This window comes from Thermodesulfovibrio sp. TK500a, from assembly GCF_055381765.1.
In genome coordinates, this window is record NZ_AP041606.1 from 1,145,883 (window position 1) to 1,607,255 (window position 461,373).

The 461,373-nt window shown below is 37.3% G+C and carries 466 protein-coding genes, 5 tRNA genes, 1 other RNA gene, 2 pseudogenes and 1 riboswitch (2 of these 475 running past the window's edge); of the genes and pseudogenes, 252 read left to right on the forward strand and 222 right to left on the reverse strand.

What is annotated here, in order from left to right:
- From ACZ430_RS06100 to ACZ430_RS06135, 8 genes are all read right to left on the reverse strand, one after another.
- A protein-coding gene (locus ACZ430_RS06100) for an FAD-dependent oxidoreductase (protein WP_297212414.1) crosses the window boundary here: on the reverse strand, positions 1-2,186 show its 5' portion. It extends 49 nt beyond the left edge of the window; only the first 2,186 of its 2,235 coding nucleotides appear in the window; the start codon lies at positions 2,184-2,186; the stop codon falls past the left edge of the window.
- A 4-nt stretch (positions 2,187-2,190) separates the two neighbouring features.
- Positions 2,191-3,444, reverse strand: a complete 1,254-nt coding sequence (locus ACZ430_RS06105; RefSeq protein ID WP_297212416.1) for a CoB--CoM heterodisulfide reductase iron-sulfur subunit A family protein — start codon at positions 3,442-3,444, stop codon at positions 2,191-2,193.
- A 133-nt stretch (positions 3,445-3,577) separates the two neighbouring features.
- On the reverse strand, positions 3,578-5,566 hold the full coding sequence (gene aprA / locus ACZ430_RS06110) for an adenylyl-sulfate reductase subunit alpha (RefSeq protein WP_297212419.1): 1,989 nt from the start codon (positions 5,564-5,566) through the stop codon (positions 3,578-3,580).
- 24 nt (positions 5,567-5,590) lie between these two features.
- Positions 5,591-6,019, reverse strand: coding sequence for an adenylyl-sulfate reductase subunit beta (aprB, locus tag ACZ430_RS06115; protein WP_297212422.1), 429 nt, complete (start codon positions 6,017-6,019; stop codon positions 5,591-5,593).
- A gap of 23 nt (positions 6,020-6,042) precedes the next feature.
- Positions 6,043-6,447, reverse strand: coding sequence for a DUF6955 family protein (locus tag ACZ430_RS06120; RefSeq protein WP_297212425.1), 405 nt, complete (start codon positions 6,445-6,447; stop codon positions 6,043-6,045).
- 12 nt (positions 6,448-6,459) lie between these two features.
- Complete coding sequence (gene sat, locus ACZ430_RS06125) at positions 6,460-7,845, reverse strand: sulfate adenylyltransferase (RefSeq protein WP_297212428.1); 1,386 nt, start codon at positions 7,843-7,845, stop codon at positions 6,460-6,462.
- A gap of 18 nt (positions 7,846-7,863) precedes the next feature.
- A complete protein-coding gene (locus tag ACZ430_RS06130) occupies positions 7,864-8,511 on the reverse strand; it encodes an adenylate kinase (RefSeq protein WP_297212431.1) in 648 nt (215 codons plus the stop codon).
- 87 nt (positions 8,512-8,598) lie between these two features.
- Positions 8,599-9,213, reverse strand: coding sequence for an XTP/dITP diphosphatase (locus tag ACZ430_RS06135; protein ID WP_366934807.1), 615 nt, complete (start codon positions 9,211-9,213; stop codon positions 8,599-8,601).
- 39 nt (positions 9,214-9,252) lie between these two features.
- On the opposite strand from ACZ430_RS06135, the gene ACZ430_RS06140 reads away from it, so the two are divergent.
- Positions 9,253-9,329, forward strand: a tRNA-Met gene (locus ACZ430_RS06140).
- 3 nt (positions 9,330-9,332) lie between these two features.
- Here the strand turns inward: ACZ430_RS06140 and ftsY are convergent.
- Positions 9,333-10,238 (reverse strand): signal recognition particle-docking protein FtsY, encoded by a 906-nt coding sequence (ftsY, locus tag ACZ430_RS06145; protein ID WP_297210061.1) that lies wholly within the window; start codon positions 10,236-10,238, stop codon positions 9,333-9,335.
- Complete coding sequence (locus ACZ430_RS06150; RefSeq protein WP_297210059.1) at positions 10,238-11,968, reverse strand: hypothetical protein; 1,731 nt, start codon at positions 11,966-11,968, stop codon at positions 10,238-10,240. The genes ftsY and ACZ430_RS06150 overlap by 1 nt, the downstream gene beginning before the upstream one ends.
- Positions 11,969-12,107: 139 nt before the next feature.
- Between ACZ430_RS06150 and ACZ430_RS06155 the strand changes: the two genes are divergently transcribed.
- The 8 genes from ACZ430_RS06155 to nusB are packed head-to-tail and all read left to right on the forward strand — an operon-like array spanning position 12,108 to position 18,653.
- Positions 12,108-12,512: an RDD family protein gene (locus tag ACZ430_RS06155; RefSeq protein WP_297210055.1), complete on the forward strand. Its 405-nt coding sequence runs from the start codon at positions 12,108-12,110 to the stop codon at positions 12,510-12,512.
- A 46-nt stretch (positions 12,513-12,558) separates the two neighbouring features.
- Positions 12,559-13,593 (forward strand): rod shape-determining protein, encoded by a 1,035-nt coding sequence (locus tag ACZ430_RS06160; protein ID WP_339943640.1) that lies wholly within the window; start codon positions 12,559-12,561, stop codon positions 13,591-13,593.
- Positions 13,593-14,357: a rod shape-determining protein MreC gene (mreC, locus tag ACZ430_RS06165; RefSeq protein WP_297210048.1), complete on the forward strand. Its 765-nt coding sequence runs from the start codon at positions 13,593-13,595 to the stop codon at positions 14,355-14,357. The genes ACZ430_RS06160 and mreC overlap by 1 nt, the downstream gene beginning before the upstream one ends.
- Positions 14,354-14,842, forward strand: a complete 489-nt coding sequence (locus tag ACZ430_RS06170) for a hypothetical protein (protein ID WP_297210046.1) — start codon at positions 14,354-14,356, stop codon at positions 14,840-14,842. The genes mreC and ACZ430_RS06170 overlap by 4 nt, the downstream gene beginning before the upstream one ends.
- Complete coding sequence (gene mrdA / locus ACZ430_RS06175; RefSeq protein ID WP_297210044.1) at positions 14,839-16,596, forward strand: penicillin-binding protein 2; 1,758 nt, start codon at positions 14,839-14,841, stop codon at positions 16,594-16,596. Before ACZ430_RS06170 ends, mrdA begins: the two co-directional genes overlap by 4 nt.
- Positions 16,583-17,710 (forward strand): rod shape-determining protein RodA, encoded by a 1,128-nt coding sequence (rodA, locus tag ACZ430_RS06180; RefSeq protein WP_297210042.1) that lies wholly within the window; start codon positions 16,583-16,585, stop codon positions 17,708-17,710. The genes mrdA and rodA overlap by 14 nt, the downstream gene beginning before the upstream one ends.
- A 13-nt stretch (positions 17,711-17,723) precedes the next feature.
- Positions 17,724-18,185 carry a 6,7-dimethyl-8-ribityllumazine synthase gene (gene ribH / locus ACZ430_RS06185; protein ID WP_297210039.1) on the forward strand — a complete coding sequence of 154 codons (462 nt, stop codon included), beginning with the start codon at positions 17,724-17,726 and terminating at the stop codon, positions 18,183-18,185.
- A gap of 24 nt (positions 18,186-18,209) precedes the next feature.
- Positions 18,210-18,653, forward strand: coding sequence for a transcription antitermination factor NusB (gene nusB, locus ACZ430_RS06190; RefSeq protein WP_297210036.1), 444 nt, complete (start codon positions 18,210-18,212; stop codon positions 18,651-18,653).
- Positions 18,654-18,670: 17 nt separating this feature from the next.
- Here the strand turns inward: nusB and ACZ430_RS06195 are convergent, their stop codons facing one another.
- From ACZ430_RS06195 to dnaJ (ACZ430_RS06210), 4 genes are all read right to left on the reverse strand, one after another.
- Positions 18,671-19,120 (reverse strand): Hsp20/alpha crystallin family protein, encoded by a 450-nt coding sequence (locus ACZ430_RS06195; protein WP_297210034.1) that lies wholly within the window; start codon positions 19,118-19,120, stop codon positions 18,671-18,673.
- A 211-nt stretch (positions 19,121-19,331) separates the two neighbouring features.
- Positions 19,332-21,962 carry an ATP-dependent chaperone ClpB gene (gene clpB / locus ACZ430_RS06200; protein WP_297210032.1) on the reverse strand — a complete coding sequence of 877 codons (2,631 nt, stop codon included), beginning with the start codon at positions 21,960-21,962 and terminating at the stop codon, positions 19,332-19,334.
- An 11-nt stretch (positions 21,963-21,973) separates the two neighbouring features.
- Entirely contained in the window at positions 21,974-22,312 is a 339-nt protein-coding gene (locus tag ACZ430_RS06205; RefSeq protein WP_297210030.1) for a MerR family transcriptional regulator, read from the reverse strand.
- A gap of 2 nt (positions 22,313-22,314) precedes the next feature.
- On the reverse strand, positions 22,315-23,382 hold the full coding sequence (gene dnaJ / locus ACZ430_RS06210; RefSeq protein WP_297210027.1) for a molecular chaperone DnaJ: 1,068 nt from the start codon (positions 23,380-23,382) through the stop codon (positions 22,315-22,317).
- A 110-nt stretch (positions 23,383-23,492) separates the two neighbouring features.
- Here dnaJ (ACZ430_RS06210) and ACZ430_RS06215 point away from each other — a divergent pair, with 110 nt between their 5' ends.
- The gene (locus ACZ430_RS06215) at positions 23,493-25,328 is read left to right on the forward strand and encodes a sensor domain-containing diguanylate cyclase (RefSeq protein ID WP_464910437.1); all 1,836 of its coding nucleotides are present in this window, start codon (positions 23,493-23,495) and stop codon (positions 25,326-25,328) included.
- A 12-nt stretch (positions 25,329-25,340) separates the two neighbouring features.
- Here the strand turns inward: ACZ430_RS06215 and ACZ430_RS06220 are convergent, their stop codons facing one another.
- Positions 25,341-26,579, reverse strand: a complete 1,239-nt coding sequence (locus ACZ430_RS06220) for a replication-associated recombination protein A (protein WP_464910438.1) — start codon at positions 26,577-26,579, stop codon at positions 25,341-25,343.
- Complete coding sequence (locus ACZ430_RS06225) at positions 26,576-27,835, reverse strand: HD-GYP domain-containing protein (RefSeq protein WP_297210017.1); 1,260 nt, start codon at positions 27,833-27,835, stop codon at positions 26,576-26,578. The genes ACZ430_RS06220 and ACZ430_RS06225 overlap by 4 nt, the downstream gene beginning before the upstream one ends.
- A gap of 130 nt (positions 27,836-27,965) precedes the next feature.
- Here ACZ430_RS06225 and ACZ430_RS06230 point away from each other — a divergent pair, with 130 nt between their 5' ends.
- The 3 genes from ACZ430_RS06230 to ACZ430_RS06240 all read left to right on the forward strand — a co-directional run bounded on the left by ACZ430_RS06230 (position 27,966) and on the right by ACZ430_RS06240 (position 31,898).
- The gene (locus ACZ430_RS06230; protein ID WP_297210014.1) at positions 27,966-29,756 is read left to right on the forward strand and encodes a KUP/HAK/KT family potassium transporter; all 1,791 of its coding nucleotides are present in this window, start codon (positions 27,966-27,968) and stop codon (positions 29,754-29,756) included.
- Between the two features lie 47 nt (positions 29,757-29,803).
- Entirely contained in the window at positions 29,804-31,321 is a 1,518-nt protein-coding gene (locus ACZ430_RS06235) for an ArnT family glycosyltransferase (RefSeq protein ID WP_297210011.1), read from the forward strand.
- 133 nt (positions 31,322-31,454) lie between these two features.
- On the forward strand, positions 31,455-31,898 hold the full coding sequence (locus tag ACZ430_RS06240) for a phosphatase PAP2 family protein (RefSeq protein WP_297210008.1): 444 nt from the start codon (positions 31,455-31,457) through the stop codon (positions 31,896-31,898).
- On the opposite strand, the gene tatA is transcribed toward ACZ430_RS06240, so the two are convergent.
- From tatA to ACZ430_RS06265, 5 genes are all read right to left on the reverse strand, one after another.
- Entirely contained in the window at positions 31,895-32,083 is a 189-nt protein-coding gene (gene tatA / locus ACZ430_RS06245) for a twin-arginine translocase TatA/TatE family subunit (RefSeq protein WP_297210005.1), read from the reverse strand. The genes ACZ430_RS06240 and tatA overlap by 4 nt on opposite strands.
- A gap of 74 nt (positions 32,084-32,157) precedes the next feature.
- Complete coding sequence (locus ACZ430_RS06250; protein ID WP_297210002.1) at positions 32,158-32,583, reverse strand: universal stress protein; 426 nt, start codon at positions 32,581-32,583, stop codon at positions 32,158-32,160.
- Between the two features lie 3 nt (positions 32,584-32,586).
- A complete protein-coding gene (locus ACZ430_RS06255) occupies positions 32,587-33,747 on the reverse strand; it encodes a cation:proton antiporter (protein ID WP_297209999.1) in 1,161 nt (386 codons plus the stop codon).
- A gap of 33 nt (positions 33,748-33,780) precedes the next feature.
- A riboswitch (Fluoride riboswitch) is annotated at positions 33,781-33,850 on the reverse strand.
- Positions 33,851-33,884: 34 nt separating this feature from the next.
- Complete coding sequence (locus ACZ430_RS06260; RefSeq protein ID WP_297209997.1) at positions 33,885-34,289, reverse strand: HEPN domain-containing protein; 405 nt, start codon at positions 34,287-34,289, stop codon at positions 33,885-33,887.
- Positions 34,274-34,636 (reverse strand): nucleotidyltransferase domain-containing protein, encoded by a 363-nt coding sequence (locus tag ACZ430_RS06265; RefSeq protein WP_297209995.1) that lies wholly within the window; start codon positions 34,634-34,636, stop codon positions 34,274-34,276. The genes ACZ430_RS06260 and ACZ430_RS06265 overlap by 16 nt, the downstream gene beginning before the upstream one ends.
- A gap of 132 nt (positions 34,637-34,768) precedes the next feature.
- Here ACZ430_RS06265 and ACZ430_RS06270 point away from each other — a divergent pair, with 132 nt between their 5' ends.
- The 5 genes from ACZ430_RS06270 (at position 34,769) to ACZ430_RS06290 (ending at position 38,831) form a co-directional block, all read left to right on the forward strand.
- The gene (locus ACZ430_RS06270) at positions 34,769-35,725 is read left to right on the forward strand and encodes an inorganic phosphate transporter (RefSeq protein ID WP_297209992.1); all 957 of its coding nucleotides are present in this window, start codon (positions 34,769-34,771) and stop codon (positions 35,723-35,725) included.
- 16 nt (positions 35,726-35,741) lie between these two features.
- Entirely contained in the window at positions 35,742-36,590 is an 849-nt protein-coding gene (locus ACZ430_RS06275; RefSeq protein ID WP_297209989.1) for a universal stress protein, read from the forward strand.
- Between the two features lie 153 nt (positions 36,591-36,743).
- On the forward strand, positions 36,744-37,892 hold the full coding sequence (locus ACZ430_RS06280) for an MFS transporter (RefSeq protein ID WP_464910439.1): 1,149 nt from the start codon (positions 36,744-36,746) through the stop codon (positions 37,890-37,892).
- Between the two features lie 7 nt (positions 37,893-37,899).
- Complete coding sequence (locus ACZ430_RS06285) at positions 37,900-38,427, forward strand: Chromate resistance protein ChrB (RefSeq protein ID WP_297209984.1); 528 nt, start codon at positions 37,900-37,902, stop codon at positions 38,425-38,427.
- A 20-nt stretch (positions 38,428-38,447) separates the two neighbouring features.
- Positions 38,448-38,831, forward strand: coding sequence for a hypothetical protein (locus tag ACZ430_RS06290; RefSeq protein WP_297209981.1), 384 nt, complete (start codon positions 38,448-38,450; stop codon positions 38,829-38,831).
- Between the two features lie 43 nt (positions 38,832-38,874).
- Here the strand turns inward: ACZ430_RS06290 and ACZ430_RS06295 are convergent, their stop codons facing one another.
- The 3 genes from ACZ430_RS06295 to ACZ430_RS06305 form a co-directional block, all read right to left on the reverse strand.
- Positions 38,875-39,336 carry a hypothetical protein gene (locus tag ACZ430_RS06295; protein ID WP_297209979.1) on the reverse strand — a complete coding sequence of 154 codons (462 nt, stop codon included), beginning with the start codon at positions 39,334-39,336 and terminating at the stop codon, positions 38,875-38,877.
- Positions 39,337-39,468: 132 nt separating this feature from the next.
- Positions 39,469-40,854: a sigma-54-dependent transcriptional regulator gene (locus ACZ430_RS06300; RefSeq protein ID WP_297209977.1), complete on the reverse strand. Its 1,386-nt coding sequence runs from the start codon at positions 40,852-40,854 to the stop codon at positions 39,469-39,471.
- A gap of 2 nt (positions 40,855-40,856) precedes the next feature.
- On the reverse strand, positions 40,857-42,257 hold the full coding sequence (locus tag ACZ430_RS06305) for a sensor histidine kinase (RefSeq protein WP_464910440.1): 1,401 nt from the start codon (positions 42,255-42,257) through the stop codon (positions 40,857-40,859).
- Positions 42,258-42,274: 17 nt separating this feature from the next.
- On the opposite strand from ACZ430_RS06305, the gene ACZ430_RS06310 reads away from it, so the two are divergent.
- From ACZ430_RS06310 to ACZ430_RS06345, 8 genes are read left to right on the forward strand one after another with little or no spacing between them, the layout of a single operon-like run.
- On the forward strand, positions 42,275-42,979 hold the full coding sequence (locus ACZ430_RS06310) for a YggS family pyridoxal phosphate-dependent enzyme (RefSeq protein WP_297209971.1): 705 nt from the start codon (positions 42,275-42,277) through the stop codon (positions 42,977-42,979).
- Position 42,980: 1 nt separating this feature from the next.
- On the forward strand, positions 42,981-43,772 hold the full coding sequence (gene proC / locus ACZ430_RS06315; RefSeq protein WP_297209969.1) for a pyrroline-5-carboxylate reductase: 792 nt from the start codon (positions 42,981-42,983) through the stop codon (positions 43,770-43,772).
- A 5-nt stretch (positions 43,773-43,777) separates the two neighbouring features.
- Positions 43,778-44,086 (forward strand): YggT family protein, encoded by a 309-nt coding sequence (locus ACZ430_RS06320; RefSeq protein ID WP_297209966.1) that lies wholly within the window; start codon positions 43,778-43,780, stop codon positions 44,084-44,086.
- Complete coding sequence (locus ACZ430_RS06325; RefSeq protein WP_297209963.1) at positions 44,083-44,553, forward strand: DivIVA domain-containing protein; 471 nt, start codon at positions 44,083-44,085, stop codon at positions 44,551-44,553. Before ACZ430_RS06320 ends, ACZ430_RS06325 begins: the two co-directional genes overlap by 4 nt.
- The gene (gene hisS / locus ACZ430_RS06330) at positions 44,516-45,796 is read left to right on the forward strand and encodes a histidine--tRNA ligase (RefSeq protein WP_464910441.1); all 1,281 of its coding nucleotides are present in this window, start codon (positions 44,516-44,518) and stop codon (positions 45,794-45,796) included. The genes ACZ430_RS06325 and hisS overlap by 38 nt, the downstream gene beginning before the upstream one ends.
- Complete coding sequence (rfaE1, locus tag ACZ430_RS06335) at positions 45,793-46,788, forward strand: D-glycero-beta-D-manno-heptose-7-phosphate kinase (protein WP_297209958.1); 996 nt, start codon at positions 45,793-45,795, stop codon at positions 46,786-46,788. The genes hisS and rfaE1 overlap by 4 nt, the downstream gene beginning before the upstream one ends.
- The gene (locus tag ACZ430_RS06340; RefSeq protein ID WP_297209955.1) at positions 46,781-47,743 is read left to right on the forward strand and encodes a hypothetical protein; all 963 of its coding nucleotides are present in this window, start codon (positions 46,781-46,783) and stop codon (positions 47,741-47,743) included. Before rfaE1 ends, ACZ430_RS06340 begins: the two co-directional genes overlap by 8 nt.
- Positions 47,744-47,757: 14 nt before the next feature.
- A complete protein-coding gene (locus tag ACZ430_RS06345; RefSeq protein ID WP_297209953.1) occupies positions 47,758-48,177 on the forward strand; it encodes a hypothetical protein in 420 nt (139 codons plus the stop codon).
- On the opposite strand, the gene pstB is transcribed toward ACZ430_RS06345, so the two are convergent.
- From pstB to ACZ430_RS06380, 7 genes are all read right to left on the reverse strand, one after another.
- A complete protein-coding gene (pstB, locus tag ACZ430_RS06350) occupies positions 48,174-48,932 on the reverse strand; it encodes a phosphate ABC transporter ATP-binding protein PstB (protein ID WP_297209951.1) in 759 nt (252 codons plus the stop codon). The two genes, ACZ430_RS06345 and pstB, sit on opposite strands and share 4 nt — an antisense overlap.
- Entirely contained in the window at positions 48,929-49,768 is an 840-nt protein-coding gene (gene pstA / locus ACZ430_RS06355) for a phosphate ABC transporter permease PstA (RefSeq protein WP_297209946.1), read from the reverse strand. The genes pstB and pstA overlap by 4 nt, the downstream gene beginning before the upstream one ends.
- A complete protein-coding gene (gene pstC, locus ACZ430_RS06360; protein ID WP_297209943.1) occupies positions 49,765-50,694 on the reverse strand; it encodes a phosphate ABC transporter permease subunit PstC in 930 nt (309 codons plus the stop codon). The genes pstA and pstC overlap by 4 nt, the downstream gene beginning before the upstream one ends.
- A gap of 89 nt (positions 50,695-50,783) precedes the next feature.
- The gene (locus ACZ430_RS06365; RefSeq protein ID WP_297209941.1) at positions 50,784-52,052 is read right to left on the reverse strand and encodes a glycoside hydrolase family 1 protein; all 1,269 of its coding nucleotides are present in this window, start codon (positions 52,050-52,052) and stop codon (positions 50,784-50,786) included.
- Complete coding sequence (locus tag ACZ430_RS06370; protein ID WP_297209938.1) at positions 52,049-52,738, reverse strand: sensor histidine kinase; 690 nt, start codon at positions 52,736-52,738, stop codon at positions 52,049-52,051. Before ACZ430_RS06370 ends, ACZ430_RS06365 begins: the two co-directional genes overlap by 4 nt.
- Positions 52,728-53,756: a GGDEF domain-containing protein gene (locus tag ACZ430_RS06375; protein WP_297209935.1), complete on the reverse strand. Its 1,029-nt coding sequence runs from the start codon at positions 53,754-53,756 to the stop codon at positions 52,728-52,730. Before ACZ430_RS06375 ends, ACZ430_RS06370 begins: the two co-directional genes overlap by 11 nt.
- The gene (locus tag ACZ430_RS06380; protein WP_297209932.1) at positions 53,743-54,501 is read right to left on the reverse strand and encodes an EAL domain-containing protein; all 759 of its coding nucleotides are present in this window, start codon (positions 54,499-54,501) and stop codon (positions 53,743-53,745) included. Before ACZ430_RS06380 ends, ACZ430_RS06375 begins: the two co-directional genes overlap by 14 nt.
- Positions 54,502-54,669: 168 nt before the next feature.
- Here ACZ430_RS06380 and ACZ430_RS06385 point away from each other — a divergent pair, with 168 nt between their 5' ends.
- The 4 genes from ACZ430_RS06385 to ACZ430_RS06400 are packed head-to-tail and all read left to right on the forward strand — an operon-like array spanning position 54,670 to position 58,515.
- Positions 54,670-55,359, forward strand: coding sequence for a PHP domain-containing protein (locus ACZ430_RS06385; RefSeq protein WP_297209929.1), 690 nt, complete (start codon positions 54,670-54,672; stop codon positions 55,357-55,359).
- A gap of 2 nt (positions 55,360-55,361) precedes the next feature.
- Positions 55,362-56,534 (forward strand): ceramide glucosyltransferase, encoded by a 1,173-nt coding sequence (locus ACZ430_RS06390; RefSeq protein ID WP_297209926.1) that lies wholly within the window; start codon positions 55,362-55,364, stop codon positions 56,532-56,534.
- A 12-nt stretch (positions 56,535-56,546) separates the two neighbouring features.
- Entirely contained in the window at positions 56,547-58,097 is a 1,551-nt protein-coding gene (locus tag ACZ430_RS06395; protein ID WP_297209924.1) for an alkaline phosphatase, read from the forward strand.
- Between the two features lie 34 nt (positions 58,098-58,131).
- On the forward strand, positions 58,132-58,515 hold the full coding sequence (locus ACZ430_RS06400; RefSeq protein WP_297209921.1) for a response regulator: 384 nt from the start codon (positions 58,132-58,134) through the stop codon (positions 58,513-58,515).
- A 67-nt stretch (positions 58,516-58,582) separates the two neighbouring features.
- Here the strand turns inward: ACZ430_RS06400 and ACZ430_RS06405 are convergent, their stop codons facing one another.
- Positions 58,583-59,440 (reverse strand): HDOD domain-containing protein, encoded by an 858-nt coding sequence (locus tag ACZ430_RS06405; protein ID WP_297209918.1) that lies wholly within the window; start codon positions 59,438-59,440, stop codon positions 58,583-58,585.
- Positions 59,441-59,562: 122 nt separating this feature from the next.
- Between ACZ430_RS06405 and ACZ430_RS06410 the strand changes: the two genes are divergently transcribed.
- From ACZ430_RS06410 to ACZ430_RS06455, 10 genes are all read left to right on the forward strand, one after another.
- Entirely contained in the window at positions 59,563-60,108 is a 546-nt protein-coding gene (locus tag ACZ430_RS06410; protein ID WP_297209915.1) for a LemA family protein, read from the forward strand.
- Positions 60,109-60,120: 12 nt separating this feature from the next.
- On the forward strand, positions 60,121-61,821 hold the full coding sequence (locus ACZ430_RS06415) for a DUF2207 domain-containing protein (protein WP_297209912.1): 1,701 nt from the start codon (positions 60,121-60,123) through the stop codon (positions 61,819-61,821).
- Between the two features lie 101 nt (positions 61,822-61,922).
- Positions 61,923-62,435 (forward strand): transcriptional repressor, encoded by a 513-nt coding sequence (locus tag ACZ430_RS06420; RefSeq protein WP_297209910.1) that lies wholly within the window; start codon positions 61,923-61,925, stop codon positions 62,433-62,435.
- Positions 62,436-62,462: 27 nt separating this feature from the next.
- Positions 62,463-62,879 carry a ferritin-like domain-containing protein gene (locus ACZ430_RS06425; RefSeq protein WP_297209907.1) on the forward strand — a complete coding sequence of 139 codons (417 nt, stop codon included), beginning with the start codon at positions 62,463-62,465 and terminating at the stop codon, positions 62,877-62,879.
- 2 nt (positions 62,880-62,881) lie between these two features.
- A complete protein-coding gene (locus ACZ430_RS06430) occupies positions 62,882-64,096 on the forward strand; it encodes an FprA family A-type flavoprotein (protein ID WP_297209905.1) in 1,215 nt (404 codons plus the stop codon).
- A gap of 14 nt (positions 64,097-64,110) precedes the next feature.
- Complete coding sequence (locus ACZ430_RS06435) at positions 64,111-64,605, forward strand: rubrerythrin family protein (RefSeq protein ID WP_297209902.1); 495 nt, start codon at positions 64,111-64,113, stop codon at positions 64,603-64,605.
- A gap of 42 nt (positions 64,606-64,647) precedes the next feature.
- Positions 64,648-65,217 (forward strand): flavodoxin family protein, encoded by a 570-nt coding sequence (locus tag ACZ430_RS06440; RefSeq protein WP_297209899.1) that lies wholly within the window; start codon positions 64,648-64,650, stop codon positions 65,215-65,217.
- Entirely contained in the window at positions 65,210-66,109 is a 900-nt protein-coding gene (locus ACZ430_RS06445; protein ID WP_464910442.1) for a radical SAM protein, read from the forward strand. The genes ACZ430_RS06440 and ACZ430_RS06445 overlap by 8 nt, the downstream gene beginning before the upstream one ends.
- Before the next feature lie 41 nt (positions 66,110-66,150).
- Positions 66,151-66,879: an ABC transporter ATP-binding protein gene (locus ACZ430_RS06450; RefSeq protein ID WP_366934787.1), complete on the forward strand. Its 729-nt coding sequence runs from the start codon at positions 66,151-66,153 to the stop codon at positions 66,877-66,879.
- Positions 66,870-68,120 carry a SufB/SufD family protein gene (locus ACZ430_RS06455; RefSeq protein ID WP_297209888.1) on the forward strand — a complete coding sequence of 417 codons (1,251 nt, stop codon included), beginning with the start codon at positions 66,870-66,872 and terminating at the stop codon, positions 68,118-68,120. Before ACZ430_RS06450 ends, ACZ430_RS06455 begins: the two co-directional genes overlap by 10 nt.
- Before the next feature lie 33 nt (positions 68,121-68,153).
- Here the strand turns inward: ACZ430_RS06455 and ACZ430_RS06460 are convergent, their stop codons facing one another.
- The 22 genes from ACZ430_RS06460 to nifH all read right to left on the reverse strand — a co-directional run bounded on the left by ACZ430_RS06460 (position 68,154) and on the right by nifH (position 90,676).
- Positions 68,154-69,074 carry an ABC transporter ATP-binding protein gene (locus ACZ430_RS06460; RefSeq protein WP_297209885.1) on the reverse strand — a complete coding sequence of 307 codons (921 nt, stop codon included), beginning with the start codon at positions 69,072-69,074 and terminating at the stop codon, positions 68,154-68,156.
- Position 69,075: 1 nt separating this feature from the next.
- Positions 69,076-69,354 carry an HU family DNA-binding protein gene (locus ACZ430_RS06465; protein WP_297209882.1) on the reverse strand — a complete coding sequence of 93 codons (279 nt, stop codon included), beginning with the start codon at positions 69,352-69,354 and terminating at the stop codon, positions 69,076-69,078.
- A gap of 13 nt (positions 69,355-69,367) precedes the next feature.
- Positions 69,368-70,228 carry a signal peptide peptidase SppA gene (gene sppA / locus ACZ430_RS06470; RefSeq protein WP_464910443.1) on the reverse strand — a complete coding sequence of 287 codons (861 nt, stop codon included), beginning with the start codon at positions 70,226-70,228 and terminating at the stop codon, positions 69,368-69,370.
- On the reverse strand, positions 70,228-71,823 hold the full coding sequence (locus tag ACZ430_RS06475; RefSeq protein ID WP_297209876.1) for a 30S ribosomal protein S1: 1,596 nt from the start codon (positions 71,821-71,823) through the stop codon (positions 70,228-70,230). Before ACZ430_RS06475 ends, sppA begins: the two co-directional genes overlap by 1 nt.
- Before the next feature lie 19 nt (positions 71,824-71,842).
- Positions 71,843-72,685 carry a 4-hydroxy-3-methylbut-2-enyl diphosphate reductase gene (ispH, locus tag ACZ430_RS06480; RefSeq protein ID WP_297209873.1) on the reverse strand — a complete coding sequence of 281 codons (843 nt, stop codon included), beginning with the start codon at positions 72,683-72,685 and terminating at the stop codon, positions 71,843-71,845.
- 23 nt (positions 72,686-72,708) lie between these two features.
- The gene (gene cmk, locus ACZ430_RS06485) at positions 72,709-73,377 is read right to left on the reverse strand and encodes a (d)CMP kinase (protein ID WP_297209871.1); all 669 of its coding nucleotides are present in this window, start codon (positions 73,375-73,377) and stop codon (positions 72,709-72,711) included.
- On the reverse strand, positions 73,374-74,666 hold the full coding sequence (aroA, locus tag ACZ430_RS06490; RefSeq protein WP_297209867.1) for a 3-phosphoshikimate 1-carboxyvinyltransferase: 1,293 nt from the start codon (positions 74,664-74,666) through the stop codon (positions 73,374-73,376). Before aroA ends, cmk begins: the two co-directional genes overlap by 4 nt.
- A gap of 54 nt (positions 74,667-74,720) precedes the next feature.
- Positions 74,721-75,515 carry a metal ABC transporter permease gene (locus ACZ430_RS06495; RefSeq protein ID WP_297209864.1) on the reverse strand — a complete coding sequence of 265 codons (795 nt, stop codon included), beginning with the start codon at positions 75,513-75,515 and terminating at the stop codon, positions 74,721-74,723.
- Positions 75,515-76,264 (reverse strand): metal ABC transporter ATP-binding protein, encoded by a 750-nt coding sequence (locus tag ACZ430_RS06500; RefSeq protein ID WP_297209861.1) that lies wholly within the window; start codon positions 76,262-76,264, stop codon positions 75,515-75,517. The genes ACZ430_RS06495 and ACZ430_RS06500 overlap by 1 nt, the downstream gene beginning before the upstream one ends.
- Positions 76,254-77,174 (reverse strand): metal ABC transporter substrate-binding protein, encoded by a 921-nt coding sequence (locus ACZ430_RS06505; protein WP_297209858.1) that lies wholly within the window; start codon positions 77,172-77,174, stop codon positions 76,254-76,256. Before ACZ430_RS06505 ends, ACZ430_RS06500 begins: the two co-directional genes overlap by 11 nt.
- 82 nt (positions 77,175-77,256) lie before the next feature.
- Positions 77,257-78,357, reverse strand: coding sequence for a molecular chaperone DnaJ (gene dnaJ / locus ACZ430_RS06510; protein ID WP_297209855.1), 1,101 nt, complete (start codon positions 78,355-78,357; stop codon positions 77,257-77,259).
- A complete protein-coding gene (dnaK, locus tag ACZ430_RS06515) occupies positions 78,354-80,252 on the reverse strand; it encodes a molecular chaperone DnaK (RefSeq protein ID WP_297209853.1) in 1,899 nt (632 codons plus the stop codon). Before dnaK ends, dnaJ (ACZ430_RS06510) begins: the two co-directional genes overlap by 4 nt.
- A 23-nt stretch (positions 80,253-80,275) precedes the next feature.
- Positions 80,276-80,875 carry a nucleotide exchange factor GrpE gene (gene grpE / locus ACZ430_RS06520; RefSeq protein ID WP_297209850.1) on the reverse strand — a complete coding sequence of 200 codons (600 nt, stop codon included), beginning with the start codon at positions 80,873-80,875 and terminating at the stop codon, positions 80,276-80,278.
- A 9-nt stretch (positions 80,876-80,884) separates the two neighbouring features.
- The gene (gene hrcA, locus ACZ430_RS06525; RefSeq protein WP_464910444.1) at positions 80,885-81,925 is read right to left on the reverse strand and encodes a heat-inducible transcriptional repressor HrcA; all 1,041 of its coding nucleotides are present in this window, start codon (positions 81,923-81,925) and stop codon (positions 80,885-80,887) included.
- 401 nt (positions 81,926-82,326) lie between these two features.
- Positions 82,327-83,208 carry a radical SAM protein gene (locus ACZ430_RS06530; protein ID WP_464910445.1) on the reverse strand — a complete coding sequence of 294 codons (882 nt, stop codon included), beginning with the start codon at positions 83,206-83,208 and terminating at the stop codon, positions 82,327-82,329.
- On the reverse strand, positions 83,189-83,608 hold the full coding sequence (locus ACZ430_RS06535) for a P-II family nitrogen regulator (RefSeq protein ID WP_297209842.1): 420 nt from the start codon (positions 83,606-83,608) through the stop codon (positions 83,189-83,191). The genes ACZ430_RS06530 and ACZ430_RS06535 overlap by 20 nt, the downstream gene beginning before the upstream one ends.
- A complete protein-coding gene (locus tag ACZ430_RS06540; protein WP_297209839.1) occupies positions 83,605-83,922 on the reverse strand; it encodes a P-II family nitrogen regulator in 318 nt (105 codons plus the stop codon). Before ACZ430_RS06540 ends, ACZ430_RS06535 begins: the two co-directional genes overlap by 4 nt.
- A 2-nt stretch (positions 83,923-83,924) precedes the next feature.
- A complete protein-coding gene (gene nifX, locus ACZ430_RS06545; RefSeq protein WP_297209836.1) occupies positions 83,925-84,326 on the reverse strand; it encodes a nitrogen fixation protein NifX in 402 nt (133 codons plus the stop codon).
- A complete protein-coding gene (nifE, locus tag ACZ430_RS06550) occupies positions 84,326-86,881 on the reverse strand; it encodes a nitrogenase iron-molybdenum cofactor biosynthesis protein NifE (protein ID WP_297209833.1) in 2,556 nt (851 codons plus the stop codon). The genes nifX and nifE overlap by 1 nt, the downstream gene beginning before the upstream one ends.
- A 9-nt stretch (positions 86,882-86,890) precedes the next feature.
- On the reverse strand, positions 86,891-88,402 hold the full coding sequence (nifK, locus tag ACZ430_RS06555; protein ID WP_297209829.1) for a nitrogenase molybdenum-iron protein subunit beta: 1,512 nt from the start codon (positions 88,400-88,402) through the stop codon (positions 86,891-86,893).
- Positions 88,399-89,838 (reverse strand): nitrogenase molybdenum-iron protein alpha chain, encoded by a 1,440-nt coding sequence (nifD, locus tag ACZ430_RS06560; protein WP_297209827.1) that lies wholly within the window; start codon positions 89,836-89,838, stop codon positions 88,399-88,401. The genes nifK and nifD overlap by 4 nt, the downstream gene beginning before the upstream one ends.
- 13 nt (positions 89,839-89,851) lie before the next feature.
- Positions 89,852-90,676 carry a nitrogenase iron protein gene (nifH, locus tag ACZ430_RS06565; RefSeq protein ID WP_297209824.1) on the reverse strand — a complete coding sequence of 275 codons (825 nt, stop codon included), beginning with the start codon at positions 90,674-90,676 and terminating at the stop codon, positions 89,852-89,854.
- A 244-nt stretch (positions 90,677-90,920) separates the two neighbouring features.
- Here nifH and ACZ430_RS06570 point away from each other — a divergent pair, with 244 nt between their 5' ends.
- From ACZ430_RS06570 to ACZ430_RS06595, 6 genes are all read left to right on the forward strand, one after another.
- Complete coding sequence (locus ACZ430_RS06570) at positions 90,921-92,183, forward strand: helix-turn-helix domain-containing protein (protein ID WP_297209821.1); 1,263 nt, start codon at positions 90,921-90,923, stop codon at positions 92,181-92,183.
- Positions 92,184-92,310: 127 nt separating this feature from the next.
- The gene (locus tag ACZ430_RS06575; RefSeq protein ID WP_297209818.1) at positions 92,311-93,894 is read left to right on the forward strand and encodes an FMN-binding glutamate synthase family protein; all 1,584 of its coding nucleotides are present in this window, start codon (positions 92,311-92,313) and stop codon (positions 93,892-93,894) included.
- Between the two features lie 190 nt (positions 93,895-94,084).
- Positions 94,085-95,152, forward strand: coding sequence for a 4Fe-4S dicluster domain-containing protein (locus tag ACZ430_RS06580; RefSeq protein WP_297209815.1), 1,068 nt, complete (start codon positions 94,085-94,087; stop codon positions 95,150-95,152).
- On the forward strand, positions 95,134-95,970 hold the full coding sequence (locus ACZ430_RS06585) for an FAD/NAD(P)-binding protein (protein ID WP_297209812.1): 837 nt from the start codon (positions 95,134-95,136) through the stop codon (positions 95,968-95,970). The genes ACZ430_RS06580 and ACZ430_RS06585 overlap by 19 nt, the downstream gene beginning before the upstream one ends.
- On the forward strand, positions 95,970-96,710 hold the full coding sequence (locus tag ACZ430_RS06590; protein WP_297209809.1) for an NADH-quinone oxidoreductase subunit B family protein: 741 nt from the start codon (positions 95,970-95,972) through the stop codon (positions 96,708-96,710). Before ACZ430_RS06585 ends, ACZ430_RS06590 begins: the two co-directional genes overlap by 1 nt.
- A gap of 2 nt (positions 96,711-96,712) precedes the next feature.
- Positions 96,713-98,041 (forward strand): Ni/Fe hydrogenase subunit alpha, encoded by a 1,329-nt coding sequence (locus ACZ430_RS06595; protein ID WP_464910446.1) that lies wholly within the window; start codon positions 96,713-96,715, stop codon positions 98,039-98,041.
- A 132-nt stretch (positions 98,042-98,173) separates the two neighbouring features.
- On the opposite strand, the gene ACZ430_RS06600 is transcribed toward ACZ430_RS06595, so the two are convergent.
- The 5 genes from ACZ430_RS06600 to ACZ430_RS06620 all read right to left on the reverse strand — a co-directional run bounded on the left by ACZ430_RS06600 (position 98,174) and on the right by ACZ430_RS06620 (position 100,839).
- The gene (locus tag ACZ430_RS06600; RefSeq protein ID WP_297209803.1) at positions 98,174-98,905 is read right to left on the reverse strand and encodes an MBL fold metallo-hydrolase; all 732 of its coding nucleotides are present in this window, start codon (positions 98,903-98,905) and stop codon (positions 98,174-98,176) included.
- Between the two features lies 1 nt (position 98,906).
- Complete coding sequence (locus ACZ430_RS06605) at positions 98,907-99,749, reverse strand: Mrp/NBP35 family ATP-binding protein (protein WP_297209800.1); 843 nt, start codon at positions 99,747-99,749, stop codon at positions 98,907-98,909.
- Between the two features lie 147 nt (positions 99,750-99,896).
- Positions 99,897-100,109 (reverse strand): NifB/NifX family molybdenum-iron cluster-binding protein, encoded by a 213-nt coding sequence (locus tag ACZ430_RS06610; RefSeq protein WP_297209797.1) that lies wholly within the window; start codon positions 100,107-100,109, stop codon positions 99,897-99,899.
- Between the two features lie 20 nt (positions 100,110-100,129).
- Positions 100,130-100,498, reverse strand: a complete 369-nt coding sequence (locus ACZ430_RS06615) for a NifB/NifX family molybdenum-iron cluster-binding protein (RefSeq protein ID WP_297209794.1) — start codon at positions 100,496-100,498, stop codon at positions 100,130-100,132.
- Positions 100,499-100,545: 47 nt separating this feature from the next.
- Positions 100,546-100,839: a DUF5320 family protein gene (locus tag ACZ430_RS06620; protein ID WP_297209791.1), complete on the reverse strand. Its 294-nt coding sequence runs from the start codon at positions 100,837-100,839 to the stop codon at positions 100,546-100,548.
- 526 nt (positions 100,840-101,365) lie between these two features.
- Here ACZ430_RS06620 and ACZ430_RS06625 point away from each other — a divergent pair.
- Genes ACZ430_RS06625 through ACZ430_RS06640 form a run of 4 tightly spaced genes read left to right on the forward strand, consistent with a single transcriptional unit; the run spans position 101,366 to position 104,724 of the window.
- Complete coding sequence (locus ACZ430_RS06625; protein WP_464910447.1) at positions 101,366-102,709, forward strand: class II fructose-bisphosphate aldolase; 1,344 nt, start codon at positions 101,366-101,368, stop codon at positions 102,707-102,709.
- 8 nt (positions 102,710-102,717) lie between these two features.
- Positions 102,718-103,953 carry a diphosphate--fructose-6-phosphate 1-phosphotransferase gene (pfp, locus tag ACZ430_RS06630; RefSeq protein ID WP_297209785.1) on the forward strand — a complete coding sequence of 412 codons (1,236 nt, stop codon included), beginning with the start codon at positions 102,718-102,720 and terminating at the stop codon, positions 103,951-103,953.
- Positions 103,940-104,398 carry a toprim domain-containing protein gene (locus ACZ430_RS06635; protein WP_297209782.1) on the forward strand — a complete coding sequence of 153 codons (459 nt, stop codon included), beginning with the start codon at positions 103,940-103,942 and terminating at the stop codon, positions 104,396-104,398. Before pfp ends, ACZ430_RS06635 begins: the two co-directional genes overlap by 14 nt.
- The gene (locus ACZ430_RS06640) at positions 104,386-104,724 is read left to right on the forward strand and encodes a YraN family protein (RefSeq protein ID WP_297209779.1); all 339 of its coding nucleotides are present in this window, start codon (positions 104,386-104,388) and stop codon (positions 104,722-104,724) included. The genes ACZ430_RS06635 and ACZ430_RS06640 overlap by 13 nt, the downstream gene beginning before the upstream one ends.
- A gap of 6 nt (positions 104,725-104,730) precedes the next feature.
- Here the strand turns inward: ACZ430_RS06640 and ACZ430_RS06645 are convergent, their stop codons facing one another.
- The 4 genes from ACZ430_RS06645 to ACZ430_RS06660 form a co-directional block, all read right to left on the reverse strand.
- Positions 104,731-105,837: an LptF/LptG family permease gene (locus ACZ430_RS06645; protein ID WP_297209777.1), complete on the reverse strand. Its 1,107-nt coding sequence runs from the start codon at positions 105,835-105,837 to the stop codon at positions 104,731-104,733.
- Entirely contained in the window at positions 105,838-106,887 is a 1,050-nt protein-coding gene (locus ACZ430_RS06650) for an LptF/LptG family permease (protein ID WP_464910448.1), read from the reverse strand.
- Complete coding sequence (locus ACZ430_RS06655; protein WP_297209773.1) at positions 106,887-107,891, reverse strand: KpsF/GutQ family sugar-phosphate isomerase; 1,005 nt, start codon at positions 107,889-107,891, stop codon at positions 106,887-106,889. Before ACZ430_RS06655 ends, ACZ430_RS06650 begins: the two co-directional genes overlap by 1 nt.
- Before the next feature lie 187 nt (positions 107,892-108,078).
- Positions 108,079-108,531, reverse strand: coding sequence for a class I SAM-dependent methyltransferase (locus ACZ430_RS06660; RefSeq protein ID WP_297209770.1), 453 nt, complete (start codon positions 108,529-108,531; stop codon positions 108,079-108,081).
- 21 nt (positions 108,532-108,552) lie between these two features.
- Between ACZ430_RS06660 and hisA the strand changes: the two genes are divergently transcribed.
- The 4 genes from hisA to hisF are packed head-to-tail and all read left to right on the forward strand — an operon-like array spanning position 108,553 to position 110,912.
- Positions 108,553-109,275 carry a 1-(5-phosphoribosyl)-5-[(5-phosphoribosylamino)methylideneamino]imidazole-4-carboxamide isomerase gene (gene hisA / locus ACZ430_RS06665; RefSeq protein WP_297209767.1) on the forward strand — a complete coding sequence of 241 codons (723 nt, stop codon included), beginning with the start codon at positions 108,553-108,555 and terminating at the stop codon, positions 109,273-109,275.
- A 33-nt stretch (positions 109,276-109,308) separates the two neighbouring features.
- Positions 109,309-109,608: a nucleotidyltransferase domain-containing protein gene (locus ACZ430_RS06670; protein ID WP_297209764.1), complete on the forward strand. Its 300-nt coding sequence runs from the start codon at positions 109,309-109,311 to the stop codon at positions 109,606-109,608.
- Entirely contained in the window at positions 109,605-110,072 is a 468-nt protein-coding gene (locus ACZ430_RS06675; RefSeq protein ID WP_297209762.1) for a hypothetical protein, read from the forward strand. The genes ACZ430_RS06670 and ACZ430_RS06675 overlap by 4 nt, the downstream gene beginning before the upstream one ends.
- Before the next feature lie 3 nt (positions 110,073-110,075).
- Entirely contained in the window at positions 110,076-110,912 is an 837-nt protein-coding gene (gene hisF, locus ACZ430_RS06680; RefSeq protein ID WP_297209759.1) for an imidazole glycerol phosphate synthase subunit HisF, read from the forward strand.
- Here hisF and ACZ430_RS06685 read toward each other — a convergent pair.
- Genes ACZ430_RS06685 through bioA form a run of 4 tightly spaced genes read right to left on the reverse strand, consistent with a single transcriptional unit; the run spans position 110,909 to position 115,981 of the window.
- Complete coding sequence (locus tag ACZ430_RS06685; RefSeq protein ID WP_297209756.1) at positions 110,909-112,780, reverse strand: ATP-binding protein; 1,872 nt, start codon at positions 112,778-112,780, stop codon at positions 110,909-110,911. The genes hisF and ACZ430_RS06685 overlap by 4 nt on opposite strands.
- A 14-nt stretch (positions 112,781-112,794) precedes the next feature.
- Complete coding sequence (gene kdsA / locus ACZ430_RS06690; RefSeq protein ID WP_297209754.1) at positions 112,795-113,586, reverse strand: 3-deoxy-8-phosphooctulonate synthase; 792 nt, start codon at positions 113,584-113,586, stop codon at positions 112,795-112,797.
- Positions 113,583-114,602, reverse strand: a complete 1,020-nt coding sequence (locus tag ACZ430_RS06695) for an NHL repeat-containing protein (RefSeq protein WP_297209751.1) — start codon at positions 114,600-114,602, stop codon at positions 113,583-113,585. The genes kdsA and ACZ430_RS06695 overlap by 4 nt, the downstream gene beginning before the upstream one ends.
- A 14-nt stretch (positions 114,603-114,616) precedes the next feature.
- Positions 114,617-115,981, reverse strand: a complete 1,365-nt coding sequence (gene bioA, locus ACZ430_RS06700; protein WP_464910449.1) for an adenosylmethionine--8-amino-7-oxononanoate transaminase — start codon at positions 115,979-115,981, stop codon at positions 114,617-114,619.
- A gap of 86 nt (positions 115,982-116,067) precedes the next feature.
- On the opposite strand from bioA, the gene ACZ430_RS06705 reads away from it, so the two are divergent.
- Positions 116,068-117,054, forward strand: a complete 987-nt coding sequence (locus ACZ430_RS06705) for a DUF748 domain-containing protein (RefSeq protein ID WP_297209745.1) — start codon at positions 116,068-116,070, stop codon at positions 117,052-117,054.
- A 7-nt stretch (positions 117,055-117,061) separates the two neighbouring features.
- Here the strand turns inward: ACZ430_RS06705 and ACZ430_RS06710 are convergent, their stop codons facing one another.
- From ACZ430_RS06710 to ACZ430_RS06720, 3 genes are read right to left on the reverse strand one after another with little or no spacing between them, the layout of a single operon-like run.
- Positions 117,062-117,826 carry a YkgJ family cysteine cluster protein gene (locus ACZ430_RS06710; RefSeq protein WP_297209741.1) on the reverse strand — a complete coding sequence of 255 codons (765 nt, stop codon included), beginning with the start codon at positions 117,824-117,826 and terminating at the stop codon, positions 117,062-117,064.
- Positions 117,826-118,230 (reverse strand): secondary thiamine-phosphate synthase enzyme YjbQ, encoded by a 405-nt coding sequence (locus ACZ430_RS06715; RefSeq protein WP_297209738.1) that lies wholly within the window; start codon positions 118,228-118,230, stop codon positions 117,826-117,828. The genes ACZ430_RS06710 and ACZ430_RS06715 overlap by 1 nt, the downstream gene beginning before the upstream one ends.
- A complete protein-coding gene (locus ACZ430_RS06720) occupies positions 118,227-119,390 on the reverse strand; it encodes an LL-diaminopimelate aminotransferase (RefSeq protein ID WP_297209735.1) in 1,164 nt (387 codons plus the stop codon). Before ACZ430_RS06720 ends, ACZ430_RS06715 begins: the two co-directional genes overlap by 4 nt.
- A 286-nt stretch (positions 119,391-119,676) precedes the next feature.
- Here ACZ430_RS06720 and trkA point away from each other — a divergent pair, with 286 nt between their 5' ends.
- The gene (gene trkA, locus ACZ430_RS06725) at positions 119,677-121,017 is read left to right on the forward strand and encodes a Trk system potassium transporter TrkA (RefSeq protein ID WP_297209732.1); all 1,341 of its coding nucleotides are present in this window, start codon (positions 119,677-119,679) and stop codon (positions 121,015-121,017) included.
- The gene (locus tag ACZ430_RS06730) at positions 121,014-122,462 is read left to right on the forward strand and encodes a TrkH family potassium uptake protein (protein WP_297209729.1); all 1,449 of its coding nucleotides are present in this window, start codon (positions 121,014-121,016) and stop codon (positions 122,460-122,462) included. Before trkA ends, ACZ430_RS06730 begins: the two co-directional genes overlap by 4 nt.
- 1 nt (position 122,463) lies before the next feature.
- Here ACZ430_RS06730 and ACZ430_RS06735 read toward each other — a convergent pair whose 3' ends face one another.
- From ACZ430_RS06735 to kdsB, 3 genes are all read right to left on the reverse strand, one after another.
- Complete coding sequence (locus tag ACZ430_RS06735; protein WP_297209727.1) at positions 122,464-123,279, reverse strand: SDH family Clp fold serine proteinase; 816 nt, start codon at positions 123,277-123,279, stop codon at positions 122,464-122,466.
- A gap of 89 nt (positions 123,280-123,368) precedes the next feature.
- Positions 123,369-125,015, reverse strand: a complete 1,647-nt coding sequence (locus tag ACZ430_RS06740) for a CTP synthase (RefSeq protein ID WP_297209724.1) — start codon at positions 125,013-125,015, stop codon at positions 123,369-123,371.
- Complete coding sequence (gene kdsB, locus ACZ430_RS06745; protein WP_297209721.1) at positions 124,994-125,761, reverse strand: 3-deoxy-manno-octulosonate cytidylyltransferase; 768 nt, start codon at positions 125,759-125,761, stop codon at positions 124,994-124,996. Before kdsB ends, ACZ430_RS06740 begins: the two co-directional genes overlap by 22 nt.
- A gap of 32 nt (positions 125,762-125,793) precedes the next feature.
- Here kdsB and lnt point away from each other — a divergent pair, with 32 nt between their 5' ends.
- From lnt to trpC, 9 genes are all read left to right on the forward strand, one after another.
- A complete protein-coding gene (gene lnt / locus ACZ430_RS06750; RefSeq protein WP_297209718.1) occupies positions 125,794-127,383 on the forward strand; it encodes an apolipoprotein N-acyltransferase in 1,590 nt (529 codons plus the stop codon).
- Positions 127,362-128,475, forward strand: a protein-coding gene (prfB, locus tag ACZ430_RS06755; RefSeq protein ID WP_339943856.1) for a peptide chain release factor 2 whose coding sequence is annotated in 2 segments (ribosomal slippage) — positions 127,362-127,436 and positions 127,438-128,475 — 1,113 coding nt in all. Because the reading frame shifts where the segments join, the coding sequence is not laid out codon by codon here. Before lnt ends, prfB begins: the two co-directional genes overlap by 22 nt.
- A gap of 328 nt (positions 128,476-128,803) precedes the next feature.
- Positions 128,804-130,123 (forward strand): chromosomal replication initiator protein DnaA, encoded by a 1,320-nt coding sequence (dnaA, locus tag ACZ430_RS06760; RefSeq protein WP_297209715.1) that lies wholly within the window; start codon positions 128,804-128,806, stop codon positions 130,121-130,123.
- A 15-nt stretch (positions 130,124-130,138) separates the two neighbouring features.
- Positions 130,139-131,245, forward strand: coding sequence for a DNA polymerase III subunit beta (gene dnaN / locus ACZ430_RS06765; protein WP_297209712.1), 1,107 nt, complete (start codon positions 130,139-130,141; stop codon positions 131,243-131,245).
- Between the two features lie 50 nt (positions 131,246-131,295).
- Positions 131,296-133,530: a DNA topoisomerase (ATP-hydrolyzing) subunit B gene (gene gyrB / locus ACZ430_RS06770; RefSeq protein ID WP_297209709.1), complete on the forward strand. Its 2,235-nt coding sequence runs from the start codon at positions 131,296-131,298 to the stop codon at positions 133,528-133,530.
- An 8-nt stretch (positions 133,531-133,538) separates the two neighbouring features.
- Positions 133,539-134,813 (forward strand): serine--tRNA ligase, encoded by a 1,275-nt coding sequence (serS, locus tag ACZ430_RS06775; protein ID WP_297209706.1) that lies wholly within the window; start codon positions 133,539-133,541, stop codon positions 134,811-134,813.
- On the forward strand, positions 134,810-136,000 hold the full coding sequence (locus tag ACZ430_RS06780; protein WP_297209703.1) for a hypothetical protein: 1,191 nt from the start codon (positions 134,810-134,812) through the stop codon (positions 135,998-136,000). Before serS ends, ACZ430_RS06780 begins: the two co-directional genes overlap by 4 nt.
- Entirely contained in the window at positions 135,997-136,263 is a 267-nt protein-coding gene (locus ACZ430_RS06785) for an EscU/YscU/HrcU family type III secretion system export apparatus switch protein (protein ID WP_297209700.1), read from the forward strand. The genes ACZ430_RS06780 and ACZ430_RS06785 overlap by 4 nt, the downstream gene beginning before the upstream one ends.
- Positions 136,260-137,051, forward strand: coding sequence for an indole-3-glycerol phosphate synthase TrpC (gene trpC, locus ACZ430_RS06790; RefSeq protein WP_297209697.1), 792 nt, complete (start codon positions 136,260-136,262; stop codon positions 137,049-137,051). The genes ACZ430_RS06785 and trpC overlap by 4 nt, the downstream gene beginning before the upstream one ends.
- Positions 137,052-137,107: 56 nt before the next feature.
- Here the strand turns inward: trpC and glpX are convergent, their stop codons facing one another.
- From glpX to ACZ430_RS06860, 14 genes are read right to left on the reverse strand one after another with little or no spacing between them, the layout of a single operon-like run.
- Positions 137,108-138,073: a class II fructose-bisphosphatase gene (glpX, locus tag ACZ430_RS06795; RefSeq protein WP_297209693.1), complete on the reverse strand. Its 966-nt coding sequence runs from the start codon at positions 138,071-138,073 to the stop codon at positions 137,108-137,110.
- A gap of 13 nt (positions 138,074-138,086) precedes the next feature.
- Positions 138,087-138,251 carry an FmdB family zinc ribbon protein gene (locus tag ACZ430_RS06800; RefSeq protein WP_297209690.1) on the reverse strand — a complete coding sequence of 55 codons (165 nt, stop codon included), beginning with the start codon at positions 138,249-138,251 and terminating at the stop codon, positions 138,087-138,089.
- A gap of 60 nt (positions 138,252-138,311) precedes the next feature.
- Positions 138,312-139,238 (reverse strand): DUF4405 domain-containing protein, encoded by a 927-nt coding sequence (locus ACZ430_RS06805; RefSeq protein WP_297209687.1) that lies wholly within the window; start codon positions 139,236-139,238, stop codon positions 138,312-138,314.
- A gap of 21 nt (positions 139,239-139,259) precedes the next feature.
- Positions 139,260-139,934 (reverse strand): RadC family protein, encoded by a 675-nt coding sequence (gene radC, locus ACZ430_RS06810; protein WP_297209684.1) that lies wholly within the window; start codon positions 139,932-139,934, stop codon positions 139,260-139,262.
- Positions 139,931-141,841, reverse strand: a complete 1,911-nt coding sequence (gene metG / locus ACZ430_RS06815; RefSeq protein ID WP_297209682.1) for a methionine--tRNA ligase — start codon at positions 141,839-141,841, stop codon at positions 139,931-139,933. Before metG ends, radC begins: the two co-directional genes overlap by 4 nt.
- Positions 141,828-142,589, reverse strand: coding sequence for a PSP1 domain-containing protein (locus tag ACZ430_RS06820; RefSeq protein ID WP_297209680.1), 762 nt, complete (start codon positions 142,587-142,589; stop codon positions 141,828-141,830). The genes metG and ACZ430_RS06820 overlap by 14 nt, the downstream gene beginning before the upstream one ends.
- Positions 142,582-143,505 carry a DNA polymerase III subunit gene (locus tag ACZ430_RS06825; protein WP_297209677.1) on the reverse strand — a complete coding sequence of 308 codons (924 nt, stop codon included), beginning with the start codon at positions 143,503-143,505 and terminating at the stop codon, positions 142,582-142,584. The genes ACZ430_RS06820 and ACZ430_RS06825 overlap by 8 nt, the downstream gene beginning before the upstream one ends.
- A gap of 8 nt (positions 143,506-143,513) precedes the next feature.
- Positions 143,514-144,137, reverse strand: coding sequence for a dTMP kinase (tmk, locus tag ACZ430_RS06830; protein WP_297209675.1), 624 nt, complete (start codon positions 144,135-144,137; stop codon positions 143,514-143,516).
- Positions 144,130-145,125 carry a uroporphyrinogen decarboxylase/cobalamine-independent methonine synthase family protein gene (locus tag ACZ430_RS06835; RefSeq protein ID WP_297209672.1) on the reverse strand — a complete coding sequence of 332 codons (996 nt, stop codon included), beginning with the start codon at positions 145,123-145,125 and terminating at the stop codon, positions 144,130-144,132. Before ACZ430_RS06835 ends, tmk begins: the two co-directional genes overlap by 8 nt.
- Positions 145,125-145,343 (reverse strand): hypothetical protein, encoded by a 219-nt coding sequence (locus ACZ430_RS06840; RefSeq protein WP_297209669.1) that lies wholly within the window; start codon positions 145,341-145,343, stop codon positions 145,125-145,127. The genes ACZ430_RS06835 and ACZ430_RS06840 overlap by 1 nt, the downstream gene beginning before the upstream one ends.
- Before the next feature lie 16 nt (positions 145,344-145,359).
- Complete coding sequence (locus ACZ430_RS06845; RefSeq protein WP_464910450.1) at positions 145,360-145,464, reverse strand: AURKAIP1/COX24 domain-containing protein; 105 nt, start codon at positions 145,462-145,464, stop codon at positions 145,360-145,362.
- Positions 145,448-149,614 (reverse strand): acyl-CoA dehydratase activase, encoded by a 4,167-nt coding sequence (locus ACZ430_RS06850; RefSeq protein ID WP_297209666.1) that lies wholly within the window; start codon positions 149,612-149,614, stop codon positions 145,448-145,450. Before ACZ430_RS06850 ends, ACZ430_RS06845 begins: the two co-directional genes overlap by 17 nt.
- Positions 149,604-151,049, reverse strand: a complete 1,446-nt coding sequence (locus ACZ430_RS06855) for a menaquinone biosynthesis decarboxylase (RefSeq protein ID WP_297209664.1) — start codon at positions 151,047-151,049, stop codon at positions 149,604-149,606. Before ACZ430_RS06855 ends, ACZ430_RS06850 begins: the two co-directional genes overlap by 11 nt.
- Before the next feature lie 47 nt (positions 151,050-151,096).
- The gene (locus ACZ430_RS06860; protein WP_297209662.1) at positions 151,097-153,103 is read right to left on the reverse strand and encodes a phospholipase D family protein; all 2,007 of its coding nucleotides are present in this window, start codon (positions 153,101-153,103) and stop codon (positions 151,097-151,099) included.
- Positions 153,104-153,262: 159 nt separating this feature from the next.
- Here ACZ430_RS06860 and ACZ430_RS06865 point away from each other — a divergent pair, with 159 nt between their 5' ends.
- Positions 153,263-153,631 (forward strand): DUF5661 family protein, encoded by a 369-nt coding sequence (locus ACZ430_RS06865; RefSeq protein WP_297209659.1) that lies wholly within the window; start codon positions 153,263-153,265, stop codon positions 153,629-153,631.
- A 74-nt stretch (positions 153,632-153,705) separates the two neighbouring features.
- Positions 153,706-155,211, forward strand: coding sequence for a L,D-transpeptidase family protein (locus ACZ430_RS06870; protein ID WP_464910451.1), 1,506 nt, complete (start codon positions 153,706-153,708; stop codon positions 155,209-155,211).
- A 15-nt stretch (positions 155,212-155,226) separates the two neighbouring features.
- On the opposite strand, the gene ACZ430_RS06875 is transcribed toward ACZ430_RS06870, so the two are convergent.
- From ACZ430_RS06875 to ACZ430_RS06920, 10 genes are all read right to left on the reverse strand, one after another.
- The gene (locus ACZ430_RS06875) at positions 155,227-157,599 is read right to left on the reverse strand and encodes a heavy metal translocating P-type ATPase (RefSeq protein ID WP_464910452.1); all 2,373 of its coding nucleotides are present in this window, start codon (positions 157,597-157,599) and stop codon (positions 155,227-155,229) included.
- 39 nt (positions 157,600-157,638) lie between these two features.
- A complete protein-coding gene (locus ACZ430_RS06880; RefSeq protein ID WP_297209650.1) occupies positions 157,639-158,334 on the reverse strand; it encodes a type 1 glutamine amidotransferase in 696 nt (231 codons plus the stop codon).
- Positions 158,318-159,853 carry a sigma-54 interaction domain-containing protein gene (locus tag ACZ430_RS06885; RefSeq protein WP_297209647.1) on the reverse strand — a complete coding sequence of 512 codons (1,536 nt, stop codon included), beginning with the start codon at positions 159,851-159,853 and terminating at the stop codon, positions 158,318-158,320. Before ACZ430_RS06885 ends, ACZ430_RS06880 begins: the two co-directional genes overlap by 17 nt.
- Positions 159,854-159,937: 84 nt before the next feature.
- Positions 159,938-160,363 (reverse strand): type VII toxin-antitoxin system HepT family RNase toxin, encoded by a 426-nt coding sequence (gene hepT / locus ACZ430_RS06890; RefSeq protein ID WP_297209644.1) that lies wholly within the window; start codon positions 160,361-160,363, stop codon positions 159,938-159,940.
- A gap of 2 nt (positions 160,364-160,365) precedes the next feature.
- Positions 160,366-160,794 carry a nucleotidyltransferase domain-containing protein gene (locus ACZ430_RS06895; RefSeq protein WP_297209641.1) on the reverse strand — a complete coding sequence of 143 codons (429 nt, stop codon included), beginning with the start codon at positions 160,792-160,794 and terminating at the stop codon, positions 160,366-160,368.
- Between the two features lie 86 nt (positions 160,795-160,880).
- Entirely contained in the window at positions 160,881-161,219 is a 339-nt protein-coding gene (locus tag ACZ430_RS06900) for a P-II family nitrogen regulator (RefSeq protein ID WP_297209639.1), read from the reverse strand.
- A 16-nt stretch (positions 161,220-161,235) separates the two neighbouring features.
- Positions 161,236-162,564, reverse strand: a complete 1,329-nt coding sequence (locus ACZ430_RS06905; RefSeq protein ID WP_297209636.1) for an ammonium transporter — start codon at positions 162,562-162,564, stop codon at positions 161,236-161,238.
- Positions 162,565-162,576: 12 nt separating this feature from the next.
- A complete protein-coding gene (locus ACZ430_RS06910) occupies positions 162,577-163,413 on the reverse strand; it encodes a hypothetical protein (protein WP_297209633.1) in 837 nt (278 codons plus the stop codon).
- Between the two features lie 374 nt (positions 163,414-163,787).
- The gene (gene speE / locus ACZ430_RS06915) at positions 163,788-164,624 is read right to left on the reverse strand and encodes a polyamine aminopropyltransferase (protein ID WP_464910453.1); all 837 of its coding nucleotides are present in this window, start codon (positions 164,622-164,624) and stop codon (positions 163,788-163,790) included.
- 10 nt (positions 164,625-164,634) lie between these two features.
- Positions 164,635-165,753: a type III PLP-dependent enzyme gene (locus tag ACZ430_RS06920; protein ID WP_297209627.1), complete on the reverse strand. Its 1,119-nt coding sequence runs from the start codon at positions 165,751-165,753 to the stop codon at positions 164,635-164,637.
- A gap of 204 nt (positions 165,754-165,957) precedes the next feature.
- Between ACZ430_RS06920 and ACZ430_RS06925 the strand changes: the two genes are divergently transcribed.
- Complete coding sequence (locus ACZ430_RS06925; protein ID WP_297209625.1) at positions 165,958-166,365, forward strand: DUF2703 domain-containing protein; 408 nt, start codon at positions 165,958-165,960, stop codon at positions 166,363-166,365.
- Between the two features lie 116 nt (positions 166,366-166,481).
- Here ACZ430_RS06925 and chrA read toward each other — a convergent pair whose 3' ends face one another.
- The 12 genes from chrA to pheA all read right to left on the reverse strand — a co-directional run bounded on the left by chrA (position 166,482) and on the right by pheA (position 179,058).
- On the reverse strand, positions 166,482-167,621 hold the full coding sequence (chrA, locus tag ACZ430_RS06930) for a chromate efflux transporter (protein ID WP_297209622.1): 1,140 nt from the start codon (positions 167,619-167,621) through the stop codon (positions 166,482-166,484).
- Between the two features lie 12 nt (positions 167,622-167,633).
- The gene (locus ACZ430_RS06935) at positions 167,634-167,897 is read right to left on the reverse strand and encodes a MoaD/ThiS family protein (RefSeq protein ID WP_464910454.1); all 264 of its coding nucleotides are present in this window, start codon (positions 167,895-167,897) and stop codon (positions 167,634-167,636) included.
- Positions 167,898-167,919: 22 nt separating this feature from the next.
- A complete protein-coding gene (locus ACZ430_RS06940) occupies positions 167,920-169,644 on the reverse strand; it encodes an aldehyde ferredoxin oxidoreductase family protein (RefSeq protein ID WP_297209617.1) in 1,725 nt (574 codons plus the stop codon).
- Positions 169,645-169,676: 32 nt separating this feature from the next.
- The gene (locus ACZ430_RS06945) at positions 169,677-170,945 is read right to left on the reverse strand and encodes a radical SAM/SPASM family putative metalloenzyme maturase (protein WP_297209615.1); all 1,269 of its coding nucleotides are present in this window, start codon (positions 170,943-170,945) and stop codon (positions 169,677-169,679) included.
- 6 nt (positions 170,946-170,951) lie between these two features.
- Positions 170,952-172,229 carry a phenylacetate--CoA ligase gene (locus ACZ430_RS06950; RefSeq protein ID WP_297209611.1) on the reverse strand — a complete coding sequence of 426 codons (1,278 nt, stop codon included), beginning with the start codon at positions 172,227-172,229 and terminating at the stop codon, positions 170,952-170,954.
- Entirely contained in the window at positions 172,216-172,659 is a 444-nt protein-coding gene (locus ACZ430_RS06955; RefSeq protein ID WP_297209609.1) for a 2-oxoacid:acceptor oxidoreductase family protein, read from the reverse strand. The genes ACZ430_RS06950 and ACZ430_RS06955 overlap by 14 nt, the downstream gene beginning before the upstream one ends.
- Positions 172,660-172,905: 246 nt before the next feature.
- On the reverse strand, positions 172,906-173,154 hold the full coding sequence (locus tag ACZ430_RS06960) for a type II toxin-antitoxin system HicB family antitoxin (RefSeq protein WP_297209607.1): 249 nt from the start codon (positions 173,152-173,154) through the stop codon (positions 172,906-172,908).
- A gap of 24 nt (positions 173,155-173,178) precedes the next feature.
- Complete coding sequence (locus ACZ430_RS06965) at positions 173,179-174,969, reverse strand: thiamine pyrophosphate-dependent enzyme (RefSeq protein WP_297209604.1); 1,791 nt, start codon at positions 174,967-174,969, stop codon at positions 173,179-173,181.
- A 3-nt stretch (positions 174,970-174,972) separates the two neighbouring features.
- Positions 174,973-175,827 carry a prephenate dehydrogenase gene (locus ACZ430_RS06970; protein WP_297209602.1) on the reverse strand — a complete coding sequence of 285 codons (855 nt, stop codon included), beginning with the start codon at positions 175,825-175,827 and terminating at the stop codon, positions 174,973-174,975.
- Positions 175,827-176,852 carry a 3-deoxy-7-phosphoheptulonate synthase gene (aroF, locus tag ACZ430_RS06975; RefSeq protein ID WP_297209600.1) on the reverse strand — a complete coding sequence of 342 codons (1,026 nt, stop codon included), beginning with the start codon at positions 176,850-176,852 and terminating at the stop codon, positions 175,827-175,829. The genes ACZ430_RS06970 and aroF overlap by 1 nt, the downstream gene beginning before the upstream one ends.
- Before the next feature lie 2 nt (positions 176,853-176,854).
- Complete coding sequence (gene hisC / locus ACZ430_RS06980) at positions 176,855-177,970, reverse strand: histidinol-phosphate transaminase (RefSeq protein ID WP_297209598.1); 1,116 nt, start codon at positions 177,968-177,970, stop codon at positions 176,855-176,857.
- Positions 177,971-177,984: 14 nt separating this feature from the next.
- Positions 177,985-179,058 (reverse strand): prephenate dehydratase, encoded by a 1,074-nt coding sequence (gene pheA, locus ACZ430_RS06985; RefSeq protein ID WP_297209595.1) that lies wholly within the window; start codon positions 179,056-179,058, stop codon positions 177,985-177,987.
- Positions 179,059-179,238: 180 nt separating this feature from the next.
- Between pheA and ACZ430_RS06990 the strand changes: the two genes are divergently transcribed.
- Positions 179,239-179,934, forward strand: coding sequence for a SapC family protein (locus tag ACZ430_RS06990; protein WP_297209590.1), 696 nt, complete (start codon positions 179,239-179,241; stop codon positions 179,932-179,934).
- A gap of 4 nt (positions 179,935-179,938) precedes the next feature.
- Here ACZ430_RS06990 and ACZ430_RS06995 read toward each other — a convergent pair whose 3' ends face one another.
- The 3 genes from ACZ430_RS06995 to ACZ430_RS07005 are packed head-to-tail and all read right to left on the reverse strand — an operon-like array spanning position 179,939 to position 182,643.
- Positions 179,939-180,703, reverse strand: coding sequence for a 3',5'-cyclic-nucleotide phosphodiesterase (locus ACZ430_RS06995; RefSeq protein ID WP_297209587.1), 765 nt, complete (start codon positions 180,701-180,703; stop codon positions 179,939-179,941).
- Positions 180,700-181,803, reverse strand: coding sequence for an HD domain-containing phosphohydrolase (locus ACZ430_RS07000; RefSeq protein ID WP_464910455.1), 1,104 nt, complete (start codon positions 181,801-181,803; stop codon positions 180,700-180,702). The genes ACZ430_RS06995 and ACZ430_RS07000 overlap by 4 nt, the downstream gene beginning before the upstream one ends.
- 3 nt (positions 181,804-181,806) lie before the next feature.
- On the reverse strand, positions 181,807-182,643 hold the full coding sequence (locus tag ACZ430_RS07005) for a glycosyltransferase family 9 protein (RefSeq protein WP_297209581.1): 837 nt from the start codon (positions 182,641-182,643) through the stop codon (positions 181,807-181,809).
- A 16-nt stretch (positions 182,644-182,659) separates the two neighbouring features.
- On the opposite strand from ACZ430_RS07005, the gene ACZ430_RS07010 reads away from it, so the two are divergent.
- The 3 genes from ACZ430_RS07010 to rlmB are packed head-to-tail and all read left to right on the forward strand — an operon-like array spanning position 182,660 to position 186,698.
- The gene (locus ACZ430_RS07010; RefSeq protein WP_297209578.1) at positions 182,660-184,474 is read left to right on the forward strand and encodes an ASKHA domain-containing protein; all 1,815 of its coding nucleotides are present in this window, start codon (positions 182,660-182,662) and stop codon (positions 184,472-184,474) included.
- 35 nt (positions 184,475-184,509) lie between these two features.
- Positions 184,510-185,967, forward strand: coding sequence for a cysteine--tRNA ligase (gene cysS / locus ACZ430_RS07015; RefSeq protein ID WP_297209575.1), 1,458 nt, complete (start codon positions 184,510-184,512; stop codon positions 185,965-185,967).
- Entirely contained in the window at positions 185,949-186,698 is a 750-nt protein-coding gene (gene rlmB, locus ACZ430_RS07020; RefSeq protein ID WP_297209572.1) for a 23S rRNA (guanosine(2251)-2'-O)-methyltransferase RlmB, read from the forward strand. The genes cysS and rlmB overlap by 19 nt, the downstream gene beginning before the upstream one ends.
- On the opposite strand, the gene ACZ430_RS07025 is transcribed toward rlmB, so the two are convergent.
- Genes ACZ430_RS07025 through ACZ430_RS07035 form a run of 3 tightly spaced genes read right to left on the reverse strand, consistent with a single transcriptional unit; the run spans position 186,684 to position 189,354 of the window.
- Complete coding sequence (locus tag ACZ430_RS07025) at positions 186,684-187,100, reverse strand: hypothetical protein (RefSeq protein ID WP_464910456.1); 417 nt, start codon at positions 187,098-187,100, stop codon at positions 186,684-186,686. The two genes, rlmB and ACZ430_RS07025, sit on opposite strands and share 15 nt — an antisense overlap.
- A complete protein-coding gene (locus tag ACZ430_RS07030) occupies positions 187,100-188,278 on the reverse strand; it encodes a type IV pilus twitching motility protein PilT (protein WP_464910457.1) in 1,179 nt (392 codons plus the stop codon). The genes ACZ430_RS07025 and ACZ430_RS07030 overlap by 1 nt, the downstream gene beginning before the upstream one ends.
- Positions 188,278-189,354 carry a type IV pilus twitching motility protein PilT gene (locus tag ACZ430_RS07035; RefSeq protein WP_339943948.1) on the reverse strand — a complete coding sequence of 359 codons (1,077 nt, stop codon included), beginning with the start codon at positions 189,352-189,354 and terminating at the stop codon, positions 188,278-188,280. The genes ACZ430_RS07030 and ACZ430_RS07035 overlap by 1 nt, the downstream gene beginning before the upstream one ends.
- A 63-nt stretch (positions 189,355-189,417) precedes the next feature.
- On the opposite strand from ACZ430_RS07035, the gene ACZ430_RS07040 reads away from it, so the two are divergent.
- The 3 genes from ACZ430_RS07040 to mazG are packed head-to-tail and all read left to right on the forward strand — an operon-like array spanning position 189,418 to position 191,562.
- A complete protein-coding gene (locus ACZ430_RS07040; RefSeq protein WP_464910458.1) occupies positions 189,418-190,062 on the forward strand; it encodes an HAD-IA family hydrolase in 645 nt (214 codons plus the stop codon).
- The gene (locus tag ACZ430_RS07045) at positions 190,062-190,802 is read left to right on the forward strand and encodes a nucleotide-binding protein (RefSeq protein ID WP_464910459.1); all 741 of its coding nucleotides are present in this window, start codon (positions 190,062-190,064) and stop codon (positions 190,800-190,802) included. Before ACZ430_RS07040 ends, ACZ430_RS07045 begins: the two co-directional genes overlap by 1 nt.
- Positions 190,792-191,562 (forward strand): nucleoside triphosphate pyrophosphohydrolase, encoded by a 771-nt coding sequence (gene mazG, locus ACZ430_RS07050; protein WP_464910460.1) that lies wholly within the window; start codon positions 190,792-190,794, stop codon positions 191,560-191,562. Before ACZ430_RS07045 ends, mazG begins: the two co-directional genes overlap by 11 nt.
- Here mazG and glyS read toward each other — a convergent pair whose 3' ends face one another.
- Complete coding sequence (glyS, locus tag ACZ430_RS07055) at positions 191,563-193,602, reverse strand: glycine--tRNA ligase subunit beta (protein WP_464910461.1); 2,040 nt, start codon at positions 193,600-193,602, stop codon at positions 191,563-191,565.
- Positions 193,595-194,452: a glycine--tRNA ligase subunit alpha gene (locus ACZ430_RS07060; RefSeq protein ID WP_297209549.1), complete on the reverse strand. Its 858-nt coding sequence runs from the start codon at positions 194,450-194,452 to the stop codon at positions 193,595-193,597. Before ACZ430_RS07060 ends, glyS begins: the two co-directional genes overlap by 8 nt.
- 37 nt (positions 194,453-194,489) lie before the next feature.
- Here ACZ430_RS07060 and ACZ430_RS07065 point away from each other — a divergent pair, with 37 nt between their 5' ends.
- The 9 genes from ACZ430_RS07065 (at position 194,490) to dsrP (ending at position 202,894) form a co-directional block, all read left to right on the forward strand.
- Positions 194,490-195,863, forward strand: a complete 1,374-nt coding sequence (locus ACZ430_RS07065) for a cobyrinate a,c-diamide synthase (protein ID WP_297209547.1) — start codon at positions 194,490-194,492, stop codon at positions 195,861-195,863.
- Entirely contained in the window at positions 195,856-196,830 is a 975-nt protein-coding gene (locus ACZ430_RS07070; protein ID WP_297209544.1) for a DVU0298 family protein, read from the forward strand. Before ACZ430_RS07065 ends, ACZ430_RS07070 begins: the two co-directional genes overlap by 8 nt.
- A gap of 119 nt (positions 196,831-196,949) precedes the next feature.
- Positions 196,950-197,285, forward strand: coding sequence for a TusE/DsrC/DsvC family sulfur relay protein (locus ACZ430_RS07075; RefSeq protein WP_297209541.1), 336 nt, complete (start codon positions 196,950-196,952; stop codon positions 197,283-197,285).
- Positions 197,286-197,367: 82 nt separating this feature from the next.
- On the forward strand, positions 197,368-197,886 hold the full coding sequence (locus ACZ430_RS07080; protein WP_297209538.1) for an RsbRD N-terminal domain-containing protein: 519 nt from the start codon (positions 197,368-197,370) through the stop codon (positions 197,884-197,886).
- Between the two features lie 26 nt (positions 197,887-197,912).
- Positions 197,913-198,902 (forward strand): sulfate reduction electron transfer complex DsrMKJOP subunit DsrM, encoded by a 990-nt coding sequence (gene dsrM / locus ACZ430_RS07085; RefSeq protein ID WP_297209535.1) that lies wholly within the window; start codon positions 197,913-197,915, stop codon positions 198,900-198,902.
- A gap of 55 nt (positions 198,903-198,957) precedes the next feature.
- Positions 198,958-200,520, forward strand: a complete 1,563-nt coding sequence (gene dsrK, locus ACZ430_RS07090) for a sulfate reduction electron transfer complex DsrMKJOP subunit DsrK (RefSeq protein ID WP_440871031.1) — start codon at positions 198,958-198,960, stop codon at positions 200,518-200,520.
- Between the two features lies 1 nt (position 200,521).
- On the forward strand, positions 200,522-200,923 hold the full coding sequence (gene dsrJ, locus ACZ430_RS07095) for a sulfate reduction electron transfer complex DsrMKJOP subunit DsrJ (protein WP_297209529.1): 402 nt from the start codon (positions 200,522-200,524) through the stop codon (positions 200,921-200,923).
- Positions 200,920-201,690, forward strand: a complete 771-nt coding sequence (dsrO, locus tag ACZ430_RS07100) for a sulfate reduction electron transfer complex DsrMKJOP subunit DsrO (RefSeq protein WP_297209526.1) — start codon at positions 200,920-200,922, stop codon at positions 201,688-201,690. The genes dsrJ and dsrO overlap by 4 nt, the downstream gene beginning before the upstream one ends.
- Positions 201,691-201,703: 13 nt before the next feature.
- The gene (gene dsrP, locus ACZ430_RS07105; RefSeq protein WP_297209524.1) at positions 201,704-202,894 is read left to right on the forward strand and encodes a sulfate reduction electron transfer complex DsrMKJOP subunit DsrP; all 1,191 of its coding nucleotides are present in this window, start codon (positions 201,704-201,706) and stop codon (positions 202,892-202,894) included.
- A gap of 69 nt (positions 202,895-202,963) precedes the next feature.
- On the opposite strand, the gene acs is transcribed toward dsrP, so the two are convergent.
- The 5 genes from acs to ACZ430_RS07130 are packed head-to-tail and all read right to left on the reverse strand — an operon-like array spanning position 202,964 to position 209,452.
- The gene (gene acs, locus ACZ430_RS07110; protein ID WP_297209521.1) at positions 202,964-204,931 is read right to left on the reverse strand and encodes an acetate--CoA ligase; all 1,968 of its coding nucleotides are present in this window, start codon (positions 204,929-204,931) and stop codon (positions 202,964-202,966) included.
- Positions 204,932-204,966: 35 nt separating this feature from the next.
- Positions 204,967-206,508, reverse strand: coding sequence for a cation/acetate symporter ActP (gene actP, locus ACZ430_RS07115; protein ID WP_297209519.1), 1,542 nt, complete (start codon positions 206,506-206,508; stop codon positions 204,967-204,969).
- Entirely contained in the window at positions 206,508-206,807 is a 300-nt protein-coding gene (locus ACZ430_RS07120; RefSeq protein ID WP_464910462.1) for a DUF485 domain-containing protein, read from the reverse strand. Before ACZ430_RS07120 ends, actP begins: the two co-directional genes overlap by 1 nt.
- Positions 206,808-206,823: 16 nt before the next feature.
- The gene (locus ACZ430_RS07125; RefSeq protein WP_464910463.1) at positions 206,824-207,516 is read right to left on the reverse strand and encodes a 3'-5' exonuclease; all 693 of its coding nucleotides are present in this window, start codon (positions 207,514-207,516) and stop codon (positions 206,824-206,826) included.
- Position 207,517: 1 nt separating this feature from the next.
- Positions 207,518-209,452, reverse strand: coding sequence for a DUF294 nucleotidyltransferase-like domain-containing protein (locus ACZ430_RS07130; protein WP_464910464.1), 1,935 nt, complete (start codon positions 209,450-209,452; stop codon positions 207,518-207,520).
- Between the two features lie 185 nt (positions 209,453-209,637).
- Here ACZ430_RS07130 and ACZ430_RS07135 point away from each other — a divergent pair, with 185 nt between their 5' ends.
- On the forward strand, positions 209,638-209,916 hold the full coding sequence (locus ACZ430_RS07135; protein WP_464910465.1) for an IS1/IS1595 family N-terminal zinc-binding domain-containing protein: 279 nt from the start codon (positions 209,638-209,640) through the stop codon (positions 209,914-209,916).
- Positions 209,913-210,284 carry an HMA2 domain-containing protein gene (locus ACZ430_RS07140; RefSeq protein ID WP_339943976.1) on the forward strand — a complete coding sequence of 124 codons (372 nt, stop codon included), beginning with the start codon at positions 209,913-209,915 and terminating at the stop codon, positions 210,282-210,284. Before ACZ430_RS07135 ends, ACZ430_RS07140 begins: the two co-directional genes overlap by 4 nt.
- Positions 210,285-210,291: 7 nt before the next feature.
- Here ACZ430_RS07140 and ACZ430_RS07145 read toward each other — a convergent pair whose 3' ends face one another.
- From ACZ430_RS07145 to ACZ430_RS07185, 9 genes are all read right to left on the reverse strand, one after another.
- The gene (locus tag ACZ430_RS07145) at positions 210,292-213,324 is read right to left on the reverse strand and encodes a cation-translocating P-type ATPase (protein ID WP_464910466.1); all 3,033 of its coding nucleotides are present in this window, start codon (positions 213,322-213,324) and stop codon (positions 210,292-210,294) included.
- 6 nt (positions 213,325-213,330) lie between these two features.
- Positions 213,331-214,056 carry a hypothetical protein gene (locus ACZ430_RS07150; protein ID WP_464910467.1) on the reverse strand — a complete coding sequence of 242 codons (726 nt, stop codon included), beginning with the start codon at positions 214,054-214,056 and terminating at the stop codon, positions 213,331-213,333.
- A 26-nt stretch (positions 214,057-214,082) separates the two neighbouring features.
- Positions 214,083-214,541: an HMA2 domain-containing protein gene (locus ACZ430_RS07155; protein ID WP_464910468.1), complete on the reverse strand. Its 459-nt coding sequence runs from the start codon at positions 214,539-214,541 to the stop codon at positions 214,083-214,085.
- Between the two features lies 1 nt (position 214,542).
- Positions 214,543-214,833, reverse strand: coding sequence for a DUF5132 domain-containing protein (locus ACZ430_RS07160; RefSeq protein ID WP_339943983.1), 291 nt, complete (start codon positions 214,831-214,833; stop codon positions 214,543-214,545).
- A gap of 212 nt (positions 214,834-215,045) precedes the next feature.
- Positions 215,046-216,887 (reverse strand): putative nucleotidyltransferase substrate binding domain-containing protein, encoded by a 1,842-nt coding sequence (locus tag ACZ430_RS07165; protein ID WP_464910469.1) that lies wholly within the window; start codon positions 216,885-216,887, stop codon positions 215,046-215,048.
- Between the two features lie 2 nt (positions 216,888-216,889).
- Entirely contained in the window at positions 216,890-217,123 is a 234-nt protein-coding gene (locus ACZ430_RS07170) for a YggT family protein (protein ID WP_464910470.1), read from the reverse strand.
- On the reverse strand, positions 217,120-219,129 hold the full coding sequence (locus ACZ430_RS07175; protein ID WP_464910471.1) for a sodium:solute symporter family protein: 2,010 nt from the start codon (positions 219,127-219,129) through the stop codon (positions 217,120-217,122). The genes ACZ430_RS07170 and ACZ430_RS07175 overlap by 4 nt, the downstream gene beginning before the upstream one ends.
- A 1-nt stretch (position 219,130) precedes the next feature.
- Positions 219,131-219,388: a DUF4212 domain-containing protein gene (locus tag ACZ430_RS07180; RefSeq protein ID WP_464910472.1), complete on the reverse strand. Its 258-nt coding sequence runs from the start codon at positions 219,386-219,388 to the stop codon at positions 219,131-219,133.
- Positions 219,389-219,399: 11 nt separating this feature from the next.
- Positions 219,400-220,077: a 3'-5' exonuclease gene (locus tag ACZ430_RS07185; protein ID WP_464910473.1), complete on the reverse strand. Its 678-nt coding sequence runs from the start codon at positions 220,075-220,077 to the stop codon at positions 219,400-219,402.
- Positions 220,078-220,243: 166 nt separating this feature from the next.
- Here ACZ430_RS07185 and mtnA point away from each other — a divergent pair, with 166 nt between their 5' ends.
- From mtnA to ACZ430_RS07230, 9 genes and pseudogenes are all read left to right on the forward strand, one after another.
- Entirely contained in the window at positions 220,244-221,308 is a 1,065-nt protein-coding gene (mtnA, locus tag ACZ430_RS07190; RefSeq protein ID WP_464910474.1) for an S-methyl-5-thioribose-1-phosphate isomerase, read from the forward strand.
- Positions 221,305-222,273 (forward strand): polyprenyl synthetase family protein, encoded by a 969-nt coding sequence (locus ACZ430_RS07195; protein WP_464910475.1) that lies wholly within the window; start codon positions 221,305-221,307, stop codon positions 222,271-222,273. The genes mtnA and ACZ430_RS07195 overlap by 4 nt, the downstream gene beginning before the upstream one ends.
- A gap of 1 nt (position 222,274) precedes the next feature.
- Positions 222,275-223,030 carry a 5'/3'-nucleotidase SurE gene (gene surE / locus ACZ430_RS07200; RefSeq protein WP_339943998.1) on the forward strand — a complete coding sequence of 252 codons (756 nt, stop codon included), beginning with the start codon at positions 222,275-222,277 and terminating at the stop codon, positions 223,028-223,030.
- A pseudogene (locus ACZ430_RS07205) lies at positions 223,008-224,391 on the forward strand (NAD(P)/FAD-dependent oxidoreductase). The gene surE and the pseudogene ACZ430_RS07205 overlap by 23 nt, the downstream one beginning before the upstream one ends.
- Positions 224,384-225,034: a protein-L-isoaspartate(D-aspartate) O-methyltransferase gene (locus ACZ430_RS07210; RefSeq protein ID WP_339944002.1), complete on the forward strand. Its 651-nt coding sequence runs from the start codon at positions 224,384-224,386 to the stop codon at positions 225,032-225,034. Before ACZ430_RS07205 ends, ACZ430_RS07210 begins: the two are co-directional and overlap by 8 nt.
- 38 nt (positions 225,035-225,072) lie before the next feature.
- Positions 225,073-225,447, forward strand: a complete 375-nt coding sequence (locus tag ACZ430_RS07215) for an ArsR/SmtB family transcription factor (RefSeq protein WP_339944004.1) — start codon at positions 225,073-225,075, stop codon at positions 225,445-225,447.
- A complete protein-coding gene (locus tag ACZ430_RS07220) occupies positions 225,431-226,600 on the forward strand; it encodes a permease (protein ID WP_464910476.1) in 1,170 nt (389 codons plus the stop codon). The genes ACZ430_RS07215 and ACZ430_RS07220 overlap by 17 nt, the downstream gene beginning before the upstream one ends.
- Positions 226,601-226,642: 42 nt before the next feature.
- Entirely contained in the window at positions 226,643-226,870 is a 228-nt protein-coding gene (vapB, locus tag ACZ430_RS07225; protein ID WP_297209443.1) for a type II toxin-antitoxin system VapB family antitoxin, read from the forward strand.
- On the forward strand, positions 226,851-227,258 hold the full coding sequence (locus ACZ430_RS07230) for a type II toxin-antitoxin system VapC family toxin (protein WP_297209441.1): 408 nt from the start codon (positions 226,851-226,853) through the stop codon (positions 227,256-227,258). Before vapB ends, ACZ430_RS07230 begins: the two co-directional genes overlap by 20 nt.
- Here ACZ430_RS07230 and ACZ430_RS07235 read toward each other — a convergent pair.
- The 4 genes from ACZ430_RS07235 to guaB all read right to left on the reverse strand — a co-directional run bounded on the left by ACZ430_RS07235 (position 227,239) and on the right by guaB (position 231,974).
- Positions 227,239-227,976, reverse strand: a complete 738-nt coding sequence (locus ACZ430_RS07235) for a TlyA family RNA methyltransferase (RefSeq protein WP_297209438.1) — start codon at positions 227,974-227,976, stop codon at positions 227,239-227,241. The two genes, ACZ430_RS07230 and ACZ430_RS07235, sit on opposite strands and share 20 nt — an antisense overlap.
- Positions 227,977-228,068: 92 nt before the next feature.
- Positions 228,069-228,956, reverse strand: a complete 888-nt coding sequence (locus tag ACZ430_RS07240; RefSeq protein ID WP_297209435.1) for a polyprenyl synthetase family protein — start codon at positions 228,954-228,956, stop codon at positions 228,069-228,071.
- Positions 228,957-228,979: 23 nt separating this feature from the next.
- Complete coding sequence (gene guaA / locus ACZ430_RS07245; protein WP_464910477.1) at positions 228,980-230,512, reverse strand: glutamine-hydrolyzing GMP synthase; 1,533 nt, start codon at positions 230,510-230,512, stop codon at positions 228,980-228,982.
- A 1-nt stretch (position 230,513) separates the two neighbouring features.
- Entirely contained in the window at positions 230,514-231,974 is a 1,461-nt protein-coding gene (gene guaB / locus ACZ430_RS07250) for an IMP dehydrogenase (RefSeq protein WP_464910478.1), read from the reverse strand.
- A gap of 144 nt (positions 231,975-232,118) precedes the next feature.
- On the opposite strand from guaB, the gene ACZ430_RS07255 reads away from it, so the two are divergent.
- Positions 232,119-232,191, forward strand: a tRNA-Arg gene (locus tag ACZ430_RS07255).
- Here ACZ430_RS07255 and ACZ430_RS07260 read toward each other — a convergent pair.
- A complete protein-coding gene (locus ACZ430_RS07260; RefSeq protein ID WP_464910479.1) occupies positions 232,192-233,418 on the reverse strand; it encodes a bifunctional 3,4-dihydroxy-2-butanone-4-phosphate synthase/GTP cyclohydrolase II in 1,227 nt (408 codons plus the stop codon). It lies immediately after the preceding tRNA gene.
- A gap of 252 nt (positions 233,419-233,670) precedes the next feature.
- Between ACZ430_RS07260 and leuD the strand changes: the two genes are divergently transcribed.
- From leuD to ACZ430_RS07310, 10 genes are read left to right on the forward strand one after another with little or no spacing between them, the layout of a single operon-like run.
- Positions 233,671-234,177 (forward strand): 3-isopropylmalate dehydratase small subunit, encoded by a 507-nt coding sequence (gene leuD / locus ACZ430_RS07265; protein ID WP_464910480.1) that lies wholly within the window; start codon positions 233,671-233,673, stop codon positions 234,175-234,177.
- Positions 234,174-235,292, forward strand: coding sequence for a 3-isopropylmalate dehydrogenase (locus tag ACZ430_RS07270; RefSeq protein ID WP_464910481.1), 1,119 nt, complete (start codon positions 234,174-234,176; stop codon positions 235,290-235,292). The genes leuD and ACZ430_RS07270 overlap by 4 nt, the downstream gene beginning before the upstream one ends.
- A 2-nt stretch (positions 235,293-235,294) precedes the next feature.
- A complete protein-coding gene (locus ACZ430_RS07275) occupies positions 235,295-236,317 on the forward strand; it encodes an aspartate-semialdehyde dehydrogenase (protein WP_464910482.1) in 1,023 nt (340 codons plus the stop codon).
- 30 nt (positions 236,318-236,347) lie between these two features.
- The gene (gene metK, locus ACZ430_RS07280) at positions 236,348-237,508 is read left to right on the forward strand and encodes a methionine adenosyltransferase (RefSeq protein ID WP_464910483.1); all 1,161 of its coding nucleotides are present in this window, start codon (positions 236,348-236,350) and stop codon (positions 237,506-237,508) included.
- The gene (gene ahcY / locus ACZ430_RS07285; protein ID WP_464910484.1) at positions 237,502-238,761 is read left to right on the forward strand and encodes an adenosylhomocysteinase; all 1,260 of its coding nucleotides are present in this window, start codon (positions 237,502-237,504) and stop codon (positions 238,759-238,761) included. Before metK ends, ahcY begins: the two co-directional genes overlap by 7 nt.
- Before the next feature lie 15 nt (positions 238,762-238,776).
- Positions 238,777-239,967 (forward strand): tRNA pseudouridine(13) synthase TruD, encoded by a 1,191-nt coding sequence (gene truD / locus ACZ430_RS07290; protein ID WP_297209408.1) that lies wholly within the window; start codon positions 238,777-238,779, stop codon positions 239,965-239,967.
- 2 nt (positions 239,968-239,969) lie between these two features.
- Entirely contained in the window at positions 239,970-240,383 is a 414-nt protein-coding gene (locus tag ACZ430_RS07295) for a DNA polymerase ligase N-terminal domain-containing protein (RefSeq protein ID WP_297209407.1), read from the forward strand.
- Positions 240,384-240,395: 12 nt separating this feature from the next.
- The gene (locus ACZ430_RS07300; RefSeq protein ID WP_297209405.1) at positions 240,396-240,902 is read left to right on the forward strand and encodes a nitroreductase family protein; all 507 of its coding nucleotides are present in this window, start codon (positions 240,396-240,398) and stop codon (positions 240,900-240,902) included.
- Positions 240,895-241,377 (forward strand): DUF488 domain-containing protein, encoded by a 483-nt coding sequence (locus tag ACZ430_RS07305; protein WP_297209402.1) that lies wholly within the window; start codon positions 240,895-240,897, stop codon positions 241,375-241,377. The genes ACZ430_RS07300 and ACZ430_RS07305 overlap by 8 nt, the downstream gene beginning before the upstream one ends.
- A complete protein-coding gene (locus ACZ430_RS07310) occupies positions 241,367-242,251 on the forward strand; it encodes a M28 family peptidase (RefSeq protein ID WP_297209399.1) in 885 nt (294 codons plus the stop codon). Before ACZ430_RS07305 ends, ACZ430_RS07310 begins: the two co-directional genes overlap by 11 nt.
- Here the strand turns inward: ACZ430_RS07310 and ACZ430_RS07315 are convergent.
- Positions 242,208-243,185 (reverse strand): hypothetical protein, encoded by a 978-nt coding sequence (locus ACZ430_RS07315; RefSeq protein WP_297209396.1) that lies wholly within the window; start codon positions 243,183-243,185, stop codon positions 242,208-242,210. The two genes, ACZ430_RS07310 and ACZ430_RS07315, sit on opposite strands and share 44 nt — an antisense overlap.
- A gap of 101 nt (positions 243,186-243,286) precedes the next feature.
- On the opposite strand from ACZ430_RS07315, the gene ACZ430_RS07320 reads away from it, so the two are divergent.
- Together ACZ430_RS07320 and ACZ430_RS07325 are read left to right on the forward strand one after the other, a co-directional pair.
- Positions 243,287-243,949, forward strand: coding sequence for a hypothetical protein (locus ACZ430_RS07320; RefSeq protein ID WP_297209393.1), 663 nt, complete (start codon positions 243,287-243,289; stop codon positions 243,947-243,949).
- A 14-nt stretch (positions 243,950-243,963) separates the two neighbouring features.
- Positions 243,964-244,287, forward strand: coding sequence for a hypothetical protein (locus ACZ430_RS07325; RefSeq protein ID WP_297209390.1), 324 nt, complete (start codon positions 243,964-243,966; stop codon positions 244,285-244,287).
- Here the strand turns inward: ACZ430_RS07325 and ACZ430_RS07330 are convergent.
- Entirely contained in the window at positions 244,255-244,647 is a 393-nt protein-coding gene (locus ACZ430_RS07330) for a DUF1284 domain-containing protein (protein ID WP_297209387.1), read from the reverse strand. The genes ACZ430_RS07325 and ACZ430_RS07330 overlap by 33 nt on opposite strands.
- A gap of 182 nt (positions 244,648-244,829) precedes the next feature.
- On the opposite strand from ACZ430_RS07330, the gene ACZ430_RS07335 reads away from it, so the two are divergent.
- From ACZ430_RS07335 to ACZ430_RS07355, 5 genes are all read left to right on the forward strand, one after another.
- Positions 244,830-244,988 (forward strand): HD domain-containing protein, encoded by a 159-nt coding sequence (locus ACZ430_RS07335; RefSeq protein WP_464910774.1) that lies wholly within the window; start codon positions 244,830-244,832, stop codon positions 244,986-244,988.
- A 72-nt stretch (positions 244,989-245,060) separates the two neighbouring features.
- Entirely contained in the window at positions 245,061-245,684 is a 624-nt protein-coding gene (locus ACZ430_RS07340) for a uracil-DNA glycosylase (RefSeq protein WP_297209384.1), read from the forward strand.
- 1,328 nt (positions 245,685-247,012) lie between these two features.
- Positions 247,013-247,705: a lytic transglycosylase domain-containing protein gene (locus ACZ430_RS07345; protein WP_464910485.1), complete on the forward strand. Its 693-nt coding sequence runs from the start codon at positions 247,013-247,015 to the stop codon at positions 247,703-247,705.
- Complete coding sequence (gene nadA, locus ACZ430_RS07350; RefSeq protein WP_464910486.1) at positions 247,687-248,610, forward strand: quinolinate synthase NadA; 924 nt, start codon at positions 247,687-247,689, stop codon at positions 248,608-248,610. Before ACZ430_RS07345 ends, nadA begins: the two co-directional genes overlap by 19 nt.
- A gap of 71 nt (positions 248,611-248,681) precedes the next feature.
- Entirely contained in the window at positions 248,682-249,677 is a 996-nt protein-coding gene (locus ACZ430_RS07355) for a class I SAM-dependent methyltransferase (RefSeq protein ID WP_464910487.1), read from the forward strand.
- Here the strand turns inward: ACZ430_RS07355 and ACZ430_RS07360 are convergent.
- From ACZ430_RS07360 to hpt, 5 genes are read right to left on the reverse strand one after another with little or no spacing between them, the layout of a single operon-like run.
- On the reverse strand, positions 249,674-250,204 hold the full coding sequence (locus ACZ430_RS07360; RefSeq protein ID WP_464910488.1) for a CAP domain-containing protein: 531 nt from the start codon (positions 250,202-250,204) through the stop codon (positions 249,674-249,676). The genes ACZ430_RS07355 and ACZ430_RS07360 overlap by 4 nt on opposite strands.
- An 8-nt stretch (positions 250,205-250,212) precedes the next feature.
- Positions 250,213-251,373 carry an acyl-CoA dehydrogenase family protein gene (locus ACZ430_RS07365; RefSeq protein WP_464910489.1) on the reverse strand — a complete coding sequence of 387 codons (1,161 nt, stop codon included), beginning with the start codon at positions 251,371-251,373 and terminating at the stop codon, positions 250,213-250,215.
- A gap of 11 nt (positions 251,374-251,384) precedes the next feature.
- Positions 251,385-252,710 carry a TldD/PmbA family protein gene (locus tag ACZ430_RS07370; protein ID WP_464910490.1) on the reverse strand — a complete coding sequence of 442 codons (1,326 nt, stop codon included), beginning with the start codon at positions 252,708-252,710 and terminating at the stop codon, positions 251,385-251,387.
- Positions 252,685-253,053, reverse strand: coding sequence for a 6-carboxytetrahydropterin synthase QueD (gene queD, locus ACZ430_RS07375; RefSeq protein WP_464910491.1), 369 nt, complete (start codon positions 253,051-253,053; stop codon positions 252,685-252,687). Before queD ends, ACZ430_RS07370 begins: the two co-directional genes overlap by 26 nt.
- The gene (gene hpt / locus ACZ430_RS07380) at positions 253,053-253,577 is read right to left on the reverse strand and encodes a hypoxanthine phosphoribosyltransferase (RefSeq protein WP_297209363.1); all 525 of its coding nucleotides are present in this window, start codon (positions 253,575-253,577) and stop codon (positions 253,053-253,055) included. The genes queD and hpt overlap by 1 nt, the downstream gene beginning before the upstream one ends.
- A gap of 69 nt (positions 253,578-253,646) precedes the next feature.
- On the opposite strand from hpt, the gene ACZ430_RS07385 reads away from it, so the two are divergent.
- Positions 253,647-254,390, forward strand: a complete 744-nt coding sequence (locus ACZ430_RS07385; protein WP_339944167.1) for an N-acyl homoserine lactonase family protein — start codon at positions 253,647-253,649, stop codon at positions 254,388-254,390.
- Positions 254,391-254,460: 70 nt separating this feature from the next.
- On the opposite strand, the gene groL is transcribed toward ACZ430_RS07385, so the two are convergent.
- Complete coding sequence (gene groL, locus ACZ430_RS07390; protein ID WP_297209357.1) at positions 254,461-256,083, reverse strand: chaperonin GroEL; 1,623 nt, start codon at positions 256,081-256,083, stop codon at positions 254,461-254,463.
- Between the two features lie 26 nt (positions 256,084-256,109).
- Positions 256,110-256,376, reverse strand: coding sequence for a co-chaperone GroES (locus tag ACZ430_RS07395; protein WP_297209354.1), 267 nt, complete (start codon positions 256,374-256,376; stop codon positions 256,110-256,112).
- Positions 256,377-256,697: 321 nt separating this feature from the next.
- Here ACZ430_RS07395 and ACZ430_RS07400 point away from each other — a divergent pair, with 321 nt between their 5' ends.
- From ACZ430_RS07400 to ACZ430_RS07440, 9 genes are all read left to right on the forward strand, one after another.
- Positions 256,698-257,036: a cupin domain-containing protein gene (locus ACZ430_RS07400; RefSeq protein WP_297209351.1), complete on the forward strand. Its 339-nt coding sequence runs from the start codon at positions 256,698-256,700 to the stop codon at positions 257,034-257,036.
- Between the two features lie 69 nt (positions 257,037-257,105).
- Positions 257,106-258,539 carry an SDR family oxidoreductase gene (locus tag ACZ430_RS07405; protein WP_297209348.1) on the forward strand — a complete coding sequence of 478 codons (1,434 nt, stop codon included), beginning with the start codon at positions 257,106-257,108 and terminating at the stop codon, positions 258,537-258,539.
- Positions 258,540-258,705: 166 nt separating this feature from the next.
- Positions 258,706-259,974 (forward strand): double-cubane-cluster-containing anaerobic reductase, encoded by a 1,269-nt coding sequence (locus ACZ430_RS07410; protein ID WP_297209346.1) that lies wholly within the window; start codon positions 258,706-258,708, stop codon positions 259,972-259,974.
- Positions 259,971-260,762, forward strand: coding sequence for an acyl-CoA dehydratase activase (locus tag ACZ430_RS07415; protein WP_297209343.1), 792 nt, complete (start codon positions 259,971-259,973; stop codon positions 260,760-260,762). Before ACZ430_RS07410 ends, ACZ430_RS07415 begins: the two co-directional genes overlap by 4 nt.
- Positions 260,743-261,552, forward strand: coding sequence for a rhodanese-like domain-containing protein (locus ACZ430_RS07420; RefSeq protein ID WP_297209340.1), 810 nt, complete (start codon positions 260,743-260,745; stop codon positions 261,550-261,552). Before ACZ430_RS07415 ends, ACZ430_RS07420 begins: the two co-directional genes overlap by 20 nt.
- Positions 261,553-261,571: 19 nt before the next feature.
- On the forward strand, positions 261,572-261,781 hold the full coding sequence (locus ACZ430_RS07425; protein WP_297209338.1) for a TOBE domain-containing protein: 210 nt from the start codon (positions 261,572-261,574) through the stop codon (positions 261,779-261,781).
- 280 nt (positions 261,782-262,061) lie between these two features.
- Positions 262,062-263,804, forward strand: coding sequence for a putative sulfate exporter family transporter (locus ACZ430_RS07430; RefSeq protein ID WP_297209335.1), 1,743 nt, complete (start codon positions 262,062-262,064; stop codon positions 263,802-263,804).
- A 12-nt stretch (positions 263,805-263,816) separates the two neighbouring features.
- Positions 263,817-263,984: a hypothetical protein gene (locus ACZ430_RS07435; RefSeq protein WP_297209332.1), complete on the forward strand. Its 168-nt coding sequence runs from the start codon at positions 263,817-263,819 to the stop codon at positions 263,982-263,984.
- Between the two features lie 153 nt (positions 263,985-264,137).
- Positions 264,138-265,337, forward strand: coding sequence for a cation:proton antiporter (locus tag ACZ430_RS07440; protein ID WP_297209330.1), 1,200 nt, complete (start codon positions 264,138-264,140; stop codon positions 265,335-265,337).
- Positions 265,338-265,339: 2 nt separating this feature from the next.
- On the opposite strand, the gene ACZ430_RS07445 is transcribed toward ACZ430_RS07440, so the two are convergent.
- The 5 genes from ACZ430_RS07445 to ACZ430_RS07465 all read right to left on the reverse strand — a co-directional run bounded on the left by ACZ430_RS07445 (position 265,340) and on the right by ACZ430_RS07465 (position 273,517).
- Positions 265,340-266,692 carry a TrpB-like pyridoxal phosphate-dependent enzyme gene (locus tag ACZ430_RS07445; RefSeq protein WP_297209327.1) on the reverse strand — a complete coding sequence of 451 codons (1,353 nt, stop codon included), beginning with the start codon at positions 266,690-266,692 and terminating at the stop codon, positions 265,340-265,342.
- A 55-nt stretch (positions 266,693-266,747) separates the two neighbouring features.
- Positions 266,748-268,097: a sigma-54-dependent transcriptional regulator gene (locus ACZ430_RS07450; protein WP_297209324.1), complete on the reverse strand. Its 1,350-nt coding sequence runs from the start codon at positions 268,095-268,097 to the stop codon at positions 266,748-266,750.
- Positions 268,094-270,790 (reverse strand): bifunctional acetate--CoA ligase family protein/GNAT family N-acetyltransferase, encoded by a 2,697-nt coding sequence (locus tag ACZ430_RS07455; RefSeq protein ID WP_297209321.1) that lies wholly within the window; start codon positions 270,788-270,790, stop codon positions 268,094-268,096. The genes ACZ430_RS07450 and ACZ430_RS07455 overlap by 4 nt, the downstream gene beginning before the upstream one ends.
- Positions 270,777-273,254 (reverse strand): DNA gyrase subunit A, encoded by a 2,478-nt coding sequence (gyrA, locus tag ACZ430_RS07460; protein ID WP_297209318.1) that lies wholly within the window; start codon positions 273,252-273,254, stop codon positions 270,777-270,779. Before gyrA ends, ACZ430_RS07455 begins: the two co-directional genes overlap by 14 nt.
- Before the next feature lie 62 nt (positions 273,255-273,316).
- Positions 273,317-273,517: an FmdB family zinc ribbon protein gene (locus tag ACZ430_RS07465; RefSeq protein WP_297209315.1), complete on the reverse strand. Its 201-nt coding sequence runs from the start codon at positions 273,515-273,517 to the stop codon at positions 273,317-273,319.
- Positions 273,518-273,628: 111 nt separating this feature from the next.
- Here ACZ430_RS07465 and ACZ430_RS07470 point away from each other — a divergent pair, with 111 nt between their 5' ends.
- The 4 genes from ACZ430_RS07470 to glmM are packed head-to-tail and all read left to right on the forward strand — an operon-like array spanning position 273,629 to position 277,017.
- Positions 273,629-274,219: a SurA N-terminal domain-containing protein gene (locus ACZ430_RS07470; protein ID WP_297209314.1), complete on the forward strand. Its 591-nt coding sequence runs from the start codon at positions 273,629-273,631 to the stop codon at positions 274,217-274,219.
- 1 nt (position 274,220) lies between these two features.
- The gene (gene cdaA / locus ACZ430_RS07475) at positions 274,221-274,988 is read left to right on the forward strand and encodes a diadenylate cyclase CdaA (protein ID WP_297209311.1); all 768 of its coding nucleotides are present in this window, start codon (positions 274,221-274,223) and stop codon (positions 274,986-274,988) included.
- The gene (locus ACZ430_RS07480; RefSeq protein WP_297209308.1) at positions 274,985-275,638 is read left to right on the forward strand and encodes a CdaR family protein; all 654 of its coding nucleotides are present in this window, start codon (positions 274,985-274,987) and stop codon (positions 275,636-275,638) included. Before cdaA ends, ACZ430_RS07480 begins: the two co-directional genes overlap by 4 nt.
- Positions 275,635-277,017, forward strand: a complete 1,383-nt coding sequence (gene glmM / locus ACZ430_RS07485) for a phosphoglucosamine mutase (RefSeq protein WP_440871028.1) — start codon at positions 275,635-275,637, stop codon at positions 277,015-277,017. Before ACZ430_RS07480 ends, glmM begins: the two co-directional genes overlap by 4 nt.
- On the opposite strand, the gene ACZ430_RS07490 is transcribed toward glmM, so the two are convergent.
- From ACZ430_RS07490 to ACZ430_RS07525, 8 genes are all read right to left on the reverse strand, one after another.
- Positions 276,999-277,086: transfer RNA gene (locus tag ACZ430_RS07490), tRNA-Ser, on the reverse strand. The two genes, glmM and ACZ430_RS07490, sit on opposite strands and share 19 nt — an antisense overlap.
- A 24-nt stretch (positions 277,087-277,110) precedes the next feature.
- Positions 277,111-278,340 (reverse strand): ABC transporter permease, encoded by a 1,230-nt coding sequence (locus ACZ430_RS07495; RefSeq protein WP_297209302.1) that lies wholly within the window; start codon positions 278,338-278,340, stop codon positions 277,111-277,113.
- Entirely contained in the window at positions 278,337-279,041 is a 705-nt protein-coding gene (locus ACZ430_RS07500) for an ABC transporter ATP-binding protein (protein ID WP_297209298.1), read from the reverse strand. The genes ACZ430_RS07495 and ACZ430_RS07500 overlap by 4 nt, the downstream gene beginning before the upstream one ends.
- A 3-nt stretch (positions 279,042-279,044) precedes the next feature.
- Positions 279,045-280,208, reverse strand: a complete 1,164-nt coding sequence (locus ACZ430_RS07505) for an efflux RND transporter periplasmic adaptor subunit (protein ID WP_464910492.1) — start codon at positions 280,206-280,208, stop codon at positions 279,045-279,047.
- Positions 280,205-281,479: a TolC family protein gene (locus tag ACZ430_RS07510; protein ID WP_464910493.1), complete on the reverse strand. Its 1,275-nt coding sequence runs from the start codon at positions 281,477-281,479 to the stop codon at positions 280,205-280,207. Before ACZ430_RS07510 ends, ACZ430_RS07505 begins: the two co-directional genes overlap by 4 nt.
- Positions 281,476-282,570, reverse strand: a complete 1,095-nt coding sequence (locus tag ACZ430_RS07515; protein ID WP_297209288.1) for an HlyD family secretion protein — start codon at positions 282,568-282,570, stop codon at positions 281,476-281,478. Before ACZ430_RS07515 ends, ACZ430_RS07510 begins: the two co-directional genes overlap by 4 nt.
- Positions 282,570-283,886 (reverse strand): TolC family protein, encoded by a 1,317-nt coding sequence (locus ACZ430_RS07520; protein WP_297209285.1) that lies wholly within the window; start codon positions 283,884-283,886, stop codon positions 282,570-282,572. The genes ACZ430_RS07515 and ACZ430_RS07520 overlap by 1 nt, the downstream gene beginning before the upstream one ends.
- Positions 283,886-284,461 (reverse strand): TetR/AcrR family transcriptional regulator, encoded by a 576-nt coding sequence (locus tag ACZ430_RS07525; RefSeq protein WP_297209282.1) that lies wholly within the window; start codon positions 284,459-284,461, stop codon positions 283,886-283,888. Before ACZ430_RS07525 ends, ACZ430_RS07520 begins: the two co-directional genes overlap by 1 nt.
- 129 nt (positions 284,462-284,590) lie before the next feature.
- Between ACZ430_RS07525 and ACZ430_RS07530 the strand changes: the two genes are divergently transcribed.
- Positions 284,591-286,207 (forward strand): phosphohexomutase domain-containing protein, encoded by a 1,617-nt coding sequence (locus ACZ430_RS07530; RefSeq protein WP_297209280.1) that lies wholly within the window; start codon positions 284,591-284,593, stop codon positions 286,205-286,207.
- 55 nt (positions 286,208-286,262) lie between these two features.
- Complete coding sequence (locus tag ACZ430_RS07535; protein ID WP_464910494.1) at positions 286,263-286,838, forward strand: NUDIX hydrolase; 576 nt, start codon at positions 286,263-286,265, stop codon at positions 286,836-286,838.
- A gap of 3 nt (positions 286,839-286,841) precedes the next feature.
- On the opposite strand, the gene ACZ430_RS07540 is transcribed toward ACZ430_RS07535, so the two are convergent.
- Genes ACZ430_RS07540 through tig form a run of 5 tightly spaced genes read right to left on the reverse strand, consistent with a single transcriptional unit; the run spans position 286,842 to position 290,865 of the window.
- On the reverse strand, positions 286,842-287,447 hold the full coding sequence (locus tag ACZ430_RS07540) for a YkgJ family cysteine cluster protein (RefSeq protein ID WP_297209277.1): 606 nt from the start codon (positions 287,445-287,447) through the stop codon (positions 286,842-286,844).
- A complete protein-coding gene (locus tag ACZ430_RS07545) occupies positions 287,434-287,805 on the reverse strand; it encodes a cyclophilin-like fold protein (RefSeq protein WP_297209274.1) in 372 nt (123 codons plus the stop codon). Before ACZ430_RS07545 ends, ACZ430_RS07540 begins: the two co-directional genes overlap by 14 nt.
- A complete protein-coding gene (gene clpX, locus ACZ430_RS07550) occupies positions 287,798-289,030 on the reverse strand; it encodes an ATP-dependent Clp protease ATP-binding subunit ClpX (protein WP_297209271.1) in 1,233 nt (410 codons plus the stop codon). The genes ACZ430_RS07545 and clpX overlap by 8 nt, the downstream gene beginning before the upstream one ends.
- Positions 289,031-289,042: 12 nt before the next feature.
- Positions 289,043-289,630, reverse strand: coding sequence for an ATP-dependent Clp endopeptidase proteolytic subunit ClpP (gene clpP / locus ACZ430_RS07555; protein WP_297209268.1), 588 nt, complete (start codon positions 289,628-289,630; stop codon positions 289,043-289,045).
- Positions 289,627-290,865, reverse strand: coding sequence for a trigger factor (tig, locus tag ACZ430_RS07560; protein WP_464910495.1), 1,239 nt, complete (start codon positions 290,863-290,865; stop codon positions 289,627-289,629). Before tig ends, clpP begins: the two co-directional genes overlap by 4 nt.
- 210 nt (positions 290,866-291,075) lie before the next feature.
- On the opposite strand from tig, the gene ACZ430_RS07565 reads away from it, so the two are divergent.
- Genes ACZ430_RS07565 through ACZ430_RS07585 form a run of 5 tightly spaced genes read left to right on the forward strand, consistent with a single transcriptional unit; the run spans position 291,076 to position 299,604 of the window.
- The gene (locus ACZ430_RS07565) at positions 291,076-291,690 is read left to right on the forward strand and encodes a GGDEF domain-containing protein (RefSeq protein WP_297209262.1); all 615 of its coding nucleotides are present in this window, start codon (positions 291,076-291,078) and stop codon (positions 291,688-291,690) included.
- Positions 291,691-291,727: 37 nt separating this feature from the next.
- Positions 291,728-294,022: a glycosyltransferase family 2 protein gene (locus ACZ430_RS07570; RefSeq protein ID WP_297209260.1), complete on the forward strand. Its 2,295-nt coding sequence runs from the start codon at positions 291,728-291,730 to the stop codon at positions 294,020-294,022.
- Entirely contained in the window at positions 293,995-296,217 is a 2,223-nt protein-coding gene (locus tag ACZ430_RS07575; RefSeq protein WP_297209257.1) for a cellulose biosynthesis cyclic di-GMP-binding regulatory protein BcsB, read from the forward strand. Before ACZ430_RS07570 ends, ACZ430_RS07575 begins: the two co-directional genes overlap by 28 nt.
- Entirely contained in the window at positions 296,201-297,241 is a 1,041-nt protein-coding gene (locus ACZ430_RS07580; RefSeq protein ID WP_297209254.1) for a glycosyl hydrolase family 8, read from the forward strand. The genes ACZ430_RS07575 and ACZ430_RS07580 overlap by 17 nt, the downstream gene beginning before the upstream one ends.
- Positions 297,238-299,604, forward strand: coding sequence for a cellulose synthase subunit BcsC-related outer membrane protein (locus tag ACZ430_RS07585; protein WP_440871017.1), 2,367 nt, complete (start codon positions 297,238-297,240; stop codon positions 299,602-299,604). The genes ACZ430_RS07580 and ACZ430_RS07585 overlap by 4 nt, the downstream gene beginning before the upstream one ends.
- Here ACZ430_RS07585 and ACZ430_RS07590 read toward each other — a convergent pair.
- Both ACZ430_RS07590 and ACZ430_RS07595 read right to left on the reverse strand, forming a co-directional pair.
- The gene (locus ACZ430_RS07590) at positions 299,586-300,404 is read right to left on the reverse strand and encodes a TrmH family RNA methyltransferase (protein ID WP_297209248.1); all 819 of its coding nucleotides are present in this window, start codon (positions 300,402-300,404) and stop codon (positions 299,586-299,588) included. The genes ACZ430_RS07585 and ACZ430_RS07590 overlap by 19 nt on opposite strands.
- Positions 300,388-301,920, reverse strand: coding sequence for an NAD(P)H-hydrate dehydratase (locus ACZ430_RS07595; RefSeq protein ID WP_297209245.1), 1,533 nt, complete (start codon positions 301,918-301,920; stop codon positions 300,388-300,390). The genes ACZ430_RS07590 and ACZ430_RS07595 overlap by 17 nt, the downstream gene beginning before the upstream one ends.
- A 107-nt stretch (positions 301,921-302,027) precedes the next feature.
- Here ACZ430_RS07595 and ACZ430_RS07600 point away from each other — a divergent pair, with 107 nt between their 5' ends.
- The gene (locus ACZ430_RS07600; RefSeq protein WP_297209242.1) at positions 302,028-302,747 is read left to right on the forward strand and encodes a DUF4197 domain-containing protein; all 720 of its coding nucleotides are present in this window, start codon (positions 302,028-302,030) and stop codon (positions 302,745-302,747) included.
- A gap of 54 nt (positions 302,748-302,801) precedes the next feature.
- On the opposite strand, the gene prxU is transcribed toward ACZ430_RS07600, so the two are convergent.
- A complete protein-coding gene (gene prxU / locus ACZ430_RS07605; protein ID WP_297209239.1) occupies positions 302,802-303,521 on the reverse strand; it encodes a thioredoxin-dependent peroxiredoxin in 720 nt (239 codons plus the stop codon).
- Between the two features lie 161 nt (positions 303,522-303,682).
- Here prxU and ACZ430_RS07610 point away from each other — a divergent pair, with 161 nt between their 5' ends.
- From ACZ430_RS07610 to ACZ430_RS07630, 5 genes are read left to right on the forward strand one after another with little or no spacing between them, the layout of a single operon-like run.
- Positions 303,683-303,958 (forward strand): hypothetical protein, encoded by a 276-nt coding sequence (locus ACZ430_RS07610; protein WP_297209236.1) that lies wholly within the window; start codon positions 303,683-303,685, stop codon positions 303,956-303,958.
- A 15-nt stretch (positions 303,959-303,973) separates the two neighbouring features.
- Positions 303,974-304,648 carry an ABC transporter permease gene (locus ACZ430_RS07615; protein WP_339944243.1) on the forward strand — a complete coding sequence of 225 codons (675 nt, stop codon included), beginning with the start codon at positions 303,974-303,976 and terminating at the stop codon, positions 304,646-304,648.
- Positions 304,645-305,268, forward strand: a complete 624-nt coding sequence (locus ACZ430_RS07620; RefSeq protein ID WP_464910496.1) for an ATP-binding cassette domain-containing protein — start codon at positions 304,645-304,647, stop codon at positions 305,266-305,268. The genes ACZ430_RS07615 and ACZ430_RS07620 overlap by 4 nt, the downstream gene beginning before the upstream one ends.
- On the forward strand, positions 305,258-306,145 hold the full coding sequence (locus tag ACZ430_RS07625; protein ID WP_297209227.1) for an MlaD family protein: 888 nt from the start codon (positions 305,258-305,260) through the stop codon (positions 306,143-306,145). The genes ACZ430_RS07620 and ACZ430_RS07625 overlap by 11 nt, the downstream gene beginning before the upstream one ends.
- The gene (locus ACZ430_RS07630; protein WP_464910497.1) at positions 306,135-306,971 is read left to right on the forward strand and encodes a tetratricopeptide repeat protein; all 837 of its coding nucleotides are present in this window, start codon (positions 306,135-306,137) and stop codon (positions 306,969-306,971) included. Before ACZ430_RS07625 ends, ACZ430_RS07630 begins: the two co-directional genes overlap by 11 nt.
- On the opposite strand, the gene ACZ430_RS07635 is transcribed toward ACZ430_RS07630, so the two are convergent.
- Positions 306,968-307,930, reverse strand: a complete 963-nt coding sequence (locus ACZ430_RS07635) for an NAD(P)-binding domain-containing protein (protein ID WP_464910498.1) — start codon at positions 307,928-307,930, stop codon at positions 306,968-306,970. The genes ACZ430_RS07630 and ACZ430_RS07635 overlap by 4 nt on opposite strands.
- Positions 307,931-308,024: 94 nt before the next feature.
- Between ACZ430_RS07635 and ACZ430_RS07640 the strand changes: the two genes are divergently transcribed.
- The 20 genes from ACZ430_RS07640 to uvrC all read left to right on the forward strand — a co-directional run bounded on the left by ACZ430_RS07640 (position 308,025) and on the right by uvrC (position 326,816).
- Positions 308,025-309,053, forward strand: coding sequence for a hydrogenase small subunit (locus tag ACZ430_RS07640; protein ID WP_339944251.1), 1,029 nt, complete (start codon positions 308,025-308,027; stop codon positions 309,051-309,053).
- A 15-nt stretch (positions 309,054-309,068) separates the two neighbouring features.
- A complete protein-coding gene (locus ACZ430_RS07645) occupies positions 309,069-310,739 on the forward strand; it encodes a nickel-dependent hydrogenase large subunit (protein ID WP_339944253.1) in 1,671 nt (556 codons plus the stop codon).
- A 65-nt stretch (positions 310,740-310,804) separates the two neighbouring features.
- A complete protein-coding gene (locus tag ACZ430_RS07650; protein ID WP_339944255.1) occupies positions 310,805-311,293 on the forward strand; it encodes a HyaD/HybD family hydrogenase maturation endopeptidase in 489 nt (162 codons plus the stop codon).
- A complete protein-coding gene (locus ACZ430_RS07655) occupies positions 311,266-311,520 on the forward strand; it encodes a HypC/HybG/HupF family hydrogenase formation chaperone (protein WP_297209211.1) in 255 nt (84 codons plus the stop codon). The genes ACZ430_RS07650 and ACZ430_RS07655 overlap by 28 nt, the downstream gene beginning before the upstream one ends.
- Positions 311,502-311,723 (forward strand): sulfurtransferase TusA family protein, encoded by a 222-nt coding sequence (locus ACZ430_RS07660; RefSeq protein ID WP_297209208.1) that lies wholly within the window; start codon positions 311,502-311,504, stop codon positions 311,721-311,723. Before ACZ430_RS07655 ends, ACZ430_RS07660 begins: the two co-directional genes overlap by 19 nt.
- Before the next feature lie 2 nt (positions 311,724-311,725).
- Complete coding sequence (locus ACZ430_RS07665) at positions 311,726-313,627, forward strand: ATP-binding protein (protein WP_297209205.1); 1,902 nt, start codon at positions 311,726-311,728, stop codon at positions 313,625-313,627.
- Positions 313,628-313,633: 6 nt separating this feature from the next.
- Positions 313,634-314,182, forward strand: a complete 549-nt coding sequence (dcd, locus tag ACZ430_RS07670) for a dCTP deaminase (protein WP_297209202.1) — start codon at positions 313,634-313,636, stop codon at positions 314,180-314,182.
- Positions 314,179-314,895 (forward strand): orotidine-5'-phosphate decarboxylase, encoded by a 717-nt coding sequence (pyrF, locus tag ACZ430_RS07675; RefSeq protein WP_297209200.1) that lies wholly within the window; start codon positions 314,179-314,181, stop codon positions 314,893-314,895. The genes dcd and pyrF overlap by 4 nt, the downstream gene beginning before the upstream one ends.
- A gap of 15 nt (positions 314,896-314,910) precedes the next feature.
- Complete coding sequence (locus ACZ430_RS07680; protein WP_339944260.1) at positions 314,911-315,810, forward strand: GGDEF domain-containing protein; 900 nt, start codon at positions 314,911-314,913, stop codon at positions 315,808-315,810.
- 26 nt (positions 315,811-315,836) lie between these two features.
- Positions 315,837-316,268: a glycine zipper 2TM domain-containing protein gene (locus ACZ430_RS07685; RefSeq protein WP_297209195.1), complete on the forward strand. Its 432-nt coding sequence runs from the start codon at positions 315,837-315,839 to the stop codon at positions 316,266-316,268.
- A complete protein-coding gene (pyrE, locus tag ACZ430_RS07690; RefSeq protein WP_297209193.1) occupies positions 316,265-316,849 on the forward strand; it encodes an orotate phosphoribosyltransferase in 585 nt (194 codons plus the stop codon). Before ACZ430_RS07685 ends, pyrE begins: the two co-directional genes overlap by 4 nt.
- A complete protein-coding gene (locus ACZ430_RS07695) occupies positions 316,846-317,598 on the forward strand; it encodes a hypothetical protein (RefSeq protein WP_297209191.1) in 753 nt (250 codons plus the stop codon). Before pyrE ends, ACZ430_RS07695 begins: the two co-directional genes overlap by 4 nt.
- Before the next feature lie 55 nt (positions 317,599-317,653).
- Complete coding sequence (locus tag ACZ430_RS07700) at positions 317,654-318,409, forward strand: YebC/PmpR family DNA-binding transcriptional regulator (protein WP_297209188.1); 756 nt, start codon at positions 317,654-317,656, stop codon at positions 318,407-318,409.
- Position 318,410: 1 nt separating this feature from the next.
- On the forward strand, positions 318,411-319,022 hold the full coding sequence (locus tag ACZ430_RS07705) for a DUF502 domain-containing protein (protein ID WP_297209185.1): 612 nt from the start codon (positions 318,411-318,413) through the stop codon (positions 319,020-319,022).
- Entirely contained in the window at positions 319,022-320,383 is a 1,362-nt protein-coding gene (gene glmU, locus ACZ430_RS07710) for a bifunctional UDP-N-acetylglucosamine diphosphorylase/glucosamine-1-phosphate N-acetyltransferase GlmU (RefSeq protein WP_297209182.1), read from the forward strand. The genes ACZ430_RS07705 and glmU overlap by 1 nt, the downstream gene beginning before the upstream one ends.
- Positions 320,383-322,209 (forward strand): glutamine--fructose-6-phosphate transaminase (isomerizing), encoded by a 1,827-nt coding sequence (gene glmS / locus ACZ430_RS07715; protein ID WP_297209179.1) that lies wholly within the window; start codon positions 320,383-320,385, stop codon positions 322,207-322,209. Before glmU ends, glmS begins: the two co-directional genes overlap by 1 nt.
- Before the next feature lie 33 nt (positions 322,210-322,242).
- Positions 322,243-324,342, forward strand: coding sequence for an ATP-dependent helicase (locus ACZ430_RS07720; RefSeq protein WP_297209176.1), 2,100 nt, complete (start codon positions 322,243-322,245; stop codon positions 324,340-324,342).
- Between the two features lie 2 nt (positions 324,343-324,344).
- Entirely contained in the window at positions 324,345-324,632 is a 288-nt protein-coding gene (gene gatC, locus ACZ430_RS07725; protein WP_297209173.1) for an Asp-tRNA(Asn)/Glu-tRNA(Gln) amidotransferase subunit GatC, read from the forward strand.
- A gap of 19 nt (positions 324,633-324,651) precedes the next feature.
- Positions 324,652-325,029 (forward strand): aspartate 1-decarboxylase, encoded by a 378-nt coding sequence (gene panD / locus ACZ430_RS07730; RefSeq protein WP_297209169.1) that lies wholly within the window; start codon positions 324,652-324,654, stop codon positions 325,027-325,029.
- Between the two features lie 14 nt (positions 325,030-325,043).
- Positions 325,044-326,816: an excinuclease ABC subunit UvrC gene (gene uvrC / locus ACZ430_RS07735; protein ID WP_297209166.1), complete on the forward strand. Its 1,773-nt coding sequence runs from the start codon at positions 325,044-325,046 to the stop codon at positions 326,814-326,816.
- Here uvrC and ACZ430_RS07740 read toward each other — a convergent pair.
- The 4 genes from ACZ430_RS07740 to infB are packed head-to-tail and all read right to left on the reverse strand — an operon-like array spanning position 326,800 to position 331,228.
- A complete protein-coding gene (locus ACZ430_RS07740; RefSeq protein ID WP_297209163.1) occupies positions 326,800-327,564 on the reverse strand; it encodes a ParA family protein in 765 nt (254 codons plus the stop codon). The genes uvrC and ACZ430_RS07740 overlap by 17 nt on opposite strands.
- Positions 327,565-327,577: 13 nt before the next feature.
- Positions 327,578-328,558 carry a DHH family phosphoesterase gene (locus ACZ430_RS07745; protein ID WP_297209160.1) on the reverse strand — a complete coding sequence of 327 codons (981 nt, stop codon included), beginning with the start codon at positions 328,556-328,558 and terminating at the stop codon, positions 327,578-327,580.
- Positions 328,555-328,911, reverse strand: a complete 357-nt coding sequence (gene rbfA / locus ACZ430_RS07750; RefSeq protein WP_297209157.1) for a 30S ribosome-binding factor RbfA — start codon at positions 328,909-328,911, stop codon at positions 328,555-328,557. Before rbfA ends, ACZ430_RS07745 begins: the two co-directional genes overlap by 4 nt.
- Before the next feature lies 1 nt (position 328,912).
- On the reverse strand, positions 328,913-331,228 hold the full coding sequence (gene infB / locus ACZ430_RS07755; RefSeq protein ID WP_339944269.1) for a translation initiation factor IF-2: 2,316 nt from the start codon (positions 331,226-331,228) through the stop codon (positions 328,913-328,915).
- Positions 331,229-331,307: 79 nt separating this feature from the next.
- On the opposite strand from infB, the gene rpmB reads away from it, so the two are divergent.
- From rpmB to ACZ430_RS07785, 6 genes are read left to right on the forward strand one after another with little or no spacing between them, the layout of a single operon-like run.
- A complete protein-coding gene (rpmB, locus tag ACZ430_RS07760; protein WP_366934784.1) occupies positions 331,308-331,499 on the forward strand; it encodes a 50S ribosomal protein L28 in 192 nt (63 codons plus the stop codon).
- A 5-nt stretch (positions 331,500-331,504) separates the two neighbouring features.
- Entirely contained in the window at positions 331,505-331,975 is a 471-nt protein-coding gene (locus ACZ430_RS07765; protein WP_464910499.1) for a DciA family protein, read from the forward strand.
- A complete protein-coding gene (locus ACZ430_RS07770; RefSeq protein WP_464910500.1) occupies positions 331,962-332,312 on the forward strand; it encodes a hypothetical protein in 351 nt (116 codons plus the stop codon). The genes ACZ430_RS07765 and ACZ430_RS07770 overlap by 14 nt, the downstream gene beginning before the upstream one ends.
- Positions 332,305-332,553 (forward strand): glutaredoxin family protein, encoded by a 249-nt coding sequence (locus tag ACZ430_RS07775; RefSeq protein ID WP_297209143.1) that lies wholly within the window; start codon positions 332,305-332,307, stop codon positions 332,551-332,553. The genes ACZ430_RS07770 and ACZ430_RS07775 overlap by 8 nt, the downstream gene beginning before the upstream one ends.
- The gene (locus ACZ430_RS07780; protein WP_339944275.1) at positions 332,553-332,879 is read left to right on the forward strand and encodes a ferredoxin-thioredoxin reductase catalytic domain-containing protein; all 327 of its coding nucleotides are present in this window, start codon (positions 332,553-332,555) and stop codon (positions 332,877-332,879) included. The genes ACZ430_RS07775 and ACZ430_RS07780 overlap by 1 nt, the downstream gene beginning before the upstream one ends.
- 1 nt (position 332,880) lies before the next feature.
- Positions 332,881-333,252 carry a DVU0772 family protein gene (locus ACZ430_RS07785; protein ID WP_339944277.1) on the forward strand — a complete coding sequence of 124 codons (372 nt, stop codon included), beginning with the start codon at positions 332,881-332,883 and terminating at the stop codon, positions 333,250-333,252.
- A 2-nt stretch (positions 333,253-333,254) separates the two neighbouring features.
- Here the strand turns inward: ACZ430_RS07785 and ACZ430_RS07790 are convergent, their stop codons facing one another.
- Together ACZ430_RS07790 and ACZ430_RS07795 are read right to left on the reverse strand one after the other, a co-directional pair.
- The gene (locus ACZ430_RS07790; RefSeq protein ID WP_464910501.1) at positions 333,255-333,908 is read right to left on the reverse strand and encodes an HAD-IA family hydrolase; all 654 of its coding nucleotides are present in this window, start codon (positions 333,906-333,908) and stop codon (positions 333,255-333,257) included.
- Positions 333,895-334,458: a hypothetical protein gene (locus ACZ430_RS07795; RefSeq protein WP_297209133.1), complete on the reverse strand. Its 564-nt coding sequence runs from the start codon at positions 334,456-334,458 to the stop codon at positions 333,895-333,897. Before ACZ430_RS07795 ends, ACZ430_RS07790 begins: the two co-directional genes overlap by 14 nt.
- Positions 334,459-334,598: 140 nt before the next feature.
- On the opposite strand from ACZ430_RS07795, the gene bioD reads away from it, so the two are divergent.
- Together bioD and ACZ430_RS07805 are read left to right on the forward strand one after the other, a co-directional pair.
- Positions 334,599-335,321, forward strand: a complete 723-nt coding sequence (gene bioD, locus ACZ430_RS07800; RefSeq protein ID WP_464910502.1) for a dethiobiotin synthase — start codon at positions 334,599-334,601, stop codon at positions 335,319-335,321.
- Positions 335,322-335,345: 24 nt separating this feature from the next.
- The gene (locus ACZ430_RS07805) at positions 335,346-335,930 is read left to right on the forward strand and encodes a DJ-1/PfpI family protein (protein ID WP_339944284.1); all 585 of its coding nucleotides are present in this window, start codon (positions 335,346-335,348) and stop codon (positions 335,928-335,930) included.
- A gap of 63 nt (positions 335,931-335,993) precedes the next feature.
- Here ACZ430_RS07805 and ACZ430_RS07810 read toward each other — a convergent pair whose 3' ends face one another.
- From ACZ430_RS07810 to ACZ430_RS07870, 13 genes are read right to left on the reverse strand one after another with little or no spacing between them, the layout of a single operon-like run.
- Complete coding sequence (locus ACZ430_RS07810) at positions 335,994-337,655, reverse strand: ATP-dependent helicase (RefSeq protein WP_464910503.1); 1,662 nt, start codon at positions 337,653-337,655, stop codon at positions 335,994-335,996.
- Positions 337,656-337,678: 23 nt separating this feature from the next.
- The gene (locus ACZ430_RS07815; protein WP_297209120.1) at positions 337,679-338,941 is read right to left on the reverse strand and encodes an endonuclease Q family protein; all 1,263 of its coding nucleotides are present in this window, start codon (positions 338,939-338,941) and stop codon (positions 337,679-337,681) included.
- Between the two features lie 2 nt (positions 338,942-338,943).
- Positions 338,944-339,651 (reverse strand): lysophospholipid acyltransferase family protein, encoded by a 708-nt coding sequence (locus ACZ430_RS07820; RefSeq protein WP_297209117.1) that lies wholly within the window; start codon positions 339,649-339,651, stop codon positions 338,944-338,946.
- Entirely contained in the window at positions 339,648-340,322 is a 675-nt protein-coding gene (queC, locus tag ACZ430_RS07825) for a 7-cyano-7-deazaguanine synthase QueC (RefSeq protein WP_297209114.1), read from the reverse strand. Before queC ends, ACZ430_RS07820 begins: the two co-directional genes overlap by 4 nt.
- On the reverse strand, positions 340,319-340,909 hold the full coding sequence (gene plsY, locus ACZ430_RS07830) for a glycerol-3-phosphate 1-O-acyltransferase PlsY (protein ID WP_297209111.1): 591 nt from the start codon (positions 340,907-340,909) through the stop codon (positions 340,319-340,321). Before plsY ends, queC begins: the two co-directional genes overlap by 4 nt.
- Entirely contained in the window at positions 340,906-341,442 is a 537-nt protein-coding gene (gene pgsA, locus ACZ430_RS07835; protein WP_297209108.1) for a CDP-diacylglycerol--glycerol-3-phosphate 3-phosphatidyltransferase, read from the reverse strand. Before pgsA ends, plsY begins: the two co-directional genes overlap by 4 nt.
- Entirely contained in the window at positions 341,423-342,421 is a 999-nt protein-coding gene (gene rfaE2 / locus ACZ430_RS07840; RefSeq protein ID WP_297209105.1) for a D-glycero-beta-D-manno-heptose 1-phosphate adenylyltransferase, read from the reverse strand. The genes pgsA and rfaE2 overlap by 20 nt, the downstream gene beginning before the upstream one ends.
- The gene (locus tag ACZ430_RS07845) at positions 342,414-342,824 is read right to left on the reverse strand and encodes an NUDIX hydrolase (protein WP_297209103.1); all 411 of its coding nucleotides are present in this window, start codon (positions 342,822-342,824) and stop codon (positions 342,414-342,416) included. The genes rfaE2 and ACZ430_RS07845 overlap by 8 nt, the downstream gene beginning before the upstream one ends.
- On the reverse strand, positions 342,821-343,894 hold the full coding sequence (gene rseP, locus ACZ430_RS07850) for an RIP metalloprotease RseP (protein ID WP_464910504.1): 1,074 nt from the start codon (positions 343,892-343,894) through the stop codon (positions 342,821-342,823). Before rseP ends, ACZ430_RS07845 begins: the two co-directional genes overlap by 4 nt.
- A complete protein-coding gene (locus tag ACZ430_RS07855) occupies positions 343,891-345,036 on the reverse strand; it encodes a 1-deoxy-D-xylulose-5-phosphate reductoisomerase (RefSeq protein WP_464910505.1) in 1,146 nt (381 codons plus the stop codon). The genes rseP and ACZ430_RS07855 overlap by 4 nt, the downstream gene beginning before the upstream one ends.
- 9 nt (positions 345,037-345,045) lie before the next feature.
- Positions 345,046-345,834 (reverse strand): phosphatidate cytidylyltransferase, encoded by a 789-nt coding sequence (locus tag ACZ430_RS07860; RefSeq protein WP_464910506.1) that lies wholly within the window; start codon positions 345,832-345,834, stop codon positions 345,046-345,048.
- Positions 345,815-346,522: an isoprenyl transferase gene (locus ACZ430_RS07865; protein WP_297209090.1), complete on the reverse strand. Its 708-nt coding sequence runs from the start codon at positions 346,520-346,522 to the stop codon at positions 345,815-345,817. Before ACZ430_RS07865 ends, ACZ430_RS07860 begins: the two co-directional genes overlap by 20 nt.
- Positions 346,523-346,525: 3 nt before the next feature.
- The gene (locus ACZ430_RS07870) at positions 346,526-348,259 is read right to left on the reverse strand and encodes an FG-GAP repeat domain-containing protein (protein ID WP_464910507.1); all 1,734 of its coding nucleotides are present in this window, start codon (positions 348,257-348,259) and stop codon (positions 346,526-346,528) included.
- On the opposite strand from ACZ430_RS07870, the gene ACZ430_RS07875 reads away from it, so the two are divergent.
- From ACZ430_RS07875 to ACZ430_RS07915, 9 genes are all read left to right on the forward strand, one after another.
- Entirely contained in the window at positions 348,252-348,986 is a 735-nt protein-coding gene (locus tag ACZ430_RS07875) for a segregation and condensation protein A (protein ID WP_464910508.1), read from the forward strand. The genes ACZ430_RS07870 and ACZ430_RS07875 overlap by 8 nt on opposite strands.
- On the forward strand, positions 348,964-349,443 hold the full coding sequence (locus ACZ430_RS07880; RefSeq protein ID WP_464910509.1) for a metallophosphoesterase: 480 nt from the start codon (positions 348,964-348,966) through the stop codon (positions 349,441-349,443). Before ACZ430_RS07875 ends, ACZ430_RS07880 begins: the two co-directional genes overlap by 23 nt.
- Positions 349,444-349,580: 137 nt before the next feature.
- The gene (locus ACZ430_RS07885; protein ID WP_464910510.1) at positions 349,581-350,099 is read left to right on the forward strand and encodes a chemotaxis protein CheW; all 519 of its coding nucleotides are present in this window, start codon (positions 349,581-349,583) and stop codon (positions 350,097-350,099) included.
- A gap of 27 nt (positions 350,100-350,126) precedes the next feature.
- Positions 350,127-351,746: a methyl-accepting chemotaxis protein gene (locus tag ACZ430_RS07890; protein ID WP_464910511.1), complete on the forward strand. Its 1,620-nt coding sequence runs from the start codon at positions 350,127-350,129 to the stop codon at positions 351,744-351,746.
- A gap of 120 nt (positions 351,747-351,866) precedes the next feature.
- The gene (locus ACZ430_RS07895) at positions 351,867-352,559 is read left to right on the forward strand and encodes a ribonuclease HI family protein (protein WP_297210401.1); all 693 of its coding nucleotides are present in this window, start codon (positions 351,867-351,869) and stop codon (positions 352,557-352,559) included.
- Positions 352,556-353,740: an L-2-hydroxyglutarate oxidase gene (gene lhgO / locus ACZ430_RS07900; RefSeq protein WP_297210403.1), complete on the forward strand. Its 1,185-nt coding sequence runs from the start codon at positions 352,556-352,558 to the stop codon at positions 353,738-353,740. Before ACZ430_RS07895 ends, lhgO begins: the two co-directional genes overlap by 4 nt.
- Positions 353,737-355,287, forward strand: a complete 1,551-nt coding sequence (locus ACZ430_RS07905) for a bifunctional aminoglycoside phosphotransferase/ATP-binding protein (RefSeq protein ID WP_297210406.1) — start codon at positions 353,737-353,739, stop codon at positions 355,285-355,287. The genes lhgO and ACZ430_RS07905 overlap by 4 nt, the downstream gene beginning before the upstream one ends.
- Positions 355,288-355,356: 69 nt before the next feature.
- Positions 355,357-355,614 (forward strand): DUF4926 domain-containing protein, encoded by a 258-nt coding sequence (locus tag ACZ430_RS07910; RefSeq protein WP_297210409.1) that lies wholly within the window; start codon positions 355,357-355,359, stop codon positions 355,612-355,614.
- 115 nt (positions 355,615-355,729) lie between these two features.
- A complete protein-coding gene (locus ACZ430_RS07915; RefSeq protein WP_297210412.1) occupies positions 355,730-355,918 on the forward strand; it encodes a type II toxin-antitoxin system HicB family antitoxin in 189 nt (62 codons plus the stop codon).
- A gap of 156 nt (positions 355,919-356,074) precedes the next feature.
- Here the strand turns inward: ACZ430_RS07915 and ACZ430_RS07920 are convergent, their stop codons facing one another.
- Entirely contained in the window at positions 356,075-357,046 is a 972-nt protein-coding gene (locus ACZ430_RS07920; RefSeq protein ID WP_464910512.1) for a GGDEF domain-containing protein, read from the reverse strand.
- A 244-nt stretch (positions 357,047-357,290) separates the two neighbouring features.
- Between ACZ430_RS07920 and ACZ430_RS07925 the strand changes: the two genes are divergently transcribed.
- Positions 357,291-357,659: a DnaJ family domain-containing protein gene (locus ACZ430_RS07925; RefSeq protein ID WP_297210418.1), complete on the forward strand. Its 369-nt coding sequence runs from the start codon at positions 357,291-357,293 to the stop codon at positions 357,657-357,659.
- A 6-nt stretch (positions 357,660-357,665) separates the two neighbouring features.
- Here ACZ430_RS07925 and ACZ430_RS07930 read toward each other — a convergent pair whose 3' ends face one another.
- Genes ACZ430_RS07930 through ACZ430_RS07945 form a run of 4 tightly spaced genes read right to left on the reverse strand, consistent with a single transcriptional unit; the run spans position 357,666 to position 362,212 of the window.
- On the reverse strand, positions 357,666-358,736 hold the full coding sequence (locus tag ACZ430_RS07930; RefSeq protein WP_297210421.1) for an ATP-binding response regulator: 1,071 nt from the start codon (positions 358,734-358,736) through the stop codon (positions 357,666-357,668).
- Complete coding sequence (locus tag ACZ430_RS07935) at positions 358,733-359,101, reverse strand: response regulator (RefSeq protein ID WP_297210423.1); 369 nt, start codon at positions 359,099-359,101, stop codon at positions 358,733-358,735. Before ACZ430_RS07935 ends, ACZ430_RS07930 begins: the two co-directional genes overlap by 4 nt.
- 1 nt (position 359,102) lies before the next feature.
- Entirely contained in the window at positions 359,103-361,775 is a 2,673-nt protein-coding gene (locus ACZ430_RS07940; protein WP_464910513.1) for an ATP-binding protein, read from the reverse strand.
- A complete protein-coding gene (locus ACZ430_RS07945; protein WP_464910514.1) occupies positions 361,775-362,212 on the reverse strand; it encodes a multiheme c-type cytochrome in 438 nt (145 codons plus the stop codon). Before ACZ430_RS07945 ends, ACZ430_RS07940 begins: the two co-directional genes overlap by 1 nt.
- 179 nt (positions 362,213-362,391) lie before the next feature.
- Between ACZ430_RS07945 and ACZ430_RS07950 the strand changes: the two genes are divergently transcribed.
- From ACZ430_RS07950 to acsB, 4 genes are read left to right on the forward strand one after another with little or no spacing between them, the layout of a single operon-like run.
- On the forward strand, positions 362,392-363,174 hold the full coding sequence (locus ACZ430_RS07950) for a dihydropteroate synthase (protein WP_297210432.1): 783 nt from the start codon (positions 362,392-362,394) through the stop codon (positions 363,172-363,174).
- 9 nt (positions 363,175-363,183) lie between these two features.
- Positions 363,184-364,134, forward strand: coding sequence for an acetyl-CoA decarbonylase/synthase complex subunit delta (locus tag ACZ430_RS07955; RefSeq protein ID WP_297210434.1), 951 nt, complete (start codon positions 363,184-363,186; stop codon positions 364,132-364,134).
- On the forward strand, positions 364,134-365,537 hold the full coding sequence (gene acsC, locus ACZ430_RS07960) for an acetyl-CoA decarbonylase/synthase complex subunit gamma (protein ID WP_297210437.1): 1,404 nt from the start codon (positions 364,134-364,136) through the stop codon (positions 365,535-365,537). The genes ACZ430_RS07955 and acsC overlap by 1 nt, the downstream gene beginning before the upstream one ends.
- Complete coding sequence (gene acsB, locus ACZ430_RS07965; protein ID WP_297210440.1) at positions 365,534-367,675, forward strand: acetyl-CoA decarbonylase/synthase complex subunit alpha/beta; 2,142 nt, start codon at positions 365,534-365,536, stop codon at positions 367,673-367,675. Before acsC ends, acsB begins: the two co-directional genes overlap by 4 nt.
- Positions 367,676-367,677: 2 nt before the next feature.
- On the opposite strand, the gene ACZ430_RS07970 is transcribed toward acsB, so the two are convergent.
- The 7 genes from ACZ430_RS07970 to ssrS form a co-directional block, all read right to left on the reverse strand.
- Positions 367,678-368,379, reverse strand: coding sequence for a LytR/AlgR family response regulator transcription factor (locus ACZ430_RS07970; protein WP_297210443.1), 702 nt, complete (start codon positions 368,377-368,379; stop codon positions 367,678-367,680).
- Positions 368,376-369,374: a sensor histidine kinase gene (locus ACZ430_RS07975; RefSeq protein WP_297210446.1), complete on the reverse strand. Its 999-nt coding sequence runs from the start codon at positions 369,372-369,374 to the stop codon at positions 368,376-368,378. The genes ACZ430_RS07970 and ACZ430_RS07975 overlap by 4 nt, the downstream gene beginning before the upstream one ends.
- Entirely contained in the window at positions 369,361-370,791 is a 1,431-nt protein-coding gene (locus ACZ430_RS07980) for a phytoene desaturase family protein (RefSeq protein ID WP_297210448.1), read from the reverse strand. Before ACZ430_RS07980 ends, ACZ430_RS07975 begins: the two co-directional genes overlap by 14 nt.
- Positions 370,775-371,989 (reverse strand): methyltransferase domain-containing protein, encoded by a 1,215-nt coding sequence (locus ACZ430_RS07985; RefSeq protein ID WP_297210452.1) that lies wholly within the window; start codon positions 371,987-371,989, stop codon positions 370,775-370,777. Before ACZ430_RS07985 ends, ACZ430_RS07980 begins: the two co-directional genes overlap by 17 nt.
- A gap of 101 nt (positions 371,990-372,090) precedes the next feature.
- Positions 372,091-372,891, reverse strand: coding sequence for a TIGR00282 family metallophosphoesterase (locus tag ACZ430_RS07990; RefSeq protein WP_297210455.1), 801 nt, complete (start codon positions 372,889-372,891; stop codon positions 372,091-372,093).
- Positions 372,881-374,461 carry a ribonuclease Y gene (gene rny / locus ACZ430_RS07995; RefSeq protein WP_297210457.1) on the reverse strand — a complete coding sequence of 527 codons (1,581 nt, stop codon included), beginning with the start codon at positions 374,459-374,461 and terminating at the stop codon, positions 372,881-372,883. The genes ACZ430_RS07990 and rny overlap by 11 nt, the downstream gene beginning before the upstream one ends.
- A gap of 132 nt (positions 374,462-374,593) precedes the next feature.
- A non-coding RNA gene (ssrS, locus tag ACZ430_RS08000) (6S RNA) lies at positions 374,594-374,768 on the reverse strand.
- Between the two features lie 40 nt (positions 374,769-374,808).
- Here ssrS and ACZ430_RS08005 point away from each other — a divergent pair.
- Positions 374,809-376,107 carry a molybdopterin molybdotransferase MoeA gene (locus ACZ430_RS08005; protein WP_464910515.1) on the forward strand — a complete coding sequence of 433 codons (1,299 nt, stop codon included), beginning with the start codon at positions 374,809-374,811 and terminating at the stop codon, positions 376,105-376,107.
- On the opposite strand, the gene ACZ430_RS08010 is transcribed toward ACZ430_RS08005, so the two are convergent.
- Positions 376,097-376,978, reverse strand: a complete 882-nt coding sequence (locus tag ACZ430_RS08010; protein WP_297210463.1) for an NAD-dependent epimerase/dehydratase family protein — start codon at positions 376,976-376,978, stop codon at positions 376,097-376,099. The two genes, ACZ430_RS08005 and ACZ430_RS08010, sit on opposite strands and share 11 nt — an antisense overlap.
- Positions 376,979-377,246: 268 nt before the next feature.
- Between ACZ430_RS08010 and ACZ430_RS08015 the strand changes: the two genes are divergently transcribed.
- The gene (locus ACZ430_RS08015; RefSeq protein WP_297210466.1) at positions 377,247-377,537 is read left to right on the forward strand and encodes a ferritin family protein; all 291 of its coding nucleotides are present in this window, start codon (positions 377,247-377,249) and stop codon (positions 377,535-377,537) included.
- Here the strand turns inward: ACZ430_RS08015 and ACZ430_RS08020 are convergent, their stop codons facing one another.
- The gene (locus ACZ430_RS08020; RefSeq protein WP_464910516.1) at positions 377,538-378,545 is read right to left on the reverse strand and encodes a sodium:calcium antiporter; all 1,008 of its coding nucleotides are present in this window, start codon (positions 378,543-378,545) and stop codon (positions 377,538-377,540) included.
- A 67-nt stretch (positions 378,546-378,612) separates the two neighbouring features.
- Here ACZ430_RS08020 and ACZ430_RS08025 point away from each other — a divergent pair, with 67 nt between their 5' ends.
- From ACZ430_RS08025 to rlmN, 4 genes are read left to right on the forward strand one after another with little or no spacing between them, the layout of a single operon-like run.
- On the forward strand, positions 378,613-380,862 hold the full coding sequence (locus ACZ430_RS08025; protein WP_297210473.1) for a vitamin B12-dependent ribonucleotide reductase: 2,250 nt from the start codon (positions 378,613-378,615) through the stop codon (positions 380,860-380,862).
- 6 nt (positions 380,863-380,868) lie between these two features.
- Positions 380,869-381,258, forward strand: a complete 390-nt coding sequence (locus ACZ430_RS08030) for a co-chaperone GroES (RefSeq protein ID WP_297210477.1) — start codon at positions 380,869-380,871, stop codon at positions 381,256-381,258.
- The gene (locus tag ACZ430_RS08035) at positions 381,242-381,907 is read left to right on the forward strand and encodes an LOG family protein (protein ID WP_297210480.1); all 666 of its coding nucleotides are present in this window, start codon (positions 381,242-381,244) and stop codon (positions 381,905-381,907) included. Before ACZ430_RS08030 ends, ACZ430_RS08035 begins: the two co-directional genes overlap by 17 nt.
- Positions 381,908-381,910: 3 nt before the next feature.
- The gene (rlmN, locus tag ACZ430_RS08040) at positions 381,911-382,945 is read left to right on the forward strand and encodes a dual-specificity RNA methyltransferase RlmN (protein WP_297210483.1); all 1,035 of its coding nucleotides are present in this window, start codon (positions 381,911-381,913) and stop codon (positions 382,943-382,945) included.
- Here the strand turns inward: rlmN and ACZ430_RS08045 are convergent.
- Both ACZ430_RS08045 and ACZ430_RS08050 read right to left on the reverse strand, forming a co-directional pair.
- Positions 382,930-383,868 (reverse strand): radical SAM protein, encoded by a 939-nt coding sequence (locus ACZ430_RS08045; RefSeq protein ID WP_297210486.1) that lies wholly within the window; start codon positions 383,866-383,868, stop codon positions 382,930-382,932. The genes rlmN and ACZ430_RS08045 overlap by 16 nt on opposite strands.
- Before the next feature lie 3 nt (positions 383,869-383,871).
- Positions 383,872-384,765: an HD-GYP domain-containing protein gene (locus tag ACZ430_RS08050; RefSeq protein ID WP_297210489.1), complete on the reverse strand. Its 894-nt coding sequence runs from the start codon at positions 384,763-384,765 to the stop codon at positions 383,872-383,874.
- A 140-nt stretch (positions 384,766-384,905) separates the two neighbouring features.
- On the opposite strand from ACZ430_RS08050, the gene ACZ430_RS08055 reads away from it, so the two are divergent.
- The 19 genes and pseudogenes from ACZ430_RS08055 (at position 384,906) to ACZ430_RS08145 (ending at position 399,902) form a co-directional block, all read left to right on the forward strand.
- Positions 384,906-385,355, forward strand: a complete 450-nt coding sequence (locus ACZ430_RS08055; RefSeq protein WP_297210492.1) for an NYN domain-containing protein — start codon at positions 384,906-384,908, stop codon at positions 385,353-385,355.
- Complete coding sequence (locus ACZ430_RS08060; RefSeq protein WP_440871062.1) at positions 385,352-386,296, forward strand: phosphatase PAP2 family protein; 945 nt, start codon at positions 385,352-385,354, stop codon at positions 386,294-386,296. Before ACZ430_RS08055 ends, ACZ430_RS08060 begins: the two co-directional genes overlap by 4 nt.
- Before the next feature lies 1 nt (position 386,297).
- On the forward strand, positions 386,298-386,477 hold the full coding sequence (locus ACZ430_RS08065) for a DUF167 domain-containing protein (RefSeq protein ID WP_297210495.1): 180 nt from the start codon (positions 386,298-386,300) through the stop codon (positions 386,475-386,477).
- Positions 386,474-387,325, forward strand: a complete 852-nt coding sequence (locus ACZ430_RS08070) for a YicC/YloC family endoribonuclease (RefSeq protein WP_297210497.1) — start codon at positions 386,474-386,476, stop codon at positions 387,323-387,325. The genes ACZ430_RS08065 and ACZ430_RS08070 overlap by 4 nt, the downstream gene beginning before the upstream one ends.
- A gap of 2 nt (positions 387,326-387,327) precedes the next feature.
- Complete coding sequence (locus tag ACZ430_RS08075; protein ID WP_297210500.1) at positions 387,328-387,585, forward strand: DUF370 domain-containing protein; 258 nt, start codon at positions 387,328-387,330, stop codon at positions 387,583-387,585.
- Positions 387,572-388,216: a guanylate kinase gene (gene gmk / locus ACZ430_RS08080; protein WP_297210503.1), complete on the forward strand. Its 645-nt coding sequence runs from the start codon at positions 387,572-387,574 to the stop codon at positions 388,214-388,216. The genes ACZ430_RS08075 and gmk overlap by 14 nt, the downstream gene beginning before the upstream one ends.
- On the forward strand, positions 388,191-388,598 hold the full coding sequence (gene rpoZ / locus ACZ430_RS08085; RefSeq protein WP_297210506.1) for a DNA-directed RNA polymerase subunit omega: 408 nt from the start codon (positions 388,191-388,193) through the stop codon (positions 388,596-388,598). The genes gmk and rpoZ overlap by 26 nt, the downstream gene beginning before the upstream one ends.
- Before the next feature lie 15 nt (positions 388,599-388,613).
- The gene (gene coaBC / locus ACZ430_RS08090) at positions 388,614-389,801 is read left to right on the forward strand and encodes a bifunctional phosphopantothenoylcysteine decarboxylase/phosphopantothenate--cysteine ligase CoaBC (protein WP_297210510.1); all 1,188 of its coding nucleotides are present in this window, start codon (positions 388,614-388,616) and stop codon (positions 389,799-389,801) included.
- Complete coding sequence (locus ACZ430_RS08095; protein WP_464910517.1) at positions 389,794-390,861, forward strand: M24 family metallopeptidase; 1,068 nt, start codon at positions 389,794-389,796, stop codon at positions 390,859-390,861. The genes coaBC and ACZ430_RS08095 overlap by 8 nt, the downstream gene beginning before the upstream one ends.
- A 10-nt stretch (positions 390,862-390,871) precedes the next feature.
- Positions 390,872-391,435 (forward strand): elongation factor P, encoded by a 564-nt coding sequence (gene efp, locus ACZ430_RS08100; RefSeq protein WP_297210514.1) that lies wholly within the window; start codon positions 390,872-390,874, stop codon positions 391,433-391,435.
- Positions 391,436-391,885, forward strand: a pseudogene (gene accB / locus ACZ430_RS08105) (acetyl-CoA carboxylase biotin carboxyl carrier protein); the annotation flags it as partial.
- Between the two features lie 6 nt (positions 391,886-391,891).
- Positions 391,892-393,241: an acetyl-CoA carboxylase biotin carboxylase subunit gene (gene accC / locus ACZ430_RS08110; RefSeq protein WP_464910775.1), complete on the forward strand. Its 1,350-nt coding sequence runs from the start codon at positions 391,892-391,894 to the stop codon at positions 393,239-393,241.
- Positions 393,228-393,854: a thiamine phosphate synthase gene (gene thiE / locus ACZ430_RS08115; RefSeq protein ID WP_464910518.1), complete on the forward strand. Its 627-nt coding sequence runs from the start codon at positions 393,228-393,230 to the stop codon at positions 393,852-393,854. The genes accC and thiE overlap by 14 nt, the downstream gene beginning before the upstream one ends.
- On the forward strand, positions 393,835-394,389 hold the full coding sequence (locus ACZ430_RS08120) for a DUF8082 domain-containing protein (protein ID WP_464910519.1): 555 nt from the start codon (positions 393,835-393,837) through the stop codon (positions 394,387-394,389). The genes thiE and ACZ430_RS08120 overlap by 20 nt, the downstream gene beginning before the upstream one ends.
- On the forward strand, positions 394,386-395,516 hold the full coding sequence (locus tag ACZ430_RS08125) for a cache domain-containing protein (RefSeq protein WP_339944448.1): 1,131 nt from the start codon (positions 394,386-394,388) through the stop codon (positions 395,514-395,516). The genes ACZ430_RS08120 and ACZ430_RS08125 overlap by 4 nt, the downstream gene beginning before the upstream one ends.
- 9 nt (positions 395,517-395,525) lie before the next feature.
- The gene (locus ACZ430_RS08130; RefSeq protein WP_339944450.1) at positions 395,526-396,869 is read left to right on the forward strand and encodes a response regulator; all 1,344 of its coding nucleotides are present in this window, start codon (positions 395,526-395,528) and stop codon (positions 396,867-396,869) included.
- Between the two features lie 48 nt (positions 396,870-396,917).
- Positions 396,918-397,283 (forward strand): response regulator, encoded by a 366-nt coding sequence (locus ACZ430_RS08135; RefSeq protein WP_464910520.1) that lies wholly within the window; start codon positions 396,918-396,920, stop codon positions 397,281-397,283.
- Entirely contained in the window at positions 397,268-397,672 is a 405-nt protein-coding gene (locus ACZ430_RS08140; RefSeq protein ID WP_297210533.1) for a chemotaxis protein CheW, read from the forward strand. The genes ACZ430_RS08135 and ACZ430_RS08140 overlap by 16 nt, the downstream gene beginning before the upstream one ends.
- Positions 397,665-399,902 (forward strand): response regulator, encoded by a 2,238-nt coding sequence (locus ACZ430_RS08145; RefSeq protein WP_464910521.1) that lies wholly within the window; start codon positions 397,665-397,667, stop codon positions 399,900-399,902. Before ACZ430_RS08140 ends, ACZ430_RS08145 begins: the two co-directional genes overlap by 8 nt.
- On the opposite strand, the gene ACZ430_RS08150 is transcribed toward ACZ430_RS08145, so the two are convergent.
- The 5 genes from ACZ430_RS08150 to ACZ430_RS08170 form a co-directional block, all read right to left on the reverse strand.
- Positions 399,899-401,341 carry a methyl-accepting chemotaxis protein gene (locus tag ACZ430_RS08150; RefSeq protein ID WP_297210539.1) on the reverse strand — a complete coding sequence of 481 codons (1,443 nt, stop codon included), beginning with the start codon at positions 401,339-401,341 and terminating at the stop codon, positions 399,899-399,901. The two genes, ACZ430_RS08145 and ACZ430_RS08150, sit on opposite strands and share 4 nt — an antisense overlap.
- Before the next feature lie 66 nt (positions 401,342-401,407).
- The gene (locus ACZ430_RS08155; protein ID WP_297210542.1) at positions 401,408-403,177 is read right to left on the reverse strand and encodes a formate--tetrahydrofolate ligase; all 1,770 of its coding nucleotides are present in this window, start codon (positions 403,175-403,177) and stop codon (positions 401,408-401,410) included.
- A gap of 23 nt (positions 403,178-403,200) precedes the next feature.
- Complete coding sequence (locus tag ACZ430_RS08160) at positions 403,201-403,383, reverse strand: hypothetical protein (RefSeq protein ID WP_297210545.1); 183 nt, start codon at positions 403,381-403,383, stop codon at positions 403,201-403,203.
- A gap of 15 nt (positions 403,384-403,398) precedes the next feature.
- Positions 403,399-403,743: an Mth938-like domain-containing protein gene (locus tag ACZ430_RS08165; RefSeq protein ID WP_297210547.1), complete on the reverse strand. Its 345-nt coding sequence runs from the start codon at positions 403,741-403,743 to the stop codon at positions 403,399-403,401.
- A gap of 21 nt (positions 403,744-403,764) precedes the next feature.
- Positions 403,765-403,862 (reverse strand) — tRNA-Sec (locus tag ACZ430_RS08170).
- Positions 403,863-403,997: 135 nt separating this feature from the next.
- Between ACZ430_RS08170 and ACZ430_RS08175 the strand changes: the two genes are divergently transcribed.
- Positions 403,998-404,468, forward strand: a complete 471-nt coding sequence (locus tag ACZ430_RS08175; protein WP_297210550.1) for a Fur family transcriptional regulator — start codon at positions 403,998-404,000, stop codon at positions 404,466-404,468.
- On the opposite strand, the gene ACZ430_RS08180 is transcribed toward ACZ430_RS08175, so the two are convergent.
- The 4 genes from ACZ430_RS08180 to ACZ430_RS08195 are packed head-to-tail and all read right to left on the reverse strand — an operon-like array spanning position 404,469 to position 409,758.
- The gene (locus tag ACZ430_RS08180; RefSeq protein ID WP_297210552.1) at positions 404,469-407,126 is read right to left on the reverse strand and encodes an ATP-binding protein; all 2,658 of its coding nucleotides are present in this window, start codon (positions 407,124-407,126) and stop codon (positions 404,469-404,471) included.
- Position 407,127: 1 nt separating this feature from the next.
- Positions 407,128-408,189 carry a metallophosphoesterase family protein gene (locus tag ACZ430_RS08185; protein ID WP_297210555.1) on the reverse strand — a complete coding sequence of 354 codons (1,062 nt, stop codon included), beginning with the start codon at positions 408,187-408,189 and terminating at the stop codon, positions 407,128-407,130.
- A gap of 52 nt (positions 408,190-408,241) precedes the next feature.
- On the reverse strand, positions 408,242-408,859 hold the full coding sequence (locus tag ACZ430_RS08190; RefSeq protein WP_297210558.1) for a radical SAM protein: 618 nt from the start codon (positions 408,857-408,859) through the stop codon (positions 408,242-408,244).
- A complete protein-coding gene (locus tag ACZ430_RS08195) occupies positions 408,856-409,758 on the reverse strand; it encodes a metal-dependent hydrolase (RefSeq protein WP_297210561.1) in 903 nt (300 codons plus the stop codon). Before ACZ430_RS08195 ends, ACZ430_RS08190 begins: the two co-directional genes overlap by 4 nt.
- Between ACZ430_RS08195 and ACZ430_RS08200 the strand changes: the two genes are divergently transcribed.
- The 16 genes from ACZ430_RS08200 (at position 409,758) to ACZ430_RS08275 (ending at position 424,093) form a co-directional block, all read left to right on the forward strand.
- Complete coding sequence (locus ACZ430_RS08200) at positions 409,758-410,843, forward strand: sigma-54 interaction domain-containing protein (RefSeq protein ID WP_297210563.1); 1,086 nt, start codon at positions 409,758-409,760, stop codon at positions 410,841-410,843. The genes ACZ430_RS08195 and ACZ430_RS08200 overlap by 1 nt on opposite strands.
- 3 nt (positions 410,844-410,846) lie before the next feature.
- Positions 410,847-412,454: a tetratricopeptide repeat protein gene (locus ACZ430_RS08205; protein WP_339944470.1), complete on the forward strand. Its 1,608-nt coding sequence runs from the start codon at positions 410,847-410,849 to the stop codon at positions 412,452-412,454.
- Entirely contained in the window at positions 412,451-413,539 is a 1,089-nt protein-coding gene (locus ACZ430_RS08210) for a two-component system sensor histidine kinase NtrB (protein WP_339944472.1), read from the forward strand. Before ACZ430_RS08205 ends, ACZ430_RS08210 begins: the two co-directional genes overlap by 4 nt.
- Positions 413,536-414,810, forward strand: a complete 1,275-nt coding sequence (locus tag ACZ430_RS08215; protein WP_297210574.1) for a sigma-54-dependent transcriptional regulator — start codon at positions 413,536-413,538, stop codon at positions 414,808-414,810. Before ACZ430_RS08210 ends, ACZ430_RS08215 begins: the two co-directional genes overlap by 4 nt.
- A 66-nt stretch (positions 414,811-414,876) precedes the next feature.
- Positions 414,877-415,212: a flagellar basal body rod protein FlgB gene (flgB, locus tag ACZ430_RS08220; protein ID WP_297210576.1), complete on the forward strand. Its 336-nt coding sequence runs from the start codon at positions 414,877-414,879 to the stop codon at positions 415,210-415,212.
- Complete coding sequence (flgC, locus tag ACZ430_RS08225; RefSeq protein WP_297210579.1) at positions 415,212-415,619, forward strand: flagellar basal body rod protein FlgC; 408 nt, start codon at positions 415,212-415,214, stop codon at positions 415,617-415,619. Before flgB ends, flgC begins: the two co-directional genes overlap by 1 nt.
- 10 nt (positions 415,620-415,629) lie before the next feature.
- The gene (fliE, locus tag ACZ430_RS08230; protein WP_297210582.1) at positions 415,630-415,923 is read left to right on the forward strand and encodes a flagellar hook-basal body complex protein FliE; all 294 of its coding nucleotides are present in this window, start codon (positions 415,630-415,632) and stop codon (positions 415,921-415,923) included.
- Positions 415,924-415,929: 6 nt separating this feature from the next.
- Positions 415,930-417,444, forward strand: a complete 1,515-nt coding sequence (gene fliF / locus ACZ430_RS08235) for a flagellar basal-body MS-ring/collar protein FliF (RefSeq protein WP_297210585.1) — start codon at positions 415,930-415,932, stop codon at positions 417,442-417,444.
- A complete protein-coding gene (gene fliG, locus ACZ430_RS08240) occupies positions 417,445-418,425 on the forward strand; it encodes a flagellar motor switch protein FliG (RefSeq protein WP_297210587.1) in 981 nt (326 codons plus the stop codon).
- Entirely contained in the window at positions 418,406-419,071 is a 666-nt protein-coding gene (locus tag ACZ430_RS08245) for a FliH/SctL family protein (RefSeq protein WP_297210590.1), read from the forward strand. The genes fliG and ACZ430_RS08245 overlap by 20 nt, the downstream gene beginning before the upstream one ends.
- Positions 419,046-420,362, forward strand: coding sequence for a FliI/YscN family ATPase (locus ACZ430_RS08250; protein WP_297210592.1), 1,317 nt, complete (start codon positions 419,046-419,048; stop codon positions 420,360-420,362). The genes ACZ430_RS08245 and ACZ430_RS08250 overlap by 26 nt, the downstream gene beginning before the upstream one ends.
- Positions 420,359-420,784 carry a flagellar export protein FliJ gene (locus ACZ430_RS08255; protein WP_297210594.1) on the forward strand — a complete coding sequence of 142 codons (426 nt, stop codon included), beginning with the start codon at positions 420,359-420,361 and terminating at the stop codon, positions 420,782-420,784. The genes ACZ430_RS08250 and ACZ430_RS08255 overlap by 4 nt, the downstream gene beginning before the upstream one ends.
- A 2-nt stretch (positions 420,785-420,786) precedes the next feature.
- Positions 420,787-421,239: a MotE family protein gene (locus tag ACZ430_RS08260; RefSeq protein ID WP_297210597.1), complete on the forward strand. Its 453-nt coding sequence runs from the start codon at positions 420,787-420,789 to the stop codon at positions 421,237-421,239.
- A 130-nt stretch (positions 421,240-421,369) separates the two neighbouring features.
- Positions 421,370-422,386, forward strand: a complete 1,017-nt coding sequence (locus ACZ430_RS08265) for a flagellar hook-length control protein FliK (protein ID WP_464910522.1) — start codon at positions 421,370-421,372, stop codon at positions 422,384-422,386.
- 9 nt (positions 422,387-422,395) lie between these two features.
- Positions 422,396-422,821, forward strand: coding sequence for a flagellar hook assembly protein FlgD (locus tag ACZ430_RS08270; protein WP_297210604.1), 426 nt, complete (start codon positions 422,396-422,398; stop codon positions 422,819-422,821).
- Positions 422,822-424,093, forward strand: coding sequence for a flagellar hook protein FlgE (locus ACZ430_RS08275; RefSeq protein ID WP_297210607.1), 1,272 nt, complete (start codon positions 422,822-422,824; stop codon positions 424,091-424,093). It begins immediately after the preceding gene.
- Positions 424,094-424,181: 88 nt separating this feature from the next.
- Here the strand turns inward: ACZ430_RS08275 and ACZ430_RS08280 are convergent, their stop codons facing one another.
- From ACZ430_RS08280 to ACZ430_RS08315, 8 genes are all read right to left on the reverse strand, one after another.
- Positions 424,182-425,915, reverse strand: a complete 1,734-nt coding sequence (locus ACZ430_RS08280) for a putative Ig domain-containing protein (protein ID WP_297210609.1) — start codon at positions 425,913-425,915, stop codon at positions 424,182-424,184.
- Positions 425,916-425,927: 12 nt separating this feature from the next.
- Positions 425,928-426,368 carry a hypothetical protein gene (locus ACZ430_RS08285; RefSeq protein ID WP_297210611.1) on the reverse strand — a complete coding sequence of 147 codons (441 nt, stop codon included), beginning with the start codon at positions 426,366-426,368 and terminating at the stop codon, positions 425,928-425,930.
- Between the two features lie 46 nt (positions 426,369-426,414).
- Complete coding sequence (locus ACZ430_RS08290; RefSeq protein WP_297210614.1) at positions 426,415-426,771, reverse strand: Spy/CpxP family protein refolding chaperone; 357 nt, start codon at positions 426,769-426,771, stop codon at positions 426,415-426,417.
- A 47-nt stretch (positions 426,772-426,818) separates the two neighbouring features.
- Entirely contained in the window at positions 426,819-427,172 is a 354-nt protein-coding gene (locus ACZ430_RS08295; protein ID WP_297210617.1) for a Spy/CpxP family protein refolding chaperone, read from the reverse strand.
- Positions 427,173-427,307: 135 nt separating this feature from the next.
- Positions 427,308-428,087: a 16S rRNA (adenine(1518)-N(6)/adenine(1519)-N(6))-dimethyltransferase RsmA gene (gene rsmA / locus ACZ430_RS08300; RefSeq protein WP_297210621.1), complete on the reverse strand. Its 780-nt coding sequence runs from the start codon at positions 428,085-428,087 to the stop codon at positions 427,308-427,310.
- Entirely contained in the window at positions 428,080-428,715 is a 636-nt protein-coding gene (locus ACZ430_RS08305; RefSeq protein ID WP_297210624.1) for a hypothetical protein, read from the reverse strand. Before ACZ430_RS08305 ends, rsmA begins: the two co-directional genes overlap by 8 nt.
- A complete protein-coding gene (gene radA, locus ACZ430_RS08310) occupies positions 428,687-430,042 on the reverse strand; it encodes a DNA repair protein RadA (RefSeq protein ID WP_297210627.1) in 1,356 nt (451 codons plus the stop codon). The genes ACZ430_RS08305 and radA overlap by 29 nt, the downstream gene beginning before the upstream one ends.
- A 74-nt stretch (positions 430,043-430,116) precedes the next feature.
- Positions 430,117-430,199 (reverse strand) — tRNA-Leu (locus tag ACZ430_RS08315).
- 136 nt (positions 430,200-430,335) lie between these two features.
- On the opposite strand from ACZ430_RS08315, the gene ACZ430_RS08320 reads away from it, so the two are divergent.
- Genes ACZ430_RS08320 through ACZ430_RS08355 form a run of 8 tightly spaced genes read left to right on the forward strand, consistent with a single transcriptional unit; the run spans position 430,336 to position 437,951 of the window.
- Positions 430,336-432,336, forward strand: a complete 2,001-nt coding sequence (locus ACZ430_RS08320; protein WP_297210630.1) for a CoB--CoM heterodisulfide reductase iron-sulfur subunit A family protein — start codon at positions 430,336-430,338, stop codon at positions 432,334-432,336.
- Positions 432,337-432,355: 19 nt separating this feature from the next.
- Positions 432,356-432,892, forward strand: coding sequence for a 4Fe-4S dicluster domain-containing protein (locus ACZ430_RS08325; RefSeq protein WP_297210633.1), 537 nt, complete (start codon positions 432,356-432,358; stop codon positions 432,890-432,892).
- Between the two features lie 10 nt (positions 432,893-432,902).
- Positions 432,903-433,799 (forward strand): CoB--CoM heterodisulfide reductase iron-sulfur subunit B family protein, encoded by an 897-nt coding sequence (locus ACZ430_RS08330; RefSeq protein ID WP_339944493.1) that lies wholly within the window; start codon positions 432,903-432,905, stop codon positions 433,797-433,799.
- Complete coding sequence (locus ACZ430_RS08335) at positions 433,795-434,220, forward strand: hydrogenase iron-sulfur subunit (protein ID WP_297210983.1); 426 nt, start codon at positions 433,795-433,797, stop codon at positions 434,218-434,220. The genes ACZ430_RS08330 and ACZ430_RS08335 overlap by 5 nt, the downstream gene beginning before the upstream one ends.
- Positions 434,213-435,169, forward strand: coding sequence for an NADH-quinone oxidoreductase subunit B family protein (locus ACZ430_RS08340; protein ID WP_297210639.1), 957 nt, complete (start codon positions 434,213-434,215; stop codon positions 435,167-435,169). Before ACZ430_RS08335 ends, ACZ430_RS08340 begins: the two co-directional genes overlap by 8 nt.
- 56 nt (positions 435,170-435,225) lie before the next feature.
- The gene (locus tag ACZ430_RS08345) at positions 435,226-436,695 is read left to right on the forward strand and encodes a Ni/Fe hydrogenase subunit alpha (protein WP_366934796.1); all 1,470 of its coding nucleotides are present in this window, start codon (positions 435,226-435,228) and stop codon (positions 436,693-436,695) included.
- Positions 436,696-436,755: 60 nt separating this feature from the next.
- Entirely contained in the window at positions 436,756-437,196 is a 441-nt protein-coding gene (locus tag ACZ430_RS08350; RefSeq protein ID WP_297210651.1) for a hydrogenase maturation protease, read from the forward strand.
- Positions 437,193-437,951 carry a nitrilase-related carbon-nitrogen hydrolase gene (locus ACZ430_RS08355; protein WP_297210654.1) on the forward strand — a complete coding sequence of 253 codons (759 nt, stop codon included), beginning with the start codon at positions 437,193-437,195 and terminating at the stop codon, positions 437,949-437,951. The genes ACZ430_RS08350 and ACZ430_RS08355 overlap by 4 nt, the downstream gene beginning before the upstream one ends.
- A gap of 14 nt (positions 437,952-437,965) precedes the next feature.
- On the opposite strand, the gene ACZ430_RS08360 is transcribed toward ACZ430_RS08355, so the two are convergent.
- On the reverse strand, positions 437,966-438,181 hold the full coding sequence (locus tag ACZ430_RS08360) for a hypothetical protein (protein WP_297210657.1): 216 nt from the start codon (positions 438,179-438,181) through the stop codon (positions 437,966-437,968).
- A gap of 93 nt (positions 438,182-438,274) precedes the next feature.
- Here ACZ430_RS08360 and ACZ430_RS08365 point away from each other — a divergent pair, with 93 nt between their 5' ends.
- Both ACZ430_RS08365 and ACZ430_RS08370 read left to right on the forward strand, forming a co-directional pair.
- Positions 438,275-441,340 (forward strand): UvrD-helicase domain-containing protein, encoded by a 3,066-nt coding sequence (locus ACZ430_RS08365; protein ID WP_297210659.1) that lies wholly within the window; start codon positions 438,275-438,277, stop codon positions 441,338-441,340.
- A gap of 67 nt (positions 441,341-441,407) precedes the next feature.
- The gene (locus tag ACZ430_RS08370) at positions 441,408-444,236 is read left to right on the forward strand and encodes a PD-(D/E)XK nuclease family protein (protein ID WP_297210662.1); all 2,829 of its coding nucleotides are present in this window, start codon (positions 441,408-441,410) and stop codon (positions 444,234-444,236) included.
- Here the strand turns inward: ACZ430_RS08370 and dapF are convergent.
- Positions 444,170-445,003, reverse strand: a complete 834-nt coding sequence (gene dapF, locus ACZ430_RS08375; RefSeq protein ID WP_366934798.1) for a diaminopimelate epimerase — start codon at positions 445,001-445,003, stop codon at positions 444,170-444,172. The two genes, ACZ430_RS08370 and dapF, sit on opposite strands and share 67 nt — an antisense overlap.
- An 8-nt stretch (positions 445,004-445,011) precedes the next feature.
- A complete protein-coding gene (lysA, locus tag ACZ430_RS08380) occupies positions 445,012-446,268 on the reverse strand; it encodes a diaminopimelate decarboxylase (protein WP_297210668.1) in 1,257 nt (418 codons plus the stop codon).
- 77 nt (positions 446,269-446,345) lie between these two features.
- Between lysA and ACZ430_RS08385 the strand changes: the two genes are divergently transcribed.
- From ACZ430_RS08385 to ACZ430_RS08465, 17 genes are all read left to right on the forward strand, one after another.
- Complete coding sequence (locus ACZ430_RS08385) at positions 446,346-448,289, forward strand: aconitate hydratase (protein WP_297210671.1); 1,944 nt, start codon at positions 446,346-446,348, stop codon at positions 448,287-448,289.
- A gap of 153 nt (positions 448,290-448,442) precedes the next feature.
- On the forward strand, positions 448,443-448,856 hold the full coding sequence (locus ACZ430_RS08390; protein ID WP_141266414.1) for a universal stress protein: 414 nt from the start codon (positions 448,443-448,445) through the stop codon (positions 448,854-448,856).
- Between the two features lie 15 nt (positions 448,857-448,871).
- Positions 448,872-450,131, forward strand: a complete 1,260-nt coding sequence (locus tag ACZ430_RS08395; protein ID WP_339944513.1) for a sulfite exporter TauE/SafE family protein — start codon at positions 448,872-448,874, stop codon at positions 450,129-450,131.
- A gap of 2 nt (positions 450,132-450,133) precedes the next feature.
- Complete coding sequence (locus tag ACZ430_RS08400) at positions 450,134-450,523, forward strand: sulfite exporter TauE/SafE family protein (RefSeq protein ID WP_464910523.1); 390 nt, start codon at positions 450,134-450,136, stop codon at positions 450,521-450,523.
- A 12-nt stretch (positions 450,524-450,535) separates the two neighbouring features.
- Positions 450,536-452,623, forward strand: a complete 2,088-nt coding sequence (locus tag ACZ430_RS08405; RefSeq protein ID WP_464910524.1) for a molybdopterin-containing oxidoreductase family protein — start codon at positions 450,536-450,538, stop codon at positions 452,621-452,623.
- 12 nt (positions 452,624-452,635) lie between these two features.
- Positions 452,636-453,142: a 4Fe-4S dicluster domain-containing protein gene (locus tag ACZ430_RS08410; protein ID WP_464910525.1), complete on the forward strand. Its 507-nt coding sequence runs from the start codon at positions 452,636-452,638 to the stop codon at positions 453,140-453,142.
- Positions 453,126-453,650 (forward strand): NADH-quinone oxidoreductase subunit B, encoded by a 525-nt coding sequence (locus ACZ430_RS08415; protein WP_464910526.1) that lies wholly within the window; start codon positions 453,126-453,128, stop codon positions 453,648-453,650. The genes ACZ430_RS08410 and ACZ430_RS08415 overlap by 17 nt, the downstream gene beginning before the upstream one ends.
- Positions 453,632-454,837: an NADH-quinone oxidoreductase subunit D gene (locus ACZ430_RS08420; RefSeq protein WP_464910527.1), complete on the forward strand. Its 1,206-nt coding sequence runs from the start codon at positions 453,632-453,634 to the stop codon at positions 454,835-454,837. Before ACZ430_RS08415 ends, ACZ430_RS08420 begins: the two co-directional genes overlap by 19 nt.
- A complete protein-coding gene (gene nuoI, locus ACZ430_RS08425) occupies positions 454,834-455,397 on the forward strand; it encodes an NADH-quinone oxidoreductase subunit NuoI (RefSeq protein WP_464910528.1) in 564 nt (187 codons plus the stop codon). Before ACZ430_RS08420 ends, nuoI begins: the two co-directional genes overlap by 4 nt.
- Positions 455,397-455,777 (forward strand): NADH-quinone oxidoreductase subunit A, encoded by a 381-nt coding sequence (locus tag ACZ430_RS08430; protein WP_464910529.1) that lies wholly within the window; start codon positions 455,397-455,399, stop codon positions 455,775-455,777. Before nuoI ends, ACZ430_RS08430 begins: the two co-directional genes overlap by 1 nt.
- Entirely contained in the window at positions 455,762-456,367 is a 606-nt protein-coding gene (locus ACZ430_RS08435) for an NADH-quinone oxidoreductase subunit C (RefSeq protein ID WP_464910530.1), read from the forward strand. Before ACZ430_RS08430 ends, ACZ430_RS08435 begins: the two co-directional genes overlap by 16 nt.
- Positions 456,364-457,359, forward strand: a complete 996-nt coding sequence (nuoH, locus tag ACZ430_RS08440) for an NADH-quinone oxidoreductase subunit NuoH (protein WP_464910531.1) — start codon at positions 456,364-456,366, stop codon at positions 457,357-457,359. The genes ACZ430_RS08435 and nuoH overlap by 4 nt, the downstream gene beginning before the upstream one ends.
- Complete coding sequence (locus tag ACZ430_RS08445) at positions 457,356-457,859, forward strand: NADH-quinone oxidoreductase subunit J family protein (RefSeq protein ID WP_464910532.1); 504 nt, start codon at positions 457,356-457,358, stop codon at positions 457,857-457,859. Before nuoH ends, ACZ430_RS08445 begins: the two co-directional genes overlap by 4 nt.
- Positions 457,856-458,173: an NADH-quinone oxidoreductase subunit NuoK gene (nuoK, locus tag ACZ430_RS08450; protein WP_464910533.1), complete on the forward strand. Its 318-nt coding sequence runs from the start codon at positions 457,856-457,858 to the stop codon at positions 458,171-458,173. The genes ACZ430_RS08445 and nuoK overlap by 4 nt, the downstream gene beginning before the upstream one ends.
- Entirely contained in the window at positions 458,166-459,632 is a 1,467-nt protein-coding gene (locus ACZ430_RS08455) for a monovalent cation/H+ antiporter subunit D family protein (protein ID WP_464910534.1), read from the forward strand. Before nuoK ends, ACZ430_RS08455 begins: the two co-directional genes overlap by 8 nt.
- The gene (locus ACZ430_RS08460; protein ID WP_297210710.1) at positions 459,629-459,853 is read left to right on the forward strand and encodes a hypothetical protein; all 225 of its coding nucleotides are present in this window, start codon (positions 459,629-459,631) and stop codon (positions 459,851-459,853) included. The genes ACZ430_RS08455 and ACZ430_RS08460 overlap by 4 nt, the downstream gene beginning before the upstream one ends.
- Positions 459,846-461,373: the 5' portion of a Na(+)/H(+) antiporter subunit D gene (locus tag ACZ430_RS08465; RefSeq protein WP_297210712.1), read on the forward strand. 242 nt of this gene lie beyond the right edge of the window; only the first 1,528 of its 1,770 coding nucleotides appear in the window; its start codon is at positions 459,846-459,848; its stop codon lies off the right edge, out of view. Before ACZ430_RS08460 ends, ACZ430_RS08465 begins: the two co-directional genes overlap by 8 nt.

Genomic DNA, 461,373 nt, shown 5'->3' on the forward strand with positions numbered 1-461,373 from the left:
AACTCATTTATTATCTGAGGCACTCTCCAGTATTCATCAATAGCAACCTCATACATCTGCACTCTGTCAGACTCAAGCTGAAGTCTATCCAGCGTCTCTTGAACCTTGCCAAGTCTGTATTTTGCAAGCTCACTACCTTTAGCAAAGTGGCACTGATAGTTTTCACCAAATTTACATCCCAGAAGCAACATTCCATCGACTCCCCTTGATAGAGCATCGGCAATCCAGACAAGGTTCATTGAACCAAGACATCTTAGTTGAATAAATCTTACCGCTGGGTCAAGTTTAAGTCTGTGGAGTGCAGCAGTTTCTGTTGCAGGGAAAGCATCGTTTTCACAACAAAGAACTATTATACGCGGTCTGTCATCTTCGCTCGGAACAGAAACGTTTTTCAACATTGTACCAAGCATGTCGACACTGTAGTCTTTAAAGGAAACAATTCTCTCTGGACATGCACCCATACAAGTGCCGCATCTACGGCATCTGTTAGGCTTATAGAAAGGAACACCCTTTTCATCTTCATCAATTGCACCAAAGGGACATTCCTCTGTGCAGCGCTTACAGGCTGTACATTTTGTAAGATTTGGCTCGGGGAATGAGGTATCCCATGCTCTTGGATGAACTGCCATTCCTTTTGCCACATGTTCTATGACTTGTATTGCCTTAAGGGCCGCACCACGGGCATCTTCTTGTGCCTCTGCCATATTCATAGGTTGACGGACAGGTCCTACTGCGTATATGCCAGTTCTTCGTGTTTCATACTGGAAACAAATAAAGTTGGAATCTACAAAACCGAAACCACCTTCTAAGAAGGGAAGTTCAGGTCCCTGACGATATCCAAGATTAAGGATAAATTCAGGTTTTTTGGTTGTTTCAAGATATTTTGCTTTCTCCTCATCACCCTTTGCAGCTGCTTGAGCAAGCCCAATAAGATAGTCCTGAGGTTCCTTTGTGGTTGGAACCATTCCAGTGGCAAGGACAACCATCTCTGTTTCTATCTCAGATTTCTCTCCTAAAATAGAGTCCTCGACAGTAACGATTAGTTTATCGTATTCCTCTCTTATGCCAGTCACTTCTCCCTTTGCCATCATAATGCCTGGAGTATTCTGCGCCTCTTTGTAGTAGTACTCAAGTTTACCGGGCGTTCTCATATCCTTGTATATAATCATCGCTGTAGCATCTGGATTTCCATCAGTAATGTATCTTGCCTGCTTTAAAGAGGTGGTGCAGCACATTCCAGAACAATATGGAATATGTTCAGCATCCCTCTGACCAGCACACTGAACAAAAAGAGCAGAGGTTATCACTCTACCATCAGATGGTCTTTTAATCACACCATTGTTATTTTTTGCAATATCTTCAAATTCGAAATTCGTAACAACATCTTTGAACTTCCCATATCCATACTTCTTTGCAAGCTTCTTAGCGTCATAGGGCTTCCAGCCAGTTGCTTGGATAATGGCACCTATTTTTATTGTTTCGGTAGAACCATTTTTAGAGATGTTAACATCGAAGTCACCGGGCTGACCGTCTATTTTCTCGATTTTCGAAGATGTGTATACCTTTATTTTAGGATTTGAAGTAACTTCATTAATGAGAGGGTCAATATTTACATCTGTCAGCACACCTTTTGTGAAATCATCAGTTGCAGCCTTTTTATAAAGCTTTCTTGCAAACCCACCAAGTTCAGCCTCCTTTTCTACAAGAACCACATCATAACCTGAATTTGCTGCCTCCAAAGCTGCTGTCATACCTGAAATACCACCACCAACTACCAACACTGTTCTGTTAATCTCGATAATATATGGTTCAGGAATATCGCCTTTTTGAGCCTTAATCACACCCATTTTGATGTAATCTTCAGCAGCCTGTTGTTGTTCTTCCTGTGATTCAATAGTCCATACAGCAAGCTCCCTTACAGGAACTCTCTCAACAAAGCAACCTGGAAAATTAAACTCATAAGTTTTTACCCTCGGCGAACATCCTGCAACTACTATACTGTTTACTCCTTGCTCGGCTATATCTTTCTTGATTAGCTCTACTCCCTCTTTACTGCAGAGGACTTCATGCTCTGCTACAATAGGTACTCTTAAGGCATTTTTCGCAATATTAACTATTTTCTCCGTATTGATGACTTCACCGATACCGCAGCCTTTACAGATATAAAGTCCTATTTTCTTCTCCATAGCTTTACCTCCTTACACCAATCTGAATTGCCTTTAGGGCTGCGCCTGTGGAGTCCTTTCCACAACCTGCTACATCCATTGGGTTCTTTGCACATCCCGCTGAGTATACACCTTCAGCATCAACCACAAAACCATCAACAGCATATTTGAGACCAGGAACTTTAAATTCTGAACCCTCAGGCTGCATTCCTGTAGCAAGAACTACCATGTCAACTTTTTGTTTTATCTTTTTCATATTTAGCATATCCTCTACTGTTATTATCACATCATCGGACTCAGAATCCTGTTCAATTGCAGCAACTTTACCTTTTACCAAATTAACCCCAGCCTGTTCTTTTACTTGATTGAAAAACTTCTCATATCTTCCTGGAGTTCGGATATCAATATAGTAAATGAAAACCTCTGCATCGGGATTTTGCTCTTTGATATATAGAGTATGTTTCAAAGAGGCAAGACAGCAAATATAAGAACAGAAAGGCAGATGATTTTCATCTCTACTTCCTGCACATTGAACAAATGCGACCTTTTCAACGGGCTTCCCGTCAGAGGGTCTTAGAATTTCTCCCCCCGTAGGGCCATTTTTCGATGCAAGTCTCTCAAGCATCATATTTGTAATAACATTTTTGACCTTTCCAAATCCTAAATTGTCAATCTTTGAGGCGTCGTAAGGCTTCCATCCAGTTGCAACGACAATGGAATCCACCTTTTCTTCTATTGTTTCAGCCTGCATATTTAAGTCAATAGCATTATATTTACAGGCTTCAACACATGGTGCTGGACAGTCCTGTGGACAGGAATTTCTGTCTAAGACATACCTTAAAGGAAAGGCTTGCTCAAAGGGTAAATATATGGCCTTTGTTTTATTAAGGCCAAAATTAAAATCACTCTCTCTCTCTTTTGGACAAACTTCAGCACAAGCATTACAGGCAGTGCAGTTCTCATTCACATATCTTGGGTTTATTTTTATCCTTACATTATACTCACCAGGTCCACCTGTAATCGATTCAACCTGTGCCATAGTGTAGAACTTTATCTGAGGATTTACCTTAATACGACGAAAGTTAATCTCAAGACCACATAAGGGGGGACAAATTTTTGGGAAATATTTATTTAGCTGAGCAACTCTTCCACCGAGATAGGGATTTTTCTCTACAATTATTACTTCTGCACCTGTCTCGGCAGCCTCAATTCCTGCAGTTAAACCGCTGAATCCCCCACCAATAACCAAGATTCTCGTTGGGCTACCATTATGATGCATTCTCAGCCTCCTTTATTGAGTTATCTTAAACATAAAAATTCGTAATACAGTATTTAACTGCATTACGAATTTTTAATTTAAACAAAAAAGATGAAAGGGAGGGAGAAATTCCCCTCCCTTTTCCAACCTCATATTAATCAGGAATGATCTGAACGTATGGGACTTTCTTAAGAGTAAATGTATCTGTTGCTGGATCATAAACTGAGTTAACGAATGCTCTCCAGTTGTTATCATCAACGAAGTCAAAATCACCTCTGTAGTAGTATCCAGGATAACGGGACTCCTCTCTAAAGAGGATGTGTCTTGCATGAGCTTCGAGGGAGAGTGCTCTGTGATAGTTCTCCCAGCAACGGAGAAGTTCATGCAGATTTGATGCTGCCAATCTTGCTGCATCCTCTTTGAGAAGCTGAAGTTTTCTCAGTCCTTCCTCAATCATTGTCTTTGATGTCATATACCAGGTGCTGATTCCACCGAAGTATTCGTCGGCAATCTTCTGAAGTCTTGCCTGATACATGTTAGGTCTGATGTAGTATGGGTTGACTGTAGGATCTGTAGAGTATGTCTTGTATTTCTCGTAAATCTCGAAAGGCAGATACATCTCTGCAACGAGTTCGTCTATGTTCGCAGCTAACTCAGGTGTGTAATTAGGATTGTCGAGAATGAATGCAATAGCTGCTTTTGCTGCAATTCTACCCTCTGCATGTGAACCAGAGGAGAACTTGTGACCGGATGCTCCAACAATGTCACCAGCCATGAAGAGACCCTTTACGGTGCTCATTCTGTTGTAACCCCAGAACCACTCAGCAGGTGCACCAGGAATGTCTCCAGGTCCACTTACCCAGAAGCCTGCGCAACCAGCGTGTGAACCGAGGAGATATGGCTCTGTTGGCATAATTTCAGATGGAGATTTATCAGGCTCTGTATTGGTGGCTGCCCAAAGGCCTGCCTGGGAGATACACATGTCAAGGAAGTCTTCCCATGCCTCTGCTTCGAGATGTTTCAGTCTTTTCGCATCCATCTGCTTTGCAAGTTCCTGCATTGCAGTGTGGGTGTTCATGAGTATTGGGCCTCTACCCTGCTTCATTGCCTGCATCATTAGGTGGTTTCTTATGGCAGTTCCAAGAGCCTCAGCCCATTTTCCATATTTCTTTACGGCATCCTGGAATTCTGCGGTATCCTTTGCGCAATAATCTGCACCAAGAGCGTCCGTTGCTTTTGCCTTGAAGAAGAGGAACCATGCACCAACTGGTCCGTATCCATCTTTAAATCTGGCTGGTACGAACCTGTTTTCCATCATTGTCATCTCGGCTCCAACACTCATGCCAAGGTAGTATCCAGAACCAGAATTCCATACTGGATACCATGCTCTACCCTGACCTTCACGGGTTGATCTTGGTCTGAATACGTTAACAGCACCACCAGAGGCATTAAGTATTGCCTTTGCTTTAAATACATAGACCTTATTCTCTCTTACGCTGAAACCAACAGCACCAGCTACTCTGTCTGGCTCTTTTGCATCTTTAATAAGTTTAACAATAAATACTCTCTCAAAGTGGTTTTGAGGAATATTTAAAGCCTTTCTATTGTATTCAAGGGCTGCTTTTCCGGCTTCGGCAACGATAACTTTGTAGGACTCACCGTTTATCATTATCTGCCATTTTCCTGAACGACATGGAACTCCACCATCTTTAAGCTTTGGTTTGCCCTGGTCTCTTGCCTGGAAGCCATCAAGTGACCATCCATCGTCACTCTTTTTCCAAATTGGAAGACCCCACTCCTCAAACATGTGAACTGAGTTATCAACATGTCTGCCAAGGTCAAATACGAGGTCTTCACGGATAATTCCCATAAGGTCTGCACGGACATATCTTACATAGTCCTCAACCTTATTTTCACCGATATAGGTGTTAATAGCGCTGAGACCCATTGCAACTGCACCGGAACGGTCTGTTGCTGCTTTATCAACCATTGTTACTTTAAGTCCCTTTGGTGTAGCCCATCTTGCTGCCTCAAATGCAGCACCACAAGCAGCCATACCACCACCGATTATAAGAAAATCGGTATCAACTACTACTACTTCTGGCTTTTGACAGTATGAAAATGTGCAAGTCTCTTTTTCCATGTTTATACCTCCTTCTTTGATTTTTTACTCTTTTCTGGCTTCATAGTTGAAATAGCCAGGACCTTTAATTTTGGAGTAATCAGGCTCAGGTAATCCTTCATAGATATTTTCTGCTTTCCAGTAGCCCTCAGGAGTCAATCTTATTGGGAATTTGAATCTCTTAATTGCTCCGCTTCTGAATTTGATTGTCCACATAATTGCATCTTGACCTCTCATTGGAATAACGCTTGCTCCGAGTGGGAAGAAGTCAGCGTAACCTCTGATTTCGATTGCCTGCTGAGGACAGATTTTCACGCAGTTGTAGCATTCCCAGCACTGATCTGGCTCCTGATTAAATGCCTTCATTTTCTCTCTGTCGAGAGTCATGAGGTCATTTGGACAGATGTACTGACATGCTGTCTTGTCCTGGGCTTTGCAGCCGTCACACTTTTCAACCATTACAAAACTTGGCATAGTTCAACCTCCTTTTTTGTTTTTTATGCTGGTTTTTGCACTGGATTTTTCTGTAGTTCCAGTACATCACTTATGTCAATATCAGGAACAGGAAGCTCTTTGTCTTCCTTTGCTGCTTCCTCTTTTACCTTCTCAAGGTCCTCTTTAAGAACCTTCTCTACTACCGCAGGAGAAAGCTCTTTCATTTCGGCAATTCTCTTAAAAATTGCCCTTTTAAAAGCTGCAGGCGTTTCTTCAATGTAGCCTCTTGCATCAAATCTTGCCTTTGTAAACTGATCGATAACCTTCTGGCCGAGGTCATCGGGAACCTCAATAACCAACCTTCTTAAGGCACCGCCAAAAATTGATTCTACCTTTTCCTCAAGGGGAGTGCCCTTTATAGTTGCCATTCTTTTCTCATCAATTATTACACCTAAATATTTAGCCATCATTCACCTCCTTTATTTTTTTAAGTGAGCTGGAAGTTCCATGTGAGGGAGATCAACCTCTAATCTCTCCTCTCTTTCCTTGAGATACTTCTCATTGTTAAATGGATATCCGAATTTCTGCCACCATTTTACAACAACCTTATAAACTTCTGGTCTGTAAATTTCAGGAGGTGGCATGACACCTTCATTTATGAGACCTCTGATGAAACTACCAGAGTATCTTGAGTATATTCCTTTGTGATTGCAGTTTGCGGAGTAGGCGAACTCTTTACACTTCGGACAGAACCAGAACTCTTCAATGTTCTGTGGTCTTATATAAAATCCACCATCTACCATGTAAGGTGGCTCTTCGAAGCCGAAGCTTGGAATTCCCTTGGACCAGAGAATCTGTGTTGCAAAGATATCATAGTATTCACCAAGTGCTGCGTGGTCTCTTCCAAACATGTGGAAGGAGATTCCCATGTTCTGTCTTATTACTGCATGAATGAGGGATTCAATCGGGTTTCCATATCTCATATCCCAAAGAGTAAAGGTTACAAGATGACGCTCTGGCTTAATGTATCCTGCTAAATGAACCATTTCATGTCCTTCAACAATTGCTTCATCTGGAAAATCTCCGATTCTCTTTGCTCCAACAATTGCATTTACTACGATGCCATCAGAGGGTTTTACATCGCCTATGTAAGCAGCATTTTTCATCAATGCCTCATGACCTGTATGAGGAACGTTTCTTGTCTGATGGGCAATTACTGTCGTCCAGCCTCTCTTCTCAAACTCTTCCCTTGACCTTTTTGGTGGATACCAAAATCTATCAAAGGGTGGTCTTAGTTTGGGCTCATTAATTATGGTGTATTTACCAGCAAGAATAATCGGATTTAAAGAACAATAAATATTATATCCTGTGTGTTTCTGGTCAAAGGGTACCTTAACAACTTCTGGATTTTTCTCGGGTGTACCAAATGTTCTCACTGCTACATCACCAGGAACTATTTCGTAAACCTCTTCAATCTCAAGAATCGCAAAGGGCTCTCCCTTTAGTCTTAGCAAAAGCCAATCACCTGCTCCTACTCCGAGCTTTTTAAAATCTTCTTCTGAAACATCAAAAAGAATTGGATAGGGGAATACCCATCCGCTTGTAAGCCTTCTTTTTTCAAGTACGCTCTCAAGGTCAGCCTTTGTCATTGAACCTTCAACAGGGCTGAAGAAACCATAGCAGACAGACATGATTTCTCTGTAGACATTTCTTACAGGATTACCCTTGAAAAGAGTAGGCTTGATGTCGTAAACGGCAGAACACTTTTCCATTAGCTTTCTTGCCATCTGGGGATCGCGAACAACCCTTTCGACAAGCTTTCCACCATGCGGTGGAGGTAGAGTCTTAATTCTTACTTCCGGCATACCTTTCCCTCCTTTAGTTTACTTTTTTTCTAAGATTGCACAGATGCTATTGAATATCTCATCTATATTGCCTGTGCCTGCAACACTCTTCAAAATACCCTTTTTATTGTAATAATCGATTAATGGTTCAGTCTGAGCTTTATATACTTCAAGCCTTTTTCTAATGGTTTCTTCTTTGTCATCGTCTCTTTGAAAAAGCTCTCCGCCACATTTATCACATTTGCCTTCTACTTTTGATGGCGAATAGTAAACATTATACATCTGCCCACAGGACTTACAGGTTCTTCTACCAGTAAGCCTTTTCATGAGGTCATCAAAGGGAACATCTAAGTTTAGAGCTAAATCTAAGGGCATATTCATTTCTGAAAGCATTTTATCAAGAGCTTCTGCCTGAGCAACATTTCTTGGAAAACCATCGAGAATAAAGCCTTTTTTACAGTCATCCTGGGACAATCTCTCCTTTACCATCCCAAGAACAACACTGTCAGGAACAAGCTCACCCCTATCCATATATGCCTTTGCTTCTTTACCAAGAGGAGTTCCAGCGGCTACTGCAGCTCTGAGGAGGTCACCTGTTGAAATTTGAGGGATTCCATACTTTTCCACAAGTCTTTTAGCCTGAGTTCCTTTACCTGCTCCGGGAGCACCCAAGAATACTAATCTCATTTGAAGCCTCCTTTTTGAATATAATTAAACCTTTTGGATTATAATTTAACTTATTATTGATTAAAAAGCAACTTAATTTTTATAATTTTAAGATAAATTTTGTTTATAAAAATTGGGCAATTTTAACAAAAATTGTTTTAATTTGTCAAGAGCTTTTCTTCTATGGCTTAAAGCATCCTTTTCTGAAGATTGCATTTCTGCAAATGTTTGTTCATAACCTTCAGGAATAAAAACAGGGTCATAACCGAATCCGAGATTTCCCTTTGGTTTTTCAGTAATCCAGCCGTCTATCTGACCATTAAAAATCTTTTCTTCTCCGTTTGGTAAAACCAAGGCAATACAACATTTAAAAGAAGCTTGTCTTTTTTCAGGTGGAATGCCTTTCATCTCATTTAGAAGCTTCTTTACATTTTCCTCATCTGTGGCATTTTCACCAGCATATCTTGCCGATTTAACTCCCGGCCTACCATCTAAGACTTTAACTTCAAGCCCTGAATCATCTGCTATTGCTGGCAGTCCAGTTTCTTTACATACATATCGTGCTTTTTTGAGGGCATTGTCTTCAAAGGTATCTCCATCTTCTATTACTTCTTCAAGATGGGGAAAATCATCTGTGGAAAGAAGGGATATATCTATTCCTTCGAGTATTCTTCTTATTTCCTCTATTTTCTTTTTGTTTCTTGAGGCAACAACTACTCTCATTTGACAAACTTTGCCTCTTTTATTTATACTTAAAATTGTCGCGGGGTGGAGCAGTCTGGTAGCTCGTCGGGCTCATAACCCGAAGGTCAGAGGTTCAAATCCTCTCCCCGCAACCAAAATCAATCGAAGAGAGCATCAACAAAATCCCTTGAATTAAATTCTCTGAGGTCTTCAACGGCCTCTCCAATTCCAATTAGCTTTATGGGCACTCCGATCTCTTTTTTGATGGCAAAAACAACGCCTCCTTTTGCAGTGCCATCAAGCTTGGTTACAACAATGCCAGTCAAATTTACAGCCTCATTAAACAAAATAGCCTGTTTTATTGCATTTTGGCCGGTTGTTGCATCAACCACCAAAAGAGTTTCATGAGGGGCTTCTGGAATTGATTTTTTTATTACCCTGTTTATTTTTTTTAGTTCTTCCATTAAGGGAAATTTTGTATGCAATCTACCAGCTGTGTCGATGATTACAACGTCTTTGTTTTTTGCTTTACCGAATTCAACAGCATCAAAGGCTACTGCTGCAGGGTCTGCACCGCTTTTTTGTTTTATAATTGTTGCTCCTGTTTTATTAGCCCATAATTCAAGTTGCTCTATAGCAGCAGCCCTGAATGTATCTGATGCAGCAAGAACAACACTTTTTCCCTCACCAATAAGTTTTGCTCCAAGTTTTCCTATGGTAGTTGTTTTTCCTGTTCCGTTAACACCGACTACAAGAATAACAGAAGGCTTATAGTTGAGATTTAAGTAATTATCCTCTCCAAGAATATTTGTAAGCTCTTCTTTAAGAAGACTTTTAAGGTCAGATATATCCTTTGCTTTACCCTCTTTAAGTTTTCTTTTTAAATTTTCTATTATCTCCTCGGTTGCCTTTATTCCTAAATCAGATGTAATTAAAATTTCCTCAATTTCCTCAATAGTAGCTTCATCTATTCGCTTACCGGCAGGTATTATTGCTTCGATTTTTTCAACAATGTTTTGCTTTGTTTTTGATAGTTTATCCTTTAGCCTTTCAAGAAAACCCATTAACCTCTCCTGAACTCTATTACGAGTTCATCTTTCTTCTTGGAGAGACGATATTTTAGAGGTTTTTTGAGAGAAATATTAAGTGCAATTTTGTTTTGTTCTTCGGAGATTGAAATTTCTTTTATAAAGTCAGATTCAAATTGTAAGGGCTTTTCAATTTTGTTAGCCACTGGATAAATATCAACAGTGATAGACATCATCTTTCCAAGCTTTTTAGTTCTCGGATGGAATCCTCCTTTTTTTTCGAAATTAGGAATATGAATAGAGAGAGTGGCAGAGTTTTTTGTTTCTACTAAAGATATATTTTTCAGTTCTAATAATTCCTTAGATGTTATAACCCTCTTTTTATCCTTTGTTTCTTTTTTTGCTTTAGATACTTTTTTTCTTGTAATCTCTTGATGCTTCTTTTCTTCTTTACTCTTAACTTCAGTGGAGGGTATTATTTCCTCTTCTGTTGAAGCCATTATTGCAAATTTTTCTGCCTTATCATACATAAGCTCTACAATAGCTGCTCCATTTACAAATGCTGAAGCAGGGATTCTGTTAGGAGTTAGTGTTCCTGTTCCTGAAGATTTCAAGATTACTGTTTTACCGTAGAGGTTGTAATTGGTCATGATTTTATCAAACTGATTGTAGGCTATTATTTTAATTTTGAATTTCTGTCCCGCAATTATAGTATCTGGTGACACTATCTCAAATCTCTTGATTTTTGGTGGATTAACCTTAATTGAACTACTTTCTCCCTTTATAAAATTCTCTCTCAAAACCTTAACGGCAATCTTTATCTCCTCTGGTCTATCATATTTAAGACCCACTCGAGCAATGCCATTTGAAAAGGCATAGGAAGATAATTCTGCAGGGAATATATATCCCTTCCCTTGAGCCTCAATCTTGACTCTTTCTTTTTGCGATGAGAAGTTGCTAACGAGGTTTCCAAATTTATCAACAGCCAGTATCCTAATCTCGAATTCTTCATCAACAATAGCTTCTGAAGGAGCTTCCACTATGAATTGGGCAACATCACCATTTAAGATTTTAACTGTCTCGCTTTTACCTGAAATATTACGGTTTAATATATTAGCCTCTAAGTAAAAACTACCCATCTTCTCAGTGTATAACCTCAGTGTGGCGCTACAGGTCTCCTGAACATACTGAATATTTTTTATTTGAGGAGATACATCACCTTTAAAAAATATATTTAATAAGCTTGGGTCAAATTCTTTACATACAATATTTCCATACCTATCTTTACCTAAAATCTGAACGAAAAAGTCATTACCAACAATTACTTTTTGAGGAACTTTGATAAAAAGAGAACTGATTAAATCGGGTAGCACTTTTATCTTCTTTTCTAAAATGGGAAATGGACTGTTTGCTTCATAAAGACTTACGGTTACTTCCTCAGCCTTTTCATCTATTATCTTTATATTTAATCCCTCTTGGCCAATATCCTTTGCTTTGAAATTTTGAGGACTTATTTGGGCCGAACCTGTTACTGAAAGTTTATATTCCTTAATGCTTTCAGAGGGCATATTTACAGGATTGCCAAAGGCATCTACTGCATAAAGAATTATCCTGTATTCTTTTCCCGCCACTATGGCATGTGGCGCATCAAACTGAAAATGATCAAAAATTCCAGGTTTTGCAGTTATTTCTCCTTGCGCAGGCACGGAAAAATAGAATAAAAGAAGAAAGCCAACCCATAAGCTCTTTAAAATTTTATAACCCATTTTGCCCTCCCATCTTATTTCTATTCGACTCTTTGCTTTCTCAACAAAATTTATTGTATCCTATCATAATTGTTTATACAAAAAAGAGGCAAGTGCTAATATATTATAGAATATTTAAAATAATAATAACACAATAAAAATGACTAATAAATCAAGTGCTAATATAGTTTTCTTCAGAATTCTTGCTAAGTTGATTGACCTTATAATTGTGATAATTTTATGGAAAACTTTTCCAAACTCTGGACTTTTCATTGGAATATTCTACCTTTTAATAAGCGATGGGATTTTCAGAGGGAGAAGTATAGGTAAAAAATTACTCAGGCTAAGAGTGATTAACACTGAGAGAAACTATCATGCTGACTTTAGAGATTCTATAATTAGAAATTTATCAATCGGAGCACCTTTATTTTTTCTTATAATTCCAATAATCGGATGGCTAATTTGTCTATTTGTAATAATAATCGAATTTATAATAATAATCGGCGATAAAGAGCAAAAAAGACTTGGCGATTTCCTTGCTCATACCCGAGTAATAGAAGATTAGGCATCAAATAATTTAGAATAATAGGAGAATTAATTTAAAGGAGGAAATGGTGCTTTTACAAAAGTTTGTTGGAAAATTTTCAAATGACCTCGCTATTGATCTCGGAACAGCTAATACTTTAGTCTACGTAAAAGGTAAAGGAATAATTTGTGATGAACCCTCAGTGGTAGTAATCAGAAGAGACAACAAAAAAGTAATTGCCGTAGGAACAGAAGCAAAGGAAATGATGGGTAAAACACCGGCAAATATTATAACAATAAAACCTTTGAAAGATGGTGTAATAGCTGATTTTGATGCCACCGGTGAAATGCTCAAATATTTTATTACTAAAGCTCACAATAGAAAATGTTTCATCTCACCCAGAATAATAATCGGAGTTCCCTCTGGTATCACACAGGTGGAACAAAGAGCGGTAAAAGACGCTGCAATTGCCTCAGGTGCCAGAGAGGTGTATTTAATCGAAGAACCAATGGCAGCTGCTATTGGCGTTGGTCTTCCTGTAGGTGAGCCGTCAGGCAATATGATTGTCGATATAGGCGGAGGAACAACAGATGTGGCCGTTATTTCTTTAGACGGTATTGTCTGTTCTAAAGCAGTTAAGGTAGGTGGAGACAAGATGGACGAGGCTATAATAGCCTACATAAAGAGAAAATACAATCTCATGATAGGCGAAAGAACAGCGGAAATGATAAAAATAAACATCGGTAGTGCCTATCCCATTAACTCAAATAAGACTATGGAAATAAAAGGAAGAGATCTCATAAGTGGAATTCCAAAGGCCATTAATGTAACTGAGGAAGAGATAAGAGAAGCCCTTCAAGAGCCTGTATCTATAATACTCGACACTATTAAAGTTACTCTTGAAAACACACCACCGGAACTTGCTTCAGATATTGCAGACAAAGGCATTGTTCTCGCAGGAGGTGGTGCTCTCTTAAGGGGGCTTGATGTGCTCATAAGAGAAAACACAGGTGTTCCTGTAATAATACCTGAAGACCCACTTAGAGCAGTAGTAAAAGGTTGTGGAGAAATGTTAGACAAGCTTGATTTATTAAGAAGAGTTTCTCTTAATGTCAATTGATGTTAAAAAAAACTACGATTATCTCTATAATTTTAATAGTCTTAATTTCCTTTGTCTTAATCAGTTATCAGTCAAAGGGGCTATTATTATTTAATAAAATTCATCTTTACTCTCTTTTTTATCCCATAGACTATCTACAAAATTTTTTTAATGAACTGTTGAAAACGAAGGATGAAAACAGGGATTTAAAAGAAAAGCTCTATAAAATGCATTTACAAATAAGTTCAACAAATGAATTGATTGAGGAGAACAAAAGACTTAAAGAGCTTTTAAACTTGAAAGAGAGAAAAAAAGAAATTTTAACTATAGCAAAAATTATAAAGAGAGGCGCCAATAAGTTTTTAAAAACTGTATGGATTGACAAAGGCAAAAAAGACGGAGTGAAAGTAAACATGCCTGTGATTACTATCAATGGCCTTGTTGGTAAAGTTATTTTTGCTTCCGAGGATTTTTCAGAAATTCTACTCATTACAGACCCTAATTTCTCCGCTTCAGTAAGAGTAGAGCGAAACCGAATAGAAGGGGTTTTAAGTGGTGCAGGAACGAATTTATGCTTACTCAAGTATATTCCCCTTGAGGAGGAGATTATGGTAGGTGATAGATTAATAACATCAGGAACAGATGGTATATTTCCAGAGGGTCTTTCGGTTGGAGTAGTCAGAAAGGTAGACAGAAAAAGGGGAGTTTTTCAGAATATTGAGGTTGTGCCACTTCAATCGGAGTTAAAAATAGAGGAAGTTGCCATCTTAAAGAGCCTTCCATGAAGCATTTCTTTAAATGGGCAATTTTAACTTTCTCAGCCTTTTTCCTTGAACAAATTTTAACAATAGACGGTTTGACCTTTAATTTTTCCTTTCTGTTAGTCTTTCTCTTTATAATAGACTATTTTTTTCCGAAAACAGAGCAGAAAAAAGTTTATCCATCCGAAATCCTCCCTCTTTGCTATTTTATTGTTGTAGGTTTAATAGAGGATTTATTTCAAGGGGTAATAGGACCGGCGATAATTTCAAAATCTTTTACAGGCATTTTACTAATGATTCTTGTAAGACAACTCTTTTTTAATTGGACAGAAATATTCAAGGCAGCAGTAATCTTAACTTTTACAGTAATAGACGAGGCTTTCTACAGCTTTATCGTAGTATACTTTTTTAACTATAATATAAGCTATCTGCCTCTTATTAAAGGCTTCATTGTCAAAGGACTAATTAATATTCCTGCTGGATTAATTTTGAGCTGGAGAAAGCCGTGATAAATGGAAGAGAAAAGCTTTTTTTATTTGTCATCATCTTAATTTTTATAACAATTCTTTTAAGATTGTGGCAGTTACAAATAATTAATTCGGATAAATACAAAAAATTAGTAGAGCAAAATCGGATAAGAATAGTTAAAATTCCGGCTCCCCGCGGAATTATCTATGATAGAAACGGTATTCCTCTTGTTGAAAACATATCCTCCTTCAGCCTTTCTGTTTACGCCGAATATGCAGATACAATCAACAGGGAACTTCTATCTAAAATCTTAAATATAAGTGTTGAAGAACTTGATAGAAAACTTAAAAGAAAAACCGAAAGTATTTATCTGCCAATAAGAATTAAAGAAGACTTATCATTCAAGGAAATAGCAATGCTTGAAGCAAGAAGAACAGAACTTCCAGGACTTATAATCGACATAGAAATGAGACGGCATTATCCTTTAGGTCCTGCTACAGCCCACTTAGTTGGATACTTAGGAAAGATTACAGAGGAGCAGATTAGAAATAATCCAGCTTATAAAAACTTACCATCCTATTTCATGGTAGGACAGACAGGCCTTGAAAAAGTATTCGACCAAAAACTTATTGGAACGCCAGGAGAAAAAATTATCGAAGTTGATGCCCTTGGAAGAGAATTGAGATTAATAAAAGAGACACCTCCCTCAAAAGGAGAAGACATATATCTTACCATCGATGCTATATTACAAGAGTCGGCATATAAATCATTTGAAGGCTATTCTGGCGCTTTTGTTGCAATAAAACCCGATACGGGTGAGGTGCTTGCGCTTTTAAGCTCTCCTTCTTTTGACCCAAATATGTTTGTAGAAGGTGTTTCAGAGTCATACTGGAAAGAGCTAACAGGCAATGCTCAAAATCCTCTTTTAAACAGAGCTACACAAGGATTATACGCTCCGGGCTCTACTTTTAAAATAATTACTGCTCTTGCAGGTCTTGAAGAAAAAGTAGTTACTCCAGAGAAGATTATTGCAAACTGCGTAGGAGGAATAACCTATGGAAAATGGACATTCGGATGCTGGAGAAAGGATGGACATGGTCCTGTAAATCTCAGAAAAGCATTAATTGAATCCTGTGATGTTTATTTTTATGAACTTGGACGTCTGCTGGGAATAAAAAAAATACACAAATATGCAACCATGCTGGGATTGGGCAGTCCAACAGGTTTCAGTGCTGACGAAAAGGGAGGTCTCGTGCCAGATGAAGAATGGAAGAAAAATTACACTAAAACTTCGTGGTTTCTCGGAGACACCTTTAATACAGCCATAGGTCAGGGATTTTTGAAAGTAACACCGCTACAGATGGCAAATGTAATGGCAACTTTTGTAAACGGTGGATTTAAGAATTCTCCCATTATCTTAAGGGGGACTAAACCTCATCAAACATCGTTCGGTATTGATAATAAAAATCTAATGATAATCAATGATGCCCTATCGGCCGTTGTAAATGAACCAGAAGGAACAGCTGTGAAGGCTCGTTCATCCATCATAAAATTTGGAGGCAAAACAGGGACAGTCCAAGTTGTAAGCAAAAAAACAAAAGAGAAAATCTCTGGCAGACCAAACATTGAACATCATGCTTGGTTTATAGGTTTTGCTCCCACTGAAAATCCAGAGATAGCTTTCTCTGTAATAATTGAACACGGAGGAAGTGGTGGAGGAGTAGCAGCGCCAGTGGCAAAAAATATTCTCGAAGGATACATAATTAAAAAGAGGCAACTAAATGTTAAAAATTGACAGAAGAATGATTGAATATTTCGATTGGATTACCTTTGGACTGGTATTATTTATATGCATCATAGGAATATTAACTATATACAGTGCAACAAGGCCTCCTCTTGATGAGGGAGAGCAACCCCCTTTCTATGTAAAACAACTCATTTGGCTGTTTATCGCCACAATTGCATTAATAATTTTCGTAAGTTTTGACTATGTAAGGTTAAAAGAATTTTGGATAATTTTCTATGTCATTGGAATTCTGCTCCTTTTAATAGTGATATTCACAGGCAAAACAGCAATGGGAGCAAAAAGATGGATAAATCTGGGATTTTTCTCCTTTCAGCCTTCAGAAATTTTTAAAATCATTTTCATAATAAGTATCTCCGCATTTCTTGAAAATAAAAAAGTCCCCCTTTCAGCAAAGGATATAATAAAAACTTTAGTCATTTTTGGGTTTATTCCCTTCCTGCTAATTCTAAAACAACCAGACTTAGGAACGGCAATTTTAATAGTCCTTGTTACATGCATAATGATAATATATCGAGGAATTTCTTTTAAAATGTTGCTTTTTCTCCTTTCCGTATCTGCCATTTCAATCATATTTCTATGGGAAATATTGTGGGAGGGACTTAAAGAATATCAGAAAAACAGAATCTTAGCATTTATCGACCCTCAAATCGACCCAAAAGGAATTGGTTATAACATCACTCAATCGGTCATAACAGTAGGCTCAGGAGGCTTCTTTGGAAAAGGGTTTCTTGAGGGAACACAAGGACCTTTAAAATTTCTACCTGAAAGACATACAGATTTTATCTTTCCAATTTTTGCAGAAGAGTGGGGTTTCTTAGGATGCCTAATTCTCTTAAGCCTTTATCTAATAGTATTTCTGAGATGCTTTGAAACATCAATGATTGCAAAAAACAACTTTGGAAAGCTTCTATCAATAGGTTTCACTTCAATTTTTTTACTCTACTTCTTTATAAACATTGGAATGACGATAGGTATTATGCCTGTTGTGGGCATACCTCTTCCCTTCATGAGTTACGGCGGAACAACACTGCTTGCAAATTTTATAGGCATAGCATTGGTCATAAATGTTAGAATGAGAAGATTTGAATTATTCTATCCGTAGAAGGAGGTATTAGATGAAGACGATTGAGGGAAAGTTACAAGCGCAGGGACTAAAATTTGGCATAGTGGTAAGCAGATTTAACGAGTTTATTACATCAAAACTTCTTGAAGGAGCTATTGATGCACTTCTTAGACACGGAGCAAAAGAGGCAGATATTCAAATCGTAAGAGTACCGGGTTCTTTTGAAATTCCTCTTGTTGCTAAAAAGCTTGCCCAGTCAGGAAAATTTAATGCCATAATCTGCTTGGGAACTCTAATAAGAGGTGCCACTCCTCATTTTGACTATATAGCAGCTGAAGTTTCAAAGGGTATAGCTCTGGTGAGCCTTGAAACAGGCATTCCCGTGTCATTTGGAGTAATAACAACAGAAACAATTGAACAGGCAATTGAAAGAGCTGGCTCAAAATCGGGTAATAAAGGTTGGGATGCAGCAGTGACAGCCATTGAAATGGCAAGGGTTTTAGAGCAAATTTAGCAAAGTAGGTGAGTAATATCCTTCATGAAAAGAAGAAAAGCAAGAGAATACGTCCTTCAGTTTCTTTATGCATGGGAGATAAATGATAAAATTAACCGAAAAACAGAGTTTAACGTTGTAAGAGATGAAATTGAAAAATTCTGGGATAGAAACGAAGAAGAGGACAAAAATATAAGAAATTTCGCCTGCGCCCTTATCGAAGGAACACTGGAGAATTTAGAAGAGATTGATAGTTTAATCAAAAAATATACAAACAAATGGGATATTGAAAGAATGATAAATATAGACAGAAATATACTGAGATTTGCCCTATACGAAATACTCTATCGTCCCGATATTCCCTTTCAAGTCACTATAAATGAAGCCGTCGAAATAGCAAAAAAATACTCCACAAAAGAAAGTGCTGCATTTATAAACGGAATACTCGACAGAATAGCAAAAGAGAGAATTGAGCGTCCGCCACAATAGATAGCGGACGCTTAATTTTAATCTAAAGCTATTTTTATCTCTCTGGGCTTTGCCTCTGCTTTTCTTGTGAGAATAATCTCTAAAATCCCGTCCTTAAGGCCTGCTTTCACATTAGATTTATCTATATCGGCAGGAAGGTTAATTGTCCTTGTAAATGGGCCATAATTTCTCTCGTTCAGTATATAATCTTCCTCTTTAAGGCCTTCTGCTCGTTTTATTTCGCCTTTTATAATCAATCTGTCATCTGTTATAGTTAACTCCACATCTTCCTTTCTCACACCAGGTAATTCAGCCTGAATAACAATCTCTCCACCTCTTTCAAAAATATCAACATTTGGCGAAATAATCCCTTCTGAGCTTACAACTCTTCTTCGTCTGACGGGCGAGAGAAATTCTTCAAAAAGCCTGTCCATCTCCTTTCTTATCTCTTCAATCTCTTTTAAAGGACTCCACTTTACAATAGACATACGGCACCTCCTTATTTATCTTAGAGAGACTGTTCAAAAACTTGTAACCTATTGAAAATCAATAAATTACAAGCCCTAAAATTTTCAATTACCTCCATATGTCATTCCGAGCCGAAGGCGAGGAATCTCCAGATTTTTCAATATCTTCAGAGATTCCTCGCACCCATTGAGGGTGCTCGGAATGACCTTTAATAATTGAACAGCCTCTATCTTAAACTGTTTCAGCCAAAACAAATTTTTCAAATACAATTTTACCATCTTTAAAATCAATTTCGACTAAATCACCTTCCTTAAATATTCCTTCAATCAACTTTATTGCAAGAGGGTCAAGTATCTCCTTCTGAAGAACCCTTCTAAGTGGTCTTGCACCAAAGACAGGGTCATAACCAATCCGAGCAATGTATTCCTTTGCCTCCTCTGTGAGGGTAATATCAATCTTCTTCTGCTTAAGATACTGCTTTATCTTTCTTATCTGAATTTCAATTATGTCCTTCATAACTTCTTTGCTAAGAGGATTAAAGATGATTATCTCGTCAATTCTGTTAAGAAACTCAGGTCTAAAGAAGGCTCTCAGGTCTTCGTTTATTCTCTTTTTGAGGTCTTTCTTTAAGTCCTGCCAGTGCTCTGTGCCGCTGTTCATGAGGAATTCCTGAATATGGCTGCTGCCAATGTTTGATGTCATTATAATTATGGTATTTCTAAAGTCCACTGTTCTACCCTGTCCGTCTGTAAGTCTACCGTCATCAAGAACCTGCAGAAGAACATTAAAAACCTCTTGATGGGCTTTCTCAACTTCATCGAATAGCACCACACTATAAGGACGCCTTCTTACTGCCTCTGTAAGTTGTCCACCTTCCTCGTATCCAACATATCCAGGCGGTGCACCAATGAGTCGGCTTACAGTGTGACGCTCCTGATACTCGGACATGTCAATACGAATCATAGCATTTTCATCATCAAAGAGAAACTCAGCAAGTGCCTTTGCAAGCTCTGTTTTACCGACACCAGTAGGTCCGAGGAACATGAATGAGCCAATAGGACGGTTTGGGTCTTGAAGTCCTGCCCTTGCTCTTCTTATGGCATTTGATACTGCTACTATTGCCTCATCTTGCCCAACAACTCTCTCTCTGAGACGCTCCTCCATCTTTATAAGCTTTTGCGTTTCACTTTCAAGAAGCTTCTTTACAGGAATGCCAGTCCACTTTGCCACAACCTCTGCAATGTCCTCTTCATCAACCTCTTCTTTGAGCATCTGTCTACCCTTTTGAATCTCCTTGAGCTTCAGATTTGCCTCATCAAGGGCTTTCTGTAACTCAATCAATTTACCGTATCTTAGCTCAGCAGCTCTTGTAAGGTCACCTTGACGCTCTGCCTGTTCAGAGGCGATACGGGTCTGCTCAATCTCAGCCTTAAGGTCACGGATTCGCAGTATCACTTCCTTTTCAGCCTGCCACTGTCTCTGTAGTTCCTCTTTCTTTGTGAGTAACTGCTCAATCTCTTCTGAAATCTTTTCAATCTTCTCCTTTGCATCCTCTGTGGGCTCTTTACTCAATGCCTGCCTTTCTATCTCAAGCTGCCTTAGTCTCCTTTCAATCTCATCAAGCTCTATGGGCATGCTGTCAATCTCCATCCTAAGCTTTGCTGCTGCCTCATCAACAAGGTCAATTGCCTTGTCAGGAAGGTATCGGTCTGAGATATAGCGGGCTGAAAGAACTGCTGCAGCAACAAGGGCTGAGTCCTTTATCTTTACACCGTGATGAACTTCATATCTCTCTTTAAGTCCCCTCAGTATTGATATCGTATCCTCAACAGAGGGCTCTTTCACAAGTATGGGCTGAAAACGTCTCTCAAGGGCTGGGTCTTTCTCAATGTATTTTCTGTATTCATTTACAGTTGTAGCACCAATGCATCTTAACTCTCCCCTTGCAAGGGCTGGCTTTAGCATGTTCGCTGCATCGACTGCACCTTCAGCTGCACCAGCACCAACAAGGGTGTGAAGCTCATCGATGAAGGTAATAATTCTTCCATCAGAGGAGGTAATCTCCTTAAGCACCGCTTTAAGTCTTTCCTCAAACTCTCCACGATACTTTGCTCCGGCAAGAAGAGAGCCAATATCAAGGGCAACGAGTTCCTTATCTCTCAAAGACTCAGGCACATCTCCAGCTACAATTCTCTGGGCAAGTCCTTCAACAATTGCTGTCTTTCCAACACCAGGGTCTCCAATAAGAACAGGATTGTTCTTTGTTCTTCTACTTAGAACCTGTATGACTCTTCTAATCTCATCATCTCTTCCGATAACAGGGTCAAGCTTTCCCTTTCTTGCAAGCTCAGTGAGGTTCTTACCGTATTTCTGCAAAGCCTGATATTTCTCCTCAGGATTTGGGTCTGTTACCTGGTGTACACCTCTAATTTTCCTCATTGCATCAAGGACTTTTTGGCGGGTTACAGCCTGCCTCTTTACTGCATCAAGGGCTGGACCACCTACATCAAAGAGAGCAATTAGGAGATGCTCTACACTAATGTATTCATCTTTTAAGTGTTCTGCCTCTTTTTCAGCCTTTTCAAAGAGTTGATTAAGCCTTGGCGTAATGTAAATCTGTTCTAAGGGTTGAGCACCATAGACTTTTGGGATCTTCTCAATAGCCCTTTTAATTTCAGCCTTGATAGAATTTAAGTCTGCACCGCATTCCCTGAGAATTCTTGCCACAAGACCCTCTGAATCCTCAAGGAGTGCGTAAATAAGATGTTCTACATCTATCTGTTGGTTGCCATGCTGATTGGCAATTCTTTGTGCCTCTCTAATTGCTTCCTGTGTTTTATAGGTAAGCTTATCTGCTCTCATTTCTTTCCTCCTTAAATTTCCTCAAAAAATTTTTTTAGTTTTTTCTCAATCTGTTCCCGTATGTCGTCATCGACGTATCGAAATATCTCCTGCAAAGCCTCCTCCATGAGCTGCATTCTCTCCCTCATGCGAAGGATTATGTCAACGCCTGCTCTGTTTACGCCTAAGTCCTTTGTAAGCTTAATCACAAAATTAAGTCTATCTAAATCTTCATCGGTGTAAACCCTCTGTCTATTAATTCTTTTAGGCTTGATAAAGCCTTCTCTTTCATAAAGTCTCAGGGTTTGGGGATGAACATTAAGAAGTTTACAAACCATACTAATCATATAGAATCTATCATCCCTCTTCACGGCTACCTCCTAAGCATGTCTTCTCTTGGATTTTCCCTGTATAGGCTTTCAATTCTCTTGATTTCCTCCTTTTCTGAAGAAGTAAGTCCCTTAGGAACAACAATCTTTGCAATTACATACATATCTCCTCTTGCACTACCCTTTGGAGAGGGAAAACCCTTTCCAGAGATTCGAAATTTCTGCCCACCCTGCGTGCCTTCTGGAATTTTCATCTTTACAGTGCCACCGTCAGGTGTGGGAACATCAACCTTTGCACCAAGGGCTGCCTCAGTAAAGGTAATTGGTAACTCAATGTATACATCATCTCCCTTTCTTGTAAAAAATGGATGGGAACTAACTGAGACCTCAAGTATTAGGTCGCCGTAAGATGCTCCACCCCTTCCTGCATTACCATATCCTTTAAGTCTCACATTTGAGCCATTGTCCACACCTGCTGGAATCTTTGCCTTCACTGTCTCTGCTGTCAAGATTCTTCCTAAGCCCGAGCATGTTTTGCATGTTGAAGAGGCCGTCTTACCCCTACCTCCACAGTTTGGACAGGTCTGGGATACTCTTAAAAAACCCCTCGATGCCTGAACCCGTCCAGTACCGCCACATTTTTTGCAGACATCCATTTTATCGGCACCGCTTCCATGACAGCTTGAACACTCTATATATCTCTGATATGTAACTGGTTTTACAGTGCCGTTGTATGCCTCTTCAAAAGTAAGGGTAATAGGAATAACAACATCTTCGCCTCTTACGTTGGTTGTATATGAAGAAGTGAAGCCTTCACCAAATAGGTCTCCGAAGATGTCACCAAGGTCAAAGCCCTTTGTAAAATCAAAGCCACCGAAGTCATATCCTTTGAAGTCAAAGCTTCCGCCGCTATCATACTCCTTTCTTTTCTGAGGGTCACTAAGAACTGCATATGCCTCATTAATCTCTTTAAACTTTTCCTCAGCCTCCTTGTTTCCAGGATTTAGGTCAGGATGATACTTCCTTGCAAGCTTACGATAAGCCTTCTTAATCTCCTCTTGGGAGGCATCTTTACTTACTCCGAGTATTTTATAGTAATCCTTACGTTCCATATTGTTATCTTATCATATTGAGTTAGTTTATATCAAGTCATGACAAAAGTTTGAAATTAGATTTTATGCCATTTCCTTTTATTAATAATAAAAATGCTATAATTTTTTTTATGTTGAGTATTAGAAAGAAGTTTGCCCTTGGATTTATTGTCTTTATTGGGGGAATATTGCTTTTAACAGGAGTGGCTTATCATTTTTTTATCAAAGACGAAGTTTTAGGTATTGAGAAAAATTACGTAAAAGAAGACCTTCTATTGCTAAATAAATACATCGACTTAGAGCAAGAAAACTTGCTATCAATTACAAAAGATTGGGCTGCCTGGACAGATGCATGGCTTTTTATCCAAGGTAAAAACCCTACATTTGCTAAAAACAACATAACAGCTGAGGCATTTGTCAACAACAATCTATCTTTGATGGCCTATTTTGACATTAAAGGCAATTTAGTATGCGGCTACGAATATGATTATAAAAGTAAAGCTCTCACAAATATTGATAAAAATTTCTGGATGCCATATCTTGAAAAAGCTATTGCGGCTGGGAAAAATGCAAAGCCTATTAACTCTCCTTCAGGATTTACCTTTAGAAAAGGTAAGCCCCTTTTAGTGGCATCATATCCTGTTTTAAAAAGCGATTATTCTGGAGAATTAGCTGGTTATCTTTTAACAGCAAGGCATCTAAGCAATGAAAAAATAGATTCCATAGAAAAGCTTCTCGGTCTAAGCAATTTAAAAATTAGAGAGCAAGATAGAGGAAATATTGATGGCCTCGAGGACATAAAGGTATCTGAAGAGGATGGAGTTTTTAAAATTACAATAATAAAAGAAGATTTTTTCAACCAAAAAAATATAGTTATCGAAGCAAAAAAGAACAAAAAATTGTGGTCTCTTGTTCAGAGTAATGTAAAAAAAATTATCTTCCTATATCTGTCATGCTTTATAATACTGGGATTTCTTTTCTACTGCTGGATAAACAGAAATATAATCCTCCGAATAGGAAAAATTGTAAGAGAAATAAATGACGTAAAAACCGGGATTATAGATGAGATATCTTCAGATGGTAATGATGAAATAGGCAAACTTTCCAGTGAAATAAACGGCTATATACAGACAATAAAGAGAAACTTACGAGAGATAGAGGGAAGCAGAAAGATTTACGAGACAATAGCAGAAAAATCGGAGGCAATTATAATGCTTTTTAATATAAAAGAGGAACTAATTTTTACCAACACTAAAGCAAAAGAAATCATGAAAGACGAAAATTTATCTAAAAATCTTTTGAGTCATCTCAAAGAAATAGTAACTATCAATGAAGGGGAGAAAACTTTTTTATCTGACTTTAGATTATCTCTCGATTTTTACATAAGTGCATGGATAATTCCTGTCGGAGAAGATAAGTTCCTGTTTATGGCGCATGATATTTCAAGCATAAAAAAGGAAAAAGAAAAGCTATTTGAGTTAGCCTCCAAAGATTCTCTAACTTCTCTTTACAACAGAACATATTTCGAGGCATCTCTACGAAAAATCCTAAACTCTAATGGCCAACAGGAACAGTATTATCTGGTCTTCATAGATTTGGACAACTTAAAAGATATAAATGACCGATTTGGTCATATAAGCGGCGATGCCTCCATAAAAGCCGTAGCAAAATCAATAATAAAAAGTATCGGAGAAATGGACTTAGCAGCAAGGTGGGGTGGAGATGAATTTGTTGTCATAGTCAAAGGAGGTGAAAATAGGGCAACATATGTCGCAGAGAGCATACAGAAAAATCTTAACAACACGGAAAATGAATTCCTGCATGAGTTTAAACCAACTGTCAGTATAGGCATAACGAAGATTGAAAAAAGTAGAAATTTAGAAAGCATTGTAAGAGAGGCCGATAAATCTGCCTATGATGCAAAAAGAGATTTGACGGAAAAGATAAAAATTTTCAGAAACGATTGATAATTCTGTGAACTACTCAGTGTAGTATTTTTTCTTCTTCGGTAAATACTGTTGATTGACATATCCTCCATAGTCATGAGGGTATTTGTATCCTTCTCCCCGCCCAAGCTTTTTAGCGCCTGAATAATGAGCATCTTTTAGATGTTCAGGGACAGGAAGGGTTCTCTCATGCTCAATGTCTTTCATGGCAGCCTCAATTGCTCTGTAGCAGGCATTGCTTTTAGGTGCTTTGGCAACATATAGGGCTGCTTGAGCAAGAATTATTCTTGCTTCAGGCATTCCAATCATTTCAACAGCCTGAGCAGCAGAGTTTGCAACAACAAGAGCCATGGGGTCGGCATTTCCCACATCTTCACTTGCCGCAATAATTATTCGTCTTGCTATAAATCTTGGGTCTTCGCCTCCGTAAATCATCTTAGCAAGCCAGTAAACAGTTGCATCTGGGTCACTACCTCTCATGCTTTTTATAAATGCAGAGGCTGTATCATAGTGTTGGTCTCCTGATTTATCATAAACAATGTGCTTTCTCTGGATACTCTCTTCTGCTGTTTTTAAGTCTATTTTAATTACTCCATCTTTTTCTTTGGTCGTAAAAACAGCTACTTCAAGTGCAGAGAGAGCCTTTCTCGCATCTCCTTCAGAGAATTTAGCAATGTGCCATAGGGCTTCATCGGCAATCTCGATATTTAAATTACCCAATCCCCGCTCTTTATCTGAAAGGGCTCTTTTAAGAATATCGAGGACTTCTTCATATTCTAAAGGTTTTAACTCAAATATGTGACTTCTTGAGACAAGAGCAGAAGTTAAATAAAAAAAAGGATTTTCTGTAGTAGCTCCGATTAGTATGACATTTCCCTCTTCTACATCGGGAAGAAAAGCATCCTGAGACACTCTATTTAATCTATGTATTTCATCAATAAACAGTATAGTTTTTTCGCCACGGAGCGACCTCTGTCTGGCAAACGATAGATTTCTTCTTATCTCCTCAATACTTAATGTGGATGCATTAAGCCATTGAAAAACTGCTTTTGTCTTATTTGCAATTACCCTGGCAAGAGCTGTTTTACCAGACCCCGGCGGTCCGTAAAGAATTAGCGAGGTTATTCTGTCTGAATCAATAGCTCTTCTTAATAACTTGCCTTCACCTATGAGATGGCGCTGTCCAACATATTCCTCAAGATTTCTTGGAGACATTCTAAAGGCAAGTGGTTTATTTTTAAGTTCTGAGGATTTTTCCTCAAATAGACTCATTTTACCTTTCCAAGCATCTTTATAAAAGACCTGAGAAGTTCGGCATCGTAGTCACCTCTCTCTCTTACTACTATCGAGAGAGCAAAGTAGGGAGTTAATGGAGGCTTGTAGGGTCTTCTTGTTGTTAAAGCATCATAACAATCTGCAATTGCAGTTATTCTTCCAAAAAGTTTAACCTCTTCACCTTTCAATCCATAAGGATAACCTTTGCCTGATAGCTTCTCATGATGTTGTAATACTGCTATGAAAGCATCAGGGGGTATATCTCTGTGTTCTTTAAGTAGATTATAACCATGCATTACATGCTGTTTTATGATATTGTATTCAGTGTCAGTGAGTTTACCCTGTTTATTTAGAATCTCGTGAGGTATTTGTGTTTTACCAATATCATGCAATATAGCACCTATACCAAGCCTGTATAGCTCCTCCTTTGTTAATCCTATCTGAATTCCCAAACCTATCGATAATACTCCCACATTAACCGAATGAGTATAGGTGTAGTAATCATAACCTTTTAGAGTGAGCAGTTCATAAATTGATTCAGGGTCATTTACTATCGTTTCTATTATTGTTTTCAGAGAACTTTCCACTTTTTTTATTTTTTCGCCACTTCTCGGGTCATTTAAAATATCAATAACTATGACCTTTGCTGTTTCTTTCACTATTAGATGCTTCAGCGAGCTGTCTTTTTGTTCAGCGATCTTATCTGCTCTTTTTTCAATAAATTCGATGTATTCTCTAAAAAGAGAGAGGTCTTTTTTTTCTATTAGAATGTCCCCTTCTTCAGGAATAGTGTCACTGTAAATCATTACAGGTTTACCAAGAGATGCATCAACAATCTTATTGAAGCTTAGTTTCTTAAGCAAATATATGGGAAATTCTACTTCTATGCCAGGAACAATGAGATTTCTGTCAATTTGATAATAATGCTCCTTTTGATAGGAATAATTCTTAAATTTTACAGGTGACTCTAATTCAGAGGTAATTATATCAGCATTCGAAAGATAGCTCCTTAACAATGTTTCATTTTCTGGAGCTATATATACATGAGATATGCCTTTTTCTTTAAGGATAGATTGGAAAACAGTAGAGTAAAAATTCCCCCTGTGAAAGATTTTTTTAGTTATCCCTCCTTCCTTTATAAAAATATCAAAAGGTAGGGGCTTATTTAGCTGTAATCTATTTATATCTATCTTCAGAAGGTCGTCTTCTGAGATAATTTCCCTTATCTTAGTTTTTGTTCTTGTTTGGTTCACATTCTAATTATTACAAAAAATCAAGGTAAATGTGAATACAAATTAAAAAAATTATTAAAAAGCCTTTCTCTATTTAAGGCAAAGCAAATAAATTTACAAAATGCCCCTCTTGGAAATATAATAATCCCTCATGAGTGGAGTGATTAAAGCACTTGGGCTTGTTTTCGGAGATATCGGCACAAGTCCGATTTATACTCTAACAGTGGCTTTTTTAATTCTTGAACCCACTTATGAAAATGTTTTAGGTGTTTTATCTCTAATATTTTGGACAATTGTCATTATTCCCACAATTCAATATAACTTCCTTGCAATGAATCTCAGCATAAGAGGTGAAGGTGGCACAATAGTTCTCTCTGAGATATTTAAATCTCTTTCAAAATCAAGGAGAGCACAAGCTTTTGTAACTTTTTTAACTTTCATTGGAGTTTCTTTCTTAATAGGTGATGGTGTTATTACTCCTGCAATAAGCATTTTAAGTGCTGTTGAAGGAACTGCTTTTATTCCAGGACTTGAAGGAATTTCGCAGGCTTCAATGATTTTCATTGCCATTTTGATTGCCTTAACCCTATTTCTTTTTCAAAAAAAAGGCACTGAAAAGGTATCATCTGCTTTTGGTCCCATTATGTGTGTTTGGTTTTTATCACTCACTTCATTGGGAATTTACTCCATTTTTCTAAGTCCTCAGGTTTTAAAGGCAGTAAATCCCTATTATGCATTAGAGTTTCTTATGCACAACGGATGGAAGGGCTATCTTGTGCTTGGAGAGGTTATTCTCTGTGCAACAGGTGCTGAGGCAATGTATGCTGACATGGGACATCTCGGTGCAAATCCTATAAGAAAAGCATGGGCAATGGTATTTTTTGCCCTTTTTATAAACTATTTTGGACAGGGTGCCTTTCTTCTTAAAAATCCTCATGTGAAAAATATACTTTTTGAAATGGCTTTTAATTTTTCATCTTTTCTTTATGTCCCCTTTTTAATTTTGAGCCTGTCAGCCACAGTAATAGCATCTCAAGCGATGATAAGCGGAATGTTTTCAGTTGTCTATCAGGCTATAACAACAAGAATAATGCCCATGCTGAAAATTGACTACACTTCAAAAGAGCTTAAGTCCCAGATATACATTGGAAGTGTTAACTGGTTTTTGCTTTTAGCAGTTATTCTAATTATCGTTGATTTTGGTAGCTCATCAAATCTTGCAGCAGCTTATGGCCTTGCAGTTACAGGAAATATGTGCATAACAGGACTGCTTCTTGTATCTATATTTTTTCTGAAAAGAAATTATTATGCCATGCTTGCAAGTACTCTCATATTTTTTGTTGATTTTGCTTATTTCAGTTCCTGTTTATATAAAATCCCCCATGGTGGATACTGGTCAATTTTTCTTGCAATGTTTCCATTTTTAACTATGCTTATCTATACTGAAGGGCAGAAAAGACTTTACAGAGCTATGAAGTTTATGACAGTAGATGATTTTATTTTAAAATTTGAAAGAGTTTATAAGACTAATCCGAAGATACCAGGAAGTGCCATATTTTTCATAAAAGACACGGCAAAAATTTCTCCTTACATTGTTGAGACAATGTTTTATAATGGCATAATTTATGAGGACAATATATTTCTGTCAGTTCTCATAAGACCTGACCCCTACGGAGTGACTGGATACTTTAAAGAAGATCTCTGTCCCGGTATTAGAGTGTTTGAGATTCAGATGGGATACATGGAAGTTGTGAATATTGAAGAGATACTCAGAGAAAACGGAATAGAGGAAAGAGCCATATTTTATGGACTTGAGGAGATTATTGCAAAAAGGCACTGGCAGTTTTTTGCCTTTTTAAAGAGAGTAACTCCTACATTCATAAGCTTTTTTAGGCTTCCCTCACGAAAGCTTCACGGAGTTATGACAAGAGTTGAAATGTAAGACAAGCAAAATTGAAGTAAGGCAAGGGTAAGTTTTATAATTAAAAAATGGTTAAATATCTTATCATTTTCATAGCTCTCTTTTTAGCCCTCTTCAGACTTAGCTCCGTAACACTTTTTGATGTGGATGAGGCAGTATTTGCAGAAGCAACTAAGGAGATGTTACAAAGTGGTAATTGGATAACTCCAACTTATAATGATGAACCACGATATGACAAACCAATACTTTTTTACTGGTTAATGGCTATCTCTTATAAAATCTTTGGAATAAACGAATTTTCAGCCAGATTTCCCTCTGCTTTGGCTGGATTTATTCTTTGTTTAAGCATATTTATATTTTTAAATACCCTAAACCGAAAGCGCGAAGCCCTATATGCAGTTTTATGCTTTACCTTTTCCCTTTATTACTTAGTCTACACGCATGCAGCAGTTACAGATATGACTCTTACACTGTTTATCAGCCTGTCTCTCTTTTCCTTTTATCTTGCAATATATAAAGCTCAGAAATATATCTACGGCTTTTATATTTTTTCTGCCCTTGCCTTCCTGACCAAGGGATTAATCGGAATAGTCTTTCCCTTTTCAATAGCTGGAATGTACATGATACTTATGGAAGGGCGAAAGGGTATAAGGCGAATTCTTGATTTTAAAGCTTTTATAGTTTTCCTTTTAATATCACTTCCTTGGTATGTTACCCAAATAGCAATAAATGGACAGGATTTTATTCAGCAGTTTTTTATAAAACATCATTTTATGAGATATACAGGAGTTATTTCAGGGCATAAAGGACCATTTTATTATTTTATACCTGTCTTGATAATAGGACTTTTCCCTTGGATATCCTTTTTACCTCAGGGATTGAGAAATATTAGAAAGGATAATTTGAGGTTTTTTTCATTAATCTGGTTTTCATTTATCTTCATATTTTTTTCTCTCTCAACAACAAAGCTTCCAAACTATATTTTACCTGCTATCCCGGCAGCCTCAATTTTAATCTCTTTTGGAATGGCTGAATTTAGAGAAAAACCCTCCTCTGTTCCGTTGATTATCATCGGATTTTTATCTATTTTGTTTGCTGCTGCATTTTTAATTGGAGTCAATAAGATAAGACTATATCTACCCGATTTTGATATTATCTGGGTTTATGTAATTTCTATTGTAATTCTTTTATTTGCATTGGTTAGCTTTTATGGGATGTTAAAAAGAAAAAAAATATTTCTATCTATGGCTTGTTTAACATTTGTATTTCTTATGATAATCTCTTTAAAAATAATCCCCTATGTCAATAAAACACTACAGGATGGACTTTACAGAATTAGCCTTTATGTAAAGGAGAATTTCAAAGACAGCGAGGTCATTACATATAAATTGAACAAACCGAGTATTGTATTCTATTCAGATAAAAAAATTCTTAAGGTTAATAGCGAAAAAAAGATACTTGACATTCTTAGACAAAATAAAAAAATAATCATTATTGCCCATGTAAAAGATTTAGTTTTTTTAAAAAACTCGGGGTTAGAGATTTTGTTGGAGGAAGGAGAATATGCAGTTTTGGAAAAGTCATAAAAAGATTTTTCTCCTGAGTTGTTTAATTTTAATCCTTATTCTTTGTTTTGATAAAAAAATCTTACTCCTTATAAAAGATTTTCAGTCGGATTATCCAGCCTTTCATTCTTTTCTTGAGGTCTTGGATATAGGGATGAAATTTTTCTATTATGGAATATTTGTGACTACTGTAATTTTTGCCATTTATGGTTTGATTGCAAAAAAAGATTTTGGAAAGCCTCTTGCATTTGGTATAGTTCTTACAGGCATATTAGTCCAGATTAAGCATGTTTTAGGGAGGGCAAGACCTTCAACTTCAATTGATGGCTTCTTTAATGGACCTTACTTTGGCTATGCCTACTCTTCTTTTCCTTCAGGGCATACAACTTTTGCATTCATGGTTGCAACGGTCCTATCAAATTATTATCCAAGATTCCGTATTATTTTCTATATTCTTGCAGGTTGGGTTGGCTTTGAGAGAATTGAAGACTTTGCTCACTTTCCCTCTGATGTAATAGCAGGAGCTGTTTTAGGAACAATTATAGGGAAGCTGGTATTGCTTAAATTTTGTCCTGCTAAAAAGCAGGATAATGCCTAAATTTGTTTCTTATGATCAATTTTTAAACTTTCATCTTTATTTGAATTTGTCTCTGGCTCTGATACTGCTTTTTTGAATCCTCTTATGGCTTCTCCAAGTCCCCTACCAATTTCAGGCAACTTTGATGAACCGAAAAGAACAATTATAATTATTGAAAAAAGAAATACATCCTGATAACTAAGCATATTTAACCCCCTTAGATTTAAATCTAATTAACAATATACAGCACAGTTATTTAAGCTTTCAATTTAAGCCCGAACTACTTAACAATTACCACAGGGCATGAAGCATATGTGGCAACTCTACGGGAGACTGAACCAAGAAGCCACCTTTCAATTTTTGACATGCCCCGTTGTCCCATTATAATCATATCAATACCATTTTCTGCGGCATACCTTACAATCTGGTCTGCTGGATGCCCAACGGCAATATCGGTTTTAATTTCTAAAGCGCGGGTTCTGGCAAGAGGCAATATCTTTTCAAACTCCTTTTTGTAGTATTCTGTGGCGCTATCAATAACCGCCTTTGTCTCAACGATTTCGCCATGCTCTGGCGGTTGGGCTACAGAAAGAAGAATGATTTCTTTATCCTTTGAGGCAAACTCGTCAACAAGACTTAAAGCAAAATTAAAAGCTTTTATTGATTCCTCAGAGCCGTCAAAGGCAACTAAAATTTTTTTTAACATAACTTAAACCTCCTTTTTTGTTTTAGGTAAAAGATATTTTGGCATATAAAAGGCATTGGCAATTATGGTAGGAACAACAGCGCTACCAATTACCGCTACAATTAACAAAGAATACTGATTTTGGTCGATTATTCCATGAGTTAATCCAAAGAGTGCTGAGATTGAGCCAAAGGTAAGACCTGTTGACATAAGAAGGGTCGTATACATGCCTTCTTGATGTCTGAACTTAAATAGCTTTGTCACAGGATAGACACCCAAAATTTTTGTTATCATTTTTCCACCTAATAATATCAAAAGTGCCAAAGGAGCTGCAAAAATTGAAGGAATCGAAACAAAATAGCCTGCCCTTAAGAAATAAATTGGAGTTAAAAATCCTATAGTCAATGTTCTAAGCCTTCTTATAAGCTGATTGTCCTTGCCAACAGTGCCAGCTAAAACCATGCCTATAATGTAGGCTGGAAGAACTGCCTCGCTTCCAGACCATAGTGCAAGAGCACCAATACCAAAAAGAATGAACAGTAGATACTTTGTTTCAAACTCAGAGGGTTTATTACCAAATTTTTTGAATATCTTTGGAGTAATAAAAGGAAGTAATACAGCAATTACTATCATCACAATCATAAAAATAAGAGAATTGGTAGTAAAAGGCGAAAAGATTAACCCCAATGCTAACACTGTTCCGAGGTCATTGACAAAACAAGCTGCAAGAATGACTTTACCAAACTCAGTCTTATTAAGTCCAAGCTCAAGCATTACAGCATATACCACTGCCACAGAGGTAGTAGAAAGGGCAACACCTGCAAGCCAGCTTGCTTTCGCACTCCAGCCAAGAAGCCAGTATGCAACTGCTGTGCATCCAAGAAAAGGAGCAATAAATGCAACTAAGCCTATTCCTATCGTCTCTTTCCAACGAGTCTTCATTACCTCAGGCTCAAGTTCAGCTCCAGCCAGAAAAGTAAGCATTATGGCTCCAACTCCGGCAATAAATTTAATCCAGAGGTCATTTTCACCAATGGAAATTCCTGTTCCAGCAATAGCAAGACTTGCAATTGCTCCAACTGCTATTTCCGTTAAAGCTGTTGCTAAACGGAGCTTCGTTGCTATTACTGTTGAAAGTAAGGCGAGAAAAAACCAAAATGATGCTTGAATAAGAATCTCAAACATACATGCCTCCTTATTCAGTGAGTAACTCTACCTTTAAAAGTAGGAGTTATCAGCCACTGAAACTCAGAGGCACTTAAAGGCGAACTCCATCGCCTTTTTTAAGATTAAAAAAATTTGAATTAATCTGTCAATGATGATTAAATTTTTAAGATATTCTTAGTTCTTTCTAAGAATTCTCGGGCTAAAAATATCGCTTCTTTTGAGTCTTCGTAGTCAAAGGGAATTTCTGGATAGTAATCAGCCTCTTCTCTCATCTTTCTAAGTCTCCCAATTACCTTGCCTATCTTTGTATCAAATTCACCAGTTTTTATATAGTAAAGCCCAAACATTCTTTCAACTCCTTCATGAGTCTTTGGGTCAACAGATTTAATAAGGAGAAGTGCCTTTGCAGCATGATAAACAGTGTAATAAGCTGATACTATGCTTTTATAATAAAACTCCCCTTCTTGTAAAACAATAGCTGCTTCTAATTCCTTTTCAGCTCTTTTGAGTTCATCTTTAGCTCTTATTAAAGCCTCTTTCTTACTTATTCTCTCAACCATAGCGTAATCCCGTCTTTTTTTATTTCTCTGAATAAACTTCTCTCTTTTTCTATAAGCTCTTTTTCATTTATAAATAAAGCAGAACCTAAAACATTATATTTAAGTTCAATCCCAGAGAGTAAATCAAAAATTTCATATTTTTCTTTTTTATCAAGGGGTTTTTCTGTGATGAAAAGAAGGTCAATGTCTGATTCTTCGGTAAAATCACCTCTTGCCTTTGAACCGTAAAGAATAATTTTTTTTATTAGGGGATATGATACCCTTATTTTTTCAATAAGTTCATTTAAAAACCTTTCTTCAAAATAGTGTAAATGTCTAAGTTTATTATTTCTTTTTAGCACCTTCATATCAAATTATAGCATAAAAGAAAAATGTAAATTTTCAAATATATTTTTATGTAACAGTAGTCACTAAAATTTTACTTGACATTTTATTTATAATTTGTAACAATAGTTACATATAATATTGGAGGTGAAAATATGGAAACTTTTTACATTGTAGGGATGATTATTGCGGGGTTGTTTTTTGGATGGACAATAGGTTCTCATTATACCGGTGCAGTGATGGGTACAGCTTATGGAGCAAAAATATTTGATATCAGAACTGCTACATTAATAATGGCAGTATGTGCTCTGTTAGGTGCAACTCTACAAAGCCATGAGGTTATTAAAACAGTTGGTGCAGGAATTATTCCTATTGAGTATCTTACACCTTTCAGAGCAATGATTATGATGCTTAATGCAGCCTTAGTTACTGCTGTTAACACCTGGCTAAAGCTGCCCATATCAACAGCTCAGTTAGCCTGTTTTTCCATTGTTGGAGTTGGTCTTGCTATTGATGCTCCGATTGCTTGGGAAAAAACCATGCTACCCCTTGCTATTACATGGGTTGGAACGCCATTGGTTGGATGCCTCTTTGGTTTTATCTTTACTAAAACAGTAGGAGCAATAGAGAAAGCAGAAAAGTTAAAAAGGGCTGTTCTTATACTTGCTTGCTGCTATGCATCCTTTACATTGGGAGCTAACAATAGTGGATTGGCTGTTAGTGTTCTCTACGGAAGTGGAACTGTTAAATCTCTTTTATTTGCTGGATTTATAGGCGGAGTTGTTGTTGCAATAGGTGCTTTAACTTGGGGTAGACCTCTACTTGAAAAAGTAGGACTTCATATTGTTCAGCTCGAGATAAACAGTGCCATAGGAGCACAGTTTGGACAGGCAACAACAGCTTATATTGCAGCCCTACTTGGTTATCCTACATCAATGAATCAGGCGATTGTAGGAGCAATTGGTGGCGCAGGGCTTGCAAGAGGAGTAAAGTACATTCAGCTTAAAGTTATAAAGGAGATTGTAATAAACTGGTTCGTCTCTCTGATTGTTTCAGGATTCACAGCCTATTTTCTATACAAAATTTTTTCATGGCTATTAGGAGCCAAATAAATTAGGAGGGAGCAAAATGTTTTCAAAGATTCTTTATCCTACAAAGTTTGATGAGTTTGCTTTGCAAATTTTGAAAAGTCTCATATGTTTAAAATCAGCAGGATTGAAAGAGGTCGTATTGCTTTATGTGATAGATGAAGAGGCTATTTATCTTGCCAAGGAATCTGGTCTACCAGTTGATATTGAGCAGATTAAAGGGTCTGCAAATGAAAAAATGAAGGAATATTTAGATTATCTTAAATCAAATGAATTGTCAGTAAAGACAAAAATAACTTCAGGTAAGGTGGTAAATGAGATTGTCAAAGAAGCAGCCCTTGAAAATGTCTCCCTAATTGTAACCGGAAGACATAAAAGGCAAATGATAGATGAGCTATTTATTGGTTCTACTACAGATGGGGTTGTAAAGAAGTCACCATTACCTGTATTGGTAGTAAAATATCACACAATCAGGCTTATTGAAGGTAAAGTCACTGAGCAATTCTGCCCCCATATTTTCAGAAAAATTCTCTATGCTACTGACTGGTCAGAGCATTCAGAAAGGGCTAAAAAATACATACCCCTTTTGTATAATGTAGGAGCAAGGGAAATTGTAATAGTTCATGTAATTGAAAATGTGGGCAAAGAAGGAGAGGATGAGCGATTAAAAAACTTGAAACAAGAGTTTGAACAAATAGGCTTTAAGGCTAAAACTTATCTAATTCATGGAAAACCATACAAAGAGATTATTAATGTTGCCGCTGAAGAGGATATCTCTCTTATCTTGATGGGTTCTCATGGCAAGGGATTTATAAAGGGAGTTCTGCTTGGGAGTGTTTCCCAGAGGGTTCTCGAATACAGTGATCGTTCTGTGCTCATTGTAAAATAGGAATGAGATTCCTCGTCGCTAAAGCTCCTCGGAATGACAACAAGAGGAATGACAGATGGAGGTAATTGGAAAATATCAGAATTTGTAGTTTATTTATTCTCAATAAATTACAATTTTTTTGACAGACTCTATAATTGATAAGGGAGGATAGCATTGAAACCAGCTACCATATTTATTGTTTTACTTGGTTTTGTAAGTCTTTTTTCTGATATGACCTATGAGGCTGCAAGGAGTATCACAGGTCCTTATCTTGAAGTTTTAGGAGCCTCTGCTGCCTTAGTAGGTTTAATCGCTGGACTTGGAGAGTTTTTAGGATATTCTTTAAGACTCGTTTCAGGCTGGCTTGCTGACAAGACTGGGAAATACTGGACAATAACAATCATCGGCTACTTGATAAATCTTCTAAGCGTTCCTGCCCTTGCCTTAGTAGGGCAGTGGCAGTTGGCTGCTCTTCTAATTATGGCTGAAAGAATTGGTAAGGCAATCCGAAATCCCTCAAGAGATGCTATGCTAAGCCACGCAACAGTAGAGATAGGTCGTGGATGGGGCTTTGGACTTCATGAGGCAATGGACCAGATTGGTGCTATGATTGGACCATTGATAGTTGCAGGAGTTTTTTATTTTCATGGAGGATACAGAGAGGCTTTCGGAGTGCTTCTAATTCCTGCTGTGATTGCTGTTTCCATCCTCATTTTTGCTCGAATTCTTTATCCATCTCCAAGAGATTTAGAGATAAGTAAGCTTCAGATTGAAACAAAGGGGCTAAGTAAGGTTTATTGGATTTATTTGGTTGCTGTTGCCTTAAATGGCGCTGGATATGCTGATTTTCCTCTTATTGCCTATCATTTTAAAAAAGTAGCAACGGTCTCTGAGCAATGGATACCAGTTTTCTATGCAGTGGCAATGGGAATTGATGCATTGGCAGCTCTGCTTTTTGGCTATCTTTTTGACAAAAAGGGGCTATCTGTTCTTATTATTTCAGTAGCTCTTTCAGCGGGTTTTGCACCTCTCTGTTTTCTCGGAGGATTTTACCCTGCCCTCATTGGAATGATTCTCTGGGGAATAGGCATGGGTGCTCAGGAGTCCATAATGAGAGCAGCTGTTGCCCTATTAGTTCCAAAAGAAAAGAGAGGAATTGGATATGGAGTATTCAACACAGGATACGGTTTGTTCTGGTTCTTAGGTAGTGTAATTTTAGGTTTTCTATATGATTTTTCAATAAATGCTCTAATAGCATTCTCAGTTGTTTTACAGCTTGCGGCAATACCTTTTTTAGTGAAAGTAAGAAAAATGTTACACTAAAAATTAAATGAAATGGCTATTCATATCCTATACAGTTCCGTCTAATCCCTCAAGAGCAAGAGTTTTTATATGGAGGGAACTGAAAAAGCTTGGCGCTATAAACTATCAGACCGTTTGGGTTTTACCATATTCAAAGGAAACTATGGAGAAGATGCAACCTCTTGAAAAAACTATAGAAAACTATGGTGGTCAAGTTCTTTTGATAGAAGGAAAAGTGGTAAATAAGGAAGACGAAGAGAGAATTATTAATTCCTTTGTTGAGGCAAGAAACAAAGAATACAAGGAAGTAATTGAGAAATGTGAGGACTTTTTTCAAGAGATATCCTTTGAGATAGAACGTCAAAATTTCATATTTGCAGAGGTAGAAGAAAATGAAGAGGAACTTGAAAAACTTAAAGCCTGGTTAAAAAAGATAGAAAAAAGAGATTTTGTAAATGCTCCTCTACGTAAAGAAGCTATTGAAAAAATAAAAAAATGCACAAAACTCTTTGAAGAGTTTTCAAAGAGGGTATACAAAGAATCTTCAAAAGAATAAATATCTACGGAGGAAAAATTATGAAAACATGGTTTGTTTATGTTTTTGGACGTTGGATTGTTCTTTCTGGAATTGCCGGTGCACTGCTTCAGTTTTTGTTAAGCGACTATTTTAAAATTCACACCATACCTGCCTTTTTACTCAATCAGTTTTTGCTTGCCAATGTTTTCTGGTTTGTGGACAAAGCTATCTTTAAATCGCATTTCAAAATACCGGCCTTTTTCCCTCTCTGGCAAATAAAAGAAAATGTAAGATGCGCTGATTGTGGAGCTATCTGCGAGGGTTACAGAGTTGTTAAAACTAAAAACTATGACCGACTTCATGACCCAGAGCCAGAATTTAGATGTAAAGATTGCAGAGAGAAAAAATTGGAAGAATTAAGGAAAAGAGGAGTGGAGATATAAAAAAGGTGGAGGTTTTCCCTCCACCTTATAAGAAAAAACAGAATTACTGTTTCTTTTCAGCTGGTTTTTCTGCTGGCTTTGCTTCCTTTTTCTCAGCTTTCTTTTCTTCTTTCTTTACTTCACCTTTTTTCTCAGCCTTAGCAGCAACTTTCTTTACGCTCTTTGCTGTGAGCTTGCCATCTTTCTCGGTGTATTTTACTACAACCTTGTCACCAGCCTTTACGTCCTTAATCTGCTCATCTGTTACGCCGATTGTGAGCTCCTGCTTTTTGCTTTTTACTGTGATAGACTTACCAACTGTGTCAATAGCTGTAAGTTCACCAGTAATCTGTTTTACTTTTTCTTTCTTAGCAGGTTTCTCATCTTTCTTTGCAGGCTCGGCTGGTTTTGCTGGCTCAGCCTTCTTTGCAGGCTCAGCTGGCTTTGCTGCAGGCTGCTGTGCAAAAGCAACTGATACGGTGAGAGCAAATATCAATGCCATTACGACTGCTATAACTCTCTTCATCCTCTCTTTTCACCTCCTTTCTTTTTCAGTTTAATTTAGGGATTTCAGTTTATGGCTGATATCTTTATCATACAAATTTAATGCCAATATCTTTATCGCAAAAAATAGACTTTTATAATTTTTAAGACTTCCTCATTTGGGGAAATTTTCCCTTTTCGGGAAATCATCGGATAAGCCAAACTTCTCTAATCTATACCAGAAGGTTTTATAGCTCATACCAAGCAGTCTCGCTGCCTTTGCTATAACATAATTTGACTTTTGAAGAGCCTTTTTTAGCAGCTCCCTCTCAAATTCTTCATAATTTATTCCCTCATCTGGAATATCAATGTGAAGAACACTTTTAGGCATCTTTAACTTTAATTCATCCTGTATATCTTTCAGCGTAATCTTATCACCCTCACAAATTATTATTGCCCTTTCTATCACTGTCTCAAGCTGTCTTATATTACCAGGCCAGTTATATTCAATCAATGCATTCAAAGCCTTCTCATCAATAGAGCTAATTCTTTTTCCAAACTCTCGGGAATACTTATCAATAAAAAATCTTGCCAGCTCAGGAATATCCTCCTTTCTTTCTCTCAAAGGAGGGATTTCTACTGTCACAACCTTAAGTCTGTAATACAAATCTTCTCTAAATTTACTCTTCTGCACCTCATCGGCAAGATTTTTATTAGTGGCTGCAATTATTCGCACATCAACTTTAGTAGTATCCTTTCCTCCAATTCTTCTTACTTCCTTTTCCTGTAAAACCCTCAAGAGTTTACTTTGAAGAGTAAGTGGCAATTCGGCAATCTCATCGAGAAAAATTGTTCCTCCCTGTGCAGACTCTAAAAGTCCTATTTTGCGGGTATTAGCTCCTGTGAAAGCTCCAGGCTCGTAACCGAAAAGTTCACTCTCAATAAGAGTTTCAGGTATGGCAGCGCAGTTTATTGCTATAAAAGGTTTATCTTTTCTTGGTGAATTGTAGTGTATAGCTTTTGCAATCAGTTCCTTTCCTGTACCGCTTTCTCCTGAAATAAGAACTGTTGCCGAAGTTGGTGTTACTTTTCTAACAATATCAAGAATCTGCAACATCTTCTTTGATTTGCCTACAATCCCTTCAATTTTAAAATGTCCATATAGCTCTTCTCTTAGTCTCAGATTTTCCTTAAGAAGAGTAGCTCTTTCTTGAGCCTTTTTCACCGTCAGTAACAGTATTTCTTTGTCAACAGGTTTGGTAAGATAGTCAAAAGCTCCTTTTTTTATAGCATCTACTGCTGAGGATATAGTGCCAAAGGCAGTAATTACTATGACAGAAGGCAGGAAAGGTTCGTGAGGCAGGTCAGTGAGGATGTCTATTCCGTTTTCATTCCCGAGTTTAAGGTCAGTGAGGATGATTTCAGGAAAGGATTCGGCGATTAAATCTCTGGCTTCTTGTAAACATGAGGCAGAGAGAACATTGTAGCCTTCTTCAGAGAGTATAGTGGCTAAAATCTCTCTTTGCAAGGGTTCATCATCTATTATGAGAACTGACGTCATATCTAAATGGGCAAATAAATTCGTATTTCTGTTCCTTCATTAGGCTTACTAAAAAACTCTATCCTGCCACCGTGTTCCTCTACAACTCTTTTTGTAAGCGGCAGTCCGAGCCCAAGACCTCCCTTCTTTGTTGAGAAGAAAGGTTCAAAAATTTTATCAATAAACTCTTCAGGAACGCCAGAACCTGTGTCAGCTATGCTCAGTAAAAGCTCGTCATCTACAATTTCTGTCTTAATGAAAAGAACTTTTTTCTCCGAATCTCTCATTGCATGGATTGAATTAGTTATTATGTTTATAAGAGAACTTTTCATCAAATCAACATCTAAACTTATACTGAAATCAACTTTGTAATCTTTATAGATACTAATTCCATCTCTTTCTACCGTTGGTTCAATAACAGATAAGACCTCTTCAATAATTTCAACAACACTTGAAATTTTTTTATTCAACCTGAGAGGCCTCGTGTATTCGAGATACTCGGTAATAAGATTATTAACCCTGTAAATCTCCTGTTTCATGCTCTTAAGAAGTTTCTGGTAGTCATTGGAGCTATTATTCTCTTTTTTTAACTTTTCTATTAAATGGTCAATACTTAAGTTGATAAAATTCAGAGGATTTCTTATCTCATGAGCAATGGTTCTACTTAACTGACCAATGGCAGATAGATGTTCTGCCTCCCTCAATCTTTGCTGCAGAGATTGATTTTCCTCGAGCTTTTGAATCATAAAGTTGAAACTCTCTGCAATTTTACCAATCTCGTCTTTTCTGTTAATATCTAAGCGATAGGTAAAATCTCCTTGGGCAACTTTCATTGCTGCTTCTTTTAAATCATCAATTGGTTTAGTATATCTCTTAGAAATCAGATAAGTAAGAACAATGCCGATGGAAAATATTAGAAGATTCGTCAAAATTCTTTTAAAGGCATTTGCCTTAAGTATCTCTGAAAAATCGTCTTTATTTACTCTAAGATGTATGTATCCATACTGAACGTTACCTGCAATAACGGGCACTATCACATTATATACGCTTTCCTCTTCAAAAACAGGCTCGCCAAGCTCAGCTTTAATAATCAACTCCTTTTTTCTATGAGTGATAGGTTTTCCTATGTTTTGAGGATTAGTGCTTGCAATAATCTGCTGAGCATTACTTATTATGGAGACTTCCTTTATTCCCCTTGAATTTAGCCTGTTTAAGTATTCTGAAAGCTTATTAGAACCTCCTCTGGTGACCTCTTCTACACCTATTTGTATTGCCTTTGTGAGGTCTGCTGTTTGTTTTTCTATTTCCTTAAGAAGCCTCTTTTCAGTTTGGGCATAGAAAATATATAGAGAAGACATGAGGGTCATATTTAAGAAAAGAAGAAGTAAAATGAGCTTCCATCTCAGCGTTAGCCTATCAAACATTTTTACAATCATGTATAATGTATTATATTATGCTTTCAGAGAGAATATCATCCATCTTTAAAAAAATAAGCTATGCCGCTTTAAAAGTAGATAGAAATCCCGAGGAAGTCCGATTAATCGCTGTAACAAAATCGCAGCCTGTTGATAAAATAATAGAAGCAGCAGACTTAGGATTAAGAATTTTCGGGGAGAGTAGAGTTCAAGAGGCAAAAGAAAAAATTGAAAAAATTACAGAATTCAAAATTGAATGGCATATGATTGGACACCTTCAGACAAATAAAGCAAAAGAAGCGGTAAGACTATTTTCTCTGATTCATTCTGTTGACTCTGAAAAACTCGCCATTGCCTTAGACAGAGAAGCCTCAAAATTTGGCAAGCTTCAGCGAATACTTATACAGGTTAAATTGTCTGATGAAGAAACAAAGTTTGGTGTGAAAGAAACAGAAGTTGAAAAATTAATTCAAAGTTGTATAAAACTTAAAAATCTGAAAGTTGAAGGACTTATGACTATTCCTCCTTATTTTGAAAATCCTGAAGATGCAAGGTTCTATTTTAGAAAACTTAGACAGATAAGAGATGGGCTGATAGATAAATACGATTTTCTCAAAGAGCTATCAATGGGAATGTCCCACGATTTTGAGGTAGCAATTGAAGAAGGAGCAACAATGGTGAGAATAGGAAGCGCCCTTTTCGGGCAAAGAATAAATGGGGAGGTTAAATAAAATGATAGGCTTCATAGGTGGAGGTAACATGGCAGAAGCCCTTATAAGAGGGCTTATAAAAGAGGGCAAGAAAAATATACTCGTTTCTGAAGTTCTCGATGAAAGAAGAAGGTATCTTGAAAAATGTTATGGCATAAGAACAACTTCTTCTAACAAGGAGTTAGTTAGTCAAACAGAGATAATTATCTTGGCTGTCAAACCTCAAAATATTAAAGATGTTCTCGAAGAGATAAAAGATACTGTAACTGATAAGCATACGGTAGTCTCTATTGCAGCAGGAATAACTATTAATTTGATAAAAAACTACCTCAAGACAGATAAAATTATTAGAGCCATGCCAAACTTGGCTGCCATTGTAGGAGAATCAATGACTGTCCTTGCTCTTTGTGATTGTCTCGAGATGAAAATCGTAGCACCTGTCAGAGATATTTTTATGAGCGTAGGAAAGGTAATTACCCTTCCTGAAAGCTATATGAACCTTGTTACTGCCTTTTCAGGCAGTGGGCCAGGATTCTTCTGTTTTATACTGGAAAAATTCATTGAAGTAGCCACACAGATGGGCTTTACCGAAGACATTGCATCGGAACTTCTAATACAAACATTCATCGGAACAGCAAAACTACTTGATAGCGGACTTCCACCTGAAAAAATAAGACAAAAAGTAACATCACCTGGAGGAACAACAGAAGCGGGGCTTAAAATTCTCTCGGATGATACATTTAAGGAACTTCTGCATAGAACCGTCAGCAAGGCTACTGAAAGAGCTAAAGAGCTATCATCGCAGGGAGATTAAAATTAATGAACATATTGGGTAATTTTATAATAGCCCTTTCAAACATCGTTGACTTCGCTTTAACCTTATATTCTTTTTTAGTAATTGCAGCGGCTGTTCTAAGTTGGATAAGTCCTCCCCTCTATCATCCTGCTGTCAGGTTTATATACAGAGTAACAGAGCCTGCTTTAAAACCTATAAGGAGACTGTTACCTCTTAGACTACCCATAGATATATCGCCGCTTATACTCTTAGTTTTAATCTATCTTACACAGAATGTATTAATCCTTAGCCTTAAAGAGCTGGGATACCGAATTAAAGGAGGAAATATATGAGAATCACACCCCTTGATATTCAGCAGAAGCAGTTTAAAGTAAAGTTCAGAGGCTTTGATATGGAGGAAGTTTACTCTTTCCTTGAAATAATAAGGGAAGAGCTGGAGGATATCTTAAAAGAAAATTCTATGCTAAAAGAAAAGGTTGCACTTCTTGAAAGTCAGATGGAAGAATACAGAAAAATTGAGCAATCCATAAGAGATACTTTAATGACTGCTCAAAGGCTTGTCGATGAATATCAATCTAATGCAAGAAAAGAAGCAGAGCTGATAATTAAAGAAGCAGAGATAAAGGCAGAAAACATAATTAAAGAAGCTCAAGAGAAGGTAGTCAAAATCCATGAAGATATAGTAGACCTGAAAGGAATTAGAAGACATTTTAAAGAAGAAATCAAAAGGCTTATAGAAAGCCATTTAAGAATGCTTGAATTTGATAAAGAAAGAGAGGGAGAAGAAGGTGAAGTATAGCGCCCTAAGGGGCATGAAGGATATTCTACCTGATGAAATAAATATATGGCAGCATATCGAAGAGAAGGCAAGAGAGATTTTTGAAATCTTCAACTTCAGAGAAATAAGAACTCCCATTTTAGAGCAGGCAGAACTTTTTTTGAGAAGTATCGGAGAAGACACAGACATCGTTGAAAAAGAAATGTATGTATTTCACGATAAAAAAGGACGGAAAGTAGCGTTAAGACCTGAGGGAACAGCTTCAGTAGTTAGGGCATACATTCAGAATTCACTCTTTAATGCTCCATCTCCTCAAAAATTTTATTACATTGGCCCCATGTTCAGATATGAAAGGCCTCAAAAAGGTCGATTTAGACAGTTCCATCAGATTGGCGTAGAGTCCTTCGGGGTGTCCTCACCTGAGGTAGAGGCTGAATTATTATTCTTGCTAAAAAAATTCTTTGAAAGTTTAAAGATTGTAGAGCTATCCTATGAGATAAATTCTATAGGATGCAAAATCTGTAGACCCCTTTATAAAGAAGGCCTTTATAAATTCTTAGGCGAGAGAGTTTCAAATCTTTGCTTTGACTGTCAGAGAAGGTTTGAAACAAATCCCCTAAGAGTTATTGACTGTAAAGTCCCTTCCTGCAGAGAAACCTTAAGTGATATTCCGTTAATGATAAACTTCCTATGTGAAAACTGTCGAGAGCATTTTTCAGATTTTCAAAAAAAACTTGAACTCTATGAAATACCTTACAAGGTTAATCCTAAGATAGTTAGGGGACTTGACTACTATACAGGAACAGTTTTTGAAGTAACAACTAATGCTTTGGGGGCTCAAAACGCTGTAGCAGCAGGAGGACGATATGATGAACTTGTGGAACTCTTCGGAGGGCCATCAACTCCCGCAGCAGGATTTGCTATAGGCATAGAGAGACTTGTAGAACTTCTTGACAAAAAATTGTTTTTACAACTGCAAAAACCTTTAATTTTTGTAGCCCATGCAGGAGAAGCTCTTGAAAGAGAAGTCTTAAATTTAAGCTCGAGGCTGAGAGATAATTCCTTTATTGTTGAAAGAGCATACGAAAATTTATCTTTGAAAGCACAACTAAAAAGAGCTGATAGGCTTAAAGCTAAGTGGGTAATAATTGTAGGAGAAGAAGAGATAAAAAAATCTCTCTATAAATGGAAAAAAATGTCAGACGGAACTCAGGGTGAGGCCACCCTTGATGAGATTATATCAATTATGAAGGAGCAAGAATGAAGGTAGAAGATTTACAGAAACTCTTCAAAAACTTCCATACAAAAAAAATACTCATCATAGGAGACATCATTTTAGACCGATATATATTCGGTAAGGTTTCCCGTATATCGCCAGAAGCACCTGTTCCTGTGGTAGATGTATACGAAGAATCCTATAGACTCGGTGGAGCTGCTAATGTAGCTAACAATATTGTAGCTCTTGGAGGAAAAGCTTATATATCTGGCATAATCGGGCGGGGTTCGGCAGGAAGAATTGTGAGAGACTTGTTAGAAGAGAAAGGAATTGTGCAGGAGTATATTTTTGAAGACTCCCGAAGAACAACCGTTAAAACTCGAATAATCGGTGGAAATCAACAAATTGTAAGATTTGATATAGAAGACAGAAAAAGATTAGAAGGGAAGGCAAAGGAAAAATTCCTATCAATGCTGAGTGAGGCCGTAAAAAATTTTGATGCCGTAATAGTCTCTGACTATAAAAAAGGCGTTGTTTCTGAAGAACTATTCAAAATACTTGTTTCAAATAAGCAAAAAAACGGCATTTTTGTAGCTGTTGACCCTAAAATAGGACATTTCAGACTTTACAAACAGGTATCTATTATCACGCCCAACATTGCAGAGGCTTCTCACGGAGCAGAGTTAGAGATAAAAGATTTAAAAACTCTTCTAAAGGCAGGAAATAATCTCATAAATAAACTATCTTGCGATTCGGTTCTCATTACGAGAGGAGAAGAAGGAATGAGCCTTTTTGAGAGAAAAAATGCAGATGTCATAGTTACCCATCTTCCTACTGTAGCAAAAAAAGTTTTTGACGTAACCGGTGCAGGCGACACGGTAATTGCAACGATTACACTTTCTCATATTTCTGGAGCTTCTCTCATAGACTCAGCTAAAATTGCAAATGTAGCAGCTGGAATAGTTGTAGGTAAGGTAGGCACATCAACATCTTCACAGGAAGAAATCATAGAAATATGGAAAACCCATCCTTATGCCTAAAGCTGTTGCCCTTTACTCCGGTGGACTTGACAGTATTTTGTCAATACTGGTTGTAAAACAACAGCAGATAGAAATTTCAGCTTTCAAATTCTTAACTGGATTTGTTAGTCCTTTACAGGAAGAAGACCTACTTCTTGCAGATAGATTTGGATTTGAGCTAAAAGAGATGGACGTCAGGGAAAAATTCATTAATGTCCTGAAAAATCCAAAACATGGCTACGGTAAAAATCTCAATCCATGCATTGATTGTAAAATTATCATGTTAAAAGAAGCTAAAGAACTAATGAATGCTTACAAAGCCTCATTTGTTATCACAGGAGAAGTAGTCTCTCAGAGGCCTATGTCACAGAAGAGAGACATACTACTACACATTGAAAAGGAAGCCTCTCTTGCTGGTCTTATTGTAAGACCTCTTTCAGCAAAACTTCTGCCTCCAAGCAAACCAGAAATTGAGGGAATATTAGACAGAGAAAGATTATACGATATCTGGGGGAGAGGAAGAAAAGCTCAGATTAATCTTGCCTACGAATTCGGGCTAAAGAAATTGCCTCAACCTTCCGGTGGATGTCTTCTCACTGACTCCTTGTTTTGTAAAAAAGTGAGAGATTTGATAGAACATGAAGAATTAACCGTTGAAAACGCAGAGCTTCTTAAAATTGGTAGACATTTTAGATTGTCTCAAAAATGTAAAGCCATTGTAGGAAGAGATGAAAGAGAGAATGAGATACTCCTTAATTCAAAAAGGGGGAAACTGATATATCCCTTTGATTTCAAAGGGCCTGTCATACTAATTCTTAACGACTGCAGTCAAGAAGATATGGATAAGGCCTGTGCAATAGGTGTATACTATTCGAAAAAAAAGGAAAACTTAATGGTCATACAGGACAGAGAAAAACGGACAGAAAAAAATTATAAAGCAATCGATAAAGAGGAAATACTAAAATACAGGATATAAAAAAGGAGGATAAGATGAAAAAAATACTAATTTTACTTATAATCCTAACTTTAGTTGCCTGTGGCGGGAAAAAACAGGTCAAGCAACCCTCAACAGAGTATCTTGCCACAACGGAAGCTTTTAAAGTAGTAGATGAAATAAGAGTTGCCTATCAGAATAAGGATAATTCGGGCATAAGAAAGAACTCCTCTGAAGCAGCATACAGAGAGATAATAGCTTCAATAAAACCTTTTGACAAGGCTGAGCTGGAATTCTTGCCTGTTCTCGTTGAGATGGAAGGAGACGGTATGAGGCTTTATGTGTCATGGAACGGCAAATGGAGTTATCTCGGCAAAGAAACCGAAGAGAGAGGGCTTGCGAGTTTTTATCTAAAAGGGAAACCTCTAAAAGTAGAAAAAATCATCAGAGGCAATCCTTTTCGATATCCCGATTAACCAAATCTTCCAGTAATATAGTCCTCGGTAAGTTTATTTGAAGGCACAGTAAATATTTTATCTGTTCTATCGTACTCTACCAACTCGCCAAGCATCATAAAACCTGTCCAATCAGATATTCTTGCGGCCTGTTGCATATTATGCGTAACGATTATTATCGTAACAATACCTTTAAGAGAGATTATCAACTCCTCTATTTTAGCTGTAGAAATAGGATCAAGAGCACTTGTAGGTTCGTCAAAAAGTATTATTTCAGGCTCAACAGCAAGAGCTCGGGCAATGCAAAGTCTTTGTTGTTGTCCGCCACTTAATCCAAAGGCATTAGCGTTGAGTTTATCTTTAACCTCATCCCAAAGAGCGGCGTCTTTCAATGCCTTTTCAACCCTTGTTTTTAATTCTCCCCGGCTTTTTATTCCTCTTAATTTTAATCCGTAGGCAATATTTTCATAGATTGACATTGGAAAGGGTGTTGGTTTCTGAAAAACCATGCCTATTTTACTTCTTAGCTCTATGAGGTCTGTTTCTTTTGAGAGAATATTCATTCCCTGAAATATAATTTCACCGTCATATTTATTTCCCGCATAAAGGTCATGCATTCGATTGAAACATCTAAGAAGCGTAGTTTTTCCGCAACCACTCGGACCTATTAAAGCAGTGACCTGATTTTTGTAAACAGTCATATTTATATTTTTAAGAATATGAATTCCTCCGGTGTAATAAAAGTTAAGATTTCTTACCTCAATTTCAGGTATCAATCCCTGTACCTCCTTTTTATAAGTATTCTGCCACTGATTGTTGCAATAAGTATAAACAATGTTATCATTAAAGCAGCACCCCACGCCTGAGCATGCCAGTCTTCATAGGGTCCCATGGCGTATTGAAAAATAGTTACTGTTAATGAAGCTATCGGTTGAGACATATCTAAAGAGAAGTAGTTATTGTTAAAAGCTGTAAACAGAAGTGGAGCCGCCTCTCCCGTGACTCTTGCAATGGAAAGTATAATTCCCGTTAGAATTCCTGTAGCAGCACCTTTATATACAACCTGAATAATAACCTTGTAGTATGGAGCACCTAATGCAAAAGCAGCCTCTCTCAAAGGCCAAGGTATGAGAGAGAGCATATTTTCAGTGGTTCTTAGCACCGTTGGAATCATAATTATTCCTAAAGCACAAGCTCCTGCCCAACCGCTGAAGTGTCCCATAGGTTTAACAATTATCGCATAAATAAAAGCTCCAATTATTATTGCAGGCACACTGACCATTATATCAGCAAGTGTGCTTATAACTCTTGAAATTTTGTATTTTCTTCCGTACTCAGCGAGAAAAGTCCCACCAAGGACTCCGATGGGAACTCCAATTAAAGTAGCGAATACAGTAAGTAGTAAATGCCCAATAAAAGCATTTCTTAGGCCTCCGCCTTCCTCTCCTGGAGGAGCAGGGTCTTTAAGAAAAAGAGATGGATTTATTGCTGTTATTCCATGCCTTACAACATCTATAATGATAAAGGAAAGCCAGAATATTCCCCATAGGGCAGTTAAAAAACAAGCGAAAAGGGCTAAGGTGCTTACTATTTTTCTCTTTTTAGGTATCATTTCCTTTCAGCCTTTAGTAAGAAAAGTTTTGCCATGGCAAGAATAGTAAAGCTTAATATGAAAAGCAATAAAGCAAGATAATAAAGTGAACTTAAATATATGTCTTTGTCAGCTTCTGTAAACTCATTAGCAAGTTTCACTGTAACCGTTGCAGCTGCATCGAACAGAGAATGGGGAATCTGATTTAAGTTTCCAAGAACAAATGCTACTGCCATAGTCTCTCCTAAGGCTCTTCCGAGAGAAAGCCCTACACCTCCAAGCACTCCCAGTTTCGAATAGGGCAAAACTACATCTTTTACAACTTCCCATTTAGTTGCTCCTATTGCATAGGCAGATTCTTTAAGCACCGAAGGAGTTAAGTTGAATGAATCTCTGGCAATAGAGGCTGTAAATGGAATTATCATAATACTCAGTATGATGCTTGCAGTGAAAAGGTCTACCCCAAGAGGCGTGCCTTCAAAGAGTTTTCCTAAAAGAGGTAGTTTCCCAAATGTTGACTGTAAAAGTGGCTCAATGTTTTCGCTCATTATGGGAGCAAGCGTGAAAAGTCCCCACATACCATAGATAATACTTGGAATAGCAGCAAGAAGCTCTATTGCAGTTCCGATTACACCCTTGAGAAAAGAAGGAGCTATCTCTGTAATAAAAATCGCTATTCCTACAGCAATCGGAACGGCAAAAAGTAAAGCAAAGAAAGAAGTTATAAGAGTGCCAATCAAAGCAGGAGCAGCTCCAAAAATCTCCCTTACTGGATCCCATTCTTTAGATAAAATAAAACTTACGAAACCGAATTTTTCAACAGCAGGCAGTGATTCTTTAAAAAGAACCAGAAAAATACCCAGTGATAGTGCAATTATACTAAATGCTGTAATAGCTGTTATGGCCAGAAAAATTATATCTGTAATTTTCCCCTTCTGTTTTTTCATTACCTCTTATTATACCCTATGTGTATGATATTGTTAAATGAGGCTCTCGAGGAGTTTATTATATAGGAAAGTTTAATTTGATATGATTTTTATAACTCTTTCTTTGTTGAATTAAAAAACCTCTGAAAATTTCTTGACTTTATAACATAAGAATAAAAAGCAGCTGCTTTTGTTGGAATTCTTCTGTATGTTCTAAAGTCCACTCTGTAAAGTCCAAATCTGGCATCAAGGCCATGAAGCCATTCGTAGTTGTCAATCAGCGACCAATAGAAATATCCTCTCACATCTATCCCCTCTTGCAAAGCATTTTCAATAGTATCAATATGCGCCTTTATAAACTTTATCTTTTTACTGTCATCCTTTGTGGCAATACCGTTTTCTGTTATTATGAGAGGTACATTTATGTTAGAAGCATAACGGAGAACTTTCTTTAGACCTCTTGGATAAATTTCCCATCCCATGTCTGTTAGGCCATGCCCATCTATATCCCTATGTCTGAATTCAATAAAAAGCTTTCTTAAAGGATTAAATCTCATGTGAACTCGAGTATAATAGTTAATTCCAAAAAAATCGAGCTTTCCCTTTATAGGAACTTCTATCTGTATGGTCTTTCTAAAAGGCACGGGAAGCCTAATTTTACCCTCCATGAATCCTTCTATAACGGACTGATTATAGAATCGTTTGGCAACTTTTGCCAGCAATCGGTCAAAGGGATTCCATTTAAACCAAGGAGCAAACACTGCCATGTTGTGCGCAATGCTTACCATACTCTTTTTATTGTGAATATGAATTAAGTCATAAATTTGCCCATGACAGATAAAAATATTTCTCAATGCCTTCATTGCTAAGTTAAGGTCTTTGTATCCAGGAGGAATACAACCCTCAATATAACCGCCTAAAACCAAAAGATAGGGTTCATTAAAAGTTATCCAAAAATCAACACCTCTAATGTTCTCAAGAAGTCTTTCCACATACTCTGTGAATTTTTCAATGGAACTTCTCTTATGCCAAGGATATTTAGTTATAAACCATACGGGATGTGTAAAGTGATGTATGGTTACCATGGGAATTATATTGTTTTCATTAAGGAGGTCAATAATCTTTTGATAATGTTTAACTACTTCTTTATTCCAATAACCTTCATGGGGCTGTATTCTGCTCCATTCAATAGAAAATCTATAAGCATTTACTCCAAGATTTTTTATTATTTTTATGTCTTCTTTGTAAAGTTCATAGTGATTGGTCACTTTAGGGTTTAAACTAAATATACTGTCCCATGTAGACCAATCTGCATAGGGTGAACCTTCCAGTTGAAAAGCAGAGGTTGCAACTCCCCAGAGGAAAAGGTTATCTTTCATCTTCCAATTGGGAGCAAGATATTTACCTTAGTCCCCTTTCCTTTCTCGCTTTCTATCTTTATCTGCCCTCCAAGTAAATCAAGAAGACAACGGGTTATATATAAACCAAGTCCAGAACTTTCAAATACTCTCTCATGACCAATCTCAATTAAGCAGTAGGGATTAAATATCCTTGTCATATCATCCTGAGAAATTCCGATTCCCGTATCCTCTATGACCATCGAAAGCCTATTTTCTAATGTCTCATAGACAAAGGAAATATAACCGGCTTTTGTGAATTTAGCAGCGTTTGAAGCGATATTAAGAATAATCTGCTTTACTTTAAGAGGGTCGGAGACGATTTTTAGTCTGTCATGAGGAAAAAAAGTTTTAATGATAATTGGCTTTTCCTCTATTAGAATTTTTGTAATATCAACAACTTCCCGAAGAATATCTACAAAATCAAACTCTTCTTTAAAAATATCCTCTTTTCCTGACTGTAATTTTCCTAATTCAATAGCATTTGAAATGTAGTTTTTTAAATAGACCGTCTGTGATATTATTAGAGAAAGATATTTTCTTATCTTTTCCTCATCAACGTGCTTAAGGTCTAATTCAATTAATTTTGCAGTGTTCATTATAGTATTTAAAGGAGACTTTAATTCATGAAAGAACATGGATAAACCTAAATCCCTGCTAATATTCATTCCTTCTGTCCCTAAATATTACCGAGCCTTTGTTAATTCTTGAAAGTCTCTTTGTCTCTGATTTTACCTCAGAAGCAATCGAGGCAAGATGGGCAAAGGATGTTATGTTTCGATTTTCTGTACTTACAATCGCACAGGTAAGGGAAAGAAGGCTAAAAGTCTCTTCCTCTTCCTTCCTGTTCTTTGATATATAATAACCACGCACAAAATCATCTCCATGGAAGGATGGTAAAAATTCATCGAAAGCCTTTACTATTCTTTCACATATTTCATCTGCTTGCCTTACTTTACATATTACAATAAAGTCATCTCCTCCAATATGACCTATGAAAATATCAGAGAAAACTCTTTCCTGTTCTCTTAAAATATTCCCTAAGCAGGAAATCACCCTGTCTCCCTTTTCAAAACCATAAAAATCATTATAAGGCTTGAAATGGTTTATATCTATGTAACAAATATCAAAACTAAATTTAGATTTTATCTGTCTGTCTATTTCCCGCTGAATAGCCCAGTTACCGGGCAAGCCAGTTAGGGGATTAGCATCCCTTGCTATAATTATTGACCTGTGAGTTATGGCCTCAAGTAAGACATTTATTGGTACAACGCCGTAATACTCATTAAATCTGTTTATAATTATATCGTCATAAATATTTCGGAATTCCCTTTTCTGAATTATCATAGAGGCATCCTCTAAGGTCAGATTGTAATCAATAATAAACGTGGGTTGCTCCATAACTTCAAAAATACTTTTCTTCGCATTCAGATGGATGCCATAGCCAAATCTTCCTAAGACTGTATGCTCTAAAAATCTGTTCCTCTGCACCTGCCCTATCACAACATTGTTCTCAACCACAGGAATAAGGCTTATTTTTTCATCTTTCATAAATCTAAGAAAAGCCTCCATAATGGTGGATTGTTTTTTCAGAGGTTCAATTCTTACTGCAATGTCTCCAATTGACAAGTCAAGAACTGAATTTTCTAAATAACACTTAGATTCTTTTGTATCATTGGTTAGCATAGTGATATAAAAAACTTCTTATCTTTTCTTCTGGTTTACCAAGATAAAATCCCTGAAGCAAATCTGCACCAATACTTACGACCTCTGAGAGCTGTCTTGGCGTTTCTATACCTTCTGCAACTACCATTATGTTAAGCATGTGACAGGCAGAAACAGTAAATTCTACAAAGGATTTTGAAAAGAAATTCTCCTCTAACGTATGAATAAAATGTCTGTCTATTTTTACTATGTCAGGTTTTAATATACTTAGCATTTTAGGTCCTCCAAAGCCTGCACCAAAATCATCTATTGCTATCTTGTAACCCCTCTTCTTGTAGTAAGATATAGATTCAATAAACACTTCGTAGTTTTCAATAGCTGACTGCTCTGTTATTTCAAGCACTATCCGCTCCTTTGGAAAGCCAAACTCTTCAACAAATCTGTCGGTTATGCCAATCTCATGACTTGGATAAAGCAAACTTTCAGGGCATATGTTGATAAATAAATATCCGTCAAGTCTTTGTTTTGATGCTTCTTTTATGGCATTTCTCCTGCATATCATATCGAGAATGAATATGGAACCATTTCTTTTTGCCTCAATGAAAAGATTTTTTATATTAAGATTTCCCTTCGGATGTCTTGTCAGTGACTCATACCCAAAAATCTTGCCATCCTTGGCCGAAAAAATAGGTTGAAAGTGAACAGTCAATTCAGAGTATGAAAGGTCTGATTTGTGGTATTTCAGAGATTTTTCTGTATGCAACACCTTCAGTATCCTCCAAACAAAATTTATAGAGACATTATTGCATAGTTCTGTTACGGCAATTTTAAAGCCATGTTAAGAAAATGTTAAATCTTGTCCTTAAATTTAACAGAAAATTAATCTGCCTTTAACTTCTATGTAACTTCTTGGCGCTATTATTAAGTTAAAAATATGCTTTTATGTGACTTTCATATCCATACAAAATACTCCGACGGTTCAGTAGAACTCAGAAAGGTAATCGATATCTTCGGACAGGCAGGATTTGATGTAATAGCCATAACAGACCATGTGGTAAACGGAGACAGCATGATAGGCAAATTTGCCTATCAGTTTGGTCTTACCATCACAGAAAAAAACTTCAATGAATATATTGAACATGTGAAGTATGAAGCTGAAAGAGCATGGAATAAATATGAAATGCTCGTTATTCCCGGTGTTGAGATAAGCAAAAATTATGTTTCATCAGAAAAATCAGCCCATATACTGATACTCGACATTAAAGAATTTATTCCTCCCTGTGAATCCTATGAATTCATCTTTCTTGAAGCTAAAAAGCAGAATGCCCTTGTAATTGCCTGTCATCCCCACCAGATGAAAGGCGAAATTCGCAACACTCTATACCTATGGAACAACAGAGATAAATACGGCAAATACATAGATGCATGGGAAATTGCAAACAGAGATGATGTCTTCAGTGTAATCAGTCTGATGAAGTATCCATACATAGCTAACAGTGATTTCCATAAACCAAGCCATCTTTATTCATGGAAGACATTACTTAATTGTGACAAAAACATTGAGTCAGTAAAAAAATGCATAAAACTTAACAAAGGTGTGGCAATAACACTTTTTAGGGGGTAAAAATGATTTTATGGTTATTAATTGGTTTAATTTCTATGAGCCTTATGGTTTATGCCTTGCAGATTATGGCATTAAGAAAAAAGATAAGAGAAAACTACACAGCAATTGAGCTTCCTCCTGTATCTATAATTAAGCCTCTCAAAGGAATTGATGACAACTTATTCGATAATCTTGAAAGTTTCTGTCGACAGGATTATCCTAAATACGAACTTATACTGTCTCTTCAACACAAAGACGACCCTGCTTACAGAGTAGCTGAAAAAATCAGAAACAAATATCCTAATATTGTAAAAATAGTAGTTGATAACTCTCATAAAGCCCTTAATCCAAAGGTAAAGAACATGATTCAAGCCTACGAAATTTCCAGTTACGATTATTTCCTCATAAGTGACAGTAATGTCTTTGTTGAACCAGACTATTTAAGAAAAACTGTAGCAGCAATGTCAAAGGATACAGGTTTAGTAACAAATTTAATAATGGGAGTAGGTGGTAAAAGTCTCGGAGCAAAACTCGAAAATCTTCAGTTAAACTCCTTTATTATCCTGAGCGTTTGTTTTCTTGATAAATTTCTACGAATGCCCTGCAGTATTGGTAAATCAATGTTAATGAGGAAAAAAGACTTCGAAGAAATAGGGGGCTTTAATTCTGTTAAAGATGTCCTTGCAGAGGACTACATAATAGGAAAATTAATGCACGAAAAGGGTAAAAAAGTCGTGCTTTGTAGTCATGTTATAAAAAATGTAAATGAATACTGGTCAATTAAAAGGTTTTTCAACAGACACACCAGATGGGCAAAGATTAGATGGAAAATTGCCGGTCTTAAATATTTTACAGAACCCCTTGGTAATCCGGTCTTTATAAGCTCTTTTCTACCTTTACTCGATGGATTCTCCAGAATTTCCATAATCGGCGTTTTAACCGTAATGTCCTTAAAAGTAATGTTTGATTTATATGTAAGCAGAATTATTAAGTCTGAAATAGGACTTTCCAGTATTTTAATCCCTTTTAAAGACCTTCTAACTGCCTTTATGTGGTTTATACCTCTCTTTAACTGCAAGATTAACTGGAGAGACAATTTATACACAATCGGAAGGAATACCATAATAATGCCATATGAAAAGGGAAAATCAATAAGGCTTATTTTTAATAAGCTTAAAGCTGCTTTTGCAAGTTAAGGGGGAGTTTAGATGAAAAGAAGAGATTTTTTGAAAGCATCTCTGGCAAGCTTCATAACCTTGGTTGCCTCATCGGAAGAGATATTTGCAAAAGTTAAACATTACGAAAGCGGAAAAGCCAAAGGAATTATATTCATTGTGGGCGATGGATGGCCTCTTGGTGTAATGAAAGCAATGAGTGAGTTTATGGAACTTAAATTCAAAGAAAAAAGTAATCTCTCTATACTTCTTCAACAGTCAAATACAAGAATGTTTCTTCAGAACACATCATCCCTATCTTCTGTAGTCACCGACTCTGCTCCAGCTTCTGTAGCATGGGCTACAGGCACAAAGACCATAAACAGAAGCCTTGCCTGTCTTCCTGATGGAAAAAAGCTAAAGACTGTCTTTCAACTGGCACAAGACAATGGACTTTCTTGTGGCTTTGTGACTACCACAAGAGTAACCCATGCAACTCCTGCTGCATGGTACAGCCATAATCCCAACAGAGATGACGAGGAAAGTATAGCTATGGACCTTCTAAACTCAGGACTAACAGTAGCAATGGGTGGAGGGGATAGATTTCTGAGCGGAGAGAAAAGAAAGGATAAAAAAGAGCTTTATTCATTGTTTAAAGAGAAAGGCTACAGGGTTCTAAAATCAAAAGAGGAACTAACGTCAAGCATGTCCGATGAAAGCCCAATTCTCGGAGTTTTCAGCTCATCCCATATAAGTTATTTCGTAGACAGAATCAATGATGAAAAACTTGGTAAGAAAGAACCTACTTTGCCCGAAATGACAGCCGTTGCTCTGCAGAAGTTGGCTAAAAACAGAAAGGGCTTCATTTTACAGATTGAGGCAGGAAGGATAGACCATGCTTGCCACGCAAATGATGCTTACGCAGCTATGATGGACTGCTACGAACTTGACAAAACAATCGGCGTTGTAATGGATTTTGTAAATAAAAATCCTCATGTGCTTCTAATAGTCACTTCAGACCACGGAAACTCAGGATACGGAATTAATGGAACAGGACCTGAATACAACGATGCTACAGAAGCATTGATGAATTATAAAAACAGGGCATCCTTTGAATACATAATTAAAAAGATGAAAAATCAAGACTTAAAAACTGTAAGAGATTTGTTTGAAACTTACACTCAACACAAAATCTCTGCCGAAGAAGCAGAGGAAATCTACAATAAACTCCATTCGAAGAGAAAAATAGTAATAAACGACATATGGTATGAGCCTGAGGCAACAATGGGAAAAATTCTTGCTAAAAGCATCTACGATTATGACAATGAAAAACTAATGAAACCTGCAAAGGAGAGAAGAGGCAACATTGGCTTTACATCAACAAATCACACCGCCGAAGACCAACTTGTTTTAGTATACAGTAAAAAATTTAATATACCTCCTCTTAAAAATCTCATAGATAACACAGAACTTTACAGTTTAATGTGTAACTATCTTGGTATCAGATATTCAAATCCTAAAATGAACAGACAGGATGCGATGACCTATGCTAAAGCAATAACAGAGACTGAATGGGAAAATCACCTTAAACTCCATATATCATAATTTTTTACAAAACTGTATAGAATGGGGAGATGATATGAAAAGAGGAAAAATACTGCTAATAGACGATAACGAAAAGGACCTTCAGGTTACAAAAGAACTTCTCGAAAAGGTTGGATATACGGTAATTCAAAATTATGGTTGGCTTGGGACAACAAATAGCATAAAATTTTCTGAGCCCGATATGGTGCTTCTTGATGTTAAAATGCCTGCAATAACAGGCGACCAACTTTATGACATTATAAATAAACATCTTAAGGAGAGAAATATTCCTGTTCTTTTTTATTCCTCTCTTGATGAATCTGAACTGAGAAAACTCAAGATTTCAAAGGGAGTCGCAGACTATATTTCAAAGGGAGATATTTTTCAACTCTTCAAAAAAGTCTCATCCTACATTAGAAAAAATAGGTATTCAAACTAAAAAATAGCGAAGAGTCTCCTTCTACAGTAAAGCCCCTCCTCCTTGGAAGGAGATTCTTCGTAACATATTAATTTAACAATAAGGCTCTTTCCTCTCTGAAAAAGGAGAATAAGCTTTTCATAAATTCTTCTGAATTAACAGAATCATGGAGTAACAAATTTTGATTTTCCAGTTCCAAATTGATTGGTTTTTTAAAGCCCATACCAAGTTTCATACATATTAAGTCAGACATTCTAACGAGATTATGTATGTGTGCAAAGGTTTCTTTAGTTTCTTCAAAAGAATTGTCTATGTGATGATACTGAATGGCGACTTTTATTTCCTCTGGAAAGTTCCATTTTTCCGCCACATATGCCCCAACATCTGTATGAGCATATCCAAGCAACTCTATCTCTACTTCTTCTAAGTTTCTTTCGCTTTCATATATTTTCTCATAAATGCCTTGATATTTATCAGGAAAAGCATTCTTTAAAAAAACAACTCCTATATCATGCAAAACTCCACATGCCAATGCTTCTTGAGGCTTTATTTCTCCGATTTTTTCCGATAAATAGCTCGAACAAATTCCAACGGCAAGACTATGTTCCCATAAACCCTGTTCAAAAGTATCAAACTGTCTGTAAAGATATCTTAAGGAAGTTGCTAAAATTAAAGATTTAGCCGTGTCTAAGCCTAAAAGCAGAAGAGCTTCCCTTACGGATTTTATTTTCCTACTGAAACCGTAAAACGGAGAGTTTGCAAGCCTTATAAATCTTGCAGTAAAACCTTTGTCTTTTGATATTAGCGCCTCAATTTCCTCGATGGAAGTGAACTCATTTTTAAATATGTTCAGCACCTTAAAAACTATAGTGCTTTGAGAAGGAATATCAATAGTTTTAGCTATTATTCTCTCTATTTCTTCCTTGTTAATAATTCCCCTCTCCATAAGGTATATAGTATTTTACCAGGCTTTATAGATTATTTCCTATATCAAATATAAAAACGATACTTTAGCAATTGACTTTATTCGTCTTTATTGATAAAATTTGAAAAAACAGGAGGAAGCCTATGATTTATCTAATAATATTCCTCATAGCCCTCATCATTCTTTGGTTAATATTCACTTATAACAAATTGATTAAATTGCGGATTTTATCAGAACAAGCCTGGTCTGATGTAGATGTTCAGCTGAAAAGAAGACACGACTTAATACCAAATTTAGTTGAGACAGTAAAAGGATATGCCTCCCACGAAAGAAACACTCTCGAGGAAATTGTTAAGTTAAGAAACAGTGCAATAGGAGCAGCCTCTCAAGAAGAAAAGTTTCAAGCAGAAAACATGCTCACAAAAGCTTTAAGGCAGCTTTTTGCTCTGGCTGAAAATTATCCAGACCTCAAAGCAAGTGCTAATTTTCAATCTCTTCAAGAGGAACTTTCAAGAATAGAAGAAACAATAAGTCAGGCACGGAGGTATTTCAACGCTGTAATAAGAGATTACAACACAGCAATTGCCATTTTCCCCAATAATTTAATAGCAGGAGCTTTGGGGTTTTCACCGAAAATATTTTTTGAAACAGAGGAAGACCAAAGGGCAGTTCCTCAGGTGAAATTTTAGGGAGGAGCTTTGATGGCATTAATTATCATCTTTTCTCTCCTTTCAATTTTTATTGCATCAAATGCTGAATGTTGGCTAATAGACAAATATACAATTGAGATATCGGTTGAGAAAAACGGAGATTTAAACATTGTTGAAAAACTTAATGTTGATTTTGGTCATGAAAGCAAACACGGTATATATAGGGATATACCTCTTGATTTCAATGCTCCTGATGGTAAAAAACACAAACTTGAGATAACAGACATTTTCGTAACAGATGAGAATATTCAGCCTTACACTATCAAATTGTCTAAATGGGGTAATAACATAAGAATTCGGATAGGTGATCCGAACACTTATGTAACAGGAGCAAAAACTTATATAATACGCTACAGAGTAAAATACGCACTCTACAACCTTGGCAACATTGACGAACTATACTGGAACTCCATAGGAACGGGCTGGGCAGTGCCTATTAAAGAAGGTGTGACTAAAGTTTATCTTCCCTTTGATTCTCCCTCTATCCAGTTTGCCTGTTATACAGGAGCATATGGAAGCCGAGGCAAAGATTGTAAAGCAAAAAAAGAGGGCAATACCGTAGTATTTGCACTCACAAAATCTCTTGCACCCCATGAGGGCATGACAGTAGCAGTGGGATGGCCAGCGGGGATTATAAACATTCAATCTGGTCTGCCTTTTTGGAAAAATCCTTGGCTTTATCTGGCACTTTATATGCCACTACTCTTGGTATTAATGTATCTTTGGTGGAGAACACATGGAAGAGATACGGGAGGTAGAGAGATAATACAGGTTCAGTATTACCCACCTGATAATGTAACTCCCCTTGAAGCAGGCACTTTAATTGATGAGAGAACAGACACCAGAGATATCGTCGCAGAGATAATAGACTTAGCAAGAAGGGGATATATAAAAATTACGGAAATAGAGGAAGAGAGATTCCTGTTTGGCAAAAAGAGAGATTATCTCTTTGAACGGACAAAAGATTTTGATTCTGACCTTCAACAAAAAGACTTTGACGTGATAATTTTAAATGCAATTTTTGAAGGCTCTAAAAGACGAAAATTATCTGAGCTTAAGAAAAGATTTTATAAATCTTTACCTAAAATTACAAAGTCAGTATTCAAAAATCTAACTCAAAAAGGTTATTTTACCGAAAATCCCTTGAGTGTGAAAAACAAATATTCCTTAATTGCCTTCATAACCTTTATTGCAACATTTTTTATAAGCGCTGCCTTTGGAAAATATGAGGGACAACCTTCCTTTCCCATATTAATTGGAGGTCTATTTACTGCCTTATCTATTTTTATTCTTGGAAGGTTTATGCCCCGAAAAACAAATAGAGGAACATTGTTAAAAGAATACCTTCAAGGATATGAGGAGTTTATAAGCAAAGTCGAAAAAAACGTCATTGAGAAGCTTTTTCCACCAGAAAAAATTCCCGAGATTTTTCAAATAACTCTTCCTTTTGCAATTGCCTTTGGGGAGGCTGAAAAATGGGCTACAGCATTTGAAGGGCTCTTTGTAAATCCTCCTGAATGGTATCATAGCAGGGGTAGTTTTTCTCCATCAGCCTTTGCCTCCTCTCTTGATGCCTTCACCACAGAGGCAGCCGATATAATATCCTCTGCACCTCGTTCTTCAGGAAGTAGCAGTGGCGGAGGTGGATTTTCAGGTGGAGGCGGTGGCGGAGGTGGTGGCGGCTCATGGTAACATTAAAGAAACTTATCCTATTTTCTTGCTGTTTCTTAATTATTGAATAGCCTTTCATGGTAAATTTGACAAATAAGGGGATATTATTTATAATTATTTTAATGAAGCCAAGAATTAAATGGACTCCTCAAAGAATTGCTATTTTGAAGTATCTCGAAGGAAATAAGGAACATCCTTCAGCAGAAGATATTTATGATGCCCTATCGAAGGACTATCCTACAATGTCTGTAGCAACAGTTTACAATGTTCTCGAATTTCTAAAAAGAACAGGTAGGGTAAAAGAGATATATGTTGACCCTGAAAAGAGAAGATTTGACCCTGACATTAATATACACCATCATGCCATATGCGTAAAGTGTAAAAAAGTTTTTGATATCTTTACAGAGATTAAAATTCCTGAGCTGAAAAATTCTATGCCCGATTTTCAGATTCTTGATGCTCACCTAAAGATAAATGTTGTGTGTCCAAGATGTAAAAACAGGGAAGACTTAACATCAGGTTTAAAAGAATATCGATGTAAAAAATGTGGAACCATCCGAACAGCAAAACATAAACCTCAAAAATGTCCTGCCTGTGGAAGTAGAGGGCAGTTAGAAGAAATTAAACTTCCTTAATAAATCAATCCTAAAGGAGGTATTTAGATGATAAGCAATGAATTAATGGGTAAATTACAAAAAGCCGTAGCAAGAGAGCTTCAAGTAAGCATTCAGTATATGTGGCAGCATGTCTTAGCAAAGGGAATTAAAGCCGAACCTGTAAGTGCACTTTTCAAACAGTTTGCAATTAATGAGATGTTACATGCCGAAAAAATTGCAGAAAGAATCGCCTTTTATGGAGGCACACCCACAACCCAACCAGACCCTATAACAATTGGCAAAAATCTCACAGAAATGCTTCAGATTGATAAAAAAGCTGAGGAAGAAGCAGTTGCTCTATACAAAGAAATCATAAAGCTCGCTGAGAAAGAGGAAGACTATGTAACAAGAAAGCTCTTTGAGCAGATTCTTGAAGAAGAAGAGATACATCTTGACAAATTCAGCTCTCTTCTTGAGGAGTAAAAATGAATCCTGTTGAGCTTAAAAACGGAATTTACTGGGTAGGTGCTGTTGACTGGGCAATAAGAGATTTCCACGGATATGAAACTCCGAGAGGAACAACTTACAATAATTATCTGATACTGGATGATGAGCCTACGCTTATTGATGCAGTCCACTTTGATTTTGCCCATACATCATTAGAAAACATCTCAAAATTAATAGACCCTAAAAAAATTCAAAATATAATAATAAACCATATTGAAAATGACCATGCCACAGGCCTTGAACAAATTCTTTACTACGCTCCTCAAGCAAATATTTACATGACCGAGAAAGGTAAAAAAGGGCTTAGTAAGTTTATTGACCTTTCAAAATATAAAGTGCACACAGTAAAAACAGGAGACTCAATAAGCATCGGAAAAAGAACCCTCATATTCATTGAGACTCCAATGATGCACTGGCCTGATTCAATGTTTACCTATATAAAGGAAGATAAGGTTCTAATAAGCCAGGATGCCTTTGGCCAACATCTCGCCTCAGTGGAGAGATTTGACGATGAATTTATAAAAAATCACTCCATGGATTTGCTTGAAGATGCTGTTATTGACTACTACGCCAACATTCTTATGCTTTATAGTAATGTTATCAAATCAAAGATTGAAGAAATTAAAAAGTCCGGTATTGAAGTTGAAATGATAGCACCTGACCACGGAGTTATCTGGCGTTCCCATATAGATAAAGTGCTAAAACTATATTCTGATATGGTAGATGCAAAAGCAAAACTTGGTGCTGTTATAGTGTATGATACCATGTGGCATAGTACTGAGCAGATGGTATATCCAATTGCAAAAGGAATTGAATCTGAGGGTATTCCCGTAAAAATAATAAAACTCCGGGCAACGCCTAAAAGTGTGGCTATTAAAGAGATTTGGAAATACAGAGGACTTATTGTCGGCTCTCCTACATTAAACAACAATATCTTCCCCTCGGTAGCTGATTTTCTCACCTATCTCAAAGGTCTTAGACCTAAAAACAGACTTTTCTCAGCCTTTGGAAGTTATGGATGGTCAGGAGAGGCAGTTAAAGACATGTTTGAATATGCAAGAGCTATGAAGCTTGAACTTTTTGAGCCGGGCATCAGGGTTTTATATAAACCTTCTGAGGAGGAGTTAAACAAATGCTATGAATTTGGAATAGCCTTTGGCAAGGCTTTAAAAGACTATCATGCAAAAATCTAAAAGGAGGTGTAGAAATGGAAAAAACACTCAAAAATTTAATGGAAGCCTTTGCTGGAGAGTCACAGGCAAATAGAAAATATCTCGCTTTTGCCAAAAAAGCTGAAGAGGAAGGTTACCCAGGCATAGCAAAGTTATTCAAAGCTGCTGCCGATGCCGAGACAGTTCATGCAATAAATCACTTACGGGCTGCAGGTGGAATTAAAAGCACAAAGGAAAATCTTGAAACTGCCATAAAGGGAGAGACCTATGAGTTTGAAAGTATGTATCCACCAATGCTAAAGGATGCGGAGGCAGAAGGTCAGGCACAGGCTCAGAGAAGTTTCTATTTTGCCAATGAAGTTGAAAAAATCCATGCGGAGCTTTTCAAAAAAGCCCTTGAAAATATAGACAAAAAACTTGATACCGACTACTACGTATGTCAGGTATGCGGTCATACAGTTGAAGGTGAACCACCTGAAAAATGCCCTGTCTGCGGTTCTCCTAAGAAAATGTATAAGAAGATTGAATAAAACTCAAGCTCCCTCCTATGCGGAGGGAGCTTATTTACTGTCGTGAAAATTCTTGCTATACATGGCTCACCGAGAATTGGCAATTCAAAAATTCTGCTGGACGAAGCAGTAAGAATCTGTAATCTCAAAAAACATGAAATAAAACAAATAAACCCTTGTGAATTAAATATTTCAGGATGCAATGCCTGTAATGGTTGTAGCACCACAGGAGTTTGCGTAATCAGAGATGATATGGATAAAATCTATCCTTTACTTAAAGACAGTCAACGAATAATCATAGCCTCGCCCATATTCTTTTTCAGTATTCCCGCTCAACTAAAGCTTTTGATAGACCGATGTCAGTGTCTATGGTATGAAAAGTATGTTCTCAAAAGGTTTAACTCAAATGAAAGTAGAAAAGCTTTAGTAATACTTGTAGGAGGCATGAAAAAAGGTGAAATTGGAGCAACCTGTGCGGAAGCAACGATTAAAGCCTTTTTACGAACAATAGACATAAAAACACACAAAACCCTATCCTATTTAGGCTATGATAATGCAGGAGAGATATTAAAAACTCCTTCCATTTTAAAGGAAGTAACCGCTGAAACAGAAGAACTCCTAAAAGATGATTGAATATGTTCAGTTTTTTCCAACTCTGAGATGCAACAATTCCTGTGAATTTTGCTTTAGCAGACACCTAAATTATTCTAAGGACTTTCCTGAAGAGAAAATTGAACACTTGATAAAAACTATGCTTCAAAACAACATTTACAAACTTGACATTCTTGGAGGAGAGCCTTTTCTTTATCTGCATCTCTGCAGGCTTATTGATAAAGCCACAAAAAATGACATGGAGGTAACAATCAGCAGTAATGGAACTTTAATCGAAGAGATAGACAGTTTTCTTAACAGGTTTAAAGATAGAAAAGTTAAAATTGGCATATCCATCAATGACACTCCTAATAAAGCTCTGCTCGAACTAATAGAGAAGCATAAAGTATGGATTAAAACTGTTGTGACTAAAAATAAATTTCCAGAAAGAAGTTTATTAGAATTTGCAAAAAATCACGGAATTAAATATTATCTTATCTACATGGATGCACTAACTGAAAGAGATATGCCTGAAAGCATGCCTTTTTATGAATTCATGGAAAAAATTAGAGAAATAAAAGTTCTTTATACAGATGTAGAAGCAGTATTCTGTAAAGGCTTTATTGGTGGTAATGATTACAGATGTCCCGCAGGTTTAGAAAAAATCACCCTCATGCCAGATGGTTCAGTATATCCCTGTTATCTTCTGGCAGGATTAAAAGAGTACAAACTTGGTAATATCTTTGAAAGCTCTTTAAAGCAACTCTTATCTTCAGAACTTCTCAATATTTTTAGAAATTTTGAAGGTAATATATGCAATAATAAGATATGCCATTTTTATAATGAATGCAAGGGTGGGTGTATTGCCCATAGCATTATTCACTATGGTAGAAATAACAAATCAGACCCGAGATGTAGAAAGGAGGAAAAATGATTAATTCTTTAAAAATACAAGGAGGAGTGAAGATGGCAGAAATGTTAAAGGTCAAAAATCTCCACGTATCTGTAGAAGGGAGAAAAGTGCTTGAAGACATTAATTTCTCTATGGATTATGGAGAGATTGCAGTGCTTTTCGGACCTAACGGAGCTGGTAAAACCACTTTTATCATGACGCTCATGGGCTTTCCTAAATACAAAATAGAAAAAGGTAAGATAATCTTCAAAGGCGTTGACATAACCCACATGGATGTATCTGAAAGAGCCAAGCTTGGAATGGGAATATCTTTTCAAAGACCCCCTGTTGTAAGAGGAGTAAGCCTCAGAAAGCTTCTTAACATAATTAAAAATGGAAGCAAAGAGGAAGAATTACTTCAATATGCAGAAAAGCTCAATTTAACAAATCATTTAGACCGAGATGTGAATGATGGTTTCTCTGGCGGAGAGGTAAAAAGGGCAGAACTTCTCCAACTTCTCATGCAAAAGCCAGAACTTGTTTTCATAGATGAACCCGAATCGGGCGTTGACTTAGAAAATATAGTTTTGATTGGCGAGATGACCAATCTGCTTCTTGGAAGAGGCCAAAGAATTAAAGACCCTAAAAAAAGTGCCATAATAATTACTCACACAGGTTATATCCTTGACTACATAAATCCAGACAAAGGATACATACTTCTAAACGGCAGGCTTCAGTGTAGAGGCAATCCAAGGGATATTCTCTCTGAGATAAAGAAAAACGGATACAGGAGGTGCTTCACATGCCAGTAAGCAAAAAATACATTAAACAAATTGAAGAACGAGCAAAAACAGCAATAAACAAGCCTGCCATTTACGGTGAGGACATAGACCTCAGTCAGTTTCAAAAACTAATAGAAAGAGGAAAAATAGAAAGCCTTGACCTATTACCGGAACTTGCAAAAGAGGCAGCCCTTATGGCTGGTGTCGATGTAGAGGAAAAAGAGCGTTCTGGTTCATATATACAGATGGACCACTCAGTAGTTTATAAGAAGTTAAGTAAACTGTATGAGGGAAAAGTTGAGCTGATGAGCACTAATGAAGCTGTGCAGACTTATGATTGGCTTGAAGATTATTTCTGGAGAATTGTTCAACCAGACACAGATAAATACACAGCTCAGGTGGCATTAAATCCTACCCATGGCTATTTTATAAGAATATTACCTGGACAAAAGCTCGAATACCCTCTTCAGACCTGCCTCATGATAGCAGAAGGTTATATCAGTCAGAATGTTCACAACATAGTAATCGTAGAGGAAGGAGCAGAACTTCATATCATAACAGGATGCACACTGTCTAAATCTGATGCAGTGGGCATTCATCTTGGCATTTCCGAGTTTTATGTAAAGAAAGGTGGGAAGCTATTTTTTACAATGATTCACAACTGGGCAGAAAATTTTTATGTAAGACCAAGAACAGCGGTGGTAGTTGAAGAAGACGGAGTTTATGTAAACAACTATGCCCTTCTTAAACCTGTAAAATCAATACAATCTTCGCCTGTCGTATATCTCAAGGGAGACAGAGCATCGGCGAGATTTAATACAGTTATCTATGGTCTTAAAGACTCATACATAGACCTCGGTTCAAAAATCATTTTTGAAGGCAAAGATACAAAGGGTGAATCTCTGGCAAGAACTATTGCAGACCATAAGAGTGTTATCTATTCACGAGGAGACTTAATCGCAAAGACAAATGAATACTGTATTGGAAGACTTGACTGTAGAGGTATAATCTTTTCAAAGGATGCATCAATTTATGCAATTCCTCAACTTATCTCACACGGTGCAGACAGAGCAGACCTTTCTCATGAAGCATCTATAGGACCCATATCAGAAGAACAGGTTGAGTATCTTATGTCAAGAGGTATGACAAAAGATGAAGCAACAAGCCTGATTACAAGCGGATTTCTCAATCTTGACATACCCTTTCTGCCTGAAATAATAGACAAACATATTAAAGAAGTCATACAGATGACATCAAAGGAATCCCTCTAAATAAAACAGGGGGGCTGTTCCCCCCTGTTTAAGTCAACTTCGCAAACATCTAACCCAATGACCTGGTTTCAATTCAACAAGTGAAGGTTCGACAATGCTGCAATCTTCTCTTTTATCGACACATCTTGGATGGAAGGGGCATCCCTTTGGTAATTTTTTTAGATGAGGAATGTTACCGGGTATAGCTCTTATCTTCTTGCCTTCCTCAGGAAAACAATCTAATAAAGCCTTTGTATAGGGATGGAGTGGATTTTTATATATCTCTTCTACAGCACCCATTTCCATAACCTTGCCTGCATACATTATCATAACTCTATCGGCATATTCACCGATTAAGTTAATATCGTGAGTTATTAAAATTAATGCTTTTTTCTCCTCTTTAACCAACAAATAAAGAAGGTCTAAAATCTCCTCCTGCACAGTAACATCAAGGGCTGTAGTTGGTTCATCGGCTATGATTAATTCTGCATTGCAGGCAATAGCCATTGCAATCATGACTCTCTGCCGCATCCCACCAGAAAGCTGATGGGGATAGCTCTCTAAAACATGGGCAATCCGCAATTTATCAAATATCTCCCTTGCCTTTACAAGGGCTTCACCTTTTTTCATGCCGTAATGATATATAAACATTTCGGCAACTTGCAGTCCAACCCTCATTACAGGATTTAGAGAAACCATAGGGTCTTGAAAAATAAAGGAAATATGTCTTCCCCTTATCTTTCTTATTTCTTCTAAACTAAGCCCTAACAAATTCTGATTATTAAAAATAATTTCTCCCTTTGCTCTGAAAAAATCAGGTAAAAGATTTATTAATGATAGGGCTGTGAGAGTCTTTCCGCTGCCACTCTCTCCTGCAATGGAGAAAATTTCACTGTTATTTATCTGAAAATTTAAGTCTTCAACGAAAACAGCATCTTTAAATAAGATACTGAGGTTTTTAACACTTAAAATCACTTCACTTGTTCAATGCTTCTCTGAGAGCCTTGCTCATCTTAAAACTTATGGCTCTCTGGGGAGGAACAGTGATTTTCTCGCCTGTTTTTGGATTTCTTGCAATTCTTCCTTGTCTCTCTTTTATTTTAAAATTCGCAAATCCTCGTATCTCTATCTTTTCTCCTTTTGAAAGAGCCTCTTTCATACAGTCAAAAATCATATCTATGACTGTTTCTATCTGCTTTTTTGTCAAAATATCTACTTTCTGAGCCACCTTTTCAATCAATTCTGACCTTTTCATAAGTAACCTCCTTTTAATTTTCTATTTGTGGACGATAGATATAGTAAAGCTGCAAATGGGGCAAAATCTTTTTAATAATCGATTCTGTATCTCCCTTTAAAAAATCTTTTAATAATGTAGACTTTTTCATGATTATATCAGGTTCTCCTCTTATTTTACCAAGCTGAGCAGCAACTTTTATAGCATGGTCTAAGTCTCCTATTTCATCATCAACAAGGCCTATTTCCTTTGCTTTTATTCCCGTAAAAACTCTTCCGTCAGCTATTTTTTTAACTCTTTCAAGGGAAATTTTTCTGCCTTCTGCTACTGCATTTATAAACTGAGTATGAACATCGTCAAGAAGATTTTGTAGCACTTCCCTTTCATCACTCTGAAGAGGCTTAAGAGGAGAGGTCATGTCTTTGTATCTTCCACTTTTAATAACCTCTGCTTTAATGCCTACTTTATCAAGCAATCCTTTTATATTAGGCAGTTCCATTAAAACGCCTATTGAACCCGTAAGAGTTCCTGGATTAGCAATTATTTTAGTAGCAGGACAGGAGATATAGTAACCTCCCGAGGCTGCTACTGAACCCATTGAAACAACAACCGGTTTAACTTTGGTAGTTCTCTTAATCTCTTCGTATATCTCCTGAGAAGGAACTACAGCTCCACCAGGGCTGTCTACTCTGATTATAATAGCTCTTACAGAAGGATTTTTTTTGTATTGTTTAATCTCCTCAACAATTGCCGTTGAATCGACAATAACTCCTTTGACATTTACAATGGCAATTTTGCCAGTTGAAAGACCGCTTTCCATTATTGTAGCAAGGAAACTAATGAAAAAAATGCTTCCTAAGATTATCAAAAAAATTTTTAACTTTCTACTCTTCATTATTCCTCAGCCTTCTTCATACTTAAACCAATTTTTCTCTTCTCTGGGTCAACCTTTATTACAAGCACCTTTATCTCATCGCCTTCTTTAACATTTCTGTCTTTGCTTATCTCCGAATTATAGACAAGGCCTTCAACCACTCCCTCTAAGTCAACAAATAAGCCATGTTCAGTTTTCTTTATTACCTTAGCATTGTATATCTCGCCAACTTTGAATTTCTCAGGAATCTCCTTTAACCAGGGGTCTTCTGAAAGTTGCTTAATACCAAGGGAAAGTTTCTCCTTTTCAGGTTCGAAATTCAATATCACTGCCTCTACTTTCTGGCCTTTCTTAAAAAGACTTGAAGGATGCTGAACATGTTTTGTCCATGATATGTCTGAGATGTGAACAAGTCCATCAACGCCTTCAGGTAATCTTATAAAAACTCCAAAATCTGTTATAGTCTTTACTTTACCAGTTACTATGTCTCCAACTTTATATCTCTTTGCAACCACCTCCCAGGGTTTAGGTTTTAATTGTTTCAGACTTAGAGAAATTTTTCTGTTAGCCTTGTCAATTTCTATAATCTTAAGATTTAACCAATCATCAATATCTGCATAGTATGAAGGATTTTTAGGTGAAACCCAGTCAAGTTCGCTTAGATGAATAAGCCCTTCAACTCCCTCCTCAAGCTCAACAAAAATTCCAAACTCTTCAATTCTCGTAACTTTCCCTCTTACCTTCATGCCAGCTTGATACTTTTTATCTATGTTTTCCCACGGGTCTGTCTTTTTCTGTTTGTATCCTAAAGTAATTCTCTCATTTTCCAGGTCAGACTTTAGAATCACAAACTCATATTCTTTGCCAATTTCAAAAAATTGTGATGGATGTTTAACTTTTCCCCATGATATATCTGAAATATGCAGAAAACCATCTATTCCACCGAGGTCAACAAAAACACCGTAATTGGTTATATTTTTTACTACGCCCTTTATTCTTGCTCCTTCCTTAACTTTGTCTGTTAGGTCTTTTTTGAGCTTTTCTCTTTCCTGCTCAAGATAGGCTTTTCTTGAAAAAACCAACGAGGTTTTAAGATTTTTCCAATTGCCATACAGATTTTTAGGGGGCTCTATTTTTTCTATCTTTACTTTAAAAGTTTTGCCTGTGTATTCATCAAGAGCCTTAGGTTTTTTTAAGTCTAAAAGTGAAGCTGGAATAAATCCTCTTATTCCCTTAAATGATGCCAGAAGACCTCCTTTAGTTTTTGCTAAGACAGTAACTTCAACGGGTAATCCTTTTTGAGAAGATTCGATTAAATCTTCCCAAGCTTTTATTTTTACAGCTCTGTCTCTTGAAAGATAAATAGCACCCTGAGCATCGTCTATTTTTTCAATAAAAACATCGATTTCATCTCCTTCTTTGATAGATTTTTGTTCTTCTGGAGAAAAATCATTTATTGGGATAATTCCCTCAAACTTATATCCTACATCCACAATTATTCCATCATTTCTTATACCTATAACTTTTCCCTTTACTATTTCCCCCCTTTCTACATGTGATAGAGAACTCTCATAGAGACTTTCAAGTTCTTGACTTTCATTAAGCTGATTCTGCATCTTCCACTTCCTCCTTTATTTATAAACATTTTATTTTATCAATAATTTGATTAATTATCCACTGAGGAGTTGATGCCCCTGCTGTAATGCCTATCTTTTTAACATTTTTAAACCATTCCCTTTCTATTTCTTTTGTATCCTCTATGTGATAGGTTTTAACTCCTATATTTCTACAGAGATTTGCAAGCTGTGTTGTATTGGCACTGTTTTTTCCGCCTATAACAAGCATCAAATCAACATCTTTTGCTACTTTTTCAGTAGATTCAAGACGCTTTGCAGTAAAATTACAGAGAGTATTGAAAGTTCTTATTTCTTCAAACTCATTTAGAGACTTTATTATTCCTTTTAAAATATCTTTAACCTTTGAGAAAGGCTGGGTGGTCTGCTGAATAATGCCTATTTTTTTATTTAATATGGGTATTTCATCAGAACTTATTACTACAGCATTATCTCCTGCATAACTGTAAATTCCCTTTACCTCTGGATGTTCTTTGTCTCCAATTATCACTACCTGATAACCTTCTGATGACAGCTTTGCAGCTATTTTTTGGGCTTTTCTTACAAATGGACAGGTAGCATCTATTATTTCATAGCCACCCTTTTTTAACTCTTCAAGCTTATCTTTTGAGATTCCGTGAGCTCTTATTATGAGAGTTTTTATGTTAGTTTGTCCGCTTGTATCCTCTATGGGATTGACACCAAGTTCTTTTAATTTTTCAACTACCTGAGGATTATGAATAATAGGACCTAAAGTAAATACGCCATCCTTATGTTTTTTTGCTACTTTGAAAGCTATATCAATTGCTCTCTTTACTCCAAAACAGAACCCCGCACCCTCAACAAGAACAATTTCTACATTCATACTGTTTTTGATAATACAAGATATCAGTTATCCTCTGCAACTTTTTTTAAAATTATTGACACAACCTCATCGATGGAATAAAGGGAAGTGTCAATATAAAAGGCATCCTTTGCCCTTATTAAAGGCGCATCCTTTCGGGTAGAGTCTCTTTTATCTCGGTCTATAACGTCTCTTAAAGCTTCTTCAAAGGTTATTGATTTGCCAAGAATTAAAAGTTGTTCGTATCTTCTTTTTGCTCTTATCTCTGGTGAGGCATCGAGATAGAACTTTTTCCAAGCATCGGGAAAGACTACTGTTGTCATGTCTCGACCTTCTGCAACAGTGTCATAGCGTTCAGCAAATTGTCGCTGAATGGGGAGAAGAAAATCTCTTATAAGTCGCATAGCTGAAAGTTGGGAGGTAATAATTCCAACTCGTGGTTCTCTAATTGCCAATGATATATCCTCACCTGAAAGGCAAACTCTTCCATTTTCATAATTAATTTCAATGTAAGAAAGCTCGGTTTTTATTACGTCTTCACTTATAGAGGAAAATTCCACTGCATCACCAAATTTCTTAAAAAAATAATATGCCACCGCTCTGTAAAGTGAACCAGTGTCAAGATAAAAAAAATTCAATGCCTTTGCCACTGTTTTTGAAACAGTGCTTTTACCTGCTCCAGAAGGACCATCAATAGCTATTACCTTTTTCAATGCTGAAGCATCTCCAGAAGATTGTAAAATTCAGGGAAGGATATATCAACACATTCGGCATCTTTTATTTTAGTTTCACCATCAGCTATAAGCCCCGCTATACTTAAAGCCATAGCAATTCGGTGGTCTTTATAAGAGTAAACTTCGGCAGCCTTTATTTTACAAGGGCCCTTAATCTCTACGCCGTCATCTAACTCGTGTATATCAACTCCCATTTTATTTAACTCAGTTGTCATTGCTTTGATTCGGTCAGACTCCTTAGCCCTTAAGTCCTTTGCGTCTTTTATTATAGTTACTCCTTCTGCCTGCGAGGCAATAACGCAGAGAATTGGAAATTCATCTATTAGTCGCGGAATGATATTCCCTTCAATTAAAGTTCCCTTTAACTTCTCGCTACTTCTGATTAAAAGGTCACCAAGAAGTTCTCCTGCTTGCTCCCTTTTGTTTATTACTGATATGTTTGCTCCCATATTAATTAAGACATCCATTAAACCCGTTCTTGTATTGTTCAGACATACATCTTTAATTAATACTTCTGAATCTTTAACCAATGAGGCAGCGGCTATAAAAAAGGCAGCTGACGAAAAATCTCCTGGAATACTTATATCTAATGGTTTTAATTCTTCTCTTAAGGGAGATATTTCAATCCTATTGCCGTCTATTTCTAACTCTGCTCCCATGCTTTTTAGCATCTTCTCTGTATGGTCTCTGCTTTTATAAGGTTCAGAGACCGAGGTCTTACCTTGAGCAAAAAGGCCTGCAAGAAGAATAGCACTTTTTACCTGTGCACTTGCAATTGGCATATCGTAATCTATACCCTTTATAGAACCTCCTTTTATAGCAAGAGGAGGCAGTCGATTTTCATCCCTGCCCATAATAGTTGCTCCCATGAGAGATAGAGGAGTAACTATTCTTTTCATCGGCCTCTGTCTTAAAGAGTCATCGCCTGTAAGAACGCTAAAAAAGGATTGTCCCGCAAGAATTCCGCTTAAAAGTCTCATAGTTGTGCCTGAATTACCACAATCAATAACATTATCAGGCTCTATTAGCGACTTTAATCCTTTTCCGTGAACAACAATCTCTTTTGTTTCGGTTATTTCAATATCTACTCCCAGAAGTCTCATTGAATTAAGAGAGCTGAGGGGGTCTTTTGCCCACAGAAAATTCTTTATTACTGAACTACCGTTTGCCAAAGAGGCAAAAATTACTGCCCTGTGGGATATGGATTTGTCAGGAGGCGTGACTATTTGCCCTCTTAGTTGCTTAGCTTTTTTTATAACCCTGTCCATCGTAAAGATTAAAAAATATTATAAACCGAAAAGATTAAAAATTTCTTCTAATGGCTATCGGCTTCTTTTAAATATAAAGGAAAAGATGAAAAGAGAAATTAATATAACAGATATTGATGCACCAAGTGGAATGTCTGAGTAGTAAGAAAGAAAGATGCCGGCATAGGAAGAAAAAACAGAGTATATAACAGACATAATAGCAGTAAAGCGTAGACTTTTAGCTATTTGCATGGCACTTAATACTGGGATTAACATAAGAGAGCCTATCAATAATGCACCCATAGTTTTTATTGATATGGAAATGCAAACTGCTACAGTAATAGCAAAAATCATCTTTAGAAAAGAGATATTTATGCCACTTGCCTGTGCAATCTCTTCGTCAATGCATAAATTCAACATTTTTTTGTGAAATTTTATCAGAAAAAAAATACATAAAATAGAACCACAGAGAATTAAATATAAATCCTCTTGAGATGTTGTAGATAGGCTACCAAAAAGAATGCTCATAACCGAAGCTGACTTCCCAGAGAGAGTTATCAAAAGCACCGAAAGGGCAACACCTGCATAAAGGAAAAGAGAAAGAGAACCTTCTGCAGGAAGCTTGCCTTTTGTTCTTAAATGTTCAACCGAGACTGCTACTGTTATACTCAAAGCCACAAGTATAAGCAATGAGTTTAGATTGAGAAAAACGCTTAGAGCAATTGCAAGAAAACCAACATGGGCAAGAGTATCAGCAAAAAAGGCATATCTTCTAAAAATCAAAAAAACTCCAATAAGAGGAGCAATTGGAGCAATTAGCGTTACCACCCAAAAGGCTCTCTTTAATATGTCTAATTCAAAAATTTCCATCATCTCTTGTGTGGAAAAGAGACATATGAGGGATAGAGCATTTTCATATATTCCTCTTTTAGTAATTTCTGAGGCTCACCAAGACATACCATCCTCTTGTTAAGACATAGCAGACATTTAGACTCGTGGGTAAAGGTTGCTATGTCATGAGTGACAACCAAGATTGATACACCAAAATCTCTGTTTAGTCTTTCAAGGATATCAAGAAGGTCGTCACGAGAGTGAGGGTCTATACCTGTTGTTGGCTCGTCTAATAGCAGTATTCTCGGTTTAACAACTACAGCTCTTGCTAAAAAAGCTTTTTGTCTTTCTCCTCCTGAAAGCTCTCTTAATGGCTTTTTGTGAAGATGTTCTATTTTAAACAAACTCATTGCCCACTCAACAGTGTCTCTGTCAGACTTCTCAGTTCCGCTTCTTACAAGTTCTTCAACAGTGAGAGGCATTTCATAAATGTTTTGGGAAATTCTTTGAGGCAAATATCCTATTGGCTCGTTTTTTATGTAAGCCTCCGGTTCAAATCCTTTTATTAAAATTTTACCTGTTTTAGGCTTTATTAAACCAAGAATTAATCTTAAAAGAGTTGTTTTCCCTGCACCGTTAGGACCGACTATTCCAAGATAGCATCCCTCTTCTACCTGAAAGTTTATATCTTCGAGTATGGTAACTCCGTTAGTAGCATAGGTGACATGAGAAATGTCTATAAGTGAAACTTTTTTCGAATTTAAGATTTTTAATTTTTCATCGGTCATCTTTTTTGCATTTTAGAGCCTTTGAAAGAACTTTTAGATTATCCTGCATTACGGAAATATAATCTCTTTCTGTTTTTGCGTGATAGGTATTGAAATACAATATCTTTGTCCCTGTTTCTTGAGAGAGTGTTCTGGCAATTCTATCTCCTTCCTGTTCAGTGACGATATATTCTATGGAATTCTTTTTAATAATCTCCTTCAAATGCTTTATTCTTTTCGGAGAAGGCTCATCTTCTGGTTCATGAACTATAAAATGTGAGATAAATCCATATCGATCTGCGGGATAATTCAAAAATTCATGAGTTGTAATCACATCCCTAAGTAAACATCCTGAAAGAGTTTCTCTATATGTCCTATCAAGCTCTCTTAGTCTCTGTTCATAGCTGAGAAAATTTTTCTCGATAAGAGATTTTCTATCAGAGAAGAGCTTAATAAGTTCGTTTTTTACTCTATCTGCTATTTCAAGAACAAGATGGGGGTCTAACCATATATGAGGGTCTAACTCCCTTGAACCACTGTAGTTCTTCATGGGAATAATATCTTTAAGTCTTATGAGTCTTACACCCTTAGAAGAAAGTTCTTTCCTCAGATTGTCAATCCAACGGTCAACATCTGTATCGCCAATATATAAGATTACATCGGCACTGTAAAGTTTCCGAACGTCTTTTAAGGATGGTTCATAATGATGGGGGTCAACACCAGAGGGAAGGATTGTCTCAACAAAAGCGTCGGGAAGCAAACTTTTAATAAACTGCTCAAGGGCAAAAATGCTCGTGTATGCTTTAATAACAGAAGTTTTTATCTCTGATTTCTCCTCTTTTTTAGCACATCCCTGAAGAGAGATTAATCCTATGATTACAAATAGGACTACTCCATAAAATATAACTTTTGGGGGCTTAGAGAGATACATAGTATAACCTCCCTTTAAAAGACAATATTCGAAAAATCATTAATTGTTACTTCTAAGTGTCTATATTTTTATAAATTTTTTCTCAAGTGGAGAAGATGTCTTTCAGCTTTTCTTTGAAGCCTTTAGCTCCTTTTTTTATCTCTTCGCCCGAAGCTTTTGCAAACTCTTCAAGAAGTTCCCGTTGCCTTTGAGTTAATTTTTTGGGAACATCAATGTATACAGTTACAATCTGTTCTCCTCTGTGATTACTCCCAACTCTTGGTAACCCCTTACCTTTTATCTTAAAAACTCTTCCAGAAGGTGTTTGCGGTGGTATATAGATTTTTTCTTTCCCATCAAGAGTTGGAACTTCAATCTCTCCTCCGAAAACGGCCTTAACAAATGATATTGGCACAGAACAGTGAATATTAGTGCCTTCTCTCCTGAAATATTCATGCTCCTTAACGTTAATGTAAATGTAAAGGTCACCTCTTGGACCACCGTTTTCTCCGAGCTCTCCCTCTCCAGTTACCTTCAATCTCGTTCCCGTATCAACGCCCGGAGGAATTTTAATATTAAGAGAGTGTTCTATTTTTACTTTTCCAAGTCCAGAACAATCAGGGCAGGGGTCTTTTATAATTTTGCCTTTTCCTCCACATTTGGTACAGGTTTTTGATACGGAAAAGAATCCCTGATTGTATCTAACATATCCTGTTCCTCCGCAGGAAGGACAAACAATGGGCGCACTTCCTGGCTTTACTCCACTTCCGTTACAACTACCACACTCCTGCCATCTCTGATAGTTAATCTCCTTGTCCACTCCAAAGGCTGCTTCTTCAAGAGTAATTGTAAGGTCATATCTTAAGTCAGCACCCCTTGTAGGTCTCTGTTTTTTAAATCCAAAGCTTCCGAAAAATCCCTCAAAGATATCCTCAAAGAGGTCTGTAAAGGTCGTATGGGTTTCAAAACCAAAGCCATTGCCCATAGGACCTTCAGCAGTGCCGTATCTATCGTAGTTTGCCCGACGGACAGGGTCACTAAGGCAGGAGTATGCCTCATTAATCTCTTTAAACTTCTCCTCAGCCTCTTTGTTTCCTGGGTTTAGGTCAGGATGATACTGACGGGCAAGGCGCCGGAACGCCTTTTTGATGTCCTCCTGAGAGGCGTCCCGGCTAACACCTAAGATGCTGTAGTAGTCTTTCATTTATTATCTTTATCCTCTACCTCAGCCTCTATTACATCGTCATCTTTTTTAGACTGACTCTGTGCACCTGAGCCTCCAGCACCTGCTCCAGCCTTTTTATAAAGCTCCTCTGCTAATTTGTGAGAAGTTCTGGCAAGCTCTTCAACAGCTGCCTTTATTTCATTTACGTCATTGCTTGTATCCTTAATTCTACGACACTTTTCAATAGCCTCTTCAATTCTCTTCTTTTCATCTTCTGTTATTTTATCACCCATGTCTCTTAGGGTCTTCTCAACAGTATAAATCATGTTGTCGGCATCATTTCTTGCTTCGGCAAGCTGTTTTTTCCGTCTGTCCTCTTCAGCATGTGCCTCTGCCTCTCTTATCATCTTCTTAATCTCTTCCTCAGTAAGACCGCTTGATGCAGTAATCTTTATTGATTGTTCTTTACCTGTTGCAAGGTCCTTTGCAGAGACATGGAGAATGCCGTTGGCATCGATATCAAAGGTGACCTCAATCTGAGGAACTCCCCTTGGTGCAGGCGGAATACCTACGAGTTCGAAGACACCAAGAAGCTTGTTGTCTGCAGCCATCTCTCTTTCACCCTGGTAGACCTTAATCGTAACTGCGGTCTGGTTGTCTGCAGCAGTTGTGAATATCTGAGACTTCTTTGTTGGAATTGTTGTATTTCTCTCAATAATCTTTGTAAAGACACCACCGAGGGTTTCTATTCCAAGGGAAAGAGGAGTTACATCAAGAAGGAGAACTTCTTTAACCTCTCCTTTAAGAATTGCTGCCTGAATTGCTGCACCAACTGCTACGACTTCGTCTGGATTAACTCCCTTGTGAGGCTCTTTGCCAAAGAAATCCTGTACAACCTTCTGTACTTTTGGAGTTCTTGTCTGTCCTCCCACAAGTATAACTTCATCTATCTGAGAAGTAGAAAGTCCTGCATCGGAGAGAGCCTTTTTACAGGGTTCAAGACTTTTCTCAATAAGGTCGTCAACAAGCTGCTCAAGCTTTGCACGGCTAAGTTTCATTAGTAGATGTTTTGGACCTGAAGCATCGGCTGTAATAAAGGGAAGGTTTATCTCTGTCTCCATGGCAGAGCTCAACTCAATCTTTGCCCTTTCTGCAGCTTCCTTTAATCTCTGAAGAGCCATTCTGTCTTTACGAAGGTCAATGCCTTCCTGCTTTTTGAACTCATCAATCAACCAGTCCATTACTCTAATGTCAAAGTCATCGCCACCGAGATAAGTATCTCCGTTTGTTGCCTTAACCTCTATTACGCCTTCACCAATCTCAAGAATAGAAATATCAAAGGTTCCGCCACCGAGGTCGTAAACGGCAATTTTTTCTTCCTTTTTCTTATCAAGTCCATAGGCAAGGGCTGCAGCTGTAGGCTCGTTGATGATTCTTAGAACATTCAAACCAGCAATTCTTCCTGCGTCCTTTGTTGCCTGACGCTGACTGTCATCGAAGTAGGCAGGCACAGTGATAACTGCCTCTGTAACAGGCTCGCCAAGATAGTCCTCTGCTGCCTGTTTTAGCTTCTGAAGAATCATTGCCGATATCTCTGGTGGAGAGTATCTCTTACCCTGAATCTCCACATGGGCATCTCCATTTGGTGCTTCCACAATCTTGTAGGGAAGTCTCTTCTTTGCCTCCTGAACTTCCTGAGAGTTGTATTTCCTTCCCATAAGTCTCTTTATGGAGAAAATAGTATTTTCAGGGTTTGTAATTGCCTGTCTTTTTGCAACCTGACCAACAAGTCTTTCTCCCTTATCAGTGAAGGCTACAACAGAGGGTGTTGTCCTCTGTCCTTCCTGATTGGGAATTACTACAGGCTCACCGCCTACTACTACTGCCACAACAGAGTTTGTTGTGCCCAGGTCTATTCCTATTGCCTTTCCCATAGCGCAATCCTCCTCTATTTTAATTATTGATTTTCAACACCCGATGGGTGTGAGCTTGTCTCCTCAGAGGGTTTCGGTTTTTTTGATACTGCCACAAGGGGCTCTCTGAGAAGTTTGTCTTTATAAAAGTATCCTTTTCTTAATTCTTCTACAACAATGTTTTCCTCTTTCTCTTCGGTCTCAACGGTAGTTACAGCATGATGAACCTCAGGATTAAAGGGCTGTCCAAGAGATTCAATTGGTTTTACACCGTATTTCTCAAGAATCCTGAAAAACTCTTTAAGAGTGTTCTCAACACCCTTCTTCATACTCTCAATCCACTTAGAGCTATCCTCCCCAGAGGCATGCTTTAAAGCAAGCTCCAAGTTATCAAGAACAGGAAGCAAATCTTTAATTAGCTTTTCATTGGCAAAATTTATTAATTCCTCCCTCTCTCTATGAGCCATTCTTTTATAGTTTTCAAACTCTGCATAGAGCCTCAAATACTTATCTTTTTGCTCAGCCAGTTCTGCCTGAAGACTCTCTGCAGCATCTCGCGGTTTGTCCTCAATGGCAGCGCCTTCATATTTTAACTCTTCCGATTGTTTATTTTCACTCAAAGAGTCTTCTCTTATATTTTCCATGGTCTCCTCCTATTCTGATAAAGCATTTGTAACAGATTTGGCAAATATGTTCACAAGCATTATAGCTTTCTGATAATCCATTCTCTTAGGACCTACAAGAGCGATAATTCCCAGAGATTTATCTTTTTCTTTATACGGTGAAGCTATTATGCTGAAATTTCTGAATTCCTCAATTGGATTTTCATCTCCTATTATAATCTTTATTTCTTCTTCATCTTCCGGTATGTTCTCAAATAATTTAATAAGCAGATGTCTGTCTTGAATTGTCTTTGCAACCTCCCTTAATTTCTCAATGTCTGAAAAGTCAGGTAGATGCATTATGTTGTAAAGTCCCGATACAAATACATCTTCTCTCGAGAAATACAATGCCTCCTGACACATTTTTAAAATCTTTGAAATTAGATTATCCCAAAAGATTTTTTCTCTTTTTAATCGGCTAAACAAATCCTCTCTTATTTCATCTAAGGATTTCCCTTTATAGTTGCTATTTACAAAATCAGCCAAACTGTTCAGTTCTTGCTGAGATATTTCATGATTTGCTTTTATTATTTTGTTCTTCACAATTCCCTTGTCATTGACAACTATGGCAATGACAAGATCGTCTTTGAACTTTATAAAATCAACTCTGTGCAAAGCAGTTTTGTCAGTCTCAGGCAGAAGGGCAAGTCCTAAATATTTAGTAGCCTGCGAGAGACTTTGTGTTGTTTCCATAAAGAGAGAATTCATATCATTTCTTAATTTCCTTAATTTCTTTGTCAGATTTTCAATATTTTTCTTTATTTCCTCTGTTTTCTTGCGAAGATATTCCTGAAAAATGTAGTTTACATAAAACCTGTATGCCCTGTCTGTAGGTAATCTTCCTGCCGAGGTATGAGGCTGAAAAAGAAAGCCCTCGTCTTCTAAGTCTGACATAATATTCCGTATAGTGGCAGAGCAAACATCGAACCCATATCTCTTCATTATATATCTCGAGCCTACTGGTTCAGGCTTTTCAATATATGACTCTACCACTGCACAGAGAACTTTTTTAGCTCTTTCGTCAAGCATCATATTTCACCTTTTAGCACTCCCCATATTAAAGTGCTAACACTTAAAATTAGCACGAAATTTCTTAAAAAGTCAAATATTAATAGAGAATGCCTCTTCATTGGTAACATAAAAAAACTCAAAAATATCTTAACGTTGCACCAATTCTTTTAGATAAAGTTCCATAGTAAAATGATGCATTGATTTTATCTCAATAAATGAGGCATTGATTTTATCTCAATAAATGAGGCAATTCTTTCAACTATATTTCTTCTGTGCCAGATTTCAGTCTTTTAAGTATAGTTTGAAATAATATTGACTTAAATTGTTCCATACTTTCCAAAAAAGAATCTTTAAAAATCCAGGCATGCAGGATTTGAAAGAGGAGGGGGTTGTTTTAAATCCTACGATGCCTGGTTATTGCTTTAGACAGCTTCGCAATAGTCAAAGGACAGAGCATTGTTTATCATTTCAAGTTCCATGTCTCTGTCTTCATCAAGGCTTCCAAAGGCATCAGCTCGACATTGCTTACAGTGTCTTATCTGAGGGAGATACTTTCCACAACTCTTTCTTATCCTTTCCAACTGTTCACAAGAGGGTCTTTGCATCTCTCTGAACCTTCCATTTGGAATTAGAGGAATTATGTTCATCGCATCAACCCCGAGCTTTTGAGCCTTCGTTGCAATCAATTCTAATTCTCCCTCATTAATGCTTGGAATAAGGACAGAGTTAACCTTTACATGAAATCCTGCTTTTCTTATCTTCTCCAAACCCTTCCATTGATTTTCAATGATAGCTTCCGCAGCCTCCCTTCCCTTCATTAACTTCCCATCATAAAATGCCCATGAATAGATTTTCTCTGCTGAGGAGACTTTTAATGCATTAACAGTTACTGTCACTGAGAAGACTCCGAGTTCCCTAAGAATTTCAACTTTATTAGGGAGTTCAAGTCCATTTGTTGAAAGACAGATAAGAGTATGGGGAATTTCTTTCTTTACTAAACTAAAAAACTCAATTGTTGCCCTATTTGCAAGAGGGTCTCCAGGACCTGCCACACCTACAACAGAGATTCTCTGTCTTTCCATTGCAACTAAAACTCTCTCCAAAGCTTCAGAGGGAGTTAACACCCTGCTTGAAACTCCTGGTCTTGACTCATTAACACAGTCAAATTTTCTGTCACAGTAATTACAACTAATGTTACACTTGGGAGCCACAGGAAGATGGAGTCTTCCCCATCTTCCATGGGCTTCCTCGGAAAAGCAGGGATGTCTCCTCAATGCTTCATTTTTATGAAATTGCCCTTTCATCCTCCTCACCTGTCCTTAATCTTATTGCCTTCTCTACAGGGCAAACAAATATTTTTCCATCACCATGTTTTCCTGTTCTGTTTACTTCCATTATTTTTTCTACAATTGGCTCAACCATATGGTCTGGAGCAATTATTGTAAGCATTCTCTTAGGCACAAAAAGGGCTACCTTAGGAAGACTGTGTTCAAGGGCATAGGTTGAAGGAGTAGGTTTTAGTTTCACGGCAGTGCAGTAGCTTTCAGGCAAGTCTGAGTCAAGCTCTTCTATGCAGGCATCACCTTTCTGTTTTCCTCTACCTTCAACACCCTGAAGAGTGAGAGATGGAAAGCCAAGTTCCTCCAGTGCCTTCTTTGTTACAGGTGTTTTATCTCTTCTTATTATTGCCACAATCTCTTTCATAGTCCCTCCTTTCCTGTTCTTATCGTAAAGGCTCTTTCAACAGGGCTTATAAAAATCTTTCCATCACCAATGAATCCTGTCCGAGCCTTATCTTCAATAATTTTTACTACTTTATCGACATCCTCATCGTCTACAACCATCATGAGAAGCGTTTTTGGAAGTTCATCGTAGTGAACTGGTCCTACTTGAAGTCCTTTCTGTTTTCCCCTTCCAAAAACAGGCATCTTTGTTAGAGATGGATATCCTGCACCTTCAAGGGCAAGGACTACTTCCTGCTCTTTCTCTGGTCTTATGAATGCTCTAATCATTTTCATAGTTATTCCTCCTTTTTATTAAGTAATTTTTTTAGCCATGGTGGTGGCGATGTTTTTATTGTTTCGTAAAGTTTTTCAAGACATTCCTCAATTGAGCTTCCCTCCTTTACTTTAAGGGGCATAATTCCCTTCTGAGAGAGCCTTGCAGCAGAAGGCGGTCCTATCTCGGTCATGTAGATAATCTTACAGTCCGATAGAGCCTTCACTTTATCCCATACAAGGTCATTGTGAACTTCTGGAGTATCCTTGCTCTCCTCAATTGCCCTGTCCCTGCCTTCTGAAAACTTTCTTATCTCTATGAATTTGTAGCCATCTTCCTCTACTTCATAGACCACAAACTGACCAGACCTTCCAAAATGCTCATTCACCCTTACTCCGTCTGTAGATGCAAAGGCTACTTTCATCAGTGCACCTCCCTTCTTAGCAACAAATTAGCCATTTCGTTTATAAGATTTAGGCTTCCCCTGTAGCCAATTGTAACTTTCTGAGGATAGCCAAGGCTTTTATATACTGGAAAACCTATCTCAAGAAGAACTGCGCCTAACTTCCTTGCTCTCTCCTCGGCATGACTGTTTGAAAGAAGGAGTTCAAAATCACCTTCCAGGTCAGAGAGACTTCCAATTAGTACTTCCTTAGACTGAATTTTCTCTAAGAGCTCACCGCCAATTGGAAGCACAACAAGCTCTAAATCTAATCCTGCTTCATTTAGAATTTCAGAAAGCCCTAATGCCAAATCAGGCTCTGTAGCTACTGCAGCCTTCCTTCCTGCCACATAAAACTGGGCATCTCTCATACCGTCAATTAGTATCCTTCTCTGCCTTTTAATCTTCTCAGGTATTACGTTACCGCTTAAAAGGGAGAGAAACTCAAAAAACTCATCGTTAGAGTTTACTCCCATAAGGCTATCGAATACTCTGTATTCAATTCCGAATTTTTCTCTAAGCATCTCCCCTGCACCCTTTAAGCTTCTTCCAATTACTACTGTGAACTCTGAGGAAGCCATCTCCTCTATCTCTGAGAGAGTTAATCCTCCCTTAGTAATTCCTGAAAAGCCTCTACTTCCATCAAGCTGAGAAAGGTCTGGCAGGATTATCGGTCTCAAACCAAAAATTTCAAAGGTCTCTCTCAAATCAGAAAAGTCAGCTGGTGTAAGATGTCCTCCTGTAATAACGTTAATCTGTCCCTTTTTCTTCTTGTAATCACTTTCAGGAATAAGACTCAAAACTCCTTCAACTGCCTTTGTATAACCATACTCAAGAGAACCCTCATAATCAGGAATTGGTATGTGTAGGACTTTAAAGGTATCATCCCTTAGTGGAGTTATTACAGCCTCAATGTCCTCTCCTTTCATGTGAGAGAGCGCTCCGGTAATTACAGCAACTAACTGGGCTCCCTTTTTCTTGAAACTTAAAATGTTACTCTTTAGCTTTTCCTCTCCTCCCATTACTACTTCCTCGGTAAAAAGCTTTGTCGTGTTCATCACAATCGGTTCCCGAAAATGCTTTATAAGCAATACCTTTCCAAGGAAGTTACATCCCTGTGCAGTATGTAGAAGAGGCACTGTTCTGTCTATTCCCTGCAAAGCCATGGCAGCACCAACAAAGGGAGAGTTCTTAAGGGGGTCTATAAAGCCCTTCTTTAACTTAATTGATAGTGGTCTCCTATTAATTTTATCTTTTGAGTAAAATTCAATGGCTCTACTTATATCTTCGGCAAGATTAAGGAGTCCTTTGTAACCTGCGTATGCCCTATGACGTTCCTGATTTACATCAACAAAGGGAATTCCCTCTTTAACGCCGAGGTATAGGTTTCTTCCGCCGGCAACAAGAATCTCTGCCTTCTTATCTTTCATAATTTTCAAAATATTAGCTGGCGAAGTATCCTCAAAGAGGAGGCAGTCTTCACTTACAAGTTCCCTAATCTTTTCTTCATCGTCATAGGTGCTCTTTTTTGTGCCTACTCCTACAACCTCTATGCCTATGTCCTTTAAAGCTGAAACCATAGACCAGGACTTAACTCCACCTGTGTAGAGGACTGCCCTTTTACCAATTAGGTTTCCAAATCTTTTTAATCCATCTCCAAGCTTTACCTCCTCCCTCTGAATCAGTCTCTCTACTTTTTCAGTTAAAGTTCCATCCTTATCGAGAACCCTTGCAATATCTCTTAGCGCCTTTGCAGTCTCAGTTTTTCCGAAAAAAGAAACCTCTACATATGGAATTCCATACTTTTTCTCCATCTCAATTCCAATGTTTACAAGGGCTCGGCTACAGACAATCAGATTTAGCTTTGCTCTATGTGCCCATTTTATCTCTCTGTAAGTTGAATTACCAGTTATTCTTGAAAGAATCCTAAATCCAGCTTCCTCAAGCAAAGGTTCAATAAGATACTGGTCTCCGGCAATGTTATACTCGCCAATTATGTTAATGTCTCTATCAGTTGTAAAGGGTGGCTCTTCTCTGCCTATTACGTAATCGAGCAAAACCTCTCCGGCAATACGGTTTCCCAAGTTCTTAGGTCCGATGAAACCAGGTGCATTTACAGGGATTATGTCTACTCCAAATTTTTTCTCGGCATCTCTACAAATTCTCTCTAAGTCCTCACCGAGTAAGCCTGTAACACAGGTTGAGTAAACAAATATTGCCTGAGGATTAGTCTCCTCTACAATATGCTCTATTACTTTAAGAAGCCTCTGCTCACTTCCCACTATCAGGTCAAGCTCCCTCAGGTCTGTGGTAAATCCCCTTTTATGGAAAGAACCCCTGTCTGATAGAGTTCCCCTTCCTTCAAAGGAGTTAGCTGAGCAGGATATGGGACCGTGCACTAAATGGACTGCATCGGCAATCGGCTGTAGCACAATCATTGCTCCATCAAAGGCACAGGACTCACCACCCCTTGAGCGGCATACCTTGTGTTGCCGCTGTTTTTCTTCGCTTTTTCTTTCTATTGTTTCAAGATACACAGTATCCTCCTATCTAATTACATCAAAGCTTGGTGAATCCTTTGTTTCCCTGTCGAGCTCATCAAGAACAGTGTTTACGATTAATGTAAGGAGATTCAATGCTCCCTGATAACCGAGGATTGGATATCTATGCATATGATGTCTGTCAAAAATCGGAAAGCCTACTCTGATTAATGGTATTCCAGTATCTTTCCAAAGGGCTTTACAGTAGGAGTTACCAATCAGAAGGTCAACAGGCTCAGTAAAAAGAAGAGACCTAAGATGCCACATGTCCTTTTTTATGTAAACCTTTCCTTCTGAACCAAAAAGAGGCTCCCTTTGAAGTAGAGCATAGGCTTCTCTCTCAAAGTCTTCGTCTCCATTAGTGCAAACAATATGAACAGGAATTCCACCAAGTTCAAGAATAAAGCTTAATAGTCCAAGTAGTAGGTCAGGGTCACCTATGAGGGCAAATCGTTTCCCATGAATGTAGGCATAGGAGTCAATAATTGCATCTACTACTCTGCCTCTTTCCTCAATTAGTTCTTGAGGAATCTCCTTTCCAGTGAGGTCTTTCACTGTATCGATAAACAGGTCTGTGTTTCTAATTCCTATAGGATAGGGAACATTTACAAAGGGCTGTCCCCAGGATTCCTTTATGAATTCACCTGTCTTTAGGCTAGAGTATTTCTGTAGTGACAGAGTTGCCTTTGAGTTTATAGAATCCCTTAATTCTTCGAGAGAAGTTCCACCTGGATACATTTCGTAATCACCAAAATTGGGAGAATCAAGGCTATCGCTTATGTCAGCAAGAATTATATGGGGCACCCCCATCATGTTTAGAATTCTCTTTATTTCTCTGTAGTTTCCCGAATAGGTATCAAAACCAAGAATTAGGTTAATCTTTTCTCCCTTTATAGCCCTCAATCCCTGCGTGGCGTAACTCAATATACCTTTAAGCATGGCATCATAGCCGTTTATGTGAGAGCCCGTAAAACTTGGAGTATTTGCATAGGGAGTTGGTAAGTCTTCGGGAATAATACCCTGCTGCTTTGCCTTTTTTATGAAAGCATTAAGGTCATCCCCTATTACCTCAGCCATACAGGTTGTTGAAATTGCAAACATCTTTGGTTTATACAGGGCATAGGCATTCTCAAGCCCTTCAATCATGTTACTTAAGCCACCAAAGACGGCAGCATCCTCGGTCATTGACGTAGAAACTGCAGGCACAGGCTCTTTAAAATGTCTGCTTAGGTGACTTCTAAAGTAGGCAACACATCCCTGTGAGCCATGAACAAAGGGCATAGTGTCCTTAAATCCTAAGGCACACAGCACTGCACCAAGGGGTTGGCATGCCTTAGCTGGATTGATTGTAAGTGCCTTACGGTTAAAGTTTTTCTCTCTGTATTCCTCTGTTTTTGTATACTCCTCTACCTTCTTTACCTCCTCTTCAGGGTAGGGACATTCAAACTCCCTCTTGTCTCTGAAGAGTTTTTCGTAGTCTTCTCGTCTGTAAAGTTTTACGTGGTCTTGAACTTTCATCTTCCTTTCCTCCTTATAAGCTTCCACGAAGGGTTGTTAACTGCCATGTCCATGTCTCGGGCAAAAACAGGAAAGCCATCAAATCCATGATAAGGTCCCGAGTAATCCCAGGAATGCATCTGTCTGAAAGGAATTCCCATCTTATGGTAGACATATTTTTCCTTTATTCCCGAGCCTACCAAGTCAGGCTTCAGAGCATCGGCAAAGTTCTCAAGTTCGTAATGAGGAGGGTCGTCATAAATAAGAGAGTTCTTAGGAAGCTCAGGATAGGTTCTTTCATAGTCATCTCTGTGGGCAAACTCATAACCTGTGGCAACAACAACCATTCCTAAGTCCTCATAGGCACCGACAATATGTCTCGGACGAAGTCCTCCCACATAGAGCATGACTCTTTTGCCTTCGAGTCGTGGTCTATACTGTTCAATAACTGAATCCATTAGGGGTTTGTATTTTTCTATGACCTTTTCAGTCTGCTCAATTATTTTTTCGTCAAATCTTTTGGCAATCTTTCTCATGCTTTCGTATATCTTTGTGGGACCAAAAAAGTTATACTCCATCCAAGGAATTCCAAAGTTTTCCTCCATGTAACGGGCTATATAATTTGTTGACCTGTAGCAGTGAACCAGTATAAGCTTTGGTCTTGGCATGTTTGTAAGCTCATTGAGTGTGCAGTCTCCGGGAATCTGGGCAATAACTCTCAAACCCATCTCCTCAAGAATCTTTCTTGAAGACCATGCCTCGCCACCAATGTTGTAATCACCAAGAATGAGCACATCATATGGAGTTTCCTTTTCAAGAATTCCCTTAACCTTACCCAAAACCCAATCTCTAATGCTGTCATTGGCAATGTGATGTCCAAGGGACTGACTTATACCACGGAAACCCTCGCATCTTACAGGAATCACAGGTATTCCAAGTTCCTTTGTCATTTTACGGGCAACACTTTCAATGTCATCGCCGATTAGACCTACAGGACATTCGCATTGGATACTAATACCTTTAGCCAATGGAAAAATCTCCCTAATCTCTCTGCAAAGTTGCTCAAGCTTTTTATCTCCTCCAAAAACTATGTCATTTTCCTGAAAATCAGAGGTAATATGCATGGCACCAAAGGCATTTATGCCTGTTTTACCAGTGTAATAATTTCTTCTTGACCACCAACTATACTGACCGCAACCAACAGGACCGTGACTTATGTGAATCATGTCCTTTATGGGACCCCATACAACACCCTTTGAGCCTGCATAGGCACACCCACGGGAGGTCATAACACCAGGACGGCTCTTTACATTTGATTTAAGACCACATGTGGAGGAACTACATTCAGGGTCATTGGCAAGGAGATGCTTTTTCCTCTCCTTTTTTGTCTTCTCAGGATATACTTCTAAGACCTCATCAACTATTCTTTGTGTATCCTGTTCAATAATCCTTGTCATTTTATTCCTCCTTTTAATCTAAAAATCCGTATTTTGCAAGCAAATCTTCAAGTTCATCCATTGTCAAAGGAGTAGGAATATAGAGATTTTTATTTTCTGCCATCTTTTTTGCCAATGCTCTGTATTCATCTGCCTGAGGATGCTCTGGTGCATACTCAACAACGGTCATTCGGTTAAGTTCAGCCTTCTGAACCATGTTGTCCCTTGGGATGAAATGAAGAAGCTGTGTGCCCAGTCTTTCAGCAAACTCAGATACAAGCTCGTATTCCCTATCTACCTTTCTTGAGTTACAAATTAATCCACCAAGCCTTACACCACCGCTTTGGGCATACTTGAGAATTCCCCTTGAGATATTGTTTGCCGCATAGATTGCCATCATCTCTCCAGAGGTAACAATGTATATCTCCTTAGCCTTACCTTCTCTGATTGGCATGGCAAAACCACCGCAGACAACGTCACCGAGCACATCATAGAAAACAAAGTCCAGGTCTGAGGTATATGCTCCGTTTTCCTCAAGGAAATTAATTGCCGTTATTACTCCTCTACCAGCACAGCCAACTCCTGGCTCAGGTCCACCTGATTCAACGCATTTAACACCTTTGAACCCTTCAAGTAAAACCTCTTCAAGCTCCAAATCCTCAACAGCACCCTTTTCTCTTGCAAGGTCCATAACGGTTGCCTGATTTTTTCGATGCAGTATAAGTCTTGTTGAGTCAGCCTTAGGGTCACAGCCCACAATCATGCACCTGTATCCCGCCTCTGCAAGGGCAGAAACAGTATTTTGAGTTGTCGTTGACTTACCAATTCCTCCTTTTCCATAAATAGCTATCTGTCTCATAACAAACCTCCTGAAAAAGTTTTTATTTTCTGTTTTCAAATCATATGCCATTCTTTAACAGATTGAAAAATTTGGATTTTTAAAAATGTAACTCAAAAATTTACTACATTTTTGTATATTAGACTTTCTATTTTTGTCATTAAATACATTTTTGAATTTTTCTGTTTTTTATATGAAGGGAAATAAACTTGACAAAAAATTTTTAGTATTACTAAAATCTATCTCTAAGAGGCAACCGTTTACCGTGCAAAAAGTATCTACAGGCATAAATGGCTTAGACTGTCTTATTGACTATATCTATCTCGGCGATAATGTAGTCTGGGAGGTAGATTCAGGCACTTCCTATGAGATATTCATAAGAAAATTCATAGAGACATCGGCAAAGGAAGCAAAAGAGATTATCTATGTAAGCTTCAATAAATCTGTTCCTACCCTTATAAAAGAATTCGGCAGCTATGTTAACGAAAAATTTCATATAATAGACGGATTTACCGCTGGAAAGGGCAAAAATGACTCTACTTTCCTAAGAAACTATGATGAAATTAGCAATAGGGTTAATATTATCAAGCTTATTCATCCTTGCAATCTCGATGAACTTACAGAAGCTATAAATGAAATAGAAAGCAAAATAAACTCTCCGACAGTATATGTTTTTGACAGTCTTACAGGAATTCAAAATTTAGTAAAAGACGAGGGTCAAACCCATAATTTCTTTACATACATGTGCCCCAGGCTTTTTGACCTCGAGAGCATAGCCTATTGGATATTGGAAAGGGATGCCCACAGTCAGAAATTCAAAGCTAATATAAGACATATAACGCAGGTTGTCCTTGAACTTTACAGAAGAAAAGATAACTTCTTTATCAAAGCATTGAAACTTTCAAGAAGAAAAAATCGTGATGCCCTAAAACCTCACACTTATGAAATTACAGAAAATGATGAAATATTAATAAAAACAAATGCAGAGTCAATGCCCTTCTTAGACATTGGTGGCAAATTAAGAGAAATAAGAATTTCTAAAAAGATAAGCCAAAAAGAGCTGGCAGATAAAGTAAATCTTACGGCAGGCTTTATTTCTCAGATGGAAAACAATCAGATAGTTCCTTCTCTAACCTCTTTTCTCCAAATATGCGAAGCCTTAGGAGTAAAGGTAAGCGATATACTAAAGGAAGAAAAATCTAAAGAGCATCCCGTAATCAAAAAAGAAAGCATATTTTCAAAGCCTCCATTGATTCATTCAGATATTGAGATTTATCAGATAATATCCAATGAAAATATCAATGTATCAATAGTAATTATCCCACCAAACTCTTCATTAGATGGCCAGTTTTTAATGAAAAAGAAACCTGAAATCATACAGATTCAAAAAGGTCAACTGATAGCAAATATAGATGGCAATAATTTTAGCCTCACTGAAGGAGATTTTCTGTATACAAAAAACTCTATACCTCAAAAACTTCAAAATAAAGGAGGTGATAAAGTAGAACTATTAACAGTCAGCATTTAATCTTAGCAATCTATAAGCAGAATTTGGGCAAGAATTTATCTTAGATATTTTTTTGCCCAAAAGAGTTAGTAATACTAAACTAACTCAATAAAAATTTAATTAATACTTTAAAAGGAGGAGGATTTATATGAACGTATTTCCAGGTCAACCAAATGCAAGTTCGGCAACACAAACTCGTAACAGGGTCTCTGACCCAGCACCCTATTCAGGAATTTGTTCGGTCTGTCTTGATGGATGTCCAGGATTCTGTGAGATTGGCAAATCTTCTTTCAGAGGAAGAGAAGTAGTATATCCAGCTCCCTTTGGAAAAGTAACCGCCGGTGCAACTAAAAAATACCCCGTTGACTATTCACACCTAAATATTCAGGGAACCTGTGTTGGTGCTGTAGGAGTTGAACCAGACCCTGATAAAGCAACATTTCCAGCTGTCAACATTGAAAGAGAAATAGGCAAAAACTATAAGATTAAGCTTCGTGTGCCTGTATTTACGGGTGCTTTAGGTTCTACTGATATAGCAAAGGACAACTGGGAAGGCCTTGCAATTGGTGCTGCTATTTCAGGAATTATGGTAGTCATTGGTGAGAATGTTGTTGGAATGGACCCAAAGGCCGAATTTGACAAAAAAGGCAAAGTCACAAAATCTCCAGAGCTTGAAAGAAGAGTTAAATGCTTTAAGGATTGGTATGATGGATATGGTGAGATAATTCTTCAACAAAACGTTGAGGATACACGCCTTGCTTCAGCTGAGTACGCCATTGAAAAGCTTGGAGTCAGTTGTATTGAGCTTAAATGGGGACAGGGAGCAAAGGATATTGGTGGAGAGGTTAAACTTAAGAGCCTTGAAAGAGCTCTTGAGTTGAAAAGAAGAGGCTATATTGTCCTTCCAGACCCTGAAGACCCGATTGTTCAGAAAGCTTACAAAGCCGGAGAATTCAAAGAGTTCGAGAGACACTCAAGACTTGGTATGGTAGAATACGAAAGCTTTGAAAAAGCCGTTAAACATTACAGAAAAGCAGGTGCAAAGTTTGTATCTCTTAAAACAGGTGCTTACAGAATTACTGACCTTGCAAGAGCAATCCGCTTTGCCTCTGACGCAGGAATTGACCTTGTAACCATTGATGGTGCTGGAGGCGGAACAGGAATGAGCCCCTGGAGAATGATGAATGAGTGGGGCATTCCAACTATCTATTTACAGTCTATTGCATACAACTTCGCAAAACAACTGGCAGAAAAGAAAAAATATGTGCCAGACCTTGCAATCGCAGGTGGTTTTTCTCTTGAAGACCATATATTCAAAGCATTAGCCCTCGGAGCACCATATTTCAAGGCAGTTTGCATGGGAAGGGCACTTATGATACCCGCTTTCGTTGGCAAAAATATTCAGAAGTGGTATGAGGACGGTAAGCTCCCAGCAGATATAGCAAAATATGGAAACTCTGTAGAGGAAATCTTCATTACTACAGAGATACTCAAAAACAAATATGGAAAGTCCTTCAAAAAGCTTCCTTGGGGTGCTATAGCCATGTATACATTTGCAGACAGATTAACCCTGGGACTAAAGCAACTTATGGCAGGAGCAAGGAAATTCTCAATTGAGTATCTCGACAGAAACGACCTTGTGGCTCTTACAAAAGAGGCTGCTGAAGTCACAGGCATTCCGTATGTCATGGAAGCTGACATGGAGGAAGCCCAAAAAATCCTTCTCGGCTAACTATAACACTATAGAAAGAGAGAGGCTTAGCACCTCTCTCTTTCTATATAACCTTAATCTTCTGATTTTATTCGAATAGCTCTTTTCCTCTTTTTTCAATCAAAGCAACTAAACGGTAATTTTTTGCCGTATGTTGACAAAAAATTTCTAAAAAATTTATAATCGGGTAATCTTTTTCTTTGGGGAATCAATGAAAATTGAACAATATAAGCTACTGGAAAAGTCATTACTGAAAGATTTTATAAATAGCCTCATACCAATAGCAAATGTTTATGCACCTGTATCCAAAGGATTTAATAATTATGTCTTTCAAAATATAAAATCAGCCGATGAAGTAAGTATTAAGTATATACCAACTATCATTCCACCCAAAAAATTTTTTCTCCCTAAAAAAGAGAATATACTTCAATTCTTCATAGAGGATGAGTTAAAGGTTGAACCTGTTACAGAATACGAAAATCTAATTATCTTTGGAGTTCACACCTGTGATATAGCGGGTATAAAGTGTCTGAACATGGTCCTTTCGGATAAGCCAAAAGACACAGCCTATCTGATTAGGAAAAAACACGTTACTATAATAGGTATAGAATGCAATGATTACTGTGACGAATATGCGAGTTGTTCTTTCGTAGGGGCACATATGCCTACGACAGGCTATGACCTAATGTTTACGGAGCTAAGTGAATATTTCATAGTACATATTCATTCTTCCAAAGGCATGGACATAATTGAAAAAACAGATATTTTTAAAGATGCCTCGATAGCTCAACTTGAAGAGCTTAAAATCCTTAGAAATAACAAAATGAAGATATTCAACAATGAAATTCCAACTGAACGAAGATATCTTCCAGACCTTTTTGACCGTTCTTTTAATGCCAATGTATGGAAAGAACTCGAGCAGAAGTGTCTTAGCTGTGGCAACTGCACAGCTGTCTGCCCTACCTGTTACTGCTTTGATATTAAAGAGGAAGTAGACCTAACTCTCAAAGCAGGTGAGCGCTACAGAGTTTGGTTTTCCTGTCAGCTCGACCCTTTTGCAAAAGTCGCAGGTGGGCATGATTTTAGAAAAGAGCGTTCTGCCAGACAGAGACATCGTTTCTACAGAAAATTTAGATATCATATTGACCGATATGGTATGGTATTCTGCACAGGCTGTGGTAGATGTTCCCGCACCTGTATGGCAAAAATAAATCTCAAAGAAGTTCTTACTTCATTAATAAGAGAATCCGAGGCAAAGATATGGCGAAAGTGGTTATAAAAGACTCTCCATACAATCTCAAAAAAGCTAAGATACTCGATGTTAAAACCTTAACGGAAAAAGAAAAGTTGTTCAAATTAGTTTTTGAAGATAAAACATGGCTTGATTTTGAGCCTGGACAGTTTATAATGGTCTCCCTTATGGGCATAGGAGAAATCCCAGTCTCTATATGCTCTTCACCTTTAAACAGACATTACTTTGAAATCTGTGTAAGAGCAGTAGGTAAAGTAACTAATTCACTTCATAAATTAAAAGCAGGCGATATAATCGGAGTAAGGGGTCCCTACGGTAACGGATTTCCAATTAAAAGTCTCGAAGGACACGATTTACTAATAATTGCTGGAGGACTCGGAATAGCTCCTTTACGGTCTTTAATACTTTATTCGATTGATAATCGTAGAGACTTTGGTGAAATTCATATTCTCTTTGGATGTAAAACGCCAGGCGAACTTCTTTTTGAAGATGAAATTGAGGAATGGAGCAAAAGGCTTGACATACATTTTGCCTGCACAGTTGATAGAGCAGACCCTGACTGGAAGGGAAATGTAGGACTGATTACCTCCCTTATTCCTGGAGTTGATATTGACCCCTTAAGAACCTATGCTGCAGTGGTCGGACCTCCTGTAATGTATAAATTTGTCATAAAAGAGCTTTTAGCAAAGGGTTTACCGGTAGACCAAATTCTTCTGTCCTTTGAAAGACATATGAAATGCGGCATGGGAAAATGCGGTAGATGTCAGATACAGAATCTTTACTGCTGTAAAGATGGTCCTGTATTTACCTTTAAAGAAATAATGGATATGGCAGAGGCACTATAATGAGTAAACCGAAGGTTGCTTTTTTTGATTTTGCCTGTTGCGAAGGATGTCAACTTCAGGTAGCCAATATAGGTGAACCACTGATTGACCTTCTTGATATTGTTCAAGTTGTTGAGTTCAGAGAGGTCATGTCAGAGAAGTGGGATGGAGAGTTTGATGTTTCCTTCATAGAGGGAAGTATTACCGATGAACATGCTGTAGAAAGAATAAAAAAAATCAGAGAAAGAAGTAAAATCCTTGTTGCTCTTGGCTCCTGCGCAACAATTGGTGGTGTAAATGGAATGAAAAACTCCTTCCCCCTTGAAGAAGTCGGTAAATATGTATATGGCGAGTCCTATAAATTCTTTCCAACACTTCAAACAAAGGCTGTTCATCAGGTAGTTCCTGTTGATTATTTTATAAATGGTTGCCCCATATATCAGCCAGAATTTATAACAGTTCTTAAATGCATTTTACAAGGTATTCCTTACTATGTGCCTGAATATCCCGTTTGTGTAGAATGCAAACTAAATGAAAATGTATGTATGTATGATAGAGGCCTTACCTGTATGGGACCTGTAACAAAGGCAGGATGTAATTCTTGGTGTATTAACAATGGAAATATCTGCTATGGATGTAGAGGGCTTACAATAAATCCAAACACAGAGGGATTTAAAGAAGTATTGAAAAAATATAACATACCCGAAGACTTCTTAATCAAGAAAATTGAAATGTATAACAAGTGTAAGGAGTTAGATTAACAGTGAGTAAGAATATAAACATAAATGTTAACTATCTAACAAGAGTTGAAGGACACGGAAATATTGTAGTTGAGGTTAAAGATGGAAAGCTTGAGATTTGTAGACTTGAAATTGTTGAATCTCCCAGATTTTTTGAGGCTTTCTTAAGAGGCCGTTCTATTTATGAGGCACCTCATATAACAAGCCGAATCTGTGGTATATGTGCCTGTGGACATACCCTTGCATCAATTCAGGCAGCGGAAGATGCCTTGGGAATAAAACCTACAGAGCAAACAACACTTTTAAGAAAGTTACTACTTCATTATGAAGAGCTTGATAGCCACATTCTTCACATATATCTTCTTGTTGCACCAGACCTTGTGGGAGTTCCAAGTTTTGTCCCTCTTATAAAGTCTCATCCCGATGTTGTAAGACGTGCCCTTCGAATGAAGAGGCTTTGCAATGAACTCTGCGATATCCTTGTTGGAAGACACGTCCATCCAATCTCAGCAGTGGTTGGTGGATTTACAAAGCTTCCCTCTGAAGTAGAGCTTGAAGAAATGCATAAGAGACTTGTGGAGCTTCAAAAAGATATGGAAGCAACTGTTGAACTATTTAATGGTTTAAAGTTTCCCGAGTTTGAGAGAGACACAGAGTATGTGGCATTGGTAAATGACGAAGGTGAGTATCCACTTCTTTATGGTGATATTGGCTCAACTGATGGATACAGGGTAAGTAAGTATGAGTATAAGAATGTGACAAATGAATTCATAGTTCCCTATGCCTCAGCAAAAAGGACAAAGTGGCACAGAGACTCCTATGCAGTAGGTGCTCTTGCAAGATTTAATCTAAATTACGAGAAACTTAATCCAAAAGCAAAAGAAGCTGCAGTAACTTTAGGACTTAAACCAAAATGCATAAATCCCTATCTAAACACCGTTGCCCAGATAGTTGAGAGTGTTCATTGCATTGAAGACGCCATAAGAATTATAGAACTTCTCTGGCAAAAGGGCATCAACCATGACGAAGTAGTTGTTCCTGATATCAACGAAAAGGGTATTTTACCTCAAAGGTCTGGAGAGGGAGTTGGTGCAGTAGAAGTTCCAAGGGGACTGCTCATACACCATTATGAGTGTGACGAAAGAGGCATATTCAGAAACGCAAACTGCATAATTCCAACAAATCAAAACACCCACAACATTGAGCTTGATATGCTAAAACTTGTTCCTGAAATAATTAATCAGTCTCCTGAAGAAATAAAGCTTTCCCTTGAAATGCTTGTTCGTGCCTATGACCCTTGCATTTCCTGTTCAGTGCACATGGTGGTAATTAAATTAGGGAATAGAGATTAATCATTTAGTAGTCTTAATTGTTTCTTTTAATACATATACCGAATCTTTAAAAACATAGTGTTGCAGAGTATTTTTCCCCTTTCAGAGTCATACCAGGCATCATACTGAGTGGCATAACTCTCAAAAGGCTCATCAATACTCACAACTTCCTCCGATGTATATATGACTACCCACTCCTGCTTCAATAAAACCTGAATGGAAAGCCTCTTTAAAAAGCTTTCTTGCAAGGTCTCCTGTGCAGTGAGAGGGTGCTATGTATCTAACCCCCTCACTTTTTAGAAAATCTATTAAATCAAAAATTTCTTCTTCCTTTTTATCTTTAAGATGAAGACCTCCTACCAAAGCAAAAATCTTATCATCCACTATTTCTTTGGCTTTTTTAAAAATTTCTTTTAATCCTGCATGAGCACAGCCTGTTACTATAATTATTCCTCCACCCGTGTCCATGACAAGAGATATTTCTTTAACTTGTTCTCCTAACTCACCTGTTAGATAAACTCCATTCATTATCTCAACAGACTCTGAATCTACAAGAGTAAGATTGACTTTTTTTAATTCTTCCTCTTTTAAAAGATTTTCTGCCCAAGATTTACCTGCATAAATATTAAAATCATCTCTGAGGTCAACTATTCCTGCCAATCCTCCAGTATGGTCTTTATGACAGTGAGATAAAACCACCCTTGTAATCATGGGTGGTTTTATCTCTGATAACTTAAGATTGTAAGATAGAGTTTCCCAGTTTGAGCCTGTATCAAATAAAATTCCTCCATAACTCTTTTTAATGAAACAACTGTAGCCAAATCCTGATTGAAAAGCAGGCTCGCCTTGACAGTTATCAAAGAGAATTCTAATATCAATAAGCATTTTAAACCTTCAGTATATGGGCAATTTTTTCAACAATCTGAGTAAAGGCCTGGGCAGGTTTAGTCTCCGGGAAGTAAACAGTCATTGGTTTTCCCTCATCTCCTGCCTTAGCTATCTGCGGGTCAACGGGAATTTTGCCAAGGAATGGAACTTTATATTCTTCTGCCAGTTTTTCTGCACCACCTGTTTTAAATATCTCAACAGTATTGCCACAATGAGGGCATACAAAACCGCTCATATTCTCCACAATGCCCAGTATGGGAATAGAGGCTTCCTTACAGAATTTAATACTTCTACGAACATCAGCAAGTGCTACCTCTTGAGGAGTGGCAACAATCACTGCTCCGTCCACGTTGTCAAGTAACTGAACAATTGATATTATCTCATCTCCAGTTCCAGGAGGAGAGTCAACGACAAGATAATCAAGTTCACCCCAGCGAACATCACTCAAAAACTGCTCTATCATTCTGTGTTTAATTGGACCTCGCCAAACAACTGGAGTGTCTCTCTCCTCAAGAAAAAAGGCTATGGAGATTACCTGTAAATTATCAAAAACTCTCAAAGGAAAAAGTCCCATGTCAGTTGCTAAGAGCGAATGACCCTGTAACCCGAGCATATTAGGAATATTAGGACCGTGAATATCAATATCAAGAAGTCCTACATGGTATCCTTTCTTAGCTAATCCTGTGGCAAGGTTTGTTGACACTGTACTTTTGCCAACACCACCTTTACCAGAAAGGACAAGAATCTTTTTCTTAATTGCTGAGACGTTTGCTTTTAGTGCTAACTCTCTTCTTCTCTGTTCTTTTTCTGTTTCACAGGAACAGGATTTTTCTTCTGCCATTACTCCCTCCTCCTTTTAACTTATTTCTCCTTTTCTAAGACTGTTCAAAAATTACAGATTCAACAACTTTTAATTATATCATCAACTTTATCAGTAGCTTCAACAATTTCAATGCCGGTCTTTCTTAAAACCTGTTCAGCATTTGCTCTAACTTTTCCTGTAAAGACTTTTTATGCCTTTCTGAATAACAAATTGAGGTGCCTGAATCCCTGCACCATCACTTGCCTCTTTCCAAGAGTTATCTACCGCCTCAAATTTATTTGTCTCTACATCATAGATGATAAAAAAATTGCAACGTCCAAATCTGGGGTCTATATCCGAATTTAAATCTCTGCCTACTGATGTAATACATATTTTCATCTATAATTTCTCCTTTTGAATTAATGTCTACAACCTTCATGCCCATGCTCGCCATGACTGCAAAGGCTTTCACCGCCCTTTAGAGAACCCTTTAAGAATTTCTCAACGGTTTCATCAAGACTCCCACTTACACCTACAATAACCTTTATCCCTGAAGCTTGCAGATTCATAACTGCATTGGGCCCCATACCGCCGGCTATTACGCAGTCAACATTCTGATTCCTTAGAAACATCGGAACTGCACCGGGTTGATGTGACTTATGCCCTGGATTTTCAATAAAATCCTTACGAACAAGCTTTCCATCTTTAATCTCAACAATTGTAAAACCTGGACATCTTCCAAAGTGTTGAGCCACCTGTCCCCTATCAGTTGCTATAGCTACTTTCATTTTCATACCTCCAATAAAAAATTAACCGGAGAAAAAAACTCCGGTTTTTACTTTGTCTCGCTCCTTTCAATCTCTTTAATGCGATTCTGCAAGGCCTCAAGCCTTCTTTTAAGAACTTCCTCTTCTCGTCTCAAAAGCTCTAACTCTTCTGGAGAGAAAGTCCCTTCGAAAAAAGAGAATCTACTTAACCATCTAAACCTTCTTCTGAATCCTCCTAAGCATCGCAAACCCCTACCTCTTCCAAAGCCTCTAACTGTTGAGCTATCCATATATCTTGATGCACCGCCACAATAACCCATGCCTCTACCACCTAATGGTCCTGTCCTGTCTCCCCAAGGCATACCTCTCACCTCCTTAAATTATTGAGACTGTTCAAAAACTTGTAACCTATTGAAAATCAATAAATTACAAGCCCTAAAATTTTTTCAATTACCTCCGTCTGTCATTCCGAGCATAGCAAGGCGAAGGCAAGGAATCTCATCTTTTATGAGACCCCTCGCTAACGCTCGGGGTGACAGATTGGGGCTGTCATTCCGAGCCGAGCGAAGCGAGCCCTGAGCCAGAGGCAAAGGGTCTACGAGGAATCCCCAGATTTTTCAAATCAAGAGATCCCTCGGGCTTCGCCCTCGGGATGACCCTACAGGTCAGATTCCTCGCACCCATTGAGGATACTCGGAATGACCTTTAATAATTGAACAGCCTCTTATTTTAAAATTATGTTAATGAAAATCATTATCATTTGTCAATATATTTCCTCACATATTTCTCAATTTTTTAAGGTTCTGTCTGTTTACGAAATTGCTCTTTAGGTAGATTTTTCGGGATATAAATTGATTATAATATTAAAAAATTTTTGGAGGTGGCCATATGGGATTTGAGAATTTCTTTGAAATTATTGATGTGAAAGGCGGCAAAGTTTTTTTAAAGAATAAAGACAAGGTTATAAGCTCAATGGACAAACTAATCTTTGATGCAGTCTTCGAGGAAAACGATGAAGAAAGAGCAAAAAAATTTCTCCTAATTAAAGAAATTGCAAAAGAGATGGGTGCAATTCCCTCATCCATTCAGTCTCTATATGAGGAAATGGGAAGGGAGTTTCCCGGCTTTACAGTGCCGGCAATAAATATAAGAGGGTTAACTTATGACGTGGCAAGAGCAATTTTCAGGAAAGCGAAGGAAAGAAAGGTGGGTGCTTTTATCTTCGAAATAGCACGCTCTGAGATTGGTTATACTAAACAGCGTCCTCTTGAGTATTCTGCTTGTGTTTTAGCAGCAGCAGTTCGGGAAGGTTATGCAGGCCCTGTATTTCTACAGGGAGACCATTTTCAGATTGTCAGGAGATACTTTGAAAAAGACCCTGTAATGGAAACTAACTATGTGAAAGGATTAATAAAAGAAGCAATTGATGCAGAGTTCTATAACATTGATATTGATACCTCTACTCTTGTTGACCTAAGCAAAGAGACAATCTATGAACAGCAGAGACCAAACTTTGAAAACACAGCAAGACTTGCAGAACACGTAAGAAGCTTAGAACCAGAAGGCGTTACTATATCTATAGGTGGAGAAATCGGAGAGATAGGTGGTAAAAACAGCACTCCTGAAGAAGCAAGGGCATATCTTGATGGCTTCAAAGATGTATATAAAGGCAAAAAAGGCTTAAGTAAGCTGAGTGTGCAGACAGGAACAAAACACGGTGGAGTAGTTCTTCCCGATGGTAACATTGCCCAAGTTAAAATTGACTTTGACACCCTTAAAACTCTCTCAGAACTCGTAAGAAAAGAATATGGTTTAAGTGGATGTGTCCAGCATGGTGCCAGCACGCTGCCCGAGGAAGCATTTGACAAATTTCCCGAAACAGGAACCTCAGAAATACATCTTGCCACCGGATTTCAAAACATAATATATGACAGTAAAGCTCTGCCAGAGGATTTTAGAAGAACAATTTACGAATATTTGAAGAAACAGTTTGCATCAGAGTGGAAAGAAGGGCAGACTGAAGAACAGTTTATCTACAGCACCCGCAAGAAAGGCTTCGGGCCTTTCAAAAAAGAGTGGTGGAGTCTTCCCAGAGAGGTTAAAGAACCGATAATGGCTGAACTTGAGGAAAAATTTGAACTTCTATTCTCAAAGCTCAAGGTTTTCAACACCGTAGAAATTGTAAACAGAACAGTTTCTCCTGTCAAAGTTCCCGTAAAAATAGAAATTTAGGAGGGAACATGGAAACCTTAGGAATTATTGTAGGAGGAGGACCTGCTCCAGGGATAAACGGCACAATAAGTGCTGCCACGATTGAGGCTATAAATCAGGGTAAAAGGGTGATTGGAATAAAAGGAGGGTTCAAGCCTCTATTTGATGGAAATCTCTCGTGTGGTATGCCTCTTACTGTTGATGACGTATCAAGAATACATACTTTAGGCGGTTCAATTCTAAGAACTTCAAGGGAACACGCTGAAAGGGTAAAGGAGAAATTTCCAGTATTGATGGAGACACTTAAAAAACTTGAGATAAACTATCTTCTTACTATAGGTGGAGATGGAACCCTTTTCATGGCAAACTGGATTGAAAGGGAAGCAAGAGGAGATATAAACGTTGTACACGTTCCAAAGACCATTGATAACGATATACCTTTACCAGGTGGTGTGCCTACTTTCGGATATGAAACTGCAAGACACTGGGGGGTAGAGATTGTCAAAAATATTATGGAAGATGCGAAAGTTACGGCAAGATGGTATTTTCTCACAATCATGGGAAGGCATACAGGGCATCTTGCATTAGGAGTTGGTAAAGCAGCTGGAGCTACACTGACGATAATTCCCGAAGAGTTTCCAGAAGAAAAGATATCTTTCAAAAAAGTCGCCGATATACTTACAGGAGCAATAATAAAGAGATTAAGCATGGGAAGAGACCACGGAGTTGCCATAATGGCTGAAGGACTTTCTGAAAAATTTGATGCAGAAGAACTAAGCGAATACGAGCAGTTAGAGAGAGATGAAACAGGAAGGGTGCGTCTCAGCGAAATTCAACTTGGAAGAATTATGAAAAATTTCGTAAAAAAATCACTGGAAGAAATGGGGATTAAAGTTACAATAGTTGATAAAAATATCGGCTATGAATTAAGGTCTGCGAACCCAATTCCCTTTGATATTGAATACACAAGAAATCTCGGCTACGGAGCTGTTCGTTATCTTCTAAGAGGTGGCACAGGAGCAATGATAACCTTTGAAGAAGGACATCTTCGTCCTATTCCCTTTGTAGAACTCATTGATTACCGCACTGGAAAAGTTAAAGTAAGAAAAGTCGACATTACATCGGAAAATTACGAAGTCGGAAGAAAGTACATGATAAGACTTGAAAAGGAAGATTTTGAAGGAGAAAGATTAAAATCCTTAGCCTCAGTGGCCAAAATTACAGAGGAAATGTTTAAGGAAAAGTTCTTTTATGTCACTACATGAAAAGCAGAGAAGGAATAGAAAGGAGTTTGTTCCTCTTGACTGGGAAAGGGCTGAGAAAATAAGAGAAGTTCTTCACTATCTTCATGAAATAAACAAGCTTGTTCCAATTATTGTTGAAGGAAAAAGAGACAAGAAAGCTCTCAAGGAGATAGGTTTCGGTGGAGAAATAATAACTCTCCATAGTGGTAAATCTATTTACGAATTTGCAGAGAATATTTCAACTCGTTTTGAAAAGGTTGTTCTTCTCTTTGATTGGGATCAAAAAGGAGAAGAATTATATGCAAAGATTGGTGAACATTTAAATGGCATGTGGGAGGATTTTGCATCAATAAGAGAACTTTTAAAAATTCTTTGTCAGAAAGAAATATCTGAGATAGAGCAAATTCCAACACTCTTTCAAAGAATATCTGGTCAGAACCTTGATGTAACGAAATGGGAAGAATAAAAACCGGAAAAGAAGGCGAAAATCTGGCCATTAAATATCTAAAGGGAAAAGGCTATGAAATTTTAGGCTCAAATTTTCGCACACCCTTTGGAGAAATAGACATTATTGCAAAGGAGAAAAATTACATAGTAATAGTTGAAGTAAAAAGAAGAAATTCAGAAACCTTTGGTGAGCCTGTATTGGCAGTTGACAGGAGAAAACAAGTAAAGCTAAAGAAATTAGCCCTCTTCTATCTAAAATTGTTAGAAAAGGAATATCCTGTAAGATTTGACGTTATAGCCATAAAAGACCAAAAAATTGAGCACATAGAAAATGCCTTCTGGTAGGGCTTACTATTCTTTTATTGAGTAGTAAAGTTTAAAAGAAATCACACCGAAAATCATAGGAGTTATCCAGGGAGAAACAAAGGGAGGTAGAATTTTTGAATAGCCCATAAACATAAATAAAGAATATAAAAGCCAGTAAATTATAGTAATTACAATTCCTATACCAACAGTCACTGCTCCACCTGCGGTTGTTCCTTTTGTTTTTGAAAAAATAAAGCTGAACTTTTCATAAGCTCCAAGAGGAAGACAAATGCCAAGCACCATCATGAAAAAAGTAACCAGATTATAAGAAAGCCTCCCACTGATGTCCGTGTCAATCTTTGGATTACTCAATCCTGTTCTTTTTAACTCTTTTCTTTTCTGTAGAAGTTCCGAAATACCAAATTCTTCAATCTTTTTTATATCTTTAAATGCTACAGTAGTAATCTTAACATCCATTGGATATTGTAGTTGTTCAAATTTCTCTATTTTCCCATTTGCAAAGTCATAAATAACTACACCTTTCAATGCCCATTCCTTTTTATCAATATCAGCTTTTTCGCTTTCAATCATTTTTGTAACTGTGTCTTTGTCTATTACAAATATTTTTACTTTGTTGGCTTGTTTCTTTTCTTGAGAAAAAACACCAATCTTTACTATTTTCCCGTCTCTCGTTTTTAGAAAAACCTCCTTTAGCATGGTCCTTTTACCTTTTTCTGTTAAATCCTCAATCATAGAGTTTAGCCTTTTTGTAAACTCTGGTTGAATAAATTCTCCAAAAATAAAGCCTCCTATTGAAATTATAATTCCGATTACTAAAAAGGGTCTAAGAAGAACTCTAAGTCTACCGCCAGAAACTGATAAAATTAGAAACTCCCTCGTTCTCACTCCGATAGAGAAAACAAAGAGAGAACTTATCAAAGTAATAAATGGTATTAAATAAAAGAGAAATCTTGGTATGTTGTAAAGAACATACTGAAAGAAGAAAAATGCTGAGGGTTTATAAGGAATAAAGTCATCTATCTTTTCTACAAGACTAACCACTGCAAGAAGTATAGACATTGATAAAATTAGTAACAGGAATGTTTTCAAAAAGTCTTTAATATAAAATTTACAAACGGTGTTTATGTTCATTTAATGCCTTATCCTCTTGTAAAGAGCAAAAGTTAAGATGCCAACAATTATAACAGGTGCAAAGGAACCCATCTCTGCAGATATTCGCCCACTCTTTGCGAGATTTACACCGTATATCATTAGTACATAGTAGACAGCAAAAACAATCAACCCTGCGGTAATACCTCCAAGCCTTCCACTTCTGCCGATTAGCATGCAAAGGGCAGGTGCTAAATACACGCTTATTAGACAAAGAAATGGAAGGGAAAATCTCTTGTAAAGTTCAAGCTTATAATCAATTTTTCCTTCCTTTGATATTTTTGAGATGAGTTCAAATAAAGAAAGTTCGCTATTTTTTTTCGCTATAGGCTCTATATTGGGAGAAAGCCTGAAAATATACTCTTTAAAATTAACCTCATTAAGGGTTGCTCCTCTGCTAAAAAAAGCTTTACCATCAATTAGACTTAAGCTAATGTTGTCCTTTTCTTTGTTTATCTTACCCTCTCTTGCTATGATAATTTTCGTATCTTCGCTTCTTTCATCAAAAATAACAATTTCCTTTAAACGAAGACTATCGGGTTTTTCTTTAACAAAGATGGTTATTCCTTTAAATCCCTGATTAAAAACTCCCTCTTCAATCCCCATAGGGGCTCTTTCAGCTAAAATTGTAAGCACCTTCTCTCTAACAACACCTATACCTGTAGGAGCAAGATAAAAACTCATCACCATGCTCAATAAAAAAGCTGCTAAACCAACATAGATGGCTGGCTTAAATGTGCTTTTATAGGGCAATCCACTCACCATAAGGATTATCATTTCATTGTCTGTCTGGGCTCTACCGTAAGTTAAAAGCGTGGCTAAAAGTAGGGACATGGGGATGGTAAATATCAAAAGTTGTGGCTGAAGTAGGAGCACCAATAAAATTAGATTGAAAATATCTATACCAACAGAACTGAAGACTTTGCTTAATTTCATTAATTTTTCTATAACAAAAAGAGCATTCAAAAAAGCTAAAGAGATAATTAGATTTTGCATTAATTCTCGTAAGATTGCCCTGTAGATTAATAGCATTAAAAAATTCCCTTTTTGAGAATGTCGTGAATGTGGATAATCCCCCTTAAAACACCTTCTTTAGAAGGCACGACGAGGCTTGTTATTGAGTATTTTTGCATTATTGATAGTGCCACTGCAGCAAGTTCGTCTTCATCGATAGATTTAGGTGCAACAGTCATAATATCAGATGCTTTCATCTCAAAAAACTGCTTTCCCCACTTCTGCACTCCTCTTCTTACATCGCCATCTGTTATAATTCCGAGAATTTTCTCTCTTTCATCGACAACTACGGCAACACCAAGCCTCTTTGATGAAATCTCTAAAACTACATCAAGCATTAAATCATGGGGATATACAACAGGAAGCTCCTCTTCCCTGTGCATTAAATCTTTTACTTTTGTAAGCATTCTTCTTCCGAGTGAACCTCCGGGATGAAAAAAGGCAAAATCTTCTTTCTTAAAGCCATTTTTCATTATAAGAGCTACGGCAAGTGCATCTCCCATGGCAAGAGTTGCCGTTGTAGAGGCCGTAGGAATAAAGCCAAAGGGACAGGCTTCTTCTTTTACGGAAACATCAAGTACAGCATCAGCCTGCCTTGCCAATGTTGACTGAGGATTACCTGTAATTGCTATTAGTTTTACGTTGAAATATTTTAAAAAAGGAATAAGACGTAATACTTCATCTGTTTCACCACTATTTGAAATAGCTATAACCACATCTTCTTCTGTAACCATTCCAAGGTCTCCATGACTTGCCTCTGCTGGATGCATGAAAAACGAGGGTGTGCCTGTAGATGCGAGAGTTGCTGCAATCTTTCTTCCTATAAGTCCTGATTTTCCCATGCCAGTAACAACAACTCTTCCTTTGGATTTACTTATTATCTCTACAGCCTTTAGAAAATTCTCGTCGATTCTTTCTTTCAGTGTTTCAAGGGACTGGGCTTCGATTGTAAGAACTCTTCTGGCAGTCTCAATTAAATCCTCATTGTTTTGATTGTTGTTTGTAGAAATATTGGGCGTCATGAATTTTATTTTAAGTTACCGAATAGTTTAAATTCAAACAAACTCTATTTTTGAAGAATGAGAAACAAATCTCCCTCTATTATGCTCTCATCTATCCGATATTTATTCGTCAGCTTTTTTGCAATCTCCTCTAACTCTTCTTTAGCAAAATAAGAAACATTTATATCCCTCAACTTTGTCCTTTCATTCAGACAGGTAAAGATAAGTTTTTTTCAGTATGATTGAATAGGATTTCTACGCATTTTTTCATTGACTCTTTCAAATGCTGCACAGCTAAATTAAAAACTCCTATAGCAATGACATACTGAAAACTTCTCTCTAATGGCTCTGTTTCAATGTCCTGAACATAAAATTTTGCGTTGCTATGATTTTTTCTTGCCAACTCTATGAGAGAAGGATTAATATCTATTCCTGTGTATTGGCAATTGATACCTCTGTTTTTTAGAAAACTCAAAAAATCTCCTTTTCCACATCCAAAGTCAAGTATACTTAGAGGATTATGCTCTATGAATTTTAAGACCACCTCGTAACGAAGAATTTGCCCTTTCTTTGTCCATCCCACTGACTCAGGAGCGTCCTTAAAATGAATTAGTCTTTTTGTAAAAAAATCTATAATATACTCTTTCGAAAGCTCATCCATGCTGTTATGTTATACTAAAAAATGCAGATAATTCCAGCAATTGACTTAAAAGACGGCAAATGTGTAAGACTTCGTCAAGGCAAATTTAGCGAAATTACCGTTTATTACGATAATCCTGAAGAGGCAGCATTAAGATGGCAGAATGAGGGCGCAGAAGTTCTTCATGTAGTTGACCTTGATGGTGCAAAAGAAGGAAAAATCAATAATCTTCCCTCAATAAAAAAAATCCGGGAAGCTTTCAGAGGAGAAATAGAAGTTGGAGGAGGTATAAGAAGAATTGAAGATATTGAACTGCTCTTTTCTGCAGGAATTGACCGAGTTATTCTTGGCACAATTGCTGTTCAGTCACCTGAGTTTGTAAAAGAGGTTTGCAAAAAGTTCCCTGAAAGAATAATTGTAGGCATTGATGCTAAAGACGGGCTCGTAGCAGTAAAAGGATGGGTTGAGGTTACTGAAATAAGAGCAATAGAGCTTGCCTTAAAGATGCAGGAGCATGGTATCTGGGGAATAATTTACACTGACATCTCAAGAGATGGAATGCTTATAGGACCTAATATTGACGCAACAAAAGCCCTTGTTGAAGCAGTTAAAGTACCTGTAATAGCATCCGGAGGCGTTTCTTCTCTTGAGGACATAAAGAGACTTGCAGAAATTCCAAAACTTTGGGGCGTAATAACTGGAAAGGCAATCTATACAGGAGCAATAACACTAAAAAAAGCAATTGATGCTGTAAAAAAAGAGTAGAATAGAAATTACCTCACAGAAGAGATATTTCTAATGAGATTAGACGAAAACACACTGAAAACAATAAAAAAATTAGCCGAGCAATATTTTGGTAAATATTGCGAAGTTCGTATTTTTGGTTCAAGAGTTGATGATACTCAAAAAGGAGGAGACATTGATATTTACATAAAAACAGATTTAAATGTGGATATTCTTGAAAGAAAAGCCAGTTTTCTTGCTGAGCTAAAAATGACAATCGGTGACCAAAAAATAGACCTTCTTGTGGAACGTAATGATAATCCTGAAAAAAGCCCTATATATGAAACGGCAAGAACAACAGGAATAAAAATATGAACAAACAAAGAATTCTCTCATATATCTCAATATGTAACATCCATTCAGAAAGATTAAAAAGTTCTCTTAGAAACTTAGAAAAACTAATCCCTCTTTCAGTGTTACAATACAAATTGCTAAATGAACAGGAGCTTTCTTTTTTGGATCAAATGTCTTATCGTTTCGGTAAACTTCAAGATTTAAGCGGAAGATTATTAAGAGCAATCCTTTTAACTATTGAAGAGGATGTTTCTCATCTTCCTTTCATTGATATTTTAAATAAAGCTGAAAAACTTGGCATAATAGATAGTGCTCATGATTGGATTACTTTAAGGGAGTTAAGAAATCTTTTAACTCAAGAATACAGTGAAAAAATTGAGGAGATAGTGAATGGAATAAATAAATTATACGAAATTTCAAAAAGACTTTTAGATATTTATAAAGGAATAATACAATATATTAACAAAAGACAAATTTTGGAGTAAGCTATGCTTGCAAAACGTATAATTCCCTGCCTTGATGTGAAAGATGGGCGAGTTGTAAAGGGTGTTAATTTTCTAAATCTCAGGGACGCAGGAGACCCTGTTGAAAATGCCCTTTACTACGATGAAGAAGAGGCAGATGAGCTTGTTTTTCTTGATGTTACAGCGTCCCATGAAAAAAGAAAAATAATCATTGATGTTGTTGAAAGAACAGCCTCTGTTGTGTTCATGCCTCTTACTGTAGGTGGTGGCATAAAGACCCTTGATGATATAAGGGATTTGCTTAATGCAGGTGCAGACAAAGTATCAATAAACACAACAGCAGTAAAAGACCCCTATTTCATTCAAAAAGCATCAACGCGCTTTGGTTCTCAGTGCATAGTGATTGCCATAGATGCAAAAAGAGTTGACAAAGCCTTTAATCCAAAAGCCTATCCCCCAGAGACATGGTTTGGTGACAGCGAGCTTAGTGACGTGCTTTACAGAGAAAACTCCCGTTTTGTTCTTTCCACCCATGGCGGAAGATTAATGAGACCCATTGATGCAATCGCCTGGGCAAAGAAGATGGAAGAATTCGGAGCAGGAGAGATTCTGCTTACAAGTATGGATAGAGATGGCACTAAAGAAGGCTACGACATAGAACTAACAAGGGCGATTTCAGAGGCAGTGAGTATTCCTGTTATTGCCTCAGGCGGTGCAGGCACACTTGAACATCTTTATGAAGCTTTTGCCTTTGCAAAGGCAGATGCAGCACTTGCAGCATCCATATTTCATTTCAGAGAGTATTCAGTAAGGGAGGCAAAAGAGTTCTTGAGGCAGAAAGGAATATCTGTGAGGCTTTAAACTTCCTCTGAGTAGAGAGGCAGATAAATTCTAAATGTTGTACCTATATTAGTCTCACTGTCTAATTCAATAAATCCTCCATGGTCAAGAATAATTCTGTATGTTATAGGAAGACCAAGTCCCGTTCCTTTTGCACCCTTTGTAGTAAAGAAAGGCTCAAAAACTCTCTCTTTTGTCTCTTTATCCATGCCAATTCCTGTGTCTTTGATAACTATCAAGGCATAACTTTTATCAGAAATATTGGTCATTTCTGTTTTTATTGTAAGAGTTCCTCCTTCGGGCATAGCCTCTTTAGCATTTGCTAAAATGTTGATTATCGCCTCAGAGAATGCCTCAGTGTCTATACCCGCTATTAATGCTCCTTCATATAGAACAAACTCTGTTTTAATCTCGTCTCCCATAAATGATTCAATTTTGCTTTTCATAGTAGAAAGTAGAGAATTTAAATCGGTTTTCTTTATTTCGTATTTTCTTTCTGCAGTGAGCGTTAAAATCTCTTTTGTTAGATAAATAGCCTTTTTTGAGGCATTAATTATCTGGTCAACCGAGTTTATAGCAAAGCTATCAGTAATTTTATTTCTTGCAAGAATTGCAAAACCCTGAATTGCGTTTATTAAATCCTTAAATCGATGAACCGCTTCGTGAAGAGAACGTTTTACCGCCTCGAACTGACCTGCTTTTGTTAATTTTTGTTCGAGTTCTCTTTTTTCTATGAGTTGATAAGATGCATCAACTATTGCACGGCTTAGAATACCTATCTCATCTTTCCTGTTAGCGTAATTTTCAAGATTAATCGGTTTTGTTCCTAAATTTTTAATTTCCTCTGACATCTCTATCATTGGGTAGGTATAGTTTTTAGTTAGATAAATAAGAATTAAAAAGGCAATAAATAGAGAAAGCAGTATCTGATAGAATGAGTATAAATTTAAACTTGCTATAACAGATGAATGAGGTATTAATACAACAAGAGACATTTCACGACTTCCTAAATACCACTTGTTAACGTTTAGAAACCACTTTTTCCCTTTAAATTCAAAAATTTTTAATTTTCTATCCTTTTCTATAGCATACAGAGCACTGTAAAGATGAGGGAACTCTCTTTCATTAACTTCGTATATTCTGCCTTTTTCCGGAAAGATATTGTTTACAAAAGCTACAATATGCTTACCATTTGAAAGAAGATAAAGTTCTGAACCTGTAATAAGTTTTTTACTTGTTTCATTTAGAAAAAGGGAAAAATCCTTTATCATCACATCAACTCCTATTACCTCTCCGTTCTTTGAACAAAGAAGCATAGAAGCTGTTATACCGGGGTCTTTAGTGGTTCTGAAGATATATTCTCTACTCCATTGTATTCCATCAGAATTCAATGCCTGTCCATACCATGTGGTACTTCTCGGGTCATAATCATCCGCTTTTATCTCAGTGTTAATAATTTTTCCTTCTCTGTTTAAGCTATGCCAGTAAACATAGCCTTTTTTATCTACTCTTTTAATTCTATTAAGCCATCTGTCGCCATCGTGCAAGATTAGATAGCCATTGCCTCTTCCATCTCCATAATTTATAGAGGTCACATAGGTAAACTTCTGCATGAAATGAATTAAGAAGTTGTTTGTTTTCTCCACTTCGTTGAAATTTATTATTCCGCAGCATACAAGTCCTTGCATATTATAAAGAAAGGTCTCAATGGTTGTAGTAAATTTATCTGTATTTAGTTTTAAGTTTTCAGCAATATTATTTATGTTTTCAGCTATGTTTTTTTTGTAAAGATGATAGGAAAAAATGTAGTTACTTATTGAAGTTCCAGCAATGAGAAGTACTATTACAATTACAAAAAGCCATTTAATGCTAATTTCTATTCTTTTCATTTTGATTTAAAAAATTAATAAAGCTTTTTTACGACTTCCCGAATCTCAAGAAGCGTCTCAAGAAGAGTCTTGAACTCATTGAGGGGGAGCATATTAGGTCCGTCACATAAGGCATTGTCTGGCTTTGGATGGACTTCAAAGAAAAGTCCGTCTACTCCGCAGGCAACAGCAGCCCTTGCAAGATAGGGGATAAACTCTCTCTGACCAGAAGAGCAAACACCTGCTGCCCCTGGAAGTTGAACAGAGTGGGTAGCATCGAATATGACAGGCACACCCATTGAGCGAATAATAGGAAAGCTCCTGAAGTCAACGACAAGATTATTGTAACCGAAGGTTGTTCCCCTCTCCGTTATGGCAAGGGTTTTATTGCCAGTGGAGTAAAATTTTTCAATTATGTTTTTCACATCCCATGGAGCAATGAATTGCCCCTTTTTAATGTTAACAGGCTTACCGCTTCTTCCTGCCTCAACAATTAAGTCTGTCTGTCTACACAGAAAAGCGGGAATTTGAATTACATCAACAACTTCACTAACAATGGCAATCTCCTCTACCGAATGAGCATCCGTTAAAACAGGTATACTGAAATTATCCTTAACCTTTTTTAGTATCCTAAGCCCCTCCCTTATACCAGGTCCTCTGAAAGAGCTTATGGAAGAACGGTTTGCTTTATCATAGGATGATTTAAAAATAAAAGGAACATTTAGGTTACTTGTGATTTCTTTTAAGGTCTCCGCAGTTTTTAATACTATATCCTCGCTTTCAATAACGCAAGGACCTGCTATTATGGAAAACTTAGAAAAAATCATTTCTTCTGCTGTAGTTCAAAGGCTTTCTTAGCAGCCTCAGCGGCTTTCTTTGCCTCTTCAGCAGCCTGTCTTGCTTCCTCTGCAGCCCTCTTTGCTTCGTCAATATCCTGCTTTTCAGCTTTTTTCTCTACTTGTTGTATTTTCTTTGAGCTCACAGGTAAGGTTGCTATTCTGTAATCCTTTGTATCTTCAGAAGGACTACCCCAGTCAGAGGTTATAATAATGCCTCCATAGTTTCTATCGGCAATCCACAATTTACCCTCAATCCAGACCATACCAGTAGGCTGTGAAAGATACCTTGAAGGAGGAATCTCTTCTGTAACTTTTCCTGTCTTAGGAGAAAGTTTTACAATCCTTATGTTATCGGAAGAATACGAAGGAGAGTCTAAATCTTTTAGGCCAGCTATATAAAGCTGTTTTCCATCCCAGGCAAGAGCAGTAGGAGTTTTAACGGGAGATTGAAACTGCTCTAAGATAGAACCATCTTCTAAAGATATTCTGAATATTTTCTCTCTTTTTGAGTCTGCTATCCATAGAGTTTCTCCGTCAAAAGTCATGTCATCAACAAAGAACTTTGAATATGCTATTTTTCTAATAACTTCTCCCTGAGGAGTAATCTGCATAAGCCTTCTGTTTGAGTTGTCAGCAATCCAGATGTATCCTCCATTGCTTGAAGTTTTCTGCCAAGCAATGCCCGAGATATAAGAAGGCTTTTCTTGCGAAGAAACAGTTATTGGCTGTCTATTGAGAAAATAATGGCCTTCATATTTGTATATAGACCCTGCCGTAGCGGTATCTATGTTGTCAATAAAAACTATTAAACCGTCCTTTGCAATTAAAAGATTTTTACCATCCCATGTGATTGCAGAAGGACCTGTAGGTAAGTTTTCATTGCTTCCTGTTATATCCATTTTCACCTGTTCTGTGCAGGCACATAGAAAGCATAGGATAAATCCTATGAAAAGACCAAGATACCTTCTCCCCCTCACTAAAGAGCTTCTAAAATATGCGAACATATTCCCTCCTTATTCTACGAAGTTATTTCAATTATACAACGTTTTATCACTGTAAGCAACCTTTCCAGATTTTCTTCAGAAATTATAAGAGGAGGCATCACCACAATCACATCCCCGAGGGGTCTAAGCCATACCCCATATTTTCTTGCTGCCTTAACAACTTTCCATCCCATTTGCATTGGGTAGGGAAAAGGTTGCCCCGTTTTCTTATTCTCCACAATTTCAATTCCTCCAATCATTCCCTTTTGCCTTACATCGCCAACATGCTTGAGTTGAGAAATCTCCCGAAAAATTTCAGCCATTAAATTAATTTTTGCCGGAAGCTTGCGAAGAGTATCATCTTTCTTAAAAACTTCCAAAGATGCGATAGCCGCAGCACATCCAAGAGGATTTCCCGTATAGGAATGGCCATGATAGAAAGTTTTTCTCTCTTCAATCTCACCCAAAAAGGCATTAAATATTCTCTCGTTTACAACAGTGACAGCAAGAGGCAGGTAACCATTTGTTAATCCTTTGCTAAGACATATGATATCTGGAGTTACTTGTTCGTGTTCACAGGCAAACATTTTTCCTGTTCTTCCAAAACCTGTGGCAACCTCATCGGCAATAAAAATTAGGTTATATTCATTGCATAGCTTTCTAAGACCTTTCAAGTATCCCTCTGGCCAGACGATAATACCGCCTGCACACTGAACAAGAGGTTCAACAACAACGGCAATTATTCTTTCATGGTTTTCCTTTAAAATTTTCTCCATTTCACTAAGACAAGCTATCCCACAGGAGGGATATTTAAGATTAAGTTCACATCTGTAACAGTAGGGAGCAGGAGACTGAATGGATTTATTTAAAAGAGGCTTATAAACTTCATGAAAAAGCTCTACTCCACCGACACTTACAGCTCCAATTGTATCGCCATGATACCCTTCTTTGAGACTAACGAAAGTATCTTTTTCATTTATTCCCTTATTGACCCAGTATTGATAAGCAATTTTCATGGCAATTTCTACAGCAGTTGAACCATTGTCCGAATAAAATATTTTTGTAAGGTGTTCTCCCCAGGGAAGTTTTTCAATAAGAAGTTCAGCAAGTTCTTTTGCAAGAATTATACTGGGCTCATTGCAAGCTCCCAAAAGAGTGGAGTGAGCGAGTTTCTCCAATTGAAGCTTTACTGCTTCATCTATCTCGGCTCTTCTGTGTCCGTGAATATTCACCCAAAGAGAGGAAACTCCGTCGAGATACCAATTTCCCTCAGTATCTTTTAAAAAACAATCTCTACCTTCTACAAAAATCGTAGGTTCTTCTTTTAACCACTCCTTCATTTGAGTGAATGGATGCCATATATATTTTTTATCCCATTCTACAAGTTTTTCTCTTTCCATTTTACTCCTTCCCGATTAAGGTTATAATAATTTATTATAGCCTATAAACGTATGGGTAATTTTTATATCCAAAAACTTAAAACATTATGAACACAAAGAAAAAAATAGTTATTTTTTTGTCACTTTTTATCATCATACTGCTCGCAGTAATTCTTTTTGCCAATGAATATATTATCGATAATTTTATCAGAGATAGAATTGAGAAGAAATTAGGTCCTTCTGTCAAGATAGGAAAACTGTTCTTATGTGTCGATTCATTATGCGCTGAGAATGTCAAGATATACAGTATGGAAGGAGACAACTTTCTGGATGTTTCTGTTATTAAAATTAAACCATATCTACTGTCTCTACTTAAGGGTAATTTTCAAATCAAAGAGATATCATTTAAAAATCCTAAATTAACCCTCAAAAGAGACCGAAACAAAAGATGGCATATTGCTAAATTAAAAGGAGATGAAACCAAGTCTCCGTCATATCTACCCGTAGAGACTCTCAGAATAACAGAAGGCGAAATAGAAATTATAGATGAATTAAAGGGTGCTAAGACAAAATTCAATAGCTTAGAACTCGAACTTAACAACGACCTTGAAAACAAAAATCTCTCAATTAAAGCCAATGCAAAGGTAGAAAAAGGCGGTAGCATTGAGTTTAACTCTAAAGGAAACTACATTGCCGAATATTTTGAGGGCACTCTAAAAGTAACTGAATTACCAATTAAGACAGTCATGCCGTATATAAATACAGATTTAAAGATAAGCAGTGGGACAATGAGTTTCCAATCGAATTTTACGATTAAAAATGGCTATATTAATGCTCCCTCTTTTTTAAAGGCAAGGAATGTTGAGATAGCTTCAAAAGGTTTTTTTATGGGCATTGCTGGTTCAGTTCTAATAAAAATACTTCAAAAAAATAATGAAGTGACAGTCAATTTTAACATATGGGGCAGATGGGACAATCTTCACTCAGACTTTAAAGATTCTCTGAAGAAAAAAATATCTGAAGAGACCGAGCGAAGTATATCCTCACCAATCAAAAGCATAATAAGTCCTTTGAAGGGTATTATAAAAAAATAAACTATTTTTACCTCTTTTTCAGTTTAAGCGTCTCTTTTATCATGAGCAAAAACTTAACATAATCAAAGGCAAAATTCAAAAGCTCTGCCTCGTCATTTTTAATTTTATTAAGTCGCTCTTCTTCCACATCAAAGACTTCAAGAAATTTACTTTCAAAAATAAATCTTCTAAATGCATCGACATCGTAGCATGCCGTATAGAAAGCTTTTTGCTTTTTATCGTCAAGCTTTTCTGCTTTAAGATTTCTTGTAAAGAAAAGTTCACGCCATCCTCTATTCATATCGTCATAAAGGTCAACGCCCTGGTCTTTTCTCCATCCCTCCACAGTCCATTCCTTTTCTTCCTGAAAACCCTTACAATGAGGCTCTCTTACAAAAAAGTAATGTTCTTCAGAAATGCCATCGGTAAGGTCAAATTTCTTAAGCGATGCCTGACCAATTGGATAATATCTGCATGTGGCAGGCCTGTCTTCATATACCGAACATCCTGCATCAACAAGGAAAGGGCAAGTTTTCTGTTCATCTTCATTTTTATTAAGAAAAACAAAAGGATAGCCACTTTTTGGCTCAACAAAAACATAAGTATATTTCATCAAAAACTCACCCGAAGATATACCAAATCTGTTTTTAAGTCTTAAGATGTCATAAGGAGTAAGCATTATATCTATGTTTTTACAGCAGCTTTTATAACAAGATATTCCAGGATAGCAGCGAAACTTAAAAGTTGATTCAAGCGTTAGCTCCTCAGGAGCAATTGCATTAATGTTTAACATTATTCCTCCTCTTTAATTATTTTCATGTATACTTTTCTTGTTCTTGGCCCATCGAATTCGCAGAAAAAAATACTCTGCCACTGACCCAATATAAGCCTTCCGCTTTCAATAAAAATTGTTACGGAAGAACCTACTAATGTTGCCTTTATATGGCTGTCTGTGTTTCCCTCCATATGAGCATAACCTGCTCCTTGAGGCGCTATTTTTCTTAAAGCATTAATAATATCTTTCTTTACTGAAGGGTCTGCACCCTCGTTTATTGTTATTCCTGCAGTAGTGTGGGGAACATAAAGATAACATATACCCGCTTTAATTCCCGAGTCCTTAACCACTCTTTCAACTTCCACTCTTATATCAACAAACTCTTCTCTTACAGAGGTCTTCACTGTAAGGGTCTTTATCATATGATGAGCCTCCCGATTCTGTTCACCGCTTCCCGAATTCTCTCTTTTGGCTGAGTAAGGGCGAATCTAATGTATCCTTCTCCGTATTCTCCAAAACCAACACCTGGCGTACATAACACCTCTGCCTCTTTAAGAAGCCTTCCTACAAACTCTATGGAATTTGTTCCACGTGGAACTTTTACCCATAGATAAAATGTAGCATTAGGCTTCCTGAGGTCAAAACCCTTTGATTTAAGACCTTCATATAGTATGTCCCTTCTTTCCTTATAGATATCTCTGATTTCTTTGAGAATTTGGTCATCCGTGTCAAGAGCCACTATACTTGCCTCTTGAATGGCTTGAAAAACTCCCGAATCAAGATTTGTCTTTACTTTGCCAAGTCCAGCAATTATATCCCTGTTACCAACTGCATAACCTATGCGCCATCCTGTCATGTTATAAGTTTTAGAGAGAGAGTGAAATTCAATGCCCACTTCTTTTGCTCCTTCAATCTCCAAAAAGCTTACGGGTCTTTCTTCATAATAAACCTCTGAATAGGCAGCATCGTGACATACAATAATGTTATATTTTCTGGCAAAATATATAACTTCTTTGTAAAAATCAATAGTCGCTCCTGCGGAGGTAGGATTGTTAGGATAGTTTATAAACATTAATTTTGCCCTTGAACATACATCTTCAGGAATAGCCTTAAGGTCAGGAAGAAAATTATTTTCCTCCCTTAGTGGCATAAAATAAGGAATTCCTCCAGCAAACTTTGTGCCTACGGGATAAACAGGATAGCCAGGAGAAGGCACTAAAACTACGTCTCCAGGGTCAATAAAAGCTAAAGGTATGTGTCCTATGCCTTCCTTAGAACCAATTAAAGATAGAACTTCCTTTTCAGGGTCAAGCTCTACATTAAATCTTCTTTTATACCATCTCGAAACTGCCTGCCTGTAACTAAACATGCCCTCATAGCTTGGATAACGATGATGTTCAGGATTCTCCACTGCCTTTTTCATTGCCTCAACAATATGCTTCGGCGTTGGAATATCTGGATCGCCAATACTTAAGTCAATTAAATCTGCGCCCTTTGCAAGGGCTTCTCTTTTCATCTGGTCAATTGCAGCAAAAAGATAGGGAGGAAGCGTCCTAATCCTCTCGGCATACTGAATTTGCATCTTATTGCCTCCTTAAAGATACACTAAATTTATGAGAGTTTTTATTTTATTCTATCCTGTTAGTTTACTAAATTTCTGAAGATATTTCCAAACGCAAATCTTCTTTCTTATTCTATGTGAAAATTTGCTATCTATGAACTCACAGCGAATACAAAACATGCCCTTGCTTTGATTTAAAGTTGAAAAATCAATTAATCTATTTGAGACACATTCAATTAGAACCGCAGCATATGGAAAATAAGTAAAAAAAATGATATAATTTTTCACAAATTGAATAGGGGAAAACATGAGAATAATAATAGTTGGCGCTGGAGAAGTAGGATATCAAATTGCAAAATTTCTCACCTATGAAGGAGCGGATGTTGTAATCATCGACAGAGATGGAGCTAAATTAAGAAGAATATCCGAAGAGCTCGATATTGCCACAATTGAAGCGGAAGGAAGTGACCCATCCGCTTTCAAAGAGGCAGGAGCAGACAAAGCAGACCTCCTTCTTGCCGTGACAAATAGTGATGAGACAAACATGATTGCCTGTCTTCTTGGCAAGGCAATGTTTAATATAAAACGTAAAATAGCAAGGATTAGAAATCCTGACTATTTCTTTAACAAGGAACTTCTCGGAAAATCAAATCTTGACATTGACCCAGCCATTAATCCTGAGCTTGAAGCAGCGGAGGCAGTTGCAAGACTGATTGAAAATCCTTTTGCCAGTGAGGTAATAGGTTTTGAGCAGGGTAAGATTTTGGTAATCGGGTTTAAAATTCCAAAGGACAGTCCAGTAAATGGTAAAAAACTTAAGTCTGTAAGGTCCTTGATAAATCAAGAATTTATTATAGGAGTTATTGAAAGAGATGAAAACGTTATAGTTCCCTCGGGAGATGATATTATTCAGGAAGGTGATATTGTTTACATGCCCATTCCAAGAGAAAAAATACAGGAGGTTGCCCAGAGTCTCGGAGTAGTAGCAACACCCTCAAAAAAAATAATGATACTTGGAGGAGGAAGAATAGGCTATTATATAGCCAATAAAATGGAAAATAAAGCTGATATCAAGATAATAGAGAAAGACTCGGAAAGATGCAAATTCTTAAGCAAGCATCTTGGTAAAACTCTAATTCTCCACGGTGATGGAGCAGACAAGCAGATTCTTTTGGAAGAAAACATACAGAATACAGACACTTATATTGCCTGTTCAAACAATGATGAATTAAACATAATGGCATCTCTGCTGGCCAAAAAACTCGGCGCTAAAAAAGTCATATCTCTTGTAAACAGAACAGACTATGTCCCCCTTGCTCATAATCTGGGAATACAGTCTGTTTTAAGTCCCAGACTTATAACAGCCAGCATTATCCTAAGATATCTAAGGCGTGGAGAGGTAATATCCCTGACAGCAATAGCAGAAAATAAAGCAGAAATAATGGAAATTGAAGTTTCTAATAAATCTTCTCTCGTTGGTAGGACTCTGAAAGAAGGTATTTTCCCTAAAAATTCAATACTTGGCGCTATAATAAGAGATGACAGGATAATAATCCCATCTGGCGATGATTTAATAAGAGAGAGAGACAAACTCATAATCTTCGCCCTCAAAGATTCGATAAAGGAAGTGGAAAAGCTCCTCACATGAACTTCAAAACAGTTTTCAATATTGTTGGTATCATCCTCATAATTCTATCTATTTTTATGCTTGTTCCCGTCGGAGTGTCAGTATTAAACAATTCCTCTGATATTTTAGCCCTGAGCATTTCCTTTCTGGTCACATTATTTTCCGGTTCAGTCATGCTTGCTCTCACAAAGCAATACAAACACGTTGACCTCATGTACAGAGAGTCTTTCATGGCTGTCACACTATCATGGATTAGTGTTACTTTTTTTGGTGCTTTACCATACATCTTTACAGGCACAGTGTCTTCCCTTACTGATGCTTTTTTTGAGGCAATGTCTGGATTTACAACAACTGGTGCAAGTATTTTTGCAGATGTGGAGAGTTTACCGGCAGGACTTCTTTTTTGGAGATGCATGACTCAGTGGATTGGCGGCATGGGAATTATTGTCTTTGCCTTAGCTGTTCTCCCAATTATTGGAACTGGCGGCATGCAGCTGTTTAAAGCAGAAGTCCCTGAAATCAGTGTAGATAAACTAAGACCAAGGATTATAGATACAGCAAAGGCATTGTGGTTAATTTACACTGGGATAACAGTAATAATAGTAATTCTGTATTTCATAGCTGGCATGGATTTATATGATGCCGTATGCCATGCCTTTACAACCATTTCAACGGGTGGATTTTCCACAAAGAATGCAAGCATAGGACATTATAACAGTCCCCTCATTGATTATGTTGTGAGTTTTGGAATGTTTCTTGGAGGAGTAAATTTTGCCCTTTACTTTTACTTCATGAGAGGTGATTTCGGGGTATTTCTCAGAAATGCGGAATTTAAGTTTTATCTCTCTGTTATCCTCGTCACCGTAGCTTTGCTTACATTAAATCTTTTGATTTACTCTTACAATTCAGTCTCTGAATCGCTCAGATTCGCTGTTTTTCAAATTGTCTCTATAATGACCACTACGGGATATGCCACAGCCGATTATCTTAAATGGAGTTCTTTCTGCCAGCTCATATTACTGATAATCATGTTTTTTGGAGGAATGATAGGCTCTACTGCTGGTGGACTTAAACAAGTTAGAGTTTATCTCATGATAAAGCAGATATTCCGAGAGTTTTATCAGCTTATTCATCCCAGGGCTGTGCTTGCTTTGAAACTTGATGATAAGTTTCTCACAAAGGAAACTCTTGGAAGTATCTGGGGTTTTGTATTTCTTGCCCTTTTTCTATGTGCCATTGCAAGCATTGCAATGACAGCCACAGGGCTTGATATACTCACCTCTGTTTCAACGGTCGTATCAGCCATGAACAACGTTGGGCCTGCTCTCGGTGAGGCTGGACCAGCCGGGAATTATTCCTCTATTCCCCTTTTTGGCAAATGGATATTAATATTCTGCATGCTCGCAGGAAGGCTTGAGTATTATACGGTTCTTATTCTGCTTACTCCTGCTTTCTGGAAGCGATAGCCTAAACCTTGCTCTTTTTAACGGGGATATACTCAACAGACTGCCTGACAGGCTGAGGATAGAGATTCATAAGAAGCATTATCTCCTTGGGCATCTCTGTTGAGACCGGTAATCCCATCTCTTTAGCTTCCTCTGCACTGATTGGATAGTCATGTGTCCACTTTCCAGAAACAAGCTTTTCAGCAATCTCTTTTGCTTTATCAGAAGGATGACTTCTTGATACAATCTCAACAATGGTCTCTTTCATCTGCCTTATTGCCTTCTCAGCCTGGTCTGCTAAAATTAGCGTGTTGTCATCAATTTCATTGATAGTTTTTTTCTGAAGCACATTAAGCACTGACACAGCAGGCATCTGACCAATTTGCGGGTCAAGGGGACCGAGCACTGCATGCTCGCACATTACAATTTCATCGGCCGAGAGGGCAATGAGAGTTCCACCAGACATGGCATAGTGTGGCACGAAAACTGTAACCTTACCTTTATGTCTTGAAAGGGCCCTTGCAATCTGTGTTGCTGCAATGGCAAGGCCGCCAGGAGTATGAACTACAAGGTCAATGGGCATGTCATCGTCTGTCATGTGTATTGCCCTTAAAACTTCTTCAGAGTCGTGTATATCAATAAATCGCATGATAGGAAAGCCGAGAAAACTCATTGTTTCCTGCCGGTGAACAAGTAAAATTACTCTACTTCCTCTTTGTTTTTCTATCTCAGCAATCAGCTTCATACGGGCATTTTCAAGAAGTCTCTGCCTGATAACAGGCTGTATGGCAATGATTATGAGAAAAATCCAGAAAAATATTGTCGGGTCAAACTGCATACTTCACCTCAAATTTTTATATATTTTAACCTATTTTTACCCGATTTTTTGCTTCATAAAGAGCGATTCAAAACTTCCTTATTAACTTTTTAAAAACTAAAAAGTGTTTTCTTTGCGTTTAATGAAGCCTTTATGAACTCTCTGAAAAGTGGATGAGGTTTAAAAGGTTTAGATTTAAATTCTGGATGGAACTGACACCCCAAAAACCAGGGATGTTCTCTAAGTTCAATTATCTCAACTAACTGTCCATCGGGAGAAGTGCCACTGAACACGGCTCCTTTTTCTTCAAGTAAAGCCACATATTTATTGTTAAACTCGTATCTGTGCCTGTGTCTCTCTGAAATTTCCTTGGTTTTATATGCCTCAAAAGCCTTTGTTCCCTCCTTAATTGTACATGGATAAGCGCCAAGCCTCATTGTTCCACCTTTTTGAGATTCGTTTGAACGAATTTCGTATCTGTCTGTCCTGGGATTATACCATCTTTCCATGAGATAAATCACAGGATGCTCTGTTTCGGGGTCAAACTCTGTTGAATTTGCATTTAACTTAGCAAGATTTCTGCTGAGCTCGATTACAGCACACTGCATTCCAAGACATATTCCGAAAAAGGGTATCTTGTTTTCCCTTGCATATCTGATTGCTTCAATCTTTCCCTCTATTCCCCTCACTCCAAATCCACCGGGAATTAGAATTCCATTTGCTTCACCCAAAAGGGTCTTAGCTCCCTCTTTTTCTATATCTTCCGAACTAATCCAGATTATATTTACTCTTGCATTGTTAGCTATTCCGCCGTGAATTAGGGCTTCTGTTAGGCTTTTGTATGAGTCTTTTAAACCAACGTATTTACCTACTACAGCTATATTTACCTCTGTCTTAGGATTTTTAATCTTATCTACCACATTTTCCCAAGGTGATAAATCTTCAATTCTATGCGGTAAAGAAAGTCTCTTTTCTATGAGCAAATCAAGCCCTTCATTTTTAAAATTGAGTGGCACTTCGTAGACAGTATCTACATCGTGAGCAGAAATTACAGCATCAAAGTCAAGATTACAGTGTAGTGCTATTTTTTTCTTAAGACTATGTGGAATAGGTCTGTCAGCTCGGCATAGGAGTATATCAGGCTGTATTCCGATGGCACGAAGACTATTTACACTGTGCTGAGTAGGCTTTGTTTTAAGCTCGCCTGCACTCTTTATATATGGTACAAGAGTAAGATGTATGTAACAAACATTCTCTCTACCAACATCATATCTTAATTGTCTTATTCCCTCAAGAAACGGAAGCCCTTCAATATCTCCTACAGTGCCGCCGACTTCAACTATTACAATCTCGTATTCGTTATCTCCAGCAGCAGACTTAATTGCCTCTTTTATCTCGTCGGTTACATGAGGAACAACCTGAACAGTATGACCAAGATAGTCACCACGCCTTTCTTTTGATATTACGTTAAAGTATATTTTTCCAGAGGTATAATTGTTAACGTGAGAAGTAGTCAAGTGAGTAAATCTTTCATAATGTCCTAAATCTAAGTCTGTTTCACAGCCATCATCGGTAACATATACCTCACCATGCTCGAAAGGGCTTAGCGTTCCAGGGTCTACATTTATATAAGGGTCAAGTTTTTGTATGGTTACTTTAAAACCTTTTGCTTCAAGGAGTGCTCCTATGGCTGCAGCTGCAATACCCTTTCCGAGAGCTGATACAACTCCACCTGTTATAAAGATATATTTAGGCATTTCTCTGCTACCTCCAAATCTTCAGGTGTATCTATTCCAAAGGAATCGTATTGTGTAATTTTTACTCTGATATTAATACCATAATCTAAAGCTCTTAACTGCTCTAAGGATTCTATAATCTCTAAATCTGAAGGGGGAAGATTAACAAATTTCTTGAGAACTTTAAAGGTATACCCGTATATGCCGATATGTTTATACATAAAGTTTTTATCAGAGAAACCTTTTAAGAATTTCTCCCTATTAAAAGGAATGGGACTTCTCGAAAAATAAAGAGCCTCCCCTTTCTTGTTAAAGACCACTTTAACAATGTTTGGATTATTAAAATCTCTTTCATTTTCAATATGCTTGGCAAGAGTTCCTATGTATCCTTCTCCTTCTTTCATAAGTTCTATTAGTTGCTCAATCATTTCAACTTTTACAAAGGGCTCGTCTCCCTGTAAATTTATGATGATTGAATTTTCTTCTATATCATATCCTTCTTTTAATAGTTTATCAACTGCTTCAGCAATTCTGTCTGTTCCTGAAGGATGGTATTTTGATGTCATGATTGACTTGCCACCGAAGGACTCTACAGCATTTACTATTCTGAAGTCATCAGTGGCGACGAAGACATCATCTATTAAATGTGACAGTTTTGCTTTTTCATAAACATGCTGGATAATTGGTTTGCTTTTAAGGAGTGCAAGGGGTTTTCCCGGAAATCTTGTTGAAGCATATCTTGCAGGAATCAGACAAAGGGTAACCATAACATTACCAATTATGATAACATAAATATCTAATGCTTTTACCAGAATTTATAGTAGAGTCTCCTAAGTATATCTTCAACATCATAAAAAAATATTTTCTCTGTTTTTTATCAGCTTTACTTTTACTTCTAAGCTTTGCTCCCTTTGATATTTTTTTTCTTACTTGGATAGGATTTATACCGCTTTTTCTATTTATTTACCGCACACAAGACTATAAAAGCATTTTTAAAGGCTCATTAATTTTCGGATTGCTCTTCTTTTTTGGAAATGTCTACTGGATATATCACTCATTATATCATTATGGTTCAGTTCCATTGTTATTTAGTTATACTGTTGTAATACTTTTATCTTCCTATCTTGCTCTTTATCCAGTTGTCTTTTCACTGCTTTATAAAAATTTACTAAAAAATAATCTTCCCACTTCCTTATACGCTCCATTTATTTGGGTGTCTCTTGAAGTTCTTAGAACCTACTTCATGACTGGTTTTCCGTGGGCGATAATTGGATACAGTCAGTATAAGTTCTTATTAATATCTCAAATTTCTGATATTACTGGTATTTATGGAATTTCATTTATAGTAGTTCTGTTTAACTGCTTTATCTTTGACCTATGGCTTTTCAGGGAACGAAAAATATATCAACCTCTAATGCCTTATTATACTATAATCATTAGCAGTTGTTTAGTAATTATTGTTTTAGTAGTTTATATTTCTTATGGAGCGATAATGTTAAATGACAATTACAACTCAAAAAAGATTAAAATTGCTGTAATCCAGGGAAGTATACCTCAAGATGAAAAGTGGGATCAAAAAAGAGTTGAACAGATAATTGATATCTATAAAAACCTGACAAAGAAAGCTAATGATTTAAAACCAGATTTAATTGTATGGCCTGAGACAGCCATTCCATTCGTATTTGATAGAGATAAACATTTTACCTCTGAATTAATCAATTTTGTTAAACAAGAAGGTATATATCTGCTTTTTGGAAGTGTTATGGAAAGACAGAAAAATAGCTATACAAATAGTGCAGTTTTGCTTGATTCTAATGGAGTTACCGCTTATCTTTATGATAAAATACATTTAGTACCCTTTGGAGAGTATGTCCCATTAAGAAAGTTTTTATTTTTCATAGAAAAGCTTACAGTAGGCAGCGTAGATTATCAAAAGGGTGAAAGTTATAGTTTAGCCATAACTCCCTTTGGAAAATTTTCTACATTAATTTGTTATGAAATTATATTTCCAGGACAAGTAAGAAAGTTTTATCAAAAAGGTGGAAATTTTATTGTAAATATAACTAATGATGGGTGGTTTGGAAAAACTTCAGGACCCTATCAGCATTTTTCAATGGCTGTATTTCGTGCTATAGAAAACAGGAAACCACTTGTAAGAGCTGCAAATTCAGGTATTTCAGGATTTATTGATAGTAAGGGAAGGATTATAGAAAAAACAAACTTATTTGATAGAACCTATTTAGTTAGTGATATTTATCCAAATGAAAAAATTACTTTCTATACTAAATATGGTGATATTTTTGCTTATATATGCATTATTGTTTCAATAATTTTTATATTTGGTAATATAAGAATTGGAGGTAAAAAATGGTTACATGTGAAGATTTAAAATTAAATTTAAGAGAGATTAAAGAGAAAATAGATGCTTTAAGAGGTTGTCTTTGAAATAGACCAACTTAAAAGTAGACTGCAAAATTTAGAAATTAACCTTCAAAAAGAAGAAGTCTGGCAGGATAATGAAAAAATAAAGAGCATTCAGAAGGAAAAAAACAGAATTTTAGACGTTATATCTCCCATAGAGGATATTACGGATAAATATAACTATCTTGAAGAGGCCGTTAGAATCACTGAAACAGAGGAAGAGGGATATCTTCTACTTAAAGATTTAGAATCAGAAATAGAAAACATAAGACAACAAATTCAAAATTTAGAACTAAAACTTCTACTTAATGGTGAGCACGATAAAAACAATGCCATAGTTTCAATTCATCCAGGAGCAGGTGGAACGGAAAGTCAGGATTGGGCTGAAATTCTTATGAGAATGTATTTTAGGTGGGCTGAAAGGAAAGGTTACAAGGTTCAGATTATTGACATGCAATCTGGCGAAGAAGCTGGTATTAAAGATGTCACCTTTACAGTTGAAGGTCCATATGCCTATGGATACCTAAAAGCAGAAGCAGGAGTACACAGGCTTGTTAGAATTTCTCCTTTTGATGCTAATAAGAGAAGACATACTTCTTTTGTTGCAGTTCATGTGTGTCCGGAAATAGAGGATAATATTCAGATTGAGATCAAAGAAGATGATTTAAGAATAGATACATTCAGAGCATCTGGAGCAGGTGGGCAACATGTAAATAAAGTTTCCTCTGCCGTAAGAATTGTTCATATACCGACGGGAATAGTTGTTTCCTGTCAAACTGAACGGTCACAGCATAGAAATAAGGAACTGGCCATGAGGATATTAAAGTCTAAGTTGTATGATTTACTTGAAAAGGAAAAAGAAGAAAAGATAAAAAATTTAACTGGTGATAAAAAAAATATTGCTTGGGGAAGTCAGATAAGGTCTTATGTTTTACATCCTTACAGGATGATAAAAGACCACCGAACTAATATTGAAGTTTATAATGTGGAACAAGTTTTAGATGGTGATTTAGATGTTTTTATTGAGTCATACCTAAAGAAATATTGTTCTTTTTTTTAGTCTTTTTATTTTAGTGGAGTAGTTAGGGATGCGCTTTTTGTTAATTTAAAGATTTTTTGCAGTAAAATCAATTAGTTATAGTTGTTAATATTTTTTTGATTAATTTTACATATTTTACGGTGTCGACAGTTTTTATAAAGTTTTTGTTAAAAAGTTTAAAAGATTTACAATTTTTTAACATTAGTTTGCTCAGTTTGTTAATTATGGGATATAATGAGATGGTTGAAAAAGGGGTCGTTATACGTATCTTATTGAAAATAAAGGCTTTTTGTATTTAACAGGCTTTTAACAGTAAAGTTTTTAACAAATGTTGAAAAGTTGTTGAAAAATGGAAGATTTAAATAAAGTTTGGCAAAAAATTTTAGAAATAATCAATCAAAAGGTTGGAGATTCAACCTTTGAGCTATGGTTTTCTCCAATTAAGTTAATAAACATTAAAGGGACAGAGGCCTATATCGAAGTACCGAATAGATTTTTTAAGGACTGGATTGAAGACAACTTTCCCTCTCTTTTAAAGGAAGTTGTAAGTGAAGTAACGGGTAATAGCTACGAGATAAAATATGTTATCACCGGTAAGGAACTTCTCTCTTCAGATGCGCAGGAAAAAAAGATACCTGTCAAGAGGGGTAATTTAAATCCTAAATACACTTTTAACACTTTTGTTGTCGGACCTTCTAATCAGTTTGCCCATGCAGCAGCTCTTAGGGTTGCAGAAAATCCAGGCTTTGCCTATAATCCTCTCTTTATATATGGTGGAGTTGGACTTGGTAAGACCCATTTAATTACTGCCATAGGCAACTTTATTCTTGATAAAAATGCGGAATTAAATGTCTGTTATATTTCATCTGAACAGTTTACGGGAGAGTTTGTTGCTGCCATAAGGCATGAAAAAATGCCCGATTTCAGACAAAAATACAGAACAGTGGATGTTTTTATTGTTGATGACATACAGTTTATTGCTGGTAAAGATTCAACTCAAGAGGAGTTTTTTCATACTTTTAACGAATTATACAGTAAGCAAAAGCAGATAGTAATATCAAGTGACAGACCGCCGATGGAAATTTCTGATATTACAGACAGACTGCGTTCTCGCTTTGGCATGGGACTTATTGCTGATATTCAACCACCAGAGATTGAGACAAGGGTTGCTATTTTATATAAAAAAGCAGAAATGGAAGGAGTTAATCTGCCCGAGGATGTAGCTTATTTTATAGCCTCGAGGGTTAAGTCAAATGTAAGGGAACTTGAAGGTTCTTTGATAAAGCTATGTGCCTACACTATGCTAACGAAACTGCCAATTACAATCGATGTGGCAAAACATGTTTTAAAAGACCTTCTTCCCGATGAAAACAAGCCAATTACAATCGATTTAATTCAAAAAGCTGTCTGTGAAGCTCTTGGTATTAAGCTTCAGGATATCAAATCTAAAAAGAGAACGAAGGAAATATCAAATGCACGAAAATTGGCAATGTATATTACAAAAAAACTTACTGGTTTGTCTCTTGCTGAAATTGGAAATGCCTTTGGTGGCAAAGACCATGCTACAGTCATTTATGCTTGTAGGCAAATAGAAAAAGAGAGAGAAAAAGATGATAATCTTAGCAGGTTAATAGATAGTATAATAAAAAGAATTCAGGACAAAAAATAAAAACAGGAGGGAGACATGCACGTAAGAATTAAAAAAGTAGAAATACAAGATAAACTGTCAAAAATTCAAAATATTGTCGAGAAAAAGAGTATAATGCCCGTTTTAAATCATTTCTTAATGGACATAACGGCAAATAGTGGATATATTCTTGCAACCGATTTAGAGACAGCGGTGAAACAACCCCTGAAGGTTGAGATAATTGAACCAGGAAAGGCGTGTATACCAGCTAAAAAATTTTATGAGATTGTGAGAGAACTTGATGAAGACATAGAAATTTCACTTCAGGAAAAGTGGCTTAAGATTCAGAGCGGAAGGTCAAATTTTAGGCTTGCTGTAATGGATTCTTCAGAATTTCCAGTTTGGCCACAAATTGGCGATGCTAGTAGGATAAATTTTTCAAGAGACCTCGTTTTAACAGCAATTGACAAAACAATTTATGCCTCTGGAGAGGCTGATGCCAGATATTTTCTGAATGGACTACTCTTTCACTTAAAGTCACCCGATGAATTCCACGTAGTTGGAACGGACGGACACAGGCTGGCACATTTTCAAGCAAAAATAGAAGGAGTAAATCTGACAGATGAAAAGAAGGTAATATTGTCAAAGAAAGCTTTAACTGAATTAAGAAAATTTTTGTCAGATGTGGAAGCTGTGTCAATCTTTATAGGAAAGACTCATGTAATGTTTGAGTTAGATGGAATTAATTTTCTAACCAGAATGATTGAAGGTAATTATCCTGATTATGAATCAGTTATTCCAAGGACAAATGAAAAAGTTGCCATAGTTGATAAAAATCTATTAATTGCCTCTTTAAAAAGAGTTTCGGTGCTTAGCCGGGAGAGGCAGAATGCAGTCAGAACAGAGTGGACAGAAGATTTACTTGTTCTTTCTTCCTCGGACCCTGAGTTAGGCGAGGCCAGGGATGAGCTTGCTGTAGAATATCAAAGCGAAGCAATAGCTGTTGGTTTTAATGCTAAATATTTAATAGATTCCCTTGAAAAGATATCCTCTGACAAGGCTAAGATTTACATGAAAGAGCCAGAAAGGGCTGTTTATATAACGGAAAATCAGGAAAAAGATAATTTTATCTATGAAAGTGTAGTTATGCCTTTAAGGCTATAATTTTAATCATCTTAATGGATTAATATCAGGTGAGTATTAAAAGAGGAGGTATGGTGAGTAAAGAGCAAACCTATAAAGCTGAAGACATAAAAATTCTGAAGGGCCTTGAAGGTGTAAGAAAGCGGCCTGCCATGTATATAGGTTCAACGGGCATTGAAGGACTTCATCATTTAGTATACGAAGTTATTGATAACTCCGTAGACGAAGCACTGGCAGGTTACTGTAACAGGATAGAGATAAGGTTAAATACTGATGGCAGTTGCACGGTTATTGACAACGGTCGTGGAATCCCTACAGGCATACATCCCGAAGACCCTGAAGGAAGAACAGCTCTGGAGATAGTTCTTACTGAACTTCATGCGGGTGGCAAATTTGAATCAAAAGCTTATAAAGTCTCCGGGGGGCTTCACGGTGTTGGAGTAAGTGTAGTAAATGCTCTTTCTGAATGGCTTGAAGTTGAAGTAAAGAGAAATGGAAGGATTGTAAAGCAGAGATATTCAAGAGGCGTACCTGTTTCAGCAGTAGAAGAGATTGGCAAAACAGAAGAAACAGGAACGAGGATAACCTTCAAGCCTGACCAAGAGATATTTGAAATTACAGAATTTTCCAAGGAAATTCTATCACAGAGATTTAGGGAATTAGCTTATCTTAATAAAGGGTTAAGAATAACTCTTATAGATGAGAGAGACGGAGAAAGGGAAGAGTTTGTTGCTGAGGGAGGAATTGTATCTTTTGTAGAGGATATAAACAGGGGCAAAAGGGTCATAAATCCAAAGCCTGTATATGTGACAGGACAAAAAGAGGGAGTCATAGTCGAGATAGCTATTCAGTATAACGAAAGCTACTCTGAGGAAATTCTTACTTTTGTAAATAACATTCATACAAGAGAGGGAGGAACACATCTTGTAGGTTTTAAATCAGCCCTTACAAGAACGCTAAACAGCTATGCCATTGAAAAAGGATTGATAAAGGAAGGCAAGGAGGCCTTATCGGGAGATGATGTCAGAGAAGGAATAGTGGCGGTAATAAGCGTAAAGATTCCGGAGCCTCAATTTGAAGGGCAGACCAAGATGAAGCTTGGAAACAGTGAGGTAAAAGGCATTGTAGAAGCTATTTTAAATGAAAAACTCAGTCGTTGGCTTGAAGAAAATCCTGTTTATGCAAAGAGAATAGTTGAAAAAGCTAAAGAAGCAGCTCGAGCAAGAGAGGCAGCAAAAAAAGCAAAAGAGTTAACCCGCAGAAAGGGAATTCTCGAAGATACTACTCTTCCAGGAAAGCTCGCAGACTGCACTGAAAAAGACCCTTCGCAAGCAGAACTGTTTATCGTTGAGGGAGATAGTGCAGGTGGTTCTGCCAAGCAGGCAAGAGACAGAAGAACACAGGCAGTACTTCCCCTTAGAGGTAAAATTCTAAATGTAGAGAAAGCTCGCATCGATAAAATGCTAACTTCAGAGGAGATAAAAACTCTGATAACTGCTATTGGTGGCGGCATAGGAAAGGAAAATTTTGAACCTGACAGCATACGATATCAAAAGATAATTCTAATGACCGATGCAGATGTGGATGGAGCTCATATAAGAACTTTGCTTCTTACATTTTTTTACAGACAGATGCTTCCTCTTATTGAGAGGGGATATCTCTACATTGCCCAGCCACCTCTTTACAGAATTAAGAAAGGCAAGTGGGAAAGATATATACAGACAGAAGAAGACTTTTATAAATTTCTCATGGACATAGCAGCAGAAGAGGTATCTTTTGAGGGAGAGCAATCTCATAAAGAGGAATTCTTAAAGTTACTTTTTGATTATGGCAGGAAGATGGAAAGCTTTGAAAGAAAAGGTTTTTCACCCAATTATATAGAAAAAAAATTAGCTTCTACGGAAAATGCAGAAGAAAGCATTATTGAAGGTACAAAAGAGTTCAGACTCTTGAGGGAAAATTTTTATTCTCTTAGCAAGATTGCCATAAGAAGAAATCAAGAATATTTACTCACCCTTAAAAATGAAGTTTTAAAAAGCGAATCTCTTTGGGAGATTTACTCAAAATTGATGGATTCAATAAAGAAAGGGCTGTCCATACAGAGATATAAAGGTCTTGGAGAGATGAATCCTGACCAGCTGTGGGAAACTACGATGGACCCAGCGAGAAGAACTCTTCTTCAGGTTTCCGTTGAGGATGCCCAAAAAGCAAATGAGATATTTACTATTCTTATGGGTGATGATGTAGAACCAAGAAAAGAATTCATTACAAAGCATGCTCTTGAGGTAAGAAATCTGGACATATAGAGGTTAAAATGTTAGATATAAAACGTGTTAGAGAAAATCCTGAAAAAGTCAAGGAAGCCCTTGAAAAAAGAGGGTATCAGATAGACTTTGATGAGTTTCTCTTCCTTGAAAGGGAGAGGCTATCCCTACTAAGAGATATAGAACAGAAAAGAGCAGTAAGAAACTCTGTTTCTCAGGAAATAGCCCGTCTGAAAAAAGAAAATATGCAAAGAGAACGAACAGAAGCACTCATAGCAGAAATGCGAAATCTCGGCGATGAGATAGCTTCTATTGAGCAAAGGTTAAGAGAGATAGAGGAAAGAGTTCAGAATTTTATGCTTTTGCTTCCAAATATTCCTCATCAAACCGTTCCCATTGGTAAGGACGATTCGGAAAATGTTGAAATAAGAAGATGGGGGGAGCTACCCAAGTTTGATTTTGAGCCCCTCAATCATTGGGACATAGGAGAAATACTTGGAATAATTGATTTTGAGAGAGCTGGCAAAATTGCAGGTAGCAGATTTGCTATAATGAGGGGACAAGGAGCTCGTCTTGAGAGAGCTCTCATAAATTTTATGCTCGACCTTCATAGTGGGAAGGGATACCTCGAGATATTTCCGCCGATTTTAGTAAATAGGGCATCTATGACAGCAACAGGCCAGTTACCTAAATTTGAAGAAGACCTTTTCAGAACAGAAGCCCCAGAATTTTATCTTATTCCTACTGCTGAAGTTCCTGTAACAAATATTCATAGAGAAGAGATACTTTCAGAGGATGACCTGCCAATTTACTATGCTTCCTACACTCCATGTTTTCGGCGAGAAGCGGGCTCTCATGGTAAAGATGTGCGAGGTCTGATTAGGCAGCATCAATTTAACAAGGTAGAGCTTGTTAAATTTGTAAAACCCGAAGACTCTTACAACGAGTTAGAATCCCTTACAAGGGATGCAGAAGAAGTTCTTCAAAAACTCGGACTACCCTATCGAGTAGTGGCTCTTTGCACTGGAGATCTCGGTTTTGCATCAGCAAAGACCTATGACATTGAAGTATGGCTTCCAGGACAGGGTAGATATAGAGAAATCTCATCATGTTCTAATTTTGAGGACTTTCAGGCAAGAAGAGCAAATATAAGATTTCGTAGAAGAGATAAAAAAGGCACTGAATTTGTTCATACGCTTAATGGCTCAGGTCTTGCCATTGGAAGAACTCTTGTAGCAATCCTCGAAAACTATCAACAAAAGGATGGTTCAGTGATTGTGCCAGAAGCATTAAGACCCTATATGGGCATTGAAGTAATAAGATGATTCAGCCAATAATTGACCCCTCTGGCGTTATCCATATTTTCAAAGGAAAAAATGCAGAACCCATTAAACTTGTAATCGGTGAAATTTTAACAGCTGAAATTATGGATATATTTCCCTCAGGAACGATTCAGTTAAAGATAGACAATCGAATAATAAATGCTCAGCCTCAAAGAGAATTACCGCTCAACAGGGGAGACACAGTAATGGTAAAGGTTGAGAAGCCTTTAGAGGATGGCACAATTCCATTAAGAGTTCTTACAACAGCTGAATCTGAAGAGATAAAAACCTCTCTAATTAATTTTGACAGAGAATTGGCAGATAAGCTTTTAAAGCTAATAGACTCCCTCTTTCTTAAAAGTTCAACTCAGTCTGAACAGACAAAACAATCCCAGATGGCTCTTTTAGAAAATACTCTCTCCTTGCCTACAGAACATTTATCTGAAAGTATTAAGGTCGATTTAATGCAAAAGATAATTGACCTTGTCTTTTCCCGTAATACAGTAACAAATAATTTACGGGAATTGCTTGCACTAATTGAACAAAACAATTTTCCAGAGGAACAGATTTCACATCTAAAAAGTCTTATAATTACGAGCACTGATGAATTAGGTTCTGAAAAATTAAAGGAGATTCTCTTAAACTCAGGGGTATCCTTTGAGGCGAAAATGAAATCTCTCCTTAGTGAACCTGTCCGAATGGAACAGATAAAGCATGACATGAAAGTTGTTCTTCAAACCATAATAGAGGAGGCAAAAGCTAAAGGTTCCGAAGATATAATTTTCAGGGCAGAAAATCTTCTCAAGCAGATAGAGGGTTATCAGGTTCTTTCGAAAACCTACCAGGGATTTTTCACTTTCCTGCCTCTATTTTGGCAGGAAATAGACGGTGGGAATATAGCTTACAAATCTCTCAAACGACAGGGCAAGGAGTATCACTCTGTTTTTATCACCCTTAATTTTAAGGAAGACACTTTATCCTTTGTAACAACCATGATAAATAAAACTTTTTTCATCAGCTTTTCAGGCAAACCTGAAATTGTAAGCTCAATCAGAGAAAATGAAAGCCTTTTAAGGAATAGGTTTAAAGAAAAGGGCATGATTTTGGGTAGTATTAATTACGTGAATAAAGTCGATGAACTTGTCAGACAGTGGAACATTAAGGAAGGAAGCATAAGCGTGACCGTATGACAGAAGGCAAGAAGGCTGTTGCATTAAAATATGAGGCAGAGAAAGACAAAGCTCCTAAAGTTGTTGCTAAGGGAAGAGGCTTTATAGCTCAAAGAATAATTGAACTTGCAAGGCAACACGGTATTCCTATGAAAGAAGACGAGGCGTTGGTTGAAATTCTCTCGAAGCTTGATATTTATGAAGAAATTCCTGTGGAATTATATAAAGCCGTAGCAGAAATTTTGGTTTTCGTATATCAAGTAAAGGGTAAAATCAGAGGATGAGTATTCTTGAAAAAATAGTAGAGAAAAAGCGGCAGCGATTTGAAGAGCAGAAAAAATTTTTATCTTTTGAAGAAATAAAAGAGAAAGTTAGAGCTTTACCTCAAAGGGCTGATTTTATTTTTTTGAGTAAAATAAAAAGAACAGCCAGTGAACCGATAAAAATAATTGCCGAGATAAAGAAAGCCTCTCCTCTTAAAGGTTTGTTGAAAGAATACAATGTTGAGCAGATGGCTGATGTCTATGTTTCAGCAGGTGCTGATGCGATTTCAGTCATAACAGAGGAAGATTTTTTTTCTGGAAAGCCAGAATATTTAGCTAAAATTAAAGCTAAACATCCCGATATACCTGTCTTAAGAAAGGATTTTATTTTCGATGAATATCAGATATATGAGTCAAAACTTTTAGGTGCTGACGCCATACTGCTGATTGCCGATATTTTATCAGATGATGAGTGCAGTTTTCTTTACCAACTCTCAAAATCTCTAATGATGGATGTTTTATTTGAGATTCATGACGAAGAAGGCTTGAAAAAGGCAGTTCATGCTGGAGTTGATATCATAGGAATAAACAACAGAGATTTAAAAACTCTTCAAATAGACCTCTCTACGACTTTTAAACTGAGAGAATTAATCCCTAAAAATAAAGTAGTCGTAAGCGAAAGCGGTATCTCAAGCGTTGAAGAGGTAAGAAAATTACTTAAAATTGGCATTGACGCAATACTGGTCGGTACTTCCATTGTTCTTTCCGATAACCCCGAAGAGCAGATTAGAAAACTAAAATATTTCTAAAGTTGCAGGAAAGGGAGAAAACATTAGAGGCTTTTTCTAATGCCTTCTCCCTATTTTTACAGGGTTATTTTAGTCAGTTTGTCGAATATGTGGATTGTGTCTACAAATCTTATTAGTTTTTGCTTTGAATCAATAACAAGTGAGTGGGTTCTTGCGCCTCCTCCGAAGAATCTCACTCCGTTGAGTAAGTCTCCTTTCGTAACGCCCGTCGCAACAAAAACGATGTTGTCACTTGGAACAAGGTCATCAAGAGTGTACACCTTATCTTCACTAATATCCATTCCATAGGCTATGGCTCTTTTCTTTTCCTCTTCATTTCTCCAACGGATTCTCGCCTGCATCTCCCCTCCTAAACTTTTAACAGCAGCTGCAGAGAGCACTCCTTCAGGAGCACCACCAATTCCCATGAGGGCGTGTATACCAGTTCCTTCGACAGTTGCAGCTATAGCAGGAGTAATGTCTCCGTCGGAAATAAGCTTTATTCTTGCACCGGCAGCACGGATTTCTTTGATTAAATTTTCATGTCTCGGTCTGTCGAGGACGACAACTACGAGGTCATCTATATCTCGACCGAGTGCTTTTGCAAGGGCGTCGAGGTTTTCCTTCACAGATTTTCTAATGTCTACCATGCCTTTTGCCTGAGGCCTTACTACAAGCTTTTCCATGTATGTATCGGGGCAGTAAAGGAGTCCGTTTTTTTCAGTAACAGCCATTACGGTCAGGGCATTGGGCATACCGGTTGCGCAAAGATTTGTCCCTTCAAGAGGGTCTACTGCAATATCAACCTCAGGACCAGAACCATCTCCTACTTCCTCACCTATGTAAAGCATAGGCGCTTCATCTCTCTCTCCTTCACCAATAACGATTCTACCTTTAATTGGAATATCATTCAAAGCCCTACGCATGGCAGTAACTGCTGCTTGGTCTGCATCCTTTCTGTTGCCTTTACCCATGAGCCTTGCTGCCTCAATTGCTGCAAGTTCGCATACTCTCAGAATCGACGGCGTTAGGTTACTATCCATTATAAGTGTCCTCCTATGATTTTTTCGATGTCATCGTATTAAAAGAGGATATCATTTTCATTACTTTTGAAGAACCACATTTGGGGCAGGTAATTTGGGCTGACTCCATCTCCATTACAGACATTTTAATGGTAAATATCTCTCCGCAATCCATGCATTTAAACTCATAAACTGGCATAACCCACCTCCTAATGAGGCAAATGCCAACCCGCCAATGGCAGGTGATATTTATTATATTTTATCTTTTCTTCTCTTCATCTTCAAGAACTATAATGAGCACTTCAATAGGGCTTGTATTATTCTTTTCTGCAATCTGTCTAAGAGTATCCTTTTCATTAGCATATAAGCCTTTGCTTTTGAGTTTTGTCAGTGCTTTCTGAACAATTACACCGTTTTCTTCGCTTATCTGCTTTAATGTTTTCCTTCCAAGCCCCTTTCCTTCAAATTCTGTTATTATTTCCTCTTTTGTCCATTTTGTATCTTTGCTTTTTTCAGCACCCTTAGAGCTTTCCTTAATGGGTGTTGATTTTGAGATATCAGTCGATAGGGTGCCTTCAAGGGATTTTAGAACCTCGTAAACTTCCTTCGGACTTATTCCGTTATTTTTAGCAATAACTCCAAGACTTTCTTTGGTTGAAGAGATTTTAATGTTTTTAGTCCTAAGAATTTCCAATGCTTTATTTAAATCTATGTTTCTTCTTTTTGAAAATTCCTCAAGAGAGAGTAGTTCTGCATGCCCGTAGGGTGGTTCATAATCGGGAGATTTTATCCAAGCATTTTTAAGATAATCAGAAAACTCTATAAGCAGGCTGAAAGGTGGAAAGGGTTTTATAGAGCTGATAAGGCTTAAAATTACGAAAATAAATACTATGGCAAGCTCTTTTTTCAGATTCATAGCCTTTTTCACTTTGCTGTAAATGTAATTTAAGAGCACATTCCAGTTGTAGTAAATGTGGAAAAAGGCAGTAATCATAAAGACGATGCAAAATATTATATGCATGTTAGTCCAGTCAGTCTTTGTAAGCCCGAGGAACTTCCAATTAATCCAGTAGGCAATTCTTCCCTGCGGTGTAAAGTAAAGAACAACTCCTGAAACAAAGGCAAACAAAAAAGAAAAAGCCGTAAGCAAACTTACAAATCCTCTCGTGTTAATAAACTTTGCCACCTTTTCCCTCCTTTAATACATTTATATAATTCCCCTCTCTTTCATACTAAAATATCTCCCATTTCCGATGATTATGTGGTCGAGAATGGGGATTTCGAGGATTTCTGAGGCTTTTTTAAGTTTTTTTGTTATATCAATGTCTTGCTCACTTGGAGATGGGTCTCCGCTTGGATGGTTGTGGATAAGAATTAATGCATAGGCAGACTCTTTGATTGCCTCTTTAAACACTTCTCTTGGATGGATTAGGGACTGATTTAGGGTGCCTTCGGAGACTTTGACTTCTCTTATAAGACGAAGTTTGGTGTCAAGAAGTAAAGTTATAAATACCTCTTTTTTTAGTCCATTTAGTTTTGGAGCGAAGTATCTGAAAACGGTCTCGGCAGAGTTAAAGACTTGCTCAAAGGCTTTCTCTGAAAGGACTCTTCTACCGAGTTCAAAGGCTGCTTTTATCTGGGCAATTTTGGCTAAACCAAGTCCTTTAAATTTTTTTAGCTCTCCCACTGATGCTTCATCAAGTCCTCTTAGACCTCCAAAGTGCTGAATTAATTCGATAGCTGTGTTTACTACAGTTTTTCCATTTGAACCAGTTCTAAGAATTATGGCAAGAAGTTGAGCATCGCTTAAACTCTGTGCACCCTCTTTAATAAGTCTCTCACGAGGTCTTTCAGTTTTAGGCCATTCTTTTACAGAGCTCATTTTATTCCAGCACCAGCATTGACCTCTCTGTCAAGTGTTAGAATAGAGAGTTTCCCGTCTCTACCAGTTGCTGCGAGAAGCATTCCCTGAGACTCCACACCCATAAGTTTTGCCGGTTTTAAATTTGATAACACGACAATTGACTTACCGATGAGTTCTTCAGGAGCATACTGCTCGCCAATTCCAGCAACAATCTGCCTTTCTTCGCCAATGTCTACGATAAGTCTTATTAATTTCTTTGAACCTTTAATTTTTTCAGCGCTTAAAACCTTCCCAACTTTTAACTTTATCTTCATAAAGTCTTCAATGCTTATGAGTTCATCACTTTTCGCTTCTTCCATCTTTGCTTTATCCTCCTCTTTCTTTATCTCCAATCTCGGAAAGAGCTGATCTATTTTTTGAGTTTTTATCTCTCCGAGAGTTACTTCCCATTTTATCATTCTGTTTTCCATTTCATATCCACTCAGTCCGAGGGCTTTCCATATTTTCTGAGCAGTCTCAGGCATGAAAGGCATTAAGAACAAGGAAGTTAATCTTAGGGCATTCCAGACATTGAAAAGAATTATCTTTACTCTATCTTTGTGCTCTTTTACTAATTTCCAAGGTTCAGTTTTAGCTATGTAGTTGTTGGTAAGAGATATGGCATGCCAGAGCTTTTCAAGGACTAAGTTTAATTTGAATTGATTCCATAGAATTTCGTTGTCAATCTCATTGATGGTGTTTATGAAAGAGTTAACAAATTCAATGTCAAGGGGATTCTCTGATTTTGCTTCGCTTAGCCTCGTAATGACCTCACCACTTAAGTATTTTTCATTCATGGCAAGGAATCGGTTTAGAAGGTTTCCGAGGTCGTTTGCAAGATCATTGTTTATTCTTCTTACTAATGCCTCTTCAGAAAAATCTCCATCAAGTCCAAAGGATACTTCTCTGAAAAGAAAATACCTAAAAGCATCTACTCCGTATTTTTCTATTATCTCCCAGGGATTTACAACATTTCCTAAAGATTTTGACATCTTCCTACCTTCAACAGTCCACCAACCGTGGGCAAAAATGTTTCTTGGAAGGGGAAGTTCAAGTGCCATGAGCATAGTAGACCAGTAAACTGCATGGGTTGTAAGAATGTCCTTTCCTATTAAGTGATGGTCTGGGGGCCACCACTCTGTATCTTCTGGAGCAAGATATTTGAGGGCAGAGTAATAATTTAACAATGCATCAAACCAGACATAGGTTGTATATTCTTCATCGAAGGGGAGAGGTATTCCCCATTCAAGTCTCTGTCTTGGTCGGGAGATACAGAGGTCACCAAGGGGTTTGCTTTTAAGAAAGCCGAGAACCTCATTTTTTCTTGTTTCAGGCAATATGAATTCAGGATTTTTCTCAATGTAATCTATCAAGGCATTCTGATACTTGGACATGAGGAAAAAATAATTCTCCTCCTCAATACACTCCACTTCTCTTCCGCAGTCAGGGCATTTTCCATCTATTAGGTCTTTCTCTGTCCAGAATCTTTCGCAGGGAGTGCAATACATTCCACAGTATTTTCTTTTCTCTATCTCTCCTTTGTCATAGAGGGCTTGGAGAATCTCTCTAACGACCTTTTTGTGTTCTTCATCGGTTGTTCTTATGAAGGCATCATTACTTATGTTAAGGGCTTTCCAGAGGGATTTGAAGTTTTCAACCATGCTGTCAGCATGTTCCTTAGGAGTCTTTCCTCTTTGAATTGCTGCTTTTTCAACTTTCTGCCCGTGTTCGTCTGTTCCAGTAAGGAAGAAAACTTTTTTCCCTTTAAGCTTCATGTATCTGGCAAGGATATCTGCTGCTATAGTTGTATAGGCATGACCTATATGGGGAATATCGTTTACATAATATATTGGAGTGGTGATATAAAAACCTTTATTTTGAGTCATTTTTACCTCCTGTTGACTCATCCATAGAATCCTCATCGGTAGACTTATTTAATATAAAGGAGAATTTTTTAAATTCCGGCTCTCTTTCTTCCTGGGCAACAATTTCTTCATCAATAATTTCCTCTATTTCACCGTAATATTCATATCTCAGGCAACATTTAAGTCTGCCACATACTCCTGAAAGTTTTGAGACATTTATCACCATTTCTTGGTCTTTTGCCATTTTAAGAGATACGGGTTTGAAAAAACTTATATATCTACGGCAGCATATCTCCATTCCGCATACACCAATCCCTCCAAAATATTTAGCTTCATCTCTCACTCCAATCTGTCTCAGTTCGATTCTGGTTTTGAATTTTGCAGCGAGGTCTTTTACAAGTTCTCTGAAATCTATTCTTCCCTCAGCAGTAAAGTAGAAGATTATTCTTTTTCTATCAAGAGCCGATTCAACAACGAGCAGTTTCATTGGCAGATTTCTCTCTCTTATACGTTCAAGACAAAATTCTTTAGCCTCTTTTTCAAGAATTAGATTTTTCTCAAAATTTGATAAATCTTCTTCCGATGCCAAGCGGATGATAGATTTTAATGTTGCGTCTTCACCTTCCGTTATATTTACAACACTTCCAAGTGTCAGCCCAAAGTCTCCTTCTACAACGACAAAACAACCAGGCTTTATCTCTTCAATACTTTTTAGATATCGATACACTTTACCAAACGGTCTTATCCTTACGTGGACAATTTCAGACATTTATTACTCCCCTTATGATTTTTTCTGTAAAATTCCAGACGATTGCTTTGTTTAAATTTAAATCAATGTTTTTTCTGATTTCCATTAATTTATCGTATAGATTAATTATATTCTCAATCGTAACATTTTCTCTAATTGAGATTTTAAGTGGCATTATATTGTCGTTTTCTCCTGTTATTTTTTCTCTTAAGGCATCTCTCAAAACTATGCAGAAGAAATCAATCCAGAGTTTTACTTCTTCATTATCTTTCCAGGGAGCTTTTTTTATGTTATCTCCTACGGTATCTCCAAACCATTTTACTTCTTTAAGTATGTCTTTTGTCAGATAAAGTCCAGGTCTTCCCATTATTAGCTTGATTATTAGCTCTTTATTTTCACTATCAGGTATTATCTGCTCTATTATATCTTTTGAAAGAGGAGTAAAGTTTATTTTGAAACACCTTGAGACAAGTGGCTCAGGTAAAGACTGGATATTATTACATATAAGAATAATGATAGTGTGAACAGGAGGTTCTTCGAGAGTTTTAAGAAATGCGTTTGCCGAAGCCAAATTCATTTTATGAGCTTCTCTTACTATTACAATCTTATATTTGCTTTCAAGGGGTTTTAGAGATATAAACTCTTCAATTTCTCTTATCATGTTAACTGTAATGGTGTCTTTTTCAGGGCTAATAATTTTTAAATCTGGATGGATTCCTTTGCCTATTTTTACACAAGCAGAACAGATGTCACAGTTTTCAATAAGGAACTTGGAATTCATGCAGTTAAGGGCTTTTGCATAGGATATGGCTGTGCTTGTCTTGCCTAAATATGAATCACCTATGAAAAGAAAGGCATGTGGAATTTTCTCTCTTTTAATAGTTCCTTGCAGAATTTTTAGAGCTTTTGTGTGATTTTTGATAATCCTGTTTTCCATTCCTGAATTTAAAGCCTGAATTTGGTCTTTACCTTTTTGTAAATCTCCTCGCTGACTTCTTCTGCTGCTTTTGTAGCATCTATAACAATGAATCTTTCAGGTTCATTTTTGCATATATCCAGATATCCTTCCCTTACTCTGTTATGAAAATCGATATCTTCTATTTCAAAGCGGTCTCTTTTATTTATTTTTTTATTTCTATTCAATCCAATATGTGCTGGTAAGTCAAGAATAATAGTAAAGTCAGGAGTAAAGTCCTTAAGAATAAGAGTGTTTAGTTTTTTTATCAATTCAATGGATATCTGTCTACCATATCCCTGATAGGCAATTGTTGAATCGGTAAATCGGTCACACAAAACAATTATACCCGCCTCAAGGGCAGGCTTTATTTTTTCTTCAATATGCTGTATTCTGTCAGCAAAATAAAGAAGAAGTTCGCAATTCGGATTAATTGAAAGTGAAGGATTGAGAAGGATTTCTCTAATTTTTCCTCCCACCTGTGTATCGCCAGGTTCAAAGGTCTGAATTACTTTAAGCCCTTCCTTTTTAAATTTTTCAGCTAACAGTCTGACCTGAGTAGTTTTTCCTGCTCCTTCAATACCTTCGAATGTTATAAAAATTCCTCTATTCATTTAATAAATTTTTTAGTAATCTGAGAAGGTAGCAAACTCTTTGGGCAGCGGAAAGCTCCAAAGAGCCCATTCCACAGGATGGAGTAATGAGAGAATTTGTTTTGATTAAAGGAATTTGCTTTGATATCTCGGAAATTTTACTTAACGCTGACTTTATAATTTGGTCATCACTTAGGGAGTATATATCATCTGTAGTTGGAATAAAACCCCACGCTATAAATCCACCGTTCTTGAGAAATTCTTCTATCTGTTCGGTATAAATTTTCAAAAAATCGAAAAAGAAAAAAGCATCGAAACTAAGAATGTCAATGCCTGAAGACATGACTTCTTTCCAGTCTGCTCTGCCACAACAGTGAATACCTGCTTTTGCTCCGTTAGATTTTATGAAATGCACCAGTTCCCTAACTAATCTCATGGCTTCAGTCTGCTCGACGGAGATATAGGCAGAAGTGCCTACTGCCTGCAGTATTGGCTCATCAACAAATATTATAACCTCGTCTGCGAGTTTTTTAAGAAAGTTAATCTGCCACTTCACCTTTGCTTTAAGATGAAGTAAAGATAGTTCTCTCAGAGTTTCATCAAAATATATGAGCCTTCCTTCTTCATCTTTTAAAGATAAGGTAAATGTAAGGGGACCTGTAATCTGTCCTTTAATTACAGATATTTTCTGGTCTTTTAAAGCCTCTGCCAGACTATAAAGACCTGATGAGTATTTTTCGCTTACGGGTTCAAGTGTTTCTTCAGTATAATTGCTCAACCATGTATAAATCTCTTCCTCATTTTTTTTGACAAAGGCCTTATCAGCATCTAAAGTGAATCCCGGAAAACCCTCGGAGAACTGGACAATCATGGATTCACGGACAGATAGCTTTGGAAGCTGCGGCCAGAAAGGAATGTCAAAATGCTCAAGTATAAGTTTGCAAGCATCAGAAGGCTCTCTGTGAGGCATGCTTCCTATGCCCGTTATGCTGAAAGGTGCAAAAGTCATTATTTTTTCGTGCTCCTGATTTTCTTAAGAATCTCTGGATATTCTTTAGTAAACTCAGGAAAAACTCTTTTTAGAAACATCTTAATTGCCTTGATTTCCAGCTCTGTCTCTTCAATAGCTGTAAGTTTTCTATCAATATTTTCAAGCTTCTCTAAGAGACTATTTACACCTTTCTCAATTATGTTGATTTGTTCTTTTAAAGCAATAAAGTCTTTCATTTTTCAAACCTTTAAATTATTTATTTCTTCTCTGTGCTCTCATTTTTCGGCGAAGCTTTCTGTATTTGTGTTTTTTTATCTTTTTTTTCCTCCACTTAAGAACATTACCCACTAAGTTCACCTCCTTCTTTCTCTTTTATGGTTTCCATAAAGGCTTCAAGCCACAATTCGTTTACTGTAGAATTTAGACCGTCAAAAGCAAGGGATACAACGGCAATGTTATAATCTCTCTGTATAAATCTCAATATGGCTGTAACTATAGCGCCGGGCATACATCCAAAGGGCATAGTGTTTATTATTCCACTCACTCCCCTTTTAATCAAATCAATGCTTTTTCCTACACTCAATACAGTTTCTCCTTCAAAACTATCAGGTACATAAGGTGCAGCGTTCCTAAAAAGTTCCTTTGTGGAAGGCTCTTTTAGATTATTTATAAAACCTTTAAACAAAGAGGAAAATCTTTTCTCTACCTTCCACTGGAAAAATTTATTAACAAGAATTTTTATAATAGCAGATTTATCCTTTTTTATCAAGGCTTTTCTTAAAGCAATACTATTTACATAATGAATCCACTCTTCAAGGGGGGTTAAATAAACCTCGGCACCCAGGGATTCGAGCTTTCTTATCAGATTTTCATTAGAGAAGCTGTGGGACCTTACAAATATCTCTCCGACAATGCCTACAAGAGGTTTTCTATTTTTATACATTGGAATATTCTCAAAATCTCTTCTCATATTTTTGATTAAGTTCTCTAAATCTCCGTTTCTGCTTTTTAGTGCATCAGAGATTTTTTGCATATAATATTCGTATACACTATCTGTTTCACCTTTATTCTTTTCATAAGGCCTTGTCTGGAGAATTAATTTTGTGAGCAATCCATAAGCAACAATTCCCTGCCATGCTCGAAGGGAGAATTCGCCTCCAGCAATATTTAAGTCTTTATAGAATTGAGCATCCTGTTGTGGAGAATATACAGGAACATTTTCATATCCTAATTTTTTCAACATAAGTCTGTGCGACACATTATACTGGCCAAATCTGCAGGGCCCTGCTCCAGAGGGCATGAAGAATGCTGTTTTTTCAGGTATAAAATCAGAGGAAAATACTATCTTGAGCATATCTCCTAATGTTACAACATAGGGAAAGCATTCACCCCCTGATACATAACTTTTTCCTAATTCAATGGATTTTTTATCTGAAGGAGGCATTACTTCGGCATCAATTCCGCAGTAATTAAACGCAGCCTTTAATGCAAAGGCATGGTCTGACATTCTTGGGATATATATAACTCTCTTTGAGAGTTCAGAGTTGACATGTTTCAGAAGAGGTATGAATCTCCAATTTTTCTCTAAGCTGCATTCGAGGCGACCTTGTATGCTGTCAATAAATGCCTCCAGTCTTGTTACAGCACCGGCATCTGCACTGTGCTCATCTATCTCAAGTATGAGATATGGATATTCGCCCATTTCATTCTTAAAGTAATTTAAGATGAATGAGTCGGGACCACAAGAGAAGTTTGTTATAAAGAGAGGAAAAACATCTCTGAGTTTTCTAATAAACCGTGTTGCCTTTATTATTTTCTGGCCCGAACGCCAGTAAAGATTGCTCCAATCTTCACGAATGCTTATCTTATCAAGCGGAAGCATATCCATTGGAAGAGGCAGCACGTTCAAACGTGATATTTTAGTTGAAATATCAAGACTTACAGCACTATCAAAAGAGTTATAAGACCGGCCTAAAATAACTACCGTAGCAGTCTGACCTAATTTTCGGTCTTTTGCAGTTTCGAGAAATTTTATTCCTTCCTTCTGAAGAGAATTAATAAACTCTTTTTGCTTTTCTCTTGCCGTGTTTATTTTTAAATCAAGGTTTTTAGTACTAACAAGGCCTTTAAAGGTATTCTTAATTTCTTCTTTTAGATATTCAAAGCCTCGAGAAAAATCAATTCTCGGGATTATTATTTTGACCTCTTTATAAAACCCTTTGCTAACATAAGGAATTGTTTGAACGAGAGGACAGGCAAGCCCTTTTTCATACTCATCGTAGATATTAAGATTAATAAAGCTTGGCATGAAAATAAGGTCAATGCCTCTATCTATGAGTTCTGCTATGTGTCCATAGGCTACTTTAAGGGGGAAACAAGCTTCAGATGGTATCTTTTCAATTCCTTTGTTGATTATTTCTTTATTTGTTTTTCCTGATATTTCAACTTTAAATCCCATTTCCCAGAGAAGACTGCTCCAGAAAGGAAGAAGGTCGTGAAAATAAAAAATATGAGGGATGCCAATTACGGGTGCCTTTCTGTATTTATATTTTTCTTCATACTCTCTGTGTGCTCTCCACAGGAGCTCCTCTCTAATTTTTAATGGGTCAGGTAATTTTGAAGTTTTTGAGTCTTTTTCATACTTTTCACATCTCCCACCGTAAAAGAGATATTTATCCTCATCAGCTAACTTAACCCTGTTTATCTCACAGTAATTTGGACAGCCCTTGCATTCAAAAGAAGATATACTGTAAGACTTTTCCATAAGAGTAAAGCCCTTAAAATTGCTCTCTCCGCTGTTTTTCATTAAATCCCTTGCTATAAGGGACGCTCCAATTGCTCCCATGACTTCATGATGAGGCGGAATTATTAGTTTAATTTTTTTATTTATCTTGCTTTTAAGAAAATTTTCAAAGGCAGACACTACGGCTTTATTGAAAGCAACACCACCCTGAAAGAATATTTTTTCCCCTATGGGCTTTCCTGCTACCACTCGATTAATGTAATTTTCAACGATACTGTAACAGAGTCCTGCAATGAGGTCTTCTTTTTTAGCTCCTCTGTGAAGATTGATTACAAGAGAGTTTTCCATAAAAACAGTGCATCTTTCGCCAAGTCTACAGGGTTTCTGGGAGGAAAATGCAAGCCGCTGAAATTCATCAAGACTTACACCTAATTTATCTGCCTGTTCCTCAATAAAAGAGCCCGTTCCTGCTGCACAGGCTTTATTCATCTCAAAGTCTATGACCTTTCCATCTTTTAGTCTAATGTATTTTGAATCTTGGCCGCCTATTTCAAAAATAGTATCAATGGTGCTGTCAAAATGTAGCGCTCCTCTTGCGTGGGCAGTTATCTCGTTTTTAACAACATCGGAACCAACAAAATCCGCTATCATATAACGGGCAGAGCCTGTGACTCCCACCCCCTTTATTTTAACCGTAGGAAAACTTTCATATATTTCCATTAACCCTTTTTTAACAGCATCAATTGGCTTGCCAGAGGTAAACAGATATTTTTTTGTAATGAGATTTCCCTCTTCGTCAATTAAGACTATGTTAGTGCTTACAGAGCCTACATCAATGCCGAGATAGGCGTTAGCATACTGAACAAAAGAGCAAGAGGTGTGATTGTCTTGCAGTCTGAGTTCTAAAGGCTTAAGAGGGGGAAGGCCGTATTCAATCTCTGATTTTATATCCCTTAACTTTTCAACCATCTCAGTACTCAGTGAAACCTCTGAAGTTTTAGCTTTTATGGCTGCTCCAATTGCTCCCATGACTTCAAAATGCTCGGGAATTAAAAGCTCCTTTATTTTCAGAACTTCTTTAAAAGCTCTTATCATTCCTTTGTTAGCTGCTACACCGCCTTGAAAGGCAACTACTTGCTTCACTTTACGACCTTTAAACATGGTGGCTTTGAAATTCCTTGCTAAAGCAAGGCATAATCCAGCGATTATATCCTCAACAGGTGTAGCAATCTGCTGTAGATGAATCATATCTGATTTAGCAAAGACACTGCATCTTCCTGCTATTTTAGAAGGTTTTTGTGATAAGGTTGCCAGTTCACTGAAATCCTGTATTGTCAATCCAAGTCTTTCTGCCTGTTGTTCAAGGAAAGAGCCTGTGCCAGCAGCACAGATGCTGTTTAGAGAGAAATCCTTTATTCTTCCAGCCTTATCAAAAAAAATTAGCTTAGAGTCTTCTCCGCCAATCTCAATCAGAGTTCTTACTTCTGGATAAAAGAATGCGGTTGCCGTTGCTTGAGATACTATCTCATTTACATATGGTGCTTTTACAGTCTTTGCGATAAACCTTCCCGATACACCGGTAAAACAAATTTTTAGACTACCATATCGGGTTTCTATATCTTTTAGAATATTTGAGACTATCTCTGAAGGACGACCGAGATGTTTCAGATAGAGCTTTTCAATCAGCCTTCCTTCATCATCAATTATTGCTATTTTTGCTGTCTCGCTTCCTACATCTATACCGAGAAAATAATTAGAATCCATACTCGTGCCATCTTTTGTTTACAAGCTCTATAATTTCCTCGGTCTGCCTGATTTCTTCTGGCCAATCTCTGAACATCCCCTCTTCACGGCTTTTACGAGTTGCATCAATTCCCATTTTTCCACCAAATCTTGGCATACTTGAGGCGTGGTCAAGCTCATCAACAGGTCCTTCTGATATTATTACATCTCTACGCCAGTCCACATTATTAAGAACTTTCCAGGCAGTAGTTGATAGGTCTTGTACATCTACATCATGGTCAACGACAATAATCAATTTGGAAAAACTCATCTGTCCCATTCCCCAGAGACCATGAATTATTTTTTTGCCATGTCCCGGATACTGCTTTTTTATAGAAATTATTGCGGCGTTGTGAAAGACACCTTCCATTGGAAGATTCATGTCAACTATCTCGGGAAATTGCATTCTGAGAAGTGGTAAGAATATTCTCTCTGTAGCTTTGCCCATATAACAGTCTTCCATAGGTGGTTTTCCAACGACTGTTGCAGGGTATATGGGATTTTTTCTATGGGTAATGCAGGTTATGTGAAATACGGGAAATTTATCTACAGGAGAGTAAAAACCAGTATGGTCTCCAAAAGGACCTTCATCCCGCAGTTCATTTGGCTCTACATAGCCTTCAAGGACTATCTCGGCGTTTGCAGGCACTTCAATATCGGAAGTGACACATTTAACCATTTCCACAGGAGCTCTTCGTAAAAATCCAGCGAATACCATTTCATCTACTCCGTAAGGGAGAGGCGCTGTGGAAGAGTAGATTACCGCCGGGTCAGAACCAATGGCAACTGCCACAGGCATTCTCATACCACGTTCTTTGTATTTCCTGTAATGACTGGCTCCATCTTTGTGTATGTGCCAGTGCATGCCTGTGGTTTTGCTGTCATAAACATGCATTCTATACATTCCACAGTTTTGCTTTCCTGTTTCAGGGTCTCTTGTAAAAACCATTGGAAAAGTTATAAACCTTCCACCGTCAAGAGGCCATGTTTTAAGTATTGGAATTTGGCTAAGGTCTGGTTCATGGTTTATAACCTCTTGACATGGCGCAGATTTCACCTTTTTAGGTAGATACTTGCCTATTTCAATCAGGTCAAAAATGGCTTTTAATTTATCTTTAAAAGTTTTTGGAGGCGCTTGATTTAAAAGTTTTTCTATTCTTCGGCCAATATCATCAAGACTTTCTACTTCCAGAGAAAGACACATTCTCTCAAAGGAGCCGAATATGTTGGTAACAACGGGAATTTGAGAGCCCTTCACTTTTTCAAAAAATAAGGCCTTTCCTCCTTCCGAAGATTTACACATTCTGTCTGTAATCTCTGCAATCTCAAGCACAGGGTCTACCTCTACCTTTACTCTGTGAAGAAGTCCCTTCTGCTCAAGAAGTTGTAAAAAATCTCTTAAATCCTTGTAGGCCATATAGTTATTATCTCTGCTAAAAAAGTATTATGTCAATCAATGAGGTATTAACTGAAAAATTTTCCAAATAAGCCCTGTTTATGACCTATAAATTGGAGAAATCTCTCTTTATGAAGGATGAGCGGAGTTCCTGAAGATTTCACAACACTTGGAGGAAGCTTATTTTTAAGCGTTTCTGCATCTTTTGACTCATAGATGCTCTTAAGGTCTACGACAAAGTATTTCTCTCCTTCATCTTTCATCTCTTTGAAATCCTTTCTTCTTGTGAGAAATAAAGCCTGCCATTCTTGACTGCCTATTTTGTAGTAGTCTCCACAGGGGCTTTGACTGATAAAATCAGGCCTTTCAAATCCTGCTTTTTCAAACATTTCATTAAATATCTCTCTTGAAAGGAATAGAGGGTCTTCAATGCGGTAAAATTTGTCATCATTTATTCTTTTTACAAATTCACTTAGAAAGTATCTGAAGAGACTGTCATCAACTTTTCCAACTTTTTCTTCGAAATACTTCTCTGCCTTTGCTTTTATTGTTTTGTCCTCTGAAAAGGGTGAGGCAAAATGTAGGTAGTAAATCCTTCTTATTACCTGACTTTCAGCACTGAATCCTACATTTGAAGTGCCTATCAGACAGGGATGTGGTTCAACAAGTGTGTTGGTAAGGGTTTTTATAAGCCTTTCTCCCTCTCCTCTGAAGAAGTTATCGTATATTTCATCAACGAGAATAGGGAATATATTACTCGACGAGAAAATGTCGTATAAGATCCTCTGAGTTTTTATATAGATATCCTTATAATTGAAAACTTCATAGTTATTTCCGAGAAGTTTGTTTATGAACAAAAGTAGTTTTGTCTTGCCAGTATTCGCAAGCCCACCAAGAATTAGAACAATTGGTATCTCTGCAAGTTTTTCATCTCCCCGATGTTTTTTAACCGATTTCCTTATTAGATAAATGAAAGGAGATGTAAATGCAAATAGTATGGCTTCAAAGACTCTTTTAAGAACCTCCTTGTCTTTATAGACAGCAAACTCCCAGTAGGAATTCACAAAGTTCATAAGTTTACTAAGATTAATACGAAGTTCATCCTCTGAGAGGTTTATGGTATATGAAACGGCCTTTTCGTTTTCTTTAATAAAAAACTCTCCAGTGGCAGGATTAAGAGCAAGAAAATTTCTTTTATCAATAATCTCTTGTGTACGCTTGTGAGAAAAAGATACTATTTCTTTAAGCTTTTCCTTAAGAGTGATTAGTTTTTGTTTCGGTTCAAAGGAGTATCCATTTTTTGTTTTCTTTGTTACATGTTCAACGATTTTTTCAATTCGCTCAATTTCCATAGTTTTTCTCTCCAGTCTTTCCTTTTCATCCATTACTTCAACTATCAAGCTTGATGCATCTGCACCGCTTTGAATTTGTCTTTGCACCTTTTCTACAATGCCTTCTGCTCTGTCATCTGGCGTGAATAAAAGAATACTGTCTGCTTTTAGTATTAGATTTTTTAGCTTTTTCTTACTTTTTTCGCTTAAGAAATCGATAGAGTTCTGGTATATTTCTTCAAATCTGTTTAGATAGGTTTTGCAAAACACTGGGTTGTATGAGCTATCATAAGCTACAATCTCTTCGTATTGCCTGTTATTACAGAAAGCAGCATTTGTGAAATTTGCAGAACCTACCATTACCCTTAAATTGCCTGCCTCATCAGAGAGAATGTAAATCTTTGAGTGTATCCTCTCGCCAGCTTTCATATATCTGAGCTCAATTCTGCCACTTGCGAGTGCTTCCAGAACCTCCTGGTCTGCTTCAGCGGAATGGATAAATCTCTCCTCGCAGAGAGGATTAAAAGTGTAGAATTCTCTTGCGGTCTCTTCCTCTCCGAGAATTGCTATGACTTTTTTGAATTTTTTGACTCTCTCAAAGAAAAAATCAGGAGATGAAACATATGTTACAACTCTCAACTGTGTGAAGTTTTCATTCTCAAAAAGTGCAAGGGGTTCTGCTCTGAAAGGTTTGTCATTGTAAAGAACATGCACGTAAGAAGCCTTTTTTGTAAATAAATCCATGAGATATTATAGCATTAAGCGCAATTGTCGCTATGATTTTATGTTGAAAGATTGTAAATTTACCATGTTTAAATGTATTCAAAAATTTGTTTAATTTGTATAATAATTATAAAGGCATTAAAAGAATTTAAAACAACTATAATTTGAAGGAGGACAAACATGCGGAATTTATTAACTTTTTTGACCCTTTCTCTGTTTATTTTATTTTGCCTAAATTTTACTGCCACTGCCGGTGATGAAGATGCCAAGAAATTTGAGCAGTATCGTCAGGCGATAAAAAAGGAGTTCAAAATTGATATAGCCAAATTCAAAGAAAGACTCAAAGGTGGCAAAGCAGATGGCAAAAAAATAACAAAATATGATTTAAATCAGTTGCTTATGGGTATTAAAGTAGAGTTAGAACATACTAATGATAAAATGACAGCTCTTGAAATTGCTACAGACCATCTTGAGGAGTTTCCTGATTATTATACAAGACTTCTCAAAATGGAGGAAGAAGCTGAAAAAGAATTAAAACAAAAGAAGTAAAATCTATATCCTCCTATTTTTTTATGAAATGCTTATTCTCCAGAGAGATAGGAAAAACTATTAGTTTTTTTAGTTTGCTCTGCCTTTTCCTGTATTTCGAAAGTGTTGCCCATGCAAACTCACAGAGAATTGCCGAAAAATGTAATCCCAAAGATTTTTACTGTTTAAGGCTAAATGAATTATTAAAATCTTTAGATTACCAGAGAATATGGAACAACAAGAGAATTGCAGAACTTGAAACTTTAATTGACCACTCTAAATACGAAGGCCTCAATCCAGACCGATACCTAAGAGAGTTAAAAAGAATTAATAGGGACGATGAACTTAGGCTCACAAAAATTCTAATAAAACTGGCCTATCATACCTATTATGGAGTTGTATCTCCAAGCAAAGTATTTGAAAGGTGGGACTTTCCAAGAAAGGAAGACCGAGTTATTAAAACTCTTGCAACTCTTGTTAGAGAAGACAGGCTAAAAGACCTTTTCAAAGAGTTATCGCCAAAACACGAGGGATATCTTCAATTAAAAGAAGAGTTCAGGAAAATTCTTACTTTAGAGGGAAAAGACATAAAGGGAAAAATACAAATTAAAGCCAAGTTAAGATTGGGTGATATGGACGAACAAATCCCTCTTGTCAAGAAGAAACTAAGAATTTTGGGCTTTTTTGATGAGCCAGAGGAATCTCCTTATTTTAATCAAAAACTAAAGCAAGCCATTGAAAATTTTCAGAAAAGGCACAATTTAGAGGTTGATGGAGTTATAGGTAAAAGCACTCTACAGGCTCTTAATATGTCAATTGCCGAACGAGTGCTCAAGATAAAGATAAATCTTGAGAAGTATAGATGGTTACCTGAAGACTTAGGAGAAAGATATATTCTTGTGAATATTCCTTCCTATGAGTTAAAGTTTATTGATAAAGGTAAGACAGTTCTTGAAAGTGCAATAATAGTTGGCAAAAATTACAGAGAAGATTTTAGACCAACACCTTTGCTTTTTAGCAAAATTACTCAGGTTGTTATTAATCCAGAGTGGTATGTACCCCAAAAGATTGCAGCAAAAGATATTCTTCCGAGAATAAAGAAAAATCCTCAATATGCAGTAAAGGATAAAATAAGAATTTATCAGGATAGCAAGGAGATAGACCCACTTGAAGTTGACTGGAGTCAGTACAGTGAAGATAACTTCCCCTTTAAACTCGTTCAAAAATCAGGCAATAGAAATGCTCTTGGCAAAATAAAATTTCACATGCCAAATAATTTTGATGTTTACCTTCACGATACTCCCGATAAAAGACTTTTTAACCACCGAAAAAGAGCTTTCAGTTCAGGTTGTATCAGGGTAGAGAAGGCCTATGATTTAGCAACAGCTCTAATAAAAAATAATACTCTTAAAGAATGGAATGAAGAGAGATTAAAAGAGGTGCTTAAGGCTGATACAACCTATCATATAAATCTGAAAACCCCAATTCCTGTATATATTTTATATTTCACAACGGTTGTTAAAAGTTCGGAACTCATCTTCTTTGATGACCTCTACGACTATGACAAAATAATATCTTCTTGGATTACAAAGGGTAATTAAAAACGATAAGTATTTTTATATTTTTCTTTTTTTCAGTCTCAGTGAATTACTAACTACTGAGACAGAACTAAGAGACATTGCAAGAGATGCAATCATTGGATTTAGAAGCGGTCCTCCGAAAAGATAAAGCACTCCAGCTGCAACAGGTATGCCAATTATGTTATAAATAAAAGCCCAGAATAGATTTTCTTTTATAGTTTTCAGAGTAACTCTGCTCATATTAATCAGCTTAGGAACACCTTTTAGACCACCTTTCATAAGAGTGACATCAGCTGTATGGATTGCAATGTCTGTTCCACTTCCCATTGCAATTCCTACTGTTGCCTCTGCCAGAGCAGGTGCATCATTTATTCCATCGCCCACCATAGCCACGTTTTTCCTCTCTGTGAATCTAAATTTTCTTATAATCTTTGCCTTTTCATTCGGTAGCACTCCTGCAAAATATCTCTTAATTCCTAATTTTTCAGCCACTGCCTTGGCAGTAGCTTCGCTGTCTCCTGTAATTATTGCTATTTCTACACCTAATTTATGTAACTCTCTTACGGTCTCCCTTGACTCCTCTCTTAGAGGGTCTGAAATAAGAAATATGGCTTTTATCTGACCATCTATGGCAACATAAACGGCTGTAAAGGGCTCTGACTGGGAAACTTCAGGTAATTCTATATCTCTCTTCTGCATTAGTTTCCCACTTCCTATGAGAATATTTCTCTGTATTCCTTTGGAGTCAGTAACCTGTGCTGATATTCCTCCTCCAACAATTACTTCAAATTTGTCAGGTTCCTCTGAGTAAACTCCTTCTCTTGCACAATAACGAATTATAGCCTTAGCAAGAGGATGTTCAGAGTACTTTTCAGCGGAAGCAACGAGTTTTAATATTTCCATGTCAGTTCCATCAATGTATATGACTTTAATTACTTCCGGTTTTCCCTGAGTTAGAGTTCCTGTTTTATCAGAAAAAAGTATTTCAATTTTCCCGGCTTCTTCAAGTTTTTCGACATTTCTTATTAAAATTCCCTCTTTTGCGGCTCTTCCTGAGGCAACCATTATTGCCGTAGGAGTTGCAAGTCCGAGAGCGCAGGGACAGGCAATTATCAAAACAGCAATGCAGTTGCTTAAGGCCATCGATATTTCTCCAGAAAAAAGTAGCCACATTGCAAAAGTTAAGACAGCTATTGTTATAACAGCAGGGACAAAGATGGCGGAAATCTTGTCGGCAAGTCTTTGAACAGGAGGTTTTCCAGTTTGAGCATCTTCGATTAGTTTAATTATCTGACTGAGAAGAGCGTCTTTTCCAACAGACCTTGCTTCTACTTTAATTACACCATTGAGCAGGATTGTCCCGCCGATTACCTTTTCACCACGAGATTTTTCAACAGGTATGGGCTCACCTGTAATCATAGACTCATCAATAGTTGCATCGCCTTCAAGAATTATCCCATCTACTGGAATCTTCTCAGATTGTTTGACTATTACAACATCGCCTATCATAACTTCTTCAATGTCTATTTCCCTCTCTTTTCCCTCTCTTATAACAGTTGCTCTTTTAGGTTGAATTTGCATCAGTTTTTCCAGAGCTTCCGATGTCTTGGTTTTAGCTTTTTCCTCAAGGGTTCTGCCGAAAAGTATTAGAGTAATTATTACTGCAGAGGTTTCAAAATAAAAATGTCCACCGTGATTTCCTAAAATAAGCAATGCAAGACTGTAGAAATATGCTGCATTTGTTCCAAGACTAACAAGACTGTTCATATTAGCAGTTCCATGTCTTAAGGCAATTATGGCAAGCCTGTGGAATCTGAGTCCTGTAAAAAACTGAACAGGCGTAGTAAAGAGAAGTTGAATGATTCCTTCCTTCAAAACTGGCACATTGAACATACTGCCGATAAAAACAGGCAAGGTAAAAAGAAAGCTTATCAGTAAGTCTCTTTTAAGCTTTTTAAAATGTTTTATCTTTTCTTCCTTTGCTGAAAATGTATCGGTATATTTATTTACCTTTATTCCGATGGTCTTAAAAATAGACAGAACTCTCTCTTCCTCTGTTAGTGTAGGGATGTAGTCGATTAGTAAGTTTTTATTTACTCTATCGGCTTTAATATCAACTATGCCGTCAATTCTTGAGAGTTCAGTCCTTATTAGTTTTTCAATTTCAGCATCTAATTCATTTGCCTGAAGGTATAAAGTTGTTTTGCCTATATCGTATCCTGTTGCCCTGACAATACTTATTAAACGATGTATGTCTACATGTTCCTCTACCTGAACAGAGGCTTTTTCGGTAAGCAGATTTACTTCAGCCCTTACAACCCCTTCAACCTTACTTAATGCCCTCTGAATTGCCTGCGCACATGCTGCGCATGTCATGCCTTTGATGGGGATTTCGAAGTTTTTTAACATCAGTCTTATTCTGCCCTTAAATCTAAAGGCTTGTCAATTCTATACTAAGTTAGCAAAGAAAGCTTTATAAAAATTTTCTGCCCTCTGTGAATACTCAGCCATTATTTTTTCTGATTCTTTGAGGATATTTTTCCCTAATGGGTGGTCTTCAAACCATTCATTAAGTAATTCCTTTGTTACTTCAATGTGAAACTGCAGGGCATAAACATTGTTTTTATATTTGAAGGCTTGATTTTCATAGAGAGCAGACCGGGCAAGATGTATAGCTCCTAAGGGTAAATCAAAAGTATCACCATGCCAGTGAAAAACTTTAAATTTTTTCCATATATCGCCTACGGAAGGATGTTTAGCAAGGGAAAGCATAAGCGGGTCTCTTAATGCCTCGCCTGTAAGTTCCACTTCATGCCATCCAATCTCCTCTCCATGACCTTTATAAACCTCTGCACCAAGAGTATGGGCGATAAGTTGAGCTCCTAAGCATATTCCGAGAACCTTCAGATTTCTATTGATTGCTTCTCTTATTAGTCTTGAAATGACCTTTAAACCCGGATATTTTTCCATTTCATAGACACCCATAGGCCCTCCCAAAACAACAAGGCCTTTATAATTTTCAAGAGTTGAGGGAGTTTCACCATCCTCTGCCTCAAAGATTCTGTAGGAGATTTTATTTTCAATAAGATATCTCTCTATGGTTCCAGGACCTTCGCTTCTCACATTTTTAATTATCGCTATCATAGAGATTTACTCCTTTTTTTATAACTATACCGTATTTCTTTATCCGATAGTTAAGTTGTCTTTCCGTAAGGCCTAAAGCCCTGGCTGTTTTTCTAATGTTATATTTAAACTTGGGAAGGGTATCCATAATTCTTATCCTCTCAAGCTCTTCAACTTCAGTTGGAAGTTTTAGCTCCCCCGAAAGATAAGATTTAAACTTATAAACACCTCTTACAGTATCAGGAAGGTCATAAACCCTTATTTTGTTATTATCTGTCATAACAACAAGCCTTTCGATTGTATTGGCAAGTTCTCTTACATTTCCAGGCCATTCGTAGTTGATGAGTATCTTCAATGCTTCATTATCAATGGAAACATTTTTTTTATAGATATTAGCGAAGCTCTTAAGGTAATATTCAACGAGCAGAGGAATATCTTCTTTTCGTTCTCTAAGAGGAGGTATATAAATTGGAATAACATTTAGCCTCCAGAAAAGGTCTTCTCTGAAGCTTCCTTTTCTTATCTCTTCAGCAAGGTCTTTATTTGTCGCTGAAATTATTCTTACGTCAACCCTAACTGTTTTTGAGGAACCTAATGGTTCGACTGTTCTTTCTTGTAATACTCTTAGTAATTTAGGCTGAAGGGATAGTGGTAATTCTCCCACTTCATCAAGAAAAATCGTACCCCCATTTGCCTGTTCGAATTTGCCAACTCTCTTTACAGCGCCCGTAAAAGCTCCCTTTTCAGAACCAAAGAGCTCTGCTTCAAGAAGAGCCTCGGGAATAGCTGCACAGTTTATAGCGACAAAGGGACTTTTTGCTCTTTTGCTTTGGAAGTGAATGGTCTTGGCAATGAGTTCTTTACCTGTGCCAGATTCTCCAAATAACAATACCGTTGCATCTGTCGCTGCCACTTTCATAACAGTTTTAAGCACTGCTTGAAAGGATGGAGATTGTCCAACAAGATTTGGAAAATTATATCTTTCTTTTAGTTGTGCCCGAAGTATCAAGTTTTCGTCTTCGATTGATTTATAGCTTTCCCAAAGTTTTATAAACTGTCCAATAAGGGATGCAACCACTGACAAAACTCTTAGGTCGTCATCGAGATTGCCCTTTTCTTCAGAATATATCCTGTCTGCTGATAAAACGCCAAGAATTTCTTCTTCTATTTTTATAGGCACACACAAAAATGAAATTCCTTTTTTATCGGGACGGCTTCCGGTTTTATTGAGAAATTGAGGTTCTTTCTCAATATCGGGAATAAACATGGACAAACCTGTTTCTATAACTTTTCCCACTATTCCTTCACCAATTCGGTATTTTCCCCTGCTCATTTCTTCTTCTGTTAAACCATAGGCGGTAACTATACTAATCTCTTCTGTTTTTCGGTCATAAATAAATACGCTTCCTCTTCGCATATCCAGTTCTTTAGATAAAATCTCAAGAACAGCATATAGATTTTTTTCGAGATTGAAAGAAGACGTAAGAACCCGGCTTACTTCAAAGAGAGCTTTTAATTCTATGTTTTCAACTCTTTTCATCTAAAGGACGGCAAACATTTGCCGATAAATTATTATAACATTAGAAGTCTCTTTGGTCAAGAAATGAATTGAAGCGAAGAGTTGTCACCCAGACGAGACAAATTTTTTTATGACTCTTATAAATTTATCAATGTCGGCTAAATCGTTTTTAATTATATCATATAGTTCTTCTTCTGTAACTACGTGATACATATGAACTAATCTGTTTCTGTAGCCTGCCATTTGTACAAGTTTTTCCTTAAGCTGTTCGTCTATAACGCCAATTTTGTTTAATCCAATTGCAATAGATTTGTATTCTTTAGAAAATTCTATAAAGCCTTTTTTAGCTAAGATATGTCTGCCAATGTCAAAAATTGCTTCAAGTGTCCTCCTTAAAAAACTCTCAGCAGCTGCTGAATTTAATTTGTTCGCCATGAATTCATCTATTTCTAATTTGCTTAGATTTTTCATCTCTTTATTAAAACTTATCATCATGGCAAGTCGTTCTCTAATTAAATCTCTGTTAATCATCGTTAATACTCTTCTAAAGACTCTTCGAGAAATTTATTGTAGAGATATCTAAAATCAGGATACTTTCTTAAAATTTCCATTTCATAATTGTCCCTTTTTTCTTCAGAAATGCTATAGATGCACTCACCCTCTATAGCCTCCATTTGGAGTAGAAAGTGGCATTCCTGAAGAAATATTAGGTCTAAATTATAAGGTTTAAAAATTTCAGATATTTCGTTATATAGTTTCGCATAGATATGACGCTTTTCCTTTAATTGTTCAATGTTAAAATCAAAAACTACACCGATATCTATATCTGTAAGAGGGTCATCGATGTGTATCAATTTTGATTGGAGAAGTTTTATGGCATTGTCTTTCTGAGAACCGAAGATGTATGCAAGGGCAATGTTGTATTTTTTAAAAATTTTTTTTAGATTATTCAGTTTTTCCATACTTTAAAGATTATAGCACACCGAAATACTTACAGAGAATTAAAATGATGGGGACAGACATGAATGTCTGCCCCATTTGATTTGTTTTATATTGCCTGCTCTCCCTTTTCGTTTGTCCTTATTCTCACAGCATCTTCAACGGGAATAATAAATATTTTTCCATCGCCCACATTGCCTGTGTAAGCTTTTTCTTGAATTACCTTAACCACCTTTTCTACCAGACTGTCAGGCACAACGACTTCAATTTTTATTTTAGGAATGAAAAGCACCTCAAGTTCAGAGCCTCTGTATATCTCTACATGACCTTTCTGTCTGCCAAAGCCTTTTACGTCTGTTACGGTCATTCCCTGAATGCCGGATAGAACAAGCGCTTCTTTGACTTCCTCAAACTTGAAGGGTTTAATTATGGCTTCAATTTTTTTCATTTTATTCCTCCTTTCCTTATAGATTATAGGCCCTTTCACTGTGCTGTGATGAGTCTAATCCTATAATTTCCTCCTCTTCAGAGACTCTAAATTTCATGAATATACGCATAACTAAAAATATTAACGCAGTCATTATAGCTGTGTAAATTATTGTTACAACTACACTTATAGCCTGTATCCATAACTGCCCTGGATTTCCATAAAGAAGACCCTTTCCTGCTTCATTAATCGACGGGTCAGCAAACACTCCTGTAAGTATTGCACCTATTATTCCGGCAACTCCATGAATTCCAAATACGTCAAGAGCATCGTCGTATCCGAGTTTTGGTTTAATAGCAGTTACGCTGAAGTAACATATAAAACCTGCGATGGCACCAATTATCACCGAACCTGTTATATTAACAAATCCTGCGGCAGGTGTGATTGCCACAAGACCTGCAATCATTCCAGAGGCTATTCCAAGCACGGTAGGTTTCTTAGTTACGGACCATTCAGTAAACATCCAAGCAAGAGCTGCAACGGCGGTAGCAATATTTGTATTCATGAATGCCTGAGCCGCAAGACCGTTTGAAGCAGCGGCGCTCCCTGCATTAAAACCGAACCATCCAAACCATAGCAGTGCTGCGCCAATTGATACAAGTGTTAAATTGTTAGGGACTAAAAGCGTGTTTTTTCTCTTACCAAGTATAAAAACTCCAACAAGTGCTGCTATTCCTGCATTGATGTGAACAACAGTTCCTCCTGCGAAATCAAGAGCACCCATTTTGGCGAGGAATCCTCCTCCCCATACCCAATGGGCAACTGGCACATATACAAGGCTTACCCATAGTATTGTGAAAAGAACCCATGCGGAAAACCTCATCCTCTCAATATATGCACCACTTATAAGTGCAACAGTTATTGCAGCAAAGGTAAGTTGAAACACTGAAAAGAGAACCTCCGGTATTGTTCCCTGCAGAGAGCTGACTGTTACTCCGCTTAAAAAAGCTTTATCGAGATAACCAATTATGCCAGCTATGTCACCAGAGAAAGCTAAACTGTATCCATAGGCTATCCATATAAAACTTGCCAAGCAGTAGGCAACAAAGCTCATAGCAATAGTGTTAAGAACATCTTTTCTTTTTGCAAGACCACCGTAAAAGAGGGCAAGCCCTGGCACAGTCATAAGCATTACAAGAGCTGTTGCCACAATCATCCATGCCGTATCGCCCGAATCAAGCTTTGGTTGAGGCTGTGCCTGCTCAGCTTGAGGCTGAGCAGGTGTTTCTACCTCTGAGAATACAAGATTTGCCGAGATAATCAACATCATAATAATTACAATTAGAAGACTCATCAATTTTTTCATTTTTTACCTCCTTTAAAAGCTAAATGTTACACCTAATCCTACGACCCACGTATCATCAAGATGTCCGTTAGGATTGTAAGAGCTTCCGTCAACAATTCTTTTCGCCTTGTTAGAAAGAGGAAACCAGTATTGAACCACAGGCTGAACAGTTAGATTTTTCATAACAGGGATAGTAAATCCTGCCTGAAGCTTACCATCGTGAAAGCCGTTGTATTTCTTTCCCGTATACTCGCCTGTGCTACTTTCATAGGTTCTCCAGTAGTTGTCATCACCTTTGAAATAACCAAAGGATGCAGCAAGGTCTAAGGTAATATCCTTATAAACTTCAAAGGAATGGGAGAAAGAGAGATTTACATAAGTGCCTGGATATGTTGTAATATCCCGATAAATCGTAAGAGTTGGTTTAGAGATTATGTCGTAACTTGCACTTATAAAAAGCTCTTCAGTCTCGTCAGTGTATTTCGTACCATAATAAATGTAACCTCCAGTGAGAGATAGGGGTCCGAACGAATGGGTATAGCTAAGAGTAATGTCCGATTCGTTGAAGCTTTTGCTGCCCGGTCTGTCAGGAACGAAACTCTGTGTTTTCTTTTCATTTGTGTCAATATTGCCCCAGTAGTTTAGAGAAAAACCCTTGTAGGAAAGAGTTACTGAAGGCTGAATAACAACGCTACCAGAACTTAGTTCATAACCTCTGAAAATATACCTGTTGTAAGCTCCAAGCGATACGCTTCCAGTAACCTTTTCCTCTTCTTTCTTTCCCTCTTCTTTTTTAACTTCCTCTGCCATGGTAAGGGAAAAGGAAACCAGTAAGAACAAAAGCACCAACAAAATCTTAAAACTTCTCATAACAGCACCTCCATTTAGTTTTTTTAGAGTATTTGCGAATTCTGTGCCAGAGGGAAAGTTATTGAAATTTATAGGTTTTTGGAAATAATAATAATGACAATTTTGTATGCTTCTACATTTTTGTAGAAAGTTTTCAATTACAGTAAGGTAATCATGTATTTAGAGACTGTTCAATTATTAAAGGTAATTCCGAGCGCCCTCAATGGGAGTGAGGAATCTGCCCTGTAGGGTCATCCCTAGGGCAAAGCCCGAGGTTGAAAAATCTGGGGATTCCTCGCAGACCCTTCGCCTACGGCTCAGGGCTCGCTTCGCTCGGCTCGGAATTACAGATTGTAGTGTAAGGAGATATACTTCGTTGACCTCTCGCTTTTTTCCTACCAGTCTAACTGTTTGCTCATTAGTTTGCTGTAAATATCTTTTGGAATAAAGCAGCTTTTATGAAGCTCAGAAGTGTAAAGTTTTGTATTTACTTTAAAGGGTTTTCTTGGTTCACGAGGGTCAAGAGCTTTCGAACCAACCGAAAAAGTCCACCAGTTTCCTACATAGGTGGCAATACTTGCTGTGTAAAGGTCAACAATCGGGAATATCAGCTTCATTGAGCTTTGAACTTCATATACAAGCTCTTTATGGAAGATAAGGGATTCGGAGAGTGTAACAAACATGCCTTTTTCCGTAAGAGCATCTCGAACAGATTTGAAGAATTCCACGGTAAAGAGGCTTTTTGCAAAACCAATAATGTCTGTAGAGTCAACAATTATAACGTCGAGTGAGTTTTCCATAGACTTTATAAACTCTGCTCCGTCCATGCATTTTATCTCTACTCTTGGGTCATCAATGGCAGAGGAAACTGTTGGAAAGAACTGTTTTGATACTTTTATTACTTCTTCGTCTATCTCAATAAAATATAGCTTTTCAACGCAATCATGCTTTAGAACCTCCCTTACGGCACCACCGTCTCCACCACCTATTACAGCCACTTTTTTTGCTTCTGGATGAGAGTGCATAAGCACATGAGTGAGCATTTCGTGGTATATGAATTCATCTCTTTCAGTAAGTTGAACAACATTGTCAAGCACAAGAACTCTGCCAAAATAGGGGTTTTCGAAGACCATTATATCCTGAAACGGACTTTTTCCTTTGTAGAGAATTTTTTCCACTTCATAGGTATACTGTATCGGTGCATAAGGGTCTTTTTCAAAAAATCTAATCATTCTATTCCTCCTATATTAAGAATGTTTTTGGTATGGAAAATCCATTGAACTCTGAGGCATATGATACAGTGTAAGCTCCTGCAGAGAGAATTAGTATGAGACTGCCTACATCTGGTTCAGGCAGGACAACTCCTCTGTCAATTACGTCAAAACTATCACAGCTTGGACCTGCAATGGTCCATTCCTTCTCTTCTCCTCTACTTCCAACAATGTATTGATATTTTATGCCTCCTATGCTTTCCATCAGTCCGTTGAATACTCCCACATCTATGTAAAGCCAGTTTTCATCTCCCCTTTTTGCTTTTCCAATTATCTTTGCTACAAATACTCCCGCATCACCTACAACAGCTCTTCCAGGCTCTATAAAAATGTCTGTGCCGGGAAAACTCTTTTGAAGGAGAGAGTCGATTTTACTCTCAATAGTCTCTATATCAGGAACTTTTTTTAAATATTCAATAGGATAACCTCCACCTATATTGAGCATTTCGATTGAAATTCCCTCTTTCTGAGCCAATTCCTTTACTTGCCGGGCTTTATCAATGGCTGTATGCCAGTTATAGATATTGCTACACTGAGAACCTACGTGGAAGGTAATTCCAACAGGCTTAAGCCCTCTTTTTTTGGCATAAATCATAAGTTCAACAGCTTCTTCAATTTCAACGCCGAATTTTTTACTGAGAGGCCATTCACTTCCTTCGTTAGGCACAGTAAGTCTTACATAAACCTTTTTTGAAGGAGCGTATTTTGCCATTTTATCAACTTCAGCAATGGAGTCAAAGGCATAATAATCAATACCGTAGTCAACAGCGGCCTTTAAAAATTTGAAAGTTTTTATGGGATTGCTCGTTATTATTCGGTCTGCCGATACGTTTAGTTCCTGAAGAATGGCAAGTTCTCCTTCTGACGCAATTTCAAATCCTACGTTGAATTCATTTAAAAATCTAAGCACTTCAATATCTGGATTAGCCTTTACTGCATAGAAAACTTTCGAATTTAGTATGCCTTTCCCGATGGTATAAATTTTATCTCTTAGAATTTCTCTGTCAATCAGAAGATAGGGTGGTTCATCATCGTGCGAGGCAATCCAGTTTAAAACCCTGTCCATGAGCTGTTTTCTAATTTCTTTCATAACTTAAATTTTATCACAATTTAACATTATTTCGATAGGATAAAAAGCCTTTATTATAAGTTTATCAGTTAATTTTAATAACTTATTAAAAAATTGAATTTCTTTCAATGTATTTAAATTGAATTATTTTTATATCAAAATTAAAAATCGCTTTATAATATTGCATAAAATTATTTTTTCTTATAAAATATTTTTATTATCTATATGGAAAAACTAATCATCAGATGGCAGAGACTTGTTCAAAATAATACTACATGTCCAAGATGTGTAGATACGGGATTAGAAATTGAGAAGGCTTACACCAAGCTTAGAGAAGCTCTTAAGTTCTTTAATATTGAAGTCTTATTAGAAAAAAATGAATTAACCGATACAGAATTCAATAAAAACCCTTTAATTTCCAATCTTATACTGATTAACGGTAAGCCTCTTGAGGTATGGATTGGTGCAGAAACAGGACAGTCACAGTGTTGTAGTGTATGTGGTGATGAAGAATGCAGAACCATTCAGTTTAGAGGAAATATTTATGAAGCTATCCCTGAAAATTTGATAATTAAGGCATGCTTAATTGCTGCATCGGAACTAATTCCAATAGGCAAAAAATTTCAATTATAAGAATCAAAAAATTAAAATAATTGAAGTTCCTGTAATGCTTGCGTTAGACGGAAGTTTCGATTTGTAAGTTTTGGAGTATTGATTAAAAAAACTAAAAAATAGCATTTTGTGATTTTTTATTTAAAGACGAAGGCCGATATAGTTGCTCCAATGATTACTACATAGAGAATGTTTATCTTTTTAATCAGACAGAAGATGCTTACGGATAAAAATAATAGTTTTATCCAATTCCATTCTAAAGTATATGCAAATTTAATCGTAGCAAAAAGAAGAAGTCCCGAAAAAGAAGCAATAAGTCCTTTTTTGGCCCGACTGAATATTTTTGAATTTTTAATTTTTCCATCTATTTCAGAGGCTAAAGCCATAATTAAAAAAGAAGGAGAGAAAATGGCTAAGGTGGCGATTATTGCACCAATGTAACCTTTCAAAAGATAACCAACAAATGTTGCGGTAATTACAATAGGGCCAGGAGTTATCTGGCCAAGTGCAATTCCGTCCATGAAAGTCTTTTCATCAATCCACTTGAGCCTGTCGACAAATTCATGTAACATGAGGGGTAGTGATGCATACGCTCCGCCAAAGGCAAAGCAGTCTATTTTAATCATTGTTATGGCAATATTAAAAAGAGTTTTATCAGATATAAAAAGAAGTAAAAGCAAAAATAATAGGGCTATAAGCAGAATTGCCATTCCTCTTAAGTTGACCTTTTTTGAGTTATTCTCAATTTTAATCGTCTCTTCTTTGAAAATAAGTTGAGAAAGTAAAAGGCAGATTAGAATTATCAGAAACGGATTAAATTTTAAAGTAAAAAGAAGAAAAGAGAGGAATGCAATCAAAAGTTCTCCCTTTGATTTTAAAATAGGCTTGGTAAACATTAAAAAGGCATTGGCAATAATTGCCACTACAACTATTTGAAGCCCCATAAATACAGATATAATTTCAGAAACCGAACGAGTTTTCTCATACAAGAAAGACAAAAAAAGCATTAACAAGAAGGCTGGCATACCGAAGCCTACAAAGCTTACTAACCCTCCTAATATTCCTCTTGTTTTAAGTCCCACATAGGCTGCAACCTGCATAGCCGTTGCCCCAGGAATTGCCTGAGCAAGAGCAATGCCTCCGTGAAAAGTCTTTTCGTCAAGCCACTGTTTTCTCTCAACGGCAACTTCTCTTATGTATGCAACCATTGCAGGTCCGCCGAAGGCAGTAAGACCAAGTTTTAAAAAGGTTACAAAAAGGTCTTTCAGATTTACCATTTGATGACTGAATTAACCACCTGCAATAGGAGGGAAAAGGCTTAATTCAGAGTTGCTATCTATCTGAGTTGAAAGTTCGTTCAGAATTACACCGTTCAGAACAACTATGAAAGGTTTTTTATTTAATTCTAACAATTCTATTAACTGAGCTACTGTAACAGGCTTTGATAATTCAAGAAGAATATCCCCTTCTTCGTTTTTTGAAAAATCCCTTTGTGAACTTAAGCCGCCGAAGAGTTTTACTTTTATCCTCATAGATTTAAAAAAGGGTGGCAATAGCCACCCTTAAATTTAATTTTTACCAGTTAAAAAGCTGGTCAAGTTCTTCATCCTTTACCATAAATACTACATTGTGAGGAGGAATAGGCTCTTTGTAGAAGAATCTGGGGAGTCTGTCATGCTGCTTTGTAAAACCTGCGCGGATGTTAAAATCTCTTTCAAATTTGAGAACCTTTTTCCCATACTCAACAACATCGCTATCCTTCATATCCCAGCCGTAGAAAGCATTTATCATGTCAACCAAAGCCTGATTTGTCTCAGGCTGGTCAAGAAGAGCAAAGGCAATGAAAAGACACATACCTGTTGAATCTATAAAGGCTGTTGCAATCTGAAGGTTACGAGAGAGGTCAACCTGCCCTTCAGGTTTCAGCGGGTCAACAAAGCCACCGGTTTTGAGGACATTCAGAGCAATTGAGTATCCTGCTGTGTGGTCTGCGCCCATAGGGCTTGTAGCATAAGTAACACCAATACCCTGCACTGCTCTTGGGTCATAGGCAGGAAGTGCCTGTCCTTTTACAACGGGAACTCTCTCAACACCGAAAGCTCTTCCCGTAAAGGCTGCACCATTGCCTATTATTCTTCCAAGGTAGCTTCCCTTGCCTATTTCGTGTAAGAGATTAATTGCTCCGTCCGCATCGCCCCATTTAAGAATTCCTGCCTCCATAGCAACTCCAATTGTAGCACCCATCTCAATGGTGTCAACTCCATAGTTGTCGCATAGGTAATCCATCATGGCAATTTTGTCTATGTCATCTATTCCACAGTTTCCGCCGAGTGCCCACACGGTTTCATACTCAGGCTGTTTTGTAAGATAGTGTCCGTCTTTGTCGTGATAAATTCCTGAACACCTAATAACGCATCCACGGTGGCAACCATGTGTGGGGTTCCCACCTCTTTGTTTTTCAAGTTCTGCCTGAACCTCTCCGCTTATCTTTCTTGCTCCTGCAAAGCGACCTTCTTTAAAGTTGTAGGTTGGATATGCACCAACCTCGTTTACTATGTTTGTTAAAACGTTTGTTCCGTATGCAGGTAGCCCTTGTCCTGTAACAGGATGTTTTTGTAGTCCTGCAACAAATCGTTTATTTGCATCTTTAAAGGCCTCTGGATTTTTTGGTTGTCTCGGAGTTGTTCCCGCATCATCAAGGACAATAACCTTTACTCCCTTTGAACCCATTACTGCACCAACGCCACCTCTGCCTGCATGCCTCGTAGGTCTGAGCTCCATATCAGTTACTGCTACAGAAGCTCCTGATAGCTTCATCTCACCAGCAGGGCCAATGCTTACGCAGGCGATTTTTTCTCCAAATTCCTTTTTGATTTTTTCAACAAGGTCGTAATTAGGAAGCATCTTAAGGGTATTATCATTTTCAATTTTTGCACCTTCTTTGTTGATGTAAATTTTGTATGTTCCTTCTTCTTTAGGTTTTCCCTCAAGAACAATGGCTGCAATTCCAAGTCTTGCCATCACCTGTCCAGCCTGTCCACCTGCATTTGCCTCTTTAATGCCTCCTGTAAGAGGGCTTTTGCAACCAACAGATACTCTTCCAGACATGGCTGCAGCTGTTCCACCAAGAAGTCCGCAGGCGATAACAAGCTTGTTATCAGCACTAAGAGGATGGCAGAGAGGGTCTACTTCCTTTGATATAATCGCAGATGTCAGAGCTCTTCCTCCAAGTCCTTCATACTCACCAAGTTCTTCAAAACGGACCGATAAATTAGTCATGTTGATTCTTAAAATTTTCATGCCGCACCCTCCTTTCTAAAAGCTTTTTTCAATTATATCATACAGTAAAACAATCCGCCGCACCAAAGGCATGCACCACAGGGCACTGTGTTTGTGTAACAGTCATAGACAAAGTCTTCAAGCTCCATTAAGTCGCAGAGGGCAAAATTACAATCGTAGCAATAGGGGAAATCATACTTGAGGACAGATTCATAGAAATCAATATACTCAGAGGAATTGTATATTAAAGCAGTTTCTTTTTCTTTTATGTTTCCAAAAGACCATCTTTTCACAGATTTTTTAAGCCCTCCAATATAGCAGGTGAAATCATGCCAGAGGAAATAGCATGGTGAGACTTCTCCATCAACTCCTATGAACATACATTTTTCCTCAAGGAAATCACATCTTCTCTTTGGAAGAGGATTTGTTCCTGGAATCTGAATGGATAATTTGTTTTTTCTTGCTATCAATGAGACTTCTTTAAGAATTTTTTGAACATCCGTAATGAGGGCATCATCTCTATTAATGAGATTGTTCATATTTAGAGTTAGTCCTTTTTTCTCTGCTTCCTCATACATAGATTTAAATAGTTTGAGCGGTTCATTTTCTTCAGGGAAAAATTCAGGCATTGCCTTTCGCTTCATCTGCTCCATCCAGTCTTCAAGTTTATATCCTTTTTGGGTCAATTTATTCAGCCATTTTTTGAAAACTTTTACTGAGTCTTCATTATTTGTCTCGTATACAACCAGATTGGTTGCATCCTTTGAATAGGGAATTAGATGAGAAATAATAACGAAATCTATACTATAATCTATTGCAGTAACCAGTGTTGGAATAATCTCGGAAAGGTTATTTTTGGTCATTACAATCTGAATTCCGCTTTCAAGAACTATTTTACTATCTCTTTTAGCACGATGTATTACCTCAAGGGCTCTTCTTGCAAATTCAGGCTCATGTAATCCATTTATGGGAATTATGCTGTCTATGGAAACGCATATCTTATTGAGGCCTGCTTTTAAAAGCTCTTTCATTCTGTAGTCGGTGAGCAAGACTCCATTTGTCTGAAAGCCTATTTTAGTATTCTCTGCCATTTTATCTCTGGCAAGAGCAATAAAAGATTCAAGTTCTTCATGTAAAAGAGGTTCGCCTATTCCGCTTAAAACAAGACTGTGAATATTACTAAAAATGGGCGTGAGTTTTTTGAACAATTCAATATCCATATCCATTTCAGGCTGGTGATAGTTAGGACTTTGTTTAGGGCATATATTACAGTGGAGATTACATCGCGTAGTAATCTCCACCGATAATCGTTCTGGTAACATAAGTTGCTAAGCCTTCTTACGCTTATCTATAATTCTTATAGCTTTACCCGGCACTCTCTGGATAGTTCCTTCAGGAACAATTTGAATTTTACTCCTAAAACCTAAGAAATCATAAAGTTCAAGGTCAAGCTGTTCGAGTTCTCGTTGGGTAACACCGTTATCAGCCTTCTCAACAATTATTGTCATGTCATCCTTACCTTTGAGTGTCTCTATAACCAGCTGATAATAAGGTGAAAGCCCTTTGTATTTTAATAATATCTGTTCTACCTGTGAAGGATAGAAGTTTACACCTTTAACTTTAAGCATGTCATCAGTTCTGCCTTTAACTCTGTCAACACGCAGATGAGTTCTTCCACAGGTGCATTTTTCAAGGGAAATCAATCTTGATATATCTCTCGTGCGATATCTTATGAGAGGAAGTCCCTCACGGGTGAGTGTTGTAATTACCATCTCCCCTTCTTCTCCAATACCAAGAGGCTGCCCTGTCTCTGGGTCAATAATCTCTAAGATGTAGTGGTCTTCCCATACATGAATTCCTGACCTTGCTTCACAGTCAATACCGAGACCTACGCCTCCTGTCTCAGTAAGCCCTATAATATCAAAGGTTTTAATTCCCATCTCCGATTCAATTCTGTGTCTATATTCATCAGACCATGTCTCAGCACCAAGTATGGCAACTCTGAGTTTTGTCTCACGAAAATCAAACCCATTGTCTTTTGCAACCTCTATGAGTCTTGCAGGATAGGATGCAATGGCACCAAAAGCAGTAACTCCGAGGTCTTTAATAAGTTTGAGTTGCATGAGTGACCTTCCAGCACCTGCAGGCACTATAAAACAGCCAAGACGCTCAGCACCGTAGTGAAATCCAAAGCCACCGTTGAAAAGTCCGAAGGAAGGCATAATTTGAATCTTGTCTTTTTCAGTCAGTCCAGCAGCTGCAAGGCATCTTGCCATTATCTCTCCCCACTGGAAGATATCATTCTTTGTCATCGCATTTATTACAGGCACACCTGTTGTGCCAGAGCTCATGTGCATTCTTGCACACTCTGATGGCTCAACGGCAATGTGGTTAAAGGGGTAGCAATCTCTTAAGTCATCCTTTGTTGTGAAGGGAAGGCTTTTTAGGTCATCAAGGCTAAGGATGTCTTCAGGCTCTATGCCCTTGTATTTTTCCTTTAATTTTGAGCGAGAGTTTTTAAGAAATCTAAGAGTTTTCCTTAAATGGGTAAGCTTTAGTTTTTCAATCTCTTCTCTTGGCATAGTTTCTCTTTCAGGATTGAACATACTCACACCCCTTTATGAATGATTTTTTGTTTTCCTCATCGAGAGTATTTATGAAATCTTCGCATTCAAAGAGTGCTGTTCTTTTTACAAAAACTCCAAGCAGGAAAGTGTTAACATATCTCATAGGCACAGTTGCAATTGCTGTATTTATCTCATCTTCGTTAAAGGTAAAGATATTTTCTCCGAAGGTTTTCGCATAAGGTAGTAAGTCTTCACTTAGTAGAATAACCATGTCTGCCGTTCCCCTTCTGACAAGTCCGCTCATACCCTCGTTAATTTTCATATGAATCTCAACAGTGCCTCCTTTTTTTGCCATTCCTTTTATCTCTGTTGAGCGAACAGACACTCCCTTTTTGATTGCTGCCTGAGCAATTGCTCTTGAGAAAAATATAACTCCTTGTCCACCTTTACCAAGTATTACGAGTTTCATAGAGCTTTAATCCTTCCTAATTTTCCGATTTTAGCCATTCCCTTTAAAAATAAGTTGGCTTGAGCGATTTAGAGATTTTTTGGTAACAATTCCAGATGAGCGAAGCGTAAAATAGGCGCAACTGTTTGAGCCTGAAAGGCGAGTTTTGCGGCTATAGCGAAGCGAATTCGGAATTGTCAAAAAATCTATTATGAGCGAAAGACAACTTATTTTGTAATAACTACTGAGTAAGGTTAGTTTACTCACTTAAACTACGCACTCCTCAAAATCCTTAATTTCTAAATTACCAAGCTTAGGTAACGGTAACCCCTTTTTAATACTAATAATAATCCAGCTTTCAATTGTTTGTTTTAAATTTTCTCTACACTCCTCAAGTGTTTTTCCAGTTGCCCATACTCCTGGTAGTTCGGAAACTTCTCCATAATAAGGCTCTTCATCTTCTATAATTTCATATTTCGCTCTTCTTAAAGCTTCCTCAATGTATTCTACTAACATTTTCAATCCTCCGTTTTTTAAATATTATATCCAACGAATCGCTTTTGTCGGGCAAACATGGACACAGCATCCGCATTTTATACACAGTAATTGGTCAATGTCTGCTTTGCTTTCTTCTTCATTGAATACTATTGCTGGACATTCAAACTCTGTGATACATAATTTACAGCCTTTGCAAAGCTCTTTATCTATGGTTAAGTTATACTTTGGATTAGCACTTAGTCCTTCTTTTGTGTTTATACATAGGTGTCTGAAAACTATAACGGCTGGCTCATTTTTCTCCTTAAGAAACTTCTTTGCTTCCTTTAAAGCCTTCACTGAAGAGGTGAAATCATAGGGGTCTAAGTTTTGAACAAAGTTAACTCCGATACCTCTTACAATATTCTCAATAGATATAGGGGTTACTGGCTCACCGGAGGAACTTACTTCATCAGAAAGGGTTTTCTGATTTCCTGTCATTGCTACTGTTTTATTGTCAAGTATGACTGTTAAAAAAGGAACTCTGTAGTGAACTGCATCAACAAGTGGCTGAAGCCCTGTGTGGAAAAAGGTTGAATCACCTATTACTGATACCACATCCTGCTCAATTCCAGCTAATTGAAAGGTTTTTTTAAAACCAAAACCAAAGGAGACACTTGCTCCCATACATAAAACTGTATCTGTAACTCCGAAATTAAGTGCGAGGGTGTAACATCCTATGTCTCCTGCATAGATAGATTTTTTGCCGAAAACTTTCTTTACTGCATAAAGAGCAATTCTGTGAGCACAGCCTGGACATAGAGATGGTCTTTTTAATGGAGGAACCGTTATGGTTTTGCTCCGTTTTATCAATCCGATTCTCTCTAAGATTTCCTCACAAACCTCAGGGGTGAGCTCTCCTTGCTTTGGCACAACTCCGTTTCTTCTACCTTCACTACATAACTGTAACTCAATTACAGGCATGGACTCCTCTACGGTAATCACTCTTCCGTAGCCTGAAAAACAAGACCTTTTAAGAGGATACGGCATGTCTGCCTTAGCTAAAGTCAACTTATTTTGTAATCCATACTCTTCAATCAATTCATAGAGATAGGAAAAAACTGCTCCACTTGAAACAATAAGAATATCACCGTTAAAAAAGAATTTTAGCTCATTTTCCCTCTCTATTTCAGCAATTTTCTCATTTAAAGTAGCATGAAGAATAAGTCTCTGACGAGGTGTGCCTGCATAACGCCAGAGTTTTTTATCCCAGTCTTTCAGAGTTTTAAATTGAGCTATAAGTGGCTCATTTATAAAATTTTCCTTAAGTTCAACATCTGCTCTTCCGTGAGAAACTCTTGTTGTGCTCCGAAGCATCACGGGAATTCCGTATTTTTTACTCAGTTCAACTGCTTTTTTTGAAAAATCATAGGCTTCTTGAACGTTGGAAGGGTCAAAGACGGGTATCTTTGCAGCCATTGCAAAAAGGCGGCTATCCTGCTCAGTCTGAGATGAGTGTGGTCCAGGGTCATCAACGCTTACAAGCACCATGGCAGAGTTTGTTCCCACATAGGCAGAGTTCATAAACGGGTCCATTGCCACATTAAGTCCTACCTGCTTCATTGTAACTGCAGAGGGGATTCCTGAGAGACTTGCAGATAAGGCAACTTCATAGGCAACTTTTTCATTTATAGCCCAGTCTATAAATGCTCTGATATCTACGTTTTTAGTTATTTTTTGTGCCGCAGGAACTATCTCACTTGAAGGAGTTCCTGGATAGCCACTGATAAATCTAACTCCTGCTTGAACTAATCCGTATGCAATTGCCTCGTTTCCGGATAAATAAAGTTTTTTCATTAACTATATCTGCTCTCTGAGTTTTTTTGCCCTTAAAATGTAGTTTATTATTTCGTTTTCTTTTGATTCTTCCGTAATAAATGTCTTAATTTTTTCAATTTCTTTAATGAATAAATCAAGCATTTTTAGAATGTTCTCCTTGTTCATCAAAAATATATCTTTCCATATTTCTGGTGAGCTCATGGCAATTCTCGTAAAATCCTTAAAACCAGAACCAGCATATTTTATTAGATTATCACTTACTATATCAACAGTATTGACCATGCAGAATGCAAGCAGATGGGGCAAATGACTCATAAGACCATAAATTAGGTCGTGTTCCTTTGCACTCATCAACTCTGTAGATGCGCCTGTAGCTTGCCACATTTTTATTATTCTTTTAAGAACAGTTTTATCTGTTCTTTCTGTAGGAGTGATTATTACTTTTGCATTCTTAAATAAGTCTTGTCTTGCATTTTCAAATCCTGTCTTTTCTGACCCAGCTATGGGATGAGCTGGTATGAAATTGACACTGTCAGGCAGTATATTTTCAAAAAGTCTAACAACTTGGAGTTTAACGCTTCCTACATCCATGATAATAGAATTAGGTTTTAGAAAAGAGGATATTTCCTTCAGAATTTTCTCAAAAGTTCCAAGAGGGGTTGCTAAAACTATGAGTTCTGCTGACGCCGCATCCTTTAGGGAATTGGTAAAGCAATCTATTATGCCAAGTCTTGTTGCCTCTTGAAGTCTTTTCTTATCCCTTCCATAGCCGATAATAGTTGTTGCTATCCCCTGATTTTTTAAGGCTAATGCTAAAGAGCCTCCTATCAGACCAACGCCAATTATTGATACGGCACAAAAATGTTCCTTTTGCATCAAGCTTCCCTGCCGATTGCCTTTGCAACGGCTGAGACTTTCTGCATCATTTCAGTAAACATTTGAGGTGTAAGAGATTGTTCACCATCTGATAGAGCCTCTTCAGGATTAGTATGGACTTCTATAAGCAACATATCAGCGCCTGCAGCGACTGAAGCTACTGCCATTGGTATAACCAGGTCTCTTTTGCCTACACCGTGACTTGGGTCTACGGCTACAGGTAGATGACTTAGAGATTTAAGAAGTGGAACCGCACTGAGGTCAAGAGTGTTTCTTGTAGCTGTTTCAAAAGTCCTTATGCCTCTCTCACAGAGTATAACTTTGTCATTACCCCGTGAAAGTATATACTCTGCAGCCATTAAAAGCTCTTTTATTGTGGCGGACATGCCTCTTTTTAAAAGAACAGGTTTGTCAACAGAACCTACTTCCATGAGAAGTTTGAAGTTCTGCATGTTTCTTGTGCCAATTTGAATTATGTCTACATATTCGATAATTACATCTATGTCTCTGGGGTCCATAATCTCACTGATTATGGGCAGGCCTGTTCTTTCCTTTGCTTCTTTAAGATATTTAAGCCCTTCAATGCCAAGTCCCTGAAAAGAGTAGGGAGATGTGCGGGGTTTAAAAGCTCCGCCTCTAAGAAATGTTGCTCCGGCAGATTTAATTTTTTCTGCTATGTCTAAGAGAGTCACCCTATTTTCAACAGCACAGGGACCTGCGGCGACGTGAATTTTTTTGCCTCCAATCTCAATGCTGTCAATTTTAATGACTGTATCGGTTTTCTTAAAATCTCTACTTGCTAATTTGTAGGGTTTCAGAATTCTTACTACATCTTCAACTCCAGGAATGGCTCTTATTGCATTTTCTTCATCTTCTGTGACCTTTGAGGTATCTCCAATGACGCCGATTATGGTTCTCTCTGTTCCCCTGGACACATGAGGCTTAAGTCCTTTTGCCTCAAGCTTTTTTACGATTTTTTCAATTTGTTCATCGCTTACCTCTGGTTTTAATACTATAATATCCATTATTAACCCTCCCTTTTGAAAAACTTATTTATAGCTTTAACAAAAGCTTCATTCTCCTCTTTTAAGCCTATCGTAACTCTAATCTCCCGTGGTCCTACGGGTCTGATTATAACGCCCTCCTTTAGTAGAAACTCGAAAATCTCCTTTGAAGATTTGCCATCCGGTAAAATTATATATATGAAATTTGTCTGTGTAGGAAGATATTTTATTTGGGGAAGCTTATCAAGTTCCTCATATAGATATCTCTTGCCGTCTTCATTTAAGCTTAATACCCTATGTAAATGCTCTTCATCCTTAAGTGCCGCTTCTGCTGCAATCTGAGCAATCGTGTTTGTGTTAAAGGGTTCTCGTATTCTGTTCATTTCTCTTATTATTTCTGCTTTAGCAATGCCATAACCTATTCTGAGGCTTGCAAGTCCATATGCTTTTGAGAAAGTCCTCAGAATTAAAATATCTCTACCGTCTTTAAAATATTTAAGTGTATCAGGATAGTCTGGGTCTTTAACATATTCATAATAAGCTTCGTCCATTATTACAAGAACTCCATCGGGTAATTCTCTCATGAAATCTTCAAATTCATCTCTATGGTTCATTGTTCCTGTAGGATTATTCGGATTGGAGATAAAAACAATTTTGGTCTTTTCTGTAATTTCATTTAGCATTCCCTTAAGGTCGTGTCGCCAGTCTTTAAGTGGTAACTCTTTGGCAATTCCTCCCTGAGCTGTCACGCTCATAGAATATACTATGAAGGATGGTTTTGCCATTATTGCCTCATCTCCAGGACCTATATAAGTTTTTACAGCGATGTCTATGAGCTCATTTGAGCCATTACCGAGGATTATCTCATCATGAGTTATAGGGGTATTTTTTCTTGAGAAGACTTCGCATAGGGCATTCTTGAGATAATATCCGCTTCCTTCTGGATATCTGGCTAATTCTTCAGGTTGAGAGAGGAACTCATTGATAGCTCTAATGACCTTTGGAGAAGGACCTAAAGGATTTTCATTGGAGGCGAGTTTTACAGCCTTCTTGATACCAAGCTCCCTTTCCACTTCTTTTATTGGTTTGCCAGGAACATAAGGCTGAATTTTTTCCACATAGGGAAGCGGTTTAATCATTTTTTTCCTCCTTTTTATTCAAAAATTGGATAAGACCCTAAGTGCACCAGCTCAATACAGTATTTTTTTATCTCATTTAGTGTTTCCTGGACTTTTTGGTCTTCAATATGCCCGATAAAATCAACGAAGAAGATGTATTCCCACTTTCTCATTTTTGCCGGTCTTGATTCTATCTTTGTTAGATTTATTCCTGCATCCTTGAAGGGCTTAAGGGCATTGTATAGAGCGCCTGGTTTGTCTTGAAGAGAAAACATGATAGAAGTCTTGTCAGAACCTGTTTTCCCGGGAAAGCTTTTGCTTAATACGAAAAATCTCGTATAGTTGTGCTTGTAATCTTCGATGTGCTTTGCTACGAATTTAAGGCCGTATAATTCTGCTGCAAATTCACTCGCTATGGCAGCTATTTCTTCATTTAAAGATGCTTGTCGAGCAGCCTCGGCAGTTGAAGAAACATCAAAAATAGGTATAGTTGGCATATTCCTGTTCAACCACTCTCTGCATTGAGCCCTGGCATGGGGGTGGGAGTAAATTTTTTTGATACTTTTTTTATCTCCCGTTAAGGAAAGAAGATGATGAGATATGGGAATTATTATTTCGCCTGATATTTTTACTTCATACTGCATAAACATGTCTAATGTTAAAGTAACCGTTCCTTCATTTGAGTTTTCTATAGGAACAACACCAAATCTACTAATTCCCTTCTCAACATATTCAAATATATTCTTTATGCTTTCAAGAGGCTCTAACTGAACAAAGCTACCAAAGTATTTTATAGCAGCAAGATGAGTGAAAGTTCCCTCCGGTCCAAGATAGCTGACTTTCTGTGATTCCTGTAATGCAAGAGTGGCCGATAGAATTTCTCTAAAAAGTCTCTTTATGGTCTCATCAGGAAAGGGGCCATTGTTTAGCTTGACAAGATTATTTATGATATTTTTTTCCCTTACAGGGTCATAAAACAGAAGACCTTTTTTTCTTTTTGCTTCTCCAATTTTTATGGCAAGTTTTCCTCTTTGATTCAGTAATTCAAGGAGGGTTTTGTCAATTTCATCAATCTCTTTCCGTAACTGTTCAATTTTATCTTCTGCCATTTTTTATTTTATATTATGTCACTCTACAATCACAATATTGTTAGTTCTAACTTAATTAACTTCTTGCTGGATTTTTATTAAAAAGAATTAAACATTCCTTTTTTATCTTTACGATTGGAATAATAATCCTGTTTACTGTGATATAATTATGAAAGGTTCTACGATTAAAAGGGGGAATAGATGAGAGCAATAATGAAAGCATTCAAAAAGGCCGTGGCTCTTGACAGCAAAGTTCACAAAGAGCTAAGAGTAAAAATGCCTGTAGATTTTTCTTTTATGAAAGAAGTAGAAATAGTTCCTCTTACTTACTCAGAGATACTAACTGCTACAATGTATTATCCTGTAATGTTTGGACTGCAGGACAATGCTGTCTTTCCTTTTGCAGTTATAGGCATCAACAACAGAAATGTCTTTTTAAGAGATGACGGTACATGGAAGGTTGATGCAATTCCAAATGTTTGTAAACACTATCCCTTTGGTATTGTGAAGGAGGGAGAAGACTATACAATAATTTTTGACGAAGCCTTTTCTGACGAGGAAGGCTTTAAATTGTTCGAGGAAGAAGGAGACAGCGAGTTTTTCGCAAAAGTTAAGGCTCGATTAACAGAGCTTGCAAGAGATTTTTATGATGCCGAGGAATTTTCTAAGGAGATTTTCAATATTGGCTTATTAAAGCCCCTTAATTTGGACATAGAGACAAAACTTGGGAAAATGCAATTCAGAAATCTTTTAATGGCAAATTTAGAAGTTTTATCAAATGTCCAGCCAGAAAAACTGTATTCTTTGAATTCGAAAGGATATCTTCTAATTATCCATGCTCATTACTTGAGTTTGAGGAATTTTAAGATTTTCGATATATTTGCAGAGGCCCAGTAAAATTTTAGATTTTTATTATCTCTCCGCCGCCTAAAATTTTTATGTTGTATTTTTTTGCTGAATTTATCTCTTTCTCTATTTTTTTCCTGTAAAATGGCTTAACATGGGTTACGTAGATTTTTCGGGGAGGATGTTCGAGCCTTGAAAGGTCCTCAAAAAGTAATGAAGGTGTTAGATGTCCTGTTTTAAGAGCTATATCCTTTAAATCATCTGGGAAAGATACTTCAATAATAAGAGCATCCAGATTAATTTTGCCAAGAGCATTCCAGGTCTGTTCTGATGGACCTGTATCTCCTGTGTAGAAAAGAGTTTTGTTTTCCTTCTGGACAAGATAACCAACAGCGGGCACTGTATGCTGTACGGCAACTGCAGTTATATTAAAACCATTAATTGTGACGGTCTCACCTTCTTTTATTTTTTCAAGCTTAAGTATGGAGTTCTTTTTACTTGGAATAGCTGTAAAATCAGGCCATAATCTTTGATTGAGAAGATGTTTTTTCATGTCCTCAACTACGTCATTTATAGAAAAGACTTTTATCTGCGATTTTTGACCGCTTATTACTATATTGTCTGCAAGAAAAGGTATGTCTCTGATATGGTCAAGATGAGCATGAGTTATAAATATGTATTTTATTTTCTGCTGTTGTCTGAGGGTTAAAGAATTTGTAACCCCACCTGCATCAAAAAGTAGGCAGTCGTCTATGAGAAAGGAAGTCAGATGTTGTCCAGGCATATCAGAACCAGAGGCACCCAAAACTCGAAGTTTCATTTTATAAGCTCTCCTTTTCTGAAGGCTTCTATTAGATGGTCTACTATCTGAGGGTCAAACTGCGTTCCCGCTTTATTTTTAAGTTCTTTGAGGGCAATTTCAAAGGAAAGTCCTCTTCTGTAAGGCCTGTCTGTAGTCATTGCATCGAAGGTATCTGCCACTGCTATAATTCTTGCAATCAGAGGAATTTCCTCTCTTTTTAATTTTTCAGGATAACCGGAACCATCAAATTTTTCATGGTGATATTTTACTCCCGGTATTATTTCTTTAAGTTTTTTAACATGCTTGAGTATTTCTGCCCCATAAATAGTATGATTTTGTATAGATAAATACTCCTCTTCAGATAGTTTATCCTCTTTTAGTAAAATAGAGTCTCTTATTCCTATTTTTCCTATATCATGAAGAATGGCTGAAAGTTTTAATTTTTCGATTTCATCTCTGTCAAGTCCCATTTGATTTGCAATGGCAATGCAATAATCCATTACTCTTTTTGTATGACCGCCTGTGTAGGGGTCTCTTTTTTCAATGGTATCGGCCAGGGCAAAAACAATTTCGTAAAAAGTTTCTTTTAGCTCTCCGTATAACTTCGCATTCTCTATGGCAATTGCTACTTGATTTGAGATAGTTCCGAGAAGTTGGGCATCATAGTCTGTAAACAGGTTGTTTCTTTTATTTATCGCCTGAAGAACTCCTATTAGCCTTCCTTTGTTAATGATTGGGACGCATACCATACTTTCAGTTTTGAAGCCACTTCTCTCGTCAGCTCCTTTAAAGAATCTCGGGTCATTTTGGACATCATTGACCACAAGAGGTTTTCTGTTCTGAGCTACCCAGCCGGCAATGCCCTCGCCAAGTTTAAGTCTTATGGTTTTTATTTTGTCCGCTTTTTCTCCGATGGCAACATCAAAATAAAGCTCATTTTTGTATTCATCGTAAAGAAGTAGACTTCCAGCTTGACAATCGAGCATTTTAATAGAGTAGTCTATTGTTTTCTTTCTTATCTCTTCAATTTCTAAGGATGAGTTTACTATTGCCGAAAAATCGAGTAATTGTCTTAAATGTTCTGCCTGAAAATTAAAGGAGGCATGCTGCATCGACATGGATTATAACAGGTATCTTTTTTCCAATACAAGATTTTTTTCTAATATATTAATAACTTGCTCAATTAAAAAATTCTTATCAAGGCACTTTCTGTTTTCGCATGTATTTGGAAAACAGGGAGGACAGCTGCTTTCTCTTATAAGGTGTGTTTTAACTCCTATGGGATGCCATACTTTTGGATTCGTAGGGCCGAAAATCACGATAGAGGGAACTCCGAGATAGCTACTTAAATGGCTTATTCCGCTGTCAACTCCTATGTACAAAGAAGCTTTGAGAAGAGTCTCGGCGACTTCGATAATATTATCGGAGTAAAAAATGTCCTTACCTTCTTGCCATGTTTTTCTCTCGGCAGGTCCAACTAAAAACAGTATTTCAAAACCTTTTTTTCTGATTAGATTTGCCAGTTCAATAAAAAAAGTCTTTTCAGGAGCTTTCTTTATTGAGCCACTTCCAGGATGGATTATGCAAAGGTTAGATTTTTTTTCAACTTTAAGCCCTAAATTAAGCTTATTTGAAAACGGCTCTTCACTTAGGTTTAGTTTTTTCAGATACCATTTAACAACCCATTCTTCCTCTTCAGGTATAGGTTTTACGTAAATTGAATTTTCTGAAAAACCACTTATAGCTCTGTTTTTTGAAAATACGATGGCGAAGTCAAATTTCTCTTTAGGCTCATAGAAGGTTACTTTATTACAGAAACCTGCCATCCGGCAGAGAATGAAGTATTCGGGATTTCCCCAAACAGTAATATCATATCCTTTTTTGTTGAGTATTTCTATGACAGGGAAGGTTAAAATGCTATCACCTAAGCCTCCAATGCGATAAATAAGAACTTTCATGATATAATTTTAAAGCATGCCATTGATTAGAACAACCTCTGGAGAAGTATTTGAGGCTACAGGTAAGAGCATTCTTGAGTGTTTGCAGATTAACAGCATATTTGTGCCTGCTTCCTGCGGTGGTAGGGGAATCTGTGGAAGATGCAAAGTAAAAATTTTAGCTGGTTCTGTCACTTCAAGATCTTTTTTCGGAATTACCGACAAAGAAAGGCAGAATGGCTATGTACTTGCCTGTCAGAGCCAGCCTTTAGAAGATATATTAATTGAGATTCCAGAAAAATTAATAACAGTAAGCAGCAAAATATCATGTCAACGGCAGAATCTTATTGATAGAATTTTTAAATCTGAGCCCTCTATCTTTGAACCACTCGTAGAAAAGATAAAGCTGTCAATTAAACCACCCACTGTTGATGATTCAATGGCAGATTTTGAAAGGCTCTGTTCCTCTATGGGAAAAAGACTTTTTATAAGTAGAAATGATGCAGAAAATTTAGGAGATATTCTGCGAAAAAATAGCTGGCAGTTGAGTTTTGCTTTAGTTGATAACGAAATAATAAGCTTTCTTAGAGAAGAAGACAGACCCTATGCCCTTGCCATAGATATTGGAACAACGACGGTTGTAGCTGCTCTTGTTGACTTAGAAGAAAAAAGGGTTGTTGACCATGTAAGTTGTTATAATTCTCAGATTTCTTACGGAGATGACGTTATTACAAGAATTATTTTTGCTGAGGAAAATTCGCTTGGATTAAATAAGCTTCGAAAGGCAGTTGTAGACGACATAAATGCCCTTATAAATGCACTTTCTGTCAGACACGGAGATGCCAAAATCCTTTATGCTGTCATATCAGGAAATACAACAATGTGTCATCTTTTCTGGGGATTAAATCCTTCTTATATAAGACAAGAACCCTATACACCCGTAATTAATAATTACCCCCTCTGGAAGGCATCTGAAGGAAAGCTTGCCCTTAAAGAGAATGTTCCCGTATACACCGTTCCTTCTGTGGCAGGCTATGTGGGAGGAGACATTGTCTCAGGAGTGCTTGCCTCAGGAATTTATGAGGAAGACGAAGTCGCTCTTTTTATTGACATAGGAACAAATGGAGAGGTTGTGGTGGGTAACAAAGACTGGCTCGTAACAGCTTCTACTTCAGCAGGCCCCTGTTTTGAAGGCAGTGGAATTAGTTGTGGTATGAGAGCAACAGAGGGAGCAATAGAGGCCTTTAGCTTTGAAGGGGACGATTTAAATATAAGGATAATTGGGAATAAAGAACCTATTGGAATATGTGGTTCGGGAATGATTGATATTGTTGCGGAACTTTTTAGAAAAGGAATAGTTAATCAAAAGGGCAGGCTAATTAAGGAAGCTTCTAAAAATGTATCTATGGTGGATGAAGAACTACGCTTCACAATAAGCAATAATTGCTATATCTCCCAGTCTGATATTGACAATATAATTCGGGCAAAGGCTGCTATTTATGCGGGCATCTCTACTTTACTTCACGAGGTAGGCATCTTGGAGAAGGAAATAGGAAAGGTTTATATAGCAGGAGGATTTGGAGAGTTTATAAACATAAAAAATGCAATCAGTATCGGAATGCTCCCTAATTTTGAAGAAGATAAATTTACATTTCTCGGAAACACATCCCTTACAGGTGCTATCCTCTGCCTATTAAGCAAAAAACTGAAAAATAAAGCTGAAGAAATAGCAGATAAGATGACTTATATTGACCTTTCCCGTTCAAAAACTTTCATGGACGAATATGTCTCAGCCTTGTTTTTACCACATACAGACATTGAGAGATTTAAAAAAGGAACTTTCAAGCTTTAAAATATACTTTTATAAAGTCGGAGCGAGGAGGAAGAATGAGGATTTTTAATACTATGACTGGTAAGGTTGAAAACTTTGAACCTTTAGAGAATAAAAAGGTAGGAATTTATGCCTGTGGTGTTACAGTTTATGACCTCTGTCACATAGGACATGCAAGAAGTGCTGTTGTTTTTGATGTAATTGTCAGGTATTTGCGATACAAAGGTTACGATGTAAAATTTGTGAGAAACTTTACAGACATAGACGACAAAATCATTAACAGGGCTCAGAAAGAAGGAATCTCTTGGAAAGAAGTGGCCGATAAATATACAAACGAATATTATAAAGACATGGACAGATTAGGCATTGCAAGGGCTGATATAGAGCCTAAAGCAACGGAACACATGCAGGAAATGATTGAAATAATTAAAGCTCTTATAGAAAAGGGCTATGCCTATGAGGTTGACGAGGGAGAGGCAAAGAGTGTTTATTTTTCTGTTGATAAATTCTCTGGGTATGGCAAGCTTTCAAAGAAAAAATTAGAAGACCTAATACACGGCGCGAGAGTTGAGGTTGATGAGAGAAAAAAAAGTCCCCTTGATTTTGCGCTCTGGAAGGCATCAAAGCCAGGAGAGCCATGGTGGGAGTCTCCGTGGGGCAAGGGAAGACCAGGATGGCATATTGAGTGCACAGCCATGTCTATGAAGCATATCGGAGAAACCCTTGACATTCACGGAGGCGGGGCAGACTTGATATTTCCACACCATGAAAATGAGATAGCCCAGTCAGAGGCTTACACAGGTAAGCCTTTTGCAAAATATTGGATTCATAACGGTTTCGTTACTATTAACAAAGAGAAAATGTCTAAATCTCTTGGTAATGTGCTGAATATAAGAGATTTGCTTGAAGTTTATGATGCCGAAGCTTTAAGGTTGTTTTTACTCTCAAGCCATTACAGAAGCCCAATCGAGTTTGACCATGAATATCTAAAAGAATCAGAGGCAATGCTCGACAGATTTTACAGCACTTCACTGAGGATAGAGGATTTGAAGGCTTTTGATAAAGGCTCAAAAAAAAGCCTAACCATAGAACTTAAACCTTTAGTTGAAACTTTAAAAACTAAATTTGAAGAGGCTATGGACGATGACTTCAATACTGCTAAGGCAATAGGTGTTATATTCGAATTCATAAAGGAACTAAATCGCCTAATGGACAAAAAACCATCGTCGGAAGAGGAAATTTCTCTTATTAGAGAGGCTGAGATAATTTTAAGAGAACTCGGAGGTGTGCTTAATATTTTTCATAGAAAAGCAATTGATTGGTATAGAGATTTGCTTCATTTGAAGCGTATACCTCTCTTAGAAGAGGAGATTGAAGAGCTAATAAATGAGAGAACTCAAGCAAGAAAGGAAAAAAACTGGCATAGAGCTGATGAGATTCGTAACTTTCTTCTTACAAAGGGTATAATCCTTGAGGATAGACCTGACAAGACTGTATGGAAAGTAAAAATTTGATATATATCTATGGCGTAAATCCTGTTGAGGAAGCATTCAAAGAAAGTAATGTTATAAAGGAAATTTATGTTTCCAAAGATAGAGCTCAAAGACTATCAAAGATATTAGAGTTAGCAGAGAAAAATTCCATACCGGTAAAATTAGTTGATAAGTTCTTTTTAGATAAAACAGTTAATGGAGTGCATCAAGGCATTGTAGCAAAGGTAAAATCAAAAAAAACAATTAGCATTGAAGATGCTCTCATAATTCCAGAAAAAATGAATGAGCCTGCCCTTTTTCTTATTCTCGACCTCATTGAAGACCCTCAGAATTTTGGAGCAATCTTGCGAGTTGCCGATGCTACGGGAGTTCATGCTGTATTTTATCAAAAAAAACGCTCTGCCGGTCTTGTTCCTTCTGTATGGAAGACCTCTGCCGGCGCCATATGGCATGTAAATCTTGTAGAGGTAAATAATATCAAATACGCCATTAGAGAGCTCAAGGAGAATGACATAGCTGTTATAGCTACCGATGCTAAAGAGGGAGATATTCTGTGGAATTTTGATTTCAAAAAGCCTGTTGCCATTGTTTTAGGTTCAGAAGGCAAGGGTGTAAGGCATACAGTTGGAAAATTAAGTAATATACTCTTAAAAATTCCCATGAAAGGCAAAATATCGTCTCTCAATGTATCTACTGCGGCAGCAGTAATACTCTTTGAAGCCTTAAGGCAGAGGGGTTTACTTGTTAAGTAGTTCTTTAAACTGCTTGTAGATAGCCTGATATTCTAAGTAGGTTCTTTTAAAAATTGGGAGGAAATAATTGAGGTCTTTTATATTTAAGAGAAGATTTGCACCTTTTGCAAAAGCAGAAAGCCTATCGGAAGTTTTGAAATTCTGCCCTAATATTATTAACATCATATCTCTTCTGCGATACATTGGTAAATTGACGACCCATTGAATGATTTTGTTACTTTCTGGTTTTTCTCCAGCAAAATTCTCGTTGACAATAACGTAAGCAAAGTCTTCAATTTCAAGATTATTTATAGCTTCATCCACTGTTGAGGAAGTAACGACATCTATGTTAATAGCTTTAAGAATTGCGGAGAAATTTTTTTGCACCTCCAAATTGTTTTCGCATAAAAGAGCCTTCGGCATCAGACTCCTCTCTTTATTTTTTTGTCATACTCCAAGTCTATCTTAAGTCCTTCTATATCAGTGGTTTTCTCTCCTCTTTTAGCCTTAATTTTATCTATTTCCATAGTTACCTTAGAACGTCTTGAGGCGTAGGCTATAGCTGTTTCTTCAGTTATTAGTCCCTCTTCATAAAGTTTAAGTATGCTCTGGTCAAAGGTGTGCATACCAAGTGCCACTGAGGTTTCAAGAACATCATAAAAGGTTTTTTCTGCTGTTTCGCCGTTTATTATTAAATCACGGACTCTTAAGTTTTTTCTTAAAATCTCTGTTGCTACAATTCTTCCACCGCCTACTTTAGGAAGGAGTCTCTGGCTTACTACCCATTTTAGAAGGTCTGAAATTCTGAGTCTCACATAACTCTCATCGGAGGGAGGAAACATTCCAATAGCTCTTCCTACTGTCTGCCCCGCATCAGTAGTATGCATTGTGCTTAAGACAAGATGGCCTGTTTCTGCGGCCTGCATTGCTATCTCAAGGGTTTCTCTATCTCTTATTTCGCCTACGAGGATTACATGGGGAGCTTGTCTTAAAGCAGCTCTTAAACCATCGGCATAGCTGGTAAAATCTAATCCCATCTCTCTCTGATTAAAAGTTGATAGTTTATGATTGTGAACAAATTCTACCGGGTCTTCGAGAGTGATAATGTGACAGGGTCTTGTGTTGTTAATAATCTCAAGTATAGCTGCTAAAGTAGTCGTTTTTCCAGAGCCTGTAGCACCTGTTACAAGAACAAGTCCCATTCTTTCCTGGGCAATTTCTTTTATGATATCCGGTAAACAAAGTTCTTCAACTGTAGGAATCCTTATAGGAAGTTTACGCATAACAATCGAATAGTTTCCTTTCTGAGAGAAGATATTTACTCTGAATCTTGCAGAAGGAATAGCATAGGCAAAGTCACAGTATCCCTCTTTTAGAAGATTTTGAATTAGTCTTTTCTGCCCTTCTATCATTGTAAGAGCCAGTATCTCTGTGTGGAAGGGTTTTAAACTTTCGATGGGGACTTCGTCGAAGTAGATATTTTTAAGTTCGCCCCAAACCATTATCTGAAGAGGTCTGCCTACGGTAAAGATTATATCCGACACTTCGGGATGGTAATTTGATAGCTTTTCCAGTAAAAAGTCAATTTCCTGTTTTCTCATTACTGTATTGTTTCAGGAGCTTCTTTTAAAAATTTTACAAATTTTTGTTTATCTGTTGCCCTCTCATAAGCATCTTCAGGTGTAATCTTGCCTTGCTGTAGCAGGTCTATTAGTGCATCGTCCATTGTTTGCATTCCAATCTTTTTACTTGTTTGCATTATGGAGAGTATCTGGTGCGTTTTACCTTCTCTTATTAGGTTAGCTACGGCATAAGTATTTATTAAAATCTCACAAGCAGCTACTCTCCCTTTTACATCGGCTCTTTTAAGGAGGGTTTGAGCAACAACAGCTTGGAGAGATTCACTTAGAGAGGTTCTCACTTGTGCCTGCTGTTCTGGAGGAAAAACATCTATGATTCTGTCAACGGTCTTTATTGCCGATGAGGTATGAAGAGTGCTAAATACCAGATGGCCTGTAGCAGCAGCTTCGAGGGCAAGCTGAATTGTCTCCATATCTCTCATCTCACCTACAAGTATAATATCAGGGTCTTCTCTGAGAGCTGCTCTTAGGGCTTTTGCAAAAGAGGCCGTATGACTGCCGACTTCTCTGTAGGATATGACACATCCTTTATTAGGGTGAACAAACTCGATAGGATCTTCAATAGTGATAATTCGTTCCTTTCTGTTTGTATTTGCATGGTCAATTATGGATGCAAGAGTGGTAGATTTTCCTGAACCTGTGGGACCTGTTACAAGTATAATTCCCTTTCTAAGCATTGCGAATTTTTTAAGAACCGATGGTAGTCCAAGTTGGTCTATAGTTTTGATTTCGTTAGGGATGTGTCTAAAGGCTGCACCAATTCCGTGTTTGTGCATAAAGTAATTGACACGAAAACGGGCAATGCCTTCTATCTCATGGGCAAAATCTAAGTCTCCCGTTTCCTCAAATATTTTAATTTTTTCTTCGGGAGTTATTTCATAAAGAAGCTTCCTCAGTTCGGCGTTATCGAGTTCTTTATACTGAATCCTTACGAGTTCACCGTTAATTCTCAATATTGGCTGACTGCCTGCTACAAGATGAAGGTCGCTGGCTTTATTTTCAAGCATCAGTTTAAAAAAAGCATCAATTTTTGCCATAGATGAATTATACCATGATTTGAGACAGAAGTAAACTAATGGTATACTAAAAAGTCTATGGATATGGAACTGATAATTTTTGATCTCGATGGAACGCTTATTGATTCCTGTGAAGATATAAGACAAGCATTAAATTACTGCTTTGAAATTAATGGTGGATACGGTGGTTTCAGCTCCGATGAAGTAAGAAAAATGGTGGGAGAGGGAGTAAACATTCTTATAGAAAAAGCACTTAAAACGAGAAAGTTAGACATTCCCGCAAAAGAGATGATAGATTGTTTTATAAACTATTATAGAAAGCATATAACAGACCATTCAAAGCTTTATCCTCAAGTAAAGGAAACTCTTGAGGCACTGAGAGGGCTGAAAAAGGCAGTTCTTTCTAATAAGTTAACAGAACTGAGTCTTCTTGCAATGGACAATCTTGGGATAAGACAGTATTTTGATTTTATAGGAGGAAGTGATACTTTTAAAGAGAAAAAACCCTCCCCTATGCCTGTCTTAGAAATTATTAGAAAGTTTAATACATTACCAGAAAAAACAGCCATTGTAGGAGATAGTGATATAGATATTAAAGCTGGCAAGGCTGCGGGTGTTAAAACTATTGCTGTTACCTATGGTTACAGAGAAAGAGAAGCCCTGAGAGAAGCTGATTTTATTATCGATAAATTAAGCGATATTTTAAAGATTATTAAGGGTAAATTCTGATGAGTTATTTCATAGTTTTTGCAGGGAAAGGTGGAACAGGCAAAAGCACCCTTGCTGCCTTAACTGTCAGATATCTAAGGGATAAAAAGTTAATGCCCGTGCTTGCAGTAGATGCAGACCCTAATTTCTGTCTACCAGAGCTTTTGGGCATTTCTTCCTTTGAAACCTTAGCAGAGATAAGGGATAATGCCTTAAACAGCAAGCCCGAGGGAATGTCTCTCGATGAGTGGCTTGAGATTGAACTTAATAGGATTGTTGAGGAATCAGAGGGATTTGACTTGCTTGTCATGGGAAGACCCGAAGGAAGCGGTTGCTATTGTGCTGTTAATAATGTTTTAAAGAGGATTTTGCAGGAGATTTCAGAGCAGTATAAATACATAGTGATTGATAATGAGGCAGGAATGGAACACATAAGCCGAGGGATTGTAAACAAGATAGACTTACTCTTCGTAATAGGAACTCCTGCAAAGAGTAGTCTGCAGGCTGCTTTAAGAATAAACGAGCTTTCAAAGGAGCTAAACCTTTCGCCAGAGAGGAGAATTTTAGTTATAAATCAAGCTACCGAAAAATTGGAAGAGCACAGGATATTTTCAAGTTATTTTGAAAAGGTTAGCTATCTGTGTTTTGATGAAGAAATAAAAAGAATTAGTGAGAAGGGTGGTAGTATTTTTTCTCTCAAAAATCATTCCTCAGTAATAAGAGATTTCTATTCACTGCTGGAGGAAGAGATTGGAAGATAAATTTCAAAAGCTTGTTGAGATAATGGAAAAGCTTCGCTCAGAAGAAGGCTGTCCTTGGGACAGGGTGCAAACTCATGACACACTCAAAAGATATCTGCTTGAGGAGACTTACGAACTAATTGAAGCAATTGAAAAAAAAGATTATCGAGGCATAAAAGAAGAACTTGGTGATTTGCTCTTGCAGGTGGTTTTTCACAGTAAAATAGCAAAGGATGAAGGCTATTTTGACATAAATGACGTGATAGATTCGATTTCAAGAAAGATGATTAATAGGCATCCGCATGTTTTTGGCAATGCCTCCTTCAACACTCCTGAAGAGGTTTTAACTCAGTGGGATGAAAGGAAAAAAGAAGAGGGAAAACTTCAGAGTTCCATACTCGAAGGAATTCCTCAAGCTTTACCAGCTCTTCTTAAGGCTTACAAAATTCAGTCAAGAGTTGCAAAAGTAGGATTTGATTGGGAGAACTTGGAAGGAGTTTTATCAAAAATAGAGGAAGAAATCGAAGAACTTAAAGTTGCCCTAAAATTAAACAGCAAGGAAAAAATAGAAGAGGAAATAGGAGATATTCTATTCAGTATAGTTAATCTCGCAAGATTTCTTAAAATAGACCCGGAAACAGCCCTTAGAAAGACGAATCAAAAGTTTGAAGAGAGATTTAAAAAACTTGAAGAGCTTGCAATAAAGCAAGGCAAGTCTTTAAAGGATATGTCCCTTGATGAGATGGACAATCTGTGGGAGAAAATAAAGGAGTCTGAGTAATTAGTATAGTTTAGACAAGTCTGCCACAGATTTCAGCATTTCAGAAAGCTCCTGTAAGAGAGCGATTCTATTTCTTTTTATCTCTTCGTCTTTATCCATTACAAGAACGTTGTCAAAAAAATTGTTAATAAAGGGAGTTAAGTTGTTCATATATCTTAAGGCATCTGAAAAATTTTGATTTTTTATATAGAAAGTTAAGCCTTCCTCTGTTTGTCTCATCTTTTCATATAGTTGTTTTTCCTCTGTTGCTGTTAGTAAATTCGGATGGAGGGATAATTTTTCTTGATTTCTTATTATGTTGAAAACTCTCTTTACAGCAAGTAAAAAAGTTTCAAAATTATCGCTATTTCTAAATTCTTTTACAGCCTCAATTCGCCTCTTAATCTCATAGACAGGAAGAGAGGGAATAAGGTCGCTTATTGTTCTAATCAGATGAATTTCAAAACCATAGATTTCAAGGAAGCTTTCAAATCTTTGACTCATGAAAACAATCAGTTGTTGTTTTATATTTTCCGCTGGAGCTTCATCAATAAAATCTACGAGATTTATTATGCTTAGAGGATATTTTTTCTCTAAGAGGATGTATAAAATGCCATTTGCAGCTCTTCTCAATCCAAAAGGGTCTTCTGTGCCAGAGGGAATTTCGCCGAGGCTAAAAAAGGAGTAAAGATGTTCAAGCTTATCAGCCATGCTGAGAATACAGCCTAATTCATTTGATGGTAATTTGTCATTAAATCCTCGAGGAAGGTAATGCTCTCTTATTGCCGTGGCTATCTCATCAGAAAAGCCTGTTTTTTGAGCATAATATCCTCCCATTATACCTTGCAATTCGGGAAACTCGCTCACCACTCCGCTTGATAGGTCTGCTTTACAGTATTTTGCAGCCTGTTCGACTATTTTTATCTTTTCTTCCCTTATGATTTTTGCAAGTTTAAGAGCTATTTTTTGAATGCTGAGGGTTCTGTCATAAAGACTGCCAAGTTTTTCATGATAGATAATTCCTTTTGTTGATTCAAGCATTCTCTCAAGGCCTTTTTTAAGGTCTTCTTCATAGTAGAATTTTGCATCTTCAAATCTTGCTTTAATAACTCTTTCAGCGCCTTTTCTAATGTTTTCAGCGTTTTCTAACTCTGTGTTGCTCACTACAATGAAGAAATTTTTTAGCTTATTGTCACTGTCGGTAATGGCAAAATATCTCTGATGGTCTTTCATAACTGTAATGAGCAATTCTTCGGGCAATCTCAAATAATCTTCAGAAAAGCTGCATAATACAGCGTTTGGATACTCAACTAAGCAATTGACTTCTTCGAGCAACTCTTTATCAAACAGGATTTTACCGCCTACAGTTTCAGCAAGCCTTTGAATCTGTTCGGATATCAAGGCTTCTCTTTTATTGTGATTCACAATAACAAAGGCTTTTTCAAGGGCTTTCTCATATGCGTTTATTTCTTCTATTCTTAGACTGCCATCGTATAGGAATCTATGCCCATAGGTTATGTCAGAGGCCTTTATCCCTTCAATTTCAAATGGAACAATCTTATTTTCATAAAGGGCTAAAAACCATCTTACAGGTCTTACAAATTTAAGATTTAATCTTCCCCATCTCATCATTTTAGGAAAACTAAGGGAGAAAAAAAGCATTTTCAAAATGTCAGGCATTATTTCTTCTGTTTGTTTCCCCTTTTGTTTTAAGACAGCGCAGACGTATTTACCCTTTCCTTTAGGCATTATCTGTAAGTCCGATATTTCTACTCCTTGTGCTTTTGCAAATGCAAAAGCTGGCTGTAGTGGAGCACCTTCTTCATTAAAAGCCAAATGAGCAGGGGGACCCCAGACTAATTTCTCCTCAGAACCTTGTTCTGAAGAAACTTCTGCTATAAGTGTAAGTCTTCTCGGGGATGCGATGGTCTCTATGTAGCTTATCTCAATTTTGTGTTCTTCTGTAATTTTTTTGAAATTTTCTGCCATTTGTAATATTGCTACGGGAATAAATCTTGCAGGAATTTCCTCTACACCTATCTCAAAGAGAACTTTACCCATCTAAGTCTCCGTATTTTTTCTTAAAATAAGCTTCTGCACAGCCTTTTGCAATAGCCCTTACTCTTGCTATATAGTTTGTTCTTTCTGATACAGAGAGCACTCCTCTGGCGTCTAATAGATTGAAAAGATGAGAACATTTAAGGCAAAATTCGTAGGCTGGAAAAATAAGCTCTAATTTTCTTAGTCTTATTGACTCTCTTTCATATTCATCAAAATGTCTTTTTATTAAGTCTGGGTCTGAGTAGTCGAAATTAAAATATGAAAACTCAATTTCTCCTTGTCTGTGGATATCTCCGTAGGTCATATTTTTGTTCCATTTTATATCAAAGACGTTCTCAACTTCTTGAAGATACATTGCTATTCTTTCCAGTCCATAAGTAATCTCCACTGATATGGGTTTTAAATCGATTCCTCCAACCTGCTGAAAATAGGTAAACTGGGTAATTTCCATGCCATCAAGCCATACTTCCCAGCCAAGACCCCAAGCACCAAGAGTAGGACTTTCCCAGTCATCTTCGACAAATCTTATGTCATGTTTTTTCGGGTCTATTCCAAGTGCTTTAAGACTGTCCAAATATACTTCCTGCGAATTTTCAGGAGAAGGTTTAAGTATAACCTGATACTGATAATACTGACCAAGTCTGTTAGGATTCTCTCCATATCTTCCATCTGTTGGACGTCTACATGGTTGGACATAGGCAGTGTTCCAGTCTTCTGGACCTAATACTCTGAAGAAGGTGGCAGTATGGAAAGTGCCTGCTCCAACCTCAAGGTCATAAGGCTGCAAAATTACACATCCTTTATCTGCCCAATATCTGTTTAGAGTGAAAATTATTTCTTGAAAATACATAGATTTTCATGATACTTTAGCGTAGAGGCTTCTGTCAATGTATCCAAGAGTTTTAATAGCAGGAACACGTGGAGGGTCTGGTAAAACTACCGTTACTCTCGCAATTATACGAATGCTTAAAAAGAAAGGCTATAATGTCTTTACCTTTAAAAAAGGACCAGACTATATTGACAGTGGCTGGTTAAGTCTTTTCTCAGGCAATCCCTGCTATAATCTTGATACTTTTATGATACCTAAAGAAAAGGTTGTCCAGTCATTCCTTGAAAGAGCAAAGGGAGATTTTTCTGTTGTCGAAGGTAATAGAGGTCTTTTTGATGGTCTTGACGTAGAAGGTTCTGTAAGCTCTGCAGAGCTTGCTAAGATACTTAAACTGCCGATAATTTTAGTAGTAGACTGCACAAAGATGACTCGTTCTGTAGCAGCTGTTGTAAACGGTTTTGCTAAATTTGATAATGAAGTAATCATAAAAGGCATAGTTTTAAATCAAGTAGCAAATTCAAGGCATGAAAAAATAATAAGGGATTCGATAGCAAAGTACTGTTCTGTAGAGGTTGTAGGAGCTATTCCAAGATTTAAGGGAATAAAAATGCCTGAAAGGCACATGGGATTACTACCCCATCAAGAGCATGAAACGCAGCAGGAGGCTGAAGAATTCATAAATAAAGTGTCCGAATATTTAGACCATAAAAAAATAATCGAAATTTTAGAAAGCGCTCCAGATATAAACCATACTAAAAGAACAAAAAAAATTAATCCTCTCGGCAAAGGACTGAAAATCGGCGTTATGAGAGACAGAGTTTTTCAGTTTTATTATGAGGAAAATATCGAAGAATTGAGAAAACACGGTGCTAAAATTATAGTTATAAACTCTATTGAGGATAAAACTATTCCCGAAATTGATGCTCTTTATATTGGAGGTGGTTTTCCTGAGACAAATGTGAAAGATTTGAGTAACAATCAAGAACTTATGAGAGATATAAAAAATCTTGCCGAGAAGGGACTTCCAATATATGCCGAATGTGGTGGGTTAATGTACCTATGCAAAAGCCTTATAACTGAAGAAGGCGAATTTCCGATGGTAGGAATTTTCCCTTTTCGATTAAAGATGTTCAAAAAACCACAAGCCCATGGCTATGTTATAGCCAAAATAAACGGTGATAATCCTTTTTATGAAAAGCAAGTCGAATTGAAGGGGCATGAGTTTCACTATTCAAAAGTGATAGAATGCGATAAAATGCCTCCAATGAGCTTTCAAATGCTAAGAGGGGAAGGGATATTAGATAATCTGGATGGAGCTGTTTACAGGAATACTTTGGGAACTTATGTTCATATTCATGCACTTGGAACAGAAGAATGGGTAAAGGGTATATTAAAAAAAGCGAGAGAGTATAAGGAGAGCAAAAATGGCTAAGAGAGAACTGCCAACATGTCTTTTCTGCGGAAGGGTTATAGACCCTCCAGAAGAGAAGAACACTGATTTTGGCGTTATATGTTTTGGAAAATGTTCATGCGGAGCTCTTTATGTTTGCGAACCCACAGGTCATAATCAGGGCGAAGCACTTGCGGATGCTATGTTTCTTGTTTCTCCACAGGGAATAGAAAATATTGAGTTGGGCACTAACTATGAGCTTAGAGAAAGAGACTATGATTTGCGAACTCATCAGTATGTCTATGTTAAAACTTCCCGCTTCAACGGAAGGCTTTTTTTTATTAAGGAATTGACGGGAGGTATAAATCCTAAAATGCACGAACGAATAAACATTAACAAGAAAGACTTTATCTCTCTTCTTGAAAAAATGGACTTTGAAACAATAGAAAAAGCCTCTCTTCAGAACCGTAATATTTTTAGTTGGCTTATCTCGCTATCTTATGACAGGGAAAGTCCTATTTCTTGGAAGGCCATAGATGCTATGGGACATGTGGCAAAGGCATATGTATTAGCCCAGAAAATAGAGCCCCTTAGAAATACTATAAGAAAGCTTCTATGGTCTATGACAGATGAATCAGGAGGAATTGGCTGGCGGTCTGCCGAGCTAATTGGAGAGATAATCATGGCTGACCCTGCTCTTTTTGAGGATATAATACCTATTCTATGGTCACAGAGAGAGGAAGAGAGCTTTCTTGAGAGCGTTTTAAGGGCAATGATTAGGCTTTCAAGTAAGATAAATCTTTCTGATTTTATTAAATTTGAAGATGATGAATTAGAGAGACTTCTTGAAAATGAAAGAGACGACATAAAGGCTTTAACGGCCATACTTATTGAAAAAATAAAAAGCAAGATTTCTGTTCCCGAAGGCATTAAGGATACGCTTTTGTCTGTTTATAATAAAGGCAGAATTATGAAATTAAAGGCTTCAAAAGCTGAAAAATTTTTATAATTTTATAAACTAAATTTATTTGACTTAAGATTAAACCATCCTTTAAAGTTGAGTTACCCTTGAAGTTCTTATATTAAAGAAGTTAAAATATCTGCAAAAACTAAAAGGAGGTAGGTAAAATGGCATTTATTGAATTTAAGGGAAAGCAGATTGAGCTGGATGAGGACGGTTATATCCAGAATCTCGATGACTGGTCACCAGAGCTTGCAGAGTACATGGCCCAGCAGGATGGACTTACATTAACCGAGCAGCACTGGGAAGTTATTAACTTTTTAAGAGACTACTATCAGAAATATCAGATTGCACCAATGATTAAGATTCTTGTAAAAGAAATGGCTAAAATGTTTGGTCCTGACAAAGGGAATACCAAGTATCTCTATGGCTTGTTCCCAGATGGTCCAGCAAAACAGGCATGTAGATACGCAGGTCTTCCAAAACCTACAGGATGCGTATAATTCCTTTTATAAAGGGGCAGGAAACTGCCCCCTTTTTTTCTGCTGAAAGGAGGGATAACAAAACTAATTATAGGAGAAAAAGATGTCTATTAGAGACTTCCTTTCAAAGAAAAGGAAGGCAATAGTTAATAAGTCTTTTGAGTGGACAGTATCAACTTATCCAGAAGAAAGTCAAAGTTTTTTAAAGGATAATTCAAGGCAGTTTACTAATCCAATTGGATATAATCTTTATCAATCTATTGAGCAGATAGTTGAAAAAATAATAAATGAAGAACCAATTGACAACTTTATTACTCCCTTAGAGGAGATAATCAGAATTAGAGCAGTTCAAGATTTTACACCATCTCAAGCAGTAGGATTTATATTTCTTATTAAGAAGGCTTTTCAGGATGAACTTGAAAAGGAGATAGAGCCTTTGAAAGTATTGGATTTTCTCTCAAGAATTGATTCTCTTACTCTAATAGCTTTCGATATTTTCATGAAGTATAGAGAAAAGATATACGACTTGAAATCAAAAGAGCTTATTGACAGAACGTGGTGGATTTTAAAAAAATGGAACATCGTCTCAGAAATTCCAGACAAAACAGTAGAAACCAAATAAAAAATTAAAAAGAGAGGTAGGGTGAGATGGGTATAGGATTAGCTTTCATAATTGTTTTAGGTTTAATCCTTTTTGCCTATATTGGAACAGAGCTTTTAGGTTTGAACAGTCTTTTTGCTGTGGTATTCCCTTATGTAGCTTTGATAGTCTTCATAGTAGGCTTTATTAACAGAGTAGTGAAATGGGGCAAATCGCCAGTTCCATTTAGAATACCTACTACCGCGGGACAACAGTTCTCACTTCCTTGGATTAAATACAGTAAGATTGACAATCCCGCTACAGGTTGGGGTGTTGCCTTAAGGATGTTTTTTGAAATTGCCCTTTTTAGGTCTCTATTCAGAAACACTAAAGCTGAGATAATGAATGGAAAACTATATGTAGGTTCGAATAAGTGGTTATGGATTGGAGCTTTAGCTTTTCATTATTCATTCCTTATTATACTTATCAGGCATCTTAGATTTTTTATGGCACAAACTCCTTGGTGTATATCTGTCGTTGACTCTGTAGACTCTTTCTGGCAGATAGGTCTTCCTATGGTATACATGACAGATATAATTATCGCTGCTGCTCTTCTTTATCTTCTTGGAAGAAGAATTTTTAATCCCCAGGTTAAATATATCTCACTTCCTTCCGATTACTTCCCTCTTTTCCTTATTATTGGAATAATAGCCACTGGTGTAATGATGAGATATTTTGCAAGAGTTGACATTACAGCAATAAAAGAGCTAACACTGGGGCTTGCCTATCTTAAGCCGACTGTTCCTGAAGGTGTAGGAAGTCTTTTTTACATTCATCTTTTCCTTGTGAGTGTTCTTTTTGCATACTTCCCATTTAGCAAGCTTATGCATATGGGAGGAGTATTCTTAAGTCCAACAAGAAATCTTGCAAATAACAACAGAATGGAAAGACACGTGAATCCTTGGGATTATCCTGTAAAGCATCGTCACTATGAAGAATATGAAGATGAATTTAGAGAAAAAATGAAAAAAGCTGGAATACCAGTAGAAAAGGAGTGAGACCATGGGACTTCCAAGACCAGAAGAATTAATTTCAAATGTAAATCTGAAGAAAATGCCATCCAAACCATGGATGGATACTTTACCTGTCGAATTTAAGCCAGGCTTTTACTGCTACGGAGCAAAGGGTAAAAATCTGGAGTATGTAAACTTTCCTAATGCCAGAGATTTTCATGTTACCGAGCAAGACTGGAAGCTTCCAGAGGACTGGAAAAATATTGTAATTGAGGGCATCAAGCAGAGACTCGAGAGATTTAGAACTTTCCATGTATTCATGGATATCTGTGTTCGTTGCGGTGCCTGTGCTGACAAGTGTCATTTCTTTATAGGAACTGGAGACCCAAAGAACATGCCTGTTCTCAGGGCAGAACTCTTAAGGTCTGTATACAGAAAATATTTCACTACCGGTGGAAAGCTATTTGGAAGAAATGGTGGAGCAAGAGACCTTGACATTGATGTTTTAAAAGAACTCTGGTATTATTTTTACCAATGCACAGAGTGTAGACGTTGTTCTCTGTTCTGCCCATACGGAATAGACACAGCAGAGATAACAATAATAGGTAGAGAGCTTCTTAACCTTTTAGGACTTAATACAGACTGGATTTCAGGGCCTGTTGCAAACTGTTACAGAACAGGAAATCATCTTGGAATTGAACCTCATACAATGAAGTCTACTCTCGAATTTATGTGTAATGATATCGAGGACATTACAGGGATTAGAATAGAACCACCGATAAACAAAAAGGGAGCGGAGATTCTCTTTGTAACTCCTTCGGGTGACCTCTTTGCAGACCCTGGAATTTACAATGCTATGGGCTATATGATGCTTTTCCACGAGATAGGGCTTGACTATACTTGGAGCACCTTTGCCTCAGAGGGAGGAAACTTCGGATTTTTTACATCTATGGAGATGGCAAAGAGACTTCACACTAAGATATACGAAGAGGCTAAACGACTAAAGGTTAAATGGATAATTGGTGGAGAATGCGGACACATGTGGAGAGTCTGGCATCAGTATCATAACACATGGTATGGTCCTATTGATTTTCTTGAAGAACCTGTTTCTCCTATCACTGGAACAAAGTTTGAAAATGCAAAATCGAACAAAATTGTTCACATAAGTGAATTCACAGCAGATTTAATAAAGCATGGCGTTTTAAAATTTGACAAATCAAGGAATGACAACCTAATTGTAACCTTCCATGATTCCTGTAATCCCTCTCGTGGTATGGGACTTTTTGAAGAGCCAAGATATATTATTAAAAATGTATGTAATCATTTCTATGAAATGCCTGATGAAACAATAAGAGAGCAGACATTCTGCTGCGGTGGTGGTTCTGGATTGAATGCTGGCGAAATAATGGAACTAAGAATGAGAGGAGGTTTCCCAAGGGCAAATGCAGTAAGATATGTTCACGAAAAGTTCGGTGTGAACTTACTTGCAAACATATGTGCAATAGACAGAGCAACGCTACCTCCACTGATGGATTACTGGGTGCCGGGAGTAAGAGTATCAGGAGTTACCGAGCTTGTAGCAAATGCAATGATAATGAAGGGAGAAAAAGAAAGAACTATGAATTTAAGGATGGAGCCACTGCCAGGAAAGGAGGAAGAGTAAAATGTATGACGGTTGGAAAATAATTCTTGGCTTAGTAGTTTTTGTTATTATTGTGACTCTACCTTTTACAATGAGTGTAGGAAAAACTTATGTGCAACCTAAACCAAGCCTTGATACTCCAGAAATTCAGAAAATGGAAAAGAAACAGTGTATAGAGTCAAAGCAATACATGCGGGAATCTCACATAAAACTTCTGTATTCTTGGAAGGATTATGCAACAAGAGAAGGGAAAAGGGTATACATAGCTTCCGACGGAAAACAGTATGAAGTGAGCCTTCAGAAAACCTGTATGAAATGTCATTCCAATAAGGAAAAATTCTGTGATGAATGTCACAACTATGTGAGCGTAAAACCCTATTGCTGGGATTGTCATATTGAGCCTAAGGTGGGAGGGTTAAAATGATTACGAGAAGAGAGTTTCTGAAAATATCAGCTTTTGCTTCTCTGATGGGACTTGGAGGAGCTTTTGGTATTGAGGCGCTCGAGAAAAAACAGGGTAAAGAGGTCATAAAAGATATAAAGGCCTTAAAAGCTAAAAGATGGGCAATGGTCATCGATACAAGAAAATTTAAAACTCAAGAAGATTTTGACAAGATTATTAAAGCCTGCCACAAACCCCACAATGTTCCAGAGATAATAAATCCTCTTCATGAGGTAAAGTGGATATGGACAGAAGATTACGAACACTCCTTCCCTGGCACAGCTGAACAGTATATTTCAAAAGAAGTAAAGGAGAGGAAATTTTTATTGCTATGCAACCACTGTGACAATGCCCCTTGCACAAGAGTATGTCCTGTTAAAGCAACCTTTAAAAGAGAAGATGGCATTACAATGCAGGATATGCATCGCTGTATAGGATGTAAGTTCTGCATGGCTGGCTGTCCATATGGAGCGAGAAATTATAACTTCCTTCCGCCAAGAGACTATATAAAAGAGTTTAATAATGAGTATCCTACAAGGACACTGGGCGTAGTTGAAAAATGCACATTCTGCAACGAGCGTATTGATAGAGGACTTCTTCCTTACTGTGTCGAGGCTTCAGAGGGGAAAATCATTTTCGGCGACCTTTTTGATTCTAATTCGGAGATAAGAAAAGTGCTTTCTGAGAATATTGTAATACGCAGAAAAGTTGAACTTGGCACACAACCTATGGTTTTCTACATAATTTAAGGGGAGGTAAGAAATGCTTGATTTAGCGTTAAAAGGCAGACCAAGATACTGGATTTGGGTATCTTTTTTAATAACTATGATACTCATTGGCTTTATATGCTGGATGAGAGAACACCATGTTGGAGCAGCAGTAACTACAGGACTTAGTAGAGATGTTTCCTGGGGATTTCATGTTGGTCAGCTTACTTTCTTTGTTGGTGTTGCAGCATCTGCTGTTTTGGTTGTTCTTCCATATTATTTCCACAACTACAAAACCTTTGGAAGAATAGCTGTAATAGGTGAATTTCTTGCTGTAGGCTGTGTTCTTATTGCTATGCTATCGGTTTTTGTAATTATGGGACAGCCATCACGAGTATGGAATGTTATTCTCCACCCAACACCCCATTCCATAATCTTTTGGGATATGGTGGTTCTTATAACATATCTATCTCTTAATCTTCTCTGCGGATGGACGATTCTTCATGCAGAGAAAAAGAGTGCACCACCGCCTAAGTGGATTAAACCATTTATCTACTGGGCAATACTTTGGGCGCCCTCCATCCATACTGTAACAGCATTTTTATACGCAGGCTTACCAGGAAGACCTCACTGGATGACAGCCCTTCAGGCAGCTCACTTTCTTGCAACAGCCTTTGCAGCAGGTCCTTCGTTACTAATAATTCTCAGTATGATAATAAAGAAAATATCTAAATTTGACCCTGGACAGCAAGCAATTAACAAACTTGCCGAAATAGCCACCTATGCTTTAATAATTCATCTGTTCTTTATAGGACTTGAATTCTTTACAGCCTTCTATAGCCAGATACCAGACCACATGGTAGCTCTTAAATATCTCTATGTAGGTTACGAAGGACACACGGGAATGGTTACATGGATGGCCATATCAACGCTTTTAGCCTTTACAGGTTTGTTGATATTCATATTCCCGCCTCTAAGAAAGTGGAATGTGACAAAACTCATCGGAGCAGTTTGCATATTCTTCTCAATCTGGATGGACAAGGGATTTGCCTTTGTAGTAAGCGGATTTATTCCAAATCCTTTTGATAAAGTAACAGAGGCATGGATTGCTCTGAACGAGTTTTTAGTCGCTGCTGGCGTTTGGTCTGTCGGTGCTTTGGTGATAACTGTTCTTTACAAGATTGCCATAACAGTCAAAGAGAAAGCTGTATTTGACAAGTATGGACAGAAACAGGTTGTAGATTAATCTTTTATTATTACAATATTACAATAAAAAAAGGCGGGTTTTTACCCGCCTTTTTTATGTGCATTTTAACTACTTTCTTCCTGAGATTAATTCTTCTACAACAGATGGGTCAGCGAGGGTTGATGTATCACCGAGCTCTTCAAGTGCACCAGATGCTATTTTTCTTAAAATTCTTCTCATTATCTTACCGCTTCTTGTTTTTGGAAGTCCTCCAGCAAACTGTATTTTATCGGGAGTTGCTATTGGTCCAATCATTTGTCTGATGTGTGATATGAGAAGTTTTTCTAAGTCTTTTGAGGGTTCGAAACCTTCCTTAAGGACAACGTATACGTAAATTCCTTCACCCTTGATATCATGAGGAAAACCTACAACAGCTGCTTCTGCAACAGATGGATGAGCAACAAGAGCTGATTCGACTTCTGCTGTTCCAATTCTATGGCCAGAAACATTTATTACATCATCAATTCTTCCCATCAACCAGTAATCACCATCCTCATCTACTCTTGCACCGTCTCCTGTAAAATATCTTCCCGGAAAACGAGAGAAATAAACTTCCTTTATTCTTTTGTTTTCAGAATCGCCCCAGGTGCCTCTTAACATTCCTGGCCATGGTTTCTCTATGACGAGATATCCGCCTTCATTTACTCCTGCTGGAGAACCGTCTTCCTTGAGAACTTTTGGCACAACTCCAAAAAATGGTCTTGTGGCTGAACCTGGCTTTAGCGTCATAGCACCTGGTAGAGGAGTTATCATGAAACCTCCTGTTTCTGTCTGCCACCACGTATCAACAATAGGACAGCGTTCTTTCCCTACATATTTGAAATACCAGACCCATGCCTCTGGATTTATAGGCTCTCCAACTGTTCCAAGAATTCTAAGGCTTGAAAGGTCATATTGATTTGGCCATTTTTCCCCTTCTCTCATTAATGCTCTTATGGCCGTAGGAGCTGTGTAAAATATATTAACCCTATGTTTTTCTACTATGTCCCAAAATCTCCCTGGATTTGGATAGGTTGGAACACCTTCAAACATTAAAGATGTAGCTCCAGCACTTAAAGGCCCATAGACTATATAACTGTGTCCAGTGACCCATCCGATATCGGCAGTGCAGAAAAATATTTCTTCAGGCTTGTAATCGAAGACTAACCGAAAAGTTATATTTGTATAGACCATGTAACCGCCTGTAGTGTGTAATACTCCTTTTGGTTTTCCTGTTGAACCTGATGTATATAGGATGAAGAGAGGGTCTTCTGCATCCATCTCTTCAGGCTGACAGAAATTTTTTATTTCCGGGTCATTCATCAAATCATGCCACCAGTAGTCTCTCTGTGGGTCCATGTCAACGAAGTTTGGTGTTCTTTGAACTACTATAACCTTTTCAACAGATGGTGCTCCCTCTAAGGCTTGGTCAGCATTTGCTTTTAGCGGAACAATTCTTCCTCCTCTTACGCCTTGATTAGCGGTAATAAGCAATTTTGCTCCACAATCATTTATTCTGTCTCTCAAGGATTGAGCGGAGAAACCAGCAAATACAACACTGTGAATAGCCCCTATTCTCGCACAGGCAAGAAGGGTGATGGGAAGTTCAGGTATCATGGGAAGATAAATAGAGACCCTGTCACCTTTTTTTATGCCAAGTTTTTTAAGGACATTGGCAAATCTATTAACCTCTCTGTAAAGCTGCCAGTAGGTGTATGTTTTTACCTCTCCGTCGTCTGCTTCCCAAATTAATGCTGCTTTGTTTCCCAGATTTGACAGATGACGGTCTAAGCAGTTATACGATGCATTAAGCTTTCCTCCAATAAACCATTTTATATAAGGCTTGTTGAAATCATAATCTAAGACCTTATCCCATTTTTTATACCATGTTATGTTTTGTTCGGCTATCTCAGCCCAGAATCCTTCGGGGTCTTCAACCGAACGCTTATACATTGTTTCGTACTCTTGCATGCTTTTAATATAAGCCCTCTCTGCAATCTCTTTGGGTGGAGGGAATACCCGCTGTTCTTTGAGTAATACATCAATTCCTTGTGACATACCTTTTACCTCCTTTTTTCTAATGATTTTAACATTTATTCAGCTCCTATACCAATATAGGCTCTTATTTTTTCGGTTTCAAATTTTTCCTCTGCCTCTCTCTCCCTCGTCATTAGAGAAACTAAAATACCCATAATAAAGGCTGCAGGAAAAGAGACAATGGCAGGACTTTTGAGTGGAAAAATTGGAGCAGGATTTTTAAAGATTTCCACCCAAACGGTAGGGCTTAAAATAATCAAGACAACGCTCAAAATAAGTCCTGTATATATACTCCATACAGCACCCTGAGTAGTAAATTTCTTCCAGAAAATTGACATTAAAAGGGCTGGAAAATTAGCCGATGCTGCAATAGCAAAGGCTAATCCGACCATGAATGCAACATTCTGTCCCTTAAAGGCTATTCCAAGAAGAATAGCGAAGACTCCAAGGGAAAGCGTAGCTATTTTGGCGGCTTTTACTTCCTGTTTTTCATCTGCCCGGCCTCTTCTTATGACTCCGACATAAATGTCATGAGAGACCGCAGAAGCTCCAGCGAGAGTTAATCCAGCAACTACTGCTAAAATTGTCGCAAAAGCAACAGCTGAAAGAAATCCTAAAAATATCTCACCTCCGAGAGCTTCAGCCAGTAGAGGTGCTGCCATGTTTCCACCCTTGTCGATTGCACTGATTATTTCATGCCCAACTAAAGCTGCAGCGCCAAATCCTATTGTAAAGGTGAGGATATAAAAGTATCCGATAAATCCTGTAGCATAAAATACGGATTTTCTCGCTTCTTTAGCATCAGGGACAGTATAGAACCTCATTAGAATATGGGGTAATCCAGCTGTTCCAAACATCAGAGCGATTCCAAGAGAAATTGTGTCTATAGGATTTTTAACTAAACCTCCTGGTTGCAGCATTTTTTCTCCATATTTTTCAGTAACATTTGAAAATAAATCGACATAATTAAAGCCAAATTTAAGCAAAATCAAAAAAACAAGTATAGTAGCGCCTCCGAGAAGAAGGGCTGCTTTTATTATCTGCACCCATGTAGTAGCAAGCATTCCACCAAAAAGAACATAGGCTATCATGAGAGCACCGACAATGATTACTGCAATTTCATAGGGTAGGCCAAAGAGTAATTTAATGAGAGAGCCTGCACCAACCATTTGAGCAATCAGATAAAGCAAAACAGTAATTAATGCTCCTGTAGCAGCGGCTGTTCTGATAGGTCTTTGCTTTAAACGATAGGCAACCACGTCTGCAAAGGTATATTTGCCAAGGTTTCGCAGTTGCTCTGCCACGAGGAACATTACAATTGGCCATCCTACAAGAAAACCAACGGAGTAAATCAAACCATCGTAACCTTTTAGAGCTACCAGCCCAGCTATTCCAAGAAAACTTGCTGCAGACATATAATCTCCTGCAAGAGCAAGGCCGTTCTGAAATCCTGTAATGCTTCTACCGGCAGCATAAAACTCTGTTGTTGTTCTTGTTCTCTTAGCTGCCCAGTAGGTTATATATAGTGTACCGGCAACAAAGAGAAAAAAGAATAATATAGCTGTTAAGGTTGGTTGTCCAATTGTTGTTTCTAACATTACTCGCCTCCCACTTTTTCTCTTATTTCTGCCACTTTTTCATCATAGCTTCTGTTCGCCCAAGTAACGTATACTCCTGTAAGAATCCATGATAAGATAATTACGCCAATACCTATGGGAATTCCTAATGTAATAGAGCCGTAAAATTTAGCACTTAGAAATTCTTTACCATAAGCAAGAAGAAGAATAAATCCGAAATAAACAAAAAGCTCCAGTATGGTAAGAAAAATAGAGATAGAATTTTTACTTTTAACGAGCTTTCTGAATTCGGGAGTGTTTAAAATTTTCTCCTTTATCATCCTTTAACCTCCTCCTTTAAAATGAATAAGATTCTTTTTTTAAGACTGTCCTGAAGTTAATATTTTCTTCAGAACCAATATCAATTAGCTCACCGATAGTAAAAATTTTTAGCTCTGAAAGATAGAAAAGTAGTTTCTGGAAAACTTGAGCGGTAATAAATGCATCTGACAAAGCATCATGTAATTCCCGTGTGTCGATTTCCAAAGAAAGAGCAACCTCTTCAAGAGTGTTTTTATTGCCAAGACTCTCAGGTAATACTCCCTTTCTAATAAGCCATTTGTAGATTAGGAAGGTATCAATCCCGAGAGGATTAAAATTTTCTTTTAGGTGGTTTTTTATCTCTTTCCTTAAAAAAGCTAAATCTATATCGAGACAGTGACCTATAAACAAACAACTTTCTGAGAACTTAAGAAACTCCCTCAAAATTGGTGCAATTTCTGGACATTTTTCGAGTTCGGAGGGTGTAATTTTGTGAATCATAATGCTTTCCTTACGAAATTTGGTAGTTGAGGGACTCACGGTTCTGTAAAAAACATCTCCTATCTTGATAGTTCGGCCTTTCATTTTTATAGCACCTATTGCTATGATGTTGTCTTTATATTCATTAAGCCCTGTTAGTTCTGTATCTACAACTACAAACTCTGTTTCGCTAATTAACTGCTTAGCAATAGTATCCTTTTGTTTTTTCTTTTTGAGTAAAGTAAACATTCTATATAATCATCAGCTTATATCTCTCTATTAAAATATCCTGTAATTTGGATATAAGCTGAAAGGTATCCTTTAGTAATTTTTTCTCAAGATTACTCAATGACTCGGGATCAATGAAATTATCAGGCATGTTACCTCGCAAAATTTGCTCATACTGATGTTGCATTCTTAATAACATTAGAAATTCAAAGGCATAAATTATCTCATCGGCATAGTCTTTAACGACCGTATGTTTGCTTTTCAGGGCTTCTATTCTCTCTAAAGTTGAAGTTTCTCTTGCACCTTTCTCTAAGCTAAAAAGTCTGATGATATCTACTATTGGTGCTATTCCCTTAATTTTTAGATTTAACTTGTCTTTATGTTCTCCGCTCTTTTCAACTACAAAGGTTTTGAAGAAACCAAGAGGGGGCTTATTTCTGACTGCTAAATTTGCGAGATATCCGAGAAATACTTTTTGGTCTTTTACTACTCCTAAGAGATAGTCTCGTAAGTTTTCTTCTAATGATAAGTCTCCATAGATTCCTCTAAAGTCGAAAAATATGTTAGAAAGATTTATATTTTCTCCTTTTGGAGTATAAATCCACTGTGAGAAATATTTTTTCCATACCTTTAGAGGCTGACACCATTTAGGATTACTCGCCATTATATCTCCAGGACAAGGCGGAAAACCACATCTGAGGAGATTCTCTTTGATAAAATTAGTAAATTCCAAGAAATACTTCTGAACTGCTTCTTGTTGGGTTGGTGGTGGGTCAGCATAGATTAAGGCATTATCCTGGTCAGTTTTAAAAGTTTGTTCCTTTCTACCTTCTGAACCTAAGGCAATCCAGCAAAATGGAACAGGAGGCTGTCCAAACTCTCTTTCAGCAAACTGAATGATTTTCCTAACTATTCTGTCGTTAATCTCTGTGATTATTCTTGTAATATTGCTTGCCTTTGCTCCCTGACTGATGAGGTTTCCTACTATCGTGTTTACCTGTTTAGCCGTATTTATCAAACCTTCTACGGTTTGTTGAATTTCAAGGTCTCTTACAATAGTTATAGGAGAAAGACCCTGAAGCATCATTATATCGTGATTTGTTATAATTCCTTCTATTTTGCCATTTTTGATTACTAAAAGATGGTGTATGTTGTATTTAAGCATCTTCACTACTGCTTCGAAGCAGAAATCTTTGGCATCAATTTTTATAATTGGATAGCTCATTATGTTTTTTATAGGTTCATCAACATTTCTTGCAGAAGCAACAACTTTTCTTCTTAAGTCCTTATCTGTTATTATTCCTACGGGTATTCCTTCTTGGTCCATTATTATGAGAGAGCTTATTGAGTTCTCACACATAATTTTTGCACCTTCTCTTATGGAGGTATTCTCAGGAACGGAAATAACATTTTTAGTGGCAATTTCCTCTACTGGAGTGGTAAAAAGAATTTTATCAACCGTATACGTTATGGTTTTTCTTGTCTGTTCTTCTCTGTATCCCTTATCAAGATAAATATTCATGAAGGACCTTAAAAAGAAGTCCCTTACTTCAGAATATTTATTTATTAGATTTATGATAGTTTCCTTGGGAATGAGGTAACATATGGTGTCATCAATAGCCACAACATTAGCTCTCGACTTATCTCCACTCATTAGAGAGACAAAGCCAAAACTATCACCCTCGCTTCTGTAGTCGATAATGTTTTCCTCATTTTCAATCCTTCGGTATACCTTGACTCCGCCTTTTTTTATGACATATAAAAACTCACTTGGTGCACCGTCTTGAAGTAAAATGTGTGTCCCTCTAGGATAATACTCCATAGATGTTTTGACAGTTACTGAATTAATAACTTCATCGCTTAGAAACTCAAAGGGAGGAACAGATTTTAAGAATTCTATTGTGTCTTCAATAATTTTAACCATACTTAGTAGTAAAGCAAAGCTTGTGCCATACATGATAAATACTGATAATTATAGGATTATTCAATTCTGGCAGCTTGAAAGCGTTACCCAAAGTAACATTTTTTGTTTACTTTAGTAACAGATTTTTGATTAATCTTGGATTGGGAGATATGAAAATTTAACAGAAATTTAATCTTTTTTTAACAATGCTGTAACGAAATTTTTATAAATTAGAGTAGATGAAAGTTTTAAATGACATATCAGTAAGATGTCCCCGCTGTGATTCAGAGGCCATATACAAGTATGGAAGGATTAAATCTGGAAAGCAGAGATATCTTTGTTTGGTATGTAAAAAACAGTTCACCACCTTTAGAGAGCAGAAAGAGGATAAAAGGCCTCTATGCCGGATATGTGGAAGTAAGATGTATGTATACATGAGATGCAATGGTGGAGTTGTAATATATAGATGTTCAAGATATCCATTATGTAAAGAATACAAAAAATGGAGGATAACATGAAATTTTATATTCATGACATACCTGGCAGATTAAGAATTAAGAGCCCAGTCCTCAAGAACAATCAGAAGGCAGAGTTTGAGCTCAGAAAGGCCTTAAGCACATTAGAAGGAATAGGTGTTGTAGAGACAAATCTTATCACTGGCAGCATTCTTATTCACTACAATCCAAAGAGGATTAATAAGAATGACATATTAAGGCTTCTAATAAACAAAGGATATTTTGACCCTACAAGAGCTGTTACAAATGATGAATATATAAAGAAAACTGTTGAAAAAACAGGCAATTTCGTTGTTAAAAGCTTTGTGGGCACTGTAATTGATAGCAGTCTGGAGAATACGCCATTAAGATTTATATCTGTAATACTTTAATTGTTAGTTAATTTTTTGTCTTCTTTAAGCTTTCATTTATAAGCAATGAGCCTAATGTGGTCATAGATACAACTCCGTAATCTATCATTCTAAGAGGTGTTAATCCTAATAGATTTCTCAATCCAGGAATAAACGATAGGGCAATTTGTAACAACAAAGTTCCTCCAACTGCCAAATTCAAATATTTATTTGAGAAAGTATCGGAACTTAATATTGATTTACTCTCAGACTTGCAGCTGTAGGCATGAAGTATTTGCGATAGGGAAAGTGATAAGAAAGCAATACTACTTGAGGCCGGCGAAACTCCATATCTTGATATTCCATACAAATAGGCAGTCATTGTTGAAAGGGTAATTGCTGAAGCTTCGAGGAAGTGCCTTCTTAGTTGTGTCATATTAAGAAGTTCTTCGTCAGGATTTCTTGGAGGCTGTTTCATAAGTTCTTTATCTAAGGGCTCAATAGAAAGAGCAAGTCCTGGGAATATATCGGAGATTAAGTTTATCCATAATAGTTGAATAGGAGTTAATGGTTGACCGGCTTTAAGAGCTATACAGGAGAACATTGTAAAAATTTCACTCAGATTTGTCGATACAAGATAGTGTATGGACTTTCTAATATTTACATAGGTATTTCTTCCGTTAGCTATGGCTAATTCTAATTTGCTCAGGTCATCGTCTTCTATAACAATTTCTGCTACGTCCCTTGCTATTTCAGTTCCTGCCTTTCCCATTGAAATTCCTAAATCTGCTACTTTCAAGGCTGGCCCATCATTTATACCATCTCCTGTCATAGCTACATACTTACCCTTTGACTGTAATGCTTTTACTATTTTTAATTTGTCTGTTGGAGTAGCTCTTGAGAATACGTTAATTTCATCTATGTCTGTTTGTCCATTTTCAAGTCTTGATGTTTCTACTACATTAATATGTCCTTTTCTGCTTAAACTTAACTCTTCTGCAATTGCCCTTGCTGTTAAGGATTGGTCTCCCGTAATCATGACTGTTTCAATACCGGCAAGATGGAATCTCTCTATAAGCTCCTTTACGCCTTCTCTGATAGGGTCTTTAAAGCCTATTAGGCCTAACCACACAATATCAATGCTGTCGATAATTTTACTACAGTTACAGTCTTCACTGTTAAGTTCATTTATTAAATCTCTGTGTATTTTACTAAGAATGCCATAACAAAAACCTAATACTCTTAATCCCTTAGAGGACATTAACTCATTTGCTTCTGAATAGAGCATTAATTCTCTCTCTGTGAAATGCTTTATTTCACCGTTGTGCATAAGTTGATTGGAAAATTCCAGAAGCCTGTCGGGAGCACCTTTTATGGCCACAAGGTATTCGTCGGGATTTTCTGTTTCGTGAATTGTAAGCATAAAATGTCTGTTTTCAGCCCTGTAAAAAGTCTTTATTCTTTTGTATTTCTCCCTTAGTTCTTCTGGATTATCTGTGATATAATTTGCTAACTTTACAAGAGCATTCTCCGTAGGCGTTCCGACTATGTTATATTTTCCGTTGTCAAAGGTCAGTTTACTATCATTGCACAGGATTGAAATCTTAAGAAGTTCTTTAAGAGTCGGATTTTCTTCAATTTTTAATTCTGATTGGAACTCGTAGAGATTTTTTCCGTCCGATTGATAAAGTTTAGTATCAACAAAAACCTCTGCCACACTCATTTTGTTAAGTGTGAGTGTGCCAGTTTTATCAAAACATATAGTGTTTATAGTACCAAGTGTCTCAACTGCTTTTAATTCTCTTATAAGTATTCCTTGTCTTCTTAAATTAGCCATACCAAGGGCAAAAGTGGTTGTGGCTACTGTTGGCAAACCCTCTGGAACCGCAGCAACGGTAAGAGAGATGGATGACTTGAGCATCTCTATAATACCGTATCCTCTAAAGATTCCTACAACAAAAATGGCAGCACAGATTAAAGCACTTATTATTGAGAGTTTTATTCCGAGCCTGTCGAGTTGATTTTGCACCGCTGTTTTAGGAGTCTCGCTCTCTTCAATGAGTGATTTGATTTTGCCAATTTCTGTTGTATTGCCGGTCTCAACGACAACAGCTTTTCCATGCCCTCCTACGACAAATGTGCTTCTGTAAACCATGTTACAGCGGTCTGCAAGGGGTATGTTGTCTCCGTTATTAAATATGCAGAGGTTAACGAATTTTGTCACCGGAAGACTCTCACCTGTGAGGGCTGATTCGTCAACGCTTAAATTTATACTTTCAATGAGTCTACAGTCAGCATTTACAAAACTACCAGGTTTTAGCAGGACAATGTCTCCAGGAACTAACTCTTCCGATTCTATCAATTGCACTTGTCCATCTCGAATTACCTCAGATTTGTGTTCAAAGATTTTATTGAGAGACTTAATGAGGCTTTCTGTTTTTCGCTCCGTTTTATAGCCTATTATTGCATTAGTAATCACAACTCCTATTATGAATAGCGCGTCTGTTATACCTCCTGTAAATATGGATATAATAGATGCGACACCGAGTAGTACCACGGGAACAGATTTGAATTGGTTTAAAAAAAGAGAAAAACCCGATTTAGTCTCTCCACTTTCAATTGAGTTGGTGCCGTAATTTTTAAGTCTCCTCTTTGCCTCATCAGATGATAGCCCTCTGGTTTCATCTGTTTGAAGCTCTTTAACTATATCGCGCCAATCAAGGAGATGCCAATCTTGAGATTTTTTTTCTTGTTTAAAGGGTATTTTATCCTTTATTTTTTTAATTATTCTCTCTCGGAAGCTTTCAGGCTTTTCTTTCTCTTTTTTTGAATTTTCATTTATAAATGTTTTTCTGAACTCTTCTGCTAAATACTCAACTGTTTGAATTATCTCTATTAGGTTTTTTTGAGGGCTGTAGTAGATTAGTAAAGAGCCTGTTGTAATATTTACAGAAAAATCCGAAATAAAGGGCAATTTTTCAAGATGAGCAAAGAGAAAACCCCCAAATTCTTTTGAGTTTTTCAGCCCTATTATTTTTAATCTAACCCTGCCGCTTACTTCTTTATGGACAATTCGTACCATTCAAAATTATTCGGACTTTCTTTTTCTTTTTTCTTTATGCTCTTCAGTAGTCTCACTGCTTTCCTTAGCATTTAGAATTTTATCTATTCCTTCCGTATTGTTTTCGTGAGAATTTATTTTTGTATGTCCCAATTCCTTGCTTTTAGGCAGTATTGTTCCGATAACTTCTTTTATTCCTCCAATGGTTATTAAAAGTATATCTTTTACAGAGTTCAATGCTACATTGCCTATGGCATAAGCGGTCTCAATGGCTCTTATTGAAGTAGCTTTAACAACCTCTTCTACATTGCCTCCTATCTCAGAGGTTGCCTCGACAACTCCTTCAATAGTTTTTTTGGCAACGGTAGCAACATCTCCACCAACAGAGGATGCGCTATTTATTGCTGTTTTGACTGTTTGAGCAGCGGCAGATACTACATCTCCACCTACTTCAGCTACGCCGAGAATTATTCCCTTTGCCACATTTTTTGAAGTCATCACAAGTCCTGTTCCCATTTCCTCCGTAGCCTTCATTGCTTCTTTTGTAACTTCTCTTACAACTAAAAGAGTGTCTGTGGCAAGGGAACTGGAAGTTTTGAGAGTGTTTGATACAGTATTTTTTACTAAGTTTACTATTTCGTTTTCTATTTCATTTACCCCTTTCAATCCACTTACGATGCCGTTTTTTATAGATGTTCCCATTGCGCTAAAGTCAACTTTCGACTTTTCCATATTAATTGTTTCGTTAGACATTTCATACCTCCTTCTTTGGTAAACTTTTACTCCTTTGAAATAAGAGAGTTCAGATAAAATAAGGCAGTATACCAGGGAATAGAAGACAGATTGCCTCTTGCTATCTGATACAGAGCACTGATAAGAAGAAATAGAAGAACTGTGCTCTTTAAATCAACTTTCCCTGAGGATATTTTTTTAATGATTTTATTTAGATGGCTAAAGCTTTTACTTAATGACTGACTTATTTTTTTGCTGGGATTTTCTTCATATTTTCTAATCTTAACAAAAGGTATGTCCTTTAAAATACCTATAACTTCTTCTGTGGTCTTTTCATGTTCAATTAAAATACTTCCTATTGTAGGATTTACCTTAATATTCTTGAAGTATTCAGCCTGCTTAATATTATCCAAGAACGAACTAAAAAAATTTTCCTCCCCCTTTGCAGAGGGAAACTTAAGTCTCAATCTTCCCGGGGATATGTGAGAGATGTAGCCTTCTATCACCTTAGCTTTTGTCCTCTTGACTCATCAAAGTTTTTGAAATTTCTTCCATTTTTTCCTGAGCCATTTCTGATTTTACTTCTGCTACAATGTCCTCTACAACTTCGCCTACTTCAGCAACAATTTCTTTGCCTTTTTCATAAACATTAAGGCCACCCTTGATAGCAGCTTTTGCAATTGGTTTGGCTATTGATGCTAACATGGGTATTACTACAGGAGCTAATACGGAAGCACCTATTCCAATGGCAAGTCCTGTAAGTATGTTGCCTTTTAGTCCGTTATTAAATAAACCCATAAAATCACCCCCTTCCTATCGATGCCTTAGGTATGACTGTTAATAATCAAAAATTTTTGAACAAAATTTTTTCCTCAAAATCAACAAAAACTTATAAAAAACTCATCTTATCTAAAAAATAACAGAAAAATTTTCAATTTTCAAATGATTTTTTCATTACTTTCCTAAATTTTTCAGATTTTAATGACTTTGAGGGTGATTTTATCTGAGAATTAAGAAAAATACCTTAAGTTGTATTTATCAAATAAAACTTTTTGAAATTCCTCAATTTTCCTGAAGACTTCTTTCAATATATCTCTCTCTGTTTTAGAAAGTTCCTTTGGGTTTATATAATTGTCAGGTTGCACATTATTTCTGATTTTTCTTGCCTGTGATTTAAGCCGTAAAGTCATTAAAAATCTGTAAGCCTCCTCTAAATCTCGAGCAAAATCAGAGGTAAATATGGATAAATCTCTTAGTTTCCTGATTCTTTCAAAGGTATTAGTATTCCTTATTTCGTTGTGAAGAGATAAAACTCTTACTCCCTGTGTAATGGGGAATATACCGTATTTTTTGAGGTCAATCTCTCCTCTGTGCCGGCCTTCCCTTTCGGTTTTTAAATTACCTAAAAAGCCTACAGGAGGTCTGAATTTAATTGCTGCTGATGCAAGAAAAGGTAAAAATTGCTTTGAAGTCTTAAGCTTTTTCTTAATAAATTCCCACATATCTTCGGCTAATTCCTCTTTTCCGCAAACACTTCTGAAGTCAAAAAAGATGCTGATGTTAAGAACATTTTCTGGCTTTGGTTGTTCCATCCATCTACTAATCTCTGAGTACCACTCTTCCTTTTTTCTTCTCCAGTAGGGATTACTAATCATCACATTGCCAGGACAGGTTGGAAATCCAATCTTTAATAGGTAGTCTATGAATTTCTCTGAAAATCTCTCAAAGTAGTCTTTTCCTTCTGAGTTTCCCTCAAAGATTAATGCGTTGTCTTGGTCGGTTTTTAGACTTTGTTCTCTTCTGCCCTCTGAACCAATTACTATTATTGAATAGGCATTCTTAGGTGGACTCATTTCTTCCTCAACTATCTGAGCCACCCGTGCCATAAAGTGGTCATTTAGCTCTGCTATGTATTTGCCAACATACTCGGGGTCTAACCCTGACATTACTCCCTCGATTACGCTCTCATTGACAAGAGAATAGAGATAGGCCAGCTCTTCAACACTTTTAGCCCTCTGTATTTCTTTTATGAGAAAGACAATATTTTTGCTTTCGTGATTTATTACAACCCTATCATCGAGTATACCCCATATGGCACCTGAGTCTTTTATGACTAATTTTCTTATTTTATGCTTTGCCATTGTTAACATGGCGTTGAATAATGGTTCAGAGGCATCCATTGAAATTATAGGAAAGGTTGCGATATCTTCAGCTTTTAAGTTTGAAGGATTGGCCTCTTTTGCAAGAACTTTCTTTATAATATCTCTTTCTGTGATTATTCCTATCTCTCCGTTTTTCTGAACAAGGCAGAAAGTAGAGTCATGTTCAACCATCATTTTAGCGGCCTCTGTTATGTTAGTATCGCCTTTTATAAGAATTGGTTCTTTTATTTTTATATCTCTTATTCTTACCTCAAGGAGTCTTTCCATTTGAAAGGAACTTCTTAGCTTCGGGATACTGTGAACTCTTTTTGCAAGCTCTTTGGTGAAGTATTTTGCAAAGGTGTCGTATTTTGTAAAAAGGGAAAGAAATTTTCCTTTTTCTATCTGAAGAATTCTTGTATAATCCTCTACAACTATTGCTGTAGATACAGGTGGCATTTCGCTTACAAGTGATACGTAGCCGAAAATATCTCCTCCCTTAAGATGAGCTATAACCTGAGAGTTTTTCTCAAGAAATACCTCTCCGTTGAGAATTACATAAAGAAATTTAAGAGGTTCGGTGTTTTCTTTAAATAAAGTCTCATTTTTTCTATAAGTTTTTATTTCTCCCTGAGAGATTATCTCCTCGAGTTCTTCGTCGGGAAGGCTATCAAAGGGATAAATTTTCTTTAATTCTTCTATGCTTTCCATTTTTATAGATATTTTACAATCAGAATTCGAAGAATTACTATAGATATGATTATAAATATTGTAGTGCCTCTTGGAAAAATCTTTCTCGCAATTCTGTATATTGGTTCTGTAACTTTAACAAAGAGTGCATATATTGGATTATTCGGGTCTTTTGTGAAGAAAGAGAGAATGGCTCGTCCTATGACGAGCCACATGATAAATGAGAGAGTGTAGTTGAGAAATATTTTAGTCGTCATTCCTCAACTCCACCTTTAATGGCACCTTTAGGATATCTTATACTGTCAACGAATTCCTGAAGTTCCTTGGAAGGTGCTGGTGTAATTCTTGATATTATGAGTGCTACAACTATATTGGCTGGAAAACCGAAAATACCAGCTGCTATTGTTTTAATGCCAAACCAGTCAACACCGTAAAATCTGCTTCCAATTATATAATATGCAGTGACAAGCAGACCAACAATCATTCCTGAAACAGCTCCAGCTTTGTTCATTCTTTTATCCCATATACCGAGCACTACTGCTGGGAAAAACGTAGCAGCGGCTAAAGAGAAAGCCCATGCAACAAGTTCAACTATTATTGCAAGTTTGAAGCTTGCCACATACGCACCAATTGCAGCTACAACGAGAAGAAGAGCCTTTCCTATTTTAACTCTCGTAGATGGTGATATGTTGGGGTTAATGATTTTGTAGTAAAGGTCGTGAGAGATGGCATTAGACATTGTTATCAGAAGACCGTCTGCTGTTGAGAGAGCTGCTGCAAGACCACCTGCTGCTATCAATCCTGCTACCACATAGGGAAGTCCTGCAATTTCTGGTGTGGCCAACACAACAGCATCGGCTCTTATGATAATCTCTGAAAACTGTATTATACCGTCACCATTCATGTCCTTTATAGATATTAAACCAACGGCAGCCCATTTTGAAACCCATGCTGGCAAAGCTGTAAATGCCTGACCTACAATATTTGTAAGAACTTCACTCCTGGCAAATGCAGCATAGGCCGGTGCTGTAAAATATAGTAAAAAGATGAAGAAAAGAGCCCAGGCAGCAGAACTTCTGGCTTCACGAACAGTTGGAGTTGTGTAAAATCTCATAAGCACATGAGGAAGTCCTGCAGTTCCAACCATCAAACAAAATGTGAGAGCGAGAAAGTTAACAATTCCTTTCGTGTCTGCAGGTGGAGCAACATAGGATTTCGGAGGTTTTGACATGGCTTGAGCCTCTTTCATTGCAGCAGTCCATTTCTCCTTTGCTTCATCGGCTGTTTTTGGATAATCCTTTAGGGTTTTTTCTATTTTTGCTCTTTCAGGATCTCCTGCTTGAGTATTTTTCAATTTATCCTCAAGCTCTGCTTTGCCTTTCTGCCAGCTTTCAGGTAAACCTTTTATTTTTGCACTGAGTTCATCGGCTTTCTTCTTCCATTCCTGTCTGACCTCTATCTCCTTTATATCATTTACAAGGGCTTTTTGTTTCGTCTCAATTACCTGCAAAGCCTGCCCATACATTAATTGTGGAATGGGAACTCCTGTCTGTTTGTAAGATATGGCTACTACGGGTATCATATAAGCAACTATTAGGATTATGTATTGGGCGACCTGAGTCCAAGTTACCGCCCTCATTCCTCCAAGAAAAGAGCAAACCAATATTCCAGATAATCCTAAAAATACTCCTGCCTCGAATGGTATGCCCACAAATCTACTTGTTATTATTCCTACGCCTGTTATCTGGGCGACAAGATAGGCAAAGGATACAATAAGCGCAGAAAGAATGCCTATCATTCTTGGCAGTTTCCCGCCATATCTTTCTTCAAGAAAGTCTGGGATAGTAAACTGTCCGAACTTTCTCAAGTAAGGAGCGACCATTACTGCAAGAAGAACATAGCCACCTGTCCATCCCATTATGAAGGCCAGACCATCATAGCCTTGAAGATATAGAGCACCAGCCATTCCAATGAAAGAGGCTGCACTCATCCAGTCTGATGCTGTTGCCATACCATTGAAAACAGCAGGAACTTTTCTTCCTGCCACGTAATACTCGGCAACTACCGATGTTCTTGATAAAACTCCAATTGCTGCATAAACACCAATTGTTCCAAATAAGAAAGCATATCCTATATATTTTTGGGAAAGACCAAGACTTTCTCCAATCCACAGACTTACAACGAAAAGAACAAAAACACCCGTATAAACACCGTAAATTTGCCTAAGTTTTTTGGACCATGCATTCATCGCATTATTTGCCATTTTAGTCCTCCTGTAAACCATATTTTTGGTCTAATTGATTCATCTTCATTGAGTAGTAGTAATTGAGAACGACGAAAGTGACGATTGAACCTTGCGCTCCCATATAGTAACCAAGAGGGAATCCGATTATTGAAATATTGTTTAGTGCTGAGGCAAATACTGCAGCCACATAAGAGACTATAAACCAAATTAACATAATTAGATACATGAGGGCTTTGTTTTCTCGCCAGTAACTCTCAATGATTTCTTTTGTAACCATAAGGCACCTCCTTAGTATTGATAGTTTTTTTCGTAATGACCCGACATGTATCCGGATACATGGGGTCTGCCAATTTTTCTGATAAAATCGAACCATTTTTGGCTTAAACCCTGAAAAAGTGCTATTTCCCTCTGAAATATTTGGGCTGTAATGAAGGCATCATACAGAGAGTCGTGAATAACTTCAACCTTTATCTTGAAGACTTCAGCTATATCATTAAGGGATTTAGCTCCTCTGAACTTTTTTGGTATCAAACCCCTGTCTATCAACCAGTTGAAGACTATGTAGGTATCAATTGCCTCGGGATTAAAATTTAAATTAAGCAAACGCTTTATCTCTTTTCTTAAAAATTTTAAATCTATATCAATAAAGTGTCCTACGACTGTTCTATTTTTTAGAAAAGATAAAAACTCCCTTAGGACTAAGGTTATTTCAGGACATTTTTCTATTTCTGAAGATGTAAGAGAGTGTATTAAAACAGTCTCATTTTTCGGATTACATTGAGGATTAAGTATTCTGTAAAAAAGGTCTCCTATCATTATGCTTCTGTCTCTCATTAAAATTGCTCCAATTGAGATTATGCTGTCCTCTTTTTCGTTTAAGCCTGTCAATTCCGTATCCATAATGACAAACTCTCTGTTGTTAATCAATTCAGAGCTTATTTTCTTTTTTTTGAAAAATTTAAACATGCCCATTTCTAAATCAAACTATGTGCCACAAATGAATTTTATGAAACTATTGGAGTTTCGATTTTGTTAAAAATAAAAGTTGTTACATTAAGTAAAGTTTTACGAAAAAAAGTAACATTTTCTCTCCTTTCTAATCTGTGATTTAGCTTTTAAAAACTGTTATAATATGCCTATGCTTAAAGCAATAATGTGGGAAAAAGAAGGTGTTTATATTCTTGACCAGCGACAGCTTCCTGAAAAAGTTGCATATATAAAATGTAAAAACTATGAGGATGTTGCTGAGGCAATTGAAAATTTATCAATCAGAGGAGCACCTGCCATAGGTATAGCTGCTGCAATGGCAGTGGCTTTGGCTGTTCGGAAAATAAATGCCAAATCACCCCAAAGCCTTTTTGATAAGCTTGAACCTGTTTTTGACAGAATTCTTAATACGAGACCGACGGCAGTCAATATTAGATGGGCTATAGATAGGCTGAAAATGCTCATTAATAAAAATCAGCATCTGAAAGTAGATGAACTTAAGGAACTTATAATAAAAGAAGCTATTAAAATTCATGAAGAAGACGTAGAGATTAACAGGAGAATTGGTGAGCATGCTCTGCCACTTTTCAAGGAAAAGTGCACTGTTATGACTTACTGTAATGCTGGCTCTCTTGCAACAGGAGGATACGGAACAGCTACTGCACCGATGTATCTTGCAAAACAAAAGGGTATCAATTTTCGAGTTTTTGCCTGCGAGACAAGACCAGTGCTTCAAGGTGCGAGAATAACTTCTTTTGAACTCATGCAAGCAGGAATTGATGTGACCTTAATTCCAGACAACACTGCTGGCGTTTTGCTTAAGAAGGGAATTATTGACTTCGTAATCGTTGGAACAGACAGAACTGTGAGAAATGGAGACGTGGCTAACAAAATAGGCACTTATTCGCTCGCTGTTTTATGCAAGGAAAATAAAGTTCCTTTTTATGTGGCAGCGCCTACTTCAAGTATTGACCTAACAATTCAATCAGGAGATGATATTCCTATAGAAGAGAGAACTCCTGAGGAAGTTATAAAAATAAAAAATGTAAAAATTGCGCCTGATGGTGTTAAGGCATTGAATTTAGCCTTTGACGTGACTCCTGCAAAATACATCTCTGCCATTATCACTGAAAAAGGCGTATTTTTGCCCAAGCACATAAAATACATAAATGACTCTAAGAAACTGGAAGAACTGAGGCAGAATCTGTGAATTTTAGTGAAGTATTCAGAGAATATGAAGACGAACTAAAGGAAGTAGAGAAAGAGCTCTACAATATTTTTCAATCTGAAGCAGCTTTAATTCCAACAATAGGCTCATACATAATAAATTCAGGCGGAAAAAGATTAAGGCCCCTTTTCTTGCTTTTAAGTTCAGACCTCGCAGGATACAGAGGATACAAACGGGTTATTCTTGCTGCTGTAGTTGAAGCTCTACACACAGCAAGCCTTCTTCACGATGATGTTGTTGACGAAGCTGAACTAAGAAGAGGTAAGAAGGCTGCGAATAAAATATGGGGTAACAATATTGTTGTGCTTCTGGGAGATTATCTTTACGCAAAAGCTCTACACATAAGTGTTGCCCAGGAAAGCCTTCCAATTATGGAGGCTTTGTCAAAGGCTACATCCCAGATGGCCGAAGGAGAAATACTTCAGCTTATGAAAGCAGGAGACCCAACTATTACCTTTGAAGACTATATCAAAATAATAACAGGTAAGACTGCTGGCCTTATTACAGCAGCCTGTAGAATCGCCGGTCTTCTCGCAGAGCTCTCCTATGACCGTCTTCAGGCCTTAACTGATTTTGGGCACAATATCGGAATAGCTTTCCAGATGATAGATGATATTCTTGACTACGTAGCCGAAGAAAGCGAACTTGGTAAGAAATTAGGAAAAGACCTTATGGAGGGGAAGATAACTCTTCCTTTGATTGAACTTCTTAAAAAAGCAAAGGAGAGAGAGGAAATTATTGAGCTGATTAAACAGGAATTCTTTACAGAGGAGAGCCTTTCAAAGATTTTGAATTATTTGCAAAAATACAATTGCATAGAGTCGTCTATGAAAATAGCAAGGGAGTATATCGAGACAGCTAAAGGCTCTCTTTCACTTTTTCCGCCTTCTCCTTATAAAGATACAATGTTCAGAATAGCGGACTACATACTTGAGAGGAACAGATAAGATGCCACTAATTCTTGTAACCAATGACGATGGTTTTTTCTCGAGAGGAATTCAAACCCTTGCGGAAGCATTAAAAGAATTAGGAGATGTATTCATAGTTGCACCTGACAGAGACCGCTCAGCTGTAAGCCATGCCCTTACAATGCACAGACCTCTTAGGGTTGATTTAATTCGTGAAGGATGTTACAGTGTGAACGGAACACCTACAGATTGCGTTGTCGTTGGAGTTAAAAAACTACTGCCTCGTGAGCCAGACCTTTTGGTTTCAGGAATAAACAAGGGTGCTAATTTAGGCGAAGATGTAACCTATTCAGGGACTGTATCTGCAGCGATTGAGGGAACAATTCTTGGAGTTCCGTCTTTTGCTATTTCTCTTGTTGGAGAAAGACCATTCAAGTATGAAACGGCCTGCCATTTTGCCATAGCAATTTCAAAGTTTATCATTGAAAAAGGACTTCCCCAAGATACCCTTTTGAACGTAAATGTTCCAAACAAAGGCTTGAAAGAAATAGCAGGAGTTAAGGTAACTAAACAGGGTAAACGTTCCTATGAAAATTCAATTCACGAAATCTATTCGCCTTGGGGAGAAAAACAGTACTGGATAGGTGGTGGCGTTGTATCATGGCAAAAAATGGAAAACACCGATATTCAGGCAGTAATGGAAGGTTATGTCTCTGTAACTCCTCTTCATATTGACTTAACCAATCATCAAGCCTTAGATTATCTCAAAAAGAATGAGATTGAAAAAAGAATATGATTTAATTATAGTAGGAGCAGGTCCCGCAGGAATCTTTACTGCTTTAGAGCTTTTAAAAAAATCCTCTCTTCATATTCTCATCGTTGAAAAGGGTAAGAGCATAGAAAAAAGAATGTGTCCAATGACAACGGGGAAAAAATGTTTGAACTGCCCTACTTGTGATATTATTAGCGGTTGGGGAGGAGCAGGTGCTTTCAGTGATGGAAAGTTAAATTTGTCTCCAGATATTGGAGGTTTTTTAGGAAAGTATGTTGAAAGAGGAAAACTTTTAGAGCTTATAGACTATGTAGATAGAGTTTATCTTGAGTTTGGAGCTCCCAATAAGCTTTTTGAGCCTGACAGAGAGAGGGTTGAGAAGATAAAAAATGGCCACTAAAAATGGACTTCTTTTTGTTCCTTCAAGGATTAGACATATCGGCACGGAGAGATGCTTTGAAGTTCTAAAAGCAATAAAGGAGAGACTTCAGAAAAATGTTGATTTATTATTTAATAAATCAGCCAAAGGAATAGTTATTGAGAAAGGAAAGGTAAGGGGAGTTGAGCTTAATGATAATACAAAGGTCTACGCAAGATATGTCGTTTTAGCTCCTGGTAGAGGAGGAAGCAGATGGCTTAGTGAAGAGGCAAGAAGGCTGAAACTTTCAACAGAACTAAATCCTGTTGATATAGGTGTAAGAGTTGAAGTATCTGCGAGTATATGCGAGGAACTGACCAATATTTTATATGAACCTAAATTTATCTATTATTCAAAAACCTTTGATGATACTGTTAGAACTTTTTGTGTAAATCCCTTCGGTGAAGTTGTCAGAGAAAACATAAACGGCATCTGGACTGTCAATGGCCATAGTTATGCTAATAGAAGAACTGACAACACAAATTTTGCAATTCTTTCAAGCACATATTTTACAGAGCCCTTCAAAGAGCCTATTCTTTACGGACAGAGCATTGCAAGGCTTGCAAACTTTCTCGGGCAGGGTGTTTTAATTCAAAGACTTGGCGACCTAAGGAAAGGAAGAAGGTCAACGGAAGAGAGAATTATGCGCAATCCTGTTCAGCCTACATTAAAAGACGCAACGCCAGGGGATTTAAGCTTTGTTCTTCCCTATCGCTATTTATTAAATATTATTGAAATGCTTGAAGCCCTTGATAAACTTATGCCTGGCATAAACTCTCCTCAGACACTTCTTTATGGTGTGGAGGTGAAACTTTATAGTATGAGGCTTAAATTGAATAACTACTTAGAGACTGAGATAGAAAATCTGTTTGCTGCCGGAGACGGGGCAGGTATTTCAAGGGGGTTGATACAGGCTTCAGCATCTGGTATTCTTGTAGCAAGGGAGATACTAAATCGTCATGGATAGATATAAAAAACTAAGAGATTGGATGGTAGAAAATCAGATAGTTGAGAGGGGTATAAAGGATAAAAGGGTTATTGAGGCTATGAAAAAAGTTCCGAGAGATTTGTTTGTTCCAGAAGAAATAAGAGATGATGCCTATGATGATAGAGCCTTACCAATTGGTTACGGTCAGACAATTTCTCAGCCTTATATCGTAGCTTTAATGACCGAACTTCTTGAATTGAAGGGCGATGAAAAAGTGCTTGAAATTGGGACTGGTTCAGGATATCAGGCAGCGGTGTTAGCGGAGATTGTCAGAGAGGTGCATACAATAGAGAGAATTCCTGAACTTGCTGGATATGCAAGGAAACGGTTTGATAAATTGGGATATAGGAATATCAAGGTATATGTTAAAGACGGGACAGAAGGCTTACCCGAAGAAGCTCCCTTTGATAGAATTATAATCACCGCTGCAACTCCTGAAGTGCCTGAACCTTTGATTACTCAACTTAAAGAAGGCGGAATTTTAGTTGCGCCTGTAGGAGAGAGATATTCTCAATATATGCTCAAGGCAGAAAAAAAGGAGGGTAGACTATATAAACATTACCTTATACCTGTAGCCTTTGTTCCGCTGATTGGAAAGTATGGATGGAAAGAAGAAAAATAAAGTTGACAGACATATAAAAAATTTTTTATATTTAGTTTGTGCATAACTTAATAAAAATATTCCATGCTCTGTCCGATGAAACAAGACTAAAAATTCTAAAGCTCCTCAGCAAAGCTGAACTCTGTGTTTGTGAAATCGTAGCAGCTCTAAACATGGTTCAGCCTAAAGTATCTTTTCATCTTGGCGTTCTCAAAGAGGCTGATTTGGTAAAGATAAGAAAAGAAGGCAAATGGGTTATTTACAGTCTTAATGATTCTGATTTATTTAGGAGATTTTTGATTTTTTCTGTTCTTGAGAAGATATCAGATGAAGACATAAAGGAAGAAATTCGGAGATTATCTGTATTTAAAGAGAGTAGTGACCCTCGTTTTCTTAGTATTAAAAGAGAGGAGAAAAATGAAGGAGAGATATAAGCTTGGCTTAATCTTGTTGATTTTTTTAATTTTCTATTTCTTACCCATTGAAAATCAGAGATTTACAAATGCTATTTTTGAGGCATTGGCCTTAACAAAATGGTATGCCCAGGAACACGTGCTTCTTTGTCTTATTCCGGCATTTTTTATTGCCGGCGCAATCGCTGTTTTTGTAAATAAAGCCTCTGTTATGAAGTACTTTGGAGCTCGGGCAAATAAGATACTTTCCTATGGAGTTGCTTCTGTCTCTGGCTCAATCCTTGCTGTGTGTTCATGCACGATACTTCCCCTTTTCATGAGCATTTATCAAAGAGGGGCAGGGCTCGGACCAGCAATTGCTTTTCTTTATTCAGGACCTGCCATTAATGTGCTTGCTATAATTTTAACTGCAAGAGTTCTCGGATGGGAGCTTGGAGTTGCAAGGGCATTTGGAGCAGTGTTATTCAGTGTAGTTATAGGACTCTTAATGCATCTGATTTTTCTCAAAGAGGAAAGAATGAGACGGGACGCGGATGATTTTGATATAGCAGGAGTTAAGTCTAAGCCCCTCTATCAAACAGTTCTCCATGTTTCGTTTATGGTGGCCTTTCTTGTTTTTGCCAACTGGGGAAAACCATCTGAGGGTTCTTTATCTCTGTGGTGGAGCATTTACAGTATTAAATGGATTCTTGCGATATTGTTTTTCACCCTCACCCTGCTTGCAAGTATAAGATGGTTTAACAAAGATGAACTTAATCAATGGACGTATCAGACCTGGTATTATGCCTATCTGATTGTGCCTTTACTCTTTATAGGAGTTTTAGTTGCTGGATTTTTCTTTGGACGAGTTGGCTATGAAGGAATAGTTCCTTCAGAATGGGTTTATTCAATTGTCGGCGGCAATTCATTGCAAGCTAACTTTATTGCAAGTGTAGTTGGCGCCTTTATGTATTTTGCTACCCTTACAGAAGTTCCCATAATTCAAGGGCTTCTCGGTGCAGGAATGGGTAAGGGACCTGCCCTTGCTCTCTTGCTTGCAGGACCTGCCCTGAGTCTGCCAAGCATGCTTGTAATTATGAGAACAATAGGAGTAAAGAAAACGGCTGTCTATGTGTGCCTCGTTGTTATAATGGCAACTGTTTCGGGCATGATATTTGGTTCTGTTGTTGATTGATGCTTTGTTGACAGATTTGTAAACTTTTTGTAATATAAATTTATGAATACAGAGGTAATCTCAATCAGAGTAGATAAAAAGACAAAAGAAAAAATGAAAGAGTTGAAAATTAACTGGAGTGAATTCATCAAAGAAGCAATCAGAGAGAAAATAAAGCAGGAAGAAAGAAAAAAATTATTAGAAAGGTCATTGCAAATTTTAGAGAAAACTGCCTCATCTCCTAAAAACACGGCAGCTTCAATGATTAGAAATGACAGAGATTCCCGATAGATTAGTCTTAGATGCAAGTGTTTTAGCAGCCTTTTTCATAAAAGAAGAAAATCATGAAAAAATCAAAGAACAGTTGGTAGCAGTAAAAAAACTTTTTGCACCGTCTCTGTGGAGATTTGAAGTATCAAATGTTCTGTGGAAGAAAAAGGAGATATCAGACGAATTAGCCATTGAGATTGTTAAGGTGATTTGGGAATTGGACGTCAATGACATAGAGCCAAATTTGTATATAAAAGAAGCTTTCAGAATTAGTAGAGAGCATAACATTACCTTCTATGACTCATCATACATTGCAATGGCTAAAACACTCGGAGTTGCTCTGTGGAGTTTTGACAGACTTCAGAGGGAAATTAGTGAGAAGGAAGGAGTTAGACTTTTTCAGATTTAGCGTATATTATATACTCAATATTCCCCTTCTGACCTTTGATTGGAGACTCGACTACTCCGACTACTCTGAGAGATAAACTTTCAAAAAAATCTTTTATGTTCTCTACAGCTTTTGCTCTTTTCTCCTCTGACCTTACAATTCCGCCCTTTTCAACCTCGCCTTTGCCAACTTCAAATTGAGGCTTAATTAGTGCAACTATCTCTCCTTGGGGCTTTAAAAATTCTAAGACCTTTGGTATTACAAGCTTGAGAGATATGAAAGATACATCAACTGTAGCAATATCAACTGGCTCAGGAATTTTATCCCTTTCCATATATCTAATATTTGTTCTCTCAATAGTTATAACTCTTGGGTCTGTTCGCAGTTTCCAGGCAAGCTGTCCATAGCCTACATCTATGGCATAAACTCTTTTTGCACCGTGCTGGAGCAGACAATCTGTAAATCCACCTGTGCTTGCACCAATGTCTATTGCTACTTTGTCTTTTATATCAATTGAGAAGTGCTTTATAGCATGCTCAAGTTTTAGTCCACCACGGCTTACATAAGGAAGTGTTTCTCCACAAAGTTTTATTTCAGAGCTTTCATCAACCATGCTTCCTGGTTTTTCAACTTTATTACCGTTAACAAGGACTTTCCCCTCAATTATCAATGCTCGGGCTTTTTCTCGGGTTTCGGTAATGCCTTTTTTAAAGAGAAGCTGGTCTAAACGAATTTTCATTGAGTTGGTTTTATTCGAGTTTTTTAAGTATCTTTTTGAAAAGTTTTTTAATAGGTTTTTTAAAGAGCTTTTTAATCAGCTTCTTTATCACCTTAACTTGACCTCTTGATTATGTACCTTGCGATTTCTCTTAAAGGTTCTGCTTTCTCTCCGAAGTCTCTCAAGAGTTCAATTGCAATATCCACCAATTCCTTTGCCTTTCTTCTTGACTCTTCAATGCCAAACACACTCGGATAGGTCATCTTTCCCCTTTCAATATCTGAACCTTTAGGTTTCCCCATTTCTTCAGTTGTTCCCTCTATGTCAAGAATATCATCGACAATCTGAAAGGCAAGCCCAATAGACTCTCCATACTTTGCAAGTTTGTAGACCCTTTCTTCAGTTGTCTCGGCAAGAAGTGCTCCTGCCTTAACTGATGCCCGAATCAGTGCTGCAGTTTTATGAAGATGAATAAACTCTACTGTTTCTCTGTCAGGCTCTTTTCCCTCTGATATGAGGTCTAATGCCTGTCCAGCAACCATTCCCCTTAACCCTGCAGCATGTGATACTTCATAAATCACCTTGAGGAGGGTTTGTGGACTAATGTTTGCATAGGTCGTGTTTGATAGAATTGTAAATGCTTCAGTTAAAAGCCCATCTCCTGCAAGGATTGCTATTGCCTCACCGAATACTTTGTGATTTGTAGGTTTTCCCCTTCTAAGGTCATCATTATCCATTGCTGGAAGGTCATCGTGAATAAGGGAATAGGTGTGAATAAACTCTAATGCAGTAGCATAGGGAACTATGTTTTCCTTTCCTCCACAAACCTCATAGGCAGCAATGCAAAGGATTGGTCTTAGTCTCTTTCCTCCGGCGGTCAAAGAGTAGAGAACTGAATCGTGAAGAATAGAAGGATTGACTGGAGGGTTGAAGTAATTACTTATAAAGTCATCAATCAGCTTGCGTTTTTCATTGACAAATTGTTTTAGGTCAAATTTCATAACTGGGATTCCAATCTATTTAATTACTCCCACTCAATTGTTCCCGGTGGTTTTGAGGTAATGTCATAGACCACTCTGTTTACACCCTTTACTTCATTAATAATACGATTGGAAAGTCTCTCAAGAAGTTCATAGGGAAGTCTTACCCAATCTGCAGTCATTCCATCTACACTATGGACTGCCCGAATCGCAATCACATGTTCATAGGTTCTCTCATCTCCCATCACTCCAACTGTTCTTATAGGAAGCAATACTGCAAAGGACTGCCAAAGTTTTCTATACCAGCCAGACTGTTTAATCTCATCAAGGACAATCCTGTCTGCCTGCCTTAGAATATCAAGCCTTTCTCTGGTTACCTCTCCTACGCACCTAATTGCAAGACCTGGGCCAGGGAATGGGTGGCGATAGAGAATCTCCTCAGGGATACCCAGTTCCTTTCCGAGCTCTCTTACTTCATCTTTGAAAAGCTCTCTCAGAGGCTCAATGAGTTTGAGCTTCATTCTCTTGAGGAGTCCACCTACATTGTGGTGGCTCTTTATTGTTGCTGAAGGACCTTTAAAGGATACACTCTCAATAACGTCCGGATATAAGGTGCCTTGGGCAAGAAATTTTACTCCCTCAATTTTCTTTGCCTCTTCCTCAAATATTTTTATGAATTCTCCACCGATAATCTTTCTCTTTCTCTCAGGGTCCTTTATTCCTTTAAGTCTTCTTAGGAATCTCTCCGATGCATCTATGACTCGGAGATTTATGTGAAAATTATTTCTTAGCATATCCTCAACTTTTTCTCTTTCTCCTGCCCTTAGGAGTCCATTGTCAACAAAAATACAGGTTAGAGCATCTCCTATTGCCCTGTGAACTAAAACTGCTGTAACAGTAGAATCTACTCCACCACTTAAAGCACAGACTACCTTGTAGTTGCCAACTTTTTTTCTTATCTCCTCGGTCTCCCTTTCAACGAAAGAGTGCATGTTCCAAGAAGGGGAGCAGTCGCATATTTTGAAGACAAAGTTTTTAAGAATTTTCTTTCCCTCTTCAGTGTGTACAACTTCGGGATGAAACTGTAAGGCATAGATTTTTCTGTTTCTGTCTGCCATTGCAGCATAGGGAGAGTTCTCTGTATGGGCAAGCCTTATGAAACCTTTGGGCATCCTGTCAATCTTGTCTGCATGGCTCATCCATACAGTGCTTTCATTTTTAACGTTTGCAAAGAGGTCTTCAAAATCATCTATCTGAATCACTGCCTTACCGTACTCCCTTCTTTCAGCTCGGGAGACAGTGCCACCGAGTAAATAAGTAATCAGCTGCATGCCGTAGCAAATTCCAAGAATTGGAATGCCAAGAGTGAATATTTCTTTATCAATTTTAGGAGCATCCTTTTCATAGACACTGGCTGGTCCACCAGAGAGAATTATTCCCTTCGGCGCTCTCTTTTTTATTTCAGAAAAAGGGGCAGTGCATGGAATAATCTCTGAGTAAACTTTAAGTTCCCTCACCCTTCTTGCTATAAGTTGCGTATACTGGGAGCCAAAATCTATTACAAGTATCTCTTCCATCTTAATCCTCAACCCAGTAATTAGGTGACTCTCTTGTTATTGTTACATCATGGACATGGCTTTCTCTTAATCCTGCATTAGTGATTTTTATAAATTTAGCCTTTGCTCTTAGTTCCTCAAGGGTTCTACAGCCACAGTATCCCATGCCCGATTTAAGTCCACCTACAAGTTGATGGACACTTTTAGCAAGTGGTCCTCTGTAGGGTACTCTTCCCTCAACTCCCTCTGGCACAAGTTTGTCAGGTGAAAGCATCTCCTGACGATATCTGTCCCTTGCGCCAGACTGCATTGCTCCAATGGAGCCCATTCCTCTGTAAGTTTTGTAACTACGACCCTGATAAAGTATAATCTCGCCGGGTGCTTCATCAGTCCCTGCAAAGAGGCTTCCAATCATAACACAGTGTGCACCAGCTGCTAAGGCTTTTGTAATATCTCCAGAGTACTTTATGCCTCCATCAGCAATAAGGGGAATATTATACTTTGAAGTAACGGAATAGCAGTTCATGATTGCCGTAAGTTGAGGAACACCTGCTCCTGCAACAATTCGGGTTGTGCATATTGAACCAGGACCTATTCCTACTTTAACTGCATCAGCACCTGCCTGAATTAACTCTTCAGCAGCTTCAGGAGTGGCAATGTTACCAGCAACAATATCTATATCAAATCTTCTCTTAAGCTCTTTTAAGGTCTCAATGACTCCTTTGCTGTGTCCGTGGGCAGTGTCAATTACAATAGCATCTACACCTGCTTTAACTAAAAGCTCTGCCCTGTAAATTGCAGGCTCACCAACTCCTACAGCAGCTGCAACTCTGAGTCTTCCAAGATGGTCTTTGCAGGCATTGGGATATTTTTTTCTCTTTTCAATGTCTTTTATCGTAATTAGTCCTCTGAGATTAAAGTCGTTATCCACTATTGGCAATTTCTCAATTTTGTAAGTATGTAAAATCTCCTGAGCTTCTTCGAGAGTTATTCCCACAGGAGCGGTAATAAGTTTTTCCCTGGTCATTACCTCTTCGACTTTTCTCGTAAAATCTCTTTCAAACTTTAGGTCTCTGTTTGTGATAATGCCCACGAGCTTTCCATTTACAGTTACCGGAACACCAGAAATTCTGTATCTTTCCATTAAAGCCAGTGCTTCTGAAAGAGGAGCTTCTGGAGATATTGTTATTGGGTCAACAATCATTCCACTTTCTGATTTTTTTACTTTATCAATCTCCAAAGCCTGTCTTTCTGGAGGCATGTTTCTGTGAATTACTCCAATCCCTCCTTCCCTTGCTATTGCAATTGCAAGATTTGCGTCTGTTACTGTATCCATAGCTGCAGATACAATTGGGATGTTTAATTTAATGTTAGGAGTAAAATATGTGGTTACATCAACTTCTGCAGGCACTATGTCAGATTTTGCAGGTATCAGCAGAACATCATCAAAAGTTAATCCCAATGGAATTTCAAACTCTTTCATTTGCTAACTCCTTAAAATTTATTTCAAAGGCTCTTTTGTTCCAACTCTATCTGTCTTTCGATGTATGGAGCATCCTGTAATCTCGTCCTTTTAACTATTCTAAGGTGAAATATTCATAAGCTTCTGCTATAATCTATTTCATAAGCGCCTGTAGCTCAGGGGACAGAGCGTGGGGCTCCGGACCCCAAGGTCGGAGGTTCAAATCCTCTCAGGCGCGTTAAACTTTTGTCAAAAGATGACCTAATTTCTCCTTTTTCGTTTTTAGATAGCATTGATTTTTATCATTTGGTTTAACTTCAATGGGAATTCTTTCAACTACTTTAAGACCGTAACCTTCAAGACCGACTATTTTGCGAGGATTATTGGTGAGGAGCTTCATTTTTCTGACTCCCAAATCAACCAATATCTGTGCTCCAACTCCATAGTCTCTTAAATCTGGTTTAAAACCAAGTTTAATGTTAGCCTCAACTGTATCATACCCTTTCTCCTGAAGTTCATAGGCTTTTAGTTTATTTAGTAGACCTATACCTCTTCCCTCCTGTCTCATATAAAGAAGTACACCTTTGCCTGCTTGGTCAATCATTTCAAGCGCTCTATGAAGTTGTGAGCCACAGTCACATCTTTTTGAAAGAAAGACGTCTCCTGTTAGGCATTCTGAGTGAACTCTTACAAGAATTTCGTCATTTGGTTTTATTTCACCTTTTATAAGGGCAAGATGAACTTTGTCATCAATCATTGTAGTGTAAGCTATTGCTTTAAAGTCACCATAATCTGTTGGAAGATTGACAGTTGCAACTCTTCTGACAAGAGTTTCATTTCTCATTCTGTATCTAATCAAGTCTTTTATTGTAGTAATTTTAAGTCCATGTTTCTTCGCAAATTCCATTAGTTCTGGCACTCTTGCCATGGTTCCATCGTCATTCATTATCTCGCATATTACGCCAGCAGGATAAAGTCCAGCAATTCTTGCTAAATCAACTGCTGCTTCCGTATGGCCTGCTCTTTTCAGCACCCCTCCTTTTTGAGCCTTGAGAGGAAAAACATGACCTGGCTTAATCAAATCATCCGGTTTGGTTTTAGGGTCGATGGCAGTAAGGATTGTAACAGCTCTGTCTTGTGCTGAAATGCCAGTCGTTACGCCTCTTCTTGCCTCAATAGATACAGTAAAGGCAGTTTGGTGAGGAGTTTCATTAATGTCTACCATCATGGGAAGCTTAAGTTCTTCAACTCTTTCAGGAGTAAGAGATAGGCAAATTAATCCTCTTGCGTATTTTGCCATGAAATTTATTGCCTCAGCATTTACCTTTTCTGCTGCTATGAAGAGGTCTCCTTCGTTTTCCCTGTCTTCGTCGTCAACAATAATTATCATTTTTCCTTGAACTACATCTTCAAGGACTTCCTCTATTGTATTAAACTTAAAAACCTCTTTTTTTGAGCTCAACATTCGACCTCCTAAGATTTTTAATGATTAAATTTTAATATATCAAAATATTTCACTTTTTTCCAAAGAAATATATGAAATTTTATGGTTGACTTTTAGAGTCTTGAGTATTTTATCATTAGTTGTTTTAAAAGTTATTGAATCCTCTTTAAGAACAGATAAAAGAGACTATAAGGCTTTCTACATAAAAAAGTTGATTAACATTTCATATATTAATTAAAATTAGAGATTAATCTAACAGTTGAGGAGAAGTCTATGAAAATCAAGGGAAAAGTATGGAAGTTTGGTGACAACATTGATACAGACGCCATTATTCCTGCCCGATATCTTAATACCTCAGATCCAAAAGAACTTGCAAAGCATGTTATGGAAGATGCGGACAGCACCTTTCCATCAAAGGTAAAGGCAGGTGATATAATTATTGCGGGTAGAAACTTTGGTTGTGGTTCGTCCCGTGAACATGCGCCAATTGCCATAAAAGCATCGGGAGTTCAGGCAGTAATTGCAAAGAGTTTTGCAAGAATTTTTTTCAGAAATGCTTTTAACATTGGTCTTCCCATATTTGAGGTGCCTGAACTTATTGATGAAACTGCAGAGGGAGATGAAATAGAGATAGATATGGACAGTGGAGAGATAGTAAACCTCTCGAAAGGTAAAAGATACAAAACTAAGCCAATTCCTACATTCATGCAGGAGTTAATTAAAGCAGGTGGGCTTGTAGAGTGGACAAAAAGGAGATTAAGCACGGAGGGAATAAAATGAGTAAAAGAGTTTGTAAAACAAAAAAAACTAATTCACAAAGCAAAACTTACAAAATTGCCGTAATACCCGGTGATGGTACAGGCCCTGAGGTTATAAGAGAGGGAGTTAAGGTTTTAGATGCAGTTAGTGGCCGTATGGGTTTTAAGCTTGAGTATATTTATTATGACTTTGGTGGAGATAGATATCTTCGCACAGGAGAGACTTTGCCAGACAGTGCTGTTGAAGAATTGAAGAAGTTTGATGCTATTTATCTCGGTGCAATTGGACATCCTGATGTAAAGCCTGGTATTCTTGAAAAAGGTATTCTTTTAAGACTTCGCTTTGAGCTTGACCAATATGTCAATTTACGACCTGTAAAACTTTATCCAGGCGTTGACTGTCCCCTTAAAGACAAAAAGCCTGAAGACATAGATTTTGTAGTAGTAAGGGAAAATACAGAGGGTTTATATACTGGTTCTGGAGGTTTTTTAAAAAAAGGCACACCCGATGAGGTGGCTATTCAGGTGTCTATTAACACCCGTAAAGGCGTTGAACGTTGTATCAGATACGCCTTTGAATACTGTAAAAAACGCAACAAAAAGAAGAAGCTTACTCTTTGTGGAAAAACTAATGTGCTTACCTTTGCCTTTGACCTCTGGGAAAGAACTTTTTATGAAGTTGCCAAAGAATATCCAGATATTACAACCGACTATGCCCATGTCGATGCGATTACCATGTGGTTTGTGAAAAATCCCGAGTGGTTTGACGTGATAGTAACAGATAACATGTTTGGAGATATAATTACTGACCTCGGTGCAATGATTCAGGGAGGAATGGGAATAGCTGCTGGTGGAAATATTAATCCCGACGGTGTCTCTATGTTTGAGCCAATTGGCGGTTCTGCTCCAAAATACACTGGTAAAAATGTAATAAACCCCCTTGCAGCCATTTGCGCAGGTGGTATGATGCTTGAAACTCTTGGAGAGGAAAAGGCAGGACAACTCATAGAAAGAGCAGTAATAGAAGTAACAGGTAGGCATCTCAAGAGTCTTGCTGCAGGAAAGATGGGGTATACAACCCAAGAAGTAGGTGATTTGGTAGCAAAATATGTAACAGAACTTGCTGTGGAGGTATGAAGATGCTTAAAAGGAAAGAAAAATACGTTGTTGCTGTTGTGGGAGCAACAGGTGCTGTTGGAAATGAGATGATTGCTGTGCTTGAGGAAAGAGATTTTCCTGTAGAGACGCTCAGACTCTTTGCTTCAGAAAGAAGCGAAGGAGTAAGGCTTAATTTTAAGGGTGAGGAGATTCCTGTTGAAACTCTAAAGGAAGAATCCTTTAAGGGCATTGACATAGCACTTTTTTCAGCTGGCGCAGAGAGGTCACGCATATGGGCTCCTGTGGCTGCTAAGTCTGGCTGTGTAGTAATTGATAACTCCAGTCAGTGGAGAATGGATCCAGAAGTTCCTCTTGTAGTTCCTGAGGTTAACCCTCATGACCTTAAATGGCATAAAGGGATAATTGCCAATCCAAACTGTTCGACCATTCAGATGGTGGTTGCATTGAAACCAATTCACGATGTGGCAAAGATAAAACGCGTTGTTGTGACAACTTTTCAATCCGTATCAGGTACGGGTAAAAAGGCAATGGATGAACTTTTGCAGCAGACCGTAGCTTTGCTTAATTTCAAAGACATTGAGATAAAAGTCTATCCTCATCAGATTGCTTTCAATGTTCTTCCTCACATAGACAAATTCCTGGATAATGCTTATACAAAAGAAGAGATGAAGATGGTCTTGGAAACTCAGAAGATAATGGGAGACCCTTCAATAAAGGTTACTGCTACCACAGTTAGAGTTCCCGTATTTAGGGGACACTCAGAGAGTGTAAATATTGAAACAGAACAAAAACTCTCAGCTCAGCAGGTAAGAGAACTTCTCAGTAAAGCCCCTGGTGTTATTGTAATAGATAATCCAGAAAAGAATGAGTATCCTCTTCCAATTTATGCGTCTGGTAAAGACGAAGTTTTTGTTGGGAGAATTCGCGAAGACGAATCTATTCCAAATGGAATTAACATGTGGGTTGTCTCTGACAATCTCAGAAAAGGGGCTGCTTTGAACGCTGTTCAGATAGCAGAAGAGCTTATTAAAATGGCAGCATAGGCTGTCTTAAAGTTTTAACAGGAGGCAAAAATGTTAGGTGAAAGAAAGGATTATATCTTTACCTCTGAATCTGTCACAGAGGGACATCCAGATAAAGTTGCTGACCAGATTTCCGATGCAATATTAGATGCTATGCTTGAGAAAGACCCCTATTCCCGTGTAGCCTGTGAGACATTGGTGACCACCGGTCTTGTAATGGTTGCAGGTGAGATAACAACAAGCTGTTATGTGGATATTCCCTCTGTTATCAGGGAAACAGTAAAGGAAATAGGTTATACAAGAGCAAAATATGGTTTTGACTATGAGACCTGCGCGGTAATAACCTCGATTCATGAGCAGTCTCAGGATATTGCAATGGGAGTTGACCCCGGTGGTGCAGGAGACCAGGGTCTCATGTTTGGTTTTGCTTGCAATGAGACAGAGGAGTTGATGCCTCTTCCTATAATGCTTGCACATAAGCTTGCCATGAAACTTGCAGAAGTTAGAAAAAAAGACATTCTTAACTATTTAAGACCAGATGGGAAAACTCAGGTTACCATAGAATACAGAGATGGCAAACCCTATCAGGTAAGAAGCGTGGTTGTATCAGCTCAGCATGCGCCAGACATAACAATGAGAGAGATGAGAGAGGATATAGTCGAAAAAGTTATAAAACCTGTTATTCCAAAGGAACTTCTTGATGAGGAAACTGTCCAGTATTTCATAAATCCAACGGGAAGATTTGTAACCGGTGGACCTATGGGCGATACGGGTGTTACAGGCAGAAAGATAATAGTTGACACCTATGGCGGAGTGGCAAGACATGGCGGTGGATGCTTTTCCGGTAAAGATGCCACAAAGGTAGACCGTTCAGGCTCATACATGGCAAGATACATTGCAAAAAATCTTGTCGCAGCAGGTCTTTGTGAACGTGTAGAAATTCAGATTGCCTATGTAATTGGCGTACCAGAACCTGTTTCCGTTTATATCAACAGTTATGGCACAGGGAAAATTGATGACAGAAAAATGGAGGAGATTGTAAAGAAGAGTTTTGACCTTACACCAAAGGGTATTATAGAGAAACTTCAGCTTAGAAGACCTATTTTTAAGAAAACCGCTGCCTATGGCCATTTTGGAAGACCAGACCCCGATTTTACCTGGGAAAAGACAGACATGGCAGAAATATTAAGAAAGGAGGCAGAGCTTTGCTAAAACATGACATAAAGGATATTAAATTAGCTGAAAAGGGAAGGCTTCGCATTGAATGGGCAGAACGGGACATGCCTGTGCTTAGAATGATACGGGAGAGGTTTAAGAAAGAAAAACCTCTTAAGGGAGTTAGACTTTCTGCCTGTCTTCATGTAACTACTGAAACGGCTAACCTTATGATAACCCTTAAAGAAGGCGGTGCTGAACTTGCCCTGTGTGCCTCAAATCCTTTGAGCACTCAAGATGATGTAGCAGCTGCTCTTGTAAAATTCTATGAAATTCCAGTTTTTGCCATAAAAGGCGAAGACAGAGATAAGTATTATAAACACATCTACGAGACTCTTGATATTAAACCGCACATTACAATGGATGACGGAGCTGATTTGGTTTCAACTCTACACAAGGAAAAAAAGTCGCTTCTAAAAAATGTACTTGGTGGCACAGAGGAAACCACCACAGGTGTAATAAGGCTAAGGGCTATGGCTGAGGATGGTGCTCTAAAGTATCCTGTTGTTGCTGTTAATGATGCCTATACAAAACATCTTTTTGATAATCGCTATGGCACAGGCCAGAGCACAATTGACGGAATTCTTAGAGCTACAAACAGACTTCTTGCGGGTTCAATTTTTGTAGTATGTGGTTATGGATGGTGTGGAAGAGGAGTGGCTATGCGCGCAAGAGGAATGGGTGCGAGAGTAGTTGTAACAGAGATAGACCCTCTTAAAGCACTTGAGGCAGTTATGGATGGCTATGATGTTATGTCCATAATGGATGCAGCAAAAATAGGAGACATCTTTGTTACTGTAACTGGAAATATTAATGTCATATCAGAAAAGGTTTTCACAAAAATGAAAGATGGAGCTATTGTTGCCAATACAGGACATTTTAATGTGGAGATAGACATTGAAGGACTTGAGAGGATTTCTAAAGGGAAGAGAGTTGTTAGAGACTTTGTCGAAGAATATACACTTAAAGATGGAAGAAAAATATATCTTCTTGCAGAGGGAAGGCTTGTCAATCTCTCTGCGGCAGAAGGACATCCTGCAGCTGTTATGGACATGAGTTTTGCTAATCAGGCACTGTCTGCTGAGTATATATATAAGAATGGGAAAAAACTCGAGAAAAAAGTTTATTCCGTTCCAGAAGAGATAGACAGAGAAATTGCAAGGCTTAAGCTTGAAACGATGGGAATTAAGATTGACAAACTCACAAAAGAGCAGTTCAAATATCTTCACAGCTGGCAGGAGGGCACATAAGAAGCCCTTTGTTAAATGGAATATAAAATAAAAGTAAAGCCCGAAGACTTTCAGGTAAGGGAGATATCCTCTCTTCCCCTAACAGATAGAGGTTCCTTTGGAGTTTTTAAATTAAAAAAGCAGGGATGGAATACGGTTGATTTATTAAAGAAAATTTCGAGACAATTCTTCATCCCTCCTTCACGAATATCCTATGGCGGTAAAAAGGATAGACATGCCCTTACAGAGCAGCTTATAACAATAGAGAAGCCTCCTAAAGGCTTTCACATAAAAGAGAAAAATTACTCTCTCAAACTTATAGGTTTTTCCAAAGAGCCCATGCAACCAAGACATATTGAAGGCAATCATTTCACCATCACTATACGCTCCATATCTACGGAAGGTGAACAATATCTACAAGAACCTCTTAAAAAAATTGAAAGAGATGGACTGATTAACTATTTTGATGACCAAAGATTTGGTAGTTTTGACTCTAAACAGGGCTTTATTGGTGAGAAAATCATTAAAGAGCATTACAATGGAGCAGTAAAAATTTATCTAACCCATATCCATCCTGAAGACAAAAAGGAGGCCAAGGAGAGAAAAAAGAAACTCTTTGAAAACTGGGGTAATTGGGAGCAATGCTTAAATTTAGCTAAAACAGAGTTTGAGAAATTCAGCTTTGCCCATTTAAAGGATAACCCGCGAGACTTTCTCTCATTAATTAGAAAAATTCCGAAGGAAGATATATCCATGTTTTTCTCCTGCTATCAGAGCTTTCTGTGGAATGAAACAGTAAGGAGACTTATTCTATCAATGACAGAGGAAGAAGCTATTCTCTCTCACAGAGGTATTGCGGGAGATTATCTTTTCTTTAGCGAGATGGAAACTAAAAAAAGAGAATATTTAGAGAATTTAAAAATTCCAACGGCTTCATCAAAAGTTACAATGCCTGACAAATTAACAGAGAGTATCTATAATGCTTTGCTTAAAGAGAGAGATGTAAAACCATCTATGTTTAATCTCAGAAAAATCAGGCATGCTTTTTTTAAGTCCGTTGAAAGGGAGGTTTTGATAAAGCCCCAGCAATTTGAATATGAAATTAGAGAAGACGAAATATATGAGGGTAAGAGAAAACTCATCCTTAAGTTTATCCTTCCGAGAGGCAGTTATGCCACTATGCTCATTAAAAGGCTATTCGCAAAGAAGCTCAAGAAAGGAGGATAGCCATGCCTTATTTTGTTGTTCACGAACATCATGCAAGGCAGCTTCACTTTGATTTTAGGCTTGAAAGAGACGGAGTTCTTAAATCTTGGGCAGTTCCGAAAGGACCTTCCATGAATCCTAATGACAAGAGGCTTGCAATAATGGTAGAAGACCATGACCTTGAGTATGGAAGCTTTGAGGGTGTTATTCCTGAGGGTGAGTATGGTGCTGGCGAGGTCTACATCTGGGACAGTGGAGAATATGAAACAGTGAAAGGCTCAATTGAGGAAGGGCAGTGGGAGTTTAGACTTAAGGGGCAAAAGCTTAAGGGCAAATTTGTGCTCATAAAGACCAAGGCAAAGCCAGACCAATGGTTACTTATAAAGAAAAAAGATGAATATGCAGACTACAACTTCGTTTTAAAAACACGGGCATGATATAATCAATCTATGGATATTTTTGATATCATAAAAAACCGAAGAAGCATAAGAAAATACAAAGATGAAATTCCGCCTGAAGACTTAATTAAAAAGTGCATAGAGGCTGCTCTGTATGCACCGTCTGCAAGAAACTCTCAACCTTGGTATTTTATAATTGTTAAGGAAAAGGATAAAATTGCCCAACTGAGCAAAGCTCAACCATATACAAAGTTTCTTGAAGGTGCACCATATGTCATAGTGGCTTTAGCCGATGAAAAGAAAAGCAATCATTGGCTTGAAGACATGGGATGTGCAATTATGGCACTTTTACTTGAAGCTCATTCTATTGGTTTAGGAGCATGCTGGGGTGCAATTTATCATCCTGACTCTATGGAAAGAGAAAATCATGTAAGACAGGTACTTGATGTTCCAAAAAATTTAAGAATTATTGCCTGTATAGGAATTGGTTATCCCGATGAGACACCATCATCGAAGAAAATAAAGAGCCTTGATGAAGCAATAATAAAAATTGTCTGAAAAACTGATTTATACAATTGGCACAAGTAACCGTTCAATTGATGAGTTCATAGAAATTTTAGAAAAGTACCGAATAAAGACAGCTATAGATGTAAGAAGCTTCCCGCAATCAAAAAAATTTCCTCATTTCAATTCGGAAAGACTCATAGAAACTTTAGAAAAAGAAGGAATCAGATATGTCTCTTTGGGAAAGGAACTTGGTGGCTTCAGAAAAGGCGGCTATGAGAATTATACTAAAACAGAAGAATTTGCAAAAGGAATTGAAAAACTTGAAGAAATTGCAGGACGTAGTTTATCAGTATTTTTATGTGCAGAAAAGCTCTTCTTTCGCTGTCATAGAAGATTTATTTCTGAGGTGCTTACTAAAAGAGGGTGGAAAGTCTTGCATATAGTTGAAAAAGAAAGAATCTATGAGCATAAAAAAGCAGTTTTAGAGCAAAAATCCATAGAATTTGAAAGATTAAATGGATATTGAAAGGTTCTTAGAAAAAGTAGAGCAGAATAACCTTAAGAATATTGTTCAATCAATATCTATTCCAAGACATGGTTGGTATAACTACGAAGCCCTCTTGTCAGTAGCAAACTTTGTTGAAGATAGATTTAGAGAATACGGCTATATTGTTGAAATTGATGGATTTTCCTATAATGGCAAGGAATACAAAAATATCATAGCTACTCTAAAGGGTATTAACTCAAACAAAGACTGGTTATTGATTGGTGCACACTATGACTCTGCTATAGGTTCTCCCGGTGCTGATGACAATGCAAGCGGTGTGGCTGTAATGCTTGAAGTAGCAAGAGTTATTAGAGAGACTCCAATTGCTGAAAAGATAAAATTTGTTGCCTTTACCCTTGAAGAACCCCAGTCTTTTGACCTTAAATTCATAATCGGAAGTAGTCAATTTGTAAAAAAATTAAAAAAGCTTGGGCACAGATATAAAGCATTGATACTTGAATCAGTGGGTTATTTTTCAGAGATGAAGGACTCACAAAAACTTCCTGCTTTTACAAAAGGACCAGATGTGGGAAATTTTCTTGGCGTTGTGGGAAATGGGAAATCAAATGCTCTTTTGGAGCTTTTTGAACAGGCAGAAACCTTTGTTCCTTCACTTAACCTTATTACACATAAAGTTCCACTCAATGGCTGGCTATCCCTTGAAACGAGATTTAGTGACCATGCACCTTTCTGGGATGCAGGTTTTCAGGCAGTAATGCTTACTGATACAGCCATGTTCAGAAATCCCTATTATCATACCTCTCAAGACACACCTGAAAAGCTTAATTATTTCTTTATGGAGGATGTTACTAAAGCACTATTGGTTGCTGTTTTGATAAAACAAAGTTATTAACAATCCTTTTTGCTTTTTCTTTATTTTTAAATCTTATTTCCCTATAAAGCCTTTCACAATCCTTGAAAGAAAGTTTATTGACCATTCTTACAACTTTAATCTCATCAATAAGATGGGGAGTTTTATTTGTCTCTTTGGGAAGCATCTCTTCTTTTTCAATTAGCATTATGTAGATAAGTGACCTTGCAGAGAGAAGATTTTCCCACTCTTCATTCTCCCTTTTGTTGAAAATGTACCGAAGGGTAAGAATGTCTCCCGGTGGAAAGAGCCATCTTTTGCCAGTGAGTTCTTTTACTGTATTTTCTAATGAAAAAACCTTATTTATCTTACAATGATTTACTAATTTCTCAGAAAGCAATTTGCTTAAATACTGATGAATAGCACCGGCTTCAATAAAAACTTTACCCTTCTGAGGCAATGAGTCTAAAATTGCATTAGCGCGAAGACTATCGCGGATACGAAATCTTTCAGCATCAGCCATAGCAAATTTTTTTACTGTCTCAACTATTTCATTAAAGGGGTTACTTATTGATGCCTCATAGAAATCTATCAATTCTCTTGTTGCTTTCTTCTCCACTTCATAGACATCTTTCAATTCTGCAATTTTTTCTATATCCTGAGGCATTTTCCCGTCAGAAAACAAATCATAAATTTTTAAAAGTTTCTGCATATAGGGTTCAATTTGTACTATCTCCTTTCCATTTCTGTAAAGTTTCTTGAGAATTTCATAGAATCGGTAGGAAAACTCAGGAAATTCAAAAATCTCTTCTTCAAGATATTCCTCAATAGAGATTTCCTCTTTGAGCATTTTCCTGAACATTTCATTTGGAGCTTCTTCAAGAATTATAAAGTCAGATTGCTTCATCCAATCATAAATTGATGACAAAAACTCAACTCTATGTGATGAAAAAACAACATTGACTTCATCAGGCATTAATAAATATAGGACTTTGAGGCAAATTTTTACAAACTTTTTTCTGGATATGAATAAAGGTTTAAGTTTTATGGTAAACATGTGTTAGATTAGATTGAACAATGATTGAGGGTTTATTAGGAATATTGTTAGCTTTTGTAGTTTTTATTCTTGTGTTATTTTTTGGCAAGAGGAAGCCCAATCAAAAAGTCGCCATCCCTATTAACAAGGCTTTGTCCCATGAAGGCTTTATAAATTTGGATTTGTCAGACACTAAAATTCAACCCCTCAAAGAAGCCTTTAAAGCGACTGTTCCTTATCCAGTTTTCATAGAACAGGCATTCCAGAGACCACAGGATGATTTAATTATTTGCTGGGTTTCAAATACAGAGGGTGATAACAATGCACTAATAGCAGTAATACCTCAAAGAGTAAAAACTGGAAGATGGATTCTCTTTCATATACCCTCAATAAAAGGCAAGATTGTTAATATCCTTCGCAAGGGTAATGAATTATCCCTCTCATCCTCAGGATTCAATAAAGTTGAACATCATTTTTCTGACCAATCAATAAAGTATTCGGAACTTTATATTCACAAAAATAGCTTTACACCAACCTTTCATAGTGATTTTTATAATGTTTTGCAGCAGTGTGGCAATGTTGTGATTCGTTCAACGGGTTCAAATATTTTAATAGAGAGAATTTCACCATACAGAACTGAATCTTGGGAACAAGAAGTAAGAGAGCTTTTGAGAATAACTAAATTGATAAGAGGTATGTTTTAATATAATCAATAACAATGGCAGAATTTTTTGATAGAGAGACTGCAAGAAAGTTTTTGAAGGAGTTATCTCCCTCAGAGCAGTATTACTTTCTTAACAAAGTAAATGAAGCTGTTTACAAGGATGGTTACGCTCCTGACGAAGACCTTTTTTATTACTGCTACTTTTTAACTCTCAAAGAAAGACTGAGAACTATTACCTCATATAGAACTGAAGGATATTTAAGATACATATACGCTGAAGGGTTGAAGGGTGTGGAAGATTCAATAAAGTTCTATAAAGAAAGGATTGATTCAAAAAGAAGTTTATCAGATAGAACTATTCCTAAGAGACTTAAATAGCGAAGTTTTTGAGCAAACATCAAGATAAATGCAAGGAATGCAATAAAGCTCATACCAATGATTAAAGATTTCAGATAGTTTTTTCTTTATTTCCTCCCATGAAACATTATAGGTTGTTTTAAGTTTTAGCAATTCCAAGGCAGTTTTATCCATTTCTGCTATTTCTTTTTCATCCTTGCAGATATTGTTTATAAGATGGGGACATTTTTTACATATTTCATCTGCTCCTTCAGCAACAAAGATAATTTCATCTTTTGCTCTATCAATGACAGTATAAAGGTTTTCAACAAATGCTTTGTTATATCCCTCTCCCGTAAAGAAATGCAAACATATCAGATGATGCCCACGTAAGTAAATCATAGCAAAAACCTATTATTCAAACTTTAAAGCATACCTTGCAATACTCTCCGATGTGAGCCTTTCATCCAACTCTGCCAAAATTTTGATGTATTTTACATAAAGATATAGTTTTTAAAAAGATAAATTAGATCATAAATAAACCATTCGGCGTTTTTTGGCTTGCTTTTATAAAAAATTTTATAATACTACTACATGATGAAAAACACATTTTAAGAGTGATTGAATTAATGGATAAACTTATTCCTGCGTCAACTATAGAAAATCTTGCTCTTTTGGAGTTGGCAAGATTACTATTATCTGTAGCTTTACATAATATAAGAATAGCTCCTTCTGAAAATTAGGTATGTGGACTTCTTTCAGACTCATATAGCGATACTGATACGGTCAGATATAGGTCATTCCGTGAGGCATAGATGCAATCTATATTGTTACAGGGTTTATTAGATAGTTTATCAAGAAGAAAATCCTCTAATACGGTTTTCAATCAATATCAAGATAAAAATATTCTCAATAATTTAAGATTATATCTCGAGTATCTTATTAAGAATAACTCTAAAATTTTACTAATTGGTGAAGCACCTGGATACAGAGGATGTAGATTAACAGGGATACCACTTACTAGCGGAAAAGTCATAATAAATTTTCAGCGTAAAATTAAAATATTTAAAGAGATAGGAAACGAAATTAAACTTCACCAAATAGTGTCTGAAAATACGGCAACAATCTTCTGGAATTTTCTGGCGAGTTATAACAAACCTGTTCCTATTTTATGGAATGCTTTTCCGTTTCATCCACATAAAAAAGAAATGCCTGAAAGCAATAGGAAGCCCAATCGATCAGAAATAGAAGAAGGTAAGGAATATTTAAAAATTATTTATGACCTATTTAAACCAGAAAAACTTTGTTCTCTGGGATGCGTTGGTGAAAGAGTATTGAATGAATTATTTCCTTATAAAAATATAATCTACATCAGACATCCATCATATGGTGGCAAAGAAAAATTTATCAACGGAATTTTGAAATTATATGATAGCTGAAAATTTTTCACCTAATCGTGGCGATATGGAAATTGTTGAAGAACTAAATATTTATGACTAAGAAAAATTCAATAAAAGATGCTTCAAATATCCTAATGCTATTAAGATATTTTACAAAGTAATAAGATTAAACATTTTTAGACGTTAAAAAATATAAAAAATTAAAACATTATCTAGTGATAGACGTTAGAATATTGACTTAATCTTTATTAGTCAAGAGTCGATATAACACATAAATATTGTGATATGCTTATACCTTACATAATTTTTTTTGTAACTTGCCTTTACTCTTTACCATCTCTGCCAAGGGTTTGAACATTTATTTATACATACATCTTTCCCATTGCCCTCTTTTATGCAATTCTTATAACAATAATCATCAATTGAAGAGGAGGGTGCCTTGCATTGTTCCTTACAATAACTAGAATTTCCATGCACTTTAAAGCAATTTTCGTAACAGGAGACTTTTATAACTTCTATCGGTTTTTCTATGGTATTACCTCTTTCGCAAACGTTAGTAATAATTTTTTTACCATCAACAATCTTTTCACAAAATGTCTCAGCAAGTGTCATATTGGGGAAATTAAAAAATAATCCTACCGTAATTAATAAATTTAAAAAAAATAAAGAAAAATTTTTCATTTGCCTAAACTTTACACCTCCTTTTTGACTTTTGTTTTTTAACAAAAAATATCACAAAAAAATAGGTAATGTCAATATTTCTTTGTAAATTCATCAATGGGTGTATCCTCCCACTTATCATTGATATGACTTATTACTGCAACAACTATTCTTTCAAAGTTCTTAACATTGTTAAAATAGCTCATTGTCCTCGTTCTTCTCCTTACCTCTCTGAAGGATCTTTCTATACGGGTCAATGCCTCATAGAGGAATATTTGCTTGAGTATCTGATTTATTGCTCTGAAATCCTGTCTCTCTTAACCTGGTTTTTATCTGAAGTTTTCCTTCCTTAAGTATGATGTATCTCTTCCAGTGGCGCCATTTCCTCTTTCGGCTCTCTAAGAACTTCTTTCGTATCTTTGTGCTTTCGTATAAAAAGTTATTTCTTCCTCTAAGGCTGCTTCTATAAATCTCTTCTTTATCAATTTCATCCTCTCTTCTAATTCCTCCCGGCATGATTCTTAGAGGCTTTGTTTAAATTCTTTCCATATTAAATTAGTCAGAAGCTTTTCGTATGGGTGTATTCCTCATTTTTTAAAGTGTGATTTTGTTTGATTAATGGAGGACACACCCTTTCTTTTTCAATTTTACACTACCTGATAACAGTTTAATTTTGAAATATGTTTTTCCTTTTGCTATAATTTTACATGTTTATACATTTGCTAATTTTCTTATTTTTTCTGTTTTTCGCAGATTTACTGGCAGCAGAGAAGATTTGCTTAAAAACAATAGATGGAGAGGTTGTTTACACTAACCTCTGCGAGAATTCTATTAAGAAAATTCCGGGGAAAAAATCAAAGGTCAATCTTACTAAATTTGAATCGAATTCAGGAATAGGCTATTCACGTTTAGAGCTTGAAAGGATTGTTGAAGAAAAATGTAAATTATACGGCGTTGATGCAAAACTTATAAAGGAAATGATAAGAATGGAGTCAGGCTGGAATGTAAATGCCATATCACCTAAAGGAGCAATGGGAATTATGCAGCTTATGCCTGCAACAGCTATTTTGATGGGAGTTAAAAATCCCTTTGACCCGCAAGAAAACATAGATGGGGGAATAAGATATATGAAGTATCTCCTTGACCGTTTTGGTGGAGACATATCCCTTGCCTTAGCTGCCTATAATGCAGGTCCAAATCTTGTAGCTTCGGTCGGAAGAATCCCTAATATTCCAGAAACAAGAAACTACGTTAATATTATATCGCTAAGATATTACGGTAAAAATCAGCCTTCCACACCTTATGTTCGCTCTGTGCCTATTAAAGCCGTTGTAATGTCCGATGGAACAGTTTTGTACACAAACAGGGAGGATATGTATATATGGTCACGGAGATGGTAGAGGAAATTTTAAGATTAAAAAGAGAGAAAAAAGCTATAATTCTTGCACATAATTATCAGAGAGGTGAAATTCAGGATATAGCTGACTTTGTAGGTGACTCTCTTGAGTTGAGCAAAAAAGCAACGGAAGTTAATTGTGAGGTTATAGTCTTTTGCGGAGTTCATTTTATGGCCGAAACAGCGTCAATTCTCAATCCAGAAAAAATTGTTCTCCTTCCCGAGATTGATGCAGGTTGTCCTATGGCTGACATGATTGATGGAGAAAAGCTCAAAAAATGGGCATCACAGTATCCAGATACTCCCGTAGTCTCCTATGTGAACACCACAGCTGAAGTAAAAGCTATGAGTTACGTATGTTGCACTTCAGCAAATGCTCCAGAGATTGTAAAAGCAGTGCCATCCCAAAGGGTTCTCTTCGTACCTGATAAAAATCTCGCACTTTGGGCGAAACGAAAAGTTCCTCAAAAAGAGATAATTTTCTGGGATGGATTCTGCCCAACCCATCATATGATAAGAAGGGAAGATGTAATAAGGGCAAAAGAGTCTTACCCCCATGCTCTTGTAGTGGTTCATCCTGAATGCAGACCTGAAGTAATAGACTTGGCTGACCATGTAGCATCTACTTCTGGAATGGTAAGATTTGCAAATAAATCCAACGCTAAGGACTATATAATAGGCACAGAAGAAGGAATTATATATAGACTAAAGAAAGAGAATCCTGAGAAAAATTTCTATCCCTTAAAGAAAACAATGGTATGTCCAAATATGAAAGTAACAACTCTTGAGAGTGTTTTAAATGCACTCAAAGAAATGAAACACGTAATTAAAGTCTCTGAAGAGATAAGAATAAAAGCAAAAGAAGCCCTTGATAGAATGTTTGAACTTTATCAACCCTTCAATAGATGATATCTTCCATTCTTGAACAAATAATTATCCAGAAAATTAAGACGAATGGAGCTATTCCTTTTGATGAATTTATGAGAATAGCTCTCTATGAGCCAGAGTTTGGATATTACATGAGAAAGGAGATTAAAATAGGCAGAGAGGGAGATTTTTTTACGGCATCACATCTTGGAAAGGTATTCGGAATCATTCTAAGTAAAGCGATTAATAAATTCTGGCAAAATTTAGGTTCTCCAGAGGGATTTTCAGTCACTGAAGTAGGTCCTGGTATGGGGCATCTTGCCGAGGACATCTTAGATGAGTTTGAAAAAGAGGGTATTTTTTTTAATTGTGATTTTACTTACAACTTAGTTGAGATAAATGAAAAACTTACAGAATTACAAAGACAACGACTTAAAAATTATAACTTTCCTGTTAAATGGTATAGTTCAATTGAAAAATTGGTTTCTTTACAAGGTGTTGTAATATGTAATGAGATATTTGATGCTTTACCTGTTAGAATTTTTGAGATCAAGAGAGGAGAGGTTTTAGAGGTATACTTGGATGTTAATCAAAAGGGTGAGTTGATTGAAATTCTTTTACCTGCAAGAAGGGAGACCGTTGACTATTTAATAGAATTCGCCCCTCACGTTCTTGAACTGGATAATTATCGTTCCGAAGTTAATTTAGAAATGAAAGCATTTATTGAGAAAATCTCCGGTGCCCTGAAAAAAGGAAATGTTCTTATTTTTGATTATGGCTTTGATTCGGAAGAGTATTATTCTGCAGAAAGAACAAAGGGCACTTTGCTATGCTACTATAAGCACAGTATTAATGAAAATCCATATCTTCAAATCGGGCAGCAGGATATAACAGCACATATTAATTTCTCTGCCCTCAAAAAATGGTCAAAGGAAGTAGGTTTCACTATAGAGGATTATATGTGGCAGAGTAAATTTCTTGTTTCTATGTGCGATGAAGCTCTTCTTGAAAGACTGAGACAGGAAGGTTTAATAGATAAATTCAAAAGGCTTGTGCTCCCCCAAGGAATGGGGGAGACACACAGGGTTTTGGTTCTTTCCAAATTTTAATAAGGTCTTTTACCGGTTATGTTTCCCTCGGGATAGTAGTTGCATACCCAGATTTCCTCCCCCCTGCTACATCTTGCCTTGCCACAACCAACCTCTCTCGTATCTCTCCAAACGAGCTGTGTGTAGTGTCCACATTGTTTATTTATCTTACATTTATTGGTTGAATAGTCGTAATCAAATCTTTCATTAGCCCAGAAGGTAACCACTTTTTTAGGTGAAGAGGGAAAGTTTGACCAGTAGATGTTTTCACCATAGTCGCTACTTCTGTGTATCATTCTGCAATTATAAATGTTGCTTAGTTTATATGCCCAGTCTTTTGCCATTTCTTCAAGGAAAGTAGACCACTTAAGAGGAGGAACGCCTACGAGAGTTCTCCATTTGTTATGTTCCGATAGCATTTCCTCCCTATCAAAGGCTGTTAGCTCTGTAGAAGTTTTCCTATCATCTTCAACCTTTTGATAGGTAACGCAGCTATAGCTTATAATTATAATGCCTACAAGTAGTAAAAACTTTATGAGATTTTTCATTTTTTGAACTAAATTCCTGCCTTTGTGAGTTCTTTAATTATCTCCTGTCCTATTACATTTCTCTGAATTTGATTAGTTCCCTCATATATCTGAAGAATCTTTGCATCTCTCATCATCTTCTCAACAGGATATTCTTTCATGTAACCAGAGCCTCCCATAATCTGAACGGCGTCTACAGTAACTTTCATTGCCACATCGGTGGCAAATGTTTTTGCCATAGCAGAAGGTTTTGTTATATCCTTCGCTCCACTATCTATATATCTTGCCACAGAATAGATGAGTGCTCTTGCCGCTTCAATCTGGATTGCCATATCAGCGAGCATATGCTGGACTGCCTGGAAACTTATTACTGGTTGACCAAACTGAATTCTTTGTTTCGCAAACTTTGCAGCTTCTTCGAAAGCTCCTTGAGCAACTCCAAGACCTTGAGCTCCCACGCCAACTCTGCTCTGGTCAAGGGTTTTCATTGCTACAATAAAGCCCATTCCCTCTCTGCTAAGTAGATTTTCTTTTGGCACCCTACAGTCTTCAAAGATAAGTTCTCTTGTGGCGGATGCTCTTATTCCCATTTTATTCTCTTTTTTACCAAAACTGAATCCTGGCGTTCCCTTCTCTACAATGAAAGCAGACGCTCCTCTTGCACCTTTGCTTTTGTCAGTAAGTGCTATTACCGTATAAATCTCTGCTTCTCCTCCATTTGTTATCCACTGTTTTCGGCCGTTAAGGATATAGTAGTCACCATCTTTAGTGGCAGTTGTTTGAATTCCACCGGCATCACTGCCTGCATTGGGTTCTGTTAGAGCAAAGGCAACAAGACGTTTTCCATCAGCTATGTCTGGAAGATATTTTTGTTTTTGTTCCTCTGAACCAAAAAGAAGAATAGGATATGTTCCAAGAGCATTTGCTGCATAGGTTGTTGAGATGCCAAGACATACCCTTGATAGTTCTTCGACAACAAGGCATAGTTCAAGAGCACCTGTCCCAAGTCCTCCGTATTGCTCTGGAATGAATACTCTGAACATGTCGGCTTGGGCAAGAATTTTCATTATTTCCCATGGAAATTCACCGGTCTCATCTAATTCTGCTCTTACAGGTTTTACATGTTCCTCGGCAATCTGCCTTGCCAGGTCTTTTATCATTCTTTGTTCTTCTGTTAAAAAATAATCCACCGCACGCCTCCTTAACCAGATATATCTATACCCTCCACAAGAAGGGTTGCTGACCCTATGTGACCGTAAAATTTTAAGTCTTCATCTGTAGCTAAAAGATTATTAAAGAGATTGAGAATGTTTCCAGATATTACTGCTTCTTTTACAGGATGTTTTAACTCCCCCTTCTCTACATAAATTCCTGCAATCCCTACAGAAAAATCGCCAGTTACTGGATTAGCTGTATGCATTCCCATTACCTCTATTACGTAAACTCCCCTATCTACCATTTTTATCAACTTTTCGAGAGGTATTTTATTTCCCTTCCATTCAATATAAAGATTAGTTGGGCCAACAGATAATCCCCTGTCTGTTCTTATGGCATTGCCTGTTGAAAAGGTTTTATCTCTTTTAGCAGTGTATGTATTGTGCATAAGTTGTTTGAGAAACCCTTCTTCTATCAGAGTTTTTCTTTTTGTAGAAACTCCCTCACTGTCAAAGGGAGTAGAGCCAAATCTTTCAGGAATTTTGCCGTCATCGATTATATTGATTTTTGAGTTTATAACCATCTTGCCTATTTTTTCTATAAATAGTGACTTTCCCATCTGGTAGTTTTCAGCAGAGAGCGATTGAGCAATAAGTTCAATAAAATCACAGGCTACAGAAGGGTCTAAAATAATACATCCTCTGAAAGACTTTATTTTCTCAGGATTCAGTAACATTATGGCTTTTCTTGCCGCTTCCTGTCCAACTTCTTCTATATTTATGTTCTTAAAAAATCTCTCCACTCTATACTCCCATGCCATCTGAGATTGTCCGTTTTCTGAAATTGCTACTATATGGGAGCTTATTGTTGTAAAAGGTTGGTATAGAGAGATGCCCTTAGAGTTAATGATAGCTTTTTCATCAATCGTGATATTTATCTCTGCATTTCTGAGTTTTTTAATTCTTTTGTCAGCAAAAGCAGCCCTTTGAAGTCTAAGTAGAAGGTCCGAGAGAGATTCCTTAAGATACAATAAATTTTCATCAAATACCGATATATTCTCTGTAATATCAGGCTCTGGAATACTTAAATTTTCATCAGGCTCTGAAATCTGAGCAATTTTAAGAGCTGCATCGAAAGCATCTGGCAAATCCTCTAAAACAGAACAAGTTGATGCACCCGCCCTCATGTCATCGATGACTCTTATAGAAAATAAATCTCTCTGGGCATGTTTTGTTCTCTCAATTTCCAAGTCCTTACCTTCGATGCTATAAATTTTTCTTCTTAAACAGTAGAGTTCCCACTGAGCTTTTAAGGAAGGGATTTTTTTGTTAACTGCCTCTAATAAATCACTCAAAATAGGTGGCTGAGGCATGCTCAGACTCCCATACGGTTACGCTATCCAATCTTACAGGATATTTATCAAACTTATCTTTGAGAGAATAGTATATCCACTTTGCAATGTTTTCACTGGAAGGATTTATTTCATTAAAGGGTGAAATTTCATTTAAAAAAGTATGGTCTAACTTAGAAATAACCGATTCTGCAATCATCTTAAGTTCTTTAAAATCAATGGCAATTCCTATGTCGTTTAGACTTTCTGATATAACGGCAATTTCTACTTTCCAGTTATGACCATGAATGTTTTCGCATTTTCCTTTGTAACCTCTTAGTTGATGGGCAGCATCAAAGTCGGTAATTATCTTAAGTTTATACATTATGACACTTCTTTTTTGAAAATAGTAATGTATGGAATATTTCTAAACATTTCCTGATAATCAAGACCATAGCCTACGATAAATTTATTTGGAACAGAGAAGCCTATGTAATCAACGGCAACGTCTATTATTCTTCTGTCTCTCTTGTCAAGGAGAACGCATATTTTGAGGGATGAAGGTTGTTGCTCGAGAATTTTTTCTTTTATGAACTGAAGAGATATACCCGTATCAATTATGTCATCAACGAGAAGGATGTCCTTACCCTTAAGCTCTTCCCTTGGAAAATAATGAATTTTAACCTCTCCTGAAGAACTATCTTTTATGTAACTGGAAGCGATTATGAAGTCAACTTTTAGAGGGCTCTTAATGTATCTTATTAAATCAGACAGAAACATGAAGGAGCCTTTTAGAATGCCCAAAACAACAAGGTCTTTTTTTTCGTAATCCTTAGATATCTTCAAGGCAAGTTCCCTTACCCGTCGCTGAATTTGTTCTTCTGAAATAAGAGGCTTTCCTATAAACATGGTTTTTATTATAACAGAAAATATTTTAAACTTGACAATTGGAGATTTTGAAAGTTTATGATAAATATCATGAAATATCGAATATATCCGATGGTAGTAGGGGCAAAACTATTTGACAAAGGCATGATGACTTATCAAAACGACTATGGCAGACCCTTTGTTATTCCCATATTTTCTTGGCTTATAGAGGGTTCTGATAAAAATGTTTTGATTGACACAGGCGAGTTTATACCCCGCAGTTCTTCTGAAATTGAACAAGCAATAGGAAAAGTATATTCTTTTGAAGAAGCTCTTTCGCAACATGGTTTGAAACCTGAAGACATCGATATAGTTCTTCATACTCATCTACACAATGACCATTGTGAGAATGATTCAAAATGTGTAAATGCAATTTTTTATGTTCATGAAAACGAGTTGAAACAGATACACAATCCTCATCCCCTTGATTTTAGATATAATGAGGATTTTATTGCTGAAATTGAACAAAAAGGTCAGATTGTTCAATTAAAAGAAGATACGGAAGTGCTACCGGGTATAAAAATGATTTATACTCCTGCTCATACTCCTGGAGGAATGTCCATATTGATTGACACTGAAAAGGGCAGAGCACTTATTACAGGTTTTTGTGTAATCGAAGAAAATCTTAATCCTCCACCCAAGATAAGAGGAATGGGAATGGAAGTAATACCTCCGGGGACATTGGTTAATTCGTATGAGGCCTATGATATACTTTTAAAAACTAAAGAAATGGCTGATGTAATTATACCGCTTCACGAACCTAAATTTGCCTTTGTCGAGTCTATTCCTCTATAGAAGAATTATTTTTGCCTTTACAGGTAAGAGTTAAAAAAGAGGGCGGTTTTTATTTCCGCCCTCTCATTTTTTAGTACATATCAGGTGATGGCATTGGTGGTTTCTTTTCTTCCTCGGGAATTTCAGCAACTAAGACCTCTGTAGTTAGCATTAGGCCTGCAACAGAGGCTGCATTCTGAAGAGCTGTTCTTGTGACCTTTGTTGGGTCAATAATTCCTGCTTCCATCATATCTACATACTTCTCTGCATAGGCGTCATAGCCATAGTTTGTATTTTTGTTTTCCTTTACTTTCTCTACGATAAGTGTTGCCTCAACGCCAGCATTGGCAATTATCTGCTTGATTGGTTCTTCAAGGGCTTTCTTTACTATTTCAACGCCAAGTTGCTGGTCATGGTTGTCAAGTTTAAGACCTTTTAAGGCTTTCTGACATCTAAGAAGGGCTACTCCTCCACCAGGAACAATTCCTTCCTCAACAGCGGCTCTTGTGGCATTGAGAGCATCTTCTACTCTTGCCTTTTTCTCCTTCATTTCTGCTTCAGTTGCAGCACCAACATTTATTCTTGCCACTCCACCGGCAAGCTTTGCAAGGCGTTCCTGTAACTTTTCCCTGTCATAATCAGAGGTAGTCTCATCAATCTGAACTTTAATCTGCTTGATTCTTGCCTGAATTTTCTGTGGGTCTCCAGCACCCTCAACAATTGTAGTGTTGTCCTTGTCAATGATAATCTTCCTTGCTTTTCCGAGGTCCTCTATTTTTACATTTTCAAGTTTAAGTCCTATATCCTCAGATATTACAGTTCCACCTGTAAGAATGGCGATGTCTTCAAGCATGGCTTTTCTTCTCTCACCAAAACCTGGAGCTTTAACAGCGCAAACCTGGAGTACTCCACGGAGTTTATTTACGACCAATGTGGCAAGGGCTTCACCCTCCACATCCTCTGCAATAATGAGAAGAGGTCTTCCCATTCTTGCAATCTGCTCAAGGATTGAGAGAAGGTCTTTCATGCTTGAGATTTTCTTGTCATGTATTAAGACAAAGGCATCTTCTAATACGCACTCAAGCCTTTCTGGGTCTGTGATGAAATAGGGAGAGATGTATCCACGGTCAAACTGCATTCCTTCGACTATATCAAGAGTTGTAGCCATTCCCTTTGCTTCTTCAACGGTGATTACTCCGTCTTTCCCTACTTTATCCATTGCCTCGGCAATGAGCTCACCAATAGAAGAGTCGTTATTAGCTGATATAGTTCCGACCTGGGCAATCTCTTTTTTGTCTGCCACGGGCTTTGAAATCTTTTTGAGTTCTTCAACTACGGCTTCGACGGCTTTGTCGATTCCCCTCTTGAGGTCCATTGAATTAGCACCAGCGGAGACATACTTTAGTCCTTCTTTATAGATTGCATAGGCAAGTACAGTAGCAGTGGTTGTTCCATCACCTGCTACATCGGAGGTTTTAGAGGCAACCTCACGAACAAGTTGAGCACCCATGTTCTCAAAAGGTTCTTTAAGCTCTATCTCTTTTGCAACAGTAACACCATCTTTTGTTACATTGGGTGAACCGAATTTTCTGTCAATTACGACATTTCTTCCTCTTGGACCCAATGTTGCTTTTACTGCATCTGTGAGTAGTGTTACACCTTTTAATACGGCCTGTCTTGCTGCATCACCAAAGATTAACTGCTTTGCTGCCATATGTTTCCCTCCTTTTTAAAAATTTTTTATTTTTCCACAATTCCAAGAATTTCTTCTTCTTTAATTATCAGATACTCTACATCGTCAATCTTAATTTTTGAACCTGCATACTTGTCGAAAAGAACCGTGTCTCCAACCTTAACTTCCTTTACCTCAGAACCAACGGCAATAACTTCTCCTTTCTGAGGCTTTTCCTTCGCCACATCGGGCACATAAATTCCTCCCGGAGTTTTTTCAAGCTCCTCCGATGAATACTTGACGACTACTCTTTCCTTGAGTGGTTTAATCTTCATATCCTCCCTCCTTTGTATTTTTTATTTTGATTTGTTAGCAACTAACTCTACCGAGTGCTAATATAACTTGAAATTAGAGATTCCATCAAGAGCAAATATGGTATTTTTTTGCTGAATTTTAGCTTTTTTAGGCTAATATCTTCGATTTATTCCGTTTTTTACTATTTTGGCCAATTTTTTATTTAAATATTCCAACTTTAAAATTAACATTCCACAATACTATTCAGATAGGATTACAAAAGACAAGTATTATAAGCTCATCCCGGTGGAATTTTTACTAAAGGTTGCATTTTATCGTATGAAGCTTTAAAATTGTCTTAAATGAAATTTTTTGATACAAAAAAAGATATTCAAGAGATTTTATCTGGCGAGTTCATAATTGGCTCAGAACTTACAGGTTCTCATGCATGCTATATGATTTATGGAGTTATGAAGCCCTTAGAAAAGGACAGGCTCATAAAACCGGGCAAAGGACACGAGGAGATTGTGCTTATTCTTAAGGGCTCGATTAAGGTAACAGGGCATTGGGAAGGAATTCTTAAAGAAGGAGAATCTTTTCATATTACAGGAGAAGAAACTCTCTATTTTGAAAACCCTTTCGATTCAGAGGTTGTCTACGTAATTGCTGGTGGACACTCAGAAGAAGGTCATCATCACTGATATTTTGTTTTTTGTAAACGTTAATGTTATTCATAAAAAATTCAAATATTCCATTTTAAGCATGAGCCTATGAAAACAGTTTTAATAACAGGTGCAACTGGTTTTGTTGGAAGAAGGCTTGTGTATAGTCTCCTTGGTGAGCCCCTTAGAATAAGACTTCTTGTGAGAAATAAAAGTAAACTTGAGTATTCTTTTACAGAAAAGTGCGAAGTTTACGAAGGAGATACCTTTAATACCCCTGTTCTTGAAAAGGCTCTTAATGGAGTTAATCTGGCTGTTTACTTAATTCACATGATGGGAAAGGGTAGTGACTATGAGGCAAAGGAAAAGGAAAGTGCAGAAAAGTTCATAAGCTGTTGTGAAAAAGCAGGAGTAAACCAAATTGTCTATCTTGGGGGGCTTGGAGAACTCAGAGATGCAAGCCCTCATCTAAGAAGCAGACATAGAACAGGAGAGATTTTAAGCTCTAAACCCGACAAGGTAAAAGTGGCATGGTTCAGGGCAGGAGTAATAATTGGTTCAGGAAGCGCAAGTTTTGAAATCTTAAGGAATCTGGTTGAAAAGCTTCCGGTTATGATTACTCCCCGATGGGTCAATACTCCAACTTGTCCCGTATTTATTGATGATGTGATTAGTTATATTAAATCAGCTATTTTATCGGAGAGTCTCATTCACGATAAAATTGACATTGGTATGCCTCCCATGACCTTCAAGGATATGCTAATTGAAACTGCAGAGGTTTTGGGATTGAAGAGACTAATAATAGATGTGCCCGTGCTTACTCCGAGGCTTTCTTCTTATTGGCTGATACTTTTTACTCCTGTTAACTTTGAACTGGCAAGGGAACTTGTTTTAGGTTTAAAATCAAAAACAGTCAAAAATAACGATAATGCAGCAAAGTATTTTCCTCAAATAAAGATAACGCCCTTTAAATTAGCTATAAGAAAAGCATTAAGAGAGATTGAGAATAATCAGGTTATAAGTCGCTGGTGTGACAGTTCTAAGGGGCTTTTTTGCGATGTGCCAAAAATTCCTGAGATATCAAAAGCTGTGTATGTTGATAGATATTCAAGGGAGATAAATCCGTCGTGGTCACACAGAATCTTTGAAATTTGCAAAGAGTTGGGAGGACAGAAAGGCTGGTATGCCCTGAATTTTCTCTGGAGTATCCGAGGAGCTATTGATAAGCTCCTCGGAGGTTACGGTATCAACAGAGGCAGAAGAATTTCCAGCGAACTAAGGGTAGGTGATGTGGTAGACTTCTGGAAGGTTATCGATATTGTTGAAGGTAAAAGGCTTCTTTTTGAAGCGCAGATGAAGCTACCTGGAAGGGCATGGCTTGAATTTACCATAGAAGAGGGCTTCTTTACGCAAACAGCCTATTTCTATCCAAAGGGACTATGGGGTAGGCTTTACTGGTGGATGTTCTATCCCTTCCACAAAGTGATATTCAATATGATGATAAAAAAAATCACTGCTGAGGGAGCAAAAGTTAAGGTTTAAGCAATCCTTAAAAATACGCCTAAGCATATTTTAGCTCGTTAGTTTCGTCCTATGCTTAATGTAGATAGTTAAAAATTATGAATTTTAAATTTTTTATAGAATAAAACTATTGGACATATCGATATTTTCTTTATTAAAATTCTTCCTAAAAAATGGAGGAAGAGATATGTCAAAGGATTACACAATCTTATGGAAAGAATTAGGATTAGATCTTGTTAAGCATGATGGACTTCTCTCAGTTCTTTCCGATGCCTATAAAAACATTTATCTCTCCCAGAAAAACAGACCTGAGGGAATGAAGTATTTTGATTTTGTCATATCTGAAGTTCACGGATTAAGAATTGAAGAGCTCTATGAAGCAAAGAAAGAAAAAAGAAAAGTAATCGGCACTTTTTGCGTGTATGTTCCTGAAGAACTTGTGCTCGCAGTAGATGGAGTTTTTGTAGGGCTTTGTGCGGGTGCAGAAGTTGGATTTGAGGAGGCGGAAAAATATGTTCCGAGAAACACCTGTGCTTTAATCAAGGCATTTATGGGATTTAAGCTTTCAGGACTCTGTCCCTATGTGGAGCTAACTGATTTAATTGTAGGAGAGACGACCTGCGATGGAAAAAAGAAAGCCTATGAAATATTTGATGAAATTACAAGAAAGATGTACGTTATGGAAATCCCTAATATGAAAAATGACTCTGATAGAAAACTTTGGCTTGAGGAAGTAAGAAAATTTAAAGATAAAATTGAAGAAATCTCAGGCAAAGAGATAACGCTTAACCTTCTTAAAAAAGCGACAGAAATTGTTAACCAAAAAAGACTTGCCCTGCAAAGGCTTAACAAACTAAGGGCATATGACCCTTCTACAATTTCAGGACTTGATGCATTGCTTGTAAATCAGATTGCCTTTTACGATGACCCTGTAAGATTTACCATGAAAGTAAATGAACTCTGTGACGAACTTGAAGAGAGAGTCAGGAAAGGTAATGGTATCGCGCCAAAAGGAACGCCGCGCATTCTTATATCAGGTAGTCCCTTTGCAATACCTAACTGGAAACTTCATGCAATAGTTGAAAATAGCGGTGCTGTTGTTGTCGGTGAGGAGTCCTGTGTGGGAAGTAGAAATTTTAGAGAGTTGACCGATGAAAACTTTAACTCCCTTGATGAAGGATTGGAAAAAATTGCAATGAGATATATGGGAATTGATTGTGCCTGTTTTACTCCAAACAAAGAGAGAATTGACAATGTTAAAAGTCTCTTCAAAGAACTCAAGGCAGATGGTGTGATTCACTGTGCCCTTCAGTTCTGCACTCCCTATATGATGGAAGCATTCAAAATTGAGAAAAAGATTGATTTTCCCTACATACGTATTGAAACAGACTACAGCATGGAAGATTTTGGCCAACTTAAAACAAGAGTTGAAGCTTTTATTGAGACGCTCAGATGAGCTTTCTTGGTATAGACATTGGTTCAAGATACATAAAAGCTGTTTTAATTGAAAAAGGGACGGTTATAGATTGGTTTAAGATTGAAACATCCTACGAACCTCTAAACAGAAGTTTAGAAATTTTAAAAAAATACTGTCCAATTAAAGCTGTTGCAACAGGTTATGGGAGACATCTTTTGAGTTTCAATGGAAATATTCCAACAATTACAGAAATTAAAGCCTTTGCAATTGGTGCGAGGGCTTTAATGCCTTCTTGCAGAACCATTATTGACATAGGAGGACAGGATACAAAAATAATAATCCTCGATGTAAGGGGAAATGTAAAGAAATTTGAGATGAACGATAGATGTGCGGCAGGAACAGGAAGATTTCTTGAGATAATGGCATCGGCATTGGCATACTCAATTGACGAATTTGGAAAAATAGAAGGAGAAATTGAAAGTCCCTTACAAATTAGCAGTATGTGCACTGTTTTTGCTGAATCAGAGGTTATTTCTCTTATATCAAAGGGGATATCCCGTGAAGAAATTGCCATAGCAATTCATAGAGCCATAGCAAAAAGGGTCATATCAATGCTTAAAAAGATATCCTTAGAGGAAGATATTGTCTTTGCGGGAGGATGTGCAGGAAATATTTTACTTAAAAAACTTATTGAAATTGATATCGGAAAGAGAATACTAATTCATGAAAAACATCATTTTGCCGGTGCTTTAGGCGCTGCAATTTATGCAGAAAAATGCCTTATAGAAGAAGGAGGAGAGAAGGAGAATGAAAAGGTTTATTGTTAAAATTTTTATCTTACTATCAATATGTTTCATGGGTTTCAATTTTTCACAGGCTTCTGAACAGTTTGATATTAATGACTCAATAATCAATGATAAATTCGAAGTTCCCCAAATATCTACAAATGAAATGAGAAAAGCATTAAAGAATGGTGCATTAATCATTGATAACAGACCATACTTTGAATGGGCAGTAAGTCATATTCCAGATGCAGTAACAGTATCACCAAAGCCTGGTATTAGTAGAGCTCTCTATACCTCTGACAAAGAGGAGATAAAGAAATTAGCAAATAATGACAAAAGTAAACTAATCATCTTGTATTGCGATGGCATATACTGTGGAAAAACAAGGCGAGTTTCAAAAGAACTCGTCCAAGAAGGATTTAAAAATGTTTACAGATATCAACTTGGCATTCCTGTTTGGAGAGCTCTTGGAAATCTTACCCAGTGCGAGATTGAGGGCATAAAGTATATCTATGAAAAAGACGGAACAGCATATTTCATTGATAGCAGAAAAGAGAATGAATTTAAGATAAAAAATCTCAAAATAAGTAAGAACATACCCCATGACAAAGTGTTGGAAGGCAAAGATGTTGGTGAGATTTTTAAGGCAAAGGAAGACGGTAGGCTACCTGTTGATGATAGGAATACAAGAATAGTTGTGTTTGGTAAAAATCTACAAGAGACCTTGAAAGTAGCAGATGCAATTGCTAAGGAGGCATTTCATAACGTTTGTTTCTTTGCCGGTAAAGTAGAGGAAATTTTAAATTTAGAAGCATTAAATTCATCAAAATAACTAATTTAGGAGGAGAAAGATGAACTATGGAGCAAGAAACAAAATCAAAGCAACGGTCAAGTCAGTCAAAAAAGGAGATGTAATGAGCCTCGTTAAGTTTGAAGTAACCTTACCTTTTGAAATGGCATCTGTTCTTACAACGGAATCTTGTGAAGAATTGAATCTTCAACCTGGAGACATTGTTACTCTCATTATAAAAGCCATACATGTGCTGCCTGTTAAGGAGTAATCTTAAAAGGCATTAATTTTGATTTTCTCCATAACATTAGAGAACCTTCTAAAGAAATATAATCCCAGTCAGGATTTTATCTAAAAAAATTCATAAAAATTAGAAACTTAACAAAGACGTGATAAATTGTTGTAAATTGAAATCTTGCAAAGGTGGAATTATTGAGTTATAATTATATCAAAAATAAATCAACAAGTCTCATAAAAAAGGAGGTGAAATTAAAACAGTAGAGGGCAGTAAGAGATACAAATTAAAAAAACTCTTTTAAAGGAGGGAAGCTATGGAGGAGAAAAAAGGAGGTATTAGTGAGGATTGGCTAGCGTTCTGGCTAGCGGTCTTAATCTTTGTTATTTCTCTTCTATCCTATGTGGGCACAGACCCTCTGGGATGGGTAGTAAGCACTAAGGAATGGACAGACTCAAGTAAGGCAATTGCTCCTACTGGAAAGATGTATCAGTCAGTTAAAGGAGAGATAACAAAGATTGATGGCAACAAGCTTACAATCAAAAAATCCGATGGAAAGGAAGAAACTGTCACTGTCTCTGATGCCTCGATTTACAAAGTTGGTGATGTTTACGAAAAGAAGGGATTGTCAGGTTTTGCCTCGCTGATTTTGACTTATATATTCATGGCAATTCTTTTCTCCATTGGCGCTGCCTTGATGAAAGCTAACATTGTGAAGTTTAACATAGGATTTTTCTTCATTTTCTGGTTGAGCTATCTGTGTTGGTTTATAGGTCATTATGCCTATTTCGCTGCTACAGATGCTAAAAAAGCAGGAATACCCTGGTCACTTAAGTTAACCGGAGAGGGTGGCTTTATTTTTGCCCTAATACTTGGACTTATTGTTGGTAATTTCTTCAGACCCTTTGCAAAATTCATCGGTGAGGCGTTGAAGCCAGAGTTCTATATTAAAACCGCAATCGGATTAATGGGAGCATTAATTGGACTAAAGTCAGCAGAGGCATTCGGACTCGCCTCAGCAGTTCTATTCAGAGGTCTCTGCGCTATTATTGAGGCATATCTCATATACTGGGCACTTGTTTACTTTATAGCAAGAAAATGGTTTAAATTTAGTAGAGAATGGGCAGCGCCTCTTGCCTCAGGAATTTCAATATGCGGCGTTTCTGCGGCCATAGCCACAGGTGGTGCAATAAAAGCAAGGCCGGTTGTGCCCATAATGGTATCTTCTCTTGTTGTTATTTTTGCTGTTATAGAGCTTATAATTCTTCCTTTCTTTGCCCAAGCTTTTCTATGGAAAGAGCCTATGGTTGCTGGTGCATGGATGGGGCTTGCCGTTAAAACCGATGGAGCTGCCTTTGCTTCTGGAGCAGTAGTTGATGCTTTAGTGAGAGCAAAGGCTGAAACAGCTGCTGGTATAAAATACGAGCCAGGCTGGATGCTCATGGCAGCGTCAACTACAAAGCTTTTCATAGATATTTTTATAAGTATCTGGGCATTCATCCTTGCCTACATCTGGTGTGCAAAGATTGAATGTAAGCCGGGAGAAAAAGTCAGTGGTAAGGAGATATGGAGAAGATTTCCAAAGTTTGTCATGGCCTATGCAATAACATTTATAGTTATACTTCTAATATCAGCTCCACATGCTCCTAAGATTCAGCCTGTTGAAGCCCAGATTAATAAAATAAAAAAAGAGATAGCAGCTACAGAGAAGCAACTTGCCTCAGTTACAGAGCCTGCTCAGCAAGAGGCACTTACAGCAAAGATTAACGAAAACAAGAATAAGATTAAAGAATTAGAAGGTTCAATTAAAGAATCTAAAAAAATCATTAATGATACAAAGGTTGCAACATCAGGAACTAACTCACTTAGAGTGCTTTTCTTCCTTATTACCTTTTTCACAATTGGTGTAATGTCAGACTTTAGAAAACTGTGGGAAGAAGGAATTGGAAAACTTGCTGTTGTGTATTTACTTTGCCTGTTTGGATTTATCTTATGGATTGGCTTAATAATATCTTACATATTCTTCCACGGAGTAAAACCTCCGATAATAACTGGATAAGGGAGGTGTAAAATGGCAGAAGAACCAAAACTTGCGGAAGAGCTTAAAAAAATGGAAGCAGAATATGAACCCTTGCTTCCTGTTGAAAAGAAACTAATTGTATGGAGCATAGGTTTAGGAATAGCGCTTCTCTTCATATTGGTATGGGTTAGTTACACTTTCTTTCCTGGAACACACTGAAAAAACAAGAGGGGGCTTGTCCCCCCTTGTTTTTACCCCAAAGCAATCTCTTGTAAATATTGATTAATCTAAAATAAAATCAACAGGAGCAGCAGTGATGAAAATACCGTATTTATTTTTTAGAAGTAAAAACGCTCTATAGTTATTTTAGAAATGGAAATTCATCTTATATTTCTTCATTTAGCAATTTTACTCTTTTTCGCCAGACTTACCGGTGATATCTTTGCAAAGTTTGGTATCCCTTCTGTGCTTGGTGAAATTTTCGTTGGAATAATTCTTGGACAGAGTGCTTTAGGAATAATACCGCTTAATGATGCTATGAAATTACTCGCTGAACTTGGAATTATACTTTTACTTTTTCATATAGGCCTTGAAGCAGATATAAAACAACTCAAACAAACAGGTTTTTCCGCTGCTGCAGTGGCAATTACAGGTGCACTCGCTCCAATGGGAATGGGATTTTTAGTTTCCTACTTTTTGTTTGATTTTTCAATTATAACAGCTCTTTTTATCGGCGGAACACTCACTGCAACTAGCATAGGAATTACAGTAAGAGTACTTGAAGATATTGGAAAAATGAAGGAAAAATTTGCCCAGATTGTTCTTGGCGCAGCAGTTCTTGATGATATTTTTGGCGTGATAGTTTTGGCTGCATTATATGAATTCTCGAAAACTCAAGAGATAAATATAAATTCTACGTTTCTTCTTGTTCTGTATATTGGAACTTTTTTCCTTTTTGCACCTATTGCAGGAAAGATAATTGCCTATTTTGTGAGCAATTTATCTAAAAAGCTAAACACCCTTGATTTTGTCCCTCCTGTTGTAATTGCTGTAATTTTAATGTTTGCTTTCGCAGCTCATGAAATCGGTTCTCCTGAGATATTAGGAGCTTTTACGGCAGGTATTGCCTTTTCAAGAAGATTTACAATTCCCTTTGCCGCAGCCTTTCAGGCGGACAAATCAATTATTCACAAAATTGAGGAATCCCTTAGTCCGTTAATATGGCTTTTTACGCCAATTTTTTTCGTATATGTGGGGCTACAGCTAAATCTTAAAGCAATAGATTTTAGCTCTCTTAGTTTCTGGTCTATGAGTATAGTTTTGTTTATTGTCGCCCTTTTCTCTAAGCTTCTGGGAGGCTTTATCGTAAAAGGTACGATGAAAGAAAAACTAAGCGTAGGTTTCTCCATGCTTCCGAGGGGTGAGGTTGGACTAATCTTTGCAGAGTTTGGAAGAATAAGCGGTATTTATGATGACACTCTCTATGCAGTTATAATATTTGTCGTTGCTATGACAACTCTTCTTGCTCCATTGGTTCTTAAAAGTCTATGGAAAGAGAGTAAAAATAGTTAAATTTAAATTTTTATATCTGGCAGTTTACGCAAAGACTCTCTTATTTTTTCATCGGGATAATCAAAATCAACGAGTTTACCCGATAAATAGGCCTCATAAGACGGCAAATCAAGAAAGCCTATGCCGCTGAGGTTGAAAAGGATAACTTTCTGCTTACCTTCCTCTTTTGCTTTAATAGCCTCATCAATGGCAACCTTTATGGCGTGAGCACTTTCTGGAGCAGGAATTATACCTTCAGTTCTTGAAAATAGTATTGCCGCCTCAAATACTCCAGTCTGTCCAACAGCCACTGCCTCAATAAGTCCGTCATGATAGAGCTGGCTTACAAGAGGAGAGTCTCCGTGATATCGAAGTCCACCAGCATGGATGCCTGGTGGCACAAAGTCGTGACCTAAAGTATACATCATTAAAAAAGGAGTGAGACCTGCTGTATCTCCGTAGTCATATCTAAACTCTCCTTTTGTGAGTGTCGGACAGCTTGCTGGTTCTACAGCTATAACTCTTAAATTTTTACCGTGTATTTTGTCATAAAGAAATGGAAAACTAACTCCTCCAAGATTGCTTCCGCCACCACAGCAACCAATTATTATATCTGGATAATCTCCGACCTCCTCAAGTTGTCTCTTACACTCAAGGCCAATTACGGTCTGATGAAGTAGGACATGATTTAAAACAGAACCGAGCGCGTAGTTTGTATCTTTGTTTGAAGCTGCATCTTCAACGGCCTCTGATATGGCTATGCCAAGAGTACCGGGATGTTCTGGTTTTTCTTTAAGAATTTTTCTACCTGCCTCTGTTCTATGAGAAGGAGAGGGATATACCTTGCCTCCCCATGTTTCCATCATAATTCTTCTGTATGGTTTTTGTTCATAGCTAACTCTGACCATATAGACGGTTATTTCTATTCCAAGGAGAGCACCTGCTAAAGATAAAGCAGAACCCCATTGACCAGCACCTGTTTCTGTAGCAATCCTTTTGATACCCTCTATTTTGTTGTAGTAAGCCTGTGGAATAGAAGTATTTGTCTTGTGGCTTCCTGCAGGACCAAATCCTTCATGCTTGAAATAAATCTTAGCAGGAGTTTTTAAAGCTTTCTCAAGCCCTTTAGCTCTGTAAAGGGGTGTGGGACGAAAACTTGCATAAATATCAAGGACTTCCTGTGGAATATCAATCCATCTTTGTTGGGATACTTCCTGTTCAATGAGAGACATGGGAAAAATAACCTGAAGGTCCTCAGGTGAAATAGGTTTTTTTGTTGCAGGATTTAAAGGAGGAGGTGGTAATTTGGGCATATCTGCTTGTATGTTATACCACTGTTTAGGTAAATCTTTTTCAGACAAAAGAATTCGGCGCATCTTTTTCCTCCAGAAAAGTTAATTGTTTATTATAACAGATTGGCGATTCTGAAATTTAAGAAGACCTTGGGATTCCCCATTTCTTCCTCTTTTCCCATAGAGCCTTTCTTGTAATACCAAGCATTTCAGCCAATTCCTGCTCTGTATATATGGATTGATATTTCAGTATAAACTCTTTTGTATATTCTTCAATTGAAAGAACGGGTATTTCTTTGGCTCTATCAAGAAATTTCTCGGGGCTCTGAATATACTCGGGCAAGTCTTCGGGCATTATTGTATCGGATTCACAGAAAACTACTGCTTGTTCAATAACATTCTGTAACTCTCTTATGTTTCCTGGCCAGGGATGTTTGTAAAGAAGTTTCAGTGCACGGGGGTCTATTTTTTTCAGTGTTTTTCCCATCTTTATCGCAAATTTTCGCATAAAATGATAGGCAAGAATTTCGATATCTCTTCCTCTTTCTCTTAAAGGAGGTATGCTGAGCGTTATTACATTCAGTCTGAAAAATAAATCCTCTCTGAATTTTCCCTCTTTAACAGCTTCTATTAAATCTTTATTCGTGGCAGATATAAATCTTAGGTCAACTTTTTTGCTTATTACACTGCCGAGGGGTCTTATTTCTCTATCTTCTAATACTCTTAAAAGTTTTGCTTGAAGGCTGAGGGGAATATCTCCTATTTCATCGAGAAAAACAGTCCCACCATCAGCTATTTCAAGCAACCCTTTTTTGTCAGAAGTTGCTCCTGTAAAAGCTCCTTTCATAAAACCAAAAAGCTCACTTTCAAGAAGATTCTCAGGGAGACTTGCACAGTTTATGGCTACAAAGGGTTTTTTCTTTCTGTAACTTGACTCATGTATCGCTCTTGCAAATAATTCCTTGCCTGTGCCTGTCTCGCCGAGAAGAAGAACATTTGTTGGAGTATTTGCTATTTTTTTTATTTTTTCGAAAAGCAGTTTTATCTCTACAGACTCACCAATTATTGAGAATATCTCATCTTTTTCTTTAAAGGAATAGACCTTTTCCTGTTTTTCTTCTTTCTCATGGAGAACACTCAATTTGCTTAAGGATACTCTTATTTCATCAAAAACAAAAGGTTTTATTAGATAATCCTCCACTTTAATTTTTATGGCTTTCAGTGCCGTGCTTATAGATGGATAGGAGGTGGTAAGAATAATTTTGACTTTTGGATTAAGGGTTTTAATCTTGCTTGCCAATTCTATTCCGTCTCCGTCGGGAAGTTCTATCTCTATGATTGCAAGGTCGTGAAGATAGGAAGCATAAGTGTTTAGGGCTTGATGAAAATTTGATGCACCGTCAACGATAAATCCTTCTTTTTGCAGATAGTTACTGAGATTTTCCCTCAGATTACTATTTCCATCAGCTATAAGCAGTCTTTCGCTCATGAACTATTTTCAATATTCAGTAAAACTTTTACACTATCTTCTTCTACATGATGTCTTGTGAAACCTAATCTTTCAGCCAAACCTAACATATAGGTGTTGATACGTAGAATGTCCATCCAGATTCTTTTTACTCCTAAATCCTTTGCTACTTCAATAGCGTAGCTACATAATGCCTTTCCTACACCTTTGCCTTGATATTCATCTTCCACTAAAATAGCCATGTCTGCGTCCACTCCATCGGGGTCTCGAGAGAGTCTCACATCGCCAATTATCTTTTCTTCCTCTCCATCCCTAACGACACATACAAAGGCTAAGTTTCTGTCATAGTCAACTTGGCAGAACTTTACAAGGTTTTCATGTCGAAGGTCTATTGCTCTCTGAAAGAATCTTAAGCTTATTGTTCTCTCTGTGCATCTACCAAGAAGATTAGCGATGAGGGTTTCGTCTTCTGCTTTTACAGGTCTTACTATGGCTTTTGTTCCGTCTTTTAACTCAACTTCTTTATAAAGATGCACAGGATAGGGACATATGCTCAGATGAGGAGGACAGAACTCTCCCTTTACTATTGCTTTTTTCTTTGGCGCTCTTTTGTCAAGAATTATGCTACAGTCCAAAGCAAAGATTTCCGAATCTGTTATGAAAAGTGGATTTATATCGAACTCTTTAATCTGTGGAAAATCGGAGATTAAATAGGAAAATCTTACAACGGTCTCTTCAAGCCTTTTCAAAACATCCTCATAGTATGGATATTTCGTTAGATATCTGTAAATTTTTGTCTCCTCCATAAGTCGTCTTGCGAGAGTTTGATTTAATGGAGGAAGACCGATTGAGTAGTCTTCAAGAGCTTCTAATAAATTTCCACCCGTTCCAAACAATACTACAGCACCGAAGGTGGGGTCTTTTTTTGCTCCTACAGCAATTTCATAGCCATAGGTAATAACCATCGGCTGAATAATTACTGATGCCGTAGAATCGCCGTGTTGTTCAGCAATTTTTTTGAGCCATTTAAAGCCCTCTACTGCCTCAAGTTCATCGCGCACATCAAGGATAACTCCACCCTTTTTGAATTTATGTATTATTTTAGGTGTATCTATCTTTAGAACAATTGGATATCCTATTTCCGATATGGCTTTTTTAAGCTCATCGATTGTGTCTGCTTTTCTGGTGAGTATCACGGGAATTCCGTAGGCATTAAGAATTTCTGAGGCTTCAAAAAAGGTTAGAATTGGTCTTCCTTCGTTTACAGCTCTTTCTATTATTTCTTCTGCTTTATTTGTCTGAAATTGCACATCCTGAAGAATTGTTTGAGGAGTTTCAAGAAGAAGTTTAAGGTTGAAGTCGTAACGATACATATACATAAAAGTTCTTACTGCTTGTTCTGGTGTGACAAAAGTAGGAATTCCGTAACGATTTAAAATCTCCCTGCCTGCATTAACTAACTCTGCTCCCATCCAGTTGGTAAGCACAGGTTTATATGGATTTTCCTTTGTTATTTTTGCAATTGTCTCTGCTGTTTGCTCAGGAGAGACCCCGAGAGAGGGAGTTAGCATAACAAGAACGGCATCTACATTTCTATCTTTCAAAACAATTCGAAGAGCCTTTTCATAGTCAGAGGGAGTGGCATCGGATACAAGGTCAAGAGGATTTCTGATGTAACGAGTGGGCACATTGCCCTCCAATTCCTTTGTTGTGTCTTCAGAAAACACTGCGAGCTCTCCTCCGAGCTTAAGAAGACTATCAACAGCAGTTATTGCTGGAGCACCTGCATTAGTGATTATTGCAAGCCTTTTACCTCTTGGCCTTCTCTGTTTTGATAGGGTTTCGGTAATGTAGAACATATCGAGGGTTTCGTCAACTCTTACAGCACCTGCTCTTTTAAAAGCGGCATCGTAAACTTTATCTTCGCCTGCAAGAAGACCTGAGTGGGTGAGAGCAATTTCAAGAGACTCTACGAATTTGCCAGATTTTACAATAACAATGGGCTTTGAAAAGGCAAAGGAACGGGCGGAAGTCATGAATTTGCGCCCATTCTTAATGGACTGCATGTATATGACAATTGCCCTTGTAGAAGGGTCAACGCCGAAAAAATCTATAAGGTCAGCGCAGTCTATATCAATATCTGACCCTAAGGAAACAAAATAGCTGAAACCGATGTTTTTATCTGCTGCTCTGTCAAGCAATGCCACAGAAAGCGTTGCACTCTGAGCAATTAGGGCAATTGTTCCTTTGTTCAGTTTCCTTCTGAATAGACTTGCGTTTATATTTAACCCAGGTCTTATAAATCCTAAAGTATTAGGACCTAAGAGGCGAAAACCGTATCTTCTGTGTATTTCTTCGATTTTTTCCTCTAACTGCATAGCTTCTTTAACCTTTGTTCTGAAATCTGGACAGAAAAGAACAACACCTTTGACGCCTTTTTGCCCGCATTCTTCAAGTGTATCAATAATATTTGAATCACAATCTTTTGATATTATGGCCAGGTCTATGTCTTTTGATATATCACTTAAGGACTTATAGGCTTCTACACCTTGAACAGAGTCATACTTCGAATTTACTGGATAAACAATTCCTCTGTAACCTTCACCGATGAGATTTCTGAAGACCGTGTAACCAATTGTTCCTGGCTTATCATCTGCACCTATAACTGCTATCCTTTTGGGATTGAAAAAATACTCGAGATTATATATTGACATCCCCTTCCTCCTCTAATATTCTGCCAGCACTTACAACGACATCTTGAGGTGCAAGGTCAATCAGTCTAACTCCCATTGTGTTTCTTCCCTGAGAAGGAATATTTGATACCTTAAGTCTTATCATTTTACTGCTACTACAAAGAATTATCTCCTCTTCTTCTTTAACCTGCATAGAAGCTACTACCTTTCCTGTTTTTTCGCTTAGCTTCATGTTAATTACTCCCACCCCTGCTCTTCTTTGCAAAGGGTATTCTTCTATAGGAGTTCTCTTTCCAATACCTCTCTCTGAAATAGTGAAAACAAAAGAGTCTTGAGAGACCAAGTCTGCAGAGACAACCTCATCATTTTCTGCGAGTCTGATACCTATTACACCCCTGGCAGAACGTCCCATGGGTCTTACATCTCTTTCATCAAATCTTATTGACATGCCCTGCTTGGTTGCAATAAGAAGGTGACTCTCTCCACTGGTTTTTCTTACTGAAATAAGCTCATCTTCCTCTTCAAGCTCTATTGCAATTACTCCTCTACTGCGAATGTTTTTGAACTCTTCAAGAGAGGTTTTCTTTACAAATCCCTTTTTCGTAAACATGGCGAGATATCCTTCTTCGAGGTCTTTACAAACAAGGGCTGTTGTAATTTTTTCACTTTCCTGAATTGGTAACAGATTAACTATTGCTCTTCCTTTTGATAGCCTCCCTGCTTCTGGTATCTGATGAACCCTTAAGCAATAGACTCTTCCGTAGTTACTGAAAAACAGTATATGGTCGTGGGTTGAACCAACTAAAACCGCCTCAAGATAATCTTCTGAAACAGTCTCCATAGGTGTTAATCCCTTACCACCTCTCTTCTGGCTTCTGTAGTCGTTGAGGGAAGTTCTTTTAATATAGCCTAAATGAGTGAGAGTTATTACCATGTCTTCTTCAGGTATAAAATCTTCAGGGTTAAGCTCTATTGTTTGTATATCAATCTGAGTTCTTCGCTCATCTCCATATTTTTCTTTTATTTCATTAAGTTCATCTCTTATAATGCCTCTTACAAGTTCTTCACTTTCTAAAATTGCTTTAAGTTTTTCAATTTCTTTAAGTATTGCTTCATAGTCTTGTATAATTTTTTCCCTTTCAAGACCTGTAAGTCTGTGCAGTCTCATATCAAGAATAGCTTGAGCCTGTATTTCTGTCAGAGGGAATCTTTCTATGAGTCTTGCCTTTGCTTCTTCTGAATTTTTTGAATTTCTGATTATGGAGATTACTTCGTCAAGATTTTCTACTGCTATCTTTAATCCAAGAAGAATATGGGCTTGATGTTCTGCTTTTCTGAGTTCAAAGGCTGTTCTCTTTAAAACTACATCTTTTCTGTGTTTGAGAAATTCCTCGAGCATTTCTTTAAGGCTTAAAACTTTCGGCTGTCCATCTACTATAGAAAGCATTATTCCACCGAAAGTGACTTCCATCTGAGTGTGTTTGTAGAGATTATTGAGAATAACCTGTGGTATTTCTCCTCTTTTAATCTCAAGAACTACTCTGATGCCTTCTCTGTTTGACTCATCTCTGATTTCAGTTATACCCTCTATTTTTTTATCTCGAACAAGTTCGGCAATTTTCTCTATTAATCTTGCCTTGTTTACCTGATAGGGCATTTCTGTTATTACAATTCGTTCTTTTACAGATTTGCCCTCTGTCTCTCCTTCGAATAAGGAGGCTTCTTTGCCCTTTTTACCCTTTATTTCTCTTTCGATTTTTGCCTTTGCTCGTATCTTTATTAGTCCCCTTCCTGTTAGGTAGAGCTCTCTTATACCTTCTGTGCCATAAATTATTCCACCCGTTGGAAAGTCCGGTCCTTTTACTCTTTCCATAAGTTCTTCTACAGAAGATTCAGGTTTTTCGAGGAGTAGCAGAAGAGCGTTTACAATCTCCGTTAAATTATGAGGAGGAATATTAGTTGCCATACCGACGGCTATACCGGAAGAGCCATTTATTAGCAGATTGGGAATTCTGGTTGGCAAAACGAGAGGTTCTTCTGTTGTGCCATCGAAGTTAGGAGAAAATGGAACCGTTTCCTTATCAATATCCTGAAGAAGTTCTTCTGCTATCTTTGTAAGTCTTGCCTCTGTATAACGATATGCAGCTGGAGGGTCCCCGTCGATAGAACCATAATTGCCCTGGCCATCAATAAGGGGATATCGCATGTTAAAATCTTGTGCAAGCCTTACCAAAGCATCGTATACTGCTTGGTCTCCGTGAGGATGATACTTCTTTAAGACTTCACCAACGACGCCTGCACATTTTGAATACTTTTTACCAGCGAGAAGTCCTTCCCGAAACATGGCATAGAGAATTCTTCTCTGAACAGGTTTAAGTCCGTCTCTAACATCTGGAAGAGCTCTACCTATGATTACGCTCATTGCGTAATCAAGGTAGCTGCTTTTCATTTCTTCTTCAATATTAACTTTTAAAACATTTGACATACTTTACCTCTGAAAATTTTTTGCAAAAGTTTAAGTTAAGTAAACACGATTTTTTTCATAGATTATTTGCAACTACTGCATGAAGAGGCTTTGCAGGAGGAACAGCCTGAATTACCTTTTTGAACACCTTTCATAGAAAAGGAGGAAAGTTTTTTTGATATTTCCTCAGAGCTACATTTTGGACATTTTATTTTTTTTTCTCCGAATACAAGAACTTCAAAATTTTCACCACAACCTTTACATACATACTCATATATGGGCATTCTATCACCTCAAATATTAAAGTTTCAGCATCTTTATTATATCATAGCTTGCCTTGAGGCTAAAAATTCTTTTAAAGTAAATAGTGTCAATAAAAATCTAAGGAGGCATCGGTGATTAAAACTCTCAGAAAGAATGCCAAATACTTCTATTTTTTGTTTTTTCTTGTAATCATAACCTTTGTTTTCTGGGGAGTAGGCACTGTTGATAAACCTAAGGTAGATTATGTCGCAGAAGTAGAGGGAGAAAAGATATACGCAGATAAATTCTGGAGAAATTATGAGGAAATAAGAAGATTTTATCGAGAAATTTTTAAAGAAAAAGCTGACGAGATGGAAAAAGGCCTTAAGGAGAGAGTCCTTGAAGATTTGATAAATGAAGAAGTTTTGCTTTGGCTTGCCAAAAAATATAATATAGAGGCAACTGAAAGAGAGATACAGGATGCCATAGTAAATGACCCAAGATTTATGAGGAACGGTGTTTTTCAGAAAGATATCTACTTTCAGATTCTGAAGCTTAATAGACTCAATCCAGCACAGTATGAAGCTTCTCTTAAGAGAAATATCACTATAGGCAAAACTCTTCAGGTAATTGCTTCCTCAAAGGGCGAAAGCGAAATTTCTGATGAGGCCTATATTAAAGCATATCTTAATGCGGTTAAAAGCAAGATGAAGATTAAGATTAACAAAGAGGCGTTATCTTAGAATGGAGAGATTTATCAGTCAACTCAGATGGCAGGATCTGATTGACATTGTCATAGTATCTTACATCATTTATAAAATCTTTCTTCTTGTCAAGGGCACAAGGGCAGCACGGATGCTGATAGGAGTGGGTGTTTTACTTGGACTTTCTTTGCTTTCAAGATTTCTTGAATTATACACTCTCGACTGGCTCATTCAGAGCTTCTGGACGCAAATAGTTATTGTTCTTATTATTCTTTTTCAACCTGAAATAAGAAAAGCCCTTGCCCAGATGGGAGAAACTCCCCTATTTCACAGATTTAGCTCTGCCGAGGAGATGAAAACCATAGAGGAAATTGTTAAAGCCTCCCAAACTCTTGCTAATAAAAAAATCGGTGCTTTAATTGTCTTCGAGAGAGATGTAAGTCTGGCAGAGTATATTGAAATCGGTGTTCCTTTAGATGCAAGAGTCACAAAAGAACTTTTAATGAGCATTTTTCATCCTACAAGTCCGATACATGACGGTGCTGTGATAATAAAGGGAAACAGACTCCTTGCTGCTGGATGTTTCTTGCCTATTAAACTTGGAGCAGATTTAAGAAAGACTTACGGAACAAGACACAGAGCAGCCCTTGGCATAACTGAAGAGACAGATGCTGTTGCGGTTATAATTTCTGAGGAGACAGGTTCTATCTCACTTGCCGTTCACGGAAAGCTTGAAGGTAATCTTGATATGGAAAAACTAAGGCAAAGACTTACCAATCTGTTCACTGCTGAGAGAGATAAGAAATGAATAGATTTATGAGAAAAATGCTTACAGAGAATACGGCTATAAAGGTTATCTCAATAATGATTTCTTTATTTCTCTGGTTTTTTGTTACGTTTAAGGGACAAACAGAGACATCTATTGAAGTTCCCTTAGAGCTTAAAAATACTCCCGCTGAAATGGAAGTTCTAAGGCAAAGTGTGAGGAAAATAACTGTTTCCATCTCGGCAAGAGAGCGAATTCTTAAAGATATCGCCCAAAACGATGTGAGAGTTATTGTTGATATTTCCAATGTTAAGCTCGGAGAAAACTCTATTCCCATAACCAAGTCTTCGGTTAAACTGCCGAGAGGAGTTGAAATTCTGAGAATTGACCCATCAACAGTAAAGCTTTTTGTAGACAAAAAAGAGCAGAAAAACATTCCCGTGAAAGCTGTTATTACAGGCAAACCTGAAAAAGGCTTTGTGATAGATTCAGTTGAGGTTACTCCTTCAAACATCTCCATAGAGGGAGCAAAGAGAGAGTTAGACAGGATAAGAATCATAAAAACAGAGCCCATTGATATAGAGGGCTTAAACAATAATCTTACCATTCAGGCAAAAATTGACCCTGAGGGTAAGATATTCAGAGCAGAGAAAGACACGGTTAATGTAACGGTAAGATTAAGGAGGCACTGATGGGTTTATTCGGAACAGACGGAATAAGAGGAACTATAAATAGCCATCCGATAACACCAGAGATTTGCTTGAAAGTGGGGATGGCTTTGTGTTTTTTACTTAGAAGAAATTTATCACACAAGCCAAAAATTCTAATAGGCAAGGATACAAGAATTTCTGGATATGTAATTGAAGCCTCTCTCACAGCGGGTATTACGTCAATGGGAGGAGATGTATATTTACTTGGTCCGATTCCAACGCCTGCTATAGCTTTTTTAGTAAAGAGTATGCGGGCTGATGCAGGAATTGTAATATCTGCATCGCATAATCCCTACAGTGACAATGGTATAAAAATATTCTCCAACAACGGTTTTAAACTTACAGAGGAGTTAGAGAAAGAGATGGAAAGCCTGATAGAGGCTAAAGATTTCCCTTCTAAAAGACCGTCAGCCAAGGAATTAGGCAAAGCTTTCAGAATTGAAGATGCCCAGGGAAGATATGTTGAGTTCGTTAAATCAACTCTTCCAAGAGACGCAAATCTTGAAGGTTTAAAAGTTGTAATTGACCCTGCTAATGGTGCAGCCTATAAGATAACTCCCATTCTGTTTCATGAACTGGGTGCGGAAGTTATTTCTATAAATGACAAACCAGATGGGTTAAATATAAACAAGGAATGCGGAGCTCTCTATCCAGATTCGCTTATCGAGAAAGTCAAGCAAACCGGTGCTGATATCGGAATTGCCCATGACGGAGACGCAGACAGAACAATTCTCGTAGATGAGAAGGGAAATATAATAGATGGAGACTTGATTCTAACTGTGTTAGCTGGAGAGCTAAAGAAAGAAAAGAAGTTGAGAAAAAATACAGTCGTTGCAACGGTAATGACCAATATGGGTGTTGAAAACTATCTTAAATCATCCGGAATTAGACTGATACGAACAAAGGTAGGCGATAAATACGTGGTAGAAGAAATGCTCAAAGGCGGATATAATCTTGGAGGTGAGCAGTCAGGCCATATAGTGTGTATGGATTATACATGCACAGGAGATGGTGCTATTACAGCTGTTCAGATGGCTCATATAGTCAAGAAAAATCAGATTCCTCTAAGTGAGCTTGTTAAAGAAATTCCCCGATATCCTCAAATTCTTCGAAATATAAGAATACCTGAAAATCTATCAAAAGGGGCAGTTGAGCCTGTTCTCAGAAAGCTTTACAGCATAGCTTCTTCATTAGAAAAGAAGATTAATGGAAGAATACTGATAAGACCCTCAGGGACAGAGCCTAAAATAAGAATAATGACTGAAGGAGAAAATTTACAGAAAGTGGAAGAAGCTCTTAAGGAAATAGAGACCATTGCTTATGAAGAGATTAGAAAGAAGAGCGGAGAGGGAGGGATTTGAACCCCCGGTGAGGTTATCCCCCACAGCGGTTTTCAAGACCGCCGCCTTAAACCACTCGGCCACCTCTCCAGATTTTTTATTATATCACAGAATTCATTCGTATCTTAAGGCTTCGATAGGATTGAGAATGGAAGCCTTATAGGCAGGATAAAAACCAAAGAAAACTCCCACAAAGGCTGAAAAGACAAAAGCAATAAGGGCAGAAAAAACAGAGATACTGATAGGCCATTGCATTATCGATGAAACAATGAGCGAGCCTGCAATTCCCAACAATAGTCCGAATAGACCTCCTATGGTGGTGAGAAAAAGGGCTTCGATGAGAAACTGCATTCTTATGTCCTTTGGTTTTGCACCTACGGCCATCCTTATTCCTATTTCTCTTGTCCTCTCTGTGACAGACACAAGCATTATGTTCATAATCCCTATTCCGCCTACAAGTAATGACACAGAGGCTATTGCTCCAAGTAGTATAGACATTGTTTTTGTTGATTCCTCTGCTGCTTTAAGCATCTGCGTTAAATCCATAACTGTAAAATCATCCTCTTGATTTGGTCCAATTCTGTGTCTCTGTCTGAGGAGTGTCCTAATCTGCTCTGTTGCCTGTTGAATGCTCTCTAAGTCTGCTGCTTTAGCATATATTAGCCTTACTCTTCCGGGAAGGGTTTGTCCGAAAAGAGTCCGTTGTGCCGTAGAGATAGGCACATAAATGATGTCATCCTGGTCTTGACCAGTAAATGTCTGACCCTTTTTCTCAAGTAGCCCTACTACTTCGAAAGGTATCTTTTTTATTCTTATTACCTTCCCAATAGGTTCAAGCTCTCCAAAAAGTTTCTCCGCCACTGTTTGTCCTATAACAGCCACCTTTGTTCCACTCCTTACATCCTGTTCATTGATAAATCTTCCCGATACTACTTCCCACTCTCTGACTATGACCATATCTGGAGTAGTTCCCATAATGCCTGTTGACCAATTCTGATTGCCAAAGACAACTTGAGCTGTTCCTGATATTACAGGTGCTACAGATACTACAGCAGGACATTCTTTTGCGATAGCCTCTGCATCGGAGAAGGTTAAAGTCTGCTGAGTTCCGTGTCCCATTCTTAAGCCGCCTTGAGTAGTTGCGCCCGGTAATATGAGGATTAGATTGCTCCCTATGCTTGCTATCTGTTGCGATATTTTCTTGCTTGCACCACTTCCCACTGCAACCATCGTTACAACTGCTCCAACGCCGATTATTATGCCAAGAATTGCAAGGAAAGTTCTCATTTTGTTTACAATGAGTGACCGGAGTGCAATGTTTATTATTGAAGAGATTGATATCATTTTTTCTCCTCCATTGTGCAAACAGCGGAATCGCAAACAATTTTTCCGTCAAGAAATCTTATCTGCCTCCTTCCAAAAGATGCAATATCAGGCTCATGGGTTACAATAATTGTAGTCAAGCCCTGTTCTTCATTTAATCTTTTGAATATTTCCATTATTTCAAGACTTGATTTTGAGTCGAGATTGCCTGTAGGTTCATCGGCAAGAATGATGGAAGGAGAATTTACAAGAGCCCTTGCTATAGCAACTCTCTGCTGCTGTCCTCCGCTTAACTGTTTTGGATAGTGATTGACTCTCTCAGCAAGTCCTACTTGGGCAAGCATGTCTTTTGCTCGTTCTCTTCTTTCCTTGTAAGGAACGCCTGCATAAATGAGAGGTAACTCAACATTTTCCACAGCTGTTGCTCTTGGAAGGAGATTAAACTGTTGGAAAACAAAGCCTATTTTTTTATTTCTTATCTCGGCAAGTTCATTAGCTCCGAAGGTAGATACATCTATGCTGTCAAGATAATATCTGCCCGATGTTGGAGTATCAAGACAGCCTAATATGTTCATGAAGGTGGACTTGCCTGAACCAGAAGGTCCCATAATGCAGAGAAATTCTCCTTTTTCAATTTCTACTGACACGTCTTCAAGAACCTTTAGTTCCTGCTCTCCAAATCTGTAAATCTTTGTAACTTTTTCAATCTTTATGAGAGGCATTTTTTAAAATCTTACCGGAGGCCGAGGAGATGATTGAGACTGGCCTTTTTTTTGAGTTCCACCCACGTCTACAATCACTTCTTCACCCTCTTTGATATCTCCCTCTAAAACCTCTGACCATTCACCGTCACTTACGCCGGTTTTTATGTTTATCCTTACAGGCTTTCCACTTCTCATTACCCATACTCCCTGTTGTTTTGTTGGGGTGCTACCAGGCATCTTAAACCTCAAAGCAGCATTTGGAATTTTCAGTATGTCTTTTTTGCTCTCCACAACAAAGGTAACATTTGCTGTCATGCCAGGTTTTAGCATCATCTGAGAGTTATCAAAGGATATAACAACATTATAGGTAACCACATTTTGAGTGATAGTAGGCGAAAGTCTTATCTGAGACACTACTCCCTTAAATTTTCTTTCAGGATAAGCATCTACTGTAAACTCTGCTTCCATACCAACTTTTATTTTTGAAATATCCGCTTCATCTACGTTTGTATCTACTTGCATTTTTGTGAGGTCTGGTGCAATTGTAAAAAGAGTGGGTGTCTGGAAACTTGCAGCTACTGTCTGACCTACTTCAACATTTTTTGCTATTACTACACCTGTAACAGGCGAGACAATTCTTGTATAACCAAGATTGGTTTGAGCCTGTCTTAATCCTGCCTCTGCCTTTTTAAGCTGCGCCTTAGCTATTTCATACTGAGCCTTGGCAGTATTTAAAGCTGTCTCAGCATCATCAAGTTCGCTTCTGGCTATAAGGTCTCTCTTGAAGAGTTCTTGCTTTCTTTTGAATGTTCTTTCAGAATCTTTTAAAGTAACCTCCGCTTTGAAAAGAGCTGCCTTTGAGTTTAAAACTTCAGCCTCGGACTGTTTTAGCTCATTTTCAAATGGTGTAGGGTCTATCTGGGCAATCAACTGTCCCTTTTTTACCTGCGAGTTGTAGTCAGCATAGAGAGCTACAATAGTTCCGGATACTCTTGTTCCAACTATTATTGTTGTAACGGGATTTACATTTCCTGTGGCTGTTACCCTCTGAATTATCTGTCCTCGCTGAACCTTTAGAGTTTTGAATTCTGATTTTTTTGAACTGGTAAGGAAAAAAATCGATAGGCCTGTTAAAATTAGAAGGGTTAATGCTCCGATTAGTATTATCTTTCTCTTTTTTTTCATCTCTCCATTCCTGTTATTTTTTCTATTTCTGCATAAGTTACGTTATAATCATAGACTGCCTGCCAGTATTGAGTGTTTGTCTGCTCGTAAAGAACTATTGCATCTACAACTTCAATGGAACTACCAACTCCAACCTCATATCTGCCCATGGCAAGGTCAAGATTTTCTTTTGCCTGTCTCAGAGTAACTTTTAAAGTATCTATCTTCTGCTTTGCCTCGTTAAGCTGAACAAATAGAGTTTTAATCTGCGAAGCAATCTGTTGTTTTAAGGCCTCTTCTTTGTTTTGATAATAGGCAGTGTCTGCCTTTGCCTGTTTAAGTTTGTAAGTTGTAGACCATCCACTAAAAATAGGCATGTTTAGCTGAATAAGCAAACTCCAGCCTTTGTTAAGTGGAAAGTCTTCGCCGGTGTAGCTGTATTTTCCTGTGCCTGTAAACATTGGAAGATATTCTTTTTTTACCAAGTCCTCTGTTTGTAAGGCTGCATTTTTGTTGAATTTAATATTCTGAAGTTGCGGATTTCTCTGTAAAGCTATTTCTAAAGCCTCTTTTTCTTCCAGTTTTCTCACTGCGTATTCTTCTTCTTTTATATCGAAGTCTGCCATAAATACAACTCCCATGGCAACTTTTAGACTTAAGAGTGCTTGCCTTAAGCCTTTTTCAGCAGAGATTAGACTTAGCTTTGCATTACTAACTTCGACTTCTGCTTTTGTTACCTCAATTTTTGGCTTCAGTCCTACCTCATAAAAACCTTTTGCAAGGTCAAGATGCTTTTGTGCCTGTTTTAAAACCTCCTGAGCTGTTTCCTTTGCTTTTTTTGCTTTCAGCAGATTGAAGTATGCTGCTTTGACATTATAGACTACTCCTAAAATGGTATCTCTATCCTGTGCTTCTGTGGCTTTGTAAAGTTCCTTTTGAATATCTACTTTTGTGGAAGTCTTTCCAAAGTCAAAAAGAGTCTGGCTTAAGCTTAGCTGCCCAGAATAGTTTTTTGAGTAGTAGTCTTCCCTTGTTCGAGAATCTTGATAACTTCTCTGATAGCCAACAGTAAGGTCAATTTCGGGAAAATAACCAGAGCGAGCCTCTCCTATCTTAAATAAGCTTTTGTTTAGTTGTTCCTTTGAGGCGAGCAATTCAGGGTTACCTTTTAACGCTATTTCAATACAGTCAGACAGTGAATATAACTGGCTGCTAAATGAAACTTTAGGAGTTAATAGAGAAATGATTACCAGAATTAAGAATATTGTTGTGCGTATAGGAGAGATTTTCATTTTTTATCCATCAGTTCCCTTATTTTTGTTCCTTTGTTTACTGTTACATCTACATAGGGAATAACTGACATTCCTGGCCAAAGGGGGTAGTTTGGGTCAAAGTTTGAATCGATTATTATCCTTACAGGTATTCGTTGAACAACTTTAACAAAATTTCCTGTTGCATTTTCAGGTGGAAAAAGACTGAAGACAGCACCTGTTCCTGGCTGAAAGCTTGCCACGTGGCCTTTGAAAACCTTTCCAGGATAGGCATCAACTTTAATCTTTACCGGTTGTCCCACCCTCATTTTTTCTATTTGCGTTTCTTTGAAATTTGCTCCAATCCAAATGCTTTGCTCATCTACTACAGCCATAAGAAGCTGACCTGTTCTGACATACTGGCCTACCTCAACATTTTTTTTTGCAATTCGGCCGTCGATAGGAGCATAAATAATTGTTCTTTTCAGATTTATATCTGCTAATTTTAACTCTGCCTGAGCTTTATCAATTTGATATGCCTGAGTTTTTAGTTTTGCCGATAGGGTTTGCACAGCTGTCTCAGCTTCTTTTAGTCGGGCTTCGGCTGATTTCTCCTGTGCGATTGCAACTTTAAGAGATGCTTCAGCAGAGTCAAATCTGCTTTTTGATACGAGGTCTTCTCTGAAAAGTTCTTTTATTCTTTCATAGTCTCTCTCTGCAAGAACCCTCTGCGCCCGAGCTGCTTGAAGACTTGCTTCGGCAGAACTCATTTTGGCCTGAGCTTCTCTAAGAGATGATTCAATCTCTCTTTGTTGTGCTATTAAGGTGTTTACCTCAGATTTCTTTACTGCAAGTTCTGCAGCATAGTCATTGCTTTCAATTTCAACAAGGGGCTCTCCTTTTTTAACACTCTGATTGTAGTCTACATAGACTTTAACGACTTTGCCGGAAACTTGAGGAGAAATCGGTACTATTGTTCCTTCCACATAGGCATCGTCTGTTCTTTCGTATACTATGTAGTAGTAAATTTCTACTGCCATAAAAATTAATGCCACAATTGTTGTGACTATAAGAATGGCAATTTTAATTTTTTTTGAATTTTTAAATTTATCGATAGATTTTAAAAAACTCATTATTTACTTTCCTGTGCAAGTATTTCTTTGTTGACAAAAGCCTTCATTAGCACACCTGTAGCCTGTCTGAGTCTTAATATGGCAAGTTGATAGTTGTATTGAGCTTCGGTTAATTTTTTTTCTGCGGTCACAAGAAATGTGTTTGCATCGGTCACATCTATACTGTTTGCAAGACCATAGTTGTATTGCTTTGAGACAGAATTGAAATTCTCTCTGGCATATGCTACTTCATCTTCAAGGGATTTAATAGTGTCTCTGTAGGTAAGATAGTTATGATAAGCCAATTCGACATCTAAAAATATCTCTTTCACAGTGTCTTCATACTGAAGTTCCGCCTGCCTTAGTTTAGCTTTTGCTTCACCTACCTCAGCCCGTCTCAATCCTCCTTCAAATATGGGAAAATTGAGTGATGCAATGGCATATTTTGACTCTCTGTTTGTGAATTGATTTGAAGGGTCTTGGTCAAGTTTCTGATATGTAGCAGAAAGACTCAGATAGGGAAAAAAGGAACCAATGGCATAGGATACATTTTTTTTAGCTATATCTTTTGCCAGAGAGGCGGCAATTATCTCTTGTCTTTGTTCTTTTGCAAAAGCTTTTATGTTTTCAAGGGGAAGATTAAAATAGGGGTCGTTTAATTTCTGTTCAACTATTTCGAAATCTCCATCAATGCCGGCATTTTTTGCTAAAGTGGACTTAGCAACTTTGAGAGAATTTTTAGCAGAGATAAGCTCAGCTTCTGCTCCGCTTAACTCAGCTTCTGCCCTTAATAAATCAGTCTTTGTGACTTCGCCAACCTTCAGCCGTATTTTAGCTGCATCTCTATGTTTTTTTAGTCTTTCAACATTTGCCTGAGCAATCTCGACAGCTCTTTTTGTCTTGAGATAAAAATATGTATCCTGTGCGACTTTGAGTAGATACTGCTCTTTAAAGGAGGTAACTTCAGCTTCTGTCTTTTTTAGATTATCCTTTGATGAAAAGAAAGCTATGAACTCCCTGCCTCCCAGAGATAGCTTCTCTTCAACAGTAAGCCCCCATAGTTTGTTTCTGTCGGGTTGTATTATTTGAGTGTTTACAATTTTTGACTCGCTGTATTCTGTATACTTTCCAAAGGCTGTAACAGTAGGTAGAAGTCCTGCCAGAGCTTTATAAGTGCCTTCTTCTGAAATTCGTATATTTTCTTCGGCAATTCTTATCTTTTCTGCCTTTTTCAGTGCAAGAGAAAATACGTCGTATATGGTCAATTTTTCTTCAGCAAAGGAATTTACAGCTATGCTAACTATCGTCAGCAATAAAAAGAGTATTCTAATTTTCATTAAATCCTCCTTGTGCCTTCGTAAAATATTTCAATACAAGACTTGGAAGCTTTTTTAATATCAATTCTTTTTTTGAGAATTAGCTTTTTTATAAATAGACTGAAAAGCATTCCAAAGAAGGATAGGGATGCGTATCTTATATCAATATCCTCTCTTATTTGGCCTTGTTTTTTTTGAAATTCAAGATATGAAGAGAAGACATCATAGACATCCTCTATAATTTTACTGTGAATGTTCCTTATCTCCTCGGGATATTGAAACATTTCCGTATGCATTATGCATATTAGGTCTTTTTTCTTTCTTAGAAGTTTGAGATAATAATCTGCAGTAGTTAGAAGGGCATCTCTGTATTCCATCTCTCTCAGTGAAGGAAGAAGGTCTTTTAGGGTTGGTAAGAACGACTGGCTTTTTAGAACTTCAATGAATAGTTTTTCTTTAGAGCTAAAGTAACGAAAAAGAGTAACTTCTGCAACTCCTGCCTCTTTTGAGATATCTTTTGTAGTTGTTCCAAGATATCCTTTTTGAGAGAAAAGTTTTAAGGCTGACCTCAATATCCTGTTTTTCGTGCTTGGCATGGTAGTAAATACTAACATAATCAAATTAACTGACACATGTCAAGGAATTCTATGTTTATATTTTGATTTTGTAAATGCCTACAAGATATAATGAATAAAAATCTCAAGGAGTTTTTTATGAAGGCTTCTATGTTATGGCGAGAAATTCTAAGAAATCCCAAGGATAAAAGATATCTGCTGAAAGATATTGAGAAGTTGGCAAGGGAAAACACTGAACCAGCTGTAATTAGATTTGGGACTTCTGGCTGGCGTGGAGAGATTGGTTCAGATTTCACTATGCAAAATGTTAGAGTGCTTACGCAAGCCATTGTTGAGGTTGTAAAGGCTGAAGACAGAGTAGTTCTTAATTCATTCGGTGTAACTTCTTTCAATGAATTTAGAGAAAGAGGTATTATTGTTGGACATGATAACAGGATGCTGGGAGAGGATTTTGCCTTTGAAGTAATGGGAGTTTTACAGAGGGAAGGAGTAAAATGTTACTATGCCGGAGAAGCCTCTACACCAGAGTTTTCTGCTGCTGTAGTAGAATTATCTGCCGCTGCATCAATAAACTTAACTCCAAGCCATAATCCTCCCAATTATGGAGGCTTAAAGCTAAATCCCTCTGATGGAGGTCCTGCTTCTGAGGAACTTACTAAGCCTGTAGAGATGCTTGCCAATGAAATCATGAAGAAAGCCGAAACAATCAAGCCTTATGATATTAAGACAATTAATAGGATAGATACAACTTCTCTATACATTGATTTCATAAGAAAGAGGCAGACCATTGACCTTGATAAAATAAAGAGTTTTTTAACTCACCGAGCCACATCAATAGCCATTGACCACATGCATGGTGCCACAAGAGGTAAATTGGCAAGAATACTCTCTCTAAAACCAGGAACTTTTATTTGCCTTAGAAGAGAGGATGACCCTCTTTTTGAAGGGCTTTCACCTGAACCTAACGAAGAAAATCTAAAACTTGCTCTCTCTCATCTTAAAGAGGATAAGCTTGGTTTTTGTGCCATAATTGACCCAGATGGTGATAGAGTAAGGTTTGCCGATTTAAATAGACAAATTCCAATGAACTACTTTGGTGCTATGGCTTTTCATTATCTCTACAATTACAAAGGGCTTAGAGGAATTGTGGCAAAGAGTGTGGGAACGAGCAATTTCGTAAATGCAATAGCACAACAAGCTGGTGTGGAGGTAATTGAAACAAAAGTGGGTTTCAAGAATTTCAGACCCTATCTTCTTGAAAATTCTCAAAAAAAGGCTGTAGTTGCTTTTGAAGAATCAGATGGTATTACCATTCAAAACCATACTTTAGAGAAAGATGCCATGATGGGAGTATTGCTTGCCCTTGAAATGCTTGCCTCTTTTCAAACAAGGCTTAGTGACTACTTAGAGGAAATAGAGAAAAAATATGGGAGATTTTATTCAGACAGAACAGGCATTGAGATACCTCGAGAACAGTTCAGTCCTCAAATTAAAGAGGACATTCATGCTTTGGCAGAGCATTTTAAACCAGGAGAGTTCTTTAAGATTGGTTCTATTGAAAAAAGGATTTCCTCAATTAATAGTATCGATGGCGTAAAGATAGTTTTTGACGACCAGTCTTGGCTTATGATAAGGCCATCTGGCACAGAGCCTAAAATTCGTATATACGTGGAGACAAAAAAACAAGAAGAGGCAAAGCTGCTCATAGAGGGTGCTGTAGAGCTGACGAAAAAAATATGTGCCATGGGGATTCAATGCCTTCTTTAAATGTTTTCATTGAAATTTGGTTTTGATAAATGCTATAAAATAACTTGTGGATAGTATGGAAGAGTTTCTCGAAATAGTTGACAGAGAAGGTAGAATAATCTCTATTGCACCAAGAAGCATTATTCATGGCAACCCTTCTTTACTTCACAGAGTTGTGCATGTAATGGTTTTTAACTCAAAAGGAGAACTTTTGCTTCAGAAAAGAGCATCCCATAAGGATGTGGCACCGGGTAAGTGGGATACCTCAGTGGGCGGACATATAATGCCGGACGAGGATATTCTGACTGCTGCCAAGAGGGAAACTCTTGAAGAGCTTGGTATATCACCGGAAAATCTTCACTTTCTCTACACATATATTCATTCAAACGAATATGAAAGCGAGCTCGTGTATACTTACTTTACCATTCATGAAGGTCCCTTCGATTTCAACAGAAAGGAAATTGAAGAGGTTATGTTCTGGCGTATCGAAGAAATTCAGAGTAAAATGAGTTTAGGTCTTTTTAGTGATAACTTCAGAGAGGAATTTTTCAGATATCTTTATACCTGCGTAAATTCACCTATTGGAGTTAGTTCCTTGCTTACGAATGTGCATCTACCCATTTTTAATCCATTTTTGAAGGACAGTTTTTAATATTTAACCCATTCTTCTTGCCAGTTCAATCCAGGGATAGTGTTGCAGTATTTTTACAAGACTGTTAAGTCTGCCAGAGTTTATGAAGTCAATCTTTTCTTGTTCTTCAAAGACATTGTAAAACGGAGTTGTTTCATAGAGTGCTTTTCCGAGATAGTTAGAGGAAGGCTTAAGGACATCTTCATTTCTTGCATAGAAAGGGTCTTCTCCTTTTTCACAGGACTTACCGAACACATTAAACTGCCTACAGGCAAGAGGTCTTACAGGATATATTGAACAGATATTTTGCACGAGAAAAGGACATTTCTCGCCTCTTTTATGTTTGATTAAGGAAGTTTTTATTTCAGCCCTCAGAGGGTCTTCTATTTTTTCTATGACATACCAGTAGATTCCCACGATTTCTATTGGATAGACGGGAATGTCTCTGTGGGTTTCGCAACAGTTACTACAACCACGACTGCAAGCAAGTTTTTTTCCTGTTTTTTCCGCTTTCTTTATGTCTTTTGAAACGCCTTCATCCATTATTGCATAAGCATCGAGTAGCATAGAGAGCCAGAAATGCAGCTTTTCATCCTCAGGAAAGGAGATTCTGAATTTACTCTTTTTCAATTTTTATGTGCTTTGAGCCCTTAAGTTTCTTTAAGATTGACGGGTCATCAAGCAGTCTTCCTACAATATTTACTTCACTGGCTGCAACGGGGTCATCTCCTTTACTGAGCGGCGTTTTACCGAAAAACACAGCTAATGCCTCTCCAGGAGGCCAATAACCTATATCACCTGCTTTAACAGAAGTCGTAGCTGTGGAGTCAAGGGGTATTTTTAATCCAATAGAGAAATAAAATTCATCTCCCCATTCATTTATTTGGCTCTGAATGGGAAGGTTATTATAAATTTTCATGGCACAGTCGGTGTCGTAAAGTTCTGCCAAGATTGTTTGACCATCAATAATTATTTTTATTTTAGGCATTTTTTGCCCTTTCTTTCTGTTTGTAAATTAATAGAGGAGCTGTTTTTTTATCTACAACATCGGCATTTATTATGCACTCACTTATTCCTTTCTCAGAAGGAATGATATACATAACATCGAGCATTATCTCCTCGAGTATACTTCTTAATGCCCGTGCACCTGTTTTTCTTTCAATTGCCTTTTTTGCAATAGCTCTCAAAGCATCGTCTGTAAAAGTAAGCTTTACTCCATCTATGTTGAAAAGCTTTTGATATTGTTTCACAAGAGCGTTTTTAGGTTTTGTAAGAATCTCTACAAGGGCATCTTCATCAAGCTCTCCTAATGTGGCTACTACAGGGAATCTACCGACAAATTCAGGTATCATTCCGTATTTAATTAAATCTTCAGGTTCTACATGGGATAGAACGTTGTCCTCTTTGTTTTTAGAGGTTTCAGAGAGAAAGCCAATAGTTCTTTTTCCGATTCTCTTTTTGATGATTTCTTCTAATCCAACAAAGGCCCCACCACAAATAAAAAGTATGTTGGTTGTATCAATCTGAAGATAGTCCTGATGAGGGTGCTTCCTTCCTCCTTGAGGAGGTATATTGGCTACTGTGCCTTCGACAATCTTTAAAAGAGCCTGTTGAACCCCTTCTCCTGAGACGTCTCTCGTTATTGATGGACTGTCGGCTTTTCTGCTAATTTTGTCGATTTCGTCTATGTATATTATGCCAATCTGGGCACGTTGTATGTCGAAATTTGCGTTTTGAAGAAGTTTAAGAAGTATGTTTTCCACATCTTCTCCAACATATCCTGCCTCTGTAAGAGTCGTTGCATCTGCAATTGCAAAAGGAACATCAAGAAATCTTGCTAAGGTTTGGGCTAAAAGGGTTTTTCCTGTACCAGTGGGCCCAATAAGCATTATGTTGCTTTTCTGTATTTCATCAGAAGGAGCTCCCTTGAAAATTCTTTTGTAATGGTTGTATACAGCGACAGATAGAATTTTCTTTGCCCTTTCTTGACCAATTACGTAATCGTTTAGAAATTTATGAATCTCCTGAGGAGTTGGAAGTTCTGTTTTAACTCCATCAATTGAGGCAAGCCTTTCCTCTTCTAATATTTCGTTGCAAAGGGAAATACATTCATCGCATATATATACGCCATTTCCTGCAATGAGCTTTTTTACGTCCTTCTGCGATTTGCCACAAAAGGAACACTTTAAATTTTCTCCGTTCTTTCTTGCCATACTTCTTCCTTTTTATTGTTTGATAGAGGTAATAACCTCGTCAACTATTCCATATTGCTTTGCTTCTTCAGCAGACATGAAAAAGTCTCTTTCCGTATCTTTTTGAATTTTTTCTATGGGTTGCCCCGTGTGTTTTGAAAGAATGCCATTGAGAATTTCTTTCATCTTAAGTATTTCCCTTGCATGAATTTCTACATCTGTTGCCTGACCGTAAAACCCTCCAATTGGCTGATGTATCATAACCCTTGAATGAGGCAGAGCAAATCTTTTGCCCTTTGTTCCTGCTGCAAGTAATACACAGGCCATAGAGGAAGCCTGTCCAATACAATAGGTTGCAATGTCTGGCTTTACATACTGCATAGTGTCATAAATAGCAAGGCCGCTTGATACCATTCCACCTGGAGAATTTATGTAAATATGTATATCTTTATCCGGGTCTTCTGTCTGAAGAAACAGAAGCTGGGCTATTACTACATTTGCAATCTGGTCATTTATCTCAGTTCCTATGAATATTATTCTGTCTTTGAGAAGTCTTGAGTATATGTCATAAACTCTCTCTGTTCTTCCCGTTTGTTCTATTACAATCGGAACAATACTCACTGCTCTACCTCCTCTTTTTTAATTGGTCTTGATTTTTGTATTAGTGCATCAAATACTTTATTCTCAAATACGCTGTTACGAAGAGCCTCGAGAGAACCGTCTCTGGACATATAGTATTGAACAACTCCCTGTGGTGATACGTTATATTTTCTCGCTATGCTCATTATTTCCTGTTTGAGGTCTTCCTCAGTTACTTTAATTCCTTCTTTTTCTCCTATTATTTCCAACAGAAGATAGGCTTTAATATTTCTCTTTGCGATTTCTGAAATTTTATCCATCTGTTCAAATACATTTATTCCTAATCTTTCGTATTCTTCGGCAATTCTTTTGATTTCCATTTCAACAAGTCCTTCAGGTAGCTCAAATTCGTAGGTTTCAAGTAGTTTTCTCAATATCTCTATTTTTTTTCTCTCAATGGCCTGTTCTTTTTTGGCATTTTCAAGACTTTCCCTTACATGTTTTCTGAGAGTTTCCATGTTTTCAAAGCCTAATTCACCAGGAAGCTCCTCTAAAGGCACATCTTTTCTTCTTTTGATTTCCTTGAGGGTGATTTGGAAGTTAACTTTTTTGCTTGCAAAATCTGCAATTGAGTCTTCGGGAAAATCAATTTCTACAGTAAAGTTTTCTCCCTTTTTTCTTCCCTCTATTGCTTTTGAAAAAGCTTCTGGGAAAGGACCTGCGCCGAGTTTATAGACGTAATCTTTTGCTTCTTTACCTATATCAGTAGTGTAATCTATAACCACGAGGTCTTCGTTTTGAGCTGCCTCTTCTGTAGGTTCGTATACCCCTCTTTCCTTTGATAGTCTTTGAAGAACATCATCTATATCGCTTTCTTTTACTTCCGTTGATACCTCTTCTACTTCAATGCCCTCATAGTTTAGATTTTCTATCTCCGGCCTTGTTTCAACAAGTAATTCAAAGTAAAGAGGCTCATTTCTTTTTATGTCAATGGCATCTTCTGCCATAGGAGGAAGCACAGGTTTGAGATTGGCTTCTTTTATGGCATTATCGTAATATTTTGATACGAGTTTTTCAAGCACCTCTGACTCTGCATCTTTACCAAACTTTTTTTCAATTATTGAGATAGGAGCTTTTCCTGGTCTAAAACCTGGAATTTTTGCTTTTCTTTGAATTTCCTTGAGAGCTTTCTGAATCTCTAATTCGACTTCCTCCGCTGGTATCTCAATTTTTAGTCTTTTTTTAGTTTTGGAAATTTCATCAATACCTTTTAGCACATTTCCTCCTTAAAAAATAGATATTTTGCCAAATTTAAGTTTAAAAGTCATTAATAATTTTTGTCAATTGCGAAGTTTCTCTGGTAAATCTCTTGACAATCAATAAATTGCAGGACAGGAAAAATTAATTGCAATAAAGGGTCTATTGTAATCTTTGTTTTACTCTGATATACTCTATAAAATACATGAAAAAATAAAGAGTTTAAAAAAATGAATGAAAAGAAAAGTAGTGAAGACAAATCAAATGTTGTTGTCAAATTAAACGAGCAGATTAAAGAGCTGACAAAAATGCTTGAAGAGAGAGAAAGGCAACTTTCAGAGGCATTGAAGACTATAAAGAAGATAATCAATACAGACCCTCTCACCGGCATATACAACAGAAAAGCCTTTGAAAAACTATTAAAAAAGGAGATTTCTTTTGCCAAAAGACATAATCTTCCTCTTTCAGCGGCGATGATAGACATTGACCATTTTAAAAACATAAACAAAAAGTATGGTCATGAAGAAGGGGATAAAATTCTTAAAAATTTTGCTAAAACCTTGCTTAAATCTATAAGGCAAGAAGACATATTAGCAAGATATACAGGAGACCAGTTTGCTCTAATTTATCCTAATACACAGGTTGAGTTTGCCCTTCTTGCCTGCGACAGAATAAGGCAGAAGATTGAAAAAAAGAAATTTAGAAACGTTAATTTAAAAATTACTGCCAGTTTTGGAATAACGCAACTGCTCAATGAAGATGATAGCAAAACTATTATCAAAAGAGCTTCAGAGGCATTGTACATGGCCAAGAGAAAGGGCGGTAACTTATGCAAAATAAAATAACGAACTTCTGATATAATATAAGACCTGTTCAAAAATTATGAAAAACTTAAAAGAGGCAACTCTTAAGGCATTCTTCACATTAATAATATTGGTCGTTATTTTTACAGGCCTTTCTGTTTATCTTGATACCCTCCAGCAGGCAGTTTTGGCATATATTTTCTTAGCATTAAGTTATGTTTTGATGAAGTTTAACAGAAACAATGAAACGGTAAGAGTCTTGATTTTATCATTGGCGGTCTTCATTACTCTTAGATACTGGATTTTTAGAACTTTTCATACTCTTGGCTATACAGGCTTTTTTGACAGCATGGCGATGTTATCTCTATATCTCGCTGAAACCTATGCTATTGTAATATATTTTTTAGGAATTTTTGTTAATATTAGTCCACTGAAAAGGCATCCCCTTAATCTTCCTGAGGACAAGAATATCCTCCCCTCCGTTGATATTTTCATTCCCACCTACAATGAACCATTAGAAATCATAAAAACAACAATTATTGCCTGTAAACAGATAAAGTATCCTCAGGACAAGATTAACATCTTCATCTTAGATGATGGGAGTACCACTCAAAAGAGGAATGATAGAGAGCCAGAAAAAGCTTTACAAGCATGGCAAAGATATGAAGAATTAAAGAGTCTTGCAAAGGAGATGGATGTAAATTATATTACAAGAGAAAAAAATGAACATGCGAAAGCAGGGAATCTAAATAATGCCCTTTGGCTTACGTCTAAAGGCTTTGAAGGATATGACACAAAAGGCTCTGAATGGTTTTGCTTTGGAAAACCACCTTCCAAAGGGGGCGAACTAATATTAGTGTTAGATTGTGACCATGTTCCGACGGTCGATATTCTTGAAAAGACTGTCGGTTTCTTTTTAAGGGATGATAAGCTTTTTCTGGTGCAGACGCCTCATTTTTTTATAAATCCAACGCCCATTGAGAGAAATCTTGGCACATATGCCGAATCTCCAGGAGAAAATGAGATGTTTTATGGAGAAATTCATAGAGGCCTTGATTTCTGGAACTCCTCATTTTTCTGTGGTTCGGGTGCCCTGCTCAGGAGAAAATATCTTGAGGAAGTGGGAGGCTTTGCGGGTAAAACAATAACAGAGGATGCTGAGACTTCATTGACTTTACATAGCAAAGGTTACAGAAGTGTTTATCTTAAAAAACCCCTAATATGCGGACTTTCTCCTGAAACTTTTGATGATTTTATTACTCAGAGAAGTAGATGGACTCAGGGAATGATTCAAATTTTCATGCTTAAAAATCCATTGAAACAAAAGGGTTTAAGATGGTATCAAAAACTCTGCTATCTTAACAACTGCATTTTTTGGTTTTTTGGATTGGCGAGGATAATATTTATTTTTGCTCCTCTTATGTATCTTCTTTTCAACCTTAGGGTATACAATGTATCAACTGAGCAGATAATTACCTATGCAATTCCCCATTTGGCATGTTCTCTGAGTGTGTCCAACTATCTCTATGGAAGAGTAAGGCATCCCTTTTTCTCTGAAGTTTTAGAGACAGCTCAGAGTTTCTTTCTAATTTTTCCAACTATCGGAGCTATTTTAAACCCTTTATCTCCAACCTTTAGAGTCACTCCAAAGGGCACAAGTCTTAAGGAGAGCACCATAAATTCGAGAGTATTTACTTTTTACATTCTCCTAATCTTGTGTTTAATTGGTATATATGCAGGCATTAATAAATGGCTTTATTCACCCCTTGAAAGAGGAGCTGTTGCAGTATGTATGGCATGGACTTTGTTTAATTTATCCATGATAATTGCGTGTATAGGTGCTCTGTATGAGCTGAGACAAATAAGAAGATATCATAGAATACTGGTCGAAGAAGAGGCTTTACTAATTATTCCAGAAAAGCTAAAAAGTTTAAAAGCAACTATCACGGATATATCAATGGGAGGATTAGGTTTACGAGTAGACCCGAGAGATTATATTCCTCTTTTGAATAGTAAAATAGAAATAGTAACATGGAACAGCCAGGGAAGAGAGTTCAGATTTAGAGTAGAACTCAAGAGAGTAAGCAAAAATGGTAATATGATTAATTTGGGCGTTAGTTTTGATTTAACTGAGGATGAGGGCAAAATAATATCCTATGTATACGGAGACAGTGGTAGGTGGGAACGTTTTTGGAGCAAAAGAGATAGGGAAAAGGGAATTTTGGCGGGTTTTTTATATCTTCTTAAAATCGGATTTATCGCGATGGGAAGAAATATAAGGGGAGTGATTAAATTTATCTTTTCAGCTTCTAAAAGACTATTTAAATATAAAAATCTGGGGGAGATATGGAAAGGGTACAACTTCACAAAATAGGCATTATTTTTTCGCTGTTCACGTTAATAGCGATTTTTTCTTTAAAAGATGGGTTCTGTCAGGAAAATATTAAATACAAAATTCCTTTCTCGAAAATTGCACCTGTAAAAACAACTACCCTTTCTGGTGCATCAAACAATATTAGAGTTAAACTGCCTATTCCTGAAAGATGGCAAATAAGCAAAGCTACGCTTAATTTTTCTTATGTAAACTCAACGGCATTGCTTCAAAACAGGTCGAGGCTTGTAGTATGGCTAAATGATAATCCCATTGCTCAGATTAATCTTAATCCTCAGTTGCCACAGGGAAAGGTTTCTGTTAATCTTCCCATTAATCTACTGAAAAGCGGCTACAATGACCTTAATTTTACTGTTGCTCATCACTATACAATTGAATGTGAAGACCCCTCTGCTCCTGAGTTGTGGACAACCATTGAATTTGACCAAGCTTCCTTTGATTTTGATATATCGCTAAAAAAGGTGCCAGAAAGTCTTTCTGCTATTGCCAATTTTCTATTTGACCCAAAATTACCCGCTGAAAATACAGTCAATATCGTCATATCTGACAAGAGCGAGGAAATGATTGAGTTAGCATCTATTGTTGCATCCTCTGTTGCCCTTAGATTTGAATACAGGTCTGTTAAATTTACTATTTCAGAGCTTCCTAAAAAAGGAGTAGATAATATTGTAATTGGAAACAACGAATTTATAAAATCCCTAACGGGAGACCTCTTAGATAATGGTGGGATTATAAAAATAAAAACCTTTGCAGATGACCCCTATCATGCCTTACTCCTAATTAAAGGAGATACGAAGGATGAGTTAAAAAAGGCTGCCTATGCCTTTGCTTCAATCAATTTCCCCTTCCCAAAAACTCAGACAATAAGAGTGGAGGAAGTTAACTTAAAACCCCAATCTCCAAAGGCAGGAAAGGGAATTCTGTTTCCCGGATACGAATATAACTTTAAGGAATTAGGGTTTTTTACCAATACCTTTAAAGGAGTAGGAGCAAAATCTCTCTCAATGGACTTTAAATTGCCCTCCTATGTCTTTTTAAAGCCAAACTCTTTTATTTCTCTTAAGCTTAATTTTAGTTATGGTAGTGGAATGAGAAAGGATAGCACTCTCAATATACAGGTAAATGGTAAGTATGTAGCATCGGTGCATCTTGAAAATATAAAGGGTGGACTCATAAGAGACTATATCCTGGATATTCCGATGAATCTTTTCAAGCCAGGTTACAATGTAATAACTTTTACAGCTGTGTTATCTCCCCTCATAACAGGATATTGCGAATTTGTTCAAACAGAAAATCTTCAGTTGACCATCTTTGAAGACTCAAAAATATCTATCCCTCAAACTCCTGCCTGGACAGAAATGCCAGACATTTTCTTGTTTTTCCTTGATGGATTTCCATTTTCAAATCCTGCAGATTTTAGTAAGGCAGGCGTTTTAATTACTGAACAGAACATTGATACAATCACTTCCGCCATTAACTTAATAGCTTTATCTTCACAGAGAGCTGGCTATATTCCTTTTAATATAAAGATTTCTTCGGATATATCCAAGATTAAAGATAGAAATATAATAGTTGTAGGAGAGATAGCGAAAATTCCTGAAGACTATCTAAAGGCAGGCCAAATAAAAGTTCAGGAAAAAGGTAGCTTCGTATACTATCTTGTAAGAAATTTTGAAAAAAGCGAGTCTGTTATAAATGCAAAACTTAGGTCATTTATTGGGAACATAATTCCAATCTTTAAAGCAAAGACAGATTTTCACTATAGCAAGTCAATAATGAATTACTCAGGAAAAAATGAAGGCAGGTGGTTTGTCCTATCTGAATTTGAATCGCCCTATAAAGACAGAAACACAGTTCTTGTTGTGACCGCATCAGAAAAGGAGTCTCTTCTCGCTGGAACATACGCTCTGCTTGAGTCTTCAGTTTTCTCAAAGGCAGCAGGTGCATTAACAGTTTTTGACATAAATGCTCCTGAGAATACTATTCATTCTTACTATACTGACAGAACTTATTATGTAGGCAAGATGGGCATATTTCCCGCTCTTAACGCTTGGATTTACGCACATCCTTTAATTTTTACCTCCCTAATGCTTATTTTGATTCTTCTTTTGGCTTATTTGATTTATAAAACTATTAAAACATTCAGAGTTAAGAGAATAAGTGAGATTAATAAGTAAGATTGTTTACATAGTTATGATTTTCTGTATTTGCCAAGCTGCATCAGCAGAAGTGTTGTCTGAGTATTGGAGTTATTACAAAAGAAACTTCCTATCCGAAGATGGTAGAGTTATTGATATACAGAGCAGTTCAATAAGTCATTCGGAAGGGCAAGGCTATGGAATGCTTTTGAGCGTATTTTTTAGTGATAAAGAGACTTTTGATAAGTTATGGCGATGGACAAGGGATAACCTGCAGGTAAGAAATGCAGATAGTTTGTTTGCCTGGAGTTGGGGTAAGCATTTCTCCGGTAAATGGACAGTCCTTGACTACAATAATGCCTCTGATGGAGATACTCTCATAGCCTATGCTTTATGTCTTGCTGGAGATAAATGGAAGAGACAGGAGTATATAGAAGAGGCAATGAAGATTATAGAGGTTATAAAAAATTTACTTGTCCTGAAAATCGACTCTTCCTACTATGTTCTGCCAGCATACTACGGTTTCTATAGAGAAAACGAAATCATTATTAATCCATCATATTATATTTTGCCGGCCTACAGAGTTTTTCAGGCTGTAGGAAAAGATGATTTTTGGGGAAAGCTTTATGGAGATTCTGTGCGTCTGCTTAAAAAGCTAAGCTTTGGCAAATATGGGCTTCCACCTGACTGGATTGTTCTTAAAGGAGATACTTTCAATTTTTACTCCGAAAGACCCATAACCTTTGGTTTTGAAGCAATCCGAATACCTCTATATGCCTTAATGGCAGAGGAATCAGAGCTTATTAAGAAATTTAAGGATTATATAGAGTTCATTGAGAGAATAGATTTTATCCCACAGGATTTTGACTTTAAAGAAAATAGGTTTTCATCTCACGATGGATTGGCAATGCATTATTTATTATTTTCGTTCGTTGCAAAAAAGCTTGGTAAAGAACGCCTTCATGAGTTGCTTTTGCAGAGGGGATTGAAGAAACTTGAGACTGAAAAAAATTACTATTCTTTTACAATTTCCCTTTTAGTTCTTAAGGCCGGAATAAAATGAGAGCACTTTTTGCCATCTTTATTTTATTCTTTTTTGTAAGTATGACTTTTTCTGAAGAAACAACTCAGAAAAACATCATTTTTATTGAAAAATCTGAGGAAAAGTCACGGGTGCTTCAAAGTCCTATGCAGCCTAACTCTCTGGATACGAGAACTACTGAACAGGAAAAGAAAAAAGGGCTATCTCTTGAAAAGCCGAAGATTGAGCCTTTAGGAAAGGTTATTGAGAAGAAGATTTCAGAGGCAGTTGTAATAAAAAATGCCTGGAAGTTATATGAAGAGGGCGATTTTTACAGAGCCTCTGAAAAGTTCCAAAGCCTTCTGAACTCTCAAAACAGAGATATAGCTCTTTCTGCCCGATTAGGTCTTGCATACAGTTTAAAAAATCTTGGTAAAAACGACGAAGCGATTGAACAGTTTGGGGTTCTATACGGAGAAAACTATAAAATTCAGGAAGTTACAGCTTCAATCATTGAACTGTTAATTTCAAAAGGAGAATTTGATAAGGCAGAAAACTATGCTCTCAAATACTGTCTTAAGATTTATGAATTTTATGAAAATGCAAAAAAATTAAGAGCAATGAATGAAAACTCTAAAGCTAAGCAGCGGCTTTTAAATCTTCTTCAATGCACTCAAAATGACTTAGACCTCAGAGTCGCCATACTTTATGAACTTTCAACTTTGCTTGAATACGAAGACATGGTTAAGCTTCTTGAAGCAGAAGGTAAAAATGAGAACCTACAGTATCTGACTAAAATAAAATCACTTGAGGCAGATTTACACAGAAAGAAACTTTCCCTGACTGATATAAAATCTCCATTAGTTTTAGATTTAGCAAACAGAATACTTAAAGTTTATCCCGAAGATAGAGTTGCCCTCTCAACTATGGCATGGCATTATTACAATGTTAAGGAATACGAAAAATCGCTTGACCTCTTTTTATCACTCTCTAAGAAGTATCCCCAAGAGGAGGAGTATATACTGGGTGCTGCTTACTGTTATAATGCTCTGGGAAGAGATGACGATTTGATTAGTTTAGTAGAGAAAAGCTCGATTAAAAGTGAAAAACTAAATCTAATCAAAGCAGAGGCTTATATAAGAAAAGCAGATAGAAAACTCTCAGAGAATCATTTGTCAGAAGCCTATTCAACTGTAAGAAAATTAGCTACATCTACTGACCCTGTTTCAAAAAAAATAGCTGGCCAGTGGTATTGTAAAAGAGGATTGCCCGTTTTAGCTTCTCATGTGGATTCTTTAAGTCAAGATACCTGCTACTACCGAGAGCAATTTCCTCAGCTTGAGGCAGGTTTTTCTTATAGATTTAAATCAGGTGACGAGGGATTATCAAAACTAAAAGAGATAAAAATACCTCTTTCATTGCATTATCCTTTAGAGGAAGGACGAAAATTAAGCTTTACGATTTTACAGAAATACGTTAATTCTGGAACATTAGGAGAAAATCCATATGTTGGAAAATACTATGAATATCTAAATGGTATAGCTCAGAAAAACAGCCCTATCACTTCAAAATGGCTCTTCCAACCAGAATTTAAATATGAAATTGAGGGTTATCCACAGATTAATCTGTCCCTCGGCACTACTCCTATTAATGCAACCGTATCAGCGATGCCTCTTTTTTCTTTAGGCGTGGATTATAAAAGTTTTTGGGTTAATCTTCATCAGATTTCCATTGAAGAGTCTATTCTGTCAATTCAAGGACAAAAAGACCCATACAGCAATGAAAGATGGGGAAGGGTATTAAAAACAGGCATCCAGGGAGGAGTAAATATAAACTTAAAAGATAGCTACTGGCTTGCTATCTCTGGAGACTTCGGCTATATTTGGGGAGAAAACATATGGGAGAACTACTCGTTAGAGGGAAGTTTAAGCTTTGGCAAGACTTTTATCATAGATGAAAAAAACGAGTTAGATATTGGGGTTTTCTATGTTATAAAGCATTTCAGAAGAAATAGCAACTTTTTTACCTTTGGTCACGGAGGCTATTTTAGTCCTCAGTTTTTCAACATGGTTGGTCCGACTTTTAGATATAAAATTAAAGATTGCTGTGGTATTGGGTTTGATATAAAAGCATCGTTGGGTTACATCTACTACAGAGCAGACTCATCGCCTCATTATCCATTGTTTAGTGATAACAAAGCATTATTTAACTCCTCTGCTCAGTCAGACATTGAGGGAAAATATGAAGAAGAGAGGAAATCAAAATTTGGAGGCAGCGTAGAAGTAAAATTCAGACAGAATTTGACAAAAACTATAACTATTTATGGTTTTGGAAAGACGAACATATCTGGTGGATACAATGAATGGAGTGCAGGTGCTGGCATAATTTATTTTTTCCTTCCATGACTATTCCTTCCTTTAAAATTAGATAATTTTGCTCGGAGAATTTCATAGAGGACAATTGAAGCACTTACGGCTACATTTAGACTTTCACCCTTTCCTGTTTGTGGAATTTTACAGGCTATGTGAGGGATTTCTTTAAAACTTTTACTTATCCCTTGAGCTTCATTTCCTAAAACTACGGCTACATGCTCTTTTAGCTCGATTTCAAAAATATTTTTATCTGCTTTCGGTTCTGTTAATATTACTGTAAAACCAGATTTTTCTAAAAAGTTTTTAATCCTATCCTCTTCAGTTTTTATTACTGGCAGAAGGAAAACGCTTCCAGCTGATGCCCTTATTACTTTTGAAGCTAAGGGATTGCAGCACCCTTCTGACAGTATTATTGCTTGCGCTCCTAATGCTTCAGAGCTTCTTATTATCGTTCCAAGATTTCCTGGGTCCTGTATTCTATCGAGTATAACTATTGTATCGGCATCATTTATTTTTTCCAAAGAATTTTCAATTCCGTAGGTTATTAAAGCAAAAATGCCTTGAGGAGATACGGTATCTGAAATTTTACTTGCTAATTTATCTGAAATACCGATTAATTCCGAGTTGCTATCACTGAGAAACTGAAAGAATCCTTTGTGCTTTGAGATGAAACTTTCTGTGATAAAAATTTTATCTACTCGGTGATTTAAATCGCTTTCTAAGACTGTCCTCAACAAATTTATTCCTTCAACAAAAACTTTTTTTTCGGGTTTTTTCTTTATTTTAATAATCTCTTTTATTTGAGGGTTTTCTTGACTATTTATCCATTTCATCTTTCAATTCAATGAAAGCCCGTGGAAGAAAATCAGTTATATCACTGGCTATGAGACTATGATATCCTTTAAATTTAGCTGCTATATCTCCACTTAAGCCATGGAGATACACACCAAGAATTGACGCTTTTAGGGAGGATAGTTTTTGACCAATTAGAGAGGTTATGATTCCGGTCAATACATCACCTGCTCCGGCTGTTGCCATGCCTGGATTACCTGTTGTGTTGATAAAAACATTTCCATCGCTATCAGATATAACCGTAGGAGCTCCTTTTAGGACAACAGTTGTATTGAGTTCTTTGGCTGTTTTTCTTGCTATTTCAATTCTATCCTTTTCTATCTCCTTTACAGAAATATTTATAAGTCTGCTCAGTTCTCCTGGATGTGGTGTAATAACAGTTTCTGCTTTGGTATGCTCAAGTAGTTTCATATTTTTACTGAGAATAGTTATTCCATCTGCATCAATAACAAGAGGACATTGACTGTTGTTAAGTAGAAATCTTAGAATTTCTTCTGTATCCGCATTTATTCCAACACCAGGACCAAAAGCTATTGCATCGGTCTTTTCAGTGATAAAATTTCCTATATGTTCAATTGCCTTTGCTGATATGGTCTGCCCGTTACAAGGAAGTGGAAGAATCATCTCTTCGAGGACATAGCTATGACAAGCAATGCTTAAACATGATGGAATGGCAAGGGTTACAAGGCCTGAGCCAGTTCTTAAGGCACTTTTTGCAACCATCTTAGCTGCACCTATTTTGCCAACTGAACCGGCAATTACAAGAATGTGCCCGTAGTTTCCTTTATGAGAATACAGAGGTCTTAGTGGCAATAGGGACAGGGCAGTTTTTTTGTCAATTAGGGACGTTTTTATTCTGTCTGAACAAATTAATTCATCTGGAAAGCCTATATCCTCAACAAAAAGGTTGCCTGCGTATTCTCTGCCAGGGAATAGTAGATGACCTCTTTTAGGTAGACCGAAGGTTACAGTAATGGTTGCCCTTAAGGCATCTCCCAGAATCTCACCTGTGTCTGATGACACACCAGAAGGAATATCAATTGCAATAACATCTTTTTTCATCGAATTAATTAGGTTTATGAAAGCCGCAAGCTCGCCTTCTATTTTTCTTCTTAGGCCTGTTCCAAAAATTGCATCAATTATTAAGTCTGCCTCTTGTAGTTCCCTTGTGGAAGGAAAACTTTTTATAAGAGAAATTTTAAATTTTTCAGCTATCTCAATCTGTTTCCTACAATCCTCCGAAAGCTTATCATCGGGAAAAAGCTGAAATATTTTTATATTTTTAACTTTACCTTTTAAAATTCTCCCTAAAGCAACTCCGTCTCCTCCATTGTTACCCGGTCCTGCTAATACGACAAGATTTTTTGCTTGCCTTTCTAAAACATATTTACTCACCGATAGGGCTGCTCTTTCCATTAATACCTCTGAGGGAATTCTGTAATGTTCAATAGTTAATTTATCAATCTCTCTCATCTCTTCAGAGGTTACGACCTTCATATCTTCATGCCTCGTTTTTCTATGATTATAGCATAAAAAAACTTTGAGTTAATTGATTTTCTAAAATGTTATAATTGAATTAACAATTCCCGAAAGAGGAGATTTATATGAAGAAATTAGTAGTTTTTACATGCTTTTTTATGTTTTTTGTCGTCCCTTGTTATGCAAGTTTTCTTGAGGATTTTCTCAGAGGAGTGCAGATACCTAAACAGACTGAGAAAGATACTGACACAGTAACGGCTGGACTAAAGGAGGCCTTGCTAATCGGAACAGGCAATGCTGTAATTTCTGTCTCAAAGATTGACGGATATTTTAAAAATGAAGCGATAAAGATTCTTCTTCCTAAAAACATTCAAAACATGGCTAATATACTCGGGAAAATAGGATATCAGAAAGAAGTTGACGAGTTCATCCTCAGCATGAACAGAGCAGCAGAGAAGGCCGCTCCAAAGGCAAAAGATATATTTATAACAGCAATAAAGGAAATGACTTTCGAAGACGCAATTAAGATTCTTAGAGGGAATGATACTGCTGCAACGGACTATTTTAAGGAGAAAACATTTGATAAACTGTATGAATCCTTCAGACCGATTATATCTAAAAGCATGAATGAAGTGGGCACTACAAGAGCATATAAAAACATGACAGAGAGGTATCTTTCAGTAGTGCCTTTTTCAGGAGTTGAATCCTTTAATCTTGACCATTATGTTACAACAAAAGCCTTAGATGGACTTTTCTACATGGTGGCGCAGGAAGAAAAGAAGATAAGAACAGACCCATCAGCACGTGTTACAGAACTTTTAAGAAAAGTCTTCGGTAGCAAATAATAAAATAAAAAGGGGATACTCTTTTGAGTATCCCCTTCGATTTAGTTTTAGAAATTAATCGAAAGCTTCTTTCGTTGTCCAGACTTCCCAAACTTTTCCTACAAGAGCTGGCCCGGGTTTTAATGTTGGCTTTCCTGGTCTCCAGCCTGAAGGTGTTGCTTCTGCTCCCTTTGTTTTTCTAACATGTTGAAAAGCTTGAATTTGTCTTATCGTTTCAGTTACATTTCTTCCTACGGGTGGTGTCAATACCTCATATCCTTGAATTACACCATCGGGGTCTATTATAAATCTTCCCCTTGTCTCTACTCCGGCATCTTCGTCATAAACTCCGTAGATTGTTCCTACTCGGCCGCCTGCATCTGACAACATTGGGAAAGGTATGCCTCCCTTGACCATCTTGCTCAGTTCATAGTCATTCCACATTTTGTGCACAAATATGCTGTCAATACTCATTGCTAAAACTTCCACGCCGAGTTTTTTAAAATCGCTGTATTTTTCGGCAACTGCCGAAAGTTCAGTTGCTCAGACAAAAGTAAAATCTCCTGGGTAAAAACAAAGCAAAACCCATTTCCCCAAATAGTCTGAAAGCTTTACATTGACAAACTTTCCTTTATAATATGCGGGTGCTATGAAGTCTGGCGCTTTTCTTCCTACTTTAATCATAGCTTTTACCTCCTCTTTGTTGGTTGTTTGTTCGGAGATGTCCTCCTTTGGTTCTTCTCCTACAGGTCCGCCTGTAGGCCTTGCACAACCTACCTTTAATTCTTCAGGCATGATTTTCACCTCCTTAGAGTTTTATAAGATTATATCATTGATAGGAAAAAGTTTCAATAAGATAGGCTTTTTATTGATTTTTTCGATAAAGACTTGTAAAAAAATTTTCTTAACACTATGATAAAATTAGATTAATCTTTAAGTATGCAGGAGGGTGTAAAATGAAAAGGTTTGTTTTATTTTTAATTATGGCTACGGTTGTATTTGTCATATCGGGATGGACTGGAAAGATAGAAACTTATAGGTCTTCTAATTTTTCTCAAAAAGGCTCTATAGACAATCTCTTTTCAGACACAGCAAACTGTGCTCCTTGGAATCTTCAGCCAAACGGATGTTACGAGAGAGTATGTTGTTGTGATAAAAATGGACAGCACTGGTGTGAAAGATGCTGCCCAGATAAGAACGGTAAATGCACACCTGAAAGGGTTAAATGTTAGAAGGAGCATAATGGTTTGCTTTCACCGGTTATAACGGTTCTTTTAAGACAGATATATTTTACAGGCATTCAGGCGGTTTCAACGGTAATTATCTCTGGATTATTGATAGGACTTATAATAGTTTTACAGACAGTCAATATAGCCGGTGCAGGTTCGAGCATTCTCATAGCTAAGATACTTTTATGGCTTGTTCTCAAAGAGATAGGCCCTTTTTTTACAGGTTTAATCATCCTCGCAAGAAGTGGTTCTGCCATATCAACAGAACTTTCAACAATGAAGATAAACAGAGAAATTGACTATCTTGAAGCAATGGGAATAAGGCCAGAAGTTTATCTAATATCGCCAAGAGTTTATGGGATGGTTATTGCTGCCCTTATTTTATCTATATATTTTCAGCTTTCTGCTCTTTTTGGAGGTATTTTCCTGGCAACCATGATGAGTGGAGTTCCTTTTTCAGATTACGCTTTAGCCCTTATAAATCAATTTAATTTTACAGAAGTCGTTGTTTCTTTTATTAAATCCTCTCTTTTTGGCTTCATAATCTCAATAATATGTATCTGGCAGGGACTTTCGGTTAAGCGGAGTCTTACAGAAATCCCTCAGAGAACCACAAAGGCTATAACAGGGGGACTTTTTTCACTATTTATTGTTGATGTTTTGATGAACTTCGTTGCAGAGATGATTAGGTGATAAGAGCAATTTCTCTTAAAGGGGAACAGTTAGATAGGGAATTAAATTTCGAGCTTGATAGAAACTCAAGGAAAGTTTTTGTATTTGAAAAACCTGACCAGGCCGAAGAGTTCTGGAAGCTTTTAATAGGACTGAAAAGACCTTTGAAGGGTGAAGTCATTATTATGGGGTATAATATAAAAAATTTGAAAAGAGATAAAATACTTGAACTAAGAAGGAGAGTGGCTGTGGCTTTTAAAAATGGAGGACTTATAAGTAATCTTAAGACCTTTGAAAATCTTATACTTCCCGCTCTTTATCACAAAACTGATTCAAAACAAAATATAATAAAAAAAGCCATAGAATTCCTTGAAAAATTTGAATTTAAGAAAGAGCCCATGTGTAGAATAACAACCCTTACAAATTTAGAAAAAAGAATTATAGGCATAGGAAGAGGACTTCTTACAAATCCAGACGTTATAATTTTCGAATATCCCTTTGATGGCATAAACCATGAGGAGAAAAGATGGCTTGTCGACCGAATTGAAGAAATTACAAAAGGCAAAGGTGTGATTTATATATTGAGCTCAGAAGCAGATAGAGCAATAATTGATAAGAAGGACAGGCCAGGTGAAAATTAAAGAAACAGACTCTCGATTTATTTTTCTAAGAGGAAAAATTCTTGTTTTTATTATTACAGCGATAGTAGGGGCTTTAATATTTTTATATTTTGCGGGAAAAGAAAGGGGATTTTTTACAAAAAAGAAAGATTTTTACTGTCTTACTTCAAAGGCTACAGGTTTGTATGTGGGTATGCCTGTTAGAATTTCTGGTTTTAAAATTGGTAGAGTGAAAAAAATGGAGCTTCAGGACGATGGATTTGTAAAGTTAACCCTCTCTATTGAAGAGTCTCATGCCAAATGGTTCAGAGATGGCACGGTAGCTTTATTTTCTAAGGAAGGCTTTATCGGAGAGTCTTATATTGAAATACTACCAGGCAAGGGTCAACCTTTAAAACCAGGACAGACTATAAAATTTTTTAGACAGGCAGGAATTGAAGAGATTGCAGGAGAGCTTAAAGAGGAGATTTCTGAGATTCTAAAGGGAGTGAAAGAAACAATAAATTACATTAATGAACCTGAAGGTAATATTAAGAAAAGTATTAATAACATCGAGAGGGTTTCTCATAATCTTATTGAAACAACTAATCAGCTTAATATTCTTCTTGTGGAACTAAACAGAAAAATCCCCGAGATAGCAGACAAATCAGATAAAACAGTAGAGGAAATAAAAGAATTAATAAGATTACTACAAAGTCTTTCTAAGGAACTGCATGATACGGCCACGGCAATAAAGGGAGTAACCAAAAAAGATATGCCTTTGATGATTGAGCAGACAAAAAAGAGTATGCAGGACATTGATGAAATTCTTCAAAGCATAAAGGGACTTTGGCCTATAAGAGAGGGCATAAGGAAAAAAGAGATAAGACCAATTGAGGCAGATACTTATGAGAAGTAGTTTTAAGCTTTGCGTTATAACGCTTTTGCTTGTCACAGTTATCAGTTGCTATAGGCCGCCCGTTGAACAGCCACACAGGATAAGCGAACTCAGCAGCTTAATACTTCAGGCAAATAAGGCTTTTGAGAGAGGAGATATTCAAGCGGCAGAACTAATTTATAAAGAAGCCTATAAAAGAGCCAGACTAATACAGGATGACAATTCCTCCGTTATTATTTTAATTAGTCTGTCCCGACTTTATTCTTCTTTAGATAAAATTGAAGATGCTTCATCATGCGTTGAATCTGCTTTAAGACTTTCAGAGAAGTCCTCTATTGATAGAAATTTAGAGGAAGAAATCATCTTTGAAAGAGCAAGGATTGAGTTTTTAAAAGGAAAAAACGATGAAAATTCCTTAAAGAGACTTACAAAGTCCGAGTCAGTTTTAATGAGGATTAAAGCACTAAATCTCCTATCAAGGATAAATTTAAGAGTAGGTGAGCCTAAAGAGGCAGAAAATTTAATAAAGGAGGCTTTGTCTCTAAACAAAAATATATCAAGAATTGAAGAAGCCAATTCTTGGAGATTACTTGGAGAGATTTATTTAAACGGAAAGCATAATTTAGGAGAAAAATATCTACTTAGGGCTTTGGAAATTGACAAAGAAATTGCAATTCCCGAGAAAATAGGCCTTGATATGGAAATGCTGGGCAGATTTTACAGCAACGCTGGTGAAAAAAGAAAAGCTATAGAGTATTTTAACAGGGCTCTTGAGATATGGAGAGGGCTTGGTAATCAAAGCAAGGAAATAAAAATCATAGAGGAAATAAAAAGGCTTTCTCTTTAAGATTTAATAAGGGTATGATATTTCTCAAAAATTCTTTTTACAGCCCTATGGGCAGAGTTGAAGGCATTAATTATAGAGCCTCTTTTGGTGGCAATGTCTCCTACTAAAAAGACCCTTTCAAGATTGCTCTCTCCAAATTCATCGATGACAGGAGAATTCTCCCTGAATTCAACCCCCATTTTTTGAAGAAGATTTTTAGGAGTGCTTCCACCCAGACAATAAAAAATTTTTGAAAAGACTTCTGTATGGCCGTCATGAAATATTACCTTTACAGAATCTTTATCTTCCTCTAAGGCTTTTATTTCTGTGCCCAGAAAAAAGGTAATATCATCTTTTCTTTTTTCAAGTTCTTTAAGATTTTCTTCGTTAATTCTGAAAAATTGCGGTCTTCTGTATGAAAGATAAACATCACATTTACCAGCAAGCATACAGGCAATCTCAGCAGCGGTGTTTCCTCCGCCTACAATTAATATTTTTTCTCCTTCTGGTAGTTCTTTCGGCAATTCAAAAAAAACCCTGTCTTTTATTTTTTCGGGTATAGGATAGGAGGGTCTCTTAGGTTTGTCAAATACACCGGTTGCTATTATTACAAACCTTGACTGAGCAACGTGGAAACTACCTGCCTTTATAACATAATCGTCTCCTTTTTTCTCAAGACCGTTAATCTCTATATTATAGTCAATTTGAATTTCATAGTCATTTATGTACTTCTTCATTCTATTCAGAAATTCCTCTTTAGTCTCTGTTTCAAAAGAACATATACCTTCTGTTGAAGCGATTACACCTTTATAATCTTTATCCACCCTTTTACCGGCTGGATAAAGTCTTCTTATAGTAGAGCAGAATTTGCTACCCTTCTCAAATATATGGATATCACTTATTCCTTCGGCTTTAAATTCAACAGCTGAGGAAATTCCGGCAGGTCCTGCACCTATTATGGCAACTTTTAGTTTCTTCATAAGTTATTTATTATAATTATTCAGCATACCTCTTGACAAATTAGAAAAAAAGATATAAACTCTTTATACAAAAAAATCTTTTCAGGGGGCTTGTATGGATAAAGGAACAATCTATGAAGGATTGGTTCGTCGCGGGGTTTCAAGAAGAGACTTCCTTAAATTCTGTGCATCTACAGCGGCTGTTTTAGGACTCTCCTCCTCTTATGTTCCAAAGATTGCAGAAGCAATGGAGAAAAAAGAAAAGCCAGTAGTAGTATGGCTACATTTTCAGGACTGCACTGGCTGTAGTGAAAGTGTTTTAAGAGCAACAAAACCAACAATAGGACAGATTGTTCTCGATGTAGTATCTCTTGAGTATCACGAGACAATAATGGCAGCGGCAGGACATCAGGCTGAAAAATCCCTTCATGATGCGATTAAGAAGTATAAGGGCAAATATCTTGTGGTAGTGGAAGGCGCAATTTCTCCAAAAGATGGTGGCATTTACTGCTGTATTGGTGGCAGGTCATCTGTTGACATAATGAAAGAAGTTGCTAAAGACGCTGCTGCTATAATTGCAATTGGCACTTGTGCAACTTATGGTGGTATTCCAGCAGCAAAACCTAATCCCACGGGAGCCGTAGGTGTAAGAGATATAATCAAAGATAAGCCTGTAATTAATCTTCCAGGCTGTCCTCTAAATGTAGAGAACTTCACTGCTACAGTAGTTTATTTCCTCACCTTTGGAAAACTTCCAAAAACTGACAATCTTGGAAGACCTCTATTTGCCCATGGCATTCTCATTCATGATAACTGCGAAAGAAGAGGTCATTTTGATACACAGGAATTCGCCAAGGCATGGGGAGATAAAGGACATAGGCTTGGATGGTGTCTCTATGAGCTTGGTTGCAAAGGACCCTTTGCCTACCACAACTGTCCCACCATTAGATGGAATGACGGTGTAAGCTGGCCTGTCATGGCAGGACATCCCTGTGTTGCCTGCTCAGAGCCAAAATTCTGGGATGCTAACTCTCCATTTTATGCTGATTCAGGCAAAAGAGAGGGCTTCTTTGCAAAGGCTTCCAAGATAGGTCTTGGAGCAATGGCAGTAGCCGGTTTAGCAAAGAAAGAAAATAAGGAATAAATAAAGGGGGCATGTATGGCAAGATTAGTAATTGATCCAGTTACAAGGATTGAGGGACATTTAAGGTGTGAAGCAGTAGTTGCCGATGGAAAGGTGAAAGATGCCTATTCATCCTGTACAATGTGGCGTGGAATAGAAGTAATAATGAAAGGAAGAGACCCAAGAGAAGCATGGGTTTTTGTGCAGAGACTTTGCGGTGTCTGTACAACTGTTCATGCAATGGCATCAATAAGAGCAGTAGAAGATGCATTGAAGATTAAAGTTCCAAGAAATGCTGACCTTATCAGAAATCTCATAATGGCGAATCAGTGTGTTCAAGACCATGTAATTCATTTCTATCATCTTCATGCTCTTGATTGGGTTGATGTTGTCTCTGCTTTGAAAGCAGACCCTGCAAAAACTTCAGAACTTGCAAAAAGCATTTCTCCATGGCCTAATAATTCAACAACATACTTCAAGGCTGTTCAGGACAAACTGAAAGCCTTTGTAGAGAGAGGACAGCTTGGAATATTCAGCAATGGCTATTGGGGACATCCTGCATATAAATTGCCACCAGAAGCTAATTTAATGGCCGTTGCCCATTATCTTGAGGCTCTTGATTGGCAAAGAGAAGTTATCAAGATGATGGCAATGCTCGGTGCAAAAAACCCACATCCCCAGACCTTCTTAGTAGGTGGAATGGCAATTCCAATAGACCCAGAAAGCCAGAATGCAATTAATGCAGGCACTATTGCTGCTTTAAATAAATATGCTGATATGGCTATTGAGTTTGTTGAAAAAGTATATATTCCAGACCTTCTCGCAGTCGCATCTTTCTACAAAGATTGGGCAAAATATGGTGGAAATGTGAATTTCCTTGCCTGTGGTGAGTATCCAGAGGCAAATGGAAAACTCTGGCTACCAGCAGGAATTATAAAGAACAAAAATCTAAAGGAAATATATCCCGTTGACCACAAAAAGATTCAGGAATACATAACTCGTTCATACTACAAATATTCCAAGGGAGAAAATGCAGGACTTCATCCTTGGGATGGAGAGACAGTGCCTAATTATACAGGACCTAAACCACCATATGAGTATCTCAATGTAGACGGTAAATACAGTTGGGGTAAAGCACCAAGATATGAAGACCTTCCAATGGAAGTAGGTCCTCTTGCAAGAGTGCTTGTAGCCTATGCTTCAGGACATAAGGAAGTTAAGGAAGCAGCAGATATGGTAATGAAAAAACTCGGTGTCGGACCCGAAGCTTTGTTCTCCACTCTTGGAAGAACAGCGGCAAGAGGAATTATAGCTCTTGTTACTGCCTACAAAACAAAAGATTTCATCAATGAGCTTGCTGCAAATATCAAAAAAGGTGATTACACAATCGCTAACACTGAAAAATGGGATCCAAAGACTTGGCCTGCAGAGGCAAAAGGTATGGGTTGGCATGATGCTCCTCGTGGTGCTCTATCTCACTATATAGTAATAAAGAATAAGAAGATTGAAAACTATCAGATGGTAGTGCCATCTACATGGAATCTTTCACCAAGAGACCACAAGGGTGTAAGAGGTCCTGTTGAGGAGGCTCTTATTAATACACCTGTAGCTGATTCGAAACAGCCCCTTGAACTTCTAAGAACTATTCACTCCTTTGACCCATGCATGGCATGTGGTATGCATATCGTTGAAGTAAAGGAAGAATAAATTAGAACAAATAAAAATTTTGAAAGCCCTCCCCACAAAGGAGGGCTTTTTAATTGGAGAAAAAGATGGATATTTGCATAATTGGTGTAGGAAATATTTTAATGCAAGACGAAGGGGTAGGCCCGAAGGTTGCTGAAACTTTAAAGAAAGATTATAGTTTTCAACCACCTATTGAAATCATCGATGGAGGAACTTTGGGTCTCGAACTTCTGCCGTATATCGAAAAATATAAAAAAATTATGATTATCGATGTTGTTGATTTTGGAAAAGAGCCAGGTTTCATAAAGGTTTTAAGAGGGGACGAGATACCTCCCTATCTTAAAACAAAACTTTCTGTCCATCACGTAGGCGTTCAGGATTTACTTGAAGTGGCAAGGCTGATGGGTTATATGCCTGAAGAGCTTGTTCTTGTGGGTATTCAACCTGAAAATATAGACCTTGGTCTTGACCTTACACCTGTTGTGGCTGGTAAACTAAATGAACTTACTAAAGAAATTTTAGAAATACTTAAAAGATGGGGGATAAAATGTGTCTCGCAGTGCCATCAAAAATAGTAGAAATTGACGGATACATGGCTACTGTTGATGTAATGGGTTTGAGAAAGCAGATTAGTCTTATGCTATTACCGGAAGAACCAAAGATTGGAGATTATGTGCTTGTTCATGCTGGCTTTGCCATAAACAAAATGGAACCAGATGAAGCTGAAGAAGCATTAAAAATATTTGAAAAAATATTTAAAGACATGGAGGAGAAGGAAAAGATTTGGCAGACAGAGTCTTAGATTACTGCGGATTAAAATGCCCTTATCCTATCTTAAAGCTGAGTTCCCAATATCCCAATTTTAAAGAAGGAGAGATAATAGAGGTAATCGGGGATTGTCCTACCTTTGAAAAGGATATTAAAGCCTGGTGTCAAAAACTCGGAAAGACCATAATTAACATGGAAAAGCAGGGTGATAAACTCAAGGTGACTATAAGGATTTGAAAATGGCGAAATACCTTTGTGGCAGTTTACTAAACCTTCATTGTTCAATTGAGAATTGTCAACATGGAGAAGACTTTATCAAAATTCTCCATCAATGCATTTCAGTTCTGGAAAGTCTCTCTAAGGGCGATACCTCTCAAAAAGTTACGATTTTTACAGATAAAGGATGTCTTAAGAAATTAGTTGATACAATACATAGACTTACAGAAGAAGTAGAAGAGTTTTTAAATCTCAATCACGAATTAGCCATAGGTATTTGCGAGCATTTTGATGTCCTAAGAAAACTTCAGCAGGGAGACTACTCAGTAAGAGCCTCTGAAGACTCTCCAGTTGAGATTGTAAAAATGCTTGGTCAGCTTATAAATAAGCAAAGAGATAGATTTTTAGATTACATAGAAAGGCTTAAAGAGCAGCATGCAGAGATAGTTCACAGTTATGAGCAACAAAATGCCATACTCTCCTCTGTAGGTGTGGCGATAGTTGTTGTCGATGAGGATATGACTATTGAGTTTGTAAACAAGGAGTTGGAGGATTTAGTAGGTTACTCTAAAAAAGAACTTGAAGGAAAATTCAAATGGACAGATTTTGTTCCTGAGGAACTCTTAAACACGATGATTGAGTATCATAAGTTAAGGAGAATTTCTCCTCATCTCGCACCTCGGCAGTATGAAGCAAAGATTAAAGACAGAGAGGGAAAAATCAAGGATGTTTTGATAAATGTAGCAATGATACCGTATACAAAAAAGTCAATTGCCTCTATCATTGATATATCCGAGAGAAAGAAAATACAAGAGCAACTTATTCACTCGCATAAAATGCAAGCTTTAGGTTTGCTTTCAGGTAGGGTTGCTCATGAATTTAATAATATTCTCTCGGGAATTCTCGGTTTTGCAAATCTTATTGAGGAAAAAATAGAGGATTCGCTTATTAAAAATTACTCAAGAAAGATAATTGAAGCAGGAGAGAGAGCCCGAGACCTCGCAAAAAATCTCCTAACTTTTAGTAGAAAGGAAGCTGTAGGCGAATCAAAGAAAATAAACTTAAGCAGATATCTCTTAGAGTTTGCAGAGTTCATAAGACCAATAATTGGAAGAGACATACAGGTAAAGTTAAAAATTCCAGAAGATGAAATATCATACCGAATAGATCCCTCTCATCTTGAGGTAATACTTATGAATCTTGTCACTAATGCAAGAGATGCCATGCCCGATGGAGGAACTCTCACTTTAGGTCTGAAGGATGTTAATCTTGACATGGATTATTACTATACCCATCCTTTAGTAAAACCAGGGCACTATGTGGCAATCTGTGTAACAGATACAGGAATTGGCATGGACAAGGAGACAAAAGAGCGGATATTTGAACCCTTTTTCACAACAAAACCCAAGGGGAAGGGAACAGGTTTGGGTTTATCAACGGTTTTTGGATTAATAAAAGGCTACGGAGGGCACATACACGTATACAGTGAGCCCGGTAAAGGAACAACTTTCAAGATATATCTACCTCATGAGGAAAAAAGAGATACTCTCATTATTGATAGGAAAGCTCTTAAGGGAGATGAAACTATTTTAGTTGTCGACGATGACGAGCAGATAAGAAGATACTTCTCTGCGATATTAAAAGATTTTGGATATAGTGTAATAGAGGCTTCAGACGGTTTTGAGGCGGTTAATATTGTTGAGGACAACAAAGAGTTAATCTCTCTCTGCCTTGTAGACCTTGTTATGCCAGGTATTTCTGGTATAGAGACTGTAAAACAGATAAGAAAAATCAGTGATAAGATTAAGACAATAATAATGAGCGGACACCCCATTGATTTAAAAGAGTTTGAAAGCATAGAGAAAACAATATCTGCCGATGAGCTTTTATATAAAATAAGAAATATGCTGGATAAAAAGGAGTGAGGTGCTATGGTAAGAAATGACAGATGGATTAGAGAAATGGCCAGAAATGGTATGATTGAGCCTTTTGAAGAGGGACTTGTAAGAGAGGGGGTTATATCTTACGGAATAAGCTCTTACGGATATGACATGAGAGTTGCCGATGAATTCAGGATATTCACAAACATAAACAATACAATAGTAGACCCTAAAAACTTCGACCCAAAAAGCTTTGTTGAGTTTAAAGGAGAAGCCTGTATAATACCTCCTAATTCTTTTGCTCTCGCCAGGTCTGTTGAGTATTTCCGAATTCCTCGAGATGTTTTAGTTCTCTGTATCGGTAAATCTACATATGCAAGATGTGGAATTATAGTAAATGTTACGCCCCTTGAGCCTGCCTGGGAAGGCTTTGTAACAATTGAAATCTCAAACACTACTCCTCTTCCTGCCAAGATATACGCAAACGAAGGTATTGCTCAGTTGATATTCATAAAGGCGGAGGAAGAATGCGAAGTTTCTTATGCCGATAGAAAAGGTAAATATCAGGCACAACAGGGAATTGTGCTGCCAAAGATATGAGCCTTGACAGAGTAATCATCGCTCTTGACTTTTCAGACAGGAAACAGGCTTTACAGATAGTAGATAAGCTTGAGGGTGCTATAAATTTTTACAAAGTTGGAACGGAGCTTTTTCTTAGCGAAGGAGAGAGAATTATTGATGCTTTAAAGAGGAGAAATAAGAAAATTTTCCTTGACCTTAAATTCCATGACATACCCAATACAGTTCAGAGGGCTGTCAGCGTAAGTTTGAACTTTGGAGTAGACATGTTAACGCTTCACACTTTGGGTGGAATTGAGATGCTTAAAAGAGCAAGAGATACAGTTGAGGAAGAGAAAATAAAGAGTAATATTTCTCTAAAACTCCTTGGTGTAACAGTTCTTACGAGTCTTGACGGAAAGGCATTGGAGGAGATTTTTGGATTTTCCATAGAGGTTAGTTGCTTAGTAGAAAATCTTGCCATAATGGCTAAAAAAGTAGGATTAGACGGAGTAGTAGCCTCTGCCAATGAAATATTCTTGGTTAAAGAGAAATGCGGAAAAGATTTTCTCGTTGTCACTCCTGGAATAAGGCTTACCAAGCTTGTTCGGGATGACCAGAAAAGAGCTGTTACTCCGCAAGAGGCTTTTAATAGAGGCGCTGACTATATAGTTGTTGGTAGAGCCGTTACCCTTTCAAATAATCCAATGGATGCACTTTCTACTTTTTTCAGAATGGAGCATAAAGATGCATAAATTTCTTCCCTTATAATGAAAGTAGTTTTGTGTACTAACAGACAATCTCTTGCTATCAAGGTTTCGGAGTTTTTAAAAAAAGAGGTCAATTTTTTATTAAATCTTCCGATAGACGATAATCTGCAAGACAAAATTTATCGGATAAATCCAGATGTGATAATGTTCGATTTCTCAACTAAAAACAGAAGAAAATGGAAATTGATTGAAAATTTCACTTCTGCTCCTTCTCTAAGAGACATACCCCTTATTGTAATTTTTAGAAAAAAGATTGAGGCACAAATACAAAAAATCTGTGAATACGACATTTATGATTATCTCATTGAAAATTTTCTCAAATGTGAACTAATCATGAAAATAAATAAAGCACGGGAAATAGTGGATATAAAAAGGGAGTTTAATAGGCTTCTCACCAAAGACCCTTTAACAGGAGCTTATAACAGAAGCTTCTTAATGGAGAGGATAGGCGAAGAGATAAGCTGGTGTTCACTTTATAAAGACCCTCTTAGCCTGGCTCTAATTGATATAGATTTCTTCAAAAAAATAAATGATACTTACGGGCATCTATCGGGAGATAGAGTTCTAATTGAACTTGTCTCAATGGCTGTAGATTTCTTCCCAAACAGCATGACCATAGGGCGATATGGTGGTGAAGAGTTCTGTCTAATTATGCCCTCAACTGCTGAAAAGGAAGCTGTTGAAATATGCGAGAATTTCAGAAAAAAAGTTGCAAGAAATGAATTTCATACCTTTTCTGGAAGACCAATAAATCTTTCTATTAGTGTGGGATTAACAACTTTTCACGGAGAAGTCCTTATAAGCGTCGATGAAATAATCCAAAGGGCAGACATAGCCTTATACAAAGCTAAGCAGAGTGGAAGAAATAGGGTAATTTTTGAGCCTTTTGTAGTAGAATAAAAAATAAAAAATAGTGGAGGTTTAAAATGAAAAAGATAGCTTTACTAATGTCTCTTTTATTGCTTCTAACGGTTTCTTGTGGACAACTTCAGCAACAACATTATGAGGGAGCTGGAGCAGGAGCTGTTGTTGGAGGAATAGCTGGTGCACTGCTTGACAGTAAAAATCCCTGGCGTGGAGGTGTTATAGGTGCAGCTCTTGGTGGAGTTTTCGGTGCAACTATTGCCGATATTTCAACAAGAGGTTCAAGAGAAGCTTATCAAAGTGGTCGTCCTGTTGAATACAGAACCGAGGACGGAAGAGGTTACTACAGAGCAGAACCTGCAAGTGATTATTACTACAAAGACCCTCAGACAAAATGCAGAAAAGTCTCAGAGAAAGTATGGGAAAACGGAAAGCTTGTAAAGGATTCGGTAAAAGAGGTCTGTGAGTCAGAGAAACAGGAGAGAAGCTATTGATAGAAGAAATGAGGGAGAGATTAACAAGGCTTATTTACGAGAGAGCTTTTAAATACAGTGAAAAACCTGTATTCAAGCTGGTATCTGGTGCTTTAAGTAATTATTATTTTAACTGTAAAACTGTGACACTTTCGCCAGAAGGCATGTATCTGATAGGTCATATAATTTTCGATATGATATCTCATCTTAATGTTAGAGGAATTGGCGGATTAACTCTCGGTGCAGACCCTATCTCCAATGCCGTTGCCTATACTTCATACCTTAAAGGCAAGCCCCTGGAAGCATTCACCGTGCGGAAAAAAGCTAAGGAACACGGAACAATGCAATGGATTGAGGGTAATATTAACTCGGGCGATAGCGTGGTAGTTGTTGATGATGTGATAACTACGGGAAGCTCTACAATTCAGGCAATAACCAGGTTGAAGGAGGTAGGAGTTTTGGTAAGAAAAGTGGTTGTACTTGTTGATAGACAGGAAGGAGGCAGGGAAAATATATTGAAATTTTTAGGTGAGTGCGGATTTCCACAGGAGCTTGAAGCAGTAGTAACAAGACAAGAAGTAATGGCAATTCATAAAAGTTGAGCAATATCATAAGATTTAAGTGCATAAAAGAGTGCTCCTCCGCTTGTTGTGGAGGAGCAACAATTATAACTCTCTCAGAAATCAGTGGTCTTTATCGTTTATTCCCTATAACATTGGGTTTTCAGAAAGTTTATCCCCTCGACGCAGAACACGAAAAATATCTTCAAGAAATAACATTCAGATACAAAAATTTTTACATCATCGGCGATTTTATAGCAGGAAATAGATTTAACCCTAAATGTCGTCTTCTCAAAAACGCTCTTTGTGCCATACAGGATAATCTTAAACCTCTTCAGTGCAGAGTTGTTCCTTTTTCCGTAACTTTTCCTGAAGAATATCAGGACAAAGTCATAATTAGCAAGAAAAAGGGAGCTTTTAGAAAATGCAAGGGATTTGCCGAGAGTTATCCAACAGTATGGGATGGGGCATTTGTGGATGACCAGTTAAGAAAAGATTTCTATGCCTTGAGAGAGTCGCTAATACAGCAGAGAGAGTTAATGGAAAACTTTTTTAGTCACCTTACGCAGAGCTCTCATTTTGCAAAATTTTTAATTTCTCAGGATGGCATACTCGAAGCTCCTTTGACTGAAAAATTCTTAGAAAGCTTATTCGCAAAAATCTCTATAGAAAATCCAGAAGCCTTTAAAAGAGCTCAGAGATTAACATTCATAAGAGAAATTGGAGAGGGTGAACTTAAAAATCCTCTATTTAAAGAGGTTTTAGATATTATGGACAGGATAACGATTTGACAGAATTGAGAAAATCTTATTAATATTAAAATATTCCTTCCATTAGGAGGTTTTAGTGGCAGGTCATTCCAAATGGGCTCAAATCAAGCACAAGAAGGCACAGGTTGATGCAAAAAGAGGTAAAATATTTACAAAGTTAGTAAAGGAAATATCTGTTGCTGCAAGACTTGGCGGTGGTGACCCTGAGAAAAACCCACGCTTAAGAGTAGCTATTGAAAAGGCAAGAGAAGTTAACATGCCCTCTGACAATATTAAAAGAGCAATAATGAAGGGAACAGGTGAACTTGCAGGAGCTGCTTACGAGGAGGTTATATATGAGGGATATGGACCCGGAGGCGTGGCGTTACTTATTGAAGCCATGACAGACAACAAAAACAGAACAGTCTCAGAGATAAGACATCTTCTGTCAAAGCATGGAGGAAGTCTTGGAGAGTCTGGATGTGTATCATGGATTTTTGAGAAAAAGGGATATATTCTCGTTGATAAAAAGACAATAGATGAAGACACATTAATATCGATTGCTCTTGAAGCAGGTGTGGATGACGTAAGAAATGACCCAAAAGAGGAGAGTTTTGAACTCATATTTCCGCCAGAAAACCTTAAGGAAGTTAAATCAGCTCTTCAGAATGCAGGGGTAAATGTTTCTCTTGCAGAGGTTACTATGCTTCCTAAAAATTATGTTTCCATTGAAGGAGATGATGCGGAAAGAATGTTAAAGCTGATGGAGGCCTTGGAGGACCATGATGATGTCCAGAATGTTTATGCTAACTTTGACATACCTGATGAGGCGATGAGTAAGGTCAGTGCATAGTATGGAGCCATCCATCAGACTAACCTTTAAGCGAAAGTTTATCGCAGGCCTCATTGTAACTATCCCTGTCGCAATAAGCATATTTATCTTCATACAGCTATTCAAAATTGTAGACGGTCTTTTAGGACCTATTTATGACTATATTTTTGGAAGACATATTGCAGGCTTGGGGTTTGTAACGGCAATTATACTGGTTTTTGTAGTAGGAATAATATCTACAAATGTTTTTGGAAAGAAACTTCTTGACCAGATTGAAAAACTGCTTTTTCTTAAAATTCCCGTTTTCAAAAGTCTTTATTCATCAATCAAACAACTGATAGATGCTTTTTCTCCCGATAATACCTCATCTTTTCAAAAGTTCGTAATAGTTGAATATCCTCGAAAAGGTTGCTTTGCTTTTGGCTTTCAAACGAAGATATGCACCATTCAATCAGAAAATTGCGAAAAAAAACTTGCTGCCGTATACATTCCAACAAACAATCTCTACTTAGGAGAGGTGGTGCTTTTTGAACCTGAGTGTGTAATTCATACTGATATTCCCGTTCAGCAGGGAATAAAAATCATTCTATCGGGTGGAATAGCTTCACCTGAAATTATAAGAGGTGAGAGATAGTGGATGTAGTTATTTTGGCAGCTGGTCTGGGAACAAGAATGAAGTCAAAGCTGCCAAAAGTGCTACACAAAATGTTCGATACACCTATTATAGATTATTTATTACAAACAGCTAAGAGCATAAAACCAGATAATATATTTGTCGTATTAAATCCTAAATTAAAAGCGGTTATAGAATATATTTCAAATAAAAATCTGGATATTGTTTTTCAAAAAGAACCTCGGGGAACTGCAGATGCTTTGCTTTCTGCTCTGCCGCACATAAAAAGTGATAGGCTTTTAATACTTAATGGTGATACACCTCTTTTAAGAAGAGAGACTATTCAAAAATTGATTGATTTATTTGATAAAAACAATCTTGCAATGGGTATTCTATCTTTCTATCCTCAGAGGGAACACAGTTACGGAAGAATTTTAAGAAATCCCGAGGGATTAGTTGAAAAAATCGTTGAGAAAACGGATTTATCAGAAGAGCAGAAGGAAATTTCTGAGGCTAACAGCGGGGTTTATTTATTGAGGCGGCAGACAGCTGAACTTGTAAGGGAAGTTAAAGAAAATAAAAACAAAGGAGAATTCTATCTTACAGACCTTGTTGAAATCGCTGTTAAAAGAGGAAATAGAGTAGAGGCATATCCATTAGCCACTGAAGAAGAGCTAATAGGTATAAATACAAGAGCTGAGCTTTCATTAGCAATAAGATACTTAAGAGATTCGATTGTAAGGGAATGGATGGAAAGAGGAGTAACTTTTTATGACCCCAGTACAGTTTGGATTTCACCTAAGGTCTCTATCGGAGAGGATACAGTAATCTATCCCAATGTATTTCTTGAAGGAGAAACTAAAATCGGGGAGAATTGCACAATATACCAAGGGGTCAGATTAAAAAATTGCATAATAGAGGATAATGTTGAGATAAAGGACTGCACAGTTGCTGAAAATACCCACATAATGGAAGGCTCTAAGATAGGTCCTTTTGCCCATTTAAGACCAGAGACTGTTGTTGGCAGAAACTGTAAGATTGGAAATTTTGTAGAAGTGAAAAAAACAACAATAGGAGATGGTAGCAAGGCATCACATCTTAGTTATTTGGGAGATGCTCAGATTGGCAGAAACGTGAACATTGGAGCAGGCACAATCACATGCAATTACGATGGTCAGAAAAAGCATAAAACAATAATTGAAGACAATGTTTTTATAGGGAGTGATACCCAGCTTGTAGCACCAGTGAAAATAAATAGGGATGCCTATGTAGGGGCGGGTTCTACAATTACAAAGGAAGTTCCAGAAGGTTCTCTTGCTATAAGCAGGACACCTCAGAAGAATATCGAAGATTGGGCAAAGAGGAGGCGAAGGAAGGAATAATGTGCGGGATAATAGGATACATTGGTGACAGAAGCGCAACAGAGGTGGTTATTGAGGGCTTAAAAAAGCTTGAATACAGAGGTTACGACTCTGCAGGCATAGCCTGTCTGATTGAAGATAAGATAACAACTGTAAAGTGTAAAGGTAAAATAGCCAATCTGGAGCAATTAATAGACAGTAGCTTAAAAAAGGCAAAGATAGCCATTGGGCATACAAGATGGGCTACACATGGCAAACCATCTAATGAAAATGCTCACCCCCACTGCTCTGGCGGTATAGCTCTTGTGCATAACGGAATTATAGAGAACTATGCAGAGCTTAAAAGAGAGCTTATGGCAGAGGGATTTAAATTTAACTCTGAAACAGACACAGAGGTAATTGCTCATCTTATAAGAAAATTTAGAGAAAATTTTAGTTTTGAAGAGGCTGTAAAAAAGGCTGTTTCCATGCTTAAAGGCTCATACGCAGTTGTAATAATAGATGAAAAAGAGCCTGACAAAATAATTGGTGTAAGAATGGAAAGCCCTCTTGTAGTAGGCGTTTCGGAAAAGGAGAAATTTATTGCCTCTGATATTCCGGCTTTTCTAACCTACTGCAATAATGTGATATTTCTCGATGATGGAGAAATGGTTGTTATTAAAGGCAGGGACTATAAAGTTTGTGATTTAAAAGGTAACGAAAAAAGAAAAAAACCCGTAACCATTACATGGACGGCCTCAATGGCTGAAAAGGGTGGTTACAAACATTTTATGCTTAAAGAGATACACGAACAACCGAGAGCCTTAGCTGATACGATTAGAGGCAGGGTTTTACCAGATGGTTCAAAGATAAATTACAAAGAATGGGGAATAACAAAGGATGAAATGGCTTTAATCAAGAAAATCTATCTTGTCGCCTGCGGTACTTCCTATCATGCTTGTATGATAGGGAAATATACTATTGAGAGAATAGCTAAAATACCTGTTGAGATTGACATAGCGTCAGAATTCAGATATAGAGAAGTGCCCTTTGAAGCGGACTCTCTCTTTGTAGCAATTACGCAATCAGGAGAGACAGCAGACACTTTGGCTGCTCTCAGGTATGCAAAAAAGGCAGGATTAAAGACGCTTACAATATGTAATGTTCTTGGAAGCACCGCATCTCGTGAATCCGATGCGGTTTTCTATACCCATTCCGGTCCAGAGATAGGTGTTGCCTCTACAAAGGCTTTTAGTTGTCAGATAGTAGCTTTGTATATTCTTGCCTTTGCTTTGTCAATGTCCCGTAGGATAAATCCAGCTGTTGTCAATGAAAAGTTTCTGATAGACCTTTTTCATCTACCAAGATTAGCTGAGGAAACATTGAAATTAGACGAAAAAATTCAAAATCTTGCAAAAGAATTATACAGGAAACCTAATTTTCTCTATCTTGGAAGAGGTCTTAATTATCCCGTTGCACTTGAAGGAGCGCTTAAATTAAAAGAAATATCATACATACATGCAGAGGGATATGCTGCAGGAGAGATGAAACACGGACCTATAGCACTGGTAGAGGAAGGTTTTCCTGTTATTTTTGTGGTATCCGATGACCTCTATCTTGAGAAAACCCTATCTAATATAGAGGAAATAAAGGCAAGGGATGGTTTTGTAATCACCTTATCAAATACAAAGAAAGATAAACTTATTAGATTATCCGATAGATTTATTCACGTAGAAGGAATAAATAGCTATCTAAATACTATTCTTTTCAGTATTCCCCTTCAGTTGCTTGCTTATCATGTAGCACTATTAAGGGGGTGTGATGTTGATCAACCAAGAAATCTTGCAAAAAGTGTTACTGTTGAATAGATTTTTTAAAAATAAAAAAAGAGGGGTACAGCCATGAAAGATTTCCCCTTAGGGGAGTTAAATCCCGCGCAACAAGAAGCTGTAGTATACTGTGAAGGTCCGCTTCTGGTGCTCGCAGGAGCAGGAAGTGGAAAAACAAGAGTAATTACTTACAAATATGCTTATCTAACAAAGGTATTAGGTTACTCTCCTTCTTCAATATTTACTGTTACGTTCACTAACAAAGCAGCCGATGAAATGAAAGAGCGGATATGTAAAATATGCAATGGAAACTGGAAAAATTACTGGATAGGCACTTTTCACTCTCTATGTGTAAGAATACTAAGAGCTCACATTGACCAGATTGGTTACAAAAAAGATTTTATCATTTATGACGAAGATGACCAAGCTGCACTTATAAAAAGGATATTGAAAGAACTAAACATGCACGAGGCTTTATGTAAGTGCGTAGTTTCAAGGATAAGCAATTTAAAGTCTAATATGGTGACTTCAGAGCAATATGCCTCTAACATAGAGGGTTATGAATTTGAAGAAAGACTTGGCAGGATTTATGCAAAATATCAAAATGAATTAAAAAAATACAATGCCCTTGATTTTGATGATTTGATTCTCATGGTCATAAATCTTTTCAGCGAAAGGGAAGATTTACTAAAAAAATACGCCGAGCATTTTAGATATGTTCTTGTAGATGAGTTTCAGGATACTAACAAATCCCAGTATGTTTTGCTTCAGTTGCTTTCGAAGTATCATAAGAAAATTTGTGCTGTTGGCGATGATGACCAGAGTATTTATAAATTTAGAGGAGCAAATGTCCATAACATACTAAATTTTGAAAAGGATTTTCCAGGAGTTAAAATAGTCAAATTAGAACAAAATTACCGTTCAACAAAGCATATCATTCTTGCATCCTCTGCAATGATTTCCAAAAATTTATTAAGAAAGCCAAAAAATCTATGGACTGACAGAGACTGGGGAGATAAAATTCACTACTGTCAGCTTAGCAACGAAGAAGAAGAGGCTAAATACATTGCTAAAAACATAAAAGAGATGTATCTGAAGGGAGATTACGAATACAGAGATTTCGCTGTTCTCTATAGGCTCACCCTGCAGGCAAGAGCCCTTGAGGAAGCCTTAAGAATTGAGGGAATTCCTTATCATGTAGTAAGTGGTGTTAGTTTCTATCACCGAAAGGAGATTAAAGATGTTATCGCTTACATGAGGCTTTTGCTTAATAGAGAAGATAACGTGAGTTTATTAAGAGTTATAAATACACCTCCAAGAGGTATAGGAACTTCCGCAATAAGTAAGATTGAACAAGAGGCAAAAAAGAATGGCTGTTCTTACTATGAGGCAATAAGAATAATAATAAATGATGAAACAGTGGCAGAGTCATTGAAACAGAAGCTTTCATCTTTTATTGCACTTATAGAGGATTTATCAACAAAAGACTATAAAAATGCAGCCTCAATGATAAAAGATATTCTAAATACTACAGCCTATCTGGAGGAAATAGAAGAGGATAGAATTCAGAATGTTCTTGAACTACTCTCCTCGGCTGAGAATATATCTGTCAGAGATTTCCTCGATAAAGTCTCCCTTGTATCTAATGTGGATTCATGGGAAAGTAAGAAAAATTACGTATCCCTTCTTACTCTTCATTCGGCAAAAGGATTAGAGTTTCCCGTTGTATTCATTGCTGGCTGTGAAGAGGGAATTTTACCGTATTTTAAAGCACAAGAAGACCCAGCAGAATTACAGGAGGAGAGAAGACTTTTCTATGTGGGTATGACGAGGGCACGAAACCTGCTCTTTCTTACGACTGTAAGGCAGAGAAGACTATACTCTAAGGTTCAGAACCAAGAACCTTCAAGCTTTATAAAAGATATACCACCAGAGTATTGCTGCTGTATAAAAAAGGACTGCTCTAATTTTAATACTCCTGTCAAAGACAGTGATTCAAGGAAGATTAAACCTCCCTTTGTGATTGGCTGTAAAGTAAAGCATCCCACATGGGGTGTGGGTGTTGTAAGAGATTGTTATGGCGAGGGAGATGACCTAAAAATAGTTGTAAACTTTCCTGGAATAGGAGTAAAGAAATTAGCTCCTAAAATAGCAAACTTAGAGAGGGTGTAAAGATGAAAATATCTAAAGAAATGGTAAAGCACATAGCCATGCTAAGTAGGTTGGAATTTCAGGAAAAAGAAATAGAGCTCTACGGAGAACAATTAAGTAGAATACTTGATTATGTGGATAAGCTTAATGAGGTAAATACGGAGGGTGTAGAGCCTACCTCTCATGTTTTATCTTTAAATAATGTTTTTAGAGAGGATGTAGTTAAATCGTCTCTTTCAAGAGAAGAGGCATTACGAAATGCTCCTGACTCTACGGATAAGTTTTTCAGAGTTCCAAAGATAATTGAATAGTGTATAACTGGAGAGATATATGTTAAGAAGTTTTCTCAGGGCTAAACTACACATGGCAAAAGTAACAGAGGCAAATCTCTTTTATGAGGGTTCAATCAGCATTGATATTGAACTTTTAGAGCTTGCAGGTATTCTGCCTTATGAAAGGGTATGGATAAGTAACATGAATAATGGAGAGAGGTTTGATACTTACGTAATTGCAGCTCCTCGAGGCTCACGAACAATAGGATTGAACGGTCCTGCAGCAAAAAAGGCTTCTGTAAATGACAGAATTGTTATTTTTTCCTACGGCTACATAGGGGAGGAAGAAATATCCCAGCATAGACCTAAAATAATAATTCTTGATGAATATAACAACCCGCAAAAGATATATCAAGGAAGTTGTGAGATAATATAATTTTTATACCACCTATGTTTGAATTAAATAACATACCCTCATCACCAGGCGTATATATTTTCAAAGACAGGAAAGATAAAATTCTTTACATAGGAAAGGCAAAAAATCTTAGGAATCGTCTAAAAAGCTATTTTCAGTCATCCGAACTCGAACCAAGAAAGACCAAGATGGTTGAGCAGGTAAAAGAGTTTTCATTTATAATAACCTCCAATGAATATGAAGCTCTTGTCCTTGAAGCCAATCTAATAAAACAGCATAAGCCTCCATACAACATAGTTTTAAGAGATGATAAAAACTATCCCTATCTTAAAATTACCCTTACAGAAAAATGGCCAAAGATTGAAGTAGTAAGAAAACCAAAAAAGGATGGTAATCTTTACTTCGGTCCTTACGTTCCTGCCCAGGCAATGTGGGAGGCTTTATCTTTCATAAGAAAAAATTTTCCCATAAGAACCTGTAAATATTCATTAAATAAAACTATAAGACCCTGTATTCAATATCAAATGAAAAGATGTCCCGCTCCTTGTGCTGATAAGATTAGTAGGGAAGATTACATGAGAGGTGTAGAGGAGGTCATTCTTTTCCTGAAAGGCAAGGGAGCAGAGCTGATTGGCAGACTTCAGGAGAGGATGAAGGAATTAAGTAATGAAATGAAATTTGAAGAAGCTGCTAAAATAAGAGACCAGATAAGAAGGCTTGAAAGAATATTTGAACAGCAAAGAGTTGTATCTGTGAATCTTGACAACATTGATTTTGTAGGAGTCTACTCAGAGGATTCTGAAATTTCAGTGAATGTCCTCTTTGTAAGAAATGGACTACTCGTAGGCTCAAAAAACTATATGATTAAAAAAGCCTTCTATGAAACTTGGGAAGAACTTATTAGGTCAGTTGTTCAATCCTTATATTCTGTTGAATCTCTCATTCCTCCCAAGACAGTTATAATTGAGAATACGCCTGAAGACCTATCAGGAATAATAGAATGGCTCAAAAATAAAAGGGGAGAGCAACTAACCATAAGACAACCGAAGACAGATGAAGAAAAGGCTGTTCTTGAGATGTCCCTTGCAAATGCTAAAGAGTATTTGAGAGCAAATAGAAAAAATGTAGAATTTATCTTGGATGATTTAAAGAAGAGACTTAAGCTCGAGAGAGTTCCCTTAAGAATAGGAGCTTTTGATATCTCAACTCTCTTTGGTTCTAATTCAGTAGGGAGTTTTGTCTATTGGGAAAATGGGGAGTTTAAGAAAGAATATTACAGGCATTTAAAAATCAGAGAGGTCAATGGAATCGACGACTACTCTTCAATGAGAGAACTGGTAGAGAGAACAGTTAATAGATTTGATTCACCCGAAGGAATACCAAGACCAGATATAGTTCTTATAGATGGAGGAAAAGGACAGCTAAACGTTGCAATGAAAGTAATGGAAGAGCTTAAAGATATTAATATATTTGCCCTTGCCAAAAATCCAGACAGACTGATAATGCCTGAAGGTGATGAAATCTCTCTTGAAGATAAGAAAGCATCGTCTCTACTGCTAAAGAGAATAAGAGATGAAGCGCACAGATTTGCCATTACTTATCATAAAAAGCTTAGAAAAAAAGCTTCCTTTGAGTCGGTTTTAGAAAAAATTGAGGGAGTAGGCAAAAAAAGAAGGCTTGCCCTTCTTAAACACTTCGGAAGTATTAAGAGAATAAAAGCTGCTACAGCAGAGGAAATTGCCTCTCTTCCAGGATTTTCAATTAAATTGGCAGAAAAAATTTTAGCAAGCCTTAAGGATTACTTTTGAGAAACTCTAATGCAAGTTCTTTGTAGGCAATTGTTCCTGCTGCCTCAGGCGCATAGAAAATTGCAGGGATACCATGTATAGAGCTTTCAGCGAGAGCTATATTTCTTGGTATCACTGTCTCAAAAGTCTTAGTTCGAAAAACTTTTCTTATGTCTTCAGCGGTTGTTCTGCTAAGAGTTATATGTTTGCTAAACATGGTAAGAAGAATCCCCTCTAACTCGAGAGATTCATTAAAGTTTCCTTTAATTCGCCAGAGAAGTTTAATGAAAATTCTCAAAGCCTCTAATGCAAACTGTTCGCATTGAACAGGGATTATTACAGAATCAGCAGCAACAAGAGCACAGAGAGTAAGAAAGGAAAATGAGGGAGGACAGTCTATAAAGATGTAGTCAAAAATTTCACGACAGGGCTCAAGAAGCACTCGAAGCTTTTTTTCCCTCTCCTCTGTTTCAAATACTTCTAATTCTGCCATAAAAAGGTCTATTCGGGTTGGAATAACAAAGAGATTATCGATGCATTCAATAAGAACTTCCTCAAGTTCTGCTCTCTCTGTGTAGTATTCGTATAGTCCCTTTATCTTTTCTCCATTTCTTCTTATTCCCAAGCCAAAACTAAGACTGGCCTGAGGGTCTGAGTCTATGACCAAAACTTTTTTTCCCTTTACAGCAAGGCAGGCAGAAAGATTGATGGCAGTAGTTGTTTTTCCAACTCCGCCTTTTTGGCTTGCTACTGCTATGATTTTTCCCATTAAAGGTTACCTATCATAGCATTTTGTTGTTTTTTACGGATTCTATCAGTTTGTCCCTTGCCTCTTCGTAGGTTGCCCTTATTCTGTAACCAGCAGCGTTTTTGTGCCCACCTCCACCAAAGCTTTGTGCAATGACTGATACATCTAAGCTTCCCTTTGAACGAAGACTGACTTTAAAAAATCCTTCCTCTATTTCTCTGAATAGGACGGAGATACTTATATCTTTTAGTATTCTCAAAAATTCAACAAATCTTTCTGTGTCAGCCTCAATCGTATTTGTCTCTTCAAAATCTTTTTTTCGTAAATGGCCTATTATAAAAGGAGGGATAATTTCAGTTTTATCGAGCATTTTTATGAAGAGCTTTAATCTATTTGTAGTCCAGCCTTCAAATAGATTTTGATATATAAAAGATGGCTTAGCCCCGGCTTTTACAAGTTCATAGGCAATACGTAACTCCTTTTCTGTTGTATTGTCAAACTGAAAATTACCGGTATCTACTATTAAAGCAGAATAAAGCAATGTAGCAATAGAAGCGTTAATAGGAATATTCAATTTTTTTATTAGTTCATATACCATCATTCCTGTAGCAGCCTCATGGGGAGAAATCCATTTTATAGCATGGAAATCACTGTTTTTTCTTTCAAGATGATGGTCGATTATAACTTTTATGCCTGAGAATTTAGTTATTTTGCTTATTAATTCTTCATTGTTGTTTACTCTTGAGGGTTCATGGCAGTCTACCAAGATTAACACTTCAAATTTATCTGGAGAAAGCTCAACTAAGTCTTTTATTTCATTAATTCCCGGCAAGAATTTATATTGAGCTGGAATGGGCATTTCCGTATAAACTTCGGCCCGCTTTGACAAAAGATTAAGTGAAAACTTTAAGGCTAATGCTGAGCCAAAGGCATCTCCATCGGGAGTTGAATGAGTAAGTATCAAGAAGTTATTTTTTTCCGTAATTATCTCAATTAGTTCCTTCGGTGGTATCAAATATCCTCCGAATTCTTTTTTATCTCCTTTAGTAATTTGTCAATCTTGAACCCATGTTCAATTGACTCATCAATAAGAAATTCAAAGGTCGGTATAATTTTTATCCTTAATCTTTTTGCAATCTCGTTTCTTACAAATCCCTTTGCTTCATTTAAAATCTGAAGAGATTGGGTTCTCTCTTCTTCTTTAAGCACGGATACGAAGACCTTTGCGTTTCTCAAGTCATCGGAGAGTTCTACATCTGTTACTGTTATAAACCCAAGTCGGGGGTCTTTTATTTTGTTTAGAATAATATCTGCTACCTCTTCCCTTAGAAGTACGCCGAGCCTTTTTGACCTTTTGTAGGGATGCATTTTATAAGCCTTTGACAGGTATTTTCTCTAAAATATAATTTTCGAGAATATCACCCTCTCTTATGTCATTAAAATTATCTATTGTAAGACCACACTCATAACCTGCCTGAACTTCCCTGACATCTTCTTTAAATCTTTTGAGAGAGCTAATTTTGCCCTCATATATCACTATGTTGTCTCTTATAATTCTTATTCCATCGCTTGCTCTTGATATAGTTCCATTAAGAACATAACAACCTGCTACAGTTCCAACCTTTGAGATTTTGAATACGGCTCTTACCTCTGCCCTTCCTAAAATTTTCTCTTTTACCTCAGGAGTTAACATTCCAGTGAGAGCTTTCTTTACATCTTCTATGACTTCATAGATTATGCTGTACAGCTTTATATCCACCCCAAGTTGTTCTGCCAATTCCTGTGCTTTTGTTTCGGGTCTTACATTGAACCCTATGATGATTGCATTAGCTGTTGCTGCAAGATTGACATCACTTTCTGTAATACCACCTACGGCTGTATGAATGACCTTCACCTTAACTTCTGGATGAATTATATCCTCTACGGCTTTTCTAAGAGCCTCGACAGAACCCTGAACATCGCCTTTTATAATTAGATTTAGTTCTTTGACTTCACCTTCTTTAATTTTGTCATAGAGGTCTTGCAATGTAAGTTTTTGTGTTCTCTGCATCTCAGCAAGTCTCTTTTTTTGAGCTCTGAGATTTGCTATATTACGAGCTGTTTTTTCATCTTCCACAACCGTAAAAATGTCACCTGCTTGAGGAACTTCCTCAAATCCTACTACTTCAACAGGAGTAGAGGGAGGAGCTTCGTTAATTCTTTTTCCTGTATCGTCAATTAATGCCCTTACTTTACCGTGTGTTGTTCCTGCTACAAAGGCATCTCCAACCTTTAGAGTTCCGCTTTGCACTATTACTGTTGCAACAGGCCCTCTTCCTTTGTCGAGACGAGATTCAATAATAGTGCCTCTTGCTGGTTTGTCAGGATTGGCTTTGAGTTCCATAATTTCTGCTTGCAGTAGTATCATTTCAAGCAGATTTTCAATTCCCATGCCTTTCTTAGCAGATATGTCAACAAATATGTTCTGTCCACCCCATTCCTCAGGAATTACTCCATATTCACTTAATTGAGTCCTAACTCTTTGAGGATTTGCCTCTGGTTTATCTATTTTATTTACAGCAACAACAATGGGAACTTGAGCAGCCTTTGCATGATTTATGGCCTCAATGGTCTGGGGCATTACTCCGTCATCTGCAGCCACCACTAAAACAACAATGTCTGTAACCTTTGCTCCTCTTGCCCTGAGAGCAGTAAAGGCTTCGTGACCAGGAGTATCCAGAAAAGTTATATCCTTGCCTTGAAGAGTTACTTTATAAGCACCGATGTGTTGGGTAATTCCACCTGCTTCCTGTTCAGTTACCTTTGTTTTTCTAATAGCATCAAGTAAAGACGTTTTACCATGGTCAACATGACCCATTACAGTTACTATTGGAGGTCGTGGTTGGAGAGTTTCAGGAGCATCTTCAACCTCTTCTATAACATCAACCTCCTGAACTTGCGATAATTCAATTTTTATACCAAAACTTTCAGCTACAATCTGAGCAGCATCAGGGTCAACGGGTTGATTTATTGTTGGCATGTAGCCCAGTTCCATAAATTTCTTAATCACATCGGGAACTTTTTGTCCAATAAGTTCGGCAAACTCTTTTACCGTAGTACCCTCTTCTATTTTTATTGATTTTTTTCTTGGAGCAGTTGTAGGTAAAGGAGTTGCTTCCTCTTTTTTGTTTTTGTCTTTAGCTTTTTTCTGTTCTTTTAGGTCTAACCATTTTTTAGGCTCAATTTTTTTAGGAGGGATTTTTGATGAAATTGGCTTAGGTTTTATTTTTTCAATCTTTTCAAAGGATATCTCTCTTCTAAATCTTCCTGGAAGCGAAAGGTCTTCTTCATCTCTTATTTCTTCTTCAATTATTTTGGTTGTTGGTGGTTCGATTTTTTCAGGTTGTGTTCTTTCATCTCTTATTTCTTCTTTTATTCTATTTTCAACTGGTGGTTCTATCTTCTGTCCCTCTCCTTCCTTTGTTTTTATTTGTTCTTTTGGTTCTTTTTCCTTTATTTCAGTTTTTTTCTCTTCTTTTCTAAAGAACTCTCTTATTTTTTCAACTTCCTCTGGTTCAACCTTTATGTTTGTTGTTCCTTTTTTGAACTGAACATTTCTGTGTTTTTCGATGAATTTAACTATTTCTAAGGGTTTAACTCCAAGTTCTTTGGCTAATTCAATGCTTCTGAGTGCTTTATCTGACATAGAACAGTCTGTCCTCCTTGTCTACAAATCAATAAAATGTTATCATAAAAATATAAGTATATGCAAATTGAAGGAGGAACTGATGGCAAGCTGTTATGTCTGTGGTAAAAAGAAAACACTCGGTAACAACGTAAGTCATGCAAATAACAAAACAAGGAGATATTTTTTCCCTAATCTTCAAAGAATGAAGATTATCACAGAAAAAGGCCCTCAAAGAGTTCATGTATGCACAAGATGTCTCCGTTCGGGCTTTGTAAAAAAAGCTGTTTAGCCTAAATGGAAAAGCTTAGTTGTATTATACCTCATGTAATAAGCAGCTTAGGGATTGAAAATGCCATAAAATTGAAATTTCTTAGAAAGAAATGGCATGAAATTTTTGGTTCTCCTTTGAGTGAACGGACTTTCCCTCGGGATTTAAAGGAAGGGACTCTTTCAGTGACAGTTAATTCAAATGCATGGTTGAATGAGCTGGAATTCTTGAAGGAAGATTTTTTGAAGTCTCTTCAACCTTATGGAATTAAAAATGTGACTTTTAAGTTTGGCAAAATCTACAACCATAACAGAACAGATAAAAAAAGAAGAGTGGAGTGCAGTTGTAGTATCTCCGCTGAACAGTTGAGGTGGATTAAGGAAACTCTCAGCAGGGTAGGTGATGAAGAAATAAAAAACACGATGGAGAGTTTGCTTACTAAGCATTTTAAGTGTATAAACAGTTTAAGTAAAGGAGAAAAAAATGGAAGAGCTTGATTTTGTCTATAAGGAATACTCTGAAGAGGAAAGCAGAATATACCAGAAAGCAATGGAAGAAATTCTACAAAATATTAAAAAAGGAATGCTTTTTCAGGATGCCATTGACAGCGTTGAGGTAACAGATAAAAACCTAAAAGCTCTCATAGAAGATGATGCTTTAAAAATTTTAATAGCCGAACTATGTTATGTTTCAAAAATACCCTTTGAGGAACTTGCTAAAATGCTCGGTATCTCTGTTGAGAGAATAAGAACTGCTAATTTTGAGATGCTCGAAGATATTGAATTGACGCTCAATAAGACTTTTAATAAAGATGGGAGAGCAGGTCATGCATAGGAAAATCAGAGTTTACTCCCTCAGCACCTGTCCAGCCTGTAAGAGGCTGAAAGAGTTTCTTAGAAGTCATAATATTGAATATGAAACCATAGATGTTGACACTCTTGACAGTGGTGAACAGTGGGTTGCTCTCAAAGAGTTGAGAAAAATCAATCCTCAGGAAACCTTTCCAACAATAGTAGTTGAAAAGGCAGTGGTTGGATATGAAGAAGAAGCTTTGAAGAAGTTGCTTGAAATATGATGGACCGAGAGAAACTTTATGAAATTTTAAGTAAGTTTGCCAATTCAAAAGGAATAGAGCTAAACAGAGATAAAAAGTTGGTTTTTGACCTAATCGAAGGTCTCATTAAGAATGAAAATCGTTACGGTTATAGAAGCTGTCCCTGTAGACTTGCAAGTGGTGATAAAGAAAAAGATAAGGATATAATCTGCCCGTGTATTTACAGCGAGCTTGATATCAGAGATTATGGTAGATGTTACTGTGGACTTTACGTATCAAAAGATTTTAATGAAGGAAGAGTTCCGAACACTATAGTTCCAGAGCGAAGAAAAAAGGAGGTTCTTTAAAATGATTTGGGAAGAGTTACTTACTTTCGAGGATATTAAAAAAGAACCATACTATATCAGTAACATACTGTGGGATGTTAATCCAACAAAGGTTATGGAGCCCGTTATTACCAAGGAGGGCGACGATATAGTATGTAAAAAACCTGTAAAAGGCTATGTATTCTACATAGAGACATCAGGTAAAAAGCCAGAGCTTTTTCTCATGATGCATAAAGCAAATTGTTTTGGCGAAACCATTGCTAAAATTGAGCATATTCCCGAGGAAATGCTTAAAGAAGCCTTAGAGGAGAATAAAACTTACATTAAATTTGGTATGTGTCCCATAAATGAAAAGATAAAAAATTGGCTTAAAAAGGAATTGGGAATATTATAAGCTCAGCTTTTTATAATTTCTTTGAAACTGTTTATTGTTAAAAAATTATTAGATTTTCTGGGTTCACTTCTGGAACTTGATAGTCCTCGTAAAATGGGCATCTTTATTCCAAAAGATTTTGCTCTGTGCAGAATCTCTTCTGTATCATCAACGAAAACCGTTTTTTCTGGTTCAAAATCAATACACTCCTTTAGTTTATGCCAGAATTCAAGTCTTTCTTTTGGATATCCTATGTCAAAGGATGTAAATGTTTTATGAAAATACCTGGCAAAGCCGGTTTTCTCTAATTTTAAATTCATAACTTTATTGTGTGCGTTTGTTACAAGATAGACTTTCTTTCCATTAGAGCTAATAAAATTTAAAAAATCCTCTGCATCGGGGTGAGGTTTTATAAGGTGAGTGAGCTGTTTTTTTAGAGTAAAGATATCAATTCCTGTCTTTAAGCTCCAGAAGTCAATGTCAGTCCAGTTAAGAGTGCCTTCTTCTGCTTTATACATGTTAAATAGAATTTTTTGAGCTTCAGAGAAGCTTAAGTCTTCTTTTTCTGCATATCTTTCAGGTAAGAATATCTCCCAAAAATAATCGTCAAAATATTTATCAAGGATAGTCCCATCCATATCAAGCAGAATTGTAGATATTTCATCAAAGGCTATCATCTTCGTGCTCTCTATACCAAGACATATCAATAAAAAATTTGGTTCTCTCATAAATCATGCGAAGAATGTTGCTCAATTCAAAAAATATGTCTTCATAAACCTGTAAATCTTTTAGCTCTTCTCCGCCAATGACATAAGAATAGGCAATTTCATATTCCTCTGCATCAACTAAGTCTTTCCTGTAAAACTCCTTTTTAACAAGAACAGGTTCAAGTTCGCTGTATTCATTTGCAATTTCTTCATAAAGGTCTACCATTTCATTGTAGCCCTCCATAAAAGGAAGGCTTATAATTATGTCCAGCTCTATAGCCTCATCTATTTCATCGTCCTCTTCTTCAAAATAGATAGAAGTGCTTGTTTGTTGAACATCATAGGAAAATGAGACAGTAGCAGTTATCGGATAGGGAGGCTTAATTTCAGGTAATGTCATTGACAATCTACTTTCCTTGTTAAGAGAATATTGCTCCACCAAAGTTGCCATGTCATATACATCCATATAATTCTTAGCGGCATCCATTATCCTCATTTGTAATTCTTCAAATCTTATCACCACTTCCTCCTTATGAGCTTGCCTTTAATCTATACAACATTATACCATATAACGATATATTTGCTTTATAGAGTGCATAAACAGTAGGGTGAATTTTTATTGTGAGAGGTCTAATTATCTAACAATAAGGAGGATAGGCAATGAAAGGTGGATATTTTATAACTGGCACAGATACAGGCGTAGGTAAAACTATTGTAACAGCAGCAATACTCAGAAGTTTTATAAAAAAAGGTTTAAAAGTCGGAGCAATGAAGGCAATTGAAACGGGCTGTCTTAATAAAGATGGAATACTCCTACCAACCGATGGCATGTTTTTGAGAGACATGGCTGAAATGAGTGATTCCATAGACTTAATAACTCCTCTTAGATTTGAGAATCCTTTGAGTCCCTTCGTTGCTGCAAAGCTGGAGAATTTAGAAGTAGAAATAGATAGAGTTTTTAAAGCTTTTGATGCTCTTAGGAAAAAATATGACTTCATTGTTGTGGAAGGCGTAGGAGGATTGATGGTTCCACTCAGAAAAGAAGAAAAGAAGAAAGCAACTTTTTACTTTGTTAGGGATTTGATTAAAGAATTAGGATTATCCGCAATAATCATAACTAAACCCACTCTTGGCACATTAAATCACACAATTCTTACAATTGAAGCACTAAAAAGCAAAAAAATTCCTATAAAGGGATATATCATTAATTTTTCTGAACCTGCAAAAAATGATATAGCTGAAAAAACGAATCCCGAAGCCCTAAGAGAATTACTTGACATACCCTTTTTAGGCATCATGCCCTATTTAAGTGATTTAAATAAAGATACAATAGGCGAGACGGCAATTAAAAATCTTGATATTGAGTCCCTAATATCGGGATGATTTTAAATAAAAAGGAGGTTTGCAATGGCCAAGAAGATTTTAATGATTGTAGGCGATTTTGTTGAGGATTATGAAGCAATGGTTCCCTTTCAGATGCTCAAGATGGTAGGACATACTGTTCACGCCGTGTGTCCTGGAAAGAAAGCAGGAGAAACAGTAAAAACAGCGGTACATGACTTTGAAGGTGACCAGACCTATACAGAAAAGAGAGGCCATAATTTCATGATAAATGCTGATTTTGATAAAATCGACCCTGCAAAATATGACGGCCTTGTCATCCCAGGCGGAAGAGCGCCGGAATATCTCAGGCTTAATGAGAAAGTGATTGCCATTGTAAAACACTTTGTCGAATCTGGAAAGCCTGTTGCAGCCATATGTCACGGAATTCAACTTCTCACAGCGGCAAACATAATAGGTGGGAGAACTCTCACTGCCTATCCAGCAGTAAAAGCAGAAATTTTGCTTGCAGGAGGCAAATGGTGCGAGGTTAACGCTACTTACTCGAATGCCTGTGTAGATGGCAATATTGTTACGGCACCTGCATGGCCTGCCCATCCAGAGTGGATGAAGAAATTTTTGGAACTTCTTGGAACAAAAATAGAAGCTTAAAAGAATTTTTTGCAGAGTATTAAAGGAACGATTAAATCCCTTGCGATAGGATTACATAATTTTTCAAAATAGTCCTTTTTGAGAGGGAATATTATCTTTTCGGGAGATTTTTTTCTTCTTAAGATTCTCTTGGGGAAGTTCTTTTATGAAAGAAGAAGGTGGAAGATTTAGTTTTTTTCCGTTAATGAATCTACTTCTTGCATGCAGTATTATCAATTCATCCATTGCCCTTGTCATTCCCACATAGAACAGTCGTCTTTCTTCTTCAATATCCCACTCTGTTGAAAGTGTGTATGGAATGAGCCCTTCTTCTGTTCCAACAATAAAAACAACAGGAAATTCAAGCCCTTTAGAACCATGAAGGGTCAGAAGACTCACAGCGTTCAACTTTTCTGGAAAAAGGTCAATAGATGTAAGCCCCGAAAGCTCGTCTATGAAAGCCTGTATTTGTTCGATTAATGTTCCCTTTCTATAACTTTTTGCTATGTTACTGACAAGGGAAATCTCGTAAGGCTCTAACTTTCTAAGTAAATCGGTTGAATTGAGAAACTCATAAAGGGGAGCGGCCTCAAAAAGCTTTTTTGTTATTTCTTTTCTTTTTATTTGCTCGGAGAGATTTTTTATAAAAGATTCTATCCAGGGTTCTATATCTTTTTTAATTGTTTTAACAGGTATTCCCTCACTTAAAAGCTTGTCATTTATTATTTTCAGCTGTCTATTTGTTCTTGCAAGAACAGCGAAATTGCCATAGGTATATGAGGTTTCATCTTTATTTCTGTATAAGTCAGTAAAATCAACAGCTCCAACTTTTGATTTTATAGCCTCCACGATTACCCGAGCTTCTTCAAATTCGTCTTCTACCTCAATTAAAACTATTGGATGGGAGGACTCTTTAGTGGGCTCAATTTTTTTTGAAAATCTTTTGGTGTTCACTGTTATGAAATGATTAGAGGCGTTTATAATGTTTGCTTGAGAACGATAATTGAGAGACAGATTTAATAGAGTCAGATTTTTAAAGTCGGTAGGTAAATTTAAAAAGAGGTCTATCTCAGAACCTCTGAATGAATATATAGCTTGGTCTGGGTCTCCGAAAACTGAAAAAGAACCATCCTTTCTGAGAAGTCCTTTGATTATTTCATACTGAATTTTGTTTATATCCTGAAATTCATCAACAACTATATGATTGAAAAGGGGAGGAATTTTGCCTTCCTTAAGCATTTCTTGTGTTTTAGTTAAGAGGTCATCGAAATCAAAGAGGTTTAGTGCCTTTTTTTTCTCTTCATATTTTTCATAGATAGCCATAGTCTTATCATCAAGAGGAATTCCTCTGTTTTTAAATTTTGATATTCTGTCAATAGTTTTTTCGGCATTCTTTTCGCCTAATTCTCTAATAATCTCTTTTTGTTTAATTCTTGTGCATAACTTAAAATTTCTATTTTCACAGGGAAGAAACTCTCGGAGAAGTCTTATACACAGAAGATGAAAAGTCCCGATAAATGGGAGCTCTTCTTTTTTAACATGCTTTATGACTCTTTCTCTCATCTCAATGGCTGCTTTTTGAGTAAATGTTAATGCTGCAATTTCTTCTGGGGATAAACCATTTTGCAAAAGATGAATTATCTTTGCCGTTATAGTGAGAGTTTTACCTGTTCCCGGACCGGCTAATACACATAGGTATCTATCAGAACTTTCTACAGCTACTTTTTGGTTTCTATTTAAATCCATCCGATTTTTTCTTTTAAATCAATCTAAAAAAGAAGTGACTGACCTTTGATAGTTGTTTCAACTGCTTCTCCAAAAATTTTTACTTTTCCGTATTCTCCATCATAACCGGGTTCTACGATTATTTCACCTTTTCTCATTCTTTCAATTGCCTCTGCAAGGGATGCATCAAATTTTTCAATTTCCCTTACATCTTTTTTTAGAAGTATATCATATTCACTACCGAGTGAATGAATGGCTTTTGAGTAATGTTCTAAGACGGTCTTGCTCTGTGCCGATGTTTTCTTAAGCTCTCCTATAATTTCTGGAAGAGGAATTATTGAGAAGTAGGGACGTGCCTGCAGCGGTTTAAAACCTTCTTCACGGTCTGCCAGTAACTCAACCCTATGCATTACACCGACAGTAACTTTTTTACCACAGACAGGGCAAAGATAATTCCTTTTTATTGTCTCTTTAGGCGAAAGTCTTATTCCGCATGTTCTATGTCCGTCATAATGATATTTCCCTTCTTCAGGGAAAAACTCTACAGTGCCAATAAATCCCTTGCCGGTCTTTATTGCTTCTGCTATGGAATTGTAATTTATCTCCGTGTCAAACACATTTGCTTCTCTTCCTATCTTTGCAGGTGAATGGGCATCTGAGTTCGAAATTAAAACCAAACCGTCAAGTTTACTTAATCGCCAGTTCATGGGAGGGTCTGAGCTTAATCCCGTTTCTATAGCATACACATAGGGGGTTAGTTCTTCAAAACATTCTTCAATGCTATCAAAGCCAGATTGGGAGCCAAAAATTGAAAAATGAGGAGTCCATGCATGGGCGGGTATAATTAATGTTTCAGGACTCAGCTCTAAAACTATTTTCATCAGTTCCTTCGCATCTACTCCCAGAATAGGTCTTCCATCAGATAAGAGACTCCCTATCTGATTTAGAGCATGGTTAATTTTGTAGACATTCTTTAATGACGGAGTAAGAAGCAAAAGATGGATTTTTCGAAGTTTTCCGTTTTTCTGATATATGCAACTAATTTCAGAAGATAGGATAAAAAAAACTTCATTTTGACAAGCTTCTGGAAGATTTAGCCTGTATTTACTTTTAAGGGTAAAAAGTCCGTTTCCTGCTTCATTGAGTTTATTTTCAATCTCCCTTATCCATTCGGGATGAGTAAAATCGCCAGTTCCAATTAATTTAATACCTTTTATTTGTGACCATTGTTCTATATTCTCAAGGTTCATATCTTTGCTTGTGGCTCTTGAGAATTTTGAATGGATGTGCAGGTCTGCGTAAAACATAGTTAATTATAACATTTTCTAAGGGAGGCTTCTATGAATTCAATTATCTGTAAGTGTTCTTTAACTCCTCTGTCTTCAATTATTACAGGTTTGCCTATAAAAAAGCATATGGGCTTTGTAGGGTCAATTTTACCAAAATCCTTTACTATCCTGCCAACTCCCCATGCGTCAGTTCTTAAAGCCACAGGAACAGCAGCAACAGAGGCTTTTTGGGCAAGCTTAATGCCGAGAGTGTTAAATTTAGCAGGGTCAAAGATAAGTTCTCTTGTTGCCTGAGGAAAGACAATAACAGAGATTCCTTCTTTAAGTCTTTTAACTCCTTCCTGCATTACAACCCTGTAGTCTTCTTTAGGATTTTTTCTGCTTACAGGAATGGGTTTTAGAGCTGAAAGAATTTTACCGAAAAATGGATACTTAAGGAGAGATTCTTTTACAACAAAGGTTACTCTAAATTCCTTTCCAATGACACCAGGTAAAACCAGCGTTTCAAGGGTGCTCATGTGATTTGCTATAAAAACGCAAGGAGGCTTAAGATTTTGTAGATTTTCAATGCCTTCAACGGTTATTCTGCAACCGACATTACGCATCATCTGAAGAATTTTTAAGCCATCTAAAACAAGCTCTTCGTAAGTGTATTCTCCTTTTCTTGCTTTTATTGCACTAAGTATTATTTTTTTTATGACGTTGCTGTGTAGTCTTAGGGTAATCATTTTATTAGAGGGTCTCCTATTCCTGCTTCCTCAAAACCTTTAAGTCTGTATTGACAACTTGGGCATTTTAGACAAGGAACAGGATTTTTTAATTCTCCTTGCGGATTGTAACAGCTCCATGTGAGAGAGTAATCAAATCTGAGTTGTAAACCTTTTTTAATAATATCGGCCTTTGTCATATAAAGAAGGGGTGCTTCTACTTTAAATTTTATTTTACCCTCTACAGCTACTTTAGTAGCAAGATTAGCCATTGTTTCAAAGGCCTTCAGATATTCGGGTCTACAGTCTGGATATCCCGAGTAGTCTACTACATTGGCACCAATAAATATGGTAGGACACAAAAGAACTTCTGCCCATGAAAGAGCGAAGCTAAGAAAAATTGTGTTTCTTGCAGGTACATAAGTAACTGGTATGCCTTCAACTTCACCTTCTGGAACAGGTATGTCCGTTGTGAGAGCTGAACCTCCAATCTGACGCATATCAAAGGAGACAATAAGATGCTCCTTTACACCTATGAACTTAGCAACTCTTTTAGCACTTATGAGTTCAATCTTATGTCGTTGTCCGTAATCAAAGGAAAGGGCATAGCATTCATATCCCTCTTCTTTAGCAATGGCTAAGGTAGTTGAAGAGTCAATACCTCCGCTAAGTAGCACTATTGCTTTTTTCATTTTTTATCACCTATCTTTGTCTCAGTTCCTTTCAGTAATCTTTTAATGTTTGAAAGATGTCTTAAATAGATAATAGCTGTTATGATAAAAGCAAAAACCGTTACTTCATCGGGATATCTTAATATCATAGTAACAAGAGGAAGCACTCCAAAAGCCACTAAAGCACTCAAAGAGGAAATGCGAAAGACAGCGAAGGTAGATAGCCAGATGATTACTGTAGTCAATCCAGCGAGAGGGCTAAAAGCCAGAATAACACCTACAGAAGTTGCAACTCCCTTGCCACCTTTAAATTTCAAAAAAGGAGTGAAACAGTGTCCAAGTATAGCAGCAATGCCTGTAAAACCGAGCAGTAGCATATTGCTTTCTTCATAAAATAATCTTAAAAGCATGACAGGAATGAAACCCTTAGATATATCAAGAAGTAATGTAGCTAAAGCCTCTTTTTTACCGATTACTCTAAGGACATTAGTAGTCCCGATGTTTCCACTTCCTGTTTTTCTTAAATCAATACCTTTTAGTTTTCCAATTATAAATCCCCAAGGAATAGAGCCGAAGATAAATGCAAAAATGCTTACTATTATATTCATTTCAAATTCCTCCAGAAATGCCATACATAGCCTATTGCAGAATAAATAGCTAAAAATGTTGATACGTATAGAAGAACAATGCCAACGTCATATAAATCGACTCCTAAAATCTCATCTGCTATTAGTAGAAGCAGGATAGAAGTCATTTGCATTACTGTCTTTGCTTTGCCAGCTTTTTCTGCAGGTATAACAACTCCTTTTGATAGAGCATAAAAACGTAAAGTTGTTATCATAAATTCTCTCAATATTATTACTGTTGCTATCCATGCAGGTACTCTTACAAGGTCAACGAGTACTACAACAGCAGTTATAACCAGAAGTTTATCGGCAATAGGGTCTAAAATAATACCAATTTTCGTTATCTGTTTGAATCTTCTTGCCAGATAACCGTCAAGAAAATCTGTTACCGAAGCTATGAAAAACAGAAAAGCTCCGAATTGAGGATTAGATGGAGCTTTTATTAAAAAAAGTGGGATAATGAGAATACGTATTAATGTTAGGGATGTTGGAAGATTAAAGGTTTTTATATTCATCTACGAAGTTGTCCAGAAGTCCTTTTGCTTGAAGAATTAGATCGCAGAGCTCTCTTACTGCTCCATCGCCTGCCTTGTTTTTCGTAACATAATCAACATTGCTTTTAACTACTTCATGAGCATCCTGTGGTGACGCAGAAAAACCCACTCTGGTTAGAATGGATAAATCAATTATATCGTCTCCCATTGCTGCAACTTCTTGCTTTTTTAAACCGTATTTTTTCAATATCTCTTCGAAAATTCTAAGTTTTTCTCTTGCTCCTTGATAGACTTCTGATATTCCCAGTTCTTTCATTCTTCTTTCCAATGCTCTTGATTTTCTGCCTGTGATAACGGCTATATTTATTCCCGATTTATTTAACATAACAAGACCGTGTCCATCTCTTACATTGAAAATTTTTAACTCATTGTTTTCATTGTCAAGTATTATTCCTCCACTGGTTAATACGCCATCTACATCCAGAAAGAGAAACTTCACTTTTTTTGCTTTTTTGAGTATGTTGTCTTCCTGTCTTGGCTTGTTGTATTTATTAAGAATTCTCTCTATTATGCCTGAGGTAGAAAAACCTTCTACATATGGCAAACTGTAAACCTCAGGCACAATATCAGCTCCTACAATGTCTTTAATCTTCCAGTCTCCTCCCTTTACGAGCACATGTGGATTAAGGAGTTTTATTAGTTTGTAAGGAGTTTCTTCGTGGAATACTGTCACAAAGTCAACCATTTCAAGAGATGCAAGGACTTCGGCTCTTTCTTTTTCAGAATTTATAGGTCTAAGGGGTTTGAGCTTTTTTACAGAACTGTCTGAGTTTAGTCCTACTACAAGAATATCACCAAGTTTTTTCGCCTCTCTTAGATATCTTATGTGACCTGCATGGATTATATCAAAGCAGCCATTGGTGAATACGATTTTCTGTCCCTTTGCTTTAAGTTCATTCAGTTTTTTCTTTAATTCGCCTCTATTCAATATTTTATGCACCTATCTTCTCCAATGCTTTTTTTAAAATTTCTTTATCACTTCCGTAAGTTAATCTCTCAATAGCCTCTTGAGGGCTAAACCATTTAGCAGAATCCACTTCATCATCAGGATTTATATGTCCTGAAACGTATTCAACCAGATAGTATTTTACTGTTTTAAAGTATTTTTCATCGTTTAGATAAAACCAGTATGAAACCTCTCCTATGGTATCTTTAATTTTACCATCAACACCTGTCTCCTCTTTAATCTCTCTCAAGGCTGTTTGTTCAGGCTTTTCATCTTTCTCTACAAGTCCTTTTGGAAGAGCCCAAACTTTATTGTTCTTTACAGAAATCAATAGCACTTTTAATTTTTCATTTTCGAACTTGTATACTACTCCTCCTGCAGAAAAAGCTCTTTTCATTTTCCGAAAGGCATTTTCCCGGGATTTAAAAGTCTAACAATATCATTATAAAATGCAAGCATCATCAGGGCAATCAGAAAGATTATACCGATTTTTTGCGATATGGCAATAACTTTCTCACTTAAAGGTTTTCTTCTTATAGCTTCAATCAGGAAAAACATTATATGTCCACCGTCCAATACAGGAATGGGTAAAAGATTTAAAATGCCGAGATTTATGCTGATTATGGCAGCAAAACTTAGGAAACTAATCAAGCCCTGTTCTGCGGTTTTGCCTGCTGCCTGAAATATGAGGATAGGGCCTCCTATAACTTCCGTAGATACAACTCTTTGTATTATCTTAACTACCGTAAGATAGGTTAGTTCAACAATTTCATAGCATTTATCTAAAGATTTTTTTAAGGCACTAAGCGGTTCTTCCTTCTGGATAAAAAATTCTTCGGCTGGTTTAATTCCTATCTGTCCTACATATATTTTTTCGCCAAAAAGATTCTTCGTTTCTTTGCCTTCAGGTTTGATAATTATCTCTCTCACTTGTCCACTATTTTCTACTTTGAATTTTAGGTCTTTTCCCGGATTCTGCTGGATTTGTTGAGCCATATCAAACCAATTAGTTATTTTTTGTTCATTAATCTCAACTATCCTATCTCCTTTCTGTAATCCTGCCATATAAGCAGGTGATTTCTCCATTACCTCTCCAATTACCGGTTTAAGAACAGGTATTCCATAGACAAAAACTATCCAAAACAAAAATACTGCTCCAATAATATTAAAAAGGGGGCCTGCCAGAACTATGAAAATTTTTTTATAAACTGGCTGATGCTTAAATGACCTTTTTTCTTCAATTATCTCATCACCAACCTCTTCACCATACATTTTTACGTAACCACCGAGAGGTACGGCGCTTAAAAGATACTCTGTATCGCCGATTTTCTTACCAAGTATCCGCGGTCCAAAGCCTATTGAAAACTTGAGAACTCTTACGCCACTGAGTTTAGCAGCAAGAAAATGACCTAACTCATGAATGAATATCAAAAAACCGAAGAGAATTATTGCATAAATAAGATTCATCCCTCTATCTCCTTTTTTGCAAATTTTCTTGCCCAACTATCAGCCTTAAGAATTTCATCAATATTTTCTGCTGGTGAAACTGAGTGGGCATCCATCACTTTTTTAATAATTAAGTGTATGTCATTAAATTTTAACTTTCCTTCAAGAAAAGCTTCAACAGCGATTTCATCTGCGGCATTTAAAACCGCAGGCATAGTGCCTCCAATTTTTATTGCTTCATAGGCAAGTCTAAGGCAGGGAAAAGCCTCTGTGTCTGGAAGTTCAAACTTTAACTCGTTTGTAATTGACCAATCTATTGGTTTTATTATGTCCGATAGTCTTTCAGGAAGCGATAGAGCCAGAGCAATAGGAGCTTTCATATCGGGATTGCTTATCTGGGCAAGATAAGTTCCATCAATGAATTCAACTAAACAGTGAACAATGCTTTGCGGATGGATTAGAACGCCAATATTGTCTACGGCAATATCAAAAAGGTGATGAGCTTCAATGACTTCGAAGCCTTTATTCATTAGTGTAGCCGAATCTATTGTTATTCTCTTCCCCATTTTCCATTTAGGATGATTTAGCGCCTCTTGAACTGTTACATGTTCCATCTGATACTTTTTCATTCCCCTGAAAGGCCCTCCAGAAGCGGTAAGCCATATTTTTTTTATATAGGGTTTGTTACAGCCATTTATGCACTGAAAGACCGCACTGTGTTCGCTATCAACAGGAATTATCTTTGCTCCACTTTTTTTAGCTTCTTTTTTTATTAACTCACCAGCTAAAACAAGGCTTTCCTTGTTAGCAAGACCCAGAGTTTTACCTGCTTTTACAGCTTCAAGAGTAGGGAGTAGACCTGCGGCTCCGACAATTGCTGATATTACAATGTCGGCTTCTTTTAATTTTGCAAGTTCGCACACTCCTTCAATACCTGCTATTATCTCTATTCCTTTGAACTTTTCTTTGAGTAGGTTTGATTTTTCTTCATCAGCCACAGCTACAAAAGATGGTGAAAACTCTCTTATCTGCTTCTCAAGCATAGTAATGTTACTTTTTGCCGCAAGTCCTAAGACCTTAAATCTGTTTTGAAAATTTTTTATTACTTCCAATGCATTTCTGCCTATTGAACCAGTGCTTCCCAGTATTACAACATTCTTCAAACTTCCCTCCTACATGTATTTCATAACAAAATACAGTATTACTCCTGCAAAAAGCATAGCATCTACTTTATCAAGCACTCCACCATGTTCAGGGAAGAGGAAGCTCGAGTCTTTAACTCCCGCATCCCTTTTAAACATAGACTCTACAAGGTCACCTAAAATTGATACAAAACCCATGATTCCGCCCATTAAAACTAAACTTAAGATGGACTGATTGAGAATTAAATAGCCTACTGCTAAAGATGTAACCGCTCCACCTGCTATTGAACCATAGGCTCCAGCCCAAGTTTTTTTAGGACTAACTTCAGGATAGAGTTTGCTTTTACCAAAGCCTTTTCCTATGTAATAGGCAAAACTATCAGATGCCCATACAACACTGTAAAGATAAATTATCCACTGCCATCCTTCTGTCCTGAGAAACCAGTGGAAGGCTAATAGACCAGGTATATATAGAAGGCCTACAATTACAGGAGCTAAATCCTTCAGTGAGCCTTCGGGCTGTTTTTTGATAAATAGACGTATGAGAGCAATACAAATGAAACTTAGAGAATAATAATACACGGCGAACTGCCAGTAAAAACAGTTGAGCGCAAATATAATTATGGAGATAAAAATTCCAGTAAAAGATAGTAATTTTAACGTGTTGTACATTCTGAGAAATTCCCAGAAGGCAATAGTATTTGTTAGAACCAGAAGTCCGAGAAAGAAATAAGGCGGAAGTTTAATAATTATAAAAAGAAGAAGGGGAACAGCGATTAGGGCAACAATAATTCTTTTACTATGTCCTTGTAAATTCACTTACCTTTCCAAATCTCCTCTGTCTTTTCTGATAATCAAGAACAGCTTCTGTAAACTCGTCATCGGTAAAATCAGGCCATAAGGTCTGAGTAAAGTAAAATTCTGAGTAAGCCGCCTGCCATATAAGGAAATTGCTCAATCTCTGTTCTCCAGAAGTTCTTATAATTAGGTCAGGTTCTGGAATTTCTGCAGTGTCAAGAAGGGAATTCATGGTATTTTCATCAAAACTATCGTAGGAAATTTTTCTTTTAATTGCCTCTCTTATTGCTCTTAAAATCTCATCTCTTCCAGAATAACTTATTGCAAACTGTGCAATTAGCTGGCTACAATCGGACGTTATTTTCTCTGTTTCCTCAATGGCAGATAAGATATCAGCTGGCATCAGAGAGCGATTACCTATCATTTTAAACCTTACGCCCTGAGAAATGAAATTGTTTGTTTCTTTTTTTAGATGGCTTTTGAGAAGTTCCATTATTATGTCTATTTCTTTTTTAGGCCTTTGCCAGTTTTCTATAGAAAAAGCATAAAAAGTTACTACACTTATTTTAAGTCTGAGACAGGCTTTTATAATTTCTTTTACTTTTTCCACTCCTCTTTTATGGCCTTCATAACGGGGAAGACCACGCAATTGAGCCCATCTTCCGTTGCCGTCCATTATTATTCCTACGTGTTTTAAAATACTGCTCATAACTTAATATTTAAGAGAGAGTATATGAAGGTTAGTCTCAAAGGGGCTTTCTCCCTGAAGGATTCTTTTGGGATTAAAGCCAAAAGGTGGTTTAACAAGGACAAATAACTTATCAGAGGAAACAGCATAATCAAGTATCTCGCCAGACATTTCTTCGGTTATATCGGTTTGTTCAATTCCAATTCCTGTCCACTGAAGAAGTTGAAGTTTTGAGCTTCTGTAACCAAAGGTAGAAAGATTGACAAGGCCTAAAAGAGGTTTTTTCTCAATCACAATAACACCGTTACTTAAGGGCTTTATTCTGCTTTGCACCTGCCATTTGCCTAAACTCAACATGGCAATGCCTGTTTGCTTTTCATACTGAAGCCCATAACCAAATGACTCTGCAGAACGCCAGAGGGGAACACCCTTATCATTATATACTGCCAGCGTTCCATCTTCTTGCCATTTGAATAAGGCATTGTTTACTGAGTAGAAGTCATAAATATTTGATTTTACTGGCAGTTTGAAGGCCTCTACCTTTTCATACTTTGCTAATGAAGTAGGTTTAATTACAAAAATCTCGCCTTCAAATCCTGAAGACTGAGAGAAAGATTGAGCAAGAAGCTTGCCTTCATAGATTCTAAGGAAAAGGTCATCAAAGCGAGAAAACTCTTTAAATTCGCCATCAGTCCATTTTATTATTGTTGAAATAACTCTGTTTTCCCTTTTAATAGTCAATGCAATTTCGTCTTTACCATCTTTGTCAATATCTCCTGTGTCAAACCAGATAATATCTCCGCTAAGAGGGATTATGTAATTACTCTTAAGTTTGAGGTCAACATCTATTACATACAGGCTTATTTCGCTGTCTGAGGCTATCAAAAGCTGGTTAGGGCTTACGCCGTCAAAGTTACCCGTAGATACTCTATTTATACCTCTGGAAAGTCTGTAAGAAAGTAATGTATGACCTTCAGGAACAATAAGAGAGGCATATTTTTTTCTTAAATCTGCAATTGCTGTTGCAGGAAGCTCAATTTCTGCTTTAGAGAAGAGTTTACGGTCTTTTATCCAGTAAAGCTCTTGAGAGAGTTTTAGAGCTCCATCTGTTTTTATTGGAGTTAGAAGAAGGAGTATATCTGCCCCTTTGTTGTCTTTAAAGAGTAATTCTTTATTGTCAGTATTAATGGGAGCGTCAATCATTTCAAATCTCTGTGTGTCCCTCAATTCTCTGTAGTAACCTTCACCAACTGCCCATTCGGTTGTTGTCTGTGCGTAAAGAACTTTAATTTTTGATTTGGGAATTTTAAAAAGAATTTGACTTTCACCCTTTTTTAATTCACCTTCAATAACAACTGCCTTAGAGAAATCATTTCCTACGCTTACTATTTCTGCAGCTCCGATTATTCGCTCTGACTTACCTATTACTTGCTTTGTTACTGGATGTATTAATGGAACGGTCTCTTCAAAAAGAACAACTCTCTGGCCTTTTTTTAAGCCGTCTTTACTGCCTTTATCGAGAGTAATTTCATTATTTTCCTGCTTTGTAACTTTGCCAGTTATAACGGGAAAATAAGAGAGAAGTTCATTTTTTAGAGTCTGAAAAGTTCCTGTATCAGCATTTGCTTGTGTTATTAAAAGAAGAGACATTATGATAAGGAAGATAAAAAATAGTTGCTTTAAATTGTGCATTTTAAAGTTTATACCAAATAACTTCATCAAGTCAAAATTTTGTGTGATAAAATAAATTATGACCATTCAGATTGCCCTGCCTCTTTTTGAAGGCCCTCTTGACCTTCTACTTCATTTGATTAAACAGAATAAAATTGATATTTATGATATACCTGTAGCTTTAATAACAAAGCAATACTTAGACTATCTTGAATTAATGAAAGAGCTTGATTTAGAAATTGCTTCTGAATTTTTGATAATGGCAGCAACGCTGGTTTACATTAAATCAAGAATGTTACTGCCCAGAAGTGAATCGGAGCAACAAGAGGATGACCCCAGAAAAGAGCTGGTAGAGCAGCTTATTGAATACGAAGCTTTAAAAGAGGTCTCGTCTTCTTTAAAGGAAAGATATGATTACTGGTCAAAGTCTTATTTACGAGATTTTTCAAATGATATAGATGCTCCTGTTTATGAAATTTACGAAATATCTGTATACGACCTTTTTGTTGCTTTCAGAAAATTAATTGAAAAACCAGAGCCCCCAATAATAATAGCTCAAGAGTTAATAAAAGTAGAGGACAAAATAGAGCACATTCAAAAGGTTCTTAGGGAAAAAAAGTTTATTAAGTTTTGTGAACTTTTTGATAATTACTCTAAAAATGGTGATAAGGCTTCAAAATTAGAGATTATCGTAACCTTTTTAGCCCTTCTTGAACTATTAAAACTTGGAGTTATAAAGGCCTATCAAGAGAAAAACTTTGATATAATTTATATAAAACTGGAGGAAGAGCATGCAAATAGCAGTTATCTCTGATACCCACGACCACATGGAAAATATAGGGAAAATCTTAGAAATTTTAAAAACTCGCAAAGTCAGCACAATAATTCATGCAGGAGATTTCGTATCTCCATTTACATGGAGAGTTTTCAAGAATTTTGAAGGAGAGTTTTACGGTGTTTTTGGGAACAATGACGGTGATAGAGTTTTATTAAAAAAGATGTATGGCGACAGAATACAGAAAGGTATCAGGAGTATTGAGATAGGAGAAAAGAAAATAGCTCTCATGCATGAACCACAAATGCTTGATGAGCTGGCTTTGTCTGAGAAGTTTGACCTTATAATATACGGCCATACGCACGAAGTAGACCTTAGAAAAATTGGAAAAACTTTAATTTTAAATCCTGGCGAGGCTTGCGGATGGCTATACGGTAAAGCCACTTTTATTATTCTTGATGTTAACAGTTTAGAATCAGAGGTGATAAGAATATAGGAATTGCCTCTTTTACCATGCTATCTGAAAGTTTATTCTCTATTACTTTTGTTAAGAAATTTTCATTTGATTTTTCTTGATTTTTATAGGAAAATAAAACAATAACACAAAGTGTAACTTCAACGAGGAGGTGAAGTATGCAGACAGCATTAGTAGCAAAAGAGACAAGGCTTTCTGATAGTTCGCAGATACTTCAGCTGGTAACATTCACACTTGGAGGAGAAGAGTATGCCGTAGATATACTGAAAGTGCAGGAAATAAACAGGATGAAAGAGATAACCCGTGTGCCCAATGCACCTTATTATGTGGAAGGAGTGATTAATCTCAGAGGCAAGGTTATACCTGTTGTTAGCTTGAGGAAGTTTTTTGGGTTACCAGAAGAGGAAGACAGACTCAAACAGAAGATAATGATAATGGACATACAGGGAGTAACGATGGGGTTGATAGTGGACACCGTATCTGAGGTATTAAGGATATCCTCGAGCATAGTAGAGCCACCGCCTGCAATGACCTCATCAGTGAGCAGTGAGTTTATCTCTGGCATAGCAAAGCTGGAAGACAGGCTAATCATACTGCTTGACATGGACAGGCTCATAGGCAAAGAAGAGTCAGCAAGCATGATAGGCATGGCAGAGAAGGCAGCTATTGAAGGATAAAAATAAACTTAAAGGGGGGTATGAGGGATGTTTAAGAACATGACAATAGGAAGGAAGTTATTTTTTGGATTTGGTATTGTAATTGCGCTTCTATTAATCATCTCTGCCTATACTTTTTTCTTTATACTCAGCACCGATTCAAAAGTGCAAGATGTGGATGAGAGAATTGATAAGATTCTCTATGCCGCAGAGATACAAAGAGAAGTAAATAATATTCATCTCAAAGCAAGAAAACTTTTTCTTACCAATGACTTATCAAAAAAGCAGGAGATAATGAAAGAGATTGAGGAGCACAGAAAATACTACAGAAAAAGAATGGAAGACCTTGAAAAAATAACCCGTTCTAAAGAAGGAAAACAACGTTTGCAGAATTTAATAAATGCCTCAAATGAGACAAGAGATGCCAACAACAAAGCTCTTCAATTAGCCCTTGAAGGAAAAAATCAAGAGGCAATAGAACTTTACATGAAAGAAGTGGAATCTAAAGCAGGTAACAGAGAGAAAGCACTTAACGACCTCGTAAAATTCTATTATGATACAGCAAACAAAAGAATAGAAGAGGTTAATGATGCTCTCAAACTTGAATTGGTAATACTAATAATAATGGCCTCTGCAAGCACCGCCATAGCAGTCTTTTTCGCCCTCTTCATCTCCCGTTCTGTAAAAAAACCAGTAGCAGAACTCAAGACAACCCTTGAGAAAGTAGCACAAGGAGACCTATCAGTAGAGGCAAAAGTAGAAAGCAGAGACGAACTTGGCATGATAAGCCAGTCAGTAAACGAAGCAATAAGAAGCATCAAACGTCTCATAGCAGAGTCAAAAACCATCTCAAGCTCCCTTGCCTCCTCCTCAGAACAACTCTCAGCAACAACAGAAGAGATATCGAGGAATCTCAAATCCCAGACAGAGAGAGCAAGCCAGATAGCCTCTGCAGCAGAAGAGATGAGCCAGACAGTAGTAGACATAGCAAAGAATGCATCAAACATAGCAGAAGTAAGCGTAACAACAGCCAGTGTAGCAAAAGAAGGAAAAGACATGACCACAAACACAGCGAAAGAGATAAAAGTAATAGAGGGAGCAATAGGGAAACTATCAGAAGTAATCAACGTGCTTGGTGAGCGTTCAAGGCAGATAGGTGAAATTGTCACAGTGATAAAAGACATAGCAGACCAGACAAATCTACTTGCATTGAATGCAGCCATAGAGGCAGCCCGAGCAGGAGAGCAGGGAAGAGGCTTTGCAGTAGTAGCCGATGAAGTAAGGAAACTTGCAGAGAGAACCACTAAGGCAACCGATGAGATAGCAGAGATGATAAGGGGAATACAGACAGAAGTAGATGTGGCAGAGGGTTCGATGGAAGATGCCACAAAGAAAGTAGCAAGCGGAGTAGAGCTAAGCAACAGGTCAGCGGAGATACTTGGGCAGATACTGAGCAAAGCGCAGGAGTTACAGGGGATGATACAGCAGATAGCCTCTGCGACCGAAGAGATGTCTTCAGTGACAGACCACATAACGCAGGACATAGGAAGCATAGCAGAGGGTTCAAAGGAGATATCCCTTGCAGTGGATCAGTCAGCCCAGACAGCCAGTGATATAGCAAGACTTGGCGGAGAACTCCAGACAGCTATAGGAAGGTTTAGGGTATAGAATAGAGTTTTTCAGAAAATTGCCCTCGGGAGAATATCTCTATAAAAGATTTCCCGAGGGCATTATGTCTGCCCTCCATATAAATGACTTTTCTTACATTAACCTGATAAAATCAATATCATGAAAGCAATTATTTATTTTGACGGAGCTTGCCTGCCTCATAATCCCAATGGAGTTGGAACTTACGGATTTGTCATAAAAGATGCAACCAACGGCAGTATTTTGTTTTCAGGGAAAGGAGTAGCCTTTGAGAGAGGGACAAGTCAGATGGCAGAGTATCATGCTTTAATTCAGTCTCTGGAAAAAGCTCTTGAGTTAAAGATAGGAGAGATTGAGATATACGGAGACAGTATGCTTGTTGTAAACCAGATAAATGGAGTTTATGATGTGATAGAACCTAATCTTCTAAAGCTTTATCAAAAATCAAGAGAGTTACTCAGCAACTTTAAGTCATGGAAAGTTAAATGGTTTAGAAGAGAAAAAAATAAGGAGGCAGACAGGTTAAGCATAGAGGCTTTTGTAGAATATATTGAGATTAGAAACAAAGAGAAGATTGACAATCTAATTCCCTTTGAAATAGTAAGAGAAAGGAAACAAATGTTTAGGCTTAAAGACTATATGGTGATTCTCAATCCTCCTTCCTGCAGTTGTAATTATTTCAAAAAATTTAATAATTACCCTTTGATTAAAAAGGCTGGTATTATCATAAAGTGCGAACATATTCTTTACATAGAGGAAAAGTTATACCTTGAAGAAATGCAAAAATCTACTTTTGAGAGAAGAAATTTGAAAGAGGAGACTATTGTAGGATGATAATAATCTGTGGTGCGGGAATTACAGGACTTTCCCTGGCAAGGGAACTCGTAAAAAAAGGGATTAAGGACATAACAATAATTGAAAAAGAAACCTCTCTTGGTAAGCACGCCTCTGGAAGAAACAGCGGAGTGCTACATGCAGGAATTTATTACACTCCAGACTCCCTTAAGGCAAAATTCTGCCTACGGGGCAATCTGCTCATGAAGCATTACTGTAAGGAAAAGGGACTTACACTCATTGAGTCGGGCAAGGTTATAGTGACCAAGAAAGAAAGCGAAATACCCGTGCTTCATGAACTTTACAGAAGAGCAAAGGCAAATGGTGCAGATGTTGAGCTTATAGATGAAATGGCATTGAAAGAAATTGAGCCCTATGCAAAAACCCATGAGCAGGCTCTGTATTCACCTCTTACAGCAGTGATAAATCCGAAGGAGATACTTGAGAATTTAGAGAGAGAGTTGGAGAGTTCGGGAGTTAAGATAGAGAAAGGTGTTGTTCTTAAGGGGGTTAGGGAGAGCAAACTTCTTACAAACAAAGGTGAATTCTCCTATGAACTCTTTATAAATTCCGCAGGTTCCCATGCAGACAGAATTGCTCACCTTTTTGGTCTGGCAAAACAATATAGAATTGTTCCATTTAAAGGACTGTATAAGAAATTGAAGAAGGAAAGGTCATACTTAGTTAAAGGCAATATCTATCCTGTGCCTGACATAAAAAATCCTTTTCTTGGTGTTCATTTTACAAAAGTCCATGACGGCACTGTCTATGTGGGACCAACCGCTACACCTGCTTTGGGAAGGGAAAACTATAAACTGCTTGATGACTTAGGAGTTGAGACTCTAAAAATTCTGTGGAGAGATTTTTCCCTTCTTCTAAGCAATGAAAAGTTTAGAAGCACAGCTTTTACGGAGATGAAGAAATACTTAAAAGCAAATTTTTATAAAGATGTAAAAGATATGATTGAAGGAGTTGCCCCAACTGACCTTTTACATTCCAAAAAAGTCGGCATCAGACCCCAGCTTATAGATATTGACAGAAAAGAGCTTGTGATGGATTTTTTAGTTATAAAAGATGCAAATACTATTCACATTCTTAATGCCATATCTCCTGCCTTTACCTCAGCCTTTGCTTTTGCCGAATATGTGGTTAAAGAATACATTTTGGGAGCAAGACGATGATAAACTGGGCAAAAGAGCTAAAAAAGGAGTCTTTTCCGAATAAGCCTGAGAATGTAGAGATTATTCAAACCCATATCTCATACGTTTTTATTGCCGATGAAATAGTATACAAAATCAAGAAACCCGTAAACTTTGGCTTTCTTGATTTTACAACCATTGAGCTTAGAAAACTTTATTGCGAAAAGGAAGTGGAACTCAATAGAAGGCTCTGCCCTGATATATATCTTGGTGTTGTGCCTATATCTGAGAGAGATGGGAGGTATGAGTTAGAGAGTGAGGATAATATTGTTGAATATGCAGTGAAAATGAGAAGACTGCCTGTTGAAGGAATGATGGAGAAACTGATAAGGGAGAGCTTGCTTACTAAAGAGCAAATAGACCTTATTGTGGATATTCTTGTCCCTTTCTTTAAAAACGCTCGAACTGGAAAGGGAATTGATGAGTACGGCTCGATTGATACAGTTTCCTTTAATACAGAGGAAAACTTTACTCAGACAAAGGGATATGTGGGAGGAGCAATAAACAGATGGAGATACAATGAAATTGTGAATTGGACGAGGGATTTTTTGAGGGATAAAAAAGACCTTTTTGAATCCCGAATTTCTGAAGGCTTTATCCGTGAAGGACACGGAGACCTTTACTCTGCCAATATATGCTTTGATGACCTACGGAAAGTCTATATCTTTGACTGCATAGAGTTCAATGAGAGATTTAGATGCGGTGATGTTGCCTCTGACATAGCCTTTTTAAGCATGGATTTAGATTTTCACGGGCTTAGGAAACTTTCAGATTATTTTGTCAACTCCTATGTTGAAAAGTCTGGTGACAGAGATTTATTGAAAGTTCTCAATTTTTACAAATGCTACCGGGCTTATGTAAGGGGGAAAATTGGCTGTTTTACCTCCGATGACCAAGCTTTATCAGAAGAAAAAAGAAAAGAAGCATTAGAGACAGCCCGAAAATACTTTGACCTTGCCTATCTTTACGCAGAGGGAAAGCCCAAAGTTTTTGTTGTTTTCGGACTTTCAGGAACAGGTAAATCAACGCTTGCCAGAGCACTGGATAAAGAAACCCTTGCTGAATGGATTCCCTCAGATATCGTAAGAAAAAGCCTTGTAGGAATCGCACCAACAGAGCATCATTATGAGCCCTTTGAAAAGGGAATTTATAGCAGGGAATACACCGAGAAAACCTATACAAAAATGATAGACCTTGCAAAAGAGGCAATTCTTAAAGGCAGAGACATCATACTTGATGCCACATTCAGAGAAAAAGCCTATCGTGAGGCTGTAATGCGTGAGCTAAGCTTTGCTGATATTTACTGGCTTTGGTGCGTTGCTGAGGATAGTGTTGTTAGAGAGAGATTCATGAAGCGTAAGGAATCGGAAGACATCTCCGATGCCCGCTGGGAAATATACCTTGCCCAGAAAGAAAAGTTTGAGCAACCCGATGAAGTTGAACCTCAAAAACTTATTAAGCTTGATACTTCAAAGGGAGTAGATTTGGTTGAGAGAGTGATTGAGAGAGTTTATGGAGTGGAGAGTTGATAGAGTTCATAGAGTTAGTGAGTTGAGATGAGTAATTTGATATAATCTAAAAAATCTATGAGGAAATTTGTGAAGCTACTAAACCATGAGAAAGCAATAAAAGAATTAGATACCGTAGTTCTGATTCGTGATATCAAAGAGTACTGTTTGGCAAGTGGAGATATAGGAGTGGTAGTTTATTCTTATAAGGACAGTGACAGTTATGAAGTGGAGTTTGTAACCGCTGATGGAAAAACAGTAGCTGTTCTTACTCTTACTTCCAAAGATATAAGATTGATGAAAAACAGGGAAATTTTGCATGTCAGAGAAATAGCAGAGGTAATTTAGATTTTCTATCAGGCTATGCCAATAAAAGGGTAAGAAAAATTTTAGATTCAGAGGGGCTAAGGAGTTGAGAGTTAATGTGTAATCATGAATATATATCAAATAGTTGGAGGGTTCTATGCTTGAAATAATCTTCATTGTAGAGGAAGACCCAGAGGGTGGATATAGTGCTTCAGCTCTTGGTCATGCAATATTTACTCAGGCTGATACTTTAGAGGAATTGAAAATGAATATTAAAGATGCGCTTAAATGTCATTTTGATGGGTTATCAAATGCCAAACAGTGTCTTAGACATAAAAACTCTTAACTGGCTTCTTCTTTTTGGAGGGCTGGATGTAGTATCAAGGGTAGAATTTGATATTATGAATATGAGAGTGGGAAGATGTTCAGTTTGATGTTGAGGAATTACTCAAGAAGGCTAAGGGGTTATGTCAGTTTTGGGGATAAATAAGGAAAAGAAGATTTATATGTATTCTATTTCACCCTTACCTTTGCTTTTGGCTTTATAGACAGCTTCGTCAGCTCTTTTTATTAGTTCTTCTATTGTATCGGAGGGTTCGATATTTGTAATTCCGATGCTAACGGAAGGGGTGAATGAATGAGTACCTACTTCTATAGTTGTCTTTGCGAGATTATTCTTTATTCTTTCAGCCACTTTTTTAGCAGCCTCTTCTCCGCCTTGAATGATTATTATAAATTCATCGCCACCCCATCTTGATGCCAGGTCATTTGACCTTAGACTTTTAGTGATAGTATTTGATACAGTTCGGATTGTAGTGTCTCCAACAATATGTCCAAATTGGTCATTTATTTGTTTTAAACCGTCCATATCCAGAAAAAGAACCGAGTAGAGTCTGCCCTTTTTTGTGTTTTCAATAAATTTTTTAAGATTTTCTTCTAAAAAATTTCTGTTATAAAGAGAAGTTAAAGGGTCTTTAGTTGCTATTTCAAAGAGTTTTTCTTTTTCTTTCTTGTAGAAAGTGATATCGTGGGCAATTAAAAGCATTGTGTCCGATTTATTCTCAACAGGAATTATCCATAGACTGAGAAATGTTCCGTCAGGTAGAACTATTTCATGCCAGAATGTCATTTCTTCCTCTGAAACTGATAGAAATTGTTTGATAAAAGAGTAGATTTTTTCATTGGAAATTCTAAAATCGCTATCTCCAAGATATTCAAGTGCCTTTGGATTGGCGTAAATTATTTCTCCTTTTTTGTTGAAAAGTATTATTATTTCCTCTGATTTTTCTGCTATTTTTTCGTAAATTTTTCTGTTTTCTTCTATTTCTTCTATTTTTTCTTTCAACATTCTTAGATGTATGTTTATTTCTTCAGAAAGAGTTGAAAGCTCATCTTTTCCCCTTATTTTTAATATGTCGCCTCTACCATTTCTTATATTTTTTAGTTCTGTGATTAATTTATTAACCTTTTTCATGGTTAAATGGTTGATTATTAGGAAATTAAGTGAACCTAAAAGCAACCAGATTCCTGCCCAAAGGATTAGATTTTCTTGATTTGTCTCGAAAATTAAAAGACTTGAGAATATCATTATTATGAATAGAGCTATAAAAGAGAGGCCATTTTTTCGTTGAATAAGCATTTTATTTGATAGATTTTAACAAAATTTTAGATTCTTATCAAAGTTGACAAACTATCGAGTATTCAAGTCATTATAAAAAATGGATATTTTCCAGAAAATTGCAGAGGAGAAAATTCGAGAGGCAATGGAACAGGGTCTTTTTGATGACCTGCCCAACAAAGGCAAGCCTCTTAAATTAGAAGACCTCAGTTGGGTTCCTGAGGAGCTGAGAATTGCCTACAAAATTCTTAAAAATGCAGGTTGTATACCTCCTGAAATGGAGATAAGGAAGGAGATTATAGACCTCAAGGAACTCCTAAAGACTATTGATGATGATGCAGTAAGAATAAGAAAAATCAGAGAGCTTAACTTTAAACTTCTGAAGTTAAATGTGGGAAGAAAAACTCCCTTTTATCTTGAAGATTTTCCAGAATACGAAGATAAGATAATTAAAAAATTTATAGGATAGAGATTGTTATCGTGCCTTCAGGGGAAGTCTAATTATAAAAGTGCTTCCTTTCCCAATTTCACTTTCAATGGATATAAAGCCACGATAGTATTGAACGATTGTAAGAGCCACTGTTAGTCCAAGACCTGGCCCATAAACCTTTGAAGTGAAAAAGGGGTCGAAAATTTTTTTAATCAACTCCTTAGGAATTCCTTTTCCAGTATCAGATATTCTTATTTCTATATCATTTTCCTTTTTCTCAACAGAAATTTTCAGAATTTTCCTTTCTGCTTTATCCATTGCCTCAATAGCATTTTTAATAATGTTCCTAATTACTATTTTTAAATGTTCTTTGTCTATGTAAATCAAAGGAGTTTCTTTATATTCTGTCTCCACCTCTATTCCTCTGTCCTCTATTTCTCTACCTGTTTCTTCTAAAACTTCTTCAACGGCCTTTTTAATGTCCACATTCTCCATAAATCCAATGGCAATCATTTTAAGAGTTAGTATTTCTCGCAAAAGTCGCTCAAGTCTTTCAGATTCCTGCATGATTGTCATGAGATATGGTTTATTTGGGTCTCCGGGAGGAAGGCTATCGTATACTTTTTTGGCAAATCCTGCGATGCTTACAATAGGATTTCTTATTTCATGGGAAAGACTATCGATAAGCTTTCTTACAGATTCGGTTTTCTCTTCTTCGATAACCCTTTCAGCTGTTTCTTTCCTTGTAAGAAGGGAGCGAATTCTTGCTGAGAGTTCTCTGTAATCAAAGGGCTTTGGCACATAGTCATCAGCGCCTATGTCAAGACCTTTAACCCTGCTTTCTACATCAGACTTTGCGGTTAACATGATAACTGGTATGAATTTGGTTCTATCATCAGTTTTAAGCCTTTTGCATACTTCATAACCGTCCATTTTGGGCATCATTACATCGAGAATTATTATGTCCGGAGCAGATTCATAGACTTTTTTAAGGGCTTCTTCACCATCATAGGCTTCGGAGGTGTTGTAACCTTCAGCTTTGAGCCTTTTTCTTAAAAGTTCTACTGTATCAATGTTGTCATCTACAATAAGGACTGTTTGCTTCTGTTCGTTCATTTATCTTTCAGATATATTTTTATTTGCTCTGGAAACTCTCTAACATTTATAGGTTTTGAGATATAACCATTACAGCCTGCCTGAATTGCTTTTTCTTGGTCTCCTCTCATTGCATGGGCAGTAAAGGCTATGATTGGGGTGTCTTTAAAATCAGGTCTTGCCTTTAGTCTTCTTGTGGCTTCGTATCCATCAATTTTGGGAATTGATATGTCCATGAGAATAAGGTCTGGTCTGTAGGCAATTGCTTTTGCAATCGCGTCTTCTCCGTCAACGGCCTCGATTATTGTGTATCCCTGTTTTTTTAATATTTTTCTTACAAGCTCCCTTGAATCCTCATTGTCATCAACAACAAGAATGGTCTTCACATTATCCTCCTATTTTTCTCAAACTGTTCTTGAGCTCTTCTATAAGTTCATCTTCGGAAAAGAGAGCTTTGTTTATTATATCTTTTATTCTACCATCAAGTTCTTCTTTTTCTCTCTGGCTTAATTCTTTGTTTGTAAGAGCAATTATTGGCACTTCCCTTAATTCAGGAGAACTCTTTATAAAATCAATAAAATCAAAGGCACTGCTTAGGGGGTCAGTTATATTTACAATTAGCAAGTCTGGCTTTTTAGTTTTTACAAATTCGATGGCTTCTTTACTGTTAAAGGCTGAGTGGACATCATAGTTGCTTTGTCTTAGTATTTCTGATAGGTCTTTATTTGTCTTTTCTTCTCTTTCGAGGAGGAGAACGCTTTTTATTTTTCTGTAGGACTCTATGTTTCTTATCTTTCTTAAAAGGGCATTGCCATCTAAAGGTTTTACAAAATAATCCGTTGCACCAAGAGAAAAGGCGAGAGTTTTGTTTTCTATTATTGAAACGATTATTACGGGAATATCCTTAGTTTCTTCATCTTCTTTGAGTTCTTTCAAAACCTGCCAACCATCTTTTTTCGGCATCATTATGTCAAGGGTTATGGCTACGGGTTTAATCTCCTTTGCTTTTCTAACGGCCTCCTCGCTACTTAGTATTCCTATAACTCTGTAATCCTTCTCGAGATATTTTTTTATCAAATCTATGGCGTCTGGATTGTCGTCAATGGCTAAGACTATCTTTTCTTTTTCCAATGGTTTTGCTATCTCTGGAATTAAGGGTTCTTTATGTAAAACAAGGTCTCTAACTACCTCGCATATTTTACAGGCATCTGCTTTCTCAGGATGAGAGCCAATCTTCATTCCCTTGCAATGCGTTCCTAATACGAGCCAACATCTTTTCTCTGAAGAGCCATATTCAGGGCAGTTTACATGTCCGCACTGTGTGTAATCCCAGCATCTTACCATTTTGCCTTCATAGGAAGGTTCTTGTAGAAATACGTCCTTTGGCACTTCGAAATATTTAGCAAGTTCTTCAGCCATTTTCTCTTCTATAACAGGGGTAGGGTTTTCGAAGACTTCCTTTTTGAAAGGCAATAGAACATAAAAAGTGCTTCCTTTTCCAACCTCGCTTTCAGCCCAAACCATGCCTTTATGTAAAGCTACCAGCCCTCTGACAATGCTCAATCCAAGGCCAGTGCCTTCATATTGCCTTGTAGTAGAAACATCAGCTTGAGCAAATTTGTCAAAAATCTTATCGAGGTCTTCTCTCTTAATGCCGATTCCTGTATCTTTCACTGAAATTTCAACAAACTGAGGATTTCCATCGCTATCCATACCTCTTTCTGAAACCTTAGCCTTGATTGATATCCCTCCTTCATGGGTAAACTTAACGGCATTTGATATGAGATTTATAAGAATCTGCTTGGTTTTGTCCTCATCTACATAGAGTTTTTCTGCTCCTGGTTCAATATCAAGAGTAAATGTCAGTCCTTTCTTTGCAATTAAAGGTTCAAAGGTGACCATTATTCCGTCAATGAGTTCCTTTAAATCGACTTCCTTTGGTCTTAATTCTATTTTGCCCGATTCAATTTTCGATATATCTAAAACATCGTTTATTAGTTGAAGAAGATGTTTTGCATTGGCAGATACCTTTTTAAGAGAAGCTTTCTGGTCTTCGTTTAGCGGACCGTCGACCTCATCGAGTAATAAATCAGTGTAACCAATTATGGCATTCATAGGAGTTCTAAGCTCATGGGACATATTAGCTATAAAAGCAGATTTAAGTGTGTCAAGCTCTTTTAGCTGTTTGTTTGCTTTCTGAAGAAGGGCTACAAGTTCATCCCTTTCCTCAAGAAGTCTTGCTCTTCGGGTAAGTTCTTTTTCAAGCTCCATTTTTGAGCGAGCAACTTCATTTACCATGTAATTGAAAGTTTCTGTGAGAGTTCCTATTTCATCGGAAGGATATTTTTGTATTGTTGTCATCTCGCCTTTTGCAAACCTGTGTGTTGCGTCAACTAAATTGTTGAGAGGTTTTCTTATAAACCTGCTTACAACGAAATTAGTAACGAAAATTGCAAGCAGAGAGGCAAAGAAAGTTAAAGCCAGAGACCTGTTTCGCTGGGCTATAACAGTCTTATAGACACCTTCCACATCGGTCTTCATTACTAATGCTCCTAATACTTTACGTGATTCACCATGGCAGTGATAGCATTCGGGTGCATTATGGATTGGTAATACGGAGATTAGATTTCGCTTGTCTTCTATTTTAAGAATTGAAGAGATTCTTGTTTGAGAAGTTTCTTTTAAGCTCTCTCCAATCATGTTGAAAAATTTTTCATGTTTTATCAGCTCTGTTATTTGCGAATTCACATACTCTCTGTTGGTAGAAAAAGAGATTACTCCGTTGAAGTCAGTAAGATAAACCTTTATATTTTTATATTTCTGGCCTATCTCCTCTAAGTCTCTGTGAATAGCATCACTGTCTCCAACCGTTAGAGGATGTTTCATAGCTGCATATATCGTATCCATTACCTCATTGTTGCCGTCTTCAACTAATCTCATTCTGTCTCCTACTCCGAAGTAAATTCTGAAAGTCATTTCAATTATCATGACTAATATTATTATTCCTATGAAGGTAAGCATTAGCTTGTTGCCGATTTTTTGAGTTACAAATTTAAACATCAGTGTGCTCCTCCGTAAAGGAGTGGCTTAAATCTAAAGGCTCTTATTCTCTCTTCTGTGTGGCAGGGTTCACATATCTGAAGAGTGAACTTTCTCCTAATATGTAAGGGATTTTTGGTTTCTACATGTTTTTTACCTGGTCCGTGACAGACCTCGCAGCCTGTATCTTTAAGATGGGGAGTTTTCTCTACTGATATAAAGCCTCCCTTTTTCCCATATCCTGTAGTATGACAATGATAACAGCCCTTTAACTCTTCTTGAGTAATCTTATTTTTCATTTTTTCAACAGCGACAAAGGAACGGGACATTCTTGAATACTTAGTGAAGTTTTCATACTGTTTTTGATGACAGGTTTTACATGCTTCAGTGCCTACATAATCAGAAAAGGTTAATGCTGGAAATGAGAGAATAATTAATGCTGTGAAGAGCCATTTCATACTTAAAGATTATCAGAAAAGGCATGATTTGTAAATAGCATAAGAACCTATAAAAACCAAATATTTAGTCGTAGGGCTTGAACAGATAAGTAGGGAAAAGAACTTCTTTTATGTTAAAATTTTTAAATAATTCCATTAGTTTTTTCTATTTTCAATGGAAGAGTTGAAAGGGGGATTAAATGCTTATAATTGGCGAGCGATTAAGTATTATTTCCAAAAAAGTGAGAGAAGCCATACAGAATAAAGATAAAGCTCCTATTCAGCAGATTGCTGCTGAGCAGTGGAGGGCTGGTGCGCACATGATTGAGGCAAATATAGGACCTGCCGAAGAGGATGGAGAGGCTCTAATGGAGTGGTTTGTAACTACAATTCAAGAAGCAGTGCCTCTTCCTGTGTCGCTTGATACAACCAATTCCAAAGCAATGGAGGCAGGTCTTAGGGTTCACAACAATCAGTGGGGAAAACCTCTTGTTAATTCTACCTCTTTAGACCCGGAGAGATTTATAATGCTTGAGCTTGCCGCTAAATATGATACTCCCGTAATTGCTCTCACTGTTGGCAAAGGAGGACTGCCAAGAGATGCAGAGGAAAGGGTAGAGATAGCATTGAAGCTCATGGAAAAGGCAGCAGAGTATGGAGTTCCAATGGAAAACATATATCTTGACCCTCTTGTCATGCAGATATCGGGCTCGCAAAATCAGGCAAAAGAAGTATTGAGAGCAATAAAACTTTTTCAAGAACTTAATGACCCACCAATGAAAACAGTTGTAGGGTTGAGCAATCTTTCAAATGGTTGTCCAAGACATTTAAGGCCTCTTTTGAACAGATACTACCTTGCTCTTCTCATGTATGAGGGACTTTCAGCGGCAATTGTAAATCCAGAAGAGGTAAGGGAAGCAATAAAAACAATCGATGTAATAACAGGTAAAACGCTTTATGCCCATTCTTATCTTGAGATTTAGAGGTGTTTGATGGACTTTGTAATACCTAAAGAGACTTATACCGGTAGTATTCCCGAGATTGAATTTGGAAAAGCAAAGACCGTTCGTTTTGCCGGCGAATCGGCGCTTCCTATGCACTTTTTTGAGGGAGCATTTCCTAATAAACCTCTCATAGCTTTCGAAATTCAAGATGCCCAACCTGATGACTATCCAGAGGAGCTTTCAAAGGTTTACTCTTCTGTATGGGATGACCCTGTAAGGTGGGCTAAATTTTGTGCATCACTTGGAGCAGAAGCTATTGCTCTTAGACTCATGAGCAGTCATCCGGACAGTAAAGACTCGAAACCTAATGAGGTTGCCGATATAGTTAAAAAGGTCCTATCCGAGATTGAGCTGCCTTTGATAATTCTTGGAAGTAATCATACTGAGAAAGATGCTGAAGTTTTGCCAGTTGTTGCTGATGCCTCAAGGGGATATAACTGTATTATAGGAAAGGCTCAAGAGGGAAATTACAAAACTATTGCTGCTTCTGCAATGGCAGGAGGTCACAGCCTTATTGCCATGTCTGAGCTTGATGTAAATTTAGCAAAACAGCTCAATATTCTGATTACCCAGACTGGTTTTCCTAAGGAAAAAATAGTCATAGACCCGATGTGTTCTGCTCTCGGATACGGTTTTGAGTATACCTATTCTGTAATGGAAAGAATCAGAATTGCTGGGCTTCTTCAGGGAGATGAAATGCTTCGTAGCCCCATGGTTGCAGATGTGGGGTTTTATGTTTGGAAAACCAAAGAAGTTCAGGCAACTCAAAGTGATATACCCGAATGGGGCAGCCTTTATGAGAGAGCTGTTATTTGGGAGGCTACAACGGCCTGTTCTTTTCTTTTGAGTGGAGCAGAATTATTAATAATGAGACATCCAGGGGCAATAAAAATTACTAAGAAATTTATCGATGACCTATATTCTGAGAGGACTGAATAATGGCTATTACGGGAATAGAGATTTTTAAGCTTCTGCCTAAGACAAACTGCAAAAAGTGCGGTTTTCCTACCTGTCTTGCTTTTGCAATGAAAGTAGCACAGGGTCAGGCAAAAATTGACGATTGTCCTGATGTAGGAGAGGAAGTAAAGGCAAAATTAAAAGAAGCCTCTACTCCGCCAATCAGAGGTTTTGAATTTGGCACTGACACGGAAAAGATAAAAATTGGAGAGGAGACGGTTTTATTTAGGCATGAAAAGAAATTTAACAATCCCGTTGTTTTAGCCTTCGAGATTAAAGATACCGATGAAAACATTGAAGACAAAATAAATCAAGTCATACAATCACAGATTGAAAGAGTAGGACAGATATTGAAAGTAGATGCTGTATATCTCAGAAACAGTTCCGGTAGTGCGGAAGTGTTTAAAAATGCCATTAAAACATTAGCAGAAAAGTCACCTCAAATTCCTCTAATATTTGGAATAGAAAACCCCGAAATTGCTTTATCAGCATGCGAGTATTATAGAGGTGGCAGGCCTATCTTGTATGGTGCAAAAGAGGAGAACCTTCCAGAAATGGCTGAGATTGCAGAGAAATTTAATATTCCTTTGGGCGTATCTGCAAAGGGAGTTGAAAAGATAATATCTCTTACGGAATCTTTGAAATCCAAAGGGGTTGAAGATTTGATAGTAAACACAGAGCCTTCCACGGCAGGTAAGCTTCTCAAAGACAATACTGTAATAAGAAGGTCTGCATTAAAGAAAGGCATAAAAGCCTTGGGATACCCTATAATAACCTTTGCTTCCTCCATCATTAACGATAATTATTCTGTCATTCCGAGGAGCACGAGCGACGAGGAATCTACTGAAAAAAGCTTATACGAGACGATAATAGCTTCTTTAGCAATTTTGAAATATTCATCCATTGTTGTTCTCGAAAGTATCCCCAAGTGGAAAAATCTTGTCCTTTTTACGCTTAAACAGAATATTTACTCAGACCCTCAGGTGCCTATGCAGGTAAAGCAGGATATTTATAAGGTTGGCGAACCCGATGAAAACAGTCCTATAATAATAACAACAAATTTCGCACTTACCTACTTTCTCGTAAGAGGAGAGATTGAAAACAGCAAAGTTCCTGCCTGGCTTGCCATAATGGACTGTGATGGACTGAGTGTCCTGACAGCTTGGGCAGCAGGAAAGTTCTCTGCAAGCAAGATTGCACAGTTCATAAAGGAAAGCGGAATTGAGCAGAAACTTGCCCACCGTGAACTCATAATTCCCGGCTATGTGGCAATGCTTAAAGGTGCAATAGAAGATAAACTCTCTGGATGGAAAGTAATTGTGGGAACAAAAGAAGCGAGTGCTATTCCTGCTTTCTTGAAAAGCTATATGAGGAGCAAGAATTGATAGAGCAATTAGTTGAATTAACAAAAAAGGCATCGGAAGAGCTACTGAACAAAACAGAGAAGGTTCTGAAGGATACCCTTGCAGAGAGAGGAGAGGCCTCTCCAGTAGAACTTCCCGATACAGCCTATGGATTTCCTCTTATCTATGCCCTTGAAGGAATGAAGATAACCCAAATGGGAGAACTTCATTCATTTTTTAATAGTATAAAAGAAAGGGTTGGCAGTTCCATTGACCCATTTAGTTTGGCATTAAATTATCTATATCTTCTCGAGATATATCTTAGTCTGCTAAATTCCGAAGAAAGCAGTTCTGAAGAGCAGAGAGCATATTTCGGATTTTTGGGAGACACTGTTCAGAGAACTCTCGGTGTTCAGCTTGTTGACGGTAGAATTCCTGCTGTAGCAGTTTTGCTTGGAAATCTCGAATTAGATAGACTCATGCCTATAGTCAAGGAGTTACAGGAAAAGCGAATACTCGTTTTCCTTGTTGGCTCCATTGCAGAAGAATTTATTAAAACTGGCGAGAGATACGGTTTTGAAGCTTACATTGTTCCGGTGGGCGCTGAAATAGAAGAAACCGTTTATGTGATTGACTGGGCAGTAAGAGCATCGCTTATTTTTGGTGGTCAGACTGCCGGTGATAGAGATGCGATTATTGAATATGTTAGAAGGAGAATAAATGCATTCGCAATTGCCTTTGGAAGTTTAAATGAAAAGGCTGTAGCAGTTGCATTGGGAGCTGCTCTGTTTGCCATTCCTGTAATTTCTGACCAGCCTGTTTCAGAGATTGTAATAGATGATGTAGCTGAGTATCCTCTATTAATTTCAGAGGCTGACCATACAAAGATAGTAAAAAAAGCCATTGAAATAAGAGGATTAAAGATAGTTGTTGAAAAACCTCCTATTCCCGTGGCTTATGGCCCGGCTTTTGAAGGAGAAAGAGTTAGAAAAGAGGACACTTTCATAGAATTTGGCGGTCAAAAAACACCAGCTTTTGAATGGGTTAGAATGAAAGATTCCTCTGAAGTAGAAGATGAGAAAATTGAGATAGTTGGAACGGACTGGTTAAGTCGATATGAAGAGGGTGGCAGAATGCCTCTTGGTATAGTTGTAAATGTGGCAGGTAAAAAAATGCAGAAAGACTTTGAGCCGGTAATTGAAAGGCAGATTCATACTTTCATAAACGAAGCAGAAGGCTTGTGGCACATAGGCCAGAGAGATATAAACTGGATAAGAATAAGCAAAAGAGCGAAAGAGGCCGGTATCAGACTTGAACATATCGGGATAATCATAATGACCATGACAAAGGCAAGATTTCGAAGCATCGTTGACAAAGTTGAGGTTGTTCTGTATGTTGATGAAAAAGATGTCCTTACTCTTCGTGAAGAGGCAAGGGCAGAATACAGGCAGAGAGACCTTCGATTAGCCAAGCTTACCGATGAAGATGTAGATGAGTTCTATTCATGCCTTCTATGTCAGAGCTTTGCTCCAAAACATGTATGCGTAATAACACCTGAGAGACCTGGTCTATGTGGTGCATTTACTTGGTTAGATGCTAAAGCAGCCTACGAGATTGAGCCAACAGGTGGGAATCAGCCCGTTCAAAAGGGAAAGTTGATTGACGGCCTTTACGGAAGATACAGCGGTGTTGATGAGTATGTGAAAAAGCATTCTGGAGGAGAGGTGGACACAATAAATCTTTATTCAATTATGGAAAATCCAATGACCTCCTGCGGATGTTTTGAGTGCATCGTAGCGGTTGTGCCTGAAGCAAATGGCGTTATGATAGTCAATCGTGGCTACAGCGGTATGACACCTGTAGGTATGAAGTTCTCCACCCTCGCAGGAATGATAGGCGGAGGAGTTCAGACTCCGGGGTTTATGGGGGTTGGTGTAAATTATATAGCGTCACGAAAATTTCTCAAAGGCGATGGCGGTATTAGGAGAATTGTCTGGATGCCGAAAGAGTTGAAAGAGAGGATTAGAGAGTCTATTCAGAGAAGGGCAGAGGAAGAGGGAATTCAAGACTTTTTAGACAAGATTGCTGACGAGACAGTCTGTGAGGACATTGAATGTCTTGTTGAATTTTTGGCTCAAGTTGACCATCCAGCCTTGCAGATGGAGCCAATAATAAAGTAGGGCTACTTTTTAAATCGCTCTCTGAAAAGCTTTGCACCTTCTTTACTGCTTATTACAACATCACTGATACCTCTGAATTTGAAAAGAAGTTTGCTTTGGCTGATTGTCTGAATATGTTCAACTTTATCCACATTTACAAGATAGGATTTGTGAATCCTGAAAAAACCTCTATCTTTAAGCTTCTCCTCAAGTTTTGAGATAGAAAGGGGATAGTAAATCTGCTCTTCCCTTGTTCTAAGCAAGGAGTCCTTTAATTCTGCCTTAACATAGAAAATATCCTCTGCCAAGATTATCTTGTAGTCACCGCTTAGAGTCTTCACCATCAATCTGAGAGAATTGATAGATTTTTTGTATTTTTCAACTCTTTCAAAAACCCTTTTTATCTCCTCTATTGTGTAGGGTTTTAAGAGATAATCAATGGCTCCTACCCGAAATGCCTGAAGGGCATACTCTTCATAGGCTGTTTGAAATACGATAAAAATATTTTCGTTGATAGTGAGAATTCTGTATGCAAGCTCAAGGCCTGAACCCTCTGGCATTCTGATGTCAATAAATGCTATCTCAATGTCTTTCTCCTTTTCTACAATTTCAAGGGCTTCCTTTGAAGAAGAGGCGGAGAGAATAATGTTTTCGCCCACTTCTTTTAAGAGTCTCTTAAGCCTGTTCAATGATAGAATTTCGTCATCTACTATTAGTATTTTCATTTCGGCAAGATTATTATAAACTCTGTTTTCTCGGCCTTTTTAAAGTCAACGCTGCCATTGCACAGAATGCTAATTCTTTTTGATAGATTTGTCAATCCCGTGCCAGCTCTAAAATTTTCAATAGCTTTACCGTCATTTTTAACGGAAATTAGAATTTTATCGGTCTTTTCTTTATAATCTATTTCAATATTCAAAGGATTGCCGTTAAATCCGTGTTTGACAGCATTTTCAACAAGCAGTTGAATAGAAAATTTAGGAATTTGTGTTTTAAGTATTTCTTCGTCGCCAGCGATTTTTAGATTAATCATATTTCTGTATCTCAAATTTTCGAGTGCTATATAAGTCTTAACATTTTCAAGCTCTTCTGAAAGAGGTATAAGTTCTTCGAGATTAAAGGCTTTTCTTAGAAACCTGCTTAACTTTACCATTGCCTCTTCTGCTCTCTTTGGGTCTATGTTTATGAGTTCTGTAATACTGTTTAGAACATTAAAGAGAAAGTGAGAGTTTAATTGAGTGTTGAGGGCTATCAGTCTGCTCTCATTCAGCAGAGTCTCAAGCTCTGTTTTTTTAGTCTTCATTCTAATGAAAAGATAGATTAGTAATCCAATAAGATAATTAAGAGCTCCAACAATTAAGGCAATTCTGTGGAGATTGTCCTTAAAAACTGAGGGCAGTTCAAGATTGAGAGATTTGACTAAAAAGTAAGCCAAATAAAAGCCAAGAATTCCTGCAGTAAAAGCAAAAAGAGCAGACAGGAGCCACCAGATAAGAGGATTTTTTATCTTCGGTAAGATGTAATAGTTGTTTATGCTAATGAGAGTGAAAGACAATACGGCAAGACAAAATCCTATAATACTCCCAGTAAATAGAGCATCAAGAGATTCCTTGCCCAATGACAGATATATTAGAGATGTCAATAGAGACGCAAAGATGATTGCTAAAAATATTATAAAAATCCAGTCTTTGAAGGATACTCTAAGCTCAAACTTGTTCACCAATCTTTCCTATTAGATTTTTTATGCCCATTGTTATTCCAATCCATCCTTGATAGCAGAAAAAACTGTCACCCACTAAATATAAATTGTGAAAGGGAGTAAAGTTTGACGGTATTCTCCAGAAAGTATTTTTTAGTGTAATCGGTATTCCACCGACAGAGCGTCTTCCCAGATATCTGTAGAAAGTTTCTGGCGTTGACAGAAAAGACATTTTAATATTTTCTCTTTTTACAGGGAAAAACTCAAGGAGATTTTCAATTATGCCGAGGTGCGTATTTTGCTTTCGATTTTCGTAATCCTCCCTTTTTAATCCATGCCAATAGTTAATGCTTGTGTGGGTAGAGACCGTAAAAACGCATTCTCCTTTGTTTTTTTCTGCAGGAAAGAATGAGAAGAAAAGATAAGGAGAGGTCGTATAGGGTAGACATTTACGGAGAATTGTGAGGTGAAAGGTATTTTCGGGGTAAAAATTTTCTAATACGCCGTAGGCAACAATAGCGGAGTTATCAGTTTGAAAAGACAAGTATTTTTCGAAATATGCTTTTATTTTACTGTCTTGCAGGATATTTAAACTCTCAAGAATTGGCATAGCTATTATTAGATTGTCAAAGCGTTCCTCGCCAAAAGCTCCTTTAAGCTTGAACCCGTCTGCATTCTTACTTACCGATATTATTTCTGAATTTAAATGATAAGAGAAATTTTTGGCTATTTCTTTTACTATCTCACCCATTCCATTTTTAGCATAACCAACGCCTGTAAATGGATAGCCGAGGCTTAAAAAAAGAGTGACCATATTTACATTTTCAATACTGCTCTGAGCCACGATTTTCACATGGCTATCCATAAATCTGAGATATTCTCTGTCAATTGAACTAAAATAATCCTTAAGACCCTCTATGGCTGGTTTCAAAAACAGACGATAATACTTGTATATAAGCCTTCTCATTCTGTAAAAACTCAGAAGGCCGTCTCTTAAGGTTGAAAAATTATGATAAAAGCCATATTTTAGTATCTCTTCTGTGACAGCTTTTACATCTCTCCAAAACTCTTTATTTCTCCTGTGTGGAAAGACTTTGTTAATCTCTTCAACAGTTCTTTCGATGCTTTGATATCTATTTACTCTTCCTTTTTCTGTATGAACAACAATGGAAGGGTCTTCTATCTCTATCAGATTTGTTAATTTAAACTCCTCAAGTATCTCTCTTACAGAATATCCTTCCAGTAAGCCTGCAATAGTTGTGGCAGCAGTATTGAAAGTGTAACCGTCTCTTGTGAAGCTTCCTGCACATCCTCCAAGAGTTTTGCTTTTTTCAAATAAAGTTATATTAAAGCCTTTTTTTGCAATCAACTCGGCTATGCATGTCCCTGCAATACCGCCTCCTATTACGGCAAAATTGCCTTTATTCTTTCTGGGCATAGACTACGTATAGAGGATCAGAAAAAAGAGTGCAGCCAAAGTATTTATCATCATAGGGTCGTCTGAAGCCTCTCATGGAAAAGGTTTTGAAATTCTTGAATCCTCCACTTCTTAGAAGCAACTCTAAAACATATCCCATTCTTTCAAATTCGTGTAGGTCAATCCATAGCTTAATTACTTTGGTGGGAAAATATCTGTTTGAAAAACTTACTGTAAAAATACCGTTTGATTTTAAAATTCTCTTTATCTCTCCTAAAAGTTCAAAGGGTTTGGTAATATACTCAATCGAGAGGTCGCAGACTACAGCATCAAATTCTTCCTCACCGAATGGCAGTTGAGGATTTTTATTTAAATCGGCGATTAAAAAACTATCAAGTATTTTGTTTTGTTCCATCTCTTCTTTATTAAGTCCTAATCCAACTATCGTGTGCTTTTCATTTTTTGGAATGTGAGACTGAAAACTGCTCATGAGGTCAAGAATTTTACCCTCTTTGGGGAGAATTTTATCATAAACTTCCATAAGATTTTCATGACACTTAGAATCTATGTGGGTTGTAATTCTTGGTTCACTGTAAAAGTCTGTGTCATCTCCTTCGTCCTGTCTTGTAAAGCTTTCAGGATTTTCAAGTTCAAAATCAGTCTCTAAACCGTTATATCTTATCTGCATTCCAGGACCGTTCTCAAGAGAAATAGCACACCAGTCACGGCATTCTCCTCCTATATCGGCTGATTTCTTTGTAACCGAAAGAACCTCTACTTCCAGCTCAATATCGTATGCTCCTATAGGAACATTTGTGTCTATGAGGAGAGTTTTCTCTTGAATTCCAACAACTCTTGCAGGCTTAAAGTTTTCGGGAAATACTCCCTCGAGCCCAATGAAAAATCCAAGAGGATAAAATCTTCCCAAACGAGGAGCAAGACTTGCTCTGTAGGGCTTCTGTGGTAAGAATTGAACTTTCTCAACTTCTATAATATTCTTTTCGGAAAAGGGGATTAATTCACCTTTTTTAAATGAGGTAGTAAATTTTTCTCCTTCTGTTTTCTCCCATAAGAGAGTTTTCATCTTAGGAGGGAAAAGGTCCATATCTCTCCATGGATTAATCCTACAGTAGTATGTCTCTTCGTGTTCTCCAATTTCAGAAGCCCATCTAAATTTAAAAAGAACCTCAGCCCTTGTTCTTTCGTTAATTTTCTCCATGACAACCTCCTTAATCAGCTTTTAGCATAAATTTAGTATTTATTGGAGGAGTGGTCTTTTGGTAGAGCTTTTTTGTAAGTTAATTCTCGACTGTTTTTGAATTAGAACTGTCTTATGGAAATTCTCTCAATTTTTCTGGCAAGACCATCGGAAGAATTAATCTCTATATGGACAGCAGAGAGAGTTGCAGAATTTGCAGGGACTTCAAATTTCTTAGGCATCTGAGTTAGAAACTTCTCGATTACTTCCGTTTCCCTAAAGCCAATAATAGAGTTTTCAGGGCCTGTCATGCCAACATCTGTTATGTAAGCGGTGCCTTTTGGAAGTATTCTCTCGTCGGCTGTTTGAACATGAGTATGCGTTCCAATAATTGCACTCACCTTCCCATCTAAATAGAAGGCAAATGCGAGTTTTTCTGAGGTTGCCTCAGCGTGAAAGTCAATGATGATTAAATTGGTATCTTTTTTTAGTCTTTCTATCTCTTCTTTGGTAGTTCTGAAAGGACAGTCAAGGACATTCATAAAAATTCTACCTAAAACATTTACCACAGCAACAATGTGATTATTTTTTGTTTTAACTGTTGTGCTTCCCGTTCCCGGAACACCTTCTGGATAGTTCAGAGGTCTTAGAATTTTTGGTTCTTTTGCAATAAACGGAAGAGTCTCTTTTTTATCCCACACATGATTTCCAGTGGTTAATATGTCTATACCGTAGGAAAATAATTCTTCCGCTACTTTTTCTGTAATACCAAATCCACCAGCTGCATTTTCTCCATTGGCTATGACTAACTCGGCATTGTAGTGGTCTCTAAGTTTCGGTAAGACAGCTTTTACAACATTTCTTCCAGGTTTTCCAACTATATCACCGATGAAAAGAATATTGACCGTATCACTACTTGGCATATTCTATGAATCGTGACTCTCTTATGACTGTTACCTTTATCTGCCCCGGATAGCTTAACTCCTTTTCAATTCTCTTACTTAGTTCTCTTGCAATGAGGGCGCATTCTTCATCTGAAACTAAGTCTGGCCTTACTATGAGTCTTACTTCTCTGCCTGCTTGAATGGCGTAGCAGTTTTGGACACCCTGAAAGGACATGGCAAGTTCTTCGAGCTTGGTAAGTCTTTTTATGTAGCTTTCTATTGTCTCTCGTCTTACACCCGGACGGGCAGCAGAAAGTGCGTCTGCTGCTGCTACAAGAGCAGACTCAATACAGCTGAATTCAACGTCTTCGTGATGGCTTAATATGGCATTAATGACCTCTTCGCCTTCGCCGTATTTTCTTGCAAGCATTGCTCCAATCTCCTGATGAGAGCCTTCCATTTCATGGTCAACAGCTTTGCCTATGTCGTGAAGAAGGCCAGCTCTTTTGGCCAGTGTAACATTAACTCCTATCTCTCCTGCCATTAATCCACTCAGCCATGCCACCTCTTTTGAATGTTGAAGCACATTTTGTCCATAGGAAGTTCTGTATTTAAGTCTTCCCACAAATTTGATAATCTCGGGGTGAATGCCGCTTAGACCAAGCTCAAAGACAGCCTTTTCACCTTCTTCTTTTATAGATATATCCACGTCTCTGCGGGCTTTTTCAACGACTTCTTCAATTCTTGCAGGATGAATTCTTCCATCAGCTATAAGTCTCTCAAGAGCTATACGAGCAACTTCTCTTCTGATAGGGTCGAAAGATGAAAGAATAACAAGTTCAGGAGTGTCGTCTACAACAAGGTCAACTCCTGTCAATGCCTCAAAGGCTCTTATGTTTCTGCCTTCTCTTCCAATTATTCTTCCTTTCATTTCATCGTTTGGTAGGCTTACGGCTGTAACTGTAGCATCTACAACATAATCACTGGCATATCTCTGAACGGCAAGACTTAATATTTCTTTGGCTTTTTTATCAGCTTCCTGACGGGCTTCATCCTCAATTTTTTTGATAAGTTTTGCTGCTTCAAACTTAGCCTCCTGTTCAACCTTTCTGAAAAGTTCCTGTCTTGCCTCTTCTTCTTTCATGCCAGCTATCTTCTCTAAAAGAAGCTGCTGTTCTTTTATTAGCTGTCTGTAGTGGTTTTCTTTTTCCTGAAGTTGTTTCTCTCTATTGATTAACTCTCTTTCTATTCTGCTTAGCTCCGATTCTTTTCTGTCTACCTGTTCTAATTTTCTGTCAAGAATTTCTTCTTTCTGTCGCAGTCTTTTTTCTTGATAGTTTATTTCCTTTGTTTTTTCTTTAAGCTCTCTTTCTGCCTCGGATTTAAGCTGATAAACAACTTCCTTCGCTGAGAGATGTGCTTCTTTTCTTATAGTTTCCGCTTCTTTTTTAATTGCTTCTGCTTCTCGCTTTGCCTCTTCGATAACCTTCTGAACTTCATCGTGAATTTTTAGCTTTTCTTCCGCTAATTTGCTCTTCTTATAGAGATAGAGTCCGAATCCTGCTCCTGCGCCTGCAGCAATGGCAATGAGAATGTATATAAATTCCATAAGAACACCTCCAGTAGTTATTTCTGGCTTCCTCAAGGGAATATGATGAAGTGGATAGACTGGAAATCTATGACAACAAAAACAGATTAAACCTTTTACATCTATCTAAAAGTGGATTTCTCCACCGTCATCATACCCCCGCCCTGCCGTGTGGTAAGGAAAGTTAGATCCCTCTTGGACAAGTGGGTGCCTTGTAGGTAGGTTAGGCTTCCTCCGAAGAGGCATGCACACCGCTACCTACGCTGGCTCCCTAACGGACCTAACTGCCGGATCCCCTTTTCCTCCATCACGCACAGGGCAGGAAGCCTTTATTATTTTATACCAAAAAGGAATAAATATATGCAACTTTGACAAGTTTTAAGATTTTCAGGGTTGGCAAAGAGATATTCCTTAGAGTTATAATCAAATTCATGCTTGACAAAAAGTATCTATTGCCAGATGAGGCACTGAGAAAAGTTGTCGAAAAATTAAAATTTAGAAGCCTTCCCGCAGAAATAGTTCCTTTGGAGGCTTCGTACGATAGGGTTACGCATGAAGATATTATATCGCCAGAGGATTTACCGGGATTTATTCGTTCTACTGTAGATGGTTTTGCAGTAAAGGCGTCTGACACTTTCGGAGCAAGAGAAAGCTCTCCAGCATATCTGAATTTAAAAGGCGATATACCAATGGGAACTGTTCCTTCCTTTAGTCTTTCAAGGGGAGAAGTCGCTTCAATTGCAACGGGTGGTATGCTGCCAGAAGGAGCTGATGCTGTTGTAATGATTGAGCATGTGAACGTTATATCTGCCGAACTCATAGAAGTTTTAAAGGCTGTTTCTCCTTGGGAGAACGTTATCTTTAAAGATGAGGATATCAAGAAGGGTGAGATTGTAATAAGGGCAGGCTACAGATTGAAGCCGCAGGATGTGGGTGCTCTTGCTGGCTTGGGAATTACAGAAGTGAGAGTATCTAAAAAACCCATGGTATCCATAATTCTTACGGGAGACGAAATTGTCCCCTATAATGAGAAAATCCTGCCAGGACAGGTCAGAGATGTCAATTCCTTTACCCTTGCAGGTCTTGTGCAAAAGACAGGGGGAATACCTTTAAAGATGGGAATAATAAGAGACGTATATGAAGAAATAAAAGCTGCTGTGCAAAAAGCCTATGAAAAAAGCGACATTGTTTTAATAACCGGTGGGACAAGCGCAGGTTTTAAAGACATGACTGCAAAAATAATTGAGGAACTCGGCTCTCCAGGAGTGCTATTTCATGGAGTTTCAATGAAGCCCGGTAAACCTATCATTGGTGGAGTTTGTGGAGATAAACCCGTTTTTGGCTTGCCAGGCCATCCTGTTGCTGTCTACATATGTTTTGAGCTTTTCGTAAAGCCCGTTATTGAACATATGCTGGGCTTGGAGAGAAAAGAGGTTAAACGAACAATTAAGGCAAAAATGGCAAGAAATATTCATTCCCAGGCAGGAAGAGAAGACTTTATAAGGGTTGCTCTTGAACAAAAGGATGGGCAGCTATGGGCAGTGCCACTTCTAAGCAAGTCTGGTTTAATCATGAGTCTTGTAAGAGCAGATGGTATTCTTCATATTCCGCCCGAACTTCTTGGTTTTCAAGAGGGAGATGAGGTTTTAGTGCAAATTATTGATTAGCCGTTGCAGACCATTTAATCGATTCTCTGTAAGAAATGGGCTCTCTTTTTAAAAGTCTTTGAATGGGCAGGACGTTATCGGAATATCCACAAATGTTGTCCCGCCACATCATTTTTAGTTGTTCCTTTGCAAAAAGTCCTAAAATAGACTTTGAAAATGGAAAAAATAAAACTTTTTTCCCCCTTTGACTCACATAGTCTTTAACAATATCTTTTAAAGTAACCTTTTCGTTTCCACACAGCTCAAAAATTGCGTCTTCTTTATGGTCAATTGCTCTTATAAAACCTTCGGCCACATCTCTTACATCTACAGGTTGAAATTTATATCCCTTAATTTCCGGGAAAAACAATATAGGCGAGGCCTCCATTACTGGTTTTAATTTTAAAAAAAGTAGTTGTTCAGGACCTAAAATAAACGAAGGTCTTAGAATTGCATAGGGAATTCCACTTTTTATCAGTTCTTTTTCAGCCATAAGTTTAGTTATGTGATATTTTGAAGGAGCGTTTTCATCAACTCCAAGAGCACTCATATGGATTATCTTCTTTGGAGGATTCTGCTTAACTGCTTCATAAAGTATCTTTGCATATTCGTAGTGAACTTTTTCAAAGGTTATGCCCTTTGATTTAATTTCCTGAATTATACCAATAAGATGAATTATGTATTGAGGCTTTACCTTTTCAACTATACTGGACAGGTTTAGCCTGTCTGTAAATATTTCAAGAGGATGAAAACTTACGTTTTCGGGAAATAATTTTTTCGCCTTTTCAAGATTTCTAACTATTAGATGAACTTCATAACCACTCTTCAGAGCTTCTCTTACAACATATCTACCTACAAAGCCAGTGCCACCAGTTATGAGAATTTTTTCCATATTTTTATTTTAACAGTTTTGGGAGTAATTATTAACCTCTCCCGTCAAAGTTAATATTCTTTTCTTTTCAAGGTATTAGAAAACATAAAAATTCTTTACAGAGTGATACATGAGTAAATTTTTCTTCGGCGAAGCAAGCAAACATTTTGATATAAAGCAGGACAGCGGGTAAAGCGTATGGAGACTAATGAAATAATGAAAGTTTCTGTTGATATTAAGCCTTATAGATAGGATATAATTAGAAAAAATAAAAAAGAGGAGGTATTTTATGCTATCCAAGATTCCCTTCAAGATGGAAAATCTTACTGAAGAAGATATGGACAGACAGATATTAAGAATAGGACTGATTGCAGAACTTGATGCGATTAATCTATACGAACAGCTCGCTGCCCTTACAAACGATGAGAAACTTAAAAAGGTTTTTCTTGATGTGGCAAAGGAAGAGAAAACTCACGTAGGAGAATTTCTTGCCTTGCTTCTTATGAAAGACGAAGAACAAGAGGATGAACTTGAAGAGGGTAAGGAAGAAGTTGAGGAACTTCTTGAGGAAGAGGAGTAGCTAAAAGGGATTTATAATTAATAGGGCATATATGAGATAAAAAGAGCCCGATAAAATCAGTGTGAGAGGGGAAATTCGCTTTCGCAAGTGAATTTCCCCTAAAATTATAACTCCTGCCAGAATTGCCAGACAGGCACTCACTAAAGCGTATCCGGTGATGTTCCAATCAGTAAAAATTATTCCTACAGAAACTGGAAAGGTTGATTGAAAAACCATAGCACCGGTCACATTGCCCATGGCAAGAGTATCTCTTCCCTTAAATGTCCATGTTACAGAGTTGAACTTCTCTGGCAGTTCAGTCGCAACTGGAGCTACTAAGAGAGAAAAAATCAAGGGGTCAAATCCAAATTTAAAAGAAATATGCTGAAGAGCCTCAACAAAGCCATGTGCTCCCTTTATCATTATCGCAAGGGCAAGTATTACTTGAACAAAAGAGAAAAAACCTTTAAATTTTTTAATAGGCAGGATTTTACCTAAAAACTTCTCAAGGTAGAGCTTTTCTTCATGCAAAATTTCAGTGCTTTCACTTTTAAAAGTATGATAAAGATATACTATGTATCCAAAAACTAATAAAAAAGCGACTAAAATATGATACTTTATGAACATGGGCAGAAAAATTCCCGAAGAATACATGATTAGAAAAAATACTAAATCTCTTTTAAGAGTTGGTATTTCCGCATCAAAATGAAAGGTTCTTCGCTTTAAGAGAAACGCTATGACCACAGTTATACCAATCATTAGGAAGGCAAGTGTCGCAAGCATAAATGGAGCGCCAAGTATTGCACCAATGCCGATTGAATGTCCTGCTTCTCCTTTGTGTAAAAATATGGCAACCATCGGTAGAATTGTCTCTGGAAGAGCTGTTCCTACGGCAGCAAGAACGCTTCCAACGACAGCTTGACTGAGAGATAGCCTCTTGCCAAAGACTTCAATTCCATTCGTGAATATCTCTGCACTTAGTAATATCAATAGTAGGTTAAAAAGTAGTAGAAAAAAGTCTACGGTCATGTATAAAATTATAAACTAAACTTATTAAGAGGAACAATTTATTTTTTTGACCTCTGGAGGTATTTAGATGGAAAAGATATTTCAAGGATTAGAGCTAACAAACAATGCCATAGAGGTATTAAAGAGAAGGTATTTAAAAAAGGACGAAGAGGGCAGGATAATTGAAACACCCGAAGAACTGTTCCGAAGAGTTGCCACCTCTATTGCAGAAGTGGATGCTTTGTATGGAAAAACGGAGAAAGAGGTTTCGAAAACTAAAGAATCCTTTTATGAACTAATAACCTCTCTTAGATTTCTTCCCAATTCGCCCACCCTGATGAATGCAGGCACTCCTCTTGGTCAGTTAAGTGCATGCTTTGTGCTGCCCGTTGAGGACTCAATGGAGGGAATTTTCGATGCAGTAAAGTATGCGGCTATAATTCATAAATCTGGTGGTGGCACAGGATTTAGTTTCTCTCGCTTAAGGCCGAAGGGCGATGTTGTTGGCTCAACAAAGGGGATAAGTTCAGGTCCTGTATCCTTTATGAGCGTATTTGATGCAGCCACCGAGGCAGTAAAGCAGGGTGGAAGGCGAAGAGGCGCTAATATGGGGCTTTTAAGAGTTGACCACCCAGATATTATTGAATTTATAACCTGCAAAGACGACCTTACAAGGTTTACTAATTTTAACATCTCCGTTGGTTTGACAGAAGAATTTATGAAGGCTGTAATAAACGATGAGGAATACAGCCTTATAAATCCCCGCTCCGGAAGAGTGGTAAATCGCATGAAAGCTAAGATGGTTTTTGACCTAATCGTTCATCAGGCATGGAAAAATGGAGAGCCCGGAATTGTATTTCTTGACAGGATAAACGCTGCTAATCCTACTCCCGAGTTAGGAGAGATTGAGGCTACTAACCCCTGCGGAGAACAGCCTTTACTGCCTTATGAATCTTGTAATCTCGGCTCAATAAATCTTGCCAAGATGGTCAGGGAAAATTCGGTAGATTGGGACATTCTTAAGGATACTGTATGGAAAGCTGTTCATTTTCTTGACAATGTTATAGATGCCAACAAGTATCCATTGGAGCTTATTGAGAGAAACACTAAGGCAAACAGAAAAATCGGACTTGGTGTAATGGGTTGGGCCGATATGTTAATTCAGCTGAAAATTCCCTATAACTCCAAAGATGCCCTTTCATTAGCGGAAAGTCTTATGAAGTTTATACTCGAGCAGGGAAGACTTGCCTCTATGCATTTGGCAAAAGAAAGGGGTACTTTTCCAAATTATGAAAAAAGCATTTACTACGATAAAATGCCCCTCAGAAATGCAACTATTACTACCATTGCTCCTACGGGCACTCTTAGTATAATAGCTGGTTGTTCATCTGGTATTGAGCCTCTCTTTGCAATTTGCTTTGCAAGAAACGTGATGGATGGGACAAGACTAATAGAGGTAAACCCTTACTTTAAGAGAGAAATGGAAAAATTAGGGCTTTGGTCAGAAGAACTTGCTCAAAAAATTGCTGAAAGTGGTTCAATTCAGGGAATAGACGAAATTCCTCAGGATATAAAGAGAGTATTTGTAACAGCTCATGAGATATCTCCATCAGACCATGTGAGAATGCAAGCAGCATTTCAGCAATTTGTAGATAATGCCGTTAGCAAGACCGTAAACTTACCAAACGATGCAACAGAGGATGATGTAAGAGAAGTTTATCTGCTTGCCTATCGTTTAGGCTGTAAAGGTGTCACTGTATATCGAGACGGCTCAAGGCAAGGTCAAGTTATTCAGAAAGGTAAAGCACAACCGGAAGTCTCTCAAACAACTCTTAAACCAAGAAGAAGACCAGAGGTTTTACGTGGCGTTACAAGGCTAATGAAGACAGGATGCGGAAACCTCTACATAACCATAAATAAGGATGAGAAAAACAGACCCTTTGAGGTGTTTACAAATATAGGCAAAGCTGGAGGTTGTGCAGCATCGCAGGCAGAAGCAATTGGAAGGCTTATTTCTTTAGCCCTAAGAAGCGGCATAGAACCTAAGGAGATTGTAAAACAGCTGAAAGGAATTTCCTGCCATACACCTGTATGGTCAGGAAATGGAAAAATAACAAGTTGCTCTGATGCAATAGCAAAGGCAATTGAAGCAGAATTAAGGGATTTTATATCTGAAAAAGAGGAGAAGAAAGAGAGTAATGAGGCATCCGAAGAAAGTGTCCACAAAAGCGAGATTGATATTGTTCACTACGGAGCTTGTCCTGAGTGTGGAGGAGCAATCTCTTATGAAGAGGGTTGTGCCATATGCCACAGTTGTGGATTTACAAAGTGTGGATAGATAGGTATGAAAACTAAACGTGAACTGATAATAGTAGGAGACAGGGTTCTTATTGAGCCTGATGAAAAAATTGATAAAACCGATGCAGGACTTTTTCTCCCTCCAACTGTAAAAGAGAAAGACAAAATAATGGCAGGTAGAATTATAAAGGTTGGGCCGGGTTATCCGGTGAATGACCCTTCTGTGATTCTTGAAGAACCATGGAAACAGAGAAATACGGAACCAATTAAATATATTCCTCTGCAGGCACAGGAAGGAGATTATGCCTTTTTTCTTAAAGATACAGGCATTGAAATAGAGTTTGAAGGCAGAAAATATCTTATCGTTCCTCATTCAGCTCTTGTTGCTCTCATAAGAACAAGTCTTGTGGAGGATGAGGATGATAGAAGATTTTAAATCTTCCGATACTTGGCGAGTTTTTAGAATTCAGTCAGAGCTTGTCGAGGGATTTGAAACGCTCCATGAAATTGGTCCGGCAGTCTCCATATTCGGAAGTGCCAGACTGACAGAGGAAAGCTTCTACTATCAGGAAGCTTTCAAAGTCGCAAAGGCTTTAAGCCAATGTGGATTTTCAATAATTACAGGCGGTGGTCCTGGAATAATGGAGGCAGCAAACAAGGGAGCAAAGCTTGGTAAAGGAAAATCAATAGGGCTTAATATCGAAATTCCCCATGAACAGCGTCCCAATAAATATCTTGACATATCTTTAAATTTTCGATATTTCTTTGTAAGAAAACTCATGTTTATTAAATATTCAATCGGTTTTATTATATTCCCTGGAGGTTACGGAACTTTTGATGAACTTTTTGAAGCTTTAACTCTTGTTCAGACTAACAAAATTAAGTCATTCCCGATAGTTCTTTATGGTTCTGAATACTGGAAAGGTTTAATAGACTGGCTTAAAAGTTCACCCCATTCAATCGGTGCAATAAGCCTTGAAGACTTAAATTATTTTGTCTTAATAGACCATCCTGATGCTGTTTGCGGCTATCTCAGGAATTATCTAACCAGGCTTAATGTTCCTCTGCCAGAGTTTCAGTATTAATAAATGGAGAGGGAAAATTTAAAGACTTACAGGCTGGAAGAAATAGAAAAACTAATAAAAGACCTATCATTGCCTTCATACCGAGCCAAGCAGCTAATACACTGGATTTATAAGAGATATGCAAACTGTATAGATGAGATTACAGAATTTTCAAAATCTCTAAGAGAGAAGCTATCAGAAAAATATTGCATAGGCAATATTAAGTTGATTGATAGAAAAATCGCTTCCGATGGAACTGAGAAGTTTCTGTGGTTACTCGATGATGGAGAAAATATTGAAAGTGTGCTTATTCCAGATAAAGATAGACTTACTCTTTGCATATCCAGTCAAGTAGGCTGTCCGCTCAGATGTAAGTTCTGCCTGACAGGATACAGCGGATTTAAAAGAAACCTTCTTTCTTGGGAAATTTTAGACCAGTACATTCAGGTGTCTAAGGTTATTGAAGAGGAAAATAGAAAGATTACTAATATTGTTTTTATGGGAATGGGTGAACCGTTGCTTAATTTTGACAATGTAGTAGATGCTCTATGGAGATTTAAGAGACTAATTAATTTCTCTCCAAGGAGAATTACCCTCTCCACTGCAGGAATAATCCCTGCTTTGAGAGAGCTTTCCTTCAAAGCACCACCTGTAAAGCTGGCGATTTCTCTAAATGCTCCAGAAGACATAACAAGAGAGTATCTTATGCCGATTAACAAGAAATATCCATTAAGTAAGCTTGTCGAAGTCCTCAGAGAATATCCGTTAAAGCAGGGTCAGAGAATAACTTTTGAATATGTAATGATAAAGAATTTAAATACTTCAGAAGAACAGGCTATAAGACTTTCGAAACTATTGAGAGGTATTCCTTCAAAGATAAATTTAATCCCCTTTAATCCATGGGAAGGCTGCGAATTTGAAAGACCTTCTGAAGAGGAGATATTGAGATTTCAACAAATTCTCATATCAAAAGGCTTTTCGGTTTTTATAAGGAAAAGTAAGGGGACAGATATTTATGCGGCCTGTGGACAATTAAAGGCACATTACAGAGCAAAGTAATTTTCCCAGCTCTTCCGATAGAGGATGCTATCTATTCTTTTTAATCCATATCTGAGAGCCTTATTGACTGCTTCTTCATATTCTTCTTTAGTTATCCTTCTGTTTAGTTCTTCATATTTGTATGCCTGAAAACATGGTCTGTACTGGTCCATTATGTTTATGTATGTTTCCTTTGAAATCTCTTCGGATATGAATTTTAGAGTCTCTTCTGTTCCTGCGAGATTGTTTGGAAGAACAAGATGTCTTACAAGCAGACCTCTCAAGGCGATACCTTCAGAGAGAAGTAAATCTCCTACCTGCTTGTGCATTTCTTTAAGGGCAAGTTTTGCAAAGGTTGAGTATTCCTTTGCCTTTGAATATTTTTCAGCTACTCCATTGTCGGCATATTTAATATCAGGCATGTAGATATCTACTATTCCATCAAGAATTTTAAGGGTATCTAAAGATTCATATCCTCCGCAATTATACACAACTGGAATTTTAAGGCCTTCTTCTCTTGCAATATATAAGGCTTTAAGTATTTGAGGAACTTGATGGGTCGGAGTAACAAGGTTTATGTTATGACAGCCAAGATTTTGCAGATAAATCATCACACCAGCAAGCTCTTCGTATGAGATTTCTTCGCCCTCTCCATCATGACTTATTGTCCAGTTTTGACAGTAGACACAGGAAAGATTACAAAAACCAAAGAAGATTGTCCCTGAACCGTGATGACCAACGAGCGGCGTTTCCTCTCCAAAATGAGGCCCCCAACTTGATACAAATGGCTTTGAAAGGACTTTGCAGAATCCTTTTTGTCCGGAAAGTCTGTCTACTTTGCATTCCCGAGGACAAAGGGTGCAGTTCTTGAGTATTTCAAAGGCTTTTTCAATTTTTCTCTCTATTTCCTCATTTTTAAGTTTAAGATAGGCGGGTGTGAACATGTTTTATATTATTTTTTTGAATGCCTCTACCACTTCTGGGTCAAATAGTTCGCCTGCCTTAGCATTTATATAAGTAATTGCCACATCTTTGTCAAAATGCATTCTGTATGGCCTGTCTTCGGTGAGGGCAGTGTAAACATCGCTTACAGCTATTATTTTTGCAATGTCCGGAATGTTTTTTCTTATTCCTCTAAGATATCCTTTACCGTTTAATCTTTCATGGTGAAAACCAATTGACTCAAGAAAAAGTCTGCCACCTATACCATGTGATAGCTTGTCACATAATGCCTCTCCCCATAGGGCATGGAGCTGAAAAATTTTAATCTTCTGGTCATCAAATGTTTTATCAGAAAAAAGCAAACTTGCAGGAATGCATATCTTGCCTATGTCGTGAATTAATCCTGCAATTTTTATGTCCTCATCGTTTTCACCAAGCATCGTGGATATTCTATGGCTGATTTCTGCCACATTCCTTGAGTGTTCTGAAATAACGAGTCTTTCATTGTCGGTTTCTACACTTTCAAGTAATACCTTTGCCGCCGAGATTAATCCTCCAGCTTCTTTTATCAGTAACATCTTCCTCAGAAAATACAGCACATCATCAAATAGGCTAAAAAGAATGATTCTGTGACCGGCAAGTTGAGTAGAGAGAAAGGAAAACTCTTCGATATTGAAAAAGAATTTACGGGCAAAATAAACGGTGAAATATCTTGGCCTGTCTTTTATTCGCAGCAAAGAGTCAAAGTCATACTCCTCGCTTTCATATACCCATACATCAGGATAGGCAAAATCTCTGTTAAAGCTTATTTCGATTCTTGGGAAATGAATATTTCTTACAGGAATTAACTTTCTGTTGTCTATATCCCAATTTACAGTTAAATTTATGGATGGTTGCATTTTTACCTCTTAATTTAATTTAATATGTCTATAAAAATTTTTTCTACAAATATTTATCTCCACTGGAAACTATTAGTTGAATTTTAGAAGAGAGACTGTTTTCTGCTGACATGCAAGGTTCGAATTAATTAAAATAAAAAATGGCAAAAATTTTAATTGATGGATACAATCTCATCGGAATAGCACACAGAGACCTTAAGAAAGCAAGACAAAACTTGATAGAAAGACTAATAGATTACAGAAAAATTAAAGGGCATGATATTATTGTTGTGTTTGATGGATATAAAGAAGGCACAGGAAAAGAAACCTGCGAGCATATTGGCGGAATAAGAATAATATATTCTGGAGCAGGTGAAAAGGCCGATGATGTGATAAAGAGAATAATTAAACAGGAAAGGTCTTTTTTTATTGTTATAAGTTCTGACAGGGACATAGAAAAATCAGCTTGGAGAGAAAATTGCGTTGCCATAGATTCTTCCCTTTTTTCTGATATTCTCGATGGCGAAGAGCTCTACTTTGAGAACCCTAAGGGTGTAACTCTTTCAAAAAAGGAGAAAGCTGTAAAGCAGGCCTTAATGAAATTGATATGATAAAGGAGCTTTTTAAGATTCCACCTCCCTTTCAGTTAAATATAATTTTTTTTATTTTCACGAGTTTGATTGTTGTGATTTTTTCATACAAGATACCTGCATGGCCAGATTTTCTCTTGATTTTTATCTCCATGGCAATATTTCAGTATTTTTTATGTAAAACAAAAGAAAACGGAGTTTTAAATTTCCTAAAGAACGTAGGTTTCCCCCTTTTTTCTGTTCTTGTTGCTTTTGATAGTGTAGGAGTAATAACCCCTTTAGTAAATCCAGAGGACTTAGACCAATTTTTAATGACCCTCGATTACAAGATTCTTGGTTTCTATCCCTATATTGTCTCCCAAAAAATTACATTCCCGCTGTTAACAGAGATTATGCAGATTTCCTACTGTGTTTATTACTTACTTCCTTTTGTAATAGGCATATATCTTCTGCTCAAGGGAGACGAGATGGAATTTCAAAGAGCCCTTTTCCTTCTTCTCTTATGCTATTATCTTTCGTATATCGGTTACTTACTTTTTCCTGCCTTGGGGCCGAGATATTATGTTTTAGATGCTTTCTATATTGACCTGAAGGGAGTGTTTTTGGCTGAAAAGATTAATAGCCTTCTTAATTCGCTCGAGGGTATAAAGAGAGATGCCTTTCCCAGTGGTCATGTGGCAGTATCTCTTCTTGTTTTATATATAATGTGGGAGAAGAATAAAAAACTATTCTATATCTTTTTCATACCTGTAATTCTACTCATAATTTCAACCATCTATTGCAGATATCACTATTTCGTTGATGTAATTGGAGGAGTTTTTTTAACTGTTGTAACTTTATTTATAGGTAGGTTATACTATAATTTTTGGTTGTATAAAAATGAAATTTCCATTAATAAAAGGCAAAGAAGGATATACGTTAAGAGTTCTTGTGAGAACAGGTTCCAAGAACCCGGGAATTGAGTTGATAGATAATGAAACAGTCAGGGTGAGAGTGAGAGCCCAACCGCATGAAGGGATGGCAAATAAAGAGCTAATAGAAATCTTATCTGATTACCTTGGCATAGCCAAATCGAGGCTTGAAATATCGGCAGGAGAAAAAAACAAAAGTAAGATTATCAGGATAAGAGGACAAATAGATTGATAGAAAGTCTTACAGGATATGGTATTTCGGAGAGAGGAATTTTTCGGGTTGAGGCAAAATCACTCAATCATCGTTTTTTAGAAATTAACATTAAGTTGCCTACAGTAATATCAAAATATGAAATTGAGATAAGAAACCTTATAAAAAATAAATTCAGTAGAGGTAAAATCGACCTTGTAGTTACTATAAATCAGAGAGATAGAGGAGGAAGGGTCTATCTTAACAAAAATCTTGCAATGCAACTTTATACGGCATTTATAGATTTAAAGAAAGAATTGAGCATTCTGGGCTCTATAGATATTTCGATGTTTTCAAATTTCAGAGAATTATTTATCTATGAAGAAGAAACTCCGGACTTAAATGCTTTAATAACGGCAGTCAGTGAAACTCTCGATGCTGTTAAACAGATGAGAATGCGAGAAGGAGAACTAATCAGAGAGAGTTTAATCGAAATTACGGCTATCATAGAGGAAAAAATAAATCAGTTAGTTAAAATGGTTGATATAAGTTATAATAATTACATAAATTCGCTAAAAAACAGAGTGAGAGACTTGATTGTTCAGAACAATTTAGATGAAAAAAGAGTTTTTGAGCAGATACTTATTTATGCTCAGCGGGCAGATATAAAAGAAGAAGCGGATAGATTAAAAAGTCATATAATTCAATTTAAAGAAAGTCTCTTACGGGGTGGAGAAATTGGTAAAAAACTTGACTTTCTCACTCAAGAGATAAACAGAGAAATCAACACAGTTCTTGCTAAAACAGAGGATTTTGAAGTTAAAACCCTTGCAATTGATATAAAAACTCTAACAGAAAGACTCAAAGAACAAATTCAAAACATTCAGTAGCCATGCTTGTTAATATTGGATTTGGAAATATTGTTTCTCTGTCAAGAATAATAGCAATTGTAAATCCAGGGTCTTCTCCCATGAAGCGAATGAAGGATGAAGCTAAAAAGAGAGGTAAGCTCATAGATGCAACCGAAGGCAGAAAAACTCGTGCAATAATAATTACTGACAGTGACCATGTAATACTTAGTGCTCTTCAGGTTGAAACGATAATGCAGAGAATAAATGATACGAAGAGGACCGAAGATGAAAACCCATAAGAGCGGTATTATTTTTGTAATTTCTGCTCCTTCAGGTACGGGTAAGACTACCATATGCGAAGGATTATTGAAAACTTTGGACGATTTAAAAATGAGCGTTTCCCATACAACGAGAAAACCAAGAACAGGCGAAAAGACAGGAGTAGACTATCACTTTGTCGATGAGCAAACTTTTCATAAGATGATAGAAAATGATGAGTTTGTCGAATGGGCAGAAGTTTATGGTAATTTCTATGGAACTTCAAAAAGGGCAATAAACGATATTTTAAACGGTGGACATGATGTTTTGCTCGACATAGACATTCAGGGAGCTAAAAATATTAAAAGAATTTATCCAGAAAGCGTGCTTATATTTATCCTGCCTCCCTCTATTTATGAATTAGAACAAAGGTTGATAAACAGAAAAGAGGACAGGGAGATTATAAGAAAACGTTTAAGTAAAACCGTCGAGGAAATTTCTCAATATGAGCTATATGACTATGTTGTGATAAATGATAATCTTGAAAGGGTTATAAAGGAAATTTTGAGTATAATCACAGCGGAAAGACTTAAAACCACGAGAATTAATAAAGATTTTATAAATAACTTAATTATGGAGGGAAAAAATGGAGAAAAAAGAAAAAACACTTGACATCATATCACAGCCTATAGAGTTAGACAGACAGAAAATTGACAGCAGATACAGGCTTGCTCTAATAGCTGCCCAAAGAGCCGCTGAGCTTTCTTTAGGTGCAATGCCTTTAATTGAAAAAAGGGCGAAGAAAGTTACCACTTCAGCGCTAATTGAAGTTCTTTCTGGAAAGATAAATTATATCACCGGCGATGAAGCTATTAAAGCTAAAGAAAAGATAGAAAAAATTGACATTAAGAAGATGCTTGAGGAGAAGAGAAAGGCTATTCCAGACCTTTCGGAGCTTGAAAAAGACCTTAAAGTTTATCTGCACGGCAAAGAGTCAGCCGAAAAGATGCTTGAAGATCTTTTTACAGAAAACTCAGAAAATACAGAAGAATAGCGAAAGGGCACTGCCTTGCTTAAAAACAAAACTGTTGCATTAGGCATTACGGGAAGTATCGCTGCCTACAAAGTATTTGAGCTAATCAAAAAATTTAAAGACGCAGGTGCTGATGTAATTCCCGTAATGACAGAAAAGGCAACCTACTTTGTAACACCTTTGAGCTTACAGATTGCAAGCAACAGTAAGGTTTTTATTGATATGTTTGAGTCTCCTCTTGCCCACATACAGTTAGCTCAAAAAGCAGATTTATTTTTAATAGCGCCTGCAACGGCTAATTTTATAAATAAATATGCCACTGGTATTGCCGATGACTTACTTTTAACTGCCTTACTTGCTTTCAGAGGGGCTGTTATAATTGCGCCTGCCATGAACTGGAGGATGTATGAAGCTCCACAACTTCAGAAAAACATTGATTATCTTAAAAGTATTGGCGTTACTTTTGTAGAGCCCGAAGAAGGCTCTCTGGCCTGCGGTGAGGAAGGAAAGGGAAGATTGGCATCAATAGATAGAATTTTTGAAGTATCTTGCAGTATATTATCCCAAAAGGACTTAGGGCATGAGACAATATTGATAACAGCAGGTCCCACAAGACAATACATAGACCCTATCAGATTTATAACAAATAAATCCTCAGGGAAAATGGGTTATGCCCTTGCTAAAATAGCAAAAAGGAGAGGAGCTAAGGTTAAGTTAATTAGTGGACCCACAAGCATTTCTCCACCATTTGTCGATGAGTTTGTAAGCGTTGAGACAACACAAGAAATGCTGAAAGCAGTGAAAGAAAGAATAGAAGATGTTACAACTTTAATAATGGCTGCAGCTCCGCTTGACTTTGAGCCAGATGAAGTATTTACCGAAAAAATTGATAAAAAAAAGATAAAATCAATATCTTTGAGGCTTTGTCCTGATATTTTAAAAGAAATTAGCAAACTCAAGAAAAAAACCTTTACAGTTGGTTTTGCTGCTGAGTGGGGTTTCAATATTGAAAGGGCGAAGAGAAAATTAATGGACAAATCGCTCGATATGATAGTTCTGAATGATATTTCTGGATATGAGGTAGGAATGGGGTCTGAGGACAATCAAATAATAATTATTTACAAAGAGGGTAAAAAATTCACTCAACATAAGACACCTTTACTTTCAAAGGAAGAGATTGCCCATATAATTCTCTCTAAGATTACGGAGTTAAAAATTGTCTGACCTTTTCCTGAATCGAAGAAAAAAGGTCTTAGAGCACGCTCTCTTAAATTCTGATGCTTTTTTGCTTACGAATCGTAAAAATATCAGATATCTTACAGGCTTTAATGGAAGTTTTGCCTTGGCTTTGTTTACAAGCAGTGATAACATTCTTTTGGTTGACTTCCGTTACAGAGAACAAGCGAAAAAAGAGACCGAGATGCAAGTAGTAGAATTCAAAAATACATGGCTCGATGCACTAAAAAAAATAATTTCTCAGAGAAAAATCAAAAGGCTGTCCTTTGAGTCAACCTTATCTTATGAGACTTTTGCTCTCCTTTCAAAGCTAAAAAGAGTAGAACTCTCACCTCTTAGCCATTTAGTTGAAAAGACCAGGGCATTAAAGGACAGAGAGGAGATTGAATATATAAAAGTAGCAGTAAAAAGAGCAGAAGAGGCATTTTTGTCTGTAAGACCGTATATCAAAGAAGGCATTAGTGAGAGAGAAATTGCCATTATGCTTGAACATGAAATAAGAAAGCAAGGTGCCGATGAGTTGCCTTTCCCTGTTATTGTAGCTTCTGGTGAAAATTCTTCTATGCCCCATTGGAGAAACTCTGAAAGAATCCTAAGAAAAGGAGATTTTATTTTAATTGATTGGGGTGCTGAGTATAAAGGCTACTATTCAGACATGACAAGAACATTTGTTTTAGGAAAACCTTCGGATAAACAAAAGCATATTTATGAAATAGTAAACAATGCCCGATTAGAAGCAATAAAGGCTATTCGGCAGGATAAAAAAGCAAAAAAAATTGACGCAAAGGCAAGAAATTTGATAAAACAATCTGGTTATGGTGAAAACTTTGGTCATGCCACAGGTCATGGGATAGGTATGGATGTGCATGAATTTCCTAAGATAAGCGTTAACTCCGAGGATATCATTAAGCCTGGAATGGTTTTTACAATTGAGCCGGGAATCTATATTGAAGGATTTGGAGGTGTAAGAATCGAGGATATGGTGCTGGTAAAAGAAGACACAATAGAAATATTGACAAGTCTTCCAAGAGATTTACAAATTTTATAGGAGGTGCCAATTGATATCAACAACTGATTTTAAGAAGGGTTTAAAAATTGAATACAAAGGAGAACCTTATGAAATAATTGATTTCCAACACGTAAAAATGCAACAGAGAGCTCCGATTGTAAGGACAAAGATAAAAAATCTCAAAACTGGTAGGGTGCTTGAAGAAAATTTTTCAGCCGGTGAAAAATTTGAAAAGCCACAGCTCGAGGAAAAGCAGATGCAGTATCTATACTCTCAAGGAGATTCTTACGTATTTATGGATATGGAGTCTTATGACCAGGTTTCTATTCCAAAAGAAAGAATGGGAGAGGCTATCTACTACATAAAAGAAGAAATGCTCGTAGATGTAATTTATTACAAAGGGGAACCACTTGTGATTGAACCTCCAATGTTTGTTGAATTAAGAGTAGAAGAAACAGAACCAGCATTCAGAGGGGATACAGCTTCGGGCGGTGCCAAGCCTGCTAAGCTTGAAACCGGACTTATCGTAAAAGTGCCTTTTCATATTCAGAGCGGAGATTTGTTAAAAATAGATACTCGGACAGGTGAATACATAGAAAAGGTAAAGGAGTAAAAGATGGAGCTTGAGCAGATAAAGGAAATAATATCTTTCTTAAAAGATACGGATATAACAGAGCTAAATATAGAGAAAGAAGGCTTTAAGATAAAAATAAAGCGGGGTTATATCTACGGTCCTCTCGAAGTTGCAAGAACAACAAGGGTAGCTGAGGAAACTCCAAGAGAGAGTCGTCCTTCTGAAAGCTTCATAGAACAAGAGGAGACCCTTCATACCGTCATTTCTCCTCTGGTAGGAACTTTCTACAGAAGCCCTTCTCCTGATTCTCCTCCCTTTGTAGAGGTAGGAACAAGAGTTGAAAAAGGCCAAGTTCTTTGTATAATTGAAGCAATGAAGATAATGAACGAGATTGAGAGTGAAGTCTCCGGAGTTATTAAAAAAATATTAGTAGAAAATGGGCAACCAGTAGAATACGGAGAGCCTCTCTTCCTAATTGAGGTAGCCTAAATGGAGTTGTTTAGGAAAATTTTAATTGCCAACAGAGGTGAAATAGCAGTTAGAGTAATTCGGGCTTGCAGAGAACTTGGTATAAAGACTGTTGCTGTATACTCAGAGGCTGACAGAGATTCTCTCCATGTTAAGTTAGCAGACGAGGCTGTATGTATCGGTCCCCCTTCGCCAGCCCATAGTTATTTAAATATAACAGCCATATTATCTGCCGCTGACATCACTGATGCAGAGGCCATACATCCCGGTTATGGTTTTCTTTCAGAGAATGCCCAGTTTGCAGAGGCCTGTGTAAACTCGGGCATAACCTTCATAGGACCTACTCCAGAAAACATAAGAATAGGAGGAGATAAAGCTAAAGCAAGGCAGATATTGAAGAGAAAAGGCATTCCTGTTGTGCCTGGAAGTGACGGGCCTGTGACTTCAGAGGAGGCTTGTATAAAAATTATAAAGAAAATAGGTCTTCCAGTCATATTTAAAGCCTCTGCGGGTGGAGGCGGAAGAGGTATGAGAATAGTAAACGACGAAAAAGACATAGAACAGACTTTTTTTATGGCTCAGAGAGAAGCTCTTGCAGCTTTTGGAAATGGAGAACTATATATTGAAAAATATTTTCCAAAGGTTAGACATATTGAAATACAAATTCTTGCCGATAGGCAGGGAAATATAATTCATCTTGGCGAGAGAGATTGTAGTATTCAGAGAAGACATCAAAAACTTATTGAAGAAGCACCCTCTCCAGCTTTGACAGAAAAATTGAGAAAAAAAATCGGTGAGTATGCCGTAAAAGCTGCGAAAGCCCTTAAATACAGAAATGCAGGCACTTTTGAGTTTATCGTAGATGATGAACTTAATCCTTATTTTATAGAGATAAATACTCGTGTGCAGGTAGAACATCCTGTTACTGAGGAAATAACAGATATTGATATAATCAAAGAACAAATAAAAATTGCAAAAGGTTATCCCTTAAGCTTCAAACAATCACAAATAAGATTTAAAGGTCATGCAATTGAATGCCGTATCAATGCTGAAGACCCTGAAAAATTTACTCCTTCTCCGGGAATTTTAGAGTTCATTCATTTTCCCGGTGGTCCGGGCATAAGGGTAGACAGTTTTCTTTATCAGGGATGCAAGATATCTCCCTACTATGACTCTCTTGTTGCTAAAATTATTGCTAAAGGTTCAACAAGATTAGAGGCAATAGATAGAATGAGAAGAGCATTAGAGGAGATGAGCGTGAGGGGAATAAAAACTAATATCCCTTTCTTTCTTAAAGTCTTGCAACATCCGGATTTTATAAAAGGAAAATTTTTCACTGATTTTGTTCTTCAAATGCAAAATAATGATAAAAGCTGACATTCCTTCCGTATGTCTAATCATCTCATCAAGGGAAATTCCACAGAAACTTGAAACGGCACTTATCTCAGGAATTAAATGGATTCAGTACAGAGAAAAAGAGCTTCCAAGAAAAGAAATTTTGAAAAATGCCATTTTAGCAAGAGATTTGACAGTCAAGTATGGGTGCCTCTTGACTGTAAATGATTATGTTGATATAGCTATTGCAGTCGAAGCCGACGGAGTTCACCTTGGACAAGAGGACATTCCCTTAGAAGTTGCAAAAAAAATTTTTAATGGCATAATTGGAATATCCACTCATAATTTAGAAGAGGCTGTTGAAGCTGAAAAAAACGGAGCAGACTACATAGGATTTGGGCCTGTATTTGCCACAAAAACAAAAAAAAATGCTCTTGCACCGAGAGATATCAATATGGTATCCTTTATCTGTAAAAAAATTAGTATTCCTGTAATTCTAATAGGTGGAATAAGAGGAGAAAGTTTGAATTTTCTTTATGAAAAAGGTTGTAGATATGTGGCGGTTAGTTCGGGAATATTGGATGGTGATATGGCCAGAAACATAGAGGAATTTTTAAAATTTTTCGAGTCCATAAATGAAACAAAATATTGCTAACATAGTAGCTAACATATGTGAGAATAAAAACACAGGAATGTTAACAATAACATTTGCTTCAGAGAAAAACTTATTTAAAATTTACTTCAAAAATGGAGAGATTTATCATCTATCTTTTGGATTTAAAAAAGGTTTAGAGTGTTTAAATGAGATAAACGAAAGAGAGCCGATTTCTTATAATTTTATTCCCGACGTAACTATTGATATAAGTAGTGGTAACCTTTCAACTGAAAAAATAGTCGAAAACTTAAATAAGATAAACAAATATATATCCTCTGAAGAAGGGGCAACAATAAAATCCTCGGATTTTGAAAAAGTAAAAGAAGCAATAAAAACAGCTTTAATAAGACAGATAGGACCTATTGGAGGGAAAATACTTGAAAAATATATCAGAGAAAAATGGGTTCCTGCAAATCCTCCCACTAAGGAGGATTTTTTAAAACTTGCTAATCTTCTAATAGAAGAAATAGAAGACACTCAGTCAAGAAAAGAATTTTTTGATGAGATAAATAAAATTTTGGAGGTACATAAATGAAGATTGAATTAGGATTAAGAGCAGGTGTGGCAATTCCAATAATATCAATTTTGCTTATAGGCATGGGTATTCTGTTGGTTTTTAATTACTTTACGCAGGTGAATATTCTGAAAGAAGAAGAGAAGAGAAGCATTGAAACAGCTGTTAATACAACACAAGCTCTACTTCAAAAAGCTACTGCCAATTATCTTCAGATGTCTGCTTTGGTAGCGAGATTGCCAGAAGTTCAGGAACTCGTCTCTAAAAAGGACAGAAATCGTTTGATTGACAGGTTCCTACCGGCCTTTACCTATCTAAAAGAAGAACATGGTTTGGCTCAATTTCAGTTTCATTTGCCTCCTGCGGTGTCTCTTGTTAGACTCCACGAACTTACTCTGTATGGAGATGATTTGTCAACCTTCCGTGGCACAATTATGCAGACCTACATGACCAAAAAGCCTACAACAGGTTTAGAAGCTGGTGTAGGAGGAATAGGATTAAGAGCAGTTGAACCAATAATCTATAAAGGGACATATGTTGGAAGTGTCGAGTTTGGTGGAGGTTTGGCTCAGGAGCTTAAGGCAATCAAACAGGCGATAATTGGTGACGTGGGAGTAATTGTTCATAAGGAATCTTTAGCAGAATGGGTTGGACTTAAAGATGTAAGATATAAATTTGGTGATTGGATTCCGGTGGCCTCAACTTTACAAGATTTGAGAGGTTATGTTAACGAAAATGCTATAAAAAGAGCCTCTCAGTCTAAAGAAAAGTATTACAAAGAGGACATTACTATTGGCGACAAGGAGTACTCAGTGGTTTATACTCCATTGAAAGATTTTTCTGGTAAAAACATAGGTTTCATATACATAGTTAAGGAGAAAATTCTCAGCCAGTTAGAAATTTTCAGAATTTTAGGAATAAATGTTTTGGCTTATATTGTAATGCTTGTAGTCATGGCTTTCTTAATAGGTTATGGTATGAACAAATTTGTAATAAATCCTATTATTGCACTGACTAAAGCTGCCGACGAGATATCGATGGGTAAAACTTCCCAAAAAATCGAGATAACCAATGCCAGAGGAGAGATTGCAGTTCTTGTAAAGGCTATAGAAAGAATGAGAATAACAATGAAAAAGCTTCTGGAATAGGAGAAAAAAATGACAAAAGGCAAAATATTAGTCATTGATGATAGTCCTCTTGTCAGAAAACTTGCAGAAGTTTCTCTGCAGGAGAAGGGCTATGAGGTATACACTTCAGCAGATGGCGAGGATGGGTTAAAATTAGCTGAGGAGATAAGACCAGACCTTATTTTAGTTGACTTCATAATGCCTAAAATGACAGGTTCTCAATTTTGTAAATCCCTTCGAGAAAATAATGACCTTAAGGATACACCTGTAATCTTAATAACAGGAAAAGGCGAGACAGTAGGTCAGACCTTCATAGAAAAATATGGAGTAATAGATTATTTTATAAAACCCTTTAAGTCTGAAGATTTAATAGACAAGGTTGAATCTACGCTTAATAAAATAACAGAAACTCCCTATAAGGAAGTTGTTATGGAAAGTGGTGCAATAGAAAGCTTGCAGAAGGAGACAATAGAAGAGGAAGTTGAATCTAAAGCATTCGACGAACTGCTTGCCTCATTTGAACCACCTAAGACGGAAGAGTTAATTTTTACCGAAGAGAAAGAAGATACGGCAATATTAAAGGATGAAGAATCAATCAAAGAGGAGATATCTATTTCTCTTACAGAGGATATTCTGTCGAGTTTTGAGAAAAAAGAGACAGAAAAATTTGAATTTAAAGAACCACCCCAATTAGAGATTACCGAAGATTTGCCAGAAATAAACGAGATTGTCGGAGTAGACCAAAAAACAGAGGAAGTAGAAGCCCCAACTTTTTATACAGAGGATATTTCTTTAGAGAATATTATTACTACACAGCAGACCATATCAGAAACAATAGAGGATGAAATATCTATACCTCAAGAACAGTTAGAGGAGAAAAAAGAGGAGCCAATAGAAGTCCATAAGGATGTAAAACCTTCTTTACCTCAGCCTGATTTTAATGAACTTTTTTTGAAGTTCACAGCCTACTTAGATAGCTCATTGGAAGCCCTACTTAAAAAATATGGAGTGATTAAAGAACCATCAACTATTCTTTCGGGTAATTTAAGATTTTTCTCTATCTATGAAATATTCTCTTTAATAAGTTCGAAAAGCTTGAGTGGTCTGTTCTTAGTGTTTGATAAAGGTAATACCTTCGAATTCTTATTTTTAGAGGGAAAAATTGTATACGGAGTTTCCTCTTTACAAAAGTATAAAATGGGTGGTAAAGTATTCAGTGAAATCTCACAGGGGGATATTAAGAGTATGCTTTCAGAAAGCATACAGGAGCTAAAGAGTAATAAAAGTGGAAGCTTCATTTTTGAATTAAACAGTTTTGATACCCTTACTTTCACAAACAGAGAACGGTATGATTTTAGAGAGTTTTTTAGTTAAATATCAAAATGGTATAATATAAACACTCTTGCAAAGGAGATAGATGATATGCCAAAGGTTCTGGTAGCTGAAGATTCACTTACAGATGCTAAATATATTGAATCAATCCTTTCTGAACAGGGATATGATATTGTTTTTGCAAGAGATGGAGAAGAAGCGGAAAATATCCTGAATAGTGATAATTTTGACTTAGTTATATTAGATGTGGTCATGCCTAAGAAAAGCGGTTTTCAGGTGTGCAGGGAAATTAAGAAAAATGAAAAAACAAAGGATATTCCGGTAATTCTTGTGACCTCGAAAAAAGAGGAAGCCGATAAATACTGGGGAAAACTGCAAGGTGCAGATGAATATGTTACAAAGCCTTTTGAACCGATAGATTTATTAGTGGCGATAAGAAAATGTCTGAAGAAATAAAAAAAGAAAAATTTTACTGTGTATTTGGTATTGGAGAGAGAGAGTTTCTAATTCCAAAAGATAGTGTTGTTCAAATTCTTGATATAACACGTATATTCCCAATTCCTGGCTCACCTGACTATATTGTTGGGGCTTTACCAGTAAGAGGAAAGATAATCCCGGCCATAGATTTAGCAAAAATCTTTAACATCGAAAGACTCGGATATTCGGACAATAAACTTTTAGTTGTTGAGGCAAAGGGAGAAAAATTGGGGATATTGTCAGATATAACTCCTTTTTTTGTTAGTTTTGATCCAGACATAGTTGTTGAAGATTTCATTGACCCTGACAAATTATTTGATCAATTAAAGGTTAACTCCAAGAAAAATTCTGAAAAAAGCAATGCTTAGTAATTCAGAACTAATTCGCTACTTCCTTTTAGAGGCGGAAGACTATGTTAACACTCTTGTCGAAGGAGTTGAAGAATTAGAATCTAAAGGATTTGATAAAGAGACCGTAGAATCCCTTTTCAGAGCAACGCATACACTTAAAGGCTCTGCATCTATTGTAAAACTTGAAAAAATTACTCTCCTCGCTCATAAACTTGAAGCCCTCTTTGAAGCTTTACTGAATAAAGAAATAGAGTATGAAGATACTTTTTTAGGCTATATTAAGAAAGTTATCAATTCAATTGTAAATTTGATAAACGAAGTTTCAACCTTTGGAGTTGAGAAATCAGAGTTAGACAAAGAGCTTGTAGATATTATCGATGATATTTTAGAGAAAAAGGAGATTCCCCTTAAAAGTGAGATTGCTTCTACTATAGAGGTTTTGCCGGTTACCAATACCGTAAGAATAGACCTTGAATTAATTGAAAACATTTTGACTTCACTTGGTGAAATCCGTGTTCAGAAAAATACACTTACAGACAAAGAGAGGGAATTATTAGAAATTATTGAAGAAATCTCACATAGTGGAAAACGTCTTTTGAAGGAAATCACAGATTTTTCTGATAGATATTGGTTATCTGCCCATGAATCGGGACAAAAGGTTACAGACTCTTTTTTCACAGACTTCGGAGACCTTCAGTTTGACCGCTATGATGAATATCACATATTACTGAGGAAAGTTCAAGAGATTACAAATGATATATCAGAAAGCATGAAGTCTCTTTTAAGTTTTTCTGAAAATTTATCTCTAAGTTTTAAATCTATTAGCAGAGAGATTAATTATCTTAAAGACAATCTTGTAGAAATAAGAATGATTCCGGCAGGTAAACTTCTACACAGACTTGCAGAGGCAACAAGAGATATTGCAGAGAAGGCAGGAAAAATCGTTGAAGTTGAGATTAGAGGAGCAGAAATAAAGGTTGACAAGCCTGTTTTTGATTCTCTTTATGAGCCAATAATTCACATAATAAGAAACGCTATTCAACACGGTATTGAATTACCTGAGGAGAGAATTGAGAAAGGCAAAGAAAAAACAGGAAAGGTTAAAATTGAATTTGCTAAAGAAGGGAAAAATATAAATATCGAAATTAAAGATGACGGCAGAGGAATAGATTTGGAAAAGGTAAAAGAAACTGCTATTGAAAGAGGAATAATTTCATCAGACCGAATACCCTATCTAACTCGCGAAGAGATACTCTCATTTATTTTTGCTCCCGGCTTTTCTACTTCTGAACAAACAGATTACCTAAGTGGCAGGGGCATGGGGCTTAATATCGTTAAAACAGCTATCTCGAAACTCAAAGGAACAATAGAGGTATTTTCTGAGAGTGATAAAGAAACAACTTTTAGAATAAAGATACCTCAATCACTTAGCATCTCCACTTTACTGGTGTTCCGTTCTTCAAAACTTGAATATGCCGTTCCAATAAATTATGTTGAGGAGATTCTTTCCCTTGAGGATTTTCCTGATGCTGTAAAAGAAAAGATAATAAATCATAAAAATCGTAGTATTCAAGTGAAGTTATTTTCTGAAATTTTCTTCTCATCTAATGGAAAAAAACTTGAGAAAGGTTACATAATTATATTTAATTTTTCTGGAATTAGAAGAGGTCTTGTGGTTGAGGAAGTTCTTGGTCATGAAGAAACTACAATTAATAGCTTTGGGAAGTTTCTTGAAGGTCTAACTCAGTATCTTGGATATTTTATTTCAGGAAAGGGTATCCCTCGATATGTAATTGACCCTCTCAAGATATACGAAGAAGAATTTGTTTTAACCCCCTCTTATGCTGCATTTATAGAGCCTATTAGTTATAAAGGTGCTGTTCTGGTTGTTGATGACTCAATCAGTGTGAGAAAGTCTTTACAGAATATTTTAGAATCTAAGAAAATAAGAGTTTATACTGCAAAAGATGGAAATGAAGCACTTAACGTCTTAGAAAATAAAAATGTTGACCTAATAATTACAGATTTAGAAATGCCGATAATGCACGGTTATGAACTCATAACAAGAATTAGAAAAGACCCAAGATATAGAGACCTGCCAATTGTTGTTCTTACCTCTCGTGGTACTAAAAAGCACGAAGAAAAAGCATTATCTCTTGGCGCTGATGGGTATATAGTAAAACCATTTGATGACAAAACTATCTCTCAATTACTAATAAAATTTGAACTGATTAAGGATACTTTTTAAACCTTAAATCTCTCCGAAGAAACAACCAATTCTTTTGATGTCTCTGCAAGAGATTGTGACAGCTTAGTAAGCTCATCTGTAATTTTTGCAGTGCTTTCTATAACTTCTTTGACGCCATGAATTGAGTTAACTTCTGTATCTGTAATTTCTTTCTGTTTTAAGGCTGATTCGTTAATTTCAATGATAATCTGGCCTATTTTCTTTATGATAGAATCTATTTTTTCAAAAATTTCTGTTGTCTGAGCAACCATATTTGTTCCTGCCTCCACATAGCTTGTTTCTTCTTCAAGATTTCTTGTGACAGCTGTTGCTTCTTCCTGAATTCCTGTAATAATATCGGCGATATTTTGAGAAGACTTTGCCGTTTTCTCTGAAAGAGTTCTTATCTCTTCTGCTATTACTACAAAGCCTTTTCCTCCTTCTCCTGCTCTCGCTGCTTCAATAGAAGCGTTAAGGGCTAAAAGATTTGTTCTATTTGCAATTTCGCTGATTAATGTAGAGATTGTTCCGATCTCCATTATTTTCTCTCCGAGAAGCTTCATCCTTCTATTTATTCCCTGAACGGCTGTTCTTATTAATTGCATGCTATTTATTGTTTCTGTAACAATTTCATTTCCTTTTAATATAGCCTCAAGGGCTTCTCTTGAGACATCGGTGGCAAAATTGGTTTTATCACTTGTTTGTGTTGCAAGAGAGGCAGCTTCTTCAATTAAGTATGCTACTTTCTCAATCTCTTGTCTTTCTATCTCAGCACCTTTCTGGAGTTTTTGAATAATGTCGTTAAGGACGATACTTTTTTCACCTATATCTTCTGCTGAATTTTTAACTTCCTTTACAAGTTCGCTTAATCCATCAGCCATTAAATTGAATGCATCGGCCATTGAACCAAACACATCGGGAGTAACTTCTGCTCTCTTTGTGAGGTCTCCTTCGGAAGCAGCGGTCATTATCTGTAAAAATTTAATAACATTAGTTTGCATCTCTCTTTTTTCTTCTTCTGTTTGAATTACCGTTGATAATCTATCCATCATCTGATTAAAGGCGTCGGCAATTTTTTCAAATTCGTCTCCTGTTTTCAGTTTAATTCTTTTTTCAAAGTTACCAGCTCTAATTGCCTCTATAGCTTCTTCCATAACTGATAGAGGATTTATAACCTGTTTTCTAAACCAGAAAACATTGGCTGTAGATATTGCTATTAGAGCTATAGCAAAGATTATAAGAACAGGCATAAATTTTATAAGACTTGCCATTAATCCGATTTGTTTTACTATAAATTCTTCGCCGTAAATCTGATAACCTGTAATTATAAGTCCTGCGAGAAGAATTATGGTTGAAATTAAGATAGAGAAGTTGAAGATGACTAAAAATTTTCTATAAAGGCCTGTAGGTTGTTTTCTTTTAATAATTTCCGCCGTTTTTTTCTGTTTCTTTTCGGTCATAAAAAACCTCCAAAATTAATTGAGATTATAAAATATGTAAGAAATTATATAAAATTGTCAATATTTTTATATGCCAATAACTCTTCCTGTTTTTAAATCTATATCTATTGCTTTAAAATTTGGATTTGAAGCTGTTCCGGGCATTAGATTAATTTCTCCTGCTACAGGCACAATTAATTTAGCTCCATGAAATACTAATATATCTTTGATAAATAACTGCCATCCTTCCGGTACTCCCTTTAAGTTTGGATTATCAGACAGGCTTAGGTGCGTCTTTGCTATACATACAGAGAAGTCCTCAAATTCTTTCTTTTCATTGATTGATTGGAGTTTATCAAGGGCAAGAGGTGAAAACTCTACAGAATCTGCTCCGTATATTTCCCTTGCAATTTTTTCTATTTTTGAAATATGAGGTAATCGACTTTCATAGAGAAATCTAAATTTTGAACCTCTTTTGCATGCTTCCATGACTAATTCTACCAATTCTAAAGCTCCCTCTCCGCCCTTTTCCCAATGTTCAGAAACTGCCAGAGGAACTCCAATCTCTTTACAATATTTTTTTATAAATTCAATTTCTTCTGAAGTATCTGTCAGAAATCTGTTCAGGCAAACTACCATGTTAAGACCAAATTTTTCTATTATTTTTATATGATGAAAGAGATTTCTCATTCCTCTTTCAAGCCATTGGATATTTTTTTCAAAATAATCCTTTGGTAATGGATTACCAGGTATTATTTTTGGTGCATTTCTGTCTCCTCCATGGTATTTTAAAGCCCTTAATGTTGTTACCAATACAGCAGCATCAGGTTTCAGTTCAGATATGCGACATTTTATATTACAGAACTTTTCAAATCCTATGTCTGCACCAAAACCTGCTTCTGTAATATGGTAGTCGCTCAGTTTAAGTCCTATCATATCAGCGATAATAGATGACTGGCCTATGGCAATATTGGCAAAGGGAGCAGCATGTACGAATACGGGCTGTCCCTCTATTGTCTGGATTAGGTTAGGATTTATGGCAGATAACATTAAAGCGCACATTGCACCGCTTACTTCAAGGTCTTTTGTTGTTATTGGCCTTCCATCTCGAGAGTAAGCAACAACTATATTGTTTATTCTTTCCTTAAGGTCTCTTAAATCTCTGGCTAAGCTTAAAATTGCCATTAACTCTGAAGAAGTGGCAATATCAAATCTTGATTCCATTGTCACTCCATCTTTTTTACCACCCAGACCGATTACTATTTTTCTTAAAGCCTGAGCACAGAAGTCAATTACCCAGCCCATCTGAACTTTCTTAGGGTCTATATCGAGCCTTTTTAAACCTCGTTTTTTGAGAATCTCATCAGGGTAGTTTGCCTCGTGAAGCATCCTTGAAGTAATTGCAACCATGGCGAGATTGTGTGCGTTAGTTACGGCGTTTATATCGCCAGTAAACCCAATAGAGAACTCATTTCTTGGAATACATTGAGAAAGTCCTCCTCCTGCTGCAGAGCCCTTTATGTTCATGAGAGGGCCTGCAGAGGGTTGCCTTATGGCACAGCTTACTTTTTTGCCTTTTTTCCCAAAACCTTGAGTAAGTCCAATTGTTGTTGTTGATTTCCCTTCTCCAAAAGGAGTAGGAGTAATTGCGGTAACTATTATATATTTGCCATTAGGATTATCCTTAATTCTATTGTAAAGTTTCCCGAAATCAATTTTTGCTATGTAGCGTCCATAGGGTATTAATTCTTCTTCTTTTATATTTAGTTCTTCGGCAAGCTGAAATATGGTTTTCATTCGTTTTTCAGCTTCTTGAGCTATTAACCAGTCCGGTGATGAGAGGGGGTTAGGTAGCATAGAGTATTTTGTTTTCTCTCTTTTTATTCGTTAGGATTATCAATGTCGGCAAGATAATCTTTCAATTTCTCCATTAGAGAGTCCGGTAAAACATCTTCATAAAGTAGAGCATTCATCTCCTCTATTGTGAGCTTTTCCTTTATGTCTTTTGGAAGCATTCTAACTATAGCTACTCTTGCTGGATCTGGTTGTTTTTTTGTGTCCATTTTGTCCTCCTTTTGTTAGCATGTCAGGTGGAAAGCACCGGCTACTTTTTTGCCTTCCTCCAGGAACTTATTAAAAATCGAAACTGCTTTTTCCGTATCGCTCACATAAGTTTCTATACCTTTTTCTTTGAGCTCCTCAATCAGCTCTTCTGGCACTTTCATTTTTTCGTAAGCACCCGTTCCAATAACGAGAATTTTTATATCTCTTTTCAATACTTCTTCAAGGTCAGACATACAGAGACCGTGCCCTTCTTTTCTCCACCATGATGGATAGAGACTGTCAGGAAAGACAATTAAGTCTGCCGTGTATTCCTTATTTTCTACAATAACTTTTCCAAAGGAGTAATGATTAATTTTCATAGGGGTAACCTCCTTTTTTGTTGGCGGGAGCGTGTGGGAATCGAACCCACCCTGCCTGTTCCTCACAGGCAACACTGGATTTGAAGTCCAGGAGGGACACCAGAACCCCATACACTCCCGATATAGAATTTTACAGCATTTTTGATATTTTTGCAATTATTTACATTGTATATTCTGTATTATGTGTGAGAGAATTCAATGATTGCCTAAAACTTCCTATTAAGTTATAATGAAAAAAATGAGAAGGAGTATCTATGCCATATTGGCAAGGCGGTGGCTGTAGGGGAAGATTTAGAGAATGTGGATTGAAATGGACTCAGACAAGAGAAGCTATCGTTAATACTCTTTCGTCAAAGTCTGGACATCTTAGCGCAGAAGAAATCTTTTTTGAAGTCAAGAAGGTTCTTCCTGGGATAGGACTTGCTACAGTTTACAGAACTCTTGAGACACTGAGAGAGCTTGGCATAGTGAGAGAATTTGATTTTAAAGATGGAAGAACCCGCTATGAGTTCGTTGTTGGTAAGGAAAACGCTGAACATTACCATCTTATATGTAGAATTTGCGGGAAAATTATTGATTATGAGATAAACCCTCATAAAGAAGAAGACCCTATCAAAGATTTTAAAAGCTTTTTATCAGAAAAGTTTAATTTTTCTATTGAACGTTCGGATGTGCAATTTTTGGGTCTCTGTGAAAAGTGCAGAGAGATTTTAGATAAAAAATAATTAAAGAGATATTTCTTTAAAGCCAAGCTCTAAATTCGAACTCTTTATTTTAAATAATTCTCTTATGTGGTCATCCATTGTGAGATAAATAATCTGCCATCCCTCTCGTGCCAACTCAAAGAGGGTTTCAACTAAAAGGGGTCTCTTTTTGTAGTCTGAGTGCTGAAAAGCATCGTCTAAAATCAGAAAGGCAGGCTCGCCTTTTAGAATGTTTTTAGCTAAACCTATCCTTAAAGCTATCATTATTTGTTCTTTCGCACCTGTGCTTAAATCACTCAAGTTGAAGCTTGAGAATTCATCATTGATAATAATGTCTTCTTGATTTTTTGAGCTTTCATGCTCTGAAGACGGAATTGTAAAACTTAATGATTTATATCTGCCTGTAATTTTTTCTATAAGTCTCGTTATCTCTGGAGTGTTTATTTTCTCCATGAGTTTTTCATCTTCTTCCCTTTGCAGTTCCTGTATTGTCTCATGAACCATTATTCCTGCTATTATTTTTGCCTCTGTATCTTCAAGGCTTTCCAGAAGTTCTTTTCTTTTTAAATATACTTTCTCTATCATTTCATTCCAGCTGGTAGATATATCTATGCCTGTGAGCTGTATTATTCGGGCTCTAAGTCTCTCTAATTCTTGACTTTTTGATTTTAAATGCTCTTCGAGCTCGGATAACTCTCTGTCAATTTTCTCTAAGTCTTGGGGAGAAAATTTTATGTTAGGATTTTCCTTAATAAACTCATTTTCAGGCACGCCTAATCCTTTAAGTAATCCTTCAATTTCATTGAGCTCTTTTTCAATTTGTTTTCTCTCTTTTTCTATTTCTTCAACTTTTTTAGTCCATTCGGTCTCTTCTAAATCAATGTTTAAGTCGTTTTTAAAAATTTCTTCTATCTGTTTTTTTGTCTCTACGAGTCTTTTTTCATATAATTCCCTTTGTTCTTCCATTCTATATTCTTGTTCTCTTAATTTAATAAGACCAGAAATTTCCTCAATTTTTTCGTCCCATTCCTTTTTATTAAATTTGACTCCAGGGTCTTTAATTTCGTAGTCACTCTCTTCTATTCCCAGTTCTTCAAGTTTACCTCTTAATCGCTGTGCTTTCGCTTTTAATTCTTCTCTTTCATTTCTTATTTCTGCTATTTTTTCAGTCCATTTATTTTCGTCTATGCCATTAATTCCGATTCGATTGAAAAAGTCCTCAATTCTATACTTTAAAGAAAGTAGCTCTGTATTAAGTCTCTCGATTTCCCTTTCGTATGTATCTAAGTTAAAGTAGCTTTTCTCTTGCTCATAGAGTAATTCCTCAAAGTCAGTCAAATTTTCAGGCTCTTTCCCAAATTTTTTTGCAAATTCTTCCCTCAAAGTTTTCAGTTCTTCGCTCTTCTTGAAACTTGTAAAGGACTTTTTGGTTTTCAGCATATAATAAGTTGCAAAAAGTCCTGAAGCTACGAGAACAATGCTTGCTGAAATTTTTTGTTCAAGGAAAATCATTAAAATCCCAACAAGTATGAGAAAAGCAGAGAGATATGGAAGAAGAGATGTTGCTTTACCTGTTTTCAGAGGTGAAGAGATAATTTTAAGATAATTCTCTTTCGCTGCTTTAAGCCAGTAGTAATCTTTTGATTTTTCTTTTAATTTATTTAGAGTGTCTAATTTATCATTTATTTCTGCTATTTTATGCCCATACTGAATCACAGCCTGCTGAATATCTGAAATATCCTCATCGGTAAATTTTTTTAGTTGTAGTTCCGTATCTTTTAGGTTAATTGAAATTTTATAGGCTTCGTGTTTTTTGGCTTTCTGAAGAGTTTCTTTGTCTCTTTCTAATTCTGGTATTCTTTGGGTTTGTTTTCTTATTGCCTTAAGCTCTATTTCTAACTTTTCAATGTCCTCACTTATATTTTTATGCTCCTGTATGAGTTTTTTTAATTTTTCAAGCAGGTGGTCAGAGAATTTTTCTTTTTCTATTTTTAGTTTATTAAGTTTTTCATTCAAAACATATGCTTCATATCTTTTGGCCTTAAGTAAAAGCTGCTTTTGTCCTGAAAGTTCTTCTTTTCTTATTTGTAGGTTTCTGATTTCTCCCTGTTCATATTCATTTATTAGCTGTTTTATTAATCCTTCAATTTGGTTTATTTTCTCTTTTGTTTCAATATAATCTTTGCCTTCGCCTTGCTTTTTTATGTTTATCTGTCCGTCTTCAATTTTTGCTCCTTTTAAGGTGGCCGTAATTTTACTTTCAATCTGATTTAATACTCTTCTCGGAGACAGAATTTCTTTAAGTGTTTTTTTATCAATTCCGCAAGAATTTTTTACTATTTCTGTCTCTCCTTCTTTCACTATTAAGAGATTACTTAGCGATGGCGGAAGCCCTTTTTGCTGTTTTTCCAAATGGTCTTCTATTTTTTTCTTTGATGATGGTGTGAAATCAGAAGATTTATTATCAAATCCAGATATTACAACTTTTCCCTGTCCAGGTTGTCTGAGGTCGCTCCAATGAACTTTGTTTTTAAAGAGGCTATGAATTATAAATTCAACAAGATAGGACTTGCCTTTCTCGTTTTCGCTGTAGACAAGGTTAACTGTGGAAAAATCTATACTTAAGTTGCTGAGTGGACCGCATTGTTTTATGGCTATTTTTTCTATTTTTAATGGCATTTTAGTCGCTAAAAATTAACTCCATTGCTTTTTGTAATATTTTTTCTCTTGGAGCTTGCTGATTGCTAATCTCTATTTTTTCCATTTTTTCTTTTACCTTTTCAAGAAGATAGAGCCTGTCTGAGTCAATTTCCTTTAAAATTTTTATCTCTGAAATATCCAAACCATCTTTTTCATAAAGATTAATTCCTGTATTAGACAGTATATTCAGAAATATTTCCATTGTTTCTCTTAAATCCCTTACATATCCTTTTAGAGATAATCGGACAGAAGCTTTTGAGAGTTCCTGCTGATTTACATTCCAGCCTTCTACCATCTGTATAATTTTTTTATTTATAAAATCTTCCTGCTCCTCTGAGGGGAGAAGTGTTATGGTTTCATTAAAATAGATTTTATCTGTATTAACAATAATGTCTTCTACATGGTCTGCAATTGTATCGTATACGAGGAATCTTCTTTTTCCTGTCTCGGTAATATCTAAACCGCAGGGTGACCCTGGATAAAAAACTCTTCCGAAATCAGAGGGTTTGTGAATATGCCCTAAGAATACTCTTAAAGGATTGTGTCTGAGTATTGCCTTTGTTGTAAGGGGCATATAAAACCCAGGCTCATAAGGGTTTAACTCTCTGTTTCCTGTTATGTAATCTCCATGACCTATTAAAATCCACTTTTCCTGGATAGGTTTTTCGTGAGCGAACTCTGATAAAACTTCATCCATTGAGTTTTTTGGATTGTAAGGGATGAAAAGAACAGACATGCCTTCGATTTCTTTTATTTTTGTTTCATTTAACACTTCTATATTGGAGGAAACAAAGAGTTTGTTGCTAATCTGATAGTCATGATTGCCGGGAATGATAGAGATTTTTATGGAAGGAAAATTTTTGCAAAGAGAGTCAAAGTCAGCATAATTTGAAAAGTCTCTGTCAAATAGGTCTCCTGCAATTATCAGATATTCTATGCCTGACTGTTTTATTTGTTCAAATATATTCTCCAGTGCCCTGTATCTCTCAGGCGTTTCATTGTGTCTTTTTAGATGAACATCTGCGGTGATTGCAATTTTCATTAAGAATTATTTTATCAGATTTTCCACTTTGCAGTTTTTGAAACTTGAAAATTTATTTTATCTGCAAAAACTTATGAATCTGAAGATTAAATCTAACTTGGAGTCTATCCTCAATAATCCACTCTGCAAGCTTGCTTGGTTGTAAAAATCCTATTGCAGGAGAAAAAAGTATCTCTCTTGTTTTTGCAGAATATTTTTTAAGGAAGTCTTTAGCCCATTCATAATCTCTTCTGTCGGTTATTACGAATTTAATCTCGTCTGCCTTTTTAAGAAACCGAAGGTTTTCAAGGCAGTTTTTACTTTCCATGCTACTGCCTGGAGTTTTTATGTCAAGAATTATTTTGACTTGCCGAGGGACACGTTCTATTGAAATTGAACCATTTGTCTCAAGAACAACATTATGTTTCATATCAATAAGTTTATCCATAAGGTCATAAATCTCATTCTGTAAAAGGGGTTCTCCTCCTGTAATTGCAACATATTTTAATTGTGACGATTTTATTATACGGAGCAATTCATCAACTGAGAACTCTTTTCCATTGTCATAAGAGTAAGTTGTGTCACAGTAAGTGCATCTTAGATTACAGCCAGAAAGCCTTACAAATATCATGGGAATTCCTACAAGAGAGCCTTCTCCTTGTATGCTAATAAAGATTTCGGAGATTTTCATATCGTTAGTTTAGAATTGATAATTTTATATCCTTCTGAAGCCTCTTTAAGCCATACTTGTGCTGAGAATCTACCTTCAGGCAAGAAACCATAGGAGAGTTCTCGCCAGGTGACTACCGTGATATTCCCTTCTCTTTTTGCCTCTGCTACAGGATGTTTAGCAATATTAAGAAGGGCTTTTACAGACTGCGAGTCCTTTGATTTTGATATTGCATCATCATTAATTATTTTATATCTTTTATCTATATAAACCTTCTTTGAGAAAAGGTCTACGAATCCTGTTATGTATTCGTCGTTGTATTTTGATACAAACCACCACCTTAAAAAATCATTGGGCAAAGGATAGACTCTGTATTGCTGGGCTTCAATTTTTTGTTTAAGGAAATCTCGGGCTTCTGTTTTAAGATAAGCCTTAAGCCCTATGTAGAATAGGACAAAGATTATAGCTAAGAGATAAAAAAACCTTGACTGCTTTTTGAATTTTAATGAAATTATCACGGAAAGCAGAAATGGTAGAAGCACATATGGGTCTATGATGAAGGTGAGAGAAAGACTGTAAGGAGTGCAGTCGAAAGGACATAGTATTCTTGTTCCATACTGGTTAGTAAGGTCAAGGAGAATATGAAGAGCATAACCGCAAAGGGAAATGAGATAAACTTTAAAGAAACCATACTTTTTTCGTAAAATGAGAGCAGGTATGAGGGGAAACACGAAAAGAGCAAGTATTCCATGTGTTATGCCTCTGTGGTAGATGAGAAATGTTTCTTTACCGTGAAGTCTGAGAATTATATCCAAATCAGGCGAAAGGGTGGATATTATAAAAACAAAGAGTAGAGCTCTGTTTTTTGTCAGAAAGCTTCCTGAGACAAAACCAGAAAGACTATGAGAGAGAGGATCCATTGAGAATTTTAACAAAAAAGATTAACTTCCGTCCTCTTCTTTTGATAAGAGAATTGTTGAAATTTTATGTAGCCCTGTGTCATATTTATGACATGAACGATGAAATCGTAATTGCCGGTAAATCTCAAGCTATTCAGCGGATTATTGAGCTTTCGGAGAAGCTATCAAAGGCTAACAGCACTGTTTTGATAATGGGAGAAAGCGGCACAGGTAAAGAGCTTTTTGCAAAATTAATTCATCAGAAAAGCTCAAGAAACTCGAAGCCTTTTATTCCAGTAAACTGTGCAGCCATACCCTCTGAACTTCTTGAGTCAGAGCTTTTCGGTCATGAAAAGGGTGCCTTCACAGGAGCAACCTTTATGAGACCTGGAAGATTCGAACTTGCCAATGGGGGAACTATTTTTCTTGATGAAATTGGTGACATGCCCCTTCATCTGCAGGTTAAGCTTCTTAGAGTTTTGCAGGAGAGAAGTTTTGAGAGAGTTGGAGGCACTAAACCTTTGAAGGTTGATGTAAGAATAATTGCCGCTACTAACAGAAATCTGGAGGCAGAAGTCAAAGAGGGCAGGTTCAGAGAAGACCTTTACTGGCGACTCAATGTAGTTCCCATAGTAATTCCTCCCCTGAGGGAGAGAAAAGAAGATATTCCAGTTCTTTGTGACTATTTTGTTGATAAATTTGCATCAATTTTTGGATTTAAAATTAAACTCAAACAGGAAATTATGGAACTTTTTTTGAATTATAACTGGCCAGGAAATGTTAGAGAGTTAGAAAATTTAATTGAGAGACTCTATGTCTTAAGTGAAGGAACTGAAATAGAGATTGATGATATTCCTGAAAGAATAAGATTTTATGAAAATGCCTTTTCTCGAGACCTCATACCAGAAGAGCTAAATCCCTTTACCGCAGGAATAGACCTTAATGAAGTTTTAAGGGAGTATGAAAAAAAGCTGATACTACACGCCTTGAATCTTCATAACTGGGTTAAAAGCAGAGCAGCCAAGTATTTAAATATTAACAGAACCACGCTGATAGAGAAAATGAAAAGACTCGAGATAAAAGACAGAGAAAAACTCAGCGAATAAGCTATGAACAGAAAATCTGCTCTGAAGTTTTTAATTTTGATATTTTTTATCTTTTTCTTAAACTCAAATCACCTATTTGCTGAGGACGCTTTAAAGATAGGTCAGGAATACTTAAAAAAAGAGAATTATCTTCAGGCAAGAGATTTCTTTAAAAGATACACTGAAGACCCTAAACTCGCACCAGAGGCTTTGCTTGGTTTTGCAAAGGCCGAATATTTTATGGGTAACTACTATGAAGCTACAGTTCCTTTGAGAAGGCTAATTAGAGATTTTAGCAACTCTCCTCAGGCAAACGAGGGATATCTTTATATGGGATTGGCGTTAAGAAAGATTGGTAGACTTAAAGATGCGGAGTTTTATTTGAACAAAGTACAGCCTCCCTTTGATAAACAGGCAATGATTGGTAAAGCATGGATAGCTCTTTCTCGAGGAGACTTGAAAGCTGTTGAGACTGCCATAAACAGGCTGGAAAACAAAGATTTTAACGACCCAGAGACAGCTCTTCTAAGAATAAAATATCTTGCCCTTTCAGGTAGGGCTGAAGAGGCTTTGAGAGAGTTTAATAAAAATCTTAAACTCAGAAAGCCTGCCTATGAAATTGATAAAGCAGAAGTAATGATTAAAGCAGGAAAATTCGACGAGGCTGAAAAGCTGATAAAGGGCTTCATAGATAAGTCAAAAAGTCTTGCCGATACAGTAAAAGCAAAAAGAATGCTTTTTGATATTTATTTAATGCAGAAAAAAGAACAAGAGGCTTTACAGATAGGAAAAGAAATATACTTTTACATTCCCACAGATGAATTCAGGCTTAAGCTTTACGAAGCTTACTTGAATCAGAAAAATTATGAAGAGGCTTTGAAGATGCTCTTTGTTCTTAGAGATAAATCTTTGAAAAACAAAAAAATGGAGGAGTTTATAAGGAAAATAACTTCCGAGTCTCCCTCAAATGCATATACTTATATTCTCAAAATATATCCGTTTCTTCCGAATGATTCGCAAATACTCCTTCAATCTGCCCAGTTTCTAATTGAACAGGGCAAGCTCAACGAGGCTAAGAACATATTAAGGAAAGTCCAGACCGGACCGAGAAAAGCGGAAGCTATAATTCCTCTTGCCAGCATTCTGATAAAGGAAGGCAAATACAAAGAGGCAAAAAAACTTATCGAAGGAATAAAAGATAGAAATGACAATGCATTAGCTCTGTATGGGATTATTCTCGATAAAGAAGGAGAAAAGCTTCAGGCCTTACAAACCCTTAGAAAAGCTGTAAAATCTGTGCAAGAGCCAGAAGCTTTACTTGCACTCGGCAATCTTGAATACTCACACGGTGACAAGAAGAAAGCCTTTGATTACTGGATTCAGGCAGCCAATAAAGGTATTGCAGAGGGAGCTGTAAATGCGGCTGATTATCTATACATGTCAGGTAAAATAAAGGAAGCAGCAAGTTACTATAAAAAAGCAATAGACTTAGGGATTAAGGACAACAATACTCAACTTTGGGCTTATTATCAGTATGGTAAAATAACAAAAGATAAGTCCTATCTTGAGAAAGTTGCCGGTTCAAAGGGAGAATTGGCAGAGTCTGCCAGAGCACTTCTCGAAAAGTTATGAGCAAAGAAGAACTTCTAAATGAAGCTATCATTAAGATTAATTCCGCCTCAGAGACGCTTATCAAATATTACAACGTTCTTGAGAATAAAATAAAATTACTTACCGAAGAGGTAGAGCAAAAAAAGAGACTTCTTAGTAGCATTATAGACAGTATAGATATTGCTGTTGTTTTTTTTGACAGTGAAGGAGTTATAAGATTGATAAATAAATCTGCCGAGACCCTTTTCAATATAAGAAGTGAGGATGTCTTAGGACAAAAACAACTTCCCTTAGAAATCGAAGAAGACAGGGTAATTCCTAAAAATTCTTCTCCCTTTTTTGCGATTGTATCCCGTTCTGAAGTTCTTGATTCAGAAGGACATAGGGTTGGAGAGGTTTTTCTCTGTAAAGACATAACGCGAATAAAGGAACTTGAGGCTGAAAACGAAAGAAACAGAAGGCTAACAGCTATGGGTTCTCTTGTCATGAAAATAGCCCATGAAATAAGAAATCCCCTTGGTAGTATCGAATTATACGCAAGCATGATAGCTGAAGACCTAAAGGAAAGCATTCATGGAGACTATGCCAGAAGAATTTCGAATGCTGTAAGAATGCTCAGAAACACTCTCGACAATATGCTTGGCTTTACAAGGGGAATTGTTCCCAAGAAAAAATCAACTGCTTTAGATGAGCTTTTAAGCGATGTGGCAGCAGAATTCCGAGAACTGTTTCATAGAGTAGGTATTGAAATAAAGGTGAGTTCTAAAAAGGGAATTATTGCTGAGATAGACCCTTCTCTTCTTAGGCAGGCATTAATTAATCTAATGATAAATGCCTATCAAGCAATGCCTGACGGAGGATTTCTGCATTTAAAGGCTGAGCGGAAAAAAGAATTTGTCAGAATTTCCGTCACAGACACGGGTCATGGAATTGACAGTGAAGTCATGGAAAGAATCTTTGACCCTTTCTTCTCCACTAAAGACAGAGGTACAGGTCTTGGCCTTAGTATAACTGACAGCATAGTGAAAGCCCATGGTGGTAGGATGGAAGTAAAAAGCAAAAAGGGTGAAGGCACAGAGTTTGCATTATATTTACCGGTAAGATGAAGTCTGTTTTGATAATAGATGACGAGCCTGACATGGGATTTGCCCTTAAAGAGGGCATGGTAAGACTTGGATTTGAACCTGCCTATTACAGAGACCCTATCCAAGTTCTTTCAGAGGTTAATGTTTCCGATTTCTCTCTAATTATTACAGACGTGAGAATGCCGAAAATGAACGGTATTCAATTTCTTGAAGAGATAAGAAAAAGGGGGATTTTTACTCCTGTAATTGTAATAACAGGCTATGGAAATGTGGAAGATGCAGTGAAAGCAATGAAACTCGGTGCTGTTGACTATATTTTAAAACCTTTCTCAATGGATACTCTTAAGTCTCTTGTTTCGAGGCTTATGCCTGACGATGAAGGTATAGTGGCCGAGTCAAAATCAATGAAAAGGATTCTCGAGATTGCCAGAGAGATTGCAAAAACAGATATAACCGTATTAATTACTGGAGAAAGTGGAGTAGGAAAGGAAGTTATTGCCCGATATATCCACAACAATAGTAATAGAGCCAAAAATCCCTTTGTGGCAATTAACTGTGCTGCTATAACAGAGACACTCCTTGAAGCAGAGCTCTTCGGTCATGAAAAGGGTGCATTCACTGGAGCTACAGAGAGAAAGGCTGGCAAATTTGAACTGGCAGACCGGGGAACAATTCTTCTTGACGAAATAAGTGAGATGGCTTTTAGGCTTCAGGCAAAGCTTTTAAGGGTTATTCAAGAAAAGGAAGTTGACAGAGTCGGTGGCACGAAGCCTGTAAAGGTTGACGTTCGTATAATCGCTACCACCAACAGAGACCTGGCAGAAGAGGTTAGGAAGGGAAATTTTAGGGAAGACTTATTTTACCGAATCAATGTTTTTCCCCTAAGGATTCCTCCTTTAAGGGAGAGGCAAGAGGATATTATACCGCTTGCAGAGTTCTTTATAAGAAGACTGTCAAATAAGATTTCTAAAAATCTCTCTCTTTCCTCTGATATGAAAAGGTATCTTCTTGAGAGAGACTGGCGAGGAAATGTTAGGGAGCTTGAAAATTTCATTTATCGAATGGCTGTATTAAGTCAAGATGGAAATCTCAGACCCTCTGAAGAAGAGATGGTTATTTCTGAAGAAAATAAATCTATTAAGGCAGGAAAATTAAAGGATGCCGAGAGAGAACTGATTTTAGACGCTCTTAAAAAGACAGGAGGGAATCGCACAAAGGCAGCAAAAATACTTGGTATAAGCGTAAGAACATTGAGAAACAAGATAAATGAATACGGCCTCAAGGATGTTTAATGGCACAGTATTTGCTTATTTTCTGAATGAAAATTTTATCATAAATCTATTGGAGGCATAAAAAGTATGGATAATTCAATAAAACTGTTGCAAAAAATAATGGATATTTGTTCCTACAGGCAAAAAATTCTCGCCTCAAATATTGCCAATGCAGATACTCCTGGTTATAAGGCAAAGGACATTAACTTTCAGGAGGAGTTAAAAAAGGCTGTCCAGTCAGAAAATATTAGCCTAACAGTTATTGAAGCACCTACAACCCTACCAAACAGAGATGGAAATACTGTCAATGTAGAGGTTGAGATGACTAAACTGACAGAAACAATACTCATGCATAACAGTGCTGTCCAGTTGCTTTCAAAAAGGATTGGGATGTATAAGGATGCTCTCAGAGGAGGTAGATAATGAAAGACCTTTTTCTACCGCTTAAGGTCGCTGCTACAGGACTTGAAGCTCAGAAGATAAGATTAAATGTTATAGCTTCTAATCTTGCGAATGTTAACTCTACTCGAACTCCCGAAGGTGGTCCTTATAGAAGAAAAGATGTTCTGTTTACCACTTACATTTACGACCAGATTTCTCAGGGGGTTGATGTTCAAAGAATTGTAGAAGACCAGAGACCGCCAAGAATAGTTTTTGACCCCTCCCATCCCGATGCAGATAAGGATGGATATGTAAGATATCCCAATGTGAATCCGATGGAAGAAATGGTTAACATGATTTCAGCATCTCGTGCATACGAAGCCAATTTAACTATGATAAACTCATATAAGGAGATGTTTTTAAGAACCCTTGATTTACTGAAAGTTTAGGAGGTAACAGATGACAGAGATAAAGGGAATAAGTGAAATCTTAGGTAAAAGCCTTGAGGAGCTGAAAAATCTTCAGACCTCGGGAAAGGAGTCTTTTGAGCAAGCGCTGAAGGATGCGATAAAAGAGGCAACAAAGGTTGAACAGGAGGCTCAAAAGGCAATTGAAGAGTTTGCAAAGGGAGAGACAAGTATTGATAAGGTAGTGCTGGCAATGGAGAAGGCAGATATGACACTGCAGACACTTATACAGGTAAGAAATAAGGTTATAACTGCCTATGAAGAAATATCTCGTATGCAGGTGTAGTAAGAGATGCCTTTAACAGATAGACTTAAATTAGCCCTTGAGAACATAAAAAATTGGCCTACCAATAAAAAACTTGCCTTTGGTGGCGTATTACTAATCACTGTGGCTTTACTGATAACCCTGCTTCTTTGGTTGCCTAAACAGGATTATCAGGTGCTATACAGCAATCTGTCTGCCGAGGATGCGGGAAATGTGATAAATAAGCTTAAGGAGAAGAAAATTCCCTATCAGGTAAAAGAAACAGCCATTTATGTTCCCGCAGACAAGGTGCATGAACTAAGACTGGAACTTGCCTCACAAGGAATACCATCTGGCGGTGGAGTTGGATTTGAGATATTTGACAAAACATCAATAGGTCTTACAGAGTTTTCTCAGAGGGTTAATTATGTCAGGGCATTACAAGGAGAACTTTCAAGGACAATAAAGCAGATTCAGGAAGTAGAACAAGTTAGGGTTCACATTGCTATTCCTGAAAAATCAATATTTACAGAGAAAGAAGACCATCCCACTGCTTCTGTGGTTTTAAAGTTAAAACCAGGGCGGGCACTTTCAAAAGAACAGGTATCAAGCATAGTTCATCTCGTATCAAGCAGTGTGGAAGGTCTTGCACCCCAGTATGTTACAGTAGTTGACCAGTATGGAAACCTTCTTTCTGCTCCTAAGGATACTGCTCAGCTTGTTGAGGCAACTCAAATTGAATACAAGCGAAACCTCGAGAAAACCTATGAAAAGAACATACAGAGCATGCTTGAAAATATAGTTGGTAAAGGCAAGGCTATTGTAAGGGTATCGGCAGATATAGATTTTTCAAAAGTTGAAAAGCTTGAAGAAAAGTTTGACCCTGACACTATTGCCGTAAGAAGTGAGCAAAGGTCACAGGAAAAGACTATGATGCCTCAGACGGGAGGAATACCGGGAGTCCTTTCAAATCAGCCCGGCCAGCCTCAGACAGGCACAGCTCAGCAAAATATACAGTCTCAGAAACAACAGGAAAGCATCAACTACGAAGTAAGTAAAAGTATAAGCAAGATACTACAGTCAACGGGACAGATAAAGAAAATCTCTGTGGCAGTTCTTGTTGACGGTGTCTACAAGGATGAAAAAGGAAAGAAGGTATTTACGCCGAGAACAGAAGAGGAGATAAAGAAATATCAAGAATTAGTACGGGCAGCTATAGGTTATAACAAAGACAGAGGTGACCAGGTTATAGTTGAAAGCATGCCTTTTGAAGTTACACCAGAGGAAAAACCGGGGATAGACTTCTTAGGACTTGCTAAAACACTTCTTAAATACATCATTCCCCTTGTTATAATACTGCTAATAATACTTTTTGTCCTAAAACCCCTTTTAGAGATTCTCAAGAAACCTGCTGAGAAAGTTAAAACAAAGGAGATAATAATCTCTGAAGAACTCCCTCCTTCTATAACACCTGAGAGAGATATGCGAGAGGATATAAGAGAATTCGCCAAATCAGACCCGAAAAAAGTGGTATCATTACTGAGAGAATGGATGGCTGAGTAAATGAGAAAGTTTTCTGGAATAGAGAAGGTTGCAGCTCTTCTTTCTCTCATAGGAGAGGACGCAGCTACTGAACTTTTTAAACATTTTGACCCCATTGAACTTGCCAGGATTATACCTATGATGTCGCGAATTAAACTGTCTCAAGAGGAGGCAGATTTAATACTGCAAGAATTTGCTGAAAAAATAGGCACAGCACCTGTAAGGGTAGATGTGGAATATATAAAGGGTATACTGACAAAAGCTTTTGGAGAAGAGCAGGCGCAGAAACTTCTGAGTAAGATAGAAAGCGGAGCTTCAGCCTTTGATATTCTTCGATGGCTTGACTCATCCTCAATTGCTACCATGCTTCAACGCGAACATCCCCAGACAATTGCTATAGTGCTTGCCCATCTTGAGCCAGTTCAGGCAGCAGAGGTGCTTGGCAGACTGCCTGAACAGTTAAAAATCGAGGTTTCCCAGAGAATTGCCAGTCTTGACCAGATTTCACCCACCATATTGAGTGAATTAGAGGATGTGCTGCAGAGTCAGTTACGTTCATACACGCAGTCAAGAAGAATAGGAGGTATAAAAACTGTCGCCGAAATCCTCAATCAGTTAGACAGAACAAGTGAAGAGCTTATTTTGAAAAACATAGAAGAAAAAGACCCGATTCTCGCTGAAGAGATTAGAAAGCTCATGTTTACCTTTGAAGACCTAATCAATGTAGATGACCGAGGCATTCAAACAATTCTCAAAGAAATCTCTACCGATGACCTTGCACTTGCTCTTAAAATGGCTTCTGAAGAGCTTAAAGAAAAAATATTCCGAAACATGTCAAGCAGAGCCGTTGAAATTTTGAAAGAAGAAATGGAGTCTAAGGGTCCTGTCAGAGTTTCCGATGTAGAGAAGGCGCAGATGAATATTGTAAGAGTTGCAAGAAGGCTTGAGGAAGAGGGCAAAATAGTAATTGGAGGAAAAGGCGGTGAAGAAGTCATTACATAAAGAAGTAAAGCCTTATGTTCCTTCTTGTTTTGACGAAAGAAAAGAAGCCTCTCAAGTTTCAACTTCTAATGAAATGGCAAAAGAAGAGGAAATAAAAAATTATGAAGAAACGATAAAAGAGCAAATCGAAAGAGGTTACAGAACTGGCTATGAAGAGGGTTTTAAAAAGGGTTACGAAGAGGGCCTCAAAAAGGCAGAAGCAGAAATAAACGAGAAAATATTAAAATTACAAAAGGCTGAAGAACTTTTTTTAAAGGCCTCAGAAGAGCTTAGCAGGCTAAAAGAACAGCAGATAAAAAATTTGATTCCCCATATCCTAAAGCTTTCTTTAAAGATTGCAGAGAAGATAATTGTACAGAAAATAGAGATGGATAAAGAATTTATCTTTCCAATAATCAAAGAAGCTTTAAGTTTCATTCCCCTTGAGGAAGAAAAAGTGGTTATAAAGCTAAACCCTGAAGATTATCAGCTTGTCAGGGATAATATTTCAAGGCTTAATATAGATTACGAAAGAGTCTATCTTGAACCTTCTAATGATATAACTAAAGGTAGTTGTCAGATTGAAACGCAAACAACAATGGTCGAATCAAAAATTGAAGAGAAGTTAAAGGAAATTGAAAATGCTCTCAACAGAATCCTTCCTTGAAAAAGCTGAAGAAACAGTTGAGACATTCCAATCCGTAAGAGTTTTCGGAAAGGTTACGAAGGCAGTAGGTCTTGTTGTTGAGGGCGCTGGAATAAGGGCAAGCATAGGCGATATATGCGAGATTATAACCGAGGAAAATACAATAGAAGCTGAAGTTGTTGGATTCAAGGATGGTGCGGTTTTATTATCACCCCTCGGAGAGATATATGGAATCAATCAGGGAGCAAAGATATTTCTTAAAGGAAGGCAGAGTTACGTAGAGATTAGTGAGAACATACTGGGAAGAGTGATTGACGGACTTGGAAACCCCATTGATGAAGGCCCTCCGCTTAATGGCAGACCCTATCCGATTTACAGGGAAGCAATCAATCCTATGGAAAGAGAGATAATAAAAGACCCTCTTGACCTTGGAATAAGGGCAATAAATGCTCTTATTACTTGCGGCAAGGGGCAGAAAATTGGAATTATGGCAGGCAGTGGTGTAGGTAAGAGCGTTCTTCTTGGAATGATAGCAAGATACACATCGGCAGATGTTAATGTAATAGCTCTAATTGGCGAGAGAGGTAGAGAGGTAAGAGAGTTCATAGAGAACGACCTTGCAGAGGGATTAAAAAAGTCTGTTGTTGTGGTTTCAACTTCTGACACTCCTGCCCTTTCAAGAATTAGGGGAGCCTTTGTGGCAACGGCTATAGCTGAGTACTTTAGAGAACAGGGGAAGGATGTTTTACTGCTGATGGATTCTCTCACACGTTTTGCCATGGCTCAGAGAGAGATAGGGCTTGCCGCAGGAGAACCGCCAACGATGAAGGGCTATCCTCCCTCTGTTTTTAAACTGATGCCTAAGCTTTTAGAGAGAGTAGGAGTAACTAAATCCGGTGGTTCAATAACAGGAATTTATACTGTTTTAGTTGAAGGTGATGACCTAACAGACCCTGTAGCAGACTCTGCCCGTTCGATTTTAGATGGACACATTGTTCTTTCAAGGGAACTTGCTAACAGAAATCACTACCCCGCCATTGACCCTTTAAAAAGTGTGAGCCGTCTCATGAAAGATATAGTTGAACCAGAGCATCTTAAATATGCAGGAAGACTACTTGATATACTGGCTGTTTACTCAAAATACGAGGATATCATAAACATAGGTGCTTACAAGGAAGGAACAAATCGGCAGGTAGACTTTGCCATAAAGATGATGGATAGAATTAACAGCTTTCTTAGGCAGTCAATAGGAGAGAAGTCTACCTTTCAGGAAAGTATAAAAGCCTTATACGAACTTTTTGGTGAGAAATGAACACAACAACGCTAAGTATGATACTTAAAATAAGAGAGTGGCAGGAAGAGACAGAAAAGCAGAAATTTGCAAGCCTTCTGTCAGAACGAAGAAGAATGGAGATGTATTTGCGGGAGATTGAGGAGAGATTTCAAATACTTTCTCAAGAGAAAATCTCTGCTTCTGACTTAGTAGCAGAAAATATTAATGTCCTTTACTCAGAAATCGAGTATTTAACAGACAGACGTATAAAGATTAGAGAGAGTTTAAAGGCATTAGACGAAGAGATTGAAAAACAAAGAGAGACCTATGAGGAAGCTTTCAAGGAGAGAAGAAAGGTAGAGGAACTATACTACAGGGCAATCAGCGAAAAGAAAGCAGAAGTAGAGAAAAATGAGGAAAAAGCAACATACGATATTTTGATGAGTAGATACAGGAGTTAGCCATGCTTAAAAGGGCAATAGTGCTTTCCATATTTATTTTTATCATAGGTATAGCGGCAGGAACTATCATAGGACAGCAGTCTACTCCGGAGAAATCAACGAGTATTGAGGAAGACAGGATGAAAATTCTTCAACAGGACCTCACAAAAAAAACAGAGGAACTAAAAAAACTAAAAGAAGAAATTGAAGCAAAAATAAAACAACAGGAAGAACTAAAGGCTCAACTTGAGAAAGCTCAAAGCGAAAACTATCAAAGGCTTGCAAAGATATACGAACAGATGCCACCAGAAGAGGCAGCTACTCGCCTTGAAAAGCTTGATGATGACACTGCAACAACTCTACTTCTTGCAATAAAGCCCCGTCAGGCCGCAAAGATTCTTGCCAATGTAAATCCTGAAAAGGCAGCGGTGCTTTCAAAGAGACTTGTCTCAATAAAGGAAAAAACCTCTAAGTAGGAAAAATTTTCCTCCCAATTTTCTCTCTTTTTAATGTCTGATTTTTTACAAACTCCTTATAAAACAAAGAGTTTATAACTCCAATAAAAATGGCATATAGCTTGATTTACTATATGGCATGATAATGAATGTGAACATAAATTTGAATGCAGTAGATTTAACAAAAATGCAGGTTCAGGCAGGAGAGGGGGAAAAGCTTTTCGACATAGTTCTAAATGAACTTTTAAATCTGCTTACCGAAAATAAGGAATTAGGCTCAGATAGTAATTTAATGGTTTTGCCGTATGGAATTTTTCCATTTATGCCTCTGTTGGCAGAACAGCAAAATTTAACCCCATTAATAGCAGGAAATATCGATAGCAAAGAAAATCTTAAGTCTGTTCTTTTAGAGCTTATTCAGTCTGAAGCTTCAGCTACAGATGTTCAAAGCCTTCTTCAAAAGTTGAAAAGCCAGAATTTACAGTATAACCTTACAGAGAGTAAAAGCTATTCAGAGATTATTAACTCTATTAAATCTTCCCATAGAGATGTAGACACGTTAGATATTCATAAACTCATTGAAAAGTTGACAGCACACGGTGAAGACAAAGGTCTCACACAAAGTTTACTTACCGAATCAGGTAAGACAGTGCCTAAAGAAGAGAACTTTAAAGGATTGTTTAGTATTCTGAAAGACGCTGAAATGATTAATTTAAGAGAGAAAGCAGAAGAGAAAAGCTTAAAAGCTGAATTTGCAACAACTTTAGGCAGCTCAGAAATCTCTAAAAATGGCAATTCTGACCAGAAAATTCAACTTCCAATTACAAGACTACAGGATATTTCAAACATAATGTTTAAAGCTCTCTCGGCCTCACAAAAAACGCTCACCATCCAGCTTGAACCACCGGAGATGGGCAGGATACTCATAAAGCTTTTTTTGGAAAATGGTGCTGTGAGGGCAGATATGAAAGTAGACTATCCCCATGTTAAAGAAATGCTTACAGGGTTAATACCAGAAATAAGAAGCAATTTACAGTCATCGGGCGTAAAGGTTTCAGATTTTCTTCTTGACCTCTCAAGAGAACAAAGAGGTTATGGTGACTCTTACAATGGACAGGGTCAAAGAAGGTATAGAGGAAATCAAAAATTTTTCGAATACATTGCATAGGAGGCAAAAATGTCAGAAATTACAAGCATATTTGATAATCCCCTTTACATGGTGCAGGACAAAAAAACTTCAACGGGTAACAACAAAATAGACAAGGATGCATTTCTCAAGTTGCTTACTGCCCAGCTTAAGTATCAGGACCCTCTAAATCCTCTTAAAGACACGGAATTTATGGGACAGTTGACTGCCATGACTACCCTTGAACAGCTGATAAATATGAACAAAACTCTTGAGGAGCTTTCCAACTATCAGATATATTCAAATGCCCTCATGGTAGGCTCGACAGTCATTGATAAGACCATAATTACAACAGACGGAAAAGAGTATGTAGCAAAAGGAATAGCCATTGAAGACGGAAAGCTGAAAATAAATGTTGGTGATAGCTACATATCAATGAGTCAGATAAAAGAGATAAAGGCAAAGGAGGTGGCATAAATGTTAACGTCACTTTTTACAGGTATAAGCGGTCTTAATGCAAACTCTCTTGCCCTTTCTGTAATCGGTGACAATGTGGCAAATGCTAATACCGTTGGGTTTAAGGCAAGTAGGGCAAACTTTGGAGACATATTGAGCCAGACGCTTGGTGGAGCATCAGCCATGCAGGTTGGAAGAGGAGCGATGATTATTGATATTCAAAAGCTCTTTTCACAGGGAACCCTTGAGACAACCTCAAACCCTTTAGACCTTGCCATAGAGGGCGACGGATTTTTTGTGGTAAGGCAAGAAAACGGACCTACCTATTACACAAGGGCTGGCCAGTTCAGAATAAACAAAGATGGATATCTTGTCGACCCAAATGGCTATCTTCTTCAGGCATACCAGATTGATGCCAATGGCAACCTAACAGGAGGCATAGGCGATGTTTATCTGGCAGGTCTTGCAAGCAGTCCTTCAGCTTCAACCAGCATTACAATGCAGGTAAATTTGGATTCGAGAGATTCTGTTGCCCAGCCATGGACATTTACTCCAGGAGCTACTCTGCCATTATCTGATACTTATAACTACTCCACAGCTATCACAATATACGACAGTCAGGGTAATCCACATTTGGTTTATACGTATTTCAGGAAAACAGCGCAGAATACTTGGGAAGCTCGTGTAGTATATGACAACAGACAGAGCACTCCTACACCAGGTTCAGTAAATTATGTAGAGGCAACAGGAAGTCCGATAACTCTAACGTTCGATGCAAATGGAAATCTTACATCAACTCCCACTGGAAGTTTAACTTTTGATTTTGGGTATTGGACGGGAGGAGGAACTCAACCCGTTACCATAGACTTCTCCAACTCGACCCAGTATGGTTCTCCTAATGCAGTGATTTTTCAGAATCAGAATGGCTATACAGCAGGTAATCTGATAGCTGTAACTGTTGACCAAGATGGAGTTATCGCTGGTGTTTTCACAAATGGTCAGGTAAGAAACGTTGCCCAGGTTGTCCTTGCCAAATTTGTGGCAGCTCACAATCTTACAAAGGTTGGCAAGAACCTCTTCCTTGAGTCTTTCAGCTCAGGCGGTCCTACCTATGGCTCACCGGGAACCGTTGGTGTGGGAAAGGTCTTTGCAAACTCCCTTGAGGCAAGTAATGTAGACCTGGCAGAAGAGTTTATCCGAATGATTGCAGCCCAGAGAGGCTATCAGGCAAATGTGAGGGTAATTACAACTACCGACAACATGCTCAATGAGTTGATGAATATAGTAAGATAGCATTGAAATTACAATAGGATGGAGAAGCTTAGAATCAACTTATTACTAAAGGAGGTTAAATTTTTCCCTGACAAAAGTATTAATGCATTTAGAAAAATCCAATGCCGAAATCCTTTATTTCAACTTGCTGAACTGATGCACCTGTTCCTTGAGTAAAACCAAACTTGACTGAATTCATTGTAGTTGGCAGTTGAAAGCAGTGAGATACTGTTGGAGTAGCAGTATAATTTTGATTCAAGTCTCGACAAGAACTGGCAGGACAGTCAATCCATGCCTTGAAAAGTGCGTAATTTTGGGTATTATTCCCACAGTCGTTACAATTGGAATTGCAACCAGTTATTATTTCAACTCTTGCAGTATGCTCGACTCCATCTTCAAGCCATGTAGCATTTGAACCAGCTACACAACCCTCGCTTTGACATGAAGGATTTGTTCCCATAGTAGTTGATGCTCCATGAGTATTATTCCCTCTTTTTACTACTGCCACATGATTGTTAGATGTGTCGCCTCTTGCTGAATTAGGATATGTGTCAATCTCTAAAGCTATTGAGTCGTATCCGAGTCCACCAAAGCCGATGTATTCTCCTAAAGAACCACAAGCATTGTTAGGCATATCGCTTGTCGCCAAAGCAAAGGTAAATCCATCGGCATACTGAGTTGAAGTTGAGGAAGTGTCGATTGTTAAGAATTTAAATTTAAAGAAAGCCCTCATTGTTTTTCCACTTAGCTGATAGGCAGAGGGATACCAGAAACAACCTGTTGTATTGTTAGTAGACAACCCCATTAACACAGAAGTTCCAACAACATTTACAGCACCTGTTGACTGAAATTGACCTATATTGTTCACAAAGGATACCTGAGAGCCGGGAGGACTGCCGTTTTGATTTGAGGACTGAGGATTTATTGTTAAAACTAAGGTTTTTGAAGCAGTATTGCCATCATTATCACGCACATAAAATTTCAAACTATATGTTCCCTGAGTAGTTGGAGTTCCGGTGATGGATATGCTATCTGCCTGTGCCCAATTTCCCCCATTGAGACAATCAGAGGATGAATTTGAAGGATTTGCATTCAAACCAGAGGGTAAGCTGCCTTCACGACACCATTGATATCTTCCACCAGATGAGAAAGATATGCCTCCTTCTGCATATATAGTTGCATTGTATGAGGAACCTACATAACCATAGGGCAACTCATTATTTAATATTTTCAGCTGTGCTCCTTGGCAGCCTACTTTAATTCTTAATTCATCAAGAGTTACCCACTTAACAATATCATCATAGGGTTCAGGACGATTGAAATCATTAGTGTAGTAATCAATATTTGGAGCGTCATTATAAGGAATTATTATGGTTGTTGCAGTGGTTATCTGTTGTGTACCTGCTGTTTGATTATTGTAATTTTCACCACTGCTTATTATTAGAAAAGCCACGTTTGGAATATCCTGATAGTTGTTTGCATCTTGATAAACCCTTACGGTTATATTTGTTGTTCTTCTATCACAAATCTTATTCTCTGTTCCAGTAGGTTGTTGCACTAAGTTGTTATCAACAATATAATAAAAAGGCTTTCCCCATGAGTCATTTCTATTTCGGATTACATTGACAAATTCATTCGTATTCGGCAATCTCTTATTTCCTGCTGCCCAGCTTATGATTGCCTCAACATTGGCGTTTAAAGTCTCTTTTGTTTCATTTATCTTTGCTCTCTTTGTGAGAGGACCAATTAGGCTTGCACCGAGGCCAATGAGAAGTCCAAGAATTACTAAAACTATAGCTACTTCTACAAGTGTGAGACCTTTGTTGTTGAAAATTCTTTTCACATGTTCATTTTATTAAAAAATTCCTCTTCTGTCAATGCCCATTTCATCTCTGTGCTTTTTCCCCTTGCCTTTTCCTTTCCAGTTAGGTTTTAATTCTTCATCTCTGAGGTTATATTTTTGTCCATTTGTTAGATTATGTATTGACCTGGCTATTATGAACATTTCTCCGTTTCTTGAGAAATATTTAGCTCCTTGGATGATAACTTCATCGCCTACCCTGAGTTCTATTCCTTCTTGCTGTAGGAACCAAAAAGGTGCTGTAATTACAGTAAAATTTCTATCGTTTCTGGTAACTTCAAGTATTACCGGTCCTTTTTTGTTTATTAAAGTGGCTGAAAGCTTTCCTTTCAGAGAGACTTCTGTGTTAGGGTCATAACTTTCTCCCCACTCTTGAGCGTTGATGTTAGGCAGGTGAAAAATTAGGAGCATTAATATTAGAAAAAACCATTTCATTTTGTTTTTCTCTTGATAAAAGGGGGCAGAAGCCCCCTTTATTATTCTACCATCCGCAAATTCTTCTTATATTTAGGCCTCTTTTGCCACCGGGAGCATAAGGTAGTCCCATTTCATGAGCTTTTTTATGCATCTCCACTCTTAGATTTGCTCTTTCCTGTTCTTTCTGTTTTATAGCATTCCAGTCAGGATTGGGTTGTGCCCAGAGTGTTAAGAGTTCTCCGCGAAGTTGAATGTCTTTTTGATACAGTGGCTGAACTTCTTTACAATACTGCTGGGCTTTTGCAGGGTCAACACCTATTGGATATTGTCCAGCTGGTCCCATACCCCTTTGGGCAAATGACAACCCGGCAAAACTTAAAATCACAGCTGCCACAACTAAGATACTTAAAAACCTCTTCATCTTAAAACCTCCTTTAAGTTTTTTTAGGGAAAAACTTCCTTTTGATTTTACCATCTTCTACCAAAATTGCCAATGTAGGGAAGGCCGTGTTCCTGTGCCCTTTTCTGCATTTCAGTTCTTATCTGCGCCATTTCTTGATGTTTCTTCTCAATGGCCTTCCAGTCAGGATTTGGCTGTGCATAAAGCTGCATTAGTTCACCTCTCAGTTGAAGCTGTTTCTGCCTCAGGGACGAAGTGTCATTATAAAATCTCTGTGCTTTCTCAGGGTCAACATAGCTGTATCCATACATCGGGCATCCTCCACCGTATCCTCCAGCTCCGCCTCTCCATGCATAGGCTGAGGCTCCTAATAGCGAGAATGATACCACTGCAATAAGAAAGGTAAGTATAACTCTTTTCATTTGCTTTCACCTCCTTTCGTGTCGTTTTATTTTTTTTACTTTTCAAGATTTGTGCCAAAATAAAATATGTTGAATTTTAAGGATTTTTTGTGTTTAAGTTTTAAATGAAATGCTTTGTTGAATGCAAAATTTGCATTAAACTTTGCAAATTTTGCAAAGTTCATTAGTCATGTTAGCATACTCTTCTATGGTAAGTTCTTCAGCTCTTTTGTTAGGGTCTATTCCTAAAGATAATAGAAAAGATTTAGGATTATCGATAAAGGATTTGAGAGAATTTGAAAGCATTTTTCTTCTATGTGAAAAGGCTGTTTTTATCAGCTTAAAAAAAAGACTCTCATTTAAAACTTCTACTGGAGGTCTCTGTCTTCTGTCCATTTTTATAACTGAAGAATCTACCTTAGGAGGCGGGCTGAAAAAGGTTGAGGGTATATGAAATTTAATATCTGCCTCCATGTGATACTGAAATATCAGGGTCAGCGATGAGTACGCCTTGCTGTGAGGTTTAGCTGTTAACCTTTCGGCCACTTCTTTCTGAATTGTAAGGGTCATTGATTTTAGGTTTGAGGCTTCGATGAGCCTGAATATGAGTGGTTTAGTTATGTAGTAGGGAATATTTGAAACTACCTTGAATTCTTTCTGTTTTTCATAAGGAAACTTTAAGGCATCTTCGTGTATTATTAAAAGATTTTTTCTGTCGGCAAATCTTTCTCTGAGAATATTACACAGAGAGGCGTCTATTTCAAGAGCAACTACTTGTCTTGCTCTTTCTATGAGTAACTCTGTCAGGTCACCTAATCCCGGCCCTATCTCTATTACTTTGTCTTCCCTGTTTATTTCAGCGGCCGATACTATTTTTTCCAGAATTTCTCTATGCCGTAGAAAGTGCTGTCCTAATCTTTTCTTTTTTTTATGCATTTTTTATTTTAAGTCGCTCTACATTTATTTTAAGTGTTCTGTTCTTGTAGAGGACTTCTATTTTGAGGGGCATGTTAATAACTGTTCCGTCCTCAGTTTGAATTTTACTGTAGTTATCATAGGTAATTAATATGTTATTTCCGTCTATGTTTAAAAATTGTCTTAAAGGTTTGAATTCTATCTTATCGATTATAATAGTTCTCTTTGAGTCATGATCTTTCAGAATATAGCTTTCTGAATTCTCCTCAATGGAAAAGTCCCCTTGCCACCAAAGAAACCCTTTTCGAATGCTCGTAGAGAGTTGCTTTATTCTTTCCTTTTCAATGGGAAGAGTTGAGCTGGCTTCGCCATTTTCCTCGTAAATTTCTCCAGCAGGAAATCCCAGATAGTATACTCTTAGTAAAAGTTGATTGTTCGAGATTCTGAGTGAAGCATCTCCCTGGAGAGTATTTTTACCTTCATACTGAATAGATAGCGCTCCCTCAACAGAAGAATAAACTCGCATCTTCATAAGAAAATCCTGTATATTTTCAGCATGAAACTCCTTTATTGAGACAGGCTTCTTTTCAGCGCAGGCGAATAGAAACAGAGTCGTAATGCTAATTAAAAATAATCTCAATAAGTTCATTTATTGACTCCACTGCTGTTATTTCAATGTTAAATTTGTCTTTTAAACCTTCAAAATTGCCCTTTGGTATTATTGCTCCTTTCATACCTATACGAGAGGCCTCCCTTAGTCGTAGCTCTGTTCCAGAGACAGCTCTGATTTCTCCGCTAAGACCAACTTCGCCAAATATGACAACTCGTGGCGGTAAAGGAGTTTCTCTAAAGGAAGAGATAATTGCCGATATTAGCGCTAAATCTGAAGCAGGCTCTGTTATCTTAAGGCCTCCAACCACATTTACGAATATGTCAGCGCCAGCAAGGTTCATTCTGCCTCGCTTCTCTAATACTGCGATGAGTAGATTTACTCTCTGATAGTCCACGCCTATGAAGTTTCTCCGGGGCATGCCGAAATTTGAAGGTGTCACTAATGCCTGTATTTCCGTTAAAATTGCCCTTGTGCCTTCTACTGTTGACGTTATGGCAGCCCCGCTTATAGCAGCATGCTCTGATAGAAATATTTTAGAGGGATTTTCAACCTCCTGAAGTCCCGCTCCTGTCATCTCGAATACTCCAATTTCATTGGAAGGCCCAAATCTGTTTTTAACACTTCTTAATATTCTGTATGCATAGCCTCTGTCTCCCTCAAAATAAAGCACCGTGTCAACGAGATGCTCAAGTATGCGTGGTCCTGCAATAGCTCCTTCTTTTGTTACATGACCAATAAGAAAAACGGGCACTCCGTAAGATTTTGCGAAGGCCATAAGTTTTCCTGCAGACTCACGTATTTGACTTACTGAACCCGGCGCAGATATTGCTTCTTCTGTATAAACTGTCTGAATAGAGTCAATTACAACTAAAGTAGGCTTCTGTTCTTCTGCACATTCTATAATTCTCTCTACGAGAGTTTCGCTTAGGAGAAATAGATTTTCCGATGAGATATTGAGTCTTTCTGCTCGTAATTTTATCTGTGAGAGCGACTCTTCTCCAGAGACATAAAGGACTTTACCATAATTTTTTGCCATGTTATCTGTTGCCTGAAGAAGTAAGGTTGATTTTCCAATTCCGGGGTCTCCACCAATTAAAATCAAAGCTCCCCTTACAACTCCTCCACCAAGCACTCTGTCAAGTTCGCCTATGCCTGTAGAAAGCCTGTCGGAGACTGATAGCTCTACAGAGGCTATTGAAACAGGCTTTGATATTTCAGTAACTTTGCCTTTCTGCAAGTTAATGTCAAGTTTTTCTTCGACAAAGCTATTCCACTCTCCGCAGTCAGGACACTTGCCGAGCCATTTAGGTGACAGATATCCACAGCTCTGACACTGGAACATTCTCTTAAGCTTTGACTTCATGTGTTAATGATAATTGATTTTTGGATATTTTTACAAAGAGATGGCTAAATTTTTTAAAAAATATATTAGCAAAATGCCGGTGGTGGGATTTGAACCCACACGGGATTGCTCCCAGCGGATTTTGAGTCCGCCGCGTCTGCCGTTCCACCACACCGGCAACAAACAAAAATAGCATAAAAAATTAAAAAAAATCAAACGCTTGGAAAGGCAATAAAATATATCTTGACAAATTTTTCCAAAAATGCTATAAAGGGTTAAACCACACTAAAAATCCATTCAAAGGAGGGCTTAAGATGGCAAAAGTAGGGGTTTATCTGTGCCACTGTGGAGAGAACATCAAAGGCGCCATTGACATTGAAGAGCTGAAAAAGTATGTAGAAACTCTTCCCGATGTAGCCGTTGTAAGAAATTATGTTTTTATGTGTTCTGACCCTGGTCAGGACATAATTAAACAGGATATTAAAAGTGGAGCAGTAGACCGTGTTGTAGTTGCTGCCTGTACGCCAAGGACACACGGTCCGATATTTAAAAAGGCTATTGAAGACGCAGGATTAAATGGATATCTCTTTGAAATGGCAAACATCAGAGACCAAGACAGCTGGCCTCACTGGCATAACAAAGAAGGAGCGTTAGAGAAAGCCAAAAGACTTATCAGAAGTGCTGTAGCTAAGGTAAGGCTTAATGAGCCTCTTGAGGACCGCTATGAGGAAATGGAAAAGTCTGTCCTCGTAGTTGGTGGTGGAATTGCAGGAATGTTTGCCGCTCTTGACTTGGCCAATATGGGGTTAAAAGTCTATCTTGTTGAGAGACAGCCCTCTATTGGCGGTAATATGTCAAAGATTGATAAAACATTCCCAACGATGGACTGCTCTGCTTGAATACTCACACCAAAGACGGGCGAGGTCGCCCAGCACCCAAATATAGAGCTTATTACCTATGCTGAAGTAGATGATGTCAAAGGTTATGTAGGTAATTTTGACATTCGCATCAAAAAGAAAGCTAAATACATTGATTGGGACAAATGCATAGGCTGTGGTGTTTGCACAGAAATATGCCCATCAAGAGTTCCCAATGAGTATAATTTCGGTCTAAATCAGAGAAGAGCAGCTTATATTGAGTATCCTCAGGCAGTTCCTAAGAAAGCCGTAATAGATAGACCTAATTGTCTGTATTTCAAGTCAATGGACAAAACAGGTAAACCAGCTTGCCAGATATGTGAAAAAGGAATTCCTCCAAAGGGAATTCAGGGATGTCCTGCAGATGCTATTAAATTTGATGATAAAGACGAATATATCAACCTGAAAGTGGGCGCTGTCATAATTGCTACAGGCTTCAAGCCCATGTCTAAACATTACTTCAAAGAATACTCACCTCACAGCCCAGATGTTATAACCTCAATGGAGTTTGAGAGAATTCTCTCTGCCACAGGACCAACTGGTGGTGAACTGAAGAGACCATCTGATGGCACAAAGCCTAAGACAATTGCGATGGTATCCTGTGTTGGAAGCCGTGATGAAAGATATCATCCTTATTGCTCAAAAGTTTGCTGCATGTACATGCTTAAACATGCCAGAATTCTTAAAGAAAAATATCCAGACATTAAGCTTTATCTGTTCTTTATAGATGTAAGAACAGCAGGGAAGGATTTTGAAGAGTTCTATGTTTATACAAGAGAGTTAGGAGTTAAAGTAATTAAAGGCGGTAGGGTATCATCAGTCGATGTTAAGCCCAACGGAAAATTAAGAGTAAGAGCTTTTGATTCAGACCTTTGTGCTCCTGTAGAACTTGATGCAGATATGGTTGTTCTGGCAACAGCGATTGAGCCACCCGATGGAGTAGAAGAGTTAGGGAGCATGTTTACTGCAACCTGCGGAAGAGAGGGCTTTTTAAGGGAAGTTCACACAAAGCTATATCCTGTTGAGACACAGGCAAGAGGAGTATTTATTGCTGGCTGTGTTCAGGGACCAAAGGATATTCCTGAATCAATTGCTCAAGCCCGTGCAGCAGCCTCAGCAACAGCAGCTTTGGTAATTCCTGGAAAGATTAAGTTCGAAGCAATTATATCAGAAGTTGACAGAGATAAATGCAGCAGCTGTGGAGTCTGCGTTCCACTTTGTCCATATACGGCTATTCGAATTGTTGAATACAAAGGCAAAGAAAAGGCATATATTGAACCAGCACTCTGTGCAGGTTGCGGAGTTTGTGCCAGTGCCTGTCCATCCAAAGCCATAAAATTCAACGGATTTACTACTGAACAAATAATGGCACAGATTGATGCCCTCACAGAGGCATAAAAAATAAAAGGAGGGAGAAATGGAAGAGGGTGGCGTAAATGTAATTGATCTCACCCAAGCAGATGAAAGTTTTGTAAAAGAACTGGAAGCATTAGGAGCTGACGAACTCAGAGAGTGTATACAATGTGGTAAATGTGGTGCAACATGTCCAATGGCTTTAGCAGGTTTAGAGTTTTTCATTAAAAGAATAGTGCATGCTGCTAATCTTGGCTTGAGAGATATCCTTCTTGAAGACTCTTCAGTATGGGGCTGCCAGTCCTGCAACCGTTGTGTTGAAATATGCCCAATGGATGTGAAGCCCTATGAACTTATTCAGGCAATTAGAAGAGCTGCTATGAAAGTAGAATCGTGTCCAGCAAACACATATGAAGGTTTGAGAAATTTATACAGATTTGGACACGCCGTATATCCGAAAGGCTATGAAGAGAGAAGAAAAAAAGCAGGGCTACCTGAGAAACCACCAACGGCGATAAGTTATGATGAGTTAAGAAAGAAATACCAGGAAATCCTGAGAAATACTATCCTGGAAGAAATTGCACCATTTCCGCTTGATTAAGGAGGAAGAAATGAAAAAAATAGGATTTTTCCTTGGATGTAACATTCCATTCAATAGACCAGACGTGGAGTATTCGGCAAGATATCTTCTAAATGAGCTTGGTTATGAAATAGTCGAACTTGAGGGTGCTACATGTTGTCCTGCTTTTGGAACAATGCCTTCTCTTGATTTAGTTGGTTGGGCAGCGGCGTCTGCCTGGAATCTAACAATTGCAGAAGAAAAAGGAGTTGACATAGTTACAGGATGCGGTTCCTGTTATGGCTCCCTTAATGAGGCCAGACATCATATGGAAAAACATCCCGAAGTTAAAGAACAAGTAAATAAAATTCTCAGCAAAGTAGGCAAGGAATACAAGGGAACAGTAAAGGTATGGAATTTCATAAACTTTCTATATGAAGATGTAGGGCTTGAGAAATTAAAATCAAAGATAAAACATAATCTCAATGGGTTAAAATGTGCTGTTCAGACAGGTTGTCATAATCTTTGGCCAAGTAAAGCATATCCAACAAACGAAGACAACACATTCTTCCCAACAAGACTTAGGGAAATCTGTGAAGCAATGGGCGGAGTTGCACCTCACTACAGCACCATTACAGACTGCTGTGGTATGGGTGCTTTAAGGTCAACTGCTTCAGAGAAATCCCTTAATCTCTTCAAGAAAAAACTTGATGTAATTAAGGAAGAGATAGACCCAGATATTACAGTTATGGGCTGTAGTTCCTGTTTGCTACAGTTTGACGCTGGCCAAGCCCTTTTGGTTGAACAGAAAAAACTGAATTATAAAATACCTGCCCTTCATATTGTTCAGCTTGCCGCAATAGCTATGGGAGCTGACCCGGAGAAAGCCACTGCTTTAGCATCAATACCTTTGAATGGAGTAATTACTAAGATAAAAGGAGGGAATTAAAATGGCATGGGAGCCAAGATTAGTTGTCATCGCCTGCCACTGGTGTACATATGCAGGGGCAGACCTGGCAGGAAGCTTACGTTATTCCTATCCGCCTACAGTGCATATAGTAAGAGTGCCCTGTAGTGGAAGAGTAGAGCCCGAATTTATAGCAGAAGCCCTCAGAAGAGGTGCAGACGGAGTATTTATTGGTGGATGTCACTTTGGTGACTGTCATTATAAAGAAGGCAATTACAAAGCAATAAGAAGATTCAAGCTTTTAAAAAGAGCTCTTACAGACCTTGGAGTTGACCCTGACAGAGTCCAGCTCGAATGGATTTCTGGAAGCGAAGGTAAAAAATTTGCTGAAGCCATGACAGCCTTTGACGCTAAAATAAGAGAACTTGGACCAAATCCTATGAAAGGAGGGGCAAATGTCTAAACCTAAACTTGCATATTATTTAGCTGGTGGCTGCGGTGGTTGTGATATTGCCGTAGTAGATATATCAGAAATGCTTGTCGATGTTGCCCTGGCAGTAGATATAGTGTTCTGGGCTCCGACAGTGGCTGATGCAAAATACAAAGATTTAGAGGCAATGCCTGATGGCTCCATTGATGTTGGATTAATTTCTGGTAACATAAGAAACTCAGAACATGAACATATTGCCCATGTTATGAGAAGCAAATGTAAGGTTTTAATTGCTTTTGGTATATGTGCAACAAACGGTGGCATAAAAGGCTTAGTTAATCTCCATACAACAGAGCAACTTTTAGATAAAGCCTATGTCAATACCTTTAGCACCGACAATCCTAATAAAGAACTACCACAGACAAGCTGTGTTGTAGATGGCAAATACGAGTTAACTCTCCCATCGCTTATGTATGCAAGACCGCTTGATCAAGTTGTAAAGGTGGACTACTATATCGGTGGATGTCCACCCCATTATGAGCATGTCAAGAAAGCTTTCACAGCATTGCTCTCAGGTCAGCTTCCACCGCCAGGTTCATGGATAACAATGGGCAAAGCTGTCTGCGAAGTTTGTGACAGAAATCCTGTGCTAAAGGGTAAGCCGAAGAAGTTTGCCACAACGGTAAAAAGAACAATTGATGGTGCTCCAAGTGAAGATGGCTGTCTTCTCGAGGAGGGCTATCTTTGCTTAGGTCCAGTAACTCAAGGAGACTGTGGTTCTAAGTGTCCTGCCGCAAATATTCCCTGTAGAGGTTGTGGAGGCCCGATTCCAGGGGTTAAGGATTTCAGTTTAAGAGCAATTAGTGCAATTGCCAGTATGCTCGACAACGAAGAGCTTGTTGACCAGATTCCAGGCCCTGTGCATCTTTTCTACAGATATACATTACCGAGTTCTTTCCCATATAAGAGATTAAAGAGTTAAAAGATGAATTTACCTAAGAATAAAATAAAAAAATTACCCAGAAGGGGGGAAAGGGAATGAAAAAAATCGAAATTAATCCGATGACAAGGCTCGAAGGTCATGGAAAAATAACCATATTCCTTGATGAACAAGGAAATGTGGAAAATGCCTTCATGCAGGTTGTTGAATTCATGGGTTATGAGAAGTTTCTTATAGGAATGCCGATTGAAGAGGTTCCCCGAACTGTAAGCACCATATGTGGTGTCTGAAGGGGCGTGCACTATACAGCCTCAGTGAAGGCTGCTGACGGAGTTTACGGAGTAGAGCCTACTCCAACAGCTAAAAAAATAAGAGAACTTTTCTATAATGCCCATTATGTAGAAGACCATACGGGAATTCTTTATGCTCTTGGTTTTCCAGATTTTGTATGTGGTCCTACTGCTTCGCCTGCAGAGAGAAACCTCGTTGGCTTGGTTCTTAAAGTAGGTGCAGATGTTGGAAAGCTTGTTTTAAAGAAAAGATATTCGGCAGTAAAGATTTTTGAGCTTACCTCTGGAAGACCAAGTCATCCTGTTGCAGCCCTTCCAGGTGGATGGTCAAAGAGAATTACAGAAGAAGAGAGAAAAGAAATTCTTGCCTGTGCCGATGACTGTGTAGAGCTCGCTAAATTAACTTTAGATGTCTTTGATAAGGTTGTTTTACAGAATAAGGAATACATGGCATTGGTAACGGGAGATGTTTATAAGGTTGTGTCGAACTACATCGGAACAGTGGATGAAAACGACAAGGTCACTTATTACGATGGAACACAAAAAATTGTTGATACAAAGGGTAATGAACTGGGAAGGTTTAAGGGTATCCAGTATCTTGACTATATTGCCGAAAGAACCCTTCCCTGGAGCTATCAGAAAGCACCCTATCTGAAAAAGCTTGGATGGACTGGTTTAGTAGACGGTGATGGAACAAGTATTTACAGTGTAGGACCACTTGCAAGATTCAATGTAGCAAGCGGATTTGATACACCTTTGGCACAGGAAGCTTATGAGAAAATGCTTGCAGCTTTTGGAGGAAAGCCCGTTCACAACACATTAGCCTATCACTGGACAAGGGCAATAGAGTTAATGCATGCTGCAGAAACAGTTAAAAAGATTGCTTCCGATGAAAGTATTACAGACCCTAATATCCGTCAGGAACTTGGAACTCCTGTTGGTGAGGGAGTTGGAATCGTGGAAGCTGCAAGAGGTGTTTTGATTCATCATTATAAAACCGATGACAAGGGCATAGTTACCGATGCTAATCTCATTGTCGCTACAACTCACAATAAAGGTCCTATGAATATAGCAGTAAAGAGAGCAGCTCAAAGCTTCATTAAGAACGGAAAGGTTGACGAGGGAATTCTTAATCTCGTTGAAATCGCCTATCGTCCCTATGACTTGTGCTTTGCCTGTTCAACCCACACATTACCAGGAAGAATTCCAGTTAGAATTGACATAATAGACCACAACGGAGACTTAGTAAAAAGCCTCAGAAACTACGAATTATCCTAATTTTCCTTAAAGCGGGGGTATATCCCCCGCTTTCCATTAATCATTCTTCCGAGAGGTGAGATGAAAAGCGTAATTATTGGTATTGGTAATCCTAATTTTAAAGACGATGGAGTTGGATTGAAAATCGTTGAGCATTTTGAGGGAGTTGTTGATACGGTTACTCTCTTAAATATTGGTTTCAATTTAATAGACTCTCTTCTTGGTTACGAAAAAGCATTAATTGTAGACGGAGTTAAAACAGGTGCTGAGCCAGGCAGTATAATTGAGTTTGATGTAAATTTTTGGGGTAACGTGTATGCCAGTGGAACTCATAATTTTTCAATTTTTGAAATAATAAGAATAGGCTACTCAGTTTTTCCAGAGGAAATGCCAAAGGAAATAAAAATAATCGGAGTAGAAGTAGAGGATGTAGAGACATTGAGCAGAGAATGTAGCCCCTCTGTTGAGTCTGCTATACCATTGGCAATTTCAAAGATTAAAAATTATCTTGGCTTACAATGAAAATAGCAATTGGACAAATAGACGTCTTCTGGAAATCTCCACAAGAGAATTTAAAAAAGATAAGAACTTTAGTTCAGAAAGCTGCAGAAACTAAAGCTGATGTTGTTGTATTTCCAGAATGTTGTAATACGGGTTTCTGTATTGAGAGAGAATTAATTGAAGAGGAAGGAGGTATTACAGAGAAGACTCTATCAGATATGGCAAGTTTTTTTAAAATAAACATAATCGCCGGATATTTTTTAAAAATTGAAGGCAAGAATAGAAATGCAGCGAGAGTTTTTTCGGCAGATGGTAAGATAGTTACTAATTACTATAAAATGAAGCTTTTCTCTCTTCTAAATGAAGACCGTTTATTTTTAGCAGGTGAGAGCCCAGTTTTATTCAGGCTCAATGAATTCAATTGCAGTATTTTTATTTGTTTTGATTTACGCTTTCCCGAATTATTCAGAAGGGTTATTCCTGATGTAGAAGCAATATTTGTGATAGCTAACTGGCCTTCATCAAGAGCAGAACACTGGCGTTGTCTTTTAAGGGCAAGAGCCATAGAAAATCAGTGTTATGTAATAGGAGTTAACAGGGTTGGCTTGGATGGAAATGGGATAGAATATAGGGGAGAGTCTTATGTTTATGACCCCTTTGGAGAGATGCTCATAAAAGGGGGAGATAGAGAGTCTATCTTAATATGTGATTTACAGAAAGAAAAGCTTCTTGAGATAAGAGAAAAATATCCTTTTTTAAATGCTATTGAGCGATAGTTGCGAATTTCTACTTAAAATATAAGAAAATCGAGTTTTAAAGCTTTTTTTGCTTCTTCTTCAGAAATTAAGCCTTGTTCTTCGGCTTCGTCAAGTTTCTCAGCCCAGTAACTTATGTCGATAACCTTTACTTTTTTGAAGTAATTTCCAAAATATGCTGGAGCTCTTTCTTTTATTTTTCTTTCGAAATTGTCTACTATTAAACTGTCTACATCTATTGCCTCTTGCATAAATTTATTCTAACAGTAAGTGTTTGATTAGTCAAGAAAATCAGTTTTTTATGAGTTTTGTCTTTCAAGCAATTATGTTCTAAAATAGAAGTAGTGAAGTCAATCGGGTTAAAGTTTCCCCATTATGCAATACTTAAAGCCTCTGCAGGCTCAGGTAAAACTACAGCACTTACGAAGAGATACGTATATTTTTTACTTTCTCCAGAGATTCCCCACAGAGGTTTAAGAAAAATTCTTGCCATAACTTTTTCTAATAACGCCGCCTATGAGATGAAAAACAGGATTCTTAGATGGCTAAAAGATTTGTATTTTAAAGAAACAAAAACTTTAGAAGATTTTTCTGAGTTGATTCCTTTCGATGAAAAACAGATTTCCAACTTAGCAGAGACTATAATTGAAGAGATTATCAACAATTATTCAGATTTTCAAGTAAAGACAATAGACAGCTTCATGACTTCAATTTTTAAAGCATCGGCAGTTGATTTTGATTATAATCCTGATTTTGAAATATTGATGAAAAACGATTTTCTCATGACCTTTGCCTACGACCTTTTTTTGAAAGATATAGATGAAAATACTCGTAAGAAAGAGATTTTGATAGATACATTAGAGACAATTTCTCCTTTAAGGAAAAGTTTTATCTGGAATCCTGCACAGGATATTCTCAATAAAATTAAAGAGCTTTATTCTGTTTTATCGAAAACTAACAAAGAGTTTGACAATGGTCCATCTGCAGGAGAAATAGAAAGAACAAAAGAAGAGTTGATTGAAATTATGAGAAAAATTGTTGCAGAGGTATCTAAGTCTGGGTTTGAGAGAAATTCGAGAAATCAAATTTTTGATTTGTTCGAAGAAATAATAAGAACAGAAAATTTCAAAGAGATTATCTCAAGAGGTATCAGCACATTACCAGTTAAAAAACCAAGAAATAAAAATCTCATTAATCACTTTGAAAGAATTGAGTTTTTATGGAATGAATTTCAGAATATTGTATCAAGATATGCTTATCTTTATGGAGCTACCTTTTATGCGTCCTATCTCGATTTGTTTAAAGATTTCAATGAATATCTGAAGAAAATCAAGAGAAAAGAAGGAAAGATATTCATTGAAGACTTAAATAAAATGCTTTCTGAATATCTGAAAGAATCTATTGTAACAGATATCTATTTTCGTCTTGGAGAGAGAATCCATCATTATCTAATCGATGAGTTTCAGGATACATCACCTCTTCAGTGGGCAAATTTAAAACCTCTTATTGAAAACGCTCTTTCTGAGGGGGGAAGTCTCTTTGTAGTGGGAGATACAAAACAGGCCATCTATAGCTTCCGGGCAGCAGACTATCGAATAATGAGAGAACTCGAGAGAAAACATACATTTCCCTCTTCTGTGAAAGAAGTTGAAGAACTAAAGATTAATTACAGAAGCAAAGGGAAGATTGTTTGTTTTGTAGATGAATTTTTTAAGGAGAAAATAAGAATAAAGGATATTTATATATCCGCTGCTTCACTTACTGGCATTAGCAGTTACGAACAGAAAGTTCCACCAGAAGCAGAAAATGATGGATATGTGGAGATAAAGGCTATTTATGAAGATATGGAAGACATTAATGGGGCAATTAAAGACAGCCTCTATCAGATAATATCTGATGCGCGAACGAGAGGTTTTAACTTCAGAGATATGGCAATCCTTGCTTTTAAAAACGAACAAATTGTAAACTTAAGCGTTCTCTTGAATGAGTTAAATTATCCTTTTGTTTCCTACAGCAGCTTAGATGTCAGAAAAAGAAAAATAACCGCCGAGATTTTTAGTTTGCTTAAGTTTTTAGACAGTCCTTTAGATGACTTTTCTTTCTCTGTTTTTCTCCTTGGAGATTTGTATAAAACCTTTCTCATCAAGCAGGAAAGTTTAGAAGAAGAGAGATTCTACAAGGAAATGGAGAGTTTTATGATAAACAGCAGAGAATCAGAACCTCTTTATAAAAGCTTTCAGAGAGAGTTTAGCAATAGATGGGAAAGGGATTTTAAGGAGTTATTCAAATTAACAGGTTATCTTCCACTGTATGATTTAATTACCGTTGTTTTGAGTAATTTCAGGGTTTTTGAGATAATGCCTGAGGAAGAGGCAACTTTTCTTAAGATTCTTGAAATCGCTAAAGTCTTTGAAAAAAACGGTTCAAGCAGTATAAAGGATTTTATAGAATTTATAAATACTTCAAGTAACGATGAAAGAATATGGGATATTTCTCTTGGCTCAGAAGTAGATGCAATTAATGCAATGACCATTCATAAGGCGAAAGGTTTAGGTTTTCCCTTAGTAATCGTTTTTCTTGAAGACATTAAAGCCTTAGCAGAGGATTACATACTTTACGAAAATGAAAATAACATTCAGATTTTCAAAATAACAAATGATTTAGCCGATAAGTCTGAGTTTTTAAAAACGATAAAAGAGAGCGATAAAATCTCTAAGATGGCAGACTTCTTAAACACCTTATATGTGGCTTTTACAAGGGCCCGCGAAGAGTTATACATAATTTGTAAGGTTAAAAAGGAGACTAACTTCCCCTTCGACATACTCAGAGAATTTTTCGGCCAGAACTTTGGCTTTAAGAAAAATAAAGAGCGTTCTGAAATTTTTCAGATAGGTTCTATTAATACGGAGCATTACAATCTTAAGATTAACTTTCCTGTTAAGCCTCAATTTGTTCATTTTAGTGAAAAACAACGAGGAGAGATTATTCATAAGCTTCTTTCCAAGATAGAATATATAGATATTGAATCTCCCCATGAGACCATCAGTCAAGCAGAGAAGTATCTCAAAAGAATTAATAAAGCTCTTCCATTGCAGGAAATTGAAGAGATAATTTATCGAATTATCAACGACGGAGATATTGTTAAATTTTTTATTCCCCGAGAGCACAGGAGGATTTTTAATGAATTTGACATAGCCGATGAAAGAGGTTTTTTACATCGAATAGACAGGCTTGTTGTAGATAAAGATAAAGTTACCCTTATAGAATATAAAACAGGTAACCCTGCCGAAGAACACATTGAACAGGCAAGACTTTACTTAGAATTGATATCCAGAGTGTTCGAAAATGTTAATTCAGAGGGATTTCTTTACTATCTTGATTCAGGAGATATAAAGTGGATTTCATTCTAAATATTTTAAAACCAGCGAGATTTTCTGGTTTATTAAAAGACAGAGCATCTTTTAGAGAAAGGCAAAAATGATAGAAGAAGCAAAAGAGTTTTTCGAGAAAAATCATTTTATTCCTGAAGAAAAGAGGGTAATAGTAGACTCTCAGAAGGATTTGATTGATGAAGTAATATGGAAGCTTAAAAAAGAAGGGCGCGACTACTCAAAAAATGCCGTAATATTTCCGGGAAAAAGGCCGGCATACTATCTTATAAAACGACTGGTTCGGGAGTCTGACTCCCCTCTAATTCCGCCTGCAATTTTTTCTATAGATGAATTTATTGATTTTGTTTTTGAAAAAATTGATACTTCAGCTTCAATTGAAGCCTTTGATGCAGTGGGAATTATTTACGAAATTTGTAAGGGCAGGAATTATCTCTCACCTTTTTTTCAAAAATTTGACAACTTTATTTCCTATGGATTTAGGTTGTTCAGGGTTTTTGAAGAACTTTATATTGAAGGAGTCTCTTATGATAAGTTGAGGGAGGTAGAGACATTAATAGAAGTGCCCTATCTTTCAAGGCAGAACATCAGAGCTCTATCTGATATTTATGATATGTTTTACAAAGAGTTAAAGCAACGGAAATTCGCTACAAGGTCTCTGAAGTATAAAACTATTTCAGAAAAGGAGATTCTCAGCTTTTTAAATTTTGAATCAATAATTTTTGCTGGTTTTTATGCCTTGACCTATAGTGAAAAGGAAATACTCAAAAAAATTACAAAACATCATAACTTCACTTTTATCTTTCAGCAACGGTTTGGTTTTTCAGAGGAAAAGATAAAAATTTACTGCTGTTCCGATTTGCATGGAGAGGTTAAAATTGCAGGCAAAATATTAAAGGAAATGCTTCAAAGAGAAGAAAGTTTATTAGATGAGGGAACGGCTATAGTGCTTCCTTCTTCTGACTCGCTCTTTCCAATTCTCAGGCAGGGCATTCCCTACATAAATGAAGAAAATTACAATATTTCAATGGGATATCCTCTGCGAAGAACTCCTATTTTTGGTTTCTTTACAAGTCTTTTTGAACTAATAAGCTCTGCAGAAAAAGACAGATTTTATGTGCCCTTGTATCTTAAATTTTTGCTTCACCCATACACTAAAAACATTCTTTATAGAAATAATGCCGAATTAAGCAGAATAATCCTGCATGAAATTGAGAATTATCTAACTAACAAAGATGCTTTAGTGTTTGTTGAGCTCGAAATTCTTGAAAAAGAAATTCCTCAAAGGATAGTTTCAGAATTAATTAACTACGGTATCTCAGAAGAGAACATATACGAACACCTAAAGCTTATTCATGACAACACTGTAAGGAAATTTCTAAGTTTAGAAGACATAGAAGACTTCATGAATAAATCGAGGGAAGTTCTTCTGTTTATATACGAAAGAAGCACCGCAAGGCTGCATCCACTTTTTTATCCCTATGTGGAGAGTTTTTTAAAGGAATTTGACAAATTTGCTCGTTCGTTTATTGGAAGTTTTAGCTTTGAAGAGCTTGAATCTTATTTTAGTTTCTTTAAAAATATCTTTACCTCCATTAATGTTCCCCTAACTGGAACTCCTCTTAAGGGCTTACAAATTATCGGATTTCTTGAGACAAGGAATATAAAGTTTAAGAGAGTAATTTTTTTAGACCTAAATGAAGATATTTTTCCTGCTATTTCTGAGGATTATTTATTGCCCTATGCAGTAAGAAAAATTCTCGGGCTTCCCACTTATCAAGACACGGAGAGATTAATCTATCATTATTTTTCAATTCTAATTGAGGGAGCTGAAGAAGCCCATTTAATATACATAAAGAATGACAGACAGGAACGTTCGAGATTTATAGAAAAATTGATATGGGAACTTGAAAAGCAAAAAGGAGAGAGATATGATGAGAGTAAAAGCCTTATAACACTTTCAAACTACAGGCTTAATCTTGCCAATAAGTTTCCTAAAGAAATAAGCAAAACAGAAGAGGTAATGAAAGTAATTGAAAAACTTACTCTTTCGGCCACTTCTTTAGATGAATACTTAGAGTGCGGAATAAGGTTTTATTATTCAAATATTCTTAGGCTAAAAAAGAGACAAGATGTTAGCGCTGATATGGAAAGGTCAGAGATTGGAACTATAGTTCACGATTCTCTGAGAGATTATTTTAAAGATAAGATAGGAAAGAAGCTTAGGGCTTCTGATTTTAGCAGTAACATTGAAGATATAGTAAACAGGTTTTTCTTGCAGAAGTATGGTGATAAAACAGAAGGTAAATCATATCTGATAAAACTCCAGATATTGAAGCGATTAGGAGAAGTCATCAACTATTACAGAGAAATATGTGGAAAGGTAGACTATCGCATATTATCTGTAGAGGATTCTTTTGAAGAGAAGATAGAAGGGAGAAGATTTAAATGTCGAATAGACAGGGTTGACAGAGTTGATGATAAAACATTAATTCTTGATTACAAGATAACAGGAATAGAGGAAAATTTTAAGATTAATTTTGACAGACTTGATATAAAGGACAGAACAAGTTGGAGAAAAGCCATATCAAGCTTACAAATTCCTCTTTATATGATTCTATATAGTAATAAATATGGTTTGCCTGCAAGTAAAATACAAGGCAGTTATGTTTTGTTAGGCAAGTATGTATTTGATTCTTCCTGTTATTTCAGCCCAATAAGCAACATCAATAAATATGAAGAAATAGAGATTTTAGAGGCTGTTATTGCGGGGCTAATTAAAGAAATAGAAGACCCCGCTTTTCCTTTCATGCCACCGGAGGACTTCAAAAATGCCTGTAGAATTTGTGACTACAAATCCCTTTGCGGAACTTTGACCGTTCCTTCAAATACCTCCTCTGCAGGACCGGTCATATAAACATGACCGTTTTCAGCCCATTCTATTAAGAGGTCTCCTCCGAGTAAATGCACTGTTACTTTTCTGTTTGTAAGTCCCTTAACCATTGATGCCACTGCTGTAGCACAGGCACCTGTTCCACAGGCAAGAGTCTCTCCAGCTCCCCTTTCCCATACTCGCATGACAATTTCGGAAGAATTTTTTACGAAGGCAAATTCAACATTTGTTCTCTTTGGAAATATTGGATGTGTTTCAATAATAGGTCCATACTTTGCGACAGCAAAGTTTTTAGGGTCTTCTTCAAGAAATATCACTGCATGAGGATTACCCATGCTTACGCAGTTTACCTTTGCAAGCCAGCCTGATACTTCAAGAAGAATATCGAAGGCTCTATCACCGTCTGCATCTACAGGTATTTTAGAGGGGGTGAATTCGGGCTTGCCCATATCAACCTGCACAAGTTCTCCAATCTTTTTAGGCTTAATAATACCTGCGAGAGTCTCAACTTCAAGGATATCCTTGTTTGATAGTCCTCTGTCCCATATATACTTGGCAAAACATCTTATACCATTTCCACACATCTCTACTTCAGAGCCATCGGCATTGAAAATTCTCATTTTAAAGTCTGCTCTTTCAGAAGAATACAGCAATAGTAGCTGGTCTGCGCCTATACCAAAACGTCTGTCACAGTATTGAATAGCAAACTTTTCTGGTTTAGATAAGCTTTGATTGATGCAATCAATAAGGATAAAATCATTTCCAAGACCGTGCATTTTCGTAAAATAAATTTTTTCCATTAAAGCAACTCCTCCGGAATGATTTCATTTTTTATTAAATCTTTGTAAGTTTCACGTTTTCTTATGAGGGCATACCTTTCTCCTTTCACAAGCACTTCTGCAGCTCTTGGTCGGCTGTTATAATTTGAAGACATGCTAAAGCCGTAAGCTCCAGCGCTCATGACTGCGAGATACTCGCCGGCAGAGACCTTTTCAACCTCTCTGTCCTTTGCCAGAAAATCACCAGACTCACAGATGGGACCTACAATATCAGCCAATATTTTTTCTCTGTTTTGAGGAGAAATAGGCTTTATTTCATGATATGAACCATAAAGAGTAGGTCTCATTAGGTCATTCATGCCAGCATCTACAATTATAAAATTCTTATGTCCCGTATCCTTTGTGTATATGACCTTTGTAACCAGAATGCCTGCATTACCTACTATTGAACGTCCGGGTTCAACAATCAGTTTTCCTTTCTTATTTTTAACCATAGGAATAAGAGCATTGGCGAGTTCTTTTGGATGAGGAGGTTCTTCGTCTCTATAAGTTATTCCAAGTCCGCCACCTATATCAATGTATTCAATCTCCATGTCGTATTTTGCGAGCTGGTCATAGAGGGACAGAATTTTGCTTAAGGCTTCTACATAGGCTGAAGTTTCTGTTATTTGAGAACCAATGTGTTTATGGATTCCTATGACTTTTATATTTTTCATTGATTTAGCAAGTTTATAGTAATCAAGAGCTTTTTCAATGGGTATTCCAAATTTACTACTTTTTAAGCCTGTTGCTATATATTTGTGCGTTTTAGGGTCTATGTCAGGATTAACTCTTAAAGCAACAGAGGCTATTTTTCTTAGAGCTTTAGCCTTCTCAGCAATCTTGCGAAGCTCTGCTTCTGATTCTACGTTGAACATAAGTATATTGTTTTTAAGAGCATATTCAATCTCTTCATCAGTTTTCCCTACACCAGCAAATACTATTTTGTAGGGTTTAATTCCAGCTTTAAGGGCTCTGAAAAGTTCTCCCCCTGATACGATATCAGCGCCAATGCCAAGTTCTGCGAATATTCTTAGTATGGCGAGATTTGAATTGGCTTTCACTGCGTAGCATATTATATGAGGCACTTCACAGAAAGCCTCTTCATATGCTCTAATGTGTCTTATTAGAGTTCCATAGCTGTAAATGTATAAAGGAGTTCCAAATTCCTTTATTAATTCTCTTACAGGCACATCCTCTGCATAGAGCTCTCCATTTTTGTAAGTAAAGAAGTGCACAACTTCCTCCTTTTGAATTTTTATGAAATATAATATTATACTAATTTTTTGAATGTTTTAAACAAGGAGGAGGCTAAATGGGGAGGAACATTGTTGAGAAAATTCTTGAGACGCATGTTGTTTCAGGGTTTATAAAAGAAGGCCAGCTAATAGGAGTACGTGTTGACCAAGTTTACACACAAGATGCAACTGGCACAATGGCATGGCTTGAATTCGAGGCTATTGGTTTGGATAAGGTAAGAGTGCCTCTTGCTGTCTCATATGTTGACCATAACATGCTTCAGAGCAATTTTATGAACGCCGATGACCATCTCTTTCTGAGAACCGCTGCAGCCCGCTTTGGAGCTTATTTTTCAAGGCCAGGCAATGGAATATGTCATCAAGTTCATCTTGAGAGATTTGCTGCACCTGGACTAATTGCCCTCGGAACAGACAGCCATACTCCTACGGGCGGAGGCATGGGAATGATTGCAATCGGAGTTGGTGGACTTGAAGCAGCCTCTGTTATGGCAGGAATGCCCTTTGAGTTTACCATGCCGAAAGTGGTAAGGATAAATCTCTCTGGAAAACTCAGAAGACCTTATGTTACAGCGATGGATGTTATACTTACTCTCCTTAAAATGCTCACTGTTAAGGGAGGTGTTGGAAAGATATTCGAATATGGTGGTGAGGGGGTGAAAGACCTCTCTGTCACTGACAGGGCAACAATTACAAACATGGGAGCAGAGCTTGGTGCAACAACATCAATTTTCCCAAGCGACGAAAACACACTAAAATTTCTCAAAGCTCAGGGAAGAGGACATCAATGGATTCCCCTTGAGGCCGATGGGGATGCTGAATATGCTGAGATAATCGAGCTTGACCTTTCAGAGATTGAACCAATGATAGCCCAACCTCATAGCCCTGACAATGTGGTTGCTGTAAGAGAACTTAAAGGTATGAAGGTTAATCAGGTCTGCATTGGTTCATGCACAAACTCTTCCTACAATATGATGAAAACAGTTGCATCTATTCTTAAAGGAAAGACTGTAAATGAGGAGGTTACTCTTTTTATAAATCCCGGCTCAAAGCAGGTATATCAGATGCTTGCTCGGGAAGGCGATATTGAGGCAATGATTGCAGCCGGCGCAAGAATACTCGAATCTGCCTGTGGTCCCTGTATTGGAATGGGCGGTGCTCCTGGAAGCGGTCAAGTTTCAATTCGCTCCTACAATCGTAATTTTAAGGGTCGTTCAGGAACAAAGGATGCCTTTGTATGTCTTGCATCACCGGTAGTATGTGCTCTTGCAGCCATAAATGGAGAGATAGTAAATCCCTTAGAGACAGACTTAGAAATAAATGAAGTTAACGACCCGGAGACATTTTTAATAAATGATAATATGCTTATTCCGCCCCGCAAAGAAAAGGAGGCAAAAATAATTAAGGGACCGAACATAAAAGAAGTCCCCGTAAAAGCCCCCCTTGAGGAGAGCATTGAAGCAGAAGTTTTGCTAAAACTTGGTGACAATATAACAACCGATGATATTTTGCCAGCAGGAACGCAGGTGCTGCCTTACAGGTCTAATATCCCTGAGATTTCCAAGTTTACATTCAAAAATCTCGACGAAACTTTTTATGAGAGAGCGATGAATGCGAAAAATAAAGGCGGTGGTATCATTGTAGGTGGTGAAAACTACGGACAGGGCTCATCCCGTGAACATGCAGCAATCGCACCAATGTATCTTGGAATAAAAGCTGTCATAGCAAAGTCTTTTGCGAGAATTCATCGAGCCAATCTAATCAACTTTGGAATCATGCCTCTAATTTTTACAAATCCAGAGGATTATGAAAAAGTAGAGCAGGGAGATATTTTAAAACTCAATGGCTTGATTGAATCAATTAAAGGTGAACAGCAATATGAAGTTATAAACTTATCGAAAAAGAACTCTTTTAAGGTTTATTCGAACTTAAATGAAAGAGAAAGAGACCTTCTCCTAAGTGGCGGACTTCTTCCTTATGTAAGAAAAAAAGTAACTCAATAAGCTGTCGCTACTGTCCCATTTGGGACAGTAGCTCTTCTTGCCTGTCCCTAATGGGACATCTCAAATCGGGCGTTTCCTAATATTTTCAATAACTTATCTTCTGGCAAGTCTTTTGCATTTTCTCTTTTTTGAGAAATTCTCAGGAGGTTTACCATGCAAAAAATTTTAGTATGTTTTGATGGCTCAGAATGGTCAAAAAAAGCTTTGAACGAAGCTATCAAGCTGGCACAAAAATTTGGCTCTCAGATAACAGTTATCTCAGTTATTCCGAAAGTTTGTTTTTTAGAGATTGGCGTAGACTGTGCAACAGTTGAGGGAATTTTTAAGGCCGAATTTGAGGGCAACCTCAAAAGAGCACAGGAAATTTTAAATGAAAAGGGGGTGAAAGGAGAGACAATAATTCTTGAAGGTTCGCCGGCTGATGTAATCATTGATTATGCCAGAAATGGCTATGACTTAATTGTTATTGGTTCAAAAGGTAAGGATGCAACAGAAAGAACACTCTTTGGAAGTGTCACACAAAAAGTGGCATCAAATGCTACTCAATCCGTTTTGATAATCAGATAATAGGAGGAGGAATTTATGAAGCGATTTTTAAATTTCTTTGTTGTATTTTTTGTTTTAACGGTTTTTGTCTCTACCGGAATGGCTCAGAAGCCTGCTGAACAGAAAGCCCAAGAACAGAAGCCTGTAGAAGCTCCGAAGGAAGCACAATCAGCAGAGACTGTTACAGTAAGCGTAGATAAAACAAATCTCTCAGGTGGAGGTAAACTTACAATCACCGGTAAAGCACCAGCTGGTAAGGATGTATATATTGAAGTTTGGGCTGAAAAGACAATCAGAGCGGCAAGACTTGATGCAGACCCAGACCCAAAGACTGGTAAAAGACCCTATATATTTTATATGACCGATGATATGCCAGCCTTTTACAGATTAATTGTTCCTGAAAAATATAAGCCCGTTTTAGAGGATGCTAAAGCAAAGGGTGGAAAGTGGAGTGTTTCTGAAGTTATAAAAAATGCCGGTGCCGATGCTGTTTACGGTTATCCTGCAAAGTTGAAAATTGATAGGTATCAGACGTCTTTGTGGGCAAGCATAATTGGTTCAAGAGGAACAAAGCTTGAACCAATGGATGAAAAAGAGAATAAGCGCAGGTCTATGCAGCTACTTAAAGCAAGATTTCGTAGCGTTGGTAACGTATTTTCTTCAAACTTAAAAATAGCCGAAGATGGTACATTTAAAGCCATAGTAGAACTTCCAGCAAACACTGCGCCTGGAAAATATTTTGTCGTTGCAAAGGTTGACAAGGATATAAAGAGTGAACCAGTTATTGTCGAAAACTCCGTTACATTTCCCAGTGTATATTTACCAAATGCTGGTAGAACTGTTAATGTAATATGGCCATTCCTTCTTACTGCAGCAATTACAACCTTTGGAGTATTGATGGGTGCAGGAGGTGGATTTATTCTTAATCCCATATTAGTTATGCTTGGTTTGCCTCATACTGTTGTGGCAGGAACAGTCATGCCAACTGTTCTTTTCTCTCAAGGCACAGGTATTTATAACTACTCAAAGATAAACTTTATTAACTGGAAGCTTGGAGTTACGCTTGGACTTGCCATGCTTGCCGGAGGTTTCATTGGACCAAAACTTACTGAGCTTATAACTCTTGAGCAATATAAGTTCCTTTTTGGATGGGTTCTCATAATTCTTGCTGCTCTAATGTTTTGGCAGACAACTCCAAAATATCTTGAGAAAAACAAGAAAGAACAGGCAATTCTTAAAGAGTTCCAGAAGAGAGCTCAGGAAGCAGCAAAGAAAAAAGCAGAAGGAGGTAAATAACTATGAAAATCGAATTCTGGGGACAGGAATTTAAAGTAAATCTTGCTATAGGTATTCCAGGTGCATTTCTTATAGCAATTGCATCATCTATGTTTGGCTTTGGTGGCGGGCCATTTATGGTTCCTCTTATGGCAGTTGGTTTAAGGCTTCCCATGTATGTTATCGTTGGTAGTTCTTTGCTTGCCATATTTTTCAATACCCTCATGGGAACATTCAGACATTATGGATTTGGAAACTTTGACCTAATATTCTTCTTAATAATGTTCCCAGCGGCAATTCTTGGTGGTTATATAGGACCTAAGATTGCAAAAAAACTCAATCCTGTAATGGTAAAAAGAGTTGCATGCATTGGTCTTTTAATATTGGCTTTACAATTGCTTGGTGTATTTTAAGAGGGGTTTAACATGAAGAAATCAGTATTCAGCAACTGTGGAATGTGCTCCGTAAGGTGCCCCATTCGGGTTGAAGTAGAAGACGGTAGAGTTAAATGGATAGAAGGAAATCCCTACGTTCCTGGCATGGAGGGCAGCCTCTGTGCCAGGGGCTCTGCTGGAATTGCCCTTCTGTATGACTATGAAAGACTTCAATATCCAATGATTAGAACAGGTGAGAGGGGTTCTGGACAGTTTAAGAGAGTAAGTTGGGAAGAAGCTTTCAAATATGTTGCAGACAAAGTCAAGGATATCCAAGCAAAGTATGGCAAAAGAACAGTAGCACTCTTAGACAGAGGAGCTGGTCTCTTTGGAGAAATGCAGAGACTTATTGTAAGAGGAATGGGTTCTCCCAATTACTTTAGCCATGACGACTTCTGCAGAAAAAATGTTGACCTTGCCTATCAGACTCTGCTTGGCTACGGTAGACCCGAAGTAGGATATGATTTTGCCAATACTAAACATATGGTATTCTATGGCAGGAATGCCTTAGAAGCCTTAGGTGTAAGAGAGGCAAATAATATTGTAAAAGGACTTGAAAACGGTGCAGAGCTTACATACATTGATGTAAGAGCATCAAAAACTGCGACAAAGGCATCAAGATTTTACCAGATAAGACCAGGTACTGACTATGCTCTCAATCTTGCCTTAATTCATGTGATTTTAAAAGAAAATCTTTACGACAAAGACTTTGTTGATAAATTCTGTGATGGAACTGTAGAACTTGAAAACTTCGTAAAAAACTTTACTCCCGAGTGGGCTGAAAAGGAGACAGGAATCCCTGCCTATGAAATAGTAAGTCTTGCAAGAGCATTAAGTGCAGCAAAGCCAAAGGTGATTATCTATCCTGGCTGGTTTGCTGCAAGGTATGTGGATGCCTTTTACTTTGCCCGTTCCGTAATTATCCTCAATGCACTCCTTGGAAGTATCGAGCAAAAAGGTGGATTGATTCTTGCAAAGACACCAAAGGAAGTGGGAGCAAAAGGATTAAATAGTCTCCTTGAGAAAATTCCTGCACCTGAGGAAAAAAGAGTTGAGGCTGAGGCAGGTAAAGGATTTCTCTACGATGGAGCAGGACACATTCTCCATCTTTACAGAGCAATTAAAAAGGGTGAGCCCTATCCTGTGAAGGCTCTCTTTGTAGTTCGTTATGACCCATTTGCAGGAATTACCTTAAAAGATATTAAAGAAGTCCTTGATGGACTTGACCTTTTAGTGGCAATAGACACTAACTATTCAGCCACTGCCTGGTATGCCGACGTTGTATTGCCAGAGTCAACCTATCTTGAAAGAGATGACATGATTGGACTTCAGAGAGGAGCAAAGCCTGCATTCATAATGAGAAGACAGGCAATTAAGCCAATCTATGATACAAAGGGCAAGTGGGAGATAACAAAGGGACTTCTTCATGCCTATGGAGTTGGACAGTATATGCCCTTTGAAACCATTGAAGATCTTTGGAATTATCAGCTTGAAGGAACAGGAGTAAAGATTGAGGATTTCGATAAATCTGGACAGGTTGCTCTCTGTAAAGATGCTAAAATGTATTCAAGAGACGAGCTCAAATTCAAGACTCCTTCAGGTAAAGTAGAGATTCTCTCAAGCAAGATGGCTGAAAGAGAAGTTCCATTCTTCTATGAACATCAAACACCTGCAAAGCCTAACATTGAAGAGGGTGAGTTCAGACTTGTCTTTGGAAGAATGGCAGTTCATACCCATGTGCAGACCCACAACAATAAATATCTCAATGAAATAGTTCCTGAAAATGAACTTTGGATAAACGATAAAGTGGCTTCAAAACTTGGAATAAAGAATGGTGACTGGGTAGAGGTTTCTTCTGGAGATTTTTCAGGGAAAATTAGAGCAAAAGTTACTCCGTTCATTCATCCAGAGGCAGTGTTTATGTACAGAGGATTTGAGAATGAAGTGCCCTGGAAGACCCGTTCCTATGGTAAAGGTGTTAATGAAGGAAGACTACTCAAGGGTGCCTTTGACAGAATGGCACATGGAAGCCATACAGGTGCACTTTTTGAAAACTTTGTAAAAGTGAAGAAGGCTTAAGGGAGGAAGGATATGAGCATCTACTACATATATCAAGACCATGACCGCTGCATAGGTTGTTACGCCTGTGAAGTCCATTGTAAATCAAAAAATGAACTTCCTGTAGGACCAAGGCTCTGCAGAATCATAGAGACCGATGTGAAAATGATTGGTGGACTTCCAAGACAGAGATTTGTCTTTATGCCCTGTTTTCACTGTGAAGAGCCCTGGTGTGTGAAAGCCTGTCCTACTGGTGCCATGCAGAGACGTTCTAAGGACGGAATTGTCTTTGTTGAACAGAGCCTTTGCGTTGGCTGTAAATCCTGTATTACTGCCTGTCCTTGGGGTGTACCTCAGTGGAATCAAGAGACAGGAAAGGTTGTCAAATGTGATTACTGTAAAGATAGAGTAGATCAGGGACTTAAGCCAGCCTGTGTTACAAAGTGCACAACTAAGGCTTTGAGATTCATATCTGCTGAGGAGGCTTCAAGACTGAAGAGAGAGAGGTTTATAAAGGATACCTATGCATCCCTCTACTAATCAAACGGAGCTGATTGAAGTAGAAGAAGGAACTAAAATAATCAAGGGTAGTAATGTCATAATTACTACCCTTGATAAAGTGGTAAACTGGGGCAGGTCAAACTCTCTTTGGCCCCTCACATTTGGTCTTGCCTGCTGCGCTATTGAGATGATGGCAGCAGGCGCATCCCATTTAGACCTTGACCGTTTTGGAATACTCTTTAGAGCCTCACCTCGTCAGGCAGATGTAATTATCATAGCAGGTACAGTTACATACAAAATGGCACCAATAGTAAAAATGGTCTATGACCAGATGCCTGAACCAAAGTATGTCATAGCTATGGGAAGCTGTGCCTGTACAGGTGGAATATTTAATACCTACAGCACAGTTCAAGGTGCAGACCAGTTCTTGCCTGTTGATGTCTATGTCCCTGGTTGTCCACCAAGACCTGAGGCATTAATGTATGGACTCATTAAATTAAAAGAAAAAATTATGAAGGAGCAAGGAAGATGGGGCAGCTGGAAATAGAGAAGATAAGTGATACTACCTTTGTCCTTCAGATGGGACCCCATCATCCAGCAACTCATGGAGTTTTGAAACTATGGTGTGAGTTTGAGGGTGAAAGGGTAATTAATATTAAGCCAGATGTAGGTTATTTACATAGAGGAGTAGAGAAACTTTCGGAGAGTAAAACCTATCCGGGAGCAATGACTCTCACAGACAGGCTTGACTACATCTCAAGTATGACTAACAACGTAGGTTACTGTCTTGCCGTTGAGAGACTCATGGGGATTGAGCCACCACCACGGGCAAAATTTATAAGAACAATGGTATCTGAAATGACCAGATTAAGTAGCCATCTTCTTTGGCTTGCCACTCATGCTCTTGACATTGGTGCAATGACCGTATTTCTCTATGCATTCAGAGAAAGAGAGCAGATACTTCAGTTTTTTGAAAAGATTTGTGGAGCCCGTCTTACTGTAAGCTATCCAAGGATCGGTGGAGTAAGAGTAGACATAGAAAAAAATGTCCTTGATGAGATAAATAGATTCATGGATGAGATGCTTAGAAGAGTTGATGAATATGAGACCCTTCTTACTGAGAATCGTATATGGCTTTCGAGAACTAAGGGAGTAGGTAAGATTACTGCAGAAGAAGCTGTTTCCTTAGGACTTACAGGACCTGCCCTAAGGGGTTCTGGGGTTTACTATGACGTAAGAAAATTAATGCCCTATGATGCTTATAACGAAGTAGAATTCGATGTTCCTATCGGTGAAAATGGAGATACCTATGACAGATACCTATGTCGAATCAGAGAAATGAGACAGTCTGCGCTTATTGTTAAGCAATGTATTGAGAAGATGCCCGAGGGAGAGGTCATATCTGAAAAGTCACCTGACATTGACATACCCCATCAGGGTAGAAGAAAAATTGAAGCCGGTGATTCTCTGTGGAGCGGATTTATTGCCTTTTCACAAGAAAAGCATGATTTAATGCCAAGAGGAGAAATCTATTCAGCCATAGAAGCGCCGAAAGGTGAGCTTGGCTTTTATATAGTGAGTGACGGTTCAGGAAGACCTTACAGAATGAGAGTTAGAGCACCTTCATTTATTCACATATCTGCAATTCCAAAGCTTTGCGAGGGACATCTTCTTGCCGATGTAATAGCAATAATTGGAACTCTGGACATAGTTATGGGAGAGGCTGACCGATGAACAATTTACTGAAAAAGATATTATTCATTGACTTGATTAAAGGATTATTAATTACATTCAAAACCATTTTCACAACACCGGTAACTATTAGATATCCAAAGCAGAAAAGACCTCTTGAAGACGGTTTCAGAGGAAGGCATGCCTTTGTCCGTGATCCTGAAACAGGGAAGGAGCGCTGTGTTGCCTGTACAAAGTGTGCTCAGGTATGCCCAAGTCAGTGCATATACATTGACTATTCAATAAACCCTGAAACAGGGGCAAGAGTTTTAACGAAGTATGAGATAGATGCATTAAGATGTATCTTCTGCGGATACTGCGAAGAAGTCTGTCCTGTAAATGCAATAGTTCTTACTGAGTATTTTGAGTATGCCTCTTACACAAGAGAGGAAAACTACTTTAATAGAGATAGACTTCTTAGTAACTGGGATGAATTTATTGGACAGTACGAAAGAAAGGAATATTTGAATAAATTCTGGCATTTGCCAGGAATTGGTAGAGAGAGACTTCCCGTTGGAAAAAGACAGCCCAATCCAATCATTAGAAGGGAGGAAAGTCAATAATGGAACCAGGTTCATACATACCTTACAAATATCTATCTGTTCTAATTGCCATGATATTTGCCACGGTCTTTGGCTTGGGAGGACTTATTGTTAATAAGATTGTAGCTCCAAGGAAATTTAATCCTATCAAGTTTATTGCCTACGAGTCTGGAAACCCACCAAGTGGTGAACCAAAGGAGAGGTTCTATATTGGCTTCTTCCTTCTTGCCATTCTCTTTGTGGTCTTTGATGTGGAAGTCATTTTTCTCTATCCTTGGGCAGTTGCCTTTGAAGCCATATCCCTTGAGGGATTTTGGATGATGATTATATTTATCTTGCTGATTTTTATTGGATACATCTATGAAATCTTTATGGGAGCACTCACATGGCACAGGAAATAGATAGAGTCTTAGAGGAAGAGCCATTAGCACCTCAAACAAGTACTTATTACCCATTTCATTCCGAAGGAGCGAAAGGGACCGAGGAATCTCTTAAAATTGCATTCACACTAAAAGAACAATTTCCAGAGGAAGTTATCGAGATAAAAGATTTCAGGGGACAGGTTTCTGTAATTGTAACATCAAATAAAATTAAAGAGATTTTAAAATATTTAAAAGATCAACAGGGATTCAATCACCTTCAAGACCTATGCGGTGTTGATTATTCTACAGAAAAACCAAGATTTGAAGTAGTCTACAATCTTTACAGCATCTGGAGAAGGCTTCATATAAGAGTTAGAGCAAAGGTTAACGAAGAGACTCCAGAATTAGATTCAGTTACAGATTTATGGGAAGGTGCAAACTGGCATGAAAGGGAATGCTTTGACATGTTCGGAATAAGATTTATTGGGCATCCAGACCTTAGAAGAATACTTATGCCTGAGGATTGGAATGGATATCCACTAAGGAAAGATTATCCCCTTAAGGGTAAAGAGCTTTGGAGAGGTTTTAGAGAGATTATTGAAAGTTCTTCAGTGGAGGAGAATAAATGATTGAGCTTCTCATAATGGTAATCAAAACAACAGTGGTCTTTGGAATAGTTCTTACCCATGTTGCCTACACAACCTATGCAGAAAGAAAGATAATCGGCAGAGCACAGGCAAGAATGGGTCCCATGGAAGTAGGACCCCATGGACTGCTTCAGCCAATTGCCGACTTCATAAAGATATTCTTTAAAGAAGACATAGTTCCCATGAATGCAGAGAAGTTTATATTCCAAATTGCACCGCTTATTGTTTTAATCTTCACAATGATTAATCTTACTGTAATACCCTTTACTTCAAACTTCATTCTTGCCGACCTAAATGTGGGCTTACTTTTTATATTAGCCTCTGCTTCAGTCTCTGTTTATGGAATAATCCTTGCTGGATGGTCATCGAATAGCAAGTACTCTTTCCTTGGTGGACTTCGTTCGGCAAGTCAGGTTCTTTCCTATGAGATAGCACTCGGACTAAGCCTTGCTGGAGTTGTTCTTGCCGCAGGCTCCCTCAATTTAAGAGATATAGTTATAGCCCAACACAATACAGCCTTAGGAGTCTATGCAATTCCGCAGATAATTGGTTTTGTTGTCTTCGTCATTGCAGCCTTTGCAGAGACAAACCGTGCACCCTTTGACTTACCAGAGGCAGAGACAGAGCTTGTCGCTGGATACCTTACTGAATACAGTGCTTTCAGGTATGCTTTGTTCTTCCTTGCTGAGTATGTTGCCATGTATATAATGGGATTTCTATGTGCCCTCTGTTTCCTTGGTGGATGGACAATTCCAAAATTCATTACTGATATATTGCCATTCTTAGATAAAGTTCCAGGAATAATCTGGTTTGCCATAAAGGTTTATGCTTTCATATTCCTTTACATCTGGGTTAGAGCAACTCTTCCAAGATACAGATTTGACCAGCTCCTCAACATTGGTTGGAAAGTGTTAATCCCTGCAGGATTAGTGAATTTAATAATAATAGCAATAATAAAGAGGTTGAGCCTATGATTTACCTAATATTTACTTACTTCTGTCTATCAATGATTGGAATTACAGTTATGGCTTTAACAAGAAAAAATCCTGTTCATGCTGTAATGTGGCTACTTCTTCTCTTCTTACATGTGGCTGTTGTTTATCTTTTCTTGAATGCCGAATTCCTTGCCATGGTTCAAGTGATTGTCTATGCCGGAGCAATTCTGGTTATGTTTCTCTTTACCATATTTTTCCTTGGAGCAAAGGAGCTTACAAAGGAGAAAAGATACACCCAAATTTGGGAAGGTAGACTCCTAATAGGTCTTGCAATGACTGCCACAGCAATAGTAATTTTTTCAGTGGCATCACCAAGCTACAGAGGAAAATACACCATTCAATATGTAGAGAAAGTCGGAAATGTCAAGTCTGTTGGTGAGATGCTCTTTAATGAATACTCCCTTGCCTTTTTAATGCTCGGTGTTGTTCTTCTCGTTCCAATGGTGGCAGTAGGACTCATTGCAAGGAGGCCCAGATGATTCCTGTTGAGTATTACTTGGCTCTGAGCGGACTAATTTTTGGAATGGGGCTTATAAGTTTGCTTATAAACAGAAATCTTATAATTGTATTTATATCTCTTGAAGTAATGCTTGCTGGAGTAAATCTTGCTCTTGTTTCCTTAGCTCACTATATGAATGACATAAGAGGTCAGATTATTGCAATTTTTAGCATAGCTGTTGCTGCAGGCTCTGTAGCAGTAGGTCTTTCCCTACTTGTTGCCAATTTTCAACTTAAGAAAACTCTTGACTCTGAAGAATTCAGCGAACTGAGGGAGGAGCTGAGAAATGACTAATTATCTTCCCATTTTCTCTATTGCAGTATCAGTTATCGCAGCCATATTAATTGTCCTAATTGGAGATAAAAGACCAAACTTAAGAGAAGCTGTCTCGGTTATTGCAGGTATTCTAAAATTTTCCTTTGTATCAATGTTGATACCTCCTTTCTTACAGGGAGAGGAGATTGCAATTAAGATAGCAACAGTACTACCTGGAATTGAGCTTGCTTTTAAGGTTGATGGATTAGGTTTACTCTTTGCTTTTGGTGCCTCTTTCCTCTGGATTATCACAACCTTTTACTCAATTGGTTACATGAGAGGACTTAATGAGCATGCCCAGACAAGATATTTTGCCTGTTTTGCTCTCTCTCTTAGTTCAGCCATGGGAATTGCCTTTGCAGCCAATCTTTTCACCATGTTCATATTCTATGAAGCTTTGACTGTTGTCACCTATCCTCTTGTTGCTCACCATGAAGACAAAGAGGGTATTGAAGGTGGAAGACAGTATATAGTCTATCTTTTAGGCACTGCAAAGATATTCCTCTTTGCAGCCATAGTTATAACTTACATAATCACAGGAACTCTTGATTTTAGAAAGGGTGGAATTTTTAACGAACAAATTATCGAAAGCCACAAATTAATTCTTCAGATACTTCTTGTTCTATACATCTACGGGTTTAATAAGTCAGCAGTTATGCCTTTACACAGCTGGCTTCCTGCAGCAATGGTTGCACCTACTCCTGTTAGTGCATTACTACATGCCGTTGCCGTTGTTAAAGCTGGCGTATTTACTGTCTCAAGGGTCTTACTCTATGTATTCGGTGGAGATACGGTAATTAAGATAGGAATGCAAGATATAGTCCTTTTCCTTACAGCTTTCACCATAATAACAGGCTCTCTTATTGCCATGAGAAGAGATGACTTTAAGGCAAGACTTGCCTTCTCCACTGTGGCTAATCTTTCATACATAATCATTGGAGTTGCCATGTTCTCTGCCGCTGGAATTATCGGTGGATTAATTCATATTAGTATGCATGCCTTTTCAAAGATTACCATGTTCTTTGTAGCAGGCTCTGTCTATGTTTCAACCCATGTAAAGAAAATTAGCGAACTTGATGGAATTGGCAAAGTCATGCCTATTACTATGTTCTCCTTTTTCCTTGCTACTCTTAGTATGATTGGTATCCCTATTTTTGCTGGATTTATAAGTAAGTATAACCTTGCCCTTGGTGCCCTTGAAATTGGAAGACCTGAACTTGTCCTTGTCTTTGTTGTAAGTTCCTTCTTAAATGCTGCCTATTTCTTACCGATTTCTTATAGGGCATTCTTTAGGTCACCGAGCTATCCAACGAGATGGGTTGGAACAAAGGAGAATTACTTCTGTGCAATTCCACTATTGATAACAGCTCTTTTCACCATTGTTTGGGGACTTTATCCAGACTTTCTATTAGAGATTGTAAGGAGAGTAGCTCAATGATAAGAATGATAAGCAAAAAGACCTTTTACTGGATTTGTCTTATTGTTGTAATACTTGAAATTGTCTTTCTAAAAATTATGCATCTTGGTCATCCCTACTTTGACTTTGAAGAATTACCAGCCTTTGGAGCCATTATAGGTTTTTTGGGAACTCTGTTCATCGTAGTCGTTGCCAAGTCTCTAAGTCTCTTTATCACTAAGAGGGAGGACTACTATGATTGATTTTATTCATCCAGGTTTAGTTCTTATTCTTGCAGCAACTCTCTTACCTGTCCTTCCAAAGAATTTAAGAGGACCCTATAGCGTATTAGTTGCCACAGTTGGATTTTTCTTGACTTTGATAGCAGGACAAGGTTTTTACGGTTCAATTAGTCTTTTTGGAATAGAGATATCTCCACTTGTAAGAGTTGATAAGCTTAGCCTTCTCTTTGCGTATATTTTTAGTTTTATTGGGCTCATTGGAATAATATACTGCTATCACATCGATGACTGGCTTCAGCAGTTTGCAGGACTTCTTTACACAGGAGCATCGGTTGGTGTTAGTTTTGCCGCTGATATATTAAGTTTCTATCTATTCTGGGAGATGCTTTCCTTCTGTGCAGTCCTGTTAATATGGTCTGAGAGAACAAAGGAGTCTACAGAGGCTGGCTACAGATACATACTTGTCCACATTGCTGGTGGACTCTCCCTTTTTGCTGGAATAATGATTTTCATTTATCAGACAGGAAGCTTTACCTTTGATTCCTTCATGGCCCACTCTGGTGAGCCCTTCTGGTGGTTTATACTTATTGGATTTATTCTCTGTGCTGCTGTCCCTCCCCTTCATGCATGGCTTCCCGATGCTTACCCAGCTGCTACGATTTACGGAAGTGTATTCTTAAACCCATTCACAACAAAGGCAGCAGTATATGCTCTCATAAGAGGCTTTCCCGGTGCAGAGGTTTTAATTTATCTTGGTTCAGTCATGGCAGTATACGGAGTTATCTACGCTTTGCTTGAGAACAATCTTAGACGACTTCTCTCCTATCACATTGTCAGTCAGGTTGGATACATGGTTGCTGGAGTAGGTCTTGGAGTCATAACCCTTGGACTAAATGGTTCTGCATCCCATGCTTTTAATCACATTCTTTATAAATGCCTCCTCTTCATGTCTGCTGGTGCAGTAATTTATGCTACTGGCAAACAGAAGATGACCGAACTTGGAGATTTCGGAAGATATGCACCGATTACAGCAATAAGCTTCTTTGTTGGTGCTTTCTCCATTGCAGGATTTCCTCTAACAAATGGATTTATTGGAAAATCTCCAATTATATCAGCTGCTGGAGAGATTCATAATGCCTTTGCCTACATAATGCTCAATGTGGCTACCTGCGGAACAATAATTAGTATCATATGCAAAATGGGTTACTACACCTTTTTCTCCGATAAAAAATCCGACTATCCTGTTAGAGAGACTCCTATTAATATGAAGATTGCCATGCTTATTACCTCAGCACTCTGTATTCTAATTGGAATCTTCCCTCATGCATTCTATGCCTATCTACCTTTTCCAATGGATTATGAACCTTACACAGCAGCTCACATACTCGATACCCTTGGAATATTCAGCTTTACCTCCTTAGTTTTCATTCTTTTCCTTAAAAAATTAAAACCAAAACCTTACATCAATCTTGATATGGACTGGTTTTACAGAAAAGGAGCGGTTGTTACAAATAAAACTCTTGATAAAACAGTTATTCCTG

Coding starts and splice junctions, on each gene's coding strand:
- ACZ430_RS07590 (WP_297209248.1), bottom strand. CDS start 300,404: ATGAAATGGATAAATAGTCAAGAAAACCCTCAAATAAAAGAGATTATT.
- queD (WP_464910491.1), bottom strand. CDS start 253,053: ATGTATAAACTTAAGATAATTACCGACTTTGATGCTGCCCATCAACTA.
- ACZ430_RS07480 (WP_297209308.1), top strand. CDS start 274,985: ATGAATAGATTTATGAGAAAAATGCTTACAGAGAATACGGCTATAAAG.
- fliF (WP_297210585.1), top strand. CDS start 415,930: ATGCCTTTAACAGATAGACTTAAATTAGCCCTTGAGAACATAAAAAAT.
- ACZ430_RS08010 (WP_297210463.1), bottom strand. CDS start 376,978: ATGGAAAAAATTCTCATAACTGGTGGCACTGGCTTTGTAGGTAGATAT.
- ACZ430_RS06455 (WP_297209888.1), top strand. CDS start 66,870: ATGCCAGTAAGCAAAAAATACATTAAACAAATTGAAGAACGAGCAAAA.
- ACZ430_RS07920 (WP_464910512.1), bottom strand. CDS start 357,046: ATGAAAAAGGTTAATAAATTAATCACAGAACTAAAAAATATAAGAAAT.
- rpoZ (WP_297210506.1), top strand. CDS start 388,191: ATGGAGAAAAAAGAAAAAACACTTGACATCATATCACAGCCTATAGAG.
- ACZ430_RS08385 (WP_297210671.1), top strand. CDS start 446,346: ATGGGGAGGAACATTGTTGAGAAAATTCTTGAGACGCATGTTGTTTCA.
- ACZ430_RS06430 (WP_297209905.1), top strand. CDS start 62,882: ATGAATCCTGTTGAGCTTAAAAACGGAATTTACTGGGTAGGTGCTGTT.
- proC (WP_297209969.1), top strand. CDS start 42,981: ATGATAGGCTTCATAGGTGGAGGTAACATGGCAGAAGCCCTTATAAGA.
- pfp (WP_297209785.1), top strand. CDS start 102,718: ATGGAAACCTTAGGAATTATTGTAGGAGGAGGACCTGCTCCAGGGATA.
- ACZ430_RS08165 (WP_297210547.1), bottom strand. CDS start 403,743: ATGAAAATTAATCATTACTCCTTTGGAAAAGTTATTGTAGAAAATAAG.
- ACZ430_RS06640 (WP_297209779.1), top strand. CDS start 104,386: ATGGGAAGAATAAAAACCGGAAAAGAAGGCGAAAATCTGGCCATTAAA.
- ACZ430_RS07515 (WP_297209288.1), bottom strand. CDS start 282,570: ATGAGTTTTTTAAAATCTATCGATAAATTTAAAAATTCAAAAAAAATT.
- ACZ430_RS08260 (WP_297210597.1), top strand. CDS start 420,787: ATGCTTAAAAGGGCAATAGTGCTTTCCATATTTATTTTTATCATAGGT.
- rsmA (WP_297210621.1), bottom strand. CDS start 428,087: ATGCATAAAAAAAAGAAAAGATTAGGACAGCACTTTCTACGGCATAGA.
- ACZ430_RS07405 (WP_297209348.1), top strand. CDS start 257,106: ATGAAAACAGTTTTAATAACAGGTGCAACTGGTTTTGTTGGAAGAAGG.
- ACZ430_RS07060 (WP_297209549.1), bottom strand. CDS start 194,452: ATGTATTTTCAAGAAATAATTTTCACTCTAAACAGATATTGGGCAGAT.
- ACZ430_RS06885 (WP_297209647.1), bottom strand. CDS start 159,853: ATGAAAAGAGTTGAAAACATAGAATTAAAAGCTCTCTTTGAAGTAAGC.
- acsC (WP_297210437.1), top strand. CDS start 364,134: ATGGCTATTACGGGAATAGAGATTTTTAAGCTTCTGCCTAAGACAAAC.
- ACZ430_RS06945 (WP_297209615.1), bottom strand. CDS start 170,945: ATGTTACCAGAACGATTATCGGTGGAGATTACTACGCGATGTAATCTC.
- ACZ430_RS06400 (WP_297209921.1), top strand. CDS start 58,132: ATGAAAAGAGGAAAAATACTGCTAATAGACGATAACGAAAAGGACCTT.
- ACZ430_RS08295 (WP_297210617.1), bottom strand. CDS start 427,172: ATGAAAAGAGTTATACTTACCTTTCTTATTGCAGTGGTATCATTCTCG.
- gyrB (WP_297209709.1), top strand. CDS start 131,296: ATGGTGAGTAAAGAGCAAACCTATAAAGCTGAAGACATAAAAATTCTG.
- ACZ430_RS08435 (WP_464910530.1), top strand. CDS start 455,762: ATGGCACAGGAAATAGATAGAGTCTTAGAGGAAGAGCCATTAGCACCT.
- ACZ430_RS06420 (WP_297209910.1), top strand. CDS start 61,923: ATGAAGCCAAGAATTAAATGGACTCCTCAAAGAATTGCTATTTTGAAG.
- ACZ430_RS07810 (WP_464910503.1), bottom strand. CDS start 337,655: ATGGATTTAAATAGAAACCAAAAAGTAGCTGTAGAAAGTTCTGATAGA.
- ACZ430_RS08020 (WP_464910516.1), bottom strand. CDS start 378,545: ATGACCGTAGACTTTTTTCTACTACTTTTTAACCTACTATTGATATTA.
- hisA (WP_297209767.1), top strand. CDS start 108,553: ATGCAGATAATTCCAGCAATTGACTTAAAAGACGGCAAATGTGTAAGA.
- ACZ430_RS06625 (WP_464910447.1), top strand. CDS start 101,366: ATGGGATTTGAGAATTTCTTTGAAATTATTGATGTGAAAGGCGGCAAA.
- ACZ430_RS08370 (WP_297210662.1), top strand. CDS start 441,408: ATGATAGAAGAAGCAAAAGAGTTTTTCGAGAAAAATCATTTTATTCCT.
- ACZ430_RS08445 (WP_464910532.1), top strand. CDS start 457,356: ATGATTTACCTAATATTTACTTACTTCTGTCTATCAATGATTGGAATT.
- ACZ430_RS06310 (WP_297209971.1), top strand. CDS start 42,275: ATGTATTATATTATGCTTTCAGAGAGAATATCATCCATCTTTAAAAAA.
- glpX (WP_297209693.1), bottom strand. CDS start 138,073: ATGGATAGTAACCTAACGCCGTCGATTCTGAGAGTATGCGAACTTGCA.
- ACZ430_RS08455 (WP_464910534.1), top strand. CDS start 458,166: ATGACTAATTATCTTCCCATTTTCTCTATTGCAGTATCAGTTATCGCA.
- ACZ430_RS07450 (WP_297209324.1), bottom strand. CDS start 268,097: ATGAGCGAAAGACTGCTTATAGCTGATGGAAATAGTAATCTGAGGGAA.
- ACZ430_RS07385 (WP_339944167.1), top strand. CDS start 253,647: ATGAAATATCGAATATATCCGATGGTAGTAGGGGCAAAACTATTTGAC.
- ACZ430_RS07665 (WP_297209205.1), top strand. CDS start 311,726: ATGGCGAAATACCTTTGTGGCAGTTTACTAAACCTTCATTGTTCAATT.
- ACZ430_RS06265 (WP_297209995.1), bottom strand. CDS start 34,636: ATGAAGGTGCTAAAAAGAAATAATAAACTTAGACATTTACACTATTTT.
- ACZ430_RS06425 (WP_297209907.1), top strand. CDS start 62,463: ATGATAAGCAATGAATTAATGGGTAAATTACAAAAAGCCGTAGCAAGA.
- ACZ430_RS07790 (WP_464910501.1), bottom strand. CDS start 333,908: ATGATAGCCTTTGATGAAATATCTACAATTCTGCTTGATATGGATGGG.
- ACZ430_RS08140 (WP_297210533.1), top strand. CDS start 397,268: ATGTCTGAAGAAATAAAAAAAGAAAAATTTTACTGTGTATTTGGTATT.
- pstC (WP_297209943.1), bottom strand. CDS start 50,694: ATGAAAAAACAGAAGGGGAAAATTACAGATATAATTTTTCTGGCCATA.
- ACZ430_RS06105 (WP_297212416.1), bottom strand. CDS start 3,444: ATGCATCATAATGGTAGCCCAACGAGAATCTTGGTTATTGGTGGGGGA.
- ACZ430_RS08030 (WP_297210477.1), top strand. CDS start 380,869: ATGAAAACTAAACGTGAACTGATAATAGTAGGAGACAGGGTTCTTATT.
- ACZ430_RS06960 (WP_297209607.1), bottom strand. CDS start 173,154: ATGTTAGTAGAATACATTGAGGAAGCTTTAAGAAGAGCGAAATATGAA.
- nuoH (WP_464910531.1), top strand. CDS start 456,364: ATGATTGAGCTTCTCATAATGGTAATCAAAACAACAGTGGTCTTTGGA.
- ACZ430_RS06130 (WP_297212431.1), bottom strand. CDS start 8,511: ATGAGATTAGTATTCTTGGGTGCTCCCGGAGCAGGTAAAGGAACTCAG.
- ACZ430_RS07310 (WP_297209399.1), top strand. CDS start 241,367: ATGGATATTGAAAGGTTCTTAGAAAAAGTAGAGCAGAATAACCTTAAG.
- ACZ430_RS07415 (WP_297209343.1), top strand. CDS start 259,971: ATGAGCTTTCTTGGTATAGACATTGGTTCAAGATACATAAAAGCTGTT.
- ACZ430_RS07140 (WP_339943976.1), top strand. CDS start 209,913: ATGAAATTTTATATTCATGACATACCTGGCAGATTAAGAATTAAGAGC.
- ACZ430_RS08430 (WP_464910529.1), top strand. CDS start 455,397: ATGGAACCAGGTTCATACATACCTTACAAATATCTATCTGTTCTAATT.
- ACZ430_RS07780 (WP_339944275.1), top strand. CDS start 332,553: ATGGACCGAGAGAAACTTTATGAAATTTTAAGTAAGTTTGCCAATTCA.
- aprB (WP_297212422.1), bottom strand. CDS start 6,019: ATGCCAAGTTTTGTAATGGTTGAAAAGTGTGACGGCTGCAAAGCCCAG.
- ftsY (WP_297210061.1), bottom strand. CDS start 10,238: ATGGGTTTTCTTGAAAGGCTAAAGGATAAACTATCAAAAACAAAGCAA.
- ACZ430_RS06740 (WP_297209724.1), bottom strand. CDS start 125,015: ATGCCTAAATATATCTTTATAACAGGTGGAGTTGTATCAGCTCTCGGA.
- ACZ430_RS06860 (WP_297209662.1), bottom strand. CDS start 153,103: ATGGATTTATTTACAAAAAAGGCTTCTTACGTGCATGTTCTTTACAAT.
- ACZ430_RS07895 (WP_297210401.1), top strand. CDS start 351,867: ATGAAAGCAATTATTTATTTTGACGGAGCTTGCCTGCCTCATAATCCC.
- cysS (WP_297209575.1), top strand. CDS start 184,510: ATGAGGATTTTTAATACTATGACTGGTAAGGTTGAAAACTTTGAACCT.
- ACZ430_RS07120 (WP_464910462.1), bottom strand. CDS start 206,807: ATGATAAAGGAGAAAATTTTAAACACTCCCGAATTCAGAAAGCTCGTT.
- ACZ430_RS07165 (WP_464910469.1), bottom strand. CDS start 216,887: ATGGAAAGCATAGAAGAATTAAAGAAAATTTATCCCTTTGATAGCCTT.
- ACZ430_RS07705 (WP_297209185.1), top strand. CDS start 318,411: ATGGAGCCATCCATCAGACTAACCTTTAAGCGAAAGTTTATCGCAGGC.
- ACZ430_RS07680 (WP_339944260.1), top strand. CDS start 314,911: ATGAAAGTAGTTTTGTGTACTAACAGACAATCTCTTGCTATCAAGGTT.
- ACZ430_RS07945 (WP_464910514.1), bottom strand. CDS start 362,212: ATGAAATGGCTCTTCACAGCATTAATTATTCTCTCATTTCCAGCATTA.
- ACZ430_RS07075 (WP_297209541.1), top strand. CDS start 196,950: ATGGCATTTATTGAATTTAAGGGAAAGCAGATTGAGCTGGATGAGGAC.
- ACZ430_RS06840 (WP_297209669.1), bottom strand. CDS start 145,343: ATGAAAGACTTTATTGCTTTAAAAGAACAAATCAACATAATTGAGAAA.
- flgC (WP_297210579.1), top strand. CDS start 415,212: ATGAAAGACCTTTTTCTACCGCTTAAGGTCGCTGCTACAGGACTTGAA.
- plsY (WP_297209111.1), bottom strand. CDS start 340,909: ATGAATATAATAGTAAGCATTTTTGCATTTATCTTCGGCTCTATTCCT.
- gyrA (WP_297209318.1), bottom strand. CDS start 273,254: ATGTCAAATGTTTTAAAAGTTAATATTGAAGAAGAAATGAAAAGCAGC.
- ACZ430_RS08125 (WP_339944448.1), top strand. CDS start 394,386: ATGAAGATTGAATTAGGATTAAGAGCAGGTGTGGCAATTCCAATAATA.
- bioD (WP_464910502.1), top strand. CDS start 334,599: ATGAAAGGTGGATATTTTATAACTGGCACAGATACAGGCGTAGGTAAA.
- ACZ430_RS07970 (WP_297210443.1), bottom strand. CDS start 368,379: ATGAAAATACTAATAGTAGATGACGAAATTCTATCATTGAACAGGCTT.
- glmS (WP_297209179.1), top strand. CDS start 320,383: ATGTGCGGGATAATAGGATACATTGGTGACAGAAGCGCAACAGAGGTG.
- dnaK (WP_297209853.1), bottom strand. CDS start 80,252: ATGGGAAAGGCAATAGGAATAGACCTGGGCACAACAAACTCTGTTGTG.
- hisC (WP_297209598.1), bottom strand. CDS start 177,970: ATGATTAAACCGCTTCCCTATGTGGAAAAAATTCAGCCTTATGTTCCT.
- ACZ430_RS06920 (WP_297209627.1), bottom strand. CDS start 165,753: ATGAAAGAAATTAGAAAACAGCTCATGGACAGGGTTTTAAACTGGATT.
- ACZ430_RS06150 (WP_297210059.1), bottom strand. CDS start 11,968: ATGGGTTATAAAATTTTAAAGAGCTTATGGGTTGGCTTTCTTCTTTTA.
- ACZ430_RS06410 (WP_297209915.1), top strand. CDS start 59,563: ATGATTTATCTAATAATATTCCTCATAGCCCTCATCATTCTTTGGTTA.
- ACZ430_RS08285 (WP_297210611.1), bottom strand. CDS start 426,368: ATGAAATGGTTTTTTCTAATATTAATGCTCCTAATTTTTCACCTGCCT.
- ACZ430_RS07135 (WP_464910465.1), top strand. CDS start 209,638: ATGAAAGTTTTAAATGACATATCAGTAAGATGTCCCCGCTGTGATTCA.
- rbfA (WP_297209157.1), bottom strand. CDS start 328,911: ATGCATCCCTACAAAAGGTCAAAAAGGCTCGGCGTACTTCTAAGGGAA.
- radA (WP_297210627.1), bottom strand. CDS start 430,042: ATGAAGTCAAAGCTTAAGAGAATGTTCCAGTGTCAGAGCTGTGGATAT.
- ACZ430_RS08270 (WP_297210604.1), top strand. CDS start 422,396: ATGTCAGAAATTACAAGCATATTTGATAATCCCCTTTACATGGTGCAG.
- ACZ430_RS06325 (WP_297209963.1), top strand. CDS start 44,083: ATGAGAATCACACCCCTTGATATTCAGCAGAAGCAGTTTAAAGTAAAG.
- ACZ430_RS08400 (WP_464910523.1), top strand. CDS start 450,134: ATGAAAATCGAATTCTGGGGACAGGAATTTAAAGTAAATCTTGCTATA.
- ACZ430_RS07340 (WP_297209384.1), top strand. CDS start 245,061: ATGCAATCTATATTGTTACAGGGTTTATTAGATAGTTTATCAAGAAGA.
- dnaJ (WP_297210027.1), bottom strand. CDS start 23,382: ATGGAACGTAAGGATTACTATAAAATACTCGGAGTAAGTAAAGATGCC.
- ACZ430_RS06135 (WP_366934807.1), bottom strand. CDS start 9,213: ATGAGAGTAGTTGTTGCCTCAAGAAACAAAAAGAAAATAGAGGAAATA.
- ACZ430_RS07720 (WP_297209176.1), top strand. CDS start 322,243: ATGAAAGATTTCCCCTTAGGGGAGTTAAATCCCGCGCAACAAGAAGCT.
- ACZ430_RS07925 (WP_297210418.1), top strand. CDS start 357,291: ATGGATATTTTCCAGAAAATTGCAGAGGAGAAAATTCGAGAGGCAATG.
- ACZ430_RS06435 (WP_297209902.1), top strand. CDS start 64,111: ATGGAAAAAACACTCAAAAATTTAATGGAAGCCTTTGCTGGAGAGTCA.
- ACZ430_RS07420 (WP_297209340.1), top strand. CDS start 260,743: ATGAAAAGGTTTATTGTTAAAATTTTTATCTTACTATCAATATGTTTC.
- ACZ430_RS06675 (WP_297209762.1), top strand. CDS start 109,605: ATGAACAAACAAAGAATTCTCTCATATATCTCAATATGTAACATCCAT.
- truD (WP_297209408.1), top strand. CDS start 238,777: ATGGAATATAAAATAAAAGTAAAGCCCGAAGACTTTCAGGTAAGGGAG.
- ACZ430_RS08415 (WP_464910526.1), top strand. CDS start 453,126: ATGCATCCCTCTACTAATCAAACGGAGCTGATTGAAGTAGAAGAAGGA.
- ACZ430_RS06270 (WP_297209992.1), top strand. CDS start 34,769: ATGGAAACTTTTTACATTGTAGGGATGATTATTGCGGGGTTGTTTTTT.
- ACZ430_RS07065 (WP_297209547.1), top strand. CDS start 194,490: ATGTATCCAAGAGTTTTAATAGCAGGAACACGTGGAGGGTCTGGTAAA.
- pgsA (WP_297209108.1), bottom strand. CDS start 341,442: ATGAATATAAAAACCTTTAATCTTCCAACATCCCTAACATTAATACGT.
- ACZ430_RS06385 (WP_297209929.1), top strand. CDS start 54,670: ATGCTTTTATGTGACTTTCATATCCATACAAAATACTCCGACGGTTCA.
- pstA (WP_297209946.1), bottom strand. CDS start 49,768: ATGATACCTAAAAAGAGAAAAATAGTAAGCACCTTAGCCCTTTTCGCT.
- ACZ430_RS06320 (WP_297209966.1), top strand. CDS start 43,778: ATGAACATATTGGGTAATTTTATAATAGCCCTTTCAAACATCGTTGAC.
- ACZ430_RS06610 (WP_297209797.1), bottom strand. CDS start 100,109: ATGAAAATATGTATTACATCAGTAGGCAGAGATTTAAATTCGGATATA.
- ACZ430_RS07525 (WP_297209282.1), bottom strand. CDS start 284,461: ATGCCAAGCACGAAAAACAGGATATTGAGGTCAGCCTTAAAACTTTTC.
- ACZ430_RS07535 (WP_464910494.1), top strand. CDS start 286,263: ATGGAAGAGTTTCTCGAAATAGTTGACAGAGAAGGTAGAATAATCTCT.
- ACZ430_RS07080 (WP_297209538.1), top strand. CDS start 197,368: ATGTCTATTAGAGACTTCCTTTCAAAGAAAAGGAAGGCAATAGTTAAT.
- ACZ430_RS06580 (WP_297209815.1), top strand. CDS start 94,085: ATGAAAATTGAACAATATAAGCTACTGGAAAAGTCATTACTGAAAGAT.
- ACZ430_RS08160 (WP_297210545.1), bottom strand. CDS start 403,383: ATGGACACAAAAAAACAACCAGATCCAGCAAGAGTAGCTATAGTTAGA.
- dcd (WP_297209202.1), top strand. CDS start 313,634: ATGGTAAGAAATGACAGATGGATTAGAGAAATGGCCAGAAATGGTATG.
- dsrP (WP_297209524.1), top strand. CDS start 201,704: ATGCTTGATTTAGCGTTAAAAGGCAGACCAAGATACTGGATTTGGGTA.
- ACZ430_RS07575 (WP_297209257.1), top strand. CDS start 293,995: ATGGAAAGGGTACAACTTCACAAAATAGGCATTATTTTTTCGCTGTTC.
- ACZ430_RS06865 (WP_297209659.1), top strand. CDS start 153,263: ATGCGGAATTTATTAACTTTTTTGACCCTTTCTCTGTTTATTTTATTT.
- ACZ430_RS06215 (WP_464910437.1), top strand. CDS start 23,493: ATGTTGAGTATTAGAAAGAAGTTTGCCCTTGGATTTATTGTCTTTATT.
- nifK (WP_297209829.1), bottom strand. CDS start 88,402: ATGAAAGTTCAAGACCACGTAAAACTTTACAGACGAGAAGACTACGAA.
- ACZ430_RS06240 (WP_297210008.1), top strand. CDS start 31,455: ATGAAATTTTTCTATTATGGAATATTTGTGACTACTGTAATTTTTGCC.
- trpC (WP_297209697.1), top strand. CDS start 136,260: ATGAGTATTCTTGAAAAAATAGTAGAGAAAAAGCGGCAGCGATTTGAA.
- ACZ430_RS07785 (WP_339944277.1), top strand. CDS start 332,881: ATGATTTGGGAAGAGTTACTTACTTTCGAGGATATTAAAAAAGAACCA.
- rlmN (WP_297210483.1), top strand. CDS start 381,911: ATGGAGAGGGAAAATTTAAAGACTTACAGGCTGGAAGAAATAGAAAAA.
- ACZ430_RS08180 (WP_297210552.1), bottom strand. CDS start 407,126: ATGCCATTAAAAATAGAAAAAATAGCCATAAAACAATGCGGTCCACTC.
- ACZ430_RS07655 (WP_297209211.1), top strand. CDS start 311,266: ATGTGTCTCGCAGTGCCATCAAAAATAGTAGAAATTGACGGATACATG.
- ACZ430_RS06685 (WP_297209756.1), bottom strand. CDS start 112,780: ATGAAAAGAATAGAAATTAGCATTAAATGGCTTTTTGTAATTGTAATA.
- hpt (WP_297209363.1), bottom strand. CDS start 253,577: ATGTTTATAGGAAAGCCTCTTATTTCAGAAGAACAAATTCAGCGACGG.
- ACZ430_RS07325 (WP_297209390.1), top strand. CDS start 243,964: ATGGCAGAATTTTTTGATAGAGAGACTGCAAGAAAGTTTTTGAAGGAG.
- groL (WP_297209357.1), bottom strand. CDS start 256,083: ATGGCAGCAAAGCAGTTAATCTTTGGTGATGCAGCAAGACAGGCCGTA.
- ACZ430_RS06835 (WP_297209672.1), bottom strand. CDS start 145,125: ATGACTTTTGCACCTTTCAGCATAACGGGCATAGGAAGCATGCCTCAC.
- ACZ430_RS07030 (WP_464910457.1), bottom strand. CDS start 188,278: ATGAGAAAACAGGAAATTGACTTTTTACTGGAAAAGCTATCAAATTAC.
- ACZ430_RS07235 (WP_297209438.1), bottom strand. CDS start 227,976: ATGAAAATTCGTTTAGACCAGCTTCTCTTTAAAAAAGGCATTACCGAA.
- ACZ430_RS07360 (WP_464910488.1), bottom strand. CDS start 250,204: ATGAAAAATCTCATAAAGTTTTTACTACTTGTAGGCATTATAATTATA.
- rfaE1 (WP_297209958.1), top strand. CDS start 45,793: ATGAAGGTAGAAGATTTACAGAAACTCTTCAAAAACTTCCATACAAAA.
- ACZ430_RS06965 (WP_297209604.1), bottom strand. CDS start 174,969: ATGAAAAAACTTTATTTATCCGGAAACGAGGCAATTGCATACGGATTA.
- ACZ430_RS07040 (WP_464910458.1), top strand. CDS start 189,418: ATGGAACTGATAATTTTTGATCTCGATGGAACGCTTATTGATTCCTGT.
- ACZ430_RS07940 (WP_464910513.1), bottom strand. CDS start 361,775: ATGTTTAAATTTGTAACTCAAAAAATCGGCAACAAGCTAATGCTTACC.
- ACZ430_RS06905 (WP_297209636.1), bottom strand. CDS start 162,564: ATGAAAAAATTGATGAGTCTTCTAATTGTAATTATTATGATGTTGATT.
- ACZ430_RS07400 (WP_297209351.1), top strand. CDS start 256,698: ATGAAATTTTTTGATACAAAAAAAGATATTCAAGAGATTTTATCTGGC.
- ACZ430_RS07320 (WP_297209393.1), top strand. CDS start 243,287: ATGATTGAGGGTTTATTAGGAATATTGTTAGCTTTTGTAGTTTTTATT.
- ACZ430_RS07740 (WP_297209163.1), bottom strand. CDS start 327,564: ATGGGAAAAATCATAGCAGTAGCAAGCCAAAAAGGCGGAGTTGGAAAA.
- ACZ430_RS06235 (WP_297210011.1), top strand. CDS start 29,804: ATGGTTAAATATCTTATCATTTTCATAGCTCTCTTTTTAGCCCTCTTC.
- ACZ430_RS06695 (WP_297209751.1), bottom strand. CDS start 114,602: ATGTTCGCATATTTTAGAAGCTCTTTAGTGAGGGGGAGAAGGTATCTT.
- dnaA (WP_297209715.1), top strand. CDS start 128,804: ATGGAAGATTTAAATAAAGTTTGGCAAAAAATTTTAGAAATAATCAAT.
- ACZ430_RS06540 (WP_297209839.1), bottom strand. CDS start 83,922: ATGAAAATGATTAGAGCATTCATAAGACCAGAGAAAGAGCAGGAAGTA.
- ACZ430_RS07230 (WP_297209441.1), top strand. CDS start 226,851: ATGACAGAGATTCCCGATAGATTAGTCTTAGATGCAAGTGTTTTAGCA.
- ACZ430_RS06590 (WP_297209809.1), top strand. CDS start 95,970: ATGAGTAAACCGAAGGTTGCTTTTTTTGATTTTGCCTGTTGCGAAGGA.
- nifX (WP_297209836.1), bottom strand. CDS start 84,326: ATGAAAGTAGCCTTTGCATCTACAGACGGAGTAAGGGTGAATGAGCAT.
- ACZ430_RS06785 (WP_297209700.1), top strand. CDS start 135,997: ATGACAGAAGGCAAGAAGGCTGTTGCATTAAAATATGAGGCAGAGAAA.
- ACZ430_RS06615 (WP_297209794.1), bottom strand. CDS start 100,498: ATGAAAGTAGCTATAGCAACTGATAGGGGACAGGTGGCTCAACACTTT.
- ACZ430_RS08155 (WP_297210542.1), bottom strand. CDS start 403,177: ATGCTACCTAACCCCCTCTCATCACCGGACTGGTTAATAGCTCAAGAA.
- hepT (WP_297209644.1), bottom strand. CDS start 160,363: ATGATTAACAGAGATTTAATTAGAGAACGACTTGCCATGATGATAAGT.
- ACZ430_RS07595 (WP_297209245.1), bottom strand. CDS start 301,920: ATGAAGGTCGTAACCTCTGAAGAGATGAGAGAGATTGATAAATTAACT.
- ACZ430_RS06990 (WP_297209590.1), top strand. CDS start 179,239: ATGAGAGCAATAATGAAAGCATTCAAAAAGGCCGTGGCTCTTGACAGC.
- ACZ430_RS07640 (WP_339944251.1), top strand. CDS start 308,025: ATGGATAAAGGAACAATCTATGAAGGATTGGTTCGTCGCGGGGTTTCA.
- aroF (WP_297209600.1), bottom strand. CDS start 176,852: ATGGATATTATAGTATTAAAACCAGAGGTAAGCGATGAACAAATTGAA.
- sat (WP_297212428.1), bottom strand. CDS start 7,845: ATGCCGGAAGTAAGAATTAAGACTCTACCTCCACCGCATGGTGGAAAG.
- ACZ430_RS07685 (WP_297209195.1), top strand. CDS start 315,837: ATGAAAAAGATAGCTTTACTAATGTCTCTTTTATTGCTTCTAACGGTT.
- ACZ430_RS07160 (WP_339943983.1), bottom strand. CDS start 214,833: ATGGGTTTATTTAATAACGGACTAAAAGGCAACATACTTACAGGACTT.
- flgB (WP_297210576.1), top strand. CDS start 414,877: ATGGATAATTCAATAAAACTGTTGCAAAAAATAATGGATATTTGTTCC.
- ACZ430_RS07890 (WP_464910511.1), top strand. CDS start 350,127: ATGTTTAAGAACATGACAATAGGAAGGAAGTTATTTTTTGGATTTGGT.
- ACZ430_RS06290 (WP_297209981.1), top strand. CDS start 38,448: ATGAAAACATGGTTTGTTTATGTTTTTGGACGTTGGATTGTTCTTTCT.
- ACZ430_RS07875 (WP_464910508.1), top strand. CDS start 348,252: ATGACCATTCAGATTGCCCTGCCTCTTTTTGAAGGCCCTCTTGACCTT.
- ACZ430_RS08045 (WP_297210486.1), bottom strand. CDS start 383,868: ATGTTCACACCCGCCTATCTTAAACTTAAAAATGAGGAAATAGAGAGA.
- gmk (WP_297210503.1), top strand. CDS start 387,572: ATGAAAACCCATAAGAGCGGTATTATTTTTGTAATTTCTGCTCCTTCA.
- nifD (WP_297209827.1), bottom strand. CDS start 89,838: ATGACAAGGATTATTGAACAGGATACACAAAGAATAGTTGATGAGGTC.
- bioA (WP_464910449.1), bottom strand. CDS start 115,981: ATGGAAAGAGAAAAACTTGTAGAATGGGATAAAAAATATATATGGCAT.
- ACZ430_RS07650 (WP_339944255.1), top strand. CDS start 310,805: ATGGATATTTGCATAATTGGTGTAGGAAATATTTTAATGCAAGACGAA.
- ACZ430_RS07395 (WP_297209354.1), bottom strand. CDS start 256,376: ATGAAGATTAAACCACTCAAGGAAAGAGTAGTCGTCAAGTATTCATCG.
- rodA (WP_297210042.1), top strand. CDS start 16,583: ATGTTAAAAATTGACAGAAGAATGATTGAATATTTCGATTGGATTACC.
- ACZ430_RS07025 (WP_464910456.1), bottom strand. CDS start 187,100: ATGCCGAAGGCTCTTTTATGCGAAAACAATTTGGAGGTGCAAAAAAAT.
- ACZ430_RS08405 (WP_464910524.1), top strand. CDS start 450,536: ATGAAGAAATCAGTATTCAGCAACTGTGGAATGTGCTCCGTAAGGTGC.
- ACZ430_RS07955 (WP_297210434.1), top strand. CDS start 363,184: ATGGACTTTGTAATACCTAAAGAGACTTATACCGGTAGTATTCCCGAG.
- ACZ430_RS07270 (WP_464910481.1), top strand. CDS start 234,174: ATGAGTAAAAGAGTTTGTAAAACAAAAAAAACTAATTCACAAAGCAAA.
- fliG (WP_297210587.1), top strand. CDS start 417,445: ATGAGAAAGTTTTCTGGAATAGAGAAGGTTGCAGCTCTTCTTTCTCTC.
- nadA (WP_464910486.1), top strand. CDS start 247,687: ATGGTCACGGAGATGGTAGAGGAAATTTTAAGATTAAAAAGAGAGAAA.
- guaB (WP_464910478.1), bottom strand. CDS start 231,974: ATGAAAGAGTTTGAAATTCCATTGGGATTAACTTTTGATGATGTTCTG.
- clpX (WP_297209271.1), bottom strand. CDS start 289,030: ATGGCAAGAAAGAACGGAGAAAATTTAAAGTGTTCCTTTTGTGGCAAA.
- ACZ430_RS07330 (WP_297209387.1), bottom strand. CDS start 244,647: ATGATTTACTTACGTGGGCATCATCTGATATGTTTGCATTTCTTTACG.
- ACZ430_RS07815 (WP_297209120.1), bottom strand. CDS start 338,941: ATGTTTTACGCAGACCTGCACATCCATTCAAAATTCTCAAGAGCCACA.
- ACZ430_RS06285 (WP_297209984.1), top strand. CDS start 37,900: ATGAAATGGCTATTCATATCCTATACAGTTCCGTCTAATCCCTCAAGA.
- gatC (WP_297209173.1), top strand. CDS start 324,345: ATGAAAATATCTAAAGAAATGGTAAAGCACATAGCCATGCTAAGTAGG.
- cdaA (WP_297209311.1), top strand. CDS start 274,221: ATGGAGAGATTTATCAGTCAACTCAGATGGCAGGATCTGATTGACATT.
- ACZ430_RS07585 (WP_440871017.1), top strand. CDS start 297,238: ATGAGAGCACTTTTTGCCATCTTTATTTTATTCTTTTTTGTAAGTATG.
- ACZ430_RS08255 (WP_297210594.1), top strand. CDS start 420,359: ATGAACACAACAACGCTAAGTATGATACTTAAAATAAGAGAGTGGCAG.
- ACZ430_RS08055 (WP_297210492.1), top strand. CDS start 384,906: ATGGCAAAAATTTTAATTGATGGATACAATCTCATCGGAATAGCACAC.
- ACZ430_RS07630 (WP_464910497.1), top strand. CDS start 306,135: ATGAGAAGTAGTTTTAAGCTTTGCGTTATAACGCTTTTGCTTGTCACA.
- ACZ430_RS08395 (WP_339944513.1), top strand. CDS start 448,872: ATGAAGCGATTTTTAAATTTCTTTGTTGTATTTTTTGTTTTAACGGTT.
- tatA (WP_297210005.1), bottom strand. CDS start 32,083: ATGCTTAGTTATCAGGATGTATTTCTTTTTTCAATAATTATAATTGTT.
- ACZ430_RS07530 (WP_297209280.1), top strand. CDS start 284,591: ATGTTATGGCGAGAAATTCTAAGAAATCCCAAGGATAAAAGATATCTG.
- ACZ430_RS08185 (WP_297210555.1), bottom strand. CDS start 408,189: ATGAAAATTGCAATCACCGCAGATGTTCATCTAAAAAGACACAATGAA.
- ACZ430_RS06955 (WP_297209609.1), bottom strand. CDS start 172,659: ATGAAACTCGTAATACTTGGTAAAGGTGGACAAGGAGTTATATTTTTC.
- ACZ430_RS07125 (WP_464910463.1), bottom strand. CDS start 207,516: ATGTTTACTTTACTCAAAAAGAAAAAACAAAAGGATACTATTGCTAAG.
- ACZ430_RS07980 (WP_297210448.1), bottom strand. CDS start 370,791: ATGCCCAGAAAGAATAAAGGCAATTTTGCCGTAATAGGAGGCGGTATT.
- ACZ430_RS06505 (WP_297209858.1), bottom strand. CDS start 77,174: ATGTATCTCTCTAAGCCCCCAAAAGTTATATTTTATGGAGTAGTCCTA.
- ACZ430_RS08325 (WP_297210633.1), top strand. CDS start 432,356: ATGGAAGAGGGTGGCGTAAATGTAATTGATCTCACCCAAGCAGATGAA.
- ACZ430_RS06710 (WP_297209741.1), bottom strand. CDS start 117,826: ATGTTAAACATTAATGCAATTGCTCCTGAGGAGCTAACGCTTGAATCA.
- ACZ430_RS08355 (WP_297210654.1), top strand. CDS start 437,193: ATGAAAATAGCAATTGGACAAATAGACGTCTTCTGGAAATCTCCACAA.
- ACZ430_RS08215 (WP_297210574.1), top strand. CDS start 413,536: ATGAAGTCTGTTTTGATAATAGATGACGAGCCTGACATGGGATTTGCC.
- ACZ430_RS07765 (WP_464910499.1), top strand. CDS start 331,505: ATGGAAAAGCTTAGTTGTATTATACCTCATGTAATAAGCAGCTTAGGG.
- rlmB (WP_297209572.1), top strand. CDS start 185,949: ATGGAAAGTAAAAATTTGATATATATCTATGGCGTAAATCCTGTTGAG.
- ACZ430_RS07770 (WP_464910500.1), top strand. CDS start 331,962: ATGGAAGAGCTTGATTTTGTCTATAAGGAATACTCTGAAGAGGAAAGC.
- ACZ430_RS07950 (WP_297210432.1), top strand. CDS start 362,392: ATGCTTATAATTGGCGAGCGATTAAGTATTATTTCCAAAAAAGTGAGA.
- ACZ430_RS08025 (WP_297210473.1), top strand. CDS start 378,613: ATGGAAAAGATATTTCAAGGATTAGAGCTAACAAACAATGCCATAGAG.
- ACZ430_RS06645 (WP_297209777.1), bottom strand. CDS start 105,837: ATGAACATAAACACCGTTTGTAAATTTTATATTAAAGACTTTTTGAAA.
- ACZ430_RS06195 (WP_297210034.1), bottom strand. CDS start 19,120: ATGTCTATTGTAAAGTGGAGTCCTTTAAAAGAGATTGAAGAGATAAGA.
- ACZ430_RS07145 (WP_464910466.1), bottom strand. CDS start 213,324: ATGGTACGAATTGTCCATAAAGAAGTAAGCGGCAGGGTTAGATTAAAA.
- ACZ430_RS06895 (WP_297209641.1), bottom strand. CDS start 160,794: ATGGAAAAACTGAATAATCTAAAAAAAATTTTTAAAAAATACAACATT.
- ACZ430_RS06120 (WP_297212425.1), bottom strand. CDS start 6,447: ATGGCTAAATATTTAGGTGTAATAATTGATGAGAAAAGAATGGCAACT.
- ACZ430_RS06880 (WP_297209650.1), bottom strand. CDS start 158,334: ATGATAGCGATAATTAAAAATGTGAGAAGCGAAGGTCCTGGAACCATA.
- ACZ430_RS07505 (WP_464910492.1), bottom strand. CDS start 280,208: ATGAAAAAAAAGAGAAAGATAATACTAATCGGAGCATTAACCCTTCTA.
- ACZ430_RS06715 (WP_297209738.1), bottom strand. CDS start 118,230: ATGATAAAGACCCTTACAGTGAAGACCTCTGTAAGAGAAGAGTTTGTT.
- ACZ430_RS06670 (WP_297209764.1), top strand. CDS start 109,309: ATGAGATTAGACGAAAACACACTGAAAACAATAAAAAAATTAGCCGAG.
- infB (WP_339944269.1), bottom strand. CDS start 331,228: ATGTCAGATAAAGCACTCAGAAGCATTGAATTAGCCAAAGAACTTGGA.
- ACZ430_RS07610 (WP_297209236.1), top strand. CDS start 303,683: ATGAAAAGGTTTGTTTTATTTTTAATTATGGCTACGGTTGTATTTGTC.
- ACZ430_RS07240 (WP_297209435.1), bottom strand. CDS start 228,956: ATGAAATTTGACCTAAAACAATTTGTCAATGAAAAACGCAAGCTGATT.
- ACZ430_RS07370 (WP_464910490.1), bottom strand. CDS start 252,710: ATGCCTCAGCCACCTATTTTGAGTGATTTATTAGAGGCAGTTAACAAA.
- ACZ430_RS06170 (WP_297210046.1), top strand. CDS start 14,354: ATGAAGCATTTCTTTAAATGGGCAATTTTAACTTTCTCAGCCTTTTTC.
- ACZ430_RS08050 (WP_297210489.1), bottom strand. CDS start 384,765: ATGCAACCATCCATAAATTTAACTGTAAATTGGGATATAGACAACAGA.
- ACZ430_RS07445 (WP_297209327.1), bottom strand. CDS start 266,692: ATGCGCCGAATTCTTTTGTCTGAAAAAGATTTACCTAAACAGTGGTAT.
- ACZ430_RS08290 (WP_297210614.1), bottom strand. CDS start 426,771: ATGAAGAGGTTTTTAAGTATCTTAGTTGTGGCAGCTGTGATTTTAAGT.
- ACZ430_RS06940 (WP_297209617.1), bottom strand. CDS start 169,644: ATGAAAATTTTAAGAATCAACATGACTAATTTATCGGTCCGTTTTGAA.
- dsrK (WP_440871031.1), top strand. CDS start 198,958: ATGCCATCCAAACCATGGATGGATACTTTACCTGTCGAATTTAAGCCA.
- ACZ430_RS06415 (WP_297209912.1), top strand. CDS start 60,121: ATGGCATTAATTATCATCTTTTCTCTCCTTTCAATTTTTATTGCATCA.
- ACZ430_RS06850 (WP_297209666.1), bottom strand. CDS start 149,614: ATGGATTCTAATTATTTTCTCGGTATAGATGTAGGAAGCGAGACAGCA.
- ACZ430_RS06395 (WP_297209924.1), top strand. CDS start 56,547: ATGAAAAGAAGAGATTTTTTGAAAGCATCTCTGGCAAGCTTCATAACC.
- vapB (WP_297209443.1), top strand. CDS start 226,643: ATGAATACAGAGGTAATCTCAATCAGAGTAGATAAAAAGACAAAAGAA.
- ACZ430_RS06535 (WP_297209842.1), bottom strand. CDS start 83,608: ATGAAAGAGATTGTGGCAATAATAAGAAGAGATAAAACACCTGTAACA.
- lhgO (WP_297210403.1), top strand. CDS start 352,556: ATGATAATAATCTGTGGTGCGGGAATTACAGGACTTTCCCTGGCAAGG.
- ACZ430_RS06275 (WP_297209989.1), top strand. CDS start 35,742: ATGTTTTCAAAGATTCTTTATCCTACAAAGTTTGATGAGTTTGCTTTG.
- guaA (WP_464910477.1), bottom strand. CDS start 230,512: ATGGAAGAGATACTTGTAATAGATTTTGGCTCCCAGTATACGCAACTT.
- ACZ430_RS07440 (WP_297209330.1), top strand. CDS start 264,138: ATGGAAATTCATCTTATATTTCTTCATTTAGCAATTTTACTCTTTTTC.
- ACZ430_RS06855 (WP_297209664.1), bottom strand. CDS start 151,049: ATGGCCTACAAGGATTTAAGAGATTTTTTACAACTTCTTGAGCAGAAG.
- lnt (WP_297209718.1), top strand. CDS start 125,794: ATGCTTTTACCAGAATTTATAGTAGAGTCTCCTAAGTATATCTTCAAC.
- serS (WP_297209706.1), top strand. CDS start 133,539: ATGTTAGATATAAAACGTGTTAGAGAAAATCCTGAAAAAGTCAAGGAA.
- ACZ430_RS06605 (WP_297209800.1), bottom strand. CDS start 99,749: ATGGCAGAAGAAAAATCCTGTTCCTGTGAAACAGAAAAAGAACAGAGA.
- ACZ430_RS07885 (WP_464910510.1), top strand. CDS start 349,581: ATGCAGACAGCATTAGTAGCAAAAGAGACAAGGCTTTCTGATAGTTCG.
- ACZ430_RS06705 (WP_297209745.1), top strand. CDS start 116,068: ATGAACACAAAGAAAAAAATAGTTATTTTTTTGTCACTTTTTATCATC.
- ACZ430_RS07150 (WP_464910467.1), bottom strand. CDS start 214,056: ATGTCTAACGAAACAATTAATATGGAAAAGTCGAAAGTTGACTTTAGC.
- ACZ430_RS08340 (WP_297210639.1), top strand. CDS start 434,213: ATGTCTAAACCTAAACTTGCATATTATTTAGCTGGTGGCTGCGGTGGT.
- grpE (WP_297209850.1), bottom strand. CDS start 80,875: ATGGAAAATATAAGAGAAGACTCTTTGAGTGAAAATAAACAATCGGAA.
- ACZ430_RS06475 (WP_297209876.1), bottom strand. CDS start 71,823: ATGCAGAATCAGCTTAATGAAAGTCAAGAACTTGAAAGTCTCTATGAG.
- ACZ430_RS07510 (WP_464910493.1), bottom strand. CDS start 281,479: ATGAAAATCTCTCCTATACGCACAACAATATTCTTAATTCTGGTAATC.
- ACZ430_RS06160 (WP_339943640.1), top strand. CDS start 12,559: ATGGTGCTTTTACAAAAGTTTGTTGGAAAATTTTCAAATGACCTCGCT.
- ACZ430_RS08015 (WP_297210466.1), top strand. CDS start 377,247: ATGCTATCCAAGATTCCCTTCAAGATGGAAAATCTTACTGAAGAAGAT.
- ACZ430_RS06250 (WP_297210002.1), bottom strand. CDS start 32,583: ATGTTAAAAAAAATTTTAGTTGCCTTTGACGGCTCTGAGGAATCAATA.
- ACZ430_RS06925 (WP_297209625.1), top strand. CDS start 165,958: ATGGAAAAACTAATCATCAGATGGCAGAGACTTGTTCAAAATAATACT.
- ACZ430_RS06450 (WP_366934787.1), top strand. CDS start 66,151: ATGTTAAAGGTCAAAAATCTCCACGTATCTGTAGAAGGGAGAAAAGTG.
- ACZ430_RS06500 (WP_297209861.1), bottom strand. CDS start 76,264: ATGACCGATGAAAAATTAAAAATCTTAAATTCGAAAAAAGTTTCACTT.
- ACZ430_RS06530 (WP_464910445.1), bottom strand. CDS start 83,208: ATGAAAGGGCAATTTCATAAAAATGAAGCATTGAGGAGACATCCCTGC.
- pheA (WP_297209595.1), bottom strand. CDS start 179,058: ATGGCAGAAGATAAAATTGAACAGTTACGGAAAGAGATTGATGAAATT.
- metG (WP_297209682.1), bottom strand. CDS start 141,841: ATGACTCAAAATAAAGGTTTTTATATCACCACTCCAATATATTATGTA.
- ACZ430_RS07260 (WP_464910479.1), bottom strand. CDS start 233,418: ATGTTGAGCTCAAAAAAAGAGGTTTTTAAGTTTAATACAATAGAGGAA.
- ACZ430_RS08460 (WP_297210710.1), top strand. CDS start 459,629: ATGATAAGAATGATAAGCAAAAAGACCTTTTACTGGATTTGTCTTATT.
- ACZ430_RS06720 (WP_297209735.1), bottom strand. CDS start 119,390: ATGCAAATTCAGTATGCCGAGAGGATTAGGACGCTTCCTCCCTATCTT.
- ACZ430_RS07410 (WP_297209346.1), top strand. CDS start 258,706: ATGTCAAAGGATTACACAATCTTATGGAAAGAATTAGGATTAGATCTT.
- ACZ430_RS08350 (WP_297210651.1), top strand. CDS start 436,756: ATGAAAAGCGTAATTATTGGTATTGGTAATCCTAATTTTAAAGACGAT.
- ACZ430_RS08075 (WP_297210500.1), top strand. CDS start 387,328: ATGCTTGTTAATATTGGATTTGGAAATATTGTTTCTCTGTCAAGAATA.
- ACZ430_RS07905 (WP_297210406.1), top strand. CDS start 353,737: ATGATAAACTGGGCAAAAGAGCTAAAAAAGGAGTCTTTTCCGAATAAG.
- ACZ430_RS08145 (WP_464910521.1), top strand. CDS start 397,665: ATGCTTAGTAATTCAGAACTAATTCGCTACTTCCTTTTAGAGGCGGAA.
- ACZ430_RS07570 (WP_297209260.1), top strand. CDS start 291,728: ATGAAAAACTTAAAAGAGGCAACTCTTAAGGCATTCTTCACATTAATA.
- leuD (WP_464910480.1), top strand. CDS start 233,671: ATGAAAATCAAGGGAAAAGTATGGAAGTTTGGTGACAACATTGATACA.
- queC (WP_297209114.1), bottom strand. CDS start 340,322: ATGAAAAAAGCAATAGTGCTACTTAGCGGAGGTATTGACTCTTCAACT.
- nusB (WP_297210036.1), top strand. CDS start 18,210: ATGAAAAGAAGAAAAGCAAGAGAATACGTCCTTCAGTTTCTTTATGCA.
- ACZ430_RS06950 (WP_297209611.1), bottom strand. CDS start 172,229: ATGTTCAATCCTGAAAGAGAAACTATGCCAAGAGAAGAGATTGAAAAA.
- dnaJ (WP_297209855.1), bottom strand. CDS start 78,357: ATGAAAGACTACTACAGCATCTTAGGTGTTAGCCGGGACGCCTCTCAG.
- ACZ430_RS06735 (WP_297209727.1), bottom strand. CDS start 123,279: ATGCAGTTTGACCCGACAATATTTTTCTGGATTTTTCTCATAATCATT.
- aroA (WP_297209867.1), bottom strand. CDS start 74,666: ATGGACAGGGTTATAAAAAAAGCTAAGCAACTAAGAGGGCAAATAGTC.
- ACZ430_RS07295 (WP_297209407.1), top strand. CDS start 239,970: ATGCCTTATTTTGTTGTTCACGAACATCATGCAAGGCAGCTTCACTTT.
- ACZ430_RS06820 (WP_297209680.1), bottom strand. CDS start 142,589: ATGTCTGAAATTGTCCACGTAAGGATAAGACCGTTTGGTAAAGTGTAT.
- ACZ430_RS07435 (WP_297209332.1), top strand. CDS start 263,817: ATGGCAGAAGAACCAAAACTTGCGGAAGAGCTTAAAAAAATGGAAGCA.
- ACZ430_RS07545 (WP_297209274.1), bottom strand. CDS start 287,805: ATGCCTAAAATAAAAATAATTATTGATGGTCAAACAATCTTGGCAGAA.
- ACZ430_RS06780 (WP_297209703.1), top strand. CDS start 134,810: ATGATTCAGCCAATAATTGACCCCTCTGGCGTTATCCATATTTTCAAA.
- ACZ430_RS06300 (WP_297209977.1), bottom strand. CDS start 40,854: ATGACGTCAGTTCTCATAATAGATGATGAACCCTTGCAAAGAGAGATT.
- ACZ430_RS06970 (WP_297209602.1), bottom strand. CDS start 175,827: ATGCAAAAGGAACATTTTTGTGCCGTATCAATAATTGGCGTTGGTCTG.
- hrcA (WP_464910444.1), bottom strand. CDS start 81,925: ATGATGCTTGACGAAAGAGCTAAAAAAGTTCTCTGTGCAGTGGTAGAG.
- ACZ430_RS07070 (WP_297209544.1), top strand. CDS start 195,856: ATGGCTAAGAGAGAACTGCCAACATGTCTTTTCTGCGGAAGGGTTATA.
- ACZ430_RS06345 (WP_297209953.1), top strand. CDS start 47,758: ATGAAAAAAATACTAATTTTACTTATAATCCTAACTTTAGTTGCCTGT.
- ACZ430_RS08135 (WP_464910520.1), top strand. CDS start 396,918: ATGCCAAAGGTTCTGGTAGCTGAAGATTCACTTACAGATGCTAAATAT.
- ACZ430_RS07005 (WP_297209581.1), bottom strand. CDS start 182,643: ATGAAAGTTCTTATTTATCGCATTGGAGGCTTAGGTGATAGCATTTTA.
- ACZ430_RS07300 (WP_297209405.1), top strand. CDS start 240,396: ATGGATATTTTTGATATCATAAAAAACCGAAGAAGCATAAGAAAATAC.
- ACZ430_RS07930 (WP_297210421.1), bottom strand. CDS start 358,736: ATGAACGAACAGAAGCAAACAGTCCTTATTGTAGATGACAACATTGAT.
- ACZ430_RS06305 (WP_464910440.1), bottom strand. CDS start 42,257: ATGTTTGATAGGCTAACGCTGAGATGGAAGCTCATTTTACTTCTTCTT.
- ACZ430_RS06585 (WP_297209812.1), top strand. CDS start 95,134: ATGGCGAAAGTGGTTATAAAAGACTCTCCATACAATCTCAAAAAAGCT.
- tmk (WP_297209675.1), bottom strand. CDS start 144,137: ATGAATAGAGGAATTTTTATAACATTCGAAGGTATTGAAGGAGCAGGA.
- ACZ430_RS07985 (WP_297210452.1), bottom strand. CDS start 371,989: ATGGAGAAAATTAACGAAAGAACAAGGGCTGAGGTTCTTTTTAAATTT.
- ACZ430_RS06390 (WP_297209926.1), top strand. CDS start 55,362: ATGATTTTATGGTTATTAATTGGTTTAATTTCTATGAGCCTTATGGTT.
- fliE (WP_297210582.1), top strand. CDS start 415,630: ATGACAGAGATAAAGGGAATAAGTGAAATCTTAGGTAAAAGCCTTGAG.
- ACZ430_RS06660 (WP_297209770.1), bottom strand. CDS start 108,531: ATGGATGAGCTTTCGAAAGAGTATATTATAGATTTTTTTACAAAAAGA.
- ACZ430_RS07185 (WP_464910473.1), bottom strand. CDS start 220,077: ATGTTTAAATTTTTCAAAAAAAAGAAAATAAGCTCTGAATTGATTAAC.
- ACZ430_RS06910 (WP_297209633.1), bottom strand. CDS start 163,413: ATGAGAAGTTTTAAGATTTTGTTGGTGCTTTTGTTCTTACTGGTTTCC.
- ACZ430_RS07865 (WP_297209090.1), bottom strand. CDS start 346,522: ATGAGCAGTATTTTAAAACACGTAGGAATAATAATGGACGGCAACGGA.
- ACZ430_RS08190 (WP_297210558.1), bottom strand. CDS start 408,859: ATGAAAATCTCCGAAATCTTTATTAGCATACAAGGAGAAGGCTCTCTT.
- ispH (WP_297209873.1), bottom strand. CDS start 72,685: ATGAATGTAGAAATTGTTCTTGTTGAGGGTGCGGGGTTCTGTTTTGGA.
- ACZ430_RS06900 (WP_297209639.1), bottom strand. CDS start 161,219: ATGAAAAAAATTGAAGCCATAATTAAACCCTTCAAGTTTGAGGAAGTC.
- ACZ430_RS08250 (WP_297210592.1), top strand. CDS start 419,046: ATGCTCTCAACAGAATCCTTCCTTGAAAAAGCTGAAGAAACAGTTGAG.
- ACZ430_RS08205 (WP_339944470.1), top strand. CDS start 410,847: ATGAACAGAAAATCTGCTCTGAAGTTTTTAATTTTGATATTTTTTATC.
- actP (WP_297209519.1), bottom strand. CDS start 206,508: ATGTTAGAAACAACAATTGGACAACCAACCTTAACAGCTATATTATTC.
- ACZ430_RS08195 (WP_297210561.1), bottom strand. CDS start 409,758: ATGGATCCTCTCTCTCATAGTCTTTCTGGTTTTGTCTCAGGAAGCTTT.
- uvrC (WP_297209166.1), top strand. CDS start 325,044: ATGTTTGAATTAAATAACATACCCTCATCACCAGGCGTATATATTTTC.
- ACZ430_RS07010 (WP_297209578.1), top strand. CDS start 182,660: ATGCCATTGATTAGAACAACCTCTGGAGAAGTATTTGAGGCTACAGGT.
- ACZ430_RS06995 (WP_297209587.1), bottom strand. CDS start 180,703: ATGAAACTTCGAGTTTTGGGTGCCTCTGGTTCTGATATGCCTGGACAA.
- ACZ430_RS07180 (WP_464910472.1), bottom strand. CDS start 219,388: ATGGTTACAAAAGAAATCATTGAGAGTTACTGGCGAGAAAACAAAGCC.
- ACZ430_RS07880 (WP_464910509.1), top strand. CDS start 348,964: ATGCAAATAGCAGTTATCTCTGATACCCACGACCACATGGAAAATATA.
- chrA (WP_297209622.1), bottom strand. CDS start 167,621: ATGGTAAATCTGAAAGACCTTTTTGTAACCTTTTTAAAACTTGGTCTT.
- clpB (WP_297210032.1), bottom strand. CDS start 21,962: ATGAGAGCAGATAAGCTTACCTATAAAACACAGGAAGCAATTAGAGAG.
- ACZ430_RS07820 (WP_297209117.1), bottom strand. CDS start 339,651: ATGATTACCCTAAGACTACACAGCAACGTCATAAAAAAAATAATACTT.
- ACZ430_RS06445 (WP_464910442.1), top strand. CDS start 65,210: ATGATTGAATATGTTCAGTTTTTTCCAACTCTGAGATGCAACAATTCC.
- ACZ430_RS06295 (WP_297209979.1), bottom strand. CDS start 39,336: ATGAAGAGAGTTATAGCAGTCGTAATGGCATTGATATTTGCTCTCACC.
- kdsA (WP_297209754.1), bottom strand. CDS start 113,586: ATGATTTTTTCTAAGTTTTCCATAATAGCAGGTCCTTGCGTTATTGAA.
- sppA (WP_464910443.1), bottom strand. CDS start 70,228: ATGAAGAGTAGAAAGTTAAAAATTTTTTTGATAATCTTAGGAAGCATT.
- dsrM (WP_297209535.1), top strand. CDS start 197,913: ATGGGTATAGGATTAGCTTTCATAATTGTTTTAGGTTTAATCCTTTTT.
- hisF (WP_297209759.1), top strand. CDS start 110,076: ATGCTTGCAAAACGTATAATTCCCTGCCTTGATGTGAAAGATGGGCGA.
- ACZ430_RS07355 (WP_464910487.1), top strand. CDS start 248,682: ATGAGAATAGCTCTCTATGAGCCAGAGTTTGGATATTACATGAGAAAG.
- nuoI (WP_464910528.1), top strand. CDS start 454,834: ATGAACAATTTACTGAAAAAGATATTATTCATTGACTTGATTAAAGGA.
- ACZ430_RS08305 (WP_297210624.1), bottom strand. CDS start 428,715: ATGAACTTATTGAGATTATTTTTAATTAGCATTACGACTCTGTTTCTA.
- ACZ430_RS07465 (WP_297209315.1), bottom strand. CDS start 273,517: ATGCCCATATATGAGTATGTATGTAAAGGTTGTGGTGAAAATTTTGAA.
- ACZ430_RS06340 (WP_297209955.1), top strand. CDS start 46,781: ATGCCTAAAGCTGTTGCCCTTTACTCCGGTGGACTTGACAGTATTTTG.
- ACZ430_RS07915 (WP_297210412.1), top strand. CDS start 355,730: ATGCTTGAAATAATCTTCATTGTAGAGGAAGACCCAGAGGGTGGATAT.
- ACZ430_RS06620 (WP_297209791.1), bottom strand. CDS start 100,839: ATGCCTTGGGGAGACAGGACAGGACCATTAGGTGGTAGAGGCATGGGT.
- ACZ430_RS08035 (WP_297210480.1), top strand. CDS start 381,242: ATGATAGAAGATTTTAAATCTTCCGATACTTGGCGAGTTTTTAGAATT.
- ACZ430_RS07600 (WP_297209242.1), top strand. CDS start 302,028: ATGAAGAAATTAGTAGTTTTTACATGCTTTTTTATGTTTTTTGTCGTC.
- ACZ430_RS07990 (WP_297210455.1), bottom strand. CDS start 372,891: ATGCCAAGTAGTGATACGGTCAATATTCTTTTCATCGGTGATATAGTT.
- ACZ430_RS08150 (WP_297210539.1), bottom strand. CDS start 401,341: ATGACCGAAAAGAAACAGAAAAAAACGGCGGAAATTATTAAAAGAAAA.
- ACZ430_RS07645 (WP_339944253.1), top strand. CDS start 309,069: ATGGCAAGATTAGTAATTGATCCAGTTACAAGGATTGAGGGACATTTA.
- metK (WP_464910483.1), top strand. CDS start 236,348: ATGTTAGGTGAAAGAAAGGATTATATCTTTACCTCTGAATCTGTCACA.
- ACZ430_RS06465 (WP_297209882.1), bottom strand. CDS start 69,354: ATGAAAAGGTCAGAATTGATTGAAAAGGTGGCTCAGAAAGTAGATATT.
- ACZ430_RS06575 (WP_297209818.1), top strand. CDS start 92,311: ATGAACGTATTTCCAGGTCAACCAAATGCAAGTTCGGCAACACAAACT.
- ACZ430_RS07000 (WP_464910455.1), bottom strand. CDS start 181,803: ATGTCGATGCAGCATGCCTCCTTTAATTTTCAGGCAGAACATTTAAGA.
- ACZ430_RS07210 (WP_339944002.1), top strand. CDS start 224,384: ATGGATAGATATAAAAAACTAAGAGATTGGATGGTAGAAAATCAGATA.
- ACZ430_RS06405 (WP_297209918.1), bottom strand. CDS start 59,440: ATGGAGAGGGGAATTATTAACAAGGAAGAAATAGAGAGAATAATAGCT.
- ACZ430_RS06230 (WP_297210014.1), top strand. CDS start 27,966: ATGAGTGGAGTGATTAAAGCACTTGGGCTTGTTTTCGGAGATATCGGC.
- ACZ430_RS07130 (WP_464910464.1), bottom strand. CDS start 209,452: ATGTATGGCACAAGCTTTGCTTTACTACTAAGTATGGTTAAAATTATT.
- surE (WP_339943998.1), top strand. CDS start 222,275: ATGCCACTAATTCTTGTAACCAATGACGATGGTTTTTTCTCGAGAGGA.
- ACZ430_RS07455 (WP_297209321.1), bottom strand. CDS start 270,790: ATGTCAATATATAATCTCGAGTATTTTTTCAATCCCAAAAGGATAGCA.
- ACZ430_RS06635 (WP_297209782.1), top strand. CDS start 103,940: ATGTCACTACATGAAAAGCAGAGAAGGAATAGAAAGGAGTTTGTTCCT.
- ACZ430_RS06260 (WP_297209997.1), bottom strand. CDS start 34,289: ATGGTTGAGAGAATAAGTAAGAAAGAGGCTTTAATAAGAGCTAAAGAT.
- ACZ430_RS08060 (WP_440871062.1), top strand. CDS start 385,352: ATGATAAAGGAGCTTTTTAAGATTCCACCTCCCTTTCAGTTAAATATA.
- radC (WP_297209684.1), bottom strand. CDS start 139,934: ATGAGCTCTGTAAAAGAATGGCCTAAAACTGAAAGACCTCGTGAGAGA.
- trkA (WP_297209732.1), top strand. CDS start 119,677: ATGAGAATAATAATAGTTGGCGCTGGAGAAGTAGGATATCAAATTGCA.
- ACZ430_RS07345 (WP_464910485.1), top strand. CDS start 247,013: ATGTTTATACATTTGCTAATTTTCTTATTTTTTCTGTTTTTCGCAGAT.
- ACZ430_RS06655 (WP_297209773.1), bottom strand. CDS start 107,891: ATGACGCCCAATATTTCTACAAACAACAATCAAAACAATGAGGATTTA.
- ACZ430_RS06825 (WP_297209677.1), bottom strand. CDS start 143,505: ATGGAAAACAGGATTATCAAAAATCACACAAAAGCTCTAAAAATTCTG.
- ACZ430_RS06600 (WP_297209803.1), bottom strand. CDS start 98,905: ATGCTTATTGATATTAGAATTCTCTTTGATAACTGTCAAGGCGAGCCT.
- ACZ430_RS06365 (WP_297209941.1), bottom strand. CDS start 52,052: ATGAAAGATAACCTTTTCCTCTGGGGAGTTGCAACCTCTGCTTTTCAA.
- ACZ430_RS07500 (WP_297209298.1), bottom strand. CDS start 279,041: ATGCCTCTCATAAAGATTGAAAAAGTTACAAAGATTTACAGATTTGGA.
- ACZ430_RS07495 (WP_297209302.1), bottom strand. CDS start 278,340: ATGATATCAATCTCTTCAATAATAAACATTGCACTCCGGTCACTCATT.
- ACZ430_RS07565 (WP_297209262.1), top strand. CDS start 291,076: ATGAATGAAAAGAAAAGTAGTGAAGACAAATCAAATGTTGTTGTCAAA.
- ACZ430_RS07315 (WP_297209396.1), bottom strand. CDS start 243,185: ATGCCTGATGAAGTCAATGTTGTTTTTTCATCACATAGAGTTGAGTTT.
- rny (WP_297210457.1), bottom strand. CDS start 374,461: ATGGAATTTATATACATTCTCATTGCCATTGCTGCAGGCGCAGGAGCA.
- pyrF (WP_297209200.1), top strand. CDS start 314,179: ATGAGCCTTGACAGAGTAATCATCGCTCTTGACTTTTCAGACAGGAAA.
- rseP (WP_464910504.1), bottom strand. CDS start 343,894: ATGAATCTTATTTATGCAATAATTCTCTTCGGTTTTTTGATATTCATT.
- panD (WP_297209169.1), top strand. CDS start 324,652: ATGTTAAGAAGTTTTCTCAGGGCTAAACTACACATGGCAAAAGTAACA.
- ACZ430_RS07430 (WP_297209335.1), top strand. CDS start 262,062: ATGGAGGAGAAAAAAGGAGGTATTAGTGAGGATTGGCTAGCGTTCTGG.
- ACZ430_RS06730 (WP_297209729.1), top strand. CDS start 121,014: ATGAACTTCAAAACAGTTTTCAATATTGTTGGTATCATCCTCATAATT.
- ACZ430_RS07170 (WP_464910470.1), bottom strand. CDS start 217,123: ATGACGACTAAAATATTTCTCAACTACACTCTCTCATTTATCATGTGG.
- speE (WP_464910453.1), bottom strand. CDS start 164,624: ATGATTAGATTTTTTGAAAAAGACCCTTATGCACCGATACAGTATACC.
- aprA (WP_297212419.1), bottom strand. CDS start 5,566: ATGGAAAAAGAGACTTGCACATTTTCATACTGTCAAAAGCCAGAAGTA.
- ACZ430_RS07175 (WP_464910471.1), bottom strand. CDS start 219,129: ATGGCAAATAATGCGATGAATGCATGGTCCAAAAAACTTAGGCAAATT.
- thiE (WP_464910518.1), top strand. CDS start 393,228: ATGATAAAAGCTGACATTCCTTCCGTATGTCTAATCATCTCATCAAGG.
- kdsB (WP_297209721.1), bottom strand. CDS start 125,761: ATGGTTACCCTTTGTCTGATTCCTGCAAGATATGCTTCAACAAGATTT.
- ACZ430_RS06650 (WP_464910448.1), bottom strand. CDS start 106,887: ATGCTATTAATCTACAGGGCAATCTTACGAGAATTAATGCAAAATCTA.
- ACZ430_RS07045 (WP_464910459.1), top strand. CDS start 190,062: ATGAGTTATTTCATAGTTTTTGCAGGGAAAGGTGGAACAGGCAAAAGC.
- ACZ430_RS08210 (WP_339944472.1), top strand. CDS start 412,451: ATGAGCAAAGAAGAACTTCTAAATGAAGCTATCATTAAGATTAATTCC.
- ACZ430_RS07520 (WP_297209285.1), bottom strand. CDS start 283,886: ATGAAAATTAGAATACTCTTTTTATTGCTGACGATAGTTAGCATAGCT.
- ACZ430_RS07805 (WP_339944284.1), top strand. CDS start 335,346: ATGGCCAAGAAGATTTTAATGATTGTAGGCGATTTTGTTGAGGATTAT.
- acs (WP_297209521.1), bottom strand. CDS start 204,931: ATGTCACAAGGAATTGATGTATTACTCAAAGAACAGCGGGTATTCCCT.
- dsrJ (WP_297209529.1), top strand. CDS start 200,522: ATGTATGACGGTTGGAAAATAATTCTTGGCTTAGTAGTTTTTGTTATT.
- mreC (WP_297210048.1), top strand. CDS start 13,593: ATGTTAAAAAAAACTACGATTATCTCTATAATTTTAATAGTCTTAATT.
- ACZ430_RS07035 (WP_339943948.1), bottom strand. CDS start 189,354: ATGGCAAAAATTGATGCTTTTTTTAAACTGATGCTTGAAAATAAAGCC.
- nuoK (WP_464910533.1), top strand. CDS start 457,856: ATGATTCCTGTTGAGTATTACTTGGCTCTGAGCGGACTAATTTTTGGA.
- ACZ430_RS07845 (WP_297209103.1), bottom strand. CDS start 342,824: ATGAAAAGAGCTTTTTCTGCAGGAGGAGTAGTATACAAGTTCGAAAAT.
- ACZ430_RS08275 (WP_297210607.1), top strand. CDS start 422,822: ATGTTAACGTCACTTTTTACAGGTATAAGCGGTCTTAATGCAAACTCT.
- ACZ430_RS08420 (WP_464910527.1), top strand. CDS start 453,632: ATGGGGCAGCTGGAAATAGAGAAGATAAGTGATACTACCTTTGTCCTT.
- ACZ430_RS08390 (WP_141266414.1), top strand. CDS start 448,443: ATGCAAAAAATTTTAGTATGTTTTGATGGCTCAGAATGGTCAAAAAAA.
- ACZ430_RS07425 (WP_297209338.1), top strand. CDS start 261,572: ATGAACTATGGAGCAAGAAACAAAATCAAAGCAACGGTCAAGTCAGTC.
- ACZ430_RS07635 (WP_464910498.1), bottom strand. CDS start 307,930: ATGAAGAAACTAAAAGTTGCCATAATAGGTGCAGGACCTGCCGGAATT.
- ACZ430_RS06800 (WP_297209690.1), bottom strand. CDS start 138,251: ATGCCAGTTTATGAGTTTAAATGCATGGATTGCGGAGAGATATTTACC.
- ACZ430_RS07870 (WP_464910507.1), bottom strand. CDS start 348,259: ATGGTCATAATTTATTTTATCACACAAAATTTTGACTTGATGAAGTTA.
- dsrO (WP_297209526.1), top strand. CDS start 200,920: ATGATTACGAGAAGAGAGTTTCTGAAAATATCAGCTTTTGCTTCTCTG.
- ACZ430_RS07275 (WP_464910482.1), top strand. CDS start 235,295: ATGCTTAAAAGGAAAGAAAAATACGTTGTTGCTGTTGTGGGAGCAACA.
- ACZ430_RS06375 (WP_297209935.1), bottom strand. CDS start 53,756: ATGCTAACCAATGATACAAAAGAATCTAAGTGTTATTTAGAAAATTCA.
- ACZ430_RS06495 (WP_297209864.1), bottom strand. CDS start 75,515: ATGGAAATTTTTGAATTAGACATATTAAAGAGAGCCTTTTGGGTGGTA.
- ACZ430_RS06220 (WP_464910438.1), bottom strand. CDS start 26,579: ATGAGTCTATTTGAGGAAAAATCCTCAGAACTTAAAAATAAACCACTT.
- ACZ430_RS06370 (WP_297209938.1), bottom strand. CDS start 52,738: ATGAATATTAGCAGGGATTTAGGTTTATCCATGTTCTTTCATGAATTA.
- ACZ430_RS08330 (WP_339944493.1), top strand. CDS start 432,903: ATGAAAAAAATAGGATTTTTCCTTGGATGTAACATTCCATTCAATAGA.
- ACZ430_RS08120 (WP_464910519.1), top strand. CDS start 393,835: ATGAAACAAAATATTGCTAACATAGTAGCTAACATATGTGAGAATAAA.
- nifH (WP_297209824.1), bottom strand. CDS start 90,676: ATGAGACAGATAGCTATTTATGGAAAAGGAGGAATTGGTAAGTCAACG.
- ACZ430_RS06875 (WP_464910452.1), bottom strand. CDS start 157,599: ATGTTAAAAAACTTCGAAATCCCCATCAAAGGCATGACATGCGCAGCA.
- glyS (WP_464910461.1), bottom strand. CDS start 193,602: ATGGGTAAAGTTCTCTTTGAGATAGGTGTAGAGGAAATTCCTGCAAGA.
- ACZ430_RS08130 (WP_339944450.1), top strand. CDS start 395,526: ATGACAAAAGGCAAAATATTAGTCATTGATGATAGTCCTCTTGTCAGA.
- ribH (WP_297210039.1), top strand. CDS start 17,724: ATGAAGACGATTGAGGGAAAGTTACAAGCGCAGGGACTAAAATTTGGC.
- ACZ430_RS06255 (WP_297209999.1), bottom strand. CDS start 33,747: ATGTTTGAGATTCTTATTCAAGCATCATTTTGGTTTTTTCTCGCCTTA.
- ACZ430_RS08360 (WP_297210657.1), bottom strand. CDS start 438,181: ATGCAAGAGGCAATAGATGTAGACAGTTTAATAGTAGACAATTTCGAA.
- ACZ430_RS06155 (WP_297210055.1), top strand. CDS start 12,108: ATGACTAATAAATCAAGTGCTAATATAGTTTTCTTCAGAATTCTTGCT.
- dnaN (WP_297209712.1), top strand. CDS start 130,139: ATGCACGTAAGAATTAAAAAAGTAGAAATACAAGATAAACTGTCAAAA.
- mtnA (WP_464910474.1), top strand. CDS start 220,244: ATGCCTATGCTTAAAGCAATAATGTGGGAAAAAGAAGGTGTTTATATT.
- ACZ430_RS07220 (WP_464910476.1), top strand. CDS start 225,431: ATGAAGGAGAGATATAAGCTTGGCTTAATCTTGTTGATTTTTTTAATT.
- ACZ430_RS07775 (WP_297209143.1), top strand. CDS start 332,305: ATGCATAGGAAAATCAGAGTTTACTCCCTCAGCACCTGTCCAGCCTGT.
- ACZ430_RS08175 (WP_297210550.1), top strand. CDS start 403,998: ATGCCATATTGGCAAGGCGGTGGCTGTAGGGGAAGATTTAGAGAATGT.
- ACZ430_RS08410 (WP_464910525.1), top strand. CDS start 452,636: ATGAGCATCTACTACATATATCAAGACCATGACCGCTGCATAGGTTGT.